General features: G+C 50.4%; 362 protein-coding genes, 4 tRNA genes, 7 pseudogenes and 2 riboswitches (2 of these 375 running past the window's edge). Of the genes and pseudogenes, 271 read left to right on the forward strand and 102 right to left on the reverse strand.

The window, feature by feature from the left end; genetic code table 11:
* The 17 genes and pseudogenes from R50912_RS09215 to R50912_RS09290 all read left to right on the forward strand — a co-directional run.
* On the forward strand, positions 1-16 hold the final stretch of the coding sequence (locus tag R50912_RS09215; protein WP_042234187.1) for an energy-coupling factor ABC transporter permease. 749 nt of this gene lie to the left of the window's left edge; the window shows 16 of its 765 coding nt (coding positions 750-765); its start codon lies off the left edge, out of view; its stop codon occupies positions 14-16.
* Positions 16-312, forward strand: coding sequence for an energy-coupling factor ABC transporter substrate-binding protein (locus tag R50912_RS09220; RefSeq protein ID WP_042234189.1), 297 nt, complete (start codon positions 16-18; stop codon positions 310-312). The genes R50912_RS09215 and R50912_RS09220 overlap by 1 nt, the downstream gene beginning before the upstream one ends.
* Positions 309-1,097: a cobalt ECF transporter T component CbiQ gene (gene cbiQ, locus R50912_RS09225; protein WP_052416154.1), complete on the forward strand. Its 789-nt coding sequence runs from the start codon at positions 309-311 to the stop codon at positions 1,095-1,097. Before R50912_RS09220 ends, cbiQ begins: the two co-directional genes overlap by 4 nt.
* Positions 1,098-1,357: 260 nt before the next feature.
* Positions 1,358-2,203: an energy-coupling factor ABC transporter ATP-binding protein gene (locus R50912_RS09230; protein ID WP_156123044.1), complete on the forward strand. Its 846-nt coding sequence runs from the start codon at positions 1,358-1,360 to the stop codon at positions 2,201-2,203.
* 29 nt (positions 2,204-2,232) lie between these two features.
* Positions 2,233-3,897: pseudogene (gene cobJ / locus R50912_RS36420) on the forward strand (precorrin-3B C(17)-methyltransferase); the annotation flags it as partial.
* 63 nt (positions 3,898-3,960) lie between these two features.
* Positions 3,961-4,995: a sirohydrochlorin chelatase gene (locus R50912_RS36425; RefSeq protein WP_442950512.1), complete on the forward strand. Its 1,035-nt coding sequence runs from the start codon at positions 3,961-3,963 to the stop codon at positions 4,993-4,995.
* On the forward strand, positions 4,992-5,783 hold the full coding sequence (gene cobK, locus R50912_RS09240; protein WP_042234193.1) for a precorrin-6A reductase: 792 nt from the start codon (positions 4,992-4,994) through the stop codon (positions 5,781-5,783). The genes R50912_RS36425 and cobK overlap by 4 nt, the downstream gene beginning before the upstream one ends.
* A gap of 2 nt (positions 5,784-5,785) precedes the next feature.
* A complete protein-coding gene (locus R50912_RS09245) occupies positions 5,786-6,451 on the forward strand; it encodes a precorrin-8X methylmutase (protein ID WP_042234196.1) in 666 nt (221 codons plus the stop codon).
* 501 nt (positions 6,452-6,952) lie between these two features.
* Positions 6,953-8,251 (forward strand): cobalt-precorrin-5B (C(1))-methyltransferase, encoded by a 1,299-nt coding sequence (locus tag R50912_RS09250; RefSeq protein ID WP_269322094.1) that lies wholly within the window; start codon positions 6,953-6,955, stop codon positions 8,249-8,251.
* Positions 8,244-9,467 (forward strand): bifunctional cobalt-precorrin-7 (C(5))-methyltransferase/cobalt-precorrin-6B (C(15))-methyltransferase, encoded by a 1,224-nt coding sequence (locus R50912_RS09255; protein ID WP_042234198.1) that lies wholly within the window; start codon positions 8,244-8,246, stop codon positions 9,465-9,467. The genes R50912_RS09250 and R50912_RS09255 overlap by 8 nt, the downstream gene beginning before the upstream one ends.
* 209 nt (positions 9,468-9,676) lie before the next feature.
* The gene (cobI, locus tag R50912_RS09260) at positions 9,677-10,426 is read left to right on the forward strand and encodes a precorrin-2 C(20)-methyltransferase (protein WP_042241967.1); all 750 of its coding nucleotides are present in this window, start codon (positions 9,677-9,679) and stop codon (positions 10,424-10,426) included.
* A 5-nt stretch (positions 10,427-10,431) separates the two neighbouring features.
* A complete protein-coding gene (gene cobM / locus R50912_RS09265; RefSeq protein ID WP_081956778.1) occupies positions 10,432-11,226 on the forward strand; it encodes a precorrin-4 C(11)-methyltransferase in 795 nt (264 codons plus the stop codon).
* Positions 11,192-12,328 carry a cobalt-precorrin 5A hydrolase gene (locus tag R50912_RS09270; RefSeq protein ID WP_042234202.1) on the forward strand — a complete coding sequence of 379 codons (1,137 nt, stop codon included), beginning with the start codon at positions 11,192-11,194 and terminating at the stop codon, positions 12,326-12,328. Before cobM ends, R50912_RS09270 begins: the two co-directional genes overlap by 35 nt.
* Before the next feature lie 36 nt (positions 12,329-12,364).
* Positions 12,365-13,987 (forward strand): cobyrinic acid a,c-diamide synthase CobB, encoded by a 1,623-nt coding sequence (locus tag R50912_RS09275; RefSeq protein WP_052416155.1) that lies wholly within the window; start codon positions 12,365-12,367, stop codon positions 13,985-13,987.
* 234 nt (positions 13,988-14,221) lie between these two features.
* Positions 14,222-15,103, forward strand: a complete 882-nt coding sequence (locus R50912_RS09280; protein WP_042234205.1) for an ROK family protein — start codon at positions 14,222-14,224, stop codon at positions 15,101-15,103.
* Positions 15,104-15,362: 259 nt separating this feature from the next.
* Complete coding sequence (locus tag R50912_RS09285; protein WP_042241970.1) at positions 15,363-16,379, forward strand: HRDC domain-containing protein; 1,017 nt, start codon at positions 15,363-15,365, stop codon at positions 16,377-16,379.
* 165 nt (positions 16,380-16,544) lie between these two features.
* Complete coding sequence (locus R50912_RS09290) at positions 16,545-17,456, forward strand: 1-phosphofructokinase family hexose kinase (RefSeq protein ID WP_042234208.1); 912 nt, start codon at positions 16,545-16,547, stop codon at positions 17,454-17,456.
* Between the two features lie 91 nt (positions 17,457-17,547).
* Here the strand turns inward: R50912_RS09290 and corA are convergent, their stop codons facing one another.
* Positions 17,548-18,483: a magnesium/cobalt transporter CorA gene (gene corA / locus R50912_RS09295; RefSeq protein ID WP_042234210.1), complete on the reverse strand. Its 936-nt coding sequence runs from the start codon at positions 18,481-18,483 to the stop codon at positions 17,548-17,550.
* A gap of 423 nt (positions 18,484-18,906) precedes the next feature.
* A riboswitch (SAM riboswitch) is annotated at positions 18,907-19,038 on the forward strand.
* Positions 19,039-19,157: 119 nt separating this feature from the next.
* On the opposite strand from corA, the gene metA reads away from it, so the two are divergent.
* The 3 genes from metA (at position 19,158) to mqnC (ending at position 22,854) form a co-directional block, all read left to right on the forward strand.
* Positions 19,158-20,075, forward strand: coding sequence for a homoserine O-acetyltransferase MetA (gene metA / locus R50912_RS09300; RefSeq protein WP_039303312.1), 918 nt, complete (start codon positions 19,158-19,160; stop codon positions 20,073-20,075).
* Between the two features lie 187 nt (positions 20,076-20,262).
* Complete coding sequence (locus tag R50912_RS09305; protein ID WP_042234213.1) at positions 20,263-21,429, forward strand: aminotransferase class I/II-fold pyridoxal phosphate-dependent enzyme; 1,167 nt, start codon at positions 20,263-20,265, stop codon at positions 21,427-21,429.
* A 288-nt stretch (positions 21,430-21,717) separates the two neighbouring features.
* Positions 21,718-22,854, forward strand: a complete 1,137-nt coding sequence (gene mqnC, locus R50912_RS09310; protein ID WP_042234215.1) for a cyclic dehypoxanthinyl futalosine synthase — start codon at positions 21,718-21,720, stop codon at positions 22,852-22,854.
* Positions 22,855-22,977: 123 nt separating this feature from the next.
* Here mqnC and R50912_RS09315 read toward each other — a convergent pair whose 3' ends face one another.
* Positions 22,978-23,304, reverse strand: a complete 327-nt coding sequence (locus R50912_RS09315) for a hypothetical protein (RefSeq protein WP_052416156.1) — start codon at positions 23,302-23,304, stop codon at positions 22,978-22,980.
* A gap of 145 nt (positions 23,305-23,449) precedes the next feature.
* Here R50912_RS09315 and R50912_RS09320 point away from each other — a divergent pair, with 145 nt between their 5' ends.
* Positions 23,450-27,772, forward strand: a complete 4,323-nt coding sequence (locus tag R50912_RS09320) for a bifunctional 2',3'-cyclic-nucleotide 2'-phosphodiesterase/3'-nucleotidase (RefSeq protein WP_042234217.1) — start codon at positions 23,450-23,452, stop codon at positions 27,770-27,772.
* Between the two features lie 110 nt (positions 27,773-27,882).
* Here the strand turns inward: R50912_RS09320 and R50912_RS09325 are convergent, their stop codons facing one another.
* Positions 27,883-28,065, reverse strand: coding sequence for a hypothetical protein (locus tag R50912_RS09325; RefSeq protein WP_039303325.1), 183 nt, complete (start codon positions 28,063-28,065; stop codon positions 27,883-27,885).
* Between the two features lie 185 nt (positions 28,066-28,250).
* On the opposite strand from R50912_RS09325, the gene R50912_RS09330 reads away from it, so the two are divergent.
* From R50912_RS09330 to R50912_RS09420, 19 genes are all read left to right on the forward strand, one after another.
* Complete coding sequence (locus R50912_RS09330; RefSeq protein WP_042234219.1) at positions 28,251-29,093, forward strand: SPFH domain-containing protein; 843 nt, start codon at positions 28,251-28,253, stop codon at positions 29,091-29,093.
* 12 nt (positions 29,094-29,105) lie between these two features.
* Entirely contained in the window at positions 29,106-29,279 is a 174-nt protein-coding gene (locus R50912_RS34125; protein ID WP_039303331.1) for a type II toxin-antitoxin system antitoxin, read from the forward strand.
* A gap of 579 nt (positions 29,280-29,858) precedes the next feature.
* Entirely contained in the window at positions 29,859-31,796 is a 1,938-nt protein-coding gene (gene thrS, locus R50912_RS09345; RefSeq protein WP_042234223.1) for a threonine--tRNA ligase, read from the forward strand.
* Positions 31,797-31,987: 191 nt separating this feature from the next.
* Positions 31,988-32,698: a 3D domain-containing protein gene (locus R50912_RS36180; protein WP_442950513.1), complete on the forward strand. Its 711-nt coding sequence runs from the start codon at positions 31,988-31,990 to the stop codon at positions 32,696-32,698.
* Between the two features lie 167 nt (positions 32,699-32,865).
* Positions 32,866-33,009, forward strand: coding sequence for a hypothetical protein (locus tag R50912_RS34880; protein WP_156123046.1), 144 nt, complete (start codon positions 32,866-32,868; stop codon positions 33,007-33,009).
* Positions 33,010-33,251: 242 nt separating this feature from the next.
* Entirely contained in the window at positions 33,252-34,337 is a 1,086-nt protein-coding gene (liaF, locus tag R50912_RS09355) for a cell wall-active antibiotics response protein LiaF (RefSeq protein ID WP_042234227.1), read from the forward strand.
* Entirely contained in the window at positions 34,338-35,408 is a 1,071-nt protein-coding gene (locus tag R50912_RS09360; protein ID WP_042234229.1) for a HAMP domain-containing sensor histidine kinase, read from the forward strand.
* Positions 35,405-36,058: a response regulator gene (locus tag R50912_RS09365; protein ID WP_042234231.1), complete on the forward strand. Its 654-nt coding sequence runs from the start codon at positions 35,405-35,407 to the stop codon at positions 36,056-36,058. Before R50912_RS09360 ends, R50912_RS09365 begins: the two co-directional genes overlap by 4 nt.
* 470 nt (positions 36,059-36,528) lie before the next feature.
* Entirely contained in the window at positions 36,529-38,181 is a 1,653-nt protein-coding gene (locus R50912_RS09370) for a S1C family serine protease (protein ID WP_042234232.1), read from the forward strand.
* A 122-nt stretch (positions 38,182-38,303) separates the two neighbouring features.
* On the forward strand, positions 38,304-38,990 hold the full coding sequence (locus R50912_RS09375) for a response regulator transcription factor (RefSeq protein ID WP_042135165.1): 687 nt from the start codon (positions 38,304-38,306) through the stop codon (positions 38,988-38,990).
* 1 nt (position 38,991) lies between these two features.
* Entirely contained in the window at positions 38,992-40,443 is a 1,452-nt protein-coding gene (locus tag R50912_RS09380) for a sensor histidine kinase (RefSeq protein WP_042234233.1), read from the forward strand.
* 56 nt (positions 40,444-40,499) lie between these two features.
* A complete protein-coding gene (locus tag R50912_RS09385; RefSeq protein WP_042234234.1) occupies positions 40,500-41,456 on the forward strand; it encodes a 4-hydroxy-3-methylbut-2-enyl diphosphate reductase in 957 nt (318 codons plus the stop codon).
* A gap of 311 nt (positions 41,457-41,767) precedes the next feature.
* Complete coding sequence (aroF, locus tag R50912_RS09390) at positions 41,768-42,814, forward strand: 3-deoxy-7-phosphoheptulonate synthase (protein WP_042234235.1); 1,047 nt, start codon at positions 41,768-41,770, stop codon at positions 42,812-42,814.
* Between the two features lie 281 nt (positions 42,815-43,095).
* Positions 43,096-44,520, forward strand: coding sequence for a type I glutamate--ammonia ligase (gene glnA, locus R50912_RS09395; protein WP_042135170.1), 1,425 nt, complete (start codon positions 43,096-43,098; stop codon positions 44,518-44,520).
* Between the two features lie 791 nt (positions 44,521-45,311).
* Positions 45,312-48,056 (forward strand): GH36-type glycosyl hydrolase domain-containing protein, encoded by a 2,745-nt coding sequence (locus tag R50912_RS09400; RefSeq protein WP_231637812.1) that lies wholly within the window; start codon positions 45,312-45,314, stop codon positions 48,054-48,056.
* 240 nt (positions 48,057-48,296) lie between these two features.
* Positions 48,297-49,181, forward strand: coding sequence for a hypothetical protein (locus R50912_RS09405; RefSeq protein WP_042234236.1), 885 nt, complete (start codon positions 48,297-48,299; stop codon positions 49,179-49,181).
* A 106-nt stretch (positions 49,182-49,287) separates the two neighbouring features.
* A complete protein-coding gene (serC, locus tag R50912_RS09410; protein ID WP_042241976.1) occupies positions 49,288-50,379 on the forward strand; it encodes a 3-phosphoserine/phosphohydroxythreonine transaminase in 1,092 nt (363 codons plus the stop codon).
* A 160-nt stretch (positions 50,380-50,539) separates the two neighbouring features.
* Positions 50,540-51,004 (forward strand): tRNA (uridine(34)/cytosine(34)/5-carboxymethylaminomethyluridine(34)-2'-O)-methyltransferase TrmL, encoded by a 465-nt coding sequence (gene trmL, locus R50912_RS09415; RefSeq protein ID WP_039303379.1) that lies wholly within the window; start codon positions 50,540-50,542, stop codon positions 51,002-51,004.
* Between the two features lie 174 nt (positions 51,005-51,178).
* The gene (locus R50912_RS09420; RefSeq protein ID WP_039303382.1) at positions 51,179-51,433 is read left to right on the forward strand and encodes an AbrB/MazE/SpoVT family DNA-binding domain-containing protein; all 255 of its coding nucleotides are present in this window, start codon (positions 51,179-51,181) and stop codon (positions 51,431-51,433) included.
* A 409-nt stretch (positions 51,434-51,842) separates the two neighbouring features.
* On the opposite strand, the gene R50912_RS09425 is transcribed toward R50912_RS09420, so the two are convergent.
* Complete coding sequence (locus R50912_RS09425) at positions 51,843-52,910, reverse strand: phosphodiester glycosidase family protein (protein ID WP_042234238.1); 1,068 nt, start codon at positions 52,908-52,910, stop codon at positions 51,843-51,845.
* Positions 52,907-53,314, reverse strand: coding sequence for a hypothetical protein (locus R50912_RS09430; RefSeq protein ID WP_042234240.1), 408 nt, complete (start codon positions 53,312-53,314; stop codon positions 52,907-52,909). Before R50912_RS09430 ends, R50912_RS09425 begins: the two co-directional genes overlap by 4 nt.
* A 277-nt stretch (positions 53,315-53,591) precedes the next feature.
* Between R50912_RS09430 and R50912_RS09435 the strand changes: the two genes are divergently transcribed.
* From R50912_RS09435 to R50912_RS09445, 3 genes are all read left to right on the forward strand, one after another.
* Positions 53,592-54,248, forward strand: a complete 657-nt coding sequence (locus R50912_RS09435) for a response regulator transcription factor (RefSeq protein ID WP_042234242.1) — start codon at positions 53,592-53,594, stop codon at positions 54,246-54,248.
* 67 nt (positions 54,249-54,315) lie between these two features.
* Positions 54,316-55,533 (forward strand): aminotransferase-like domain-containing protein, encoded by a 1,218-nt coding sequence (locus R50912_RS09440; RefSeq protein WP_042234243.1) that lies wholly within the window; start codon positions 54,316-54,318, stop codon positions 55,531-55,533.
* Positions 55,534-55,667: 134 nt separating this feature from the next.
* The gene (locus R50912_RS09445; RefSeq protein ID WP_197073058.1) at positions 55,668-56,246 is read left to right on the forward strand and encodes a hypothetical protein; all 579 of its coding nucleotides are present in this window, start codon (positions 55,668-55,670) and stop codon (positions 56,244-56,246) included.
* A gap of 442 nt (positions 56,247-56,688) precedes the next feature.
* Here the strand turns inward: R50912_RS09445 and R50912_RS09450 are convergent, their stop codons facing one another.
* Positions 56,689-57,483: a DUF2161 family putative PD-(D/E)XK-type phosphodiesterase gene (locus tag R50912_RS09450; RefSeq protein ID WP_042234248.1), complete on the reverse strand. Its 795-nt coding sequence runs from the start codon at positions 57,481-57,483 to the stop codon at positions 56,689-56,691.
* A 170-nt stretch (positions 57,484-57,653) separates the two neighbouring features.
* Here R50912_RS09450 and R50912_RS09455 point away from each other — a divergent pair, with 170 nt between their 5' ends.
* Positions 57,654-59,549 carry a PrkA family serine protein kinase gene (locus R50912_RS09455; protein ID WP_042234249.1) on the forward strand — a complete coding sequence of 632 codons (1,896 nt, stop codon included), beginning with the start codon at positions 57,654-57,656 and terminating at the stop codon, positions 59,547-59,549.
* 631 nt (positions 59,550-60,180) lie between these two features.
* Here R50912_RS09455 and R50912_RS09460 read toward each other — a convergent pair.
* A complete protein-coding gene (locus R50912_RS09460; protein WP_042234252.1) occupies positions 60,181-60,897 on the reverse strand; it encodes a hypothetical protein in 717 nt (238 codons plus the stop codon).
* A 159-nt stretch (positions 60,898-61,056) separates the two neighbouring features.
* On the opposite strand from R50912_RS09460, the gene R50912_RS09465 reads away from it, so the two are divergent.
* Together R50912_RS09465 and R50912_RS09470 are read left to right on the forward strand one after the other, a co-directional pair.
* Positions 61,057-61,644, forward strand: coding sequence for a TetR/AcrR family transcriptional regulator (locus R50912_RS09465; RefSeq protein WP_042241978.1), 588 nt, complete (start codon positions 61,057-61,059; stop codon positions 61,642-61,644).
* 144 nt (positions 61,645-61,788) lie between these two features.
* A complete protein-coding gene (locus tag R50912_RS09470; protein WP_042234254.1) occupies positions 61,789-62,250 on the forward strand; it encodes a flavodoxin domain-containing protein in 462 nt (153 codons plus the stop codon).
* On the opposite strand, the gene R50912_RS09475 is transcribed toward R50912_RS09470, so the two are convergent.
* From R50912_RS09475 to R50912_RS09500, 6 genes are all read right to left on the reverse strand, one after another.
* Complete coding sequence (locus R50912_RS09475) at positions 62,247-66,443, reverse strand: sugar-binding protein (RefSeq protein ID WP_042234256.1); 4,197 nt, start codon at positions 66,441-66,443, stop codon at positions 62,247-62,249. The genes R50912_RS09470 and R50912_RS09475 overlap by 4 nt on opposite strands.
* A 146-nt stretch (positions 66,444-66,589) precedes the next feature.
* Positions 66,590-68,176: an extracellular solute-binding protein gene (locus R50912_RS09480; RefSeq protein ID WP_442950507.1), complete on the reverse strand. Its 1,587-nt coding sequence runs from the start codon at positions 68,174-68,176 to the stop codon at positions 66,590-66,592.
* A gap of 72 nt (positions 68,177-68,248) precedes the next feature.
* Positions 68,249-69,148, reverse strand: a complete 900-nt coding sequence (locus tag R50912_RS09485; RefSeq protein WP_231637813.1) for a carbohydrate ABC transporter permease — start codon at positions 69,146-69,148, stop codon at positions 68,249-68,251.
* A 2-nt stretch (positions 69,149-69,150) separates the two neighbouring features.
* Positions 69,151-70,140, reverse strand: coding sequence for an ABC transporter permease (locus R50912_RS09490; RefSeq protein WP_331281909.1), 990 nt, complete (start codon positions 70,138-70,140; stop codon positions 69,151-69,153).
* A 257-nt stretch (positions 70,141-70,397) separates the two neighbouring features.
* Positions 70,398-72,695 carry a helix-turn-helix domain-containing protein gene (locus R50912_RS09495; RefSeq protein WP_042234260.1) on the reverse strand — a complete coding sequence of 766 codons (2,298 nt, stop codon included), beginning with the start codon at positions 72,693-72,695 and terminating at the stop codon, positions 70,398-70,400.
* Positions 72,696-72,913: 218 nt separating this feature from the next.
* Positions 72,914-74,080 (reverse strand): GntR family transcriptional regulator, encoded by a 1,167-nt coding sequence (locus R50912_RS09500; RefSeq protein ID WP_042234262.1) that lies wholly within the window; start codon positions 74,078-74,080, stop codon positions 72,914-72,916.
* A 459-nt stretch (positions 74,081-74,539) separates the two neighbouring features.
* Between R50912_RS09500 and R50912_RS09505 the strand changes: the two genes are divergently transcribed.
* The 6 genes from R50912_RS09505 to R50912_RS09535 all read left to right on the forward strand — a co-directional run bounded on the left by R50912_RS09505 (position 74,540) and on the right by R50912_RS09535 (position 81,251).
* On the forward strand, positions 74,540-75,460 hold the full coding sequence (locus R50912_RS09505; protein WP_231637814.1) for an AraC family transcriptional regulator: 921 nt from the start codon (positions 74,540-74,542) through the stop codon (positions 75,458-75,460).
* 55 nt (positions 75,461-75,515) lie between these two features.
* Positions 75,516-76,214, forward strand: a complete 699-nt coding sequence (locus R50912_RS09510; protein WP_042234264.1) for a response regulator transcription factor — start codon at positions 75,516-75,518, stop codon at positions 76,212-76,214.
* Positions 76,211-77,206, forward strand: coding sequence for a sensor histidine kinase (locus tag R50912_RS09515; RefSeq protein WP_042234266.1), 996 nt, complete (start codon positions 76,211-76,213; stop codon positions 77,204-77,206). Before R50912_RS09510 ends, R50912_RS09515 begins: the two co-directional genes overlap by 4 nt.
* 141 nt (positions 77,207-77,347) lie before the next feature.
* Positions 77,348-78,118, forward strand: a complete 771-nt coding sequence (locus R50912_RS09520; RefSeq protein ID WP_042234268.1) for an ABC transporter ATP-binding protein — start codon at positions 77,348-77,350, stop codon at positions 78,116-78,118.
* Positions 78,093-80,045, forward strand: a complete 1,953-nt coding sequence (locus R50912_RS09525; protein ID WP_042234270.1) for an ABC transporter permease — start codon at positions 78,093-78,095, stop codon at positions 80,043-80,045. Before R50912_RS09520 ends, R50912_RS09525 begins: the two co-directional genes overlap by 26 nt.
* Positions 80,046-80,318: 273 nt before the next feature.
* A complete protein-coding gene (locus tag R50912_RS09535; RefSeq protein WP_042234274.1) occupies positions 80,319-81,251 on the forward strand; it encodes a VanZ family protein in 933 nt (310 codons plus the stop codon).
* Positions 81,252-81,542: 291 nt separating this feature from the next.
* Here the strand turns inward: R50912_RS09535 and R50912_RS09540 are convergent.
* A pseudogene (locus tag R50912_RS09540) lies at positions 81,543-82,127 on the reverse strand (SpoVR family protein); the annotation flags it as partial.
* Between the two features lie 277 nt (positions 82,128-82,404).
* Here R50912_RS09540 and R50912_RS09545 point away from each other — a divergent pair.
* From R50912_RS09545 to R50912_RS09560, 4 genes are all read left to right on the forward strand, one after another.
* Complete coding sequence (locus tag R50912_RS09545) at positions 82,405-83,394, forward strand: hypothetical protein (protein WP_042234276.1); 990 nt, start codon at positions 82,405-82,407, stop codon at positions 83,392-83,394.
* 1,069 nt (positions 83,395-84,463) lie between these two features.
* Positions 84,464-86,107: a dsDNA nuclease domain-containing protein gene (locus R50912_RS09550; RefSeq protein ID WP_197073060.1), complete on the forward strand. Its 1,644-nt coding sequence runs from the start codon at positions 84,464-84,466 to the stop codon at positions 86,105-86,107.
* Positions 86,100-86,630 carry an ABC-three component system middle component 1 gene (locus R50912_RS09555; RefSeq protein WP_042234280.1) on the forward strand — a complete coding sequence of 177 codons (531 nt, stop codon included), beginning with the start codon at positions 86,100-86,102 and terminating at the stop codon, positions 86,628-86,630. Before R50912_RS09550 ends, R50912_RS09555 begins: the two co-directional genes overlap by 8 nt.
* Positions 86,627-89,272 carry an AAA family ATPase gene (locus R50912_RS09560; protein WP_042234282.1) on the forward strand — a complete coding sequence of 882 codons (2,646 nt, stop codon included), beginning with the start codon at positions 86,627-86,629 and terminating at the stop codon, positions 89,270-89,272. The genes R50912_RS09555 and R50912_RS09560 overlap by 4 nt, the downstream gene beginning before the upstream one ends.
* An 18-nt stretch (positions 89,273-89,290) precedes the next feature.
* Here R50912_RS09560 and R50912_RS09565 read toward each other — a convergent pair whose 3' ends face one another.
* Entirely contained in the window at positions 89,291-89,623 is a 333-nt protein-coding gene (locus tag R50912_RS09565; protein ID WP_042234284.1) for a BC1872 family protein, read from the reverse strand.
* Positions 89,624-89,677: 54 nt separating this feature from the next.
* Positions 89,678-91,138, reverse strand: a complete 1,461-nt coding sequence (locus tag R50912_RS09570; protein WP_042234287.1) for a recombinase family protein — start codon at positions 91,136-91,138, stop codon at positions 89,678-89,680.
* A gap of 116 nt (positions 91,139-91,254) precedes the next feature.
* On the opposite strand from R50912_RS09570, the gene R50912_RS09575 reads away from it, so the two are divergent.
* A complete protein-coding gene (locus tag R50912_RS09575) occupies positions 91,255-91,497 on the forward strand; it encodes a hypothetical protein (protein WP_042234289.1) in 243 nt (80 codons plus the stop codon).
* A 203-nt stretch (positions 91,498-91,700) separates the two neighbouring features.
* On the opposite strand, the gene R50912_RS09580 is transcribed toward R50912_RS09575, so the two are convergent.
* The 4 genes from R50912_RS09580 to R50912_RS09595 form a co-directional block, all read right to left on the reverse strand.
* Positions 91,701-92,045 carry a helix-turn-helix domain-containing protein gene (locus R50912_RS09580; protein WP_042234290.1) on the reverse strand — a complete coding sequence of 115 codons (345 nt, stop codon included), beginning with the start codon at positions 92,043-92,045 and terminating at the stop codon, positions 91,701-91,703.
* Between the two features lie 725 nt (positions 92,046-92,770).
* Positions 92,771-94,336 carry a recombinase family protein gene (locus R50912_RS09585; RefSeq protein ID WP_042234292.1) on the reverse strand — a complete coding sequence of 522 codons (1,566 nt, stop codon included), beginning with the start codon at positions 94,334-94,336 and terminating at the stop codon, positions 92,771-92,773.
* The gene (locus R50912_RS09590; RefSeq protein WP_042234294.1) at positions 94,323-95,816 is read right to left on the reverse strand and encodes a recombinase family protein; all 1,494 of its coding nucleotides are present in this window, start codon (positions 95,814-95,816) and stop codon (positions 94,323-94,325) included. The genes R50912_RS09585 and R50912_RS09590 overlap by 14 nt, the downstream gene beginning before the upstream one ends.
* Complete coding sequence (locus tag R50912_RS09595) at positions 95,813-96,013, reverse strand: hypothetical protein (protein ID WP_042234295.1); 201 nt, start codon at positions 96,011-96,013, stop codon at positions 95,813-95,815. The genes R50912_RS09590 and R50912_RS09595 overlap by 4 nt, the downstream gene beginning before the upstream one ends.
* A gap of 593 nt (positions 96,014-96,606) precedes the next feature.
* Between R50912_RS09595 and R50912_RS09600 the strand changes: the two genes are divergently transcribed.
* Positions 96,607-97,827 carry an IS256 family transposase gene (locus R50912_RS09600; protein WP_042234297.1) on the forward strand — a complete coding sequence of 407 codons (1,221 nt, stop codon included), beginning with the start codon at positions 96,607-96,609 and terminating at the stop codon, positions 97,825-97,827.
* Positions 97,828-97,897: 70 nt separating this feature from the next.
* Here the strand turns inward: R50912_RS09600 and R50912_RS09605 are convergent, their stop codons facing one another.
* Positions 97,898-98,473 carry a hypothetical protein gene (locus R50912_RS09605; RefSeq protein ID WP_042234299.1) on the reverse strand — a complete coding sequence of 192 codons (576 nt, stop codon included), beginning with the start codon at positions 98,471-98,473 and terminating at the stop codon, positions 97,898-97,900.
* A gap of 128 nt (positions 98,474-98,601) precedes the next feature.
* On the opposite strand from R50912_RS09605, the gene R50912_RS09610 reads away from it, so the two are divergent.
* On the forward strand, positions 98,602-99,306 hold the full coding sequence (locus R50912_RS09610; protein ID WP_081956442.1) for a restriction endonuclease: 705 nt from the start codon (positions 98,602-98,604) through the stop codon (positions 99,304-99,306).
* 260 nt (positions 99,307-99,566) lie between these two features.
* Complete coding sequence (locus R50912_RS09615; RefSeq protein ID WP_052416161.1) at positions 99,567-100,877, forward strand: competence protein CoiA family protein; 1,311 nt, start codon at positions 99,567-99,569, stop codon at positions 100,875-100,877.
* Positions 100,878-100,915: 38 nt separating this feature from the next.
* On the opposite strand, the gene R50912_RS09620 is transcribed toward R50912_RS09615, so the two are convergent.
* On the reverse strand, positions 100,916-101,239 hold the full coding sequence (locus R50912_RS09620; RefSeq protein ID WP_042234300.1) for a hypothetical protein: 324 nt from the start codon (positions 101,237-101,239) through the stop codon (positions 100,916-100,918).
* Positions 101,229-101,531, reverse strand: a complete 303-nt coding sequence (locus tag R50912_RS09625; protein WP_042234303.1) for a hypothetical protein — start codon at positions 101,529-101,531, stop codon at positions 101,229-101,231. The genes R50912_RS09620 and R50912_RS09625 overlap by 11 nt, the downstream gene beginning before the upstream one ends.
* A 118-nt stretch (positions 101,532-101,649) precedes the next feature.
* On the opposite strand from R50912_RS09625, the gene R50912_RS09630 reads away from it, so the two are divergent.
* The 6 genes from R50912_RS09630 to R50912_RS09660 all read left to right on the forward strand — a co-directional run bounded on the left by R50912_RS09630 (position 101,650) and on the right by R50912_RS09660 (position 109,734).
* Positions 101,650-102,291, forward strand: coding sequence for a GIY-YIG domain-containing protein (locus R50912_RS09630; protein ID WP_042234306.1), 642 nt, complete (start codon positions 101,650-101,652; stop codon positions 102,289-102,291).
* Complete coding sequence (locus tag R50912_RS35540; RefSeq protein ID WP_063840068.1) at positions 102,278-103,078, forward strand: DUF7662 domain-containing protein; 801 nt, start codon at positions 102,278-102,280, stop codon at positions 103,076-103,078. The genes R50912_RS09630 and R50912_RS35540 overlap by 14 nt, the downstream gene beginning before the upstream one ends.
* Before the next feature lie 5 nt (positions 103,079-103,083).
* Positions 103,084-104,139, forward strand: coding sequence for a hypothetical protein (locus R50912_RS35545; RefSeq protein ID WP_042234309.1), 1,056 nt, complete (start codon positions 103,084-103,086; stop codon positions 104,137-104,139).
* Positions 104,140-104,444: 305 nt separating this feature from the next.
* The gene (gene hsdR, locus R50912_RS09650) at positions 104,445-106,805 is read left to right on the forward strand and encodes an EcoAI/FtnUII family type I restriction enzme subunit R (protein WP_042234320.1); all 2,361 of its coding nucleotides are present in this window, start codon (positions 104,445-104,447) and stop codon (positions 106,803-106,805) included.
* Positions 106,806-106,841: 36 nt separating this feature from the next.
* Positions 106,842-108,311, forward strand: coding sequence for a class I SAM-dependent DNA methyltransferase (locus R50912_RS09655; protein WP_042234322.1), 1,470 nt, complete (start codon positions 106,842-106,844; stop codon positions 108,309-108,311).
* A gap of 1 nt (position 108,312) precedes the next feature.
* A complete protein-coding gene (locus R50912_RS09660; protein ID WP_052416165.1) occupies positions 108,313-109,734 on the forward strand; it encodes a restriction endonuclease subunit S in 1,422 nt (473 codons plus the stop codon).
* Between the two features lie 215 nt (positions 109,735-109,949).
* Here R50912_RS09660 and R50912_RS09665 read toward each other — a convergent pair.
* From R50912_RS09665 to R50912_RS09675, 3 genes and pseudogenes are all read right to left on the reverse strand, one after another.
* Positions 109,950-110,837: pseudogene (locus R50912_RS09665) on the reverse strand (SpoVR family protein); the annotation flags it as partial.
* 157 nt (positions 110,838-110,994) lie between these two features.
* Positions 110,995-111,414 (reverse strand): hypothetical protein, encoded by a 420-nt coding sequence (locus R50912_RS35550; protein ID WP_063840069.1) that lies wholly within the window; start codon positions 111,412-111,414, stop codon positions 110,995-110,997.
* Between the two features lie 141 nt (positions 111,415-111,555).
* Positions 111,556-112,473 (reverse strand): ArsR/SmtB family transcription factor, encoded by a 918-nt coding sequence (locus tag R50912_RS09675; protein WP_042234324.1) that lies wholly within the window; start codon positions 112,471-112,473, stop codon positions 111,556-111,558.
* Between the two features lie 537 nt (positions 112,474-113,010).
* Here R50912_RS09675 and R50912_RS09680 point away from each other — a divergent pair.
* Positions 113,011-114,795, forward strand: a complete 1,785-nt coding sequence (locus R50912_RS09680) for a glycoside hydrolase family 2 protein (protein WP_331281910.1) — start codon at positions 113,011-113,013, stop codon at positions 114,793-114,795.
* A 36-nt stretch (positions 114,796-114,831) separates the two neighbouring features.
* Entirely contained in the window at positions 114,832-115,947 is a 1,116-nt protein-coding gene (locus tag R50912_RS09685; protein WP_042234332.1) for a glycoside hydrolase family 88/105 protein, read from the forward strand.
* A 105-nt stretch (positions 115,948-116,052) separates the two neighbouring features.
* Here the strand turns inward: R50912_RS09685 and R50912_RS09690 are convergent, their stop codons facing one another.
* Positions 116,053-118,302 carry an FAD-dependent oxidoreductase gene (locus R50912_RS09690; RefSeq protein ID WP_042234334.1) on the reverse strand — a complete coding sequence of 750 codons (2,250 nt, stop codon included), beginning with the start codon at positions 118,300-118,302 and terminating at the stop codon, positions 116,053-116,055.
* A 138-nt stretch (positions 118,303-118,440) separates the two neighbouring features.
* Here R50912_RS09690 and R50912_RS09695 point away from each other — a divergent pair, with 138 nt between their 5' ends.
* The gene (locus R50912_RS09695; protein ID WP_042234338.1) at positions 118,441-119,241 is read left to right on the forward strand and encodes an AraC family transcriptional regulator; all 801 of its coding nucleotides are present in this window, start codon (positions 118,441-118,443) and stop codon (positions 119,239-119,241) included.
* A 104-nt stretch (positions 119,242-119,345) separates the two neighbouring features.
* Here R50912_RS09695 and R50912_RS09700 read toward each other — a convergent pair whose 3' ends face one another.
* The 3 genes from R50912_RS09700 to R50912_RS09710 all read right to left on the reverse strand — a co-directional run bounded on the left by R50912_RS09700 (position 119,346) and on the right by R50912_RS09710 (position 122,909).
* A complete protein-coding gene (locus R50912_RS09700) occupies positions 119,346-120,890 on the reverse strand; it encodes an ABC transporter substrate-binding protein (protein ID WP_042234341.1) in 1,545 nt (514 codons plus the stop codon).
* A 141-nt stretch (positions 120,891-121,031) separates the two neighbouring features.
* On the reverse strand, positions 121,032-121,916 hold the full coding sequence (locus R50912_RS09705; protein WP_039304534.1) for a carbohydrate ABC transporter permease: 885 nt from the start codon (positions 121,914-121,916) through the stop codon (positions 121,032-121,034).
* A 12-nt stretch (positions 121,917-121,928) separates the two neighbouring features.
* Positions 121,929-122,909, reverse strand: a complete 981-nt coding sequence (locus R50912_RS09710) for an ABC transporter permease (protein WP_052416168.1) — start codon at positions 122,907-122,909, stop codon at positions 121,929-121,931.
* A 1,055-nt stretch (positions 122,910-123,964) separates the two neighbouring features.
* On the opposite strand from R50912_RS09710, the gene R50912_RS09715 reads away from it, so the two are divergent.
* From R50912_RS09715 to R50912_RS35555, 3 genes are all read left to right on the forward strand, one after another.
* The gene (locus R50912_RS09715) at positions 123,965-124,225 is read left to right on the forward strand and encodes a hypothetical protein (protein ID WP_042234345.1); all 261 of its coding nucleotides are present in this window, start codon (positions 123,965-123,967) and stop codon (positions 124,223-124,225) included.
* Positions 124,226-124,364: 139 nt separating this feature from the next.
* Complete coding sequence (locus tag R50912_RS09720; protein WP_042234347.1) at positions 124,365-124,754, forward strand: hypothetical protein; 390 nt, start codon at positions 124,365-124,367, stop codon at positions 124,752-124,754.
* A 316-nt stretch (positions 124,755-125,070) separates the two neighbouring features.
* Complete coding sequence (locus R50912_RS35555; protein WP_197073061.1) at positions 125,071-125,310, forward strand: hypothetical protein; 240 nt, start codon at positions 125,071-125,073, stop codon at positions 125,308-125,310.
* Positions 125,311-125,446: 136 nt separating this feature from the next.
* On the opposite strand, the gene R50912_RS09730 is transcribed toward R50912_RS35555, so the two are convergent.
* On the reverse strand, positions 125,447-127,681 hold the full coding sequence (locus tag R50912_RS09730) for an AraC family transcriptional regulator (RefSeq protein ID WP_042234351.1): 2,235 nt from the start codon (positions 127,679-127,681) through the stop codon (positions 125,447-125,449).
* A 200-nt stretch (positions 127,682-127,881) separates the two neighbouring features.
* On the opposite strand from R50912_RS09730, the gene R50912_RS09735 reads away from it, so the two are divergent.
* Together R50912_RS09735 and R50912_RS09740 are read left to right on the forward strand one after the other, a co-directional pair.
* Positions 127,882-129,447, forward strand: a complete 1,566-nt coding sequence (locus R50912_RS09735) for a glycoside hydrolase family 43 protein (RefSeq protein ID WP_042234353.1) — start codon at positions 127,882-127,884, stop codon at positions 129,445-129,447.
* A gap of 18 nt (positions 129,448-129,465) precedes the next feature.
* Positions 129,466-130,923 carry a glycoside hydrolase family 28 protein gene (locus tag R50912_RS09740; protein WP_042234356.1) on the forward strand — a complete coding sequence of 486 codons (1,458 nt, stop codon included), beginning with the start codon at positions 129,466-129,468 and terminating at the stop codon, positions 130,921-130,923.
* A 32-nt stretch (positions 130,924-130,955) separates the two neighbouring features.
* On the opposite strand, the gene R50912_RS09745 is transcribed toward R50912_RS09740, so the two are convergent.
* Entirely contained in the window at positions 130,956-131,822 is an 867-nt protein-coding gene (locus R50912_RS09745) for a helix-turn-helix transcriptional regulator (RefSeq protein ID WP_042234359.1), read from the reverse strand.
* Between the two features lie 73 nt (positions 131,823-131,895).
* Here R50912_RS09745 and R50912_RS09750 point away from each other — a divergent pair, with 73 nt between their 5' ends.
* The 4 genes from R50912_RS09750 to R50912_RS09765 all read left to right on the forward strand — a co-directional run bounded on the left by R50912_RS09750 (position 131,896) and on the right by R50912_RS09765 (position 135,754).
* Complete coding sequence (locus tag R50912_RS09750; protein WP_042234362.1) at positions 131,896-132,786, forward strand: pectinesterase family protein; 891 nt, start codon at positions 131,896-131,898, stop codon at positions 132,784-132,786.
* An 18-nt stretch (positions 132,787-132,804) separates the two neighbouring features.
* Positions 132,805-133,833 (forward strand): dienelactone hydrolase family protein, encoded by a 1,029-nt coding sequence (locus R50912_RS09755; RefSeq protein WP_042234365.1) that lies wholly within the window; start codon positions 132,805-132,807, stop codon positions 133,831-133,833.
* Positions 133,834-133,876: 43 nt separating this feature from the next.
* A complete protein-coding gene (locus R50912_RS09760; RefSeq protein WP_042234368.1) occupies positions 133,877-135,004 on the forward strand; it encodes a glycoside hydrolase family 88/105 protein in 1,128 nt (375 codons plus the stop codon).
* A gap of 138 nt (positions 135,005-135,142) precedes the next feature.
* Positions 135,143-135,754 (forward strand): uridine kinase family protein, encoded by a 612-nt coding sequence (locus tag R50912_RS09765; RefSeq protein ID WP_042234370.1) that lies wholly within the window; start codon positions 135,143-135,145, stop codon positions 135,752-135,754.
* Between the two features lie 160 nt (positions 135,755-135,914).
* On the opposite strand, the gene R50912_RS09770 is transcribed toward R50912_RS09765, so the two are convergent.
* On the reverse strand, positions 135,915-136,124 hold the full coding sequence (locus R50912_RS09770) for a hypothetical protein (RefSeq protein ID WP_042234372.1): 210 nt from the start codon (positions 136,122-136,124) through the stop codon (positions 135,915-135,917).
* A gap of 370 nt (positions 136,125-136,494) precedes the next feature.
* Between R50912_RS09770 and R50912_RS09775 the strand changes: the two genes are divergently transcribed.
* From R50912_RS09775 to R50912_RS09800, 6 genes are all read left to right on the forward strand, one after another.
* Positions 136,495-137,394 carry a DUF4362 domain-containing protein gene (locus tag R50912_RS09775; RefSeq protein ID WP_042234376.1) on the forward strand — a complete coding sequence of 300 codons (900 nt, stop codon included), beginning with the start codon at positions 136,495-136,497 and terminating at the stop codon, positions 137,392-137,394.
* 18 nt (positions 137,395-137,412) lie between these two features.
* Complete coding sequence (locus R50912_RS09780; RefSeq protein WP_081956444.1) at positions 137,413-138,162, forward strand: response regulator transcription factor; 750 nt, start codon at positions 137,413-137,415, stop codon at positions 138,160-138,162.
* The gene (locus R50912_RS09785) at positions 138,159-139,094 is read left to right on the forward strand and encodes a sensor histidine kinase (protein WP_042234377.1); all 936 of its coding nucleotides are present in this window, start codon (positions 138,159-138,161) and stop codon (positions 139,092-139,094) included. The genes R50912_RS09780 and R50912_RS09785 overlap by 4 nt, the downstream gene beginning before the upstream one ends.
* 138 nt (positions 139,095-139,232) lie before the next feature.
* The gene (locus tag R50912_RS09790; RefSeq protein ID WP_042234379.1) at positions 139,233-140,150 is read left to right on the forward strand and encodes an ABC transporter ATP-binding protein; all 918 of its coding nucleotides are present in this window, start codon (positions 139,233-139,235) and stop codon (positions 140,148-140,150) included.
* On the forward strand, positions 140,143-140,835 hold the full coding sequence (locus tag R50912_RS09795; protein ID WP_042234382.1) for an ABC transporter permease: 693 nt from the start codon (positions 140,143-140,145) through the stop codon (positions 140,833-140,835). The genes R50912_RS09790 and R50912_RS09795 overlap by 8 nt, the downstream gene beginning before the upstream one ends.
* 226 nt (positions 140,836-141,061) lie before the next feature.
* On the forward strand, positions 141,062-142,732 hold the full coding sequence (locus R50912_RS09800; protein ID WP_052416173.1) for a hybrid sensor histidine kinase/response regulator: 1,671 nt from the start codon (positions 141,062-141,064) through the stop codon (positions 142,730-142,732).
* A 116-nt stretch (positions 142,733-142,848) separates the two neighbouring features.
* On the opposite strand, the gene R50912_RS09805 is transcribed toward R50912_RS09800, so the two are convergent.
* The 7 genes from R50912_RS09805 to R50912_RS09835 all read right to left on the reverse strand — a co-directional run bounded on the left by R50912_RS09805 (position 142,849) and on the right by R50912_RS09835 (position 152,491).
* Positions 142,849-143,649 carry a class I SAM-dependent methyltransferase gene (locus R50912_RS09805; RefSeq protein ID WP_042234385.1) on the reverse strand — a complete coding sequence of 267 codons (801 nt, stop codon included), beginning with the start codon at positions 143,647-143,649 and terminating at the stop codon, positions 142,849-142,851.
* A 135-nt stretch (positions 143,650-143,784) separates the two neighbouring features.
* Positions 143,785-144,630, reverse strand: a complete 846-nt coding sequence (locus tag R50912_RS09810) for a DegV family protein (RefSeq protein WP_042234387.1) — start codon at positions 144,628-144,630, stop codon at positions 143,785-143,787.
* A gap of 231 nt (positions 144,631-144,861) precedes the next feature.
* Positions 144,862-145,722, reverse strand: a complete 861-nt coding sequence (locus R50912_RS09815; RefSeq protein WP_042234389.1) for an AraC family transcriptional regulator — start codon at positions 145,720-145,722, stop codon at positions 144,862-144,864.
* A gap of 152 nt (positions 145,723-145,874) precedes the next feature.
* Complete coding sequence (locus R50912_RS09820; protein ID WP_042234390.1) at positions 145,875-147,560, reverse strand: glycoside hydrolase family 13 protein; 1,686 nt, start codon at positions 147,558-147,560, stop codon at positions 145,875-145,877.
* A 285-nt stretch (positions 147,561-147,845) separates the two neighbouring features.
* Positions 147,846-150,164 (reverse strand): glycoside hydrolase family 65 protein, encoded by a 2,319-nt coding sequence (locus tag R50912_RS09825; protein ID WP_042234394.1) that lies wholly within the window; start codon positions 150,162-150,164, stop codon positions 147,846-147,848.
* A 298-nt stretch (positions 150,165-150,462) separates the two neighbouring features.
* Positions 150,463-151,125 (reverse strand): beta-phosphoglucomutase, encoded by a 663-nt coding sequence (pgmB, locus tag R50912_RS09830; RefSeq protein ID WP_042234396.1) that lies wholly within the window; start codon positions 151,123-151,125, stop codon positions 150,463-150,465.
* 328 nt (positions 151,126-151,453) lie between these two features.
* Positions 151,454-152,491 (reverse strand): LacI family DNA-binding transcriptional regulator, encoded by a 1,038-nt coding sequence (locus R50912_RS09835; protein ID WP_039307469.1) that lies wholly within the window; start codon positions 152,489-152,491, stop codon positions 151,454-151,456.
* A 772-nt stretch (positions 152,492-153,263) separates the two neighbouring features.
* Here R50912_RS09835 and R50912_RS09840 point away from each other — a divergent pair.
* Positions 153,264-160,964 carry a pullulanase gene (locus tag R50912_RS09840; protein WP_042242019.1) on the forward strand — a complete coding sequence of 2,567 codons (7,701 nt, stop codon included), beginning with the start codon at positions 153,264-153,266 and terminating at the stop codon, positions 160,962-160,964.
* Between the two features lie 123 nt (positions 160,965-161,087).
* On the opposite strand, the gene R50912_RS09845 is transcribed toward R50912_RS09840, so the two are convergent.
* Positions 161,088-162,836, reverse strand: a complete 1,749-nt coding sequence (locus tag R50912_RS09845; RefSeq protein WP_042234398.1) for an alpha-glycosidase — start codon at positions 162,834-162,836, stop codon at positions 161,088-161,090.
* A gap of 736 nt (positions 162,837-163,572) precedes the next feature.
* On the opposite strand from R50912_RS09845, the gene R50912_RS09855 reads away from it, so the two are divergent.
* The 8 genes from R50912_RS09855 to R50912_RS36185 all read left to right on the forward strand — a co-directional run bounded on the left by R50912_RS09855 (position 163,573) and on the right by R50912_RS36185 (position 173,521).
* Positions 163,573-164,907: a sugar ABC transporter substrate-binding protein gene (locus R50912_RS09855; protein ID WP_042234403.1), complete on the forward strand. Its 1,335-nt coding sequence runs from the start codon at positions 163,573-163,575 to the stop codon at positions 164,905-164,907.
* A gap of 142 nt (positions 164,908-165,049) precedes the next feature.
* Positions 165,050-166,363: a sugar ABC transporter permease gene (locus R50912_RS09860; protein WP_042234405.1), complete on the forward strand. Its 1,314-nt coding sequence runs from the start codon at positions 165,050-165,052 to the stop codon at positions 166,361-166,363.
* A complete protein-coding gene (locus tag R50912_RS09865; protein ID WP_042234407.1) occupies positions 166,360-167,208 on the forward strand; it encodes a sugar ABC transporter permease in 849 nt (282 codons plus the stop codon). The genes R50912_RS09860 and R50912_RS09865 overlap by 4 nt, the downstream gene beginning before the upstream one ends.
* Before the next feature lie 133 nt (positions 167,209-167,341).
* On the forward strand, positions 167,342-169,396 hold the full coding sequence (locus tag R50912_RS09870; protein ID WP_042234409.1) for a methyl-accepting chemotaxis protein: 2,055 nt from the start codon (positions 167,342-167,344) through the stop codon (positions 169,394-169,396).
* 87 nt (positions 169,397-169,483) lie between these two features.
* Positions 169,484-170,146 (forward strand): Type 1 glutamine amidotransferase-like domain-containing protein, encoded by a 663-nt coding sequence (locus tag R50912_RS09875; protein ID WP_042234411.1) that lies wholly within the window; start codon positions 169,484-169,486, stop codon positions 170,144-170,146.
* A gap of 466 nt (positions 170,147-170,612) precedes the next feature.
* Complete coding sequence (locus tag R50912_RS09880) at positions 170,613-171,515, forward strand: AraC family transcriptional regulator (RefSeq protein WP_042242022.1); 903 nt, start codon at positions 170,613-170,615, stop codon at positions 171,513-171,515.
* A gap of 133 nt (positions 171,516-171,648) precedes the next feature.
* On the forward strand, positions 171,649-173,154 hold the full coding sequence (locus R50912_RS09885; RefSeq protein WP_042234413.1) for an alpha-glucosidase/alpha-galactosidase: 1,506 nt from the start codon (positions 171,649-171,651) through the stop codon (positions 173,152-173,154).
* Between the two features lie 238 nt (positions 173,155-173,392).
* Positions 173,393-173,521 carry a hypothetical protein gene (locus R50912_RS36185; RefSeq protein ID WP_269322096.1) on the forward strand — a complete coding sequence of 43 codons (129 nt, stop codon included), beginning with the start codon at positions 173,393-173,395 and terminating at the stop codon, positions 173,519-173,521.
* A gap of 386 nt (positions 173,522-173,907) precedes the next feature.
* Here the strand turns inward: R50912_RS36185 and R50912_RS09890 are convergent, their stop codons facing one another.
* The 3 genes from R50912_RS09890 to yhbH all read right to left on the reverse strand — a co-directional run bounded on the left by R50912_RS09890 (position 173,908) and on the right by yhbH (position 176,315).
* A complete protein-coding gene (locus R50912_RS09890; protein ID WP_042234415.1) occupies positions 173,908-174,489 on the reverse strand; it encodes a DUF2812 domain-containing protein in 582 nt (193 codons plus the stop codon).
* On the reverse strand, positions 174,486-174,815 hold the full coding sequence (locus R50912_RS09895; protein WP_042234417.1) for a PadR family transcriptional regulator: 330 nt from the start codon (positions 174,813-174,815) through the stop codon (positions 174,486-174,488). The genes R50912_RS09890 and R50912_RS09895 overlap by 4 nt, the downstream gene beginning before the upstream one ends.
* Positions 174,816-175,154: 339 nt before the next feature.
* Complete coding sequence (yhbH, locus tag R50912_RS09900; protein WP_042135257.1) at positions 175,155-176,315, reverse strand: sporulation protein YhbH; 1,161 nt, start codon at positions 176,313-176,315, stop codon at positions 175,155-175,157.
* Positions 176,316-176,583: 268 nt separating this feature from the next.
* Here yhbH and R50912_RS09905 point away from each other — a divergent pair, with 268 nt between their 5' ends.
* Together R50912_RS09905 and R50912_RS09910 are read left to right on the forward strand one after the other, a co-directional pair.
* Positions 176,584-177,495, forward strand: coding sequence for a DUF8580 domain-containing lipoprotein (locus R50912_RS09905; RefSeq protein WP_042234419.1), 912 nt, complete (start codon positions 176,584-176,586; stop codon positions 177,493-177,495).
* A gap of 260 nt (positions 177,496-177,755) precedes the next feature.
* Positions 177,756-180,413, forward strand: coding sequence for a copper amine oxidase N-terminal domain-containing protein (locus R50912_RS09910; RefSeq protein WP_052416175.1), 2,658 nt, complete (start codon positions 177,756-177,758; stop codon positions 180,411-180,413).
* A 95-nt stretch (positions 180,414-180,508) separates the two neighbouring features.
* On the opposite strand, the gene R50912_RS09915 is transcribed toward R50912_RS09910, so the two are convergent.
* Entirely contained in the window at positions 180,509-180,970 is a 462-nt protein-coding gene (locus tag R50912_RS09915; RefSeq protein ID WP_042234422.1) for a hypothetical protein, read from the reverse strand.
* 164 nt (positions 180,971-181,134) lie between these two features.
* Between R50912_RS09915 and R50912_RS09920 the strand changes: the two genes are divergently transcribed.
* Entirely contained in the window at positions 181,135-181,512 is a 378-nt protein-coding gene (locus R50912_RS09920; protein WP_042234425.1) for a DUF423 domain-containing protein, read from the forward strand.
* 51 nt (positions 181,513-181,563) lie between these two features.
* On the opposite strand, the gene R50912_RS09925 is transcribed toward R50912_RS09920, so the two are convergent.
* Positions 181,564-182,088 (reverse strand): hypothetical protein, encoded by a 525-nt coding sequence (locus R50912_RS09925; protein WP_042234428.1) that lies wholly within the window; start codon positions 182,086-182,088, stop codon positions 181,564-181,566.
* A 215-nt stretch (positions 182,089-182,303) separates the two neighbouring features.
* On the opposite strand from R50912_RS09925, the gene R50912_RS09930 reads away from it, so the two are divergent.
* Both R50912_RS09930 and R50912_RS09935 read left to right on the forward strand, forming a co-directional pair.
* Positions 182,304-182,606: a YunC family protein gene (locus R50912_RS09930; RefSeq protein WP_039307501.1), complete on the forward strand. Its 303-nt coding sequence runs from the start codon at positions 182,304-182,306 to the stop codon at positions 182,604-182,606.
* 288 nt (positions 182,607-182,894) lie between these two features.
* Positions 182,895-183,356 (forward strand): Dps family protein, encoded by a 462-nt coding sequence (locus R50912_RS09935; RefSeq protein ID WP_042234430.1) that lies wholly within the window; start codon positions 182,895-182,897, stop codon positions 183,354-183,356.
* 467 nt (positions 183,357-183,823) lie between these two features.
* Here R50912_RS09935 and R50912_RS09940 read toward each other — a convergent pair whose 3' ends face one another.
* Positions 183,824-184,327 carry a MarR family transcriptional regulator gene (locus R50912_RS09940; RefSeq protein WP_042234433.1) on the reverse strand — a complete coding sequence of 168 codons (504 nt, stop codon included), beginning with the start codon at positions 184,325-184,327 and terminating at the stop codon, positions 183,824-183,826.
* Between the two features lie 209 nt (positions 184,328-184,536).
* On the opposite strand from R50912_RS09940, the pseudogene R50912_RS09945 reads away from it, so the two are divergent.
* The 8 genes and pseudogenes from R50912_RS09945 (at position 184,537) to R50912_RS09980 (ending at position 195,483) form a co-directional block, all read left to right on the forward strand.
* A pseudogene (locus R50912_RS09945) lies at positions 184,537-185,577 on the forward strand (nitroreductase family protein).
* A 228-nt stretch (positions 185,578-185,805) separates the two neighbouring features.
* Positions 185,806-186,588, forward strand: a complete 783-nt coding sequence (gene sufC / locus R50912_RS09950; RefSeq protein WP_042135273.1) for a Fe-S cluster assembly ATPase SufC — start codon at positions 185,806-185,808, stop codon at positions 186,586-186,588.
* A 25-nt stretch (positions 186,589-186,613) separates the two neighbouring features.
* A complete protein-coding gene (gene sufD / locus R50912_RS09955; RefSeq protein WP_042234435.1) occupies positions 186,614-187,915 on the forward strand; it encodes a Fe-S cluster assembly protein SufD in 1,302 nt (433 codons plus the stop codon).
* Positions 187,912-189,138, forward strand: coding sequence for a cysteine desulfurase (locus R50912_RS09960; RefSeq protein WP_042234438.1), 1,227 nt, complete (start codon positions 187,912-187,914; stop codon positions 189,136-189,138). Before sufD ends, R50912_RS09960 begins: the two co-directional genes overlap by 4 nt.
* Positions 189,125-189,562: a Fe-S cluster assembly sulfur transfer protein SufU gene (gene sufU / locus R50912_RS09965; protein ID WP_042234441.1), complete on the forward strand. Its 438-nt coding sequence runs from the start codon at positions 189,125-189,127 to the stop codon at positions 189,560-189,562. Before R50912_RS09960 ends, sufU begins: the two co-directional genes overlap by 14 nt.
* A gap of 19 nt (positions 189,563-189,581) precedes the next feature.
* Complete coding sequence (gene sufB / locus R50912_RS09970; RefSeq protein ID WP_042234443.1) at positions 189,582-190,979, forward strand: Fe-S cluster assembly protein SufB; 1,398 nt, start codon at positions 189,582-189,584, stop codon at positions 190,977-190,979.
* Positions 190,980-191,848: 869 nt separating this feature from the next.
* A complete protein-coding gene (locus R50912_RS09975; protein ID WP_042234446.1) occupies positions 191,849-193,618 on the forward strand; it encodes an ABC transporter ATP-binding protein in 1,770 nt (589 codons plus the stop codon).
* On the forward strand, positions 193,615-195,483 hold the full coding sequence (locus tag R50912_RS09980) for an ABC transporter ATP-binding protein (protein WP_081956446.1): 1,869 nt from the start codon (positions 193,615-193,617) through the stop codon (positions 195,481-195,483). The genes R50912_RS09975 and R50912_RS09980 overlap by 4 nt, the downstream gene beginning before the upstream one ends.
* 73 nt (positions 195,484-195,556) lie before the next feature.
* Here R50912_RS09980 and R50912_RS09985 read toward each other — a convergent pair whose 3' ends face one another.
* The gene (locus R50912_RS09985) at positions 195,557-195,805 is read right to left on the reverse strand and encodes a DUF7667 family protein (RefSeq protein ID WP_042234449.1); all 249 of its coding nucleotides are present in this window, start codon (positions 195,803-195,805) and stop codon (positions 195,557-195,559) included.
* A gap of 268 nt (positions 195,806-196,073) precedes the next feature.
* Between R50912_RS09985 and licT the strand changes: the two genes are divergently transcribed.
* The 3 genes from licT to R50912_RS10000 all read left to right on the forward strand — a co-directional run bounded on the left by licT (position 196,074) and on the right by R50912_RS10000 (position 200,514).
* Complete coding sequence (gene licT, locus R50912_RS09990; protein WP_042234454.1) at positions 196,074-196,922, forward strand: BglG family transcription antiterminator LicT; 849 nt, start codon at positions 196,074-196,076, stop codon at positions 196,920-196,922.
* 221 nt (positions 196,923-197,143) lie between these two features.
* Positions 197,144-199,006, forward strand: coding sequence for a beta-glucoside-specific PTS transporter subunit IIABC (locus R50912_RS09995; RefSeq protein ID WP_042242031.1), 1,863 nt, complete (start codon positions 197,144-197,146; stop codon positions 199,004-199,006).
* A 50-nt stretch (positions 199,007-199,056) separates the two neighbouring features.
* The gene (locus R50912_RS10000; protein ID WP_042234456.1) at positions 199,057-200,514 is read left to right on the forward strand and encodes a glycoside hydrolase family 1 protein; all 1,458 of its coding nucleotides are present in this window, start codon (positions 199,057-199,059) and stop codon (positions 200,512-200,514) included.
* A gap of 84 nt (positions 200,515-200,598) precedes the next feature.
* Here R50912_RS10000 and R50912_RS10005 read toward each other — a convergent pair whose 3' ends face one another.
* Together R50912_RS10005 and R50912_RS10010 are read right to left on the reverse strand one after the other, a co-directional pair.
* Positions 200,599-201,639, reverse strand: coding sequence for an HD-GYP domain-containing protein (locus R50912_RS10005; RefSeq protein ID WP_042234459.1), 1,041 nt, complete (start codon positions 201,637-201,639; stop codon positions 200,599-200,601).
* A 66-nt stretch (positions 201,640-201,705) separates the two neighbouring features.
* The gene (locus tag R50912_RS10010) at positions 201,706-202,425 is read right to left on the reverse strand and encodes a molybdenum cofactor biosynthesis protein (protein ID WP_042234462.1); all 720 of its coding nucleotides are present in this window, start codon (positions 202,423-202,425) and stop codon (positions 201,706-201,708) included.
* A 152-nt stretch (positions 202,426-202,577) separates the two neighbouring features.
* Between R50912_RS10010 and R50912_RS10015 the strand changes: the two genes are divergently transcribed.
* The 9 genes from R50912_RS10015 (at position 202,578) to R50912_RS10055 (ending at position 211,400) form a co-directional block, all read left to right on the forward strand.
* A complete protein-coding gene (locus tag R50912_RS10015) occupies positions 202,578-204,017 on the forward strand; it encodes a bifunctional metallophosphatase/5'-nucleotidase (RefSeq protein ID WP_042234465.1) in 1,440 nt (479 codons plus the stop codon).
* Between the two features lie 74 nt (positions 204,018-204,091).
* Positions 204,092-204,919 carry an undecaprenyl-diphosphate phosphatase gene (locus tag R50912_RS10020; protein WP_042234467.1) on the forward strand — a complete coding sequence of 276 codons (828 nt, stop codon included), beginning with the start codon at positions 204,092-204,094 and terminating at the stop codon, positions 204,917-204,919.
* 151 nt (positions 204,920-205,070) lie between these two features.
* On the forward strand, positions 205,071-206,174 hold the full coding sequence (locus R50912_RS10025) for an HD-GYP domain-containing protein (RefSeq protein ID WP_042234469.1): 1,104 nt from the start codon (positions 205,071-205,073) through the stop codon (positions 206,172-206,174).
* Between the two features lie 209 nt (positions 206,175-206,383).
* Positions 206,384-207,523 (forward strand): radical SAM/CxCxxxxC motif protein YfkAB, encoded by a 1,140-nt coding sequence (gene yfkAB, locus R50912_RS10030; RefSeq protein ID WP_042234471.1) that lies wholly within the window; start codon positions 206,384-206,386, stop codon positions 207,521-207,523.
* A gap of 18 nt (positions 207,524-207,541) precedes the next feature.
* Positions 207,542-208,900, forward strand: a complete 1,359-nt coding sequence (locus tag R50912_RS10035) for a hemolysin family protein (protein ID WP_042234473.1) — start codon at positions 207,542-207,544, stop codon at positions 208,898-208,900.
* Positions 208,901-209,096: 196 nt separating this feature from the next.
* Positions 209,097-209,312 carry a spore coat associated protein CotJA gene (locus tag R50912_RS10040; RefSeq protein WP_042135306.1) on the forward strand — a complete coding sequence of 72 codons (216 nt, stop codon included), beginning with the start codon at positions 209,097-209,099 and terminating at the stop codon, positions 209,310-209,312.
* 3 nt (positions 209,313-209,315) lie between these two features.
* Complete coding sequence (locus tag R50912_RS10045; protein ID WP_042234476.1) at positions 209,316-209,582, forward strand: spore coat protein CotJB; 267 nt, start codon at positions 209,316-209,318, stop codon at positions 209,580-209,582.
* Positions 209,583-209,629: 47 nt separating this feature from the next.
* Complete coding sequence (locus tag R50912_RS10050) at positions 209,630-210,199, forward strand: manganese catalase family protein (RefSeq protein ID WP_039306375.1); 570 nt, start codon at positions 209,630-209,632, stop codon at positions 210,197-210,199.
* A 382-nt stretch (positions 210,200-210,581) separates the two neighbouring features.
* On the forward strand, positions 210,582-211,400 hold the full coding sequence (locus R50912_RS10055; protein ID WP_042242033.1) for a serine/threonine protein kinase: 819 nt from the start codon (positions 210,582-210,584) through the stop codon (positions 211,398-211,400).
* A gap of 78 nt (positions 211,401-211,478) precedes the next feature.
* Here the strand turns inward: R50912_RS10055 and R50912_RS10060 are convergent, their stop codons facing one another.
* The 3 genes from R50912_RS10060 to R50912_RS10070 all read right to left on the reverse strand — a co-directional run bounded on the left by R50912_RS10060 (position 211,479) and on the right by R50912_RS10070 (position 213,000).
* A complete protein-coding gene (locus R50912_RS10060; protein ID WP_042211670.1) occupies positions 211,479-211,691 on the reverse strand; it encodes a hypothetical protein in 213 nt (70 codons plus the stop codon).
* Between the two features lie 163 nt (positions 211,692-211,854).
* On the reverse strand, positions 211,855-212,616 hold the full coding sequence (locus R50912_RS10065; protein WP_042234479.1) for an SDR family oxidoreductase: 762 nt from the start codon (positions 212,614-212,616) through the stop codon (positions 211,855-211,857).
* Positions 212,617-212,634: 18 nt separating this feature from the next.
* Positions 212,635-213,000 carry a MerR family transcriptional regulator gene (locus tag R50912_RS10070; RefSeq protein ID WP_042234481.1) on the reverse strand — a complete coding sequence of 122 codons (366 nt, stop codon included), beginning with the start codon at positions 212,998-213,000 and terminating at the stop codon, positions 212,635-212,637.
* A 188-nt stretch (positions 213,001-213,188) separates the two neighbouring features.
* Here R50912_RS10070 and R50912_RS10075 point away from each other — a divergent pair, with 188 nt between their 5' ends.
* A complete protein-coding gene (locus R50912_RS10075) occupies positions 213,189-213,794 on the forward strand; it encodes a DUF1349 domain-containing protein (protein ID WP_042234483.1) in 606 nt (201 codons plus the stop codon).
* 136 nt (positions 213,795-213,930) lie between these two features.
* Here the strand turns inward: R50912_RS10075 and R50912_RS10080 are convergent, their stop codons facing one another.
* A complete protein-coding gene (locus R50912_RS10080; protein WP_042234485.1) occupies positions 213,931-214,479 on the reverse strand; it encodes a hypothetical protein in 549 nt (182 codons plus the stop codon).
* Positions 214,480-214,596: 117 nt separating this feature from the next.
* On the opposite strand from R50912_RS10080, the gene R50912_RS10085 reads away from it, so the two are divergent.
* Positions 214,597-215,196 (forward strand): TetR/AcrR family transcriptional regulator, encoded by a 600-nt coding sequence (locus tag R50912_RS10085; protein WP_042234487.1) that lies wholly within the window; start codon positions 214,597-214,599, stop codon positions 215,194-215,196.
* A gap of 189 nt (positions 215,197-215,385) precedes the next feature.
* Here the strand turns inward: R50912_RS10085 and R50912_RS10090 are convergent, their stop codons facing one another.
* The 3 genes from R50912_RS10090 to R50912_RS10100 form a co-directional block, all read right to left on the reverse strand.
* The gene (locus tag R50912_RS10090; protein WP_042234490.1) at positions 215,386-216,861 is read right to left on the reverse strand and encodes an MDR family MFS transporter; all 1,476 of its coding nucleotides are present in this window, start codon (positions 216,859-216,861) and stop codon (positions 215,386-215,388) included.
* A 42-nt stretch (positions 216,862-216,903) separates the two neighbouring features.
* Entirely contained in the window at positions 216,904-217,239 is a 336-nt protein-coding gene (locus R50912_RS10095) for an ArsR/SmtB family transcription factor (RefSeq protein ID WP_042234493.1), read from the reverse strand.
* 415 nt (positions 217,240-217,654) lie between these two features.
* Positions 217,655-217,999 carry a winged helix-turn-helix transcriptional regulator gene (locus R50912_RS10100; RefSeq protein ID WP_042234497.1) on the reverse strand — a complete coding sequence of 115 codons (345 nt, stop codon included), beginning with the start codon at positions 217,997-217,999 and terminating at the stop codon, positions 217,655-217,657.
* Positions 218,000-218,167: 168 nt separating this feature from the next.
* On the opposite strand from R50912_RS10100, the gene R50912_RS10105 reads away from it, so the two are divergent.
* From R50912_RS10105 to R50912_RS10165, 13 genes are all read left to right on the forward strand, one after another.
* Positions 218,168-219,106 (forward strand): aldo/keto reductase family protein, encoded by a 939-nt coding sequence (locus R50912_RS10105; RefSeq protein WP_042234500.1) that lies wholly within the window; start codon positions 218,168-218,170, stop codon positions 219,104-219,106.
* 17 nt (positions 219,107-219,123) lie between these two features.
* A complete protein-coding gene (locus R50912_RS10110) occupies positions 219,124-220,146 on the forward strand; it encodes an SDR family oxidoreductase (RefSeq protein ID WP_042234503.1) in 1,023 nt (340 codons plus the stop codon).
* Positions 220,147-220,488: 342 nt separating this feature from the next.
* Entirely contained in the window at positions 220,489-221,595 is a 1,107-nt protein-coding gene (locus R50912_RS36190; RefSeq protein ID WP_269322097.1) for a collagen-like protein, read from the forward strand.
* Positions 221,596-221,848: 253 nt separating this feature from the next.
* Positions 221,849-222,508: a class I SAM-dependent methyltransferase gene (locus tag R50912_RS10120; RefSeq protein WP_039307858.1), complete on the forward strand. Its 660-nt coding sequence runs from the start codon at positions 221,849-221,851 to the stop codon at positions 222,506-222,508.
* 100 nt (positions 222,509-222,608) lie between these two features.
* Positions 222,609-223,076: a YfbM family protein gene (locus tag R50912_RS10125; protein WP_042234509.1), complete on the forward strand. Its 468-nt coding sequence runs from the start codon at positions 222,609-222,611 to the stop codon at positions 223,074-223,076.
* A 59-nt stretch (positions 223,077-223,135) separates the two neighbouring features.
* Positions 223,136-224,140, forward strand: a complete 1,005-nt coding sequence (locus R50912_RS10130) for a CapA family protein (protein WP_042242038.1) — start codon at positions 223,136-223,138, stop codon at positions 224,138-224,140.
* A 191-nt stretch (positions 224,141-224,331) separates the two neighbouring features.
* Positions 224,332-226,704, forward strand: a complete 2,373-nt coding sequence (galA, locus tag R50912_RS10135; RefSeq protein WP_042234512.1) for a beta-galactosidase GalA — start codon at positions 224,332-224,334, stop codon at positions 226,702-226,704.
* A 307-nt stretch (positions 226,705-227,011) separates the two neighbouring features.
* Positions 227,012-228,733 carry a sensor histidine kinase gene (locus tag R50912_RS10140; RefSeq protein WP_042234516.1) on the forward strand — a complete coding sequence of 574 codons (1,722 nt, stop codon included), beginning with the start codon at positions 227,012-227,014 and terminating at the stop codon, positions 228,731-228,733.
* A 62-nt stretch (positions 228,734-228,795) separates the two neighbouring features.
* Positions 228,796-230,355 carry a response regulator gene (locus tag R50912_RS10145; RefSeq protein ID WP_042234519.1) on the forward strand — a complete coding sequence of 520 codons (1,560 nt, stop codon included), beginning with the start codon at positions 228,796-228,798 and terminating at the stop codon, positions 230,353-230,355.
* A gap of 187 nt (positions 230,356-230,542) precedes the next feature.
* Positions 230,543-231,469 carry an ABC transporter permease gene (locus R50912_RS10150; protein ID WP_042135342.1) on the forward strand — a complete coding sequence of 309 codons (927 nt, stop codon included), beginning with the start codon at positions 230,543-230,545 and terminating at the stop codon, positions 231,467-231,469.
* A gap of 85 nt (positions 231,470-231,554) precedes the next feature.
* A complete protein-coding gene (locus R50912_RS10155) occupies positions 231,555-232,418 on the forward strand; it encodes a carbohydrate ABC transporter permease (protein WP_442950514.1) in 864 nt (287 codons plus the stop codon).
* 67 nt (positions 232,419-232,485) lie between these two features.
* On the forward strand, positions 232,486-234,066 hold the full coding sequence (locus R50912_RS10160) for an ABC transporter substrate-binding protein (RefSeq protein WP_042242044.1): 1,581 nt from the start codon (positions 232,486-232,488) through the stop codon (positions 234,064-234,066).
* Positions 234,067-234,187: 121 nt separating this feature from the next.
* On the forward strand, positions 234,188-236,572 hold the full coding sequence (locus R50912_RS10165; RefSeq protein WP_042234521.1) for a beta-galactosidase: 2,385 nt from the start codon (positions 234,188-234,190) through the stop codon (positions 236,570-236,572).
* A 1,429-nt stretch (positions 236,573-238,001) separates the two neighbouring features.
* Here R50912_RS10165 and R50912_RS10170 read toward each other — a convergent pair.
* Together R50912_RS10170 and R50912_RS10175 are read right to left on the reverse strand one after the other, a co-directional pair.
* Positions 238,002-238,838 (reverse strand): carbohydrate ABC transporter permease, encoded by an 837-nt coding sequence (locus R50912_RS10170; protein ID WP_042234524.1) that lies wholly within the window; start codon positions 238,836-238,838, stop codon positions 238,002-238,004.
* Complete coding sequence (locus R50912_RS10175) at positions 238,838-239,728, reverse strand: carbohydrate ABC transporter permease (RefSeq protein WP_042234526.1); 891 nt, start codon at positions 239,726-239,728, stop codon at positions 238,838-238,840. Before R50912_RS10175 ends, R50912_RS10170 begins: the two co-directional genes overlap by 1 nt.
* 215 nt (positions 239,729-239,943) lie before the next feature.
* On the opposite strand from R50912_RS10175, the gene R50912_RS10180 reads away from it, so the two are divergent.
* The 5 genes from R50912_RS10180 (at position 239,944) to R50912_RS10200 (ending at position 248,540) form a co-directional block, all read left to right on the forward strand.
* The gene (locus R50912_RS10180) at positions 239,944-241,809 is read left to right on the forward strand and encodes a sensor histidine kinase (RefSeq protein WP_042234529.1); all 1,866 of its coding nucleotides are present in this window, start codon (positions 239,944-239,946) and stop codon (positions 241,807-241,809) included.
* Positions 241,802-243,448, forward strand: a complete 1,647-nt coding sequence (locus R50912_RS10185) for a response regulator transcription factor (protein ID WP_042234532.1) — start codon at positions 241,802-241,804, stop codon at positions 243,446-243,448. The genes R50912_RS10180 and R50912_RS10185 overlap by 8 nt, the downstream gene beginning before the upstream one ends.
* Before the next feature lie 131 nt (positions 243,449-243,579).
* Entirely contained in the window at positions 243,580-244,905 is a 1,326-nt protein-coding gene (locus R50912_RS10190; protein WP_042234536.1) for an ABC transporter substrate-binding protein, read from the forward strand.
* A gap of 456 nt (positions 244,906-245,361) precedes the next feature.
* Positions 245,362-247,458 (forward strand): glycoside hydrolase family 36 protein, encoded by a 2,097-nt coding sequence (locus tag R50912_RS10195; protein ID WP_042234539.1) that lies wholly within the window; start codon positions 245,362-245,364, stop codon positions 247,456-247,458.
* Between the two features lie 824 nt (positions 247,459-248,282).
* Positions 248,283-248,540, forward strand: coding sequence for an AbrB/MazE/SpoVT family DNA-binding domain-containing protein (locus tag R50912_RS10200; RefSeq protein WP_025708535.1), 258 nt, complete (start codon positions 248,283-248,285; stop codon positions 248,538-248,540).
* A gap of 183 nt (positions 248,541-248,723) precedes the next feature.
* Here R50912_RS10200 and R50912_RS10205 read toward each other — a convergent pair whose 3' ends face one another.
* Positions 248,724-249,236, reverse strand: a complete 513-nt coding sequence (locus R50912_RS10205) for a PadR family transcriptional regulator (RefSeq protein ID WP_042234542.1) — start codon at positions 249,234-249,236, stop codon at positions 248,724-248,726.
* A gap of 106 nt (positions 249,237-249,342) precedes the next feature.
* Positions 249,343-250,494, reverse strand: a complete 1,152-nt coding sequence (locus R50912_RS10210; RefSeq protein ID WP_042234545.1) for a YhgE/Pip domain-containing protein — start codon at positions 250,492-250,494, stop codon at positions 249,343-249,345.
* Between the two features lie 193 nt (positions 250,495-250,687).
* Here R50912_RS10210 and R50912_RS10215 point away from each other — a divergent pair, with 193 nt between their 5' ends.
* The 3 genes from R50912_RS10215 (at position 250,688) to R50912_RS10225 (ending at position 253,819) form a co-directional block, all read left to right on the forward strand.
* Positions 250,688-251,416: an HAD family hydrolase gene (locus tag R50912_RS10215; RefSeq protein ID WP_042234547.1), complete on the forward strand. Its 729-nt coding sequence runs from the start codon at positions 250,688-250,690 to the stop codon at positions 251,414-251,416.
* Positions 251,417-251,689: 273 nt separating this feature from the next.
* The gene (locus tag R50912_RS10220) at positions 251,690-252,430 is read left to right on the forward strand and encodes a response regulator transcription factor (RefSeq protein WP_039310483.1); all 741 of its coding nucleotides are present in this window, start codon (positions 251,690-251,692) and stop codon (positions 252,428-252,430) included.
* A 36-nt stretch (positions 252,431-252,466) separates the two neighbouring features.
* The gene (locus R50912_RS10225; RefSeq protein WP_231637815.1) at positions 252,467-253,819 is read left to right on the forward strand and encodes an FAD-dependent oxidoreductase; all 1,353 of its coding nucleotides are present in this window, start codon (positions 252,467-252,469) and stop codon (positions 253,817-253,819) included.
* A gap of 157 nt (positions 253,820-253,976) precedes the next feature.
* Here R50912_RS10225 and R50912_RS35560 read toward each other — a convergent pair whose 3' ends face one another.
* Positions 253,977-254,234, reverse strand: coding sequence for a hypothetical protein (locus R50912_RS35560; RefSeq protein WP_197073062.1), 258 nt, complete (start codon positions 254,232-254,234; stop codon positions 253,977-253,979).
* Positions 254,235-254,415: 181 nt separating this feature from the next.
* Here R50912_RS35560 and R50912_RS10230 point away from each other — a divergent pair, with 181 nt between their 5' ends.
* The 13 genes from R50912_RS10230 to R50912_RS10300 all read left to right on the forward strand — a co-directional run bounded on the left by R50912_RS10230 (position 254,416) and on the right by R50912_RS10300 (position 270,958).
* Positions 254,416-255,699: a citrate transporter gene (locus R50912_RS10230; RefSeq protein ID WP_231637885.1), complete on the forward strand. Its 1,284-nt coding sequence runs from the start codon at positions 254,416-254,418 to the stop codon at positions 255,697-255,699.
* Between the two features lie 70 nt (positions 255,700-255,769).
* Positions 255,770-257,914 (forward strand): hydantoinase/oxoprolinase family protein, encoded by a 2,145-nt coding sequence (locus R50912_RS10235; RefSeq protein WP_042234555.1) that lies wholly within the window; start codon positions 255,770-255,772, stop codon positions 257,912-257,914.
* A gap of 12 nt (positions 257,915-257,926) precedes the next feature.
* Positions 257,927-258,598, forward strand: a complete 672-nt coding sequence (locus R50912_RS10240) for a hypothetical protein (protein ID WP_156123056.1) — start codon at positions 257,927-257,929, stop codon at positions 258,596-258,598.
* Between the two features lie 197 nt (positions 258,599-258,795).
* Complete coding sequence (locus tag R50912_RS10245) at positions 258,796-260,598, forward strand: sensor histidine kinase (RefSeq protein ID WP_042234559.1); 1,803 nt, start codon at positions 258,796-258,798, stop codon at positions 260,596-260,598.
* On the forward strand, positions 260,598-261,920 hold the full coding sequence (locus R50912_RS10250; protein ID WP_042234562.1) for an ABC transporter substrate-binding protein: 1,323 nt from the start codon (positions 260,598-260,600) through the stop codon (positions 261,918-261,920). Before R50912_RS10245 ends, R50912_RS10250 begins: the two co-directional genes overlap by 1 nt.
* A 507-nt stretch (positions 261,921-262,427) precedes the next feature.
* Positions 262,428-264,416: a Na+/H+ antiporter gene (locus tag R50912_RS10255; RefSeq protein WP_042234564.1), complete on the forward strand. Its 1,989-nt coding sequence runs from the start codon at positions 262,428-262,430 to the stop codon at positions 264,414-264,416.
* Positions 264,417-264,453: 37 nt separating this feature from the next.
* Positions 264,454-264,882: a hypothetical protein gene (locus tag R50912_RS10260; RefSeq protein ID WP_042234566.1), complete on the forward strand. Its 429-nt coding sequence runs from the start codon at positions 264,454-264,456 to the stop codon at positions 264,880-264,882.
* Between the two features lie 35 nt (positions 264,883-264,917).
* The gene (locus R50912_RS10265; RefSeq protein ID WP_042234568.1) at positions 264,918-265,490 is read left to right on the forward strand and encodes a CueP family metal-binding protein; all 573 of its coding nucleotides are present in this window, start codon (positions 264,918-264,920) and stop codon (positions 265,488-265,490) included.
* A 513-nt stretch (positions 265,491-266,003) separates the two neighbouring features.
* A complete protein-coding gene (locus R50912_RS10275; protein WP_042234572.1) occupies positions 266,004-266,282 on the forward strand; it encodes a hypothetical protein in 279 nt (92 codons plus the stop codon).
* Between the two features lie 372 nt (positions 266,283-266,654).
* Positions 266,655-267,776, forward strand: a complete 1,122-nt coding sequence (tnpB, locus tag R50912_RS10285; RefSeq protein WP_042234576.1) for an IS200/IS605 family element RNA-guided endonuclease TnpB — start codon at positions 266,655-266,657, stop codon at positions 267,774-267,776.
* Positions 267,777-268,077: 301 nt separating this feature from the next.
* The gene (locus R50912_RS10290) at positions 268,078-268,515 is read left to right on the forward strand and encodes a hypothetical protein (RefSeq protein ID WP_042234578.1); all 438 of its coding nucleotides are present in this window, start codon (positions 268,078-268,080) and stop codon (positions 268,513-268,515) included.
* Positions 268,516-268,629: 114 nt separating this feature from the next.
* Positions 268,630-269,160, forward strand: a complete 531-nt coding sequence (locus R50912_RS10295) for a PDDEXK family nuclease (RefSeq protein ID WP_042234579.1) — start codon at positions 268,630-268,632, stop codon at positions 269,158-269,160.
* Positions 269,161-269,392: 232 nt separating this feature from the next.
* On the forward strand, positions 269,393-270,958 hold the full coding sequence (locus tag R50912_RS10300; protein WP_052416121.1) for a transposase: 1,566 nt from the start codon (positions 269,393-269,395) through the stop codon (positions 270,956-270,958).
* Between the two features lie 132 nt (positions 270,959-271,090).
* On the opposite strand, the gene R50912_RS10305 is transcribed toward R50912_RS10300, so the two are convergent.
* Positions 271,091-271,990 carry an IS3 family transposase gene (locus tag R50912_RS10305; protein ID WP_052416189.1) on the reverse strand — a complete coding sequence of 300 codons (900 nt, stop codon included), beginning with the start codon at positions 271,988-271,990 and terminating at the stop codon, positions 271,091-271,093.
* A gap of 35 nt (positions 271,991-272,025) precedes the next feature.
* Positions 272,026-272,349: a transposase gene (locus tag R50912_RS10310; RefSeq protein ID WP_042234582.1), complete on the reverse strand. Its 324-nt coding sequence runs from the start codon at positions 272,347-272,349 to the stop codon at positions 272,026-272,028.
* 443 nt (positions 272,350-272,792) lie between these two features.
* Between R50912_RS10310 and R50912_RS10315 the strand changes: the two genes are divergently transcribed.
* From R50912_RS10315 to R50912_RS10325, 3 genes are read left to right on the forward strand one after another with little or no spacing between them, the layout of a single operon-like run.
* On the forward strand, positions 272,793-274,757 hold the full coding sequence (locus tag R50912_RS10315) for a serine hydrolase domain-containing protein (RefSeq protein WP_231637816.1): 1,965 nt from the start codon (positions 272,793-272,795) through the stop codon (positions 274,755-274,757).
* 22 nt (positions 274,758-274,779) lie between these two features.
* Positions 274,780-275,457, forward strand: coding sequence for a response regulator transcription factor (locus R50912_RS10320; RefSeq protein ID WP_042242054.1), 678 nt, complete (start codon positions 274,780-274,782; stop codon positions 275,455-275,457).
* Entirely contained in the window at positions 275,454-276,812 is a 1,359-nt protein-coding gene (locus R50912_RS10325) for a HAMP domain-containing sensor histidine kinase (protein ID WP_042234584.1), read from the forward strand. Before R50912_RS10320 ends, R50912_RS10325 begins: the two co-directional genes overlap by 4 nt.
* Here R50912_RS10325 and R50912_RS33210 read toward each other — a convergent pair.
* Both R50912_RS33210 and R50912_RS10335 read right to left on the reverse strand, forming a co-directional pair.
* Complete coding sequence (locus tag R50912_RS33210; protein WP_052416190.1) at positions 276,787-277,404, reverse strand: TetR/AcrR family transcriptional regulator; 618 nt, start codon at positions 277,402-277,404, stop codon at positions 276,787-276,789. The two genes, R50912_RS10325 and R50912_RS33210, sit on opposite strands and share 26 nt — an antisense overlap.
* Positions 277,405-277,449: 45 nt before the next feature.
* Positions 277,450-277,629 (reverse strand): hypothetical protein, encoded by a 180-nt coding sequence (locus tag R50912_RS10335; RefSeq protein ID WP_197073063.1) that lies wholly within the window; start codon positions 277,627-277,629, stop codon positions 277,450-277,452.
* A 426-nt stretch (positions 277,630-278,055) separates the two neighbouring features.
* On the opposite strand from R50912_RS10335, the gene R50912_RS10340 reads away from it, so the two are divergent.
* From R50912_RS10340 to R50912_RS33215, 3 genes and pseudogenes are all read left to right on the forward strand, one after another.
* On the forward strand, positions 278,056-280,626 hold the full coding sequence (locus tag R50912_RS10340) for a winged helix-turn-helix domain-containing protein (RefSeq protein WP_156123058.1): 2,571 nt from the start codon (positions 278,056-278,058) through the stop codon (positions 280,624-280,626).
* Between the two features lie 576 nt (positions 280,627-281,202).
* Positions 281,203-281,529: pseudogene (locus R50912_RS36430) on the forward strand (GLUG motif-containing protein); the annotation flags it as partial.
* Between the two features lie 30 nt (positions 281,530-281,559).
* A complete protein-coding gene (locus R50912_RS33215) occupies positions 281,560-285,951 on the forward strand; it encodes an S-layer homology domain-containing protein (protein WP_231637817.1) in 4,392 nt (1,463 codons plus the stop codon).
* Positions 285,952-286,021: 70 nt separating this feature from the next.
* Here R50912_RS33215 and R50912_RS10350 read toward each other — a convergent pair whose 3' ends face one another.
* Entirely contained in the window at positions 286,022-286,444 is a 423-nt protein-coding gene (locus tag R50912_RS10350; protein WP_197073065.1) for a YheC/YheD family protein, read from the reverse strand.
* A gap of 279 nt (positions 286,445-286,723) precedes the next feature.
* Here R50912_RS10350 and R50912_RS10355 point away from each other — a divergent pair, with 279 nt between their 5' ends.
* On the forward strand, positions 286,724-287,299 hold the full coding sequence (locus R50912_RS10355) for a DUF421 domain-containing protein (protein ID WP_042234592.1): 576 nt from the start codon (positions 286,724-286,726) through the stop codon (positions 287,297-287,299).
* Positions 287,300-287,372: 73 nt separating this feature from the next.
* On the opposite strand, the pseudogene R50912_RS10360 reads toward R50912_RS10355, so the two are convergent.
* Both R50912_RS10360 and R50912_RS10365 read right to left on the reverse strand, forming a co-directional pair.
* A pseudogene (locus R50912_RS10360) lies at positions 287,373-288,136 on the reverse strand (KamA family radical SAM protein); the annotation flags it as partial.
* 90 nt (positions 288,137-288,226) lie between these two features.
* Entirely contained in the window at positions 288,227-289,300 is a 1,074-nt protein-coding gene (locus R50912_RS10365; RefSeq protein ID WP_042234594.1) for a YheC/YheD family endospore coat-associated protein, read from the reverse strand.
* A 262-nt stretch (positions 289,301-289,562) separates the two neighbouring features.
* Between R50912_RS10365 and R50912_RS10370 the strand changes: the two genes are divergently transcribed.
* The 3 genes from R50912_RS10370 to R50912_RS33220 are packed head-to-tail and all read left to right on the forward strand — an operon-like array spanning position 289,563 to position 295,046.
* Positions 289,563-290,018 (forward strand): hypothetical protein, encoded by a 456-nt coding sequence (locus R50912_RS10370; protein WP_042234596.1) that lies wholly within the window; start codon positions 289,563-289,565, stop codon positions 290,016-290,018.
* Between the two features lies 1 nt (position 290,019).
* Positions 290,020-290,922, forward strand: coding sequence for an esterase/lipase family protein (locus tag R50912_RS10375; RefSeq protein WP_042234599.1), 903 nt, complete (start codon positions 290,020-290,022; stop codon positions 290,920-290,922).
* A gap of 32 nt (positions 290,923-290,954) precedes the next feature.
* On the forward strand, positions 290,955-295,046 hold the full coding sequence (locus tag R50912_RS33220; protein ID WP_052416195.1) for an RCC1 domain-containing protein: 4,092 nt from the start codon (positions 290,955-290,957) through the stop codon (positions 295,044-295,046).
* Positions 295,047-295,136: 90 nt separating this feature from the next.
* On the opposite strand, the gene R50912_RS10385 is transcribed toward R50912_RS33220, so the two are convergent.
* From R50912_RS10385 to R50912_RS10410, 6 genes are read right to left on the reverse strand one after another with little or no spacing between them, the layout of a single operon-like run.
* Entirely contained in the window at positions 295,137-296,267 is a 1,131-nt protein-coding gene (locus tag R50912_RS10385) for a YheC/YheD family endospore coat-associated protein (RefSeq protein WP_042234600.1), read from the reverse strand.
* Positions 296,249-296,767, reverse strand: a complete 519-nt coding sequence (locus tag R50912_RS10390) for a GNAT family N-acetyltransferase (protein ID WP_042234602.1) — start codon at positions 296,765-296,767, stop codon at positions 296,249-296,251. Before R50912_RS10390 ends, R50912_RS10385 begins: the two co-directional genes overlap by 19 nt.
* 21 nt (positions 296,768-296,788) lie before the next feature.
* Positions 296,789-297,907 (reverse strand): YheC/YheD family endospore coat-associated protein, encoded by a 1,119-nt coding sequence (locus R50912_RS10395; RefSeq protein ID WP_042234604.1) that lies wholly within the window; start codon positions 297,905-297,907, stop codon positions 296,789-296,791.
* A complete protein-coding gene (locus tag R50912_RS10400) occupies positions 297,904-299,277 on the reverse strand; it encodes a YheC/YheD family endospore coat-associated protein (protein ID WP_042234605.1) in 1,374 nt (457 codons plus the stop codon). The genes R50912_RS10395 and R50912_RS10400 overlap by 4 nt, the downstream gene beginning before the upstream one ends.
* On the reverse strand, positions 299,278-300,456 hold the full coding sequence (locus R50912_RS10405) for a YheC/YheD family endospore coat-associated protein (RefSeq protein ID WP_052416197.1): 1,179 nt from the start codon (positions 300,454-300,456) through the stop codon (positions 299,278-299,280).
* A 10-nt stretch (positions 300,457-300,466) separates the two neighbouring features.
* Entirely contained in the window at positions 300,467-301,834 is a 1,368-nt protein-coding gene (locus tag R50912_RS10410; protein WP_042234608.1) for a YheC/YheD family endospore coat-associated protein, read from the reverse strand.
* Positions 301,835-302,166: 332 nt separating this feature from the next.
* Here R50912_RS10410 and R50912_RS10415 point away from each other — a divergent pair, with 332 nt between their 5' ends.
* Positions 302,167-302,511, forward strand: coding sequence for a YlbF family regulator (locus tag R50912_RS10415; protein ID WP_042234622.1), 345 nt, complete (start codon positions 302,167-302,169; stop codon positions 302,509-302,511).
* Positions 302,512-302,614: 103 nt separating this feature from the next.
* Here R50912_RS10415 and R50912_RS10420 read toward each other — a convergent pair whose 3' ends face one another.
* On the reverse strand, positions 302,615-303,190 hold the full coding sequence (locus R50912_RS10420) for an LURP-one-related family protein (RefSeq protein ID WP_042234624.1): 576 nt from the start codon (positions 303,188-303,190) through the stop codon (positions 302,615-302,617).
* A gap of 194 nt (positions 303,191-303,384) precedes the next feature.
* Here R50912_RS10420 and R50912_RS10425 point away from each other — a divergent pair, with 194 nt between their 5' ends.
* Together R50912_RS10425 and R50912_RS10430 are read left to right on the forward strand one after the other, a co-directional pair.
* Complete coding sequence (locus R50912_RS10425; protein ID WP_042234626.1) at positions 303,385-303,669, forward strand: hypothetical protein; 285 nt, start codon at positions 303,385-303,387, stop codon at positions 303,667-303,669.
* A 282-nt stretch (positions 303,670-303,951) separates the two neighbouring features.
* Positions 303,952-305,286 (forward strand): DRTGG domain-containing protein, encoded by a 1,335-nt coding sequence (locus R50912_RS10430; protein ID WP_042234628.1) that lies wholly within the window; start codon positions 303,952-303,954, stop codon positions 305,284-305,286.
* Positions 305,287-306,023: 737 nt separating this feature from the next.
* On the opposite strand, the gene R50912_RS10435 is transcribed toward R50912_RS10430, so the two are convergent.
* The 3 genes from R50912_RS10435 to R50912_RS10445 form a co-directional block, all read right to left on the reverse strand.
* Positions 306,024-306,332, reverse strand: a complete 309-nt coding sequence (locus R50912_RS10435; protein WP_042234630.1) for a YtpI family protein — start codon at positions 306,330-306,332, stop codon at positions 306,024-306,026.
* A 93-nt stretch (positions 306,333-306,425) separates the two neighbouring features.
* Positions 306,426-306,929, reverse strand: a complete 504-nt coding sequence (locus R50912_RS10440) for a sporulation membrane protein YtrI (RefSeq protein ID WP_042234632.1) — start codon at positions 306,927-306,929, stop codon at positions 306,426-306,428.
* Between the two features lie 64 nt (positions 306,930-306,993).
* Positions 306,994-307,314: a YtrH family sporulation protein gene (locus tag R50912_RS10445; protein ID WP_039309559.1), complete on the reverse strand. Its 321-nt coding sequence runs from the start codon at positions 307,312-307,314 to the stop codon at positions 306,994-306,996.
* Between the two features lie 146 nt (positions 307,315-307,460).
* Here R50912_RS10445 and R50912_RS10450 point away from each other — a divergent pair, with 146 nt between their 5' ends.
* The 6 genes from R50912_RS10450 to pyk all read left to right on the forward strand — a co-directional run bounded on the left by R50912_RS10450 (position 307,461) and on the right by pyk (position 315,886).
* The gene (locus R50912_RS10450; protein WP_042234633.1) at positions 307,461-311,219 is read left to right on the forward strand and encodes a DNA polymerase III subunit alpha; all 3,759 of its coding nucleotides are present in this window, start codon (positions 307,461-307,463) and stop codon (positions 311,217-311,219) included.
* 83 nt (positions 311,220-311,302) lie between these two features.
* Positions 311,303-311,803: a phosphatidylglycerophosphatase A family protein gene (locus tag R50912_RS10455; protein WP_039307658.1), complete on the forward strand. Its 501-nt coding sequence runs from the start codon at positions 311,303-311,305 to the stop codon at positions 311,801-311,803.
* 148 nt (positions 311,804-311,951) lie between these two features.
* Positions 311,952-312,140, forward strand: a complete 189-nt coding sequence (locus R50912_RS10460) for a hypothetical protein (RefSeq protein WP_036700684.1) — start codon at positions 311,952-311,954, stop codon at positions 312,138-312,140.
* Between the two features lie 84 nt (positions 312,141-312,224).
* A complete protein-coding gene (gene accD, locus R50912_RS10465) occupies positions 312,225-313,118 on the forward strand; it encodes an acetyl-CoA carboxylase, carboxyltransferase subunit beta (RefSeq protein ID WP_039307665.1) in 894 nt (297 codons plus the stop codon).
* Position 313,119: 1 nt separating this feature from the next.
* The gene (locus R50912_RS10470) at positions 313,120-314,121 is read left to right on the forward strand and encodes an acetyl-CoA carboxylase carboxyltransferase subunit alpha (protein WP_042234636.1); all 1,002 of its coding nucleotides are present in this window, start codon (positions 313,120-313,122) and stop codon (positions 314,119-314,121) included.
* Positions 314,122-314,461: 340 nt separating this feature from the next.
* On the forward strand, positions 314,462-315,886 hold the full coding sequence (gene pyk / locus R50912_RS10475) for a pyruvate kinase (protein WP_042234638.1): 1,425 nt from the start codon (positions 314,462-314,464) through the stop codon (positions 315,884-315,886).
* Between the two features lie 166 nt (positions 315,887-316,052).
* Here pyk and R50912_RS10480 read toward each other — a convergent pair whose 3' ends face one another.
* Positions 316,053-316,796: a G1 family glutamic endopeptidase gene (locus tag R50912_RS10480; protein ID WP_231637818.1), complete on the reverse strand. Its 744-nt coding sequence runs from the start codon at positions 316,794-316,796 to the stop codon at positions 316,053-316,055.
* 102 nt (positions 316,797-316,898) lie between these two features.
* Here R50912_RS10480 and R50912_RS10485 point away from each other — a divergent pair, with 102 nt between their 5' ends.
* The 3 genes from R50912_RS10485 to R50912_RS10495 are packed head-to-tail and all read left to right on the forward strand — an operon-like array spanning position 316,899 to position 319,049.
* Positions 316,899-318,080, forward strand: coding sequence for an MFS transporter (locus R50912_RS10485; RefSeq protein WP_042135415.1), 1,182 nt, complete (start codon positions 316,899-316,901; stop codon positions 318,078-318,080).
* Positions 318,081-318,114: 34 nt separating this feature from the next.
* The gene (locus R50912_RS10490) at positions 318,115-318,654 is read left to right on the forward strand and encodes an acyl-CoA thioesterase (protein WP_042234639.1); all 540 of its coding nucleotides are present in this window, start codon (positions 318,115-318,117) and stop codon (positions 318,652-318,654) included.
* Positions 318,651-319,049, forward strand: a complete 399-nt coding sequence (locus R50912_RS10495; RefSeq protein ID WP_042234641.1) for an FxsA family protein — start codon at positions 318,651-318,653, stop codon at positions 319,047-319,049. The genes R50912_RS10490 and R50912_RS10495 overlap by 4 nt, the downstream gene beginning before the upstream one ends.
* A 247-nt stretch (positions 319,050-319,296) precedes the next feature.
* Here R50912_RS10495 and R50912_RS34890 read toward each other — a convergent pair whose 3' ends face one another.
* Positions 319,297-319,536 (reverse strand): hypothetical protein, encoded by a 240-nt coding sequence (locus R50912_RS34890; RefSeq protein ID WP_156122961.1) that lies wholly within the window; start codon positions 319,534-319,536, stop codon positions 319,297-319,299.
* Positions 319,537-319,724: 188 nt separating this feature from the next.
* A complete protein-coding gene (gene ytvI / locus R50912_RS10500) occupies positions 319,725-320,840 on the reverse strand; it encodes a sporulation integral membrane protein YtvI (protein ID WP_042234643.1) in 1,116 nt (371 codons plus the stop codon).
* 389 nt (positions 320,841-321,229) lie between these two features.
* On the opposite strand from ytvI, the gene R50912_RS10505 reads away from it, so the two are divergent.
* The 5 genes from R50912_RS10505 (at position 321,230) to R50912_RS10525 (ending at position 325,731) form a co-directional block, all read left to right on the forward strand.
* Complete coding sequence (locus R50912_RS10505) at positions 321,230-322,342, forward strand: citrate/2-methylcitrate synthase (RefSeq protein ID WP_042234646.1); 1,113 nt, start codon at positions 321,230-321,232, stop codon at positions 322,340-322,342.
* A 115-nt stretch (positions 322,343-322,457) separates the two neighbouring features.
* On the forward strand, positions 322,458-323,753 hold the full coding sequence (gene icd, locus R50912_RS10510) for an NADP-dependent isocitrate dehydrogenase (protein ID WP_042234648.1): 1,296 nt from the start codon (positions 322,458-322,460) through the stop codon (positions 323,751-323,753).
* A gap of 165 nt (positions 323,754-323,918) precedes the next feature.
* Positions 323,919-324,860, forward strand: coding sequence for a malate dehydrogenase (gene mdh, locus R50912_RS10515; protein WP_042234650.1), 942 nt, complete (start codon positions 323,919-323,921; stop codon positions 324,858-324,860).
* Positions 324,861-324,955: 95 nt separating this feature from the next.
* Positions 324,956-325,381, forward strand: coding sequence for a hypothetical protein (locus R50912_RS10520; RefSeq protein ID WP_042234652.1), 426 nt, complete (start codon positions 324,956-324,958; stop codon positions 325,379-325,381).
* A gap of 176 nt (positions 325,382-325,557) precedes the next feature.
* Entirely contained in the window at positions 325,558-325,731 is a 174-nt protein-coding gene (locus tag R50912_RS10525; RefSeq protein ID WP_156123062.1) for a hypothetical protein, read from the forward strand.
* Positions 325,732-325,781: 50 nt separating this feature from the next.
* Here the strand turns inward: R50912_RS10525 and R50912_RS10530 are convergent, their stop codons facing one another.
* Both R50912_RS10530 and R50912_RS10535 read right to left on the reverse strand, forming a co-directional pair.
* Positions 325,782-326,936, reverse strand: coding sequence for an amidohydrolase family protein (locus tag R50912_RS10530; protein ID WP_042234657.1), 1,155 nt, complete (start codon positions 326,934-326,936; stop codon positions 325,782-325,784).
* A 103-nt stretch (positions 326,937-327,039) separates the two neighbouring features.
* Positions 327,040-327,468: an NUDIX hydrolase gene (locus tag R50912_RS10535; RefSeq protein WP_042234659.1), complete on the reverse strand. Its 429-nt coding sequence runs from the start codon at positions 327,466-327,468 to the stop codon at positions 327,040-327,042.
* 208 nt (positions 327,469-327,676) lie between these two features.
* Here R50912_RS10535 and R50912_RS10540 point away from each other — a divergent pair, with 208 nt between their 5' ends.
* From R50912_RS10540 to thiH, 5 genes are all read left to right on the forward strand, one after another.
* On the forward strand, positions 327,677-328,549 hold the full coding sequence (locus R50912_RS10540) for an SDR family oxidoreductase (RefSeq protein ID WP_042234663.1): 873 nt from the start codon (positions 327,677-327,679) through the stop codon (positions 328,547-328,549).
* 195 nt (positions 328,550-328,744) lie between these two features.
* A riboswitch (TPP riboswitch) is annotated at positions 328,745-328,847 on the forward strand.
* 113 nt (positions 328,848-328,960) lie between these two features.
* A complete protein-coding gene (locus R50912_RS10545; RefSeq protein WP_081956782.1) occupies positions 328,961-329,623 on the forward strand; it encodes a thiamine phosphate synthase in 663 nt (220 codons plus the stop codon).
* Positions 329,620-329,823 (forward strand): sulfur carrier protein ThiS, encoded by a 204-nt coding sequence (gene thiS, locus R50912_RS10550; RefSeq protein WP_042234665.1) that lies wholly within the window; start codon positions 329,620-329,622, stop codon positions 329,821-329,823. Before R50912_RS10545 ends, thiS begins: the two co-directional genes overlap by 4 nt.
* An 83-nt stretch (positions 329,824-329,906) precedes the next feature.
* Positions 329,907-330,671, forward strand: coding sequence for a thiazole synthase (locus R50912_RS10555; RefSeq protein ID WP_042234667.1), 765 nt, complete (start codon positions 329,907-329,909; stop codon positions 330,669-330,671).
* 31 nt (positions 330,672-330,702) lie between these two features.
* Positions 330,703-331,824 carry a 2-iminoacetate synthase ThiH gene (gene thiH / locus R50912_RS10560; protein WP_042234670.1) on the forward strand — a complete coding sequence of 374 codons (1,122 nt, stop codon included), beginning with the start codon at positions 330,703-330,705 and terminating at the stop codon, positions 331,822-331,824.
* A gap of 98 nt (positions 331,825-331,922) precedes the next feature.
* Here the strand turns inward: thiH and yfbR are convergent, their stop codons facing one another.
* A complete protein-coding gene (gene yfbR / locus R50912_RS10565; protein ID WP_081956451.1) occupies positions 331,923-332,549 on the reverse strand; it encodes a 5'-deoxynucleotidase in 627 nt (208 codons plus the stop codon).
* A gap of 104 nt (positions 332,550-332,653) precedes the next feature.
* On the opposite strand from yfbR, the gene R50912_RS10570 reads away from it, so the two are divergent.
* The 12 genes from R50912_RS10570 (at position 332,654) to R50912_RS10630 (ending at position 353,176) form a co-directional block, all read left to right on the forward strand.
* Complete coding sequence (locus tag R50912_RS10570; RefSeq protein ID WP_042242075.1) at positions 332,654-334,357, forward strand: fumarate hydratase; 1,704 nt, start codon at positions 332,654-332,656, stop codon at positions 334,355-334,357.
* Between the two features lie 399 nt (positions 334,358-334,756).
* Positions 334,757-337,738 (forward strand): alpha-amylase family glycosyl hydrolase, encoded by a 2,982-nt coding sequence (locus R50912_RS10580; protein WP_042234676.1) that lies wholly within the window; start codon positions 334,757-334,759, stop codon positions 337,736-337,738.
* Between the two features lie 88 nt (positions 337,739-337,826).
* On the forward strand, positions 337,827-341,642 hold the full coding sequence (locus tag R50912_RS10585; protein ID WP_052416199.1) for a carbohydrate binding domain-containing protein: 3,816 nt from the start codon (positions 337,827-337,829) through the stop codon (positions 341,640-341,642).
* Positions 341,643-342,895: 1,253 nt separating this feature from the next.
* Positions 342,896-344,689 carry a two-component system histidine kinase PnpS gene (gene pnpS, locus R50912_RS10590; RefSeq protein WP_042234678.1) on the forward strand — a complete coding sequence of 598 codons (1,794 nt, stop codon included), beginning with the start codon at positions 342,896-342,898 and terminating at the stop codon, positions 344,687-344,689.
* A 195-nt stretch (positions 344,690-344,884) separates the two neighbouring features.
* Positions 344,885-345,613, forward strand: a complete 729-nt coding sequence (locus R50912_RS10595; RefSeq protein ID WP_039304977.1) for a response regulator transcription factor — start codon at positions 344,885-344,887, stop codon at positions 345,611-345,613.
* Between the two features lie 139 nt (positions 345,614-345,752).
* Entirely contained in the window at positions 345,753-346,508 is a 756-nt protein-coding gene (gene pstB / locus R50912_RS10600) for a phosphate ABC transporter ATP-binding protein PstB (protein ID WP_039304980.1), read from the forward strand.
* Positions 346,509-346,631: 123 nt separating this feature from the next.
* Positions 346,632-347,291 carry a phosphate signaling complex protein PhoU gene (phoU, locus tag R50912_RS10605; RefSeq protein ID WP_039304983.1) on the forward strand — a complete coding sequence of 220 codons (660 nt, stop codon included), beginning with the start codon at positions 346,632-346,634 and terminating at the stop codon, positions 347,289-347,291.
* A gap of 228 nt (positions 347,292-347,519) precedes the next feature.
* Positions 347,520-350,192 (forward strand): DNA polymerase I, encoded by a 2,673-nt coding sequence (gene polA, locus R50912_RS10610; RefSeq protein ID WP_042234680.1) that lies wholly within the window; start codon positions 347,520-347,522, stop codon positions 350,190-350,192.
* Between the two features lie 51 nt (positions 350,193-350,243).
* Positions 350,244-351,086 carry a DNA-formamidopyrimidine glycosylase gene (mutM, locus tag R50912_RS10615; RefSeq protein WP_042234682.1) on the forward strand — a complete coding sequence of 281 codons (843 nt, stop codon included), beginning with the start codon at positions 350,244-350,246 and terminating at the stop codon, positions 351,084-351,086.
* A 195-nt stretch (positions 351,087-351,281) separates the two neighbouring features.
* Positions 351,282-352,007 (forward strand): manganese efflux pump, encoded by a 726-nt coding sequence (locus tag R50912_RS10620; protein ID WP_042234684.1) that lies wholly within the window; start codon positions 351,282-351,284, stop codon positions 352,005-352,007.
* A 9-nt stretch (positions 352,008-352,016) separates the two neighbouring features.
* Complete coding sequence (coaE, locus tag R50912_RS10625) at positions 352,017-352,613, forward strand: dephospho-CoA kinase (protein WP_042234685.1); 597 nt, start codon at positions 352,017-352,019, stop codon at positions 352,611-352,613.
* Positions 352,613-353,176: a lytic transglycosylase domain-containing protein gene (locus R50912_RS10630; RefSeq protein WP_042242078.1), complete on the forward strand. Its 564-nt coding sequence runs from the start codon at positions 352,613-352,615 to the stop codon at positions 353,174-353,176. Before coaE ends, R50912_RS10630 begins: the two co-directional genes overlap by 1 nt.
* Positions 353,177-353,275: 99 nt before the next feature.
* Here R50912_RS10630 and R50912_RS10635 read toward each other — a convergent pair whose 3' ends face one another.
* The gene (locus R50912_RS10635) at positions 353,276-353,494 is read right to left on the reverse strand and encodes an alpha/beta-type small acid-soluble spore protein (protein WP_039305013.1); all 219 of its coding nucleotides are present in this window, start codon (positions 353,492-353,494) and stop codon (positions 353,276-353,278) included.
* A gap of 164 nt (positions 353,495-353,658) precedes the next feature.
* Here R50912_RS10635 and nrdR point away from each other — a divergent pair, with 164 nt between their 5' ends.
* The 18 genes from nrdR (at position 353,659) to R50912_RS10730 (ending at position 371,868) form a co-directional block, all read left to right on the forward strand.
* Entirely contained in the window at positions 353,659-354,135 is a 477-nt protein-coding gene (gene nrdR / locus R50912_RS10640) for a transcriptional regulator NrdR (RefSeq protein WP_039305242.1), read from the forward strand.
* A gap of 412 nt (positions 354,136-354,547) precedes the next feature.
* Positions 354,548-354,623 (forward strand) — tRNA-Ala (locus R50912_RS10645).
* 25 nt (positions 354,624-354,648) lie between these two features.
* Positions 354,649-354,721: transfer RNA gene (locus tag R50912_RS10650), tRNA-Lys, on the forward strand.
* A 1,152-nt stretch (positions 354,722-355,873) separates the two neighbouring features.
* The gene (locus R50912_RS33225; RefSeq protein ID WP_052416201.1) at positions 355,874-357,052 is read left to right on the forward strand and encodes a copper amine oxidase N-terminal domain-containing protein; all 1,179 of its coding nucleotides are present in this window, start codon (positions 355,874-355,876) and stop codon (positions 357,050-357,052) included.
* 329 nt (positions 357,053-357,381) lie between these two features.
* On the forward strand, positions 357,382-358,212 hold the full coding sequence (locus R50912_RS10660) for a hypothetical protein (protein WP_042234687.1): 831 nt from the start codon (positions 357,382-357,384) through the stop codon (positions 358,210-358,212).
* Between the two features lie 169 nt (positions 358,213-358,381).
* Entirely contained in the window at positions 358,382-358,918 is a 537-nt protein-coding gene (locus R50912_RS10665) for a hypothetical protein (RefSeq protein ID WP_042234689.1), read from the forward strand.
* Positions 358,919-359,152: 234 nt separating this feature from the next.
* The gene (locus R50912_RS10670) at positions 359,153-359,851 is read left to right on the forward strand and encodes a hypothetical protein (protein ID WP_042234690.1); all 699 of its coding nucleotides are present in this window, start codon (positions 359,153-359,155) and stop codon (positions 359,849-359,851) included.
* Between the two features lie 8 nt (positions 359,852-359,859).
* Positions 359,860-360,804, forward strand: coding sequence for a DNA adenine methylase (locus R50912_RS10675; RefSeq protein WP_042234692.1), 945 nt, complete (start codon positions 359,860-359,862; stop codon positions 360,802-360,804).
* Between the two features lie 724 nt (positions 360,805-361,528).
* On the forward strand, positions 361,529-362,326 hold the full coding sequence (locus tag R50912_RS10680; protein ID WP_042234695.1) for a hypothetical protein: 798 nt from the start codon (positions 361,529-361,531) through the stop codon (positions 362,324-362,326).
* Between the two features lie 594 nt (positions 362,327-362,920).
* Positions 362,921-363,520, forward strand: coding sequence for a recombinase family protein (locus R50912_RS10685; RefSeq protein WP_042234697.1), 600 nt, complete (start codon positions 362,921-362,923; stop codon positions 363,518-363,520).
* 1,053 nt (positions 363,521-364,573) lie between these two features.
* Complete coding sequence (locus R50912_RS10695; protein ID WP_042234700.1) at positions 364,574-364,975, forward strand: recombinase family protein; 402 nt, start codon at positions 364,574-364,576, stop codon at positions 364,973-364,975.
* 236 nt (positions 364,976-365,211) lie between these two features.
* Positions 365,212-365,415 carry a hypothetical protein gene (locus R50912_RS10700; RefSeq protein WP_042234702.1) on the forward strand — a complete coding sequence of 68 codons (204 nt, stop codon included), beginning with the start codon at positions 365,212-365,214 and terminating at the stop codon, positions 365,413-365,415.
* A gap of 248 nt (positions 365,416-365,663) precedes the next feature.
* On the forward strand, positions 365,664-367,439 hold the full coding sequence (locus R50912_RS10705) for a recombinase family protein (RefSeq protein ID WP_042234703.1): 1,776 nt from the start codon (positions 365,664-365,666) through the stop codon (positions 367,437-367,439).
* A 229-nt stretch (positions 367,440-367,668) separates the two neighbouring features.
* Complete coding sequence (locus R50912_RS10710) at positions 367,669-368,547, forward strand: SMODS domain-containing nucleotidyltransferase (protein WP_042234704.1); 879 nt, start codon at positions 367,669-367,671, stop codon at positions 368,545-368,547.
* The gene (locus R50912_RS10715) at positions 368,525-369,106 is read left to right on the forward strand and encodes an SLATT domain-containing protein (RefSeq protein WP_042234705.1); all 582 of its coding nucleotides are present in this window, start codon (positions 368,525-368,527) and stop codon (positions 369,104-369,106) included. Before R50912_RS10710 ends, R50912_RS10715 begins: the two co-directional genes overlap by 23 nt.
* Positions 369,107-369,316: 210 nt before the next feature.
* The gene (locus tag R50912_RS10720) at positions 369,317-370,864 is read left to right on the forward strand and encodes a P-loop ATPase, Sll1717 family (protein WP_042234706.1); all 1,548 of its coding nucleotides are present in this window, start codon (positions 369,317-369,319) and stop codon (positions 370,862-370,864) included.
* 180 nt (positions 370,865-371,044) lie between these two features.
* A tRNA-Lys gene (locus R50912_RS10725) sits at positions 371,045-371,117 on the forward strand.
* A gap of 202 nt (positions 371,118-371,319) precedes the next feature.
* Positions 371,320-371,868, forward strand: a complete 549-nt coding sequence (locus R50912_RS10730) for a GNAT family N-acetyltransferase (RefSeq protein ID WP_042234707.1) — start codon at positions 371,320-371,322, stop codon at positions 371,866-371,868.
* Positions 371,869-371,981: 113 nt separating this feature from the next.
* Here the strand turns inward: R50912_RS10730 and R50912_RS10735 are convergent, their stop codons facing one another.
* Positions 371,982-373,319 (reverse strand): TerD family protein, encoded by a 1,338-nt coding sequence (locus tag R50912_RS10735; RefSeq protein ID WP_042234708.1) that lies wholly within the window; start codon positions 373,317-373,319, stop codon positions 371,982-371,984.
* Positions 373,320-373,371: 52 nt separating this feature from the next.
* Positions 373,372-373,935: a hypothetical protein gene (locus R50912_RS10740; protein ID WP_042234710.1), complete on the reverse strand. Its 564-nt coding sequence runs from the start codon at positions 373,933-373,935 to the stop codon at positions 373,372-373,374.
* Between the two features lie 127 nt (positions 373,936-374,062).
* On the opposite strand from R50912_RS10740, the gene R50912_RS33230 reads away from it, so the two are divergent.
* The 7 genes from R50912_RS33230 to R50912_RS33235 all read left to right on the forward strand — a co-directional run bounded on the left by R50912_RS33230 (position 374,063) and on the right by R50912_RS33235 (position 387,475).
* The gene (locus R50912_RS33230; RefSeq protein ID WP_052416203.1) at positions 374,063-374,539 is read left to right on the forward strand and encodes an IS1096 element passenger TnpR family protein; all 477 of its coding nucleotides are present in this window, start codon (positions 374,063-374,065) and stop codon (positions 374,537-374,539) included.
* Positions 374,540-375,014: 475 nt separating this feature from the next.
* Positions 375,015-376,052, forward strand: a complete 1,038-nt coding sequence (locus tag R50912_RS10750; protein ID WP_042234712.1) for an ABC transporter substrate-binding protein — start codon at positions 375,015-375,017, stop codon at positions 376,050-376,052.
* A gap of 44 nt (positions 376,053-376,096) precedes the next feature.
* Positions 376,097-377,203 carry an ABC transporter ATP-binding protein gene (locus R50912_RS10755; protein ID WP_042234715.1) on the forward strand — a complete coding sequence of 369 codons (1,107 nt, stop codon included), beginning with the start codon at positions 376,097-376,099 and terminating at the stop codon, positions 377,201-377,203.
* Positions 377,200-378,855, forward strand: a complete 1,656-nt coding sequence (locus R50912_RS10760) for an ABC transporter permease (RefSeq protein WP_042234717.1) — start codon at positions 377,200-377,202, stop codon at positions 378,853-378,855. The genes R50912_RS10755 and R50912_RS10760 overlap by 4 nt, the downstream gene beginning before the upstream one ends.
* Before the next feature lie 125 nt (positions 378,856-378,980).
* Positions 378,981-380,696 (forward strand): cache domain-containing sensor histidine kinase, encoded by a 1,716-nt coding sequence (locus R50912_RS10765; protein WP_042234720.1) that lies wholly within the window; start codon positions 378,981-378,983, stop codon positions 380,694-380,696.
* Positions 380,668-381,498, forward strand: a complete 831-nt coding sequence (locus R50912_RS10770) for a response regulator transcription factor (RefSeq protein WP_042234723.1) — start codon at positions 380,668-380,670, stop codon at positions 381,496-381,498. The genes R50912_RS10765 and R50912_RS10770 overlap by 29 nt, the downstream gene beginning before the upstream one ends.
* 376 nt (positions 381,499-381,874) lie before the next feature.
* A complete protein-coding gene (locus R50912_RS33235; RefSeq protein WP_052416205.1) occupies positions 381,875-387,475 on the forward strand; it encodes an Ig-like domain-containing protein in 5,601 nt (1,866 codons plus the stop codon).
* 131 nt (positions 387,476-387,606) lie between these two features.
* On the opposite strand, the gene R50912_RS10780 is transcribed toward R50912_RS33235, so the two are convergent.
* Genes R50912_RS10780 through R50912_RS10795 form a run of 4 tightly spaced genes read right to left on the reverse strand, consistent with a single transcriptional unit; the run spans position 387,607 to position 391,430 of the window.
* Positions 387,607-388,608 (reverse strand): ABC transporter ATP-binding protein, encoded by a 1,002-nt coding sequence (locus R50912_RS10780; protein WP_042234725.1) that lies wholly within the window; start codon positions 388,606-388,608, stop codon positions 387,607-387,609.
* Positions 388,608-389,390: an ABC transporter permease gene (locus R50912_RS10785; protein ID WP_042234727.1), complete on the reverse strand. Its 783-nt coding sequence runs from the start codon at positions 389,388-389,390 to the stop codon at positions 388,608-388,610. Before R50912_RS10785 ends, R50912_RS10780 begins: the two co-directional genes overlap by 1 nt.
* 28 nt (positions 389,391-389,418) lie before the next feature.
* Entirely contained in the window at positions 389,419-390,237 is an 819-nt protein-coding gene (locus tag R50912_RS10790) for an ABC transporter permease (RefSeq protein WP_042234729.1), read from the reverse strand.
* The gene (locus R50912_RS10795) at positions 390,237-391,430 is read right to left on the reverse strand and encodes a serine hydrolase domain-containing protein (protein WP_042234731.1); all 1,194 of its coding nucleotides are present in this window, start codon (positions 391,428-391,430) and stop codon (positions 390,237-390,239) included. Before R50912_RS10795 ends, R50912_RS10790 begins: the two co-directional genes overlap by 1 nt.
* 255 nt (positions 391,431-391,685) lie before the next feature.
* Between R50912_RS10795 and R50912_RS10800 the strand changes: the two genes are divergently transcribed.
* The 4 genes from R50912_RS10800 to R50912_RS10815 all read left to right on the forward strand — a co-directional run bounded on the left by R50912_RS10800 (position 391,686) and on the right by R50912_RS10815 (position 396,266).
* Complete coding sequence (locus R50912_RS10800; RefSeq protein ID WP_042234732.1) at positions 391,686-392,105, forward strand: DUF1801 domain-containing protein; 420 nt, start codon at positions 391,686-391,688, stop codon at positions 392,103-392,105.
* Positions 392,106-392,398: 293 nt separating this feature from the next.
* The gene (locus R50912_RS10805; protein ID WP_156123067.1) at positions 392,399-394,375 is read left to right on the forward strand and encodes a serine hydrolase domain-containing protein; all 1,977 of its coding nucleotides are present in this window, start codon (positions 392,399-392,401) and stop codon (positions 394,373-394,375) included.
* A gap of 274 nt (positions 394,376-394,649) precedes the next feature.
* A complete protein-coding gene (locus R50912_RS10810) occupies positions 394,650-395,969 on the forward strand; it encodes an APC family permease (protein WP_197073067.1) in 1,320 nt (439 codons plus the stop codon).
* 224 nt (positions 395,970-396,193) lie between these two features.
* Positions 396,194-396,266 (forward strand) — tRNA-Lys (locus tag R50912_RS10815).
* 455 nt (positions 396,267-396,721) lie between these two features.
* Here R50912_RS10815 and R50912_RS10820 read toward each other — a convergent pair.
* A complete protein-coding gene (locus tag R50912_RS10820; protein ID WP_052416208.1) occupies positions 396,722-397,087 on the reverse strand; it encodes a VOC family protein in 366 nt (121 codons plus the stop codon).
* A gap of 137 nt (positions 397,088-397,224) precedes the next feature.
* Between R50912_RS10820 and R50912_RS10825 the strand changes: the two genes are divergently transcribed.
* From R50912_RS10825 to R50912_RS10920, 20 genes are all read left to right on the forward strand, one after another.
* Positions 397,225-398,778 (forward strand): S41 family peptidase, encoded by a 1,554-nt coding sequence (locus tag R50912_RS10825; protein WP_042234734.1) that lies wholly within the window; start codon positions 397,225-397,227, stop codon positions 398,776-398,778.
* Positions 398,779-398,863: 85 nt separating this feature from the next.
* Positions 398,864-399,229, forward strand: a complete 366-nt coding sequence (locus tag R50912_RS10830) for a DUF4180 domain-containing protein (RefSeq protein WP_042234736.1) — start codon at positions 398,864-398,866, stop codon at positions 399,227-399,229.
* Between the two features lie 97 nt (positions 399,230-399,326).
* Positions 399,327-400,754, forward strand: coding sequence for an extracellular solute-binding protein (locus tag R50912_RS10835; protein ID WP_042234738.1), 1,428 nt, complete (start codon positions 399,327-399,329; stop codon positions 400,752-400,754).
* 531 nt (positions 400,755-401,285) lie between these two features.
* A complete protein-coding gene (locus R50912_RS10840) occupies positions 401,286-402,950 on the forward strand; it encodes an extracellular solute-binding protein (protein ID WP_042234740.1) in 1,665 nt (554 codons plus the stop codon).
* 107 nt (positions 402,951-403,057) lie between these two features.
* Complete coding sequence (locus tag R50912_RS10845; protein ID WP_442950508.1) at positions 403,058-404,023, forward strand: ABC transporter permease; 966 nt, start codon at positions 403,058-403,060, stop codon at positions 404,021-404,023.
* 83 nt (positions 404,024-404,106) lie between these two features.
* Complete coding sequence (locus R50912_RS10850) at positions 404,107-404,985, forward strand: carbohydrate ABC transporter permease (protein ID WP_042234742.1); 879 nt, start codon at positions 404,107-404,109, stop codon at positions 404,983-404,985.
* A gap of 89 nt (positions 404,986-405,074) precedes the next feature.
* Positions 405,075-406,130 carry a zinc-dependent alcohol dehydrogenase gene (locus R50912_RS10855; RefSeq protein ID WP_042234744.1) on the forward strand — a complete coding sequence of 352 codons (1,056 nt, stop codon included), beginning with the start codon at positions 405,075-405,077 and terminating at the stop codon, positions 406,128-406,130.
* 2 nt (positions 406,131-406,132) lie between these two features.
* On the forward strand, positions 406,133-408,025 hold the full coding sequence (locus R50912_RS10860; protein ID WP_042234745.1) for a ligand-binding sensor domain-containing protein: 1,893 nt from the start codon (positions 406,133-406,135) through the stop codon (positions 408,023-408,025).
* The gene (locus R50912_RS10865) at positions 408,022-409,086 is read left to right on the forward strand and encodes a glycosyltransferase family 4 protein (protein ID WP_042234747.1); all 1,065 of its coding nucleotides are present in this window, start codon (positions 408,022-408,024) and stop codon (positions 409,084-409,086) included. Before R50912_RS10860 ends, R50912_RS10865 begins: the two co-directional genes overlap by 4 nt.
* Positions 409,087-409,440: 354 nt before the next feature.
* Positions 409,441-410,346, forward strand: coding sequence for a Gfo/Idh/MocA family protein (locus R50912_RS10870; protein ID WP_042234749.1), 906 nt, complete (start codon positions 409,441-409,443; stop codon positions 410,344-410,346).
* Positions 410,347-410,425: 79 nt separating this feature from the next.
* Positions 410,426-411,427, forward strand: a complete 1,002-nt coding sequence (locus R50912_RS10875) for a Gfo/Idh/MocA family protein (protein WP_042234750.1) — start codon at positions 410,426-410,428, stop codon at positions 411,425-411,427.
* The gene (locus R50912_RS10880; protein ID WP_042234752.1) at positions 411,424-412,428 is read left to right on the forward strand and encodes a Gfo/Idh/MocA family protein; all 1,005 of its coding nucleotides are present in this window, start codon (positions 411,424-411,426) and stop codon (positions 412,426-412,428) included. The genes R50912_RS10875 and R50912_RS10880 overlap by 4 nt, the downstream gene beginning before the upstream one ends.
* Positions 412,429-412,476: 48 nt before the next feature.
* Positions 412,477-413,133: an RraA family protein gene (locus R50912_RS10885; RefSeq protein WP_042234756.1), complete on the forward strand. Its 657-nt coding sequence runs from the start codon at positions 412,477-412,479 to the stop codon at positions 413,131-413,133.
* 25 nt (positions 413,134-413,158) lie between these two features.
* Positions 413,159-413,920 carry an SDR family NAD(P)-dependent oxidoreductase gene (locus tag R50912_RS10890; protein WP_042234758.1) on the forward strand — a complete coding sequence of 254 codons (762 nt, stop codon included), beginning with the start codon at positions 413,159-413,161 and terminating at the stop codon, positions 413,918-413,920.
* 18 nt (positions 413,921-413,938) lie between these two features.
* The gene (locus tag R50912_RS10895) at positions 413,939-414,778 is read left to right on the forward strand and encodes an amidohydrolase family protein (RefSeq protein ID WP_052416209.1); all 840 of its coding nucleotides are present in this window, start codon (positions 413,939-413,941) and stop codon (positions 414,776-414,778) included.
* Positions 414,729-416,591 (forward strand): IlvD/Edd family dehydratase, encoded by a 1,863-nt coding sequence (locus R50912_RS10900; RefSeq protein WP_231637819.1) that lies wholly within the window; start codon positions 414,729-414,731, stop codon positions 416,589-416,591. Before R50912_RS10895 ends, R50912_RS10900 begins: the two co-directional genes overlap by 50 nt.
* A 57-nt stretch (positions 416,592-416,648) precedes the next feature.
* Positions 416,649-417,665 carry an NAD-dependent epimerase/dehydratase family protein gene (locus R50912_RS10905; RefSeq protein ID WP_042242100.1) on the forward strand — a complete coding sequence of 339 codons (1,017 nt, stop codon included), beginning with the start codon at positions 416,649-416,651 and terminating at the stop codon, positions 417,663-417,665.
* Positions 417,665-418,735 (forward strand): dihydrodipicolinate synthase family protein, encoded by a 1,071-nt coding sequence (locus R50912_RS10910; RefSeq protein ID WP_042234760.1) that lies wholly within the window; start codon positions 417,665-417,667, stop codon positions 418,733-418,735. The genes R50912_RS10905 and R50912_RS10910 overlap by 1 nt, the downstream gene beginning before the upstream one ends.
* 93 nt (positions 418,736-418,828) lie before the next feature.
* Positions 418,829-421,759, forward strand: a complete 2,931-nt coding sequence (locus tag R50912_RS10915; protein ID WP_042234761.1) for an insulinase family protein — start codon at positions 418,829-418,831, stop codon at positions 421,757-421,759.
* A gap of 133 nt (positions 421,760-421,892) precedes the next feature.
* Positions 421,893-422,942: an Atu2307/SP_0267 family LLM class monooxygenase gene (locus tag R50912_RS10920; RefSeq protein WP_042234764.1), complete on the forward strand. Its 1,050-nt coding sequence runs from the start codon at positions 421,893-421,895 to the stop codon at positions 422,940-422,942.
* A 395-nt stretch (positions 422,943-423,337) separates the two neighbouring features.
* On the opposite strand, the gene R50912_RS10925 is transcribed toward R50912_RS10920, so the two are convergent.
* The gene (locus R50912_RS10925) at positions 423,338-424,225 is read right to left on the reverse strand and encodes a fructose bisphosphate aldolase (RefSeq protein ID WP_042234765.1); all 888 of its coding nucleotides are present in this window, start codon (positions 424,223-424,225) and stop codon (positions 423,338-423,340) included.
* 173 nt (positions 424,226-424,398) lie between these two features.
* Here R50912_RS10925 and R50912_RS10930 point away from each other — a divergent pair, with 173 nt between their 5' ends.
* The 5 genes from R50912_RS10930 (at position 424,399) to R50912_RS10950 (ending at position 429,321) form a co-directional block, all read left to right on the forward strand.
* Positions 424,399-425,058, forward strand: a complete 660-nt coding sequence (locus R50912_RS10930) for a hypothetical protein (protein WP_042234767.1) — start codon at positions 424,399-424,401, stop codon at positions 425,056-425,058.
* 299 nt (positions 425,059-425,357) lie between these two features.
* On the forward strand, positions 425,358-426,599 hold the full coding sequence (locus R50912_RS10935; protein WP_042234769.1) for an RICIN domain-containing protein: 1,242 nt from the start codon (positions 425,358-425,360) through the stop codon (positions 426,597-426,599).
* Positions 426,600-426,969: 370 nt separating this feature from the next.
* Positions 426,970-427,881 carry an alpha/beta hydrolase gene (locus R50912_RS10940; protein WP_231637820.1) on the forward strand — a complete coding sequence of 304 codons (912 nt, stop codon included), beginning with the start codon at positions 426,970-426,972 and terminating at the stop codon, positions 427,879-427,881.
* Positions 427,882-427,937: 56 nt separating this feature from the next.
* Positions 427,938-428,915: a phosphotransferase enzyme family protein gene (locus R50912_RS10945; RefSeq protein ID WP_197073068.1), complete on the forward strand. Its 978-nt coding sequence runs from the start codon at positions 427,938-427,940 to the stop codon at positions 428,913-428,915.
* 16 nt (positions 428,916-428,931) lie between these two features.
* Positions 428,932-429,321 (forward strand): iron chaperone, encoded by a 390-nt coding sequence (locus R50912_RS10950; protein WP_042234773.1) that lies wholly within the window; start codon positions 428,932-428,934, stop codon positions 429,319-429,321.
* Between the two features lie 269 nt (positions 429,322-429,590).
* Here the strand turns inward: R50912_RS10950 and R50912_RS10955 are convergent, their stop codons facing one another.
* Complete coding sequence (locus R50912_RS10955; RefSeq protein WP_042234775.1) at positions 429,591-431,282, reverse strand: M3 family oligoendopeptidase; 1,692 nt, start codon at positions 431,280-431,282, stop codon at positions 429,591-429,593.
* Positions 431,283-431,690: 408 nt separating this feature from the next.
* On the opposite strand from R50912_RS10955, the gene R50912_RS10960 reads away from it, so the two are divergent.
* Both R50912_RS10960 and R50912_RS10965 read left to right on the forward strand, forming a co-directional pair.
* Positions 431,691-431,960, forward strand: a complete 270-nt coding sequence (locus tag R50912_RS10960) for a CD3324 family protein (RefSeq protein ID WP_042234777.1) — start codon at positions 431,691-431,693, stop codon at positions 431,958-431,960.
* A 113-nt stretch (positions 431,961-432,073) separates the two neighbouring features.
* Complete coding sequence (locus R50912_RS10965; protein ID WP_042234779.1) at positions 432,074-432,976, forward strand: GNAT family N-acetyltransferase; 903 nt, start codon at positions 432,074-432,076, stop codon at positions 432,974-432,976.
* Between the two features lie 496 nt (positions 432,977-433,472).
* On the opposite strand, the gene R50912_RS10970 is transcribed toward R50912_RS10965, so the two are convergent.
* A complete protein-coding gene (locus tag R50912_RS10970; protein ID WP_042234781.1) occupies positions 433,473-434,120 on the reverse strand; it encodes a hypothetical protein in 648 nt (215 codons plus the stop codon).
* Positions 434,121-434,440: 320 nt separating this feature from the next.
* Between R50912_RS10970 and R50912_RS10975 the strand changes: the two genes are divergently transcribed.
* The 4 genes from R50912_RS10975 to R50912_RS10990 all read left to right on the forward strand — a co-directional run bounded on the left by R50912_RS10975 (position 434,441) and on the right by R50912_RS10990 (position 438,178).
* Entirely contained in the window at positions 434,441-435,502 is a 1,062-nt protein-coding gene (locus R50912_RS10975) for an alpha/beta fold hydrolase (protein ID WP_042234783.1), read from the forward strand.
* Between the two features lie 230 nt (positions 435,503-435,732).
* Positions 435,733-436,170, forward strand: a complete 438-nt coding sequence (locus R50912_RS10980) for a LytTR family DNA-binding domain-containing protein (protein WP_042234785.1) — start codon at positions 435,733-435,735, stop codon at positions 436,168-436,170.
* 53 nt (positions 436,171-436,223) lie between these two features.
* Positions 436,224-436,667, forward strand: a complete 444-nt coding sequence (locus R50912_RS10985; protein ID WP_042135502.1) for a hypothetical protein — start codon at positions 436,224-436,226, stop codon at positions 436,665-436,667.
* 200 nt (positions 436,668-436,867) lie between these two features.
* On the forward strand, positions 436,868-438,178 hold the full coding sequence (locus R50912_RS10990; RefSeq protein ID WP_081956454.1) for an amidase: 1,311 nt from the start codon (positions 436,868-436,870) through the stop codon (positions 438,176-438,178).
* A gap of 247 nt (positions 438,179-438,425) precedes the next feature.
* Here R50912_RS10990 and R50912_RS10995 read toward each other — a convergent pair whose 3' ends face one another.
* Entirely contained in the window at positions 438,426-439,700 is a 1,275-nt protein-coding gene (locus tag R50912_RS10995) for a S8 family peptidase (RefSeq protein ID WP_042234787.1), read from the reverse strand.
* Between the two features lie 195 nt (positions 439,701-439,895).
* Between R50912_RS10995 and R50912_RS11000 the strand changes: the two genes are divergently transcribed.
* The 3 genes from R50912_RS11000 to R50912_RS11010 all read left to right on the forward strand — a co-directional run bounded on the left by R50912_RS11000 (position 439,896) and on the right by R50912_RS11010 (position 442,110).
* Complete coding sequence (locus R50912_RS11000) at positions 439,896-440,231, forward strand: hypothetical protein (protein ID WP_052416210.1); 336 nt, start codon at positions 439,896-439,898, stop codon at positions 440,229-440,231.
* Between the two features lie 140 nt (positions 440,232-440,371).
* The gene (locus tag R50912_RS11005; RefSeq protein WP_042234789.1) at positions 440,372-441,103 is read left to right on the forward strand and encodes an alpha/beta fold hydrolase; all 732 of its coding nucleotides are present in this window, start codon (positions 440,372-440,374) and stop codon (positions 441,101-441,103) included.
* Between the two features lie 14 nt (positions 441,104-441,117).
* Entirely contained in the window at positions 441,118-442,110 is a 993-nt protein-coding gene (locus R50912_RS11010; RefSeq protein ID WP_042234791.1) for a hypothetical protein, read from the forward strand.
* On the opposite strand, the gene R50912_RS11015 is transcribed toward R50912_RS11010, so the two are convergent.
* On the reverse strand, positions 442,085-443,152 hold the full coding sequence (locus tag R50912_RS11015; RefSeq protein ID WP_042242110.1) for a GerAB/ArcD/ProY family transporter: 1,068 nt from the start codon (positions 443,150-443,152) through the stop codon (positions 442,085-442,087). The two genes, R50912_RS11010 and R50912_RS11015, sit on opposite strands and share 26 nt — an antisense overlap.
* A 126-nt stretch (positions 443,153-443,278) precedes the next feature.
* Here R50912_RS11015 and R50912_RS11020 point away from each other — a divergent pair, with 126 nt between their 5' ends.
* From R50912_RS11020 to R50912_RS11030, 3 genes are all read left to right on the forward strand, one after another.
* Complete coding sequence (locus R50912_RS11020; protein WP_052416214.1) at positions 443,279-444,679, forward strand: spore germination protein; 1,401 nt, start codon at positions 443,279-443,281, stop codon at positions 444,677-444,679.
* Entirely contained in the window at positions 444,676-445,809 is a 1,134-nt protein-coding gene (locus tag R50912_RS11025) for a Ger(x)C family spore germination protein (protein WP_042234793.1), read from the forward strand. The genes R50912_RS11020 and R50912_RS11025 overlap by 4 nt, the downstream gene beginning before the upstream one ends.
* A 324-nt stretch (positions 445,810-446,133) precedes the next feature.
* Complete coding sequence (locus R50912_RS11030) at positions 446,134-447,537, forward strand: flavin-containing monooxygenase (RefSeq protein ID WP_042242114.1); 1,404 nt, start codon at positions 446,134-446,136, stop codon at positions 447,535-447,537.
* Positions 447,538-447,606: 69 nt separating this feature from the next.
* Here R50912_RS11030 and R50912_RS11035 read toward each other — a convergent pair whose 3' ends face one another.
* Positions 447,607-448,695 carry a low temperature requirement protein A gene (locus tag R50912_RS11035; RefSeq protein WP_042234795.1) on the reverse strand — a complete coding sequence of 363 codons (1,089 nt, stop codon included), beginning with the start codon at positions 448,693-448,695 and terminating at the stop codon, positions 447,607-447,609.
* Positions 448,696-448,882: 187 nt separating this feature from the next.
* Here R50912_RS11035 and R50912_RS11040 point away from each other — a divergent pair, with 187 nt between their 5' ends.
* Entirely contained in the window at positions 448,883-450,718 is a 1,836-nt protein-coding gene (locus R50912_RS11040; protein ID WP_042234797.1) for a UbiD family decarboxylase, read from the forward strand.
* An 8-nt stretch (positions 450,719-450,726) separates the two neighbouring features.
* Here R50912_RS11040 and R50912_RS11045 read toward each other — a convergent pair whose 3' ends face one another.
* The gene (locus tag R50912_RS11045; protein WP_042234798.1) at positions 450,727-451,110 is read right to left on the reverse strand and encodes a hypothetical protein; all 384 of its coding nucleotides are present in this window, start codon (positions 451,108-451,110) and stop codon (positions 450,727-450,729) included.
* Between the two features lie 152 nt (positions 451,111-451,262).
* Complete coding sequence (locus R50912_RS11050; RefSeq protein ID WP_231637821.1) at positions 451,263-452,426, reverse strand: copper amine oxidase N-terminal domain-containing protein; 1,164 nt, start codon at positions 452,424-452,426, stop codon at positions 451,263-451,265.
* 240 nt (positions 452,427-452,666) lie between these two features.
* On the opposite strand from R50912_RS11050, the pseudogene R50912_RS35870 reads away from it, so the two are divergent.
* The 6 genes and pseudogenes from R50912_RS35870 to R50912_RS11075 form a co-directional block, all read left to right on the forward strand.
* Positions 452,667-452,753, forward strand: a pseudogene (locus R50912_RS35870) (VOC family protein); the annotation flags it as partial.
* A 40-nt stretch (positions 452,754-452,793) separates the two neighbouring features.
* Positions 452,794-453,369 carry a GNAT family N-acetyltransferase gene (locus tag R50912_RS11055; RefSeq protein ID WP_042234800.1) on the forward strand — a complete coding sequence of 192 codons (576 nt, stop codon included), beginning with the start codon at positions 452,794-452,796 and terminating at the stop codon, positions 453,367-453,369.
* A 435-nt stretch (positions 453,370-453,804) separates the two neighbouring features.
* Positions 453,805-457,920, forward strand: a complete 4,116-nt coding sequence (locus tag R50912_RS11060) for a choice-of-anchor I family protein (protein WP_231637822.1) — start codon at positions 453,805-453,807, stop codon at positions 457,918-457,920.
* A 158-nt stretch (positions 457,921-458,078) separates the two neighbouring features.
* Positions 458,079-459,008: a helix-turn-helix transcriptional regulator gene (locus R50912_RS11065; protein WP_042234805.1), complete on the forward strand. Its 930-nt coding sequence runs from the start codon at positions 458,079-458,081 to the stop codon at positions 459,006-459,008.
* A gap of 70 nt (positions 459,009-459,078) precedes the next feature.
* Complete coding sequence (locus R50912_RS11070) at positions 459,079-459,645, forward strand: GNAT family N-acetyltransferase (protein WP_052416216.1); 567 nt, start codon at positions 459,079-459,081, stop codon at positions 459,643-459,645.
* Between the two features lie 234 nt (positions 459,646-459,879).
* Positions 459,880-460,224: a DUF2642 domain-containing protein gene (locus R50912_RS11075; protein WP_231637823.1), complete on the forward strand. Its 345-nt coding sequence runs from the start codon at positions 459,880-459,882 to the stop codon at positions 460,222-460,224.
* 467 nt (positions 460,225-460,691) lie between these two features.
* On the opposite strand, the gene R50912_RS11080 is transcribed toward R50912_RS11075, so the two are convergent.
* On the reverse strand, positions 460,692-461,373 hold the end of the coding sequence (locus R50912_RS11080; RefSeq protein ID WP_231637824.1) for a helix-turn-helix domain-containing protein. It continues 713 nt past the right edge of the window; only the last 682 of its 1,395 coding nucleotides appear in the window; its start codon lies off the right edge, out of view; it ends in the stop codon at positions 460,692-460,694.

A 461,373-nucleotide genomic window follows, 5' to 3' on the forward strand; every position in this document is an offset into this window, starting at 1 on the left:
AGGGGGAAATGCATAATGAGCAATAAATGGAAAAATGGGTTGATGCTGCTGGCCGTTGTTCTGTTGTGTGTGCTGCCGCTGTTGTTCGTAGAAGGGGAGTTCGGCGGGGCCGATGATGCTGCCGAGAGTGTGATCACAGAGATTAACCCGGAATATGAACCCTGGTTCAAGCCGCTGACCGAAATCCCGGGTGAGACGGAGAGTATGCTGTTCGCATTACAGGCGGCGATTGGCGCCGGAGTGATCGGATATTCACTGGGGCTGCTGAAAGGGAAACAAGGCCAGGCGAAGCAGAACAGCATCAGCAAGTGATCAGACGAATTGATGTCCTTTCTTATAATAATGCCTTAAGGCAGCTGTCTCCCATGTGGAAAAGCTCGTTCGCGGCACTGATGTTCCTGCTCTCCTATACCGTGGATCCGGTGCTGCAGATTGTGATTACGCTGTGGATGATGTCATGGTGCATCCTGCATGCCAAAATTCCCTATCGCGCCTATTTGCTGCTGTTTGGTACGGCGCTGCTGTTCTATGGCCTTAGTGTCCCGGCACTGCTCGTGGAATTCGGCCACCCCGCTGCCGGGGAAGCTGGCGTATTCCGGATTTCGGGGCAGCCTCTTCCGGTGTATATCACAGCTGCAGGACTGGAACGGGCCGCTGAACTGCTGGTTAGGGTCTCTGCCTGCACAAGCTGCTGCTTCTTCCTGATGTTCACCACGCCGTTCAGTGAGCTGCTGCAAGTGCTCCGCAGACTGCGTATGCCGCAGATTGTGCTGGAGCTGATGCTGATCATGTACCGCTTCCTGTTCCTGCTGAATGATGCAGCGCACGGACTGATGCTGGCCCGGAGGCTGCGCGGCGGCCGGAGAGGGTACAAGGCCAGGCTGCGGGAGACGGCGGCCATGGCTGGCGCCCTCTTCGGCAATACGATGCACCGTTATTACGGATTATCGCAGGGGCTGCTGACCCGCGGGTTCACGGGGGAGATCATTCTGCCGCCGTATACCGCGCGGCCTGTGCCGCGGCGTTATGCGGTCCGGGCGTATGCGGGGATCGCTGTGCTGGCGCTGGCGCAGCTTTGGCTGTGGCTGAGCGGTTGAAATTAAGATTTTAGTGCAGGAAAGCTGCTGGCTTTTTTGAAATCATGCCCAAAGTACAACAATTTCCCCGATATATCGGATGTATTCCAAGATTGTTGCACAAGAGGCAGCATTTCGTCTCCTCCAAGTGGCTTCACGGGACAATTCTTGTATTTCATACAACACTCCCCCCGAAGGCCGGTGTATCTAGGTATCAAAGCTGTAAAACATACAACATTTATCCAATTTCGATTTGCCAAATCACATTAGAGGAGTACGCCATGGACATGGAATATAGTCTGGCTTTTGACGGGGTGGTGTTTCATTACCCGGATACGAAGGAAGCCGCGCTGCGTGAACTAACCCTCTCCATTCCCAAAGGCCGCAAAACGGCGGTGCTCGGCCATAATGGTTCGGGCAAATCGACCCTGTTCCTGCATGCTGTCGGCATTCTGCGTCCACAGAAGGGTACGGTTCAGCAGGGAGGTAAGACATTGTCCTATGCCAAAAAAGAGCTGGCTGCGCTGCGGCGAAGCGTGGGCCTTGTTTTTCAGGACCCGGAGCAGCAGCTCATATTGAGCTCGCCTCTGGAGGACGTGTCCTTCGGGCTGCGGGGAACGGGGATGGACGAAGCCGCAATAGCTGAGCGCTGCCGCAGTGTCATGGAACTGCTGAACCTGACGGAGCTGAGTGACAAACCGGTTCACCAGCTTAGTCTGGGGCAGAAAAAACGCACCGCACTCGCCGGAGTAATGGCGATGGAGCCGGAGCTGATCCTGCTGGATGAGCCGACCTCGTATCTGGACCCGTTATCTGAGACACAGATGCTGCAGGGTCTTGACCTTATACATGAAAAAGGCACAACCATAGTTATGACTACGCATGATATGAACTTGGCGTACCGCTGGGCGGACTGGATTATCGTACTGGATCAGGGGAGGTGCCGGGCTGAGGGGACGCCTGAGGAGATTTTTGCCGGGGCGGAAGAATTGCAGGCCATCGGCCTTGATCTGCCGCTGCTGGCCGACTTGTGGTACAGCCTGCCTGCACGGCTCACCGCCGGCCGGCCGGCTCCCCGCACGGCGGGAGATTTCAAATCCGTACTAAACAGGCTGCTGAATAGTTAATACAGGCATTCACGAACGGGGGAAGAAGAATGAAGAAACAAGGAAAGCTGCTCATTATCGGCTTCGGTCCCGGAGCGCTGGAGCATATTACCGGCCGGGCGCTGGCTGCTCTCGAGGAGAGTGAGGCTGTAATCGGCTACAACACTTATGTGGAGCTGATCAAACCGCTGCTGCGGCATCAGGAGATTGTCGGCACTGGTATGACCGAAGAGGTCAGCCGGGCGCAGGAGGCCGTCCGCAGAGCCGAGGCTGGTCAGACCATTGCCGTAATATCCAGCGGCGATGCCGGTGTATACGGCATGGCGGGGCTGGTCTACGAGGTGCTGATTGAACGGGGCTGGAACCGGGCTGACGGAGTAGAGGTCGAGGTGATCCCCGGAATATCAGCGATTCAGTCCTGTTCTTCCCTGCTGGGAGCGCCGGTTATGCATGATTCCTGCACAATCAGCCTGAGCGATCATCTTACCCCGTGGGAGAGCATTGCCGCGCGTGTAGAAGCGGCGGGCGCCGCGGATTTCGTGATCGCCTTCTATAACCCGCGCAGCGGCAAGCGGACGCGGCAGATTGAAGAAGCGCGCAATATCCTGCTGCGTTACCGTGATCCTTCCACGCCGGTCGGCATTGTCAAAAGCGCCTACCGTGACCGTCAGCAGACGATCGTCACTACGCTGCAGGAGATGCTGGAGCATGAGATCGGCATGCTCTCTACGGTTATCGTCGGCAACTCGGCGACGGTGGTCTACGAGGGTCTGATGGTTACGCCGCGCGGATACGAGCGCAAGTACAATCTTGGCGCGCAGACGCAGGCGCTGAAGCCGCATGAGCGGCTGCGCCCTGCGGCCGAGCCTTGGTCGCTGGCTGCGGCTGAGGCGGGGCGGTCTGAAGGGGCAGGGGTGGAGAGTGTGGGCGCTGAGGCGGGGCGGATAGATGGAGCTATGACACCGAGTGCAACTGCCGGTGAAACCGGACGGGTAGAACGATTGGTGTTAGAGAGTATGGCTCCAACTGACGGGGGACGGACGGAGGAGGCTGCGGGGTTAAGTCTGGCAACATCTGCGCGCGTGGAGCGTCCACGTATTTCTGCCGTTCAGCTGGCGGAACACGCTGATGAAGCCTTCGAGCTGGAGGTCTCTCCTGTCCTCGGCAGCCGCAGATTCAGCGGTATCCAGATGAAGCTGATGGCAGAGCTGGCAGGCGATGACGGGCAGCTGATCTATACGAAGGACGGACATTTTCTGCTGCGCAGCCATCCGGGAGACCGGGCTGAGTTGGCGGCGAAGCTGACAGAGGCAGAACTGAGCGTAAGTATACCCGGTGATTATGTGAAAGTAAAAACCTGCGGGTTCTGTGAATTGCGGAGAAGCGGCGCTTTAAGCGCTGCGGTCCGCCTGCATACCCTGCTGCATGGACTTGCTGTACCCAAAGAGCTGCATATCAGCGTGGCGGGCTGCGGCATGGCCTGCAGCTCGGCTGTTCTGGACGATATCGGGCTGGTCCTTTCGCGGGGCAGCTATGAGCTCTATCTGGGCGGCAAGAAGTCGGGCCGGGGAGCACATGCCGGCACGCTCGTCCGTGAAGGTATGAATGAAGATGAAGCCGTGGCTGCTGTAGCAGCGGCAGTGGAGCATTATACTGCGCAAGGCCGGGAGAAGGAGCGGTTCCATGCTTTTTATGAACGGATGGGCAGTATTGAAGAACAGGTGAACAGCACTCCAAGGAGTATGGATAATAATGACAGCATAGAGGGAGCACGCATGATGAGAACCGTATTACTGGTTGGACATGGAAGCCGGATTCAAGCGGGAAATGAGGAGCTGCTGCAGTTCACCAGCCAGCTTGCCGCCCGGAAGCCTGAGCTTAGGTTTGAGACCTGCTTCATAGAGCTAGCCTCACCTTCAATCGCGGGCGGAATTGCCAAATGTGTGGAGGCCGGTGCGACGCAAATTTATATTGTGCCGATTATATTGTTCGCGGCGGGCCATTCCAAGCTGGATATTCCGATGGCGATCGATGAGGCCAAGCTGAAGCATCCGGGGGTGGAGTTTGTATACGGGCGTCCGCTGGGTGTTCAGGAGCGGACAGTAGATATTGTGCTGGACAGGATACGTGAAGCTGAATCGCTTTCTGCATCTGTGACACACAGTATCGAAGCTGATTCGCTGGCCATTTCTGTGGATTACAGCAATGAAGCCGGAGCTGCGGACTTAAGTTTGCAGGAAGCCCAGGCCCACACAACATCCGCAGCAGAGGATAAGGATACCATCGTGCTGCTTATGGGGCGCGGGGGCAGTGATCCGGATGCCAACAGTGATTTCTATAAGCTGGGCCGGCTGCTATGGGAAAGAACGTCTTACCAAAGCGTTGAAAGCTGCTTCATCGCCATCACGAAGCCGTCGCTTCCGGATGGGCTTGAACGCTGCCTGGCATTGGGTGCGCGTAAGATTATAGTTGTGCCGTATCTGCTGTTCACCGGAGTACTGATGAAGCAGTTCGCAGAAATGGTTTCTCATTTCGCCGTAGAGCATCCGGAAATTGAAGTGCAGCTCGGCCGCCAGCTCGGCATTCATCCACGGCTTGTGGATATGCTGACAGAGCGTATTGAGGAGACAATGGAGGGTCAGTCTTTCAGCAATTGCGATAACTGCAAGTACCGTGATGAAGCGGCATTGCACCACCACCATCACCATCACCACCATGGTGAGGAGGGACATGGACACGGGCAGCAAGAGCGGCATGATGTAACCGGAACAGCGGCTCCGGCAGACAACCGGGATCTGCGCCAGCCGCGATGATCTTCATGCTGTGCGGCACCAGCGATGCCCGGGAGCTGGCGCTGAACCTGTCGCGTCAAGGCCTGCAGCTGCAGGCCTCTGTCGTGACGCCCAGTGCGGCGGAACGTCTGGAAGCCGCAGCTATCCGCACCCGGGTCGGCAGGCTGGACAGGGCGGCCATGACCGCCCTGCTGCAGGAGGGCGGGTATCGCGCCGTTGTAGACGGCAGCCACCCGTTTGCGCTGGAGGCCCATGCCAATGCTGGGGGTGCAGCAGCAGCGCTCGGCTTGCCCTATTTTCGCTACGAGCGGCAAAGTCTGATTTACGACAGCCATCCCCGGCTGATCATTGTCCGTTCCTATGCAGAAGCTGCATGCAAGGCCAAAGAACTGAAGGGCTCCATTATGCTGACAACCGGCGGTAAGACACTTGGCGTGTTTGCGGAGGAGCTGCTGGGAGATCCGGACATCCGGCTGACGGTCAGACTGCTGCCCTGCCTGGAGAATATGGAGAAATGTCTGTCCCTTGGCATTGAGCAGCGGAATATTATTGCGCTTCAGGGACCTTTTAGCAGAGAGATGAACGAGGCACTTTACCGGCAGTATGGCACACAGGTGATGATTACCAAAGAGAGCGGGGCGGAAGGCTCGGTGGATGAGAAGCTGCATGCCGCGCTGGATATGGGGCTTTACGTCATTTTAATTATGCGGCCGGAGCTGAGCTTTGGAGAGAACGGGAAGGTGTTTGACTCTTTTGACGAGATTACGGAGGCCGTGAGAGCTGCGCTGCAAATGAACAAGGAGGGATAACTGTGGATTTTGGTACGGATTTCAAGCCGGTGACAGTACAGCCGCAGGAAATAGAAGGCCTGAGTTTTCAGATGATTACGGAAGAGATGGGTGAACACTCCTTCAGCAGGCTGGAGTACAAAATAGTGCAGCGGATCATTCATGCTTCAGCCGATTTTGAGCTGGGACGGAGTCTTGTTTTTCATCCTCGGGCGATTGAGGCCGGGATCACCGCCATTCTGCAGGGCAAGCCGATTATTGCCGATGTGCGGATGGTGGAGGCGGGCATTGCCAAGGAGCGGATTCAGCGGTACGGCGGGGGAATCAGGGTTCATATTTCCGATCCGGATGTGATGGAAGAAGCGAAGGCGCTCGGGACTACACGGGCCATTATGGCTACGCGCAAAGCTTGTGCACAGGCTCCCGGAGGCATCTATGTGATCGGCAACGCGCCGACTGCCCTGCTGGAACTGATTCGTCTGGTAAAAGAAGGCACAGCGCAGCCGGGTCTTGTCATCGGCATGCCGGTCGGATTCGTCTCAGCGGCGGAATCCAAGGATGAGCTGCGCAAGCTCGACATTCCTTACATCACCAATATCGGGCGCAAAGGCGGCAGTACGATTGTGGTAGCGGCGGTCAATGCACTGAGTCTGCTGGCGGACCGCCGGGCGGCAGGCGAATTGAATTAGCCCTGCCCCAGGTATAAGCGGGAACGGTGTTAGCGCTGGGCCAACACTCCAAACTCTTTAGTAGCGGGTTTTGAACAGGATATGAACAAGTTCTAATCCATACGGCTAGGCTTATGAGGTATGCTTAAGTGCACTTTGTACAACTAAAACGTCTGATTTACAACCAATTATCCGTTTAGCTGTATTTCGTACAATTAAACTACTATTTTTTGCTTGATCTCACCCATTGGGGCAGATTGAGTTGTACAGAGTACAGTTATAAGTTGCTAGCCTACCTTTCCGCTGATTTTAATTGCACAGTATACAACTATTCTGGAATTTTCACTTGGAACTGAATACATGAATTGCTGCATTGTTGATTGAACTCACTTATTTAATTGTTAGCGTGTCTAAATATATCTACGATGCTCCAAATAGGTTACATATATCATCACAAAGAGGGATTGCCATGAGCGAGCAAACACCAGACAACCTGGCAGATCAGAATAGGAGGAAACGGAGGTGAAGCATGATAATGAGTCCGCGGCAGAGTACACTGCAAAGCGGGGGTCTGAGAAGAATGCAGAGTACGCAGCGAATCTCGAGCCTGAGCCTGAGCATGATGCTGAGTATGCAAAGTATGCAGCAAAACGAGAATCTGAGCATGTTGTTGAGTCGACAGCCAACCCAAGCGGTTTAACATCGTCGCCTACCGGTGCTCCTGCCTCCTCAACTCCTGCTGCCCCTCTGCGCAGGGGCTACACCACAGGAGCATGTGCCGCCGCCGCTGCCAAAGGTGCGGCACTGCTGCTGATTACAGGTGATAGGCTTCCCGCTGTAGATATTGATCTCCCGGCGGGCTTCCGGCACTCCTTTGAACTTACAGGCTGGCAGCGCGAAGGAGCGGACTCGGCAAGCTGTGCCACGGTCAAGGATGCCGGAGATGATCCGGATGCCACGCATCAGGCCTGGATCGAAGCAGCGGTGAGCTGGCTGGATCACCCCGGTGTGGAGATCGACGGCGGCCGTGGCGTCGGCCGGGTGACGAAGCCTGGGCTCCCGGTGCCCGTCGGAGCAGCGGCAATTAATCCGGTGCCGTGGCGGATGATACTGGAGGCGGTGTCCGGTGTGCTGGAGGAGCATGGCGCGGCGCGGGGGCTGCGGGTGGTCATCAGCGTGCCGGAAGGCGAAGCGATTGCCCTAAGAACGCTGAACCCGCGGCTCGGCATCATCGGCGGCATTTCCATCCTCGGCACGCGGGGCGTGGTTACCCCGTTCTCCACCGAAGCCTACAAGGCGAGTGTGGTTCAGGCGATTTCGGTTGCGGCGGCGACGGGGAACGGGCAGATCATTCTGACCACCGGCGGCAGCAGTGAGAAATATGCGATGGCGATGTTCGCCGGGCTTCCGGAGGAAGCTTTTATCCAGATGGGGGAGTATGTAGGCTTCTCGCTGGAGCATGCCAAGGCCTATGGGATCAAGAAAGTTACCTTTGTTGGCATGGCCGGTAAGTTCTCCAAAGTTGCTCAAGGCGCTATGCTGATCCACTCGAAGAATGCCCCTGTTGACTTCGGATTTCTGGCAGCCGTGGCGGCGGAGGCCGGGGCAAATGACAAGCAGATGAAGGAGATTACTGCCGCCAATACAGCCTCGCAGGTCGTGGATATGATGACTGATGCAGGAAATTCCGCTTTTTTTGAGAGCCTGTGCCGGCATGCCTGTGAAGAGAGTCTGAAGCATATGAACGGAGGCATGATTGTAGAGATGGTATTGATCACGATGAAGGGCCGAGTGCTGGGAAGGGCGGAGATCCGTGGGTAACCTGATCTATGTGATCGGTATCGGGGAGGATGGCGCCGGCGGCCTGACACCGGATAGCCTGAGCAAAGTGAATAACAGTGAGGTACTGCTCGGCGGAGAACGGCAATTGAATTTTTTTGGCGGATATACCGGTGAGAAAATCGTTCTGCAAGGCGGGCTGACGCCTTTTACAGACAAGCTGGAGAAAGTGTGGAAGGAGCGGCGGACTGTGGTTCTGGCCTCGGGGGACCCGCTCTTTTTTGGCATCGCGGGGTATCTTGTCCGCAAGTTCGGGCCGGAGCATGTTGAGGTTATTCCGCACTATAGCAGTGTGCAGCTTGCGTTTGCCCGGCTGGGGGACAGCTGGCAGGATGCCGAGCTGATCAGTCTGCACGGGCGCCCCATCCAGGGACTGGCCCAGCGTATAGACGGCAAGCACAAGGTGGCTCTGCTAACGGACGAGAGTAATACGCCTGCGGTGATTGCCGCTTATTTGCGTGAGTTCGGGATGCTGGAATATGAAGCGTTTGTGTGCGAACGGCTGGGGGGAGCGGAGGAAGTCTGCCGCTTCTGGACGCTGGATGAGATGGAGAATAGTGAATTTGCGGCGCTGAATGTAGTTATCCTGCGCAGAAGGCCGGGAACCGGCTCATCATTGCGGCGCGGCTTCGCTTATCCGGATGAGCAGTTCCAGCAGCGGAAGCCGGAGAAAGGCCTCATTACGAAACGTGAGGTCCGGGCTCTGGTCCTGTCAGAGCTGAATTTGTCCGAGGATGCGGTGGTGTGGGATATCGGCTCCGGCTCCGGTGCGGTTGCGGCAGAATGTGCGCGGATCGCCCGGTTCGGCAAGGTCTATGCCCTGGAAAAAGGCGCGGAGAATCTGCCGAACATGGAAGCGAACCGCCGGAAGTTCCGCGCCGATTTCCAGATCATACATCAGAAAGCGCCGCTGGGGCTGGAGAATCTGCCGGATCCGGATGGAGTGTTTATCGGCGGCAGCGGCGGGGAGCTGGCGGATATTATCGCGCTCTGCGCCTTGAGACTCCGGCCGGAAGGGCGGATTGTCGTTGGAGCGATAACCATTGAGACGCTATATGGAAGCATGGAGGCGTTGAAGCAAGCAGGCCTGGATTGCGGGGTAACAATGCTTCAGGCATCACGGGGTAAGCCGATTCTCGGCATGACCCGGTTCGAAGGCATGAATCCGGTCTATGTGGTTAGTGGGTGGAAGAGCTGAGGCTGATCAGATCAGATATTGAGATATAAGGAAACAAGAAGCGATCAGAAACAAAGGAGGAACATGCGATGAAGACCCATGTAACGGAGGCGAGTCGGCAGGCAGTGCTGGCTGTGGACGGGCAGGAAGCATGCGAAGGAGTAGGAATTGCCGCTGAAACGCAGCTGGCAGAAGCGGCGATGCAGGCCGCAAGTGTGCTCTATGATGCTATGGATGAGGAAGAGCTGAAGCTGGAGGAAAGACTGACTCCCCGGGCGGTCGGGACGTTGTACGGTGTCGGTGTCGGCCCCGGTGATCCGGAGCTGATTACGCTCAAGGCCTGCCGGCTGCTGCGGGAATGTCCGGTGATTGCCTACCCGGCAACCCACAAAGGCGGCAAATCCTACGCCCACGAAATCATCGAGATGCATGTGAAGCCGGATGAGAAAATCATGCTCGGGCTGATCTTCCCGATGACGAAAGATCCTGTGCTGCTGGCCAGCGGCTGGAACCGCACTGTGGAGCTGTGCTGGAGTGAGCTGAAGCAGGGCAGGGATGTGGCTTTTGTGACGGAAGGTGACCCTAATCTCTTCAGCACCTTTATCCATCTGGCCCGGTTAATGCAGGAGCTGCATCCCGGTGTGCCGATCGTCTCCATTCCGGGGATTTCCTCGGTGCTGGGCGCGGCTGCTGCCCTGGGGCAGCCCTTGGCGGACGGAGATCAGCGGGTGGGTATCATCCCGGCGACAGGTGACCGCGAGGCACTGAAGGAAGCGCTGCTGCATCACGAGACGGTGGTGTTCCTCAAGGTGGCCAAGGTGCTGGATCTGGTGCTGGATGTGCTGGATGAACTGGGACTGTCCGGCAAGGCATCCGTCGTTACCAAGGTAACCTCTCCGTATGAAACGGTATGGCGCGATGCGCGGGATCTGCGGGGCAAGGAGCTGGAGTACTTAAGTCTGATGGTGGTGAGCAAATGACAGATATCGTGCTCGAGCCTAAAGTATATATTGTAGGTGCCGGACCCGGCGATCCGGAGCTGATTACGGTAAAAGGCAGCCGGATTCTGCGCTCAGCGGACCTGGTGCTCTATGCCGATTCTCTGGTCAGTGAGGAGCTGATCCACAGTGCGAAGCCCGGTGCAGAGGTGCTGCGAAGCTCGGGGCTGGATCTGGAGCAGCAGGTGGAGCTGATGGCGGCAGCCGTCCAGGCCGGTAAAAGCGTAGGCCGCATCCACACCGGCGACCCGTCCATGTACGGCGCGATTCTGGAGCAGATGTCGCTGCTGAAGCAGCGGGGCGTAAGCTATGAAATCGTGCCGGGTGTAAGCTCTGTTTTTGCATCCGCTGCGGCGCTTGGTGCAGAGCTGACCGTCCCGGAGCTGACGCAGACGGTGATTCTGACCCGTGCGGAAGGACGTACACCGGTGCCGGAACGCGAGCAGCTGCGTAAGCTGGCGGAGCATCACTGTACGGTGGCGCTGTTTCTTAGCGCCTCCCTGGCCGGGCATGTGACCGGGGAATTCCTGGCTGCTGGCTGGAGTCCGGATACACCGGTAGCTGTAGTGAAGCGGGCCACCTGGCCGGATCAGCAGATTCTGCGGACAACGGTGCAGAATTTGGAGCCGGATCTGCGTGCTGCGGGTATCACCATGCACGCCATGATCCTGGCCGGCTGGGCGCTGGACCCCGGGCTGACGGACCGCGACCAGCACCGTTCCAAGCTCTATGACAAGGCATTTACCCATGGCTGCCGGGAAGGAATGGGCTCAGGTGAGTAAGCGGCGGTATGCAGCGGTCGCGATCACGCGAAACGGCATCGGGCTGGCGCTGAAGCTGGGAGCCGGGCTTGGGGAGACGGAAGTCTTTTGTTATGCCAAGTATAGCGGCGGGCTGGAGATGCGGGCTGGGGAGAGTTCACTTTTTGAGGGGCCGGTCAAAGATTTACTCCCCCGGCTCTTCCGGGATTACGAGGGGGTCATTCTGTTCTTCTCACTGGGCGCTGCTGTCCGGCTGATGGCTCCGCTGCTGCAGGACAAAAGAATCGATCCTGCCGTCATCGTCATCGATGAGCGCGGGGAGCATGTGATCAGCATGCTGTCCGGCCATCTCGGGGGGGCCAACAGACTGACGCTGCAGATCGCTGGGCTGCTCGGCAGTCATCCGGTAATTACAACGGCTTCCGATGTGCAAGGCACCTTCGCTGTGGATCTGCTTGGCCGGGAATACGGCTGGCGCGTGGACAGCTTTACCAGTATGAAAAGTGTCAGTGCTGCGCTCGTCAACGGGGAACCGGTAGCCTTTGTCCAGGAGAGCGGAGAGCCGGGCTGGCTGCCGCCGGGGGCAGTGCTGCCGGAGCATATACGGTTATTCGCCAGCCGGGAGGAGCTGCGAAGCAGCGGCTTCCGCTTCAGCGCGGCGATTGTGGTTAGTGACCGGCTGCCGGATCAAGATGAGCCGGAGGATGCCATGCATGCTGAATGCGCTGTAGTCTATCGTCCGCGCAGTCTGGTGCTCGGTTTGGGCTGTAACCGCGGGACCTCTGCGGAAGAGCTTGAAGCTGTAATGCTGCATACGCTGGCAGAGCTCAGGCTATCGCTCTACAGTGTGCGGAATGTGGCGACTGCCGGGATAAAGGGCGATGAGGCCGGACTGCTGGCTCTGTGTGCCAAATACGGCTGGGAGCTGGCTTTGTATTCACCAGACCAGCTGAACGCTGTCACGCTGGACAATCCTTCGGAGGTAGTGTTCAGAGCGACCGGAGCGTACGGTGTCTGTGAGCCTGCCGCATTGTTGTCTTCAGGTGCGCAGGCGCTCCTGCAGCGCAAACATAAAAGCGGAAATGTGACAATCGCCGTAGCGCGGGTTGTCTATGCCGGTTAGAGCGGGGGAGAAGCGGTGAGAGAGAGATGGAATGAAATGAAGGACCGGGAGCCGTTATTGCAGACACGCCCGCGTTTTGTAGTAGCAGGCACGGGCAGCGGCTCCGGCAAAACAACGGTCACGCTGGGACTGATGCGGGCGTTTGCCCGGTGCGGCTTGAAGGTTCAGGGCTATAAATGCGGGCCTGACTATATCGATCCTGCTTATCATAGTGCAGTTACAGGCCGTTCCTCCCGCAACCTGGACTCTTGGATGACTTCAGGCAGCTATCTGCAGGAGTATTTCCTGACCACCTCGGAGGATGCGGACCTGTCGGTCATTGAAGGCGTAATGGGATTGTATGACGGCAAAGAGGACATTGCACTCACCGGATCAACGGCGGAGATCGCTATCCTGACGGACAGTCCGGTGCTGCTTGTAGTCGATGTCCGCAGCATGGGACGCAGTGCAGCGGCTATTGTGCTGGGCTTTCAGCAGCTGGAGCCGCAGGTGCGGATTGCTGCGGTTATTGTGAACCGCTGCGGCAGTGAGGGCCACTACCGGATGGTCCGGGCAGCGATTGAAGCGGCCTGCGGCATTCCGGTCATCGGCTGGCTGCCGCGCGACAGCGGCCTCGATATCCCGGAGCGGCATCTTGGCCTGCTTCCCGCTGTGGAGCGCGGAGAGCTGGAGCCTTTGTTCGAGCATGCCGCCGATCTGCTGGCGGAGGGCACCGATCTGGAGCGTCTGCTGGAGCTTGCCGCTGCTGCGCCTGCATTGCAGTATCCGCCGGAACCGGATGCGGTGCTGCAGGCGCAAGGGCCCTCGCTTAGCAGCCCGGGTATATTGGAGCCAGGGATGCCGGTGGTTACGGAGACTGAGACTCCGGATTCGGGCAGCCTGCCGGCATTGGAGCCTGCATCACAGGAGCAGCCTGTGTCAGCAGGGCCACCCTTGTCTTCACCGGCAGCCCGGATCATGCCGGCGGATACGAGCAGGCCGGCGCACCGTCCTGTCCAGCCGGTTATTGCCATAGCCCGGGATGCGGCATTCAATTTCTATTATGCCGACAATCTGGAGCTGCTCGAGCGCGCAGGTGCGCGGCTGGCTGCTTTCAGTCCGCTTAGCGGGGAAGGAATCCCGCCGGAGGCCGATGGAATCTATATCGGCGGCGGGTTTCCGGAAGAATTCGCTGCTGTGATTGCAGCGAATTCGCTCTTCCTGGACGGCGTAAGAGCTGCAGCTGCAGACGGAATGCCGCTGTATGCGGAATGCGGCGGCTACATGGTGCTGGCCCGCAGCCTGACCGACCGCTCCGGCGCTGTGCATAAGATGGCCGGGATCATTCCGGCGCACAGCATAATGCAGGAACGCCGCGCCGCGCTCGGGTACCGTGAGGTGACAGCACTTCACGATTGCCTGCTGCTGAAGCAGGGCGGGCGACTGCGCGGCCATGAATTCCATTATTCCGGCATGAGCTATATTCCCGGCGAAGACCGGATTTATGCCTATGAGAGTAAAGGCAGAGGAGGCAGTCAGCCGGAAGGGTATATCAGCGGCAACATTATGGCGGCGTATGCGCATATTCATTTGGCCTCCCATTTCCCGGCAGCCGGACGTATGGTGGAGGCCTGCCTCACTTATCGGGAACAGAAGAAGCAGGCGAAGCAGCGGCTCTAAGTTTTCCAGACCGGAGGCGAGCAATTCCAGAATATTTTTTAACCGTGTCACATATGTCAACCGCTTGTCATACATCTTTAAGCCTCGTATAATAGGATCAAGAGAGCGCTTTATTACCCTGCTGGCAGGTTATCGGCTTTATTTATCAGGGAATAGATTGGATTATATGCTGCTGAATTTCAAAGTCTGGAAGCAATCACTTAATGATGGTAATGGAGAAGGGAGAACGCTGCAGTGAAATTGTTGGGAGCGATTGAAGCAGGAGGAACAAAGTTTGTGTGCGGAATCGGAAATGAGGACGGGACGATTATCGACCGGGTGAGCTTTCCGACCACAACCCCTCAAGAAACGATGGGGCTGGTACTAGAATACTTCTCCGGTAAAGATGTGGAGTCCATTGGCATCGGTTCATTCGGACCGATTGACCCGGTGATCGGCAGCCCTACTTACGGATATATTACAACCACACCGAAACCCCACTGGGGTGGATATAATCTGGTAGGAGCCGTGGCGGAGCAACTTGATGTTCCGGTCGGTTTCGATACAGATGTGAACGGAGCCGCCCTGGGCGAGTACACTTGGGGTGCCGCCCAAGGGCTGGATAGCTGCCTCTATATCACAGTAGGCACCGGCATCGGCGCCGGTGCAGTGGTCGGCGGGAAGCTGATCCATGGGCTGTCTCACCCTGAGATGGGACATATTCTGGTCCGCCGCCATCCGGAAGATATCTATGAAGGCTTCTGCCCTTATCATGGCGATTGCCTGGAAGGCCTGGCGGCAGGTCCGGCGATCGGCAAGCGCTGGGGCAAGCCTGCGGGCGAGCTGCCATCGGATCATCCGGCCTGGGCGATGGAGGCCCACTATCTGGCCCATGCCCTGATGAACTATGTGCTGATCCTCTCGCCGCAGAGAATCGTGATGGGCGGCGGCGTGATGAAGCAGAGCCAGCTCTTCCCGCTGATCCATACCAAGCTGCAGGAATTGCTTGGCGGATATGTGCAGCATCCGGCGCTCAATGCAGCGATCGGCAGTTATATCGTCCCTCCTCAGCTCGGGGATAATGCCGGACTCTCGGGTGCGCTTGGTCTTGCGAAGCTGGCGCTTGACGGACAGTAGAATATGCTATAAAAAGACATTGACTGTTTCGCAATATGTGGTATCCTAGGTTTTAACAGTATAGCATTTAAGAGGAAGCACCTCTTTCACGTATTTTCGTGGGAGAGGTGCTTTTTTTGTGCAAAGATAAGAATTTATAGGCTCCGCGCAATAAATGTTCCTTATCTTTCCCGCTGAAACCGTATCGGGCGGGGGCAGAGAATCCGGTGGTCCGCACAAAGACCATGCATACTGTAAGACGATGAAGGTAGGGATTCATATGCAGATCGTATTTATGAACCGTTTGTCCAGAATGTCAGGCGTGGACCAGGAGGTATTTGCCCAGCTGTGGATTGGAGAGGAGGAGGGGGTATGGCGTCTGGGCTGGCGCGACTTCTCAGGGGAACAGGAAATGGGTGACAGCCTATGGTATGAAGGCGGTTCATGGAATGAAATGCTGTGTGTGTACCGGCATGAGCTTGCAATGAAGATGGGTGACGGTTACCGCCCCCTGATTGATGGTGTATTTCATGAAGATGAGCATCTTAACAGCCGCGGTCAGGAGCAGCTTAAGCTGCAGTATTACAGTGAGCAGTACGCAAATGAAACGGTCTATGAGGAGCTATGCTCGTGGCGCAGAGGCAAGGCCTCCAGTGAACGCAAGGCACCCTATATCCTGGCTAGCAACCGTCTGCTGCGGATGATCAGTGCATTTCTGCCCCATACGGCAGAAGAGCTGCTGCAGATTCCCGGGGTAGGTGAAGGTAAAGCCTCGCAATATGGCGCCGACTGGCTCAGTATTACCTCCGGTGTGCAGCGTGAGCATCAATATCCGCTGGGCTGGGTAAGTGATTCGGTGGACGAAGAGAGCTTTGTTTCCTGGCTGTACAAACAGAAGGAGCTGAAATACAAGAAGCAGCTGGAGCGGCTGAGATTGCGGCGTGTGCTGCTTCAGGGGATTGAAGAAGGGCAGGGAATGGAGCAGCTCAAGGGGCTCAGCGGGGTCTCCCGCCGTGAAGTTCTTGAAGCTGTAGAGGAACTGGAGAAGGACGGTTATTCTGTTGAGAAGCTCATTGCTCTTGAACTCAATGAAGTCACTTCCCAGGAACAGAACAATATATGGACAGCTTATGAGCTGATTGGTGATACCTTCCTGAAGCCCGTCCTCTATAAGGCCTATGGCGAGGATTTCTCGCCCGCAGAAGGCCTCGATATGTACTATGAGCGCCTGCGGCTGATCCGTATCCGCTTCCGCCGGGAGCAACCGGCCGGGTTGGGGCTGGCGACGAACCTGTAGGAAGCAGCCTACTTCCCGGAGCTTACCCTGTATCGCGCTTCCCCCTTTCCCGCGAGGAAGCGAGCTGCAGGGTTTTATCTGCGGCCGGCAGTGTCTGCAAATTATTAGGAGAAAGGGACGATTAGGGGTACTATACCTGTATGCAGTTAAAAAGGAGTGGGACATATGATAGTTACGTTGACGGTTAATCCTAGCGTGGATGCCAGTACGGGTATAAGTAAGGTTGTTCCCGATCATAAGCTGCGCTGCCGTGAAGCCTCGTACAAACCGGGGGGCGGCGGTGTGAATGTGTCACGGGCGATTCATAGGTTGGGCGGGGATTCCCTTGCACTGTATGCCTCAGGCGGACTTCATGGTCAGCTGCTGCACCATATGCTGGAACAGGAGGGCGTGAAGCATCAGGAGATTCCGATCAGCGGGCAGACCCGGGAGAATCTGATTGTCGTGGAGGAATCCACAGGACAGCAGTTCCGGTTCGACATGCCGGGCCCGAGGTTCATCGAAGGCGATTGGAAGCAATGCCTCGAACAATTAATGGCGCTGCCGGACAAACCAACTTATCTTGTAGCCAGCGGCAGTTTACCTCCAGGCTGTCCGGCTGATTTCTATAGCCGTGTCATTGAAATTGTGAAGCCATGGAATGCCAGGGTGATTGTCGACACTTCCGGTGAACCGCTGCAGCTGGCTGCTGATGCCGGAGTTTATCTGCTGAAGCCTAATGCACGGGAGCTTGAAGAGTTATCGGGCCGTACTATAACCGGTGATGAGGAAGTGAAGGCAGCCGCGCTGCAGCTGATCGAAGAAGGGCGGACCGAGGTGGTTGTGGTTTCGCTTGGCGGGGACGGGGCGCTGCTGATTACGGGAGACGGTTGCGAGCACCTGCGGGCACCTGAGGTTCCCGTACTCAGCGTAGTTGGTGCCGGTGACAGTCTGGTAGCCGGACTCGTATATAGTCTGGAACGGGGCTGGCCGCTGCGCAGAGCTGTTCAATTCGGCGTTGCCTCCGGTGCGGCGGCGGTCATGAACCCGGAGCGGTTGTTCAACAGCATGGATAAGGATACTTCTGGACAACAGTAAATTTAAAGCCCGCCATATACCAAAAAGACGAAGGCTTCCTTTACCCTCCGGGTAATCGGTGCCTTCGTCCTGCGTATTCGTCCGCTGTGCTTCATAGCCAATCCTTCTTGCGGAATATCACCAGCATTCCGCAGCCGAGCGTCACCATGACGGCGATAACTCCATAATAGCCGTACTGGGAGTGAGTCTCGGGAATATTGTCAAAGTTCATACCGTAGATACCGGTAATAACGGTCAGCGGCATGAATATCGTAGTAATTGCCGTAAATACTCTCATGATTTCATTGGCGCGGTTAGCGATACTGGACTGATATGCTTCGCGTAAGTTGCCCATGAGATCGCGGTACGTTTCGAATGTTTCAGAGATCTTAACCGCATTTTCATAAATATCACTGAAATACTTCTGCAGCTGATCGTCGATCAGGCGGAGGTCTTTTTTGTTCAGCGTGTTGATAACTTCCTTCTGCGGGCCTAGCATCTTCTTCAGCCAGAGAATTTCACTGCGCAGACCGATGATCTCGCTAAGATGCGATTTCTTGGTGTGCATGAGGATGTCTTCTTCCAGCTTCTCAATCCGCGCTTCAATCCGGTCACCGACGGAGAAGAAGTTGTCAACCACAAGGTCGATTAGCAGGTACAGGAAGCGGTCAGGCTCACTGACCTCCTGCTCCCAGAGTACAGGCTTCAGGACGCGCAGCTCATGGATCTTCTGCTTGGTAACGGTGATGATGAAATGTCTGCCCAGGAACACGTTGAGCGCGCGGAGGAAGATTTCCTCGTCATCAAACCGGATACTGTTTACTACGATAAAATAATGGCTCTCATAAATCTCCAGCTTCGGGCGCTGATCCTCTTCACTGAGGCAGTCCTCCACAGCCAGATCATGCAGATTGTACAATGGCTGAAGCTCTACAAGGTCCTCAGCATCCGCATCAATCCAATAGAAACCCTCAGCGGGTGCGGTAAGTGTATCCTCAATATTGTCAATAGTCGTAAAAACCCCTGCGTTTACCAGCCGGATTTTCATCTGATTCACTCCTTCTGTCCCTGGTCTTCTCCAGGGATATGCTAATTAAAGCACAGAGAAAAAATCAGCTTGGCCGGTGGTACAATCTACTGATGAAGGCCAAAAGACGGTCCGAGAGCATGAAGAAGAACTGCCCCCGCCGCCGGCAAGCTGATGTTAATCCTGTGTGGTTGTTCTTTCTGCACGCTTATTCGCGAGCCCGGGTCGCCTTCCATTCTTCTCTCACCTCTTCTTTTCGCCGTTTATGGTTGAAACACTTGTCTAGTATAACGCCCGGGTATGCCTCTTTCAAGATAAATTCTTTTCATTCTCTGGGCCCCTTAAGCATTGTATGGACTTGACGAAAAGGAGGTTCATGATTTAAAGTAAATTTTAAGAATAGTATCTCCGGATGCTTTAGCTTTTCCAACTGAATACAGCTTAATCTTATCAAGAGCAGGTGGAGGGACTAGCCCGATGAAACCCGGCAACCGGCGTGTGAACGCACGGTGCTAATTCTTGCGGAAGCTTTGCAGGACGTTATTTGTCCGGCGGAAGTTCTCTGGCAGATGAGAGAGGCGCATATGACTGCAGATATATGACCTTTCTCGCCCGAGAAAGGTCTTTTTTCGTTGTTTTGGATCAGATTTAACCGCCAAGCGGAACCTAATTTCAGTTAAGGAGTGGAAACAGCAATGCCTATTAAAATTCCCGACAGTCTTCCGGCCAAAGAAGTATTATCCGGTGAGAATATTTTTGTAATGGATGAAAGCCATGCCTTTCATCAGGATATCCGTCCTTTGCGGATCGCCATCCTGAATCTGATGCCGACCAAAGAAACCACGGAAACGCAGCTGCTGCGCCTTATCGGGAACTCACCGCTTCAGGTGGATGTTGTTCTGCTGCATCCCAGCTCCCATACCTCGAAGAATACTTCGGCAGAGCACTTAAAGAGCTTTTACAAAACCTTTGATGAAATCAGTGACCGCCGCTTTGACGGCTTGATCATCACCGGTGCTCCGGTGGAACAAATGGAGTTCGAGGATGTCAACTACTGGGAAGAGCTGAAAGTGATTTTTGAATGGAGCAAGCAGAACGTAACCTCGACGATGCATATCTGTTGGGCCGCGCAGGCAGGACTGTACCACCACTTCGGTGTGCGTAAGGTGAGTCTGCCGGATAAATGCTTTGGAGTGTTTCCGCATACGCTGAGCCATAATAATGTGAAACTGCTGCGGGGCTTCGACGAAGTATTCCATGTGCCGCATTCCCGTCACACCGACGTCTCCCGTGAAGATATAGAGAATAATCCGGATCTGCAGATTCTGGCGGAATCAGAGGAGGCCGGTGTGTACCTGGTTTCTACGCATGACGGCAAGCAGATTTTTGTGACCGGACATTCAGAATATGATCCGTTCTCCCTGAAATGGGAGTATGACCGCGATATCGCCAAAGGCATGGATATTGAGATTCCAAAGCACTATTATCCAAAAGATGATCCCACCCGTACACCGCCGGCCGTCTGGCGTGCCCATGCCAACTTATTATTCGCTAACTGGCTCAATTACTATGTATACCAGGAGACACCCTACGATATCGGAGCGTTTATTTAAAAGTTGTATTTGTATTATAGAAGGATGGGTTGGCGCACAACACATAGTCTATGCTTCCGAAGCAAGTTTTGTCGAAGAATGATCAGGTTGTGTACGCTATACAAAACTAAGCCCATGCTTCCGAAGCCAGTTTGTACGAAGAAATTCAGGGAAGCAAATGCTAACAAACTATTAGGAGGAAATGGAAATGGACGAGAAACTGAAAATTGAGAGCAAACTGGCACAGATTGGTTCGATGGAGGACCCCGCGACAGGGGCGATTAATTATCCTGTGTACAACGCGACGGCATTCCGTCACCCGAGACTCGGACAGAGCACGGGCTTTGATTACATCCGCACCAAAAATCCTACCCGCTCTGTGCTCGAAGATGCGGCAGCGGTACTGGAATCCGGCGATGCCGGCTTCGCCTGCGCCTCGGGTATGGCTGCATTGACTACTGTGTTTGCCTTGTTTGGGCAAGGGGATCATCTCGTTGTCTCGCTCGACCTGTACGGCGGAACCTATCGTCTGCTGGAACGGATTCTGTCCAAATACGGCATCAGCGCCTCCTATGTGGATACGAATGATCTGGATGCTCTGGAGGCTGCGCGACAGCCGGGCACCAAGGGTGTATTCATTGAGACACCAACCAATCCGCTGATGATGATTACGGATATCGAAGCGGTATGTACATGGGCCCGCCACCACGGGTTGCTCACGATTGTCGACAATACGCTGCTGACCCCGTTCTTCCAGCGCCCGATTGAGCTTGGAGCAGATATCATCGTTCACAGCGCGACCAAGTATCTGGGCGGACACAACGATGTACTGGCTGGACTTATAGTAACGAAAGGTGCTGAATTGTCTGCTGAAATGGCTGTTCTGCATAACTCAATGGGAGCCGTTCTTGCCCCGAACGACAGCTATCAGCTGATGAAGGGAATGAAGACACTCGCCCTACGCATGGAGCGGCATGAGAGCAATGCACTGGCTATCGCCCGTTATCTGCTGGAGCATCCGGCCATTGCTGAGGTCTTCCATCCGGGGCTTCCGGATCATCCGGGGTATGAAATCCAGAAGCGCCAGTCTTCGGGCAATACCGGAATTTTCTCCTTCAAGGTGAAGGATGCGAGATACGTGGAGCCGCTGCTCCGCCATATCCGCCTGATCGCCTTCGCTGAGAGTCTTGGCGGTGTGGAATCGCTTATGACTTATCCGGCTGTACAGACTCACGCCGATATTCCGGCGGAAATCCGCGATGCGGTGGGTGTAGATGACCGGCTGCTGCGTTTCTCGGTCGGCATCGAGCATGTGGATGATCTGATTGCGGATCTGACCCAGGCACTAGAGGCCGCGCGCGCCGAGCTTGAGTAGTTCACATTGGAACAGCTCCGTTCAGTTATCTGAAGTAGCAGTTGCCTTCAACAGCAGCACCAACGCGGTGCTGCTATTTATATAAATATAAGACTGTATGTGTTTTAAGTATCCTTCTATTTCTCGCTGAAACGTTCCGTCCTAATAAAAGGACGGCAAAATCGTTTCCACTTGGCGAAAGATTTTTCAAGCTCTCCCGATTGTGATACGATGAGGGAACGAGTTTGTTTACTTTTAATTTGAAATTCTTCTACTATACTTCATGGGATTAAGAGGAGGCTGCGAACGATGAGTGCAATTGATCTTATTCTGGATAAGACACTTAAAGGTGAACGTCTTCAATTAGAAGACACAATCACTTTGTTCGAAAGCAATGAAATTGAGAAAATGGGCGCTGCTGCAGATATTATTATGAAGCGCTGGCACCCGGACCCGCTGACCACATTCGTGATCGGCCGCAATATTAACTACACCAATGTATGTGATGTCTATTGCCGCTTCTGCGCCTTCTACCGGAGACCGGGTTCGGAGGAAGGGTATGTGCTTCCGGATGAAACCATCTATGAGAAGATCGCCGAGACGATCAGCGTGAACGGAACCGAGATTCTGATGCAGGGCGGTACGAACCCGAATTTGCCGTTCAGCTATTACACTGATATCCTGCGCGGCATTAAGCAGCGGTTCCCGGAGATTACGATGCATTCGTTCTCACCGGCAGAAATAATGAAGATGGTCGAAGTATCAGGTCTGCCGCTGGAGCAGGTCATGCGTGAGATCCGTGCCGCAGGCCTGGATTCGCTTCCCGGCGGGGGTGCTGAGATTCTCGACGACCGGACACGACGCAAGATCAGCCGGCTCAAAGGCTCCTGGCGCGAGTGGATGGATGTCATGCAGACCGCACACCGCATTGGAATGAACACCTCAGCCACTATGGTTATTGGCCTAGGCGAGAGCATGGAGGAGCGGGCGCTGCATCTGCTGCGTGTCCGTGAAGCTCAGGATGAGTGTATTGCCAATAAATATGACTCCGAAGGATTCCTGGCCTTCATCTCCTGGACCTTCCAGCCGGATAATACGAACCTGAAGCTGGACCGTCAGACTCCGGAAGAGTACCTCAAGAACGTGGCGATCAGCCGTCTGGTGCTGGATAATATTAAGAACTTCCAGTCCTCCTGGGTAACGATGGGGGCTGAGGTCGGCAAGCTCTCCCTGCAATACGGCTGCAATGACTTCGGCAGCACGATGATTGAGGAGAACGTAGTTTCCTCCGCAGGCGCGACCTACAAGGTCAACATCGAGTCGATTACCCGGATCATCCGCGAAGCAGGCAAGATTCCGGCACAGCGCAACACGCGCTACGATATCCTGCGGGTGTTCGATGATGCGAACGCGAAGATTGACAATGATTTTGTAATGCAGAATTAGAGGGGAGAGCGGCATCTCATATGGTGTCAGCCCGGCTATTTCACAGGAGCAGATACAACGCTTATCTATCATTTATCCGTTGGGACGGGTGATGGATAGGCGTTTTTTGTGCCTTTAGACCTATCAACTCACCCAAACCATAAATAGGGTTTGCCCATCCTTCTCCTTCTCATCAGCATAGATATTATTGAAAGAAGCGCGGCCAAGAGTCTTCAGGCGTGTCAGGTTATAGACCAGTACAAAAGCGAGCTTGGGATCACTAGTCAGATAGCCGTCGAACTGGCGTCCGCCAACCTTATTATAGGCGTCACTCATCACCCATTCTTCCGCTTCCCGCAAAGTATCAAAGGTGAGCATTTCTTCAAACCAGCGTATGTCTTGCAGGTTTACGTTTCGATTCTCGTCTTTGACCCAAAAAATTTCCCGATGTGTGTTCTTTTCCTCGTCCAATGTCTGCCCCCCTATATTCTTACTCTTGTTTACAATTTACAAAACTCGCAATTCTAGTTAACCCAGTCTGATAGATTGAAAGTTGGCGATATGTTACGCTTTGACGGTCAGTTTAAAGAGATCGACTGGGAGGGTATTCTATTATATGAGACAAAAGCGTTGGAACAAACCTATCGCTTCAATACTGGCTGCAACTGTGATCACTGCACAGGTACTAGGCGGAGTTGTTGCCGGTTCAGTACTGGGAGGCGGGAAGGCGGAAGCTGCCACTGTTGCACCTGGCACAGTCAGCCTGCGGCTGATGAGTACTACAGATGTGCATACCAATGTGATGGGCTGGGACTACTTCAAGAACAAAGAGTCACTGACTGTGGGACTGGACCGGACGGCAACGCTGGTGAAACAGGCTCGTGCAGAGATGAACAACACAAACAATCTTTTACTCGACAACGGTGATTTGATTCAGGGTACACCGCTGGGTACGTACGCTTCGAAGCAAGTAGATGCTGAAGGCAAGACTATACAAATCAATCCGATGATTGCGGCTTTGAATACAATGGAATATGATGCTGCAACACTCGGCAACCACGAATTTAACTATGGTCTACCGTATCTGAACAGCGTTACTTCGGCAACATATACAGATATACCTTTTATTAATGCGAATGTATATGTTAACGACGGTGACAATAATCCTAACAACGATGTAAATTACTTTGAACCATATGAAATTTTGGAAAAGCAAGTTAAAGACAGCAATGGCAATACACAAACCATTAACGTAGGCCTGATTGGTCTTGTTACTCCGCAGATTATGGATTGGGACAAAGCCAATCTGGAAGGCAAGGTTATTACTAAAGATATTGCTGAAACAGCCGCAAAATTCATTCCTGAGATGAAGGCGAAAGGTGCGGATATTATCGTTGCTATGGCGCACACTGGTTATGCTGATTCGGCAGTGCTAGGCGACGGCTCCGAGAATGACATCAAAGCACTAAGCCTGGTACCTAATATTGATGCAATCACATTCTCCCACACCCATAAAGTATTCCCGGCAGCAACTGTGGATGCTCTGGACGCATCGTTCAAGAATGCATCCAAAGCTTTGCTGCCTGGCATCGACAATGCCAAAGGTCAGATCAATGGTGTTCCAGCTGTTCAAGCCGGCTTCGGCGGAAACAATCTGGGCTTGATTGACCTCACCATTAAGCCAGAGGGAGACGGCTGGGTTGTAGACAAAACCAATTCCCAATCCTCTACCCGTTCAATTACGGGCGTGACTCCGGATGCTGCAGTGGACGCGGCCTTAAAAGCAGCCCATGAAGCTACAATTCAATATGTTAATACACCGCTGGGTAAAACGGATGTGCCGATGAACAGCTTCTTCGCGATGGTGCAGGATGATCCGACCGTTCAGATCGTAACCTATGCACAGCGAAGCTATGTAGAGAACCGGATTAATACAGATCCGACTCTGGCTGCTTACCAGGGGATGCCAATACTGAGCGTAGGCGCGCCTTTCAAAGCAGGACGCAACGGCCCTGATGAATATACTGATATTAAAGCAGGCGACCTGACGATCCGCAGTGCAAGTGACTTGTATCTTTACGATAATACATTGAAGGCAATTTTGGTTAAGGGGTCAACGGTAAAAGAATGGGTTGAAATGAGCGCAGGCGCCTTTAACCGTATCAAACCGGCGGTATCCACCACGCAGGAGCTGCTTAATTCTAAATTCTCCGTATACAATTTCGATGTGATTGACGGAATCGAGTATACGATCGATGTAACCCGCAATGCGAAATACAAAGAAGATGGCACAATTAATGATGCCAATTCCAGCCGGGTTACTTCAATCACGTATAATGACAAACCACTGAACATGGATGATAAGTTTATCGTTGTTACTAACAATTATCGTGCGAGCGGCGGCGGGAACTTCCCGGGTCTCAAAACAGATGCCAAGATGATTATTGACACTCTGGACGAGAACCGCCAAATTCTGATGGATTATATCAAGGAAGCAGGAACCGTTAACCAACCGGCCGACCATAACTGGTCGATTGCACCGATCAAAGGCAATGTCAATGTGACCTTTACATCGTCGCCGGATGCTGTTCCTTATGCTAGCGGCAAAATTAGCGATACAGGGACAAAGAACGCTAAAGGCTTTGAAATTTTTAATCTGAATCTGAAACAATCCGTTCCGGCACCGACCAAAGATGTTGAAGTGCATCTGATCGGAGTCAACGATTTGCACGGACAGCTCGATACAACCTCTATTGTCAGCAACCGGCCAGTAGGGACAGTGGCCTATCTGGCAGCTTACCTGAAACAAGCCCAGGCGAAGTATGAATACTCTCTATTGTTCCATAACGGCGATTCTGTCGGCGCTTCTGCTCCGGTATCCTCGCTTGAACGCGACGAACCGACGATCGAGTGGATGAACCTGATGAAATTCGATGTGGGTTCACTGGGTAACCATGAGTTCGACCAAGGTGTAGGGGCGATGAAATCACAAATCTTCGGCGGTGAAGATCCAAAGAATAAGTCAATCGTCCATAAAGGCGCGGACTTTGATTATATCAATGCCAATGCGGTGGATGAAAAAACCGGGACTCCGATCATTAATCCGTATGTAATCAAAGAAATCGGCGGCGTCAAAATCGGCTTTATCGGTGTCGTGACCAAGGCTACGCCAAGCAAAGTATCCCCTGAAGGTACGGCAGGCGTTAAATTCCTGAGCGCGACCGAGGAAGTCGAGGCAATCAATAAATACGCTAAGGAGCTTCAGGATAAAGGCGTACAAACGATTATTGTGCTTGCGCATGATCCTGCAACAACTAAAGACGGCAAGACGACAGGCGAAGCGGCCGATCTGGCGAATGCCCTCCCGGCTGATTCCCCGGTCGATGTCATCGTTGCCGGCGACAACCACGCACTGGCCAACGGTACAGTTAACGGCAAGTTGATCGTTCAGGCATATTCGTATGGTACGGCTTATGATGACATTAAGCTGGTGATCGACCACACCACAGGCGATGTTAAAGAGAAATCTGCTATCGTTCCTACGACCTTCCAGGATGATCCTGGTATCACTCCTGATGCAGAGTCAGCAGCGTTGGTGAAAAAATACCTGGACAAGCACCCGGAGCTGAGCAATCCTGTAGGCACAACAGATGGTACGGTTACCCGTACAGATGTATACCTGAAGGAAGCTCCTCTAGGCAACCTGATTGCGGATGCCATGCGTCAAGCTGATTTCAAAGACGGCGCTAAGGCTCCTGCTGATTTTGCCTTCATGAATCCGGGCGGCATCCGCGCCGATCTGCCAAAGGGGAATGTCTCCTTCGGTGACTTGGCTAAGATCCAGCCATTTGGCAATACACTGGTGAAGCTGACGCTTACCGGTGAACAGATTAAGACACTGCTGCAGCAGCAATGGGCAGTGAAAGCCGACGGAACACCAGACATCAAGACACTGCAGATCTCCGGTCTGAAATATACTGCCAACATGTATCTGCCGGTTGCCAGCCGTGTGGCTAATCTGACCAAAACAGACGGGACACCAATTGAAATGTCCAAGACCTATACGGCTGTAGTCAACAACTTCATGGCTGCAGGCGGGGACAATTACAAAGTATTGACGCAAGCAAGTAAATCGCTGGCCGGACCGATTGATCTGGACGTATTCTACGAGTATATTGTGAATACGTTCAAAGGCGGTGCCATTAGAGCTGCTATTGAAGGCCGGATTACCAATGTTGCAGACCCGGGTTCAAACCCTGGTACAGGACCTGTTGCGACTGCAACACCTAAACCAACTGCTTCACCGTCAGCTTCTCCTAGTCCGGCGGCAACAGCAACTCCTGCACCGGCAGCCACTCCGGCTCCAACACAGAGTCCTGCCGCACCTGTAGCAGTATTCAAAGATTTGGGTAAGGTAGCCTGGGCACAGGAGGCCATTAATGCACTCGCGGCAAAAGGTATTATTAAAGGCATCGACGGCACGAATTTTGCTCCGGTGAAGAGCGTGACCCGTGCAGAATTCGTAACCATGCTGGTTCGTTCGCTCGGCTTGACGAATACGGCAACAGCTGTTACGTTCAGCGATGTGAAGCAAGGAGTCTGGTACTCGGACACCATCGCTGCTGCTGTAAATGCAGGTCTGGTAAGAGGTTCGGGCAACGGGAAATTCGAGCCGGGCCGTGAGATTACCCGTGAGGAAATGGCGATCATGATCGCTAATGCCCTCAAGGATCAGCTGCAGCCGGTTGATCCTGCTGCTCTGAATAAGTTTGCTGACAAGGCCAAGATTGCGTCCTATGCGCAGCAGCCTGTAGCACAGCTTACTCAGCTGGGGATCGTCAACGGTGTGGACGCCCAGAAATTCGCACCGAAAAGTATTGCAAACCGCGCCCAGGCGGCCGTCATTATTTACCGGATGCTGGAAAACAAAGCTTCCTGATTTCTATATGAATACAATTGAATCAGGCAAAAGGCCCGTGCACATTGTGCGCGGGCCTTTCCGTTTACGAGGATGCTAAGGCTTGTCCAGCCCAGACCATAGGCGTCTTGTTATTTCACTGCAGCTTCCCATTTACAGCGGATAGGGGAGACAATCGCATTTTCTTTTTTGAGCTCGGTGAAGGCCTTGTCGACCGCTTTGCGTTCCAGCCCTGACAGCTTCTCAACTTCACCTGCAGTTACAGGAGCTGCTGAAGCTTTAATGATTTCCAGTACTTGATCTTTAACACTCATGAGTTACACATCCTTTGTTCATTGTGATTTGGTCCATACTGATGCTTCGTAACATTCGTAATGTCAGACAAATCATAAAAGAAAAACGGTAAAGGGGCAGTGATTTTTTTACAATAGTAGTTTACAGTTCTATCCAAAAGTGATATCATAATTATATCAAATACATATCTAATGGAGGCATCTTTATGAAAGAGAAAACATTGCATCCTGTCAGCGGATTCTGGGTGGTGGCTCTAATTGCCATTTGTATCGGGGGCGGCATTTACGGTGCCGTTCAGGAATACGTGGCATTGCCTGTCATCCTGTTTGTTGCAGCCGGTATTCTATGTACGAGTATTACCGTCGTTCAGCCGAACAAGTCAGTGGTCGTGACCTTCTTTGGCCAATATGTCGGTACGATTGCAACCAGCGGGTTATTCGCTGTAATTCCGTTCAGCATCCGCAAGACCGTATCGCTGCGGGTCCGCAACTTCAACAGCGTGAAGCTGAAGGTCAATGATGTGGAAGGAAATCCGATTGAGATTGCTGCGGTGATTGTATTCAAGGTCATTAATTCGGCCAAGGCGCTGTTTGATGTAGATAAGTATATGGCGTTTGTGGAAATCCAGAGTGAAACGGCGCTGCGTCATGTAGCGAGTAGATACCCTTACGATAACTTCAATGAGACCGGCATGTCCCTGCGGGCCAATGCCGATGAGATTGCCAAAGAACTGGCGGTGGAGCTGCAGGAGCGTCTGTCCTTATCCGGTGTAGAAGTGATCGAAGCCCGCCTGACCCATCTGGCCTACTCCACAGAGATCGCCAGCACAATGCTGCAGCGCCAGCAGGCTTCGGCCATTCTATCTGCACGCCAGATCATCGTAGAAGGTGCTGTCGGCATGGTGGATATGGCAATCCGCCAACTCAAAGAGAGCGGTGTAGTTGAACTGGACGAAGAACGCAAGGCGGCGATGATCAATAATCTGATGGTGGCGATTGTGTCGGAGCGCGGTGCGAGCCCAGTCATTAACGCTGGCTCGTTGTACTAAGGCGGTAATATTATGGCGGCCAAAAAAAGCTTTCCGCTGCGGATCGATCCCGAACTGCACGAAGCGCTGGAACGTTGGGCGGGAGAAGAGTTTCGCAGCGTAAACGGACATATCGAATACTTGCTGCGTGAGTCTTTGAAGCGCGCAGGCCGCTTGCCGGGTAAGAAACGCCGGGAAGAAGAATGAACAGCCTGGGGCGGCGGCGCTTCAGACTTGTATAACTTGCTAAACCGGCTGTGCCGTCCTTGTGAGGAGGCACAGCCGGTTCCACTTGACGGAAGATAAGCTGAGATTTATAATTACCGTAATTCACGTTATCAGCTTCGACAAAGATATGAATCGATGTTCAGGACCGCTTCAGAGAGAGGAAACCCCAGGCTGCAATTTCCTCCGGTACCGGCTTTTGATTTACCCCTTTGTAGCTGCGGTTATGAATTCCTGGGATGTCCGGCTGCGGACATCATTTCAGCAGGATAGTAAGAACCGCCGGTTCATGGCCGTTATCTCCATGCTGACGAAGGATTCTATTCTGCAATGCCGCTGCTCTGCAGCCGGCTCTGTATGAATGAATTGAATTTGGGTGGAACCACGGGTGCAATCACTCGTCCCTTTGCGGGACGGGTGTTTTTTGTGTGCAGAGACCTGCCGAAGAAGCAAGTATCACAGAAGCGGATGTTCCGCACAACTAAGCCAATGCTCCCGGAGTAAGTTTGTACGTAAAGGATCAGGGAAGTATTGGCTAACAAACTTTTAGGAGGAAGAAAAATGTCAGTAAATATCAAACTTCCGGACGGTTCGGTCCGGGAATACCCGAACGGCAGCAGCATTGATGATGTAGCAGCCTCGATCAGCAGCGGACTTCGCAAGAATGCCGCTGCAGGCAAAATCAACGGAATCGTCGTGGATCTGTCCACTCAGCTGCAGGAAGGCGATCTTGTAGAGATCGTTACCCTGGATTCCCCGGAAGGCCTGGAAGTGATGCGTCACAGTACAGCTCACCTTATGGCCCAGGCGGTAAGACGTTTGTTCGGAACTATGGAGGTTAAGCTCGGAGTAGGTCCGGTAATTGAAGACGGCTTCTATTATGATATGGATCTGGAGCATCCGCTGAATCCGGAGGATCTGCTGAAGATTGAGAAGGAAATGGAACGTATCGTTTCTGAGAACCTGCCGATTGTCCGCCATGAGGTAAGCCGTCAGGAAGCGCTGGACAGATTCGGCGAGCTGGCCGATCCTTACAAGCTGGAGCTGATTCAGGCGCTGCCGGAAGACAGCGTGATTACAATCTATGAACAGGGCGAATTCTTCGACCTCTGCCGTGGTCCGCATTTGCCGTCCACTGCGAAGATCAAAGTGTTCAAGCTGATGAACGTAGCCGGTGCTTACTGGCGCGGAGACAGCAAGAACAAGATGCTGCAGCGCGTATACGGCACAGCCTGGATCAAAAAGGCCCAGCTTGACGAGCATCTGCGTCTGCTGGAGGAAGCGAAAAAGCGCGATCACCGTAAGCTGGGCAAGGAACTGGAAATCTTCACCTTCAACCAGCTGGTTGGACAAGGCCTGCCGATCTGGCTGCCTAAGGGCGCCAAGCTGCGCAGCATTCTGGAGCGCTATATTGTAGATCTGGAAGCCAGCCTTGGTTACCAGCATGTCTACACTCCAGTACTGGGGAATGTAGAGCTGTACAAGACTTCCGGACATTGGGAACACTACCAGGAAGACATGTTCCCTAAGATGACTATTGATAACGAGGAGTTCGTGCTTCGTCCAATGAACTGCCCGCATCACATGATGATCTATAAGAGCTCGATGCACAGCTATCGCGATCTGCCGATCCGTATTGCCGAGCTGGGCATCCAGCACCGTTATGAAATGTCGGGAGCCCTGACAGGCCTGCACCGTGTCCGTTCGATGACGCTGAATGATTCCCATATCTTCTGTCGTCTGGACCAGATCAAAGGCGAGTTCATCCGCGTGCTCGAGCTGATCAAGCAGGTATACAGCGACTTTGGGATTGAAGATTACCGTTTCCGACTCTCTTACCGGGACCCTAAGGATACAGAGAAGTATTATGCCAATGATGAAATGTGGGAGACAGCACAGCGTATGCTGCGTGAGGTTGTCGAAGAAGCCGGCCTGCCATTCTACGAAGCCGAAGGCGAAGCAGCCTTCTATGGCCCTAAGCTGGATGTTCAGATCAAAACAGTATTGGGTAAGGAAGAAACACTGTCGACTGTACAGATCGACTTCCTGCTGCCGGAACGCTTTGAGCTGGAATATGTCGGGGATGATGGACAGAAACACCGTCCGGTTGTCTTGCACCGCGGAATTCTAGGAACTATGGAACGTTTCGTAGCATTCCTGCTGGAGAACTTTGCCGGTTCACTGCCGCTGTGGCTGTCTCCGCAGCAAGTGAAGATCATTCCGGTATCCTCTGCCTTTGATGAATATGCGAAGGAAGTGGCTGCGAAGCTGCTGCGCAGCGGCATCCGCGCCGAAGTTGACTTGCGCAATGAGAAAATGGGTTACAAAATCCGTGAAGCACAGCTGGAGAAGCTCCCATACATGTTCGTCGTAGGCGAGAATGAAATGAATGCCGGCAGCGTATCAATCCGCAAACGCGGTGAAGGCGACATCGGCGCCAAACCGCTGCAGGAAGTCATCGATTCGCTTACGCAGGAAATTGCGGGACGCGTAATCTAAAGCATTCACAAGCTGTTAATAGTACGTATAATTACGAATTAATAACCTCTGTTATAAGCCGCGTGGGACCGCTATTATCCGGTGTCAGGTATAAAATTTTGTGAAACGGGAAACCTTCGCTATATGGGGAGGTTTAACTAATGAACAAAATGGGCTTATACCAGAGGTTTTGGTGTCTTTTCGTCACCATCGTGCTTCTGCTGACAGCAGCCGGGATCTACCCGGATGATTCGCGCAAATCGGCACAGGCAAGAGGGACGGGAGACACTGCAGGACAACTTAGTGCGGCCACCACGAATTCTCAGGTTCAGCGTCAAGAGGCAGGTTCGGCATCCCGTCTGGGAGGCTCTTCGCGGTTACGGCAGCCGGTTACCGTCCAGGCTCCTAAGCCAGCACAGGTGCCGGAGAGTAAGCCGAAGGCGAAGGTAGCTCCCAAGCAGCCGGATTCGGTACCGGTAGCTGCACCTGCGCCGGAGCAGATCATCACTTCAATGAAAGTAACAGCGACCGGCTATACGGCCGGGTACGAATCCACAGGCAAGACCGCGAAGCATCCGCAGTATGGAATTACGTACTCGGGTGTCAAGGTACGCCGGGACAAGAATGCCGTATCCACCATTGCTGCAGACCCGAAAGTTCTGCCTTTGGGAAGTATTTTATATATTCCGGGTTATGGATATGCTATAGTGGCCGACACCGGTTCAGCGATTAAGGGGCGGAAGATTGACTTGTACTTCAGCACCACCAAGCAGGTGTACAAAGAATGGGGCAAGAAGACGGTTGTCGTCCATCTCATCAAACGCGGTAACGGAAAATGCACGGAGAGTATGCTGAAAAGTCTCGGACATGCAATCCAGACCTATAATGCAGTGCCGCAATATTTGCTGGAAGAGGTTATTTAAGGGCTGGACCGGCCTCACTGAGTTTGAATTATTTTTCACGTAAGCATGCATAATACGACGTCACATTTCCCATAATATCGACTGGGGCAAAGCGACTTGCCTCTTCCGATATAATCTTTTCGTCAGCTCTAAACAGGCTGTACTGAAGGAAAAGGGAGGTGATTTCCGTGGCCAATTCCAAGAAACCAAAGGTACAAGAGAACTTCAAAACACCGAATGAAAAATACAATGCTGAGTTTGCCGTTGAGAACGACGGTGCAACTACTAAGAGCAACACGTTCTCCAAACCGGTACAAAAACCACAGCAGTAATGCTGGGGTAACGGTATGAGCATTTGAAGCGTCAAGGCTGTCCTCTCACGTCCGGATTATGGGCTGAAAGGGCAGCTTTTTTATGGGCATCATACAATTAACGGAATATTCCAGCCGTCTCGGTCTGGAGACTGAGGCCTGTTTCCTTCTCACGCCGCTGTTCCCCGCAGCTTTCTTCCTGTAGACTAGGACTATAAGCGTGAAGAAGCGAGAGTTACACTAACTACTAGGGGGAATGACATATGAAACGACGGTTCACCAGCCAGGTGCTCGGCGGACTGATCCTTATCGGTCTCGGAGGCCTGTTCCTGCTAAGACAGATGGGCTACACTGATTTCAGCTTGGGTTCAATGATATCTACGTATTGGCCGGTTATTCTGATTATATTAGGGGTTAAACGCTTTCTGTCCCCGGACGATGAGCATTCGAGATTCTCTGCAACACTTGGCGGATTTTTCTTTCTGGCCATCGGCGTGTTTTTCCTGGGGCGGAATTTAGAATGGTTTGACTTCTCGGCAGGCGATTTCTTCAAAATGCTGATCCCGGTTATGCTGATCGGCGGCGGTTTAGCTGTTATTTTCAAGCCGCGGGGGACAACGCCGCCGGTTCCTCCAGCACCACCGGCACCACCGAATTTCTATCCGCCCGAACCGGGCAAAAGCCCGCTGGATGCGAAGCCTCCTGCACCGCTGGAATCGACGCTCGATGAGCAGTTTGAGCAGAAGTTCGGCAAATCTGCCGGTGCCGGCGGGCGGGACTGGAATGATTATCTGCACAAAGACACGGAGGATGAAGACGAAGAACAGGGAGACTCCTCTTCTTCGTCAGATGCCAAGTGGCAGGAGAAGCAGGAACGCCATGAACGCAGACGCCAGGAGCGTCAGGAACGCCATGCCCGCCGCCACGGCGAATGGCATGAGGAGTTTCAGGATTCCGGGCAGGACAAAGAAACAACGAACCGCTCGGCTTTTATCGGGGATGTCCATATGGGCCGCGAGCATTTCCAGCTGAAACAAACCAATATTTCGCAGTTTATCGGGGATACAGTGCTGGATCTGACCAATGCGCAAATTCCTTACGGTGAGACCAAGATCAACATTTCCGCTTTTGTCGGTGATATTAAGGTTTATATTCCCGATGATATGAATCTTGGTGTATCGGTTAACGGCAGCTCGTTCATTGGTGATATGCAGGTGCTTGAGCAGTCGCGCAGCGGGTTCATGAGTAATGTGCAGTGCAAGACGCCTTATTATAAGGAAGCAGGTAAAAAAGTCCGCATTAACGTCAGCTGCTTCATCGGTGACATTAAAGTCAAAACGGTGGGCTAAATGGGGACGATCTTCAGCAATACCAAGTGGATGCTGCTGGTGTATTTCCTGCTTAGCGGCGGAGTAACTGCCGGACTGATGTATGCCGGGACATGCCTGGGCTATATCCGGGTGGTGGATACCCGCATGTGGCTGTACCTGTGTCTGGGCATTGTGCTCTTCACAGTGACTATCGGCTATATTGCCGGACAGCGGATTCAGCGGCGGATCGACCATCTGGATCTGAATATGCTTCAGGTAGCCAAAGGCAATCTGTCCGTACGGATGCCGGAGAGCGAAGACCAGTCTTTTGCCCGGGTATATCACGAATTCAATATTATGATGGATACTGTGGAGAAGAAGATGAAGCTTTTGCAGCAGCTGGGTGAACAGGAAGTCATCGAGAAGGAAAAGGCGGCGGAGAGCGCGGTACTGGAAGAGCGGAGGCGTATGGCCCGGGATCTGCATGATACGGTGAGCCAGCAGCTTTTTGCGATTCACATGTCCGCTTCTTCGCTGCCTAAAGTGCTTGAACGGAGCGCGGAGCACGGGCAGACGGTGATGGACCAGCTGATCAGCATGTCCCAGATGGCGCAGAAGCAAATGAGGGCATTGATCGCGCAGCTGCGTCCGGTGGAGCTGGAGGGGCGCAATCTGTTCGAGGCGCTGGAGAAATGGTTCCCGGATTACTGCCGCCAGAACGGGCTCAAGGGGGTAAAGGAGCTTGAACTGCAGGGTGAGCTGTCCGAAGCGATTGAGCATCAGCTGTTCCTGATTATTCAGGAGTCGATGGCGAACATCGTGAAGCATGCCGGAGCACGGGTAGTCAGCCTGTCGCTGCGTGAAGTGCCGCGCCAGGTTGTGCTGAGCATCAGCGATGACGGGCAGGGCTTCGAGCAGGTGCAGCATAAACAGGGCTCCTACGGACTTACCACCATGCGCGAGCGTGCCGAGAAGCTCGGCGGCCAGGTAGAGATTATCAGCCGTAAGGGGGCGGGAACGACGATCCGCGTACATATACCAAAGTTTGTGCAGGGCATCCCGGAGCCGGTTGATGCCGAATCTGAGTCTGATAGGGGGAGTACAGAATGAGTCTCATTAAAGTGCTGCTGGTGGATGATCATGATATGGTGCGGATGGGGCTCAAAACCTATCTGATGCTTGATCCAATGTTTGAAGTTATAGGTGAGGCAGCCAACGGGCATAAGGCGCTAGGCATGCTGCGTGAACTGGGGCATGATGCCCTGCCGGATCTGGTGCTGATGGATTTGATGATGCCGGTCATGAACGGGGCGGAGACAACGCGCGCAGTGCTGGCCGAATTCCCGGGTCTCAAAATTGTCATCCTCACCAGCTTCCTGGAGGATGATCTTGTTGTAGACGCGATCGAGGCAGGGGCGGTCAGCTATGTGCTCAAAACCGTCTCGGCAGAAGAGCTGATCTACGCGCTGCAAGGCGCGTACCGCGGCATGCCGGTGATGACCGGCGATGTCTCGCAGGCACTTACCCGAGGCATCCGCCAGCGTACCGTACAGGGCGACTCTTCCGGCTTGACCGAGCGGGAGAAGGAAGTTCTGCTGCTGATCGCTGAGGGCAAAACCAATAAAGATATCGGCGAGGAGCTGCATATCAGCATCAAGACGGTGAAGACGCATGTCAGCAACCTGCTGATGAAATGTGAGCTGGATGACCGCACCCAGCTGGCCATCTACGCCCACCGTAAGGGCTGGGCGCAGAGTTAGCTCCTTCAGGCCAGTGAATCCTGCGCAAAATACAACATTTTCCTTTACATATCGTCTATAATCGAAAATTGTTGTACGAAAGGCAGCATTCCAACTCGTTCAAACGGCTAAACGGGACGATTCTTGTATTTCGTACAACAATTCTCCGTAACATCCTGTTATCTAGGAAGCAAAGTTGCAATATGTACAATTTTCATGCCTATTGTACGTATGCGTGAAGCGGTAACCTTCAATACCCCCGGCGCTATAATGCCGGGGGATTTGCATGTCCTCTACGTCCGGCAATTGCCTCAACAGCCTCAGTAACCGCGTTTCCGGCGGTTCTCCCTCATATTCTCTTTTAAGTGTTCATATCTTTTATCTCCGCTTAAATTGTTTTTAATGTGACCTTAAGGTTTAAAGTACAAAATAAGAACAAGAAAACAAATAACACTTTGCCGGATGCGGCAGAGCGCGGGAGGAAAGAAAACATGGACGATAACAAAAACAATTACAATCGTGAGAACAACTTCAATCGTGATAATGAACCGGGACCGCAGCGGGAATGGGACAGTAAAGATAGCACTAACAGTAATTCATCAAACGAAGCAGGCTCTTCCTACTACTATTCCTATGGGCCGTTCAAATCCCTGAACAACGACGAGATGAATGGTGAAGATCCGCAGCACTATAACCGCCGGGAGCCGGAGCGTGTAGAGATCTCACCTCCGCAGCCGGTCAAGCCTTTACCTTACAGCACTTCGCTCCGTACCACAGGATATGACGGCAATGGCGGACGCGGCGGCAATCCTCCTGAGGGGGGCAATGGCTGGCAGTATAACCGTAAGCCGAAGAAGCCGGTTAAGGCGGTACTTATTTCTTTTCTTGCAGGAATGATTGTATTATCGGGTTCGATGTTCATGGCGGACCGGGGCAACTGGTTCACAGGCGATCAGGCAGTTACTGCTGCCGTTACGAATACAGCAGCTAAGACAGCGAACGGAAGTGCTACCATTACGCCTTCCACTTCCACAGCAGCACTGGTTACCGGATCGGGTGATGTATCCAGCGTAGTAGATGGGGTGGGACCGGCAGTTGTCAAAATTGAGACGCTGGTTAAATCAAGCAGCAGAAGCAGCAGTAATCCGAATATGAGCGATCCGTTCTCCCAATTCTTCTTCGGTGATCAGTTCGGCGGCAGCGGATCTTCCGGCTCCAATTCAGAATCCCAGCCGGAATCAAACAATTCGGATTCATCCCAGCTTACTCCTTACGGAATCGGCACAGGCTTCATTTATAATTCAGACGGTTATATTCTGACCAACCAGCATGTGGTGGATAATGCAGATGTCATTCAGGTTACGGTTGACGGCAATACCAAACCTTATGAAGCGAAATTGCTCGGCTCCAGCAAAGATCTGGACTTGGCAGTGCTCAAAATTGAAGGAACGGACTTCCCTACAGTGGCGCTTGGTGATTCCGACAGCATTAAGGTAGGTTCAGAAGTCGTAGCGATTGGTAACCCGCAGGGCTTTGACCACACCGTTACAGCAGGTGTACTGAGTGCCAAGGGCCGCAGTATTGATATTAATGAAGAAGACGGAAGCGGCACACGCAATTACAAGAACTTGCTGCAGACGGATGCTTCGATTAATCCAGGGAACTCGGGCGGACCGCTGCTTAACATGAACGGTCAGGTCATCGGGATGAATGTGGCGGTTAGCACAGACTCCCAGGGTATCGGTTTTGCTATCGCGGTCAATACCATTAAAGAAGTTGTAGAGAAACTGGAAGCCAATCAGGAAATTCCGAAAGAACCGGTACCATTCATCGGCGCTTCGCTGATGACCATTACCGATGAAGTCGCTAAGCAAATGGGCACTGACCTTAAAGAAGGCTCCGTAGTCGCCGAGATTGTCTTCAAATCTCCAGCGTATACCGCCGACCTCCGCCCTTACGATATCATCACAGGTGTGAACGGTACGAACTATGCCACCAGCCAGGATCTGATTACTTACATCCAGACGCTCAAAGTTGGCGATCAGGTGACACTGAATGTGGTTCGTGACGGTAAGAAGCTGGATCTTCCGGTAAAGATCGGCAATAAAAATGATTTTGACACGACTCAAACTCAGAAGCAATAAACACACCGGACGGTGAGCAGTACAGCGGAAGGGGAGACCCTTCCGTTTTTGCTGCATAGGCTGCGGGTAAACGGATTCATGATACAATATAGATATATGAACTGAACAATGGGGGCTGCTTGATGCGACCGAATATTCTAATTATTGATGACGATGAGAAAATTATATCCATGCTGCGCCGCGGGCTTGCCTTTGAAGGGTATGATGTCAAAACAGCCGCTAACGGGGCAGATGGGCTGCGTGCCGTTCTGAACAGCGATCCGGATGTGGTTATCCTGGATGTAATGATGCCGCAAGTGGACGGGTTTGAGGTATGCCGCCGTCTGCGTGAGGGCGGAAGCAGTGTTCCGGTACTTATGCTGACGGCCAAGGATGAGATTGAACACAGGGTCAAAGGGCTCGATCTGGGTGCGGACGATTATCTGGTGAAGCCGTTTGCTCTGGAGGAGCTGCTTGCCCGGGTAAGGGCACTGCTCCGGCGCAAAAGTGAGCAGGGCGGAGGCTCGGACCAGGCGGTTTCCTATGAGGATATCACACTGGATGTAGATTCGCGTGAAGTGACGCGTGCAGGCAAACGTCTGGAGCTGACGGCAAAGGAATTCGAACTGCTGCATCTGTTCATGCAGAACCCGAAGCGGGTGCTGTCCCGTGATCTCATCATGGATAAGATCTGGGGTTACGATTACAGCGGTGAATCCAATGTGCTTGAGGTATATATCGCAATGCTGCGCCAGAAGACGGAAGAGCATGGCGGCAAAAGGCTGATTCAAACGATCCGGGGAGCCGGCTACATCCTAAGAGGTGACTAATATGTCTATACGTTTGCGGCTGACTGCCTGGTATTCAGGGATTCTGGCCATAATGCTGCTGGCCCTGTCCGCGTTAATCTACGGGTTTGTCTATATTAATACGTACGGTGACTTGAAGGACCGTCTTAAGAATCAGGCCAATCAGATCGAACTGCAGCCGGTTACTTATTATGACGGAACTTCCAATCTGTATGTGGGCGGAAGTCTGGAAGGCCAGAATTTATTTGCACAGTTGTATATATATGATATTTCGCGGATTGTTCCCAATAATAACATGAAGACGTTTGATCTTCGGTTCAATATTCCGGAACAAGCCGCTATAGTCAGCCAACAGGGCTTTGTTAGAGAGAGCTACCAAGGAAATTCTTTCTTAATCTATCAGCGGGCTGTTGATATTCCGGGGTATGAAGGCAATCCTGCTGCAGTCCTGCAAATGGCCGCGTATACAGGTGAGCAGGATCGGCTGATGCTGAGACTGAAGAATATCCTGCTCGTTGGCTCTTTTGCGACTCTGATCGCAGCCTTCACCTTCGGGCTGTTCCTGGCCCGCAAAGCAATGAGTCCGATCGGCAAGGTTATTGAGGCGGCAAACGGGATACAGACCGGGACGGATCTGAGCTCGCGCATTGAATACGACGGACCGCAGGATGAGATCGGGCGGCTGATTGAGACGGTGAACAGTATGCTCGGGCGGATGGAAGGCTTCTATACGGGGCTGGAGGAGGCCTATGCCACGCAGCGCCGCTTCGTCTCGGATGCTTCGCATGAGCTGCGGACACCGCTTACAACGATTCGCGGAAATATTGATCTGCTGGAGAAGATATGGGAGATGGAGCCGGATGACAGCCGGATGACCGAGGCGGAAATCCGCCAGCTCTCCATTGAATCGGTGAAGGATATTGCTGATGAATCCAAGCGTATGAGCCGGCTGGTGGCGGATATGCTCTCTCTGGCCAGAGCGGATACAGGCCGGACCTTTGATATAGAGCCGGTAGCGCTGGAGCCGATGATGACCGAAGTAGCACGCCGTGCTTCCTTCCTGCCGCGTCAGGCGGAGTGGTCTGTGGGCGAAATGGGCCAGTTGAACGGCAAATATATTCTTGGCAACAAGGACTATCTGCAGCAGATGTTGTTCATCTTCATTGATAATGCTTTTAAATACACGCCTGCGGGTGAGGTTACGCTGGATGCCGTCTTTTATCAGAACCAGGTGGGAATCCGTATCTCGGATACCGGAATCGGGATGGATAAGGACGAAGTGCCGCACATCTTTGACCGTTTCTACCGTGCGGATGAATCTAGAGGAATTACCGAAGGGATCGGTCTGGGGCTGTCCATCGCCAAATGGATAATTGATGAGCACGGCGGTTCTGTAGAGGTGGTCACACGGCAGGGGGAAGGGACGACTTTTGTGATCTGGATGCCGCTTCTCTTTGCCCCGCCGCTGGAATAGGGTATAATTAAACGGTTCCTATTACAGCAGTCATTGACAGCAGAAAGCGGTGAATCATGGAAGTCATCAAAATTTCTCCCCGGGGCTATTGCTACGGCGTCGTCGATGCTATGGTAATGGCACGGCAGGCCGCACAAAATCTTGATTTGCCACGGCCGATTTATATATTGGGCATGATTGTGCATAACAGCCATGTCACGAACTCCTTTGAGGATGACGGAATCATTACGCTGGACGGGCATAACCGTCTGGATATTTTGGATAAAATAGAAAGCGGGACGGTTATTTTCACTGCTCATGGTGTGTCGCCCGAGGTACGCAAGATAGCACGGGCCAAGGGGTTAACCACAGTCGATGCCACTTGTCCCGATGTAACAAAGACTCATGACCTCATCAAGGAAAAGGTTGAAGAGGGCTACGAGGTTATCTACATCGGCAAGAAAGGTCATCCTGAGCCGGAAGGTGCGGTGGGGATTGCCCCTCAGCATGTCCATCTGATTGAGAAGGAAGATGAAATTGCCGGTCTCTCGGTCCCTTCCTCGCGTATTGTAATTACGAATCAGACCACCATGAGCCAGTGGGATATTAAGCATATTATGAAAAAACTGCTGGAGACCTTCCCGGGAGCCGAGGTCCATAATGAGATCTGTATGGCAACCCAGGTCCGCCAGGAAGCGGTAGCGGAGCAGGCCGGCCAGTGTGAGCTGGTCATTGTTGTCGGTGATCCGCGCAGTAATAACTCTAACCGTCTGGCACAGGTGTCGGAAGAAATTGCCGGTGTACCGGCTCACCGGATCTCAGATGTATCTGAGCTGAATAGGGATTGGCTGAAGGGAATTACCAAGGTAGGGGTAACCTCAGGCGCTTCTACGCCAACGCCGATTACCAAGGAAGTTATCAATTATCTGGAGCAGTATGACGAATCGAACCCCGAGACCTGGGAGATCAAACGTACGGTGAATATGGCGAAGCTTCTGCCGCCTGTGAAGAACAAGAGTACGAGTGCTACCTGACATGATAGCAATTATGAACTTATAGAATAGGTATAGCGGCAGTGTGGCCTGTAACCGGGTATGCTGCCGTTTTTCTCGTTCCTGGGCGCTAGCCGCTCCTGCGAGCATGTGCCGTGATAAAGTTAGTGAGTTATTGATTTTACCTCCGGCGGTTTTGTTATATATAGCCTATTGGGGTTGACTGGAACGGAAACTTGCGGTAAAATCACTTTAGTGCTTAAAAGCGTACACGCGTCGTAGCGAGATAGTATCAAATTTAAATTGATTCTACCCGTTTATAAGAATAAGTGTCCAAAAAGGGGAGCTATAATATGATCGTTATTACATCCAACCAAACACCGCAGGATCAGGTAAATGATATTATTGCCATAATTGAAAAAGAAGGCTTGCAGGTACATCTCTCAAGGGGAGCAGATCATACTGTGATCGGTCTTGTCGGCGGCGTGACGCCGAAGCTGGCCGAGCATCTGCGCCAGATGAAGGGCGTCGAGAACGTCGTGAAGATTACCAAGTCCTATAAGCTGGCAAGCCGTGATTTCCATCCGGAGGATACGGTTATCGATATCCGCGGGGTGAAGATCGGCGGAGAGAATCTCGTCATTATGGGCGGCCCTTGTGCCGTGGAATCCCCGGAGCAGATTGATGAAATCGCACGGCTTGTTAAGGCTTCCGGCGGCCAGGTGCTGCGCGGCGGTGCTTTCAAGCCACGTACCGGACCTTACAGCTTCCAGGGTGTGGGTGTAGAAGGTCTTACGATGATGGCTGAAGCCGGTAAACGCCACGGCCTGTTGACCATCACGGAAGTGATGACACCGGAGTATGTAGATATCTGTGCGGAGCATGCGGATATTCTGCAGGTAGGCACACGTAACATGCAGAACTTTGACCTGCTGCGCAAGCTGGGAACCTGCGGGCGTCCCGTCCTGCTGAAACGCGGGTTCAGTGCGACTTACGATGAGCTGCTGAATGCAGCAGAGTACATTCTCGCCGGAGGCAACCGTGATGTCATGTTATGTGAGCGCGGAATCCGGACTTTTGAAACCTACACACGCAATACGCTGGATCTCTCAGCTATTCCTGTGCTGCAGAACCTCAGCCATCTGCCGGTGATTTCTGATCCAAGCCATGGCACTGGACGCCGTGAGCTGGTTGCGCCTATGGCCAAGGCTTCGGTTGCTGCGGGAGCCAATGGTCTGATCATCGAGATGCACACCGACCCTGATAATTCAATGACAGGTGACGGAGTGCAGTCTCTGTTCCCGGAACAGTTCGACAGCCTGCTTAGAGATCTTGAGAAGCTGGCCCCGCTTGTCGGACGCAAGTTCTCTCCTTCACTGGAAGCAGCCCCGGTAGTTTGAATTTCAAGTGCGGATTAGCTTCTTACAGGCCCTCTTCTCCCGCTTTGGGCGGAGGAAGGGGGCTATTTTTATTGAATATAGGACAAAGGTGACATGGGAATCGGATGAACAGAGTTTTTTCACCAAAGCGTCAGAATATCTTACATTGTCGTAAGAAATACCTGACATAAGCATTGACGATGTTAGGTTTGAGATTTATAATGACGACAGCAAAAAAATAAAAACAAGAACATTTGATACTGTGAGCGGCCTAATGTTCGGAACTTGGGGAGGAATAAAGCATGTCGGTTGAAAAAGTATTGCAGACGATCAAGGAGAACAATATCGAATGGGTGGATTTCCGGTTTGTAGATTTGGGTGGACGTGCTCACCATATCTCGTTGCCAGCATCCGCAGTTGAAGAAGAAACATTTGAGAATGGTGTAGCATTTGATGGTTCTTCCATTACAGGTTTCCGTGGGATTGAAGAGTCGGATATGGTAATGATGCCTGATCCAAGCACTACATACATCGATCCTTTTACAGCTCACCCAACGCTTAACATCATGTGTGATATTTTCACACCGGATGGCGAACGTTACGAGCGTGACCCGCGCGGTATCGCTGTGAAGGCTGAAGAGTTCCTGCAATCCAGTGGTGTAGGTACAGCTGCATTCTTCGCACCTGAATCCGAGTTCTTCATCTTCGATGACGTTCGTTATGAGAGCGGAATGAACAGCTCCTCCTACTTCGTAGATTCCGAAGAAGCAGCTTGGAACACTGGCCGTAAAGACGAAGGCGGCAACCTGGCATTCAAAGTTGGCGTTAAAGGCGGATACGTGCCTGTAGCTCCAGTAGATTCCCAACAGGATATCCGCAGTGAAATGTGCCGTTTGCTTGCTGAAGCAGGCCTTGAAATCGAACGCCATCACCATGAAGTGGCGACTGCAGGCCAGGCGGAAATCAACTTCCGTTTTGACACCCTGAAGAAAACAGCTGACAATCTCCTAACTTACAAATACATTGTACAGAACACTGCACGCCAATACGGCAAGGTAGCAACCTTCATGCCTAAGCCACTGTTCGGCGATAACGGTAGCGGTATGCACGTTCACCAGTCGATCTTCAACGGCAGCGAGCCATTGTTCTACGAAAAAGGCTCTTATGCTAACCTGAGTGAATTGGCTCTGCACTACATCGGCGGTATCCTGTATCATGCTCCTGCATTGATCGCGCTGACTAACCCAAGCACCAACTCGTTCAAACGTCTGGTTCCTGGTTATGAAGCACCGGTCAACCTGGTTTACTCCAAGGGTAACCGTTCCGCTGCTGTCCGTATACCGGTAGCTGCTGTAACTCCTAAGGGCTGTCGTATTGAATTCCGTACACCGGACTCCACGGCTAACCCATACCTGGCATTCTCCGCAATGCTGATGGCGGGTCTGGACGGAATCAAGAAGAAGATCAACCCTGAAGAAATGGGTTATGGTCCACTGGACAAGAACATCTACGAATTGTCTGATGCAGACAAAGAGAAGATCCGCAGCGTTCCAGGTACACTGGACGAAGCGCTTGATGCTCTGGAAGCTGACTACGAGTTCCTTACAGAAGGCGGCGTATTCACTAAGGACTTCATCGATAACTACATCGCTCTGAAACGTTCTGAAGCGCAAGCCGTTGCGATTCGTGTTCATCCGCATGAATACTCCCTGTACTTTGATGTATAAGATAAGTTAACTTGAATAGAGCTTGATGAAGAAGCCTCCAGGATCATTTGATTCCGGGGGCTTTTTCTGTTGTGTTCGTACGGGAGTAACTGGTATGGCCACAAATGATTGTAGTATAGCGGCATTGGCGGAAACGGGCGGTTGCAAAGGCCGGGCTGCTGATCGGTCTGGGGCGGAGGATCATCAGTAATTTAACGCGGACTGAGAGGACTCTATTTCGTCAAAAAGCCTCCTAACGAGGCCCAAACGGACTGAGATTCCGTTATGTATTTCATTCGAGCCCGAAAGGAGGGGGAGATGCTTATATAAGCGAATCTGAATCCGCTTGGCAAGTGAATCCCCTGGATTTGTTCAAATAACGGATTCTCATTCCAACTCACTAACTTAGGGGATGTGGAGAGTCCAGTCTGGCATGGCCTGATGATTGGTCGCGATTTCGTAATTTTTCGTGTTATTTAATAGATTATATTCTATAAAATCTCAACTTGATTATATATAACGTTTACATTTCGCATGTATTTCAGATATGTGAAATTTCAGGCGTGTTTGTACTATATTTAGGCCAGATTTATATATAATATAAGTCTGATAACGAAAGTGGTTTCGTAATTGATGAAATACACATAAAAGGCTGTGATATCAGCTTTTATGGTAACTATTTTGCACATCAAAGAACATGAAAAAAACCTTTACAAAGATTTATAACGATGCAATAATGAAAAACGAAACCGATTTCGGAAAGTGTGATTAAAAATGCAATCTATCTTTGTATTATAGAGAGGATGAATACAGTGAATCACGATCACAAGATAAAATCAGGCTGGAGCTTCACCGGCAATAATGGGGATTTCAGATTGGAGCAGCCGGACCGGAGCAGTTTTTTATATTTTCCGCTGGTGAATGAGGGGGGCATGATGTCCTCGGTCAGCCCGAAGCTGCATGGTCAGGTGACTTCAGGTCATAATACATTCCTTACTCCGCCGCTCTCCGTGGAGGATCTGCATAATTCCCGCGCTTCCCGCAATTTCTGGGTATATATCGAAGGACAAGGCGCATGGTCAGCTACGGGAGACTCCGCCCGGCAGAATGCTGCGGTATATGGCGAGGGTGCTGACGAATCTCTGCTGGAAGCCGGGCTGTTATGGCATAAAGTGTCCCGCAACAATAAGGAGCTGGGGTTAGGAGCACAGATCACGAGCTTCGTACCCTGCGGCAATGACAAAGTAGAGCTGATGAAGGTTGTGCTGACAAACAGCGGCACGAAGGAGCTCACGCTGACTCCGACGGCAGCCATTCCGCTGTATGCGCGTTCTGCAGATGATCTGCGGGATCACCGTCATGTTACTTCGCTGCTGAACCGGACTTATACTTCCGCTTACGGTGTGGAGGTACAGCCAGCACTTTCCTTCGACGAACGCGGGCACCGTGTAAATCATACCTCTTACGGTGTGTTTGGTGCTGCGGAAGGCGGAGCACAGCCGGTTGGCTTCTTCCCGGTGCAGGAGGAATTCATCGGTGAAGGCGGAAGTCTGGACTGGCCGGAAGCGGTGGTGCGCAATCTGGCTCCGGAGATAGGTGAAGGGGGCGGAATACACAAGGAAGGGTATGAAGCGCTTGGCGGACTGCGTTTTGCAGAGGTTACACTTGCTCCGGGACAGAGCCATTCCTATGTAGTTGTACTTGCGATAGAGAATGACAGAATCGGCGTGCCGGCTTTGATGGCCAAGTACGGCTCAACCGAGGCTTTTGATACATTATTGGAGGAGAGTAAGACCTTCTGGGCGGAAAAAGTGAATACCGTAGAATTCCATACGGGAGATCATGCTGCTGATGAATGGATGAAATGGGTTACTCTGCAGCCCGTGCTGCGCAGACTGTACGGTAACTCCTTCCTGCCTTATCATGACTATGGAAGAGGCGGCCGCGGCTGGCGTGATCTCTGGCAGGACTGTCTCGCTCTGCTGATCATGGAGCCTGCTGATGTGCGTAGCCTGCTGCTGAACAATTATGCCGGTGTCAGAATCGACGGCAGTAATGCAACGATCATCGGGCAGCAGCCTGGTGAATTCATAGCAGACCGTAATAATATTCCCCGCGTCTGGATGGATCACGGCGCATGGCCATTCCTCACTACGATGCTGTACCTCGATCAGAGCGGTGATCTCGACTTCCTGCTGCAGGAGCAGACCTATTTCCGGGATTCCTTCATGAGCCGCTGCAGGGAACGCGATACGTCATGGGAGCCTGGAGCCGGCAGCAGCCTGCAGACTTCAGCAGGTGAAGTGTATACAGGCACCATTCTGGAGCATATCCTGCTGCAGAATCTGGTTCCATTCTTCAATGTGGGTGAGCATAACAATATTCTGCTTGAAGGCGCTGACTGGAATGACGGGCTGGATATGGCTGCTCAGCGGGGGGAGAGTGTAACCTTCACAGCCTTCTATGCCAGCAATCTGCTGGATCTCTCCCGGCTGCTGATCACGCTTAAGGAACGTACCGGAGGAGATACCCTGGAGCTTGCGGAAGAAATGACGCTGCTGCTGGATTCGCTTGGCGAATCCGTTAATTATGAATCTATTCCTGCCAAACACGGGCTGCTGGACCGCTACTATGGCGCAGCACCGAATAAGGTTAGCGGAATCCGTGTCCAGCTGAAGCTGGAACAGGTTGCAGCGGATCTGGCCCGCAAAGCAGAATGGATCTTCGATCACCTGCGCCGCAATGAATGGGTAGAAAGCGGGCATGGCGACGGCTGGTTCAACGGCTATTACAATAACGACGGGGAACGTGTGGAGGGTGAGTTCGCTGAAGGTACCCGCATGACGCTGACGGGGCAGGTCTTCCCGCTGCTGGGTCATGCTGCTGCACCGGAGCAGATTTCAAGCATTGTCTCGGCAGTGGAACGCAATCTGTTCGATGACAAAATCGGCTACCGTCTGAACAGCAACTTCGGCGGTATTCAGCAAAATCTAGGCCGTGCCTTCGGCTTCGCTTTTGGCCACAAAGAGAATGGAGCCATGTTCAGCCATATGACTGTAATGTATGGGAATGCGCTGTATAAACGCGGATTTGTTAATGAAGGACGCAAGGTACTCGATTCGCTGTATAGCCTGAGCGCGAACTTTGAGGTCAGCCGGATGTACCCGGGTATCCCGGAATATATCAATGAGCAGGGTAGAGGGATGTATACGTATCTGACCGGTTCGGCAAGCTGGATGCTGCTGACGATGGTCACAGAGGTATTTGGTGTCAAAGGCAGGCTGGGCGATCTGCTGCTGCAGCCGAAGCTGGTTAAAGAACAGTTTGATGCCGAAGGCCGCGCTTCTATCAAAACTATTTTTGCCGGACGTGAGCTGAAAGTCGTCTATACGGCTTCAGGAAGCGTTGAATACGGAGAGTACCAAATACATGCCGTGAAGCTAAACGGGGCTGAGGTAACGCTTCAGCGCGTCTCAGAAGGGGCTATGATCTTACGTAGTCTGCTGAGTGCCCTCCCTGAAGGCCAAATCCATCTGCTTGAGGTTGAACTGGCGTAACGCCGGAAGATAGGAATTTAAGACGCCTGCTCTGCCGGTCCGCCGGGAGCGGGCGTTTTCATATGAGATGCCCTATATATGGTGCAGTAGCTGCTCATAAGAGTGTAACTTCAGGATAACCGCAGAAATAGCAGCCGGAAGCTTGTGTAATCACAGCCGTAACGGGTAAGCTTAGAATCCATAGGTCAAGCATAGATCGATCATAGGCCAAACATAGAAAGTGGAAAGGAAGGGCATTAAATGGCACATATTCTATCAAACGGAATACTTACAGTGGAGATCGCAGAGCCGGGAGCATATAGCGGCACCCGGTTTGATTGGAGCGGATTTATTACAGGAGTGACTCTGGAGCAGGGGGGACATACCTTTTGTGTGCCGGAGAGTCTGGTTCCGGGACAGGGCAGCGGAGGTATAGGCCTGTGCAATGAGTTCGCCATTTCCCGGGCAATCGGCTATGAGGAAGCAGCTGCCGGGGAGTGGTTCCCGAAGCCTGGGGTCGGGCTGCTGCAGAAGCAGAGCGATGAAGCATACGATTTTTTCGGGAAGTATCCCCTCGTTCCCTTCATCATTCATGAAGAGCTCAGCAGGCATTCGGTCACTTACACCGTCCAGCCGATGGAGTGCCGGGGTTATAGTATGCGGCTGATTAAGACGATAACGCTGAATGAGGACCGGCTGGATATTACCTACGAGATTGAGAATGTAGGAGACAAGCCGCTGCGCATAGAGGAATATATTCATAACTTTGTCGGGATCAACGGTGCGGCTGTCGGCGGAGAATATGAGCTGAGACTGCCGGGCATGCTCCGGATTGCAGCACCGGAGTCCTCATATACGGACAATTTGCTGAGCCTGTCCGGTAACAATCTTACGTGGAAGGAAGAGCCGGACCGTCCGTTCTATTGTCGGCTGGAGGGCTGGGAGAACGCGGCGGCTGATTATTATTGGGAGCTCGTCCATAAGCCAAGCGGTGCCGGAATCCGGGAGAGCGGGGATTTCACGGCGGAGCGGATCATTCTATGGGGTGAAAAACATGTAATTTCTCCCGAAGTTTTTATTGACATCACCATTTTACCGCGTCACAGCAAGGGTTGGAAGCGCAGCTATCAATTTTTTGCCTCTTGAAGCGTGTCTAGCTTACCTCCTATGTGAATAATTATACTTGCTGCTGTTTAATGTTATCTGCTATCATAGCGATATCCATATTCATAGGAGAGAAAGGGTGGGAGCAATTTTGAGCAAGAGAGCATACAATTTTAATGCCGGTCCGGCAGCATTGCCGCTTACAGTATTGGAACGTGCACAAGCGGAGTTTATTGAATTCCGGGAGAGCGGAATGTCCATTATGGAGATGTCGCACCGCGGAGCTATATACGAATCCGTGCATAATGAAGCTCAGGAACGCCTGCTTTCGCTCCTCGGCAATCCACAAGGCTACAAGGTAATGTTCATTCAAGGCGGAGCAAGCACACAGTTTGCTATGGTGCCGATGAACTTCATCTCTGCAGGCCAGGTCGGCAGCTATGTCATGACAGGAAGCTGGGCTGACAAGGCCCTGAAGGAAGCCAAGCTGACAGGCGGCGGGCATGTTGCCGCATCCTCAGAGGATAAGAAGTTCCTGGCGATTCCGGAGCTTGACAGCATCAAGGCTGCGGACAATGCCGCTTATCTGCATATTACATCGAATGAAACGATTGAAGGGACACAATATGCAGAGTATCCGGATGCCGGTTCTATTCCGCTGATCGCAGATATGTCCAGTGACATACTGAGCCGTTCCTTCGACATCAACAAATTCGGTCTGATCTATGCCGGTGCGCAAAAGAATCTCGGACCTTCAGGCGTCACTGTAGTGATCGCCAAGGAAGAGCTGATTTCCAGTTCTCCTGCGAATATTCCGACGATTCTGCGGTATGATACACATTATAAGAACAACTCTCTCTACAATACGCCGCCATCCTTCTCTGTATATATGGTTAATGAAGTGTTAAAATGGATTGAGGAACAGGGCGGGCTTGCCGGTACCGAAGCCAAGAACCGTGATAAAGCAGGTCTCCTCTATGACTATATCGACGGCAGTGACGGCTTCTACCGCGGAGTTGCGGAAGAAGGCAGCCGTTCCATTATGAATGTAACGTTCCGGATGCAATCGGAGGAGCTGGAGAAGCAGTTCATCAAAGCTTCTGAAGCGGAAGGCTTTGTCGGCCTCAAGGGCCACCGTAGCGTGGGCGGCTTGCGTGCCTCCATCTATAATGCCGTTCCTCATGAGAGCGTTAAGGCGCTTGTCGATTTCATGAAGCATTTCCAGCAAACCCAAGGTTAATGAAAGAACGCTCCTGACCTTCCGCCTGGTGGCGGAGGGTCTTCTTCTTGCCCGCAGCTCAGGATTTCCGGGCTCCGCCTTGTATCTGGAGCCATCATCAAGAATTCATTACAGGGCCAAGTAAGTCTTTAGGACCCTACAGAGAGGAAGCATCCGAATTATGGCATTACACATTGTGCTGGTAGAACCGGAAATTCCGGCGAACACAGGCAATATTGCCCGCACCTGTGCGGCTACAGGAACCCATCTCCATCTCGTACGTCCCCTCGGTTTCCGTACAGATGATGCAACACTGAAACGTGCCGGACTCGATTATTGGCATGCGGTAACCATTGAGTATCATGATTCCTTCAGTGAAGTACTTGAGAAGTATAAGGAGGGCCGCTTCTTCTACGCCACGACAAAGGCGGAGAAGCGTTATACGGATTTCACCTTTCAGGATGGTGATTTCTTTGTGTTCGGCAAGGAAACCAAGGGATTGCCCGCAGATATTCTGGAAGCGGGCAAGGAAACCAGAATGCGCATGCCGATGAGCGAAGCCGTAAGGTCGCTTAATTTATCTAATTCTGCAGCGATTATTGTTTATGAAGCACTCCGGCAGATGGATTTCCCGCAACTTTTCTAAAAGTTGACATTAATTTTTATTTTTTTCAGCAGGATTCGACATTTTAGTAACGAAATAGTTAATTAGTGCCGAAATAAGTAGTATAGAACGTGAACATAAGAATGAGAGTTCTCATTCTTATGTTCACCTTATGTAGCTACTATTATCAGTTGAACAGGAGAGTGTAAGTTAGATATGAAACCTGCTGGCGTTGTACGTAAAGTAGATCAGCTGGGTAGAATTGTTCTGCCTAAGTCCCTGCGTAAAAGGTATTCAATGAATGAAGGGGACCCTGTAGAAATTCTGGTTCAGGGCGATCACATCATTCTGGAGCGTTACCGTCCTAAGTGTGTCTTTTGCGGAGGTATGGAAGGCGTAAGCGAATATAAAGACCGTTATATTTGTGCAAGCTGCCTTTCGGAAATGACTCAATTGCCAAGACACGCGTAAGTCTAAACAGCATTACTGTCTACATAGGAGAAGCGCTGAACGGCGTCCTGTAACAGGGCTGCTGTTTGGAAAAGCTTTTCTTGAAAGCCAATGGAAACGGCTTTGCCGTCCTTTGACAAGGACGGTGCCGTTTCAGCAAGAAAAAAGAGCGCCGCACATCAGTGCGGTGCTCCTTTTTTTGTAAACGCTCAGCGGACTCATAAGCCCTTGGTCTTGTCGTCGTTGTAGGAAGAAGTAAGGATGCCGGCCAGAAACAGCAGAAAAACCAGGGTCACGATCCAAAAAGTCAGGGAGAACGACATGCTGTGCACCTCCGTTAGTGACTGTTATTCGTTAATCTGATTATACGCTTTCATTCCGCAAAAATAAATGGAAATGTGATTTATGGCATTGACGAACTTCGAGTTGCTTACTTAAAGAACAGGAAGTTCGTCGGTACACGCCGCAAATTGCCGTCAGAAGGCTTATTGATTACCTTCCCCCGGAAGATCAGCGAGGAAGAACCGCCTCCATCGAGATTGTAGGCATCAATAACGCCAAGGTCATACAGCTTGTCCTGAAGCTCTGCCAGAGTAGCCCCGGAATTGCCGTTCTCGTCATAACCGTCGGCCACCAGAATGAGCAGCTGATCATCCTTGAAGTTGCCGATCACGGTGCGCGGTGCGCGCTTCGGCGTGATCTGCCATTTCTGCGGGATCACAGTCTTGGTGTGATTCTTCAGCAGAACAGGCACGAAGGTGGCGCCAAAAACGGGCTCCAGCTGATCCAGCTGTGCCCGGCTGCTGAACTTGCCTCCGATCAGCTGCCCGGACTTATTCAGGCCGACGAAGCTGAGATCTTTGTAGCTGGGTTCGAAGCCATACAAATACTGGCCGCCGACAATGGTTGTAGACAGCGGATAACGTTTGCCGTTCTGATCGGCGAACCCGCCGGCGTTAATGCCGGCGGATGCACCATAGCGGTTCACGGCCTGCATGGTGGTCTCGGATGCGCCAGTGCCGTCACCGGCCAGACTCATCTTCATGGCGGCAGGATCTTTCAGCCTGATCTTTAGCGCGTATGCTTTATAGTTTCCGGGGTTCAGCCGGTACAATTCAATGGTAATCCTGTCACTGGTAATTACATCGGCAGGTATGCCCAGCCGGGAGGTAATCCGGTTATTGTAGATCCGCTCCGGGCGGGAAGTCTGGGCTGCCGCCGTATTGACCAGCGCATTCATGGCATTCGTGGTCTGCTTGTACAGCAGGGCACTGGCACTGATCGAATTGATGGTGTAAGACGCATAGCTCTTGGCTACGGCCAGATCCTGCTTAAGCTTAGCGGTCTCACTAACAGGGCCGGAGACAGCAATAAAGGGCCCGGTATCCAGCTTGAGGTTGAGCGGCGGCTGATACAGCCACAGGCAGAGCAGCAGTCCGAACAGCGGCGCGGTCAGGAGCATGAAGAAGCGGTTTACTCTTTTGACAGGAGTCATCATTTGAGCAGATCCATCTCTTTCTTAAGCGCATCCAGCTGTTTCTTGACCTCGCTTAATTGCGTATACAGTTTGTTGCTGTTGTCCGTCTTGTTGCTGGCGTTATCTTTGGTGAAGGTCAATAATTCATTAAAGGTCTGCACGGTACTCTGCAGTTCCTTCACCTGTTCGGTCAGGACGGAGATCTTGGATTCATAATCGGTCTTCAAAACGGTAAGCTGCTGCTGGCTTTGTGATCCAAGCTCGCTCAGCACCTGATCTTTCAGATGGTTCGTGTAGCTGTACACGGCATAAACGCCGAGTGCAATCATCAAAATCCAAAACAGTAGAAACCATTTTACGGAAGGTCCGCTTCTCTCTGCGCTCCGGCGCGAGTGTACCCGGGTCGATTCCGCTAGCGGTTGCATTTCATCACCTCAAGCCATTTTTTTTCAAGTCCCCATTCTATCAGACTTTTACTATTTTCGCAAAAGTGAAAGAGCTTGTGAAAACAAGAAAAAGTAATTGCATCCAGTTAAACTACTGCGATACAATTTCTATAGATTGGAATATCTGAGGGGCGTATTCAAGGTAAAAGTAGGAAGAACAGACAAGACATCATAGTTCCTTGCTTGCGTGTTAACCGGAAACGCTTATCGCGCTTTCCATTCTGGTAAATTATATAGATAGCAGGAGGTCTGGGCATTGATGAAAGTCTGGCGGGTGGTCATCGTGGGATGTCATCCCACAAGTATGTTGGGAACAAAATTGATTCTGGAAGAAGGGGGCGAGCTGGAGGTTGCAGGTATGTATTCCACCTGGAGCGAATGCGTTTCCATGGTGCGGGATACCGGGCCGGACCTGGTACTCAGTGATTATCAAATGCCGGAGGGAACGGTAGAGGATGTTCTGCCAGAGATGAAGCAGAGCTCCCAGAGCTCCCATTTCATAATTATGACTGAAGAGAACGATAAAGAAATATTTCAGCCACTGATTGAGCTTGGAGCCAGCGGAGTACTGTCCAAGGCGGCGACTCCGAATCAGCTGCTGCAGATGATTAGTGGAATCCGTGAAGGCTTCCTTTCCATTCCGCTTGAATGGATTGAGAAGGGGCTGCGTCCGGTGACCTCTTCCAGAGGGCTGGACGCTGTAATGCAGCTGACACAGACAGAGATGTTTATTATGGAACGCATTGTGCAAGGGATTACATACGATAAGATTGCCCTGGAAATTGAAGTCAGCCGCCGCTCGATCGATAACTATCTACGCAAGATTTATGTTAAGCTGGAAGTATCTACGAGGGCACAGGCGATCGAGAAATTCGCCCTATTCTCAAGACAGACGAAGCAAATCTACGCCTAATCCCCGTATAACGACATAATGCCGTCCGGGCTGGAATATTCTTTAACCAGGGTAAAGGGGGGAGCGTATGAAGTATGAATTTTCTGCGCGCGCACATACGTTGTTGTCATCACCACTGCTGAGTATCCGCAAACAGACGCGGCGCGGCACACTGATCTCACTGGCGGAAGAGCTGCCGGCGGAGGAATTATTCCCGTTGCCGCTATTGTCAGAAGCGGCGTCGATAGTGATTTCAGCAGATGCTGGAGCTCTGCAGTACGGCGATCCCGAGGGCTATGGCCCGCTGCGGGAGTGGCTTACCGGAGATTGGCTGGGAGGCAAAGGGGTAAATGTGGCCGAAGGCGGAGTTCTTCTGACAACGGGAAGCCAACAGGCCATCGATTTGCTGGCCAGAGTCTATATAGATCCCGGTGACCGGGTGCTGGTCGAGAATCCGACCTCTCCGGGCATTCTGCAGGCGCTACGGATGCAGGGAGCCGTGATCATTCCGGTGCAGGGGGATAAGGACGGCCTGCTGCCCGATCATCTGCGCAGCGGAATCCGCCAGCACCGGCCCAAAATGCTGTTTGCCACGCCGAGCTTTACCAATCCGAGCGGTGTGCTGTGGAGCCTTGCACGGCGCAAGGAAATCCTTGAGCTGTGCACCTCGCATAACGTGCTGATTATTGAGGATGATTCGTACGGTGATCTGCATTTCCAGCGTTATGATGAGCATCCATCTCTGAGATATCCTTCCCTCTACGCGCTGGAGAATGTCAGCGAGGGCGGGCATGTGCTGTATATCGGTTCATTCAGCAAAACGGTTGCGCCGGCGCTGCGGACGGGCTGGGCGGCGGGAAGCCGCGAACTGATCGGGATGATGACCGCTGCGAAGCAGATGGCGGACTGGCAGTCCAGCTCGCTGAACCAGCGGCTGCTGCATCATCTGCTTAGTGTAAGCGCCTTTGATCTGCGGGAGCATATCACCCTGCTGAACCGGGAATACAACACCCGCCTGAAGCTGATGGCCGAGCTTCTGAAGCGCCCGGCCTGGAAGAGCAGCGTTTATGATATGCCGGTTGGCGGGATGTTCCTCTGGGTGTCGCTGCCGGAGGGGCTGGATGCCATGGCACTGCTGCGTGTCTCATTGGCTAAAGGCGTAGCCTTTCTGCCCGGACCGCTCTGCAGTGTAAGCGGAGGCTCGGACCGGATCCGGCTTAACTTCAGCCACCCCGGCCGGGATGAGCTGCTGCTGGGCATGAATCTGATGAGTGAAGCGGTATCGGAGTTTACGGCGCGGAGCTGAGAGTGACGGGAATAACCGGAGCATGATATAGAAGAAGGATGACTGCTTGCCATGGAATGGCGGGCGGTTGTCCTTCTTTTTTTGGGCTGAGTGTCGAATGTATTTCAAACCCAAGGAACCGGAGCTGAAAGAAAATGAAAATAAACAAACCATATAGGTTGGCAGCTTGTATTGCAGTATTGCTACTGGGAGGATGCAGCAGTAATCCGCAACCACCGGATGCGGCTGTACCCACTGAAACCGCAGGACCAGCCTCTGGCACTGGTGAAACGGGCCGTTCGGCTTTAGATACTCCTGTATGTGAGGAACCGGTCAACAAGCTGCACTACAGCCGGAATCAGCTCCAGGAGATCCGGGAAGCGGCGCAAAAAGCCGGCCTGGTGAACGTATATATTCCTGAGATTGGCGGCGGTCCGGATGATTATTTTGAAGAGGCCAAGGTGGACGGAAAAAGGTTGACCCTTCATTTCATCCGGATGGCGATAACTGAGTCTATGGAGGAGCTGGAGCCCGCGGGCGGAAATAGAACGGTTAAGAAGGTGCAGCTGTCCCCGCAATTGGAAGGAAAGTGGATTAGCGAAGAGGATAGTACGGTGGAATATTTGTATGGTGAAATAGATAACACCCATTTTGAAATCTTCTCAGCCAGAATGTTTGACCGGAAGGATTTTGAGCAGACAGCCCAATCATTGATTCTGCTCCAGCAGAAATAACACACCTGTAAGTTTCCGATGAGCAGGAATGATGTAATAGAGAACATACTGGAGTGCAGCAATTTGACCAAAGGATACAGAAGGAAGGTTGCACTGGACAGTTGGAAGCGCAGATGAGCATACCCTCAGCAGAGTGAAGCGGACTCAAAAGACCTTATTTCCCGAAAAAACCCGATTCTGAGGCTTAATCGGACTGAGAATCCGCTAACTTGTTCATTTGGACTTGAAACGGGTTGTGGCAGACTCAATAACGGAATCTGAGTCCACTTAGCGAGAAAAACTGACAGATTTGGGAAAATAGCGGATTTCCAGTCCGTCTGACTAGCGAATGGTCCAGAGGGGCTATGACAAACCCCGCCAAGCACCCGCAGAGAACGTGCGAGAAGTGCTAACCGCAAACATGATTCAAAGAATCCATAGCCCCCTCCTGCAGGCAAGCCGCCTACAGCTTGCCTGCACTGATCTCCGCGATCGCCGCGTATTCGATCAGCGCTGCAGTGCCGGCGGCCGTGAGCGTGTAGCGGCCGCGTTCGACCCGTAAGAACCACGCATAGTAGTTCTTCTGCAGGTAGGCGGCGGCGCCCGGCACGCCGCTTCGCTTACGCAGCGCGGCGGGCGTCACGCCGCGCACGGCAGGGTCAGGCGCGCCGCCCAGCGGGGCGCGCCCATCTGTGAGGCCGGCCGCGCCAGCAGCGGCTTCGGCCTCCAGGGCCTGCAGCGCGGCGGCCACGCGCAGCGCCTTCTCGCGGTAGGCCGTCACGAGCTTGACGCGCGTGCTGCCGCCGGTGTTGTAGTCCCCGCTGCGCTCGCGGAACTCGTAGAGCAAGCGCTCGCGGCGGCGTACGGCGCTGCGGGCCTGCGGCGGCGCCTCGCCCGGCTCCGCGAGCACCTCGACGAGCGGGGCCTTCGTCTTGTAGAAGACGACGGTGATCAGCCCGAGTCCGAGCCGGCGGCACAGCCCGCTGAGCTCGCCCCAGCGCTGGTTCACCGCGCCTTTCTTATCTCGTACGCGTTCCACGGCGAGATAGACATTCGGGCTAAGGCGCAGCCGCTCCACCCCCTGCAGCAGCAGGGCGAGGTTGAACGATTTTTTCATCTCCACAATCAGCGGCTGATCCTCGTCTTCCCGGATGCCGACCAGGTCGCAGGTCCGCACCTCACCCTTGATGTCATAGCCCTGCCGCTCAAAAAAACTCTTCAAAGGAGCATACAGCTCCGTTTCCTGTTTGATTGCCATTGTAGTCACTCCTGCGCTCTTAATGCAGCGTAATTATTTAAGGGAAATCATGATTCTCTATTATAGCACAGCAAAAAAGAGGTCAACTATTCCGGGCTCGCCGCATAGGTATGTAATACACTTTCTAAGCTTGGTGGAGCAAGTAGGAGCGCAAGAGGAGGCAGCGAGCCATGGATATTTTTGAGCGTATAGCTTCGTATCGGGCTGAGAACGACCGTTTGGCGTGGAGCGGCACTTTCAAGGACTATATAGAACTGCTGAGAAAAGACCCCTCTCCCGCTAAAACGGCTCATTCCCGCGTATACGACATGATCAAGTCACACGGCGTCGAGGACATCAACGGACGTAAACGGTATAAGTTTTTTGAACAGGAAATCTTTGGGCTGGACCGTGCGGTGGAGAAGCTGGTGGAGGAATATTTCCATTCCGCCGCCCGGAGGCTGGATGTGCGCAAACGGATCCTGCTGCTGATGGGACCGGTCAGTGGAGGCAAATCGACTCTCGTCACTCTGCTCAAACGCGGACTGGAGCAATATTCGCGCACGGATGCAGGTGCGGTATATGCCATTGCGGGCTGCCCGATGCACGAGGATCCATTGCATCTGATTCCGCTGGAGCTAAGGCCGGAGATCGAGCGGGAGCTGGGTGTACGCATCGAAGGCAACCTCTGCCCGTCCTGCCAGATGAGGCTGAAGAATGAGTATCACGGTGATATTGAACAGGTTGCGGTAGTCCGGGTGCTGCTGTCAGAGGAAGAACGGGTGGGGATTGGTACGTTCAGCCCGTCCGATCCGAAGTCACAGGATATTGCCGACCTGACGGGCAGTATTGACTTCTCGACCATCACGGAATTCGGCTCGGAATCCGATCCGCGTGCCTACCGCTTCGACGGTGAGCTCAACAAGGCTAACCGCGGGGTAATGGAGTTCCAGGAAATGCTCAAATGCGATGAGAAATTCCTCTGGAATCTGCTGTCGCTGACCCAGGAGGGCAATTTCAAGGCCGGGCGCTTCGCGTTAATCTCGGCGGATGAGATGATTATTGCTCATACCAATGAGACCGAGTACAAATCTTTTATCTCCAATAAAAAGAACGAAGCTCTCCAGTCGCGCATGATCGTCATGCCGGTTCCTTATAATCTGCGGGTCTCAGAAGAGGAGAAAATCTACGCCAAGCTCATCGGACAGAGTGATATGAAGCATGTGCATATTGCTCCTCATGCGCTGCGTGCGGCGGCGATCTTCTCGATCCTGACCCGGCTCAAGGAGAGCAAGAAGCAGGGCATGGACCTGATCAAGAAGCTGCGTATGTACGACGGCGAAGAGGTGGAGGGCTACAAGGAAGCCGATCTCAAGGAAATGCAGACCGAGTATCTGGACGAAGGGATGTCCGGTATCGACCCGCGATATGTCATCAACCGTATCTCCAGCGCGTTGATCAAAGGCGACCTGCAGTGCATGAACGCACTGGATGTGCTGCGGGCGATCAAGGACGGCCTGGACCAGCATCCTTCGATCACGAAGGAGGAACGCGAACGTTACCTGAACTTCATTTCCATTGCCCGCAAGGAATACGATATTCTCGCCAAGAGTGAAGTGCAGAAGGCGTTTGTGTACTCTTTTGAAGAATCCGCCAAAACACTGTTCGAGAACTATCTCGACAATATCGAAGCCTTCTGCAACTGGTCCAAAATCCGCGACCCGCTCACGGATGAGGAGATGGAGCCGGATGAGCGGCTGATGCGCTCCATTGAAGAGCAGATCGGCATTTCCGAGAATGCCAAGAAGGCCTTCCGCGAGGAGATCCTGATCCGCATTTCCGCGTACTCCCGCAAAGGCAAGAAGTTCGAGTACAACAACCATGACCGGCTGCGGGAAGCGATCGAGAAGAAGCTGTTCACCGACCTGAAGGATATCGTCAAAATCACCACCTCCTCCAAAACGCCAGATGAGAGCCAGCTGAAACGCATCAACGAAGTCAGCCGCCGCCTGATTGATGAGCACAATTACTGCCCGATCTGCGCCAATGAGCTGCTGAAATATGTCGGAAGCCTGCTGAACCGCTAAAGCTATCAGAGAATAGGATATGGACTGCCTGCTGGCGGTCCTTTTTTTAAGATATAAGATTCGCCATAAGTTATTCTTCTATTTCTCGCTCAAACGGATACCCTCCTCTTAAGGACGGTATCCGTTTCCACTTGAATATGCGCCAGAATTAAAATATAGCAGTTGGATTTTCTCCACTTGCTGATGAACAACAGAGCCTTGCTAAAACTGCAGTTGGAAAAAGAGCACTTAAATAGTTTCAGATCACTCAAAGTCGCTGAAACCCCGAGCAATAGATGTCATTTTTCCAATTAATGTCCTATGAACCTCCGAAATCGAATAATTAAGACACCTTATTCCACTTGCTTGTGGGAACAGCTGGTTTCCAGCCCTACAGCCAGCTCAGTGATCCTTCTGAAAGTCGCTGGCGGTTCTGCTAAAGCTCAGCGGAACTTTCATATACAGATACTGTTACTGAACAGATGTTGAGCGGACGAGGTATAGTCTTGAAAAAAGGCGGTAAAGCCGTTTCCAATTGAAGTATAATTTATATGCTTCACGCTTGTCCGTATGTATACCGGCGCACGGAGAATAGGGGCTGACCGCCCCCTCCTGCACTAAAAGTCAGGGGCGGATCAAACCTCCGGCCCGGTTACTCCTTGGCCTCCTGATTCTTGCCGCCAATAGTAAAGCCTAATTGTCCGTTATATTTGCCTACCTGTCCGGTAACGCCTAAGCCTGCGCCCTGACCTCCGCCGAGCTGCGCCTTGGCCTGGGCACCGAGCCCATTCTCACCGCCGAGATGCAATTGGGTCTGGAGTCCGGCCCCTTGACTTAAGCCCAGATGACCGCCGGCCTCTGCACTCAGACCGTGTTCACCTCCGGCTTGCGCCCCTGTATGGAAATTGGCTCCCTGGCCGCCGCCCAGCTGGGTAGCTGCCTGGGCAGCAAGGCCGTATTTGCCGAAGGCCTGGGCTTCTGCATTAAGTCCAAGACCCTGGCCGCTGTCCAGATGGGTGTTACCTTGTGCCTGGATTCCATAAGAAGTGTTGCCGATATGGCCGCCTGCATGCATACCAGCGCCGGTGTATGCTACATTCCCGCCGGCATTTACACCGATGCCGTGTTTACCGCCTACTTCACCTCCGGCATCTACATGAATCCCTTGCCCGCTGCCGACATCTGCGTTCATATGCCCTTTTACGAATTCATTTTTTACACTTTGGTTTTCTGTTGCCGTAAGGGTGTGACCGGGTTCTGAGCGGACCAGATGGTAATAATGCGAGTAAGGAAAGGAAGTGTTACGCGGAGCATAAGGATAGGCGGATGGATAAGCTTGACTGTTCAGATATTCGTTCTCAAAGGTCATGAGGGTACCTCCATTATTCAATTAATTACAACAGCCTATTCATCTCACCCTTGAAGTGATACGATTCAGGGGAGTTAAAAGTGTGTTGTAATGACAGCAGCGCTGTGCTACATTATGAATGAATTAAATATTATTCACTCAGGCACGGAGGGCTTACGGATGGAAGATAAGAAGGCTGAGATTTTCAGATGCGGCAAAGAGCTGTTCAGCTCCAAAGGCTTCAAGGACACCAATATTTCCGACATCACCAAAATGTGCGGGTTCGCCGTAGGCACGTTCTACAATTATTACGCCTCGAAGGAGAAGCTGTTCATCGATATTTATCTGCAGGAGAACGAGAAGCTGAAGCGGAGCATCCTGCAGTCTTCGGTTAATCTGGACGATGAGCCTGCCAAGGTGCTCAAAGAAATCATGGCGCTTAATTACAGCGGAATCCATAGTAATCCAATCCTGAAGGAATGGTACAACAAAGCTCTATTCAGCAAGCTGGAGAAGGAATTCTATGAGCATGGCGGAATAGAGGGTATTCATGAAATGATGAACAGCGGTACGCTGGAATTAATCCGGTACTGGAAGACCAAAGGGAAGATCAGAGAGGATCTGGAGGACGGCATGATTCTTGCCTTGTTCAACTCCGTGCCGTATATTGACATCCACAAGGAAGAGATCGGGGTTAGCTATTTTCCACAGATTCTGGATTATTTGGTCGAGTTTATCATGAAAGGCTTGACGGATACACAGTCCTGACAAGAGCATCAGGCATCTTTTGGCCGGAGGCGGAATACATTATTAAATGTTCAGGGAATGTACTGGACATTTTATTTTAGCTAGTGATGAATGAATATAATTAAGTTCATTCATATTATGAATATATAGAATCGAGGCGCTATTATGAAGACAATTATTATTTACCGGTCAGGCCGCAGTATGAATACACACAGGATTGCAGCTGCTATGGCTGAAGTGCTGGGTGCAGATTTGGCCAAAGTGGAGGACGTTAAGCCGGAGATGCTGTCCGGATATGATCTGATCGGTCTAGGTTCAGGCATTTACGCCTCCAAAATCCACCGGAAGCTGACCAAGTTCATCAAGAAGATGCCGCTCCGGGATAAGAACGTCTTTATTTTCTGCACATCCGGGTCGGGGGAATTCAAGAACAAAGCACAGGTCCAGGCCAAGCTGGCAGCCAAAGGCTGCAACGTCGTCGGTGAGTTCCACTGTCCCGGGGAGTTCAGTCCGCTGGGCTTCAATCTGGATAAAAAAGGGCATCCCGATGAGCAGGATTTCGAGGATGCCCGTGCATTTGCGGCTGGTGCGTCTCTTCAAATTGTAAATAAGTCTAAAGTGGACTAGTTGGCTGCTGCAGTGCTTGCGGTTATGCTGCCTCCGGTCAGGCTGTCGATAACAATGCTATAGACAGTTGATGCCTGAAAGTCCGGCTCCACCCCGCTCAGTTGCCAGTTGGCGTATAGGCTGGGGTTCTTGCTGGTGGCAGTGCCCCCTGTAAATTCGACCAAGCGCTCCCGGTTCAATATATCTGCGTCATTGACTGCAGCGTTAAAGCCAAAGACGGTCCCTTCCTGCAATTGAAGAGGCGTCATATTAGCCAGGGGCAACCGGATCAAGTATGTGGACAGCTTGAGCGCTTCGTCCCGCAGCACCTGAACCCATTCCGATGGCTTTTGCCCGTAGCTCTGGCCGTATGCCGTTGCTGCCTGCCAGGAATACACCTCATTGCCTGCTCCGGTGTAAGCAAAACCATATTCGTAATCATCCGTGCTGTATTTGGTGGCCTTGTCGTTCAAGGGGTCGATGCTGATCTGCACATTATCTCCATCCCAGATATTCATACCCGATTTATTATTGAACTGGTAATCATCATACACCTGGGCTAGCACGTACAAGGCATCCTCATCCCATTGAGTATACATTCTGGCTGCCACATTGCTAGTCTGCCAGGCTTCGGCGGACAGGGGATCGGCAGGCGGATTGAGGTAGATGGGATAGGCTTTCTTCCAAGCCTCCAGATTGCCGTCAAAGCCTGCTGTTGTCAAGGGCTGCTCCGCCCTCACCATTACCGCAAAGCTCAAGGGCAGTATGGCGGACTTTAGCAGATTCCCCTCGGTGTCCTTCACCCGGACTGCAAACGAATATTCGTGTAGCGGTTGGTTGCGGACCGAGCTTACGGAAAAGGTCACCGCTTGAATCTCTCCGGCACTCAGGCTATAAGGTTTGCTGGCATCCATGATCCACCCTGGAGGAGGGTCAATTTCAACAGTACCGCTTAGCACATCAGTGAATAGATTGTTCAAGTTGACCGTGATACTGTCGAGCTGATCCATGGTTTGCCCACTAGGCTTCAGGCTATAACTCACCTTTTCGGCAATGTTCACGGGAATAGCTTTGGTTCGCAGTACTTCGCCGTTTGGATTCTCCAATATCAGATCAAGAGAAGAGGGGCTGCTTAATTGAAAATCAGAAGAATGAATAGTGAAGGGAATCTGCATATTTGTCCCCGGCTCAACGGATACTTCTGTTTCGGCAATGATTCGGTTTGCGCCTGATTCCACTAATTTAACCTTGGCGGACAGCGTCGCTCCTCTTGCATTGGTTACGGCAGCCTGGATCGAGGCCGATCCTCCCTCGAACAAGGACACCTTGGAGGGATAGCTGCTCAGCAGCAAGTTTGTTGGCTCTGCAGCCTCGAATTCGCTAATCTTGGCAGCCCAACGCGCCAAACGCCCGGCAGTCTGATCCCAGGCCAGCGCCATCTCCGGACGGTCAGCCTGCAAGTAGGTAGCTGCCTTCACGTTCCATTCACGGGCATGTCGCATGATCTCCTGGGCAAATGACTGACTGCCTCCAGAAATATTCTGCAGCTTGGCCTGGATCAGGCTGCTCGTATTCACAAGCTCAGCAGTGGAGGACAAGGCGGTCAGCGTCGGCTGGTTCTGTGAGTCCTGCATCAATGCCTCCAAAGGCTTCACTGCCAGATGATAGGCGTATAGCATACTCATCGCATTCTCCATGGTGAAGGTTCCCGCCTGTGCTTCCTCCACGATGCCTTGGCCCAGCAGCTCATATTGATCTGCCAAAGCCTTGATCTCGGCGTATGCACCGCTGCCGAAGCCGCTCGCGTACAGACTCTGCAATTGGCTCTGGAGAGCCGGGGCTGCGGATAAGGAGCTACCCCATTCCGCCAACCAATTCTGGTGGAGGCTTACCGCTAATACCTTCAACTGCTCCTTGGCCCAAGCCGGGTCAATTCCGGTAAAATAAACCGGAGAAGAGCCAACGGTATAGCTGTTGCCGGAGCTGTGGGATGGAAGCGGATTGCCCATGTAGTCGGTTTGCGTCAGATTGCCGGTCAAAGCAATAGATTGGCTCCCGCCTGTCAAGGACCAGGCAGTGATAACATATTCCTGTTCCTTTTTCCACAAATACGATTTCACTTGGCTTCCTGAATTCATTTCACCGACAAAGTAGGCATCTGCCAAGGCTCTGTTGAGCTGCTGAAAGGAAATCAAGGCTGGTTTGGGCATCCGGTCAATCCGCACGATGCCGAAGTTGTCTTCAGTATACGCAGGGTTGGTACCGTCATCACGCAAATCATAGATGGCGCTCTGCCTAATACCATTGGCGGAAGAGATCAGAAACTGCTTGGTCAGGTAGACGGATTGCTGCTCTTCATTGACGCCTCTGGCATCGGTAGAGGTTGGCCAGCCCACCTCAGTAATATTTTGGTCTTTCCAGGCTCCGTATTTCTTGGTTATGTCGGTATATGATTTCAGTTTGGCCTCATAGCTTGTATCCGGATCGTTAGGATAGATGTATGGATGGAACGAAACCGCATCAATATAGGGATATACCTCCTGCAGGAACATGTCATCCAAGTACTGGGGACCGTTCTGATTAGCTACGCTGCCCGCAATGATCACCGCATCGGGATTGATTCTGCGGATGGTCAGCGAAGCGGCTTTCACTAGACGTGCATAGTCGCTGACATTGGGCTCCGGCTGCCAGAAGCTGATGTTGGGCTCATTCCACAGCTCGAAGGTGTTGATCTTGCCCTTGTAGCGGCTTACCACCTGTTCCACATAGTTGACGTAGGCATCCAGTTGCTCTTGGGTGGCGGGTCCGACCTTTACATCCTGTCCGCCATTATATAGCGAATTGGAAAAGCACAGCAGTGAAACAATCTGCATACCCTTGGAGACGGCGTCATTCACCCATTTGTCGGTCTGGGTGAAATCAAAAACACCCTTTACCTTCTCCACCTTGTTCCAGGATATACCATCTCTGATATAGCGGATACCCGCCCTGTCCATCAAAAGTGTGTCTGCGGCATCCGTTTTGTTGCTCTGATCAAAGTGGGTGGCTACTCCAAACAAGGACTGATCATCGCCGAATTGCCGCTCGTAATCGGGAAACACCGCAAAGGTGGCGGAATCGAAGCTGACCACCTGGCGCTGAGCCTCCTTCACCTCTACGTGAAGGGAATGGATGCCATTTAATTGTGGAGGCAGCATGATGGTTTTCACCAAAGATTGAGAGGCCGTAACCATGATGCTTTGTTCCTCCAGCGGTCCGCCTGCAATCTGATGATAGACGCTGTAATTTACCGAATGCTCCGTATTATTGGTGAAATAGACCGAATAGGATACGGTATCCGGGCTATATACCCGGTCTGTCCGGGCCATCTTGACCTCGACAATCTCAGGCACATCGAAGCCGATAAGGCCCAGCTCCCGTTCGGTGTAGCCGATGTGGCGAAGCTGCTCGATGGAATAGTGGTCCTGCAGCACCTGCTTCACCTTGCTGCCCATGGTAGATACATCCAGCTTTACAGTGCCAAAGAAGCTATCCTTGAGGAAAAAGGCCGGTCTGATCATGTTAGTGGTTTTGGCTTCAGCACCGGAGGTTTCTCCTAGTCCACCTGATGGCACGCACAGTACAATGTTAGTGCCCACATTTTTGCCTCGTGCGGAACGAAGCCACCAGCCCCAGGCGGTCATATTATCCTTATATCCCAGTTTTGAGGCATACTGGGCATATTCGGTCTGGGACAGCAAGGCGACGCCGGCCGTCGTGGTGAAGTCTTGTGTATAGGTCGTATTAACATTGCCGCCTTCAGTCAGCCACTGATGCTGGAAGTCAATATGGTTGACGATAGCTGGCTCCAGCTTGACAGAGCTTGTGGAGCTGGGGTCAATAAAATCATGATTCAACCAGTAGGCGATATTATTGGTATCGCTTACATCAAACTTTGCAGTGTTGTCCGGATCAAAGGTGCTGGCGCCGTAATTATTTTTGGACAGCACGAAATACTGGTAAACTCCCGCCGTTACAGTACTGTCGAGCAAAACGAATTCCCGCGTGCCATCTGCCAAACGGAACAGATTGTCCGCAGGGGTCGTAGCGGTGGCTCCAGCCGGTGCAGTATATAACCGATCGATTGCCGCATAGGCGGGCAGCGCACTCATCAGAAGGAGAACTGCCGCAAGGAGCGCTGCCAGTTTTTTTGAATGATAATTTATATACTTCATGCAATGAATTCTCATGCTGTAACCCCATTTCCCTATAATAGACTGATAGTTAATAAGGCAAATTCAGAAACATGGGTGGATGTACTCCGATTTAAGCGGAGCAAGCCGCCATTCAAGCTGACCCGCTCCGCAGCTTCTGCATGAAATTATTTTAATTGGTTTTTGTTCTCCAGATACCACTCGTTGACCGTCTTCTCTACGGCATCGCCTCCCAGGCGCTTCCATTCCTTGCGGATTTCATCAATGCCGGTTTCTGCAGTCATGGAGGTCCCACCTGTCACGACCTTGGCCTCAATTTGCTGGGCAATCGGAGCGAAGGTGGCAATCAATTGGCTGACCTCCGGCTGGCTCGGACCGTAAGCGATATCCCGGCGGTACGTATTTTTCATGGCCAGTGTCAGGGAGTTGGCCTTTTCCTTGGCGTATTCCTGGGACAAGGCGTCGGAGGCCGCCATGACCGGGAACCATTCCGGCTTCTGCTCATATTGGTTGACAATAGGCAGCTCCCGGGCAAAAGTAACTTCCTTGCGGAATTTATCAGCATCAATAATCTGGGGTACACCGTCTACATCTTTGTAATGCACATTTTCCTCTCCGTACTTCAGAGGCTTCCAGCCAGTGTCGATCATCCAATCCAGAAATTTGAAGGCTGCTTCAATCTTGTCCTCTTTGAGATTGCTGTTAAATGATACGAAGATACCCGGTGATGCCTCCTGATACAAGCCGCTTTTGCCATATGGGGTGGAAAGGGATTCCAGTGCTGTCATCTTGGCCTCAGGCACATTCTTCTTCAAATCAAGGAACTCGGCTTCCATATTCCAGGACCCCAGCATAATGCCTGCCTTGCCCGTCGTCCAGAATTGCATGGATCTCTGGAAGTTTTTATCTGTGATATACTCCTTGTCAATCAGACCGCCGTCGAAAAGCTGCTTTTGGAAGGCCAGACTGTCCATATAGCGGTCGGTTACTCTGCCGTATTCCAGCTTGTCGCCGTTTACATACCACTGGCTCTCCGATGCCATAAATAATTCTCTAATAATCGGTACGCCATTGCCGTTGAACACGATCGGCACAGTATCCGCCTTGCCGTTGCCGTCCGGGTCACCATCCTTGAATTTCTTGGCTACCTCGATCAATTCGTCTACGGTTGTCGGGGTCTTGAGTCCCAGCTTTTCCAGCCAGTCCTGTCTGATCCACATGCCATGATTGGCAATGCTTTCGACGCCGCGCACACTGGCAACGGCGTACTTTTTTCCGTCAAAGGTAAGATAGGAGTCGAGCTCCGGATGCTCCTCCAAATATTTTTTGTAGGAGGTGCTGTATTTCTCTATATAAGAATCTATAGGCTGTATCGCACCCTGATTGACCAGTTGGGCAATGTAGTTGCGGTCGTACTCCCAGATGAGGTCTGGAGCGCTGCCGGAAGCAATCAGTGTATTCAGCTTGGTCTGGGCCTCGTTCCGGGGAACCGGCACCCACTTGACAGTCGCAGGAGCATTGTTATTGATCCACTTGGTCCAACGATTGCTTTCATAGTTTCCCTCCTCAGCAGGCACTTCGCCACGATCAAAGACCGAAATGCTGATCTCTTTCTTGGCTGAAGCTTGCGAGGAGGGGCTTGTCCCACCCGCTGTCGAGGCACTTGAATCCTTGTCGGAACCACAGGCTGCCAGAGCTGATACCGCCAGGCAGGCTATCACTACTGTTAAGGCGGCTTTCTTGAATGTTGCCAATTGCTTCATCCCCTTAAAAAAATTTTTTATATATCAAGAGAAGGCAGCTGTTGCAGCTCTTCTTCAATGATATCAGCCTTTAACGGAGCCAATTAATACACCTTTGACAAAATGCTTCTGGAGAAATGGATAAACGCATAGAATCGGCAGGATGGCTATAACCACGGAAGCTGCCTTGATTCCTTCCGGTGTCAGGATGACGGCGGTCGCCCCTTCACTGCCGCCTCCACTGTTCAGCAGACTCTCGTCCACCTGCTTGATCATTTGGTAAAGCTTGAGCATCAAGGTCTGGAGCTTGGAGCTGTTAATATAGAGCATGACGTTAAAATAGGAATTCCACCATCCCACAGCATAGAATAGGGACAACGCCGCGATAATTGGCTTGCATAAGGGCAACATGATCTGGATCAGGATACGCCAGTTTCCAGCTCCATCAATGGAGGCGGATTCCTCAATTTCCTCCGGCAGCCCTTCCATAAAGCTTTTCATGACGAACATGTTGTAGGTACTGATCAGCCCCGGCAACCATAAGGCCAAGTAGGAATCCATCATTCCCAAGTTCTTGATCAGAATAAAATTGGGAATAATTCCGGATATGAAGATCATGGTGAAGGTGATGAACAAGAGAATCGGTCCCCGGCCATACAGCCTTTTACGGGACAAGGGATAAGCTGCCAGAATGGTCATAAGTATGTTTAAGGCGGTGCCCACTAAGGTTACGATGACCGTATTACCCATGGCGTGGAGCAGTTGGCCATCCTCGAGCAGCCTACGGTATGCTTGTACATTGAACTCTACAGGCCAAAAGTATACCTCTCCGGCAGTAATGGCTCTGCTGCTGCTGAAGGATGCGGATATCTCATACCAGAAAGGATATAAGGTGAGGAGAGACAGCAGCCCCAGAAGCAAATAATTCAATAGGCTGCCGGCAAGAGCCAGCGGCGAGGCATCTTTCATCATTCTTTTCATCATGATTACCATAGCCCCCTTTCCCCGAACAGGCGGATCGACCGGTTCACACCAACAACAAGAATCAGACTGATCAGGGATTGGAATAAGCCCAAGGCTGTCGTATAGCTGTAGTTCATATTTTGCAGTCCTACCCGGAAAACGTAGGTACTGATGACATCAGCTACATCTAGTACAGAGTCATTTTGCAGCGAAAGGGTCTGCTCTAATCCCACATCCATCATGCTGCCCATCCGCAGAATAAGCAGGATGGCAATGGTGCTGCGGATGCCCGGTAAGGTAATATGCCAGGTTTGACGCAGCTTGTTGGCCCCATCAATCTTGGCTGCTTCATACAACTGTGTATCAATAGCGGACATGGCAGCCAGGTAAAGGATCGTTCCCCAGCCAGCTTCCCGCCAGATGGAGGAAGCAGTGTATGCCACCGGCCACCAGCTGGAACTGGCCATGAAGTAGATGGGCTCCATGCCGAATACATGCTGCAGAATCAGATTAATGACCCCTGTGCTGGGTGACAGCATAGTAATCAGGATTCCACCCAACACTGCCCAGGAAATGAAGTGCGGGATGTACAGCAGGTTTTGGATCAGGCGTTTGAAGCCTTCCAACCGAATTTCATTCAATAGGAGAGCCAGTACTATCGGGACCGGAAAGCCTACAACGAGGCTGTACACATTGAGCAGCAGAGTGTTGCGGAATACGCGCCAGAAGTCTGTGCTTTCGAACAGCATCCGAAAATGCTTGAATCCTACCCAGTCGCTTCCTACAATGCCATCGGCAAACCGGTAGTTTTTGAAGGCAATAATTTCACCGGCCATCGGTGAATATTTGAACAGCAGGTAGAAAACAATTACGGGCAGGAGCATGATGTACAGGGATTTATCATATTTAATACGCTTCCATTTGAATTTTTTTCTCGCCATGGAAGCACGCATTGTCAGGGCTTCCGGTGAAACGGAAGCCTCTATAGCAGTTAACGACTGTTGCTTTCTCATCTCTCGCATCCTCTCCAAACCACAGCATTTATATGTTTGAGGGGCCCCCTCGCAGAATTAATCTTACTGGCATGACAGGCGGCTGGATACAGATTCGTTATGACGAACGTCGCTTTTTTTGACAAATGGAAGGTTTCATTTTTCTACTATGGTATCCATTTTTGCAGTGTGCTCCTCACAAGCCTTATTCCGTAAGGCTTTTTGTGAATACAAAGAGCCCTGCCGTGATATCAGGCAGGACTCTGCGATGGCCTCTCTTACAAGAAGCGCTCCCGGTATTCCGTTGGTGTAAGACCTGTGTACTTCTTGAAGCTGCGCATGAAGCTCCGGCTGTTGGTATAGCCGACTGCCTCGGATACGTCATAAATCCGGACGGTTTTATCCTTCAAAAGCTCTTTGGCTGCGTTGATGCGGATTTCGATCAAGTAGTCGATGAAGTTGCCTTCGGCATGCTCTTTGAACTGCCGGCTAATATACGCAGGATTCAAATGGAATTCATCAGCTAGCTTGTCTAGGGACAGATCACTATCCTGATAATGTTGCCGGATATAAATCAGTATTTGGTCAATGGTATCATTTTTGCCCCTTTGCATCCGTTTCTCTTCTATAGCCCCCAACAGCCGGAGCAGCAAAGTACTTACCAATTCCTCGGTTTGCCTCCAGTTGTCAGATTTCTGAATCACCTCGTGTGCCGTGCCGATTTCCGCCTGGATCTCATTGACGTCAATGCCGATGGAGTCTATCATTTGCATGGCTCTCATGACCAGCTCAAACGATAATTGCTTGAAAAGCTCTGGCGGAGCATTGTTCTTGACCGCTGACATAAAGACATCCTGAACCAGCATTTGAAGCTTGTCCCGATCTGCCTGCTTAAGGGCTTCCAGAATGCGGTCAATTCGCTGGGGAAATTGATAATAATCCTGGCTTTGCAGGGGCTGCAAATCCTCAATGGAGATGACGGTCTGGGGTCCGGTTACCATTTTGTAGCGTAATGCAACCTTGGACTCCTCATAAGAGCGGGGAACGTTGCCCAGCTCCCGGTAGCATCTCCCTACACCTGCGGTGACCACCAGCCCGATTTGTTTGCTCATTACATCCAGAATATGCTCCAGCAGTGTGGCGGCACGCAGATGATTCTGTGCCTCGTCTCCCTCCGAGAAACTCAATAGGATAACAACCCGGCAACCTCCAAGATCAATGGCCACACCTGCGTTCTCTCTATAGATAATTTCCTCGGCCACATTGCATAGCGCATAGGCATAGAGAATTTCATCCCGTGGGGAAATTCCGCCTTCCTTGCCGAATTCCGCGGTGCACACGACAAACCATTCGGGATACAAGCGTACTCCTGTAAATTCCAGATGAGGGATCACCGTCGAATATACAGTCCGGTAACCGGTCAATATATCCATCACGGTTCGCCATTTCAGCATAGGCTTGGCATCTCTCACCTGCTGTTCCAGACCTTCCCGATCCAAAAACATTTGCTCGATGACATCGTCCAGATAGGACAATCCCTTATGGGGAGTGCCGTCAAACCGTCCAGCCTGCACAGGCCGATACTTGCCGGACAGCTTGCCAATCAATGCGTCCATAGGACGGAAAGTTCTGCGGCTGACGTAGAAAAGAATGATTAGCGCAATTGCAAACATCAGTACGCTAAAAGCAAGGAGCAAATTGCGGGTCACTGTAAGGGGGCGGTACATCTGGTCCTCCGGTACAATGCTGACAATCTTCCAGCCTGTGTAAGTCGAGGTTGTATAAAACACCATCTGCTTTTCCTGCTCCGGCTTGATGCTGAAGGAACCGGCATCCGGGCCAATCAGTACGTTTTCAAGATATGGCATATCCTTTAAGGAGCTGTGCAGCTTGGATTTATCATTATGGGTAACGACTTGACCCTGCTGGTCAATAACGAAGGTTTGCCCCTTGTTTCCATCCTGGTAAATATCCTGAATCATCTGGTAGAGCACACTTTCCTTCATATTTACTGCCAGCAGCCCGGTGCGGAAGCCCGGCTTGCTTAATGCCGGATAAGAGCGGATCAAGGTGACCACATCCTCCAAGGCCATGCCGTCGGAAATCTGGTGTGTAGGCAGCCATTTGAAGTAACCATCCATATTCAGATATTGGGTAAGCCATTGGTCCTCTGTTCCATCGTTACTGATGTAATTTTGCTGGGTGAGAATGTCACCGCTTACATGAGAGTAAACGTAAATGGATGAAAATTGCAGATTGCGGTTCATGAACGTCCCAAGCTTACTGTCCAACCCATAAAAATTGGCATATCTCTGCGCATCATCCTTATAGACGTTGTTCATGAAATAGACAAATTCAAGCTCATTGGTCAACTGCAGCAAATCCTTTTCCGTCTGCTTGAAGGAAAGTTCTAATTTTTGATTTATCTGGTTTAAAAGTGCAAAATTAGTTTCCTTCAACTGGCTGCGGAGCCCTCTGACGGTTCCCATGTAAGAGAAGAGGAAGGTCATGGATATGACCACCAGCAGAAGACCGCCGTAAATAAGGATTACCCTGCCTGTGAAACTGGATTTCATTTCAGCGCCCCCTCAAAAGTTGTAAATTCCATGATCATAAAGCGTGATGAGATGAAACGCCGATAACATTTCAAATAGATGTACCAGCGGAGCAGACTCGTATTAAATATTAACAATAGCAAAGTCGCAGGCCGGAGGGTTAAAATGAACGAAAAAAAGACTCTCTGCTGCAGCTGGTAGCCAGAGAGTCTTTCCATCCGCTGGACTGGCTCAGGCTATTACCGGGGGCTGGAAGGCGGATTCTCCACTGATTTCCGCTCAATCAGCTGAACCGGAAGGGTGATGCGTCTGCGTTCTGCTTGGGGGCTGTGAATCAACTCCATCAGGAGCAGAGCGGCTTCCTGCCCCATCTTCCGAAAGGGCTGTACGATAACAGTGGGTGGAACCCTGAACAGTTCCGGGTAGGAATAATCGTCGAATATGACCAGGGAAAGATCTTCGGGAATTCGGATGCCCAAATGTTCAGCAGCTTTCATAATCAGGGAGCCGTGTACGTTGTCGAAGGCCACCAGCCCGGTAAGGGTAGTCTGAGTCCTGAGGAAATTGATAATGCCTTCAGGTGTAGGTTCGAACAGCCGGGCAGCGTGATCCACCGGAATAAGGTTGTCGGCCAAAGCCTGCTCATAGCCGTGAAGCCGGTCCTCCAGCGAGGTTGTGCCAAGAACAGGGGACGAGATGCAGCCAATTCTCCGGTGTCCCTTGCTGATCAGGTAGGAGACTGCCTGATATGCTCCGTTCTCATTGTCTGAACAGACACAATTGGTCTCCACGCCGCGCAAATAACGGTCCAGTACAACGACAGGATATTGCTCCATGGTCAGACGAAGCACTTCCTCGTTATATGTTTCACCATGAACCGGGAACAAAATAATACCTTTGGCGCCGCTTTGGACAGCTTCCTTCAGCATAGCGAGCTCCCGTTCCCGGGATTCCCGGGCGTTCATGAACAGGACCCGGAAGCCTCCATCGGCTGCTGCTGCTTCAATGCCAAGAAGCAGCTCGGAGCATATAGAGTCCAACGTGTTTTGAATAATAAAGGCTATGAACGGGGGGGCTGATAATCTTTCTCCCGCATACTGTGGCGCTCCGGCCACTGGATGGAGCGAGAATGAGTTTATGGAGACTGGGCTGTCCATCGCCTGCATAATGCTATCCGCGCCTTCTGCCACAAAGCTTCCTTTTCCTTGAACCCGGTATACAACTCCTTCTTCGACAAGTGTCTTCAAGGCTTGCTTCACCGTAATCCGGCTCCCCTGGAACAACCGGGCCAGCTCATTCTCCGAGGGGAGCGTATCTCCCGACTTCCAGCTTCCGAGGCGGATTTGTTCAGTGATGTATTCGCGTATTTGCAGGTAGATTGGAATTCGTTTGTTTGGCTCCTTCATCTGTTTCCCTTTCACACTTTTGTATATTGGTATATACAAATATATAAGTTAAAAAAGCAGAAGTAAAGCTGAAAAATCATTACTAATTGCTTACTTACGTATGGTGCATGCATATGTATAATGTCTCGTATATATATTACTTTTTATATACAAATATACAACTTAATCTGGAGGAATCCAATATACCGTTTGCCAAAAGAATCGAACATTTTATTCAGCTAGGAGAGTAGGCTGACTGAGACAGATTTGATGGAGGAGGCCACAGGGCGCAGCATCACGATACGTGACGGCGTTTCAGCATTCAGCATAAACCCGTATAAGGTGTTCACCTTCAAGCTTGCCTCTGACCCGATCGGATAATGGGGAAATCATTAAAAAACGGAGAAGTAACATGAAAAGCAGCAAATTAGGAACAGACCCGCTGGCTGCCGGTTGTTATAATGGAATCAGCTATGTGTCATGGAAAGGCTGGTGGAGCACCTGAATTACAGCAGGGAGATCGAGCGGAGTATTGATTATATTGAGGAGCATCTGCGGGAGAACCTGACGGCGGAAGACATCGCGTCCCAGGTGGGGTATTCGCTGTATCATTTTTGCCGGATGTTCAGCCAGTGCCGGGAGATGCCGGTTATGGAATATGTGCGCAGCCGGAAGCTGTCCCTGGCAGCAGTAGAGCTGTTTAACGGGCGGCGGATTATGGATATCGCGCTGGATTATGGTTTTGAGACTCCCGGCGGTTTCGCCAAAGCCTTCCGCAAGGCCTTCGGCTATAGTCCCTCGCAGTATGCGGCACGGATGGACGGCTATCTCCGGGACAGATCGGTGTACCAAATCGGGGATTATATTAGGGAGCCCGTGATGGTGAGCAAACCGGCGTTTAAGGTGGCTGGTTATGGCATAGAGACGAACGTGGAGTCCGGGAGTTATACGCAGGATGTCGCTTCCTTCTGGTACTGCTATGACGGAGATAATCTGGAGAACAAAATGTATGCCCTGTTGAACCCGCCGAAGCACGGTGAGGTCGGTTTGTGTGTCCCGGCGCAAGGCGGCGGCAATGCCGTCTACCTGCTGGGTGTCATTGTCGATGATTTCAGCCTTGTGGCTGAGGATATGCTTACGGCTGTTGTGCCTGCTGCGCAGTATGCCGTGTTTACTACGCCTCCGGTGGATGCCACCGATGAGGCGAATCCGGACGCTTTTGCCCAGGTGGTGAAGAGTACGTGGAGACATATCTTTGAGGATTGGTTCCCGGAAAGCGGATATGAGCACGCCAAGGGCAAGCTGAACTTCGAGTTCTATGACGAGCGGTGTCATGCGCGGGTGGATACGGTGATGGAGATCTATGTTCCTGTAGTGGAGCGGCCGGGAAGCAGGGGCTGATTTTGCATGATTTTCCCCGCCTGTGTTACTGTATAACGGACAAAGGAGGGGACCTATGGAAACAATCCTGATCATTGAAGATGATGCCAAGCTTGCAGGGCTGCTGAGTGCATACCTCTCTAAATATGATTATCATACCATCATTATTGAAGACTTCACTAACGTGCTGGAAGCCTTTAAGGAAAGCGCTGCCGGTCTTGTGCTGCTGGATGTCAATCTGCCCAAGTATGACGGTTATTACTGGTGCCGCCAGATCCGCCAAATTTCGCTTTGTCCAATTCTGTTCATTTCGGCTAGAGACAGCGGGATGGACCAGGTGATGGCGCTGGAGAACGGCGGCGATGATTATATTACCAAACCGTTCCACTACGAAGTCGTTTTAGCCAAAATCCGCAGCCATTTGCGCAGAGCCTATGGTTCTTATGCACAAATTCAGGGGGAGCGTACACTACATTCAGGCGCTCTAACCCTGTTTCCTGAACGTTATACTATCCAGTATGCCGGGGAATCCATGGAATTGACCCAGAAGGAGGCCATCCTGATAGAAGCGCTGCTGCTGAAGGAGGGGCGTGTGGTCACCCGGGAGAAGCTGCTGGATCTTATGTGGGAGGACCAGCATTTCATTGATGATAATACCTTGAATGTCTATATTACACGTGTCCGCAGGAAGCTCAAGGATCTTGGCGTGGGAGATGTTGTAGAAACGGTAAGGGGCGCCGGCTATCTTCTGAATCTAACGGGGAAAGCACCATGAGATTATTCTGGAAGGACCAGCTTCCTCTGCTGCTCTTCTACCTGCTGCAAGTGCTCCTGGTTCCGGTGTTGTATTGGATCTCAGGCGAGAACAGGCCTCCCGTGATCATAGGATACGGTGTACTCCTGAGCGGCAGTATTCTTCTCCTGTACCTCGGTTACCGTTATGTTCAACACCGCAGGTTATATAAGCTGTTAAGCACTCCACGTAACTTCTCTGCGGATGATTTGACCCCCCTTGGAGATGTTGCGCTTCCCGAGGCCATTCATGAGTTACTACAGAACATGGACCGCCAGTATCAGGAGAAGATGAATGGGCATATCCGGCAGATGGACCAGCATATTGTGTTCATTAACCGCTGGGTGCATCAGATGAAGACCCCTATCTCTGTCATACAGCTCATACTGCAGGATCTGGAGGACGAAACCGCCGGCAGTATTCAGGAGGAGGTGGAGAAGTTGCGCAAAGGACTGGAAATGGTCATCCATACCTCCCGTCTGGAACGTTTTGAGAATGATTTTCAAGTAGAACTATTGTCCCTCCGCAAGACCGTCGCCAATGCGGTATCCGGGAACCGGAGATTATTTATCCGCAGGGGGGTCTCCGTGAATATTCTGGTTGATGCCGGGACCCATGTATACAGCGATGCCAAATGGCTGATGTTCATGCTGGGCCAAATTTTGACCAATGCTGTCAATTACACGGTCGGTTCCGGCAAAGCGGTGACGATCTCTGCACACCCCCGCGGCAAGGATACAGTTCTGGAGATTTCAGATCAGGGTATCGGCATTTCTCCCGAGGATTTAAAAAGGGTATTCAACCCATATTTTACCGGTGAACGCGGGCGTCAATACCATGAGTCCACCGGAATGGGACTTTATCTGGTTAAGGAAATCTGCACCAGACTGGGACATGCCGTCGAATTGGAATCCCAGCCCGGAGTAGGAACTGCGGTGCGGATTATTTTTAACGGCCAAGCCCCTGCACAGTAAACCGAACATAACCTTAAGCGATGTGTAAGATAGCCTTAAGGTAAAACCATAGCAGCGGAATAGCTCATCCTGTACATTGGAACAAGGATAAAGACCAACACACAGGTAAACACTTGTTTCCTTAAGGAAAGGATGATTTCAGTGATCGTATTGGAAGTCAAAGGACTGAATAAAGTATATCCCGGCAAAGTGAAGACCCAGGCACTTACAGATATTCATCTCAGTGTTGAGAGCGGGGAATTTGTAGGTATCATGGGACCCTCAGGCAGCGGTAAAACCACATTTCTAAATATGGTATCCACTATCGACCAGCCCACCTCCGGAGAGGTGAATATCAACGGCAATAATCCTTATAAGCTGAATAAGAAAGATCTGGCCCATTTCCGCCGCAGACAACTCGGCTTTGTCTTTCAGGATTTCAATCTGCTAGAGACATTAACCGTAGCTGAGAATATCGTGCTTCCTCTTACCCTAGACAACCGTAAGCTAAGCGAGATGGATTCTCTGCTGCAGAAGGTTGCTGAACAACTTAACATTAAGGATATCCTGAATAAACGCACCTATGAGATATCGGGCGGACAGCGGCAGCGGACTGCTCTTGCGCGCGCAATTATTACTTCTCCTGCGATGATCCTGGCTGATGAGCCAACCGGTTCCCTGGACTCTAATTCCTCACGGATCGTTATGGAATCGCTGGCGAACATTAACCGTACGCAAGGCACCACGCTATTGCTTGTTACCCATGATCCGCAGGCAGCGAGCTACTGTAACCGGATCATCTTCATTAAGGACGGCAAGCTGGCTGCCGAAATTCACCGTGGCGATAACCGTCAGGCCTTTTTCCAGAAAATTATCGACACACTATCGTTTTGGGGAGGGAATAGTCATGAGCTTTCCTCAATTCGCGTTTAATAATGTACGGCGTAACGCCCGGGCTTATATTGCTTATTTCCTGAGCAGTTCTTTTATGGTCATGGTGTTTTTTGCTTATTCCGTATTCATTTATCATCCCGGGATTGCGAGTCAGGATATGGGTCCCATGGCGGTAACGAGTATGCAGGTCGCAGCCTACATTGTGTATGTATTCGCTTTTTTCTTCGTACTGTATTCCATCGGAACGTTTTTGAAATCACGTAATCTGGAGTTTGGGATTCTAACCATCCTGGGTGCCCGGCCAAACCAGATTAACCGGCTAATCTTCCTTGAGAATATGCTGATCGGCATTGTTGCCATTGTAACCGGAATCGCAGGGGGGATGCTTCTCTCCAAATTATTTCTGCTGCTCAGCACGAGGACAATTGGAATTGAGGATTTACCTTTCTACTGGCCTGTCCAAGCAATGCGGGTCACCTCCCTGTCCTTCGTCTCCTTGTTTCTGTTTATTTCCATCTTTACGTTGCTGCTTATCCGCAATAACAAAGTACTGGATCTGCTTCAGGGAAATGTTAAACCGAAAAAACAGCCAAAAGCCTCCGTCCTTCTGTCCTTAATTGGCGTAGTGCTGCTGATTATCGGATTTTATGCCCTGCGGATTGAACTCAGTCCCTCTGCTATTATTTCGGCCGCTATTGCGGGAATTACCGGCACCTATTTGTTCTACTCCCAGCTGTCTGTTGTTTTCATTCGTCTGCTTAAGCGCAGCCGCAGGTCTACCTGGCGTGGTACGCGGCTGTTGTGGACTTCAGAAATGAGCTATAAACTGCGGGACAACTCGCGGATGTTATTTATGATTACAGTAGTCACAGCCTTGGCTAGTATGGGGGCAGGGTATGTTCTGTCCATCATTCAGGCCGGAAGAGAAGAGTACAACGGGAAACCTTTTGCCATCACCCAAACGTATTACCGGACCACATCGGCAGATCCGGACCGGAGCAAAATTCACCAGGAGCTTAAGGCAGCGGGTGTGGAGTACACGGAGAAGAGAACCGACTTGCTCTCTGCCTCGGTCCAGGATGAGGGGGGGCGTGAGAACGGCTTGTATCTGATCGGGCTTGCCCAATATAATGAGCTTGCGCCTTTGGCTGGTCTCCCGGTCGTAACCAGACTGGGCTCAAATGAAGTAGTTCTTCTGGCGTCGCCAGAGGTTGAGAAGAATGATTATATCCGTGACCAAATGGTGACCTTGGCTGAACAGCCCGCCGTATCCCTCTATGTCAAGGAGAGCGTTACTACAGAATCGATTGGGTTCATCAGTTCATTTGCTCCTGTGCTGATTGTGCCGGAGAAGTGGATGGAGGTGGTAAGAGTAGCCCGATCGGCTGAAGAGGGAAAGGAGGTCAGACCTTATATCAGTTATCACTATAAGGTTCCGGCATGGGATACAGGTTCACTGCCTTCCATCGACAGTCAGGAGAACATCGTAGGCACCGAGCTGAGACAATGGAATACCGGGATGGAAGGGGAAAGTGATGAGGTGTTCGATTTAACTTCACGCGCCGCTAATTATTGGCTCCTTAAACAAAGTACAGCCATGCTCAGTTTCGTCAGTGTTTTTGTTGCTTTGATTTTTTCGGTTGCATCGGCCAGTTTTTTATACTTCAAGCTGCATAGTGATCTGGCTGCAGATATTCGTATGTACCGTGCGTTATCCAAGATCGGGCTAAGCACAAGTGAAATGTCAGCATCGGCAACCAAACAGATTGCGATACTCTTCTATATACCCATTGTGGTGGCTGCCGTTCAGAGTCTGGTTGTCATCAGCCCTATCCTGGAGACGGGAATAATGAATGTGCTCAAGCCGGTACTGATCACATTTGCCGGGTATCTGATTCTGCAAAGCGTCTTTTTCATCATTGTGAAATCACGATATATACGCAGTCTGAAGAAAATGATGGTTTGAACAGGAAGATTTGGTGGCGCATCTGAATTACAGCAGGGAGATCGAACGAAGTATTGATTATTTTGAGCAGCTTCTAAGAGAGAACCTGACGGCAGAGGAGATTGCTGAGATTGCGCTGGAGTATATTTCGAGACCCCCGGCGGCGCAGTGTCAGAGGAGGATGAAGGTTAGACTAGAGGGTTACATGAAACCACTTAGCAGGTGATTGTAAGATGTGGTACAATGTGCCCGTCAGTTCAGTTTAACAATATACATCCCGCAAAGGAGTTAACCATGGCTAAACAACGCAAGATTCTTCTAACCATAACCGTATTGTATACCTTGCTTGTTCTTTATTTTATGTTCTTCGCCTTCGGCAGAGGAGAATCGTATGACCACTCGCTTGGCTACACCTTTATTTTTATGCCTGACAACTTCATTAAGCTGCCGTCTCCAGCTGATCTTCTGCATCCCAGCCTAATGAGTATGGTGGGTTTCGGGAACACTATTGCTTTTATTCCTTTCGGTATATTGATTCCATGGCTGTACCGGGTCAGCTTCGTCCGGTTCATCACCTTATTCTTCATAGGGATTCTTGTGCTGGAAACAATCCAGGCCCTTACGTTCCTGGGCAGCTTCGATATCAACGACGCGCTTCAGAATACGATTGGAGCAGCCCTCGGTTTTGGGGCCTACAAGCTTGGTTTTCGTTCCCGCAGCCTCGGGCGCAATCTGGTGGCAACGGCTATATCGGGGTTGGTTCTCTTTATAGCTTTATGGGGATTAGGGGCGGTGGTAGACAAAATAATAACTAAAGTAGAGGGTCCGTTTACGGCGATCACTGAATGGACGGACAGTTCGGGCAATTCATCCGCTAAACCGGACAGTATTCAAATCAACGGACAGAAGATACCGCTCCGCTATAACCTATATGGCGCTGAAGACGGAGATTCCAGAACGTTCACGTACAAGTCTGAGGGACAGACGATTTTCTCCTTCAATTACGGAAACCCTGAACCCACAGATTATTCCGGAAGCATCAGTATGACCCTGGATGGCAGGGAGATCCTGACCGGTTCTGGAGAATATCAGCGGAGTAATCCGGAAGTGTACCCGTCTCCATTCTGGATACCCCTCGAGCCGGGGAACGAGTTGAAGCTCACGATTAAGGGCGAATTGAAAATATGGGATGTCGGGTATAAGAAGATGCAATATTTCTGGAACTAAGTTCATAGCCCAGGCTTACAGCTGAACTCTTATATTCGGAGCAGGATAGCGTGCAGTCGAATGTGTTTAAGGATTTTCAGATACCGCTTGGTAGACGGTTTGACTTCGAAGTCTAATACGACAAGTAGAAACGGCTTCGCCGTCCTCATAAAGGACGGTACCCATTCAGCGAGAAATAGAAGGATAAGTTATCATTTGCAACGTATAAATTCTTATATTTTCAAACAAGCCGCAGAGTAATTGCATTTCGCAATCAGCCTGCGGCTTGTTAGTCGAGCATATACACGTTACCTACATAAACTTCCGCTGCACCTTTTTGCCGTCATAGGTAAAAAGGGCTTTTTTGTCTTCCACGACGGTCTGGAGATGTACGGTGCGGCCCCAGAGGGCGTAGATATGCGGGAGCGTGCGCTCCAGATATTTCAGATCCAGCTCGATGCTCTCATAGTGGTGGGCGATCAGCAGTTCCCCGTTGCGCTCATAGTCGGCATCCTGGACGACGAGGTACGGGGAGCCGCCGTTAACCCGGGCCAGCACAAGCTGATCACGCACATTTTCCCAGGCTTTGTCGGTGATTTTCCATTCCGGACCTTTCTTCTCGAAGACATAGAGGTCGAGATCACTCACCAGCTCCTTCGACAGATAGCTGCGGATAAAAGAGGTGTCCGAATCCAGTTCACGGACCTCGAATATTTTGTCGCGGTCCCAGCGGCGTTCGATGTCCTCGAAGATCTTCAGTCCCAGGTAATACGGGTTCAGACTCTGGCGTGAGGGCTGTACTACAGATGAGTTGAGCTTGGCGTACTCGATGGTCTCTTCGGCTGTCAGATCCAGCTCACGCATAATTCGCTGATGCCAGTACGAAGCCCAGCCTTCGTATTGCTAAGGTGCTTATAAGATAACAAATGATTTAATTAAGCTGATCAGAATCTTCGCAAAAAAAATGGAGAATTAAACATACTTATGTGGTATTATCTACCATATAAGGCGTGTAAGGGTATTACCTTAATTTGATGTTTGTGGTGAAGAATGCGTTTATTATATAGGGTGTTATTGATTCTCCAGGTGTAGTAATTGATCATGTTACTGTTACCAGTATTATAAGTAAAGAAATCAAATATATTCAAGCACAAAACAGATAGGAGAACTTATAATGATCAATCAAATAAAGAGATTTTTTAATTTTAATGGACTGCAACAAAAGGATTTTTTTGAAGAAGAGATTCGGAGTGGGAAAATAGACAGCGAGTCAGATAAATATGAGATATTGAAAAAAATGTTGTACATTAATTATGAAGGAAAAAAAGAGAAGTTTTCAGATCATTTTAAAGATGAGGACGGAGATGATGTTCTTTATGAAGATAACAAATACTTAGATGTAGCACAGTCTGTCTATGATACTTTCGGTATTGATGAATACATAGAAAATTTACAAATAATTGCAGATAAACATTTTGATAATGCGGGTACTACTATGTTTAACATAGTAAATGATACTTTAAAAATTACTATATCAATTTCTTCAATAAAATTAGGGATCGTTAATCACAGTGAATATAGGCATCAATATACTGATGAGAATTTAAAAATATTTATAGATGTTTTTGCTCATGAGTTGTTTCATGCAAAAAATAGTGTTGAAATTGTAAAGCATTACGGAATTAATGAGTATAAAAAAATAAAAGAGTGTTCAATCGCAAAAATTGCATGGTTTATCTTGGATGAGTATTCTGCATGTAAGGCTACAGCTGAGCAATACAATTCCTTTATCTCATTTGAGGATGTAGTTAGGAATCTAAATAGTCCGTTTTTTAATCTGACTAATGAATTAAAAAAGACAGATGTTTCAAAAATAAAGCTAGAGGAAATTTGTGTTAACTTAAACTATGCCATAGCGACAAGATGTGCATTTGCGGATGTTTCTGGGGATGAGAAAAGACATTTGCAATTAGATAAATTAAGTGAGCGTCAATTATCTTATGTTGCAAGTGTAAGAAAATTATTAATGGATTATAACTCACAAAGACCGTTGAGTTATGAAAAATATGAAGAATTAGGAGTAAGTATAATACGTAATATCTTGACAAATTTACATGGAGTCGAAAATGATAATTTAGATTACCAAATTTCTAAATTCACTTAAATAATGAAGAAAAATAGAGGAAATCCTTATTTCTATGATGTTAGTTTCCTAATTCGAAACTTAAAGAGATATTAGGGTCTCAAATGATATTATAAGGTCATCAGGAGATCAATAATGAAAAGCTATCAGCAAGAAAGGGCGCTTATTAGTAAAGGTATTCAGGAGTTAATGGAAAATGAAAAGTTAAATGTTATAAGTTTACACATGGCAACAAGAGTAGACAAGTGCACGTGCAAATCAAAAGAATATGGTCGCTCGTCGGTGAATACTCGACAGTAAATTGCTACAAAACGATTTGTGGTGTTCTCAATATTCATGGTTGGTTCTCAGATGGGCGAAGCTTTTATTCTACACGTCAATCCGACTTATTCCTACAGAGACAGTTGGCTCGGAAAAAGCAAGTGCATAACGAATAAGCTTTGTTCATAATGAAGAGAGTCTACCCGATGTGGGATAGACTCTCCTTTTCTGAACGAGCATTTATCTTTAACGCAGCGAAAGGAGCCAACCTGATGAAGGTTAGATAGGTGTTCAGGTTCGCCGCTTTATTTTAGTAACAGTGCCTTATTCTCTGGTATCATAACCCACATAACTTCCGCTGCACCTTCTTGCCATCGTACGAAAATCGCGTCTTATTGTCTTCCACAACCGTCTGCAAATGAACATTTTCTAATTCGCGCACCTCAAATATTTTGTTCCGATCCCAATATGGGTTCAAGCGCTTGCCGCGAAGGCTGTACGAAGGAGGAATTTAGTTTGGTGTATTCTACAGTTTCCTCTGGGATCAGGCCTAGCTCGAGGACGATGCACTGATCCAAGGATGAAGCCCAGACTTCATATTGTAAGGTGCTTATTAAGAATATATAAGCGGAAAAATATATACACGAGAGTAGTTTATGATTTTTTATAACGAAAGATACAATGCTTTATACACATCTATGAAGAAAAAAGGAAATATATCAATAAATGGAGACTAATGTCGGAATTAAAGTTAGAATGTAATTTGGCAGACTGAAATTTCAATGAATATTTTTTTCTGAATAGAAAATAAACAAATTCTCTAGAGAAGGTGAGCATTACGAAGGATAAAATACTTGATTTATTGACGTCTGAAGAACAGGCGCCATCCACGGAATACGATTCGTGTATCAGTGACGTTGCAAATCGTCAAGTAGGTTCTTTAATATCTCGACTTGTAGCAATTGATGAGGAAGAAGAAGGCGGAAGAACAGCTATTACTGGTTTCTTTTATCAAATGTTAATTGGGATTGAATACATGATTCAGATGATACAAGGAAATTGGGACTTTGTTGCCTTAGAGTTACATGACGATATAGTTGTTGGTAAAGATAAACATATAAGGTTCATTCAGGTGAAGTCAAGCAAGTATCCACATCAGAAAGTTTCTGAGACAGGACTGTACGGAAGAAGTTCCTTTAAGAAGGATGAAGAAATTTTTTATTATAATGATAGCTGGGCAGATAAATTATTAATGAAATCACGTCATTTTCCTGTTACATCTGGATATAATTGTGAGTTCGAGTTAGCGACAAGTTATCATTTAGTGGATGGTTCTTCTAAAACAGACGTTTCGCTTTACAACGAGGAATTTCCAGTAAATATACCTGATGATGATGTACTTCTTAATAAAATGAAATCTCTTTCATTTGATAAGAATCTTAGCCAGTATAGTTATGAAGATGTTTGTGGTGAAAGTTTACAATCACTTTTGACCAAATTCCGTATAAAAAAATATTCCGACAGCGGGAATAAAATTTTCGATTACATGGAAAACATTCAATCGAAGTTTGGAGCCTTAATAAGTGAAAATACCAGATTGAGTCGAGCGGATTTGCATCAGTTAATTGCTCATTTACTTGATCGTTGTTTGATTAGAAACGGAAAAAGTATGCTATATCTTACACGTCAAGAAGCTATTGAGATAAAAGATGAGTACAAAGCTAGGATACGTGCTTCATTTGGGCAAGAGTATCGATGCCACGATAGTCTAGAAGTTATTAAGAATGTGTTTTCTGAGGTTCACGCTGAATGCTCTGTTAAGCATGAGTTATATGCTGAAATGAAAAGTGAATTGTACAGGTGTCATGATGCATTAACTACCTGGATAGATGAAGAACCAGGCGACATTGAAATGTTGCTGAGTTTATATGGACATGGAACCAGAAGGACTTTAAATCTTCAGCCAGTAGAACGAGATAAACGTTTACTTACCCTTATACGAGGTAATGTGTTTTTGAATATTGTTAACAGTTCCACTACAAAAATTATATTGGGTAACAAGTCCCTCTTATTAAAAGCCATAGGTAATAAACATATCTCATTTTTGCATGTAGAAAGAAGGCAAACATTTGATAACGGTTGCGAAAAACTTCAAACCATTATTAAAAGTGTTTCGAGTGAAGAACAAGTATCTTTAATGTCAAAGAAGCCAATTACAATAATTGATGGTCACCGAGATGATATAGAGGTATCTAAATTCGTGTATATAGCTTCTCCGAGCATACAACTTGACAAACTAGGACAAGATTCTGATTTAGTGAAGCCATCAATTGAATTCCAAGCAATACCAGGGAAATATGTACAAAAATTATACGACGATTCTCTTTATGATTTAGATTCACTTGATGAAATTCGTGATGCTTGGAAAAATGCCTTTGTTTCAATTATAGGGGGATCAGTAACTAATGTATAAATTGACTTTCAATCGACTTAATCAGTTGGGATTCAGAGAGTTGAAGGAACATACTATGGATGGATTAGCCTGGTTTAAAGATGAAATAGTAGACGTTTTTTTACAACAGTGGGATGAAACGATATCTTTAGAAACGATTTTAGATGAATGTCAAAGAAGTCGAGAAATGATCACTAAAATGGGAGGGAATCCTTGGAATTCTTATTATTTATTATGCGCTGACAACGATGATCTTGTGGAACAAAACGTTTACTTAATCGAGCACAATTCATTGGCTATGCGTAAATATGTTATTCGTTCCGAATATGACCTTAAGCGAATTCCATTTTTAGATATGATAAATGTTGTGGAAAATATTGAAGCTAATAGGATGAATATTGTGAATGAATCAGTTTCGGGAACTGCAATGAAATTTATTGAGTATCTTATCGAGAATGATGGGGCAAATGTTCGATTCAAAAAAGATGAAGTTATCAGTGCAATAAATAATGTTTTGGATTTAACAGGAGGTGATACAGAATGAACATACAATCTGTTCGTATTAAAAACTTTCGAAGTTATCAAGGGGATAACTTTTTTGATCTAAGCAAACGGGTCACTATATTGTATGGTCCAAATGGTTATGGGAAAAGTTCTTTTTTTGATGCTGTCGAGTGGTGCTTAACTGGGTTAATTAGCCGATTTAATAATAAAAAATTTGATCCAAAGACTTCGATTAATTTATATGCTGACGCCAATACGGAATCGCTTGTTGAAATTAAATTTGAAGGAAACACTCTTATCAGGAGATTTGATGTTATTGACGGAGAACCACAAACAAGTCGAGTTAAAATTAATATCGCTAATGGTAGCGCTATTATTGGACAGAAAAAAGTAGATAGTTTTCTAAAAAATCAACACTTTACTCAGAGTGGAACAAAAAATCCTTTTGTTGGATTAGTGAAACAATCCCATATATTATCCCAAGATCAGGTTACTGAATTTGTTTTGCAGGATGATAAGGAAGCACGATTCAGTGCCATGGCCGATATTATGGGGCTAAAACAAGTTTGGGTGGCATATCAGAACTTATCGGAAATTAATTCGAAAATGAAATTGGAAATAATTAAAAAGGAAAAGAAAATTGAGGATATAACCTCTAGAATATCTACAGAGAAAAATAGACTTTTGAAAATCGAGACCTTTGAATCTTCCTTGCTACAAGAAATTTTTAAACTTGAAGAACCAAGCGCTATTCGTAATGAAATTCAAGGACAGAAAACAAGTATGAATCGTAAAATTCGTCTCTCTAAAGAAATTTATGAAAGTTATGAAACCCTTCAAAAGAATTTTGGATACGGAACTTTAAGGATAGCCAAAGAAGATGTAATGAAAATAGATAAATCACTTAAGAATTTGACATTTTTTATATCAGGCTATCAAGAACTTAAAAAAAGTGTTGAAAAACTCTTCACAGCTTTATCAAAACAAGAAAGACGATTTCAAAGAATTTCTGAGTTAGAAAGTAATTTAAAGGCTGGGCAAATTCAATTGATTGAATACAAGACATCTCTAGAGATGGGAAATAAAACGACAATTGAATTTATAAATGAATTTCGAGAATCGTCGGTTAAAATTGATTATGCATTAGTATATAGAGATATGTACTTTCAATTGATTGAAGAAGAAAAAAGGCTTCCATTAACAAAGTTGAACTTAGATCGAAAATTATTGAGATTTGCTCGACACCAAAATCGGCTAACTAATTTCAAATCAAATATCCTTACAGAACTTAATCGCAATAACGAAGAATCTATATCTAAATACATAGCAGCTTTTGACAGTATAATGGATTATGTTCGTACGAATGACTTGCAAGGTAAATGTCCAGTTTGTGGATTTAAGCATGGTGAACAGCTTGTTGATCATTTAAACAGCGGTGTTCAGAGTTCAATTAACTCATTGTCAACAGATGCAAATCGAATACAAAAATTACACTCTCTAATAAATCGTATTGAAAAATCAAGTCAGATTTTGAAAGAAAGTATAAAAGAAGTTGAGCAACAATCTAGGGAACTTAGGTTACGGCAAAGTGAAGTTAGACGTCAGATAGATGAATTAACTGAAGTTGCATCTTTTGATCTTGAACTATTTAATCAAAGTCAAGAGGTATTGACCAAAAATAATTTAACTACAAAAGAGAAAATTCAGCGATTAAATGATTCTTTAAAACTTGAGGAGACAATAAATAAGTTAGAAAGCCAAATAAAAAATGAAACTAATATATTGGGGCCTTATCGGGTAACATCTAATATCAACAAACGAATTTCAAATTTACAAAAAGCTAAATTAAGAATTAATCAACGACTGTTAAAATTACAGTCCGAACAAAAGCAGCTAAATGACAAATACAGTTCACTTACAAGGCTTTTAAAGTTAGCTGATGAATCTGATTTCCCTGAAGTAATGGAAATAGAAAAACTGTTATTAATCTTAAATTTGGAAATTAAAGCGGCAGAAGATGAATTTGGAATTCTTGAAAAAGGAGAATCACTTAACAATAGCTTAGAGTTTAATCAAAAAATTGAAAAAGAAATTTTGCGAATCGAAGCGAATTTAAATAAATTTGTAACCCAAAACAAGCAATACGAAAACGCGGTAGCTTCGATTGATAAGCATTTGAAAGAAACGGCATTATCAATAGGAACTGAAATCGTAGACATGTTAAATTCTGAAAGAGTACCAGTGCAGCGATATTTCAGATATTTGAATCCATTACCTAGCCAGACCCCATTAGTTTTTGCTGATGAAGGGGAAAAATTGAATATTATGGTTAAACTCGATGAGAAAAAAGAAGCTAGTACGGCTAGATATACGCTAAGTTCTGGGCAGTTAAACGTCCTTGCAATTTCATTGTTTTTAGCAATGAACGAGTCACAAAATGTTAGCATATTAGATTTTTTAGCAATTGACGATCCTATTCAAAACATGGATGATGTAAATCGGTTTTCAGTATGTGATGTTTTGGGAAGGTTAAGTAAACAACTAATATTTTCAACACATGATTTAGATTTCGTAAAATTATTTGTTAAGAAAAATCAGTATCAAAAATCAGATATACAAGTTTATATGCTAAAAAGTCCATATGAATCATCAGAACTAGCTGCACCTGTTCAATTTGATTGAGACCCAGCAGGGGGATGATTAATCTCCCCCTAATTTCACTCCATTAAATTTTAGTGCTGCTTTACAAATTGCCTCTGGAAGTGACTTTGATAAACAACTGTACTTATTTGCAGAAATAATAACTCTGTATGTAAGGGGGAACATCTTGGTGACCTGCCAATTGTCAAATGATCTTAAGAGTTTCCATGCAAGTTCTTCATCAGTAGTAAAGGGGAATAAGATGACGGGAACTTCAAATCTGCCTTTTTCATTTTGTTCAAACCATTGTTCGTTGATCTTTTCCCATTTTAGAACATGTAAAGCAACAAGTTCATCACGTTGTTGATCTGTTAAATCCCACCATTTTATCATTTGATTTCACTTCTTTCAAATAGTTTTGTTGATGTTTTCAAAATGCTTCCGCGGCTATTCAATTTCTATTTCTATATCCAACTCCCTCTCCCCCAAAACCGTCACCTTCGAAATCAACGTCCTAAGCAACCCTTTAGCCTCCTCAACAGGCAACACATTTATCGCATCCAGCACCGTCTTAATTTTGCTCTCAAGCATTTCCTTCAGTTCTTCCACCTGAATCTTTTCTCCCTGTTCATTCGAACTGTGATTCTCCTGTATAATCCTCTCCATTCGCTGCTTCTCATCATTAAGATCCTGCAACTCAATCAGTCCAGCAGTATAGGCTTCAACCTTCCGTTTATAACGGTTTTTAGCTGCCGTGATTTGTTGATCTCCACGACTGCTCTGGCTGCTACGGGCCTTCTCCACAAGCTGGGGAACCAATTCAAGGCTAAGTGAATTTGATAAACCAGCTAACCCCTGCAAAAACCAGGACTCCACTTCGTCGGCTTTATACTGCTTACTGGTGCATGTGCCTTTATTTTTATTCGCAGAACAGCGGTAAACGCGGTAACGTCTGTCTCTTGATCCTGACCAACCAATACTCATTCCTGAACCGCAGTTTCCGCATTTCAGGATGCCTCCGAGAAGATGGGGACTGGTCTGAGCACGGGGAGCTATGCCTGGTCTGTTCATTTTGGTCTGCACTCTTTCCCAGATGTTCTTGTCAATAATGGCGGGTAGGCAATCGTCAATGACTATCCAATCCTTATCGTCCTTTATGGTTCGTTTCTTCTTGCTTGAATCTACGCGGTTCCATACGAAGGTACCTTTATAGACGGGATTGGTCAGCAGCAGTTTTACGGAACGAATGGACCATTCTTTATTGTGCCTGGAAGGAATGCCTTCTTCGTTCAGTTGTCTGGCAATCGCGAAGAATCCCAAACCTTGATTGAGGTATAGATCATAGATCTGTCGTACAGTCTTAGCCTCAGGCTCATGGATGATCAGGACTTTATCCTCTAAGCGATATCCGTAAGGACTCTGGGTCAGCCATTTACCTTGGTTAGCTGCATGGAACATATTATCCATGACCCGTTCACGAATACGCTCACGTTCAAATTCCGCGACAGCGCCAAGCACTTGAAGAGTCAGGCGACCAGATGGAGTATTTGTATCAAAGGATTCACTGATTGAGATGAACGCGACTTGATGCTGCTGGAACATGTCGATCAGCGTAAGCAAATCGAGTAGTCGGCGGCTCATCCGATCCAGTTTGGTGACCATGACTTTTGAGACTTCGCCATTCTTTATGTATGTCATCAACCGCTTGAGCTGAGGGCGGTCTGTGCTTTTAGCGGAGTAGCCGTCGTCAATGAACAACAGGACTTCGTCTGACCATCCCATGGCCTTACAATAAGCCTTAAGGCGCTCCTGTTGCTCATCCAGGGAAACACCCTCACGGGCCTGCTCATCGGTCGATACGCGGCAATAAATCGCTACAAAACGGCTTGAGATGCTCTCGACATTCATAGGCTCTTCCTCCTGAGGGGCTGGTCCTTTATTCTATGCACCAAAAATTTGATTTACGATTATAGGGTTGTCCTCGCCGATCGGCCACATAGGTTGTATTAAAGGGGGGAGGCACGATGGACCTGAAGATTCGTTTTACTGTCAACACTCCTTCGCAGCAGATTTGTTTTGGCAATCTTAATGGAATTGATCATTCCGAAACATTAGAGAAGATAGCGGAACACTTCGCTTCCTGGGAGAAGACGCTAAAAGAGCGGGCAGCCGAACATCTGCTCACAGAGACCCTTGGCCCTGAACAAGCAAGTGGGTATCAAATTAGCTTTGTTCATAAAAAAGAGAGTCTGCCCGAGGTGGGATAGACTCTCCTTTTTTTGCATGGTAATGGGTCTGATAACGCAAGCAAAAAGGGAGCCAACCTATTGCAGGTTAGACTCCCCTTATGCTTGAACATTATTCACGGTTGTGAACGCATATTTATGAGTATGAAGCTGTTGTCATTCATGATTGTAAATAATTGTTCATGTTTATGAATACTTTTTCTTAACAAAGCACATATTACCAATTACCGAGGCGAGGAGGTGTAATGAGCCAGAAAGACCTCGGACCCTTCTTCGACACATCGAAGCAAAAATTCAACGGCATCAGGTTTATAGTTTTGCAAATTTACAAGAAGTTCGTATACGCGATCAAGTCGCACTCGCAGCTCATCGTTATCGTCTGTTGGAAATGGAATTAGGTTAAGGTCATTTTGCAATTGCTCTAGAACACTAAGGGTTATGTTTTGGGTTTTCCCCGTTTCTAAATTTGAAAGATAGCCCGAAGATACGCCAAGCTCATTAGCATAGGCATTCAGACTAATGCCTTTCCGATTGCGAATTTGACGAATTTGTTGACCGATTTCCTGCATTACGTAGCCTCCTTAATTCAAAATACTAGAAAGGAATTGAGCCCATGAAAAAAAGGTACCAAGAGATTAAGGATGCCCAAATTCATTCCGTAAAATACGTGAATGATCCTGAAGCGGCTAAACAATATCATGATTTGTTTCTTAATGTAATTCAGCGGATTACTGAAGATGAAATGAATCAGTATAATAAGGAGTTATAACGTAAAGGCGATTAATATAAATTGTTTATCGATGAGAGTGATTTGATTCTGAAATATTAGCACACTTAAAGTGATGAAAAGCGAAAGAGCTCGCTACTGTTAGCGGGCTCTGTTTTTGTTTTAAGTAGCGGGATTTTTTGTAGCTAGTTTGAACTAAGTCAGAATACCATTAAGTTTTGAATTTTATCGATTGGAAATTGGGTGAATTAAGAAGTTGATTGAAGTACAAGCGACCTCCAAATTAGGAACTCATAAACTGGTGAACATGTAAGGATTCCAAATGTCCCCTAATTACCGAGAAATTTGATTTACTTTTGGAATTAACACCCCAATAACCGAGAAGACTTTTCATGATGTTTTTACTTAGTTGGACAACCCTCAGTTCCCCAATAGACAAGCCTATTTAGGACTTATTCTCGGTTTCAAGGTACGGAAAGCGATCGCTTTCCGTACCTTGAAACCGAGATTGATATTAAACTTGTCCCAAAAACCGAGAATCCAGTAAACACGCGCAAAAAAGCGGCTTTAGGTTATAAAGCCGCTTAGTACTATAGGCGAATCATTCTCTAAATCAATTCGAGCTGTAACATCATAGACAAGGTCAGGACCAATTTCAATTCGTTCAAACAAATACAATAAAAGTCTTCGAAGGCGCGGATCAATTTCTCCAGTGTACTCCGCCAAAATAGTAGTTGCCAGTAAATTTTTCATGAGTAGAAAATCAGATTCAACGTTCTCAATATAAGAAATCTTTAGTTTCTTCTCATTGATCAATATCTGTGAATTATTAATTTTCTCCTTAAGTAAGATGCGATATCTTAAAAAGCTGTTTTTTAATTCTTGTGGTTTATTGGAGTCTAAGGAATGTAATTCGACTTCCGTTCGTCGTATTTGTAAAGTGAATTCTTCTATTGTTATTTCAAGCTCTTTTATTTGTTGACTTAATTTATCAACTTTTTGCTTTAGGTTGACAAGTATCTCCTCATGTATGTCCTTATGTTGAGTAGAGAGATATTTTATTAATACTGCGGACATTTCTTCCTCAATAAATTTTTCATGAACCTTATTCTTTTCGAGTCTAAGGCTGCATGCTTTATTCTCGCAATAGTAAATTGAGTTTCCATTTGGATTACCGTGGTACTTGTTCTTCTGATTTTTACTTTTTAAAGGCATTTTGCAATTTTTGCAAAACAGAATGTCACGCAGGAAGAAGGGGGTTTTGAAATTTTTCGGAGATACATTACCTTTTCTTTTTGAACGATATGTTTCATAACAATATTCCCACACTTCATATCGAATAAATGGTGTTATTCTTTCACAGTATCCCATAATCCACTCTTCTTTGTCTGTAAGTTGTCTGTGGCTGTTAGGACGAAAACGCTTTGCCGTTAGATACCCCGCATAAAATGGGTTTGTAATAATTAGTTTTACATCATCTTTAGTCCAATCTCGACCATGAAAACTTTTTTTCTCTAAAGACAAGGCTATTGAGTGGAAGCCTTCTCCTTCTTGATACTTCTGAAATATATCATCGACAATATTTTTTTCATTTGGTAGGACCTTAAAGGTATACTCATCAGGTGAAAATTCATATCCGAAAGGAAGCTTACCACCACGATAAATACCTTCTTTAATCTTTTTATAGTGGTTATCTTCGGTACGCTGCCTAATGGCGTCGGCTTCATATTTACTGTAACCGTCTTTCAATAATTCTCCAAGAAGATCACCTGAGTTATACAAATCTCTAGTGGAACACATCACTACTGGGATTTTCTTGCTGTTGAAAAATCCTCTGATTTTTTGATGTTCCATTGCGTTTCTTGCTAGCCGAGTGTGATCGTAAATTAAAACAAAGTCAATTTCAGCAGTTTCAAGGTAGGTCAACAGCGCTGTAAGGCCTTTGCGTTTTGCCATATTTTTCTTAACAGCGGAAACACCTATATCCACAAATTCTTTAATAATTTCACAGCCGAATTCTTTCGCTAATTCATTGGCCCAGTGAAGTTGAGTATCAATCGTTTGTTCTTCGGTTGAATGGCGACCATAAAATGCCCCTTTTTTTCCTGGCAGTAGGACATTATGAATATTCAATAAAAATCTCCTCCGATCCTTTAATGGGATGTTTCAAATATAGTTTTAATCCTTCATGGGTAACAAAGGCAGACATAATGATATTGTTAAGTAATTTCAGACGTTCATTATGTGATAAATTCTTTAGTGCATCGGTGAATTTAGATTTATCTTTGAATAAGTTGATTTGTTCAGGCAACTTCTTAAGTTGTTCTATTGTAAGATATAACTGTTCCTTTTTACCCTTAACATGTTTAAGTTTAAGTTCTATGGTCACTAGTTTATTTTCTAATCGTGATTTTTCATGAACATTATTTGTTCCCATTAATCTTGTTACATTATGAATAATCTGAGTATTGAATAGAACAATGATCTGGTCGAGTCTATTAGATAATATTTTTATTTTATTTACGTTTTCATTGAAAAATTTATTATAAAAATCCTCACCGTATTCGGATAAAAGAGAGAAAAAATGACAGCAACAATTATCGAGAATTTCCGATTCAACATCATCACTTAGCAATTTGATTTTATGTGCTTTACATTCGTAAACTCCAACCCAAGCCTTTTTTCGCATACGCATAATAGGTGAGAGTGGTTGTTTGCATTCATCGCAAATAATATAGTTTTCAAGTAAAAATGAACCCATAGGTCTCTTATTACGTGATTTCTTAGATTTTATTTTTTTTAAAATTTCTTGTGCTCTGTACCACTCTTCTACGGATAGCAGTGCATAATCTTTACTAGCATAAGTGTGAAGCTTTCCTTTGAAATTCATTTGACGGATGCCCATATACATGGTATTTGATATCATATCTTCTATTGCCTTCACTTCCCACACTGGGTTGAATTTTTTACTTTCTTTTAAGCGTAGTCGCTGAATATTATGTTTTTTTAAGTAAATTTTTATGTCGTTTAGAGTAGCGTGCTTTTCACTTAACAATTCAGAATAAATAAACAAAATATCCTTCTTGGCTTCAGGTGGTACATAGATTTTGCCCGAATCTTTATCCACTAGATATCCATAAGGTAGGACGCCTTTATGTTTCCCTTGCTCAAAGGAAGCAGATCTACCTTCACTTATTCGAAGTTTTATTTGCTCCCCTTCATGCTGACAAAGACCAGCCATAATCAATTCATAAAATTCTCCCGTTTCATCGTACCGCATGGGAGCTTCATTAGAGGTTGTGAAGTGAACCTGGACGTTATACTTTTTTAATACCGAATAAATTTCCATATACTCTATAACATCACGAGCAAGTCGATCGCGTTTATAGATAATCAAAGTATTAAATTCACCTTTTTTTATGCCTTCGAGAATCTGGTTGAATTTACGTTTTGTAAGAGGCGTAAGTTTAGCTGAGACAAATTCGTCACTGATTTCTTTGTCAATTAACAGCATTTTTTCAGAACAATATTGCATTGCATAGAACTCTTGTGTAGAAACAGAGTCTTCTTGCAAATCAGTTGAACTGCGATAATAAGCAACGGTTTGAGTCATATGAATTCATCCTTATATAAGAGATTGTCTTCATAATCATTTATATGATCTTCTGAACACATATTTGCTGATTTTTGAATAAGCCCATCAGTCAGAATTTCTACGTACAGTTCGAACCATTTCTGAGCTGCTTCAGGATCATGAACATAACTTATCGAACGGATTTTTAGTTTTTTGTCATTAATAGTTCTCTTCATAAACTATCTCCTTTTAAGTGTGGAAAGTGATTACAGAATTTCATAAGGGATAATATGGTCTTTTCTTACAATCTTTATTCACATATGTGAATAACAATTTATATACGTGAACATGGCCTCTAAATTCTAAGGAACTGAGAGGAGTTACTACTAAAATGAGAAACCCGAAAACAACGATGCCAGCATTGTTGTGAATAGTGATTTTGAGAATGATCAACATAGAAGGACAACAAAATAAATGAACCTGAGATTAATGAAGTACGTCTATAGAACCTTAATAAAAGCAGAAGGTTTAAGCGAAAGAAACAAATGAATAGTTCGGGGGAAAGAGGTGAATGTAGAAGTCACAGCGTTATGTATTATCGTAAATATAAAAGAAGCCAACCACATACGGTTGGCTTCTAGGGTATTCATTGATCATATACATTTGCCTTAAAGTACAAATTCATCATTTTCACTACAGCGTTTTTAACAAAAAGGAAGGGGTACAGCATCTATCTCTACATGGAAACTGATTTATGAGTCTGTAAAATAGTTTGTGTAAACTCTCAAACCCATTAAAATGGAAGTAAGAGAAAGGTTGGGGAGAACACATGGGACTTTGGACAAAACAACAGTTACGGGAATTTATCAAGGAGAATAATTTGGTCTCTGCACAAGATGCACAGAACGCCTTAAAGGATCTGTTTGCGGAGACGATTCAAGAGATGCTGGAAGCGGAAATGGATACTCACTTAGGCTACGGCAAGCATGAAGTTAAGGCGAAGCTCACACCAAACAGTCGCAACGGAAAGAGCCGTAAAACGGTAGTCAGTGAGTACGGCGAACAGGAGATTGCCATCCCTCGGGATCGACTCGGTGAGTTTGAGCCTTTGGTGGTCAAGAAGCACCAATCGAATGTAACGGGCATCGAAGAGCAAATCATTGCGCTGTATGCCAAAGGGATCAGCACCAGGGAAATCCAGGATCATTTAGGGCAGATGTATGGCATTGAGGTCTCCCCTACGCTCATTTCCAACGTCACGAACAAGATTGTGCCTCTCATTAAAGAATGGCAAAATCGGCCGCTGCAAGGCGTCTATGCCGTCGTCTATCTGGATGCGATCCACTTCAAGGGTAAGCAGGACGGAGCCATTATTAACAAGGCTGCTTACATGGTTATTGGCATCGATCTGGACGGAAACAAAGATGTACTGGGCATGTGGATTGGTGAGAATGAGTCCTCTAAATTCTGGCTCAGCGTGTTAAATGAACTCAAGAATCGTGGAGTGGGGGATATCCTCATTATCTGCGTAGATAACCTGTCTGGGTTCTCTCAAGCCATTGCAGCCTGCTATCCCCAAACTGAAATCCAGAAGTGCATTATTCACCAAATCCGCAGCTCCACGAGGTACGTGTCGTACAAGGATATTAAGAAGGTCACCGCCGATTTAAAGCCCATTTACAAGGCAGCTACGGAAGAAGGTGCCTTGCTTGAACTCGACCGTTTCGAGGAGGTTTGGGGGGCGAAATATCCACTAATTATCCGTTCTTGGCGGAATAATTGGGACGAGCTCGCTACCTTTTTCAAGTACCCGCCAGAGATTCGTAAACTCATCTACACCACCAATATGATTGAGAGTTACCACCGACAGCTTCGCAAGGTAACGAAGGGGAAGAGCATCTTTCCTACAGATGAAGCCTTGCTGAAAATGCTCTATCTGGCCACCGTGGACGTCACTCGAAAATGGACAGGACGTGTCCAAAACTGGGGCCAAATGCTACTCCAGCTGTCGGTCTTTTTCCCCGATCGGGTCGGTCAACACTTGCGGTAAATTCGCAACTTCCCCCTCGGGGGAACCTATGCTTAAAAGAGTTTACACAAAATTATTGACAGACCCTGATTTATTGGGAATTACTAGACTCTGTATTCTCTTCATTTATTTTATTTTCTTTAGCGACCTCCTCTTCGTTGCGATCCATAGATTTATGGTCCTGAGGATCAAACTCATTTTCATGTGCACCTTCTTCTACTGTAAAGGTTTTAGTTGTCTTCATATTCTTCGGCGTTCTCGTTTTTCTCGTTTTGGGCTCTGTTTCATCGGGGCTGCTCAAATTATCTGTCTCATTCTTATTCTTCATTTTTCTTGTGTTTGTTTTCGTTGCTTTACGTATAAGTTGTGCATTATCATCTTTAAGTTTTTGGATTTGAAATTTCTGATTTTCGTTGATGCGTTTGAGTTTCTCAACTTCCTGCTGCAATAATTCGTAGTTATGAAGCGATTGTTCGTACGATCCAGCCTCATCAATTATCCTTCCTTCATTTTGTGGGGAGAGCTGTTGAAGGTATTGTTGCATTTCCTTAATGGTTTCCTCGAAATAACTATGTACTCGTTTTCCAAAGTCGTAATACAGTTTGGCCTGACCTTCTTCGATTTTACTCAGAAATTGTTTTGACGAAATAGGCTCATTGCTTCCCATTGTTAATCCCCCTCTGTCCAATGATTGGTTTGTTAATATCTATGGCGAAGTCCGCTCAGTTATGTTGTCCGTTGCATCAAATCGGCTATATGTGGGGAATAATACTATCCCGTTAGGGAGGTATTATAATGGCAAGAAGAAGACGACGCGGCAGATCTTTCAGAAGCAAAAGAGGAAGATCAGAAGTGATTTTGGTATTGATAGCATTTCTGATCTTAGTAGCATTCAGCATAATAAAAGCTATTGTATCGGCCACTCAAAATATTGAATCGTATTTCTCAGAGCAAACTCCCTTGGTACAAACAGCATTTATTAGTGTTTTGGTTGGTCTGTGCTTGTTATTCGTTTGGATTATTTTTGAAGTGAAAAATAAAAGAAAGGCGGAACTCATTCGCCTTCAAATAGAACGCGATCAGGAAGAGAGAAGGCAGATATTACGCAAAAGGAATTTGGAGCATCTGAAGAAAATGTGTCCTTTTGAATTTGAAGAGTATATTGCACGTGTATTTCGTTGTGCTGGTTTTGACAGCGAGGTAACTAAGCGCACTGGAGATGGAGGCAAAGACATTATACTTCGAAGCAATGGGGAAGTACGATTAGTGGAGTGCAAAAGATATACAACGACAAAAGTGGGTAGACCAGATATTCAAAAGTTCCACAGTGCGATGATTGATTTCAATGCACTTGAAGGATTCTATATAACAACAGGGGAGTTCACTAAGCAGGCATTAGAATGTACAGAGAATAAATCAATTCTGACCTTTAACGGCGAACAACTACTGAATCTAATCGAGCAATATGTTGGATTTGAAAAAGAGGTTCTTGAATATTGAGTTCAAGAGCTTCTTTTTGTTGTGTGTGGTGATTCCGAGGCATGTATAAAATCTAGCTAAATTAGCTTCTATGAGATTGAAACCCCATGGAGTATGATCTCGTTCTCTATTCACCATTATGGACAGCTTTCGTAAATAGCGTCTTAGGTTTCTGGGTTTACCATACAAGTGTACATTTAGTGAATTGAACTAAATAATGGAGGAATCGCCTCGAATACTGTAGAATATGCTCTCATTCTGATTACACAGGAGTGCTGACAATGGATATTGCCATGTATGAGGGGAAGCTTCTAAATATCACATCAGAGCTAAGCAGATATGCAGAAAGTGAAAAAGAGAGGGGAATTGACAAATTCAAAAAAGCTGCCGAGAAAAAGGCCATGACATGCCCATACTGTCATGAGCAACTGCTGCTTCGGGCTGGAGAAATCCGTGATATTCATTTTGCACATCTTAGCGGTCAGACATGTCAGGAATCAAAGGCTTACGATACATACAACAGACAGACGGCTCGTGAAAGCCAGAAGCATACCGTGATTAGAGATATCATTTATAACGAACTGAAGGGGCAGGAATTGATCCGTTCCGACTTGAAGGTAGAGTACGGTTATAAAGAAAAGGCCATGGAAAAATGGAGTCAATATCCTGACATTTACGTTAACAAGAATGGCCGTGAATTTGCAGTCTCAATCCTTACAAATGTGAACCAAATCGGTGATCAAAAAGTGGTTAAGGCGATAAATTCTCGTAATAAATATTTTGCTGACAAAGGGCTTGAGACGATCTGGTTTGTGGAGGACAGGGAACTGGCGGACGATTATGAGCGTAGAGTGCTACATCTATGGGAAGCTGAGTATGGACTTGTAATCAAGACAGAAGAGGACCACAAATGGGACAAGCTGCTTCAGGAGTTATACGAGGAGTTTCCAGAATACAATCTCTATACTTTATTTGGTTATAATGCTCACGGTACAATAAAAAGCGACGTCAGAAGCCTTTATTACGTTCATTCTGTTGGTGATGAAATCACCTTCTCTGTATACCGATTAATCCTGGATCTAATGCGCTCGCCGTATCGTGCCTTCGCGTTAACCAAAGGATATCGAATGAATATTTCGCAGGCCCTAGTCATTAGGGATGAAATTCTGCTCAGCGATAAGGAGCAAGAGGATAGAGACCGAACAGAGTTTGCAAATCAGGTGCTTCTCCAAATTGATGCTATTCAAAGGGAAGCCTCACTTAGGGACCAGCATACTGGTGCCGAAAATAATCAAATGGAGACAGGGTACAATTATTCAGAATTGACTCGGCAGACGATTAAAGAGGCTGCTGCAACTACAGCCTACTCGTCAGATTTTGATGTAGTAGCATCTATATCAAACTTGAAAATTCTGACGATTGCTCCGTATGAAGCAGAATCGCTTTATTGGTTCCTGAAACGGCATAAGGACGAGCTGGGCGATTATGGTTTGACTTGGCTTGAGGTCAAAAAGTGGGTTCTTTATGCCTTAGGGAGAGTAAATGATCCAAAGATTCGTAAATGGCTTGTTGAAATTGAAGGAATAAGATAATAAAAATAGCCCAACTACCAAGAACTCTTGTGGTTGGGCTATTCGTTGTCAGGATCGATACCCCAAAAAATATAATGCGACAACCCCGTATTGGCAAAGTAACAAGCATCCACATACACTTCACGAAGATCCTCGTCAATCCTGTATATAATGATCACATTACCGATCAACACCCAGTAGTAACCGTTAAATTCAAAACCAGGGAAGTCAGAAACTCCATCAGCTTTATATTTCGGCTCATCGGCTAATACAGATTTAGAACGTCTGAAGACGTTCATGGGGTCTACGTTATATTCCTTCATTCGGGCAAGAGCTACCCGAGCGTAAGTGGTCCAGAGAACCTGGAATCGGTCAGATTTCATTCTGAGCCTCTTTCAGTAATTGTGCAAATTCTTCTTCGCTGTCACTGTATGTGGAAATTCCATCCTTACGATCTTTTTGAGCTTGCTGTAGTTGAGACAGAACACCTTCATCTTTGAAAATTACTGTAGTCATTCGCTTCTTCTGTTCATCAGTAAATGTAGGCTGCCCATCTTTTCTTTGCAGCGTAACGTTGAATCCAAAGTTTTCTTCGATTAGCTGGACCAAATCTTTAAGATCTACGTAAGATTTTCCCTGAAAACTTTGTTCCAATTGTTCCTTTGAAATGGACATTATGCTCACCTTCCTTTCGCTCATTATATCATAAACCAATAGCAATCTTATTGTGTTAAGATTACATTTATTAACACTTGAATGTCTAATTTTCTAGATCTAAAGGGGGCCAATTTGTATGAGCCAACACTGTTGTAACTTACATGAGATAGTCAATAAAATGACTCGGCATCATTTTCCCTTCGAGGACAACGTGATTCCCAGAAATGGGGTCTATTTGCTTTTTGAAACGGGGGAATACGGGCATGGCGCAGATCGGATCGTTCGAGTTGGTACCCACACAGGCCCTAATCAACTTAGGTCGCGTTTGAAGCAGCATTTTGTTCAGGAGAATAAGGATAGAAGTATATTTCGCAAGAACATAGGTAGGTGCCTGCTGAACCGAGACAAAGATCCATACACAAGTGTATGGGAACTCGATTTTACAACTCGGGAAGCTAAACTTAATAATGGTCATCTGGTAGATCCAGCATATCAGTCAAATATCGAGAGCAGAGTCAGTGATTACATTCAGAAACATTTCTCATTTTGTGTGCTGGCTATAGAAGATAAACCAGAGCGTTTGTCTTTGGAATCCAGGCTCATATCTACGCTATCATTATGTGATGAGTGCGCTCCTTCTGTTCAATGGCTTGGGATGTCATCACCCCATGAAAAAATAAGAAGAAGTGGACTTTGGCAAGTGAACGAGTTGTATAAAGAACCATTGAATAACCAAGATTTTGACAGAATCGAGGTGCTCGCCAGTGAATCGAGATAAATCGCTTTGTATTATTCCCTGCGGTGCCGCGAAGATTTGGGATAAGCAGCCTTCAATTGGACCTGTAAAAGCGGAGAACGTTTATACAGGTGTTTTTGCGATAGCCTGTCAAAGGTATGCTAAAACATTCTTCGATCATTGGGTGATTCTGTCTGCAAAATATGGTTTTCTATATCCTGAGGATATCATTCCAGAGGACTATAACGTTTCCTTTATTAAGCCTTCCAGTGAGACCATTCTTATTGCTGAATTGAAAGAGCAGGCTGAAAGCAGTGGATTATTCAAATACAAGGAGATTACAGTGCTGGGCGGCAAGCATTATGCGGATCGAGCTAAGGCGGTATTTAATCAAGGACAGGAATTGTTCTTTCCTCTAAGCGATTGTGCGGGGATCGGCTATATGCTGCAAAGGTTGACCCGCGCGCTGGAAGGACATGAGGAGATATCTGGAGATTCACTGGAGTCACCATCTGAAGTCAATATACGGCCTACTTTGAAAAAGCATAGAGATCAGCCGAAGAATCTTACGGAGAATAACGTTGGGAAATACGTTTCACTCTATCGATATTTACTGAGTACCGAAGGTAATCAAGTGATTATGACTATAGACCAAATCGAAACGGTACTAGGTTTCGCACTGCCTGCATCTGCGAGTAAATATCGTCCGTGGTGGGCTAATGCTTTGACGAATACACAGGCTAAATCCTGGCTGCTCGCTGGTTGGGAAGTGGATTCAGTCACGCTGGGAGAGAAGACTGCACTCAGAAAAATAGGCGATGAGGTGTAGCTCTGTTGAAAATAGAAATCGGAGAATCCTTGATGCTCTCATGGCTGAGACATGCAAAGAATTGTCAGCTTGTTCAGTTGAACTGGAAGCCATCGGTGAAGTCGTGGGAAATTCATAACGAAGCTGTCGTCGAAAGTATGATGAAAGATTCAGGCCAGTATTTTAAACAGAAATACAGCCTTGATTTGTTTAAACAGAACAGTTCATTCTCCCAACTCCTTCAACAAGCTGAGATTGATACTTTGGGAATGGAAGTAGGAGGGGAGAACGGTGTTAAGAACATATATGGTATTGATGTAGCTTTTCATGAGAATGGCTTAAATTACGGCTCCAAGGAAGAAACAATATCCAGAGTACTGAAGAAAATGATTCGCACTGCTATGGCGATTCATGGGTACTTCAATTTGAATGCTGGAAATATTATATTTGCTGCTCCTAAAATATATAGTGCAATAAGTGAACCGCTGCAACTCTACATAGCCGAACTCCAGGAGCTGTTCCATGCAAAAGGTTTAGATTTTCGTTTTGAGCTTCTGTGCAATGAAGACTTCAAGGACAAAATCTTCAATGTGGTTACAGCCTTATCCAATTCTGTGTCTGATACTTCGGAGCTGTTTATGCGAAGTATACAAATGTATAATCTTTTCGCGGAGGATAAGCAGAGTATAGGGCAGTCGATAAGTAAGTTTAAGATTAAGAAAATGCCAGCCGATTTTAAAGGATCTGAGGAAATAAAGATTGGTGCTTTTGTTAAATCCAGTTTTGAACGCTTGATTGCGAATGATATATTGACTGTGCAAGAAATTGAACGGTTGCAGCGACTGGATTATTCTAAGAAAACATTCAATATCACTTATCCTGTGTTGAAGAAGGTCGACCCGACTATTTCCTTGACCGAACAACGGAATATTAACGGACGGCCGAGATTCTACAGTGATGCGTATTCGATCTATGGTTATGATTATCTATTATGTAATCATTGGGTGGAGAACCTCAGCAGAAGTTATTTCGATGCCTGGCTAAGACGTATAGATGAAACAAATGTAGGGGACTCAACTTGAGTCCTCATTTTTATATCCCCATGTATTTATACATGTTAATATAGGGTTAGGAATATTTACCCATGCATTATCTTGCATTTTAAGATTAATTCTCCAAAGGTGAGAGATGACGAACAGCAAAGAATCATTGTCGAATAAAAGTTTTTTAGTCGGGATGTGGATCAAGTCCATAGAACTAAATTCAAACTGGATTGTAGTAGTGATCAGCGTGAACCAATTCTGATAGTTAGCTTGTATACATAACCACGCTTGATAAGAACTCATAATATTCATCCAGATAAAATCAGATGGAAAGGACTAAGCAAATGACAAAGAAAAATTTATCTGAGGAAGATATCAAAGCCAGATATATCACACCAGCAATCACTAATGCAGGATGGGATATAAAAAAACAAATTCGTCTGGAATATGCTTTTACGGCTGGCAGAATCATACTTCGTGGTAATGTCACAACCAGAGGCAAGAGGAAAAGAGCGGATTATGTTCTGTTCTATAAAAACAATTTTCCTCTAGCTGTCATTGAAGCAAAGGATAACAATCATTCAGTTGGTGCAGGTTTGCAGCAAGCCATTGCCTATGCAAAAGCACTCGACATCTATTATGTATATGCTTCCAATGGGGATGGATTTATTGAGCAAAATTTAATCACGGGTGAAGTAAGTGAACTAAGTCTTGAAGAGTTTCCCTCGCCAGAGGACTTATATAGAAGATACTTAAAGGATAAGAATGTAACCGATGCAGAAGAAAAGGTGCTTCTCGAACCTTATTATTATGTGCCTAATTACAAGATCCCTAGATATTATCAGCGTATAGCTATTAATCGAACTGTGGATGCAGTAGCAAAGGGACAAGATCGAGTATTATTGGTATGTGCCACTGGAACGGGTAAAACCTTTATGGCATTTCAAATCATATACAGACTTTGGAAGGCTGGCTTAAAGAAGAAAATATTATTTTTAGCGGACAGAAATGTATTGGTAGACCAAACGATATCAGGTGATTTCAAGCCATTTGGCGGTAAAATGACAAAGGTTGAGAACAGAACCCTAGACAGTTCCTATGAGATTTATCTTGCTCTGTATCAGCAGCTTTCAGGTGATGACGGAGAAGAAGCCTATCTGCAATTCCAACCGAACTTCTTCGATCTGATTGTTATAGACGAGTGTCATAGAGGCAGCGCAAAAGAGGATTCTGCATGGAGAAAAATCTTGGATTACTTTTCATCAGCCACCCATGTAGGATGTACTGCTACACCTATTGAAACGAAGGAAACCTCAAGCCAAGCTTACTTTGGTGAGCCTATTTATGAGTATTCTTTAAAGCAAGGGATTGATGATGGCTATTTAGCCCCATATAAAGTGATAAGAATTGGCCTTGATAAGGACCTTGAAGGGTATCGGCCTGAGATTGGGAAAGTCGATAAAAATGGCTATGAAATTGAGGATAGAGAATATAATGTCAAGGATTTCGACAGAACCTTGGTTATTGATGACAGGACGAGGGTGATTGCAGCCAAGATTACTGAGTTTTTAAAGAAGACAGACAGATTTAGCAAAACGATTGTTTTCTGTGTGGATATTGAACACGCGGAGCGAATGCGACAAGCTCTGATTAATGCAAACAAGGATCTGTATGCTGCAAATAATAAATATATCATGCGTATAACAGGGGATAATGATGAAGGAAAAGCACAACTCGAATATTTCATCGACGAAGAAAGTACATACCCTGTTATTGCAGTTACCAGTAAATTAATGACTACTGGTGTGGATGCGAAAATGTGTAAATTGATTGTGCTGGACAACAATTTTGGTGATAATGGAATGACCGAGTTCAAACAAATTATCGGAAGAGGAACAAGGCTTCTCGAAGAATATGGAAAGACATATTTCACGATCATGGATTTTCGTAATGCCAGCAGATTATTTGCTGACCCAGCATTTGATGGAAAGCCAGAAGTCGTATTGGAGATTAATGGCGATGAGCCAGTAATCGAACCAATTGAAGAATTTTTTTATGAAACAGATAGTTACAATAATGCAGGTGGCGTCATTGAAACAGAAGGGGATTACAACACAGACGGTTTTGATGATAAAGACAAACCTAAAAAGTATTATATTGGTGATGTTGTCGTAAAGGTCCTTTCAGAAAGGGTTCAGTATCTGGATAAGGATGGTAAGCTTATTACCGAGAGTCTTATAGATTATACTAAGAAAAATATCCTGCAACAGTACGCAAGGCTAGATGATTTTCTTAGAAGATGGACAGAAGCTCAAAAAAAACAAGCCATCATAGACGAATTAAAGGATGAAGGCGTATTACTGGATGCGGTAAGAGAAGAATTAGGTAAAACTGAACTGGATGATTTCGATTTGATCTGTCATTTAGCCTATGATAAACCACCTCTAACCAAAGCTGAAAGAGCAAACAACGTAAAAAAACGTCATTATCTTTATAAGTATTCTGAATTGGCACAGCAAGTATTAGAGACATTGCTTGATAAGTATGCTGATGAAGGCATCAAAGAAATTGAGGAAACCAAAGTACTCCAACTCAAGGAGTTTTCCAAATTCGGAAGTCCTATGAAGATAGTCAAGGCCTTCGGTGGAAAAGATGCGTACCAGAAGGCGGTTCAGGAATTAGAGAACGAGATTTACTACGCATAACACCAAAAACTAACACGACGAGGCAGGTAAACAAGAATGGCAGTAACTAATTTTGTTAAAAGAATTCAAGACGTAATGAGAAATGATGCAGGGATTAATGGCGATGCTCAACGGATTGAACAAATCGTCTGGATTCTATTTCTAAAAATTTATGATGCAAAAGAAGAAGCATGGGAACTGTACTATGATAATTACAAATCAATCATTCCCGAGGGCTTAAAGTGGAGAGATTGGGCTGTAGATGAGAAAGATGGTCAAGCACTTACTGGCGATTCTTTATTAACCTTTGTTAACAACACGCTCTTCCCGACCCTTAAAAATCTTGAAATCGATGATGAAACACCTATGAACCAGGTCATTGTGAAATATGCATTTGAAGATGCCAACAACTATCAAAAGGATGGCGTGTTACTGCGGCAAGTTATAAATATCATTGGTGAGATTGATTTTACAGAATACGAAGAACGCCATACCTTTGGTACGATTTACGAATCTTTCCTGAAAGACTTACAAAGCGCAGGTAACGCAGGGGAGTTTTATACACCAAGAGCGGTAACCGATTTTATGGTAGAAGTGATTAAGCCGATTCTGGGCGAAAAAATTGGGGATTTTGCTTGTGGTACGGGTGGATTTTTGGTTTCTGCTCTAAATGCTCTAGAGACGCAGGTTGGAAACTCCCTTGAGAACAGAGACATTTATAATAACTCTGTATATGGAGTGGAGAAGAAAGCACTCCCACACATTCTATGTATTACCAACATGCTGTTGCATGATATTGACAACCCAAACATTATTCATGGCAATACGTTAGAAACAGATTACAAAGAATACAGGAAAATGGAGCAGTTTGATGTGGTACTTATGAATCCGCCATATGGTGGCAATGAAAAGGATAGCGTTAAAGTCAATTTCCCATCAGACCTTAGAAGCTCTGAGACTGCCGACTTATTCATCAATATCATCATGTACAGACTTAAGAAAAATGGGAGATGTGCCGTCATCATTCCAGATGGATTCCTGTTTGGGACGGATAATGCCAAAGTTAATATCAAAAAGAAATTATTCGGCGAGTATAATCTCCATACGATTGTGAGGTTACCTCATAGCGTATTTGCTCCCTATACGTCGATAACAACGAATATTTTATTCTTCGATAACACGCACCCAACAGAGGAAACTTGGTTTTATCGCCTGGATATGCCAGAAGGCTATAAGAACTTCTCGAAGACAAAACCGATGAAGATGGAGCATTTTGAGCCAGCCTTAACTTGGTGGAACGAACGAGAAGAAATCCAAGTTGACGGATTCCCAAAAGCTAAGAAATATTCAGTTAGTGAGATAGCAGCCTTAAACTATAACATTGATTTATGTGGATTTTCCCGTGAGGAAGAAGTAATTTTAGAGCCAATGGATTTGATACATCAATATCAAGAAAAAAGAGCCTCACTCAATGCTGAAATCGATCATGTACTAGAGCAGATTACTTCTATGCTTGGAGGTAATTAGGATGAATGCACAGGATTTGAAAACTAGCATCCTCCAGCTAGCGATTCAAGGAAAGCTGGTTGAACAGAGAGCAGAAGAGGGAACTGCAACAGAGCTTCTAGGGCAGATAAAGGCTGAAAAAGAGCGGTTTATAAAAGCGAAGAAGATTAAGAAGGAACAACCACTTCAAACAATAGCAGAGGATGAGATCCCGTTTGACATTCCAGTAAGTTGGGAATGGGTGAGGATTGGAGAAATACTTAATTTGCAAGCTGGTAAAAACATGTCTGCTTCCGATATTAACGAAAATCAGTCAGAAGAATATAAATATCCTTGTTACGGTGGAAACGGTTTGAGAGGTTACGTAAAGATTTTTAATCGAGATGGTAAATACGCATTAATTGGACGGCAAGGTGCGTTGTGTGGAAATATTAATTATGCTAAGGAGAAATTTTACGCAACAGAACATGCGGTAGTCGTTGATCATTTTGATAAAACAGATGTTATGTGGTGTGGTTATTTTTTAAGAGCACTTAATTTAAATCAATATGCAACAGCAACAGCGCAACCAGGATTAGCAGTAGGTAATATTGTGAAAGTTTTAATTCCTCTCCCCCCACTCGAAGAACAAAAGCGAATCGTTGCTAAGATAGAAGAATTAATGCCTTATGTTGAGAAATACGGTGATGCCCATTCTAAATTAGAGGTGTTTAATAAGAAGTTTCCAGAGGATGTGCAGAAATCCATTCTGCAATATGCTATCCAAGGAAAATTGGTTGAACAACGAGATGAAGAGGGTACTGCCGAAGCACTATATCAGCAGATTCAAGAAGAAAAAGTTAAGCTGATTAAGGAAGGCAAGATTAAGAAGGAAAAACCACTGCCAGCAATAACAGAGGATGAGATACCGTTTGACATTCCTGATAGTTGGAAGTGGGTAAGAATACCTGAGATGTCATATTTTCAAGAAGGACCTGGCATACTAGCTATTGATTTCAGAGATTCAGGTGTCCCTTTAATTAGAATTTCTGGTATGCAAAATGATGACTTGAGTTTAGAAGGTTGCAATTATTTAGATCCTGATATGGTTGAAAAAAGATGGAGCCATTATAAATTAGACCCAGGTGATATTGTAATTAGTACAAGCGCATCAATGGATAAGATATGTGAAGTGACTGATAAAACAGTTGGTTCAATACCATACACTGGTCAGATTAGATTTAAAATGTATGTGAATGTAAATAAGGATTATTTTAGGTTCTTTATAAAATCGAGTTGTTATATTAAGCAAATTAATGAACAGAAATCAGGAGGTACAATAAAACATTATGGACCTACTCATTTGAAAAAGATGATCATCCCCCTTCCCCCACTTGAAGAACAAAAACGAATTGTAGCTAAGATAGAAGAATTAATGCCCTTTTGTAAGCAGTTGGTGGAGTAAAAGAAGGACCGCCATGATGACTGCCCCTCTATGCAGTAACTTCTACAAATTGTGAGGGGCACTCTTTACTGTGCCAAATTATTAGTCATACGATCTGCTGAATACGATGATTGGTATCTGATGATGATTCTTTATTAAATCGAATGCTAAGAAAACCCAAACAAGGCGGGAACACTTCGTCAGATGCTCTCACTGAATACTCAACACACACAAAGCTCTCCAAAACGATCTATTTCGTTCATGGAGAGCCTTTTTTCGTAAGCACCTTGGAGATACGAAGCCCAGCCTTCGTTCATGATCTTGGTCTCCATCTGCGGCCAGAAATAGAGCATTTCGTCATGCAGCATGGTCATGATGTCGCGCTGCCAATCCTCCAGAGCGGTGGAATACTGCTGGATGAACCAGACGATATCCTTTTCCGGCTCGGGCGGGAAGGTGCGTTTGCCGGCGGTTTCCGGCGCGGGGGTATCGGCATCCGGGCCTTTTTCCAGATCCCACAGCTCGCTGTAGGCATGTGCCGGTCCGGGACCGCCGGGCGGGAAGTCCTTGCGCTCCTTCATTTTGGCTTCGAGCAGATGGGTCTTGCCGAGCTTGCGCGGCTGGATCAGGCTGGGATCGATATGCTCCTGGACCGCCAGCACCGAATCAATGAAGCTCTCTACCGCATCCGTTCCATAGGTGACGGAATAATCGTTGATCCGGTCGGCGGTGGCCGCCATGCTCTCGACCATATCCCGGTTGGACATCGAGAAGCGCATATTGTTCTTGAAGAAATCGCAGTGCGCCAACACGTGGGCTACGATTAGCTTGTTCTGCACCAGGGAGTTGCCGTCGAGCAGGAAGGCGTAGCACGGGTTCGAGTTAATGACGAGCTCGTAAATTTTGCTCAGGCCGAAATCGTATTGCGACTTCATTTTATGAAAAGTCTTACCGAAGCTCCAATGTCCGAACCGGGTGGGCATCCCGTAGGCACCGAAGGTATAAATGATATCCGCAGGACATATCTCATAACGCATCGGATAAAAATCGAGGCCGAAGCCGGTAGCAATCTCCGTAATCTCGGCAATCGCCCGTTCCAGCGCTTTAATCTCATCACCGGGCATGCATCCATCTCTCCTTCCAGCTTGTGAACCGTTCTTCTTATGTATATGGGCGGAGGGGAGGGAGTATGATGGGGAAGAGTGAGGCATGAGAGGGCAGATGAGTTATTGTACAAAAAATAGCCTATCCCACAGCGAATACGCAAAGAGGTTAGGCTATTTATTCGTTCTGGGTCTTGTTCAGTAACTGGGCAAACTCCTCTTCGCTGTCACTGTATGTGGAAATTCCATCTCTGCGATCCTTTTGAGCTTGTTGAAGTTGGGAGAGAACACCTTCATCATTGAAGATAATCGAAGTCATTTGCTTCTTTTGTTCATCTGTATGTATTCTGGCCATTCGAGCCACTCTCGGTCTACAAAAAACACGAATCTCAACCTTCAATTTTTCATTTCCGGTATGTGACACAATCACGCCGTCCTTAGATTGTAGAAGCTCCATAGTCGCTTCTTGGGGATCTTGAATAGCACGGATCAGTGCGACTTCATCCACAAACTTAGTGTTGCCTTCGGTATGTGATGCAAGGATTTGCAGCTTGACGTATTGATTGGGATAAATCTTCCGAACCTCTTCCCATTGCATGGCTGGCACCTCGAATTTGGTTTGTCCTTATATTGTATCAGAATATGATCCATATAAAAGCTCTCCAAAACGATGTACATCGTTCATGGAGAGCCTCTTTGCGTAAACCCCTTGGAGATTCGAAGCCAGCCTAAATATTTATTATTCTACCTCGGTGTAGAATATTTTAAGTAGCATATTTTGTGAATAATTTCCAAAGTGCTCCCCGAAAATAGTAAGTCCACCTTTGTTCTTAGAATGATCATCAATACTAATCCTCAGCTTGATGAAGGGGGAATCTTCGATCTTTAAATGGGCAAGGGTAACCGATGATATTTTTTGACCGTCTATTCCAGTATCTTTCTTGGTGACTCTTAAATGTTTCAAAAGGCCGTACTGGCTTAGTTCATTATCCCACCAGGCTGGTGTTAATTTCCCGCGCACATCTGAAAAATTACCTGGAGCCGTCCAGGTGCCTATAAAAACATCGTTGATATAAAAAGCGATATCACTTGGCCAATTATTGTTGGAACCAGGAAACTCTGAAGAGAGCTCTAAGGATAACTCTAATAATTCTGCAGTGAAATTGTGGTTGAACTCATTCGGAATCATATATTCAACGAAGCCCTCGGCAAACCAAAGTAAGGAAGCATCGATCCGGTCATTGGATACGAAGGTCCGTTGATCATCTAACTTTCCGATTACTTTGGCGGGGCTGGCTAATCCGCATGTAGGGGTGACCGAAAAATTAGAATAGTATCCGAGCTTAATTTCATTAGTAATTACATTAAAAGGAAGATGGAGCTTCTTCGGTAAGTTGAGGGCAATATGATCAACAGCAAGAATGAAATTCTTCTTTCGGCTATCAGTAACCTCTAAGTTGTCCTGGAGCTTGATGATCTTGGCGTCCTCCAGTAACCGGATATGGCGTGAAACGATAGCTTTGCTTAAGTTTAGCTTTTTCGCGAGCTCACTGACCGTAAGCGGTGTATGTAACAATAGTTTGAGAATGGAAGCTCTTGTGTCAGAGGCCAGTGCTTTCAAAACAGAAATACCATTCTCATCGAGTTCTAAGAACATAAGTACCTCCTCATCGGGATCAATATAGCTTCTATATAAGACGCACTTAAGTATTGAACTTGAAGCTTCGTCGTCACTGCGGTGAACCTTTGGACTTCCGGCCGCTGTTGTCCCCAGATTTCTTCATCCAATCCGCTGTTCGTGGTGGAAATCCGGTGACTGGGTATGCTTCCGTAGCGAGCTTTCCTGCGGAAAGCTTTCAGGCGGTCGCTACCGCTCCTACAGTTCCAAATTTCCCCTCCGCTTCTTTTGCTTTTTGTTAATTTCTTTAGTGAGTCTTATTTAGCGGATATTGAACATTATAACTTATTGTTAACTTTTTTGTTAACAATATTAGGTTCAGTTGAGCGGTAATTTTATTTTGTATACCACAAAGTTGAAAATCACGAATAACGTTGATACAAGCTTGAAAGAACGCTTTCATCATGATAGTATTTGCTTGCTTGTGAGGAAGGGTTACTGTTGAACTCGCACAAAAGTTAACTATTATTGTTTCGGGACTAATAGGATAGGAGATGAAGCTAGATGTCACATCGGATGGAATACCCGCGTCCACAGTTAGTTAGAGACGCATGGCTAAACTTAAATGGAGCATGGCAATTTGAATTTGATGACAAGAATGTTGGAGCTGCACAGCGATGGTATGATCCAAGCCAGAATTTTAGTCAGACCATTCAAGTTCCCTTTGCTTTTCAAACCCCTGCAAGTGGAATACACGATACCTCTTTTCATGACTATGTCTGGTATAAGCGTAATTTCACACTTGATCCAGGTTGGGTTAAGAAGCGTGTTGTCTTACATTTTGGAGCGGTAGATTATAGAGCCTGGGTGTATGTGAATGGTCATTATATCGGCATGCATGAGGGAGGGCACACTCCATTTTCCTTTGATATTACGCATGCTTTAACCGGACAGGAGGAACAGGTGACTGTTCATGTGGAGGACCCTTCACAGGATGAGACTATACCCCGGGGCAAACAGTTCTGGCTTGAGAAGCCCGATAGCATCTGGTATACCCGCACGACAGGGATTTGGCAGACCGTGTGGCTGGAGGCGGTGAACCCTGTTTATATTCATCAGGTGAAGTTCCACCCCGATGTAGATCAAGGGAGCATTGGCATCGAGGCTGAATGTGGGGGATACGGATCAGAAGAATTAGATTTGGATATCCGTATTTCTTTTCGGGGAGTGCCTGTGGTTCAGGATCGGGTACGATTGTTGCAGCCCATAACGCGCAGAACGGTAGATCTCTTTGGTTTGAAGATATTCCGGACTAACTTTCATCATGCCGGCTGGACCTGGACTCCGGAAACTCCTAATTTGTTTGATGTTGAAATGAAGCTTTACGATCATGGGGTTGAGGTGGATGGTATACAGTCGTATTTCGGCATGCGGAAAGTTCATACAGAGAACGGTATGGTCTATCTGAATAACAAACCTTATTATCAAAAGCTTGTACTCGATCAGGGTTACTGGCAGGAAGGATTACTTACTGCGCCAACGGATGAACACCTGAAGACAGATATTGAATTAGCCAAAGAATTAGGGTTCAACGGCTGCCGTAAGCATCAAAAGGTAGAGGACCCGCGGTTTCTGTACTGGGCGGACCGGCTAGGGTTCCTGGTATGGGGAGAATGTGCTGCCAGCCCTTCTTACAATAGTGATGCTGTGGCCCGTTTAACCAAAGAATGGATTGAAATTATTGATCGTGACTTCAATCATCCCTCGATTGTTGCCTGGGTTCCGCTTAACGAAAGCTGGGGAATTCCGAGGGTGAAATCGGATAAGCAGCAGCAGTATCACAGCTTAGCCATGTATAGTCTTATTCATTCCCTGGATGATACCCGGTTAGTGATATCGAATGATGGATGGGAAATGACACGGACTGACATATGTGCGGTACACAATTATCAGCATGGCCGGGCAGATGAGCCTAATAAGTATGAAGAGTATAAGCGGATGCTGTCTACGAAGGAGACGATGCTTGCTTCAACTCCATCGGCCCGCAGTATATATGCAGACGGTTATGAGCATCGGGGAGAGCCGATCTTGTTAACTGAATTTGGCGGGATAAGCTATAAGGCAGGCGCTGACGATGGTTGGGGATATACCAGTGCACAATCTTCCGAGGATCTTGTTCTGGAATATGAGAGAATCATGAAGGCTGTATACGCTTCTAAGATTATTTATGGTTACTGTTATACGCAGTTGACCGATGTGGAGCAAGAAATTAACGGTCTATTGGCCTATGATCGAACACCCAAATGCGATATGACGTTAATTAAAGAAATTAATAGTCAATGGCATCTGCGGACCATTTAGCCTGAACATATTGAATGACAAGGAGCTTAGGAATCCATGACAAATGAAAACCTGCTTCAAAAAATTGGGCTGGTAGTAGATAAGCTTATGAATCTGGGCGGCAGCGACTATGAAAAGGATAAAACCGTGGTTCAGGCCGATACAAAGTTAGGGATTGTGCAACGGGATTTCGGAATTGAAGAATGGGACTGGCCGCAGGGCGTCGGTCTGTATGGTCTTTACAAGCTGCAGAAGGTTTACGGCGATCAACGCTATATTGAATTTTTACAGAATTGGTATTCCCGTAATCTGGAGGTTGGACTGCCTTCCAAAAACATTAATACGACAGCTCCTTATTTGGCTCTGGTTCTGCTCCTGGATCAGCTTGAGCCTTCCAGCCAACTGGAAGAGCTATGCCGGGAACATGCGGATTGGCTCCTTCATGAGTTGCCCAAAACCAAAGAAGGAGGCTTTCAGCATACGGTCACTGCCATTGGCAACCGGGATGAAATTCACTTGCACAATGGACAGTTATGGATTGATACGCTCTTTATGGCGGTTCTGTTTCTGAACCAGGCCGGGAGCAAGTTCAACCGGCCGGAGTGGCAGCATGAAGCTGAACACCAGATTCTGCTCCATATCAAGTATCTGTTCGACAAGCATACCGGCCTGTTCTTCCACGGCTGGAGCTTCGAACGCAATGATAATTTCGGCAGTATCTTCTGGTGCCGCGGTAATTCCTGGTTCACTTATGGCATCGTCGATTACCTGGAAGCTTGCCAGGATACGATTAGCCCGGGTATCCGGAAATTTCTGGTGGATACGTATAAAGCTCAGGTCAATGCCTTGGTATCCCTTCAGGCAGCTTCCGGCCTGTGGCATACAGTTCTGCAGGACCCCACCAGCTATGAAGAGGTATCTGGTTCGGCTGCAATTGCCGCAGGTATCCTAAAAGGCATTAAAGCCGGTATTCTCGATTCCTCCTATCAGGCTGCGGCAGATAAGGCTATTCAGTCGGTATGTCACAATATTAGCGGAGATGGAACTGTGTTGAATGTGTCGGCCGGAACCGGGATGGGAATGGATAAGGATCATTACAAGAACATTACCCTCATGCCGATGGCATACGGACAGTCCCTGACTCTTATTGCCTTGTATGAAGCTCTAAAATAAACTCAGCGTAAGCTCATAGATTTATTCATCTCTTCTTGGATACAAACAGCCTAATCCTTGAGCAGTTACGCCAAAGGATTAGGCTGTTGTATCTTCTGTATCCGGTTACTCGTACACCCGCACCTCAATAATCTCCGCGTACTCGCTGCCGTTCGTCTCCAGAACGATAACGCGCAGGCGGTCTGCTACGACAGCTTCGCTCAGCAGGTGCACATGCTTGCGCTTGTGATTGTCACTTCCTGCGGCGACTGCCGTCCAGTTGCCGTTCACGTAAGCTTCAATACGATAATCCTTGACGAGCGTCGGCAGGACTTCATATGGCGTAATATGATGATGCAGGTTAATCAGATCCTCGTTGACATCGTCATTGAAGGTAACGTGCACCTCACGGAGGGTTACGGGTGCGCTCCAGGCCAGCTCAAGCCATTCCGGGCGGCCGGAGTTCATTCGGTCAGAGGACCACAGATGCGGGCCGCCGTAAGGACGCAGGTATCCGTCCACTGCCTTGTCTGCGGCGAAGGCTTGGGTTGGCCCAGACATGCGGATGCATGGGGCCGTGTGATCGAATTTCTTTTTGTCCCACAGGACTACAGGCTGTGCGGGCTGATTCTGGAAATCCAAGGATACTACAGGTGTGTTGCTGTGCCCATAGGCGAGCATCCCCGAAGTCGGCTGATCTGCCATATGCAGGGTGATTGCCGCATTAGCCTTGATGATCAGAAAAGCATTGCACGGCGTCTCCGGCTGCCAGCGCAGGTCGAGCTTCACCCATTGCTGCGTACCGGAGATGACAGAAACCGATGCGGATTGCAGAAGCGCATAGGGAACATAATTCTCGGGACGTCCGGTCTCCCATAGCTGAACGGTCAGCTCCGCTGCTTCACTTGCGTCGATCAGCAGCTCCATTCCTTCCAGCAGAGGATCGACCGGAAGGGTGACGCCGATGTCAGCTGTAAGAGGGACGCTGAATGCCGGATGCTCCACTGCGAAGCGGTTCCGTTCGCTGGAGGCGCTGACGGCAGCCTGGAGTGCCAGGTCGGCTGCGTCTTCATTGTTCAGACCCAGGATAGAGGCATCCTGGCGGAGCATCGTCTGCTGCAGCTCCTTCAGGTGGTTCGCATGCAGTTCGCGCGGCGTTACTCCCTTGGCAGCGCAGAGCGCAGCGCCGGTGCCGGCCGCTTCGCCGATGACCGCGCAGGTAGCCATAACGCGGGTCGTCCCGAACGCCACATGCGAGGCGCTGATGTCACGGCCGGCCATCAGCAGGTTGTTCACATTCACGGAATACAGTGAACGGAACGGAATGTGGTAGCTGCCGTCAGAATACATATGCTTCGAGCCGGATTCGGTGGCATAGACTCCCTGCGGCGGATGCAGATCAATCGACCAGCCGCCGAAGCCGATGCGGTCCGTGAATTCCCGCTGCGCAAGGATATCGTTCTGGTTCAAGATATAGTCGCCTACGAAGCGGCGGTATTCGCGTTTGCCCGGAAGCGAACCGACCCATTCCAGCGTCATGTTCCCGGCATCGAAATTCCCGGAGTTCTTAATATAGTCCCAAATCCCGTAAATAATCGACCACAGCTCGTTGCGAATGGCCTCATTGTCATGAACCGTATCCTGTTCGCCGCCGAACTCAATCCACCAGTAGGCGCAGCCATTATCGCCGCTGCGGATGATGCGGTTCTCAGTGATGGACGTCTTTGTAATATCTATGGCCATTGAAGGAGCTATATATTTGACCGGATGGCCGGCATCCTTGGTATAGAAGAGCAGGGTGCTGCCGAGGGTAATATCATCTGCAACCAGCGGTGCCCATTCTTCACCCAGTTCATCATGCGCTTCGCGGCCCATCCGGTATTCTGCACCCGCCAGGAACCCGACCAGCCCGTCTCCGGTGCAGTCCAGATAGACCGGGCTCTCAAAGCGGATGCTCCGCTCTGACCCCATCATCCACCCGGTAACCGAGCGGATACGCCGCCCGCCGCCTTCTTCCTCATCGGCCTCGGCTTCATGCACATCCGTGTTCAGGAACAGCTGAATATTCGGTTCTGCCTGCACGGCTTCCAGCACAACCATATCCCACAGGTACGGATTCCCGTCCTTGTTGCGGTACTGGTTCTCTACAAATAGTTCCCCCATAATCCCCGTCTCCCGGGCATACCGGTGAATGCCATGCGAGGTGGCGCCGCACACCCATACCCGCACTTCACTGCTGGAGTTGCCGCCAAGTACTGGACGGTTATTGACCAGTGAGACACTCTGCCCTAGACGGGCCGCTGCAATCGCCGCACATACTCCCGCCAGACCTCCGCCTATAACGGTGACATCCGTTTGGACCGTTTCTTTGCGCATTATTGAACCTCTCCTCTGACTTATGGTAATATATCCGTAGTTTCATGATAAAATAATATATCATCAAATAACATGCATATAATTTCTGAGAGTATATACTTTATTTCATTTCGTTATTGCTTGGAGGGAGAGCTGTGCATGCGAAATAATTGGTCAGTTCATCCAGTAGCCTATCTCTATTGGGAGCAGAAAAAGCAGTTCCTGCTGGAGCATGATACCTATCCCGTGTGGACGATTTTTGCGGTTGAACAAGGACAATTCGCCTACCGGTTCGGAGATCATGAGGGAGAGGCCGGATGGGGGGATATCATCGTATGTCCTCCGGGTACGGCCTTTTACCGGAGAACGGTGACAACTTTAACCTTTCATTTCATCCAGTTCGAATGGGAGGAGAAGCCGGGGCTTGAAGAAGCAGCCGCAACGCTAGGCGGAAGGTGGACGGTCAGGGATGTGGAGCGTCTGCTGTCGACTTACCGTTATATGAGGAACATCGGAAGAAGCATTCAGGAGGAGCCGGGCTTTGGACGAATGAAGCATATGCTGGAGGATTTGTGGAGACTCCTTGATATCGAGCGCAGCTTTGCGGCGGAGGAAGTGCAATCCGAAGGGGAGAGTTCCGATCAGGATATGCAGAAGGCCAGGCAATGGTTGCTTGAGCATGCCTGCACCCCTATGACGATGCAGGAGCTGGCGGCCACGCTTAGTATCACACCGGTGCAGTTAACACGGCGGTTCCGGGCAGCTTATCAGGCGACACCTTCAGAATTTGTGACCGGAATCAGGCTCCAAAAAGCCTGCCTGCTGCTTGAAGATTCCACACAGTCCATTGAAATCATCGCCCAGCAGTGCGGTTATGAGAATGGCTTCTACCTGAGCCGCGTGTTCAGCGCGAAGCTTGGTTTAACCCCATCCAGATACCGCAAGCTGCACCGGCTATAATAATTCGCCAAACAAACGCGCCTCTCCTAATAAGGAGGGCGCGCTGCCGGTAAGTTCATATGAAGGCTGTCATCGTCACACCGCTGTGCAGCTGCGGCTGAATTCTATTGCTGCTTCGCATACCATTCAGAGAACTGCTTCTGGTATTCGGCGATGTATTTGTCGATACCGGCCGCTTTTAACCGCTCAAGGGCCTTAGGGAAAGCAGAATCATAATCACTGAAACCGCTGCCGATTGGGGCCAGGTATTCGGTGAATACGCCGTTCAGCTTGGTTTCTTCATTCTTGACCGGAGTATTGTCGAAGTTGAAGCCTGCGCCTTTGGAGATAATTGCTCCGTCATCCCATGCTTTGTAATCGGCAATGAAATCATCCGGTACGGTGTTGTCAAAGCGCATGAAGTTTTTGTTCATCAGCAGCCAATCGGGAATCAGTGAATCGGTATTGATTTTGGTCAGACGGCCGTTAGCATCCAGCGTATAATCGGTGCCTTCAATACCATAGGCGAACAGGTCGTACAGCTCCTGTTTTTTTTGCAGCAGGTTGAAGAACATGACATAACGCTCAGGGTCCTTGGCTGCGGCAGAGACGAAGAAGGCGGTACTGTAGGTGCCTCTGCTGATTTTTGGACGGCCGGTGCCCAGGAAATAATTAACCAGCTTGGCTTCAGGCACTGCCTGCGAGATGGTAGCTGCGCCTTCGAACGGACGTGCTGCGGTTCCTGCCCAGAACATTGCTTTGCCGGAGTTCCAGTCAGACTGCAACTGAGGCACATTCGTTGCGGCGTATTTCGGAATGATCCCTTTCTCGTACCACCCGTGCATCAGACCGGCATAGGTCTTGAATTCTGGGGATTCGAACCAGCTGATAATCTGATCATCCTTGGCAGACTCATCGAGGGCGATGAAATCATTTTGCCAGTACAGATTCTTGTCGGTGAAGTCATATTGCAGCATTCTGCGGGCGTCCGTGTTGGCATATCCGATCAGCTCGGGGTGAAGCGCATGGACTTTATCATAGAATTGCTCAAGCTCCGCAAGAGAGGAGACCTGTGTCATTCCTGCTTCCTCCAGCAGATCCTGCCGGACCAGCACACTGTAAAATTCAGCGGAATTCGGTTTGTTGCCTACAGGTACCGCATATTGTTTCTCCTCTAGCTGGAAGGCCCGGAAGGATGCCTCGTCCACTGCCGCACTCAAATCCGCTGCTGCTGCAGAGATATAGGGAGTGAGGTCGGTGTAGAGTCCTTTGGCGACAGATTTCACCATATAGTTGGCATCCGTATAGGTCGCGAAATCTTCACCGGTCGACAGCATCAGGTCCGTTTTGCCGCCGCCGTATTCCGTCCAGGGCAGGAACTGAAATTCAACCTCGGCATTGATTTCTTTTTTGATCACATCATAGAACTCCGTCTTGGCCAGCTCCTTCATCCGGTTCGACTCGTCCCCGTACAGTACGATCTTCAGCTTGGCCGGCGCCAGAGCCGTGCCTTCAGTCCCGCTGCCCGCCGCCGTTGCCGGTGCTGAGCCTCCATTGCTGTTGCTGTCCGTATTACCAGGGTTAGCGCTTTCATTATTGCCCTGCGAACAGCCGCTTACCAGGAATACAGTTGCCAGGAGCAAACTTAACCAGCCTTTTTTCTTTGTCATGATGAACACCCTCCTGAATTAGAATTAATCTGTGAGGCTTATATTGCCAAGGCGGTGCTCCCGTAAGCTTATTGTACAACATGTCGGAGCACGGGAGCACACACCTGATGCAACCAATATTAGGTCAATGTGTCCGGAGGATCAGCCTTTCACCGAACCCACGATAATACCTTTAACGAAGAATCCCTGGAGAAAAGGATACAAAATAGCGATCGGCAGAACGGTCAGACAGGTCATCGCCATCTTCGCAGTCTCCAGCGGCGGGGCAATAATTGCACCTCCCACCTGTGCGGCATTGCCGGAGGCCAGGAACTGAATGTTCGCCATCATGTTGTACATCAGGTATTGGATCGTATAGAGATCCTGATTGTTAACCAGCATCAGCGGCAGATAGAAGTCATTCCAGAACTGGAGCGCATAAAAGAGTGAAATCGTCACCAGTCCGACCCGGCCGAGCGGAATCATAATACTGAAGAAAATCCGCAGATGGCCTGCCCCGTCGATCTGTGCCGACTCGACAATCTCATGCGGGATGCTGCGGAAGTAGTTGGCCATAAGGAACATCAGGAACACACTTAGCACATAGGGAATGAACAGGCCGAGCAGCGTATCGCCAAGGTGATAGTATTTGGTGCTCAGCAGATACCACGGCAGTGTGCCGCCGCTGAACAGCATCGTGAAGTAGGCAAAGAAGGCGAAAAAGTTCTTCAGCCGGAAATTCCGGACGGAGATGACGTAGGCATAAGCAGTTGTCACCAGTACAGCGGTCAGCGTGCCCAGTACTGTTACGACCAGCGACATGGAGTAGGCCCGCAGAATCTGCTCTGCTTTGGAGCCAAACAAGAATTGATAGGTTTCGAACGTGAACCCCCGGGGCCAGAAGGAATAGCCCTCCGCAGCAATTCTCGACTCTGTAGATAGAGAACCGGATACCGCCAGCACGAACGGCACCAGGCAAATGACCGAGAATACCGCAATACAGACATAGAAGAAAATAACCAGCCCTTTGTTTTCAGTAGTTTGCATCGTATCGGTCTCCTAGAATAGTTTGCTGTCTTTGTCATACCAGCCGGCCAGCTTGTTGGCTACCAGCACCAGAATGAATCCAAAGACGGATTGATAGAGCGTAATGGCGGAAGCGAAGCCGAATTCACCGGAACGGATGGCCGTGCGGTATACATAGACGTCGATAATATCGGTAGTGGGCAGCAGCAGCGGATTAAGGAACGTTACGCCCATGATCATACTCAGATCGCCCTTCAGCATGCCTCCGATTCCGAGCAGTGTCATCAGGATGATTGAAGGAATCAGCATGGGTATCGTGATTTTGGTGATAATCTGCCAGCGGGAGGCACCGTCGATCCGGGCCGCTTCATAATAGGAGGTGTCCACTCCCTGTAACACCGCATAGTAGATGATCGCACCGTAGCCGGCACTTTTCCAGATATTCGCCAGCACCAGGATCACTACGAACAGCCACGGGCTAGAATACCAGTCCATTTGCGACAGGCCAAGCGATTGCAGCAGCTGGTTGAGAATCCCTTTGTCATAGTCGAGCAGGGAGAACAGGATGGCTCCGATAATGATCCAGGAGATGAAATACGGGAAGAACATGACACTCTGGGTGATTTTGATAAACCACTTGCTGCGCAGCTCATTCAATATAATGGCGATAGCCACCGAGAAAAAAGTGCCGGTCAGCATGTACAGCGCATTCAGCATAACTGTGTTGCGGGTCGCCCTCAGGGCATCCTCCATACTGGAGAAGAAAAACTCGAAGTTGGAAAAGCCCGCCCACGGGCTGCCGAAAATCCCGTCGTTAAAGTTGTAGTTTTTGAAGACGAGAATCAGTCCGCTCATCGGCAGGTACGCAAATAAAATCAGAATGATGATGCCCGGCAGGGCCAGCAGATACAGCGAGCTGTCCTTCTTTAGGGATTTGCGGAAGCGCCGGGCGCTGACAGTCCGCGTTGCCGGGACAAGCTGTCCCGGGGTGCCGGGTGTTGCCTCTTGCGTCATATACAGTCCACTCCTTTATGCTAGCGTTATCATTTCATCCCGTGATTCAGGAGAACGCTTTACAAGGCAAATCATAATCCGGCGCAGAATGTAAACGCTATCATAATAAACGGGAAAAAGTTAAAAAATGCGGAATGAGCGGGCTTAAAAAAACAGAAAAAGCAGAAGTTTTCTGTATTGGGATGGTTAAATGCCTGATACAAGCGGGGAAATGGCGTTGTGAATGGGAAGGGAGTTTTGGATTTGGGGGACAAGTACAACTTTAGAGCAAAAGAAGTGAGTTCGTTCAATGCAGCAATTTATGTATTCAGCGTTCCAACTGAAAATTCAGAGATAGTTGTATTCTGTACAATTAAAACCAGCGAAAAGGTAGGCTTGCATCGTATAACTGTATTCTGTACAACTAAATTTGCTGGAACGAGTGAAAACTATTAACAAGTGCCCGTTTAATTGTACGAAATACAACTAAACGGAGAATTGGTGGGAAATCAGACGATTTAGTTGTACAAAGTGCAGTTAAGTCTAATGCATACAGGTAGCTGGTTACTTTAAACCACAAACCGCAAACCTTACTAGGCAATTTGCCAATGTGGTTTTCATTAATTTATTTCTGACGTTATAGTAGAGGCGAAGCTGTGGAGAATGAAATGGTGGATTGAAAAGTTAAATGATAGACTTGAGGAAGAAAGCATGGGGCTGGCGCGAAAATCCTGCATAAAAGAGACAATTTCATAAACATTTTTCACCAGGAGAATTCCGTATTAACCGCTTTTCTTGATGATCGCTAGCACTGGAAATAGAGTGATCTCCGAATATTTATTCTTAATAATAACGATTTTGTACGTGTAACTATGCTCGGATTTGAATTATGAAATTGTCTCATATGTACAACATTTAAGTCTTTACAGAGCTGTACCGTGTAAAAGGTAAGAGAGTTAGTTAGGATAAGCCAACAGATTTGGGCAAAATCCACAACCGTTCATAGGGAAATAATCCTTTTCCGCATAGAAAAAGATAAATAATTTCAATTGTTTTAATTTGAAGGGAGCAAAATAATGAGAGGTCGTGTGCATACAGAGTATCGGCGTTTAGGGTTTTTTGCTGTAGAGACTGAAGACCATGATTTCTCCATAATAGAGGTTCGGAGCGGGCTCCCATCCTTAGGTGACGAACTGGTTGGCGAGCTTAATTCACTTGGTGAAAAGCAGCTATACAATGATACAACTCTAGAAAAATTGGATTTGTCTATTAAATTTATACATTTAATCCGTGATGATGTGAAGAGAGCTATTATAGATGCTGTAAGAGGAAAGTAGGAAGAAGACTCACATAACTGAAGTGTTTGTAATAGAAAATTTGATCAAGAACACAGCTTTGGATCTGGCTAAGAATGATTTGGAGTTTGGATAAGAAGAATATGTTGCAAACGGAGAATTTCCAATAGGTGATGAATATATGAAGAAAAAAACTAGGGAAATCAAGGTTCAAGATAAAAATTACGTTTATGTGATTAACCAAAAGTACCACCAAGGCGTAAGCGAAATCAATCTTTCTGTATCATTAAAAGGACAGAAGAATGTGGCATGCTCTTTCCGATTTTGTACATGGGATGACCCAATCTCAGGAAGTCCTCTGCTAGTTGGTGTTCGCTTAAAGAAGACGGACTCGGATGATATTGAAGATTTTAACTTAAATTACCCGGGAGTAGTGAAGCAGTTTATAGTGTATGGTCTGGAAAATGGGTGGAGTGGATCAAACAGAATTGAGTTCAGTGATGGGTTAGAAATACTCGAGAATATGGGATATGACGTGTTATGGCTTAAAGCTGGACCTAGACCGCAATAATTAATGGGTACTCTTATACAGGAGGGCACTAGGATCGTCGGATATGCAGAGGTAACACAAATTTTGAATGAACTATTGATAAAATCAGATTGATTCGGTGAGCACTTATCATTAAGAGGTGAGGATAATTAAAAAATCGAAAATTGAATTTAAAATGCGTCTAAGGGATGGTTATCCGGGACCCATACGTTTTGCGGATTTTATAGTTGACGGACAATCCTTATATGATAGTTATGCTAAGCATTATGATTTTGTATCATGCTTAGGGTGGGGCAGTGAGGATTTTCAGCTAAAACACATTTCAAGGTTGATATTATTGAGTCAGCCAGATTTCCCCAATGGAAAGAATTCAATATATATATGCCCTGCATGTGCTGATCTGGGGTGTGGGGCGGTATATTCATTTATTGAAATGAATAAAGACATTGTAACTTGGACTTTCATTGACGGCAGAGAACAGTTAATTAATAACTCAAAAACGTTTCACTTTGATAAAGAAGATTATATTAAACAAATTAATAGTACATATGGATTAGGCGGGTTTAAATTCCCTTAGGGGGAGTAAACCTTATTCATAAGGAGTAAAAAACTTAGCTCAACAAACCAGCGGCATTCCAGGACCTCATCCGTCCTTGGCTGCCGCTGTTTCCATTTCCCCCTATCCGTCCCTGTCCGTTCCCCTCCAGCCCCCACTACTCCTGCGACTGCAGAATGTGATTCATTCTCCATTTGGACGGTGTGACGCCATAACGCTTTTTGAACTGGGTTGTAAAATAAGTGCTGCTGTTATATCCGACCCGGCGGGCAATCTCGCGGATATCGAGCGTAAGATCCGTGACCAGCAGCAGTTCTGCCTGCTCCAGCCGCAGCTGGTTGACGAAGTCCGGGAAGCTGCTGTCCACCTCTTCGGCAATCAGCCTGCTGAGGTAGGCAGGGCTGACCGACAGCTTCTCGGCCAGCGCATTAAGCGACAGGGCGGGGTCGTTATAATGCTCCCTAATATAAGCGGCAGCCTCGGCGGCAATGCTGCGGGTCTGCACCGCACTCATGCTGGCAATCCGTCCCACGGCTGCGCTGCAGCTGTGTTCAATCCACTCGCGCAGCTTGTCATAGCTCTGAATCCGCCACACCTGCTGATAATCATCCAGAAAGCCGGAATGGCGGTTGCCCCCGCTGCTCAGATCTGCCGTACGGTTCAGCTCAAAGGCAAGCCTTGATACAGCAACGGTAGCAGACTCTGCACGGTAGCTGCAGGCTACCGCCAGCAGTCTTTCCACAGCCTGCGGGATGTGGCTGGCCAGCTCCGGCTGTTTTACCGCCTGCAGTACCGGCTCAAGCGCACTGTCTGGAACCGGGCTGCTGTTCAGATGGACGGTATCGTCGGCGAATATGATATTCTGCTGTGCATGGAATTTAAGATATTGCATGCAGTCTGCTGCTTCAGCGTATTTGGACTTCAGCAGGCCCAGATCACTTTCCAGCCCGCTGATGCCGAACGCGCAGCGGCCGCCGGACTTAAGGTATATTGCAGCGAGCTCCTCCCATGTACTGCGGTAATGGGCATAATCCCCGAAGCTTCCGCTATAGAGCTCACTCAGAATAAGGACGGCCGACCCTTGATGGGGGCGGAAGATTTGAACCTCGGCCAGCTCCGAGAATGCAGTTTGAATCCGGTGAATGACTTCCTGGACAGGTTCCGGGGCATTCCCGGTCTGTCCCGGTTCCAGCACGGCCAGTACACAGACACAATAAGCACCTTCCGTTGCGCCGATGCCCATCATCGGGAGGCCGCCGGAAGGGTCTGCCGCACCGCGCGGGGAGAGCAGCCAGCGCATCAGGGCACTGCCGTCGCTCTCCTTCTTGAGCTGAGCCAGCTTCACACCTATAGATTCCAGCTCCAGATTCACGGTATCCAGGTCACTGCCGGCCTTCAAGGCTTCTTCATTGCCGGAGATATTAGCGATGCTGCCAAACAGCCTGCCGATCGGTTTATAGATCTGCCGGGAAATCAGGTTGGCAGTTACAGCAGCAGCCAGTATTAGAGCCAGGCAGAGACCAATCATCAGATTGCGGGCATTTGCAAGCTCACGGATGCTGTCTTTATAGTACATCTCTGATACAAACCACAGCTTATCCTGCGCGGAATACACATAAGTAATCAGCTGCTTGTCTCCGTTGCCCTTATAGACGAAGGAGCCACTTCCAGAGGTGGAGGCAGCGACCTGCTTCAGCATCTCCGGATGTAAGGTGCTGCCGGAGAGTGTGCTGTGCATGAGAATTTCGCCATTCTGGTCAATGACGGCATAACGTGTAGTTCCGCCTTCTTTTTGAGTGAACAAATTGTTCTGGAGCTTGGCGAGATTGACGGTCAGCGCAACTGCGCCGTAATATTCGCTGTCTGCAAAGGCCCGGTCGTTATAGAAGACGGTCAGCAGGGTGACAGGCGTGCCGTTGTTCTGGGTGGTTTGCCACACAAAGGGAGATTCAATAATACGGCTGCTCCGCATCCTCCGGGCCAGCTCCAGCTTGGCTTCCGGGCTTAGCGGCATGTTCTCATAGATGACAGAAGGTTCCTTCTCCCCGAAGATATAGGCGTTCTCCAGATACTGGTTAACGACCAGCGCACCGCGAATCTGGCTTAAGACACTGTAGAGCTGGTCACTCCAGTCCGTCTCTCCGCTCCGCATCAGGGCACTGATGTTCGGGTTGGCATAGAAGTCCATCGTATAGTTCTGAACAATTTCCTTATAGTTCGTGAATACGGTTTCAGTATTTAGCAGCACATTCTGGTTAGCCTTGTCGACATTATCAATCGATATGTTCCGGTACCAGTAGAAGATCACCATAGCCAGTACCAGAATGCAGCAGACAGAGATCAGGGTCAGGCTCATAAAAAAGCGGGTATACAGTTTCTTTCTCTTTCCCAAGATGATCGCCCCTTTATGTAAATCCTACTACACCTATTCTAGGGGGACAAGCTATTCATTGACAAGATGGGAGATGGAGCCAAATAGCATGAAAGTATAAAAAACGGGAAAAAGAGCATAGAAAGAGCAAGAAAGTTGAACTTATACGAACTATAATTGGTTATGCTTACATTTCGCTCGTTTGAAGGAGGATTTCTGTATTGAGAACATTCCGCAATCCGGTGCTGCCGGGCTTTTACCCTGACCCTTCCGCTATCCGCGTAGGTGAGGACTATTATCTTGTCACGTCGAGTTTTGAATTTTTCCCCGGTGTTCCTATCTTCCACAGCAAGGACCTGGTGAACTGGCGCCAGCTTGGCCATGTGCTCGACCGTCCGTCCCAGCTTAATCTGGACCACACGATTCCGTCGATGGGCATTTGGGCCCCTACTATCCGTTATCATCAAGGTCTCTTCTATATGATTACAACCTACGTGGACAATAATAAGGATCAGCATAATTTCTATGTGACTGCCACCGATCCGGCCGGAGACTGGTCAGATCCGGTCTGGCTGGAGGATGCACCGGGTATCGATTCCTCCCTGTTCTTCGATGAAGACGGCAAGGTATATTACACCGGCAACCGTGTTCCTCCCGAAGGCCAGGATTATCCGAAGCATATGGACATTTGGCTGCAGGAGATTGACCTGGAACAAGGCAGACTCATAGGTCCGAAGCTCAGCATCTGGCAAGGTGCCCTTAAGGTGGGGCATGCGCAAGAGGGACCCCATGTCTACAAAATCGGCGGCTGGTATTATGTGCTGATTGCCGAAGGCGGCACCGGCCATACCCATGCCATCACGATTGCCAGAAGCCGGAAGGTGACCGGCCCTTATGAAGGCCATAAAGCGAATCCTATTCTGACCCACCGTCATCTCGGCAGAGAATATCCAATCGTGAATGTCGGCCATGGCGAACTGGTGGAGACGCAGCATGGAGACTGGTGGATGTTCTGTCTTGCTTCCCGGACCTGCGGCGGATATTACCGCAACCTGGGGCGTGAAACGTTCCTGACCCCGGTGAAATGGGAGAATGAATGGCCTGTAGTGAATCCGGGCAAAGGCGTGCTGGAGCTGGAAGCGGCAGCGCCTGATCTGCCGGAAACGAAGTGGCCGCAGCTGCCTGTACGTGATGATTTTGAGTCCGCAGAGCTCAGCCTGATCTGGAACTTCCTGCGGACACCGCGCGGGGAATTCTGGAGCCTCACCGAACGCCCGGGACACCTGCGGCTGCAGCTCAAGCCAGAGCAGCTGACAGAGATCAGCAATCCGTCTTTTATTGGAAGACGCCAGCAGCACTTAAGCTTCAGAGCGGCAGCTGAAATGGTCTTCAAACCGGGGGCACCAGGTGAAACCGCCGGACTTATCCTGATTCAGAATGCGGACAACCACTTCCGCTATGAATTGAAGCTGGAGGACGGGAAGCAGGTGCTGCAGCTGATTGTGCGCAGCAGAGGGGACGAGCGGCTGCTGGCATCGGCGCCTTATCCGCAGGACAAGGTGCAGCTTAAGGCAGAGGCCAGAGGACAGGACTACAGATTCTATTATAGAGCCGACGAATTCGGCTCATGGACGGCATTACATGAACGTGCTGACGGAAGAGTACTCAGCACGGACTTGGCCGGAGGATTCACAGGGGCGTACATTGGCATGTATGCCAGTTCTCAGGGGGCGCCAAGCACCAATTATGCCGATTTCGACTGGTTCAGCTATGAAGAAATTGAATAGACGGGAAGGAGGTAGCCTATGAACAGCCTACAGGATTCCAATCATTATCCTGTACCTGAACTGCCGCGAATTCCGGAGCGGACGTTCAGGATTACAGATTATGGCGCAGCAGAAGGAGAGCTGCTGTGCACTTCTGCCATACAGAATACGCTTGATGCCTGCGCAGCTGCAGGAGGCGGAACGGTCATCATCCCGCCGGGAATATGGCGTACGGGACCGCTGACGCTGCACAGCCGGATTAATCTGCATGCCGAGCGCGGGGCACTCGTATGTTTCGAGCCGGACTTCGCGCTGAATCCGCTGCTCTTCTCCCATTATGAGGGGAATGCTGGCTGGCGCTGTCAGGCTCCGCTGGATGGGGAAGCTCTCAGTGATGTAGCCATTACCGGCGAAGGGATATTCGATGGAAGCGGCGAGGCCTGGCGCCCGGTGAAACGCTTCAAGATGACGGAACTCCAGTGGCAGAGCCTGATTGCCTCCGGGGGAGTGCTGGATGAGCCGAATGAGATGTGGTGGCCTTCCCGGGAAGCATTGGAGGGAGAAGCCTACTACCGGCGGCTTCTGGAGGAAGGGCAGACTGAAATGGAAGCTTATCTGCCTGCCCGGGCCTATCTGCGTCCTGCACTGCTAAGCCTGCGGAACTGCCGGCGGGTGCTGCTGGAAGGAGCCACCTTCCAGAATTCACCTGCCTGGTGCCTTCATCCTATGGGCTGTGAGCAGGTTACCGTCAGGCACATCCAGGTGCGTAATCCATGGTACTCACAGAATGGGGACGGGCTGGATCTGGAGTCCTGCACACATGCCCTTGTGGAGCATTGCCGGTTCGATGTAGGAGATGATGCCATCTGCCTGAAGTCGGGCAAAGATGAGGAAGGCCGCAGAGCCGGGATGCCCTGCCAGTATATTACCATCCGGCATTGTACGGTATATCACGGACATGGCGGAGTGGTGATCGGCAGTGAAATGTCGGGCGGAGTGCATGCGGTCAGAGTCAGCGATTGCCTGTTCATCGGCACGGACATCGGGCTGCGCTTTAAAAGCGCCCGGGGAAGAGGCGGCGTAGTACAGGATATCCGGATGGAGAATATCCGGATGACAGGCATTATCCATGAGGCGGTTTCTTTCCATATGTTCTATGCGGGAGTTGAGGGCTCTGAAGGCTACGATGAGCAGTCCTTCCCCGTTACGGAGGAGACTCCGCAGTTCCGGAATATCACACTCCGGAATATCACCTGCCATGGTGCGGCAACTGCGCTGCTGGTGAACGGATTGCCGGAGATGCCGCTTGCTGAGCTGACGGTGGAGAATTTCAGCGCCATAAGCAAGCGGGGAATGGTTCTGCGGTACGCCAGCAATCTGAAGCTGGACCGGATCCGGCTAGGGACAGAGGAAGCACAGCCCGTGAAGATGCATAAATGCAGCCATGTAGAGCTCATCCGGTCCGGAGAACTCGTGATCACGGAGAGCTCAGGCTAATGTCCGGGAGAGGCGCGCTATTCTTCTATCCTTCAATCAGACTTGGACGACGCCCGCGACCTGGATGCCTTGCGGTATTGGAGCGGAGTCAGCCCAGTTGATCTTTTGAAAGTTTTATTGAAGTGGGACAGATGCTCGAAGCCGACTGTGGAAGCGATCTCCTGAATCTTCACGGAGGTTCCGGCCAGCAGGCGCTGGGCCTCACGGACTCTGACATGAACAATGTATTCACGGAAATGAAACCCGGTCAGGCGGTGAAAGACGCGGCTCAGGTAAGACGGGCTGATGAAGAAGTGTCCGGCAGTCTCTTCCAGCGTAAGCGCTTCGCGGTGATGGCCCCGGATGTAAGTGGCGACATCGGTTACCAGATGATGCAGCGGGTGCTTCGTCCCGCCGGCCTGTGTCGTACTCTCCGAGCGCTGGAGCAGAATCATCAGCTCGGTGAATATCGCCACGATGGAGGCTTCATACAAAGGCCGCTGGATACGTGCTTCCTCCAAAATACGGTTCAGCAGTGTCTCCGCCTCATTCTGTTCGCGCAGGGTCAGCCTGAACAGACGGTAGCGGTGGTTCTGAAACCACAAGGCTTCACCTTGCAGCACAAGGGGCAGCAGATCAGGATCGTAATTGATCAGAATCCGTTCAAATTCGGCCATTTCGGAGCTTGCAGTAGCATGCAGCTCCCGGCCGGGAATCAGAATCAGCTCGCCCTTGTGAACCGTAACGACCCGGTCATCCACAAAGTATACGCGCTCACCTTCTGTCAGATAGTACAGCTCGGTGAGTTCATGGCTGTGGGGGCGCGGCATCGCAGTGATGCCTTTGCGCTTCATATGCTGAATGCTGAACCGTCCTTCTTCTATATGATATTTCGGATTAGGGCTAGTCACGCTGGTCATAAATCTCCTCTTCTCATATGAACCGTTACGGTTATTATAGAATAAATAGAGGTCGCCATGAAAGGAGCCGCACATGTTAATTACAGTATCGAAGAGTCCCGGAGAAGGATATAGCAGTCTGCAGGAGGCGCTGGATTCCATTCCGCCGCAGCAGAAGCAGGCCGTAACCATCCGGATCAAGCCCGGCATTTATGAGGAAAAGATTACAATCGTCCGCGAAGCCCCGCCCATTCTGCTGCTGGGGGAGGACCCGCATTCCACCGTGATTACCTGGAATGATAATGCCCACACTCTGGGAGCGGACGGTGAACCGCTCGGTACCTTCCGCAGCGGCACCCTGAATGTGTTCGCGGAAGGCTTCACAGCCGAGAATCTGACCATCCGGAACGCTTCCGGTCCGGGAACCGGACAGGCGGTGGCAGCTTTCGTTGATGCCGGACAGGCGGTGTTCCGGCGCGTTCGTCTACTGGGTGACCAGGATACACTCTATACAGGGCAGGGCAAGCAATACTACAACGACTGCTATATTGAAGGCGATGTCGATTATATTTTTGGAGCCGCCACGGCGTTGTTTGAGGGCTGCCATCTGCATAATAAGCGGTCCAGAGGTTATATTACAGCCGCTTCAACACCGGAGGAAGCAGCATTCGGCTATGTGTTCCTGAATTGCTGGATTACCGGCGGCGAAGATGTCAGTGAGGTGTATCTCGGGCGTCCTTGGCGTCCTTATGCGCATGTAGCTTTCATCCGCACGGTCATGGACGGTTCAGTGACCGGCGAAGGCTGGCATAACTGGGGGCAGCCGGACAGGGAGCAGACCAGCCGTTATGAAGAATACGGCAGCAGCGGGCCAGGGGCCTGTCCTGAGAGCCGCGCTGCATGGTCGCGCCAGTTAACTACAGAGGAAGCTGCGGAGTACCGGGTTCTGACCGTTCTGGACGGCTGGCATCCTGAAGGCTATTAAGAACCAGGAGGAACCCTGATGGAATCATTGGAACAATATATGAAGCAATTGACCGCTTCCGCAGCGCAGGACGCTGCCTTCCGTGAGGACATTCCACACGGGGAGTGGCGGGCAAAGCTTACTGCAAGCTTTACCGGACGGCTTGGCGGCTTTCCGGAGGAACGGGCAGCGCTTGCACCTGTGCTGCTTGAGCGGGTAGCCTGTAACGGATATATACGTGAGCGTGTGGAGATTACCACTTATGAAGGACTTAGAATGGCTATGTATCTTCTGATTCCGGGGCAGCCGTTATCTTCTCCCTGCCCGGCTGTTCTGGCTATTCATGGGCACGGCTACGGCAGCCGTGAGATTACCGGCCTCAATCCGGACGGCTCGCAGCGGCAGGGTGACCCGGGGCTGCATAAGGATTTTGCCGTCTCACTGGTGAAGCAGGGCTTCGTGGTCGCAGCGCCCGAGGTGCTCGGCTTCGGAGACAGACGGCTGGCAGAGGATCTGGAGAGCGGTGAGCCCGGGCGCAATTCCTGCTTCCGCCTATCCTCTGCACTATTGATGGCGGGGCAGACGATGGCAGGCTACCGGATCTATGAAAGTATGCGGGCGCTCGACTATCTGCTGACGCGGGAAGAGGTTAACGGTGAACGATTAGGCATTATGGGTATTTCCGGCGGCGGGCTGGTGGCTGGCTTCACGGCTGCACTGGATCAGCGGATCAGCTGTGCGGTCGTCAGCGGGTATGCCAATACGTTTGCGGACAGCATCCTTACCCGGAATCATTGTCTGGACAATTATATTCCGGGCATTCTGCTGGAAGCAGAAATGCCGGATTTGCTTGGTTTGATTGCCCCGCGCGGCCTGTTCCTGGAGTCGGGAGATACCGATCCTTTGTTTGGTCCGGCTGGCGCGAAGCAAGCCCTGGACCGGCTGGAGGCGATCTATAACGCAGCAGGGCATGGCGGACAGGTGGAGGCGGATTTTTTTGTTGGAGGGCATGAAATACACGGGGAGCCGGCATATGCCTGGCTGCGGAAGCAGCTTGCCGGTGAATGAGCTCAGACTTAGGCTTGGAACATAAGCGACAGGAGGAATAATGATGTCTATCACAGAAACAACAACGTCAGGTTTGTCCCGCAGAATCGCGGATACCTTCATCAGTCAATGCAATGAACACGGGGAACATGAGTATGTCATGGAGCGCTGGGCCTATGTGCCCGGTATGCTGCTGATGGCAGTAGCCCGCGCCGGTGTGCAGCATGGGGAGTCCGAATATCTCTCCTTCATGCAGCGGCATATGGATAGCTTCATCGGGGAGGACGGCTCGATCCGCACCTATTCGCTGGAGGAATATAACCTGGATCAGATCAACCAGGGCAAGAATCTCTTCTACCTGTACCGGCAGACCGGGGAAGCGCGTTACGCTGAAGCGGCTCATCTGCTGGCGGCACAGCTTATTGGGCAACCCCGAACTTCAGAAGGGGGATTCTGGCATAAGAAGGTGTATCCTTTCCAGATGTGGCTGGACGGATTATATATGGCTTCGCCGTTTCTTGCCGAATACGGTGCCGTATTTCAACGTCCCGAGCTGATAGATGAAGCTGCCCGTCAGCTGCTATTGATTGAGCGCCGGACCCGTGACCCGCGGACCGGCCTGCTCTATCACGGCTGGGATGAATCCAAAGAGCAGGAATGGGCGGACTCGTCCACCGGCCTCTCTTCCCACTTCTGGAGCCGGGCGATGGGCTGGTACGCCATGGCCGCCGTGGACTGCCTGGAGCATTTCCCGGTCACCCATCCGCAGCGGGGAACGATCATCGGTATTTTCCAGCGGATGTGCGGTGCACTGCTTGAGGTGCAGGACCAGGAGACCGGCCTGTGGTATCAGGTGCTTGATCAGGCAGGGCGTAAAGGCAATTACCTCGAAGCCACCGGCTCCTGCATGTTCGTCTATGCGATGGCCAAAGCCCTGCGGCTGCGTTATCTGGAGCCTTCGTTCAAGGAAGCGATGCTGAAAGGCTACGGGGGAATCCTCACGCATCTGGTTACCGAAGATGAACAGGGCGTTCATCTGCATCAGATCTGCCACGGGGCAGGACTCAGCAAGGACCGGAACGGTTCCTATGATTACTACATTTCTGAGGCGATAGTCTCTGATGCGCCAATGGGTGTTGCGCCATTATTGCTGGCTTCCCTTGAGGTGGAGAAGTACCTTGACGGGCAATAGGCTGCTGCTGTCGGAGCAGACGAATACTTGAATACCGATGAATTGAGCGTCAACATCGTTATACAGCCGATCCCGGTCCGCCTTTTGTGATAGTATAGGATATTGGATACTTCTAATAGAGGACATGCGGAGGAAGCTATGAATCAGGAATTGCATAGAATAGCCGGGTGGATTAACGGTCAGGCAGAGAGAGTGATCGTGGGGATTTCGGGTCACGGGGCATCGGGAAAGACGACGTTTGCCCATCATCTGATCAGTCTTGTGGGGCAAGAGAATGTGAATGTTCTGAATACTGACCCTTACATTATCGGTTCTGATCTTAGGCGGTACGCAAGGATTGACTACGAATATAACAATGAACCATATCGTGATAAAATGACTGCCTGTCACCCTGCTGCCCATAACGTAGCTGCTTTGGAGAGAGACATCCGTATGCTGCGGGACGGCTTGGATCTGTATACCATCGGTACGCATTATAGCAAGAGTACGCTGTTATCTTCTGACAACAAGATTAATATTGTAGAAGGCATGAGCGTTGCTTTTACGGACCCAAGTCTGTATGATCTCAAAGTCTACTTATATACGGATGGGGAGACCGAGCTGAGGCGGAGGGGATTCCGTGATGTGGCTGAGCGGGGGGCGGATCTTCAGTATTTAATGAAATCCCACGAACAGCGCAGAATTCAGTATGAATTATTCATGCATCCGTATCATGAGAAGTTCGATATTGTGATCAGGAATCAAGATTAAGCTTAGTTTCGGCGAAAAGAGAGTCATACACAGCTGCGGCCCCAGCCTTCCGGTGACATGGAGGATTGGGGCTGCAGCTGTTTAAATTGAATGGCTGTAACTGATAAAACATACTTCTCGATTTGCTGCTTATGATGCTTGTCGTGTGGAATGAAATCTCTCAGGTGTTCGCGAATGCTGAATTTATTGCCGTCTCCAATACGAATTGCCCGATCGCTTCCTGCTTGGTCACTGTCCTGGCGTATAGAACCGCATTGGCATTGAATTCATTAAAGTCCTGATGAACTGCCGTCAGCGGCTGGCCTTCCTTCACTTTGACAAAGGCCTCATCATAAAAGTATTTGTCCCACAGCATAATGTGGCAGAGCACGTAAGGGCCATTCCTTAAAAGAATCTTAACAGGCAGTAGCTGCGGGAATGTGCAAGTAACTATAGGAAGAGAAATGCTGCATCCATACAACAATTTCGGATTATGGCCGCCTTTAGGAGCAAAATGTTGTATTATGGGCATGATTATAGGAAATTTGCCGGACCCTCTACCACATACAGCGGGCCAATCGAGAATTAGTTTCGGCAACAGTAGCTGGAAGTCCCGACAGTCACCGTGGTGAAGCTGGGAGTATGTTAACAACTTAAAGTGAGCGGGTATGTATGGCTCTTTGTAGTAGAATCGCGTGCGCAGCATTGGTATACTTTAACAAAAGCTCCATCCGATCGTGATTTCAGGGAGGTCATCAGCCGTGAACGTAACGCCTGACTCAAAACTGCTGTGCAAGCTGAGAATAATGGTTGTGCTGTTCAGAAGCCTGGCCAGGGCAGCTCTTCCGGCTCTACTTCTGCTGGTTCTGGCTACAGGCTGCTCGTTATTTGATCGTGGAGGCTCATCTGCCATCAGTCACAAGATTGACGAGGAGAAGGATGTCATATCCTCTAACGGCAACGGGGTCAGCAATCTGGACAAGCTGGACAGCTTCATGGAGCGGGGAAGCGGCAGCCAGCGGATCGTGCAGTATACTATCGAAGGCGACCCGATCTTTATCGAATTAAGGTATAAAGGCGGACGGCTGGAGCTCGATTATGATACCACTGAGGATGCCTTCGGTTCCCGTGAAGTGAAGACTTACAGCTGTAGTGAGCTTGTACGGACGGAGGAGAAGCATCAGTTGAGGTACTCCCTGAAGGGCTGCGAGGGGGATATGGGGGATGGAGATTTACTTATCGTCAGCTTCGATCTGAGCTCGCAGGATAAATTTGAGTTTGTGCTCAAATACGGGTTTAATCACAGGAATGAGATCAATACGGTGAATCAGTCCCTGGTAAAAGATATGCTGAACGGTACTGCCAGCGAAATCAGCGATTTCTCCCTGCCGCAGGCAGACCGGCAGAGCATCTACCGGAAGCTGGTGTTGGCCAATTACCTTGTGGAGAAGCAGCTTAGTACAAGCTGCAACCTCAAGCCTTATGAGAGCTATGATCTGACGGTGATGATCAATAGTGCCGAGCGGCATTATGCCTGGAGCGAATGTGATACCGGCAGGGATGGCAAGACCATGACGGAGGCCGCAGATTACATTATCGGGCTTGTAGAGGCCGGGGATAGTTACTTACAGCTGCCTGCTGCTACAGGCGGCGTCAAATAGAATTACAGGAGGTTCATTATGCTGCAGCGGGTGCTGCTGATTGAGGACGATGAGGCAATCAGCGAAATGGTAGGTTCATATTTGACTAAAGAGGGCTACGAGGTGGAGACAGCATTTGACGGGGAGGTGGCGGTGAAGAAATTTCTGGGCGGTCCGCCATATGATCTGGTACTGCTGGATCTGATGCTGCCGAAGCGCAGCGGCACGGATGTGCTGCAGATGATCCGCAGCGGGAGCCTTGTGCCGGTGCTGATTATGTCAGCGAAGGACAGTGATGTAGATAAGGCGCTGGGGCTTGGCTTCGGCGCGGATGATTATATCACCAAGCCGTTCTCGATGATTGAGCTGGCCGCGCGGGTGAAGGCGGCGATCCGGCGGGCCGGGTACGCAGCGCAAGGGAGCCAGGCTGCCGCCGGCAACCTGACGCAGACCGGAGAGGAGCCGAAGCCGCCGAAGTCCAAAGTGATCGAACTGCAGGGGCTAACGGTCGATCTGGACAACTTCTCGGCGCGGAAGAACGGGGAAGAAGTGAAGCTGACCGCCAAGGAATTCCATATCCTGAAGCTGTTCGTGAGCAGCCCGGGACGGGTGTTCACGAAGGCGCAGATTTACAGTCTGGTCTGGGAGGATGATTACTTCGGGGATGAGAATGTAATCAATGTACATATGCGCAGACTGCGCGAGAAGATTGAGGATGATCCTTCCCATCCGGAATATATCCGAACGCTGTGGGGCATCGGCTATAAGCTCGGAGATATGCAGCAATGACAGCCTTGTTCATTATCATCATTGCTCTGCTTCTGCTGGTCCTTGTCCTGCAAGTAATGAATTCGCGGCAGCACGCACGCCAGTTGAAATATATTCATACCAAGCTGGAGAGCATTGTGGAGCGCGGCTCGCATGAACGGCTGCTTCTGATGAGCAGCAGTCTGGAGCTGCAAATCCTGCTGACCGATCTGAACCGGCTGCTGGATGTCAATCATAAGGGAGCCGTAGAACGGGCCAGGCTGGAGAAGTCTATGCGCAGTATGCTGGCTAACATCTCCCATGACCTGAAGACCCCGCTGACAGTGGTGCTAGGGTATATTGAGACCCTGCTGCATGATAAAGACATGCCAGCGGAAGAGCAGGAACGTATTCTGCGCACCATACATTCCAAAGCGGGGGAAGTCATCACGCTGATGAACCGTTTCTTTGATCTGGCCAAGCTGGAGTCGGGGGACCGGGATATCCCGCTGTCACGTGTGGAGCTGGGTGAGGTCTGCCGCAGGAATATTCTTGTGTTCTACGATATTCTGAGTGCCAAAGGTGCCGACGTGCAGATCGAGATACCGGATGAGCCGCTCTATATGATGGGCAACGATGATGCACTGGACCGGGTGTTGTCCAATCTGTTGTCGAATGCGATTGCCTACGGCGAGGCCGGCGGGGTACTGGGGCTGAAGCTGTACAGCACTGCCGGTCAGGTGTTCATAGAAGTATGGGACCGGGGCAAAGGCATTGCCGAAGGCCATGAGGACAAGGTGTTCGAGCGGCTCTACACCCTGGAGGATTCGCGCAACCGTGACTACCAGGGCAGCGGCCTGGGGCTGACCATCACCAAGCGGCTCACCGAGCAGATGAACGGCCGTATTTCCTTAAGCAGCAAGCCGTATGTCCGGACGGCATTTACGCTTTCTTTTCAGCGGCTGACCTTCTGAATTCCGGTTCTGGCGGGGCGGTCCGCGTATTCTGACGCAGCTTAAGATTTACGTAAGATTCAAGTAATAAAAAAGCAAACTCCGCCCTGTAGAATAAATACCAGGAAGACAAAGAAGAAGTCAAAGGGGATAACGGACATGACAACCATACTCCGGACATGGGATTTAACCAAAGTCTATGAGGAGAAGGAAATCGTACGCAGCGTGAATATGGAGATCAGGCAGGGTGAAATTTACGGGTTCCTGGGACCCAACGGTGCCGGCAAAACTACGGTGATGAAAATGATCACGAATCTGGTGAAGCCGACGGCGGGCGAGATTGAATTTTTCGGCGAGAAGATGACTCACCGCTCTTACGAAATGCTGAAGCGGATGGGCAGCATCATTGAATATCCGGTGTTCTACGACAAGCTGAGTGCCCGCGAGAATCTGGCGCTGCATGGCGAGTATATGGGATATTATGATCCCCAAGCGATGAAGGAAGCACTGGAGCTGGTGAAGCTGAGTGCCGTGGACAAGAAACCTGTGAAGCAATTCTCCCTGGGGATGAAGCAGCGGCTGGGCATTGCCAGAGCGGTGATGACCAAGCCGGAGCTGCTCATTCTGGATGAACCGATCAATGGGCTGGACCCGCTCGGCATCAAGGAACTGCGCGAGGTGTTCCGCATGCTGAGCCAGGAGTACGGCATGACACTGCTGATCTCCAGTCATATTCTGGGAGAGATCGAACAGATTGCCGACACCATCGGCGTGATCCGTGAAGGAGTACTGGTGGAACAATTGGCGATGGATACGATCCGTAACCAGAATACACAATACATTGAACTGATTACTGGCGAGTGCACGAAGGCTGTCTATATCCTGGAGCATAAGCTGGGCTTGACGAACTACAAAGTGCTCGACCCGCGCACGATACGCATTTACGACGAGATTCCGCAGCTGGAGCTGAGTAAGGCACTGGCTGAAGCCAATGTGGAGCTGGAGAGTATGAGCAAGAAGCATCATTCGCTGGAAGATCACTTCGTAGAACTGATAGGAGGTGCCCGCAATGCTTAAGCTGATTCGTTTGGAGCTGCGTAAGAACAAATTCAATTTTCTCAAAAGTGTGCTGATTGCCGATCTCGCCATTCTGGGCTTCATGGTTCTTATCGCCTTTACATCGCTTAACGAAGGGGAATTCAGCACGTATACGGATTTATTCGACGGAGTGTTCGTTTTTGTAAAAGCGACCTTTATCATCTTTGCCTCTGTCCTGATCAGCAAGCTGGTGATCGACGAGTACAAGAACAATACCATCACTGTGCTGTTCATGTACCCGGTTCCGCGCAAAATGCTGCTGGCTGCAAAGTTAATCATTGTGTTTCTGTTTACCTTCCTCAGTATTTTCCTGTCTGATGCTGTAATCAGCGGCATTCTTACCGGGATTGATTATTTCGTGCCTGACGTGATTCAGGGAACACTGACACAGGAGCTGATCACTACCCAGCTGATGAAGGCCGGGACGGATGCACTCTACGCTGCAGGCATTGCACTGATTCCGTTATACTTCGGGATGCGCCGCAAATCCGTACCGGCTACCATTGTCTCCGCCGTTCTGATTGTCATGCTGATCTCGTCCGGCTTCGGGAACGGGGGCTTCCGGATGGGCAATCTGATCTGGATTTCGCTCTCTCTGGCGCTGGTGGGAGTGGGGATAGCGTACCTGTCGATCCGGAATATTGAGCATCAGGATGTGGCTTAGCAAGAAAGGCAGACCTGCTGTTACCGGCAGAACGGGTGCTGTCCCTCACGGGATGGCACTGTTTTTTTGTTTACTCAGCCGTCTCAGATTGCGATGTTTTGTGGCGACCAATAGCGGTTTTTTTGTTATAATAGTAAGTAATTCAGAGATTTCTACATAAATAGAGTTTCTTCGCAATCTATGGTCCTATAATATAGCAGGAATGAAGCAGCAGAGGAGGCGGGCCATGCGTACAGATTGGGCTTCTATCCTGGGCCGGGCACTTTCTGAAGAAAGTGCTTTTAGAGCGTTGTTCGATCATCATCCGGATCTCATTATCGTGCTGGACAGACAGGGGCGTTATGCCGACAGCAACCGTACCTTAAGTGCAGAGGACGCAGCCAGGCTGATCGAATGCCGGATGCATCCTCCCGGGGAGGCCTATTTCGCATCTGCTCTGGCCGGTATTACATCCAGCTTCGAATTAATTATGGAAGCGGCAGAAGTAAGCGGAGCAAAAGCAGGGGATTCCGGGGGTAATGCTGTTTCTGTAAGGTATGTGCCGCTTCATACAGAGGAAGGTATTGCCGGTGTATTTGCCATCGTTCATGATACCGGGGACCGGCCGCTCTCTCTGCTGCTGCAAAGCTGGGAACGCATGAGCAGGCGGGATTCGTCCGGTGCGGAACGTATAGGGCTTGAGGGAGCGGACTTTCCTCCCCTGACGGACGATGAGCTGGCCGGGGAAGCACTGCCGCTTTCGGAGTTTGTTTTTGAGATGGCGGAAGATAGACGGCTTAGTCTGATTCTGAATTCCGTCTCTGCCGGAATCTTCGGACTGGATACGCTGGGGCGGACGATCTTTATCAACCGTGAAGGGGCCGAAATGCTGGGCTATGAGCCGTCAGAGCTGGCCGGACTGCCGATGATGGAAATGATTCACTATATCGGCGGGAGTGCAGCCCGGCATTCACCGCTGGAATGTCCGATCCGGCTCACCATTCAAGATGGCGTTACCCGCAGCAAAGCGGATGAAATCTTCTGGCGTAAGGACGGGACCAGCTTCTTCGTGAACTACCGGATTGCTCCGCTGCTGGATAAAGGCATGATCTGCGGTGTGGTCGTCTCCTTCAGTGATATAACGAACGAACGGGAGATTCTCCGGGCCAAGGAATCGGCTGAGCAGGCTGCGCAGGCCAAGTCTGATTTCCTGGCGATGATGAGCCATGAGATCCGCACCCCGATGAACGGTATGATCGGGATGGCAGATCTGCTGCTGGAAACAAATCTGGAGGAAGAGCAGCGCAGTTATACCGAGATTCTGCGCAGCAGCAGCTACAGTCTGCTGCAGATCCTCAATGATATTCTCGATTTCAGCAAGATGGAAGCCGGCAAAATGCCGCTGCAATCGGAGAGCTTCGACCTGCGCGAGATGCTGGAGGGTATCATTGATCTGTTCACTCCCAAGGCAGAGGAGAAGAAGCTCGCCCTGCGCTGGTGGGCGGATACCAGCGTGCCGGATATTGTCACGACCGATCCGAGCCGCTTGCGGCAGATTATCGTCAATCTGGTCGGCAACGCACTTAAATTCACCGATCAGGGCAGTGTGACCCTCTCGGTGAAGAATATTCCGCTGCCGGCCTCGCCGGAATACCTGCTGGAGTTCTCTGTCCGTGATACAGGGGTAGGTATTGCTGACAGCAAGCTGAATCTGCTGTTCCAGTCCTTCTCCCAGCTGCATCCGTCCATTAACCGTAAATATGGCGGCACCGGACTAGGCCTTGCGATCTGCAAGCAGCTGGTGGAGCTGATGGGCGGAACGATCTTCGTGGAGAGCGAAGAGAACCGGGGATCGATCTTCCGGTTCATGCTTCCTTTTGTGAAGGAAGAGGTTGAAGCGGAAGTATACCAGCCCTAATATAACAAACAGCAAGTCTCCGTCAGGAGACTTGCTGTTTCTGTTTGCGGCTGCTATTAGCAGCTGTATAGGTAATTGCTTCACCAGCTGATCCTGCCTTTGGGTGAGACTGCCTGCTATCCTGATGTTTCAGGATACAGCGGGTTCGGCTGCCCCGCAATATGATCCGCAATCAGCGTGTAGAACTCAGGGAATCTCGGGTCCCCTGGACTCCTGATTTCTTCAAAGGTGCGGATATATAGCCCCTGGGAGGCTACTGAAGTGATAATATCGCCTACAGTCCAGCCCCGTGTCACCACTTGGGCTAACCCGGACCGTTCCTCTTCGGGAAGCAGCTTGGCAAAGGCAACCTCACCTTCCCTGAGTGTATCGTCAAAATAATTACCCGTAGGATGCTGAAGATTCCGGGTTGTCATCCATGCCCTGGCGAACGGATGGAAATCCGTCAGTATGAGCCTGCCGTTTGCCGTTAACCTTCTGCTGACCAAAGAAAATATAGCATTTAAATCCGTAAAGTAATGCAAAATCCCAAACTCCATCAGGACAACATCGAAGGTTCCCAGGGCTTCCTCGCCGGGGATATTTAAGACGTCTGCACAGATGTAGTTCAGTGTAACCCCCGCCGCTGCCGCTACTTCACTGGCATACAGCCGGTTCTCTTCGGATAGATCCACGACAGTAACCTCAGCACCCAGCAAAGCGAAACAATTCGCCTTCATCCCGTGAGAGCCTAGCAGGTTCAGCACCTTCAATCCTGACGGGTTGCCTAGGTACTTCAGCCAATGCCGCAACGGTTGCCTTGGGTCCTGCTTCAATCGCCCGGCCAGCTCATCAGGTGATCCATGATGCTGTGTCCAGGCCTGGTATGCCTTCGTTTCCCAAGCTGTCTTATTCGCACGTGCCATCTGCTCCTGCATCGTATACCCCCTTGATAAATATTGGGAATCGCCCTTTCTGATCTTACTATACTGTATTTACTATGCAACAAAAAACGAATCCTTATCTGCATAAGCTGCAGACATTGGATTCGTCAATGGTAGCGCCTGATCATTCTAGTGCATATACATAAGACCAACTGTAGCCGGCCCGCAGTGGCTGCCGATGACACAGCCGGCGTGAATGACAGCAATTTCATTCACACCTGTCTGCTCACGCAGTGCCGTTTCCAAATACTTGGCATCCTCTTCGGCCAGGGTATGGGCAACAATGAGCAGTTCCTTGTCCATATCGGCAGCATTCGCAAGCGCATGCTGCAGCATTTGCTCTACGGCCTTCTCCTTCTTGCCGCGGATTCTGGCTACGGGTACAATCGCCCCATCCACCAGCCGCAGTACAGGCCGGATCTTCAGCAGGCTGCCGATAAAGTTCTGCATGCCTGAGCAGCGTCCGCCCATATATAAGTAATCCAGCGTATCGACGACAAACTCGGATTCCACCCGTTCACGGGAGGTTTCGATCATAGCTGCGATGTCGGCCGCACTGTGGCCTTTGGCTGCGGCGCGGGCGGCCTTCATGACCAGCAAGGCGATCCCGCCGCATAACGTCTGGGAATCCACAACATGTACCCGGCCATCAGGGAACTCGCCTGCGGCCAGCAGGGCATTCTGATATGTAGAGGATAAAGAAGAAGAAAGACTGATATAGACGATATCTCCACCGCTACTCACGACTGGCTGAAAAGCGGCAATGAAATCAGCCGGGGAAGGGGCTGCCGTCTTGGGCAGTGCACCACCCGCGGCGACACGGCGGTACACTTCTTCGGGTGTAATCTCTACACCATCCTTGAAGGTACCGTCTTCAAAAACTACATATAACGGGACAATGCCGATATCATACGTTTCCTTCCAGCCTTGCGGCAAATCGGAAGTGCTGTCTGAAAAGATTTTTACGATAGACATGAATATCTCCTTCACCGATCTTGGATGACAATACTCAATATTAAGACCCTATAATCTGTTTATTATACCAAGCCTGCTTCGAATCTCAAAATAAAAAATGCTAGCTTGTGAGGCTGGCCGGTTATGCCGCTTCTTCATCCGCCTGAGAGCTGACTGTGCACATGCAAAAAAGCTTCACCGTCCTTGCAGGGACAGTGAAGCCATTTCCGGTATAGCGAAGAAGTTCATTCTTTATTTCTTCATTACTGGAATCCATATTTCGCAGACATAATCCCCGGCCGAGGTATCGCCTGGAGGATACAGCTCGAATTCGGGTCCGCCTGTATGCTCGTAGCCCGTTCCCGGGAACCATTCCTGGAAAATGCGCTGCCAGACCCCTTGAATCGCATCAGGCATAGCTCCTACGGATTTGAATACCGCCCAGGTCGCAGCCGGAACCACTGCAGTCTCATACCCCTGGGGATCCGCCCCTGGCGGGCTTTCCACAGCAATCCAGTAAGTCAGCATTTCCTTCTGCATGTCCATGCACATACAGATGCCGAGCCATTCTTCGCGTAAGCCGAACTCAATCAGCTTATCTGATGTGCCGTCATCATTACATTCATCCCAAAACTGCGGAATTCTGCGGAAATTCTCCCCATCCTTGGTGGTAACCTCCATTGATTTGCCGATAACGGTAAAAGCTTCTTTATTCACGATTTTGTAATCCATTTCCTGATCTCCCTTCAATGACAGATGGAAAGAGAGGCGCGGGAAGGCTTTGAGCTGTACCCCAGGCTCGCGTGCGGCAGAGGGGGTAAGCCCATGCGCTTTGCGGAACGCTTTGGCGAATGACTCCGGAGAGTCATATCCGTATTTGAGTGCGACATCCAGCACCCGGATGTTTGAAATGGCCAGCTCTTGAGCGGCCAGAGTCAATCTGCGTTTGCGGATATAGTCTGCTACGGTGACGCCGGTCAGCATGCTGAACATGCGCTGGAAGTGGAAAGGGGAGACATAGGCCACTGCGGCAATCTCTTCGATCCGCAGCGGTCCGGTCATTCTGCTCTCCATATAATCCAGCGCGTTCTTCATTCGGATCAGCCATTCCATGTTTGCCATCTCCCTTTAAGTTCATATTATCACGCGGCCTACGGTCCGGTCCTGTTATTCTCTGCTCATCTGAGACAGGGTACAGTCAACGGCCTACAGTCTATGATCCTATGATGTCATGTTTCAAGGGGGTTGTCAGCTTCCGGCATAAGCTAGCCTAACCGGCAGACTCTTGCTTCATATGGCCGCAGCGTACTGCGGTCCATGGGCACCGGCTCCTCCGGATAGTTACCGATAATCGTTTCGGTTACGGCATTCAGCTCGTCAGGCAGCTCTACAGTCTGCGGCGTGTCACAGAAGTTCAGCAGCACCAGCCATTTCTCACCATCCAGTGTCCGGGTGTACGCGTAGATATATTCATGCTCCGGCAAAAGCAGCTCATATTCACCATACACCATGATCAAATGCTGCTTGCGCAGGCTAATCAGCTGCTGATAATAGTAAAATACCGAGTCAGGATCGGCCAGCGCCTGTTCCACATTGATCTCTGTGTAGCGCGGATTGAGCTTGAGCCAGGGTGTGCCAGCGGTGAAACCGGCATTCGTTGAGGCGTCCCACTGCATTGGGGTCCGGGCGTTATCGCGGCCTTTCGTGTGAATCGCCTGGAGAACCGTCTCATGATCTCCGCCGCCTTCCGTAACCTTTTCCCGGTACATATTAAGTATCTCAATATCCTTGTAGTCTTCCAGCACAGGGAATTTCACGTTGGTCATGCCGATTTCCTCACCCTGGTAGATATAAGGTGTACCTTTGAGCGTGTGCAGCAGGGTAGCGAGCATTTTGGCCGAAATCACACGGTATTTGCCGTCATCCCCGAACCGGGAGACCATCCGCGGCTGATCGTGGTTGTTGAGATAGAGGCTGTTCCAGCCTTTTTCAGACAAGCCTACCTGCCATTTGTGCAAAATATCGCGCAGACCCTTCAGCGTCCACGGAATCACATTCCACTTGCCGCCCGGGCCGGAATCGACATCCATATGCTCGAACTGGAACACCATTTGCAGCTCATGCCGGTCTTCGTCAGTATAGAGAATGGCGTCTTCGACAGTTGCCCCCGGCGTTTCGCCGACGGTCATTACATCGTATTTGGAGAGGACTTCACGATTCATTTCCTGGAGATACTCATGAACTCGCGGTCCATTCATGTAATATTCTCCGCCACCGGCCAGCTCACCGGGAGCCAGGCCCTCATGGTGTGCGGAAGGGAGTCCTTCTACTTTGGAGATCATGTTGATAACATCCATCCGCAGCCCGTCTACACCTTTGTCCAGCCAAAAAGCAATCATTTTATAGAGAGCTTCCCGCAGCTCCGGATTCTCCCAGTTGAGATCCGGCTGCTTGCGCGAGAACAGATGCAGATAATATTCGCCTGTGGCTTCATCCTTCTCCCAGGCTGGTCCGCTGAAGATGGAGCTCCAGTTGTTCGGCAGCGCGCCATCCGGTCCGCCGGGACGCCAGATATAGTAATCGCGGTAGGGGTTATCCTTGGAGGCGCGGGATTCCGCGAACCAGGCATGCTCATCCGAGGAGTGGTTAATTACGAGATCCATCATCAGCTTGATGCCGCGTGCATGCAGTCCGGCCAGCAGCTCCTCCCAGTCCCGCAGCGTGCCGAATTCATCCATAATGTCCTCGTAGTTGCTGATATCATAACCATTGTCATCGTTCGGCGATTTGTATACGGGTGACAGCCAGACGACATCGACGCCCAGCTTCTGGAGATAATCCAGCCGGGAGATGATCCCCTGCAGGTCCCCGATTCCGTCTCCATTGCTGTCCTGGAAGCTGCGGGGATAGATCTGATAGACTACGGCTTCTTTCCAAAAGGCTCTATTCATTTGGGTGGGCTCCTTTGAGTGGTATTTGAAATTTGAGCTAGAGAAGTTTCCAATGTAGATGCTGGTCGTAACTGCGGTGATTTTCGGACTTCCGGTCGCTGTTGTCCCCAGATTTCCTGATTAAACCGCTGTTAGCGGTAGAAATCCGGTGACAAAGGCGATCGCTATCGCTCCTACAGTTCCGAAATTCCCCTCCGTTACTGTCATCTTATATTGTCTTCACAAGTTCAAATTATAAATAAGCCCCGAAGAAGCTTAATGCCTCCGGGGCGGGGGAGACAGAGACTACACAGTTACCGAAGAGCCGTCAGCAGTCACACTGCTCAGTCCGTTCACCGTATACTCCTTGCCATGAATCGTGAGGGATGCCGGAACATCGGTTTCATTACTAACCGTAACCTGTACATCGGTAACTGTAACTTTTAGGCGCGAGCCGCGGAACATGATTTTGAACGAATAAGAGGTCCAGTGTCCCGGGTTGGAAGGGTTCAGGGTCAGCCGGTCGCCCAGCACACGCAGTCCGCCGAAGCCATGTACAATCGACATCCACGTTCCGGCCATGCTGGTCGTATGGCAGCCGTCTTCCGTATCATTATTGTAATTATCGAGATCCAGCCGTGAAGTGCGCAGATACATCTCATAAGCCTTCTCTTTGTAGCCCAGCTCGCAGGCCAGAATCGCATGGATACACGGGGAGAGGGAGGACTCATGCACGGTAATCGGCTCGTAGAAGTCGAAGTTGCGCTTCTTGGTCTCCAGATCATAACGGTCACCCAGGAAGTAGAGCCCTTGCAGCACATCCGCCTGTTTGATGAAGCAGGAGCGCAGGATGCGGTCCCAGGACCATTTCTGGTTCAGCGGCAGGTTCTCCGGCAGCACATCCTTCACCTGGATAATCTCCTTATCGAGGAAGCCGTCCTGCTGCAGGAAGATGCCGCGTTCTTCATCGGCCGGATAGTACATTTTGGCGATAATCTCGTTCCACTGTGCCGTTTCACTGTCCAGCAGTCCCAGCTTGTCGGCCAGCTCTGCATAACGTGTGCCTTCATACTCTTGCAGATACGCCAGCGCCTCCAGTGTGTATTCCATCGTCCAGGCGGCAATCCGGTTCGTATACCAGTTATTGTTGACGTTGTTCTCGTATTCATTCGGGCCGGTTACGCCGAGCATCACGTATTTGTCCTTATGTGGCACATAGTGTACGCGTTCTTCCCAGAAGCGGGAGATCTCTACCAGCACCTCAAGCCCGTATTGGCCGAGATAGGCCTTGTCGCCGGTATAGTTCACATAGTTGTAAATTGCGTAGGCAATCGCGCCGTTGCGGTGGATTTCTTCAAACGTAATCTCCCACTCGTTATGGCACTCCTCCCCGTTCATCGTCACCATCGGGTAGAGCGCGCCTTTTTTGTAACCGAGCTTCAGGGCATTCTCTTTGGCTTTCTCCAGATGCTTGTAACGGTAGATCAGCAGATTGCGGGCAATCGAGGAGTCAGCGGTACTCAGATAGAAGGGCACACAATAAGCTTCCGTATCCCAGTAGGTGCTGCCGCCGTATTTTTCCCCGGTGAAGCCCTTCGGTCCGATATTGAGACGGTCGTCTTCGCCCGTGTATGTCTGATTCAGCTGGAAAATATTAAACCGGATCGCCTGCTGCGCCGACACGTCACCCTCAATAATAATGTCGCTTTCCTTCCACTTATCGCCCCAAGCCGCAGCCTGTTCGGTCAAAAGCGCCACAAATCCAGCTTCACGCGCACTCTGCAAGGCGGTCCGTGCGGCGTCTACCAGCTGTCCCAGCCCGTAATTGCGGGAGGTGACATTCGCGGCATACTTATAAATGACTACCTGATCGCCGGACTGTACCGGAATCGTAACTTTGCTGCCTACATATTTCTCCTGCTCCAGGGCTTCCGCTTCAGCGGCAACCGGCTCTCCATTCAGCAGAATATCGTATACATAAGCCGAGGTTACGTGGAAATCAAGCTTTTTGGTCTTCAGGGTGAGATGTCCGCCCGCCGGTTCCGCTTTCTTCTCGACCTCGTTCCAGAACTTCTCGTCGTAGTTGGAATCCTTGTTCTTGATATCGCCATCCAGATAAGGAGTCACGGTAATCTCGCCGGAGAAATTGAGCGGCTGGATAGAGTAGCGAATCGCACCAATCTCATGGCGGACCATGCTGACGATGCGGATGCTCTCCACTTTCACTTCTTTGCCGTCTGCGGTCGTGGCTGTGAAGCTGCGGGAAAGTGTGCCTTCCTTCATATTAAGTACACGGCGGAATTCGCTGATGGTGCAGGCTGCCAAATTAAGCGGAGTGCCGTCAACTTCAACGTTGATGCCGATCCAGTTGGTGCTGTTGAGGACTTTGGCAAAATACTCCGGATAGCCGTTTTTCCACCAGCCGACCCGTGTCTTGTCAGGGTAGTATACACCGGCCATGTAGCTGCCTTGCAGGCTGTGCCCGCTGTATTGCTCTTCGAAGTTGGCTCTGCCGCCCATGTACCCGTTACCGATGCTAAATACGCTTTCGGAAATTTCCTGGGTCTGCGGATCAAAGGATTCTTCGATGATGGACCATTCATCAATTTTGAGGTATTGTTTCATTGTTATTGGCTCCTTTTAGATGGGGGAATGAGGTATATAAAATGAACTATCAGTTCGATGATACAGTTGCGTGTTGGCCGCTCCGCCGACAAAAGGTTGTTACGATCGCTGTTGTCCCCGGATGCTCAGATTGAAGCTTATTGGGTAAGCATCCGGGGACAAAGGCGAACGCTGACGCTTCTCCACAATCCTTTTGCCCGCTCCGCTATCACGTAACTTTAGATCTCACATATAGTTCTTTTATAAAGAGTAGGGCAGAAGACAAGGACTCATCTTACACAGCAGCTGTTAATATTCGTCAAACCGAGGCAAAAGATTCCTGTAATGTCCGGACGCTGATCTGCTGCAGCGAAGGGACCACCAGATTCGCTGCGCCCAGCGTCTCGGGCGAACCGATGCCGACGCTGCGCATGCCGGCACGGGTGGCGGCCAGGATGCCGGCTTCGGCATCCTCGAAGACTACGCAGTGTTGAGGGGCGGTGTTGACTGCTTCTGCTCCCAGCAGGAAGACCTCCGGATCAGGTTTGGCTGCGCTGGTGTGCGTGCCGTCTATGATAGCATCGAAGTAGGGGGTAAGGCCGGTGTTGTTCAGGATGGTCATCGCATTCTTGCTGGCGGAGCCCAGGGCTACCTTGATGCCATGTTTCCGGCATTCCTTCAGGAAGTCCAGCGCGCCGGGCAGAATCTCTGAGCTATCCATCTTGGCGATGTATTCCACATAGCGGTTGTTCTTCTGCTCGGCCAGTCTTGTTTTCTCCTCTTCTCCAAGCTCGATGCCGCCGATCTCCAGCAGGATATTCAGGGAAGCGGCCCGGCTGACACCCTTAAGCCGCTCATTATCGTGCTCGGTGAAGACAAATCCGAGCTCCTCCGCCAGCTCTCTCCAGGCAATATAGTGGTATCTGGCGGTGTCGACGAGTACACCGTCCAGATCGAACAGGCAAGCTTTGATTTCTGACATATTGAACCTCCTAAAATGTAAGTGGATATAATCTATTTTGAGAATCGCGCCGAATGGGCGCGTCACAATAAATGGACGGGGAATGCTGCACCAGGTACAACAATCCGTCTGCGAAACCCCCAGTGCTCCCAGGGTAGGCTAAAGCCTGACCAGGGCGGAAAATCCTATCCAAATGTGGTTCGATCTTATTTAGCGCAAACGTTTGTACAAAGCTCCAAAAAATAAATGAAGCGCGATTAGCTTCATTTATCAGCTTGTGAATCATTACTGCTTGTGAATCATTACTGCTTGTGCATCATTGCAGCTTGTGCATTGCAGCCTGTGCAAGTCATTGCTTACCCGGAGTATACATCGATGACTCCCGTACGATTAAACGGTGGGGAATGACAAAACGGTTCGTATATCCGTCATGATTATCCGGCTTCTGAATACTCTGAATCAGCACCTGTGAGGCTGTATAGCCCAGATGATAGATTCCGATATCAATGCTGCTGATTGGCGGGCTGGACAATTCCGAGAGCGGAATATTGTTAAAGCTGACAATCGCCAGATCCTCAGGGACCTTGTATTTCAGCTCATTCAGTCCGCGCAATACCCCGAAAGAGACCATATCATCCACCGCAACGAGTGCCGTTGGACGGTTCGGGAGATTCATGAAGAATGACATCGCCCGGTAGCCGCTGTCCTGCAGAAACTCGCCTTCGACAATCCATTCCGCCTTCATTTCAAGGCCTTTATTCTGCATTGCCTTACGGTAGCCTTCCAGACGGTCGCGCGAAACGATAAGATTCGGCGGGCCGCTGACGAAGCCAATGCGTTCATGACCCATGGAAATAAGGTGGTTCGTTGCATCATAAGCAGCCATGATATTATCATTGTCGACTGACAATATATCTTCATAGCGGTCGCTTCGTCCAACCAGCACGAAGGGATAGCCGCCTGATTCCAGAAAATCGATCACCGCATCATCTTTACGGGAATACAGCAGAATAACGCCGTCCACGCGGCGTCCTTTGAGCAAGCGTGAGACGGCTTCAAGCTCTTCCTTCTCATTTGCCCCGGAGCTGATCAGCACATCATAGCCCGAACGGCTGGACTGGGTGACGATCCCGCGGATTAATTCCATAAAAAACAAATTGGAGAACAGCTCTTCAGCCGGTTTCGGAAGAATGATGCAAATACTGTTGGTTGTCTTGGAAACGAGACTTTTGGCCATCATGTTCGGGGTGTAGCCCATTTCCTCCATAATCACTTTAACCTTACGGGAAGTTTCTAGGCTGATTCTGGGATGGCCTGACAACACCCGGGAGACCGTGGAGGGAGATACTCCCGCTTTCTTGGCCACGTCCTTAATGGTAACTGTCATAGAAACCTCCTTATGGAACCGTTTGCTTTACACAGTAATATTAATCGAAGTCCTGATGATTGTAAATAGAGAAACCCGGTGTGTTGCACAATACTGGCATAGAAAGTGATGAAATGAACATTTTTACTGTGCTGGTCACAAGCTTTCCACAGGGATTCACTGGATGTTTATCAATGGAGTGGTATTCGTGGGAGTAGGCAGTATTGAGGTACTCCGGACATTGCACCGAAACTGTGCAAACGTTCTTAGATTGATGTGAATGATTATATATCTGATTAATTTTCGAAATTTCTTTATAAAATAAGGATTTATTTAGAATTTCTCAGCTTTTTAATTATTGACGGAAGTAAGTGGATGAATATGAAATGTGCAAATTAATGCAATTAATGACTTAAATATTGTGCAACTATTGGCACGTTTTGCAGAATATTTTGGAAAATTACTAGTTGACAATAACTTTACTAGCAGATTAGTATGAAATCGAAATGAATTAAGCGTTTACAAAGTCTGATTTTATGCAGGATATTTATGTCGCTGCCCGTAGTCAATGAATAAGAGTAAGTGCAGAATGTTTTGCAAACGTTTGCGCAGAAAAGGAATGGATTTTGCGTAGGGAAGGGCAAATTCAGAGCATGATTTTTGTATTTTTCAAGGAGGATCGGAGTCAGTTGGGCCTGATAAGCCAACATTGCAGCAGACACCTGCAACCGGAGTTGGGGATTCTGCCGTTCATGCAGTTGAAGTTCATAACATTCATGGGGGGATTGACGGAATGGAATTTGCTTTACGGATAAAAAAGGCTTTTGCAATCTTGATGGTTATCGCTCTTGTATGCTCTGGCCTGGGCATAAACCTGCCCAGAGTCAGCGCAGAAACGACAAAGGTTGTGCTGGTTGGTGACCTGCAGAGTAAGTTCACGGGGCTGGATTCCGCTGAACCGAAAGATTGGAACGAGAAGTCTACAGTAACCCAAATGACTTACAGGGGGGAGGGGCTGTACACCTTCACCGGCATGCTGCCGCAGGGAACCTATCACTACAAAGTTGCCCTCAACGATGCCTGGACGGAGAACTACGGGTATGGCAGCTACACTAATCCAGCCGGGACGGAGGCGGGCGGCAACATTCAGATTACTTTAAGCGAGGATACAAGTGTAACCTTTTATTATAATGACATTACCAAAGCGATTGCAGATTCCACGTATTATTCACCGGTGCCTGCGGACCGTTTACCCCGGGTGACCGGCAGTCTGCAGACTGTGCTTGGAGACGAGCAGAATGATTCCCCGGCAGATGCCCGAACGCTGCTAACCGATCCGGACTTCAACGGGATCTATGAGCATACGGCCATGCTGCCCGCTGGTGATTATACCTACCAGATTTATCTCCCGGGAGCTGCACCTTCGGATGGAGTCGCCTATCCGGACACCGCGCAGGAGCTTAAGCTTCCCTCCGGGCTGCCGGTAACTTTCAAATACAATGCGCAGGACAACAGTGTCTCTGCCCATTACACGGTTCCTTCTGAACCGGGTACGGCCGTGCCTGTTCCAGCGGGACATATAAGAGTGCATTACCACCGTGCTGCCGGTGATTATTCCGGCCAGGCATTATGGACATGGGGCGATGTTGTATCGCCGTCCGTGAATTGGCCAAAAGATGCCGTTCCTTTCCCTGATGGACAAACCGATGCCTACGGCGCTTATGTCGATCTGCCTGTGAAGGATGTGGCGAAGACGATCTCGTTCCTCGTGGTAAACCGGACTACCGGGGTTAAGGAAATGGAGGACGGGGACAAAACTTTTAACATCAGTACTCCGCAGACCAATGAGATCTGGATCACGGAAGGCTCGAATAAAGTAACCCCTTATGAACCGGTGGAGCTTCCGGCGAATACAGTGCGGATTCACTACATGCGGGCCGACAACAATCAGAGCCAGTACGGCCTCTGGCTGTGGGATGATGTGGTGACGCCGTCTGATGTGTGGCCACGGGGCGCAACTCCTTTTGTACCGGAGAACCGGGATTCCTTCGGAGCCTATGCGGATATTCCGCTGAAGGAGAATGCCAAGACTATCAGTTTCATTGTTATGAAGCCTACAAACGGAGACAAAGACGGACCGGCGGGCAATGAGAACAAAAGCTTCGCTTTTCTGGACCGTTACAATCAGCTGTGGGTGAAGGAAAATGACCCGAATGTTTATACTTCACCTTTTGGCGAGACACCGGTCGGGCTGTTATCCGCGGATATATTGTCCGCAAGCAAACTATGGCTAGGGTTCACATTAACGGACGGACTTACGGCGGATGCACTAAAAACAGCCATTTCCATAAAGGATTCGGAAGGAGCCTCTGTTTCTGTTACAGGTGTGGCGGTTACCGGCACAACTTCGGTTGAAGTGACTACCGGTGCATTTGATCTGAAGAAAATCCCGCTGAGTGTAACGTATGCAGGTAAAACTGTATCCGCTTCCAGCGGATGGAGAATGATGGATGAGCTGTACAATTACACAGGTGACGATCTCGGAGCCACATACCATAAGGCCAGCAAGTCGGCAACTCTGAAGCTATGGGCGCCGAAAGCGAGCTCAGTGACTGCGGTTGTCTATGATAAAGCTGACGCTCATCTCACTGTAGGCCGCGCCGGGCTGACTCTGGGGGATAAAGGAGTCTGGACGGCGGAGCTGACTCCGGCTGATCTGACCGGTGCACCCGGCGCAGAGGATGTCAGGGACTTCTACTACCAGTATGAAGTGACCAATGAGGGAGTAACTAAGCAGGTGCTTGATCCTTATGCCAAATCCATGGCTGTATTCACCGTGAATACGGCAGGAGAAGCGGGCCCAGGCGGTGATACGGTGGGCAAGGCAGCCATTGTGGATTTAAGCGCTACGAATCCCGAGGGCTTCCAGGCTGCAGACATTGCCGGCTATGAGGACCGTGAAGACGCCATTATCTATGAGGCGCATATCAGGGATTTCACCTCCGATCCGGCAATCCAGTCGAGTCTCGGCGGGGAACGCTGGGGGTCTTATGCGGCTTTTGAGTCGAAGCTGGATTATATCAAATCCCTGGGTGTCACCCACATTCAGCTGCTTCCGGTGATGGCCTGGTATTACGGGGACGAAACCGGGATGGAAGACAGGGAGCTGGACTATTCAGCTCAAGGCAATGAGTATAACTGGGGTTATGATCCGCACAGCTATTTCTCTCCGGACGGGGCGTATTCCCGCAATCCGGCAGATCCGGAAGAGCGGATTAAAGAGCTGAAAGGCTTGATCGATGCGGTGCATGAAGCCGGGATGGGCGTCATTCTTGATGTTGTGTACACCCATATGGCCAAAAAAGAATTTCTGAATGACATCGTGCCTAATTATTATGCCTTCCAGGACCCGGCCGGGAACTTCATCGGCGGCTTCGGCAACAATCTGGCAACCAGCCATAAGATGGCCGAGAAGCTGATGGTCGATTCCGTGAAATACTGGTTCCAGGAGTACAAAATCGACGGGATGCGCTGGGATATGATGGGCGATGCCACGGCAGATGCGGTACAGGCTGCTTATGACGCAGCGGCTGCCATTAATCCCAAGGCCCTGTTCATCGGGGAGGGCTGGATTACCTTCGGGGGTGAGGCTTCGGATCCATCCCTCAAAGGCAAGGCTGCTGATCAGAAATGGATGGATAAGACGGACAGTGTCGGCGTGTTCTCTGATGAGTTCCGCAATGAGCTGAAATCCGGGTACGGCTCCGAAGGAGATCCGAGGTTCATTACGGGCGGAGCGCGCCCCTTGACGACGATCCTGAACAATATCAAAGCGCAGCCTTCCAATATTCCGGCAGATGATCCGGGAGATATCGTTCAATACATTGAAGCCCATGATAATCTGACGCTCCATGATGTCATTGCCCTGGCCCTTCACAAGAATCCGCAGAATCCGGCGAACGAGCTGGAGATTCAGAAACGGATCAGACTCGGAAACATGCTGCTGCTGACTTCGCAGGGAACCGCATTCCTGCAGGCAGGTCAGGAGTACGGGCGTACCAAGCAATGGATGGCTGCGGGGGCACCCGAGCAGAAATATACGGAAGTCCGCGATGCGGCTGATCAGTCTGTCAGTTATTTCATCAACGATTCATACGATTCTTCGGATGCGGTCAATGCCTTCGACTGGTCCGCAGCAACGGATGAAGTGAACTTTTCGGTGCAGAATGCGACCAGAGAATATACGGCCGGGCTGATTAAGCTCAGAAAGTCTACCAACGCTTTCCGGCTGGGCGACATCAGTCTTGTGAATTCCAATGTCAAGCTTATTGAGTCACCTGAAATGCAGAAGGATGATCTGGTGATCGGTTATTCAAGCAAGGCAACGGATGGAACCGGGATCTATTATGTCTTCATGAACGGTGACAGCAAGACAAGAGTTCTTACTTTGCCGGAGAACTTGAGTAACGGTACTGTGCTTGCCGATAATGACGAAGCCGGGACCGAAGCTATTTCTGCTGCGGACCAGAGCGGATTCAGCCTGACTGCGGATTCGATCACTCTCGACCCGCTCACATCTGTAATTATCCGCAAGGATGCAGCCGCAGCAGTAGTGTCTCTGCTGGAGACGGACCAGTCCAGCTATACGCTGAAGGAGGGGGCCACGCATCAGACTGTGGTCACGGCGAAATATGCGGACGGCACTTCAAGCAAAGTGACCGCCAGGGCGCTGTATGTATCCGATAAACCGGAAGTAGCCACAGTGACAAGCAAAGGGCTGGTGAAGGGGATTATGGCTGGAACAGCGATCCTTACCATTACCTATGGCGGCGTGTCCGCGAATGTGACCGTAGAAGTAACCAGCCCGCCGGTGGAAACCAAACGGTATGTGCAGTTCACTTACACCCGGGAAGACAGGATTTATAAGGATTGGAGTGTATGGCTGTGGTATACCGGGGCAACAGACGGTGAGGTGAAGCTCCCCGAGCCCGCAGGAGATTCAGCAAGCTCGACGGTTCTGATTGAAGTAGGCAAAGACGCAACCCAGGTGGGCTTTGTGCTCATAAAAGGTCTGGACTGGTCTGGCAACAAACAGGATATAGCGGATGACCGCTATATTGTTCTGACTCCCGGCGAGGCCTTTACCAAAGTCCGTGTAACCAGCATGGTCAAAGAGCTTGAAATCACCCCGGGCATCAGCGGTCCGCTGATGCAGGATGAAGCCATAACCTTCCTGTACCGTGATGACGAGCTGTTCCGCGGCGGCGATGTGTCTGCGATAACAGACATTAAAGTGAAGGTGAACGGCAAAGAATATCCGATGGAGTATGATCCGGCCAAGGAATGGTTCAGCTACCGGCTGAGCGGTCTGGAGGAAGGCATTTATAAGTATACCTTCATCGTAACCAAGGACGGAGTGACCCGCGAGTTCACCGACCCGCACAACACGGTGGGCGGGGAATCTTCCCTGTACTATCACAAGCCGGAAGTTAATATTACAGCAGAGGTCAATCCGCGGGCTGTAACCTCCAATGAGAATGCTGTGCTAACGGTCAAGGCTGTTGCGGCAGAGGAAGTGTCTTATAAGGAGGCTTATCTGGACCTTACTGCACTAGGTGGACCAGCCAAGGTCAAATTTGATACAGAGCTTATGCAGCAGACTATAGCGGTGAAGGATGAGGTACCGGCAGGTATCAAGAGCATTCCAATTGTCCTTGTGGACCAGTATGGCAATCTGCACAGACAGTCTGCTGAAATCGAGGTGAAAGCCAGAACCTACAGCGGTTCCAAGCTTGATTTCGACTGGGACGAAGCACGGATCTATTTCGCACTGACCGACCGCTTCAAGGACGGTGACCCTGACAACAATGAGAATGTGGACAAGGCACATCTTGAAGCCTATCATGGCGGCGATTTCAGGGGAATGATCGACAATCTCGATTATCTGCAGGAGCTGGGCATCAACACGCTCTGGATTACGCCGGTTGTAGATAATATTGATTTCAACCAGGGTGTCAGCTTCGGCGGCAAGCAATATGCTTATCACGGGTATTGGGCCAAAGACTTCACCAAGCTTGATGAGCACCTTGGAGACATGCAAACCTTCAAGGAACTAATTGAGAAGGCGCATGACAAGGGCATCAAGATTATGGTTGATGTAGTGCTTAACCATGCGGGCTACGGGCTGAAGGCAGATGACGACAATCCGGAGGTAACCGCTGAGGATAAGGCGCGTTTTGCAGGAATGCTGCGTACAGACGGCGTTCAAGCCGATACGGATGTCATCAAAGGCGAGCTCAGCGCCCTGCCGGACTTCAAGACGGAGGATCCTGCGGTACGTGAACAGATCATTGCCTGGCAGACAGGCTGGCTGGATAATGCCCGGACCGAGCGGGGAGATACAATCGACTATTTCCGCGTTGATACGGTCAAGCATGTGGAGGGCACAACCTGGAAAGCATTTAAAAATGCGCTGACGGCAATAGATCCGGGCTTCAAAATGGTTGGCGAATACTTCGGCGGAACCGCCGATAATGATGGCGGCATGCTGCAAAGCGGGCAAATGGACGGTTTGCTTGATTTTAGCTTTAATGATCAGGCCAAGCTGTTCGCAGAGGGTACCATTAATGCTGTGGATGCTTATCTGCAGGAGCGCGAAGCGAAGATCAGCAATACCGGGGTAATGGCACAATTCCTCAGTAGCCATGATGAGGATGGCTTCTTGTCAAATTACGTTGACGGTGACAAAGGTAAGCTCAAGATCGCAGCTGCGCTGCAGATCACGGCCAAGGGCCAGCCGGTAATCTACTACGGCGAAGAGTTGGGCCGGTCTGGGAAAAATGCCGGAGATATGGCAAGCGGCGAGTTCAGCGAGAACCGGGGCGATATGCCTTGGGAACAGCTCACTGCAGAGCAGGGACTTCATGATCATTATCAGAAGCTGCTGAACATTAGGGCCGAATATTCGCAGCTATATGCCAAAGGTATCCGCACCAAGCTTGCGGGCTCCGATGATCTGGGATATCTGGCCTTCAACAAGCAATACGGGAACGACAACGTGGTTACGGTAATCAACACGAAGAAGGAAGGTGTAAGTGCAGAAATTCCCGTTCCGTTTGCGGCATTGTCTACTGTAAGAGATGAGTATAGCGGCAAGCTGTACACGGTATCGGCTGCCCGGAAAGTAACGGTTGATCTACCGGGAAGAGATGAGGGCGGAACGGTGATTCTGGCGGCGGAGCCGGTTGTGGTACCCCCAACACCAACACCAACACCAACACCAACACCAACACCAACAGCGGAACCAACGCCAGCGGTAGAATCCGAAGCTATATCGGTTGTAAAGCCAACACCAACGGTAACGCCAGCTCCAACGGCGGTTCCGGCAGGTACACAGATTATAAGTGAGTCGGATCTTCGGAATGGCAAGGAGGGCAGAGTAGAGCTCAGTCTGGGACAGAGAAATACTTCGTTGCTGCTGCCGGTCCAGGCGGCTAAGCTGCTGGGGAATAACGGGCTGGTTATTCACTCGGAGGGGCTGTCCGTTACAATCCCGAATGCTGTGCTGGCTGATATTGGGGCCATGGTTACAGGTGCGGATGCAGAAAGTTCACATATCCTGATGGAGCTGAGTCCGCTTAGCGAAGCTGCAGCGCAGGATGCAGTCAAGAGATTCAGTAAGGAGAACACGGCTGCAACTGCTGTATCCGGGGTATACGACCTTAAACTGCAGATTATCAAAAAAGACGGGACCAGCCTAACTGTTACAACGTTCAGGCAGCCGGTTACTTTGACACTTAAGCTTCAGGGCAACCCGGTTAAGGATTGGACAGGTGTGTTCTATCTGGGAGATAACGGTGAGCTGAAGTATATTGGGGGCGAAGCGCAAGCGGATGGTTCACTTACTGCTGCAGTTACACATTTCAGCAAATATGCAGCACTTCAGATAAATACAGTGTTCAAGGATGTGCCGGATACCCACTGGGCTTCTGCTGCCATTAAATCACTTGCAGCCAAACAGGTGGCAACAGGGGTATCGGCTGCTGAATTTGAACCTGCAAGAAAGGTGACGCGTGCGGAGTTTACAGCATTGCTGATGCGTACACTCGGACAGTCAGGGGAAGGGGGAGCGATATTCGCTGATGTCCGGGCAGATGCCTGGTACTCCTCTTATGTAGCCGCTGCCGTCAAATCAGGCATTGTTAACGGGCGCAGCAGGACTGTCTTTGCCCCGGATGCTACTATCAGCCGTGAGGAAATGGCGGTGATGATTATCCGCGCTCTGGAATTCAAACAAGGCAAGCTCCTGGCTTCCTCAACAGGCCCGGCCTTATTCGCGGATGCCTCCAGTATCAGTGCATGGGCAAGTGCTTATGTGAAAGCTGCCGTAGAGCTGGAACTGGTAGAGGGCAGAGACCATCATCTCTTTGCGCCGCAAGGACCGTTGACCCGTGCAGAGAGTGCGCAGGTGATTTACAAGCTGCTCGGCAAATAGCGCGCGACGAATCAAATCAGAACGTAAACAGGGTATTCCGCAGGCCATAACGGCTGCGGAATACCCTGTTTGCTATGCCTGGAATATAACTCAATCCAATGAATGGAGCTTCTGAGAGGGTGGCTAGACCATATTAGCTTGCAGTACTGCATAACCGTAAGCCGGGAGCTTGAGCGACAGCTTGCCGCGTTCCGCGCGGAGCGGTTCGCCGGTGAACAGGTTCTCCCAGGAGCGTTCCTGTACGTCTACCCGGAAGGTCTGTGCGGTCTCTTCCGTATTGATCAGCACGAGAATAAGATCATCGCCCAGGCTACGTTCATAAGCCAGCTTGGTACCCCCGGGACCGGCTTCCAGGAACGTGAAGCTTCCTGTGCGCAGTGCCGGATGGCTGCTGCGGATCTCGATCAGCTTGCGGTAATAATTGAACAGGCCGCGGTCCTGCATCGCCGGATTCCACTCCATGCACTTGCGGCAGTCCGGGTCGCCATCACCATCCATGCCGATCTCATCTCCGTAATAAATGCAGGGGGTGCCCATGAATGTGAACTGGAACAGCGCAGCCAGCTTCAGCTTATTCTTGTCCCCGTCCGCGAGCGTCAGCAAACGCGGGGTGTCGTGGCTGTCCAGCAGGTTGAAGGCAACCTCGCTGGCCTGCAGCGGGTAACGCGACAGCTGTTTGCCGATGGAGTTGGCGAAGCCTTCCGCATCGAGTTTGCCATACACGAAGAAGTCGAGCACCGCATCCGTGAACGGGTAGTTCATCACTGCATCGAACTTGTCTCCTTCCAGCCAAGGTGCGGATTCATGCCAGATCTCACCGAGAATATAAGCCTCGGGATTCGCACGCTTCACCACCTTGCGGAAGTCGCGCCAGAATTCATGATCGACCTCGTTGGCCACATCCAGGCGCCAGCCGTCGATGCCGACCTCACGGATCCAATATTCAGCGACTTTCAGCAAATATTCCTTAACCTCAGGATTCTCAGTATTCAGCTTCGGCATCAGCGGCTCAAAGGCAAAAGCGTCATAATTCGGAATGTTATCCACGACCTGAAGCGGGAACTCACGGACATGGAACCAGTCTTTATAAGCAGAGGCTTCGCCCTTCTCCAGCACATCCACGAACGGGGCGAAGGTACGTCCAGCATGATTGAATACAGCGTCAAGCAGGACACGGATACCGCGTTCATGGCAGGCGTCGACGAGCCTTTTCAGCGTCTCCACATCACCGAAATGGGGATCGACCTGCATATAGTCTTCCGTATCATATTTATGGTTGGTGGTGGCTGTGAAGACCGGAGTGAAATAGATGCCCGTGATACCCAGCTCAGTAAGATGATCCAGATGGTCAATGACCCCCTGCAGATCACCGCCGAAGAAGTTATCAGGCTTAGGTGTGCCGCCCCATGGCTGTACATTGTCCGGATTCAGACTGGAATCGCCGTTCGCGAAACGTTCCGGGAAGATCTGATAGAAGACAGCATCCTTCACCCACGCCGGTGGAATGAACACGTCACCGCGGTTGATATAAGGGAATTCAAACAGCCGGTTTGGATTGGCGGGACGTTCGGTTTGGAAATCGCTTTCGGTCATCCAGATGCGCTCATGGCCCTTTTGCAGCAGAAAGCCGTACTTCAAACGGCGGTAAAGGGGGACGGACTCGCACTCCCAGTAATCGAACATCGCATCCGAAGTGAAAAGAGTCATAGGAATCAACTCCTTGGTGTTGTCCCAGGCGTACTTGTCTCCGGCCCAGGCGAACACCTCGGTCAAATCCCCCTTCTTGGCACGCAGACGCAGGTGGATCGTTTCATGATCGTAGGCATAAGACCAATTGAGGCGCGGACGATGATACACAGCTTCTAACAACATACTAATTCCTCCTAAGGTTTAGTGAACCAAACACCCCTGAATGACACCGGGCAAACCAGCGCTGGCTCCGGAAGCAAGCGTTTTTCAAACACAGCTCTATATCTGGCAAGTGCATGATTGCACAGCAACTGTGCCACAATCGCACGAATCATGCAGATTCTGCGCAGACCAAACAGGCACAACCGGCGCCGGGTAGCTTGTCCGAGGTTGTACCCAATTGAAGTAACATTGCCTTTGAATTATGTGAAGAACAGGGGCGTTCTTAATGTTTTGGATTATAGCATGGAATAAATTGAGGTTCAATACGTTTGTACAAACATTTGCACAAATGCCGTTAGGGAGGAAACCGATTTCCAAAGCTTGGAAAATGAGATTATCTGGTAATAAAATTGCACAATTCGCTAAAATACAACAAAAAATGCGGATTTTAAATTTTTATCAAATGATAAACAGAGATATTTAAAGAAATTCTGTGAAATTGAAAGAAAATAATTGATTATGTGTATAAAATGATTGAATTTGCTTAAATACACTCTGTGCAAACGTTTTAACAATCTTGCCCGCTGATGTATTATGAATTCAGGAATGAAGCGCTTTCTAAAACTTGGCGGAGCACATAAGGAAGGGTCAATTTGCAAAACATGAATTTTTTTTGAGTCTTCTGAAATCGTTTGCGCAAAGTCGGAGGCATCATGTTCAAATTAAGTGATATACAAATCGGGAGGGGTTAAAAGCAATGAATTTGAAAAAAATCATGGTTCTCACCGCATCGTTTTCTATGGCAATGTCGATTACGGCGTGCGGCTCAAACAACAATAACGGGGGAAATGCAGCAGCAACCAATGCTCCTGCGAATAACGCAGCAGCAACAGACAACGCTGGCACGAACGGCGGGAATGCTCCGGCAACAGATGAGATTGTGCCTGAAGACGGCGCATCACTGGTGGTCTGGGAGAGTAAAGAAGAAAGAGCATTTGCTGAAGAAATCGCCAAGCAGTTCACCGCGCAGTACAACGTTCCCATCAAAATTGAAGAGGTAGCACCGCCCGATCAGGTCGGCAAGCTGACACAAGATGGCCCGTCAGGTCTGGCTGCAGACGTTGTCCTCATTCCTCATGATAATCTGGGTAAGGCGGTAAGCGCGAGCCTGCTGCTTCCAAACGATATTTTCGGTGAGCAGACCAAAGCTGAGAACACAGAAGCATCCATCGTAGGTTCGTCCTATGAGGGTGAACTGTACGGTTATCCGAGAGCGGCAGAAACCTATGCGCTGTTCTACAACAAATCCCTGGTCAAAGAAGCACCTAAATCCTTCGATGATGTAATTGCCTTCAGCAAAACGTTCACTGATAAAGCCAAGAACAGATACGGAATTATGTGGGAAGTCGGCAATATGTACTTCAACTATCCGTTCATCGCTACAACAGGCGGTTACCTGTTCGGCAAAGACGGCACGGACAAAGACGATATCGGTCTGAACAATGAAGGCGCGATCAAAGGTCTGAGTGAATATGTAAAGCTGAAAGAAATATTGCCGATTAAGAGCGGCGACATCAACGCAGATATCAAGCGCAGCTTGTTCAACACTGGTGATGTGGCCATGGACATCACTGGACCTTGGGAGCTTGCCGGTTATAAAGAAGCGCTGGGAGACAACCTTGGTGTCGCATCGATTCCTACCATCGACGGCAAAACGGCAATTACTTTCTCCGGGATTAAAATTTTCGGAGTCAACGCTTATAGTCAGTATCCGAATGCGGCTAAATTGTATGCCCGCTTTGCTTCCGGCAAAGACGCTCAGCTGACATTGAACAAATTGGTCGGTTCCGTGCCTACGAACAACGAAGCGCTGCAGGATGCGCAAATCACCGGCGACCCGTTCATATCCGCTTTTGCTGAACAGGCCAAGAACTCCCAGCCAATGCCTTCGATTCCTGAAATGGGTAACGTATGGAGCCCGGTAAATGCGGCACTTCCTGAAATTTGGGATAACAACGCAGATCCTAAGGCAGCTATGGACAAAGCAGTAGAACAAATTAAGGATTTGAATAACGGGGCATCTGCCCAGTAAAATCAGCTCTCCGGCAGTGTAATCATCAGCTGCCCTTGAGGCAACAAACAACCATCAACACACAGTGGAATCAAATCGCCCGCCGCATAGCTCGCGGCGGGCAGTTTCCTGAATTCCGCGCGGAGAGGAGAACGGAAGGGAAATGCAGCGATACAAAGCTAGAGCCGCAGTACTGTCGGCCATTTTTATGGGATTGGGACAAATATATAACCGCCAATTCATCAAAGGGCTTATTTTCATAGCTGTAGAAGCAGGCGCACTATTCTATTTCATTACCAATTTGGGCAGGGCCTTCTGGGGCATCACCACACTCGGGGAATCTCCAAGCCGCCTTGAAAAGGTAAAGGGCATTGCCAAAATGGTTCCCGGTGATCATTCCATCGTCATTCTGATTGAAAGTCTGATTACCCTGCTGTTCTTGGTTTTATTCCTGATTGTCTGGTACATGAATATTAGGGATGCCCTTAAAATCGGAGCAGAACGCGAAACCGGTCGTCCCTCGAATACTTTCAAGCAATCCGTACGCTATATTCTGGATTACAAATTTGCCCAGAGCTTTTTGCTGCTTCCGGGTATCGGTATTTTGTTCTTCACCATCATGCCGATTATTTTTATGATCATGCTGGCCTTCACTAACTACGCCGCACCCGATCACATCCCGCCGGCCAGGCTGGTGGACTGGGTAGGCTTTGAAACCTTCCGTAACCTGCTGGTGCTGAAATCCTGGAGCCAGACCTTTTATGGAGTACTTACCTGGACAATTATCTGGGCGGTTCTATCGACTGTAACTACTTACTTCGGCGGGATGCTCGTTGCCCTGCTGATCAACCAAAAGGGGATCCGCTTCAAGGGACTATGGAGAATGATTCTGATCATCCCCTATGCCGTGCCGCAGATGATCTCCCTCCTGCTGATGCGCAACCTGTTCAACGGACAGTTTGGCCCGATCAACCAGTATCTCGGCTACTTCGGACTTGGCGGACTGCCATGGCTGACTGATCCGTTCTGGGCGAAGGTCACGGTTATCATCGTCAACATGTGGGTCGGTATTCCGGTATCTATGCTGCTCATCATGGGCGTGCTGACCACAATCCCGCGGGATATGTATGAAGCAGCCGAAGTGGACGGGGCTACGAATTATCAGAAGTTCCGGATTGTCACCCTGCCGATGATTCTGTTCTCTACCGCGCCAACGCTGATTATGCAATTTGCCGGAAATATCAACAATTTCAACGCGATCTACCTGCTGACCGGAGGCAGTCCGGTGAAAGGTGACTATCAGTATGCCGGGTCAACGGACCTGCTGGTAACGTGGCTGTATAAGCTGACGCTGGATCAGAATAAGAATAATATGGCTTCTGCAATAGGCATTATACTCTTCATCATTGTTGCCGGGTTCTCCCTGTATAATTACCGCCGGACCAAATCATTCCAAGAGGAGGATATGATTCAATGATCATCGGACGCAAGCTTACGGGCTTTATTCGTTTGGGCCTCAGCTACATCATTCTGGTTATCCTGGCGATTGCAGCGATCTATCCGGCACTCTGGATTCTTCTGGCATCCTTCCGTCCGGGCAAATCCCTGTACAGCAAAACGCTGATTCCCGAACATTTTACACTGGCTCATTACAAAGAGTTGTTCACTTCACCGGTCTATATGTTCGGAACCTGGTACGCGAATACGCTCAAGATTGCCGTGTTCTCCATGCTGATCGGCGTGGTGCTGACGCTTTTGACCAGTTACGCCTTATCCCGGTTCCGGTTCAAAAGCCGCAAGACGACCATGTCAACCCTGCTGATCCTCGGGATGTTCCCGGGCTTCATGAGTATGATTGCGATCTATCTGCTGCTGAAGGAGTTCAATCTGCTGGATACCCATCTGGCATTGATTATCGTGTACGCTGCCGGAGCACCGCTCGGAGGGACATTGATTGCCAAAGGCTTCCTGGATACGATTCCGCGTTCGCTGGATGAAGCCGCGCGGATTGACGGGGCGAGCAACTTCGGGATATTCACACGGATTATCCTGCCGCTGTCCCGGCCGATGATCACTTATATGGCACTGACCCAGTTTGTCGGCCCATGGGTGGACTTCATCTTCGCCAAGCTGATTCTGCGGACCAAGGAGAACTGGACCGTCGCGGTCGGAATGTGGGATATGGTCAATACGATGCAGAATTCCAACTTCACGCTGTTCGCAGCGGGTGCAGTATTGATCTCTGTACCGATTATGATTCTGTTCGGCTTCCTGCAGCGCCTGCTTGTTGATGGACTGACCGCAGGGGCTAGTAAGGGGTAAAGATTTAGAGATTAAGGAAATAAGAAATACTGATGTCATTATGAATAACAGGTGCGTCCTTTATGCAGTCAACGAAGGGCTGCACCTGTATTTCGTTTGTACTTGTTACCTATACATAAAAGGGGAGAGTGTAATGAAACGGCAGCGGAAATTAAACTTCAGATCGGTTGGCGTCAAATTATTCGTGATTCTGTTCTGTACAATTGTGCTATTGTCCTCTGTGCTGGGCTTAACCTCCTATTATGCTGCTAAAAGTATCATTACCAACGAGGTAGCAGCGGCATCCTCGCAGTCTATTGTGCAGGCGGCGGACAAGCTGGACTTCCTGTTTGCTGAATATGAAGCGCTTTCAAGACAATTCGCCGTAGACTCTGCACTAAAATCAGATATGGAAACTATCCATAATCCCGGTGCCGGAACAGTAGCCAAGGTGGCAGCTGAAGACCGGATCCGCCGTAAGCTGGATTCCGTCCGGGGCTCCGATGAGCGGCTGCTGGGCGTCCGGCTGGTCGCAAGAAGCATGGTGGATGCTGAGTCCTACAAATCAACAGGCATCAGCGGCGTGCGCAGTGATGAAGGCGTTCTTGCCCGCATGAAGGAGATCGATAACGGCAAAGGCAATCCGGTCTGGTTCCCCGTACGGGCCAAAGGCTTCTTCGATGCGTACAGTGAGTCCTCGATGACAATGGGCCGTCTGCTGAGGAATATCCAGAACCCGGCAGCGGAGTATTATATGCTGATTGAGGTGAAGGGTAAAGCTCTGAGCGATGTGTTATCCAATCTGCATATCGGACTTGACGGGGAGATCCGCATTCTTGACAGGGCCGGAAATATTGTGTACGGGGCGGATAACGGGCTGCTCGGACAGCCCTCTTACATACAACCTGCGGAGGTAAAAGCTGAAGGAATGGAGCAATCCTTCACTGCGGCTGATGAGCAGGGCAGCTCACAGCTTGTGGTCTATCAGCCGCTGGTGACAGCTGACTGGACACTGCTGGGTTATGCACCGGTAAGTGATTTCACTAATTCGGCAGACCGGCTGCTCTATATTACCTTGCTGGTTGTGCTGGCTGCGGCTGTGATCGCGCTGGTGATTGGTTATATTCTGGTGCGGCTAATTGGCCGGCCGCTGGGCAAGCTGGCCCGGCTGATGGAGGAAGGCGAACAGGGGAATCTGCAGGTGCGGACGAACTTCAAGGGCCAGGATGAGATCGGGCGGCTGGGACACAGCTTCAACCGGATGATGGAGCAGATCTCAAGGCTGGCCGGCCAGAGCAGCAGTTCGGCGGCAGCGGTACTGGCCACGTCCGAGCAATTGGTGCTTGCTTCGGGTGCGACCCGCACTCATGCCAGGGAAGTGGCTGCCGCAACCGGGGAGATCGCCGGTGGGGCAGCCAGCCTGGCAGCAGAAGCGGAGAGCAGCAACCGCAAGGTGGAGCTGATGGGAGACAAGACGGACGAAGTGGCGGGGACGAATGCAGTCATGGCCGATTCCGCAGGAAAGGTCATGGCGGTAAGCGGCCAGGGAGCGGAGCTGATGAAGAAGCTGGTGGATCAAAGCGAATCTGCCCTGAAGATGATGAATCTGATTCAGGAGAACTCGGCTATGCTGCGTGACAGCACGGTGCTGATCCGCAGCATTCTCTCCCCGATGATCGCCATGAACAAGCAGACGAATATTCTGGCGCTTAATGCTTCGATTGAAGCTGTACGTGCGGGGGCTGCGGGGAGGGGCTTTATTGTCATTGCCGATGAGATCAGGGGACTCGCTAACCAATCCAGCCAGTCGATTGCGTCTGTCTCCAGAATTACGGAGGAGATCAGCGGCCATATCGAGAACACGGTTAAGGTAGTGAGTGAAGCAGCACCGCTGTTCAGCGGGCAGATAACCTCAGTCCGGGAATCCTCGCTTATCTTTGAAAGTGTGCGGGCGGAGATGGAAGTGTTCAGCGGTTATCTAAGCCAGTCTTCGGCGGCGGTTAAGGAGCTGACCGGTTATCGGCAGCAGTTGGGGCAATCCATGGCGAGTGTAATCTCGGTCGTTCAGCAGACCAGTGCCTCAACAGAAGAGGTGGCTTCGATGTCTTCACAGCAATTCATAGTGAGCGAGGAACTGGTGGCTCTGTCAGGTAAGCTGGAGGTGCTAGCGGAGAAACTGAAGCAGTCGATGGTTTCTTTTCAGGGATGAGCCGGTGTGTAGTTGATAAAGTGAAGTACTATTGCCAGAGTTTGCACATGTCGTTATAGTTGTCTGTAAAAAGCTGAAGGTGATGTTATGGATAAGCACTTATTTCTGAATGGCGGGGGCCCGCCGTTTACGCCGGATCTGGCAAGGAAGTTTAAAGATAAAGCGGGTGAAGGGGCAGGTCCTGTTGTTGTATTATTCGTGGAGCGTGGGGAGAGCTGGGAAGATTACGTGCCGGTCTATACGCGTCCGCTGGCTGATGCAGGGTTAACAGAGTTCCGTTATCTCCCGCTGCCTGCTACACCTACCGATGTTGTTGTTCAGAGCATAGAGACCTGCTCGGGTATTATCATCGGAGGCGGGGATACGGACCTGTATGCCGATTATATTGTAGATACCGCGATAGGCGGCGCTATTAAACGGAGGTATGAGTCTGGCGTTCCGGTTGCGGGGTTCTCGGCGGGAGCTTTAATCAGCCCGGAGCTGTGTATTATTTCGGCCAAGGACAACGAAAGCAGGTTGTTTGATCACCGCAAGGGCTTGAAGCTGATCCCTGAGCTGCTGCTGTCCGTACATTTTACCCAGTGGGATGATGAAGAGCATTTAAGAACCGCCCTCCGTACGTTCGGCGATCTTCCGAATTACGGGATCGATGAAGAGACAGGGATCTACCTGTTGAACGGGACGCTGGAAATGGTGGAGGGCGGCGGAGTGTATAGCGTGGTGAATGATGTTTTGACTAAAATTTATTAATCATGGCGAACAAGAGCAGAGATAGACACTTAGATAGGATCATTGAAAACAAGAGTAGAGCGCTTCGTGCCTTTGCTCTTGTTTTTCTGCGTTATTCTCTGTGCTGCACATCATAAATAAGCGAAAATCCTGCACGAAATACAACATTTCTTCTAGTCCAATCGGATGAATGAACCAATTCTTGTATTTCATACAACAATACTCTGGAAAACCCTCGGCTACATGAACTAAAGTTGTACATATACTCTAATAGAGAGAGCATTCGATAATTTTGATTCTCTGCGAGGAGGAAGCTCTGAATCTATGTGATCCTCACCGATATTCTAGTTTACATTCAAGAAATAATTCACTTATTAAGCTATGTTATTCCGGTAGTGGGCTTCAGCCTGCTTCTTGTCCTGGGTGACCTCACGGGATACACTTGTGCTATGAATACTAGCGGAGAGGGGGCATGCGGATGCCGGAGTTGAACGGAAGTCTTTTTCAGCAGGCCTTGCTTGACGGGGATTACAGCCCGCGATTCCTGGCCTACTACTACAAGCAGTGGAGCAACTACACGATGGCCTACCATCACCATAACTCCACAGAAATCATGTATCTCATCTCAGGCAGCTGTGTGGTCGAGGTGCGGGATGAATCGGGCGGACATACTCCCTTCCGGCTGAAGCGGGGAGAAATGATTCTGCTGGATGCAGGCGTTCCGCACAGGCTGATCGTCGAAGACGGGGCCTCCTGCCGGATGCTGAATGTGGAATTCTCGTTCACAGAGTACGGCGGTGTAGCTCCCTCGGTAGGCAGGCTGGCCCGGGAGGAGGAGGCGCTGGCGGAATTGCTGCAGAGTCCCTTCGATAGTCTGGTGCTGTCAGACCAGGAAGAGGTGTTTCATGTACTAAAGGCATTGGTGCTGGAGCTGGATCAGGATCAGCAGGGGAAACGCGGTAACAGCATGGCGCATCTGCTCTTCTCGGAATTGCTGCTGCGTCTGTCCAGACTGCGGCGGGAATCGCTGCCGGTCAGCCAGCAGCCTTCACAGCTCTATGTACGGCGCGCGGTAGAGTTCCTGCACCAGAACTATGACCGGAGTATTCAAGTCAAGGAAGTCGCGCTCACTGTGAATGTCCACCCGGGCTATCTGCAGCGGATCTTCAGGACACATACCGGCCAGACCCTAACCGATTATCTGAACAGGCTACGTATGGAGAAGGCACGGATGCTGCTTGGTCAGAGTGAGATTCCGGTCGCGGAGATCGCCGATTATGTGGGCATCAGCAGCAGGCAGTATTTTCATCTCCTGTTCAAAAAGTATACCGGATGTACTCCAATCGAATACCGCAACTCGCTGGACCGCCATTCCTGGAGTGAGGAATAGAATGGTTTCCACTCTAAAGGTGAGAATTGTTGACACTATGACGGCAAAGTGGTCATGATATTGGTTACGCTTCCCCTATCCTCCTTGCTACAATGGACAGGAACCCACTATTCTTAGCCGGAGGATGATAACGATGTCTTTTAAAGTAACCTTTATCGGGGCGGGCAGTATCGGATTTACTCGCGGGCTGTTGCGCGACCTGCTGACAGTACCGGAATTCCGTAATATAGAAGTCTCATTCATGGATATAAACAGCCATAATCTGCAGATGGTCACCGAGCTGTGCCAGCGGGATATTAAGGAGAACGGCCTGGATATTGTGATCGCTCCCACCACGGACCGGAGAGAAGCGTTGAAGGATGCCAAGTACGTATTTTGCACTATCCGCATGGGTGGCCTTGAGGCGTTCGCCACCGATGTGGACATTCCGCTGAAATACGGCGTGGACCAATGCGTAGGTGATACGCTGTGTGCGGGAGGGATCATGTACGGACAGCGCGGCATTGCCGAGATGCTGGAGATCTGCCGGGATATCCGGGAGACGGCTGCGCCGGATGTGCTGCTCCTGAATTACTCGAATCCGATGGCCATGCTTACCTGGGCCTGCAATAAATATGGCGGTGTACGGACCATCGGACTCTGCCATGGTGTACAGCACGGACATCATCAGATCGCTGAAGTCTACGGGCTGGAGAAGTCGCAGGTCGATATTATCTGCGCCGGAATCAATCACCAGACGTGGTACATCTCCGCGAAGCATGAGGGAGAGGATCTGACGGCTGGTCTGCTGGAGGCCTTCGAGCAGCATCCGGAGTATAGCCGTACAGAGAAGGTGCGGATTGATATGCTCCGCCGCTTCGGCTATTACAGCACAGAGTCGAATGGCCACCTGAGCGAATATGTTCCCTGGTACCGCAAGCGTGCCAGCGAGATCATGGACTGGATTGATCTAGGCGTGTGGATCAACGGGGAGACAGGAGGATACCTGCGAGTCTGTACGGAGGGACGCAATTGGTTCGAGACGGACTTCCCGAACTGGATGAAGGACCCGGCTCTGGAGTATACCCGAGACAACCGTGGCGAGGAGCATGGCTCTTATATTATCGAAGGTCTTGAGACAGGAAGAGTGTACAGAGGCCACTTCAATACTGTGAATAACGGGGTAATCTCCAATTTACCGGATGATGCCATTATTGAAGCTCCAGGGTATGTAGACCGCAACGGTATCTCGATGCCGCTGGTTGGCGACCTGCCGCTGGGCTTGGCGGCTGTCTGCAACGTCAGCATCTCCGTGCAGCGTCTGGCTGTGGAAGCGGCTGTGCATGGCGATGATAAGTTGCTGCGCCAGGCCTTCATGATGGACCCGCTGGTTGGTGCAGTGTGCAATCCGAAGGAAATCTGGCAGATGGTCGATGAGATGCTGGTTGCCGGAGAACAATGGCTGCCGCAATACAGTGCAGCCATCGCTGAAGCGAAGGAACGCCTCGCTTCCGGTAATCTGATCCCGGTGAATGCCGGTAACGAAGGCGCTGCCCGGCTGAAGGTGAAGACGGTGGATGAGATGATGCAGGACCGTGAGGCTGCGAACAAAAACGCCGGGGAGTCCGATAAGGGCAAGGATAGAGAGAAAGTGCACTAAATAAGTTATTTCGGCCGGAAGCAGCCCGTTTGCTTCCGGCTTTTTATTGATGGTTCGGGGATGTGAAGGTCACACAAAATAGATTGAAACCGGAAATGGAAAAATTGGGGGAGTGGCGGGAGAGGGGGTAGAGACGGGAGAGGCGTGAGAAGTGGATGTGGCGGGAGGGAGGAAAAAAGTGAGAGTGGCGGAAGAAGCGGTAGTGGCGTGAGAGGCGGAAGAAGCGGAAGATACGGTAGTGGCGGATGTGACGGATGTGACGGATGTGACGGATGTGACGGATGTGACGGATGTGACGGATGTGACGGATGTGACGGATGTGACGGTTGTGGCGCAAGTGGGGGAGTTACTGGTGCAGACGGCATAGTCGGAATGAAGCGGACTGAGAAGACGCTATTTTGACCAAAAGCCTCATATTGACGCTGATTCGGACTGAGATTCCGTTATCTTGTTCATTTGAGCCACAAATGAAGCCTCATCGGACAATTAACGGAATCTCAGTCCGCTTGGCCCGCGAATCTGCCCAATCTGACGGAATAGCGGAATCTCAGTCCTTTTCACAGACTGAATAGAGCCGGAGCGGGGAGACGCGCCGTTAGAACGCTCCGCCAAAACCCGAATCATCACCGCAGAACGCTCCGCCAAAACCCGAATCATCACCGCAGAACGCTCCGCCAAAACCCGAATCATCACCGCAGAACGCCCGCCAACGCCCATATCGTCACCGCAGAACGCCTTGCGGAGTACTAAGGCTCACTCCCGCACCAGCTTGTCATTTTGCAGCTTGGTAATCTTGCGGCGGATAGGCATACTTATTGAAATGAAGAACAGGGCCAGAACGATGAGCAGCAGGCCCATAATAAGGTTGATTCTGTTGAGGGCGGTGGGATTATTCACAAACACCAGGAATATATTAAAGGCGCCAATGATCAGCTCCATCACCGCGAGCGAAATCCATAACCGGTATATTCTCTGATAATGCTTGATTTTGGAATCGGTATCCGAATAGATGGTAAAAGCACCCTCCGCTGCTTTTCTTCGAAAGATTACCCAGCGCGGGTTGACATATACAGTTTTGCCCGACGGCTTTTTGCCGGCTGGTACACGCTCGGCTCCGGTCTCCTCCATAAACTGCAGGTATTCGGCAGACTTGGCTTTCTTCGGATCCTCCTCCAGCAGCTCCAGCCGGTAGATGTATTCCCCCGGGGCGCTCTCTTCAAATACATAACGGGCCCAGGAGTATTCAACAAGCGCAAGACCTTTGGCGGACATGTCATTCAGCCACTGCTCTTCCTTCTCAAAATCCGAGAAATACTTGCGTACCACATGACTCATTCCGGTTCGCCTCCTATTAGCTTTCTTCCATTAGACAGCAGTTCGTCAAGCCTGGTCATTTCGCTCAGCAGTGCAGATCTGCCTGACTCCGTAATCCGGTATTCCTTCTTGCGGGTATCCTGGCCGCCCGCCAGCGGTTCAATCCAGCCCCGCTCCACCAGCGTGCCAAGTGCGCCATACAGCGTGCCGGCGCCAAGCTCCACGCGCCCGTTACTCAGCAGCTTCACATTCTGCATAATTCCGTAGCCGTGCATCGGGGTGAACAGTGACAGAAGAATATAATATACGCCTTCTGTCAGCGCCCCGTATTCATTGCTTCCTGACAAATGCCTCACCTGCCTTAGTCTTGTATTAACGGACCCTTACATCAATTGACGTTATAGCAATCGCCGTTACATCGTCTAACGCTATATCGGCTACCGATATACATATTATATCGGTGGCCGATATAGAAGTCAATAGGACTTTGCGGAAAATACAGGCAAAAAGCAAAAAGCAAAAAGCAAAAAGCAAAAAGCAAAAAGCAAAAAGCATCCCCTTGCGATGGATGAATAGCTCGCAAGGGGATGCTTTTTAGCCTGGAGACGGAGGGGGAACAATGCCGAAATAAGCATCCTGTATAATGTTGTCATCTTGTTGCTGTAAGCCACGGGATACACCACAGCTTAAGCCCCGGTTGTTTTTTTACCGAAAAACGTCTTCAGCGCCTGATAGACTTCCTTCTTATCCTTAATGACATAATGCATGAACTGTTCCTGCTTCAGATGGCGGTAGGCGGACATCAGTGTGCTGCTGCGGTTGTACTGGTTCACCTCGCCATAGCCGAACATGTTGCTGCGCTTCAGGAGTTCTCCGATCAGCTTGACGCAGCGTTCATTGTCGGAGGTCAGGTTGTCGCCATCCGAGAAATGGAAGGGGTAAATGTTGTATTTGGCCGGAGGATAGCGGCTGTCGATAATCTCCAGCGCCTTCTGGTAAGCCGAGGAGCAGATGGTGCCGCCGCTCTCGCCGCGTGTGAAGAAGTCATGCTCGCTTACCTCTTTGGCCTCGGTATGATGAGCCAGGAATACAATGTCAACCTTCTCATACTGGCGGCGCAGAAAGCGGGTCATCCAGAAGAAGAAGCTGCGTGCGCAGTATTTTTCAAAAGTACCCATGGAGCCTGAGGTGTCCATCATCGCAATAATTACGGCATTGGAATGGGGAACGGTAATGTCATCCCATGTTTTGTAGCGCAGATCGTCCGGGCTGATACTGTGAATTCCCGGATTTCCGCTGCTGGCGTTGCGCCGGAGATTCTCCATCAGTGTGCGTTTTTTGTCTATGTTCGACATCATACCTTTTTTGCGGATATCGTTGAAGACGATGGACTTAACCTCGATTTCTTCCTTGTCCTTCGGCTTCAGGTGGGGAAGCTCCATATCCTGGAACAGTATATCCTCCAGATCCTCAATATCCACTTCAGCTTCGACGGTATCCTGCCCGGGCTGATCCCCCGCCTTGTCACCTTTGCCCGGTTGGGCGGACTGCGAATCGCGTCCGAGTACATCGCCTACCTGACTCTCCCCGTCCCCCTGGCCGACATGCTTCTGCTTGCGGAAATTATAGATAATCCGGTATTCATCCAGACTGCGGATCGGCACCTTCACAATCTGCTTGCCGCCCGACAAAATAATGTTCTCCTCAGTAACGAGATCCGGCAGATTGTCCTTAATGGCTTCTCTGACCTTTTGCTGGTGACGCTCCTGATCCTGATGGCCTTTGCGGTGAAGGGACCAGTCTTCTTTAGACACAACAAAGGCATATGGACCGGTTGGCTGGGGCAAGGATGACCACCTCCCATGATTCTCTTGAAATTGGTACAGGCTACACTTGTGATGGGTGCGGCTGGTTGTAACTAAAGTATATTCATGGGGATGGGGGATATGTGAGCAGTTTATAGCTGTTCGGGCGGACTCTACAGAGTAATGTAAACATCTATCGGGGATGCCCAGCCCCGTCCGGCAAGTTTATGCCACCCGGTCTTTGGGGTAATCATTCATAAGGTAAGCAGCAGGATCTGACCTTACCGTATGCTATTGAGGAGGAACCACCATGAGATCACAACGATTGCTGCCTGCGATCACAGCAGCCGCTCTATTAATGCTGGTCTTAACCGCCTGCGGCGGGAATCATCCGGCTGAAGCACCCGGAGAACCGTCTGCGGGCCCGACATCTGCACCTGTAGAGACCGCAGCAGCGCCAACCCCCAGCCCTGCTCTCTCACCAAGTCCTTCCAGTGCCGCAGAGGTACAGATGATTCAGGGATCAGGTATTTATGTCGGACAGATTGATAATCATTCCGTAGAGATTGAGACTGAAGAAGGACCCACAGCCTTTGAGCTCGGTGCGGGCACAGAGAATGCGCCGGACCTGCTTGAGATGAATGATGCCGTTGTTTTTGCATATGTCGAGAAAGTAGTGGGAAGTGACGGTACCGCGATTCAGCGAGTATTATCCAGCCTGAGTAAGGCGGAAGGCGGAGAGGCTGCTCCGCAGGCTGGTGCTCTCCCTGAGACTCAGACCTTCAAGCTGACGCTGGAAGGAATGGAGGAAGAGAAGACGGCAGCACTTGCCGAGGGAGAAGGGTACTCCCTGTATGTATTCGATATCTTCAGCTTTGACGCGGCTAGCGGCAAGCTGGCGATGAAGGTAGACCCGGGGTATTACGCCGAAATTATCAAGCTTCCAGCCGATTTCAATCTGGATGCCATAGAGCAAGAGGGGAAGGCTGAGCTTGCGGCTACAGGCAAGGTTACGGCGCTTACCCGGGAAGAGCGGGACCGGAGGATGTCCGGCATCCGCTTGTATCTTACCGCAATGGGCTCTGGTCTGACACGCCAGGTTGCAGTGAAGGAAGTTGACGGCCAAGGCTATCTCATCAGGCTGAACATTCCGCAGCGGGAAGCCTCGGAAGGCTTCGGGCCTCATGTGTATGCTTCACTGGATTCACTGGTTAATCAGTAAGCGCAGAGCAGCGAAGCGGCACCGCCAGCTTACAAGATAAGAATGCATAGGCTTCGTCGCCATCCATTATCCTAATCTTTACCATGGAAACGGTAGTGTCCTTAATAAAGGGGGACTACCGTTTTCACTTGTCTGCGGCATGATTCAACCTCCAAAAAATTATTTTATTGTAACCGGTTTGCGAGAAACTTTTACCCGTGATCTTACGTCAAAGAGATAGAAATAGTTGAGATTTTTTTCCTATCTGGGAGGATGAGTTTGTGAAGAAGTTATGGATTTCTATTGTAGTGGGGTTACTGATAATTCCATTACTATTTCAATCGCCGGCTAAGGCAGCAGTCACACCGATCCGCATCATTGTTGATGGCGTCCAGTTGTCTACGGATCAGCCTCCGGTAATGGTGAACGGACGGACGATGGTGCCGCTGCGTGCAATCTTCGAAGCCTTCAATGCCGCTATCAAGTGGGATCAGAAGACGCAGACCGTAACGGCGGTGCAGGAGGGTACAACGGTTATATTGAAGATCGGCTCCAAGACAGCTACGATTAATAATCAGTCTGTAAGCCTGGATGTGCCCGGTCAGAATTTGAAGGGCAGAACCATGGTTCCGACGCGGTTCGTAAGTGAAGCGCTGGGCCGGGAAGTGGGCTGGAATCAGACCACCAAGGTTGTGACGGTAACCACTCCGGTTCCGGCCGCTGTTAATACCGCTCCGGTATCCGGCGTAACCACGCAGGATATCAGTGATTTTGGTGATGGACGCGACCTGCAGATCAGCTTCAACCGGGTGGCTAATGAGTCTCTGGTGGACCATTACCGCGTTCTGATCGTCAAGGCGGGGAATTCGCTTGATCTGTCGTCAGCACTTGCTGTGCCCGCATCTAATTACTCCTCAGTTATGGTAACAGGCACCAATCCTGTGGTTAAACTGACTTCTGCTTCGAGAACGGCAGATGGAGAAGTAATTAAAAGCAGTCAAGGGTATGTGGCTTATGTCCTTACAATAGGCAAAGGAAGTAACATCAGCGCGCTTTCCGGCGGTTCTTCGACCCTTACTCTGACCAATAACATTGCACCGGTAATAAACAATGTACAAGTGACCGATAATGGCGATTACGGTGACGGGCGCGATCTGTCCGTCAGCTTTAACAAGCTGGCAGATGAGACCAAGATCAGCTCTTACCGGATATTTGTGGTTAAAGCGGCTAACTATTCAGCCTTTAATCTGGCCAAAGCCAATTCTGTCGTCAGTGCCTATTACACACAAGTCACCAAGACAGGTGCTAATCTTACCCAGATTCTGTCCTCAGGAGCCAGGGATACAGATGGAGCACTGATTCAGACAGGGGTAAGCTACAGGGTATTCGCCATGGCAGTTGACAGCAGCAATACCGCCAATAATCTGTTATCCGCTGCTTCGTCTCCGGTTACCTTATCCAGCATTGGGATCTCGAGCCTGTATGTCACTGACGTTAACGACTATAATGACGGCCGTGACCTGAAGGTATCCTTTACCCATGCCGCTGACGAAACGTATATCAGCCAGTACCGGATTCTGGTGGTGCCTACATCCTATTACAGCAGCTTCAGCCTGTCTGAGGCGAATAATGTATCGGGAGCCAACTATACTGCTGTGAGTACTTCCGGTTCTTCTACCAGTCTGGTATTGACCTCGTCCACCAGAGATGTGCGCGGAACGCTGCTGAAGAGCGGAATCAATTATAGAGTGTATATTTTATCTGTCAAAAGCGGGGGGAATGCAGGGTCCAATATTCTTTCTCCTGCCTCTGCCGAAATTACGCTATGGAATGATTTCAGCATGAGTGCTGTGACTAACCTGAGTGTGACTGACGTTAACGATAATGGGGATGGCCGCGACCTGAGGGTGTCATTCACCCATGCCTCAGATGAGACTTATGTCAGCCAGTACCGGATTCTGGTGGTGCCTACATCCTATTACAGCAGCTTCAGCTTGTCTGACGCGAATAATGTATCAAGTGCAAATTATTCATCAGTAGGTACATCGGGCTCCACGACCAGCCAGGTATTAACTTCCTCCGCCAGAGATGTGCGCGGGAATCTGCTTAAGAATGAGATCAGTTACCGGGTGTATGTATTATCTATTGGAAGCGGAAGTTACTCGGGGTCAGGTGTACTTTCCTCAGCTTCATCGGTAATTACGTTATTGAATTCCTCAAGTGTGAGCGCAGTGTCCGGCCTCGCTGTCAGCGATGTTACCGATTTCGGTGACGGCCGTGATCTGAAGGTGTCATTTACTCATGCTGCGGATGAAACCTACATCAGAGAGTACCGGATTCTGGTAGTGCCTACGTCCTATTACAGCAGCTTCAGCTTGTCTGATGCGAATAATGTCTCCACGTACACTTCAGCAGGTACATCCGGCAATAGCACCAGCACAGTTTTAGACTCCTCAGCCAGAGATGTGCGCGGTACTACAATCAAAGATGGAATCAGCTATAAAGTGTATGTATTGTCCGTCGGAATTGCGAATTATGCAGGCCCGAACGTGTTGTCCGGAGAATCTTCAGTGATTACCCTAGCCAGCAAAACCCCAGTCACCTCTGTTACGAATGTAACTTATAGTGTGGACAAAGGTAACCTTCTGATCGGCTTCACCAAATCATCGAACGAGGCTAATATCCTGGAATACCGGGTATACGTAGTCCCTTCCAAGCAAGGGTTTGGTGCAGCGGATGCGCTCGGAGTGCCGGCTTCACAGTATAAGGCGGTGGCTCCAAACGGATCCAATCCGACAGTTGCAGCTGCAGCCAGAGATGCGAACGGAAATGCAATTGCCAGCGGGATTAAATACAAGGTGTATGTTCTTGCCGTAGCGAATAATTATGGTGTGCAGAATGGCGGACTTTCAGATTCAAGCGAGGAGTTTGAGCTATAACTGCCGATCCTAAGCTGTGATAAAAGCAGAAAACACAGTACGTCTCCAGTGAATATGGGGATGTGCTGTGTTTTTGTGTAATTCATTACGCCTGCCTAGGCAGCGCCTGCATTCATCAGAACCATGGAAATCAACAGCATGAACACCAGAAGGATAATGGCGTTGATGAGGGTGCCGAGGACTGCGAATACCTTACGGCGTCTTCGGAGCGTAAGCCCGACGATGCCGGTGACAGCTCCGATCACATTAACAGCAGCCAGAATCAGCACGGATAAGCCCAAATACATAATCACTTCCGCTGAATCGGCAATCAGCTTATTATTCTCATTCATGATGGAAGATGCCTGTGTACCAACATACACAAACGCAATTGCATAACCGACCAGAGTAAACAGAGCAATGACAAAAGAAACGATACCGGGGCCTGAGTGCTTGAAGTCGCGTTTGTTCTCCTGATACGCGTATGCTGGATCAGCAGGTATTGGCTGTTCTGATGAGCCCCATTCTGCGGGCCGGGATGGGGCGGTTTCCGGTTTGGGTGGGGGATTATGGTCCATAGGCTGCACTCCTTGGGATAAAAGATTGATAGTATCACTTTTCCATAAGATGGCTCTAAAAGCAAGTATTACGGCAGAAATATCCGCAAATTCTGCTGCTGGAAATCAGCCATGCGGATACGTTAAGATAGGAGGAGTTCAAGAGACAAAGGAGCTGTATATCCATGCAACGAAGATTGGTAGCCTGGGGAGCTGTGCTGGCTATGCTGTCTGTGGGAATCGGAGCGTTCGGCGCACATATGCTGAAGGCTGTGATCAGTGAAGAGTACCTGAAAGTGTACGAGACCGGTGTCCAGTATCATATGGTTCACGCTCTGGCTCTGATTCTTATCGGCCTGGCAGCAGGCCAATGGGGAGAGAGTGCCCGGCTTGCCTGGGCGGGCCGGCTGATAGGTGCGGGAATTATTCTGTTCTCCGGCAGCCTGTATATCCTCAGCACTTCCGGGATCAAAATTCTTGGGGCTATTACACCCATCGGCGGCGTATGCTTCCTTGCCGGCTGGATATGCTTAGCTGTGGAGGCTTTCTCGCGCAAGGACTAATAAACAAGCACCCGTCCCCGGAATCCAGGGCGGGTGCTTGTTTGAGCTTGCTTACAAAAATTCGTCGATTTCATTGAGCTTGAAGGTGTAGACCTGCTTCTCGTCAACATGGTACACGCTTAGCGAGTTAGCGCCTTCATCAAAGTTCAGAATCCGGCAGGGCATAGACACCTGCTTGCCGTGCCGGTTCGCTCTCAGCCGGACCAGCTGGTTGCTCTGAATATATTCCCTGATCTTACCGAACACATCGGCCGGAGTTTCCGACGGTGTTACTACAGGCTGCTTCTTGGCGGCAGGTTTATCAGCAGGTTTGTCCGCTGGCTTTTCTGGCAATTTCACTGAAACTGGAACTGGAGTAAAGGAATCATTTTTTAGAGCCATTTTAGCGGATCTCAGAAGTGTTTCAATAGTTCTTCCAAGCTCTAGACCGGAGTTAATGTTGAAATCTGTGATTTTATCGCTGTTGTTCAACATTTCAAGTAAGTATTGCAATGCAAGCGGGTTAGTACGGGCATTAATCAGGATGTCGACATTGAAGAGATAGTTGCCATCTGTGTGTTGTAGTTTCTTGTCCATTAATCCCCCAGCTTTATCGTTTAACACGATTCATCAAATATTTATATAGTATTTAAACTATACCATTAAACATGCAGAATTTATATACCCTCCGGCAGAGAATTAAGGACTTATGACCCCTCTAATTTATTAAGGAACTAGGACAATCGTCCACACGCAGCTGAAGTAGGACGCATAACTTAGATCGTGGAACGTGATTATAGGAGGTGCTGCAAATGGTAACATTGGAGCCTGTACAGGTAGGCGATTATGTCCTGGTTGGGGTTGAAGTGAAGCTGCCCAAAACTACGCTGCTGAGCATCAGCACAAGCCGTGGATATATCATGTGCGGGGCGCTGGATATAGGACTGCTCAATAATACGTTGAGTGACCGGCAGATTATTGCCGCACGGGCAGTGGGGGTACGCACATTACCGCAGCTGCTGGCTGCCCCGCTGGAATCCGTTACAATAGAGGCAGAGAAGCTTGGCATCGTTCCAGGCATGACTGGGGCGGAGGCCCTGCTGCTGATGGTGTAGGACAGCAGACTGGATGAGTACTCAGCAGGGGGCCGGTGGCCCTCTTTTTGCCTTGAAAATAAGAATAATTATGTTGTATCACATGTTCCGGAGCATAAGGTAAGGAACCTTGGCTCATCCTAAGGGTTAGGACCGGAAGCGGCAGGACGCGGCGGGGAAAAAGGTGCTTGTCCAGTGTCCTCCTTTGTTTCGCCCTGCGGGCAGAAGGGTAAATGGAGAATAGACTAATGCATAGCCGGATGATGGACAAGCAGCCGGCAAATATATGGATAAGGAAGGGATCAACTCATGGCTAAAGCATCAAACAAAGTAAATACCGCTTCATTGGAACAGGTACTTAACCGTCAGGTAGCTAACCTCAACGTTCTATATGTGAAAGTGCATAATTATCACTGGTATGTGAAAGGTGAGCAGTTCTTTGCCCTGCATGTAAAGTTTGAAGAACTGTACGATGATATCACGCTCAAAATGGACGAGGTTGCCGAGCGCCTGCTGAGTATCAAAGGCAGTCCTGCAGCGACGATGAAAGAATATTTGGAAATTGCCACTATTCAGGAAGCAACCGGCAAGGAAGATGCACGGGGCATGGTGCAGGCACTCATCGAAGATTTCGCTACAGTAGCGGAAGAATTGACTGAAGGCATCGAACTGGCGGAAGAAGTCAGCGATCAGCCGACTGCCGACCTGTTCATCAAGATTCGCGCTGATCTTGAGAAGAACCAATGGATGCTGCGCTCTTTCCTGGGCTGAGTGATAGCTGGATAATCCTTGCTGTGTAAGTTTGAGACAAAAGCATAAACAAAGCCTCCCCTGGGTAATACCGTGCGGGAGGCTTTATTTATGCTACGAACTAAAGAAGAGAGTTCATTTAAAATTGCAGCAATGAATGTATTCAGTTCCAAGTGGAAATTCAGTAATAGTTGTATATTGTGCAGTTAAAAACAGCGAAAAGGGCTGCCTGCATCATACAACTGCAGTCTGTACAACTAAATCTGTCCGAATGGGTGAGAACCTAGGTCCAAAGGCAGTTTAATTGTACGAAATACAACTAAGCATACGCATATACCGGAATAGGATCATTGCAAGCAAACCATCAGCAAGCGATATACAAAATTAGTTATCACTAGTTTAAATCAGATGCTGTTATAGGAGCTCCAAATGTTCACCGCAGTGACGGCTAAGCTTCAAGTTCAAATCTTAAGTAAGCTTTATACTGACTAGGAATTCTCGTCATTTTTAATCATAGTGTCACTATGACTTATCACGGTTTGAATAAATTTCAATGAAGCCTGCAGTTCCGCCTCCGAGAATGTGTTCAAACCCTGAATAAAGCTCTGTTCAAAGTTTTCATGCATCTCGGCGTGAACGACAAAGAGCTGCCTGCCTTTGGGGGTAAGGCTGAAATAGACTTCTTTCCTGTTGTCATTCATCCGGCTGCGCTTAATGCAGCCTTCCTGGAGGAGCTTGCCGCTGATTTTCGTAATGCTCGCCTTGGACAAATTCATTTTTTCCGCAATCGAGGTGCTGTTAATAGGCTCGTGGTTGCCGATGCAGTCAATGACATGAATGCTTGTCAAAGAGTTTGAAGTGAAAGTCAGCCCATACTGACGGGTAAGATCAGCGAATGCATCGAGCTCGGATGCAAAAAGCTGTTCGTTTAAATGCGTTAAGTGGAGTAAGCGGCCATACAGCAACCGCTTAAGTCCTTCGGATGAGTTCATAAGGATTGGCATCTCCCTGTTATGCAAAATTATCTTTATCCTACCTCTAAATTATTCACTTGTAAACTAACGCGGGATTTCGATGTTTAACTATTAAAGCTCAGTATTTATTCCAATAAATAGATTGACAGCTATGTTTTCACGAAATATAGTTTACTAGTAAACAATTTAAATTGTTGAATGTTAACAATATTTCGGGGAGGATAACGATGAAGAATGTGTCTCAAGCGATAAGAGAACGGCGGACCATTCGGAAATTCAGCGCAAGGCCGGTCGAATTAGAAGGGATCGTTTCTTTGCTGAATGAGGCAGCAAGCCTGTACGAAGCTGAGGGGACGCCGTATTGGCGCTGTCTTTATTTCGCCACACCGGAGGCACGTGAAGAGCTGGCTGACAGCATGATTGCCAAGATGAAGGAAAGTCATCTGGGAAAACTCCTTCCTGCCAAAATTACAGAGTTATTTTAAAAAAAAGTAACGGATATTCCCGCTCACGTAGTCTTCATTGCTGAATCCGCCGACACGCAGCGGCAGCGCGACGAAAATTACGCTGCGGTTTGCAGCATTATGCAGAATATTCAGCTGCTGGGCTGGGAACAAGGGCTAGGGATGCTGTGGTATACGGATCCCATGTTTTGCAGCGAATCATTGTTTACTGCAATAGGCCTGAGAGAAGGGGAGAGGTTTGCCGGGATGATGGAAATCGGCTACTTCGAGAAGACGCCGAAAGCCCGGAAAAGAACCCCGGCAGAGGAGCGTTGGAGTATAATAGGTGAAGACGACAGATTACATCCGAATCTCAACCCTGTTTCTTCGCAAAGCATCCTGAAACTGCTTAACGAGGCTGTATGGGCGCCAAATGACGGAATGAGAGAACCCTGGCGTTTTATCTATGTAACGGGGGGGCAAGCTGCCCGGAAACTGCGAGCCTCTGGAGAGGAAGCTTCAATACCGTTCCTTATGGTCGTAGCTACGGAGGAATCGGATCTTCACCGACAGGAAGAGGATTATGCGGCAGTGTGCTGTCTGATCCAGAACTTTCAGCTGCTGGCCAAGTCCGAACCATGGAACCTGCGCCGCCTGATTCCCGAATGGATTTATGACGCGGAGCAGTGCAGGTCATTCGGAATTCGCCCCCGGGAACGGATCGTTGCTGTGCTTGAACTGGGGGGAGAGAAGAGAGTCTCTAATTCCCTGTCTGCTCCAGTGGTTTTCGAACAGTTCAGCAGGGGGAGCGGTCTCAGGCAATAATTTCTATTAATAGCTGCAGATTCAGGCTGCAGAGTAATAAATTTGATAGTGGGTATTTGTAAAAATCGGATCTTTGTAATAAAATTAGTGAGAATCATTGATAATCAATGTGATTCAATTTATAATAATTATAATGTGATATAAAATCTAATTGCTTGTAATCAGGGAAATCCTGTGACAATACAACTTTCTGATTTCGCAAATCGATCAATGGAGGGAATAATAATTATGGCAGCAGATTTTGTCATTGAGGGACTGAAAGCGACGATTGAAGGAAAAGAAATTCTGAAGGGGATCAACCTTCAAATGAAGGGCGGAGAAATTCACGCCATCATGGGACCGAACGGTACTGGTAAAAGTACTTTGGCCTCAGCCTTGATGGGTCATCCAAAGTATGTGGTTACAGAAGGCACAGCCGTGCTTGAAGGTGAAGATCTGCTCGAGATGGCAGTGGATGAACGCGCCCGTGCCGGCCTGTTCCTGGCTATGCAGTATCCGAGCGAGATCAGCGGGGTAACCAATTCCGACTTCCTGCGCAGTGCAATTAATTCCCGGCGTGAAGAGGGCAGTGAGATTTCCCTGATTCGTTTCATCCGGCTGATGGAAGCTAAGATGAAGGAACTGGATATGAATCCTGAATTCCTGCACCGCTACCTGAACGAAGGCTTCTCCGGCGGTGAGAAGAAACGTAATGAAATTCTCCAAATGATGATGCTGGACCCTAAGATCGTCATTCTTGACGAAATCGACTCCGGTCTTGATATTGATGCACTCAAAATTGTTGCCGATGGTGTGAACTCCATGCGCAGTCCGGAACGCGGATTCCTGGTTATCACTCACTATCAGCGTTTACTTAACTACATCAAACCTGATTATGTACATGTCATGATGCAGGGACGGATTGTGAAATCCGGCGGCCCTGAGCTTGCGGAACGTCTGGAAGCAGAAGGTTATGAATGGGTTAAGGAAGAACTCGGCATTGAAGACGAAACTGTAGGACAAGAAGCTTAGAAACGCTGGAAGGAGGAAATCACTTATGACGACGCAAACCATTCTTCCCGTGGATGCCCAGAAGCTCGGCGAATTATCGCAGAGCAGCGGCGAACCGGGCTGGCTGAAGGACAGCCGCTTGAAGGCACTGGAGCTTGCCGCTGAGCTTGCCCTGCCGAAGCTGGAGAAGACACGGATTGACCGCTGGAACATTAACAACTACGGAGAGTACAAGGCAAGCCAGGCATTCACATCCCTTAGCGAAGCACCTGCTTCAATTGCCGCTCTGATCAAGGATCAGGAGGAAGGCAGCCTGATCATTCAGCGCAATTCGGGAGCCGTATATGCCCGTCTGGCTCCTGAGCTGGCTGCGCAAGGCGTGATATTCACTGATCTGCAGACAGCAGTCAGAGAGCATGGTGATCTGGTGCAGCGTTATCTGCATAAGGCAGTATTGCCTGAAGAGCATTCCATCGCAGCACTGCATGCAGCGCTGTGGAACGGCGGGGTATTCCTCTATGTTCCGAAGAATGTCATCATCGAAACCCCGCTGCAGGCGGTGCTGTTAACGGATGATGCAGAGGCTGCTTTTGTCCCGCATATTCTGATTGTTGCTGATACGAATAGTTCATTAACTTACGTAGATAACTATGTATCGGATAAGTCCGAAGCGGGTCTGCATAACGGGGCCGTTGAGGTATTTGTAGGGGCGGGAGCCACAGTACGCTATGCCACGGTGCATCAGCTTGGGCAAGATACCACGGATGTTACCTACCGCCGTGCGGTAGTGGAGAATGACGGAACGATCGAATGGATCATCGGTGAGATGAACTATGGCGATACGGCGAGCGACACCAAGTCTGTGCTGAAGGGTAACGGCTCAAGCTCGGATGCCAAGGTAATTGCTGTAGGTACCGGTTCGCAGAAGCTGAACTACACTACACAGGCCCAGCATTTTGGCAGAAACACTCCGAGTGATATGATTACCCGCGCAGTGATGCGGGATTCGGCCACTTCCATTATTAACGGAATTACGAAGATCGAGAAAGGTGCGACAAGAGCGGACGGACAGCAGACCGAGAAGGTTCTGATGCTGAGTCCCAAAGCACGCGGCGACGCCAACCCGATCCTCCTTATAGATGAAGATGATGTAACTGCAGGCCATGCCGCTTCCGTAGGACAGGTCAATTACGAGCAAGTCTATTACCTGATGTCCCGGGGAATTACGCGGCATGACGCAGAAACACTGATCATATATGGCTTCCTAGCTCCTGTTGTGTCGCAAATTCCACTGGAGGGACTGCGCAATCAGCTCCAATCTCTTGTGGAAAGGAAGTTAGGCCAATGATTAGCAGCGGAGTTCGGGAGCAATTTCCCATCTTGAATCAGAATATTAACGGCCACCCACTGGTGTATCTGGACAGCGCGGCCACTTCCCAGAAGCCGCGCCAGGTCATTGAGGCGGTCAAGTCTTATTATGAATGGGATAACGCCAATGTCCACCGCGGAGTGCATACGCTGGGTAGCCGGGCAACGGATGCTTATGAAGGCGCCCGCGAGAAGCTGGCTAAGTTCATTAACGCCCGCAGCACGAAGGAGATTATTTTCACACGCGGTACTACAAGCGCACTTAACATTGTAGCTTCCTCTTACGGACCTTCTGTCCTGCAGGAGGGGGATGAGATCGTGATTACCCAGATGGAGCATCACAGTAACTTCATTCCCTGGCAGCAGCTGGCCAAGAAGACAGGGGCAACCCTGAAATTCATTCCTCTGCAGAAGGATGGTACGGTGACGCTGGAGGATGCAGAGAAGACGATCACGGCTCAGACCAAGATCGTAGCTATCGCTTATGTATCCAATGTTATGGGTGTCACCCATCCTATCAAAGAGCTTGCAGCAATCGCTCACCGCAACGGCGCCGTAATCGTGGTAGACGGAGCACAGAGCACACCGCATATGAAGGTGGATGTGCAGGATCTGGACTGTGACTTCTATGCACTGTCCGGTCACAAGATGCTCGCCCCTACCGGAATCGGCGCTTTGTATGGTAAGAAGGCACTACTGGAGACCATGGAGCCTGTCGAGTTCGGCGGCGAGATGATTGATGATGTAGGTCTGTACGAATCGACCTGGAAAGAGCTGCCCTGGAAGTTCGAAGGCGGGACACCGATTATTGCAGGTGCCGTTGGACTGGGAGCAGCGATTGATTTCCTGCAGGAAGTGGGCCTTGATAATATTCACCGTCATGAGATGCAGCTTGCCGCTTATGCGGAGGAGCGCCTGTCAGGGATCAGTGATCTGACGATCTACGGCCCCCGAAACCGTCAGGTTGGAGTAGTAACCTTCAACCTTGGTGATGTCCATCCGCATGACGTAGCTACCGTGCTGGATGCGGAAGGGGTTGCTGTCCGCGCCGGACATCACTGCTGCCAGCCGCTGATGCGCTGGCTGGAGGTCAGCTCTACAGCTCGGGCCAGCTTCTACCTGTACAATACGGAACAGGATGTAGATTCGCTGGTTCAAGCCTTAATCAAGGCAAAGGAGTATTTCGCCTATGAACTTGGATGACTTATATAGACGCGTAATTATGGATCATTACAAAAATCCCCGGAACCGTGGTTCATTCGAAGATGATGCACTCAAGATTGAGCTGAATAACCCTACCTGCGGCGACCGCATTACGCTTCAGCTTAAGGTAGAGGACGGCGTCGTCAAGGACGCCCGTTATAGCGGCGAAGGCTGTTCAATCAGCATGTCGTCGGCTTCGATGATGACGGAAGCGGTCAAAGGCCAGACTGTAGCGCATGCGCTTGAACTGGCGGACAGCTTCTCCTCTCTGATGAAGGGTGAAGCAGCAGATTTCGGAGACTACGAAGATATTGAAGCCCTGTCCGGTGTTAATAAATTTCCGGCGCGGATCAAATGTGCCACACTGGCCTGGAACGCGCTTCGCAAAGGCATAGATACGGAAGAGAATCACCCACAACATTAGAAACAAGGAGGCTGACACCATGGCTAAGAAAGCGCCTGATATGGAGGAATACCAGTTTGGATTCCGTGACGAGCACAAGTCGATATTTCAGTCTGGTAAAGGACTCACGGAAGAAATTGTCCGGGAAATCTCCGCAATCAAAAACGAGCCGGAATGGATGCTTAATTTCCGTCTGAAGTCCCTGGAGCAGTTCCGCAAGATGCCAATGCCAACATGGGGCGGCAATATGGACGATCTGGATTTCGAAGACATTCAATATTATGTAAGACCTTCTGAGAAACAGGGTAAGACTTGGGAAGAAGTGCCTTCGGAGATCAAGGAAACCTTCGATAAGCTGGGCATTCCGGAAGCGGAGCAGAAATTCCTGGCCGGTGTCTCGGCGCAGTACGAATCCGAGGTTGTTTACCACAGCATGCAGAAGAACCTTGAAGATCAGGGTGTAATCTTCACCGATACGGATTCTGCACTGCGTGATCACCCGGAGTTGTTCAAGAAGTTCTTCGGGACGATCATTCCTCCGGCAGACAACAAGTTCGCCGCACTCAACAGTGCAGTCTGGTCCGGCGGTAGCTTCATCTATGTTCCGAAGGGTGTGAAATGTGAAGTGCCTTTGCAGGCCTACTTCCGGATCAACTCCGAGAACATGGGACAATTTGAGCGTACGCTGATTCTTGCAGATGAGGATAGCTTCGTGCATTACGTCGAAGGCTGTACCGCACCGATCTACAGTACCAACTCCCTGCATAGTGCAGTGGTTGAAATTCTGTGCATGAAGAATGCCCGTGTTCGTTACACGACCATTCAGAACTGGGCGCCGAATATCTACAACCTTGTAACGAAACGTGCGGTAGCCGAAGAAAATGCCACCATGGAATGGGTAGACGGCAACATCGGTTCCAAGCTGACAATGAAATACCCGGCTGTCGTGCTTAAAGGCCGCGGAGCCAAGGGTTCGGTATTGTCCATCGCGGTAGCAGGCAAAGGCCAGCACCAGGATGCAGGCGCCAAAATGATTCATCTGGCACCGGACACCACATCCACCATCGTCTCCAAGTCGATCAGCAAGCACGGCGGCAAGGTCACTTACCGCGGACTCGCTTCCTTCGGCCGTCAGGCAGAAGGCGCGAAATCCAATATCAAATGCGATACACTTATTCTGGATAACGAGTCCACCTCGGACACGATTCCTTACAATGAGATCATGAACGATAACATCGTGCTTGAGCATGAAGCTACAGTATCCAAGGTCTCTGAAGAGCAGCTGTTCTATCTCCAGAGCCGTGGCCTGACGGAAGCCGAAGCTACGCAAATGATCGTTATGGGCTTCATCGAACCGTTCACCAAAGAGCTGCCGATGGAATACGCGGTAGAGATGAACAGATTGATCAAGTTCGAGATGGAAGGCTCTATCGGTTAAACAGGAGCCTCGAGTATAATTAAGTAATATCCAGTACGTGCCCACAGATTCTTGACGTAATATTGTCTAAGATCTGTGGGCATTTTTTTGTTGAGTATGTCTTACAGGAATCAGCTGCTCCGGTATCGCTATCCAGTCTGATTCAGTAACGATGACCTTCTGGCCGGAACTCTTCACTTTGGAGCAAACTTTGAACTGGATAGCCCGGAGCAGGGGGATGCCGGAGGGGTTGTTGATTGGAGATGCCCGAATTATGTTCTCTGAGCTGAATGGTGTAATGATTAGGCTAATGAATAAGTGCAAGCACCGAAGCATTGCTGTTATGCTCTGCTGCTTGTGCTTTTTTGTGTGGAGTCACGCTGAAACGGACTGAGATTCCGATATCTTGTATTTTCGCGCCTGAACGGAGGGGCGCGCGATCAAATAAAGGAATGTGAGTCCAGGTGATAGGCAAATTCTCTGATTTGCCCGATTAGCGGAATGTCAGTCCGCCTCAGGCAGGAAGGGGGCCGTTAAAGGCTTGCAGTTACACTTTTATAATATTAATACATAATATTCCTTTTAACGGACAGCCAAAAAGCTGTTTCGCAGGGTTGAATCTTGCTATATCTTAATTGAGCAGTATTTACGAGGAAATAGGAGGAATTAAAGCTATGGGAGGTCTTTTTCACCTGCTTAAGCCCTGTTTTTTCCGAAAAAACAAGGAAAATGCTCATTTCTCCCCTTTGCCGCATTAAATCATGGGTGATAAACTGCTTAAAGTCCCTAAATTGAAAGCGCATAAAAAGGTGGCTTGAGATGTGAGGTTTTGGGGCTAAGACCATGCTTACGAAGTAGCTTTACTTCGTAAAGCTTTAAGGAGGAGAGATATGGATGTTCTCAGGCAACTGCGGGGCTTTTATCGGGAGAAGCTGCACTATTTGATTCTGTCGATTATATGTTTGGCGGCCGCAACTGCAGTGGGGCTTATTACCCCCAATTTGTTAAGGAGATTGATTGATGATGTTATTGTTCCCCTAAAGTTTACTGAGGTGCCCGTACTCGCTCTTAGTGTGCTTGGTGTAATTATTGTTAAGGCCTGCCTCCAATTTGCCCATGGCTTCTTCGGTGGACGGCTGGGGAATTTTCTGGCCTACCGGCTGCGCAATGCCTGCTATGAGAAGCTGCAATTCCTGTCCTTCCGTTACTATGATACGGCGAAGACAGGTGACCTGATGTCCCGGCTGACCGGGGATTTGGAAGCGATCCGGATGTTCATCGGCTTCGGATTTGCCCAATTGCTGAATGTGTTTTTTATGGTTTTGTTCGGTTCCATCATGATGTTCACAATCAACTGGCAGCTTACGCTGGTTACTCTGATCACTATGCCGTTCCTGGCTGTAGTTGCACTCAGATTCGAATCCAAGATTCACCCGGCCTTTCAGGAGATGCGTCTGGCGTTAAGCTCCCTGACAACGGCTGTACAGGAGAATGTCACCGGGGTGAGAACAGTCAAATCGTTTGCCAGAGAGGCCTACGAAGTTGAGAAGTTCTCACACCGTAATGAACGTTATAAGGATAATCAGATTTTTGCCGCCGAGCTATGGAGTAAATTCTTCCCTGTGATGGAGCTGCTCGCTTCGGTCAGTGTAGCGATATTGCTGGGAGTTGGCGGTACACTGGTCATTAACAAGCATATGTCGCTCGGAGAACTTGTCGCTTTCTTCAGCCTGATCTGGTATATTATCGGTCCGGTATGGGGCCTTGGCTTCCAAATCAACAACTATACCCAGTCCAAGGCATCCGGAGAACGCGTGCTTCAAGTCCTTAATCAGCAGATAGATGTGAAGGATACAGAGAATGCAAGTGTGCTTGTACCGTCCGATGTGAAAGGCGAAGTGGACTTCGATCATGTTACTTTTGCTTACGGGAACAAGATGCCGGCAGTCAAGGATATTCATTTCCATGCTGAGCCCGGTGCGGTCATCGGATTCCTGGGGGGAACCGGCTCCGGGAAATCAACCATTACCCAATTGATGATGCGCGCTTATGATGTGAATCAAGGAAGTATCAAGCTCGACGGGGTGGATATCCGTGATCTCCAGGTCCGCAGTCTGCGTGCACAGATCTCGACGGTGTTCCAGGAGACGTTCCTGTTCTCCTCCTCCATCCGCAATAATATCTCCTATGGACTCAAAAATGTCAGCATGGATGAAATCATCCGTGCCGCCGAGCTGGCGAAGGCGCATGAGTTCATTATGGAGATGCCGGAGGGCTATGATACCGTGGTAGGTGAACGCGGGATGGGCCTCTCCGGTGGACAAAAGCAGCGGATTGCCATTGCCCGCGCGCTGCTGAAGAACCCGCGGATTCTCATTCTGGATGATGCGACCAGCGCGGTCGATATGGAGACGGAGCATGAGATTCAGGCAGGATTCCAGGAGGTTATGCGCGGACGTACAACCTTGATCATTGCCCACCGGATTTCCTCTCTGCGCCATGCCGACCAGATTATAGTTATGAATGAAGGGAAGATGGTGCAGCGAGGTACGCATAAGGAACTGATTGAGGTTCCGGGACCTTACCAGGATGTATACCGGATTCAATACGCCGATTATTTGGCCAGGGATAATGAACTAGGGGCAGGTGATCCGGCATGAATCTTGAGACATCCAAGCAGGCCGCAAGTGCGGCGTTAGAGAAGGATAACAGCAAGGCAGAGGAACAGACTTTGGAGGAGCGTTTCGTCTATAAGGATGATGACGTGATTGACAAGGCTTTTGACTGGAAGCAGTTCACCCGCCTGTTCGGCTATATGAAGCCATATGCCAGGCAGATGCTGCCGCTCGTTGCGGTAATGATGATTCTTGGTACAGTGACGAAGCTGACGGTTCCATTCCTGACAAGTATGGCGATCGATAAGGCAATTGCTCCCGAGGACGGCAACTCAAGTCTTACGCTGCTATACACGCTGACGGCCAGTGTTATTGTGCTATATCTGATCCAATGGATCGCCGGTGTGTACCGGATTAAATATACGAATGTGATCGGGCAACGGGTCATTTATGATCTGCGTTCGGATCTGTTCCGCCATATTCAGAAGCTCTCCTTCAACTTCTTCGACAAAAGACCGGCCGGATCAGTACTGGTGCGGGTGACGAATGATATCAACTCACTGCAGGATTTGTTCACGAATGGGGTCGTCAACCTGATGATCGACTGCGTCCAGCTGGTCGGCATTATGGTCATACTGCTGCTGATCAACTGGAAGCTGGGACTTGCGGTAATGATCACTGTACCGGTTATGTTCCTGATCTCCACAAAGCTGCGGCAGCGGATCCGGATCGCCTGGCAGGATGTGCGGATGAAGAATTCCCGGATCAACTCCCATCTGAATGAGTCGATTCAGGGGATTCGCGTGACCCAGGCTTACACCCAGGAAGAAGAAAATATGCATTATTTCGATGCCATGAATATGGACAGCCGGAAATCCTGGAACAAGGCTTCGGCAATGAACCAGGCGTTCGGTCCGATTATTGAAGTCACCGGCGGCTTCGGAACGATGATTCTCTTCTGGTTCGGGGCTTATCTGATCCAGTCCGGTGAGCTTACCGTTGGTTTCCTGGTGGCCTTCAGTACGTATGTCAGTAACTTCTGGGACCCGATTAACCGCCTCGGCCAGATGTACAATCAGCTGCTGGTGGCCATGGCTTCCTCGGAACGGATCTTCGAGTATCTCGATGAGCAGCCTGCGGTTCAGGATAAGCCGGGCGCAACGCCGCTGTCCAAGATTCAGGGAGACATTCACTTTAACAAGGTCGTATTTGAATATGAAAAAGGCCGCGCCGCGCTCAAAGGCATTGATCTCGATGTGAAAGCCGGCCAATCGATTGCCCTCGTCGGCCATACCGGCTCCGGTAAAAGCACGATCATCAACCTCATCGGCCGGTTCTATGATATCAAGAGCGGCGACATCACGATTGACGGCAGGGATATCCGTAATGTTACTCTGCAGAGCCTGCGGGAACAGATCGGGATCGTGCTCCAGGATACCTTCATCTTCTCGGGAACGATCCGCGACAACATCCGGTTCGGACGGCTGACTGCGACCGATCAGGAGATCGAGGAGGTTGCCAAGGCGGTGGATGCCCATGACTTTATTATGAAGCTGCCGGGCGGCTATGAAACTGAAGTCGAAGAGCGCGGCAGCGCACTGTCCATGGGCCAGCGCCAGCTGCTGTCCTTCGCCCGGGCGCTGCTCGCCGATCCGCGGATTCTGATCCTGGATGAAGCGACAGCCAGTATCGATACGGAGACGGAGATCAAGATCCAGGAAGCGCTGAAGCTGCTGCTTCAGGGCCGGACCTCCTTCATCGTAGCCCATCGGCTCTCCACCATCCGCCATGCGGATAAGATTGTGGTGCTGGATCATGGCGAGATCAAGGAAGAAGGCAATCACGCCGAGCTTACCGAGCGTGACGGCATTTATAACGGTTTAATTGAAGCGCAGTTCCGCTTCTTATAGGTGAATGACAAACAGCAGCCCTCCCCGGCACACTTTTATTAGCAGGGAGGGCTGCTGTTATTTTTATAGAAATTCACCCCTGCCGCTTGGCGGCTCTGCCGGTTACCCGGACCTCCAGCATCTGTGCACTAATCTCCTGCTGCCACTGAGAGTCTTCCGTATGTGCCGCCAGCATGGCTTCATTGTTAAGCCGGGCCATTTCCCAGCAGTACACCGTGTTGACATGAAGGCAGTGCTGCTGCTCGTCACGTTCCGCTGCGGCCAGCGGCCGTCTCAGACTAAGGGTATACAGCTCCGCAAGGCGCTGATGAACTGCAAGCATAGGTTATCTCCTCCAAATGATCGTTTGCTATCAGCCTAGCCCCGGAAACGCGGATTCAAACTGGAGCATTTGACAGAAAATAAATTTTCAGATCATACGAAATAAAGTTCTTGAAATCGCTTTTTTTTATGCTACAATAACAGTAATACAGGATTGTGACCGGTAACGCGGGCAATGCCTAAGCTGATGCGAGTATCATTTTCTTAATGATATTGGGATCAACTTAGGCTTTTTTTGTACAAACTATATGGCGGGAGGTGAGATAGAGATGATTATCGAGAAGGTGCTGAACAACAATGTACTTCTGACCAAGAACCAGAAAGGCAAGGAAGTCATTGTCATGGGCAGAGGGATTTCCTTCAACAAGGTGGCAGGGGATTATGTAGATCCGGCTAAGGTGGACAAGATTTTCCTGCTTAATGAGAACGAATTCACGGCAAGGCTGACGGAGCTGCTGAATGATATTCCAGTGGTGCATCTGGAGCTGGCTAATGAGATTGTGATGTATGCGAACGGGGTGCTGGGCACTGAGCTGAGTGATAACCTGTACCTGACGCTGACAGACCATATTCATTTTGCGCTGCAGCGTTTCGAAAAGGGAATCCTGCTGAAGAACGCGATGCTGTTCGAAATCAAACGCTTTTACAAGAAGGAATATGAGATCGGGCTGGATGCCCTCAAGATTATCGAGCAGGCAACGGGCCTAGCGCTAGGTGATAATGAAGCCGGTTTTATTGCATTGCATCTGGTGAATGCCAGGATGGATGGCGGCAATGAGATGAGATCAACCGTCAAGATGACGGAAATCGTGCAGAATATTCTGAATATTGTTACCTATCACTACAAGCTGGTGCTTGATGAGACTTCACTGAATTACTCGCGGTTCCTGACACATCTGCAGTATTTCTCCATGCGGATCCTGAAGAAGGAGACCAATAACAGCGGCGAGGAATTTCTGTATAACCAGGTGAGGCAGACTTATGTCAAGGCCTTCGAATGTGCAAGCAAGATCAATGAGTATCTGGAGAAATCCCATGGCCAGAGCTTAAGCAAGGATGAATATGTCTATCTGACCATTCACATCCAGCGGGTGACGGACCGTAATAGTCTGGAATAACAAGTAACCTGTGCCAACCTCACAACTTCATATTTTCCATCCTACAGGGTGTAACTGGTAATGCAGGCAAAACCTGAACTGATGGCAAAATTAGCGTTTTTGACGCCCTTTTGCCCTGAGTTCAGGTTTTTCTTGTTTGCAGGGGGGAGTAGAACTTGCTGGCACAACCCGCCTCTGCAGCGATGTTTGATCAATCAGGACATATAAAGGAGCATACCCAAGTGAGCAATAAAGACTTATCCAAACAGATTATTACACTCGTTGGCGGAGAAGGTAATGTGAATTCTGTATTCCATTGTGCAACACGCCTGAGATTCAAATTGAAGGATAACAGCAAGGCCAACAAAGCAGCGCTTGAAAAAACACCGGGTGTCATTACCGTGGTGGAGAACAGCGGCCAGTTCCAGGTCGTCATCGGCAACAATGTCAGCCAGGTGTTCGAGCAGATTATGAAGGAAACCTCTTTGCAGGATGCCGAGAAAAGCGGTAATGACGAAAGCTCCGAAAGTACCGGTGTACTCGGTAAAGCGGTCGATATTATTTCAAGCATTTTCTCTCCGATTCTTGGTGCACTCGCCGGTGCCGGGATTCTTAAAGGCTTGCTGGCTTTGATTCTCTCGCTGGAATGGATCAGCGGCACCAGCGGTACGTATCTGATTCTCAATGCGGCGTCAGACAGCGTGTTCTACTTCCTGCCTGTGTTCCTGGCAGTTACAGCGGCACGTAAATTTAAAGCCAATCCATTTGTCTCCATAGCAGTAGCCGGGGCGCTGATATACCCTTCGGTAATTGCTGCTGTGGGTTCGCCGGACCCGCTGAACTTCCTGGGGATCAAGATTGTGCTGATTAACTATTCCTCCAGCGTCATTCCGATCATTCTTGCGGTATGGGTACAATCCTATGTGGAGAAATGGTTCCGTTCGTTCATTCATGAATCAGTCCGAAATATTCTGGTGCCCATGTTCGCGCTCTTAATCGTAATTCCGCTCACGTTCCTGGCCTTCGGGCCTGTAGGATCACTGATCAGTGACGGTTTGGCTTCCGGCTATACGTGGCTGTACAACCTTAGTCCTTTGGTTGCCGGGGCCATTGCCGGGGCATTCTGGCAGGTATTCGTGATCTTCGGTGTACATTGGGGCTTTGTACCGATCATGCTCAGTAATATTGCTACTCTGGGACATGATACTATGCTGCCAATCCTCTGTGCGGCGGTTCTGTCTCAGGCCGGTGCAGTATTCGGCGTATTCCTGAAATCCAGGAACCCGCAGCTCAAAGCTCTGGCCGGTTCTTCCACACTGGCAGCCATCTTCGGGATTACTGAACCGACAATCTACGGGGTTACCCTGAAGCTCAAGAAACCGTTCATCTATGCCTGTATCTCTGGTGCGATCGGTGGGGCGATTATTGCACAAGGCGGCGCAAGAGCACTGTCCTTCTCCTTGCCGGGACTGCTGGCCTTGCCTACTTATTTCGGAACTGGATTCATCTGGGTAATCATCGGTATTGCCGTTGCCTTCTTATTGGCTGCTGTCCTGGTATTTGTACTTGGATTTGATGACCCGGCAGCCGATACAGCAGCATCTGTTAACTCAAGCGGACCGGTTAACCCAACTACGCCAACTATGATTGACAAGGAAATGGTGGTAAGTCCTCTGGCAGGAGCACTGCAGCCGCTCGATAGTCTGCCCGATGAAGCTTTTGCTTCCGGCGCAATGGGTAAAGGCATTGTCATCGAGCCGTCCTCCGGGAAGCTGACTTCTCCGGTGAACGGAACGGTAACCACGGTATTCCCGACAGGGCATGCGATTGGCATTACTTCGGATGGCGGCGCAGAGCTGTTGATCCATGTAGGAGTCAACACGGTGAAGCTGAAGGGGAAACATTTTGACAAAAAGGTACAAGAGGGAGATAAGGTCGTGCAGGGACAGCTATTACTGGAATTTGACCTGGAAGCTATCCGTGCGGCAGGCTTTGTAACAGCGACCCCGGTCATTGTCACCAACTCGGCAGAATACCTCGATGTTCTGAAGAATACCGGAAGTGAAGTAATAAACGGCGAAGCTTTGCTAACCCTAATACACTAGAAGCCGCTCTCCATTGAGTAATTACCTGCGGCATACAAAAGGAGATACACATGACTAAGTTCAAACAGAAATTTCCGGATCACTTCCTGTGGGGCGGGGCTACTGCCGCGAACCAGCTGGAAGGCGCTTATGATCAGGGCGGTAAAGGCCTGTCCAGTGCGGATATGGTAGCCTACGTGCCCAAAGCAGAGCGAAGCAATGATCATGCTATCGAAATCAGCTCCGAGCGGATCGCTCAAATTCTGTCCGGCGAATTCAACGCACGTTTTCCCAAAGGTGAAGGGGTTGACTTCTACCACCGCTACAAAGAGGACATCGCTTTATTTGCTGAAATGGGCTTCAAGGTGTTCCGTCTGTCGATCAACTGGGCACGGATTTATCCGAATGGCGATGATGCCCAGCCGAATGAGGCCGGTCTTAAATTCTACGACGATGTATTCGATGAGCTGCATAAATACGGGATAGAGCCGTTGGTTACCCTGGCGCATTACGAAACTCCGCTCGGTCTGACGCAGAAATACAACGGCTGGGCCTCCCGCGAACTCGTTGACTGCTTCACCCGCTATGCCGAAACGGTGTTCCGGCGCTATAAGGATAAAGTGAAATACTGGATCACCTTCAATGAGATCAACATGATGACCCTTAGCCCGTTTACCGGCGGCGGTGTTGTCATTGACCGTGCCGGGAATAAGCTGCAGACGATATACCAGGCACTGCATCACCAGTTCGTAGCAAGCTCGCTGGCCACCAGGCTGGTGCATGAGATTATCCCCGGTTCCCGGATGGGCTGCATGCTGGCGCGGATGGAGAGCTATGCGGCTACTTGTAATCCGGAGGATGTGCGGCTGAACCAGCATGAGAATCAGCTGAACCTGTACTTTACCGATGTCCATGCACGCGGAGAATATCCGAAATATATGGACCGTTATTTTGCAGAGCACAATATTGTTCTCCACAAGGAGCCGGGCGATGATGAACTTCTGAAGCAGTACACGGTGGATTATGTGGCATTCAGCTACTATATGACCCTCACGCTGTCTGTTAGTCCTGAAGGGGAACGGGCACAGGGTAATCTGTTCGGAGGGATAAGAAATCCTTATCTCAAGGCCTCGGAATGGGGCTGGCAGATCGACCCGACCGGGCTGCGGATTATGCTGAACACGATGTATGACCGTTACCAGAAACCGCTGTTCATCGTTGAAAATGGGCTTGGGGCATATGATAAGGTTGAGCCGGACGGCTCCATCCATGACAGCTACCGTATCGATTATCTAAGGCAGCATATTGCTCAGATGAAGGAAGCCATTATGGACGGTGTGGAACTGATGGGCTATACAAGCTGGGGACCGATTGACCTGGTGAGTATGTCTACTTCGGAAATGTCGAAGCGCTACGGCTTCATCTACGTGGATCTGGATGATGACGGTAACGGGACGTTGAACCGTTCGAAGAAAGACTCTTTCCATTGGTACAAGAAGGTCATCGCCAGCAATGGTGAAGAACTATAGCCTGCGTTAAAAGAAAAGGAGATTCGCTGAAGCCGTATCCGGGTTCAGGAGTCTCCTTTTTGCATGAATTTATATGTAACCGGCCTATTCCATATAGATCTCCACGACCGCAATTTTGCGTTCGCGCGACAAATCAAGGAATTTGCCTTCGCTCTGTACGAGCGGACGGAAGACATCCAGCGGGTTGTTCATGATGATTACACCCATATCTCCGGTGCTGAGCAGTACGCGTTTGCCGATGAAATTAGGCATGAGATGCTGAATGAAAGCTTGTACCGGTTTGCCGTTCAGCTTGCCGAAGCTGAGTGAGTTGATCTCGCGCAGTACGGAAATCAGTTCCTGCTTGGACTGGTAGACACGGTGGGAGGTCATGGCGCTGTATATATCGGCGACCGCTGCAATCTGGGCATAAGGATGAATATCGTTCTTGGTAAGCTGATGCGGGTAGCCGGAGCCGTCTTCACGTTCATGATGCTGCAAGGCGACTAAAGCTGTGAAAGGATCGTTCATGGAATTCTGAATGATTTCGTACCCGTAAACCGTATGTAGTTTGATTTTGTCGAATTCGGCAGCGGTCAGCTTGCCGGGTTTGTTCAGAATATCAGGGGAGATCCGGCATTTGCCGATATCGATCAGGTATCCTGCACGGCCGATCTCATAACACTCCGCCTTGGAATATCCCAGCCAGGAGGCAATATAATAGGATAGCATCCCTACCTGCAGGGAATGGTTGTAGGTATAATTGTCTTCCCGGTCAAGCAGCAGAAGGAGTGAGACGACATCTTTGTGTTTGTCGAGCGTGGATAACGTCGGCTGGAGGATATCGTCTACAACGGACTGATTGAAGCTTCCCTTAGTGAGTGCTTCCATATATAGAGATTCAAAACCATCGATCATGATGTCGAAGCTGCTGGAGGCAGCCTGGATGATTGAGGACCTGCTTGAGGGTGCGGGTTCTTCCTGCACCGTTTCAATATCAACATAATCTACGCCATGCTGTATCAGCTTGGCGATCTCCTCTAACTGGAGTCGCGATCCTTTGGGGAGTACATGCAGCCCTCGTGAGCTGAAGGTATCCATCCGCAGATGATCACCCGGTTTTAGATCCATGACGTGTACTCTCAATGAATATGCCACCTTACTATAGCGATTTTTTCCAGCATAGCAACAAAGTCGGGAATATTCAATGGTTTAGGAGTACTGTTTATAGCTGGAGGATTCTTCAGCCTGGAGATCTTTCCCGAGCCACTGTGAGCCTGAATCCCGGATATCCTTTTTCCATACGGGGACTGAGACTTTTAGCGCCTCAATGGCGTAACGGCTAGCCTCATAACAGGTATCACGGTGCGGTGCGGATACGGCAATGACAACACTGGCTTCTTTGAGCCCTACGAGCCCGATCCGGTGTGCAATTGCGCAGTGAGCCTGCCAGCGTTCCTGAATCTGGAGGCCTATTTCCTGCAGCTTCTTCAGTGCCATGGGTACATAAGCTTCATAATGAAGGGCGGTTGTCTGTTGATCTCCAGTCATCTCCCTGGTGGTGCCTACAAAGAGGAGTGAGGCTCCGTGGTTAACATCCTGTACCTTCTCCAGGAGCAGCTCAGCCTTCAAGGGCTGATCCGTAATGCTGAACAGGCCGTCTGCTGTCTCGTCAGCTTCAGGTTCTCCGCCGGACACGGGCGGGATCAATGCCACCTCGGAGCTTTCGGCAATCTCTGTATCATCCGGCGCATATTCCCGGTCAACGGCAACCAGGGATACATTGATCTGCGGAGCGGCATCGGGATATGAAGCGGAGAGCAGTTCTTTCAGTTTGCCGGCTGTCAAAGGCGACTCATGGGCATGGAATGTCAGAGTAGAGGAGCCGATGACTTCGGCCAGACCCGCAAACAGTCGAATGGACACATGCATGATTTAATCACCTCTTAGTTACATAAGTTAGGACAGCTTATAATGATTACAATATACCATATTGAGCCTGAAAATGTTATGCTAACTCTAGAAGAGCACAAGCCTGCCGCTTACACTATAAACGGCTGTACAAGTGGGAGGGAAGCAAGCTTATGAAGCCTGAGCCGCAAAGATTAACCATTCTTCATACCAATGACATACATAGCCATTATGAAATGATGAGTCCTGTAGCGGCAGAGATTTCTGCAATGAAGGCTGCTGCAGGCGAAGGTCCGGTGCTGCTGCTGGATATCGGGGACCATATGGACAGGGCTGCTGTAGAGACGGAAGGCACGATGGGGCAGGCTAACATCGATATTATGAATCTGACCGGATATGATGCTGTAACTATCGGCAACAACGAAGGCCTTACCTTCTCACAGGAGATGCTCTCGGCTATATTCACCGGCATCCAGTGTCCTGTGGTGTGCTGCAACTTCCTGGAGTCTGCAACCGGGGAGCCTCCGCACTGGATGCAGCGTCATGCCATCCTGGAGAAAGACGGGATTAAGATCGGGCTGACCGGTGCCACGGCAGCCTTCACTTCCTTCTACTCCCTGCTGGGCTGGGATGTGCTGGACCCTGAAGAAGCGCTGCGCGAGCAGTGTCTGCTGCTGGCCCCTCAAGTAGATATTCTGATCATTCTATCCCATCTGGGGCTGCCTGCGGATCAGAAGCTGGCAGAGAATCTGGAAGGGGTACATGCCATTCTTGGCGGGCACACCCACCATATGCTGGAGAAGCCGCAGATGATAGACGGCACGGCCGTATGCGGAGCCGGTAAGTTCGGCCGGTATCTCGGACGGCTGGTATTTGAGCGTGAACAGCCGGGCGGAGCCTTCCGGCTGGCTGAAGGGGGATGTACCGCAGTCAATGGCGCGCTGACTGAAGAGATCATCGCTCCGGCGGCAGCAATTCACCTGCAGCGTGGCCGTGAGGTGCTGCAGGAGACCGTTGCCATCAGCGACCGCGGGCTGCCGCTCGACCTGCAGGGCGAATCACCGTTTGGCAACCTGCTGGCACAGGCTGTCCGCCGCTTTACGGGCAGCTCCTTCTCGCTTGTCAATTCCGGGCAGCTGCTCGGCCCCCTGCCGGAGGGTAATATTACGGCAGGCATGCTGCATGCCCTATGCCCTTCCCCGATTAATCCGTGCATTGTGCAGCTTACCGGCAAGGATATCCGCATTGCGCTGGAACAGAGTCTAATGGAGGAATACCGCAATAAGGTAATCTACGGCTATGGATTCCGGGGGAATATGCTGGGCAGTCTGGCTGTCGACGGATTAAAAATCTTGTACGATCCAAGGGTCATGCCGTATGATAACGGTATTGCAATTTTTGTCGGCGGAGAAAAGCTGGAAGACGGACGGGAGTATAGTGTCGGTACGCTGGATATGTTCACATTCCGCACCGGGTATGAGAGTATAGCGAATGGCCGGGAGCCTGTCTATTTGCTGCCTCATTTCCTGCGCGATCTGCTGCGGATGGAGCTCCAGCGCCCGGGGAGTCTCGATGAGAGCGAAGTTGCCCGCTGGGTGAGTCTGACCACCTGATACATCCCGCAATCCATACAAACATTAGTAGTCATAGCTGCATCAGATTTCATTGACTAGATCAGGAGGATTATATGGATACAATTACAGCAATAATTCTGGCAATTGTAGAAGGAATAACCGAGTTTATCCCGGTATCATCAACGGGACACATGATTCTTACCACGAAGCTGCTGGGGTTTGACGAGCAGGATTCCATTATGAAGACGTATGAGATTGTCATTCAACTTGGGGCCATTCTGGCCATTGCCATTGTCTACCGCCAGCGGATTCTGAATCTGCTGGGGATCGGCCGCAGCGGCAGAAGCAGAGGCGGAGTTATGCCGGCATCACGCCTGAACCTGATTCATGTGATGCTGGGTATTGTGCCTGCGCTCGCAGTAGCCTTTTTCGCCCGTGATTTCATCAAAGGCCTGTTCGGTGCATCTACGGTTCTCTGGGCACTGGTGGCCGGCGGGATTCTGATGATTATCGCGGAATGGGTGAACAAACGCAAGATTCGTGTGACCGCGCATGAGCTGGATGATCTGTCCTACGGGCAGGCGCTGGCGATCGGACTCTATCAGATTATTTCCGTGCTCTGGCCAGGGTTCTCCCGTTCCGGTTCGACGATCTCCGGGGGGATGCTCAGCGGGGTCAGCTACAAGGCTTCGGCGGATTTCTCCTTCCTCATCGCGATTCCGATTATGTGTGCAGCCTCGGGCTATGAACTGCTGGATTCCTACCGCAATTTCACGAATGATACCATCTGGTATTTCGCCATTGGCTTCGTGATTTCTTTCGTGGTGGCCTATGTGGTAGTTGTTCTGTTTATGAGATTGATCCAGAAGATCAGACCGACCCATTTCGCGATCTACCGGTTCATACTTGCGGCCGTCTTCTGGCTGTTTGTTATGCGTTAAGCTCACCCGGCTTAGCATTACCGGGCAAGAGAGGCAGTCTTACATACATGCGCTTGTCCGGTCGCTCAAGGTAACGGTATAGGCACAGCGTTTAACTCAAGGATTCCGAAACAGAATAGCAATTTACCGTTAAAGGCAGGAGTGAGCCAAGGTGCGTTTAGTATCCGTGAATCGGCTTCAGGCGGGAATGAAGCTGGGTAAAAAAATTTATAGTGATGAAGGACTGGTTCTGCTCGCTGATGGAGTAGAGCTTACTGATGCCCTGATCAAGCGGCTCGCTAGGATCGATATCGGCTATATCTATATAGAGGATTCCGTCACGGAAGATGTCGTGATTCCCGGAATGCTGCAGGATGAGACGCGAAATCAGGCGCTCAAGGTAATCAGAAATCAATTTCAGCAAATGTCCGGCGCTTCGGGAATTACCAAAGGCTTCTATCATCTGGATAAGAAGTTCTCCAAAGTGATGGATTCCATACTGGACGATATGTCGGCTCAGGAAGATCCGATGATTATGCTGCTGGATATGCACACCGCAGACAACTATCTGTATGTGCATTCCCTGAACGTATGCCTCTACACACTGGTGCTTGGCATTGCCCATGGCTACAGCAAGGAAGAACTGCGGGTCATCGGACTCGGTTCGCTGCTGCATGATATCGGCAAGACACAGATTCCGGTCAAAATTGTTCAGAAGCCCGGGATGCTCAGTGAAGATGAATTCAAGCACATGCAGGCGCATACCGAAATCGGTTACCGGATTCTTAAGGAAGAGCCGAATATCCCGCTGCTCGCGGCCCATTGTGCACTGCAGCATCATGAGCGGATCGACGGTTCCGGCTACCCGCGCGGTTTGACCGGTCCGCAGATTCATGAATATGCGAAGTGGCTGGGTGTGGCGGATTCCTATGATGCGATGACCTCCAACCGGATCTACAAAAAAGCCATGCTGCCGCATCAGGCGGTCGAGGCGCTGTATGTCGGCTCCGGCACGTTGTATGAGCAGAAGCAGCTGGAGATTTTCAGAGACCGTGTGGCGATCTACCCTCTGGGGCTTACCGTCAAGCTTAGCACCGGCGAGAGCGGTGTTGTGGTCAAGATTGATCCCAGCATACCGCACAGACCTGTTGTACGCGTGCTTAACGGCCCGGAAGGGGAACCGGTCACCCCATATGAGCATGATCTGGGCAAGGCCCTCTCTGTAGTCATTGTAGATGTGACTGATGGCGGAGAAATTATAGTGAAGAGCACTTGATAGGCGTTGTTAGCAGCGAGGAAAGAATACAGGCGTCCGCTTGGCTGCGGAGCTGTGTTCTCTGCCTTGCTGTTTTTTTGAAATTACAGCAAATCAGCGGCAGATGCGCAGTTTTTCACTTGTCGTGGTATGATATAGCGTAAGTTATCGTTCTTTTTCATTTGTTTTGGGTTAATAATAAGGAATAAGCATTAAAGGAGCATCAAGAAATGAGTATATTAGAGCCATCATCGTCAATACCTGTACAAGAGCTGTCGCCGGAGTACGATCCCTGGGATCCGATTACCTCTCTTCGCCAGCACGGGCGGCATGTGCTGACCAGCGTAGAGATGACGGTGACCAATCTGTGCAACATGCGCTGTGAGCACTGCGCTGTTGGAGACAGCCTGACTATGAAAGAAGGGGAGCTGCTGCCACTCCCCAATATGCTGCGCCGTCTGGAAGAGGTAGAGCATCTGCAGACTATCAGCATCACCGGCGGGGAGCCGATGTTCCGTGCCGGAACGGTGGAGAACACCATCGTCCCGCTGCTGAAGTATGCACGTGAGCGGGGCATCCGTTCTCAGATCAACTCCAATCTTACCATGCCGTATTCCCGTTATGAGCAGCTGCTTCCATACCTCGATGTCATGCACATCTCTTTCAACTATGTTAACGGGGATGACTTTCATGAGGTGGGCTTCGCGAACAGCGGACATCCGGTCTCGAAGGAAGCTGCCTACCGGCTGTATGACACCATGCTGGAGAATTCCCGCCGGCTTAGCGATGACGGTATGCTGATCTCCGCGGAGTCGATGATTAATTACCGTACGCATACCAAGCTTCCAGAGATCCACAAGCTGATCGGGGAGATGGGGGCAAGACGCCATGAGGTGCATCCGATGTATGCTTCCAGCTTTGCTTCGAAGCTGCCCGTATTGTCACTTCGAGAGATGAATGCAGCCATACATTCCTTGCTGGATGCCCGTGACCCTGAGATGTGGATGCTGTTCGGCACACTGCCGTTCTTCGCCTGCAGCTTCCTCGAGGAAGACCAGCAGCTGCTGCGCAGACTGCGCAGTGAGAAGAATGTTACCCTGCGCAACGACCCGGACGGAAGAAACCGGGTGAACGTGAATTTATTTACGGGCGATGTATTCGTAACAGATTTCGCCGATATTTCTGCATTTGGCAATATCAGCAGCACCAGGCTGGATGACATTTTTACCGAGTGGCAGACTAAGCATCCGCTGAATCAGAAAGTGAATTGCCACTGCGATGCCGCCGGCTGCTGCGGGCCCAACCTTCTGGTAGCCGATATGTATTATCCTGAGGTTGATTTCAAGACAAGAAAAGCGATCACTCTGTAGAAATGGGGCGTTATTATAGTGCATACGGAATTTGACATAGGAAGCTTATTGCTTAATCTTTTGCTCGTTCTGGTGCTCGTATTATTGAATGGAATCTTCGTTGCGGCGGAGTTTTCGCTGGTAAAGGTCAGACAATCACGTCTGACTCAGCTCGTCAGCGAAGGGAACAAAATGGCCGGGTATGCGCTGAAGGTCAATAAAAGACTGGATTCATATCTGTCTGCCACCCAGTTTGGGATTACGCTCGCCTCGCTGGGACTCGGCTGGGTCGGAGAACCGGCGATCTCTGAGCTGCTGGTTGAACCGCTGATGTATCAGCTAGGCGTTTCGGATCAGACCCTGATCTCTACGGTATCTGTGATTATCGGTTTCTCGATTATTACCTTCTTACATATTGTGCTGGGTGAGCTTGCACCGAAGTCCCTGGCGATTCAAAAAACTGAAGGCTCAGCGCTGCTGCTGTCCGCTCCGCTGATGTTCTTCTATAATGTGTTCCTCCCCTTCATCTGGGTGCTGAATGCGTCGGCTAATGCACTGCTGAGGCTGGTGGGGGTTGAACCGGCCAGTGAAGCCGAAGCTGCCCACTCGGAAGAGGAGATCCGTATCCTGATGAATCAGAGTGCGAAGAGCGGGGTTATCGACAAGGACGAGATGAAGCTGATGGACAATATCTTCGAATTCTCCGATCTGTTGGCCCGTGAAGTCATGCTCCCGCGTACGGATATGGATGTACTGTACAGCAATCTCCCGCTGGAGGACAATATGCGGATCATTACAGAAACGAAGCATTCCCGGTATCCGGTAGCCTTCGAGGATAAGGACCGGATTATCGGCTTCATCCATATTACAGATCTCCTCTTCGCACCGCTGGAGCAGCAGAATGACCTGGCTTCACTGGTCCGGCCGATTCTGAATGTGCCGGAATCGATGGAGATCAGCCATGCGCTCCGTCTGATGCAGAAGAACAAAGCCCAACTAACCCTGGTCGTAGATGAATATGGCGGGACTGCGGGACTGCTGACGGCTGAAGAGATCCTAGAGGAGATTGTCGGCGATCTGCATGATGAGTTTGAGGATGAACGCCCCAGTGTGGAGCGCAACGGCGAATACATTTCCGTTGAAGGCCGCATGCTGATCGAAGACGTGAATGATCTTACAGGTGTCATCATCGAAGATGAAGAAGTGGATTCGATTGGCGGCTGGCTATTCAAGGAGCTGGAGGGCAATCCGTCCAAAGGCAAACAGGTAGTGGTCGGCGACGTCACCTTCGAGGTGGAGGAGTCCACCCGGCTGCGGATTACCCGGATTAATATCCACCGGGCGAATCCGCCGGAGTCCGCAGAGGATGCAGAAGATACGGAAGAAGAGAAAGAGTAAGCAGGGCAATTGCTGAAATAAAGAGTTAAATTGTAACAGGGTACACTGGCAGCCGCTAATGGCTGCTGGTGTGCCCTGTTTTTTTGCAATTGCGTTCTGATATCCCTTAGAGCTGTCATAAATTAGTTATGAAGGTAACTATCAGATATGACATCCATGAAACGAAGCTCATCAAACTTTGAGGAGGAATGAAACATTGAACTCCCAGGAACGTGTATGGACACCGTATAGGGGACCGTTTGATCCCTGTCCGCCGGTGCCGTTCAAGACGTATGTAGTACCGCCGAACCAATTCATTAATTTCCAGCCCCCGAATCTGCCGCAGTTCTCCCTGCCTGAAGCGCTGAAGTACGGAACGCTATGGCCCGCGCTGTTCAGCCCGTATGAGTCCAAGTCCAAAGGAGGGAAGTAGGCGATGGAAGCAAATCCTTGCGAACCCCGCTATTACGAAATGCTGGAGCAGCTGCAGGTGCTCGATTTCGCACTGGTGGAGCTGAATCTGTATCTGGATACCCATCCTGAGGATCTGAAGGCCATTGAGCAATTTAATCAGCTGACCTTCGAACGAACGAAGCTGGCGAGCCAGTTCCAGGAGCTATACGGCCCGTTGCAGAACTTCGGCCGCGCGTATTCCAAATGTCCGTGGCAATGGAGTCAGAGTCCCTGGCCTTGGCAAGTCTAGCGGCCCGGGTGAGGAATGAATAAGTCTAAGGAGGGGGAAGTGCACGAATGTGGATTTATGAGAAAAAGCTGCAATACCCGGTGCGTGTCGGCAAATGCGATGTGCGGATGGCGCGTTATCTGATGGAGCAATACGGCGGGGCAGATGGAGAACTGGCGGCGGCACTGCGGTATATGAATCAGCGGTATGCGATTCCCGATAAGGTCATCGGCGTATTAACGGATATATCGACTGAAGAATTTGCCCATTTGGAAATGATTGCCACCATGATCTATAAACTGACCAAGGACGCTTCGATCAGTGAGCTTGAGGCGGCGGGACTCGGTCCGAACTACGCGCAGCGGGATCATGCGCTGTTCTACCAGAACTCGGCAGGGGTGCCGTGGACAGCCGCCTACATCCAAGCCAAGGGTGATCCGCTCGCTGACCTGTATGAGGACATTGCCGCCGAAGAAAAGGCCCGGGCTACATACCAGTGGCTGATCGACATGACGGATGATGTGGATCTGCAGGACAGCCTCAAGTTCCTGCGGGAGCGGGAAATCGTGCATGCGCTAAGATTTAAGGAGTCTGTGCAGATATTGATTGAGGAACGGGATAAGAAGAAGGTGTTCTGAGGAGCTTAATCCTGCCCAAAATACAACATTTCGCTCATGGATTCGAGCCTAACCGGAAATTGTTGTACAAAAGGCAGGATTTCTGCTTGTTTATGCGGCTATGCGGGATAATTGTTGTATTTCATACAGGAATCCTCGCGAACCCCAGGGCAACTTGGAAGCAAAGCTGTAAAACGTACAACATTTATGATACATAACTAGGGGCTGTTCCAAAAGCTATGAAATGGCTGGTTGGATAGTCTCTTTTTTCTGTAGTTAACGCCCTGCCTTTGTGCTGACCTGCCGTGCCTCGGTGCCAGATACAGCCATCTGTGAGATAATACTGCTACTGATGATCAATCTGGTGCAGGATGCGGATAGTGGAAAGGGGAGCATAATGGTTATGGCATTTGAACGGTGGCGCGGATTCATCCGGGCCTGGCGGGATTATCCCTTCCCGGAAGGGGCTGTGATTGGCGGGCATTATACAATTGAGGCTTTGCTGGGAGAAGGCAGCTACGGGCTGACGTACCTCTGCTATGATTCAAGGAATGGCGCTCTCTTTGCGATTAAACAGTCCAGACCCAGCAAGAAAGCGGTTGGCCGGGCGTTGCTTGCCAGGGAGGGTGCTATTTTACAGGCAATGGATCATCCTAATATTCTTAAATACCGCGATTATTTCAAATATAAAGGCTCGAATTGGCTGGTTACCGATTATATTGCGGGGAAGACGCTGGAGGATCTGATCTTTGATGAACAGATCGTCTATGGTGAGCGGGAATGTCTGGCCACAACGCTGAAACTGATGGATCGGGTTGCCCATGTCCATTCGCGCGGATACGTTCACCTCGATCTGCGGATTCCCAATGTGATTCTCCAGAATGAAGATCTGTACTTAATTGATTTCGGATTGGCCGCACAAATAGGAGAGGCGGATACCGTACCCTGGCTGCTGAAGCCGAGGGAGAAAGAGCTGCCGGAACGTAGGCCGCCGGTGATCGCCTCGGATTTGTACGATGTAGGACAACTGATGCTGTTCATGCTGTATTCCGGTTATGTGCCAGTACGGGGAGGGGCGGAGCGGAGCTGGCGGGAAGAGCTGGAGCTATCGCCGGGAATGCTGCAGATACTGTCCCGGCTGCTTGGGGAGCAGGAGACCTATCCGGACACAGCTGGATTTATGCGTGAGGCCGGAGAATTGTATAAGAGTCTGCTGCGATGATATCTGTTCAAAAAAAGGTGCCCTCAGCCAAATGCTAAGAGGCGCCTTTTGACTGTGTATGAAGAAATCAAGCCAGCTTCAGCTTGAACTGCCGTAACGGTTCTTATAGTATTTATGTCCGGTTCCTCCGCGGCGGGCATCTGAAGAGGAATGCCGCTTGTATCCGTGGCTGCTGCTTGAATGCCTTCTGGATACTGGCCTCCCTTTGTTGCTGCTCGAATGCCTGCGGTGTCCGCCATGTTTGGACTGCTCCACGGAGTGCAGGACTTTACCAAGAATTTTCTTAAACATCTTGTTTCCTCCTCTAAGGTTGTAGTAGCCATTGCAGTGCGGCTTTAATCGTTAGTTACCCGTACTACGGCTTCCGTACGCGGCTGGTTTCAATAAAAATTAAACCCCGTCCATTTGCGGCGGGGTTGTTTGTATACCAAGCGTAATGCTCGCAATGATTATGTTATTCAATATAACTCTTCATTGCCTGATACATATTGTCAGCATATTCGTCGATCTTATCCCGTGACATGCGCAGCCGGTCCACCGAAGTGCCGTAGCCGATCTCCTGCAGTCCTTCGGCTAATCCCTGGAAGATTCCATCCGTGAACGCATCTAACGGTTCGCCGTGGACATGCAGCCCGCTTCCGCCGAGATCTGTATTCACCGCCGGAGGAGCAATCTCAATCACTTCTACAGAGGTATCAGAGAGCTGGAGTCTGAGACTCATGCTGAACGAATGAAGCGCCGCCTTCGTCGCTGAATAGATCGGGCCAATGGCAAACGGTGTGAAGGCTAGGCCGGAGGTGACGCTCAGGATAGCCGCCGCTTCCCGTGCTGCGAATAATGGAGCGAACAGCATCGCCAGATGAAGAGGGGCTTCAAGGTTAGTTGTGATTTCTTGATTGAAATAAGCCCAGTTGTTTCTCGCATCTGCCTTGAGTACATTGAAGCGCTGCTGGGTCCCGGCATTGTTCACTAATACATTTATTTCCGGATAGTTCGCAGTTACCCAGTCGAACAAGGCGGTACGCTCGGATTCTATATTCAAATCACTTACACGGGTAATCAGGCCGGGGAGCTTGTCTTTGGCATCCTGCAGGACCTGTTCACGCCGCCCGGTACTGATGACTGTATTCCCGCCATTGATGAAGCGTTCGGCAAAAGCGAGCCCGATTCCCGAGCCTCCGCCTGTAATAAGGATTGTATTTCCTGAAAGTTTCATTGTGGTACCTCTTCTCCATTATTTTGATAAATAATTGGTATACCGTACGATTTTCTTGTCGATGCCCTGCAAGGATTCTGTCATGAGCGCAATTTCCGCCAGCACAGCCTGCTTATGCTCCTGAAACATTCTAAGCCGGAGTTCAGTCGTGCTGTCCCCTTCTAACATCCAGTCCACATATTGCCGGATACTGCAGATGGGCATATGCGTATTTTTCAAATAAATAATGATCTTAAGGAAAGCAATACGATTCTCCGAGAATATCCGCCTCCCGGCTTCATCACGCTCCATCTGTGGCAATAAACCCTTTTTCTCATAATAACGAATCGTTGATTCCGGAATCCCTAACTGGGCTGCAGCTTCGCTAATGGAAACATATTTCATCTGGAGACCTCCATGGCAGTTGGTTAGTTGTCGACAGGAATAGGATACGACTTGAACCATGGTTTAAGTCAACACATATATTTTTACACTAATGAAATATACTTTTTGAGATAAATTTATATCTTTGCTATATTAAGAGAATGCGTTTCCGATAAATAAGATTTATCCAAAAATGGGAGGAATATTGAATGAATGCAGCGGATTTTCCGGCGTACAAGTGGATGAATGAGGGGAACATCAGGTTTGAGGATGATGCTATTATATTAGAAGCCACTGCTAACAGCGACTTTTTCTGCAACAACGGTGCCATAGCTGAAGAAGGGCTTACCCCTGAAAGTCTGACGAATGCACCCTTCTTCTATACAGAAGTGTCCGGTGATTTCGTGCTGCGGGTGAAGGTTAGCCATGACTTCCGGGATACCTACGATTCCTCTTCCATTATGGTGATGCAGGACCTGACGGTCTGGGCCAAGGCCTGCTTTGAGCTGACAGATTTCAATACCCACGCCGTGGTCAGTGTAGTAACAAATCAGACCTCGGATGATGCCAATGGCTGTAATATTGATGGCAATGAGGTATGGCTGCAGGCCGCAAGGTCCGGGAATGCCTTCGCCTTTCATTATTCGACAGATGGTGTAAGGTTTGATATGATGCGCTTCTTTAACCTTCCGGCGGAAGAAACGATCAAGGTTGGACTATTGGCACAAGCCCCAACAGGCGAAGGCGGAGAGAGAATCTACCGGAATTTCACACTGGAGAACCGGACGGTCAAAAATATAAGAGCGGGTGAATAAGCCGTGAATAAGCCGTGAATAAGCCGTGAATAAGCCGTGAATAAACCGTGAATAAACCGTGAATAAGCCGTGAATAAACCGTGAATAAACCGTGAATTAACCGTGAATTAACCGTGATGACGGTATGGGAAATGTTTCAGCGTGCGTTGCCCTTTACCTGTCTGGGCCAGATGAAATAGGTAACGGTGATGATCAGATCAATCCCGACTACAACAGACCATACCGTCAGAATGCTTAGCAGCGCTTCCGTGCGGGCGGGGTCGTCAATCCACACAATGAGTCCGTAGAGAATACCTGCGGCGAGCACAAAAGAGAGCAGATGCTTCACCCAGCCCTTGAAATAATGCCGGGCATGCTCCATGCCGTACCGTTTGACCGGCCGCGCCCCTTGCTTGGTGACATAGTAGCGGAAGCGTTCATCCGCCCAGGCGATCATGCTTTTACCGAACACAATGGACACTGAAATGTACACAGCCGCAAGCGCATGCGCCGTCGTAGCGGAAGCTCCTCCGGCCAGATCCACACCGGAGATGATCAGCAGAATGATGTCCAGCACCGGAGTCAGCGCAAGGAAAATCAGTCCCAACGTGTTGCGCTTGAAGATATAACGTGCCGTAAAGCCGGCAAGGATGACAACCCAGAACAACACTTCGCAGGCGACAATCGCCCATGCTACCAGATTCATAATACACCTCTTGTTGGATTATTTTTGGTAATAACGGAAGTATAGCAGTGAACTTTAAACAATACAACTGTATTATTTAAATTGTGTTTCGTATTCTGCTTATGCTACAATGTGCACATGCCAAAAATTGTGGATCATTCAGAGCGGAAATCGAATATAGCGGAAGCGACCTGGCGTGTCATTATCCATCAGGGAATCAAAGGGGCAACTGTGCGAAATATTGCTGCTGAGGCGGGGGTATCTCTGGGGGCGCTGCGCCATTATTTCTCCACACAGCACGAATTGCTGGTGTTTGCAATGAATCTGGTGAAGGAAAGGGTAACTGCACGGATCGTGGATATTATGAATCTTGATCTTCCCCCCAAGGAGCAGGTTAAGAGGGTACTGCTGGAGCTTCTTCCCATAGATGACAGCAGCATGGCTGAGATGGAGGTATGGTTCGCATTTATCTTCCATCTCAAGTCTGCCGGGGAGCCTAATGATGAGCTTAGCGATGCTATCTATCCGCTTGTCATCCAGTTGATTGATTATCTGGACCAGCATGAGCTGCTTCGGCAGGAGCTGGATAAGGACAGTGAAGCTGAGCGGCTGTATGCCGTGGTCGACGGACTGGCCCTGCATGCGATGCTGGAGCCTGAACGCCTGGACAAACAGCGGATAATCCGGGTGCTGAACGTTCATCTGGATTCCATCTGCTGTAGTGAACAGCCTCAGTAATTTACTATATTGCTAGAAGTTATATTTTTCGAGACGTTATTGTTAAATCAGGCAAAACCACATCTTAAACTAAGGTGTGGTTTTGCTTTTTCTTTATCGGCGAAGTGGCTGGTGATGCCATGGCAGTACCGCTGCTGCCGGGTCTTGGCCTTGAAGTAGAATGCTTGCTTAATTAATTGGGACAGTCACTTACATGAAGCTTTTGCCGGTTTCGAGGTGTGCTGCACTGTCGCCTTCCTCAAGAGCCGCAGGTTTCTTCAGGAGGAATCCCAGAATAAGACCAATAGAGGCGATATATACGAGCACCATAAACGTACCGGAGAAGGCTTTGGTCCAAGTATCCAGTGTTGGAATGCCGTCACCTGGCATGAAACCTTTCATTGTGCGGGTAAGGACGGTCATTAAGCCGGCTATGGCAAAGGAGCTCATCACCTGTTGGGCAGCGTTGGTAAGCGAGGTGACCCGGCCCACCAGCTTAGGCGGAGAAGCTTGAATCAGATGGGTGTTCAGCGGCATCAGGGACAGTCCCATTCCTGCTCCAAGCAGGGCCAGGGGAAGAATCAGCGCGGAGACGCCATCGGCAGCTGTGACCCTGGTTAAGATGAATGCGGAGACAGCGACAAACGTCATACCCGCAATGACCAGCGGACGGGCGCCGACTTTGTCAAATAAGGTTCCGCTGATGGAAATAATTACAGCAGCTGCTATCGCTTGCGGCAGCATGATGATTCCTGTGTCAAAAGCGCTGTAATTCTGGGCCTGCTGCAAAAAGACCGGAACCAGGAACATGGAGCCGAACAGTGCGATCTGGAAGATCCATTGGATTACGATGCCTTTGGTGAAGTCCATAGATTTGAACACACGCAGTTCCAGAATAGGCTGTTTGTGGCGAAGCTCGACCAAGATAAATAGCACCAAAGCGATAATGCCAATAGATAAACCAGTCACAGTGTTAAATGAAGTCCATCCGTTTGCTCCTTCGCTTACACCATAGGATAAGCCGGCAAAAGCAATCGGGGCCAGTACGATTCCCCATAGATCAAAGTCAGTGACCGGCTCGCGCGGAATGTCCGGAAGGAAACGCAGGCCTATGCCAATGGCCAGAAGGCCAACCGGGATGTTAATGATGAAGATCCATTGCCACGAGGCATAATCGACCAGCCATCCGGCGATGATTGGACCAAGAGCCGGAGCAAGCAGGACGGGGATTCCCAGGATGCCCATAATGGCCCCCACTTTGTCCGGAGGGGAGAGCTTATAGACGAAGGCGAAGGCAATCGGCATCACCATTCCGCCGCCGGCCCCTTGAATGATGCGGAAGAGAATTAGCATGGCAGAGTCCGCTGCCATGGCACAGAGGATGGACCCGAGGGTGAAGAAGGCGATGGAGTACAGAAAAATTCGCTTGGCGCCGAATTTGTCGGACAGCCATCCGGCCAGGGGGATTACCGCTGCAGTGGCAAGCACATAAGCGGTAATCACCCATTGCAGACTAGACAGGGATGCACCAAAGGCTCCCGACAGCTTGGGCAGGGCGACATTAACTGCCGAACCATCCAGCAGCACCATGAAGCAGCCGAGTATAAGAGTAATGAGCGGTATAATAATCCTTTTGAACGACTGCGGATCTTCGCCGGGCAGATCTGTTGCGGATTTTGTTGACATATTGAACCTCCTAATGGATGTGATCATGGGTTGTGGCATACTTTATTCACACTGCAGCAGCAAGCTTTCCAGTTGTTCAAACAATGGTTTAAGCTGTTTGAGCGTGCTTCCGGAGTCCAGATGGTAATAATTCATCGTCCCCTTTTTACGGACATTGATGATCTCTGCTTCCTTCAAAATCCGCAAATGGTGGGAAACGGCCGGCCGGGACAGATTGGTCCGTTCTGTAATTTCTCCTACCCGCATCCCGGGCATTTGTGTGCCCTGCATCAGCGTAACAATAATGGCTTGCCGGGTCTCATCGCCGATAGCAGTAAGAACCTTCTGATTCTTTTTGAATTCGCCCACCAGCTGTGTGCCGTAGTCCTGGTTAATCATAGCATCCCCTCATTCGTTTGATGGTTTAATCATTTGAACCTTTGAAGCAAAACCGGTATGAGTACCAGTGGAGTATTTCCTTGCCGGGTGGTTGAATGGATTAATGCTTTTGACGAATACAGAGTATCACGCTCTCCGTGCAAACACCACATTGGGAAAGAAAGTCGAGACCCACAATTTGTAAATTGAAAGGCCGGAGGCGGATTACCGCAACAATGAAGGCTGCGGACATGAGTACAATAAAGCCGCATTCAGTTAGCTGAGTGCGGCTTTATCAGGCTATTCCTGTTGTCTTACATACCCGGGCCACCCCGTATTCAGCAGCAGAGCTGGCAGAACAAGTGTGGGCGCTCATGGAGCGCAACCAGATGGTTCCCCGGGCACAAACTACGATTTGACCGCAAGCTGTGCGTTCTCAGGTCCATTTGGCAGACCACAGCTTCATTTCCTTGAGGATCTGATGCAGATCCGCACCTTTGGGAGTCAGTGTATATTCTACTGTCACCGGAACGGTCGGGTACACGCATCGTTCCAGTACTCCATGCTCTTCGAGGTGTCTCAAGGTGCTGGTCAGCGCGCGCGGGCTGATCCCACCGATATTGCGCTGCAGCTCACCAAAGCGTTTCGTGCCGCCCTGCAGCTCTCTCAGTACCAGGAAAGCCCATTTTCCGGCTAGTACCTCCAGCGTTTTTTCTATGTTGCATTCAATTAATATGGGGTTCTTCGGGATATAATTACTGGCAGAATTGGCTGCTTTCAAGGGATTTCCTCCTGTTCCATGGCACTATACCAGAGTATAGCAACTATACTGGATGACATATAATAAACTATTTTTCACTTCTTTCTATTATATACAATCTGTTCTAGAATGAACATGTGTATGGAGCAACCGGCTAACAGGCCGGATTCAGAGAGGAGCAAGGGATTCATGAAATACCGCAGATTAGGTGGAACCGGACTTAAAGTCAGTGAGATCAGCCTGGGAAGCTGGTTGACCTACGGAGGATATGTTGAACAGGACAATGCCGTCAAGGCCATTGAAACCGCTTACTCCCAGGGCATTAATTTTTTTGATACGGCTAATGTTTATGAAAAAGGAGCAGCGGAAAAAGTGCTGGGTGCTACCTTGAGCAGCTATCCGCGCGAATCCTATGTGCTGGCGACCAAAGTATACGGCGTAATGGGTGACGGTCCCAATGACCGCGGCCTGTCCCGCAAGCATATTACCGAGCAATGTCATGCCAGTCTGAAACGGCTGGGTGCTGAATATGTGGATCTGCTGTATTGCCACCGGTATGATCCGGAAACGCCCATTGAAGAAACGCTGCGGGCGCTGGATGATCTGGTCCGGCAGGGCAAGGTGCTCTATGTAGGCGTAAGTGAATGGACGGCGGCGCAGATGGCCGAGGCCCTTGCGGTTGCCGACCGGTATCTGCTGGATCATATTGTGGTCAACCAGCCGATCTACAATATGTTCGAACGTTATATCGAGAAAGAGATTATTCCGCTTGGCCTACGCAAAGGGATCGGACAAGTCGTATTCTCGCCGCTGGCCCAGGGGCTGCTGACCGGCAAATACAGCTCGGTCTCCGATATTCCAGAGGATAGCCGGGCCGCTAAGCTCGAATGGATGCGTAAAGGAATTACGGCGGAAAGAATCGCCAAGGTTCAGGAGCTGGGCACGATTGCCGCTGAGCTGGATATTTCTGTAGGTAATCTGGCGCTGGCCTGGATTCTGCGTCAGCCTAATGTAGCCAGTGCCCTGGTCGGCGCCAGCCGTCCGGAACAGGTGGAAGAGAATGTGAAGGCTTCGGGCATTGAGCTCCCTGAGGATGTATTGACCCGGATTGAAGAAATAATCGGCTAAGAGAGGAAGGATGCAGAATGAAGGTTCTATTTATCGGAGGTACGGGACTCATCAGCCAGGCCGTATCCCGGCTGGCAGTGGAACGGGGAATAGAACTTTATCTGTTCAACCGTGGTGAGCGGAGCAGCTTGGTACCGCAAGGCGCGCAGGTGATTCAGGGGGATATCCGCGATAAGGAGAAGTCGGCCGAGGCGCTCAAGGATTACGAATTCGATGTGGTGGTGGACTGGATTGCCTTCACACCGGAGCATGTACAGACGGATATTGCCTTATTTACCGGGAAAACAAAGCAGTACATCTATATCAGCTCCGCTTCCGCTTATCAGAAGCCGCAGCGGAATTATCTCATTACTGAGGAAACGCCGCTGGTGAATCCGTACTGGCAGTACTCCAGGGACAAGATTGCCTCTGAACAGCTGCTGCTGGAGGCGTATCAGAACAGCGGCTTCCCGGTTACGATTGTCCGTCCATCCCATACCTATGGAGACACGGCCATTCCGGCGGCACTGACCAGTTGGAGTAATCCATGGTCGCTGGTGGAACGCATCCGCAAAGGCCAGCCGCTCGTCATTCACGGTGACGGCACTTCCCTATGGACGCTGACGCATAATTCCGATTTTGCCAAAGGGTTCGTCGGGCTGCTGGGTCATCCGGAGGCGATCGGGGAAGCGATTCATATTACCTCTGACGAAGTGCTGAACTGGAATCAGATTTATGCTGCTATCGGCGAGGCCGCAGGCAGAGAACCGAAGGTTGTGCATATCTCAACCGACTTCATCGCCGCGAACACACCGCCGGGGACGGCGGACGGGCTGATTGGTGATCAGGCTGTGAGCAGTGTGTTCGACAACAGCAAGATTAAACGCTTTGTTCCTGATTACGAAGCTACCACTCCCTTCGCCGAAGGGGTGAAGCGCTCGGTCGCCTGGTTCGAAGCTCATCCTGAATTATGCACGGTGGATCAGGATTGGTCCAAGATGCTGGACGGGTTAATTGCCAAGCACGGGGTGGACCCGAAGTTGCTCACCTACTATGCTTAAAATATGAATGGCTTGCAGAGACAGGTGCCGCCTTAATGGGAGGGCGCCTGTTTGTGTTGCAATTGCGGGAGCAGCGGGAGAAAGGTCAACGAATAATTGATATCTCAATCCGTTAGGAATAATGCGGAAGGTAGAAAACTGTAAAAAAAGTTATGGTTCCAGTATAGTAGCCCATACTGTATTTCTGAAAATACATATTATGGGAGGGCGGAGGTGGAAACATTGAAGTCAAAAGGAGCTTGTAATGAGGGAAATGGAAATGAAAAAAAAACAGGCAATTCAAAAAAACGTAAAGTTCGGGTAAATGACCAGCAACAGGAACACTGCAAGAGAAGAGTAGTGGTGCGTAAAAAAATTGTAAAGCTGACTTGTCCCCAGCCGAAGATTATTGTGAACTCTCTGCTGGGACCGCCAGGCCAACCTGGTCCAGCGGGTATAACAGGAGCACCGGGAGCTGCCGGGAGAACAGGAGTAACGGGGGCTACCGGTCCAGCGGGTAGGGTTGGTGCAACAGGAGCTACCGGTCCCTCCGGTGGTGAACGCGGAGCAACGGGAGTAACGGGGCCAACCGGTCCGGCGGGAGCGGCCGGAGCAGCGGGAGCGACAGGGGCAACGGGAGCGACAGGCACGGCGGGAGCGGCCGGAGCAGCAGGAGCGACAGGGGCAACGGGAGCGACAGGCACAGCAGGAGCGGCCGGGGCAGCGGGAGCAACAGGGGCAACGGGAGCGACAGGCACAGCAGGAGCGGCCGGAGCAGCAGGAGCGACAGGGGCAACGGGAGCGACAGGCACGGCGGGAGCGGCCGGAGCAGCGGGAGCGACAGGGGCAACGGGAGCGACAGGCACGGCGGGAGCGGCCGGAGCAGCGGGAGCGACAGGGGCAACGGGAGCGACAGGCACAGCAGGAGCGGCCGGAGCAGCGGGAGCGACAGGGGCAACGGGAGCGACAGGCCCTGTGTCAACGACATCAACAAAGTTGATTCTGTTTCAAGGGACAAATCCAGGGTTTCAATTATTTCTGGGATCGCCGGGGCCGGAATCTGAGACATTGCCATATGTTGTAACAGGTTCCACAGGCAATGTTGTGGCATTTGCATCAAGCATTGATGTAAACAACCTTCCAGCAGGAAATTATGTTTATCAAATAAGTAAAAATGTGATTAATACTGCTGTTGTACCGGCTCCAGGGGATGTATTGGCAACTATAACACTTACGCTAACCGCCACAATTACCGGAACTCTAATTTTTAAAAGCCTCTCTTCAGACGTAGGATCACATCAGGTTTTTGTTTCAAATAATTCGGTGTACACACCAGCAGCTGCTACTGTTACTTGGGTCAGCAATATTCCTGGCAGTCCGGTGGTCAGAGATGATGCCATTTCTTTATTTTTAAATAGGAATGTAGCAAATAACGCTGCGTATCAGGTATATCTCTCCAGTGACATCTAGCTGATTTGAATACTAAAGGGAGAAGGAGGACTTAAGCAAGCATTGCAGGACTATCCATTACTGATGAAGCAGGTGCTGCCCGTATAAGGACAGCACCTGCTTTGTATGAAGAGATATCTACATCTGCTCCTTATCCCGTAGATTCAGAGTTCGATCCATGCCGGTGTCAGCTTATCATTCAGGTATAGCATGAAATACGGATTCGTGAATATACTCTCACTACCGAAATCCCCTCATAAAAGGAGTCCTGGTTATGCCGACACATCCATATGTCTCCCGTTTTTTTGTGAATACTGATGCCCGCCGTGAGAAGCTGATTTATGATTTGCCGGAATCCTGGTGGAGCCGTCCCTATGAATACGAATGGTGCACCAACTTTATTTCACCGCATGATGTGGTGCTGGATGCCGCCTGCGGAATATCCCACCCGCTTAAATTCTACCTTGCCGGCTATAGTGCAGAGGTCTTCGCCTGTGATATTGATGCCCGGATTCTGTCACGGGAAGCGATTATGCAGGATATTGCCGATGATATCGGAGAATTGGCAGCCCAGCAGGTGCAGGCCAGAAGAACAAACCGGCTGCATCTGACCCAGGCGGATCTTACCGCACTGCCGTATGAGGATGAGAGCTTTGATACGATTTTTTGCATCTCGGTACTGGAGCATCTGTCGGTGCAGGATTCGGTGCTTGCGGTGCGGGAATTTCACAGAACTCTTAATGGAGAAGGTCTGCTCGTGCTGACCTTTGATTATCCGACCGTGAACCTGCCGCGGATGAATGAGATTCTGCTCCAGGCCGGGTTTCAGTATTGGGGCGAGACAGATTTCAATCTTCCGGCAGATGCGGTGCATACCGATCAGTGGGGCGGCCTGAACTGTTTCCGTGCGGTGCTCAAGAAGGCGCAGGGTTAGTACTAGCATAGAACGGTAGAGGTATAATCCCCATCATTTGGTTGTTTCCTTCCGGTATAGTAGAATAGGCTCAAGACGGAAGAGAGAAGGAGACAACTTCATGGGGATGATTGGTAACTACATCACTGTAACTGCGGAACTGCTTCAGGCCATCCGGGATGAAGAGATCAGTCTGCACGGAATCGAACCGAAGCTGGATATCGATAAGGCCTGGCAGGCGCTGCATTATACACTAAGCGGCGGGGGCACGGAGGAAGGTTCAGCACTTGGGGCGGTTGTGCCAATGAATGGCCAATATTATGCCGGACACTATTCCGATGCCGAGGTATTTGTGCTGGAGCCGGAACAGGTGACAGAAACCGCTGCTGCCCTGGAGGGAATAGAAGAGGCGTTTATGCGGGAACAGTATCAATTCCGGCAGATGCTGGACGAAGGGGTATATCCGCTGGTGGATGATGATGAACCGGAAGAGTTTTTTGACTATATGTATACGTATTTCACGGCTATGAAAGAGTTCTACCGGACCGCAAGCGCTGATCAAGCGTATGTAGTATTTTATATCTCATAACTTCATTTGAATTTGTAGAAAAGGAGCCAGAGAACTTGCGCAGATATGCCATTATAATAATGATTCTGCTCCTATTAGTACCGGCTGCGGGTCTTAGTGCCAAAGGGGCTGCTCCGCAGGACAAGATTCAGCTTGCTTTTGCCGGAGACATTCTGCTGGACGGTTTTGTCGGCGAGCAGATTGCCAAATACGGGGTCAATTTCCCGTTCGTCAAAGTAGCGCCAGTGCTGCAGAAGGCCGATCTGGCTTTTGCCAATCTGGAGACACCGGTCTCCGTGCGGGGAGATGCCGCCGAGAAAATGTTCGCCTTCCGCTCTAAGCCGGCAGCATTGGCAGGACTGAGCTACGCAGGAATTGACGGAGTATCCCTGGCGAATAATCATATTCTGGATTATGGACAAACCGCCATGCTCGACACGCTGATTCATCTGGACAGAAATAAGATCGGACACACAGGGGCAGGCGCGAACATACAACAGGCTTTTAAACCTTACACCAAGACGGTCAAAGGCAAGCGGATCGCCATGCTGGGTGTAAGCCGGGTATTGTCTGATCCTTCCTGGTATGCAGGCAAGAACAATCCGGGTGCGGCTTCCGCCTATACAGCGGAGCCTCTGCTGAGTGCGATTAAGCAATCAGCCAAGGACAACGATTATACCATTGTCTATATTCACTGGAATGAGGAGTTCAAGGACTACCCTGAACAGTACGCCCGGACTCTGGCGAAACAGATGATCGACAGCGGGGCCGATATTATCCTCGGGGCGCATAGCCATTGTCTGATGGGGATCGAATATTACAAGCATAAGCCGATCTACTATTCGCTGGGCAATTTTGTGTTCAACCGCTCTACACGGGGCGGGGACAAGACGCTGCATTCGATGCTGGTCAACTTCACGATCAGCAATTCCGGGGTGACGAGCAGTATTACTCCAGTCAAAATCATTGGCGGGCAGCCCAATTTCATGGGTGAAGCCTATAACAAAGAGACCTACAAGCTGCTGAATGAGCTCTCCTTCAATGCGAAGATCACAGCGGGCGGAGCGGTCAGCGAGAAGCTCTGAAGCAGCAGGGAGTGCTGAGGATATACTGAATAGCCCGGAGAAGCAGACTTTTCTTCTCCGGGCTATTTGCATTGGAGCCAGGTCATATTCATTTTGTGCTATTCATTATTAGCATTGTACTAACGGCGTAAAGCTAATCTACTCTACAATATGAATATTAGTTCATCAAGGAGGTTTTTGCAGAAGTGAGTATGGGAACCGTAAGAACCAAAGTCAAGTTTGATGAGAACTGGGGCTTTTATAAAGGGGAGCTCCAGATTCCTTATGCAGTCAAGGGTGGAATGACAGGCGGTATTACAGATACGGGTGCTCTCCGGGAGGGGGAGTGGCTGGATATTGCTTTTAATGATAAAGGAATGGGTGAGCAGCAGCTGGAATGGACCGCACTCAGCCTGCCGCATGACTGGTGTGTGGAGCAGCAGTATGTTCCGGATGAAATGCTTGGCGCAAGGGACGGCAGCCATGGTTATCTTCCGGGCGGTACAGGCTTCTACCGCAAAACCTTCGAGCTTCCTGCAGACGCTGCAGGCAGTAAATGGACGGTACGCTTTGACGGAGTATCGGGCACCAGCACGGTATGGGTTAACGGGCATCTGATCGGCTCGCATCACGGAGGATATATAGGGTTCAGTTACGATCTGTCGGATGTTCTCCGCTATGGCGGGGAGGGCAGTAATGTCATTCTGGTCAAAGTAGATGCTAGCGAATGTGAAGGCTGGTGGTATGAGGGCTGCGGCATTTACCGTCATGTCTGGCTGGAGAATACGGACCGCCTGCATGTAGCTGAGTATGGAACCTATATAACGACACCGGAAGTGGCCAAAGAGCAGGCCGTAGTCAACATCCGCACACGTCTCCGCAATGATTATCCTGAGGGCCTGCCGGTATCGCTGCGCACGGTGATTTATGATGCGGATGGAATACAGATCTGTGCGGATTCAGCGGATGCTTATGCGGACTGGCATGCTGAGACGGAGATTGAGCAGAGCTTTGAGGTGAATCAGCCTATGCTCTGGGGTACGGAATCGCCGTATTTATATAAGGCGGAATCGGCTGTTATATATGAAGGGAAAGAGATTGACCGGTATGAGACGCTGTTCGGCATCCGCAGCATACGCTTCGATGCGGAGGAAGGCTTCTTCCTGAACGGAGAACCGCTGCTCATCAAAGGGACATGCAACCATCAGGACTTCGCCGGGGTCGGCGTAGCGCTGCCGGACAGCCTGATCGAATACAAGCTTAGACTGCTGCAGGAGATGGGCTCCAACGCCTACCGCAGTGCCCACCATCCTCCAGCCCCCGAGCTGCTGGATATCTGTGACCGGATCGGCATGCTGGTAATGGATGAGAACCGCAAGCTCGACAGCAGCACGAATGGACTGAGCCAGTTGGAGCGGATGCTCCTCAGGGACCGGAATCATCCCTCAGTAATCATCTGGAACCTGGAGAATGAGGAGGTTCTTGAAGGTACCGTGACAGGTGCGCGGATACTGAAGACACTCGCGGACCGGACCCGCCGGATCGATCCGACCCGCCCGACCTCTGCGGCGATGAACCATGGCTGGAACGAGAATGGCTATAACGATGTGGTAGAGATTACTGGCTATAATTATGGACACCGGGAGACCCATAATATCGACATCCGTGACCACGGGTTATATCCTGAGCGGCTGATGATCGGCAGTGAATGTGCCAGTTATACGGCAACCCGGGGAATCTACGAAGATGATCCGGTCAAGGGCTACTGTTCCGAATACGGCACGAACATTCCTTCCTGGGGCTGCACTCCGCAGCAGGCGTGGAGTGATCTGGTGAATTACCGTTTTCTGACCGGCGTCTTCATGTGGACCGGATTCGATTACCGGGGGGAGCCGACCCCTTATCTGTGGCCGTGCATTAACTCGCATTTCGGGCTGATGGACACCTGCGGGTTCCCCAAAGACAGCTATTACTATATGCAGGCGGTGTGGAAGGACGAGCCGATGGTTCATGTGCTGCCGCACTGGAATTGGCCGGGCTCGGAGGGGAAGCCGGTTGAAGTGCGCGTATTCTCCAACACCGAGACGGTGGAGCTGAGTCTGAACGGCAGAAGTCTGGGCGAACAGCAGGCAGATAGAACCGGGTATTTATTGTGGGAGGTCATCTATGAGCCGGGTGAGTTAAAAGCTATCGGCAAACGCGGCGGCCTGGCCATTGCCGAGAAGGCTGTAGTCACAGCAGGCCAGCCGTACCAGATCGCGTTGTTCCCTGACCGGCTGGAGGGCCGGGCGGATGGCTGTGATACGATCCCGGTCCGCGTGGCTATTCTGGACAAGCAGGGTTATGTCGTTCCTGCGGCCGACAACGAGATCCGGTTTGAAGTGTCGGGAGCGGGAGGTCTGCTCGGCGTCGGCAACGGCAATCCAAGCAGCCATGAGCCGGACAAGTCTCCGCTGCGGCGTGCTTTTAACGGCTGGTGCCTGGCCTTGATTCAGGCGTCACCGGAAGCGGGCTCCATCCAGGTTCGGGCGGTGTCCACGGGACTGGCCTCTGCGGAAGTGGTGCTGCAGGTGACTGCGGAATAATCATAAGGCGAGAAGTGAACTTGTGGAGCGGCTATTTATTTCCGGCGGGTGGAACGATAATATATAAGATGAACCAATGAAGATAACAAAGCGAGAAGGAACGAAGGGGGATTCTGGAACTGTAGGAGCGGTAGCGACCGCCTTTGTCACCGGATTTCCACCGCGAACAGCGGTATAATTTGAGGAATCTGGAGACAACAGCGGCCGGAAGTCCAAATATTCACCGCAGTGACGACTGAGCCTTACGTAATTTCTTAGGTGCATTTTATATATAAATAACGAATTCCATGCAGAGGATGTCCCGCGAATGATGCCTAAACTGAAGAAATACATGCCCTTCACTTATAAAATGATGATTCCCTACCTGCTGCTGGTCCTGCTGACCGATGTGTTCATCGGCTACATTTCGTATTCCATGCTGACTGATTCCAGAACAGAAATGGCCGAGTCCAACATCAAGACGGGAATGGAGCAGGCAAGGAACAATATCCGCTATCAGATGGATGAAATTCAGCGGATGTCGGACAACCTGTTCGGCAGCCAGCCGTTTCAGCGGGCGCTTGAGCAGAAAGGGACACCGTTTGAGATCTATCTGACTATGATCGATGAGATTGTTCCCCAGATCACCGCACCGCTGCAGCTGTTCGGGAACAAGATCCGCTTCATGCTCTATACCCCGAACAGTGATCTTAATATTGTATCGGGCGATAATCTGGGTGAGCCGATCTATGACAGCGATTATTATATTCTGCCCTTTGAGGACATCACGGGCAGTGAATGGTACCTGTCGCTTAAGGATTCGAAGCGCGATAATTTGTGGCTGCAGATTGATACCGACCAGAAGCTGGGTAATCTCTCCCATGTCCGCAGGCTGGTCAACTTCAGTGATTACAAAACGGTGATCGGCTATATACGCATTACGGTCTCCCTGGAGGATCTGTTCGGCGGCTTCGATACCTTCCCTGTGGAAGAAGGGATTACCCTGCGGCTGGTTGAAGAGACTACGAATTCGATTCTGTTCCAGCGCGGAACCGCCAATTATGACGATGGCCGGCAGAACTTCCTCAGTCTGCATGAGCAGATCCCGGGCAGTAATTTCGTTATTGAGGCGCTCGTCCCGCAAAAGTATCTGACCCAGGATGCCGGCCGTCTGCGCAAAGTCATTATTGCAGTCTGCTCGCTCAGCTTCCTGGTTATGACCCTGATTGGGTACGTGGTGGCGCGTATTTCCGGGCGTAAGATGAGCCGGATTGTAGGCTTGGTCCGTTCCTTCCAGGAGGGGAACTTCCAGAAGCGGATCCGCTTCTCCGGCAATGATGAGTTTGTGCAGATCGCGGACTCCTTCAATGATATGGCCACCAATATTCAGGGGCTGATCAACAGCGTATATGTGCAGGGGATTCAGAAGAAGCAGGCGGAGCTGGAGGCGTTGCAGGCGCAGATTAATCCGCATTTTCTCTACAATACACTCTCGACGATAAGCAGCCTGGCCAATCTGGGCGAAATCGGCAAGGTCACGGAGATGGTCCAGGGCCTGTCGCGTTTCTACCGGCTGACGCTGAACCAGGGCAATGTGTACATTGCCCTGGAGAAGGAGCTGGAACAGGTGGCGACTTATCTGGAAATCCAGCGGGTCAAATATGCGGATGCCTTCACTCTGTATGTTGATGTGGACGAGGAGATTATGCAGATGCAGGTCATTAAGCTGCTGCTGCAGCCTTTTGTGGAGAATATATTCAAGCATGCCTGGTTTGGCGAGTCCATTGCCATCCGTCTGACAGGCCGGAGGGTCGGCAGCAGTATTGAGCTGAAGATTATCGACAATGGAATCGGCATGCGTCCGGATGTCGTTAAGAAAATGATGCAGGGCAAGGGACAGTCCGGCGGTTACGGGGTGAAGAACGTCAATGAGCGGATCAAGCTTAGATACGGTGACGCATACGGTGTGACGATTGCCAGCTTCTACGGAGGAGGGACAACCGTCCAGCTGCTTCTACCTGCCGGGGTTCAGGATCATGAGGACCTGTGAGGAATTTCGCTGACTGGTTAAGGGCAGAGCATCTTGTATAAACACAGGAGGAAATGATTGCGATGAGTATCAATGTATTGCTGGTTGACGATGAAGCTATCGATCTGGAGTGGCTGCGGCGAAGGGTGCTGGCAAGCCCGCTCGATATTGCAGTAATAGGAACGGCGAACAGCGGCTTTAACGCACTTAAGATCATGGAGCAGGAACGGGTCGATATTATCCTGTCAGACATACGGATGCCCATTATGACCGGAACGGAGTTTGCGCGCAGGGCTAAGGTCATCCATCCCAAGGTCAAAATCGTCTTCATCAGCGGCCATGAGGATTTCAGCTATGCGAAGGAAGCTATTGAGATCAATGCTTCCGGCTACTTGCTGAAGCCTGTTGAAGATAAGGATTTGTACGACATGCTGGACGCATTGTGCGGAGCTATGGAGAAGGAAAGGGAGCAGAACCGTTCCTTCAGCGAAGCGTTGTCCCTTGTGAACAAAGAGCTCATCCTGCGCTGGTTCGAAGAACCCTCGCCTGAACCCGCTGAGCCGCATCTGCGCAGTGCCCTTACCCCGCTTCTGGTGAAAGGGGCGGCGGCTGCACTTGTCGAGATCGATGATCTGGAATGGAAAATGCGTGATCTGTCCGAGGAGGATGCGCGCGTGAAGACGCGGCAAATGGCCGGGGTGATCAAATCCTTTGTGGAGGACGGGAAGCTTGGTACGCTGATTCCGGTTCATCATCACCGGTTTGTCATTCTTTGCAGCCTTCCGCAGGACAGCTTCATGAACATGCTGGACGAACTAATCCGCAAGATGGCAGAGTCCTCACCCTGTACGTTAACCGTTGGTGTCGGACGTTATGCCCAAGACGAAGCGGGACTCCACGAATCCTACCAGCAGGCACAAGCCGCGCTCAGCGCGAAGTGGCTGCTCGGGAAGAACCGGCTGATCCGGGATAATATGGAGTCTTCGCCGCGCGGGACACCGGGGGCCCGGATGGAACAGACTGTGGTGAAGCTGCTGGAGGCAATCATTCAATATGATCTGGTGGCCATCGACGACCAGCTGCTGGAGCTGTTCACGAGTGCAAGCAAGAAGGATGTCTATGAGCTGATTATCCGCATCACCTCCAAGCTGCATGCGGATCTGCAGCAGCAGAATGAGAATCTGTATGAGCTGCTGCAGTGGGAGTCGCATCAGCCGGATATTCTCTTCCAGTTCGAGACGATTCACGATATCCTGTCCTGGATGCGGCGCAGATTCTTCGAGCTGTCGGAGCTGCTGTATGTGAAGCGGCAGCGGCAGAAGCGTAAGCTGATCGATGATATTATGAATTATGTGGAGGAGAATCTGGAGAAGAAGATTACCCTGAAGGAGGTAGCCGCCCATTTTGACTTCACACCGAACTATTTAGGTTATCTGTTCAAGGAAGAGTACGGGCTTCCTTTCAGTGAATTCGTGAATGAGCGTAAGACGGGCCGGGTCTTCGAGCTGCTGGGCGATCCCACACTCAAAATCTATGAGATTGCCGAGCGCATGGGCTATAAGAACATTATCTATTTCAATCGGCAGTTTAAGCAGATCACAGGCATGACGCCGGGAGAGTACCGCAAGAAACAGAAAATATAGCCTGCCAAACGTTTCCAGTCCGGTTTTTATAACCGGGGGGAACGTTTTTTTGTTTTTGGGGAATGGTATATATTAACCGATCGTTGAAAAAGTATTACTTTTAGTTGCTGGGCTTAATCCACACGGGGAAAGCGCTTCTTTATAATAAAGCTATAGAGAAAAGGGATTGTTGGAAAGGGGATTCAAGATGAAACAGAAACAACATGGATTCTGGGATGATGTGAAGAAGTACAGATCCTTGCTCCTCATGCTTGTACCGGCGGTATTGTTCTTCCTGCTTTTTGCTTATATACCCATGTCAGGCATTATACTGGCCTTTAAGCAATACGACTACACGGGCGGGGTCTTCGGCAGCCCATGGAACGGATGGGACAACTTTAAATTCTTCTTCAATTCTGGTGACGCCTGGCGCGTAACACGAAACACGGCGCTGTACAATATTGCTTTTATCGTTGTGAATAATGTGGTTCAGATCTTTGCGGCGATCCTGCTGTTCGAGGTTGCCGGCAAATGGTTCCGGAAAATTACCCAAACGGTATTGTTCCTGCCTTACTTCATTTCCTGGGTTGTGGTTGGTGCCATTGCCTACAACCTGTTCAACTTCGACGTTGGTACCATCAACGTATTGCTTAAGGGACTCGGCATGCAGCCGGTGGACATCTATAATACCGCTGCCTACTGGCCGGTAATCCTGGTGGTCGTATCCGCGTGGAAGACGCTGGGCTATGGTACAATCATGTATCTGGCCGCGATCACCAGCATTGATACTGAGATGTACGAAGCGGCTGAGATTGACGGGGCGAATATTTTCCAGCGGATTATGAAGATTACGGTTCCGAACCTGATGCCTACTGTCATCATTCTGGTGCTGCTGGCTATCGGTAACGTCTTCCGCGGGGATTTCGGGATGTTCTACAATATGGTCGGCAACAACGGCCTGCTGTTCTCATCAACCGACGTCATCGACACCTTCGTGTTCCGCTCACTGACTACTTCCAATGAGATCGGAATGTCTGCTGCGGCCGGCTTCTATCAGTCCCTGCTTGGTTTCGTAACCATCATGCTGGCTAACTATGCCGTTCGTAAATACGATAAGGATCGTGCTCTATTCTAGGAAAAGGAGGTCAACTGAAATGAGTTCAACTACTGCAAACATGAAAACTCCGGAGGTTATCCGGAAGCGCGGCAATAAAGACAAGATGATACTGTCCATTATCGGCTACGTGACGCTTACTGTGCTCGCTATATTCTGTATCTTCCCTTTCATTCTGGTCGTGTCCTCCTCTTTGAGTGAGGAGAGCACGATTATCGAAAAAGGGTTCCAGATCTTCCCGTCCTCGTTCTCGACAGAGGCCTACAGCCTGCTGTTCAAGTATCCGGAGGAAATGCTTAGAGCTTACGGCATAACCATATCTGTAACCGCCATAGGTACATTATTCGGATTGTTCCTGACTTCGATGACGGCCTACGTGCTGTCCCGGAGAGATTTCAAATGGCGCGGCCGTTTCTCCTTCTTCTTCTTCTTCACGACACTGTTCAGCGGCGGTCTGGTCCCCTGGTACCTGATGATTGTCAACTATCTGCATCTTAAAGATACATTGCTGGTGCTGATCCTGCCTTTGCTGATGAACGTGTTCTATATTATCGTCATGAAATCGTTCATGAGCAGCATCCCGGATGCCATTACAGAATCCGCCAAGATTGACGGCGCAGGAGATTTCCGGATTTTCATGCAGCTGATTGTGCCTTTGTCCAAGCCTGCCCTGGCTACCATTGGCCTGTTCATTGCTCTGGCCTACTGGAATGACTGGTACAACGCACTCTTGTTCATCTCCAAATCAGAGCTGATGCCGCTGCAGTATTATCTCTACAAAATGCTCGGAAATATGGATGGCATGCGCAAGGCGATGATGGCCTCCGGCGCAGTTGTGAATACGGATCTGCCTACGGAGAGTCTGAAGATGGCCATGACCATTGTGGCGACAGGACCGATCCTGCTTGCTTATCCGTTCATCCAGAAATATTTTGTAACCGGACTTACAATTGGAGCAGTCAAAGGATGAACACAGGGCAACCTGGTTATCAATATAAACCCAATACTATTTTGATTTAGGGGGAACATCGGTCATGATGAAAAATAAGACAAAAAAGCTTACAGTTACGCTGGCAACAATGATGGCGCTGGGTACCATTCTCAGTGCATGCGGCGGCAATAACAACGCCAATACAGGTGCAGAGGCTACGAAAGCTCCGGCAACGGCTACAGAAGGGGCAGCTACGAATACCGGCGCTCCGGACACATCCAAAGAAGTGAAGCTGAAGATGCTGCTGATCGGCGGCCAGCCGGGGGACTACGACAAGGTGTTCGGAGAGCTGAACACGAAATTGAAAGAAAAAATCAATGCTACCGTGGAGACTGAATTCCTCGACTGGTCGGATTGGACACAGAAGTACCCGCTGAAATTTGCGGCTAATGAAGATTTTGACCTTGTGTATACTGCCAACTGGGCACTCTATAACGATCAGGCGCTCAAAGGCGGTTTCCTGGAGCTGACGGATGATCTGCTGTCGACTTACATGCCGCAGACTTGGGAAGCGATGCCTAAAGTCAACTGGGAGCAAGCCAAAGTGGACGGCAAGCTCTACATGGTTCCTAACAACAACGTTGAGGTTACCGACAAAGTAGTTCTGTACCGTGAGGATCTGCGCAAGAAATACAATCTTCCTGAAATCAACAGCCTTGAATCCTATGCCAATTACCTGAAAACAGTTGCAAAAGAAGAAACTGGAATTGCCGCATACGGTGCCAAACCTGCCGACGGCTGGAAATGGCATGAGCTTGACCAGGCTACGCTGGAGCAGAACAATGACTGGAACCTGGTAGACGCTAACCTGCTGCCGCTGGCTTATAAGCTGGATGATGCAACCGGCAAAGTTTTCAACATCTACGACACACCTGAATTCAGAGAACTGCTTACCTACTACAAGGATCTTGCAGACAATGGCGTATGGTCCAAAAACGTAGTCAGCAACAAAAATGACGTATGGCAGGATATCAAAGCTGAAAAAGTTTCCTCCTACGCTCAGAACCTGGGTACTGTAGCAGCGAATGTATCTGAAATGCGCCGTGACAAACCGGATGTGGAGCTGGCGATTGCTGACCTTACTCCTGGCAAGAAGAAAATTGCAGCCATTTCGACCCAGAATGGGATGGCGATCCATGCTACTTCCAAGAACGTAGAACGCTCTCTGATGCTGATCGATCTTCTGCAGAATGACAAGGAAATTCATGATTTGACGATGTACGGTATTGCCGGAACTAACTATATTCCTGATGGCGACAAGAAATACACTGCAGGACCAGCAGCTGCCAACTACACGGGCTTCTCGAACTGGGGCTGGAACTCCCCGCTGAACCGTCAAGATTCGGCGTATCCGGTAGAAGCGGACAACATGTTCAACAGCTGGCAGTCCAGCATCTATCACTTCCCGCTTGAAACCTTTGTCTTCGACTCCACACCAGTGAAGAACGAAGTAGCCAACATCGGCAACGTGATGCTGCGTTATGCCATTCCGCTGGAATATGGCTTGATTGATGATCTGGATAAAGGTCAGGCAGATCTGATCAAACAGCTGAAATCTGCTGGTATTGACAAGGTGCAGACAGAGCTGCAGAGCCAGATTGACGCTTTCCTGGCAGCACAGAAATAATAACAAAATAAAGGTGAAGCTAATGTAACGGCTTCCGGGCCACTCCAGAGCATAGCTTTGGGGTGGTTTTTTTTATAGACATTAACGAAGAAAACAAGCAAATTGCAGAGGAGCCGATCACATGAAGCATACGATACAAGCCCATATTGCCCCGAAGGAAATCTATCCGTCGACCCTGCGACTCGGGGGAAGCAACCCGGAGGGTGACCAGATCAGCTTCACCAATTACTACATGGAGCTGAACGGCAAGCCTTATTTCGCTATCTGTGGCGAGTTCCACTATTCGCGGTATCCGGAAGCGGACTGGGAGACAGAACTCCGGCAGATGAAGATGTCAGGAATCAATGTGATCGCCACCTATATCTTCTGGAATCATCATGAAGAAATAGAAGGGGAATTCGATTGGAGCGGCAACCGCAATCTCCGGAAGTTTGTGGAGCTGTGCCGCGATAACGGGCTCTATGTTATCCTGCGTGTCGGTCCGTTCTGTCATGGCGAGGTCCGTAACGGGGGACTCCCGGACTGGCTGTTCGGGCGGGAATTCGATGTCCGCTCCAATGATGAAGGGTACCTGAGTTATGTAAGACGATTGTTTGCAGAGATTGGCCGGGAGGCTGATGCGCTGATGTACAAGGATGGCGGGCCGGTGATCGGGATTCAGCTGGAGAATGAATTCAATGCTGCCGCTGCGCTCTGGGAACAGACGGCGAAGCAGGGGGACGAATATCTTAGCGGCGGAATAGGCGGCGAGGAAGGTGCAGCACATATGCGCCTGCTCAAGGAGTATGCGGTGGATTCCGGCCTGATTGCCCCGATTTATACCAGCACCGGCTGGGGCGAGGCGCCGTTCCTGGAAGATGAAGTCCTGCCGCTGTATGGCGGATATGCCTATACCCCGTGGAGCATCAGTGACCCGGGTCAAACCCAGACACCGACACCTGAATATGTATTCGTGAATTTCCATGATGATCAGGCCCAGGGAGGAGAGTTCAATCCGCCGTATCCCCGGACGAAGTATCCGTTTGCCTGCTGTGAGATGGGCGGCGGCATGCAGACCTGGTATCTGTCCCGGTTCCAGGTAGAACCGGAAAGTGTACTGGCCATGACCCTGATGAAGCTTGCCGGCGGCTGCAACTTTATCGGTTATTATATGTTCCATGGCGGCACGAATCCGGTGGGCAGAACAGGTTACCTGAACGAGAGCACAACGCCTAAGCTGACGTACGATTTTCAGGCACCGATTGGCGAGTTCGGACAGATCCGTGAGTCTAACGGCTTGCTGCGCCCGCTGCATTATTTCCTCCGCCAATTCGCAGACCGGCTTGCCCCTATGGCAACCGTGCTTCCGGAAGGTGCAGAGGCGGTTACTCCTGATGATGCGCATACGCTTCGTTATGCCGTCCGCACGGATGGCAGTTCCGGGTTCTTATTCGTAAATAATTATCAGGATCATGTAGAGATGGATGAGCATAAGGGTGTTGTATTTGAAGTTAAGCTTGGGGAGGAGGTCCTCTGCTTCCCGCAGCGGAGTTCGCTGACCGTCAAGCCCAAGGCTTCATTCCTGCTGCCGTTTAACTTTGCACTGGACGGACTGAACCTGAAATATGCAACGGCCCAGCCGGTCACCGCTGTGGAATCTGCTGAAGCCATCACCTATTTCTTCGCGATGCCGGAGGGTATGGATGGTGAGTTCCTGCTGGATGCGCAGGACGGTATTCTCAGTGTATCAACCGATGCCGGAACGATTGAGGGGAACGGCAGCAGCTACAACGTGCTCATTCCCCATCAAGTGTCCTCAATGATCGTAATTAAACGCGACGGAGCCCGGGAAGTCCGGATTTACGCGATGAGTGCCAAGGATGCTGCAAAGCTGTGGGAGCTGGAGGACGGCGGTCAGAGCCGGATTGTGTTCTCGGAGGTTCCGCTTGTTCAGACCCGGGAGGGTATTGAATTCCTTAGTAGCGGGCAGAATGCCTTCAAGTTCCGTGAATATGCCGGTGGAGCAGTGGCACCAGCCACGCAGTGGAGTACGGTGCAGGCTGAAGCAGCTGTCAGCAGACGGACGGAAGGCTGGTTCCAGATCTGTGATGTAGAGGTTCCGCAGAAAGAGATCGCACTCACCACGCGGCGTCTTCACGACCATAAGCTCGCGCTTCAGCTGCCTGAGGATGTTCTTCAAGGAGCTGAAGAAGTGCTGCTGAGCATTGATTACACAGGCAATGTGGGCTATGCCTTCGCCGGCGGGCAGCTATTCCATGATCATTTCTATAATGGCCTTCCCTGGGAGATCGGCCTGTCACGTTTCCGCGATGTCCTTCGCAGAGGTGAGATCATCCTCGAAACTACGCCGCTCCGCACGGGTGCTGTAACTGTGGCCGCCGATGCAGCCATGGCGGTGGAAAAGATATTCGAGGGTGAAGCGACCGCTATGTTCCACAGCGTAACGGCTACGCCGGTGTACCGGGTTGCGCTTAAGCTGCAGGAGTTGGCGGATGGGGAGAACTAAGGGGTAAGGCCAAGATTGATATACGATATAGAGAAAATGTGGATAAGAGCAGGACAGAGAAGTGAACGGTGAAGTATTGTGCAACAGAGAGTAATGCTGGACGGAGTAAGGAAGGTTGAGGAGCAGAAAGAGCGGTTGGTTGTAGACTGTATATGAGGTGGATTAGCAAAGGCATGTAAAGTAGCAGGAATATCCGGCTGATTGTCTGGAGTGGACGAAGCATGTGGACGGCGGTAAAAGATTTATGAGTAACTTACGAACTATGGCTTCTATTGGGAAGCAACGATAGGCCTCACCATTCTTTTATATGTCCTTACTTGGAAGGCAAACGATGGGAGTTGTTGAAAGGGGAGGGAGTGGCGGAGGTCATGCGGACTGTAGGGACGTTATTATACTCAAAAAGCTGCATTCTCCGTCCATGCGGACAGAGAAGCCGATAAGCTCCTGATTTCCCGCCGTTTCGGAGCCGAAACAGCAGGATAAGTGCATCTGAGCCACAACAAAAAAAGAGGCCATTATTGGCGAAATAAAGTAAAGTAATCTGAGAGACTATAATAAAGTCCGCTACGCCTTGCTGGCGGGCGGGCTTTTATTCTGTATAGGGAATTATGATAATCGTCTGTTGTGGATAAGATTCTCTGGAATTTGGAGCAGCACCGTTTGAAGGACGAGTGTGTGCCTGATCAGGCACACAAGTTGGCAGCATGGGCAAATCAAAGGGATAAATCCCTCTGATTTCTTTGAGTGCGGGCCAAAGGAGCAAATGAGGGGCACTAGTGCCCTTGAATTCCCAGAATGAGAGCCAAAGGAGCAAATGAGGGGCACTAGTGCCCTTGAATTCCACGAATGAGAGCCAAAGGAGCAAATGAGGGGCACTAGTGCCCTTGAATTCCCAGAATGAGAGCCAAAGGAGCAAATGAGGGGCACTAGTGCCCTTGAATTCCCAGAATGAGAGCCAAAGGAGCAAATGAGGGGCATTAGTGCCCTTGAATTCCCAGAATGAGAGCCAAAGGAGCAAATGAGGGGCATTAGTGCCCTTAAATTTACATAAGCTGCACAGGCCAGATAAGCCGCATAAGCTCAGCTCGATTCACCCATTAGAGTGACTTTTGTGTTTAAGATTTGCAGAACCTTTTCCAGCTTAACCAGCGGAGAGGACGGAACGATTGTGTACAAGCGGGAGCGGCCGCCTGAAAGCTTTCCGCAGGAAAGCCCACTTCGGAAGCAGTAGCGGTCTCCGGATTTTCACCACTAAGAAGAATAAATAAAATTTGGACACAAGAGCAATGGGAACAACGGACCGTTCACGCAGCGTCCTCATAAAACGCATATGTAGATCCTGCACAACACCAAAAGGCACGGCCCAAGCGATAGTCCGCTTAGCCGTGCCTTATTTGTCTCCGGCGAGGGGGAGGAGCATGACTAGAGATCAGCCCTTAACAGCCCCGGCAACTACGCCTTTGACGATGTATTTTTGCAGGAAGATGAAGACAACGATGGATGGCAATACGGCCATTACCATGGCGGTCATGGCATACTGCCAGTCCGAGGTATATTGACCGACGAAGGTGTAAGCGGCCAGCGTTAATGTCTTCGTATCCGGCGAGCCGTTAACCATCAGCAGCGGGAGCAGGAAGTCATTCCAGATCCACATGACGTCGATGATGACGATGGTGGTGGTTACCGATTTCAGCAGCGGGAAGATCACACTGAAGAACAGGCGGAAGCCGGATGCGCCGTCGATGGTCGCACTCTCATCGATCTCAGTCGGGATTCCCTTCACGAAGCCGTGGTAGATGAATACCGCAAGCGGTGCGCCGAAGCCCCAGTACAGCAGGCCTAATCCCCAGGTACTCTCTGACAAGTTCAGGTTCTTGGCGGTCTGCAGTACAGTCAGCATGATCGACTGGAACGGTATCAGCATCGGCATAATGCATAGGAAGTACAGGACGCCGCTCCATCTGGACTTGGTCCGTGCCAGCTTATAGGCGGCGATGGAGGAGATGAACACGATGCCGAGCAGGCCGACGCCGGTAATCACGAAGTTGTTCAGGAACAGCCGCGGATAGTTGATGAATTTCCAGACATAAGAGTAGTTGCTGAAGGTCAGATGCTTCGGCAGCGCGATAACGTCGGTCATGACCTCGCTGAAGCTTTTTAACGAGTTAATAATCGTCAGGAACAGCGGATACAGGAACAGCAGAGACAATATGACCAAAACAACTTCCAGTATGATCTTGCCTGCCTTGTTGTTGTTTGTTTTCATTATGCCTCAACCTCTCTCCGTTTGAAGACTGTCAGCTGGATGATCGTCACGACAAGTACTGCCAGGAACAGGATAAGCGCTTTGGCCGTACCGTAGCCGTACAGGTTGTTCTGGAACGTATCCCGGTAAATATCATAAGCGATACTGTAGGTAGTTCCGCCAGGGCCGCCGCCGGTCAGCGACAGAATGACGTCGAATACCTTGATCGAGTTGGTCAGCGCCATGAAGACTGATATCGTAATCGATGGGGCAAGCAGCGGCAGCGTAATGCTAAAGAATCTTCTCATCGGACCTGCGCCGTCTACAGTAGCAGCCTCCTTAAGATCTTCCGGCACAGACTGCAGTCCGGCAATGTAGATGACGAGATAGAAACCGATCGACTGCCAGATAGATACACCTAAGATGGAGATGAACGCTAGTCCCGGTGTCCCGAGCCAGCTTAAGTCGAAGATGGCCCAGCCGGTGCTCTCACCCAGTGAGTTGAAGCCCTGCATGAAGATGAATTTCCAGATGAAGCCGACAATCACAAGACTGAGGATATAAGGGATAAAGAATGCCGCTCTCAGCCAGGAGGTGCTCTTCAGCTTCATGTCCAGCAGCACGGCCAGCAGGATTGCCAGCACGTTGACGATCACAATGTAAAGGATTGCATATTTAATCGTGAACCAGGCCGCGTCGGAAAAGTTGGTATCGCCCGAGAAGATCTGTTTGAAGTTGTCCAGACCGACGAATTTGGGATGCTTGGAAATCCCGTTCCACTTGGTCATCGAATAGCGGATGGTCATGGCAAAGGGAATGTAGAATGCGACAGCGATACAGATCAGAACCGGGAGCGTAAAGATTCCGAATTCGAATTTCTCGCGCCATCTTCTGCCGAGTGTTTTTAACATGGATGCACCTCTTCTTGAGTTATAGGGTGGGAGTATTGTGCCTGGCTTGCCACACATAACCATTCCGGTTAGTCTATATTGTGTATTATAGATCAGACCCCTATACTCAAAAATGGATTTAAGAGTACAGTTAGGGGTAAAAAGGTGAACTGAGTCCGGATGACAAAAAGAGTCTGAGACCGGGCCCTGATACTGGCAGCGGGGAGACGGAGAACATGATTAGAAGAGCGCTGTACAAGCTGCTCGAGCCTTTGCTGGAGCGCATTTCCCGCAGGCTGGCCAACAAGCTGATTCTATTGTTCACCATTATCATCATTCTGGTGGTAAGCTCATTGACGTACATTTCCTATGGAATGCTGCGCAAGGAATCGGTCAACAACAGCATTGCGAGCACCAGCAACAATCTGCTGCTGGTCGGACGTAATCTGGAGAGTTACTTAAGCGGAATTGAACAATTGTCCCTGCCGCAGATCTCATATGATGAGTTCGCTTATGCCATCGTGCATGAATCAGAGGACTATGGCTCCAAGATGTATGTGGAGGATTATCTGAAGAATCTGTATTTCTCCCGCAATGACCTGGAAGCGGTCTACCTGTATGTGATCAAGGAGCACAAGTATTATTATGTCACCAAGGAGAACTATAATATTACCGTCCGGGTGACCGAACATCCGCCGATTGAGAATCTGTCCTGGTATAAGCGGGCACTGGCGAGTCCGTTCAACCGTTCTTATCAGTCTTTTGTGGAAGGAGCCCCGGCTGCGGAGAGCAGTGTGGATTATCCTGTTAGCAAGGACAAGGTCTTCATGGGCTATCATCGGCTGCTGCGTTCCATAGTATCTAGGGAGCCGCAGGCCGTACTGTCCCTGTATCTTAACTCGTCGGTGACCGATGAGATTATGAAGGATATTCCGTTCAGCACCGGAGAGCATCTAATGTATATCAGCCCGGATAATGAACCTTTTATGGTGGACGATAAGGAATTCTATCAGGGGAGCAGGAAGGCGGGGCTGCTGGACCAATTGACACCGGAGAAGAACGGGCGTGTGACGTGGTCGGATGAAGAACAGAAGTACCTGGTGATCTACGACATCAGTCAAAAAGAAGGCTGGAAGCTCGTTAAGCCGATTCCGTATACAGAAATCTATGCCGCTGCGACAACGACCCGCAAGCTGAGTGTATTCATCGGCCTGCTGTTCCTGGTATTGTCCGTGGTGCTGGTCAGTGTCACTTCGAACAGAATTACGCACCCGCTGAAGAATCTGTCGCTGCAGATGAAGCGGTTCAGTACGGGGAGCTTCGATGCTGAGGCAACGGTGGAGGGTAAGGATGAGATCGCCTATCTGTCACGCCATTTCAATAAGATGGTCGAGAAGACCAATGAACTGATTAATGAACGCTATAAAATGAAAATCGTTGAAAAAAACGCCGTCCTCAAAGCCCTGGAGGCCGAGATTAATCCGCATTTTCTGTACAATGCGCTGCAGGCCATCTCCACCAAGGCGCTGAAGAACAACAATGATGATATCGTCGAGATGGTCGACAATCTGGCCATGACGCTGAGATACTGCATCAGCGGACGGGATGTTGTGCAGGCCCGGGAAGAGCTGCGGCATATTGAGCGTTATCTGGCCCTGCAGAAAGCGCGGTTCGGCAGCCGGATGCAGGTCGTGTACGACTGGGATGAAAGCCTGATGGAGCTGAGGATTCCCAAGCTGTCGATTCAGACGCTGGTAGAGAACTGCATCAAGCATGCGCTGGAAAAGGTATCCACTACGGTTACCATCCGAATCGAGGCGCATGTTACCGCTGAGCGCAGTATCATTTCCGTGCTGGATGACGGGCCGGGCATTCGTGAGGAGCGGCTGGAGCAGGTGATGAGCTCTCTGCAGATCCAGTGGGAGGACCGCGATTCGGATGGGGAGGAAGAGGAAGGCAATGAGAGCATTGGCCTGAAGAACCTTAATACCCGGCTGAAGCTTCTATATGGAGAAGAGGCGGGACTAGTGATTCTAAGTAATGATCAGGGAACTCAAATGGATATGCGGCTGCCGCGGGGAGGAGTAGGACAACATGTATAAAGTGCTGATTATAGACGATGAGGAGCCTTTGCGCGAAGCGATCAATATTCTGGGAGACTGGAAGGGACTGGGTGTCGGACAGGTTCTGGAGGCGACAAATGGCCAGGCGGGGCTTGCGATGCTGCGCCGGGAGAAATTCGATCTGGTGCTGGTGGATATGAAAATGCCGGAGCTGAGCGGCTCCCAGCTGCTGCAGATCGCCGAGGAGGAGTTCCCGGACCTGCTGCTGATTGTGATCAGCGGCTACAATGATTTCGAATATACGCGCCAGGCGATCCGCTCCAAGGTGGTGGATTATCTCCTTAAGCCGGTTAACCGGACTGATCTTAACCATGCGCTGCGCAAGGCGGTGGACATACTCGAAGCGAAGCGGAAGCGGGAGAGTGAGTTCATCAACCGCAATATTACATTGAATATGTCTTTGCCGAAGCTGAAGGAGAAGATGTATTTGTCCATTATAGACCGCAGCTTCAAAACGCAGTCCAATGAAGCCTTCCTGCCGCTGATCGGTGCGGACGGGGCGGCCAGCCATTTCGCTGTAGGTATCCTGAGGATGCTTAATCTGGAGCAGGTGCGCAAAGAAAGATTCCATGAGGACCGGGATTTGCTGCATTTTGCCGTAACTAATGTAATGAATGAGAACAGTGACGGACAGTTTGAGTCGTTCAGCTTTGCCAGCCCCAAGGGGGAGCGGGAGTTTATCGCTATCTTTACGATGAAGGGCGGATACGGGGCGGACGCCGCCTTTCTGTCTCTGCATCATATGAAGAAGGCCGCAGCTACGCTGAAGGAGCTGTTCGGCATCGTCTGTGCCGGCGGAACAGGTGATCCCTACAGCGATCTCCTGAGTATTGCCGGTTCTTATGAGCAGGCCAAAGAGGCACTCGACCGGATTGACCTGCTGGGCATGAAGGGCAGCATGATCCTGCAGAGCGGCGGCAGCAGGATGGAGAAGCCGGCGTCCAGGGACAATCCTTCACTGACCGGACGGATGCCGCAGATCCGCAGCAGCCTGGAGAGCGGGAACGTGAACCATGCGCGTAATATTTTTAGCGAGTTCGTCTCCAAATGGAAGGATGCGGAGCATTTCACACTCGGTGAAGCGGACAGAACCCTGCAGGAATTCATTATTCTGCTTAATGAGATTGCTGCACAGCTGGATGCAGTGCCGCCGCAAATCCGCAGCAGCAAGGATAAGGGGCTGCACGCTCTGGGCATCCGCAGCGATTTTGCCTCCTTTGAACAATTTGAAGGTGTGCTGAACCGGATATTCGAGATGTATGCCGGGGAGATCAGCCGGACGTTATCCGGAGACCGCAGCAGCGTGCTGGAAAATATTAAAGCATACATTGATAACCATTATTTTGAGGATATTAAGATATCGATGTTCACGGATAAATATTTCCTGAGCAGAGAATACTTGATGAAGCTGTTCAAGGGGCAGTACGGATACGGCATTCATGAGTATGTGCAAAAGGTAAGAATGGACAAAGCCAAAGCACTGCTGTCTGATCCCGGCCTCAAAATTCAGGATATTTCCGAAATGCTGGGGTACAAGGATAAGAACTATTTCAGCAAGGCGTTCCGTAATTACTATGATTGTTCACCTTCTGAATTCCGGCTGCAGCTGCTGGGGTAGAAAAGTGAAACGGTTACATGAACACACTTTTTTACCCTCATAAGTTCACTTATGTACATTCTTATCCTTTTTCTTTTTATTTAGAATGATGAGCAAGACCACAAGATGCATAAGGAAAAGGGGGCAACATCATGTTAAAAAGATTTATGGCACTATCTGCGAGTCTGCTGCTCGTCGGCGGACTGCTGGCCGGTTGCGGCGGGAACAACAATAATAATGCCGCTAACAACACGGGTGGAACAAATGGAGCAGAGAATACAGCTACAGATTCTTCCAAGCCCGTCACGATTAATATGTTTACCGCATCTCCCGAGTACACAGACGCTTTCAACGCCTACATCGCTGAATACAAGAAGGTTAAGCCAAATGTAACAATCAATCTGGAAATTATGCAGGCTGACTACAATACGGTGTTGAAATCCAAAATTGCCGCAGGCAGCACGCCTGACGTGTTCCAGACTACCGCTGGCGGCGATATCGATACTTTCGCTGAATACAGTGCTGACCTGACCAATGAACCGCTGGCAGCAGCGATGACAGATGCTGTCCGCTCCAACATGAGCTCCACGGACGGTAAAGTACTGGGACTTCCGGTCAAAGGCAACCTGTTCGTCCTGATGTACAACAAGAAGCTGCTGGCAGATGCAGGCATCACTGAAGTTCCTAAGACTACCGCTGAAATGGATGACGCAATCACTAAGCTCGAAGCGAAAGGCATCACGCCATTCGCCAACGCCTACAAAGAGTGGTGGGTATGGAAGCATATCTTCCAACACTTCGTTGACGCTGCAGCAACTGATGCAGGTACTGACGCTAAAACACTCGTAGCTGATTTCATCGCCGGCAAAACGACCTTCGCGGATCATCCGGTGCTGAAGGATAACTTCTTCACCTTCATTGATACTACGGTAAAACACGGAACGGACAAGCCGCTGGAACGCGACAGCAATGCTGAAGTCAGTGACTTTGCCCTTGGCAAAACAGCATTCATGACCGGTAAAGGCGCATGGGATGAAGAAGCGATCAAGAAAATCACCCCTGACTTTGATCTGGGCATCGCCGGCTACCCTGTCAGCGACAAAGCTGAGCAGTCCCAGATCATCACCGGTGCCGACCAGGCGCTGCGCATCAACAAGGATTCTGCTGTAGCTGCTGAAACGATTGAATTCTTCAACTGGCTGTACACTTCCGAATACGGTAAGAGCTGGTTCTCCACAGTAGCTAAGGTTATTCCTCCAATCAAGGATGCACCGATGCCTGACCTGCAAATGCCTAAGGAAATGGAAGAGATCCTCAAAACCGAGAAATCCGGCGACCTGTCGGTGAACTATTCGCTGGATACGTTCCACCAGAAATTCGGTGAATTAATGCAGGCTTATATCGGCGGCAGCAAGACTAAGGATCAAGCGATTGACGAAATTCAAAAGGCCTGGATTCAATTCGGGTCCGCTCAATAAAAGCTTTAGTACCGGGAGGGCCTCCGAAGTAGATTTATTACTGAGGGGGCCTTCTTTCTATGTAACACGGATTTGTGGCGGTGGCGGGCAGAAGTGGCTATATGTAACTGCGGGATGTTTGGATTTCCGGCCGCTGTTAGGTTTGGATTTCCCGATTTAAACTGCTGGCCGCAGTAGAAATCCAAACAGCGTATGCTTCCGAAGCGAGCTTTCCTGCGGAAAGCTTTCAGGCGGACGCTGGCGCTCCTCCAATTCCAAACCTCCCTCCGTTACTTCGCCACTTATGCGAGCAACGCAAGAAATCAGGAGTTACGAATATAAGAGAAGGCCTCATAATCAGGAGAGGCATAGAAACAAAGAGAACAAAGAGAACAAAGAAAACAAAGAAAACAAAGAGACCAAAACGACCAAAGAGACTAATATTTACACTAACATTTGTCAGGAGGCAAAATATACATGGCCAGCACACTCATAGAGATTGGCGAGAACGGACTTTATCTTACGATTGAAATTACGGAAGAGCAGGATGTGCGGCTGCTGCATTTCGGCGCGGCGCCACTTGAAGCTGGTGATATTGAAGAGAAGAACAAGCCCGGCTTCCGGCTGCTGGAGCTGCAACTGTCTGGCGAAGACCGGGCAGAATATCACGGTCGGACACACCGCGCGTCATATCCGGGGCTTCGTATGGTATATAGCGGACACAGCGATTATGTAAATGAGCTGGGACGCAAGCTGGAAATTACACTGCTGGATCTGGTTACGGAAGTGCGGGCGGTGCAGCATTATCAGTTCTATACAAGCGTGCAGATTGTGCGCTCCTGGACGGTCTTGCGCAATGAAGGGGATGCGGCTGCTGCGGTCGAGTATATTTCCTCCTTTGCGCTTACGGGAGTGGATAAAGAGGGCAGTGGAGACCGTAACGGTAAAATTGAAGTTAGCCTTGCTCACAGCGGCTGGCAGAGTGAATTGCAGTGGAAGAGCTATAGCCTGCCGGAGCTGGGCATGTCCCATCTGGCCGACCGCGGCTCGAAACGGATTGCCGCCAGCAATACCGGCTCCTGGTCGGCGGCTGAGCTGCTGCCCATGGCGGTACTGCAGAACAAGGAGAGCGGGACAAGCCTGTTCTGGCAGATTGAGCACAACGGCTCCTGGCACTGGGAGCTGACGGATCAGTACGACCAGCTCACGCTGCTGGTCAGCGGGCCTACGGAGCATGACAATCACTGGTGGCTGAAGCTGGCCCCGGGTGAAGAATTCACCTCTGTGCCGGTGGCCGCAGGCGCTGTGCAGGGCGGCTTCCAGGACGCGGCAGAACAGTTGACCGCGTACCGGCGGATCATCCGCAGACCGAATGAGGACAATGAGCTGCTGCGGATTATTTTTAATGACTACATGAACTGTCTGTGGGGGAGTCCGACAACAGAGAAGCTGCTGCCGCTGATTGATGCCGCCGCCGATGTCGGCTGTGAATACTTCTGTATTGATGCGGGCTGGTATGCTCCGGGCGAGTGGTGGGATGGCGTGGGCCAGTGGGAGCCGTCGATGGAGCGGTTCCCGGAAGGCATCAAATATGTGCTGGACGATATCCGTAGCAAAGGGATGATTCCCGGACTGTGGCTGGAGCTGGAGGTTATGGGGGTCAACAGTCCGAAGCTGGCCGAGACCGACGACAGCTGGTTCTTCATGCGCCACGGCAAACGGGTGAAGGACCGCAGCCGGTATCAGCTGGATTACCGCAGTCCGAAGGTCATAGAGCATGCCAATGGCGTCATTGCCCGGCTGGTGGAAGAATACGGTGTCGGATATATCAAGATGGATTACAACATCAACGCAGGAATTGGTACCGAGACGGATGCGGACAGCTTCGGGGATGGACTGCTGCAGCATAACCGGGCGTATCTGGCCTGGCTGGACAGTATCTTCGTCCGTTACCCGCAACTGGTAATCGAGAACTGCTCCAGCGGCGGCATGCGGATGGACTATGCCATGCTCAGCCGCCATAGCATCCAGTCCACCAGCGACCAGGAGGATTATGTGCAGTACGCGGCCATTGCCGCAGGTTCCCCGGCGGCGCTGACGCCGGAGCAATCTGCCGTGTGGTCGTATCCGCTGCGCGAAGGCGATGATGAAGAGGTCATCTTCAACATGGTCAATGCGCTGCTGCTCCGCGTTCACCAGAGCGGCCATCTGGCCGAGCTTGCGCCACAGCGCAGAGCCTTGGTGAAGGAGGCGCTGGATTATTACAAATCCATCCGCGCCCATATCCCGCAGGCGTTCGCCTTCTGGCCGCTCGGTCTGCCGGACAGCGGCGGGGAATGGGTCAGCTTCGGCCTGCGCCACGGAGATATCCGTTATATTGCCGTATGGCGGATTGCCGGAGATGCAGCCGGGATTACGCTGCCCGTCCCTGAGCTGAAGGGACAGGCCGCAGATGCCCGCTGCGCCTATCCGCAGGCGCACGGAGCGGAATGGAGCTGGAACCCGGCGGAAGGCAGACTGAGCGTCTCGCTCCCGCCGGGCAAGACCGCGAGGCTCTTCGAGCTTCGGTCTTAGGATTAACCCTAAATAAGTACCGCCCCCTCAAGGGCTGGAGGATCGAACTCCAGGTATTTGAGGGGGTATTTTTATTAATAGGGAAATCAACCGTCTGAATCAACTGTCTGAATCAACCGTCTGAATCATCCGTCTAATTCCGCCGAACCCGTTGTTCGATTCACTTCCTGCGATTTGGTGTATAGACGAAGCAGAGGTTGAAACAGTCCAGTAAATATAGGAAGTGGAAAAAGGTATCTTAATTTGCCCATTTACAGAGTTTTGGACCTATTAAGTGGAAAAAGATCATTTAATTTTTGCCCATATAACTAACCGAGCAGATTATGCTTGATTTAAGTGTCATTTTTCCAACTCTTGTTCCCGGCAGAGAAACTTGAGCCAGTATTAAGTGCCTTTTATCCAACTGTTCTCGGAGCAGAGACTAGAAAACAATAAAAGGTGGGGCAGAAGAGCAGGATGGGGAACGGGAATGAACATCTTCATGAACATGAACAGAAACAGAAATAGGAACAGAGTCGCAGCGATTAGGATAACCGGAAGTTAAAACTACTAAAATCAAGGTTTTTTCTAAAATTTAAATAAAAAACTGTCAATCCGAGAGGATATTGGATAAAATATGATTCATGTTATTATTTTGTCGAATATACTCTAAACTTTGTCGAATAATTTGTCGATATATATCAAAAGATGTAGAAATAAAATTGACAGGAAAGAAATAGCACTTTACAATGCAGATATAGCATAATCATTTCTACTATTTAGAAGCTTTGATAGCTTTTAACACTGAATGATGAATCAAGCGTTATTTCAAGGGAGGATGCATAATGATGAAAGCAACAGGTATTGTAAGAAAAGTAGATGAACTGGGACGTATCGTGATTCCGATTGAACTACGCAGAACGATGGGAATTGACATAAAAGACCCGCTCGAAATTTTTGTGGACGGCGAAAAGATCATTCTCAGAAAATATGAACCTACTTGTATCTTCTCCGGAAGTGCCGAGAACCTGATCAACTTCAAAGGCAAAATGGTCAGCAAAGATGTTCTCGACGAACTGATTGCAAGCTTCGACCACGTATAAGTTTTGTTCTAAACCGCACCATAAATAATGACAGCAGGGACCGCAGCGCAGGCACTTTAACAGTGTTTGCACTCCGGTCCCTTTTAAATAGTATAAACAAAGACGGCAGTTCCCCGGGCTTAGGCTTAAGGAGGACTGCCGTTTTGTGTTGCGTGCAGATCTATGCCCGGCAATGCTGATAGTTCAGCTCTCCAGCGCACTCTGTACTCTTCGGATAAAAGCATCGTATTGCACCAGCCCCAGCTCCATACAGAGCTTCTGGGAGGGTGTCAGCTTGCCGGTTTTGTCCAGCTCCTGCAGCTTATGCTCCAGATCCTCGTACATCTCCTGTTTGGCCCGGAGGGCTTCACGGAGCAGGGTATGCATGGTCTCTTCATCCGCCATGTCCCCGAAATACAGATGCATCAGGAAGTCGGAACGGAGCACCTCCTTCTCCGCAGGCTGACGTAAATACTCCTGGAAGTGCTGCTTACCGTCGGGGGTAATCGTAAACATGTTCTTATCCGGTTTGCCCTCCTGGCGTACCGCTTCCCTGGAGATCAGACCCAGCTTCTCCATCTTGCTTAAGGTGGGGTAAATCGTGCCGAAGCTGGCATCGAAGAAGAAGGAGAAATACTCCTCGAAATGCCGCTTAATATCATAGCCCGAATGGGGCTTCTCACTCAGAATCCCGAGTATTACATCTTGAATGTTCATGAACGTCTGCCGCTCCTCTCTCTTCTTCCTACCATATCACATCTGTGCTGCCGGACTCAATTTGAACTGGCGGAAGGTGTCTGGACCAGAGCTGCTTCGCAGGTACTCAGGCATTGGCTGCCGCTTCGGCCCGGATTGCACGCTTCTCCCGGCGGAGCAGGGTAAGCAGCACACTTGCTGCTGTAGCAACAGCGGCAATATAGAGCAGCGCCGTCACATCGTGCAGGATACCCTCACCGCCTATGACGAGATCCAGCATGCCGTCCACCGCATAGTAAGCAGGGAAGAATTGGCCGGCCGACTGGTAAAAGGGTGACAGTACGTCCCGTGGAATCGTTGCCCCGGAGCTCAGCATCTGCATGGACAGCAGCGCAATGTTGAGCCACGCACCGGCGTCGCCGAGCAGCACAAGACTGAGATTGGCGACCGTCATGCAGGAGAGGATGACGACAAATTCAAACATCCACATGCCGAGGAAGCCTTGCGAAGAGTGGATGCCGAGAGCGTGCAGCAGTGAAGTGCTGATGAGTGAGCCGGCAAGTGCGGTGCCGGCCATCAGCACATACCGGGCGCTAAGGCGCTGCCATTTGCCGGAAGCAGAGGCCAGACTGGCGGAGGCCTTGCTCAGGTTCATCGCCAGCAGCATGCCGCCGGTGAAGGAAGCCGTAACGACCATTAGCAGAACCATGGTTTCAGCGAAGTTGGTAGCCGGATTCACAATCTGCACATCGGAGCTGATCCGGCTTGCTGCGCTGCTTCGAATCATTGCGGCTTCTGCTTCCGGCAGCTTCATAGCAGTGAGCACGCCGCTAAGTCCCGCAGCACTGCTCTTTGCATCCAGGCCAGCAGTGACTTTTGCTGCTACGCCCTGCATGACATTAGAGACCATTTGCGGATTGGATTCGTTCAGATAATAGCGGATCTTGGCCCCGGCCGACAGATCGTTTAGTGAAGCGGTAAAGCCTGGGGGAAGCTCAATAATCATCCGAAGGGTACGGTGTCCGAGCTGTTCCTGCGCCTCTGCCAGAGAGAGGCCCTTCACCTGCTCGAAGTCCAGAGACGCCGATATATTGTCAGCGATGGACTGGGCAGCACTGCCGTCTCCGTTAACAATGGCGATCGGCAGCTGATCTACCCGGTCGGTGACATGATCGTAGCCGGTGATCCAGATGAGGCTGAAAAAGACCTGGAACAGCAGCGCAGTAATAATCCCGACGATGGTTACGGGTTGTTTGAGAAATTGAATGATTAATTTCATTGTGTAAACGCTCCTTATATCAATATGTTATATGACAATATGTAATATATCATTATGTAATAATAATATCAACACATATTCTTAGGCTCGTAGACAATACGTGCTGCTTTCCTATATCATTAAAGCGTGTTATGGAAGCTCCAGATGAACTAGAGAGCAGAGGCAGAACAATTTGGAAGGGATGGGTCACCTTATGAGTTATGAAGAACAGACACAGGGAGAGCACAGACAGCTGCCGAAATTGAACAAACCGGAAGCCATCGTATTTGATATGGATGGTACGCTGTTCCAGACGGAAAGCCTGTTATTGCCGGCCTATCATAAAATGTTTGATATCCTGCGCGAGGAAGGGCTGTATTCCGGGCCTACTCCGCCGGAGGAGCGCATTCTGGGCAGCCTTGGCATGCTGCTGGCGCAAATCTGGAAGAATGTAATGCCGGAAGCGGACGCGGCGGTGCACCGCCGGGCGGATGAGCTGCTGCTGCAGCTGGAGATTGAAGGACTGGAAGCCGGAGGGACCCTTCTGTATCCTAAGGTAGTGGAAACGCTGCGTGCGCTTCATGCGCGCGGAGTGAAATTGTTCGTCGCCAGCAACGGGCTGGAGGATTATATTCACAGCATCGTAGTGGTGCATGAGCTGAAGGAGCTGTTCGAAGGCTTATACAGTGCAGGCGGACAAGGAACGGCAACCAAGACGGAGCTGCTTGGACTCCTGCTGGACAACCACAATATCAGCAGTGCCTGGATGGTGGGCGACCGTTCGTCTGACGTGGAGGCGGGCAAGGGCAACGGCGTGGCGGTAATTGGCTGTGCATACGCCGGATTCGGGCGGCAGGATGAGCTGAAGGGCTCCGACGTTATAATTTCTTCCTTCGATGAATTAATCGGGCTGTACGACAACAGCACAGCGCAAGACCTGTAAGAAGCAGATCAATGGAATAGTTTTGTACAAAAGCAAGTACACACGGATGTCTTTACTGCCGGATCACCGGCGTTAAGGACATCCGTTTTGGCATCAGCGGAGACGGGTACGGATAAATCTCGAAATTTCATACCTTTTCTCGAATGTGGACCGTTTCTTTGGAGGGGTGCAAAATTTATACTGATAGTGTAAGCGTTTCACCAGAAGTGAATCTCTTGAGCCCGGCGAAGGCGGGCGCAGCGGCCCGGACATTGTGGATGAGGAGGGATAGGCTTGCACAAGCTGTTTCTGGTTGAAGACGAAGCCCTGATCCGTTCGGGCCTCAAACATTTGATTGAGGAGGTTATCGGCGGCTTTCAGGTGGTGGGTGAAGCAGAGAACGGAAGACTTGCGCTGGAGGCGCTCAAGAGTGTGAAGCCCGATGTTCTGATTACAGATATACGGATGAATGAAATGAACGGTCTGGAGATGATCAGGCGGGTCCGTGACCAGTACCCTGACCTGTACATTCTAATTCTAAGCGGGTATGCCGACTTTGAATATGCGAAGCAGGCGATCAAATACGGCATCAGCGATTATCTGCTGAAGCCGGTTGACCGCACGGAGCTGGCCCAGGCACTGGGGGATTTCAGGCGCAAGCACGGAACCCGGAGCGGCCTTGCGGACCAGCCGGAAGAGGGCGGAGCAGACCTGAAGGGCAGGCAATTGATCCGTAAAGTGAAAGAGCTGGTTGCGCAGCGGCTGGATCAGGAAATTTCACTGCAATATATGGCGGAGCAGGTGCATCTGAATCACCAGTACCTGTCGGTACTGTTCAAATCAGAAACAGGGCAGAACTTTACGGATTATGTATCGCAGTGCCGGATGAACCGGGCCAAGCAGCTGCTGAAGGAAACGAATCTCAAAATCTATGAGGTAGCCAAATTATCAGGCTATCTAAGCTCCAAGCATTTCATGGCGGTATTCAAGGACTATACCGGCAGCACTCCCACGCAGTACAGGGAACAGCTGTAATGTAACCGTTAACTTAAAAGGGGAAAAGGAGGAGCAATGATGCGGAAATATGAAGTTGTTGTAGCAGGCGGCGGGGTTTCCGGCTCGATCGCGGCCATCGCGGCAGCAAGAGCAGGCGCCGCAACACTGATCATAGAGGCAGGAGGTTTCCTCGGAGGAACTCTGACCGCTGCGGGTGTCGGGCCGATGATGACTTTTCATGCCGGGCATAAGCAGGCTATCCAGGGGATCACTGATGAGCTGATTCAGCGGCTTCAGGCGCTCGGCAAATCACCGGGGCATATCCCGGACGCGACGAATTACACCTATTCGGTGACGCCATTCGATGCCGAAGCGATGAAATACGAGCTGGATCTGATGCTGCAGGAGAGCGGAGGCGAGGTGCTGTATCATACGATGCTGGCCGGGGCTGAAGTATCGGGCAGACGCATTGAGTCGCTTACCTTATGCAACAAGGCAGGGCTCAGCCGGATTACGGCAGATGTGTTCATTGATGCTACCGGAGACGGGGACTTGGCTGCCTGGTCCGGAGTGCCGTTCACCAAAGGCCGTGAATCCGATGAGCAGTCGCAGCCGATGACCCTGAAGATGAAGATGAGGGGGGTGGACACGGAGAAGATCAAGGCGTACATCCGGGAGCACCGCGAGGACTTCCCGCGCATGAACCTTGATATCACCGTGATGGACTCTGCGGCCAGATTATCTGTCGCCGGCTTCGACAAGCAGTTCCGGGAAGCCAAATCGCGCGGCGAGATCAGTATTCCGAGAGAAGATGTGCTGTTCTTCGAGACGAGCAATCCCGGCGAGATTATTATGAACACGACACGTATTCTGGGCAAGGACAGCACAGATCCGTGGAGCCTCAGTGAGGCGGAGATTGAAGGGCGCAGGCAGTGTAGGGAGCTGGAGCTCTTTTTGAAAAAGTATATTCCCGGCTTTGAAGAGTCTGTGGTAGTCTCCACAGGTCCGTCCATCGGTGTCCGCGGCTCCCGCCAGATCAAGGGCGTGTATACGCTAACCGCGCAGGATATTCTGTCGGTGAAGCCCTTTGCCGATGTGATCGCCCACTCCGGCTATCCGATTGATATTCACAGCCCGGACGGCGAGGGAACCGCAACGGATCACCTGGAATGGGGGGCGATGTACGGCATCCCTTACCGCTGCCTGATTACGAACGAAATCGACAACCTGATTGTGGTCGGCAGATGTCTTTCAGCTACTTTTGAAGCGCAGGCGGCTGTACGAACTACACCTACGGTGGGGGCAATTGGTCAGGCGGGCGGTACTGCGGCGGCATTGGCCGTGAAAGAAGGAGTCCCCGTGCAGCAGGTGGACTATAAGGAACTGCAGCAGACACTCGTGGCGCATGGTGCTTATCTGGAGGTGTAATGGACGGAGCATTGTGCGCAAAAATAATATCGTGTACAGCTTGAACTGTTAATCTTTCGGATTAGCACACCGTGCTCCATGTTAGAGCCGCAGTCTGGTGGCTGTGACGGGACCGCGCCTAAGCTCTAACTGTATTTTGTGCAACTAAAGCGAGCGTTTATGGCGCTGCGAAGGTTTTAATTGCATTTGATACAGTTATAATTCCCCCATATTCCTCAAAAGGGGACTTACCGTTATTTTTAGTTGTACAGAATACAATTATTCCGATAAAACCGGCCCGACTTTTAGTTGTATGAAATACAATTAAATGCTGTGCTGTTGCTGTTGCTGTTGCTGTTGCTGTTGCTGTTGTTGCTGTTGCTGCTGCTATAACTATTGCTGTTGCAGCTATAGCTCTGTTACTAGCTTCTTGCACCCCGCGTTGGTTGCCCTCATGACCGGGAAGCGCGGAGTTGATACGGAGGTGATCATTTCAAGATTAATGTACACCGTTCTTTTGATTCCAAGATGGCTTGGTTTCCGTTGGTAATGAAGCACAATAATTCATATAACAACGTATATTCAACAAATTATTAGGAGGAATTGGTTTGGAAACTGTGCAAATTATCGGCATTTTACTTGTATTCATTGTGTTTGTGGGCCTGATGATGACCCGCAAGCTGACCACGCTGCTCGCCCTGCCGATGATGGCGATTCTGCTGGCGGCCATCGCGGGTATCCCGCTTCTGTCCGATAACCCGGATACCTTCACCATCACCAAGGGTGTGCTCGCAGGCGGGGCCATGAAGCTGTCTACCGCCATCGCCGGATTAATCTTCGGCGCCTGGTTCGGCCAGATTCTCAGCAAGGTCGGCATCACGAAGACCATTATCCGTAAGGCTGCGGAGCTGGCCGGTGACAAGCCGCTGGCGATTGCCATTATCTTTTTCCTCGCCGCGTCTGTAATCTTCTCGGCTGCCAACGGGCTGGGCATGGTCATTCTCGTCGGAACGATTGCTATTCCCATTATGCTCACCGCCGGTCTTAAGCCGTTCGTCAGCGGCCTTGTTGTCCTGCTGGCCAATGCGGTCGGCGTCGTCTTCAACGTCTCTACCTGGGCGATTTATACCGATGTGCTTAAGGTGCCGACCAACACGATTGCTTCGTATTCACTGATCTGCGCTATTCCGCTGATTGTCATTGCCTTGATTATGATCGTCTACTATACCCGCAAAGACGGCAAGGTCCGCCGCGCCTGGGCCATGCCGCTCAAGCCGGAATTCCAGGCTCAGGATACCAAGAACGTAAGAGCCATTGCGCTGATCAGCCCGCTTGTTCCGGTGCTGCTGGTATTTTTCCTGAAGGTTGATATTGTCTCTGCAGTCTTCATGGGGGCGGTTGTCACATTGCTGCTCGCAACACCCAAGCGTCCGATCCATGTGCTGTCGAGTGCGCTGGTGGAAGGGATTCAGGATGTGGCTGGTGCCCTCGGGCTGATGATCGGGATCGGGATGCTGCTCAGCGCGGTAACCGCACCTCCGGTGGCGCTATTGATTCAGCCGCTGATCGAAGGCATTATTCCAACCAGTCCGCTGATGTACATTCTCGTCTTCACTTTGCTGTCTCCGCTTGCGATTTACCGTGGACCGCTCAACGTATGGGGACTCGGCAGCGGAATAGCGGCACTGATTGTCGCCGGAGGGATGGCCCCCGTTGCAGCCATGCTGGCACTGCGTATCGTGAGCAATCTGCAGGCTGTCAGCGATCCGACCAACTCGCACAATGTCTGGATTGCCGACTACACCAAGACGGATATTATTGAAACCCTGCGCAAGACACTGCCATGGATGTTCGCGGCTGTGATGATTTCGATGATTATCGCGGGTCTGACCGTTTTCTAGATTAAGTTCTGGTTAGGCGAATACGGATTGCAGATTAGAGACATAAGCTTCATGGAGAGGAGAACCTGCTATGAACAATAAACAAATCAGGATCGGCATCGATGTCGGAGGAACCTTCACGGATGCCGTTGCGATAGACAATGAGACCTTTGAGGTGCTGTCCAAGGTCAAAATGCCCACAACGCATCACGATGAACGCGGAGTCGCCAGCGGGATTGTGCAGATCATTCAGCGGATCATGAGCGAGAACGGCATTCTTCCCGGTGATATCAAGTTCATCGCCCACGGGACGACGCAGGCCACCAACGCCTTGCTCGAAGGAGACGTAGCCCGTGTAGGTATCGTGGGGATGGGCACGGGCCTCGATGCCCGCAGTGCCCGCTCCGAGACTAATGTGGCGAATATCGAGCTGGCTGCCGGTAAATATCTTACCACCTATCACAAGTTCATTGATTCGAAGGAACTGACACCGGAAACCATCGATGCGGCGATTGATCAGCTGCTTGCCCAGGGGGCAGAGGTTATTGTGGCCTCGGAAGCCTACAGTGTCGATGATCCGGCCAACGAGCTGAGAGTGATGGAAGCGGCGCGCAGCCGGGGAGTGTACGCTACCGGCGGACATGAAATCTCCCAGCTCTATGGACTGAAGACGCGGACCCGCACAGCGGTCGTCAATGCGAGCCTGATTCCGAAGATGATGGAGACCGCCAATATGACTGAGCAGGCCGTCAAAGAAGCGGGGATTACCTCCCAGCTGATGATCATGCGCTGCGACGGCGGTGTCATGAGCATCGATGAGGTGCGCAAGCGTCCGATCCTCACTATGCTGTCAGGGCTGGCGGCCGGTGTCGCCGGCGCCCTGATGTATGAGAAGATATCGGACGGCATTTTCTTCGAAGTCGGCGGAACCAGCGTAGATATCTCCGTGATCAAAAACGGTAAGGTGATGATTGAGAATGCCCAGGTAGGCGGACATAAGACGTATCTGCGTTCACTGGATGTACGGACACTCGCCGTTGCCGGGGGCAGTATGATTCAGATCGGCGGAGGCAAGATCACGGATGTCGGACCGCGCAGCGCGCATATCGCCGGTCTGGAATACGAATGCTTCACCGGTAAGGAGAATCTGGAGCAGGCTACCATCGGACTCGTCAGTCCGCGCCCGGGTGATCCAGATTACGTCACCGTCCGGGGTGCGGGAGGACATGAATATGCACTGACCCTGGCGGGAGCGGCGAATCTGCTGAACCATGTGCCGGAGGAGGATTATGCCCGCGGGAATATGGAAAGCACACGGATTGCCTGGCAGGCGCTGGGTTCCCGGCTCGGCATGTCTGCGGAAGACGCAGCAAGGGCGGCAATGGATATTGCCATCCGCAAGGTGATGGCGGTAGTGAATCAGATGATCAGCGATTATGAGCTGGACACCGGGTTTGTTACGCTGGTGGGCGGCGGCGGGAGCGGAGCTGTGCTCGTTCCGGCGATGGCGGCGAGTGAAGGCTTCAAGCACCAGATCGCCAATAATGCGCCGTATATCTCCACGATCGGCGTTGGGATGGCAATGGTCCGCGAGCAGATCGAGAAGACTGTGGTCGGTGCGACAGAGCGGGATATCAAGCTGATCCGGGCGGAGATTATGGAGAAAATCGTCCAGTCCGGAGCGAATGAAGCTACGGTTGACGTGACGATCGAAATCGATTCGCAGCGCAATATTCTGCGGGCCATCGCCACCGGCTCGACCGAGCTGCGCTCGAAGGATCTGGCCAGCCGCGAGGTGCCCGTGAATGAGCTGATGCGGACGGCGGCGGAAGCGCTGGGCCAGCCGGCTGACCAGACGGAGCTGAAGGCGGCCTCCGGCAGATGGTTCCTGTTCGAGTCCAGTGAGATCAAGAAGTCCATGTTCGGGCTGGTGAAGAAGAAGCTCAGCCATGTCGGTGTATTGGACCGCGAGGGCGTGGTGCGCTTCAAGAAGACGAATGCGTATCATCTGGCTTTTTTGAAGAAGAATATGACCGACCGGTTTGCCTCGTTCCTGGAGGAGAATACAATCTATTCAGACGCTAATGCGACGATCCCGAAGACCTTTGTCTTCTATAAGGAGAAAATGCTCGATCTGACCGGGATGCAGACCAAGGAGCAGCTGTTCTCCATTCTCGAAGTGGAAACCCAGCTGCTTGAGGACAACAGCGAAATGCTCGCTGTCGTCTATCAGTAGGAGGTGCATAGGGTGATGAAGACAGCTGCGCGTACACTGCCAAGCGATGATGTGCTGGGATATGCCGAGCTCAAAAGTGATCTGCTGTTCCACAGAATACCGCACAGCAAACGGCGTTATTATGTAGAGCGCCCGCTGGCGATCGGCAGGGAGCAGGCCACTTCTTTCAAAGCCCGTTATGGCACGGATGTCGGGGCCATCTGCCGGGACCGCGGAATCAGCGTCAATCTCAATGAACGGCAGGGCACCATCGGGCAGATCCGCTTCCGTGCCCAGATTGAGCTGTCGGCCAAGGAGCGTGCCATTACACTGTATAAATCGTCCATGGAAGAACTGCGGCAGTGTGCCGGTGTGCTGCTTCCCGGCCGTTCCTTCACGCTGAAGGAAATCACAGACATCCATCTCGCGCATGAGCTGTTCCACGATCTGGAGTTCACGGAGCTGGGATACACCAACAAGCGGCTTGACGACATCAGCAGCCTCTCCCTGGGTCCGCTGCGCATCCGGGCCAGCGTGACCAAGACCTCGGAGATCGCCGCGCATGCATTCAGCCGTTATCTGCTGGATCTGCCCTGCCTGCCGAATCTACTGGACTACGCTTATATGATTCACAGCGGCACGCTGACTGCTGCTGAATTCTGGAGGCAGACGGACGTTTGGTCCGGGGAGCTTGAGAACAGCTGACCCGGATTTACTGTGCGGCACTCTCCCGCATGCCGTTTCACCTTACTTCACAGGAGCAGACAGCAACCCTAAGAGGTGTGCTGTTTGCTGTATTTTTGTAGAGGAAGTATTGCGCCAGCCAGGGAGAACGTCTCTGACTTCGGACTCGAATTATGCTATGTTGGAGTGGGTATCCAGAGTTTGGGGAGGCTGTCCGCATGCCATTCAGAAAAGGTTCAAACCAATCTATATATGTGCCGCTGCGCACCAAGTTTATCGTATTGTTCTGCCTGCTGATTACGATTCCGTTTCTCGTGATCGGCACCATAAGCTATAAGAAATATACTGCGGGTGTGGAGCGCAGCACTGTGGAGCTCTCCAATCAGGTTGTGAGCCAGATTAATATCAATCTGGAGCATTACATTAAGGAACTGGACCGGCTTACACTTACGCCGCTGTACGATGAGGATATGATGCAGATTCTCCGCAAGCACAGCAGCAGCAGCGGCTCGGCGAACACCTATTTAACTACGGATGAGACGCTGAAGATGAATCTGTTTATTTCTTCGCTGGCTTTTGACCGGGGGGAGATTGAGAGCATTCTGGTGTTCACCAATGACGGGGGAATCTTCAGTAATCTGGACCAGAGCGTCAGGAAGCGGTGGGACCGCAGCATGGCAGACTGGATGGAGGCGGTTGAACAGGAAGACGGTGGTCTTGCCATCCTTCCGCCGCATGCTGCGGCCTATTATACAGAGGCGAAGCAGGGGATTATCTCCGTGGCCCGGGTTATCCGTGAGCCCTATACGAATGACAAGCTGGGGATCGTCAAGGTGGATCTGACGGCGCGGGGGTTCGGTTCAATTGTATCCACGGTGCGTTCGAGCGGGAGCGGTCTGCTGCAGATTACCGGCAAGGAACAGGTCATGCTGTACTCAGGGCCAGACGGGCTTCCCGATTCAAGTGAATCCTATATTACAGCCTCTGCCCGCTCTTCTTATACGGGACTTAAGGTGACCTCGCTGATTCCGCGGACGCAGCTCCGAGAAGACGCACGCGAGCTAACGAATTCTACCTTGATTGTCTCCATCATAGCCCTGATGGCTGCTTATGCGGCGGCGATTCTACTGTCGAACCGCCTGATTAAGCCGATCGCCCATCTGCAGTCGAAGATGCGGCAGGTGAAGCGGGGGCTGTTCCTGGAGCGGGCTACGGTCACTACAAGCGATGAAATCGGGCAGCTGACCGAAGGCTTCAATACGATGATCGGCGAGATCGACCGTCTGGTCAAAGAGGTCTATGAGACCCGGCTGAAGGAACGGGAGGCCGAGCTGCTGGCGCTGCAGAGCCAGATTCATCCGCATTTTTTGTACAATACCCTGGAAATGGTGAACATGCTGGCCCTTCAAGGCAATACCCGGGAACTCTCGGGTGTGGTGACCAGTCTCGGGAAGCTGCTGCGCTATACGGTCGGCCGCCAGGAGCAGATGGTGTACGTTCTGGATGAGGTTAGATTCGTAGAAGCGTATCTGCGAATCCAGGGTATGCGTCTTGGAGACAAGCTGCAGGCTGTAATCCATATTGATTCTTCCTTCGATTACTGCGTGGTGCCGAAGCTGATTCTGCAGCCGCTGATTGAGAATGTTATCGAGCATGCCATGGGCCAGGACAAGCTGCAGCTTGCCCTGACGGCTTCGGTGGAAGAGGAAGACTTGGTGCTGTCCGTCAAGGATGATGGTCTTGGCATAACCGGTGAACGGATGCAGGAGCTTAAAGAACAGCTGTATCAGAATAAATCCCGGCCCGGTATGGAGACGGAGCAGGGCGGCTTCGGCCGGATTCAAAAGGGTTTTGCGCTGCGCAATGTCCATCAGCGGCTCCGGCTGCTCTATGGAGAGCCTTACGGATTAACTCTTGAGAATACGGCAGAGCGCGGGGTAACGGTCTCACTGCGGCTGCCGATGAACTGGGAAGCCATGAACAATGCCGGACCCGCGGGGGACAGGCAGGAGGAGGATTAATGATGCGGACAAGGCTGCTAAGCCTTATGATAGCGGTGTTAATGACTGCGGGCTGCTCTTCAGGGGCAGGAAGAGGGGCGTCTGACGGGAAATCCGTGGACGGTGAAGAAGCAGGAGCAAGTAAGGCGGCTGCTGTGCAGGAGCCTGTGAAGCTGAAGTTCAGCATCTGGGGCAACGATGCGCAGAAGGCAATGGTTGAGGGCCTGGTGGATGAATATGAACTGCTCCATCCCGGGATGGAGGTAGAGATCATGACGATCCCTTTTGCTGATTATCAGCAGAAGCTGTCGATCATGCTGGCCTCCCGTACCGCACCCGATGCCGGCTGGCTGGCGGAGCGGATGATTCCCCAGCTGCTGGAATCGGGCCAGCTGGTGGACATTGCAGCAGAGGTCAAAGAAGACAACGGATATAACTTCGCGGATATTTATCCGTCTACACTTGACATCTTCAAGCGGGAGGATCGAGTGTACGGAATCCCATTCTCTACACCTCCGGTGCTGATCTATTACAATAAGGACCTGTTTCTTGAGAAGGGTCTGAAGACGCCAACCGAGCTCTATAAGGAAGGGAAATGGAACTACGAGGAGTTTCTCAAGGCCGCACGCAGCCTCACTGATCCGCAGCGCGGCATCTACGGTGTGAAGCTGGTCCGCGACTGGAACAACTGGTCGGATGCGCTGCTCCCGCTGTTCTGGTCGCATGGCGCCGAGCTTTTTGACGGCAGTGCGACGGCTTTTGCGCTGAATTCTCCCGCAGGGAGCGAGGCGCTGCAGCTCTACAGTGATATGATGTTCAAGGATAAGGTACATCCGCTTCCGGGCGATGAGCTGACCTTCGACAGTGGCCGGGTCGGGATGTACACGGACCGTTACAGCTATACCTCGAAGGCCCGTGCGGTTACTGACTTTGATTGGGATATCGCTCCAATGCCGGCAGGTGTTAAGGGGACTGGAACTTCGCTGGGTTATGCTGGAGTCTCTGTATTCGAGACGAGACATCCGGCCGAAGCCGCGGAATTCCTGAAGTTCATCACCAGCGCAGAAGCCATGAGTGTTACCGCGCAATATTTCGTACCCTCCCGGCGATCCGTGCTTGAATCAGATGTCTTCCTGAGAGCGGCTTCCAAGCCTTCGCCGGAGAGCATCCAGCTGGCCGTGCTCGACCAGATCGCGGATGCCCGGATCGCGCCAGGCCATAAGAATTGGCAGCAGATTGATACGAAGATCCAGAGGCTGCTGGACGGGCTCTACACGCAAAGCTCTACCGTGGACGGGCTGCTCGGACAAATGGAGCTTGAGGTGGGCCCGCTAATGAAATAGGATAAGGAATTCGTACACGATAAGGACCGCCTTCTGCCCCGCAAAGTACCTGAGTAATCATCGAAGCTACAGCCCCACTTTGTGGGGTTATTTTGCATGGCGTGGATAGGGACCGGTTTGAGTAACGCGACTGCTGCAGGCAACGGGTTGAATGCGAATTCGCTTAGACTTGATGCAAAATCCTGCACGAAATGCAACAATTCTCCTGTTAAATCGGCTATAACTCAAATTTGTTGTATAAAAGACAGGAATTTCTTCTCCACTAAGCCGATATATGAAATAATCCTGTATTTCATACAACAATCCTCCCGGGCACCCGATTATCACTGAACAATGCTGCATGCATACAACAATTCGTAACTGTCCGCACGCGTGAGCTGAGCTGCTGACTTGCATGCCCGGAACGTACGGGGCGGATATTTGCCTAAAGATCGTTTATACTGAGTTTACATACGAATTTTATTTTTATAGCAGCGCTAGAGAGTGCAGACATGGAGGTTTGATCGCTTGGAATTATTTGAATATATTTTGCTGATGCTCGCAGCGGTCTCGTTGTCCAATCTGGTGAACCGGTTTATCCCCTCGGTTTCCGTGCCCATCATTCAAATTGTGCTGGGGATGGCTTTGACCTGGCTGCCTTTGCATTTTGAACTGACATTGAATCCAGAGCTGTTTCTGCTGCTCTTCATTGCCCCCTTATTGTTTAATGACGGCAGGCTTGCGGATAAAGTGGCGTTATGGAAGCTGAAGAAGCCCATTTTGCTGCTCGCGCTGGGACTGGTCCTCCTGACGGTAGCTGTCCTGGGTTACTTCCTCCATTGGCTGCTGCCTATACTGCCGTTAGCTGCGGCGTTTGCCCTGGCAGCGGCACTTGCCCCTACGGATGCCATCGCTGTAGGCGCGTTGGAGCAGAAGGTCAAAATCCCGCATCAGACGATGCAAATTCTCGAAGGGGAATCTTTGATCAACGATGCTTCAGGTCTGGTATCCTTTCAGTTTGCCGTGGCCGCTATGGTCACCGGGGCATTCTCCCTCAGAACAGCCAGCCTGAGCTTCATTACCATTTCACTCGGCGGTGTCGTGCTGGGGCTGCTGCTCACGCTGATTAAATACGGGATAGTCAGATGGCTGCGCAGACTCGGGATGGAGAACGTTACGTTACATATGCTGATTGAGATTCTGACCCCATTTGCGATTTTTATGGCGGCAGAGGAGCTGGGGGTTAATGGAATCCTGGCCGTTGTCAGCGCAGGTATTGCCCATTCCTTCGGATATAAGCAGATGAATCCCGAGGTGGCTAAGCTGAGCATCGTGTCCAAAAGCACCTGGTCCGTCATTATCTTCGTCTTGAACGGCCTGGTCTTCCTGCTGCTGGGTACACAGCTGCCGGAGATCATACAGACTGTCTGGAACAATCCGGATATCGGGAACTTCCAGGTAATCCTGTACACGTTATTATTAACAGCGGCTGTTCTTGGCCTGCGCCTGATCTGGATGCTGATTATGGATATTCCCGAAGGGGAGGAGCCGCGGGGACACTGGAAGCTGGAGTTCAAGAAAGCCCTCATTCTCACGCTGTCAGGAGTCCGGGGAACGATCACACTCGCGAGTACGATGTCACTGCCGTTTTTCCTGGATGACGGTACCCGGTTTCCGGCCAGGGATCTGATTATTTTCCTTGCGGCGGGTGTGATACTCTGGACCCTGCTGGCCTCCAACTATCTGCTGCCGCTGCTGCTCGGCAAAGAAAATGAAGCAGAGCATAATGCCGAAGAGGTGGAGGCCAAGATCGAAATTCTGCGCAATGTAGTTTCCGGTCTAAACGATCAGGCTACGGATCATTCAAGAATGGCTCTGAGCCACTTGATCAGCACCTACACTTCAAGAATCCGCATGCTGAAGAAAAATGAAGCTGCAGAGGAAATGGAGCGGATGCTGGGTGTTACATCGCTCAAGTGGCAAAGAGAGTACACCCTGACTGCGATGAAGCAGCGGGAGGTGAACCCGTACACGGCCTACCGTTATCTGAACCGGCTGAACAAGCAGCTATTCATGCACACCCGTGATCCGGAATACAGGAATGACCTGGTTCCAATCAAAAGCTGGGAAGAGATTGTAGGGGTGATTCAGCAGGTTCGTCTAAGCGGACAGGAACGGCGTGAGGAATGGAACCGGCTGCAGTCGGCCAATTTTGCATACGTCTTGAAGAAGCTGATAGAGCTGCAAAGTAGGGGGGAGACCGAACCCGAAGCGGTCAGCGCCCTGATCATGCGTTATGAACGGGCGCAGATGAGATTGACACGTACGGAGTCACTTTCCTCCACCAAACGGGAGTTTGAAGAGGCTCTGCAGGAGCTGTCCAGAGCAGGGATTCAGCTGGAGCGTGACAACATTCAGCTCATGTACGAGAGCGGACGCATTACCAGAGCTAGCATGAAGGAAATGAAACGTGATATTCTGTTTATGGAATATGAATTGAGGGAAGAAATGGGCTAGGCAGCGGGAATGAAAAAATTTCCGGAAGGATGCGGGGATGAAGAATCTGGCGGTTCTAATTACAAAGGCATTGATAAGTACAGCAATCCTTATTTCACTGCATTTGTTACTGATTTATGTACTGGGTATTCGGATCGAGGGCTGGAATCATGCCGTTTTATCAGACTTGGAACAAGTTTACGCCATTCCAGTCATTCTTGTATGTATCAATTATATTATTTTTTTTCGGGTTAATATTCTGAAATACAAACTCATTTGGTGGCTTGCCAACCTGGTGCCGGGATTTATTTTTTTAAGTGTATCTAGAGTAACTTATGATGCAAGTAAAGCTGAGGAAGATTTTTTGGGTCTGTTTGGTTATGATTTTCAATTGATTGCACTTCTTCCCTTCATTTACTTTGTTCTTCAGCTCTTCCTGCTGTATGTTTGGAAAGTGGAGCGGAGAAATGATCAAGACAAGTATTAAGGCTGATATTCCACAAGGAGATGAACATATAGAGTATGCGAAAACAAATCGTGGCGGGTACATGTGCAGTTGTTGCGGCCATCGGAATCTTTATTTATGCCGGAAGCGGTGAACGAAACACGGCTGACGTTGAAGGGGGACAGGGCAGCAGCCAGCCGGTTAGTCAGGCCGCTGTTCAGGACATTAAGCAGATGGTGTCTGATTACAGCTCGCGCACGTTGACGTCCCAGTCCGCCTCCATTACCTCCACCCAGCTCATCGTGGACAGCGGCGGTCCAAATGAAGTCACCTATGATTTGCCGGAGAACGAATTCTTTCTGTCGGTTGCCCCGTATGTGCAGAAGACGCATCCGTGTGCAACACACAGCCTGACCGGCTGCCAGGGGGAAATGGCGGGTCAGGAATTTTATGTATACATTGAAGACGCCGAAGGCAAGGAAGTGATGAAGCAGACCTTGAAGTCCCAGCCTAACGGGTTCATCGACCTATGGCTCCCGCGCGACCAGAAGCTTCAGATCACCGTCACGCATGACGGGAAACAAGCCATGACCGAAGTATCCACCTTCGAGAGCGATGACACCTGCCTAACCACTATGCAATTAAGTTAATCTATTTCTATTAGTTTACGGTCTAAGCCGTCTTCCGGGTTCTGCTATTCAGCGGCAGGGAGGCGGCTTTTTGCTGTGATCATTTACTGAACAAAATACAACATTTTTCTCGTGAGATCGATCGAAATACAACAATTCGCCCAAACACAGGGGTAACTGGTAATCAGAATTGTATTCCGTACAACAATTATGCCTATTCTTTGAAGGCTAGTCTTATGACATGGTTGACGGCCTGCCGAAATTCAAGCAGGAAATTATGGGCTTGAAGCTTAAGGACAACAACACCCTACAACGATTTCATCAGCCAGATGGACAAAGTCGGTGCGGAGAATGCCGAGAAATTGATGTATCAGCACCACCTGAGGATATGTCAGAAGAAGGGTGTTTAATCTTGTTGATCTACACAAATCACAGGGAGAATCCGATAACTTGGGGTAAAGGGAAAATATTCAATAGATTCCTGATATTATATCTTGCTGATGAGGAACAGTGACCAAGTCTAAGGAGCGGAATATGATTATCAGTTTGATATTTGTTGCTTTAAGCGGATTAATGGGAGTGGGAATGTACTTTCTAGTCATCGGCATAGTCTTTTCTGCTGGCGGAGGCGGTTTATTTTGGGCAGCAACCGACTATAATCAACTGTCGTTTTATATTGTCCTTTTGTTAGTGTGCCTGGTAATCTGTTTTTTCTTTGCAAAACACTTATTAGAGAAGAACCTTCATCTTTTGCTTCTGATCTGTTTTAGCACGATAATGCTCTTATTCTTACTTGCGCCTTGGCTTACATAACTAGAGATTTATTCAAATAATAATCATTTTGCCTAATACATGTTAAAGCAAGGGAGAAAAACAATGAAGAAATCTATAAAGGCGGTACTCCAAGCCATTCTATATATACTGGCAGCAATTGCAATACATTTGATATTAATTTACTTTCTTGGGATCAGGATAGAGGGAGGAGGGGGAACAGAGTTAATATTTTTACTGTGTAAAACGTACATCCTTCCCCTCGCCATGTGCTTTCTCAACGGTGTATTGTTTATCTAAAAAAGCTGAGAATACTCCACCCTCGATAGGGTGGGGATGAATCAGTAGTTTTCGATTTCAAGACGAACGTATGTGCTATAATATGGATGAGATCACTAAAAGGAGGTGTTGCACATGCTCGTGTCTGCGCAGGAGGTTTCTTCGAAACCCCTGGTTCATCAAGCCTATAAATATCGGATCTACCCCAATACAGAGCAACAGCAACTCATTCGTCGAATGTTTGGCTGCTGCCGTTTTGTGTTCAATTACTTCTTGGGAGCTTGGAATCAAAGCTATGCGGAAACGGGAAAAGGCTTGTCTTATCACGCTTGTGCGACACAACTCCCCGGTTTAAAAGCACAATACGACTGGCTGAAAGAAGTCGATAGCATCGCTTTGCAGTCGGCTGCCCGTCATGTGGCGGATAGCTTTGATCGTTTTTTCAAGAAGCAAAATCAAGCGCCACGCTTCAAGAGCCGAAAGCATCCGATTCAAAGTTACACGACCAAATTCACCAACGGGAATATCGCCATGGAGGGCAGTCGCTTGAAGCTCCCCAAACTCGGCTGGATACGTTTTGCAAACTCCCGGAAGCTGGAAGGCCGGATATTGTCCGCTACCGTTCGTAAAAACGCCAGCGGGAAATTTTTCGTCTCGCTCGTTTGCGAAGTTCAAAAGAACCCTCTGCCCCAAGTGGATACACCTATTGGCATCGACTTAGGCTTGAAAGAATATGCAGTATGCTCAAACGGCGAACATATCGCCAATCCTCGCTTTTACCGTCAATACGAGAACAAGCTGGCGCTTTGGCAGCGGCGGATGGCTCGGCGTACTCCGGGCGGCTCCAACTGGAAGAAAGCAAGGCAGCATATCGCTCGTATTCACGAACGCATTGCCAATAAACGAAATGACTTCCTCCACAAGCTGACCACGAGACTGATTCGTGAAAACCAAACGATTAGTATCGAACATCTGCGTGTGGCGAATATGATTCAGAACCCCAAGTTTTCAAAATCCATTGCTGATGCGTCTTGGGGCGAGTGGGTGCGACAGCTGACGTATAAAGCGAAATGGTATGGACGAAATCTTCGGATCGCCGACACGTTTGAGCCGACCAGTCAGCGTTGCCATGTGTGTGGCACGATCCACCCCGAGGTGAAGAACCTGTCCATTCGGGAATGGACGTGTACGCCCTGCGGGACGATCCATGACCGTGACGAAAACGCCGCTCACAATATTGAACAAGTAGCGGTTTAACCCCCACCTAACCAAACGATAGAATTCAAGATTTCCCTAGCGTCAAAAATGTAAAACTGCGGGAACGCAGGGATCGCTTGCTCCATAAGAAGAGGGTACTCTTCTGTTCGCAAGAATCCGCCACTTCAAGCGTTAGCTAAGTGGGGGAGAATTCAATACAATGCCGAAGTATTCGGCTGAAATAATCTATCTGCTTCCAATAGGTATTATAATCATCCAATTAATCATGACTATATATTATCTTATTAATGTAAGAGTAATGGAAAAGAATATAAGGGGCCTATCGTGAGGTGATATGTATTTGAAGAATAAATTTGTTACTGGAATAAGGGCAGTTTCACAAGTGTTTTTTATCGCAGTGGTGCATTTATTTGTTATTCATTTTCTGAATATCAAAGCAGAGGCGTGGGACGAGGCAGCGGTACGACAAGCAATCATAATATATTCTGTTCTATTCATTATTCTGTATGTAACCTGCATGATGTCATTAGTAACAAGAAGAGTTAGATATAACTTACTTTGGTTTTGTGTAAGTACTATTCCTAGTGTTGGTTTTCTGTTTCTTCTTCATAAAGATAAAGTAAGTGAGCCTGCTGAATATGGTTTTATAGATTTGAAATTTGATAGCGGATTATTTGAATTGGTCATGATTTTCCCTTTTTACTATTTGGTAATACAAATAATTTTAGTTGTAGCACTATGGGTGTTGAAATTCCCTAAAAGGTACGAAGAAACATGATTGCCGCACCTGTTGTGCTAGGGGTATAATTAACTCAGACGAAGAACGTCCCAAGCTGCTGCTGGCAGAGGGGCGTTCTTTTTTTGCGTAAATGAGAGAGGGAGGTAACTGAATATGGAATTTGAAAACGCACATCAGCTGCTAATGGACCAGCATTTATCGGTCAGAACAGGGGAGCGCAGAGGCCGGCTGGCACGGGGGCATCAATATGCCGAGAAGCTATTCCTGCAAAATGTCTGGTGGCCGCTGTTCGGCAATCTGGATCATCTGCATCCTGAATATGAGGACCGGGATACCTTTTTGAATGGACTGGGCTGGAGAATTATACATTTCTCCTTCGATGATGTGCAGAACCGTCCTGAGATCTGCCGCATGCTGCTGCAAATGATCATTGCCCCTTCATTGATCCGGGTTCCGTCCGGGCAATCCCTCTCCCCGCAGGACAAGGAAATTGTTAAACTGGCTTGGAGCCTGGACAAGGGACTACGTCCCAAGGACGTGATGCTGCAACACCATCTGAACTTTCGGACGGCGCGTAAGCAGCTGCAGGAGCTGGTACGTAAAGGTCTGCTCCGTCCGGTGATGCAAAATTCATATATTTGTTATTACGAGCCGGTGCAGGGAGTACCCGATATGTTCCTGTAGTTGTTCCTGTAGTGGTTCGTGTAGTTGTTTCTGTAGCTGTTTATGTAAGTGCTGATGCATTGGCCCGGAAAAGAGCTTTGAGTATTCAAGTTGGTTTTGTGAGTTAGGGAGTCTGTTTGGAATGAGGTGTTGTCTCAGAGCTCCAGCCTATAGCGGCTAATGGGATTCTTAAGCTCGCGGATGTACAGGATAAAATGTTGTATGAAAGAGTCAATTTCATAATTCCAAACCCTTGCTGGGACTGTTTTTTTTAGGCATAGAAAAAGGAGTACCTCCCCAAGTTCTCGAAGATATAGGCGACCAAACCAACACCCGAGAACGAAAAGAGGTAATCCCTATCTATTCCATTCGACAAGAAGAACTGTTTTCCTTCAAGGAATTGTTCCTGATGCGCCCGGAAGATAAATACAGCCAAATCTTTGAACACTTAGATCTCGCCAAGGTTCTGCACGTTCTTCGGAAAAAGAACAACCGGGGCCGGCCCGAACAACTGAATGTACCTGCCATGATCTATTCCTTGCTCATCGCTAAAATGGAGAACATCGAGTTTGTTTCTTCCCTGGTCTGGCGTCTTACCCATAGCGAAGAGTTTCGGGCGCAGTGCCGATTTACCGGCTCCGATAATATCCCGAGCGAATCTTCGTATTCCCGTTTGATTCATGCGCTGGAGCACACGGGGATGCTTGAAAAACTGCAGGATACCTTGGTGACCTCTGCCCTAGAAGAAGGCTTTGTAACCGGCACACATATTGCCGTGGATTCCTCCATGGTCGAGGCTTGGGATTGCCAATTTAGCGAATCGGCCGCCAAGCGCCGTGCGGCTCGCCGAGGGCAAAAGCCAAATGAGGCTCCAGGAGCCCAGCAACTTCAGTTCAAACTTCCCGAGCCTGAGCCTGAGGCGGCTGTGAACGAACCACCGAAGAAACCCGTCTACGACAAGCGTGGACGTCCAACGAATGCGGCAAGGGAACGCCGGCGTCAGGAACAGGAAGCATATGACCAAAGTCTCGGACCGTTTCAGAAAACCATTGAAGCGATGTTACCTTACACGTATGACGAACTGCTGGCCGCGCTGCCCCGGCATGCCGCGCGTTGTGACAAGAAAAATACGAAGGGTCGAATGACGAGCTACTACGGTTTCAAGGCGAATCTGCTCGTCGATACGGACTGCCAGTATATCTTGAGCGGCCTCTTTAGTTCGGCGAATCCGAATGACCAGCGCATGGCCGTTATTCTTCTCAAAGGCCTGCCCCTGAAGTTTCCCACACTGAAGGTAAAGCATATCTTGGGCGACAAAGGGTACGACTGCGCGTCTATCTACCAGTTGATTCATTCGTTAGGTGCCTATCCGGCGATTCCCATGATTCACCGCAAAGATCCGCCCGAGGGAATGAACGTGGACTACACGCCGGTATGCTCCCAAGGACATGCCTACCGCTACGACAGTTTTGATGCCAAGTACGAAACGCTGAAGTATACCCAGCCGAGCGAGTGCACAGGCTGCCCACTACTGGGTTCCGGATGCCAAAAGGTGTTTAAAATCCGCATCCAAACGGATTTGCGTAAGCATACCTATCCCGCAAGAGGGAGCGAAAGCTTTACAGAGCTGTACAAAAAGCGTACGGCAGTGGAACGTGTTTTTGCCTATCTCAAAGAGTATTTTGGCATGAAACGCACACGTCACCGCGGCGTACGGGCAAGTGTCGATTTCCAGCTCAGTACACTAGCTTACAATCTTAGTAAGTTTGCATTGGACAAGTTGAACAAACAGTTGAGCAAATCCCAGCAAGTAGCCTAATTTTCTAAAAAATGACCTCCGAAATACAACAATTATTACAATAATCGGCTTGGTGGAGGAGAATTGCTGCATTTCGGTTCGGCCCCTTAATTATGGAGTCATTCTCTTGAAATCTCTGGTTCTTGCAGTTTCTTAAAGTGAGATGTTTACCTCTGCCACTTGGCCTGCTCTCCATGCCGCATGGTATTGGTTAGGACTCAATCGGTTTAAACTGCCGTGAAAGCGGCGTTCGTTGTAAAATTCAATGTACTCCGTGACAGTCTCGTAGGCTTCTTCAAAGGTTTCAAAGTACATTTTGCTGTAGAGATCTCGTTCTAAAATGCTGTGGAAGGACTCAATATATGCATTCATATTCGGCGTTTTAGGCGGAATCCGTTCATGAATCAAAGGTTCATCCGGGTCCATACACATCTCTGCAAAAGCATGACTGAGAAATTGAGGACCATTGTCTGAGCGAAGAATAGGCCTAGCCCCTCCAGGCTGTATACGGGCCTTCAACGCCTGCTTAATGGTCGTGCAGATCTCCTTGGCACTGCAACTTGCACCCAAGTGGTAGCCGACAATACAGCGGTCAAACACATCAATCATGTCAAAGATAAAAAAGAAGCGGTCGTAGCCATGAACGTATCCGTACTTAATATCTATTTGCCAAAGTTGGTTGGCTCCGGTAACCACGCGGTTTTGGGCAAGCCGTCTTGGATATCTCACTTTCTTGTCAGGTTTCTTTTGGAGCAGCCCTAGCTTTTTACAAAGCCGGTAGGCCTTCTTGTGGTTCAGAATTAAGTCATGCTGGATGTAGAGGGCATGCGCTAAGTTACGGTAACCGTAGCCGTGTTCCTCGCCTGCAACGAGTTCGCTAAGCCATTCTTCGATCTGCTCGTCGCTGACCTTCTGGCCGTCTTTCGTCAACGAATACGCTGGGATCGGTCTTCCGGCTGTCCCTAAGCTTACCGTAGATTTGGTGTTCTCCTTTTGACGCTGTTTGCGGGCATAGTAGGTCGATTCCAGCACACCCACCAGCCGAAGTACCACCGATACCGCATAGCCCCGCTTAATGCTTTCATCGGCTATTTCAAGTCTGTCTTGTAAGCGGGGTTGGTCTTTTTTAGCAGTTCACGCAGGAGTTCGATCTCCAAATCCTTTTCGCCCAGCAGTTTAATCGCAGTGTCCATTTTGGTCTCTAACTCTTGGACACGTTTGGCATCTTCAATACGTTCGTTAACTGAAGGTGTCGCTTGCTCACCAAATCGTTCTTTGTAGAACTTCACCCAGTTCGTAATCGTGCTGGGAGAAACTGGATATTTACGGGCGAGGAAAGAGAGCTTCGTCCCATTAATCGCTTCCTGGGCAACTTTAATCCGTTGTTCATCGTACAACTTGTTACTTTTCATGTCCTCATCCCCTTCTCTATTAGTGTACCTTATGCATCTTTAGGACTCCAATTCGATTAGGGGGCTTAAGAGATTTTGTGCAACAATTTCCAATTTCGGCCCTTTTAAGGAGGGAAATGTTGTATTGAGTGCAGGATTTAGAGTAATAGTGGCCTTACTTCGCTCCATTCGCTCCATCTGCTCCAAACGCACTATGAGGATGCGCGCGGACCAGGCAGGATTACTATATAGACATTAAGAAGTTTATCGACCTGAAGAATTTCACCGACCTGTTCGCCCACGGATTTGCGCAGATGAACCAGCTCATAGATTCGTGTAATGAACCTGCTCGTGGACAGCTTATAGTCTTGTTAACGTTCTATTCACAATACTCTGTTAGTCTCTATAAGTGTCAGGCGGATGATCATCCGGACTACAATATATAAGATGATGCGGAGGATAATATGGAAAAAACTATGAATAAAAGGCTGGCCGCTGGTCTGACAATATTAGCTGTAATCGGGTTAAGCATGAGCCTCATATTTCCCGGGAAACATGTCAAGGCCGGGACGGCTCAAACCAAGCCAGTGGTACCTCAGACTGAAGCACCTGCCGCCAATCTGGAGGATATCGCGGGTCTGACTGCTTTCGTTGACGGAATCATGGAAGAGGATATGAACCGGCTGCAAATTCCGGGAGCGGTGATCTCCATCGTTAAGGACGGCAAGATCATTTTGGACAAAGGGTATGGCAGTTCCAATCTGAAACAAGCGGCTCCGGTTGACCCTGTAACCAGCATGTTCCGTATCGCTTCTACGACCAAGCTGTTCACCTGGACTGCTGTAATGCAGCTGGTGGAACAAGGTAAGATTGAGCTGGACACGGACATTAACACCTACCTGAAATCCGTGAAGATTCCCGCCACTTATCCTGAACCCGTCACCATGCGTCATTTGATGACCCATACAGCAGGGTTTGAAGAGGGGGGAGTCGGTTATCAGATCGTCACTGATCCAGCCGGATTGCCTGGGTCCATCTCGGAAACACTCCATAAACATATGCTTGCCCGGATCAGACCGCCCGGTGAGATGAGTGCCTATTCTAACTATGGTGCCACGCTTGCGGGTATGATTGTGGAGGATGTAAGCGGCATTCCATACAATGAATATATTCAAAAGTATATTTTCGATCCGCTGGACATGAAATATTCGACGGTCGTGGAGCCATTGCCGGACTCATTCATCCCGTACCAGGTGGTAGGGTATAATAGCGAGAATGGAAGCTTTATTCCAGGCACGCCTACATTCGAGGGCGGATTTCGTCCTGCCGGCTCGGGTACCGTATCTGCGGTAGACATGGCACACTTCATGATCGCCCATCTGCAGGACGGGAGATATGGAGACCGGCAGATTCTGAAGCCTGAGACTGCTGCATTCATGCATTCAACGGCATTCCAGCTCGATAAGCGCCTGCCGGGAGTAGCACTCGGATTCGCTGAGAAGCGGGTGAACGGGTTAACATTAATCTCTCATGGCGGCTCCGATCCGATGTTTAATACGGAATTGTTTCTCGCACCTGCCAAGCAACTGGGGATTTTCTTATCCTACAATGGCGGTCAAGGCAGTGAATCGGCAGCAAAACTGGTCCAGGCCTTGTTCAACCGGTATTATCCCGCTCCCGAAGTGAAGCAGCCGGAGTTCTCGGCTTCTGGGGAATCCGTGCAGAAATATGCCGGCTCCTATCAATTTACACGCCGCAACATAAGTGATATTGACAAGTTCTTTAACTTTTTTGCCCAGCTGAATGTTACGATTGCGGATAATAAGCTATCCTTGGGAAGCGGCAGTGAACAACAGCTGTACAGAGCCATCGGTCCTAACCTGTTCCAGCTTGAAGGAGGGACCGATCAAATCGGCTTCCTTACGGATGAGTCCGGCAAAGTTACACATATGCTCCTGGACATGGCTCCGGAGATGCCGCTGGAGCGTACGCCCCTTTTGGACCAGAGTAAGTTTTGGCTTATCCTCCTTGGTGTCGTGGGATTCATTTTCATCACGGCATTGCCCGGCCCCCTCTTCTTCAGACGCAGGTTCAAGGCGATGACGCCCCCAGAAAAGCGGGCCATCCGATTATCTGCGGGAACTGCCGGCTGGGCGCTGTTATCTTTTATTACTCTGTTTATGGTTATTATGTCCATGGACATTATGCAGAAGCTCAGCGGTATCAGTCCTTTGCTGTCTGTCAGCCTGGTTATGCCAATCATTATGGCGGGCTTGACCTTAGCAATGTTAATCTCGGCTATATTGGTTTGGATAAATAAGTATTGGACCGCCTTTAAACGGGTGCATTACACGTTAGTGACGCTTTCGGCTGTCGTACTGATGATCTTCTTCTACTATTGGAATCTGCTCGGCTGGCAGTTTGGATAACGCTTAAGAGAGAAGGATGATCGTGGCTACTATACTTATCGCGGATGATGATGATAATATCCGGAAGCTGATGTCTCTATATCTGCGCAAAGAAGGGTTCGACCTCGAAGAAGCCGGGGACGGCACCAAGGCCTTGTCCATCATAGAGGATTCACAGATCGATCTTGTCATTCTGGATATTATGATGCCGGGACTGAATGGCTGGGAGCTGTGCAGGGAAATCAGGCGTTCGGATGCCAACCTCCCCCTCCTCATGGTGACGGCCAAAGCGGAATCTGCCCACAAAATCAAAGGGTTTCAGCTCGGAACGGATGATTACCTGACCAAGCCGTTTGATCCGGTGGAACTGGTGATGCGGGTAAAAGCGCTGCTCAAACGCTCACTGGTAGTTACTTCACAGTCCGTGCAGCTCGGCAATGTGGTGCTTAACCGCCGGACCTTTCAGGTTACACGCAGTGGGGCACCGGTCACGCTTCCCTTGAAGGAATTTGATCTTCTGTTTCTGCTGATCAGTCACCCCGGGCAGATCTTCACCAGAGAACAACTGATTCAGCAAATCTGGGGACTCCATTATGAAGGGGACGGGCGGACTGTAGATGTGCATATCAGCCGGCTGAGGGAGAAGTTCAGCGGCAATGGCGAGGGTTTTCAAATCGAAACCGCCCGCGGCCTGGGATACCGGCTGATCCCTGAGCCATGATCAAGACACTGTATGTTCGGGTCATTCTTACGTTTCTCAGTATCATCATCTTCAGCCTGATCTGTTCCTTTTTCATTGGCTTGTATGTTTTTCAGCAGCAAATAAGCTATAAGGGACAGAGCGAAATGCTCGCAGTGGGCCAGGAGATCATTCACCGCTATGATGACGCCAAGCCTAAAGATACCAATGAGTTCCTGAATAGTATGGTTAAGATATCGGCACATCCCATTAACCTGTACGATCCATCCGGAGAACATACTTTTTACGGGCTCTCGGATAGTCCGGCTGTGACCATCACCCCCGGGGTTGTCCGGCAAGTGCTGCAGGGAAAGATTTATCGTTCCTCGACGGAAGATAAGGATACGTTCATCGGGATGCCCTTTATGCTCAAGGGGGAGTGGTATGCAATGTTCTTGCAGTACTCTGCCGAGAATGAGGATATCGTCAACCGGATGGTACTCTTTGTGCTGCTGCTAGTGCTTGTGCTGGGAAGTGTATGTATTGTTGTGGCTGCCAGATATCTGGTGGAGCCGATCAAGGCATTGACGGATGCAACCAAAAGACTGGCCAAAGGTGACTTCGAGGTGGATCTTAAAAGGAACCGTGTGGACGAGATCGGGGAGTTGACGCAAAGCTATGTAGAGATGGCCGGAGAATTGAAGCAGCTGGAGTTGATGAGGCAGGATTTCGTATCGAATGTCTCTCATGAAATCCAGACACCGCTCACATCTATTTCCGGCTTTGCCAAGGCGCTGCAGAATAATGATTTGATTGCGGAGGAGGAGCGCAAGGACTATCTGGATATCATCATTGCGGAGAGTGGACGTCTGTCGAGACTAAGTGATAATTTGCTGAAGCTCGCTTCCCTGGATTCCGGACATCATCCCTTCCAAGCAGGCTTCTTCCGGCTTGACGAGCAGATTAGAACTATTGTTGTGACCTGTGAGCCGCAATGGTCTGCCCGAAGCATCGTTATCGATCTGGAACTGCCCGAAGCCGTCAATATCATTGGTGATGAAGACCAACTGAAGCAAGTATGGATGAATCTGCTCAGCAACAGCATCAAGTTCACGCCTGAAGGCGGGAAGATCCGTATCCGTGTAGACAGCAGTGCAGCAGAAGTATCCGTCACCATCAGCGATAACGGCATCGGGATTTCTCCGGAAGAGGTTGGCGCCATATTCCAAAGATTCTATAAAGCAGACAAGTCGCGCAGGGGAAATAACAACGGGAACGGTCTGGGGCTTGCGATTGTCCAAAAAATCGTTTCCCTGCATCAGGGGAGCATTGAGGTGGACGTTACGGCTGAAGAGGGAACCACGATGATCGTCAGGTTGCCCGTACACCATTCATGATGAAATCCTTGAATTGCCGGTCCGCTGCCCGGTCTTCCTCGGTAACCAAACCGCCCCGCTGATGGGTAATAATTACGGCTTTTTGTAAATACATGAAATACAGGCGGGTGGACTTCTGCAGAATGTCCAGCCACTTCTTTTTGTCCTCCAGAGTCACAGATTCGGTCTCAAGGCGTATTAACCCCGAATAACAGACTTCCATAGCCTTCTTGAAATCAGGCAGGTCCGCAGGATTCTTGGACAGGGTGCTGTAGTATACTCCGAAAATGGCATCATAGTAGATCAGTGACTCCTGATGATCTCTCAGCGCCAGGTATTGATTCAGAATCTTCTCCAGTGACTGTACAGGCTGTGCAAAATCAAAGTCAAACAGCAGCTGTCCAAACATCTGCTCCAGGTTCAGGACATAGATTTGAGCGGCTAATTCTTCCTTGTCCTTATAATGATGATACAAAGTGCGCCGGGAGACGCCGGCTTGCTCCGCTATTTGAGCCATACCCGTGCGCTCAATACCTTGAGCACAGAACAAGCCCAGCGCTGTATCCTTAATAATCTCCCTCGTCCATTGCATCTGCTTTTCACGCAAATTCAATGATTTTCTCCCCTGTCTTATGCTAATGTTCCGAAGCTTCCAGAATTATCTCTGCGCCGGCTCCGGCATCGTGAGGAACTTGCTGCCCACTGAATAGGGTTTCCGATCGTTGACCGCATCACCTAGCCACTTCAGAAGCTTCACGCCATCCTGCTCAGCGAGATAGACGTTGATGTTGTTCTGAAAGTGGATCAGAATCTCTTCATATACCGAGTAGGATTGCAATAGTACCGTACCTGCATGCATTAGATGACCGTTCGCTTTAAAAGCTGCCCCGATGATATCCGCTTCGGGGGCATACCCGAAGTTCTTAACGAAATCTGCGTGCCATTCGTGATCGTGATTTTCCTCATTCTTCTCATGTCATCTCTCCCTTACTTGGAGTATGCGACAAGAATACTCATTGCACAAGGTGTATACTTATATGCGAAAGAAAGATCAATTGTATTCGTTAAAGATACCTATACCCCTTGGTTTCGCAGAAATGAAGTGAACTACGTTCCAAGGGTGAAAATATCAACCGCTACTTTTTAGGGTGGAGTCGATATTATTAAGTATCTTATCTGATATAATATGAGACTGAAGAGACGGTGCTAACTTATAGCGAATATCAGCATAACATGCTGCAAATATACGGAGGGATATTTATTGTTGGTCCATACTAAACTTCATATCCCCCATGTCCGTAAATCTCTGGTAGCCCGGCCGAGGCTGCTTCATAAGCTGAATGAAGGAAGGGAGGCTAAGTTAACACTGATTTCCGCTCAGGCTGGATATGGCAAAACTACGGCATTAAGTGAATGGGTGAAACAATGCCTCAGCGTTGTGGCCTGGGTTTCGCTGGACGCACAGGATAATGATTGGATCCAGTTCTGGAGTTACTTCACCGCTTCTATTCAGGAGAGAGAGCCCGGATTCGGCTTAGCGGTGCAATCCCTGCTGGATAGCGGTCCTTCACAATCTTCAGAGCCTGCGATTATGGAATTGTTGAATGCATTGAATGCTTTTCCGAACGAATTGGTAGTTATACTCGATGATTATCATGTCATAGAACTTCCCGCTATTCATCAATCCATCACCTATCTGCTAGAGCATTTACCTCCACATATTCACCTCTATATTGCAAGTCGTACGGATCTGTCCATACCTACTGCCAGGCTGCTGGCCAAAGGTGAATTCCATCAGATTAAAATGCAGGATTTGCGTTTTCATTTGGACGAAGGACTTGTTTTTTTTCGCGAAACAACGGATTTAGGCTTAACTCCAGACCAAGTGGAGATGCTGTTCCGGCAGACGGAAGGCTGGATCAGCGGCTTGCAGCTGGCAGCCCTTTCTTTGAAGCAAAGTGACAATATTTCGGCTACCCTTCAGCAGTTCAGCGGCCATCAGCATGATATTTCCGATTATTTGCTGCAAGAGGTATTTCACCATCAGCCGGAGCAGATACGTGCTTTTTTATTGGAAACCTCCATCCTGAACCGCATGAACGCTTCCTTATGCCAGGCAGTAACCGGTCAGGCGAATGCTCAAGCACAATTGGAGAGACTGGAGCAAATGAATTTATTCATTGTCCCCTTGGATGATCATCGGACATGGTACAGGTATCATCACCTGCTCTCGGATTTCTTACAGCAGCTATTGTTCAGAACAGACACAGATCAATGGATGCAGGTGCATGTTCGCGCGGCAGAGTGGCTGGAGTCACAAGGCTTTGACGAAGAAGCGGTGGAACATTATTTAGAAGGGAAATATTATCCGGATGCTGTCCGGTTAATTGAGAAAAATCTACATACGTTAGTCCAGACGAAAAGTGTTGTATTGATCCGATGGGTCTCTGTTTTACCGGAAAACTCCTTTGCTGAGAAGCCAATGGTTGAATTATTTTATATTTCTGTCTTATTGGGCGTTGGGGAATGGACCGAAGCTTTTCACAGAGTGAAACAGGCAACCATCCGGTTTCAAGCACTGGAGGGCAAAGTATCGGATGCGGAATGGAAGCAGGCCATGGGCAATATCTACTTTTTCCATGCGATCACCTCCTATCTGCACAAAGATTTGGAACGAACGTCAGACTACTTCGGGCTGGTTGAGCAGTATATGCCGGAAGGCAGTTTCTTTCAGACGGTGGGACGCAACAGATACCAGGGCTTTGATTCATTTGACGATCTATTGACCCATATCAATGATCTTCATGCAGCGGATGCATTCCTGCCCAAATGGATCAGCGTGTGGCAGAACAAGCAGGAATACCCTTTTCTCGGATTCTTATGCGCTTCCTACAGCAAGCTGTTATACGAGTGGAACCGGCTCGAAGAGGCGGAGAGGTATGCTGCGATGGTGCTCGGACGCCAGGATATGCAGCCCTTTGCGCGGATAATGATCCAAATATCCATGAATGCTTCACGGATCCAGCAAGCAAAAGGCAATCCGATCCGGGCCAGAGCGCTGCTGAACGAGTTGAAAATGCAAATTGCCTCTCCGGATTACGAATTGTTTATGTACAGAATTGAAGCAGAACAGGCTTGTCTGTCCCTGGAGCAAGGCTTACTTCAAGAGGCTTTAGACTGGCTGCAAAGCTGCGGTCTTGCGCATACGGATGAGGTTTCGTTGAATCGGGTGACAGAATATCTTGCTTTTGCCAGAGTACTTATTGCTTGTGAGCGGATGGATGAAGCACTGTACTTGCTGGAACAGTTAAATCGCATGTTGGGGAGGGAAGACCGTCTGCGTGATCGTATTCAGGTCATCATTCTGCAAAGTCTGACGCTTCAGCGCTCTGGTCAAATGGAGGCGGCGCTGATTCAGGTAGAGGCAGCCCTGCAAAAGGCAGAGCCGGGGGGGTATATTCGCAGCTTTATAGATGAAGGCCCTGTGATGGCAGAGCTTCTGGCGGCTTATGGGAAGAGACTTCAAGATAATCACTTGGGGGATAAGCTGCTTGTTACTTCTGGTTATGTGCAGCAACTGCTTCAGGCTATGCAGGTCAAGAGCCAAGACAGCTTACCAGCCGAACAGCCCCGTAAAGAACTACTGACCGATCAGGAAACGAAGGTCCTAGTATTGATTGCGGCTGGTTTGGCGAACAAGGAAATTGCATCAGATCTAAACATCACTGGCGAAACTGTAAAGTTTCATATCCGGAATGTGTATAGAAAGCTTGAAGCGAACAATCGGATACATGCCTTGCAGCGTGCCAAAGAGTTAAAGATATTCGTTGAATAATTATTAGGCCTACCTCCCCAAATGGGGAGTTATTTTTTTGCACGGAAAGGCTTATAGTGGGATGAATACAATGAGAAATGACACAAAGAAGCTAGGAGATCGGAAATATTTGTGAGAGATATATGAAGTGGAGAAGTTTTGGAGGAGGGAATGCGTATGAATAAGGCGTATAAAAAAGGATTGTCGGTTTTTCTGGTGCTACTAATGGTAATAGGAGGAATATCGGGGGTTATTGCACCTGGAGGTGGGACGGCTCATGCTGCGGGAGGCTTCGCTGGAGGAACGGGTACAGCAAGTGATCCTTATCAGATTGCAACGGCCGATCAACTGAGTGAGGTTAGGAACTATTTGGATCCAGGTCTTTATTTTAATTTAATAGCTGATATTGATTTGAGTAGTTATGATAATTGGATGCCGATAGGAGTGAGGATCTATAGTGCCAATAGCTCCAGCAGTTCTCCGTTTAGTGGGAACATGGACGGCAATGGATTTAAAATCACAAATCTGAAAATTGATCAACCTTTTATTGTTTTTGAGGTCGGATTGTTTGGAAGGTCTACAGGGAATATTACCAATATGATTCTGGAAGATATTGAGGTGCAAGGAAGGTACTCATCGGGTGGTTTGTTATCCACTAACTACGGAACTATTAGCAACACTTACGTGACCGGAAGAATCGTGAATGGTTCAGCAGGTTTAGTTAATGAAAACTACGGAACTATTAGCAACAGCTACGCATTGGTAAGTATTACTGGAAATGGAATAAGTGGTGGCTTGGTTGGTAGTAATTACAGCAACGGAATCATCAAAAACAGTTACGCCACAGGAAGTATTGCTGGAAGATCTTTAGTGGGCGGATTGGTTGCTAGAAACGATGGAACCATTATCAATAGTTATGCCACAGGAAATGTGAGTGGGAGTAATTATTATGATATGGGGGGCTTGGTTGCTTACCTCTCCAGTGGAACCATTAGCAACAGCTTCTACGATAGTAGCACAACAGGACAGACGGATACCAGGAAAGGTACGGGTAAAACAACCGCAGAAATGCAAGATCCAACCACATTTAGTGACTGGGATTTCAGCGAAGATTGGTATATGCTTCCAGGACATTATCCTGAGTTATGGGCGTTTATAGCTTTGACACCAGGAACGAATGCAGGAACGACGAAGTTAACCGGCGTGGCAAGTGGGATGGAGTATAAAGTCAACACAGGCTCGTACACGCCGATAGTCGATACAAGCGTGGACAACATTGTAGTCAGACTAGGCGATAAGATTTATTTACGGGTAAAAGGGGCTGCACAACCAGCGATTGCTGAACATATCCGGAGTGTAGATGCCCAGGATATCAAGATTGTACCTATCCAATCAGCAGCAATTGATGGAGTGACCGTGCCGGAAACCGGTGCCGTACCCGTTGCGGCTCTGGCGGACACGGCAGAGTATACAGCAGCGATAGCCTGGAATCCGGCAGATGCTACCTTTGCCGGAGAAGAAAGCTACACGGCGAAGATAAGCCTCACGCCCAAGCCGGGGTACACTTTAGCCGGAGTAGCAAAAGACTTCTTCACTGTAGCGGGAGCTACAACGACGAATGCAGCGGATTCAGGTGTAGTGACCGCCGCATTCCCGGCGACGGCAGCGATACCTATCACGGCGGCAGCGATTGCTGGAGTAACCGCGCCGGTCGCAGGTGAAGCGCCGACAACATCGATAGTGGACACGGCAGAGTATACAGCGGCGATAGCCTGGAATCCGGCAGATGCTACCTTTGCCGGAGAAGAAAGCTACACGGCGAAGATAAGCCTCACGCCCAAGCCAGGTTACACTTTAGCAGGAGTGGCTAAAGATTTCTTCACTGTAGTCGGAGCAACCACTACGAATGCAGCGGATTCAGGAGTAGTGACCGCTGTATTCCCGGCGACGGCAGCGATACCTATCACGACGGCGGCGATAGCTGGAGTGACCGCGCCGGTCGCAGGTGAAGCGCCAACAGCATCGATAGCGGACACGGCAGAGTATACGGCGGCGATAGACTGGACTCCGGCAGACGCGAAGTTTACGGGAGCAGCGATTTATACAGCGAAGATCAGCCTCACGCCCAAGCCGGGGTACACTTTAGCCGGCGTAGCTAAAGATTTCTTCACTGTAGTCGGAGCAACCACTACGAATGCAGCGGATTCAGGAGTAGTGACCGCTGTATTCCCGGCGACGGCAGCGATACCTATCACGACGGCAGCGATTGCTGGAGTGACCGTGCCGGTCGCAGGTGCAGCGCCGACAGCATCGATAGCGGACACGGCAGAGTATACAGCGGCGATAGATTGGACTCCGGCAGACACGAAGTTTGCGGGAGCAGCAGTTTACACGGCGAAGATAAGCCTCATGCCCAAGCCGGGGTACACTTTAGCCGGAGTAGCTAAAGATTTCTTCACTGTAGTCGGAGCAACCACTACGAATGCAGCGGATTCAGGAGTTGTGACCGCCGTATTTCCGGCGACGGCACCGATAGCTATCACGACGGCGGCGATAGCTGGAGTGACCGCGCCGGTCGCAGGTGAAGCGCCAACAGCATCGATAGCGGACACGGCAGAGTATACGGCGGCGATAGACTGGACTCCGGCAGACGCGAAGTTTGCGGGAGCAGCGATTTATACGGCGAAGATCAGCCTCACGCCCAAGCCAGGTTACACTTTAGCAGGAGTGGCTAAAGACTTCTTCACTGTAGCGGGAGCTACAACGACGAATGCAGCGGATTCAGGTGTAGTGACCGCCGCATTCCCGGCGACGGCAGCGGTGCCTATCCAGACGGCAGCGATAGCTGGAGTGACTGCGCCGGTCGCAGGTGAAGCGCCGACAGCATCGATAGCGGACACGGCAGAGTATACAGCGGCGATAGATTGGACTCCGGCAGACACGAAGTTTGCGGGAGCAGCAGTTTACACGGCGAAGATCAGCCTCACGCCCAAGCCGGGGTACACTTTAGCCGGAGTAGCTAAAGATTTCTTCACTGTAGTCGGAGCAACCACTACGAATGCAGCGGATTCAGGAGTTGTGACCGCCGTATTCCCGGCGACGGCAGCGTTACCTATCACGACGGCGGCGATAGCGGGAGTAACCGTGCCGGTCGCAGGTGAAGCGCCGACAGCATCGATAGCGGACACGGCAGAGTATACGACGGCGATAGCCTGGACCCCGTCGGACGCGACCTTTGCGGGAGCAGCAGTTTACACGGCGAAGATAAGCCTTACGCCAAAACCCGGTTATACCTTAGCGGGAGTGGCTAAAGACTTCTTCACTGTAGCGGGAGCTACAACGACGAATGCAGCGGATTCAGGTGTAGTGACCGCTGTATTCCCGGCGACGGCAGCGATACCTATCACGACGGCAGCGATTGCTGGAGTAACCGTGCCGGTCGCAGGTGAAGCGCCGACAGCATCGATAGCGGACACGGCAGAGTATACAGCGGCGATAGATTGGACTCCGGCAGACGCAAGCTTTGGTGAAGGAACGGCGTATACCGCAACGATCACAATCACGCCCAAGCAGGGTTACACCTTAACCGGAGTACCCGCTTACTTCTTTACCGTACCGGGAGCAAACACCACGAATACAGCAGATTCAGGAGTGGTAACCGCCGCATTCCCGGCGACGGCGATCGTGCCTGTGACAGCTATTCCCATCAAGGCAGCAGAGATAGCGGGTGTAACTGCACCGCTAACCGGTGCCACACCGGTAACGATGGTAACGTACTCGTCAGAATATTCTGCCGCGGTTAGCTGGTCACCAGCGACGACCTTATTTGCTCCAGAAACGGCTTATACGGCGACGATCACAATCACGCCCAAGCCGGGGTATACCTTAACTGGAGTACCCGCCTACTTCTTTACCGTACCGGGAGCTAGCACCACCAATACAGCAGATTCAGGAGTGGTAACCGCCGAGTTCCCGGCGACGGCAGCGTTGCCTGTCACGGAAGTGCCTGTATCAAACGTTCCAATTACTACACCCGGGATAATGGGTGTGACCGCACCGATCATCGGGACTACGCCGGTAACGACGGCGACTTATTCGCCAGAATATATAGCCACGGTTAGCTGGTCACCAGCGATGACCGTATTTGCCCCAGGCACGGCGTATACGGCGATGATTACAATCACGCCCAAGCCAGGGTATACCTTAACGGGAGTGCCTGCGAACTTCTTCACTGTTGCTGGAGCATCAACGACGAATGCAGCGGACTCAGGCATTATAACTGCCGAATTCCCGGCTACACAGCTTGTTAGTATTGACCCTGGAAGTACTTTCATCCTCCCAACGAATATCATTGTTAGCAGTACCAACGGTACATTAACGCTTCCCGTAAACCAGGCGGGTGAAGTTAGCTTCGAGGATGCCATCAAGATTTCCATTCCCGCCGGAGCTATAAACAAAGAGTTGATATTATCCATTGAAAAGGTGCTGGATCCACAAAAGCTTTTCCCAAATAACGAGCTCCTGCTCAGTCCCGTGTACGAGGTTACCAAAAACTTCCTGGAGAACTTCATTAAACCGGTTAGGTTGAACATTGCCTTTGATCCATCCCTTGTGACAAGCAACCAACTAGCAGCGGTATTCTATTATGATGAGGTGAAGAAAGCCTGGATTGAAGTCGCAGGCGGCAAGAGCGAAGGGAATCACATCATTGTGGAAGTGGATCACTTCGGGAAATATGCAGTGCTCAGTGTAGACGAAGTGACGGGATTGCCAGTAAGAGCGCCGGTCACGGAGAGTCCTACGGAAGTTATCCTGAGTGATGTCGCTGGACATTGGGCAGAAGCCAACATCCAGCAAGCGTTGAGCATGGGCGTGGTTAAGGGTTACCTGGACGGAACGTTCCAGCCGAATCATTCAGTGACGCGTGCGGAATTCGCTGTGATGCTGATGAATGCGCTGAAGCATCAAGGAGCAGGGGCGGATCTGAAATTCGCAGATTCAGCTACAATTGGAGTGTGGGCGCAGACAGCCATCGCACAGGCGGTGCAAGCAGGCATAATTACAGGTTATGAGGACGGCGGTTTCCGTCCGAATGCAGAAATCACACGCGCCGAGATGGCGGTCATCCTCGCCAAAGCGCTGGGTGAGTCTACCGGAGTCAAGCTGACCACCAGCTTCGCTGACGATAAGAATATTCCAGGCTGGGCAAAGGCCAGCATTGATTTCGTGAAGCAAGCGGGTATCGTGCAAGGGAAGGGTAACAACGAATTTGCTCCGCAAGACTCTGCTACAAGAGCTGAGGCTGTGACGGTTCTGCTGAAGCTGCTGGCACAACGGGGAAAATGAATTAAGGATCACGTAATCTAGTAAACAACCGCCCTTTCGCAAACCTGCGAAAGGGCGGTTGTTTGTCGATCTATTCCATTTCCTCCTCAACCGTCTTCGCCGAGCTCGGTGTATTCTTGTTCTTATACACCCACATCGCGTACTCCAGCGGGCGGACCAGCGTTTTGCGGTAGGTACCGCTGACGCCGGAGCGGGCGAAGACCTCGCGGGCCGGCTTCGGGTTGACCTCCAGCTCGTAGATCTTACCCTCGCGGTCGATCGCGAGGTCCAGTGCCAGCTCGCAGCTTGCGCCGAAGCTGTCTTCTTGGTATGCGCAGCGGCTACCTGGCCGGTCAATGCCGATGAATTCCCAGAAGCCCTGGCCGTTCTTCTGCACGAGCATCCGGTAGTCATGGAACCTGCTGCTGGGCAGCTGCTGCGGAATATCCGGCTGGACGAGGAACTTGCCGCTTGCGCGACCATGTTCCGCTTTTAACATCATAAACAATCTCAATCAAAGAGTTTGAGTGGCCCGTAATACAATGCGCCTTATGTTAACGAATCATTAAGTCAAACCGCAAGGCATAAGTACGCTGGCGTGAATTTTGTGAATAGGAGAGAGAAGAGCTTCTCCCACAATAGATCGAGGAAGAAGCTCTTAATTGTTTTTTTTATAGTTCTGGAGTGTCTTTGTAATGGAAAGGTTCAATATATGCATTATGGATAAATTTTGAATAGGATACAATTTAGAATTACATACTAATTGAAATCGGTATTTCTGGAGGATGATCTGATGGATCTAGCTTGGATATGGAAATCTGCTTTTCTAGTCTTAGTCGGAATGATTCTTCTGAGAATTGCCGGCAGAAAATCAATTTCGCAGATGAGTGTAGCGACGACGGTAATAATGATCTCAATCGGTACTACCATAGTTCAACCTATTGCGAATCATGAATTGTGGCAAGCGATAGGCTCTGCTTCGGTATTTATTGTGTCATTATTAATTATTGAATATTTACAATTGAAATTTAATTGGCTTGAAAAGGTGCTTAGTGGCCAATCCAAGATCGTTATTGAAAACGGACAAATCAACATTACTACTCTTCGCTCCATTCGTATGTCAGTAGACCAACTTGAAATAAGGCTCAGAGAGCAAGGGATTACGAACTTCACAGATGTCCAAACCGCTACACTTGAACCAAACGGCCAATTAGGATATGAACTAATGCGGCATGCCAAACCAGTGACCATTGGGGAATTAGAACGTTTGCTCGGCCTGAAGTCAGAAGATGCTTTGGAGCAAGGTTCGCTTTTCAAAGAGGTTAGCCAAAACAACCATGAAAAGGATATCGACCCCACACTGCAGTAAGCTGAAAATAGGATCTTTAGCTTCTTATTCGTACTTCTGCATGATTTGAACCAATTCCCTGATTTCCCCCAGCAAACTCCCGGTTACCGGCGATAGGACGGTTAACGAAGAAATAGTAAGGCGTGACTCCAGCCCACGAAAGTCGGTCCAGAAGTTCTCCGAGAATAACGGGATCATCGTTTATACCTTTGAGAACCGGTGTCTGATTAACGACAATAGCTCCAGCGTTATGAAGAGCTTTAAAAGCTTTTTTGGCTTCAGGCGTTATTTCACGAGGATGATTAATGTGTGCCATCACATATATCCGTTTGTCTTCAGTAGAATGAGTCTGAATCAAATTCAGCAGCTCTTGATCTTCCTATATGCGCTCTAAGACTTTCAATGATTGAACGAAGCTTCGAAGTCGAGAGAATCAGACTGTCTCCCCCCCGTTAGAAGTACATTGTTAATCTCGGGGTGACTTGAAATATATTCCAATCCTAGTGTGACATCAGACTGAGCCTCTTTCACATCATTACGGAACAACCGTTTACGGAAGCAATAGCGGCAGTAAGCCCCGCAAACCTCGGATACGATTAGAAGTGCTGTCGTTCTGTATTTATGCTGACAGCCTGGTACAACATAATTTGTATCCTCATCTGAAGCATCCCAGCGGCCATATTCCATTAGCTCTCCTTCACCTGGAATGACTAGTTTTCGAATAGGATCCTTCGGATCGTCCCAGTTAATCAAAGAAAGATAATAGCTATTGACACGGAAAACAAATCTGTCTGTGACTTCTTTAAGTTTTTCTTTCTCCGACTCAGACAATAACTCAATTTTGTTAATATCTGTTATATACCTTACCTATTTTTATTGATTCAGTAATAAGAACCGCCCCTTCTGTATTTGTGAAGGAGCGGTTCATTGCTGTTCATTACCAATCTTTCATTCCTCAACCGTCTTCGCCGAGCTCGGCGTATTCTTGTTCTTATACACCCACATCGCATATTCCAGCGGGCGTACCAGCGCTTTGCGGTAAGTGCTATTGTCGCCGGAGCGGGCGAAGACCTCGCGGGCCGGCTTGGGGTTGACCTCCAGCACGTAGATCTTGCCCTCGCGGTCGATCGCGAGGTCCAGGGCCAGCTCGCAGAGCGCGCCGAAGCTATCTTCGAGGTACGCGGCAGCTTCGATTCCCAGCTTCTCTGCGGTGCGCATGGCCTTGTCGGCCCGCTCTTCGCTGCCGAGCCACTGCTTCAGCAGGGCCTCGGCCCGCATCGCATGCCCGCCGCCATGGAGGTTCGAGGTGACGCTGCGGGCCGCGCCTACCCGGCCGGCCATGCCGGTGAATTCCCAGACGCCTTGGCCGTTCTTCTGCACGAGCATCCGGTAGTCATGGAACCGGCCGCTTGGCAAGCGGAGCGGAATGCCCTGCTGGATGAGGAACCGTCCGCCGAGACACCACTGGCGGACAATCGAATCCAGGCGGCTCAGCGACACCTTGCGGGGCGCGATGATCTGCCGGCTCTGGCGGCGTCCCTGGATATCGTAGAGGGACTTGCCTTCCCGCTGCCGCTCAATCCGCAGGATGCCGCGTCCGCCCGTGCCGTTAATCGGCTTGACGTAGACGACCGGACTGAACTTCAGCATGCGGTGGAGATCGGCGGAAGACTGATATAGAAGAGTCTCCGGCATATGCTGCCGGAAACGGCTTTTCTGTGAAAAGGTCTGGTGGACCGTCCATTTATTACGCAGCGGACGGTTCAGGAAGGTCAGATGATCATACCGCGCGCGGAAGCGCAGCAACTGCTGGAACCGCTGGCTGCGCTGAATCCGGCAGCGGTCATAGATCATATTCGGGAAGGAGCGCCATTTGCGCGACCATGTTCCGCTTTTGACATCATAGACAAGGGCATGGATCTGTTCTTTGCTTACATGCACATCTGCGGGGGTAAACACAAAGACACGTGCATTATAGACGTATATATGACAAGCGAGAAATTGCTTTGAGTTTATCTGCATATTCAGAACTCAAAGTCTTCTTGTGTCATATACCTTCAGTCAGTTTAAATAAAGTTTTATCTAACTCAGTGGTTAGGTTTTACTATTCATTTTATCCTTCAATTTTCCGATGATTACATTAAAAGGGTATTTAGTATTTAAGTTCAAATAAGTCATGGGAATTCAATTATGGTATCAGAGCTAGTGAAGTAGGGGGAATACTCAACGAAGGGCGATGATATCATACGAGCTTTAGTAAATGAGTAGAAAAGGGGGACGAAAGATGAAATCAATAAAGACAGTACTTCAAGCTATTTTGTATGTATTACTGGTTGTTGGGCTCCATCTAATCTTAATCTATTTTTTAAAGATAAAAATTGAGGGATGGGGAACAGAATTATTAAAAATCTCATTTAAGGTGTATTTTATACCGCTTTTGTTATGTTTTACTAATTCTTTTTTGCTTATAAGAACTCAGCGGATAAAGTACAATGTCAACTGGTTTTTAGTAACTATGCTCTCAAGCCTTTTACTTCTTTTATTTTTCAAAGCAATACAAGATAACGGCGATAGTGAGTATGGAGTTTTTGTTTCTACTAAATTTTTTCCGGAATATCAAGTGGAGATGCTCTTTCTGCTTCCTTGGAGTATTTCTATTATTCAATTTATTTTGGCTCTATATTATCTATTCAAAATAAGAAAAAATCTACTCTTTCTAAATAATAAAGGGGGAATGTAATATGAAAAGAATATTTTCATTAAGTATAATTATTACAATTTTTGTTTCTTTATTTAATCTAACTGGAAATCTTCAAAACTATACATATGCTAATTCAGTTCATGAATCTGTATACAGCAATAATCCAACCGAACAGTCTTCGATCGGAATATTGAGTACATCAGTATACCCAGATAATGCAGTCGTGAAATATGGAGAAAAGATATACATTAATTATAGTTTTAATGCTGAGGCTCACCCAGTACTCATTAATATTTATAAAGATGGTGTCTTACAAGCGGATTATTATTATAAACCATCAAGCTGGGGCGACCATTTTTCTTATGAACCCAAAGATGAAGGAAGTTATAGATTTGTTGTAAAGCCGACCGATCAACCTTACTATACTAATGAGTGTACGGTTACTGTTTATAAAGATAGAATAATATTTTTACCTGGAATCATGGGAAGTGAGTTGTTTCTGGGAGATGAGCAGGTATGGGAGCCTGAGGATAGCAAGAATGTCCCTCGCATTCGCGAACAAATTAATAGCCTGCAGATGAGCGCTTTAGGAGAAAGTAAAAATAGCATAAGTGTTCGCAATAGTATCAGTGATTATGATGGTATCCTTGCTTTCTTTAAAAATGAAGGATATCACGTCGTTGATTTTCCTTACGATTGGAGATTAGGCTCCAGTATAAATGCACAGAAGTTGAAAGAAAGAATAAATATTGAGCGGGCTGCGTCTCCATATAGTAACTACTATATTGTTGCTCATAGTATGGGAGGACTTGTCGCCACTGAATTTATCAGACAAGGGAATAGTAATCTAATAAAAAAATTGATCACAATTGGCACACCATTTCTTGGCGCTCCACAAGCGTTCAATATGCTTGAAACAGGAAATCTTACAATGAATACTTAGCTTATTTAACAGTTGGCTCTGCAGTAAGAAATTTGGAGAAAAATACGCCATCTATTTATGAGTTACTACCCAATAAATCCTATTTTTCATACCAAACCAACGGATATATTGAAACTAAATCATATCCAAAGCCTGACTCTCCTAAAGTGAAAGTTACTAAATATAATACCTTCAGTGAAACGGAGAATTTTATTAAGGATACTAATGATTGGTCAAATGATGTCTTGCTTGAAAATGCCAAGAATTTTCATTCTTCTTTGGATGTACTTAATACACTAAAAAAGGTAGATTCATACTTTATAGTTGGCGATCAGAGAGAAACTCCTGGTAAATTGGTTTACTACGTGCCTTCGTTAAACGATAAATATCTGAGTGACGTGAAAGTTATACAGGGAGATGGCGTTGTTCCTACATCAAGTGCTACAGTAGGTTTTAAGCTTGATGAAACACGAACTTTTTATATTGGCAGGTCTCATGTAGGTCTTGTGAAGAGTCCTGAAGTGCAGCAAAAAATCTTGAAAATTTTAAAGGATAAACCTAATGAATTTGTCTCCGATAAAATTCGTGATGAGACTAAAGAAATAAAAACTTTAAAATTCAAGGCGGAATGTCCGGTAGAACTACATATATATGATTCCTCAGGCAATCATACAGGCCCAACAGGCGCTGAAACTTTTGAGTCTAAAATCCCAGACATCAACTACTTTACAGACGGTGAAACAAAGATTGCTCTAGTTAATGATACTGAAGACTATAAAGTTCGTATCATTGGTACAGGATATGGTGAATTAACTTTCTCGATAGTATGGGCAAATGAAAAAGATATTGAAGATAGAACATTGCGTTTTGATAATGTTGCCGTTACTCCCACTTCAGTATTTATAGCCGATGTTAATCAGAATGGGCAAGTCGTACTTCAGATAGATCAGAATGGCGATGATAACTTCGAAGGTAGCATTAGCCCTACTGTTGATCTAGATCTTGGAGGAACCCAAGACGAAACAATTCCAACACTAAGCTCACACATTGATGGGGTAAAAGGCGTCAATGAATGGTATGGGAAAAACGTTTATTATAACTTATCTGGAGAAGATAATGCATCTGGTGTTTATAAGTACTTTTATGATCTTAATGATTCTGAATACAAAGAGTACACAGAACCATTAGCATTGCCTAACACAGGAATATATAATTTCAAGTCGTATGTTCGAGACAAGAATAGAAATGATTCGGAAGTCTTAACGGAAACGGTGAAGGTAGACACTACCAATCCGACTGTACCCGTAATGACGATCGATCCAACAGCTTGGACGAATAAGTATGTAACGATTACATTAGGCGGCGGGACAGACGCTGATAGCGGTTTTCAAAAATATCAGTACAAAATCAACCAAGACGGGGAGTGGAAGGACTATACTGTTCCTTTTGTGATCGATTCAGAAGGTTTATACAATGTGTATGCCAGATCAGTAGACAATGTATTTAACCTTAGTGCAGAAGTAACTGGGGTGGCTAAAGTTGATAAGACCAATCCTCCTAAACCGATAATGACAATTGAACCATCCAAATGGACTAATCAGTCGGTCTCCATAACATTGTCGGGTGGAACTGATACAGATAAAGGCTTTCCTAATAGTGGGTTTCAAAAGTATCAATATAAGATTGATGGGGGTGAATGGAAGGATTACACCACACCTATTATTATTGATACGGAGGGTTTATTTAAGGTTATAGGTCGCTCAGTAGACACTGCTACTAACCTCAGTGAAGAAGTCTCTGGGGAAGCAAAAATTGATAGGACAAAGCCTATCGTACCAATAATGACAATTGAGCCTTTAAAATGGACAAATCAGTTCGTCACAGTGACCTTATCTGGAGGTTTCGATACGGATAAAGGTTTCCCAAATAGTGGATTTCAAAAATATCATTATAAGATTGACAGGGGAGAATGGAAGGATTATACAACACCTATAATTATTGATACTGAAGGATTATATACCATTTATGCGAGAGCGGCAGATATTGCAACTAATCTTAGTGAGGAAGTTACGGGGGAAGCTAAAGTTGATAGAATAAATCCTTCATCACCAAGGAATTTCATTACGAAACTGTTGAGAGGAAACAAAGTGACGCTCTCATGGTCGCCATCTACTGATAACGTAGCGGTTACTAGTTACGATTTATATCAAGATTCTAAGTTAGTTGGAAATGTAGTGAATCCTGAATTCACATTTGAAAATCTTGTAGCAAATAGAGATTATATATTCAAAGCTGTTGCACGGGATGAAGCAGGTAACTCCTCTATTGCAGCCAGTTTCACAGTACGAACTCCAGTAAATCTCGCAGTGGGATCAGATCATACTTTGCAGATAAAGGAAGACGGAACGGTAAGAGGCTGGGGAATGAATAGTTCTGGAGAACTGGGAGATGGGACGAACTCGACTAAAACTACAGCAGTCTCCGTTCAGGGACTAACCAGTGTAAAATCCGTGGCAGTAGGAAAACAGCATAGTATTGCGTTAAAAGAGGACGGAACTGTATGGACCTGGGGAGGAAATGCATATGGTCAGTTGGGAAATGGACCAGGAAATAACAGTAATACACCGACCCAAGTCCGGGGCTTGGAAGGTATTGTAGCCGTTGCAGCAAGTCAGTATAGCAGTTATGCCTTGAAAAACGACGGGACCGTGTGGTCCTGGGGCGAAAATTATAATGGACAATTGGGGAATAATTCCACAATAGACCAGAGTACCCCTGTGCGGGTATTAGGCATCAGTGGGATAAGTCAAATCACGGCAGGCAAGGGTTACGCTTACGCCATGACGAGTGCAGGGACGGCATGGGGATGGGGAGATGGAAGAAGTTATCAAATCCCGGGATCGTTAGGATCAAACATGTTAATGGCTGTTCCAATGACGGGATTAGAAGATTTAGCAAGTATTGTGGCAGGAGAAATAGGTAATCGTGGACTTGCACTGAAAAAAGATGGAAGTGTAGTACTGTGGGGAGGCAACTATCAGAGGGTCTTCACATTGAACCCGTTAAGTGGAATTCAAACTATCGTAGGCGGTGGTGGTAACTTTGCGATCCGGGAAGATGGGAGTTTGTGGAGATGGGATGGATATACACCTGTAAAAGTTGAAGGAATAAGCGAAGTGAGCGCTGTAGGAGTGGCGTACAACGACGACCAACGGAAGATTTATACGGCGGCCGTTAAAACCGATGGAAGCGCGTGGGCTTGGGGAGACGTTAACCAACATGGGCAGCTCGGAGACGGGACGACGGATGTGCACACAACACCTGCATTAGTGAAAGAGAATACGGCTCCAGAGGCAGTACTGACCTATCCTTTGGGAAGTAAAGAAGCACCGGAGAAAAGTAATGTAAATCAGCCGACCATCCGGTGGATTCAAAAAGATGCAGCATTAACACGTTTTGCGGCGTACCAGGTGCAGATATTGGATGCAAGTGGAAATGAAATAGTGGATTCGGGCATCGTGAGTCAGCCGATGACTGCTACTGAGAACACTTGGATGGTGAGTGAAGCGTTACCGTCAGGTCAAGCCTTCCAAGTGAAAGTGAAAGTGTTTGACGAACACTTGTGGTCGGAATGGTCTGAGTTAGGTTGGATAGAGATAAATAACATGATCTTAAAAACAAAAAAACAACTTGATAGCTCTGTTGAAATGGCTCAATCAACAATCTATGTTGGTGAACCAACAATTGTTAAGTTAAGTGTTGTTGATAGTGTCTATAGTGATGACGGTATTAATACAGGTATATTAAATGGAATTGCTAAAGTAAAGGTGTCAGGTTATACAATTTCAAACACTGAATTCTTTGGGAAATTCGGAGATGTAGAGCTATCAGCTACTGGTACTACGACAATTGATGTTCAATTTCATGATGGTATCGCAGAAATTCCATTAATTCTAACGATGTCTGGTAAACAGTCCATAGCATTCGAAATTGTTGATCTTGAGAACAGTTTAAGATTAGTTGAAATTGAAGTGCTTCCTAACGATTTGAGTAATGTCTTATTATTTCCATCGCCTACATTCAATGAGGCGCCAATAAAAGATATTGCATATTCTCATAAAAGTTTATTAAGAAGATTAATTTGAACGGTGATAGTTCTAAATGTTTAATATCTTAAATAAGCAAATAACCGCCCCTTTACGGAGAGGCGGTTATTTGCTGTTATCTAACATTCTTCATTCCTCAACCGTCTTCGCCGAGCTCGGCGTATTCTTGTTCTTATACACCCACATCGCATATTCCAGCGGGCGTACCAGCGCTTTGCGGTAAGTGCTATTGTCGCCGGAGCGGGCGAAGACCTCGCGGGCCGGCTTGGGGTTGACCTCCAGCACGTAGATCTTGCCCTCGCGGTCGATCGCGAGGTCCAGGGCCAGCTCGCAGAGCGCGCCGAAGCTATCTTCGAGGTACGCGGCAGCTTCGATTCCCAGCTTCTCTGCGGTGCGCATGGCTTTGTCGGCCCGCTCTTCGCTGCCGAGCCACTGCTTCAGCAGGGCCTCGGCCCGCATCGCATGCCCGCCGCCATGGAGGTTCGAGGTGACGCTGCGGGCCGCGCCTACCCGGCCGGCCATGCCGGTGAATTCCCAGACGCCTTGGCCGTTCTTCTGCACGAGCATCCGGTAGTCATGGAACCGGCCGCTTGGCAAGCGGAGTGGAATGCCCTGCTGGATGAGGAACCGTCCGCCGAGACACCACTGGCGGACAATCGAATCCAGGCGGCTCAGCGACACCTTGCGGGGCGCGATGATCTGCCGGCTCTGGCGGCGTCCCTGGATATCGTAGAGGGACTTGCCTTCCCGCTGCCGCTCAATCCGCAGGATGCCGCGTCCGCCCGTGCCGTTAATCGGCTTGACGTAGACGACCGGACTGAACTTCAGCATGCGGTGGAGATCGGCGGAAGACTGATATAGAAGAGTCTCCGGCATATGCTGCCGGAAACGGCTTTTCTGTGAAAAGGTCTGGTGAACCGTCCATTTATTCCGCAGCGGACGGTTCAGGAAGGTCAGATGATCATACCGCGCGCGAAAGCGCAGCAACTGCTGGAACCGCTGGCTGCGCTGAATCCGGCAGCGGTCATAGATCATATTCGGGAAGGAGCGCCATTTGCGCGACCATGTTCCGCTTTTGACATCATAGACAAGGGCATGGATCTGTTCTTTGCTTACATGCACATCTGCGGGGGTAAACACAAAGACATCCAGGCCAATCCGGCTGCCTTCAATAATCATCCTCCGGTACACGCTCTTCTCCTCAAGCTGTTTGGCGTCATTCAGATATAGCGTGAGGATGCCTAAGACGGGCTCTGGCACAGGAGTTCACCTTCTTGTGGGAGAATAGTAGGTCCGGCTGCAGTCCGGGAGGACCGCAGCAGCAGCGTGGGTTTACCCGTAGGGCCGTTAACCAGGTCTACGGCGGCTAGCCCGCTGTTGAAGCACATTTTCAGGCTGGCCGGGTTATCGCAGGCTACATGGCATTCCAGCTGCCCAAGACGTTCCAGCTGCGCGGTAAGCAGGGCTGTGCCGGTATGCCTCTTGCGGTACAGGGGATGAACGGCTACTACACAGGCCTCCTTGCCGTAGCCGGAGACGAAGCTGACACCTGCGAGCTGACGGCCGTTCTGACCCCGTACAGTGGCAACGAGTAGCGAAACTCCCGGCAAGGCGAGCTGCTCCGGTGTCAGCCGGGCCAGCTGCCTGCATCCGCGAAGCGTAATCCGCTGCTCCCCATACTCCCTCAGGAATTCAAGCAATCCGGCTAGTCTGGAATTCCACTGCACCGGATTGCTGTCGTAGAGTGAGGATATCTGCATGGTGTCACTTCCTTTACGGGTTTAATTAGGCTTAGTCTGGCGGGATAGATGCTGGCCATAATGAAAAATGCGTTCCAGCGACAGCTTGCGGATCGCCGGCTCATCGAATTTCATCGGCCTGGAATTGGCCTCGAAGAACCACAGCCCGCCTTCTTCATCGACGCCGAGGTCCATTGACATCTCGCCCAGCATGGTGGCCGAAGCGCGTTCAATCTGCCGGGCAATCAGCAGCGCCGTGGTGGGGACATTCTTCAGGATGGCCGCAGCCTGCTCTGCTCCGAAGGTTCCCTCCAGCATGCTGGAGGGCTCTTCAATGCTGCCGCCGCGCGGCACATGGGTAGTGATGCTGCGGGCTCCGGCCAGCCGTGCGCCAATGCCGGTGACCGCCCAGGCGCCACGGCCGTTCTTCTGCAGCAGCACGCGAAGATCGAAGGGGCGCCCGTGGTGCGCAGCAAGCACAATGGCCTGCTGCACGATGTAGCGGGATACCCCTTTTTCCCTGACGATTCTGGCCCACAGACGTTCGATGGACGCGGCTTTGTAGGTCGTGTTCTTCTTGCCGCTCTGGATCTGCAGCCGGTAAGGCAGCATAGCATCCATCCGGTATCTCAGCCGCATAATCCCTTTGCCGGCTTTGCCGTTCTCCGGTTTGAGGTAGAGACTGTCGTGATTCTTCAGCATGGCCGTCAGGGTTGCTGCACTGCGCAGACGGCGGGTCTTGGGCACATGCTTTGAGGTTGCTTTGGATTCCTTGAGCCACTCGAAGAGATTCCATTTATTGAAAAATCTCGGGTTGTACAGCTGGATCTCAGGATGCTCCAGACATTCCGCTATTTTGCGGGCGACCGGTGCCTTCTCCTCTTCATCGCGGTTCGGAATCCGGTTATAAATCACCTGCGGCAGCGGGACAGGAATGGAGTACCAGAGCTTGCCGCTGGCAGAGGGGACGAAGCCGTTCACCATCCGCTCCTCCAGCTTCAGGTCGCGGACGGTGACGACATATACCAGATAACCCATTTCTTTGCCGGTGCGGATAATATCGCGGAAGTTATTGCGGTTGCCGCGAAACTGCTTCAGCCGGTCACTGGTCGTCAGGATGGCGATAACGGGCTTGCCGGGGTCAGGGATACGGCTGTTCACAAGTCATCCCTCCTGCGGAATTTGCTGAGATACAGACAATGCTCCAGGATGTGCTCAATGGAAGCTTTGCCCTCAGCGCGCAGGGAGGGGTGGCGGAAGATAGAGCGTCCCGGTTTGGCATTGGCCTCGAACATCCAGATATCCTCATCCTGGTCAATCCCGAGATCAAATCCAATCTCACCGAGCAGATGCCGGTGCTGGATTTCCAGGGATTCTGCCAGCTTGACGGCTGTTGTTTTGGCGCGCTGCAGCACTTCATCCGATCTTGCGCCGAAGACACGGCCCAGTGCCTGCTGCGGTGTAAGCAGGGCGCCGCCGTTCTTCAGGTGGGTGGTGACACTGCCCCGGCCGGCTTTCTTGGCCCCGATGCCGACAACTACCCATTGGTTGCTGCCGTTCTTGTGCATATGGAAGCGGAAATCAATCGGGCAGCCGTCAATCTCAATCAGCCGGATCCCCTGCTGAACCACATAATTCTGCAGGCTCTGTCCGTGACGGCCGCGCAGCATGCGCATCAGGCTGTCGAAGCTGGTGAAGCGCAGCAGCACATTCTTCCCGCTCTTACGGTAACGGGCGAAGTACCCCTTCTTCGGCAGGTAGGTCAGGCGGTAGATGCCGTGTCCAAGACTGCCTGCGGAAGGTTTGTAATAGACAAAGTGGTGGCGGTCCAGCATATCGCGCATCTGTTCTGTGCTGGGATTGCTGTGTGTTTCAGGCACGAAGCGGTTGGCGGCACCGTCATTCTCCAGCAGGCGGTAAACATCCGATTTATTGAAGAAGCTCCAGTTGAAGTAGGGAATCTTCTTGCGTCCGAACCGCTCCCGCAGCTGGTTGATGTATGGGGAAGTCTCCGCTCTGCGGCTGGGCAGACGGTTGTAGACGACATCCGGCAGCGGCACCATCTTACGCTCGAATTTGCCGCCGGCCGTGAGGAAATAGCCGTTGACCTGCTCCTGCTGCCAGTCGATGTCACGCGGCATGAAGGCGAAGATATAGCATTTGTTGCTGCCTTCGCGCAGCAGCTGCTTGATGAAGCCGGTACGGGAGCCAAAAGGCTGTGCCGCGGAGGCGGGCCCGTCGGAAAGTACGCCGACCAGCGGTCCGAGCTGGACCTCATCATTCTGCAGGTTGCGCAAATAAATGCCGCCTGATTTCGGAACCTTGATTGCGCTCTTCACTCCCGAGGCCAGGAAGAGATGCTTGCCGGCGCGTTTGATCGGCTTGATCATCGCCGGGATGGCATCCTTCCCAAGCCGCAGGCGGATGTTTTTCTTGCCGGATAATTTCAGGCTTTTCATCAGTTCACCCGAGACATAGACAACTCTTTGGGGCTGCTTGGTGAAATGCACATTGCAAAAAGTGAGACCCATTTATGAATCCTCCTTAGGAACGATTGATATCATTCTCCCGTTGAACGGAGCTGCCGGTGAGACAGCTTGTGGTTTGCCGCTTGATGTAAGCAGCAGATGACGCGCATAGCGCAGCGGATTCTCGGCGGCGAGCCTAGCAGCCCGGCGGTCGCCCGTCAGCCGGAACACTGTGCGCCCTGGCTTGGAATTAGCTTCAAGCAGATAGATTCTTCCTCCGGCATCAATGCCGAAATCGAGACCGAGCTCTCCGAGTCTCCCGCAGGAATCTTCCAGCAGTGGAGGCAGGAGAGCGGCTGCTGAGATCAGCTCCTCATACAGGCTTCGGCCTGTGTTGCCGTATTCGGCAAGCAGGAAGGGCAGAGCGGGAACCGCGGTTCCCCCGCCGTGGAGATTCGAGGTAAGCGATCCCCGGCCTCCCAGACGTACGGCCATACCGGTCATAGACCAGGCGCCGGTACCGTTCTTCTGCATCAGCACCCGCACATCGAACGGCTGTCCTCCGCTGCCGGTGAGATGCAGATATGGCTGTATGATATAGCGGTGCTGGCCGATGAAGCCGTGGATCCAGTCCAGGCCTTCGTCCAGCGTACCGAAAACATATTGAAAAGGTTCGTTCAACCGGTCTCTTCCCCGCAGACTCACTCCGCCGCCTTCGCCTTTGCCCAGAAGTACAGCGTGCATGGTGCGTTTGCCGTGGGAGCCTGTTTTGGGTTTCAGAAAAACACCGTACTCCCTTTCGGCAAGCATGTTGCCGAGTGCTTCACGGCCGCTATAAACCAGAGTTTCGGGCAGTAGGGCAGCGGCTGTACGGCTGCGCCGCAGGATCTCGTACACGCCCCATTTATCCGGGAGTCCGCGTGACCAGGGGAGACAGCGGGAGAGTACAGCCAGGGCAGCGGCTGCAGTTCTTTTCTCCTCCGGAGTCCGGTAGAAACAGCGGTTGTAGAGAATATCGGGCGGAGGTGACTGCGCAGGCACCCACTGACCTTCCTGCCAGAGATACCCGCTGACAGAGGCGCCGTCCTTGGCGACACCTTCCGGATGGAAAACAAGGACCTTCAGATCATACAACGGGGCCGCCCGGCATAGATGACTGCAGAATTCCGGTTCTGCGATGGGAGGATTCCCGTGGCGACGGCCTGTCATAATGCCAAGGAACCCCATTGCTGTTTCGGTCATGATGTCCTCCTTATAACCCGGCCAGATAGCGGCAGTATAGAATCATTTGTTTGACGGAGGGGCGGATCTTCTGGTCGTTCAGCGGTGTATTGTCGTTCTTGGACGGTTTGGAGTTGACTTCTAGCAGCCAGATTCTGCCCGACTGGTCCAGCGCAAGGTCGATGCCCAGCTCCCCGAAATGCGCCGGGATATAAGTCTCTACGCCTCTGGCGATCGCCAGTGCTGCCCGGGGAAGCTGAACCTGGGAGCTTTCCTTCGCTCCGGGCGGTAGATTGCTTTTGCCGATGGCTTCCCGGACCGTACTGAGCGTCCCGCCCCGGGCGAGATTAGAGACAAAATGATTACTTCCGGCGGTCCGGGCCACAATGGAGGTGACGCCCCATTTGCCGGTGCCGTTCTTCTGTACGAGTGCCCGGAAGTCCACCGGCCGCCGTCCAAGCTCCAGCAGGGGCAAGCCCTGCTGAATCTGGTAGCGGGTCGTTTTCATCTTCGGGGCAATGGACCCAAAAAGCTTCGCCAGACTGGGATAGCTTTGCTTGCGTGTCCCCAGCGGTGTTGTCGACTGCAGCCGATAGCCGCCGCCGTCTTCTTTGGAGATGCGCAGAATGCCTTTGCCCAGGCTGCCGCGTACAGGTTTCAGGAACACACTGGGATAATTGCTGCACATTCTTTTCAATACGGCGAAGCCATTCAGGGCATGCGACTCCGGCAAATACCGCTGCAGGGCGGGATCTTGTGCCAGCGCTTCGAATACCTCTGTCTTGTCAAGGAACTTTTCATTGAAAAAATGAGTTCCGTAGCGGGATTTTACATCCGCCAAAAAATGCTGTACGCTAGGTTTGTTCTCTACCTTTCGCGTCGTCAGCCGATTGTTGATCACATCGGCCACAGGAAGACTCAGCTTGCGCCAGCCCTCATCGTATACCCAGCCCTGGATGGTAGTGCTGCGCGTTTCCAGCGCTTCCGGGGTAAAGAAATATACATAGGCGCCCTGTGCATGGCAGGCATTGGTCAGTTCCCGGCAGAACATCGTGATCTGGCCGAACACTCTGTCGGGATGCTCGGGATGGTCCCGGCTCACCAGAACTCCAATCATCGGCCCCAGCCGCAGATTGCGGCTGCCTGAACTATAGGAAGCGTTAAGCGTGAGGCGCTGCCTTAAGCCCAGCCTGCGCGCCAGCCCTTCGCTTACGCGCAGGCTGTCGGATTTGGGAACCGGAATAACGGTAACCTCCTGCCGGAAAGAGCCGAAGGTTAGCTGGATTGTTCCGTGCGCCGGTATTTTGAGCCTCTTCATGGATTTGTCGCCTAGCATTACAGCGTTTTCCTGCAGGATGCCCGAGTGGACCGTTTGGACCGGGATCTTGAGTTGGGACATCGTGGATCTCCTTCCGGTAGGCAGCATGATGCCGGCAATATGAATCTTTAGGGTTACATATCATTCATCATATGGAGACATCTGACCCTTGGTGATTGACCTATTCTTTAAAAAGCCGTGCCGGGCGGATTAAATGTCCGGCGGCGGTGACCCGTTCAGCAGATGGAGTACAGGTGCAGGCCGCACAGACAGAAGTCTGGCCGCTGGAGGGGGAATAACGTGACCGCGAAATTTGGGCGGATACACAAAACTTAAGCGTATGCTTACGAAGCGAGTTTTGCGAAGAAGACTCAGGGAAGCAGATGCTAACAAAACTTTTAGGAGGATTTATAATGAACGTAATTGACAAGGCACATGAACTGGCGAGAGCCATTAAAGACAGCACCGAGGTATCAGATATCACCAGCGCGATGAAAGTGATCGAAGCAGATCCGGAGAGCAAGCTGATGCTCGACAATTTCCGTCAGAGCCAAATCGAGCTGCAGCAGCAGATGATGAGCGGAGAGATGCCTCCGCAGGAGGAAATGGAGAAGATGGAGAAGCTGTTCGAGGTGCTTAACCTGAATCTCGGCATCCGCCGCCTGTTCGACGCAGAGCGCCGCCTTAGTGTAGTCATCGAAGATGTGAACAAAATCATCACCGACAGCCTGTCCCAAATGTACGGCGGACAACAATAAGCGCTATAGAAGGGGATTCTCCTGATAATAGCAAGAGGGTGATTTCAGTGCCATTTGGCTCCGGAATCACCCTCTTTTTGATGCTAAGGCCGACATTTCTAATCTAATCCTGTTTGCCTTCAATGGCACAGAGCAGAATCGCGGCAGCTACGCCAATACGTCTATCGAGTACACCTTTGCGGTCCTCGGAGAAGTCGGCGATAATTTTGGTGACAAAAGGGTTGAAGTTCTGCCGGAAGGCCGGGATGACCATGCCGCCGATCTCCACATTATATTTTTGCGGAATCAGAGTAATGACACGCCGCAGAAGCGCCATGAACATACTGTCCTCTTTAATGAATCCGATCTCGGTATCGCCGGTGTCCAGAATCACCCATTCATCTTTGATGATAGACTTCAGGCCTTTGCGGCGGAGTGCGCCCAGAGATTTCCCGGTCTCCGAATCATAGACATCATAGGTGGCGCTGAGATCTATCACTTTGCGGGCTTTAATGCGCAGTAGCTCTCTCTCCATGCTCTCGTCCGTGTACAGGGCGATATCCTCTTTCAGTTTGAACGCCTTCATTTGCGAAAAGAGCAAAAGTTCCTCCGAACTGTTGTAAATATGCAGCTTTGCCCCCATGACGGAGAATACTTTTTTGCGGATTATGTACTCGGACTGGCCCCAAATGTTATTCAATGTAAATTCCTCCTCTTCATGGCTCCATCATCTCACACTCCCGGCATTCAGGCTAGACTTAACCAGGAGGCAGCGGAATCAGCAAGATGAAAAATTAGCAACTTGTCTCATAATCCGAACCTGAAGTTCATAGAGTAGAGATATAGATTCAAGTTCAGCCTGACAACCCTTTAGAACGAAGGAGCGGTTCGACAATGAAAAAAAGAAACAAATTCAAGCATTCCGTGTATCTGCTGGCGGCTCTGGCGATGCTGCTGTACGCGCTGCCGAAGCTGTCTTTTCAGAATGGTCCCGGCTGGGTGCTGGGCTTTGGTATTGTCTGGTGTGCATTTGCCTTCATGGTGATTGCCTCGCACCTGCACTTTATCATCGGAGTGGATGAAGAGAAGCAGAAACGCCTGGAGGCGGTCCGCAAGGCTAAGCTGGAGCAGTGGCAGGGCCAGTGGAACGAAGAAACCCGGGTGTCCCAGAGATTATAGGATTTGGCCGGCGCCTATAGGCAAGCTGAAGTGGCTCACCCCCTGTCTCGCGAAAGCTGCGGACCGGGGGTGAACTGTGTTATAGCTATATTCAAGGCTGTACTTATGCATGCATTATGTGTGTGTTGTTCTAAGTGCGGCTGCCCTTAATCGCCTCTGGTATCGCTTGTCATACAGTTGACATATCTCTTGAAAGAAGCATACCCGTTCTGTTGTACTCCGCTGTAACCAGCGTTATAATGGGTACAGAATAGTACAGATCGGGGTATGGGGGTGTAACAGTTGGAAGGTCAAGGCGATAATATTACAAAGCATGAACAACTGCTGCAGCATATTGAAAGTCTGAAGGTGGGAACGAAGATCTCCGTCCGCAAGCTGGCCAAGGAAATGGGCGTCAGTGAAGGTACAGCATACCGTGCCGTGAAGGAAGCGGAGAACCTGGGAATCGTTATTACCAAGGAGCGGATCGGTACGGTCCGGGTAGAAAAAAAGCCGCGCAATATTTCTGATCAGCTTACGTTTGGAGATGTAGTGGACATTGTCGAGGGACATGTCCTCGGCGGAGCGGAAGGTCTGAACAAACATCTTCATAAATATGTGATTGGCGCGATGAAAGTGGATGCCATGATCCGTTATATCGATGCCGACAGCCTGCTGATCGTGGGTAACCGTGATGATGTGCATTCGCTTGCACTGGAGCAGGGGGCAGGGGTGCTAGTAACTGGTGGCTTCGGTACCAGCCGAGAGGTGAAGGCGCTGGCGGATGAACTGGACCTGCCGGTGATTTCTTCCCGGCATGATACGTTTACAGTAGCTTCAATGATTAACCGGGCGATTTTTGACCGGCTGATCAAGAAGAAGATTATGCTCGTGGAAGATATTGTGGAGGGCAAGCCGCGCCTGAATACGCTCAAAATCTCCAGTACAGTCGGCGAATTACGCGAATTGTCCCTCTCGAGCGGTGAGCAGCGCTTCCCGGTGACCGACGAGTGGAATCGGGTCATCGGTATCGTGGGCCGCCGCGATGTGGAGGAGCTCGCAGAAGGGCAGAGCATCGAGAAGGCCATGGTCCGCAGCCCGGTGACCGCTGCACTGCAGACCTCCCTGGCTTCGGCAGCGCAGATTATGATGTGGGAAGGGATCGACTTCCTGCCGATCGTGGACCGTAACCGCAAGCTGGTCGGCTCGCTGACCCGCAGGGAAGTGCTGCAGAGTCTGCGTGATGCCAGCAACCAGCCGCAGCTCGGGGAGACCTTCGATCATCTGATCTGGAACGGTTTTGCCGATGAGCGCGATGAGGAAGGCAAGCTGTTCTTCCACGGCTTCATCACACCGCAGATGGCAACAGATCTTGGGACGATTTCGGAAGGGATATTGTCCACACTGATGACCCTTTCCGCATTTAAGGCGGCCAAGGACATCACCGGCAATGACTATGTGCTGGATAACATGTCCACCTATTTCATCCGCCCGGTGCAAATCGAGCATTCCATTATCGTCATGCCGAAGCTGCTGGAGATCAGCCGCCGTACCTGCAAGCTGGAGATTGAAATCAGTCACATGGAGACCATTGTGGCCAAGGCCGTCCTGATGCTGCAGTCGATTGACCACGGTTAAAACGCTCAAATATATACATTTAGCAATAGTGTAGGCATACATGCAGTCTTCGCACAGAAAATGAATACAGAACGAATAATATCGACAAGTGCAGACGAATCAGAATCGAATACAGACGAATACAGACGAATACAGACTAAATAGACCAGGCTATCCTGTAGTAACCGGGAGAGTAACCTGGTCTATTTGCATTAGGGACTAACTAGGGGAATTGCGGCAAGCCATAGAATAGCTGGTTGGATTAATGGCTGCGAAGCTAAGAAGCTGAACGGCTGAAAAAGCTGAATACTATATGGGCGACGGGCTGGGAATCTGGTTACATGGACACTGAGTGGATAGGTCTCTATTATGAGCAGCGGGCAGCAAGTGGAAAAAGGGTATCTAATTGTCCCGAACTCCCCAATTTTGGAACAATAAGTGGAAAAAGGACATCGAATCCGCCGGAATCTACACCAGGGGAGGAAAGCGGACGAAATAAGTGCCTTTTTTCCAACTGCTCCCCTGAAAGGTAGGGCTTGGCCAGTAATAAGTGTACAATTTCCACTTCGCATAGTTCTACCGGAGAGCCGAGTGAGGGAGATGCTGCGATTTAGCTAGCGATTCAAAGATAACTAGCGATTCAAATACCGATGCAAAGATTCACATAGAGATGCAAAGACTCAAATAGCGATTGAAATACCGATTAATAGCCGGATTCAAATACCCATTCTGATACCGGTTTCGGATACCGTAAACACTCAGCTCCCGCTCCCGCTGCGGAGCCGGCTGTAGTACCCGTGGCTGCGCAGCCCCGAGAAGATGTTGAAGATACCCAGCAGCAGAAAAGCTGCTTCAATGACAACATTAAGCGTCGAGCCGCGGAAGATGAACATCGACATCAGTGAGAGCGTTACCAGCATTGCGCCGAGCAGCATGTTCATAATTGATCGCTTAAGCCCTTTGATTAGCGGGTCTACGGCCCTCCGGGAGGAGAAACTGTACATGGCGGCGCTGATCATAAAGACGACCAGCAGAACAAACAGCAGATACTTGATGAGCATAATCATGGACAGACAACTCCTTAGTGGAAGGTGGGAAACGGTACTTCGGCTATACTCTACCATTCTATGATTTGCCCACTATTGTACCATGATTATGACTCAGGTGCGCTTATAAGGAGCGATCTCCACCCAGATTTGCAGCACACCCTCCATAACGAGCATAGTGCGGATTCTGACAGTATATTCTTTCTCGCGTACAATATAGATTTTGCCGTCCAGCAGCAGGCGGGCCAGCTTCCCGTCAGAATCGATTTCAAACATGCTGCGCCCGCGCATCGGCTCCAGATCGCTGACCAGCTTCCTGAGGATTTCCTTGACAGTCACCGTGTCCAGCACAGCGGTGCCTTCCTTAACTTTGCTGTCCTCGGTGCGGACCTTAATTTCCCGGATTACGGTGGAGGTATTGTTGTATTTTTTGAGCGTGTCAATGTCATTGCGGTACTCCTCGATCTGTATCCGGAGCTCCTGATTGCTTAGCCAGAGCACGTTGTATCCCATATGATAAATGGCGTTATATACCACGGCGCCCACAATCATTCCCAGCACAAAAACGGCAGCAATCTGCGAGAAACGCCGGTAGCGGTGAAACGGCGGCAGGCGCATGGATTCATCACCCCTTTAAATATAAGAATGTATCTGCTCAGCGCTATCCATTATCCTTCTGTTTCTACTTGCCGCACACCCATTTGACTAACTCACTGCCCATATGAGCGCCCAGAAAAGCGAAGACCAGATAGAGAATCTGCTTGATGGCGGGGGAGAGGTTACCTCCCAGCATATTGCTCTCAATGACCCGCATCGGGTCGATCGTTCCGCCGACGGCGGCAGCCAGTGCCCAGATTTTGATCCGGTCGGCGATATCCAGCATGGTGTGCGTAGGCGGCTGCAGAGAGACCACGGCTCCGATCCCGCCCAGCAGGGAACCGCCCAATACAATGCCGAAGGCGATGAAGAAGTCGAGGACGGCTTTGCTCAGGAAAATATTCATCATAAGGCTCCTTCCCGGTCCAGGCAATTGCTTATCCGCTGCCTGTCCTTATGCTCTTAATCCATTCTATGGGCGGTTCCCCCTCTAATATGATAAAATAGTTTCATCTTATGTTTTGATTTTGGAACTGAAGGGAAGTGGGGATAATGAGCCCTTTCGTGCATTTGCATGTGCACAGCGAATACAGTTTACTGGACGGGGCGGCGCGTATTACGGACCTGGTGCGCCGGGCCGGCGAATACGGCATGAAATCGCTGGCGCTGACGGATCATGGAGTGATGTACGGGGCTATCCCTTTCTATAAAGCTTGCCAGGAGAACGGCATCAAGCCGATTATCGGCTGTGAGGCTTATTTAACCGCAGGTTCGCGCCGTGAGCGGGGCAGCCGCAAGGATCAGCCGATCTATCACCTGATTCTGCTGGTGAAGAACGAGATCGGCTACCGGAACCTGATGAAGCTGATCTCCATCGGCCATCTGGAGGGCCAGCATTACAAGCCGCGGATTGATATGGAAGCACTGGCGGCGCATGCCGAGGGAATCATCTGCCTCAGCGCCTGTCTTGGCGGAGAGGTACCGCAGCATCTGCTGCACGGGCGTGAGGAGGATGCGCGCAAGGCGGCGCTGCGTTACAAGGAGATTTTTGGCGCGGACTTCTACCTGGAGCTGCAGGATCATGGGATGCCTGAACAGAAGCGGGTGAATCCGAAGCTGATTCAGCTTGCTGCCGAGCTGGATATTCCCCTGGTGGCTACGAATGACGTGCATTATATGGACAAGGAAGATGCCGAGGTTCAGGATGTGCTGATCTGTATTGGCACAGGCAAATCTGTGGATGATGAGGACCGCCTGAAGATCGGCACGGATCAGCTGTTCTTCAAGAGCGGCGAGCAGATGGCCTCGCTGTTCCCGCATGTGCCGCAGGCGCTGGAGAACACGCTGCGGATTGCAGAAGCCTGCAATCTGGAGCTGACGTTCGGCAATCATATTCTGCCGGAGTATTCCCCTCTGCCGGAAGGGCTGGATGCCGCCGCTTATTTGCGTGAGCTGTGCCGCAGCGGGCTGGAGGAGCGCTACGCGGATACGCCGCTGTGGGCATCTCCGGAGCAGAAGGAAACGGCCGAGAAAAGGCTGGCCTATGAGCTGGGCGTCATTGAGAGCATGGGGTTCAGCGATTATTTCCTGATTGTCTGGGATTTCATCGCTTTTTGCCACCGGAGCGGCATTGTTACCGGCCCGGGCCGTGGTTCCTCGGCAGGCAGTCTTACAGCATATACGCTGAAGATTACGGATGTAGATCCGCTGAAATACAATCTGCTCTTCGAGCGTTTCCTGAATCCGGAGCGGATTACGATGCCCGATATTGATATTGACTTCAGTGACGAACGCCGCGATGAGGTTATTGCCTATGTCGTGGACAAATATGGCAAGGAGAATGTGGCGCAGATCATTACCTTCGGAACGATGGCAGCAAGAGCAGCTGTACGGGATGTAGGCCGTGCACTGAATCTGCCGTATAACGAGGTGGACAAGGCGGCGAAGCTGATTCCGGGCCAGCTCGGCATCAGCATCACCCGGGCGCTGGAGAGCACGCCAGAGCTGAAGGCGCTGTATGATACCAGTCCGAAGACCAGAGCGCTGCTTGATATGGCGATGAAGGTTGAAGGCATGCCGCGTCATGCCTCAACGCATGCTGCCGGAGTGATCATCTCCAAGGGGCCGCTGACCGATGCCGTTCCGCTCCAGGCCGGCAGTGAGAGTACAGCGCTGACCCAGTATTCCATGGAGCATCTGGAGAGTGTAGGCCTGCTGAAGATGGACTTCCTGGGGCTGCGGACCCTGTCGATTATTGAACGCTGCATGAACTGGGTGAAGGAAATGACCGGCAGCGTCCCTGATTTCCGCTTCATCCCGGATCATGATCCGCTGACTTATGAGATGCTGGGGGCAGGCGAGACCACAGGCGTATTCCAGCTGGAGTCTGCAGGCGTACGGCGGGTACTGAAGGATCTGAAGCCCAGCGGTTTTGAGGATATTGTCTCCGTGGTGGCTCTGTACCGTCCGGGTCCGATGGAATTTATTCCGAAATTCATCGGGGGCAAGCACGGGGAGTTCGAGGTCGTGTATCCTCATGCTGATCTGAAGCCGATTCTGGCCGATACCTATGGGATCATCGTCTATCAGGAGCAGATCATGCAGATCGCCTCCTTGATGGCGGGGTTCTCGCTTGGCGAAGCGGATCTGCTGCGCCGTGCGGTGTCCAAGAAGAAGCGGGAGACGCTGGACAAGGAACGCAGCCACTTTGTGGAGGGCAGTCTGAAGCAGGGCTATCAGGAGGCGGATGCCAATGAGGTGTATGACATGATCGTGCGGTTTGCCAACTACGGCTTCCCGCGTGCCCATGCTGCCGCCTATGGCGTGCTGGCGTTCCAGACTGCTTATCTCAAGGCGCATTATCCTGTGCAGTTCATGGCAGCAATGCTGACCGCGGTCATGGGAACCCACCGCAAGGTGGCAGAGTATGTGCTGGAATGCCGCCGCAGCGGGGTCGGCGTGCTGCCGCCCGATGTTAACGAGAGCGGCGTGCTGTTCACCCCTGTACCCGGCGAAGGCAGCGGGCATATCCGCTTCGGACTGGCTGCGGTTAAGAATGTCGGGACGCTGGCGGTGGAGAATATTATGGCGGTCCGCAAGGAGCGTCCGTTCGACAGCCTGCTTGATTTCTGCCGCCGTGTCGATCTGCGTGTCTGCAACAAGCGCGTGATTGAATCACTGCTGCAGACAGGCGCCTTCGACCGGCTTCCCGGCCACCGGGCCCAGCTGCTGGCAATGCTGGATGAGACAGTCGATGCAGCGGCGAAGTGGCGCAAGGAGCGCGATGAGCTGCAGATCCAGCTGTTCGATGATCTGATTGAGACGCCGAACTGGGAAATCCGTTATCCGGATATCCCGAAATTCTCCGTGACCCAGCAGTTGGAGCTGGAGCGTGAGCTGCTGGGTCTGTACCTGTCCGGCCATCCGCTGGATGACAGCTCGGCCCTGCTGGAGGAGCCGGGGATGCAGAAGCTGATGGATCTTGGCGAAATGGCAGACGAGAGCATGACGGTGACGGCCGGCATGGTCGTGTCGCTTAAGGAAATTACGACAAAGGCCGGCAAGGCGATGGCCTTTGTCGAATGGGAAGACCAGATCGAGCGCTGCGAGGTCGTACTCTTCCCTGAGGTGTGGAAACGCAGCCGCGGCCTGATCGAGAAGGGCGCGTTGCTGGCCCTGCGCGCCAAGGTGCAGCAGGAGGACGAGGGCTTCAAGCTGCTGGCCGAGGAGGTGGCCCCGCTCACCTCGGACAGCGTGCGCGGCCTGCTGCAGCGCCGCAGCGCCGCAGGCGCCCGGCCCGCCTACGCGGGCCGGAACGCCCCCGCAGGAGCGCCTGCGGCAGCTCCTGCAGCCCGTACGGGCGCCGCTGGCCCCGGCGCCCGCAGCGGCAGTGCAGCTGGCGCAGCCGCTGCACCGGGCACGCGCACACCGGCGGCACAGCCGCCCGGTGCGCGCGCTAACGCGGCCGCTGCGCAGGCCGCGCCTAAGGCCCCGGCCGCGTCAGATACGCGGCCGGGAAGCCCTGCCCCGCTGCGCACGGGGCAGCCCGCTTCTGCTGAGCGCTCCGCAAGCTCAGCGCAGAGCACCCAGCGTGTCTTCATCAAGATCACGCCGGGTGCTGAGCTCAAAGGTCTGCTGCCGCGCCTCCAGGCGCTGCTGCAGACCCATCCGGGACCAGCCGCGACGCTGCTGTTCTATGAGCGCAACCAGAAGGTGCTGGCACTCAGCGACAGCTACCGGATCGAGCCCTCGGAGGAGCTGTTTGCGGCAATAGAGAGCATGCTGGGAGCCGGAACCGTCAGAATCAGGTAGAAAAATAAGCACATTTCCGCCCTTTTCCGCATACATTAGGGAACGAGCGGGGCATTGTCCCGTGCGGAAAGGGGAATCACATCATGTCCTATCAATTGGCAGCAGACCTGCTGGAGCGCCGGGGAGTTTCGCTTGATTCTATCGCTGAGATCGTATATATTCTGCAATCCGCCTATTATCCCGATTTGACTGAGGAAGAGTGCCTCGTAAGCGTCAAGGCGGTGCTGGGCAAAAGAGAAGTACAGTACACGCTGATGACAGGTGTCGCGCTGGATGAGCTGGCGGAGAAGAAGCTGCTGCCGCAGCCGCTTCAGGCGGTACTGGAGGCGGATGAATCGCTCTACGGGGCGGACGAGACTCTGGCGCTCGGCATCACGGGGGTATACGGGATGATCGGGCTGACAGGTTTCGGTTATCTGGACAAAATAAAGCTTGGAATTATCGGCAAATTGAATGATGATAAGGGAAGCATTCATGTATTTCTTGATGATCTGGTAGCCGGGATTGCAGCCGCGGCATCGGCCAGAATTGCCCACCGCCATGAAGGGGCGAAGGTCTATTCTCCTGCCTCCGGAGAGGCATAATTGCAGCTCTTGCATTTGTTAGAAGCGGCCTCCCGGTCCAGCAGCCATCCTGCCGAGCCTGTTGCGGGAAAAAAGAAAACTGTGTTATCATGATTCCATTATATACAGGATACGGCTGGGATTTGAGATTAGGGAGGCCTTGCAGGGCATGTGGACGGTAATCTATATAGCGCCGACCGCCAAAGTGGCGGAGATGATTCAGAGGAAGCTTACGGAAGAAGGATTTCTGATAAAATGCCGTCCGATTAATATGTCCAAGCAGCAGTTTGAGATTCTGGTTCCTTCGGGAGAGCTTGAAGAAGTGCAGGAGGTCCTGAATCTGATTCTGCATCCTTGAGATTTACAACTTAGAGATACATGAGCGGTCATGACAGCGGCAAGCTGCTATCTACGCAAATAAACGGCTGAAGAGGTGCGACCCTTGTTCAAAGATTTATTTCAGAAAAAACGGAAGTACGCGATCATTCCTTCAGAGCGTCTGGAGCGAAGCGGCGGACCGGCGGAAGGCGAGCGCCCCAAACGTGAGATTCCAGAAGGACTCATGAACAAATGCAACAAATGTGGAACCATCCAGTACAGCAAGGAACTGGAGAAGAATTTGAAAATATGCCCATCCTGCGGCTATCATATGCGCCTGAACGCTTCGGAGCGGATTGCGATGACGCTGGACCCCGAAGGGTTCATTGAGTTTGACAGCGAAATGGCATCCGTTGATCCGCTGCAGTTCCCCGGCTATGCCTCTAAGCTGGAACAACAGCAGTCCAAAACTGGACAGGTTGAAGCTGTAATCACCGGCCAGGGCACTATTGGCGGCCATCCGGTTATTGTTGCGGTGATGAACTTTGAGTTCTTCTCCGGGAGCATGGGGTCCGTAGTCGGCGAGAAGATTACCAGAGCGGTTGAAGAAGCAACAGAGCGGAGACTTCCGATGCTGATCTTCTCCACTTCGGGCGGAGCGAGAATGCAGGAGAGCATCCTCAGTCTCATGCAGATGGCGAAGACAAGTAGCGCACTGGCCCGGTTCAGTGAAGCCGGAGGCCTGTATATTTCCGTAATTACTGATCCGACCACAGGCGGGGTGTCGGCGAGTTTCGCCAGCCTGGGTGATATTATTATTGCCGAGCCCGGTGCGGTATTCGGTTTTGCCGGACGGATTGTGATTGAACAGACGATCCGCCAGAAGCTGCCGGAAGATTTCCAGACAGCGGAATTCAATTTGCAGCACGGCCAGCTGGATATGGTTGTGCACCGCAAGGAAATGCGCTCCACGTTAACTAAGCTGCTGGAGCTGCATGATGTGAAAGGGGGATTTTAGGTTGGCAGGAGAGTTGCCTTTTGAAATGCCTCTGGTAGAAATGCGCAAGAAAATTGCTGAACTGAAGCAGTTTGGCGAAGAGAAGGGTATTGATTTCAAAGATGAGGTAGCCCGTCTTGAGGAGCGTTACCACATCCTTGAGAATGAAGTATATTCGGATATCTCCCCGGCCCAGAAGATGCATTTGGCCCGGCATCACGGCCGTCCGACCTCACTGGATCTGATCGGACTGATCTTCACCGATTTCATGGAGCTGCATGGCGACCGCCTGTATGGTGATGATCTTGCCGTAGTCGGCGGAATCGCCAAGCTGAACGGCCGTCCGGTCACCGTAATCGGACAGCAGCGCGGCAAGGATACGAAGGAGAACATTCTGCGTTTCTTCGGCAGCGCGCATCCGGAAGGCTTCCGCAAGTCGCTGCGTCTGATGAAGCAGGCAGAGAAATTCGGCCGTCCTATCGTAACGTTTGTGGATACCAAAGGGGCTTATCCCGGCAATACGGCAGAGGAACGCGGACAGTCCGAAGCGATCGCCCGCAATTTGTACGAGATGTCCCAGCTGGCCGTACCGGTCATCTGCGTCGTTATCGGCGAAGGCGGCAGCGGCGGTGCCTTGGCTTTGGCCGTGGGCAACCGGGTCCTGATGCTGGAGCATGCCATCTATTCAGCGATCTCCCCCAACGGGGCGGCGTCCATTCTGTGGAAGGATGCCACCAAAGCGGAGCAGGCAGCTGAAGCGATGAAGATTACGGCGTCTGACCTGCTGGAGATGGAAGTGATCGAGGAGATCATTCCAGAACCCAAAGGCGGGGCACACCGTGACTACGAGGCAACGGCAGCAGCAATCAAGGATGCGGTATGGCGTCATTTACAGGAGATATCCGTGATGGATTCGGCAGAACTCAAGGAAGACCGTTACCTTAAATTCCGCAAAATCGGCGAGTTCTCGGAGTCCCTCCAGGAACAGGATACGCTTGAAGAAGAAGTGCAGATTGTAGAGTAATTCACACTTATCATTTGCACTTTCTGACATATTCCAGTCTGTTCCTGTTCGTAAGCCGCTCGGAATACTTTAACCATTTATTCCCACCCTATTCATCCCGCAGACTTTGCGGGGTGATTTTTATTTTGACGGCATTCTTATAAAATTCGACTTTAATTTACAGCAAAAACAGGCACTAACATTGATTTTGTCTTCAACTTGCAGTAATATTCATAAGGGCGCAATAAAAGGTACATGTGACTACATGTGATAAAGTTCCTATACAGAGAGCAAGCCTTATAGTAGATTTTGTAGTTGGAAAAAGTGAGACAGAGAGAACGAAAAAACGGAGGAAAACCTAATGCGGAAAAGTAAAATTGTATGTACGATCGGACCTGCAAGTGAATCGTTGGAGAATATCAAAAAATTGATTTTGGCTGGTATGAATGTGGCCCGTCTGAACTTCTCCCACGGCGATTTTGAAGAGCACGGTGCCCGGATCAACACGATCCGTCAAGCTTCCAAAGAACTTGGCAAGACTGTTGCCATTCTGCTCGACACCAAAGGACCTGAGATTCGTACTGGCAAGCTGGAAGTAGAACCGATTGAACTGGTTCAGGACGAATACCTGACATTGACTACGGAAGAAATCCTGGGCGACCAGAACCGTATCTCCATCACGTATAACAACCTTCCTAACGATGTTCAAGTAGGATCGACTATCCTGATCGACGACGGCCTTATCGGTCTTACTGTTGTCGACATTCAAGGCACCGAAATCAAGACCCGTATTGTTAACGGCGGTACAATCAAGAGCAAGAAGGGCGTTAACGTACCAGGAGTATCTATCTCCCTGCCGGGTATTACGGAAAAAGACACCAATGATATCGTTTTTGGGATCGGACAGGACATCGATTTTATCGCCGCTTCCTTCGTTCGCAAAGCCAGCGACGTTCAGGAAATCCGTGCATTGCTTGAGAAGCACGACGCTTCCCACATCCAAATCATCTCCAAAATCGAGAACCAAGAAGGTGTCGATAACCTTGATGAAATTTTGGCAGCTTCCGACGGCCTCATGGTTGCCCGCGGCGACCTTGGCGTAGAAATTCCTGCTGAAGATGTGCCTCTGGCTCAGAAGCTGATGATTCAGAAATGTAACATCGCTGGCAAACCAGTTATCACTGCTACCCAGATGCTGGATTCCATGCAGCGCAACCCGCGTCCTACCCGCGCTGAAGCGAGTGACGTAGCGAACGCTATCTTCGACGGAACCGATGCAATCATGCTGTCTGGTGAAACTGCTGCCGGAAAATATCCGGTAGAATCCGTACTCACAATGTCCCGCATTGCTGAGAAGGCGGAATCTGCCCTGAACCACCGTGAAATCTTCATGAAGCAGCAAATTGCTCAGGAAACTACGGTAACTGAAGCGATCAGCCAATCTGTAGCGATTTCCGCTCTGGATCTGAATGCTAAAGCTATCATTTCTTCGACTGTAACTGGCCACACTGCACGCGTGGTTTCCAAATACCGTCCTAAATCACCAATCATTGCTGTAACTACCCAGGAAAGAACTATGCGTCAGCTGGCGCTGGTTTGGGGTATAACTCCTGTATTCGGTCCTGAAGCTACTTCAACTGATGAATTGCTGGAAACTGCAATTAACGGTGGTAAAGCTTCCGGTCTGGTTAAAGCCGGCGATCTGGTTGTAATCACTGCAGGTATCCCGCTGGGACGTTCCGGTTCCACTAACCTGGTGAAGGTAGATACGATTCCAGCCGACTAGGATTTGGAAGAGGTTCTGCAGCATTAACAGAATACACCTATTAGAGCAGTGGCCTTCTTAGCCGCTGCTCTTTTTATTTCAGGAAGGCAAAGCCGTTTTCACTTGCGGGTTGATATAAACGATACAAATGTATATATTGAATTGAGAGTTTTGAGAAACCGGGCAATCAGGTTCTTGTAAATATAGGGTTTCTGGAGTAGACAGCAGGATGGCTTTTGCGGTAGATCCGCCGGACCGAGAAGGAATCGCCGCGGGGACCCGGCAGAGACGGCACGGCCAGTAGCGTTTTGTTCTGGACCATAATGCCGCCGTCTTGAGCCTTGAGCCTGGGACTGGATCCGTTAACCCGGCAGCAGGTGAATCTTACCAGCGATACCTTGGACAACGGTGCGATATTCTGTCCCAGCTGGGGAGCTTCCATGATCCATTCGGCAGAGGTTTGTGGCCCTTGATAGCGCTGGATCGTACGGAAAACCCAGTTTTTGCTGAGGTTGCGCAGAGTGATGCACCATTTTCCCGGACTGAGCTTGACGATGGAAGCGCGCATATGGTCTCCGGGAGATACAGGCAAGGGGATAACGGTCTCGGCAGCAGGAAGAATTTCCCACCAGGCATAGTACCGGACGGTTCCGTTTACCGATTCATGGCCGGTTCCGGTCTGGATCAGGCTGCTGTTTCGGAAGCCGTCGATGCCGATCCAGGCCGAAGAATACGTGGCTTTGACGGTAGGTTTTACATAAGGGACGATCCAGTCGGCCGATATCCGCCGGTAAGTGCCTTTTTTGCCCGAGATGGCATAACCGCTCCAGTTGCTGGATGTCCAGCCGAAGCCTGAGCTGACGGCTCTGCCTGTGTTGAGTTTATCTTTCAGACAGGGTTTACTGCTTATCAATCTATTGACTTGGCCCACTTGTCCACCGCCTCACAATATGTTCTGCTCTATTTAATGCAGTAAGAGGCTCTTAAGGTTGGGTATTCTGTTAAAAAGGAAGAGAGAGGACTTATAACTCCAATGGAAAAAATATCGAAGCTGCGCGGGTTTTATCTGTTTCTGGGACTCGCCGGGGGCTCCTTCGGCTCTTATCTGTCACTGCTGCTCAAATCGAACGGACTTAACGTCAGCCAGATCGGCATGCTGATGGCTACGGGCACACTGATCGCGATCTGTGTCCAGCCCCTATGGGGAGTGATCTCTGACAGATATAACCAGGCGCGGTTAGTGCTCCTTCTGAGTGTGGCGGTTCCGGCGCTGCTTGCGGTGCTGTACCGGTCGGAGTATTTCATTGTGCTGATGCTGGTGTACACGGTATCCACGATCTTCTCCTCCACACAGGCTCCTATTGCCGACTCTTACGCTATAGCAGCGGCGAACAGAGCCGGATCGACTTACGGCAGCATCCGGATGATGATGAGCATAGGAGCCGCTGTAGGAGCCATAGCCGGGGGGCAATATGTTTCTAAATTCTCGGTATCCACGATCTGGCTGCCGTTTCTGCTGCTGAACGCCGTTGCAGTGGCGATTGCCTTCACCCTGCCGAAGCAGGCGGAAGAGAATCACATGATGAGCCAGTCCTTTTCCCAGGGTGTCAAAAAGCTGCTGGGCAACCGAATATTCCTGGCCTTTCTCGGGGGAAGCTTCCTGGTGAACCAGACGATGACGGCGTTCGGTACTTATTTCGTCCTTGCCTTCCAATCGGTTGGCGGATCGACCAGCTATGCCGGGATCGCCCTGTTTCTGGCGTCGATCACTAACGTACCTTCCATGTTCTTTGCCTCCAAGGTTATACGCAGGCTGGGTATGGAGCGGACGCTGCTGCTGGGTGCGCTGATCTATGTGCTGCGCTGGGGGATTCAGGTGGCCTTCCCGTATCCATCGGTCATGATTGGGGTACAGGTGCTGCACGGCCTATCCTTCGGCTTCTTTTATATTGCTGCAGTTGAATATGTATCGAAGATTACCTCTGCGGAGATGCAGGCGACGGGACAAAGCGTATTTAACATCGTATTCTCCGGCTTTGCCGGTATTCTGGGCAATCTGCTGAACGGAATGCTGCTGAATCAGGGCGGGGTCGGCCTTATGAATCTGTCCTGTATGCTGAGTGCGGCGGCCGGCGCGGCTCTGCTGTTCTATGTCGCCCGGAGCTCACGCAGCAAGCTGCCGCTGAAGGCCTCTTCCGGCGGAGTCAGCGCTTAGCTGCCCGCGTGCCATTACAGAAAGGAGCATGAATATGAATTCACACAAACCGGGGTGGTCCAGTCGCTGGCATGAGACTTCATTTCGTGTGCGTTATCAGGAAACCGATCAGATGGGTGTGGTTTATCATGCCAATTATTTGACCTGGTTTGAGAGCGGGCGTACGGAGATGTTCCGCGGACTGGGCTTTGCCTACCGGACACTTGAGAGCCTGGGGTTGTTATTGCCTGTGACCTCTGCAGATTTGCAATTTAAAAGCCCGGCGCGATATGATGATCTTATTGCCGTATATGCACGGTTAACAACCTTCTCGGCCTTAAGGGTTGTCTATGAATATGAAATTCGCCGTGTGGCGGAAGCGCACGGAGAAGGCGGAGTGATCGGAGCGTCCGGAATCAATAAGGCGCGTCCGGGGGCCAGTGAACCTCTTCCCGGCGAACTGCTGGTCAGCGGCACGACGAGCCATGTCTGGCTGAACAAGGAATGGAAGCCTGTACGTATCGACAGGGCGCAGCCTGAGCTGTTCCGCGCTATCACTACGGCGCTTAAGGAAGAAGAAGGAGGAGCAGTATGATCAGGAACAAATGGCTGTGGGCTGCATTATTCGCCGTCCCGGCCGTGGAATTATTCGGTTTCATCTATGTCTCAAGTTTTCTTGGAGCGCCCAAGACCCTGCTGATCATGCTGGCCACTTCGGTCATCGGTCTGCTCATGATGCGGTTTGAAGGCAAAAAAGTGCTGCAGGACAGCAGAACCCATATGCAGGAAGGACGGGTGCCCGGACGGACCATGCTGGACGGCTTGTGTATCTTTTTTGGCGGTCTGCTGCTCATCCTGCCGGGATTCGTTATGGATCTGATCGGCTTTACACTGGTATTCCCGCTAACCCGGCCGCTATATCGGGTTTTTCTGCTGAAATGGATCGAGAAGAAGATGAAAAACGGCAACTTCACCTTCTACCGCAGGTAGAGCCGGCGGTGCCGCAAGGACATTGAGGTTTGTAAAAAGCGTTCGGCTGCGGGTTGATGCGGCTGAGCGCTTTTCTACTTGTAGCCGAAACAGATTTAGCGAAATGTTGCAGATTATGCAGGAGTATGCGGTGGGAAATGCGATGGACGAGGAACGGGCCCAATGTATGCGAAAACAATCATGTCTTCCAAGGCACAACTCCAGCATGAAAATGAGCAGCGTGGCTAAAAAACAGAACATCGTCTTTTCATTTATTAACATATTTTAACGGAAAACCGAACACAATTGGACTGGGTGCACTGCGTAGGCCAAATGTAATCGAAAAACCGAACACAATTGGACTGGGTGCACCGCGTAGGCCAAATGTAATCGAAAAACCGAACACAATTGGACTGGGTGCACCGCGTAGGCCAAATGTAATCGAAAAACCGAACACAATTGGACTGGGTGCGCCGCGTAGGCCAAATGTAATCGAAAAACCGAACACAATTGGACTGGGTGCGCCGCGTAGGCCGTGCGTTTATCGCAGTGCCAGACGTATTTTCACAGAAAACCGAATAAAATGTGCGGCGGATAGCGCAAACGGGCTCGGTGTATGGGGACGGAGGTCCAGACCGTAGCCGGATATTTGCTCTACTGGCATTTAAGGAGCTTGTGAGGTGTTGGCGTATAAAGTTAATGCAGCCGGCCGCTGAGGATGTAGCTGCGCAGCGCGCGGAACACGCCGGCCCGGCTGAACGCGTCCAGAATGACGAGCAGCACCGGGCCGAGGATCAGGCCCAGCATACCGAACAGCTGAAGTCCGGCGAACATGCCGATCAGCATGGCGAGCGGGTCCAGTCCTATGCTGCTGGCCAGCACCTTCGGCTCAAGCACCTGCCGGGTGATCAGAATGATGCCATACAGCACCAGAAGGCCGACCGCCAGAGCCAGGTTCCCGGTCATGTAAGAATACAGCGCCCAGGGGAGGATCACGATGCCAACCCCGAGATAAGGCACCAGATCAACGATGCCGATGGTCAGGCCAATGGCGAAGGCAGAGTCTACGCCCAGCAGCAGCAGGCCGATGATTACGATCACCGCAGTTACGGAGATCAGCACGAGCTGGGCACGGAGGTAGCCGAACAACGCCTTGCGCAGGTCCTTCCAGATCTCCGAGACCGGCCGCAGCAGCGGAGCAGGGAGGAGAGAGAGCAGCTTGGCGTTATGCCGTTCCCAGCCGGTGCTGAGGAAGAAGGCGGCCAGTACGATCACGATCAGAATCGTGCCGAGGCTCGGGAGGGAGGAAATCAGCCCAAGAATCATGTTGAAGAATCCGGTGATCAGCTGTGTCATGGCGTGGCCTACAGTTTCCGTAGTTCTGCTGATGTTGCTGTCAATCGTGGCATGGTAACCCGGATTGTCGTGGTAAAACTGGTTGATCTGGTTAATAATATTCTGAATGCTGGCATTGCGGCTAACCTTCAGCAGCAGCTCGCGCCATTGGTCTGTATGGAGGTCAAACGTCTGGAGCAGCACAATGAGTTCCTTCACCAGCCGGGTGATCAGCGCGGTCAGTACAAGAGCCGTACCTCCAATATAAAAAAGCAGTGAGAGGGCCACTGCCAGCCAGCCCGGGAGCTTCAGGCCCCGCAGGATCAGCACCAGCGGATGTATAAGGTAAGCCAGCAGCCAAGCCAGCAGCAGGGGATAGAGGAGCGGAAGCAGTACATAAACAGCCAGCAGGATCACGGCGGCAGCAAGCACGACCCACAGGCCGCGCAGCACTCTTTTGAGCACAAGTGTATCGATATCCGGTCCCTCCTACTCTAACGGGTGTACAAGGAATAACTGCTCGTCTTATGTATATTCATAGAGCATGCGAAAAGACTAGCAGGGCCGGAAAAGAGTTGAATGGAGTAGCCTATTAACCTGAAAGCGCAATCATGAAACAGTTTTTTCGTTAGTTTTTTTCTATCTCTCCGATAAAATCATTTGATCCACTACAAAGCTCCCACGTTGTTCACATAACCGTCAAAATCCGGTATGATTATTACAGGTTAAACAGCAGAAATATAGTTGCAATCTTCAGCTCTTGTCCTGACGCCTTTTGCGGAGTATTAAAATACTTAGAAATGTAAATGTTTTCATGAGGTTTGAACCAGCATTATATACCCTTGTTGGAAAAGGAGAGAGATACTATGACAGCTACTAAAGGACTTGAAGGCATCGTTGCAACGACCTCATCGATTAGCTCCATTGTGGATGGAGTGCTCACTTACCGCGGTTATGATATTGATGATCTGGCGGATAATGCGACCTTTGAGGAGACTGCTTATTTGCTGTGGTTCGGCAATCTGCCGACAGTACCGGAGCTTGAATCGCTGCGCCGCGACCTGAGTGCTTCAGCCCAGATTCCGGATCAGGTGCTTGCCCAGATGAAGCTGTATCCGAAGGAAGCGAACACAATGGCGGCATTGCGCTCTGCCGTATCCGCCCTGGCACTGTACGACGAGGCTGCGGATGATATGAGCCGTGAAGCGAATCAGATCAAAGCTGTGAAGCTTCAGGCACAGATTCCGACTGTGGTTGCCGCATTGGCGCGCATCCGTAAGGGACTTGAGCCGGTAGCGCCCAAAGAAGGCCTGACCATCGCCGAGAACTTCCTCTACATGCTGTGGGGAGAACAGCCGGATATCATATCCGTCAAAGCGCTGGATACTGCCCTCGTGCTGCATGCAGACCATGAGCTGAATGCTTCTACTTTTGCCGGGCGGGTAACTGTCGCTACACTTTCAGATATCTATTCCGGAGTTACTTCGGCTATAGGTGCGCTTAAGGGACCGCTGCATGGCGGTGCGAATGAAGCCGTGATGAAGATGCTGGAGGAAATCGGCACGCTTGATGCCGTTGAGCCGTATATCCAAGGCAAGCTGGAACGCCGAGAGAAGATTATGGGCTTCGGACACCGGGTATACAAGAACGGCGATCCGCGGGCCAAACATCTGATGAAGATGTCCTATGAGCTGGGCACGATGAAGAATGACACTACACTCTATGACATGTCGGTCAAGGTTGAAGAGCTGATTACCGGACAAAAAGGGCTCAAACCGAATGTCGACTTCTATTCGGCATCCGTCTATACACAGCTGGGGATTGAGCGGGAGCTATTCACTCCGATCTTCGCGATCAGCCGGACCTCGGGCTGGACTGCGCATATTCTGGAGCAGTATGAAGACAACCGGATTATCCGGCCGCGCGCCGAATATACCGGCATGTCCGACATGAAATACGTCCCTGTAGACGAACGATAACAAAGCGGCCCCTTGCGGGCCGCTCCACCCCTTTAGTACAATGAACTATAATATATGCAGCAAATGCTTATTGATTATTGCTTGTACATCATACTTTTAGGAGGAATTCCCACTAATGTTGAAACTGGAAAAGTACGATCTGCCCACAGAAGGCGAACAAATTACAATCGAAGACGGCAAGCTGCTGGTTCCGGATCAGCCGATCATCCCTTTTATCGAGGGTGACGGTACAGGCCGTGACATTTGGAAAGCCTCCAAGCGTGTGCTGGATGCGGCCGTAGAGAAAGCTTACGGCGGCGCGAAGCAGATTGCCTGGTACGAAGTTTTTGCCGGCGAGAAAGCCTTCAATACATATGGTGAATGGCTGCCGAATGACACTCTGGAAGCAATCCGCGAGTATATTGTAGCCATCAAAGGCCCGCTGACAACTCCGATCGGAGGCGGTATCCGCTCTCTGAATGTGGCGCTGCGCCAGGAGCTGGACCTGTATGTATGTCTGCGTCCAGTACGTTATTTTGACGGTGTTCCTTCACCGGTGAAGCATCCGGAGCTGGTGGATATGGTTATTTTCCGTGAGAATACTGAAGATATCTATGCCGGAATTGAATACCAGGAAGGTTCCGCTGAAGTGAAGAAGGTTATCGAGTTCCTGCAGAAGGAAATGGGCGTGAACAAGATCCGCTTCCCGGAAACCTCCGGTATCGGCATTAAACCTGTCTCCGAGGAAGGCTCGAAACGCCTGGTACGTTCTGCGGTTGAGTATGCCATCAAGCACGGACGCAAGAGTGTGACGCTGGTTCACAAAGGCAATATCATGAAATTCACCGAAGGCGCATTTAAGAACTGGGGCTACGAAGTGGCTGAACAGGAGTTCGGCGACAAGGTCTTCACCTGGAACCAATATGATGTCATCAAGGAACGTGAGGGTGAAGCTGCGGCGAATGCTGCCCAGAAGGAAGCTGAAGCAGCCGGCAAAGTTATTGTCAAGGACGCTATCGCCGACATTGCTCTGCAGCAGGTATTGACCCGCCCGACCGATTTCGATGTCATTGCGACGCTGAACCTGAACGGGGATTACCTCTCCGACGCACTGGCTGCGCAAATCGGCGGCATCGGTATCGCTCCGGGAGCGAACATTAACTATCTTACGGGACATGCTATTTTTGAAGCTACTCATGGTACCGCACCTAAGTATGCGGATAAGGATGTTGTGAATCCGGGTTCGGTTATTCTCTCCGGCGTTATGCTGCTTGAGCATCTGGGCTGGCAGGAAGCAGCTGACCTGATCTACAAGGGAATGAGCACCGCCATTAACAACAAGACGGTTACTTATGACTTTGCCCGCCAAATGGAAGGCGCTACAGAGCTGAAATGTTCCGCCTTTGCTGACGAGATTATCAGCAATCTGTAAGCAGACTAACCGGTATTTAACAAGTATAAGCTGCACACACGTGCAGCTTATACTTATGCTTGTGCATCCGCCTGCCCATTCAACATCATTGGTTCATGCTCCGGGGCAGTCTTGCGAAGTGAAATGAACGAAGTGTATGCTATCCAACCTTTAGGAGGTCTTCCTGTGGCCATCAAACGTTATAAAATCACTGTCGTAGGTGCCGGCTTCACCGGCGCGACTACGGCGCTTATGCTTGCCCAGAAGGAGCTTGGCAATGTAGTGCTGCTCGATATTCCTCAGCTCGAGAATCCGACCAGGGGTAAAGCGCTCGATATGCTGGAAGCCGGGCCTGTGCAGAAATTCGATGCCCAGATCACCGGAACTTCAAGCTATGAAGATGCAGCCGATTCCGATATCGTCATTATTACGGCAGGGATTGCACGTAAGCCCGGCATGAGCCGTGATGACCTGGTCAACACCAATGCGGGTATCGTGAAGTCGGTCTGCGAGAACGTGAAACGGGTGGCCCCCGAGTCTATCGTGATCATTCTGAGCAATCCGGTCGATGCGATGACTTATGTAGCTTACAATGCGCTCGGCTTTCCGAAGAATCGCGTAATCGGACAATCCGGCGTACTCGATACCGCGCGTTACTGTACATTCATCGCCCAGGAGCTTAATGTTTCGGTTGAAGATGTACGCGGTTTCGTGCTGGGCGGCCATGGGGATGATATGGTTCCGCTTGTGCGTTATTCCAGTGTTGGCGGTATTCCGATCGACACGCTGATCCCAGCGGAACGCATCGCTGAGATTGTGCAGCGTACCCGTGTCGGCGGCGGTGAAATTGTCAGCCTGCTGGGTAACGGCAGCGCTTATTATGCGCCTGCAGCGTCACTGGTTCAGATGACGGAAGCAATCCTCAAGGACAAGAAACGGATTATTCCGGTAATCGCCCTGCTGGAAGGTGAATACGGATACGATAATTTGTTCATGGGTATCCCGGCACTCCTGGGTGCAGATGGCATCGAGAAGATCTTCGAGCTGGAGCTTACGGCAGAAGAGAAGGCGGCTCTGGATAAATCAGCCGATTCTGTACGTGCGGTCACATCAGCAGTAACTGTGTAACTAACGTTAGCCGGCAGCTGCTGAAGCCCCCTTTTGCAAGCTGAATCGGGACTTTGCTTCTGCTTAATCCTATAATGTAAACGGAGGAGATTGGTATGGACCGTATTTTCTATTTCCTGCATATGATCGGCACACTGGCGCTTGGCTTCTATCTGGTATTGCCGTTTATTCTGAGCGGGACGGCGAAGCTGTCTTCCCCTGCAAAGGAAGGCACCTTGAGTGCCATCGGCGGATTCAACCGCTTTGCCCAGTATGGACTAGTTATCCAGCTGTTGACCGGAGGCTATATGATGTCCAAGGGTGACTATTCTGTCGCCTGGATGATCGTTGTAGTTGTGCTGCTCCTAGCGATGTTTGCGCTTGGCGGCATCATGAGTAGACCTCTGCGCCTGGCTGCGGCCGGAATGCGGGAGAACCGTGATGTCTCTGCCGAAACCGCCAAGATCCGGACCATGAGCCTGCTGCTGATGGTCGTTCTGGTTATCATGATCTTTTTCATGGTGTACCGGCGCCTTATTTAAACCTGGCTCTGATTTATTAGGAAGGACCGGGAGTATCAGAGGCTCTGGCAGCTTAGGCTGTCAGGGCTTTTTGTTGTGTATGACACTGAATCAGATCCGTCTGAAGGACGATATGTTCTTGTCTCAGGACCCCCGCTGAATTCCCCGGAAGATGGGCCAAAGGAGGGACAATGTATGTGAAAAATCGAACACAAGGTGCCTCCGTGGAGGTAACCGGGCCAAGTGTAGCTGACGGATGCGTAGAAGGCCCTGCTGGAGGTAACGGCGGCGAACAAGATTATTGCATTGAAGGCAGCGGCGGATCAGCTATAGACAGGACTGCAGAGAACCATACTGGGCATATAAAATAAAAAAGGCCATTTTCCTCGTGGAAAGCGGCCTGTAATCAAACGAGATACCTCTATTTCGATACGATCCTGCCGTCCATCATCACAAATCTGACTTTCCGGAGACTGGCTATATCCTTAAGCGGGTCGCCCTCAATCACAAACAGATCCGCCTTCTTGCCAGGTTCAATTGTTCCAATCTCATGTGCCAGATTGCAGATCTTCGCACCGGTTGAAGTGGCGGCTGTGATAATCTGCATCGGGGTGAGACCGGCTTCGCCTAACAAACGGATTTCCTCCCAGGGCATTCCAAGCCTGTACCACGGGCTTATTTCTTCAATAAAATCATCCCCGAGGCCAATCTCTCCGCCAGCCTGGATGAATCTACGGACATTATCTTGTCCTTGTTCTAACAGCGGAGCGCCGAATTTGTCCTGAAACATCTTCGCTACAGTGAGCGTGGGAACGATCCGGATATTGGAGGCTACCATTTGCCGGATCAGGTCATCGTCCAGCCGGTCGTAAATCATATGCGCAGCATCGTTAATTCCCGCATTTACCAGTATCTGAAGGTTATGCGAGCTGGTTACATGAGCAGACACATAAGCACCCATGCTCCGGGCTTCCCGGCAGATACTCTCCAGAAGCTCCTGATTCAGCTGCGGCAGTCCGATTGTCCCGGGATCATAACCGTCTTCCAGCGCTGTTTTGATACAATGTATCCCTTGTTCTAATACCTCGCGGACCTTCAATCTGGCTTCATCCGCACTTCCAACTCCGATAGGGGCCTGCCCGCCATACCCGCCGGGAGCCGTGAAGACTTTGCCGGTTGTGATTATTCGGGGAAAAGATCTGCGGTCCAGCGCTTTTGTATGTACCATCACGTCATCAAGCGTTGCTGCAGTTGTCATCCCCTCGTCACGGATCGTGGTTATTCCTTCTGAGAGGCAGGCAGCTAAATATTCCTTGTGGTACCCGTGAAGCGGCTCGTTATTAATGAATTTGAAGCCGGTGTGTGCATGGGTATGAATAAATCCCGGCAGGACGACAAGCCCCTCAAGATCTATCACCGTGACTGGGTTATGCTCCAGCCTGCTGCTCCCTTGCCCGGCAACCGTACCGAACCGGCCATTAACAATTTCAATGCTCGCGTTGTACAGCGGCGGACGCCCGGTTCCGTCGATTAACGTCGCGTTAGTCAATCGTATAATTTCATTTTCATTTCCCATGGCAGAACTGACCCTCCCGTGAAGACTGAAGACTTCCAAGAGAAAGTATAGGATATAAAAATGTCCGGATATATATAATATTCTCATAGAAACCGTTCATTACTTACCGTATCAACCCTTCCAGCTCAAAAATGCCGTGTTCCTGAAAGTCAGTGATAATCTGGGGCGTCAGCAGGGTGAGTAATTCACTTAAAGTGCACCAGCGGTAATCGGTATGCTCTTCCGAGAGCTGGATTTCGTCACGGGCTGCACGGCATAAATAGGTGATAATCACTACCTGTCTTGCAGGGTCCGTGAGCAGGGTTACCGCGTAAAGGATACGTTCTGTCGTAAACGAAAGTCCGGTTTCCTCAAGAATTTCTCTTTCCAGTGCAGCCTCCAGGCTTTCACCGAATTCGATTTTGCCTCCGGCACATTCCCAGCTTCCGGCACCTGCAGAATCGGCGGCAGCCCGCTTGACGAGGAGGATTCTGCCCTGGTACAGGATGACACCTTTGTCGGCAACGATGATGGTTTTTGATTTTTTGGACATGAGGATAACTCTCCTTCTGCAGGCTCTATAATGCACCGGGGAACGCGTTGGACTGAAGATTTTCTGTTTGGCCGGCTGCCCTATGTGGTAAGTAAAATAACGTAAAGCGTTTTTTGCTAGGTAAGTATGATGCATAAACACCAGACTTTTAGCCATCCTAACATGATTAGTAAAACAGTATAACGGTACAGCGAAAGGAGAATGGATTATGCCAGACACCAGCAAACAACCCGTCAAAACCCTGCCTCCACAGGTACAGGACCAGCAGCCCGGAATTGAAAGCGAGATGAACCCGCTTCCGGAGTTTGAAACCTCGGCTTACAAGGCAGCAGGCAAGCTGCTGGGCAAGGCCGCGCTCATTACCGGAGGGGACAGCGGAATCGGTCGTGCCGTCGCCGTTCATTTTGCCAAAGAAGGGGCGGATGTAGTGATATCCTATCTGAATGAGCATGAAGATGCGGAAGAAACCAAACGCCAGGTGGAGCAGGAGGGGCGGAAGTGTATTCTGATCTCCGGTGATATCGGAGTTGAGGCCTTCTGTCAGGATCTGATTAATAAAACCATTGAGGGACTCGGCAAGCTGGACATCCTGATTAACAATGCGGCAGAGCAGCATCCGCAGGATAAGATTGAGGACATTACCGCCGAGCAGCTGGAGCGGACGTTCCGGACGAATATATTCTCCATGTTCTATCTGACCAAGGCAGCGATGCCCCATCTGAAAAAAGGCTCCACGATCATCAACACCACATCGATTACGGCGTACCGTGGCAGCCCGCAGCTGCTGGACTATTCGTCCACCAAAGGAGCGATTCTCAGCTTCACCCGCTCCCTGTCGATGAATCTGGCGGACAAAGGTATCCGCGTGAACGCGGTAGCACCGGGACCGATCTGGACGCCGCTGATTCCGTCTACGTTTGACGCGAAGAAGGTTAGTGAATTCGGCGGCACCCAGCCGATGAAGCGTCCGGGACAGCCGGAAGAGCTGGCGCCGGCCTATGTATATCTGGCTTCTGACGATTCCTCTTATGTGAGCGGTCAGGTCATGCATGTGAACGGTGGCGAGATCGTTAACGGCTGACCATGGGCACTGCTTTGTAAGCCGGATAAGTTTATACAGGTTTAAGGCATCAAAGGTTCAAACAGATGAAAAGTCAGCCGGAAGGCTGGCTTTTTTGCCGCTTAAACCTGCTGGATTTAATAACTGAATCTATTAAAGAATAGCTCTTACAGGAATAATATGCTAATATACAAACTGCAAGAACAATAGAATATGAACGATCACTAGGGGTGCCGCAAGGCTGAGACGAACATATCTGTTCGGACCCTTTGAACCTGATCTGGTTTATACCAGCGTAGGGAAGTGGAGAATGAATAATGCAGCGGGGGTAACGGCTTACCCGGTATTCCTGCTTATATTCCGGACTGCTTCCTGATACAGGGGGCGGTCTTTTTGTATTTTCCGGAATGCCGTATAGAGGGGGAGGTGAAGGTGTTGAAAGAAATCCATTTGATCTCGGACGGGAGGCTGAATCCGGAGCAGTATGCCAAACTGGCTGCTGCTGTACATCCCATGGTGGATTATATCCATCTCCGGGAAAAAGCTCTGTCCGCACAGGAGCTTCTGGCTGCCGCAGAGCGGTTGCTGCAAGCGGGGGTTCCGCCCTCTAAGCTGGTCATTAATGACCGGATAGATGTGGCTTTGGCAGCAGGGGCAGCCGGCGTCCAATTGGCCTGGCACAGTCTGCCGCCTGTCGGGGCGCGCGGCATTGCCCCGGGCCTGCGGCTGGGCAGGTCGGTGCATTCCCAGGAGGAAGCGGCACGCGCTGGACGGCAGGGAGCGGACTTCTGTCTGTATGGACATGTATTCCCCACGGCCTGCAAGCCCGGACAGCGGGAACGGGGCCTGGCGCAGTTGGAAGTGGCCGTCCGCTGCAGCAGTATACCGTTGATTGCCATCGGAGGCATCACACCGGGCAATACCAGGTCAGTTCTGTCAAAGGGTGCTGCCGGAATAGCCGTAATGTCCGGGATATGCGGAGCGACGGACCCTGCTGGCGCCGCTGAGGCCTACAGATCATCCGTTCAGGCCGCAGCGTGTGCTGAAGTCCTGAATGAAGCCCCCGCACCGGGCAAAGGAGGTGAACAGGAATGAATTTGACTGTTAACGGACGCAGCGGAAGGTATGAAGAGAGCTGCCGGACTCTGGCTGATCTTCTGGCCCGCCCGGAGTGGACCGGGAAGCTGGTTATTGTGGAGCTGAATGGTGAGATTGTCGGCAGGGATGCTTATGGAGATACCTTTCTGGATGAGGGGGACCATGTTGAACTGGTTCATTTTGTCGGCGGAGGCTAGGCGGGCCTTGCACGCGCAGCAGACGGAACAATGCAGATACGTAATTTAGCTTAAGGCAGTGACTTATCACAGGAGGCGATATGATGCAAGATCCATTGGTAATTGGAGGAGTTACTATAACGAGCAGACTGTTCATCGGGACCGGAAAATACAGCCGCAACACCCTTATTCCCGAAGTGATTGCCCGCTCGGGATCACAGGTTATTACGGTTGCCCTGCGCCGGGTAGATCCGGAGAGCAAGGAGAATATCATCAGCCATATTCCTTCCCACATGACCCTGCTGCCCAATACCTCTGGTGCACGCACCGCAGAGGAAGCGGTACGCATTGCCAGGCTGGCAAGGTCAGCGGGGCTGGGAGACTGGGTGAAGATTGAGGTTATCAATGATCAGAAATATCTGCTGCCTGATAATACCGAGACGATCAGAGCCACGGAAATCTTAGCTGCTGAGGGTTTCGTTGTTCTGCCCTACATGAGTCCTGATCTGTCAGCCGCACTCCGGCTGAAGGCGGCCGGAGCTGCAGCCGTCATGCCGCTGGGAGCGCCAATCGGCTCTAACCGCGGGCTGCAGACCAAGGAGCTGATCCGGATTCTGATATCAGAAACGGGTCTGCCCATCATCGTGGATGCTGGTATTGGCAGACCCTCCGAAGCTGCTGAGGCGATGGAAATGGGCGCAGCCGCTGTGCTGCTGAACACGGCAATTGCCACCGCCCGGGACCCGCAGCTGATGGCGGAGGCATTCCGCGAAGCGGTGTCGGCGGGGCGGAAGGCCTATCTGGCCGGGCTGGGTCCGGTGGAAGAGACAGCCGCAGCTTCTTCGCCGCTGACCGGATTTCTGGCCTGACTGATGCTGTTTAAGAAGAGGGAGGAAGGACATGAGCTTTTATGATAGGCTGAACCGGATGGACAAGCATTCCTATGAGGGGGTATGGAAGCAGTATACTGCGCTCGATGTGAAGCGGGCACTTCGTCTGGAGCAGTTGGACGAGGACGGGCTGATGGCATTGCTGTCACCGGCAGCAGAGCCTTACCTGGAAGAGATGGCGCAGAAGGCGCATAGACTGACACGTGCTCAATTCGGTCATGTGATGCAGCTGTTTACACCGATGTATGTGGCTGATTTCTGCGTCAACCATTGTACCTACTGCAGCTTTAGCTCTATCTATGATTTTCCGCGCAAAAAACTGACACTGGAGGAGGTCCGGCGGGAAGCGGAAACGATCGCAGCCACAGGGCTGCGCCACATTCTGATTCTGACCGGAGAATCCCGGAATCAAAGTCCGGCCAATTACGTGAAAGACTGCGTGGAGGTGCTCCGCGGCTATTTCTCTTCAGTCAGCATTGAAGTGAATCCGCTCACTACCAAAGAATACGCTGACCTCAGACAGGCAGGAGTAGACGGTCTGACGCTGTATCAGGAGGTCTATCATCAGGAAACCTACCGCAAGCTGCATGTGAAGGGCCCCAAGCGGGTGTACCGCAACCGTCTGGATGCGCCCGAGCGCGGCTGCCTGGCCGGATTCCGCTCGGTAAATATCGGAGCCCTGCTGGGAATGTACGAATGGCGTCAGGAGGCTCTCGCGACTGCACTGCACGCCAGGTATTTGCAGGACAAGTATCCGGAGTGCGAAATCGGTTTGTCCATTCCCCGTTTTCGGCCGTACCTGGGGGAATTTAATCCAGAGAGTGATGTAACCGACCGTGCACTGGTGCAGATTATACTGGCCTACCGCCTGTTTCTGCCGCGTTCCGGTATTTCACTGTCCACGCGGGAGCCGGCAGCCCTGCGCGATCATCTGGTCCATCTCGGCATCACCAAGATGTCTGCAGGGGTATCCACCGAAGTAGGCGGACATTCCCTGGAAGGCGGGACTCCGCAGTTTGAAATCTCGGACAACCGCAGCGTGCATGAGATTAAGGAGATGCTAGAGACAAAAGGGCTGCAGCCGGTGTTCAAGGACTGGGACATCCTGGATGAGCCTTTAGCCATGCCTTAACTGGATGCAAATAACCCGCCTCACGGCGGGTTATTTGCATTGTTGGGCGAAGCGGTCCGTACGATGCTGCATTCTTCAAGCGGCCGCACGGTCTCCGGCTAGTCGGCTGGCTTCTCCGGGCGCATTCTTGAAGACAGCTCGTCCAGCGACAGCTCAAACCCCGGAGCCATATGAGTTAGGAAATACTCCAACTCCGGCAGGGCAAGCCCGTGCAGCTTCGCGCCTGTCTGCTCCCGGGCGGCCGCGAATTCGCGGTTGCCTGCGGCGGTTTCCCAGACGCATTTCAGATATGCGTCGAGCACATCCGCCGCCTTGACGTAGCGCAGCAGTCCGGCATCCTCAGAGCCGGGCGGGCTGTCCTGCGGCTGCAGGAGCGGCGCATAGACTGCGCTCAGCTCCGGCGGGATCATCGCCGCGAGGCGTTCAGCGGCGACCCGCTCCATCTCGCGGAAGCTGGACAGCAGCCGCGGGTTGTTATGCTTCACCGGCGTGGCGATGTCGCCGGTGAATACCTCGGTGGCGTCGTGGAACAACGCCATTGTGGATGCGCGGTCGGCGTTCAGCGACCGGCCGAAGTGGACATTGCCGATGGTGCACAGCATGTGCGCCAGCAGGGCCACCTGGAACGAATGCTGCGCCACGTTCTCCGGGGCGGTGCTGCGCATGAGGCTCCAGCGCTGGATATATTGCAGCCGGTAGAGATAGGCAGAGAAATGGTAGTTCAATTTTTAAGTAACCCCTTTCATGAGCGGCTTAATATGATATGATAATAACTAATTGTAACAGAGTTAGGGCAGCTTGAAACAGATGGAGAGGAGACTGAATGAAGATGCAGCATTTTGAAGACAGCATTTATAATCTGATCGTAGAGACCTCCACGAATTTGCCGGGTGATGTACGCCGGGCGGTTGCTAAAGGGCGTGCGCTGGAAGACCGGGCGACCCGCTCCGGACTGGCACTGACCACGATTGCCCAGAATATCGGCATGGCCGAGCTCCAGGTATCGCCGATTTGCCAGGATACAGGGATGCCGACTTTTATAATTCATACGCCGGTTGGCGTGAATCAGATAGAGATGAAGAAGGATATTCATAGCGCGATAATCCGGGCGACGAAGAACGGCAAGCTGCGGCCCAATTCCGTAGATTCCCTTACAGGCGAGAACAGCGGGGACAATCTGGGTCCAGGCACGCCGGTGATTCATTTCGAGCAGTGGGAAGAGGAAGGCATTGATGTAAGGCTCATTCTGAAGGGCGGCGGCTGCGAGAATAAGAATATTCAGTACAGTCTCCCGGCAGAGCTGGAAGGTCTGGGCAAAGCCGGACGAGATCTAGACGGCATTCGCAAATGTATTCTTCATTCGGTCTATCAGGCGCAGGGCCAGGGCTGCAGTGCAGGCTTCATTGGCGTAGGCATCGGCGGTGACCGTACAACGGGTTATGAGCTGGCGAAGAAGCAGCTGTTCCGCAAGGTCGAGGATGTGAATCCCACCCAAGATCTGGGCAAGCTGGAAGATTACATCATGGAGAATGCCAACAAGCTCGGGATCGGCACGATGGGCTTCGGCGGTGAAGTTACGCTGTTAGGCTGCAAAATCGGAGTTATGAACCGTCTGCCGGCGAGCTTCTTTGTCTCGGTAGCTTATAATTGCTGGGCCTTCCGCCGTCAGGGGATACTGGTGAATCCGGCAACCGGGGACATTAAGGAATGGCTCTATGAGAGCGGCACAGGTATTTCTGTTGATGGGGAAGAGGCTTTAGTGCAAGTAGCTGAACCGGTAGCGGTCTCTGCTGCTGATGGTGTTTCGCAGGGCATGATTCCAGAGGATGCAACGATTCCTGCGGCTCCGGCTATCTTGTCAGGAACTGGGGAAGCTGCTTCTGATGCTGTTGTCCCCGGTAACGGCAAGGAAATCGAACCTGCTGCCGCAGGCTCTGCCGCATCGGGTGGTTCGCGCGAAATCCGCCTGACCACACCGATCAGCGAGGAGGATATCCGCAGCCTGCGCGTTGGTGATGTAGTTATTCTCTCCGGCGAGATGCACACCGGCCGCGATGCCCTGCACAAATATCTGATGGATCACGACGCCCCCGTGGACTTGAACGGTGCGGTCATCTATCACTGTGGCCCGGTCATGCTGAAGGATGAGGAGGGCTGGCATGTGAAGGCTGCAGGTCCGACCACCAGCATCCGCGAGGAGCCTTATCAAGGCGATATCATTAAGAAATTCGGCATCCGTGCCGTAATCGGCAAAGGCGGGATGGGCCCGAAAACGTTGAAGGCATTAGGCGAACACGGCGGCGTCTATCTCAACGCCATTGGCGGTGCAGCCCAGTACTATGCAGAATGCATTAAGAAGGTTAACGCGGTTGATTTCATGGAGTTCGGAATTCCGGAGGCCATGTGGCATCTGCAGGTGGACGGATTCGCTGCAATCGTCACCATGGATGCGCATGGCAACAGCCTGCATGCCGATGTGGAGAAGGATTCCGCGGCCAAGCTGGCCCAGTTCCGGGAGCCGGTATTTAAATAAACAGCTTAGCAACCTCCCTGTGACAGTGATTTGTTGGATGATATGAATCAAATAGTATATTTATTCAGTGATAGTGAGACCTCTTTCGTTTGGTTGAAAGAGGTCTTTTTGCGGTGCTGTCTATGAAAAAAAATCGAAACCGGTATCTGTTCCGGAGGATCATGCTGCTCCCTGATGCTAAACGGGGAATTTTTTGCGTATTGCAGAGTCGTTATCCTATATGGGATACGGGTTCTGAGAAAGAACAATTTATATGTCTTGACAGCGCATACAAGTCCATGTTAATTTTTAGTGGGGAAACCGGTTTCCCTGAAGTGAGTAAGATGAGGCTCTAGACGGTAGCTTGTTCTTTTTGTTAGAAAGTGTTGTGCATACGCATTTATGAGAGGGAGATGAAGAATGAAACGTAAACATTGGCTTATCCCCGTCCTTATCACATCTATGGTTCTTTCGATCACGATGAATTTATTTGTTCTGCCTCCAGTTAAGGTTGAAGCGGCCAGTATCGGCACGGTTACAGAGAATGACACGATTTATCAGATTATGGTTGACCGTTTCAATGACGGAGACTCCTCCAATAATGCCACAGGAGCCGCCATCCGCTATGGGGAGACCTCTGAAGAGGATTTCCGCTATATGAAGGGTGGAGACTGGCAGGGAGTTATCAATAAGCTCCCCTATATCCATAATATGGGCTATACGGCGATCTGGATCTCTCCGGTTGCCGAACCGCAGATGACTAACCGGGAGAATAACGGAACAGGGAAGAACACAGCTTACCACGGATACAATGTCAAAGACCCTAATGCGGCCAACCCTTATTTCGGTACAAAAGAGAAGCTTAAAGAGCTGGTTGATTCAGCGCATGCGCTCGGAATCAAGGTCATCATCGACGTGGTTCCGAACCATATCGGCGATTATATGCTGGGAACCCAGGCTTATTATGATATCCCGGCATTGCAGCCGGTAGCCCCTTTCAATAATCCGGCCTGGTATCACCATAACGGGGATATCAACTGGTCGCTGGCAGACGGACGATATGATCAGTGGGCCCAGGATTATTTGGAGAATCACGATCTGGGCGGACTGGATGATATCGACTTCGATGTTCCTGCCGCCAAGCAGGCCATCTTCAGCTCGATTAAAGGCTGGTTTGATTATACAGGTGCGGATGGTGCCCGCGTTGATGCCGCCAAGCTGATGAAGCCGACGGATATCGGGGAGCTGCAGACGCTGCTGGGCGTGAACACCTTCGGAGAGAATTTTGACGGCAATGCCGAATTTGTCTCCCGCTGGGTAGGCAGCAGCAAGGAGTGGGGCATGCTCGATTTCCCGCTATTCTTCTCTGTCTTGAACAGCTTTGCTTATGGACAATCCTTCGATTCTAATGTTAAGAGTACACTGGCTCTTGATTCCTATTACAACGGCAATGCGAATCATATGGTTACCTTCATTGATAATCATGACCGCAACCGTTTCCTGACAGAAGCCGGAGGCAGTGTAGAGAAGCTGCAGAATGCCTTGTCCTTCATCTTCACTGTGCGCGGAACCCCGGTGGTGTTCCAGGGGACAGAACAGAACAAAGGCAACGGGAACGGCCAGATCATGACTGGCGGCATTGCCGATACATGGAACCGCTGGTCCATGGTGAAGCGTGATGCAAGCGGCAACGTGGTGGAGAATTATTTCAATGAGAACGCCAGCACCTACAAGCATGTAGCCAAGCTTAACGAAATCCGCAAAAATAATCCTGCGCTGCGCACCGGCACCCAGCGTGAAATGTGGTCTGCCCAGAATCTGTACGCGTTCTCCCGCCGGATTGACAGCGGGACCCATGTGGGACAGGAAGTCATCTCCGCATTCAGTAATGCTTCGGGCGGGTCGCAGACGGTTACGATTCCGCTGCGCGCTGAGAGCACTCTTACTGTAGGGACGGTACTGATTAACCAGTTGAACACCTCTGACACGGTAACCGTGCAATCAGGCGGCGCGACCGGCAAACAGATTACGGTTACTCTTGGTGCGAATTCCGCCAAAATCTATTCGAAGACACAGCCTATTGTGGATACTCAGGCTCCGACTGTACCAACGAATGTAACAGCCACTGTGCAGAATGCATCCAGTGCGATTGTAAGCTGGTCAGCTTCCACGGATAATGCCGGAGTTACAGGGTACGAGATTTACCGTAATGGAGTCAAGATTGGAACCTCGGCAACTACCTCTTACACAGACAACGGCTTGTCTGGCAGTACAAACTACTCGTATACAATAAAAGCGTATGACGCCGCCGCCAATCTGTCGGCTTTCAGTGCAGCTGCCCTGATCGTCACGCCTGCCGGAAATAGTGTGACGATCTATTACAAGCAGGGCTACACCACACCTTATATCCATTACCGCCCGGCTGCGGGCACCTGGACGACTGCGCCGGGTGTAGCGATTCCTGCGGCTGAAGTGGCAGGTTACAACAAAATCACCATCAATATCGGTGCAGCCACCCAGCTGGAAGCCTGCTTCAACAACGGCAGCGGCACCTGGGACAGCAACGGCGGCAGCAATTATCTGTTCGGAACGGGCACGTGGATGTATATTCCGACAGGAACGATCCAGGCAGGGGGGCCGGCCGGGCCGACTGCGACACCAACGGTGACGCCAACGCCGACCGCAACACCAACAGCTACATCGACCGCGACACCAACGCCAACCGCAACACCAACAGCCACACCGACCGCGACACCAACGGTTACACCGACAGCAACCCCTGTGCCAACCGCCACTCCGGTAGGGAATACAGCGACGATCTACTACAAGAATACGGCCTATACCAACTCTTATATCCATTACAAGCTGGATGGGGCAAGCACCTGGACGACCTCGCCGGGCGTGCAGATGCAGGCATCCACATTCAGCGGCTACAAAGCGATTACCATCGAGCTCGGAACCGCGACCGGACTTACTGCAGCGTTCAATAACGGCAGCGGAACCTGGGACAGCAATGGCGGCAGCAATTATCACTTTGGCGCGGGCAGCTCAAGCCTTGTGGGGGGAAGTCTTACCACCGGAGAACCTCAGGCGGACAGCGTGACCTTCCGGGTCACTGTTCCGGCCACCACTCCAGCGAGCGGGCCTGTCTATCTGACCGGGTCGTTCAACAGCTGGAATGCGGCTGACCCCGCATATCTGCTGACCAAGGGCAGTGACGGAGTCTATTCCATCACCCTGAGCCTTCCGGCAGGGACAGCAGTGACGTATAAGCTGACGCGCGGCAGCTGGGCTACGGTAGAGACCTCATCCGGTGGAGCAGATATTGCGAACCGAGCGCTCACGCCGGCGGGCGGCGCACAGACCGTCAACCTGACCGTGCAGCGCTGGAAGGATCAATAGGGAATGACAGGGGGGCGAAGGATGAATTCCGGCGCCCCCGTTCTTTTGAATAAGCTGATGTGGTTGAAGAGAGAGGAGTTGTAAGCTGATGAGAGCATCCCGGTATTGGCGCAAAATCACAGCCCTGCTGCTTGGTGTGCTTCTGATGATCCCGGCAGCAGCCACTAATGTCTCGGCAGATATTGCCGCTACGCATGTGTACCATAACCATATGCCGAATTTCTGGGCGTACTATGATTTGAACTCCTATAACGCTGCCCCGGCAGGAAGTCCGATCCGCTATACGTATGATGGTGAAGTCATCCAGTTGAAGCAGAACCCGCCTGCGGGATATACCTATTATTTGCCGAACGGCTCCCCGATGCCGCATGATGATCTGGTCTCCTATTATTCACATCACGCGAAGACAGGAGCGTACTTAACCTGGCCCTGGAGCGTGGCGAATACGCTGCACAGCAATTATCCCCAGGCACAGATGCATGTTACAATGTCCGGCTCGGTTGTAAATAACGTGAATAGTATTATTCAGCAGGGTAATGTAAGCGGATACAGTAATCCAGCTTGGGGTGCCCCCTGGAAGAGCGCCGTTGATCAGCTCAAAACAACAAATGGCAGCAACATGCTTGATCTGATCCATTTCTCCGGACATCACTCCATGGGTCCGCTGGTCGGCAACGACTATTTGCTCAAGGATATGATCTATCATGGAGCCACATTGGCTCAGCCTTATTTTCTCGGAAGCAGCTATAAGTCCTCTAAAGGGTTTTTCCCGACAGAGCTGGGTTTCTCTGAACGGATAATCCCCGTCCTTCAAAAGCTGGGCATCCAGTGGTCCGTTATCGGCAACAACCATTTTTCCCGCACGCTTAAGGACTATCCGCTGCTGAACAGTCCCGGCACGGATACGATGGTCTCACCGCCCAACCGCAGTGATCTGCAGAATGTCAGCACTGTAGGCTCCTGGGTAAATGAACCGATGTTCAACGAGCAGCAGGTTGTCTATAACAAGTATCCTTTTGCCTCCACAGCCCATTGGGTCCGCTATGTGGACCCGGCAACCGGGGCAGAATCCAAAGTGGTCGGCGTTCCGGTTGCACAGGCGCAGTCATGGGAAGAAGGATATTTGGGACAGGTAAAAGCGGATGTGCTTAAGCCGTATGAGAATCTGGTCGCGCAGAAGCAGATTTTTGTGGTGGCTCATGACGGGGATAATTCTTCGGGTAGGGCCGGCTCCGAGGAGACCTGGCGCAATGCCGGGAATGTCACCTATGCCAGCAGCGGTGTAACCGGAATGGGGATTGACGAGTATCTGCGCAATAATACACCAGCAGCCTCCGATGTTGTCCATGTTCAGGACGGCTCATGGATTGATACCCGGGATTCCTCCTCTGATCCGACCTGGTACCACTGGCATCTGCCGTTCGGCATCTGGAAAAGCCAGTTTGCCAGCTTCAATCAGGTGAACGGCACCTCTTATGCGCCGAAGAAGAATCTGTCCGGTGTCGAAGAAGGCATGACCGTATCCTTCGAGAAGGGTTACCATTATCTGGAGCGTAACTTCGCCTTGCTGCAGGCTTCCCTGAATTATGCCAAGACAGCCGAGCAGATCTGGCTGGATGAGCATCCGAATTACTGGAAGCCGGTTAATCCGATTGACCGTGAGGTGACTTACGAGGGCAATCAGCTCAACCCTTGGATGATCTCCTATCCGGTAAAAGGGAACACCGCAAGCGATTATGCCGGCGGCGCCAATCCGGCTGAATTGGCCTGGTATTTCCTGCTCCCGGCGATGGACTCCGGCTTCGGGTATTACGATGAGAATGTGGATGACAGCGTGAAGCCGGCACTGTCCTTCAATCAATCGCTGTATTTCTCCAAGCCTTATGTTACACAAAAGCTGGCCAAAGACAAAACCGGCCCCTCCGTATGGTGGCCGCAGCGTTACCCGTACAATCCGGGCAGCGCCAATGTCAGCAAGGCTGAAGGCTGGACGCTGCAGCATTTCAATAATGTGTTCTCCATCTATACCTACGCTTTCGACACCAGCGGAATCAGCGATATCAAGGTGAAGGTCCGGGCACACCGCGACAAGACGGCAGATGCTGCGGACAATACTTTCAAGGTCTATGACCCGGCGGGCCTGGCTGCAGCAGGAATATCCAATATTGACCCTGCCAAGGTCGGTGCCTGGACGGAATACCCGATGACAGTCCGCGATCTCAGCACGGATATCAACGGGGTCGACTGGCAGCCAAGCAGCAAGGCGATCATGCAGAAGGTTCCGGCTAAGGACATCGGCAATCTGTATTTCAGTTATATCTCGGATTATCGTGACCAGCTGGTGGACTACTATATTGAAGCCAAAGACGCTAAGGGTAATGTAACGAAAAGCGATATCCAGCAGGTCTACGTCGGAGCAGGAAAATATACATTGGCAAACGGAAAATATACTGAGAGCATGCAGGGAACCGTTGAGGGCACGCATCCGTTTATTACCGATGTGCCTGCAGTTCCGGACACGGAAGCCCCGTCTGTGCCGGCTAATCTTCAGGCAGCTGTGGTCAATGCCTCCTCGGCCTTGCTGACATGGAATGCAGCTACCGATAATATCCGTGTGACAGGTTATGAGATCTATCGCGATGGCATCAAGATCGGTACATCACCGTCTGCTTCGTATACAGACAGCGGCTTGTCCTCCTCTACGACGTATGAATACAAGGTCAAAGCTTATGATGCTTCGGGCAATCTGTCCGGACTGAGTGCGCTTGCATCCGCCACAACACCGGCGGGGAATAATGTGACGATCTATTACAAGAAGGGCTACACCACACCGTACATTCACTACCGTCCGGTTGCGGGTACCTGGACGACTGCGCCGGGCGTAGCGATTCCTGCGGCTGAAATGGCGGGCTATAACAAAATCACGATCAATATCGGCTCCGCCACCCAGCTGGAAGCCTGCTTCAATAACGGCAGCGGTACTTGGGACAGTAACGGCGGCAGCAATTATCTGTTCGGCACCGGCACCTGGACCTATACCCCTACCGGGCAAATCCAGGCGGGCGCCCCGGATGTTCCGACGGCCACGCCGACCGCCACGCCAACGGTTACGCCGACAGCGGTGCCAACGGCTACGCCGACAGCGGTACCAACGCCAACCGCAACACCAACAGCCACACCGACCGCGGTGCCAACGGCTACGCCGACAGCGGCACCAACGCCAACCGCAACACCAACAGCCACACCGACCGCGACACCAACGGTTACACCGACCGCAACCCCGGTGCCAACCGCCACTCCGGTAGGGAATACAGCGACAATCTACTACAAGAATACGGCCTATACCAACTCTTATATCCATTACAAGCTGGATGGGGCAAGCACCTGGACGACCTCGCCGGGCGTGCAGATGCAGGCATCCACATTCAGCGGCTACAAAGCGATTACCATCGAGCTCGGAACCGCGACCGGACTTACTGCAGCGTTCAATAACGGCAGCGGAACCTGGGACAGCAATGGCGGCAGCAATTATCACTTTGGCGCGGGCAGCTCAAGCCTTGTGGGGGGAAGTCTTACCACCGGAGAACCTCGAGCGGACAGCGTGACCTTCCGGGTCACTGTTCCGGCCACCACTCCAGCGAGCGGGCCTATCTATCTGACCGGGTCGTTCAACAGCTGGAATGCGGCTGACCCCGCATACCTGCTGACCAAGGGCAGTGACGGAGTCTATTCCATCACCCTGAGCCTTCCGGCAGGGACAGCAGTGACGTATAAGCTGACGCGCGGCAGCTGGGCTACGGTAGAGACCTCATCCGGTGGAGCAGATATTGCGAACCGTGCGCTCACGCCGGCGGGCGGCGCACAGACCGCCAACCTGACCGTGCAGCGCTGGAAGGATCAGTAACTGGCTGCATTCCGTGCTTACACCAAAAGTTGGTTAACTATTAGAAGCGAAAATGCTCTCTCCTAACTACACTTTAGTTAACAACCCCACAAGTTGCCAGTAATCGCTGGTGGGATTAGCGCGCAATATTTCATTTCTTTCTTCACACCTGATTCGTTACCGGCAGAATTAGACTCTGAAGAAGCTCTGCAGGCATAATTGTTGTACGTTTTACAACTTTGATCCCTAGATATCTGGATGTGTGGAAGGATTGTTGTATGAAATACAACAATCCTTCCACAAAACTTCTTTGAGAAGGAGAAATGCTGTATTTGGTACAACAATTTGGTATTTGGACCAATATAATAGAGAAAATGTTGTATTTTATGCAGGATTTTATAAAAACCTATCTAGTCTGAGCTACAATAAGCGGTTGCATTGGTATTTGTGCTGGTTAATACCATTTAAAGGAAGAATATTGATCTATAGACTATAATGTGTGTTAAAAGAATAGCTCCTTTTAAATGGTGTGTGGTCCAGCCATTTAAAAGGGGCGATTTCTTTTTTCTATTATTTTATGGAGGGGAGGATTAAGGGTTGGAGTGTTGAGGTGTTGGAGTGTTGAGGTGTTGGAGTGTTGAGAGTGTTGGGATTGCTGGAGGGTTGAGGATTGAAGGGTTGAGGATTGAAGGATTGAGGATTGAGGATTGAGGATTGAGGATTGAGGATTGAAGAATGGAGGGCTGAAGCTTTCAATGATTTAAAGGGTCTACAGGTTTGCCGTAACTTCCCCCTCTTAAACAGCGGAGCGGACGGACTGATTGTGGAGAAGCGATAGCGTTCGCCTTTGTTCCCGGATTTTCACCGCTAAGGAGAATAAATAAAATCCGGGAACAACAGCGATCGGAACAACGGTCCGTTTGCGGAGCGTCCACAGCAAGTTTAAACGTCCCTCGTACAGCGATCGGAACAACGGTCCGTTTGCGGAGCGTTCACAGCAAGTTCAAACGTCCCTCGTACAGCGATCGGAACAACGGTCCGTTTGCGGAGCGTTCACAGCAAGTTCAAACGTCCCTCGTACAGCGATCGGAACAACGGTCCGTTTGCGGAGCGTCCATCCAAGTGCTAAAGCAGCTTTTACTCCAAGCGCCAAATAACATTCATCCACTCCCATTTTACACTCCGTTGATAATCGCCGCCGGAACTGGTATTTTGACGAAAATGGAGGTAGGATGTTCACAAGGACACAATGATAAGGAAGAGGACTACTACTGATGAAACCGTTCCGCGTTAGGCTTACATTCATACTCATGGCCCTGATCGGGATCTCCATGACCGGGGCTGGCCTTACAATGGCCCAACTGTTTAAGGACTCACATATTTCCGTACTGGAAGAAAACATGTCCCGGGAAATAAATCTGCTCTCCGGCACATTTACGTTCAAGGATATGCACGGTCCGGACGCCATGGATTATTATACAGACCAGGCCCGGACGATATCCACACTGACAGGTTCGCGCATCACCTTCATTACGAAGGAAGGCCGGGTAATTGGTGATTCGGAACGCAATCCGCTGGAAATGGACAACCACTCCACCCGGGAAGAGGAACTGCTCGCCGCGAAAGAGGGGATTGGCCGGGCAATCCGCTACAGTGATACGCTGGACCAGGAAATGCTCTATGTAGCAGGTGCGGTAGTTTCTGACCAGGGCTTTGACGGATATATCCGGCTCTCCATGGGGCTGGATGCGGTGACGGAAGGACTGAACCGGGCGTGGATGATTATGGCCGGAGGACTCGTGCTGCTGTTTATGGCAGCCACTTTTGTGAGCTATAAAGTAGCCTCCAGCATGACCTCACCCCTAGAGCAGATTACCAGAGTAGCGCGGCGTATCACCGATCTGGATTACGATGCCCGTGTGCCGATGAAGCGCAAGGACGAGGTCGGTCAGCTGGCGACAGCGATCAACGCGATGGCGGACAGTCTCCAGGCCCAGCTGAAGACCATCCGCGACAACGAGGATCTGCTGCAAAGCGTACTCGATAACATGACCGGCGGGATCGTGATGATTAACGCTGAGGGGGAGATAGCCCTGCTCAACCGTGCGGCAGAACGGCTCCTTGATGTGAAGAACAGCGAGATGACCGGGCATTCCTACAAAGAGATCAAACATCATTATGAGCTGACCCGGCTGATTGAAGAAGGCGTATCCCGTAATGAACCGGTCCATGAAGAGCGTATTATCTATAATCCGGTGGAGCGGATTGTACGCCTGGACGGAGTGCCGATGATTCAGGACGGTTCCACCCGGGGAATGCTGTTCCTGCTGCAGGAGGTTACGGAAATCCGCCGTCTGGAGAAAATGCGCAGCGAATTCGTCGCGAATGTCTCCCATGAGCTGAAGACCCCGGTAGCTGCGGTAAAAGGCTTCGCCGAAACCCTGCTCGGCGGGGGTGTTACGGATGAGAAGACGGCACGTTCGTTCCTGCAGATTATTTATGATGAGAATGAACGGCTGAACCGCCTGATTGGAGATATTCTGGAATTGTCCAAAATTGAATCCAAACGCGTCCAGCTAGACTGCTCGCCGGTTCATTTGATCGAGTTCTTCGATTCTGTGCTGGAAACACTCAGCAAGGTGGCGGAGAAAAAGAAGATCACCCTGAGCTCGGATGTACCTGCTGAGCTGTTTATCGAGGGAGATGAAGACAAGCTGCGTCAGATCTTCATGAATCTGCTCTCGAATGCGATCAACTACACGCAGGACGGGGGAAATGTAAGGGTCACCGTAGCCAATGTTCAAAAGGCAGACGGAACGGAGAGTGTGCGCTTTACCGTGAGCGATACGGGCATGGGGATTCCGCGCAAGGATCTGCCGCGGATCTTCGAGCGTTTCTACCGGGTGGACAAAGCCCGCTCCAGAAGCTCCGGCGGAACCGGCCTGGGCTTGTCCATCGTGAAGCATCTGGTAGAGCTGCACAGGGGATCAATTACGGTAGAGAGCGATCTGGGCATCGGCAGCTCTTTTATCCTGGAATTACCGCTGCTGCAGGAAGAGAACGAGTAACCTGCCAGCAAGGATTCAATTCTGTAAGGACATCCGTCTTAAGCCTGTGGAGAGGCGTATGTCCTGATTTGATTGTATGCCGGCAAAGGGGTAATATTAAATTCGTAATTTTACACCAAGTTAACATTGTGGTGCTATGATGTGCATGTGTGCAGTTTTGTAAATTTAATAACCTATGAAAAGACGGGGGAACCTATGGCACAACGATTGCTTGTCATTGAAGACGAACCGACACTAGCCCGGCTGCTGTCTTATAATTTGACACAGGAAGGCTATGAAGTGACGGTGGAGGATCATGGAACGGCAGGATATGACCGTGCGACTAGAGAACCTTTTGATTTAATCGTACTGGATCTTATGCTGCCCGGCATGAACGGCATTGACATTCTGGATAAATTGCGTGGACAGGGCATACGTACACCGGTCATTGTGCTGACGGCCAAGAATGCCGAAGAGGATGTAGTCCGGGGCCTGAAATCCGGGGCCGATGATTACATAACCAAGCCGTTTGGAGTCTCCGAATTACTGGCCCGTGTCAGCGCGGTTCTGCGCCGGATATCGGGGCTTGCCGAGGAAGCCCCCCCGGAAACGGCGGTATCCGCTTCGACCATTATCCTGGGACAGCTGGAAATCTACCCGGAACGTTATGAAGTTTCGCTGGGTGGACAGAGTATTAATCTGCGTCCCAAGGAGTTTGAAGTCCTGCTGTATCTGGCCCGGAAGCCGGGTGTGGTTCTGACGCGTGATGATCTGATGAATGCGGTCTGGGGTTTCGATTATATCGGCGGCCAGCGTACTGTAGATGTTCATGTCAGCTCGCTGCGCAAGAAGCTTGAGCTTGATCCAGAATCCGTGCATATTGATTCCATCCGCGGCGTAGGCTATAAGCTGGTCGTGAACAAGAAGAGAACACCAGTCATTTGATATGGCGGTGTTCTTTTTCTGATACACCTGTTCTGCTGAATTTTGATTTTACACAGCGTTAACAATTCTCTAGAGCTCTATTTACACTGAAAGCTTATCATGGGGAACGAAGATGATGAGAAGGAGACTATAGAAACTAATGAAATCCATCATTGACATAGAGAAACTTGATCTCTACTATGAGTCATTTCACGCGCTGAAGAATGTGGATCTGCAAATTCCGGAGAAACAGGTTACCGCTTTTATCGGTCCTTCCGGCTGCGGAAAGTCCACGCTGCTGCGTACCCTAAACCGAATGAACGACATGATTCCCGGAACGCGTATTGAAGGAACAGTAAACATCGGCGGTAAAAATATTTACAGCGACGAGATTGAAGTGGAAAGCCTGCGCAAGCAGGTAGGGATGGTGTTCCAGCAGCCCAATCCTTTTCCCAAGTCGATTTATGACAATGTAGCTTATGGTCCGCGCCTCCATGGGGTGAAGGGCAAAGCCGAGCTTGATGTCATTGTGGAGCAAAGCCTGCGCCAATCCGCACTCTGGGAGGAAGTGAAGGATTTCCTCAAGAAGTCTGCCCTCAGCTTGTCCGGTGGCCAGCAGCAGCGTCTCTGCATCGCCAGAGCCCTTGCCGTACAGCCGGATATTCTGCTGATGGACGAGGCCACCTCTGCACTTGATCCGGTGTCCACGCTGAAGATTGAGGAGCTGGTACAGGAGCTGCGGGATAAGTATACGATTGTAATGGTCACGCATAATATGCATCAGGCCGCCCGGGTGTCGGGGCGCACTGTATTTTTCCTGAACGGAGTTATCGTGGAGGCTCAGGATACGGAATTACTGTTCTCGAATCCCAAAGACTCCCGCACAGAAGATTATATATCCGGACGCTTCGGTTAAGCGGCAGAGGAATTCGTTTTCCGGAAGGAAATCAGCTGTATAAGCTGAACTTAAGAAGAGGGACGGCGGTTTCTTAAGTTCACTCTATATGACCATATGTTTTTGAGGAGGATCGTTTTCAATATGATTCGCAGAAAAGAATTCGATAAAGATCTGGAAGAGCTGCGCAATCTGCTGGAGCAGATGGGCGAGCATGTTACGGATGCGCTGGAAGGTGCAGTACTCGCTTTGCAGAATCTGGACACCGTGCGGGCACAGGAAATTGTTAAGAACGATTTACGGCTGAATGCGATGGAAGACCGGATTATGGAGATCGGCTCACGGCTGATCATCACCCAGCAGCCGGTAGCCAAGGACCTGCGCCGCATTATTGTAGCCTTCAAAATCTCCAGTGACCTCGAACGTATGGGGGATCTGGCACTGGATGTGGCTAAGGTAACGATGCGGATCCAGGGGCAGCAGCTGATTAAACCGCTTGTGGATATTCCGCGGATGGCCGAGATTGTTACGGTAATGATCTCAGAGGCAATTCAGTCCTATTTGGATGAGAATACGGATCTGGCCTACAAAATGGCCCAGGACGACGATCAGGTCGACGGGCTGTATAGTGCAATGATTAATGAACTGTACACTTACATGGTTCAGAAGCCTGAGTCGGTTAATCAGGCTATGCTGCTTACGCTGGTTGGCCGCTATATTGAGCGTATCGCGGATCATGCGACCAACATTGGCGAGAGCGTAGTTTATCTTGTAACGGGCAAACGTCCGGACCTGAATCAATAAAAGCATAAGGCACGACAGCAAGCCTTCATCCCCGGAGGCTTGCCTTTTTTGTTTTAAAGCGCCTTCTGATTGGAAATCCTGCTTAGAATGCCTGAAGCTGCAGACCTGGTGTGAATCCGTCCGGCTTCATTATAGGCTTCACTAGAATCAATCATCCTTATGTTTCAACTTGGTGCGGGGCATATGGTACTATATAAGAAGTAAGCAAGATAAAGGCGAGGTGCTATAGTGGACAAGCTGATACTGATTGATGGAAATAATATCATTTACCGGGCGTTTTTCGCGATGCCGCCGCTGACGAATACAGCAGGACAGCAAACGAATGCGGTGTACGGTTTCACGACAATGCTTCTGCGTTTGATTGAAGAGCATAAGCCGAGTCATATGATTGTGGCCTTTGACGCCGGTAAGATTACCTTCCGGCATGAAGGGTATGAAGACTATAAAGGCGGACGCCAAAAGACTCCGCCGGAATTGTCTGAACAGTTCCCGCTTCTGAAGGAACTGCTGCAGGGATTAGGGGTGCCGCAGTTTGAGATCGGCGGCTATGAAGCCGACGATATTATCGGCACCATCTCCCGCGAGGCGGATGCCGCAGGGCGGCAGGTGATGATTGTGTCCGGGGATAAGGACATGCTACAGCTGGCGTCCGAGCATACAACCGTCGCGCTGGTCCGTAAGGGCGTTACGGAAGTAGAGTTGTACGGGCCGCAGCAGATCCGGGACAAATATGATCTTACCCCGGAGCAGATCATCGATCTGAAAGGGCTGATGGGCGATGCCAGTGACAATATTCCCGGTGTGCCGGGAGTAGGGGAGAAGACAGCGCTTAAGCTGCTTCAGCAGTTCGGATCGGTGGAAGGTGTACTGGCCGGAACCGGTGAGCTGAAGGGCAAGATGAAGGAAAAGCTGGAGGAGCATGCTGACAGCGCCATCATGAGCAAGAAACTGGCGACGATCTACCGCGAAGTTCCGCTGGCGCATGCCTGGGAGGATATGGTCTTCAGCGGTATTAATACGGATACGGCTGGCCCTGCACTCGCTAAGCTCGAATTCAAATCCCTGCTCGAACGCCTGTCGCTGAGCGCCTATTCCCATACGGCCGATGGCAGCAGTTCCGATCCAGCAGCGGTGGAAGCGGCAACGCTTAATATCACTATTGTGGATGAAGCCGGACTGGCGGACCTGATTACTGCGCTGCCGGGCATTTCGGCGCTGCATGTGGAGTCGAATGGTGAGAATCCGCACCGTGCGGAGGTCATTGGTCTCGGGCTGTCTTCGCCGGAGCAGCACTACTTCGTGCCGTTTGCACTGCTGAAGAGTGCCGCAGCGGCGCCGCTGCGGCACTGGCTCGGCGATGACAAAGCGCCGAAGAGCGGGTATGACCTGCACCGTGCCGATCTGGCGCTGCATTGGCAGGGGATTGCTTTTGCCGGAGCTGCTAATGATGTCCAGCTTGCCGCATATCTGCTCGATCCGACGGAAGCGAACCAGAATCTGAATGATCTCACGAGCAAATACGGTCTGCCCCGCTTATCACCGGATGAAGATGTATTCGGCAAAGGGGCCAAATATAGAATACCTGAGCTTGAGATTCTCGGAAACCACGTAGCCCGCAAGAGCGCAACTGTGCTTGGCATCGTGCAGAAGCAGCAGGAGGAGCTGGAAGAGACCGCGATGACCGGACTGTTTCAGGATCTGGAAATGCCGCTCTCGCGGATTCTTGCCGATATGGAGAAGCAGGGCATTGCGGTTAACAAAGATGACCTCATAGAGCTCGGCAAAGAATTCGAAGCACAGATCTCCAGGCTGGTTGGAGAAATCTATTCGATCTGCGGAACCGAATTCAATCTCAATTCACCGAAGCAGCTGGGGGAAATCCTGTTTGTGAAGCTCGGCCTGCCTGTCGTGAAGAAGACGAAGACCGGGTATTCCACCGATGCCGAAGTGCTGGAGAAGCTGGCTCCTTACCATGACGCTGTGCGCCTGATCCTGCAATACCGTTCCATTGCCAAGCTGCAATCCACCTATGTGGAAGGCCTGCTGAAGGAAATCTCGCCGGAGACCAGGAAGGTACACACCTTCTACCGGCAGACGATTGCCGCTACGGGACGGCTCAGCAGCCAGTTCCCGAACCTGCAGAATATTCCGATCCGGCTGGAAGAAGGCCGCAAGATCCGTAAGGTGTTCGTGCCTTCCGAACCCGGCTGGTCGATTCTGGCGGCGGATTACTCGCAGATTGAGCTGCGGGTGTTGGCACATATCTCCGGCGATGAGCGGATGAAGGAAGCTTTTGTAGAAGACATGGATATTCACACGAAGACCGCGATGGACGTATTTGGCGTTACTGCCGATATGGTGGACAGCAATATGCGCCGTTCAGCCAAAGCGGTTAACTTCGGAATTGTGTATGGCATCAGCGATTATGGCCTGTCACAGAACCTGAACATTCCGCGCAAGGAAGCGGCCCAGTTCATTGAGCAATATTTCGAAGTGTTCAAGGGTGTCCGCCGCTATATGGATGATATCGTCGTAGAGGCCCGTAAGCAGGGGTATGTGACCACCTTGCTGGAGCGCCGCCGCTACCTGCCGGAGATTAACGCGAAGAACTTCAACTTGCGTTCCTTCGCCGAACGTACCGCCATGAATACACCGATCCAGGGGACGGCTGCCGATATTATCAAGCTGGCGATGGTTCACATGGACAAGGCGCTATACGAGCGCGGGCTGAAGAGCCGTATGCTGCTGCAGGTACACGATGAGCTTGTATTCGAGGTGCCGGAAGATGAACTGGAGCAGATGAAGCTGTTGCTGCCGGAGGTTATGGCCGGAGCGCTGAAGCTGTCCGTTCCATTGAAGGCAGAGGTAAGTTTTGGAAGTAACTGGTATGAAGCGAAATAGGCTCCCCGCATCTGCTGGATATCCGGTATAATGGAGTGGAGGTGAGCCATTATGCCGGAACTGCCGGAAGTCGAAACAGTCAGAAGAACACTTAATGATTTAATTACAGGCAAGCAGATAGAGCATGTCACCGTCCGGCTGCCGCGGATTATTCAGCGCCCGGATGATATTCAGGCTTTTGCCCATATGCTGGCAGGCCATAGCGTAGTAACGGTTGAGCGCAGAGGCAAGTTCCTGCGGTTCGTCTTCGATGGACTTGTGATGGTCTCCCATCTGCGGATGGAAGGCCGTTACGGGGTGTACCGGGAGGGCGAGCCGCTGGACAAGCATACTCATGTGATTTTCCATTTCTCCGACGGTACGGAGCTGCGTTATACCGATGTGCGCCAGTTCGGAACGATGCATCTGTTCCAGCCGGGTGAGGATCTGCTGCTGAAGCCGCTGAATAAGCTGGGACAGGAACCGCTGGATGCGGATTTCACCCTGGAGCGTTTCAAGCAGATTGTCTCGAAGAGAAGTACCAAAATTAAGCCGCTCTTGCTGAATCAGGAATATATCGTCGGTATCGGTAATATTTATGTGGATGAATCCCTGCACCGTGCCGGCATTCATCCGGAAGAAACCGCAAACTCCCTCTCGGAGGACCATCTGGCCAGGCTGCATCATGCGATCGTTGCAACCTTGACAGAGGCGGTGAATGCGGGAGGCTCCTCAGTGAAGTCGTATGTCAACGGCCAGGGGGAGAGCGGGAATTACCAGGATCAGCACCGCATATACGGACGCAAGGATCAGCCTTGCGCTACCTGCGGAACGTTGATTGAGAAAAGTGTTGTCGGCGGCCGGGGCACGCATTATTGTCCGAGCTGCCAGCCAGTACCGGTGCAGACAAGGTAAGCATTCAGCCGGGCGTATGAAGTGGATTTATAGGAAATTCTAAGGGAATTCTAAACGGTGTTGTCCATGCTTCATCAAAAGGCAGGCACTCACTGCCCGTCCCGCCCATATAATGTGTGAAGATTGCTGATTAAGGCGAACGGAGCCCGGCTGACAAGGCCGCCAGGTTCCGGTTCTTCACGGGAGGGATTGCGGGTGCTTAGCCCATTGTTGTCACTGCTGCTGCTTGCGTTTGCTCTTAGTTTGGACGGATTTGGTGTAGGCATTACATATGGACTGCGTAAAATGAAAATTCCTTTGCTCTCAATTATGATTATCTCGCTCTGTTCGGGGGTAGTCATTTGTGTGTCTATGCAGGTCGGCGTCCTGCTGGCCAAGGTGGTCTCACCGCATGCCGCTTCCAGTATCGGAGCGGTTATTCTCGTCTTGATGGGTTGCTGGTCACTATTTCAGATGCTGACACAGAAAGAGAAGGAGCAGGGGGAAGCAGAGCTGGGAGCCGGAGACGGGCTGCCAGACCGGCAGGCCTTGCTGGAGACGGCTGCCGCTGCGATTAGGGAAGATGCGGGACCGCTGAAGCCGGCTGTATTCTCGCTGGAGCTCCGGCATCTGGGGGTAGTCATTCAGATCCTCCGCACCCCGTCTTCCGCCGATATGGATGCTTCCGGGAGTATCTCCTCCATGGAAGCCATGGTCCTGGGCATTGCATTGTCGCTGGATGCCTTCGGTGCCGGTCTCGGCGCTGCGCTGCTCGGGTTCAGCCCGGTGTCGACCTCGCTGATGATCGCTGTGTTCAGCGGAACATTTCTGCTGCTGGGGATGAAGACAGGACTAAGATTGTCAGGCAGCTACTGGATGAAGCATGCGGCTGTTCTGCCGGCGTTATTATTGATTGCAATGGGTATAATGAAGCTATTATGAGGTGAGTACATGATTATGGGCTTAACCGGAGGGATTGCTTCCGGAAAAAGCACCGTGTCCGCACTGTTTGTCGCCAAGGGAGCTGCTCTGGTGGATGCCGATGTCATCGCCAGAGAGGTTATGCTCCCCGGACATCCGGTGCTGGCCGCTGCTGTACAGGCTTTTGGAGAGACGATTCTGCAGCCGGACGGAACATTGGACCGGCCGAGGCTGGGGGAGATCGTTTTCCGGGATCCGGAAGCACTTCAGACCTTGAACCATCTGACGCATCCGGCGATCCGTACAGAAATTAAGGACCGTATGTATGCGTTAGATCAGGAAGATCCGCAGCGGCTGGTTATTGTGGATATTCCGCTGCTCTATGAATCACAGCTGGACAATTTATTCGATCATATTATTGTGGTATATGTGCCCCGCAGAGTCCAGTTGGCCAGGCTCATGGCGCGGAATGGAATGACGCTGGAACAAGCCGAGAACCGGCTGAAATCGCAGATGGACATCGAACTAAAGCGCAGGAAAGCCTACTACGTGATCGACAATAGCGGTGATCCCGGAGCTACGGAGCGGCAGGTTGCCAGCCTGTGGGACAGGCTGGGCCTCTTATGATGAAGTGGTTGCGCAAAAAAAGAGTACTGCTGTTGCTGTTTATTGGCTTTACAGCGATCCTGTTCCTGGGCACCAATTGGATGTCTTGGTTTTATCCGATACATTATAAAGATGAGATCCGCAAACACAGCCTTACTTATGAGATGGACCCGTTCCTGGTGGCATCAATTATCCGGGTTGAGACCAATTTCAAGACCGGACGCGAATCCAAAAAAGGTGCAATCGGACTGATGCAGCTGATGCCGGATACCGCCAAGTGGGCGCTGGAAAAGGCCAAGCTTCCTGAAGTGTCGCTTGAGCGGCTAAAAGAAGAGCCATCCTCCAATATCGAACTGGGTACCTGGTATTTGTCTACGCTTTCCCGGCAGTTTGACGGCAACCGGACAGCGGTTATAGCCGCCTATAATGCCGGACCCGGCAAAGTACAGAGCTGGCTGGATGAAGGCCGGTGGGACGGAACAGAAGCGTCTGTGAAGGATATCCCGTTCGGAGAGACCCGTCACTATGTACAGCGTGTCATCTATTATTATGACCAATACACAGAGCTCTACAGTGAATTCTGAGGCTCTGCTTTAAATATTGCGTTTGTGCCGACATAAAAAGAAGCATCAAACGGCCCGGAGGCCGTTCAATACTTCTTTAGGCAAGCTTATGGAGACAGGTTATTTGTATTGACCTGCCAATTGCTGTTCAGCCAGGGTTACAAGACGTTTAGTGATGTAACCACCGATCGAACCGTTTTCGTAAGAAGTTTTATTGCCTTGGTATCCATCTGGGGAGAGGGTGATACCTAGTTCTTGGGCAACTTCGAATTTCAGTTGTTCCAAGGCACCGCGTGAATTTGGAGCTACCAGGTTATTGGAGCTGTTGTTTTGGCTCATTGCTGTTCACCTCCTATCGGTTGGTAACTGTATTATGTGCTGGACTTGCCATATTCATAACAACAAATAAACGGTGATTTCTGGAAATTAACATAAGCCCCGTTTAGCCTGGTTATTCAGGAGCGGGGCATACCCATTCTTACTATGAGGAAGTGATGAAGCTTATGAAATGCCCTTACTGTGATCACACCAATACCAAAGTGCTTGACTCCCGTCCAGCCAATGAGAATAAGTCCATCCGCCGCAGGCGCGAATGCGAACTGTGCAGCCGCCGTTTCACCACCTTCGAAATGATTGAAGAAACCCCGCTGATCGTCATCAAAAAAGACGGCAGCCGCGAAGAGTTCAGCCGTGACAAAATCCTCCGTGGCCTCATCCGCGCCTGTGAGAAGCGTCCCGTTTCTGTAGAGCGCCTGGAAGTCATCGTATCCGAGGTTGAGAAAAGCCTGCGCGGCATCGCCCTGGCCGAGATCGAGAGCCGCCAGATCGGCGAGCTGGTCATGGAGCAGCTCTACCCTGTAGACGAGGTAGCTTACGTCCGCTTCGCGTCCGTGTACCGCCAGTTCAAGGACATCAACATGTTTATGAAGGAACTGAAGGGACTGCTCTCTAAGGGGACTGAGGAGCTGGACGGGCTGTAGGAGGCTTACTGAAGAGGGAATGTGTCATTCCTGGCATAAAGGGGCTAGCCTTGATATTGTGAGGCTGGCCTCTGTGAGAAGCGCTTCTGTATAGAAATTAATTAATTTTATAAAAGTGTTGACACTGATCCCGAATTTCTGTATTATATAGAAGTCGCCTACGAAACATAACAACTTGAAAGCGACTTGAGTAAACCGCTCAAAATGGATTTCAGAATACATAATGTGATTCGAAATCAAGCGTATGGGGAATTAGCTCAGCTGGGAGTACACCATGTATCATTCACCAACCCAGCGAATGAAGGTTGAAGGTAAGGCTTAATTAATGTGGGGAATTAGCTCAGCTGGGAGTACACCATGTATCATTCACCAACCCAGCGAATGAAGGTTGAAGGTAAGGCTTAATTAATGTGGGGAATTAGCTCAGCTGGGAGAGCGCATCGCTGGCAGCGATGAGGTCATCGGTTCGAACCCGTTATTCTCCACCATATTATGGTTATAATGGAATATTATGGGCTTTTAGCTCAGTTGGTAGAGCAGTAGACTCTTAATCTATTTGTCCAGGGTTCGAATCCCTGAAAGCCCACTAACTAAAAAGACGGCAGAGATGCCGTCTTTTTGCTATGCAATTATAGTATCAGGAAGACATGCATGATGCTGCAAACCGTTGGTGAGTAAATAATGCAAACTAACACTCAATTATTTAGGTATCGCAAGACGCCACTGCAAGTTGAATCTCGAGTATTGCAAAGTAACAATGACTCTGAGGAGTTGCGTGAAAAAATCTTGTATTGTTCATATGGGGAATTTTAGAACGGCACAAGCAACAATCACCTTGCGAATTATAGGAACGTACGTTCCCATTTAAAATTATAAGTTTAGGTCTGCTTTTACTCGAGATAGGAATCATTAATTAAATGACTTACTCGCTGTTGCTTACTACTTCTTCGGTAGGAATAACTGATTTTCTATTTTACGGGCAGTTTGAAAGAGAGATGTATTCCGGTTATTCATTAAGTAACGGGGTAGAGGAACCGAGTAACGAGGCAAGCTGACTATTTTTGAGTAAAGTTAAGATGGAAGCAAAGAAAAATACAGTATAAAAGAGGGTAGATTCGAGAAAATGTTAATTCTGAAAGAACAATGATTACACAAGCACTGATACACTTAGTGACTCCCTTAAAGGGGAGGACTCCGTTTTTTCATCCCCTCCCATGTTCGCCTTCACTGGTTCTCCCGAATTCACTGTGGCAATGGGTGATCCGATATCTCCACTGACTATTGTTACATGTTGGAGGATTTATGTAACAAAAGTTATAAGGCGGCAAAAGAAACGGGAACATATCACTTAGAAGATGATTCCAAAATCGTATTAATCCTGAAAGATCAAAGATAATAAAACCACCGATACACATACTGACTCCCATACAGGGACGACTCCGTTATTTCCTTCATCCCCCGCATCTCGCCCTCACTGCTCCCTCAGTCCTCAGTGTGGTGCTGGCTCACAGCAAGTCGGTCACTGGGCTTACCCTCCTCAAAAGCCTATGCACTGGCATTCTAGACGCTTAAAGGCCAATAGGCTCCTTTAAAGCCAGTAAAAGCCACTGACATCTCTGTACTCGCACCAGAGGCTTAAATCCTAATTACATTTAGCTTTAAAATACGGTTTCTTCTATGTTAAAGTTAAAATGATAAATGTGGGAATAATTACATATGGAGAATTGAGGTATTCAAGATGAGGACTACTAAATTGTCGAAGCTCATAGTCTGTTCAACGCTTGCCTTCGGTATCGGTGCTGCTGTTCCAGCTCTAACAAACTATAGCACTAAAACTGCATCGGCAAGCCCAGCGGAGTCACCAACCGCAAAAGTCATAATAGACGGAAAGCAAATGGCGTTCCAAGGTCAGGGCGCTGTGGTAATGCAGGGTGCAACGCTCGTTCCGATGCGGGAGGTATTCAGTAAGCTAGGGGCAACCTTAAGCTGGAACCAAGGCACCAAGACAGTAACGGCGATCAAGGGTTCAACTAAAATCGTTCTCACAATAGGCAGCCAGTCAGCCAAAGTAAACAACAACAAGGTAACCCTCACAAAGGAAGCAGTAGTCCTCAACGGAGCTACACTCGTCCCTTTGCGCTTCATCAGCGAGGCCCTCGGAGCCAAGGTTTCTTGGGATCAGAAGGCAAGTGTGGCAACGATAACAAGCGCTGCACAGTCAGCCCCTTCTGCACCAACGACTCCAGCTGCACCAACGACTCCCTCAGCACCAGCCGTCAGTAATAGCGGGGGTACTGGAACTCAGGTTGGCAATCTCTTCGTCAAATACGGCACCCACACTTACGAGTCCAAGACCCAAGCTGAGTACGACAAAGTAATGGAGATCGTAGCCAATAATATTAAAGATTATAAAACAAATCCCTTCTACTCTAATTTCACACAGATGAGTGACCCTGAGTTCAGTAGAGGAGTTTCAGCGGGTTTGGCTCAAACTGATGTTTACACAGGCGGCTTGTTAACCTCGTATTACGAGGGGGTACATGAGGTAACTCAAGCTCTCAAGTCCATGCGCGAGCACGGCGTACCCACAGACCTAGCAGTCGAGGCCTACACCATCTTCTCAATAGGGTCAAAAGCGACACAGGCGAACAGCGCTCCCTCAAATAACGTAAATATACGCTCAGCGTACCAGAGTTTGGTTGAAGGACTAAACGATTGCGATAGCTGGGCAAATGCCCTAATAGCGCACTATGACGCGGCTGGATTCAACACTCAGATACGGGCGAACAGTACGCATGCAACGGGCTACGTCCAGATAAACAATGCATGGTACTCCATAGACGGAGGGCTGAACTACGTAGGCACAAGTGTACCTTCCCCTGCAGGAACCTACCAGTACACCGCCCCAACCTTCTAAAGGACTTTTCGATTTAGTAAATCAGTAACGCTTATCTCTTTCCTGTATCGCGTCACTTGAGTTTTTGTATTAAGTCATAACATAATATCTAACCTTTTATCACTGCACAGAGATGATAAAATGGCACTTATTCCTGTATTGACGAGCACAATTAATAGTTCTCTTGATTGAGGACAAGTAACCTTAACACTGTAACTTCTTTGTATCTCATGCAGTCCTATGAGATTCCGGGGTTAGACTTAAGTCTAACCCCGGAATCTCAGCAAGTATAGCTTGGGGTAACTCCTGAGTGCTGACTCAGTAAAGGGCAATAGCAAGGGGACGTGTATATGTTAAGCTTTGCGCTCATTATAATCAGTTTGTTTCTGTACGGCTTGGAGTCTAATATTTTTAAAGACGCTTCGGGCGATGTTTTGTCTATTTATGACAGTATTGTTTATTACCCTCTGCATTCCATATTATACATAGTACTTGGTCTGCCGTTTCTCACTACCTCTATTCCGTTGATAGTCACCGACTGGAGATTTGGTTTATTGATTGTGACTGAAACATTAAACTCTCTTGGGATTCTCTGGCTTCTCAGAGATACTAACGCAACAGTATCGGTGGCTATACTGGGAACGGCGAATATTAGTGCTGCTTTGTTCATTGATCATTCTGTGTGGGTTTTTGTATTGATAAACGTGGTATGTTTGGGTGTATACTTGTATCAAAGTAAGAATAGTTTATCCCGAATCGGTTGGTTCAGTAGCCTAGTATTAATATTTATTCCCGCAGCGATCTCAGCGAAGTTACTGACTGTTTTCACTGAGTCTGTCGGCAATGCAATGGCGGTATTCGGTATGGCGACTCTGGTTCCGTCATTATTGGCTTTTTTGATATTCATGAGGCGGATAAGGTTCAAGAATGCTAAGCCTTTTGTGCGCTCCGCTGCAATTTCAGCGGTAGCTGGATTTATTTGTTTCTATGCTTTTTCTATAGCGACTTCCCCGGCTGCGGCGTTAATAGCCTTATCTTTCGAATGTGTAATGACAGAGATAAGCGCGTACATATTTAAAGACCAGTCAAACTTGTATCTTGGGAGAAAGTCTAAACTGCAAATGACAAGCTTGCTAGTTATAAGTTTGTCCGCAACACTCTCAGTGCTGCTCCACACTTGATTACTGTAGTCCCTCAACGTACTAAGACGATTCACACAACCCCGCTGTGCTACAGCAGGGTTGTTATATTTTATGGGCTTGGAGGAGGATGCCCGAAGTAGACTTTGTATTTCACTTGATAACATAAACGTATATTAACTAAATGTGTAATAAGGAGGAAGCAAAACTCATGAGAAAGCTCCCAGCCACACTGTTAGCATTAATGCTAACTTTATCACTTTCCATCCCTTCAGCTTTCGCATCGCCTGTAACAATTCAGGGTACAGTAGAGACCACAGATGTTCTCTCTGGAGCAGCATCGGTACAGCCGACAGCAACATCCACCGCTGAAGCGACTGTAGGGACGGTAACCAGAACGGTGGTATCTGCCGAGTCCACAGCAGTAGCATCACCATCACCCAGCGCTTCTGTATCAGGCTCTGTGGAGTCAGGGGTACCTGCAACACCATCCACAGCGCCAACCCCAGCGCCCACAACCACTCCAGAGGCAGCAAAGGACGCAGCAAAGGACGTAGCCAAAGACCTTGAGGCCACCTCAGGCGAGGCCTATATCAAGGGATTCCATGTGCAGGTTGCGTTAACTGATTCTGCAAAGGATGCGCCTTATGTCCCAACATTCAAAGTCCAGTTAGCAGACGGCAGCGGTAAGATCATCTCCACAATAACCGCCAGCTACACGAACTTTGATCAGGAGAATGGGGTATAGCTGCTGTAGCTCTTAGAGTTGATCGAAATTGTAAGACATTTCTCATGATGTAGTGACTCCTTCTTTAATTGAAAATTGTAGCATCTATATTTTCCAAGCATTGCCTAAAGGCTGATAGTCTAGTAGGATAAGATTAAATCCTATCGGACTATTTTTTTTGTGTGAAATTAGCGAATATTAGTATAAAGGGGTATTTAGACTGTGACTACTACTAACGCAAGAGGTAAGCTCCATATGCTCGAACCTAAGCAGGAATCTAAGAGTTCTGAATTAATCAATCCGGTTGATGAGCTTTGGCACATAGAACTTCTTTACGGTAAGCACTATCAATTTTCCGAGCTGACGTATGGGCTTTTCATGCAAACTAAACTTGTGGGCGGTGCAAGTCGTTGTTATTTAGTAATCGATTTGGTGGAAGACTTCGATAGGATATTAAGGGAGCTTTCAGTATTTGGTGCCATAGAACGTACGGAGCTATTGAGAGTGATCGCTTATGCGAAGCAGTTGAAGATAAGAGGGGTATACCGTCCTGTTCCTGACCTCATGCCTTTTATCGATGGGCGGTCTGATGGTGGCGAGGGTCAGGAGCTGTGTCGTCTTGTGGTTGATTACATCGTGGAGAACCCCTCTTTGTTCCCAACCGTAAGTAGCGGTCTTTACAGTGCCACACAAAGCCTTGGAGTGGTGCTGGATACGGAGAGCTACATACGAAAATTTGGCGAGTCAGTCGTGGGGGTAACCTCAGAAGCTCTCTATGAGATCCTTGAGCTTGAAAGTGGAAACAGCAAGAGGTTAGTTGAAATCACCCGTTCATGGCAGCAGGCTGGCTGGCTAGTAAAGAGAAGCAACCAGTCAAGATTGCAAGAAGCAATAAGACCTATTGCCGATGTAGCTGAGGTACGCCGCTTCTATCTGCTTCGGACAGATATGTAGGGGGTACTATGGAAAGGCGAAAGCAGTCACGCATCAAATCGTTGAGTGGGCATCCCCGCAGTATTATCAATTATCTAGGGGGAAAGGCGAATCTAATTGAAAATATCGTTCCTCTAATCGAGTACATAGCCCAAGCAGAAGGGCTCACTGAATACATTGAGGCTACTGGCGGAGGCGCACGCATGCTACTTAACCTGCCACAATCGCTTTTTGTACGCAGAGTATATAACGAGATTGATCCTGGACTATCGTCTTTGTTTTACTGCCTTGGTCATAGAGAGATGACCTATAGTCTTATTGACATGCTAGAGGGCTGGGGTATTGAAGAGGAGCGCTATCTGTTTGCACGTTCCGAGCATGAATCTTGGCAGACGGATTCTTCACTGTTCTATAACTCTGATTTCGACCGTGTTTATGCCGCTGGGGTAACATTTGTGGTGAACACGCAATCAACTGCCTCGACACGAGGCAGTTTCGACAAAACAATATTATCTGCCAATCGCCAAGCGTCATATATGAAAAGAGTCCGTTCTCTGCACCTGTATTCTTCAACGCTAGAAGGGGTAAACGTCAGCAATCAGTCAATCTTTGCCCTGCTTTCTCAACCTCGGGACTGGTCTAAATCTTTCGTGTATATTGATCCTCCGTACACAGTTGATGAGATGCTTAGTACAGAGCATTACGGTGTGCATTCCTTCTCCAATCAAGACCACGAGAAGCTGGTTGACTTGCTCTTAAACCACGATGCAAAAATAGGACTAAGCGGGTATGCAAACAGTATTTACTCTAGGCTAGAGACGAATGGTTGGAAAAAGCTCTTCTTACGGAGAGTTCCTATCTCGAGTTCGGGCACCAAAGGTCGGTTTCAGGATGAGTACATTTGGCTAAACGTGGACATTCCTCAGGTTCTTATCGACATGGTTGCCGATGAAAACTATCGTTTAATGGATTAAGAAGAGGTGGCATTTACTGCTGGAGCTTAGGCTTTTAGTGGCTTGTAACACTCTGAAAAACCTAAGGACATGTAAAAAAAGCCTATGAAGGCCATTGAATCCTACGGACACCACTATAATTTCAAGACAACTACTCAGTTTGATGAGTCACATGCTAGGTGTGGCTTTTTTTTGTTGCTATTTATGCATGAAATCGAACAGACTGCGATTCTGATCATTTTTGCCTTAATCCTTTGACTGAGTGTGCTCTTGCTGGGGGTATTGACTAGCGTTTGTAAATCTCTTCATATTATTTGCAAAACGGCTAACATGATTTGCAAATGTCATCATATTTCCATTCAAAAACGGTAACACCATTTGCAAAATCGATCATTCAACAAACTAACCGCACAGTATCCTCTGTTATAAGCGCACTTAATTTGCCGTTTTCTTCATTCCATCTCCAATTTGTCACATCTCTTTGTAAATGAGCAAACCTATTTGTAAATCGCTTAACACCGTTTGTAAAACTCGCTACAGCCGCTGTTTGTGCATCATATGGCATGTTTCCCCGTCATGCTCCGTTGCTCCTTATTAGGGGGTACTCTGCCGTTCAGCGGTGGCTGAGCAATCTATAAATATGTAAATATTTTTGTAAAATCATGGACTTTAATTATGACGAAAAGATATTTTTATACATTTCTACACGGGGAAAAAATCAGAAAGAGAGAGGATGAATTATCAGATGTTCGACATGAGATATTTCAACGGTTATTTATATTCTTTTAAATCCCCTTTAACTGCCCATCTTCAGCAGTGTTTACAGGGGGAGCTTGCATTCGGTGAACAGGACACGTTCACTTGTTTTAGTATGACGCACCGCGATGCCATGGCGGTTGAATACGGAGCTTGGCTAAACCGTTTTGGAATCCCGATCAAGGATTCTGACATACGAGTTTATGGAAGAACACTCGCGAGCGGGCTGTATCTCCAAAACAGTATCTGCATGGCACTGATTAATAAAACCTACTGTCTGGTAACGCAAAGTGGTGCCTATGCAGCTGCAATATCAAATGCTCACTCACCGCATGCCAAAGAGGCAATTCAGCGGGAGCTAACGCCGAGTATATCAGACATTCGGAACGCTGTGCTGCCTGTAGCATTGCTTGGCAGGGGTCAGCATGGGCTTTTCGTTAAGGATAAAGTTATGTTGTCGGAGAAAAACCTGCATGGAGTTGTTCCATTCATATATTATCTCCGGTATGGGATGAAACTGGCTGAGTCTTTATTTAATCAATCACTTATCGTGTCGTATCGGGGACAGGATCGAGAGCCTTTAAGGACTGAGGTTAGCTTATTTCCAAATCAAATGAGGGAATATTATCGAGTATCGACACATGCTGAGGCCAGGAAGGTTATTTCAAACCAACTAGAGCATTCTGACACCTTGGGGAGGCTTTTGGTCTTTAAGATGAAGAAGGGTCATAAGCTGTATCCCCTCCATATGAATGTTCTTTCTATAACGAGTATCGTACCGAGTTAACTTTGTGGTTTGCGCTACACGAATAGGCTATCCAGCCTTCGCTGGATAGCCTATTCTTTGGCCCTCTGCTGGCTTCTGCTGGGATGGGGTAGGTCTTTTATCCACGCTGGCTTACTCGCCCTCACGGCTCATCTGCTTGCGTCTCTCTTCGTGGGGGATCTGCTCTGTTTCCTGTCTGTGAGGTATTCGAAAATTAGAATGAAACTTAGAACTGGCTTCGACGTTAGTTCTAATCTTGCTCGTGTTCTAATAAATCAGGCGATTTCGGCATGAAAAGGGGCTTTTACTCTAATATTTTTTCTTTAAAACTTGGATAATTAGAGTTAGCAATATTATTGTGAAATAGGCATTGAACAGCTACTTTCTTTTGCCTGTGCTGACCTCGTTTCGGGGCACTTCCGCTCTGATATGTCTCATATACTATAGGATTCGGTACTGGCTGAATATTGAAGGATTCCTGTTCCAAAAGAGTTTTAGAACCTGTCCCTAAAGTTACCTTGGGTTACAGATATTTCGGCACGTTTTTGGACTATTTTTTTGTTTCAAGTACACAAAACTGTATTGGTTATCTTAAAAGAAGGAGTGGGCTAACCAATGGCTTCAAAAAAATTCGGCTACACAAGGACTAGTAAAATGATTCAGAGGGAGGACAGGCAGATTGATATGCTGATAGAATTTGGCGTTGACGCGGCAGATATCTATGTAGACAAAATGACAGGTGCGCATATGGAGCGTGAGCAACTAAAAAAACTACAGCAGGTGCTTCGTCCTGCTGACACTGTGGTTGTAGAGAGTCTTAGCCGACTGTCAAGGTCTACGAAGGATTTGCTTTCGATTTTAGAAGATTGGGATAAGCGTGATATTGTGTTTGTCTCTTTAAAAGAGAAGCTCGATTTTTCCTCGACCACAGGAAAACTAATTCTGACCATTCTCAGTGCAATAGCTCAATTCGAGAAAGACATGATTCGGGATAGGGTCATGGAAGGTCTTGCGGCAGCGAAGCAAAGAGGTCGCGTTGGCGGACGCCCCAAAACTCCAAAATTTAGAATTGAGGATGCCTTGAAACTGTATGCGGCAAACATTTATTCGGTGTCAGAGATCTCGAAACGAACGGGGGTATCACGATCTGTGCTGTATCGCACTCTAAGGGAAGAAGCCAATCAAAGTTTAACGGCTAAAAATGAAGGCAAGTAGCTGTGCAGCAAAAATGGCCCAGAAACTACTAGACGAAATGCCATCATAAATGAAGTGTTCTTTCATGAATACTGATTTACTGACTACAACATATGCATGGTTACGTAAAGAGGCGATGGCTTCACGGCTTATATGGCTGTTACCGCCTAGTGACATTGTTCAAAAAATAGGACATTCGATTGCTGGAAGGGTTCCTTACTCGTCTCGTTAAAATGAAAACCGCACTTTTATTGACTCTTGGGAAGGTAATTTAATCTCAGGGGTCTTTTTTTATATGGAGAAACGGAATTTCAAAGGACAGTAGCTCACACCTGCACTCAGGGGGTTCTCATGTTTTATGCCTTGATTGCGATTGCGCGGAAGGACTGCACAGGCGTGTCATGAGTTGGACGAGCAGTTCGAGTTAAGGGGTAGTGACTTATCTCTGCCGTTCAATGCGCTGGCATTTCATATGGGAACATACACGGTTCCCATATGAATGGACACTTCCCGTTGATGATGAGGTTGCAACGGAGACTGTGTTACATCAGGGCGAAACAAAATGGATTTAACTAATACGTATTCATTTGGGGGTGAAAATCTATGTTGTTAAAGCGAGCTGTTCTTTATTTGCCAAATGCAGATCACTTGAACCTTTTCCAGCATGAGTCATTAAACGCACTCTATGATCTTGCAAGGAGTACTGGTTGTGAGGTGACGCACCTTTACTGTGGGTTGGGTGAGGATTATGAGCATCTGGTTAGCGATGCGCTGGCTGGGAGGTTTCAAGTCATTGTAGCTATGGAGCTTTCTCCGTTACTGGCATGTACCGATCTTTGTGAGGCTCTTCGCCCAAACTTGGTTAGTGGTGATCTCCATCTAATCACTCGAGATGGTTTGGTTAACACCGTTCGTGATGGAGCAAGCATGCTGGGGTATTATCTTTGGTCTTAGTTTTCTTTATTTTCGGAGGAAGCAGTTGAATTTGCGGTAATGAGATATTCTTAAAATGGATATGTCTCGCAGGCTTTGGTTTTGTATCCGAGCTCGCTTAGACAGAGGAGGTAAAAAATAATGGTTAAGTCTGGTAGTGTCAATAAGGTTGCGCTATATTGTCGTTACGCTCATAAGAAGTCTGAGTCGGATGCATCTGTTGAACAGGAGCGGAGAAGTTTGCAAGCGTTCTGTGAATCCAGGGGGTATGAAGTGGCTGGGGTTTATTTGGACAATGGGTATTCAGGTATGACCCTCGATAATCCTTCTTTACAACAGTTATTAAGTGATCTGAGAGATGATAGATTCGATACGGTTGCGATTAGAACTGGTACTGTTTTATCACGTGATATTGTAAAGTTTATAGGTTTGTACGTTGATGAGTTTTTACCGAGAAAGAAGGAGCTGTTAATCATGGATCTTAATTCGAGCATGTCAGATTTGCTCATGCAGCCACTTTATAGTAGGTTCGACGAAGTATAAGCACTGCTACACTTTCTTAATACTGTGAAGGGAATCCACTGGCGACTAGGTGCCTTATACTAGTCGCTTTCTTGTTTCTTATGAAGCATGTGTAGTTTATGTTTAAAATCCCTGTTGTTGTATTCTAAAAGTTTTAGTTAGACAGTTACGTCTTCTTTTATGAGGTAGCGTTGGAGTCCTTTCTATTGTGGGGCAGGAGTTATCTTCTCCTAGCATCATTCTAGGGAGTGTGTCCTATGTTCACAACAAAGACGGTAACAGTAGGCGGTTCGGAGTATTCGGTCATTGTAGAAGAAGGGGTAGTCGTTGGTCTTAAGCGGTTCAACTCTAAGTACGGTCTTGAGGTAGAAGTGCACTTTTCAAAAGAGAATTCAAGCGCGGAACAGACGTTAGTGTCTTTGCTGGAAGAAGCTTATTTGAAGCAGCATTTGGACTCCTGATTGATTTATTGGCGCTGTCTACAATAAAAACATAGTAAATACATGTTAATAGTTTGAATTATTGCTGCGAACAGTCTGTAACCTCCTTCTTAATCTCCGTTACAGGCTCTCCTTTGTTCATATCTCCGTTACAGGCTCTCCTTTGTTCATATGGAAAGAAAGACTTGAACAAAAGTCAGTAGCATGGTAATGAATTTACATTATAAGTAAAAATAACTAAATAATATATCTCGGAGGTGGCAACCATCATGGTTGTAAAAACGAACAGTTCATTTATTAACGAACACAATATGAGCGATCTATCACAAGCTAATGTTTTGAGTGGTACGAGATTAAATCAAATTGCTGAGGGTAAGGCAACGGCAAGCAAGGATATTCGTGTTGTGACATTGTATCGGGTATCTACAAAAAAACAAGTAACTAAGTCGGAGAATGGTGAAGATATTCCTACTCAAAAGAAGGCATGTGGGAATTATATTAAGAAGCAATCCAATTGGTTACTTTCAAAAGAGTACATGGAAGCTGGAGTATCAGGTTTTAAGAAAAAATCATCAGAACGTGATGTGTTGCAACAAATCTTAATTGCTGCTCAAAATAATGAGTTTGATGTACTACTCGTTTATATGTTTGATAGGATTGGAAGACAGACGTATGATACGCCACTGTATATACAAGCATTAGCAGAAGCAGGGGTGCGGATTGTTTCCGTAGTGGAAGGCGAATATGAAATCGATGACCACATGGGAGATATGATGATTTTCTTGCGAAATTGGCAGTCGAATGGTGAAAGTCGCAAAACGTCCAAGCGAGTAGATGAATCGCATAAACAGATGGTCGAGCAGGGGATTTATCGAGGAGGTACAGTGCCGTATGGTTATAAGACTGTGCCCTCCGGAAAGTTCAACAAGAAAGGCAAGGAATTACTCAGAGTAGTCATTGACGAAGAGGCTGCTGCTGTAGTCAGACAAATCTTTGATTGGGTTGCCTTGGAGGGGTACGGGCAGTATTTGATCCCGAAGATGTTGAATGAAAAAGGTATAACGACTAAAAAAGGTAAGCCGTGGGCATCCAATACGATTAGTTCGATTCTACGGAATCCGACCTTTATGGGGTACATGAGTTATGCAAGAGGAAAGGAAAAGGAAGTTCGTTCAAGTGAGGCTAATCCCGATCTCATTATTATCTCCGAAGAAAAATGGAATCGAGTGCAAGCGATTCGAGCAGGACGCAATCCAGAGCAAAGGAAGAAGCAAGGAGTTGAGGTCATGGCTAAAAATACGAAGGGTGATATGATTCTAATTGGATTGGCACGTTGTGGGCATTGCGGGTATACGTTCTCTTCTACGCCAAACATAAAAAAATACACACTGAAAGATGGAACGGAAGTAAAGCATAAACAGATGAAATATCGTTGCTCAGGTAAAGGGCAGAAAAAAGCGATTCACTGTAAAGGACAGACGACCTATTCTCAGAATCGTGTGGAAAGCGTAGTGCTTGACGAGGTACTGCGGTATCTAGATCAATTGGAGCGAGTTGATTTGAGCGAGAAACTGAATGAGCTAAAAAAACGGAATGCGGGTCAAGATGTAATACAGCTTCAACGATTGAGTAAAGAGCTTGATGATGCCCAAGAAGAAATGAAGACGTATAAAGCCGAGGTAAAGCTTTCCCTCAAAGGAATAGGCAAGTTTACAAGTGAACTGTTGAGTGAGTTAATTGAGGAGACAGGACAAAGAATCGCTGAACTGGATGGGCAAGTCGAGCAAGCCAGACGGGAGGTTGAAACCAAACGGATTGAGCGGAAGGAACTAGAGACATTGCAGCAGCACATTCCGAACTGGCGCAAGGTTTTTAATCAGGCTTCAGCCCAGCAAAAGAAAATGATGCTACGCACGATCATTGGAGGTATCGAGATCCATAGAGATAGCATCAAGGTTCAATTTAAACTGCGAATCAGTCAGTTCATTGGCACGTTGGGTGTCGAGGTTGGTGGTTTATTAGATTCGGATAAAGTGCTTGAGTAAGGAAAATAGAACTAGATTGAGTTGAGGCTCCTGCGGTTTGCAGGAGCCTTTCTAATTTGGGAATAATTTCTGGATTTTGTAGCGGAAGTAGGCTATCATAATTATAGGTATAATGTACTGTTTTTTAAATTTCTTCTTCCTTACATAGAAAGTACAAGGTTTTACGAGTGTCTTATCTCAGTTTTAGTGGAAGACATAGAATGAATAAACCTAAAATGGAGGAGTTAATGTGTCCGTAAGTGAAAACTTTAGTCAGTTTTGTTCAAATCTTAGAATGAGTGATTCTACTGTAAGTACGATACAGCAAAGATATAAACAAATAACAAAACGTATAAATCTTGATTATAGAGACAGCAGTTCAGAAACATCCTACAGTTTATACGTAGGTTCCTATGGTCGAGGAACGGAAATATGGACTAGTGATATTGATGTGATCGTACAGCTACCGTATGCGACATATCAAAAGTTTAATAACTATAGTGGAAACGGGCAATCTGCATTATTACAAGAAGTCAAAGGAGTTCTTCAGAAAACATATAGTAGCTCTTACATTAAAAGCGATGGGCAGGTTGTTGGAATTAATTTCGCAGATAACATTGATTTTGAAATTGTTCCTGCATTTATTAATGATGGTGGCAGTTATACATATCCTGACACAAATGATGCTGGAAGTTGGAAGACAACTGACCCGCGAAAAGAAATAGATGCTATGAACACAAGAAATAGCAGCACAAATAAAAATTTAAAAAGGCTCTGCCGCATGGCTCGCGCTTGGAAAAAACACTGTGATGTAGGGATGAGTGGCATTCTGATTGATACCTTAGCTTATAAATTTATTGATGACTGGGAGTATAAAGATAAGTCATACGTATATTATGACTGGATGAGCAGGGATTTTTTCGAATATCTCAAAGATATAGATACTGACAAAACCTATTGGTTAGCACCAGGGAGTAACCGCTACGTTTATAAGGATAAGAACTTCCAAAGCAAAGCAGCAACAGCCTATACTAATTCATTAGAAGCTATTGAGTATGAAAGTAAGGACCAATTCTCATCTGCGAAAATAGCGTGGAGGAAAGTTTATGGAACGAAGTTCCCGAGTTAGTCAAGGTTATAAATTGGAGTCTCAAATTAGAGAGGCATACGGTCGGATTGTATATACTTTTACATGTCACAATAAAATCGTTCAGAGAATGCTGTCTAAGAACGAATATATTAAAGTGTTTCAAATAGTTCTCTCGGCCCTAACTACAGGCGGGTTTATTGTTGCAATAATCATTGACGAGAAAATTGCTAGTATTGTAGGAGCATTGATTTCTGTCATTCTTCTAATTTTGAATGCTTATACTAAGAATTTCGATTTAGTTGAAACTGCTCAAAGTCATCAAAAAGCTGCAGATGCACTTTGGGTAATACGTGAAGAATACGTATCTCTATTAACGGATTTTGAATTGCTGGATGATGCAGTAATAATGGCGAAAAGAGACGAATTACAGAATAGAACAGCTGAGATATATGCTCAATCACCAAGGACTGATTCAAAAAGTTATGCTGCTGCACAGAAGGCATTACAGACAGAGGAAGAGCAAACATTCAATGATAATGAAATTGACGTTATGCTGCCAAATGCGATACGTAGGGGAAATAGAAACTTGAATGATTAATATAGAAAGCCAGACGCGAGGTTGACGCCAAGCGTATTGAACAAAAGGAATTGTTGACGTTGCCGCAGCGTGCTTGAGTAAGGTCGAGGCTCTTGCCATTGGTAGGGGGCTCTTGTATTTAGTAGTTGGAAGGATTCTGGAATTTTCTGCGGGTATAGGGTAAGATAAATCTTTAGCATAGGGTACTTTATTAATGAGAGGAGCGTCATTGTGACAAATAGACTTCCATTAGATGAGATTCAATTTGGTAAAATCGACGCATACAATGAATATCAAGAGTATGGAATAGATTTATTTAAAAACTCATTTTATAAATACGATATGTATAAAATTGACGATTTCTTAAATGGAAGTAAATATTATATTTGCGGCAATAAAGGTACAGGCAAAACCGCTCTGCTAAAATATTTAGAGTGTGAATTGGCTATTGATCCTGAAAAATTAATTATACCTATCAGATTTAAAAGTGATCTTGATAATGAAGAGAAGAAAGCACTGCATAGTGCTAGTGCTTCTGCCAATGTGATTGAAGAAACCGTAGAAGATATAAACACATACTCATCAAATGATAATGTAATTGTGTGGCAAGTTTTTCTTATTACTAAAATTTTTGATGCAATGAATTCAGGTGAGTACTCAGTATTTAAACACAGCAGAGAACTTGTTGTACTTCAACAACTATTAAAAGCAATACAAGTTGAAAAAAGTAGAATTGTGCCTAAAATCAATAAGAGTCTTATTAAATTTAATGCTTCCCTAGTAAAAGGAATAGATGCTGAATTAGAGTTAGAGATTGGATTCGACAAAGTCACAAACAAAGTCAATTATTATAAATTTGCAAAAACTATTATTAGAATATTTGAAAGCCTAGAGTTTGATTACAACAAAGTATTTGTTTTAGTAGACGAATTGGAGCTATCTGTTAAAAGTAGTAAAGAAAACAAAAGAGATGTTGAGTTGGTACGTGATTTAATTATTGCTATAGAGAAGTTAAATGGCATTTCTAAGAAAAAGGGCTACAGTATATGTTTTATTGCATCAATACGAGGTGAAGTGATAAATAGTGTCTTATCTGCTGGTTATGAAATTAATAAAGCAATCGAGGATTTCGGGGTCACTATAAACTGGTTTCAAAAAGGTGGTAACTACCAAGAAAGTCCTTTGATAAAAATAATTGAGAGTAAGATAATTGCTTCTGAGAAACTTAAGGGAATTACAAATCATGGAGATATTTGGGGAAAGTATTTTTCTGATACTATAAATGGCATTGAGGTGAGGAAATACTTACTTAGTTATTCTTGGTATAGACCAAGGGATATCGTAAGAATGATGAGAGAGGTTCAAACTTACGTAGGGAATTCAGTCATATTCTCACAAGAAATGTTTGACAAAGCTTTACAGGATTATTCGGAGAAAAGTTGGACTGAATTTGCAGAAGAATTGAGACTTGCTTATTCTTCGGATGATCTAAAAGCAATAAAGAAAATACTAACCAACATAGAAGTTCCATTTTCATTTAATTATTTATCAGATAGAGTGAAGAAATTAAGCGAAATGTATGACTTTATTGGATCATTTTATAATAGGCACAAGTTAATTGATGTTCTCGAAAAATTATTTGAATGGGGTATTATAGGAAATAGTGGACAGCGTATGGTATTCAAATTTATGAGAGACGGAGATTTGGCTCCTACTGAGAGTATGATTATTCATAAACCATTGAGAAATTTTTTTGCAGTGAAATCTCACGAGAGATAGTATAATTTGTCTCCTATATGCTTTCTCAAAAATCATGTGTATACAACTTATGAGTGGAAAATTTCTTAGAGGTCCAGATTCTGAAGTTTTTATGGGTGTGTAAATGACCATCGGTGGGAGAGCGCATCGCTGGCAGCGATGAGGTCAGGGGTTCGAGCCCCCTATTCTCCACCATACTACGGACTCTTAGCTCAGTTGGTAGAGCAGTAGACTCTTAATCTATTTGTCCAGGGTTCGAGCCCCTGAGAGTCCATCACAGAAGAAACGGCAGAGATGCCGTTTTTTTGCTGTTTTCATTAGTAGACGGAAATCAAATAGTATGTATTCGTCTATATATTAAACTCATGTTTGATGAAGAAGGGCTGGGTTGCACTAGCCCTTTACTCTAGGAGAGTTTCCACGCAGTATATTCTTCACGGCTAGTCATTGATTCTTTTAAGAAAGGAATATAAGCCATGATCATTACCAAGCAGGAATACAAGGTGAAAGGTCTGAATTACACGATCCGCTCAGCAGTTAAGACAGACGCGAAGGGTCTGTCCGGGTTAAGGCTTCAGGTTGACGGGGAGACCGAGCATATGGACCGGGTGCCGGGAGAAGCTTTTATTGATGAATCCGGATTTGAAACTATCATCGAGAGGGATACGAACCATCCGCGGAATATATGCCTGGTTACGGAAGCGAACGGCAGAATCATTGGTTATTCCCGGTGTGAAGGACATGATCTGCAGCGGTTTAAGCACAAAGTGGAATTTGGAGTAGGAGTTTTGAAACAATATTGGGGCTTCGGAGTGGGCGCAAACCTTTTGCAAGCATCCATTTCCTGGGCTGACGCAAACGGAATAACCAAAATCATTCTAAGCGGCGTTCTGGAAACCAATGAGAAGGCGATCCGCTTGTACAAGAGCCTTGGTTTTGAAGTCGAAGGTATATTGAAGAAGGACCGTATCCTGTCAGACGGGAAATATTACAGTACATATATGATGGCGAGATATACAGATTAGGCCCGGGATTAAAAAGGCTTGATGGTCCCCAAGAACGGCAGAGCTGCCGTTCTTTTGATGTTCTTAGACAGTTGGAGTGTTGGAGTGGAAAAACGGGGCATCCGATTAACGCTCTATTTACTCCCGGCTTCCCATCTCAGATTCCAGTTATAGTGCTGATCCAATTCCTCATGTCCGGCGAAATATTCTACGAGCCGCTCCACGCTGAAGGTCTCATCCTGCTGATTACGAATCATGGCGATGGCACACATTCCCTTATTATTGTTATGCTCATCCAGCCGGACTTCGATCTCAGGTCCGTTCTGCTGCCTGATAGTCACACGGGCGTCAGCCTGCGACCAGTTTGTGATTCCCTCATAGATAAAGGCAAAGACAACAATCCGGCTGATCTCGGAAAGATAATGGCCGTTAATCCGCAGATTCTCACCTGTGGCGATCGATCCGGTGCGGTCATCCCCGTCCAGGGAGATGTAGGGCGGCCTGTTCAAGCTGCCGAAGGACTCACCGAGTGCCTGGACAGAGCCCTTCAGCCCATTTTTTAGTTCAAACAGACAACCGAGATCAAGATCGATGCCTTTGCTGCCGAACCAGCCGGATGATTGGGTCTGCACCCAGTTCAGGTTAATCAGGATCTCGCCTAGTGATCCAGTCCCTTTCTGTAAATTGATCCGCTCCCCGCGTTGCTTAAGCAGGAGGATACCCGGATTTAATGGAGGGGCTGGAGGTGACGCAGGCGATGCTGGCGATGCTGGTGGTGAAGCTGGTAAAGAAGGAGGTAAATGACCCGCCGGTTTCGGCCGTGACCTCAGCTCCGGGAGAATAAGGGGAGACTGCTGCGGCTGAACGACCCGGCTGGCGGGCTGAACAGACGGCAGAATGTCATTGATCCGAATCCCATAACTTTGGCATAGGGCGGCTAAGCCGCCTGCATATCCGGAACCCACTGCGCTGAATTTCCATTCATTCTGGTATCTGTAGATTTCTCCGGCGACAATCGCGGTCTCTACAGTGAACGCTTTACCCAGCCTGTAGCGGAGAAGCTCAGTTCCATCAGCAGCGTTGATGATCCGTAAATAGGCATCATCCAGCAGCGAGAAGCTATGCTGCCGCTTCTCAGCCTCATAAATCGTTAGTGCAAATGCAATCCGCTCGTATTCTGCGGGAATCTTACTGAGACTGACAGCGATTTGTGTGTTGTCGGTTAACCCTGCGTAAGTTTTTTTATCAGACTGCAATACACTTACAGACTGGTCCGGAGTAGAAGCGTTGCCATAAAAAATAAGGTCCTCATCTTTTGAGACGCTCTGGGATGGCGTAAGCAAAAAGGCGGAAAAATCAACCTCAACCGCAGAGCCCGTATTGTGCCAGCCCATTCCGACGATGATACGGGTAAGGAGAGGCGTATCTTTTGTTAAGTTGCATTTTTGTCCCTTTATCAGTTCAACGGTCATTGGAACCTGCCTTTCAGAAGATTAGTAGAATTGAATGAATACGTGAAGGAGCTTAGAATCTGTCGCGTCTTCCGGCATCAAGATTCGGACCGTTCAGACTGGATAACCTGTCTAAAGAATGTTCGTAGATACGTACAATATCCTGCACCTTTTGGAACTCCGGATCCGAGGGGCCCAGATTGTCCATGAACATCCGCTGCAGGATTTCTCTATAAAAGGAGATGCGGTTCTCGACAAGACTACATTCGTAATCAATGACCTCTTCCACCGAGTGCTGCTGAACAAATTCCATCAGGTCATCAGCCGGGTTATCGTAGGACTCCCGCTCATTGCGCGCGGCAACCGGAGTGTTCACGTTATCGAGGTTAACAGTGGAACGTATATCGGTGAAAAGAATTCCCTCTTTTGCCAGCATGACCTGAAAAGGCTTGTGCTTGAACAGCTCTTGGGCGACAAGAGAGCACATTGCCGGATTCCTCAGCAGAATGCCGTCAAAGGGGTGAAGCACCCAGCCTCTGTCATCCCGGTACAAGCTGAACGTGAAGTACTCGCCTCCATACTCATATTTCAGATTAATCGTAGTCTCTGAAGTAAGCTCATATTGAAATGCATCCATTCAAGTTCGCGCCTCCTGCATCTTCTTCTTTGGGTTTATATTAGCATAGCAGAATATGGGGAATGTTGGGAGAGCACGGTTGATTATTTACAATGAATTTAGTAGTTTAGTATAGGAGTGAACAACGATGAAGAATAATCAAGCACAATCTTTTAAAGTGACTTTAAGCGATAGGAACGTTGCGGTTCGTGGACGGCCTTTCCGTAATATAGTTATTGCTGCCGAAGACTCATTGTATGCTCTGGCGGAAATTTCGATTGAAGCCTTTGATTTTGATCTGGATCACGCCTTTGGCTTCTATGATAATATCAAAAACTGGACACGCTCTGAAAAAGGCTACGAGCTGTTTGCCGATATCGGTGAGAAGACGAAGTTCCCCGGCGTGAACAGGGCAAAAATCAATAAAGTATTCCATACTCCTAAACAAAAGATGTTACTCTTATTCGACTACGGTGATGAATGGCATTTTATTGTTCAGTATCTGGGAACTATAGAGGTGAGTCCGGGTCAGAAATTACCGATGATTATGGAGAGTAACGGAGAGGTGCCTAATCAATATGGAGGTTTCGGAGACGAAGAAGAATATGAGGACGAAGATGAATAACTTGGCGGCATGTAGTGCGCGAAATCCTCAATGCAGGTTTTGTACTGAATACGATACATGAGCGCTTGACTTTATATTTAGTATGCAAAGAGAGCCGTGCGTCAACACGACTCTCTGAGCAATAGCCGCTTTTAAGGGCGGAGGCTTTTAGGTGCTACGGGCAGAAATAGACCGCATCCTTTGGACAAGAGTCGGACTACACAAATGAATTTGCAATCAGCCCTGGGATTACTTCCAGGGTTTTTTGATTGGAATGAAATGAAGTACGAGTCCGCCTCCCGTGTCTAAGGATATTAACTGCGGGAAAAATGTTAAAGACAACCAAAGATCCAAATTATGTATTTTTATGTTACGTTATATGACATGACCGTTTGTTTTAGTTGTGGATTTTAGATGATTTTGTCGAATAATAGGATTTTAATGAAATTTCAAGCTGATAAAATAGACCTATAACCAGACAAGGGGTGAAGAGGAAATGAAAAAGTGGTTAAAGGTGTCACTTATTATGACAATGATGGTGGTTGTGCTCTCTGCATGCGGAGGAAACAAAGCGGATGAAGATGCTTCAGGCGGCAGCTCGAACAAACTGGTAGTCTATACCCCGAACAGTGAAGCAATGATTAATGCACTTATCCCGGCATTCGAGAAGCAGACTGGCGTTACAGTGGAGCTGGTATCGGCAGGCAGCGGCGAGCTGATCAAACGGATTCAGTCAGAGAAAACCAACCCGTATGCTGACGTCATGTTCGGCGGAGCTTATGCACTGTTTAACGATAATGCGGATTTGTTCGGGGAATATGTCTCACCGAATGATAAGGACCTATTAGAAGGTCACACCAATACGACTGGCATCATGACCTCTTACGTATCGGACGGAAGTGTGCTGCTAGTAAACACGAATCTCGCAGGTGATATTGAAATTAACGGTTATGAGGATCTGCTCAATCCGGAGCTGAAGGGCAAGATCGCGATGGCGGACCCGGCCAACTCCAGCTCGGCGTTCGCTCAGTTGACCAATATGCTTAGAGCTATGGGCGGAGATTATACCTCTGATGCAGGCTGGGATTATGTAGCCAAGCTACTGGAGAATCTGGATGGGAAAATTGCAGGAGGGTCCAGCAAAGCGCACAAAAGTGTTGCTGATGGTGAATACGTAGTGGCGTTAACCTACGAAGATCCGGCAGTCAGCTACGTAAAAGACGGTGCGCCGGTAAAGGTGGTATATCCGGAAGAGGGAACGGTGTTCCTCGATGCGGTAGCCGGCGTTGTTAAGGGTTCTCAGAATCAGGAGAACGCCCGCAAGTTCATCGACTTCCTGATCTCCAAAGAAGGTCAGGATGCGCTAGGACAAGAAACGACCAACCGTCCGCTGCGCACCGATGCTGCGATCGGAGACTTCATGACACCGATAGACCAAATCAAGGTGATTGATGAGGACGTAGCCTACGTTGCAGAGAATAAGGCAGCTATTGTGGAGCGTTATACTGAGCTGTTTACCAATATTGCTGAATAATTCATGACCAGAACCGTAAATCAGAGAGAAGGCGGGTGAATAACATGAGCGTTGCGATATCCTTCAAGGACATTGTCAAAAAATATGGCGATACTACCGTTATCCCCGAGCTGTCTTTGGATATTCAAAAGGGTGAGTTCTTCACCCTTTTGGGTCCTTCAGGCTGCGGGAAGACGACACTGCTGCGGATGGTGGCCGGCTTTAACAGTATTGAAGGCGGGGATCTCGGCTTCAATGATAAAGTGATGAATAACGTTCCACCGGGCAAACGGAATATCGGAATGGTATTTCAGAATTATGCGATCTTTCCGCATTTAAGCGTATCCGAGAATGTTGCGTTCGGGCTGCAGAACCGTAAAGTGGGCAAAGGAGAGTTGCAGCGAAGAGTGGAGGAGATTCTGGATACGGTGCAGATTGAGGTATACAAAAACAGAATGCCTAAGAATTTGTCAGGCGGTCAGCAGCAGCGTGTAGCGCTGGCGCGGGCCATCGTTATTAATCCTGATGTGCTGCTGATGGATGAGCCGCTCTCTAATCTGGATGCCCAGCTTCGAGTGGATATGCGCAATGCCATTAAGCGGATTCAGCGCGAGGTAGGAATTACTACGGTATACGTAACGCATGATCAGGAAGAGGCGATGGCAGTATCCGACCGGATCGCGGTTATGAAGTCCGGCATCATCCAGCAGGTGGGAACACCACGGGATATTTATCAGCGCCCCGCCAATCTGTTCGTCGCTACATTCATCGGACGGACCAATGTAATTGAGGCGAAGCTGGAGAATGGAGCTGAAGGCGATGCGGTTCTTCGTATTGGCAGCAGCTACTTACTGGCGGTGCCGGGGCTGCCGGCAGAATTAAAGTCTGCTGGAGCATCGGAGGTTAAAATTTCAGTCCGGCCGGAGGAATTTGTGCTGTCAGAGGACGGTACAGGCCTTGCCGGGACAGTTGTGAACAATGTTTTTCTGGGACTCAATACGCATCTGGTCGTAGCGCTTGAGAATGGACAGGAAGTGGAAATCATCCAGCAGTCGGCTTCCACTGAAGTGGTGGATATTGGCCGGAAGGTTGCTCTCGCTATACTTCCGGGAACGGTCAATGTCTATGATGCGTCCGGGGAACGTAATCTGAACCGGGGGCTAGGCTCATGAGCGGCCGCATGAAGCGCTGGGACATCTGGTCGCTGATTACCTTCATTATTTTTGCCGGATATCTGGTGTTTCTGGCCTTGCCTCTATTCATGCTGCTGATTAAAAGCTTCTTTGACGGGACAACCGGCGAGTTCTCACTTGCCTACTTCCATAAATTTTTCAGCAAGGCCTACTATATGAACGCTGTATGGAACAGCATTAAGGTGACTGTAAGTGTTACGCTGCTGTCTATCCTGGTCGCCGGACCGCTGGCCTACATTATGACCATTGCCAGAATCAAAGGCAGCGCTACAGTGCGCATTCTGATCTTAATCTCGTCCATGTCCGCTCCGTTTATCGGCGCGTATGCCTGGATTCTGCTGCTGGGACGCAGCGGGGTGATCACTAAATTCATGTCCACTGTATTCGGCTTCAGTATGCCTGACATTTACGGCTTCTCCGGCATTCTGCTGGTGCTGACGCTCCAGTTGTCTCCGCTCATCTTCATGTACGTATCAGGGGCGCTGAAGAATGTGGACAACTCCCTGATGGAAGCAGCGGAGAGCATGAATTGTACGGGTCTGCGTAAAATGTGGAAAATACTCGTGCCGCTGATTACGCCTACGCTGCTGGCCGGAGGATTGCTGGTCTTCATGCGGGCGTTCGCGGATTTCGGCACACCGATGCTGATTGGCGAAGGGTACCGAACTGTACCTGTGCTAATCTTCAATGAATTTATCAGTGAGGTTGGGGGAGATGACGGCTTTGCTGCAGCGATCAGTGTAATTGTAGTATTGTTCGCAATCACCGTGTTTCTGCTGCAGAAGTACGTTGCGAACCGGAAATCCTACAGTATGAGTGCCTTGAACCCGATTGAACCGAAAAAGCTGAAGGGAATCGCCAATCTGGCGGCACATGCCTACGTATATCTGTTCACGTTATTGGCTCTGATGCCTCAAGTCTATGTTGCTTATACATCCTTCCTGAAGACCTCGGGCAAAATATTCGTCGACGGTTACTCCCTGGACAGCTACCGCGCGGCCTTTTCCAAAGTAGGAGATTCCATTTATAACACCTTCATGATGGCCAGTATCACGATTGTCATTATTACGCTGGCTGCGGTACTGATCGCTTATGTCACGGTGAAGCGCAAAGGAGCGGTTGCCCATGTCCTGGATACCTTCACGATGCTGCCTTACATTGTACCTGGCTCCATTCTGGGGATCGCGCTGCTGGTTACCTTCAATAAGGAACCACTGGTACTGAGTGGTACTTCTGTCATTCTGATTGCTGCTTTTGTGATCCGGCGGCTGCCATACACGATCCGCTCCAGTGCCGCCGTGCTCCATCAGGTGAACGACAGTATTGAAGAGGCGGCGATCAGTCTGGGGGCATCCACCATGCGGACCTTCTTCAAGATTACCGTGCCGATGATGATTTCCGGTGTATTCGCCGGGGCGATCATCAGCTGGATCAGCATTATTACGGAGCTTAGCACCTCTATTATTCTGTATACAGGGAATACCCGGACGATGACAGTTGCTGTGTACACCGAGGTTATCCGCGGCAATTATGGGGTTGCTGCTGCCTTATCGACGCTGCTGACGGCGATCACTGTGGTTTCACTGCTGCTGTTCTTCAAGCTCTCCGGTAAAAAAGAAGTAACCATGTGATTGAAGACCGGTTCCGCGTAAGCGGTACCGGCTTTTGTCTATCAGGCTTTTGCCGATATTTTGCAAGGTATCCCGATTCCGGCTGCCCGTGTATGATAGTAGGACTAATGAGAGGGGGAGGCACAATGGCTAAAAGGAGCTTCAAGGATTCGCTGCGCAGGCTGTTTCTGCTGCACACCCTTGTGCCGATTTCCATTCTATTTGTGCTGTTCCTGATATTTATGATGATCAATTCGCGGTTTCTGCTAATCAACCAGACAACGGATGCGGGTAAAAAAATCAAATCGGCGATGGAGGAAGTCTACAGCTCTTACGTTAAGGAAATGAATGAAGCAGCAACGCTGGATTCTGTTGTTGCATTTACAGGATCACGGACTCAAGGCCCGGAGGTATTTGAGCGGTTCTATGACTTCAATAACAGCCAGCAGGTGAAGAGCATCATGTATATCATAAGTGCGGACGGAAATATCATGGCATCGTCTGCCAACTATAACTCGGAACCCTCTGATCTTGCACTGCAGGCGATTGCCCGGCGGATGCATAATCAAGGCCTGGCGGAGTTAGCCGAGACTAACCATATCCGCTTCTCGCATGACCGCTACACAGCATATTCGTTTGCCAGAGAAATACGTGACGGCGGAGTTGTGCTAGGTTATCTGATCTACCAGCTGTACGAGCTGGATCTGCAGAAGCTGATCTTCGTGCAGAACAACGAAATCGCCGTGGTAACCGATCCTTACCGGACCATCATTGCTACTACAAATAATCTGACCCAGGGGCTGATGAACAAATACAGCCTGGCCAGTGATTCTAAGGGATACGTATGGATTGATAAAGGAAAGTACTACAGTAAAGAAACATACATACCGCTGTCGCAATGGCGTGTTTATACTTTAAGTGCCGCTGAAGGGAATCGCAGCGCCTATTGGTCTCTGGCGGTATTTTTTGCAATGGCCAGTGTGCTGCTCTGGATTGTCATTCAATATTCTGCCCGCATTATCTCTACACGCCAGTCGAGGGCTATAGACAAGCTGATCTATGCCGTCAGAGAGCTCCAGTCCGGCAATATGGATTCCTATGTTTACATAGGGACGGGTGATGAGTTCGAGACACTGGCGAGCCAATACAATCAAATGCTACAGCGTCTGAATGAGCTGATCACCCAGAACATCGAACTGTCCGATCTGCGCAGAGTGATTGAAGTGAAGCATTTGCAGTCGCAGTTTCATCCGCATTTTATATTCAATGTACTGGAGACGCTCCGTTACGCCATTGTCGTGGACAATAAGCTTGCCCAGGATATGGTGCTTACACTATCCCGGCATCTGCGCTACAGTATAGGCAATGAGCGCGACCATGTCGTGCTTGGGGATGATCTGGAGTATATTGCAGGCTACATGAAGCTGCAGCAGATACGCTTCAAAGACAGGCTCCACTATAGGGAAGAGGTGGATCAAACGGCCCGGACGGCACTTGTCCCCAGACTGATGCTGCAGCCGGTAATTGAGAATACAATTAAATACGGCTACCGCCAGCGCCAATCTGTAGCGGTTACAGTAGTTGGCTGGGTAGACGGAACGGATTTGATCATCGAGGTAAGGGACGATGCCGGAGGAATGAGCAGGGACCGGCTGGAGGAAGTGCGTGCTATTATGAGGTCGCAGGATAACCGGGCCCCGCATATCGGCCTGCATAATCTGCATCGGCGGCTTGTGCTGATGTATGGGGAACGTTACGGTATTCAGATTGACAGCACTCAGGGGGAAGGCACAGCCGTTACATTTAGATTGCCATTCCGGAAGGAGGAGACGGATGTTCAAGGTGCTGCTGGTCGAGGATGAAGAGATGATCCGCAAAGGGCTGCGCTTTACATTTGATTGGATGGGAGCCGGCTGCGTGGTTGTGGGTGAAGCGGAGAACGGTGAGGAAGGGCTCCGCCAGATTGCGGATCTGCGCCCCGATATCGTGATCGTTGATGTCAATATGCCGCTTATAGATGGGATTTCCATGATTGAACAGAGTGTGGAGGAAGCAGATTGCAGCTATATCATCCTGTCTGGGTATGATGAATTCAGGCTGGCTAAGGACGCCATCCGGCTGGGGGTTACCGAGTATCTGCTGAAGCCGCTGGAGCAGGAACAGTTATTAGCTGCACTGGAGCGGGCCAAAAGCCAGCTGGAAATGAAGCGGCAATACACAGCAATGCTGACCTCGGGTGGCGGAAACGGGGAAGCTCTCCAGGCATCCATCGTTAAGCTTCCCGGCAAGTCCTCCCGTTACGTGTCCAGGATGATCCGGTATGTCCAGGAGCATTATGCAGAGAAAGTCGGGATCAAGGATCTGGTGGAGAGCCTAGGCGTTAGTGCTACCTATTTGAATCAGAAGTTCAAAAGCGAAACGACCTATACCTTCAATGATTTCCTGAACCGTTACCGCATCCAGAAAGCGATGGATCTGCTGCGCAGCGGTGAGGATAAGGTGTATGCCATTGCAGCAGATGTAGGCTATAAGGATTACAAATATTTTATTGCAATCTTCAAGAAATACGCAGGATGTACACCCAGCTATTATCAGGAACGGTACGGACGCGGAGAAGAGAATATGGATGCAGCCAGTGGTTCAGACATGAAAAACAGGAGCTAATTCAGCCTTACGTTTAACAGGGATATTTGATGTACGATAAAAATTGCGCATGTGAGCGAAAGCTCCTTGCGTTTTTTTGTTTTAGACATTTTTTTGAGGGGGGACAGAGTTTTTTCGTTTTTTTGAGAAATTACCCGTATGTAGGACCTGATGAAGCGGTTTTTGTCGAGAATTGTTAAGAGTTTGTTTAGAGCTGTCTGATAGAATGGACCGCAGATATGAAAATTTCTATTTAGCTTTTAATTGTTTTTTGTCCGCGGGTACGCAAGATGAAGGGAGAATGCGGGAGCTAAGGGAGCGTATACAAACTGCAGCAAAGCTTGCTATACAGCGGACGGAAAATGATGAATGAATAAGGGGGAGCGATACATTGTTAATGAGCAGGGGATTGAAGAAGTATTTCGCGTTGTTACTCGTAATCTGTTTATTTGTGACAGGAGCATTGCCCGCATCTGCAGGTACGGAGAATACAGCTCCGGTAAGCTGGGAGAACCTCAGCCCGCTGCCAAGCGGCAACAAAGTAAATGGAGTAACTATAGGCGCAAATACAGTCGTTGTGGTAGGTGAAGGAGGAAGCGTGGGTACGTTCAGCAACTACACGACCTGGGCGATCCGTAATTCAGGTGTAGTTAATGACTTGAACGATATTATTAATATAGGCTCAGGGGCTAACGCCAAATTTGTTGCTGTAGGCGACAAGGGAACCGTCATAACGTCTACAGATGGTACATCCTGGACCACTCAGACTACAGGCATAGCTGAAAGCATATCTGAAAACTTGAACGCAGTTGTTTACAGCGGCAGCAGTTTAGTCGCAGTCGGCGATTCAGGCAAAATAATTACGTCCAGCGATGGCGGCATCACTTGGGCTGCATCAACCTCAGGGGTTAGTGTGGATCTTAACGCTATTGCTTATGGTGACAGCAAGTTTGTAGCTGTTGGCGATGGCGGGGAAATTATTAACTCTTCGGATGGGCTGGTCTGGACGCCGCAGACCTCCGGTTCTACTAATGATTTGAACGGCATCGGCTATGGCGGCAATGTGTTTGTTGCGGCCGGAGCAGATGGGGAAATATTAAGCGCCTCGAACACTTTGGGTACATGGACAAAGGGGACAAGCGTTCTTACAGAAGATTTCAATACTGTATCTTATAGAAACAACAGATTTTTCATTGCCGGCGATGCAGGCAAACTGATATATTCAGCCACCGGAACGAGCGGTTGGAGCAGTTCAGTTTCAGTAGCCGGAACTACGGATAATCTGATGAAGATTAAGGCTACCGATTTTGGTTATTTTATCGTTGGCTCAGAGGGTTCTGTATTTTTCGCGACAGCGAGTACTGGCGGAACGAGCAGCTGGGAAAAATTCAGCTCCCCCACCTCCAGTGCACTGAAGACGGTAACTTACGCCAATAATACCTATATTACCGTTGGTACGGATGGATTGATCGGCACTTCCACCGACGGTAAGGTCTGGTCGAAGGTTGCTAGCGGCACTACTAATGCTATTAACGGCATTGCTTACGGCAACAGCAAGTTCGTAACGGTCGGCTCGAACGGCCAAATCCTGACCTCCAGCAACAACGGTACTAGTTGGGCAGCCGGAACCTCGGTGGACACGATTACGCTTAATGGTATTGTTTACGGCAGCGGCCTTTTTGTTGCAGTAGGCAATAGCGGGAAAATTGTAGTGTCTTCAGACGGAGTCAACTGGGCGAGGATCTCCGATAGTAAGACCTTGAATCACTTAAATGCTGTTACCTATGGCAACGGCAAATACGTGGCTGTAGGTGCTGGCGGTACCATCGTAACTTCTTCGAATGGAGCGGAGTGGAAATCGGAAGATTCCAAAACGAGTGGTAAATTGTTGAACGGCATCAGCTACGGCAGCGGTCTATTCGTGGCGGTCGGCGCGTCCGGAACGGTCGTAATCTCTGCGGATAGCTCGAGATGGTCGGTCAGAACCATTGACGGACAAGTGAATCTGAATGGAGTTGCATCCGGCAGCGGCGTATTTATGGCAACGGGAGACAGCGGGAATGTCTACTATACCGCTGATCCAAGCCAGACTTGGCACCCTGAGACTACAGGCACGACTAAAAAACTTAATGGCATCGGGTTTATTGCCGGGCAAGATCGTTTTATCGCAGTCGGTGACCTCGGCGTGATGATTGTTTCCTATCCGGTTCTCAACATTCCGCGGGTTATAAGTCAGTCTCCGGAGATATCTGAGAAAGATATAGCCATCGATGCTGAGCTGGTTCTGACATTCAATCAGAAGGTGATGGCAGCCAGTGGTAACATTAACATTTACAAAGCTTCGGACATGTCAGCTCCGGTTGAAACCATCCCGGTGGACGACAGCATCAGGGTAACCGTACAGAATAATACTGTAACGGTTAATCCGGAAAAGGATTTGGATAAAGGGACTAAATATGCAGTCACAATTGACAGCGATACGTTCTACAACGAGAGTGAAAGTGGGAATGTAGCGATTGAAGGTGATGACTGGAGCTTTACGACAGTAGCCGAGCTGGATGAAACTGCTCCAACTGTAACTACTTATTCTCCTGATAAGGGAGAAACGGGAGTAGCCATTGACACGGATCTGACGCTTACATTCAGCGAGGATGTAACGAAGGAGAGCGGTAATATTGAGATTTACAAAAGCGCGGATGACATTGTTCCGGTAGCGGTGATTCCAGTTAATTCTGACTATGTAACGATTCTTGATAAGGTGGTAACAATTAATCCTGCTGATGATTTAGTATACAGTACAAGCTACTTTGTGAATATTGGAGATGGTTCATTCATTGATCCGGCAGGCAACTATTATGCCGGAATCATGGACAGCGAGACCTGGCAGTTTACAACAGCCGAGGCGCCGGATACTACACCACCGGTGATGAGCTCTTATTCGCCTGAGGATAGAGCAACGGAGGTTGCCGCTGGTGCGAACCTGACCCTTACCTTCAGTGAGAATGTAACCAAAGCAGAAGGCAGTATTGAAATCTATAACAGTGCGAATAGCAATACCCCGGCTGTGACCATTCCTGTGACTTCCGAAATTGTAACGGTCCAAGGCAATGTGGTAACGATCAATCCGGAGGATGAGCTGGGCTACAGCACAAGCTACTTTGTGAAGATCGGGCCCGGGGCATTCAAAGATACGGCCGGCAACAATTATGCTGGCATCGAGAACAGCACAACCTGGCGTTTCACAACAACAGGTGAACCGGATACGGCTGCACCAACCGTAAGCGCGTATTTACCTGCTAGCGGTGCAACAGGTGTAGGCGTTGAGGCCGATCTTGTGCTTACCTTCAGCGAGAATGTAGCGGCGGGTGAAGGCAGCATTGTGATCTACAACAGTGCGTCAGACAAGTCGGTAGCTACGATTTCTGCCAGTGACCTGACCATCCTGAATGAAGTAGTGACGGTTAATCCGGCAGACAATCTGGAGTATGGAACAAGTTACTTTGTTCAGATCACGGACGATGCATTCACAGATACATCGGGCAACTACTTTGCAGGTATCTCTGACAGCACAACATGGCAGTTCACAACAGTTGCTGCGCCAGATACGACAGCACCAACAGTAACCGCGTTTTCGCCTGAGCCTGGGGCAACGGAAGTGGGGATTGACGCCAATCTTACCCTTACCTTCAGCGAGAATGTAACGGCAGGGGAAGGTAACATTGTGATCTACAATAGTGCGAATAATGCCCAGGTAGCTACAATTCCCGCTGCTTCCGGAAATGTAACCACCCATAATCATGTAGTGACGATTAATCCGGCTGACGATCTGAAGTATAGTACAAGTTACTATGTACGGATTGGAACCGGGGCGTTCCAAGATACTGCAGGCAACAGCTATGCTGGCATCACCGGCAGCGGAGTATGGAACTTTACAACAACCGGTGTACCAGATAGAACCTCACCAACGGTGAGCACGTATTCTCCGGAGCCTTGGGCAACGGAAGTAGCTCTTGGCGCTAATCTGGTTCTTACCTTCAGCGAGAATGTAAAGAAAGCGGAAGGCAGCATTGAGATTTTCAAAAGCACAGATGAGATTCATCCGATAGTGACGATTCCCGTCACATCAGACATCGTAACGATTCAGAATAATGTTGTAACTATTAATCCGGCTGACAATCTGGAGCATGGTACAAGCTACTTTGTCCGGATTACAGAAGGCGCATTTAAAGATAACGCAGGCAACAGCTTTGCCGGTATTGCAGGCATCACAGCCTGGCGGTTTGTGACAGCAAGCGGGCCTGATACAGCAGCGCCGCTGGTGACAGCCTATAGTCCGGTAGACAATGCGACCCAAGTATCCACATCCGCTGCGCTCTCATTGACCTTTAACGAGAATGTATTAGCCGGGGATGCCAATATTGAACTTGTGAATGCGGCGGATGATATGATCGTAACGACGATTAAAGCGGGTAATCGGGCGCTTGTCACCATTATGAATGCTACCATCAGCATTAATACAGGCGGTCTATTGAAGCAGGGCGGCAGCTATTATGTATTGATTCACCCGGGTGCATTTACTGATGAGTCAGGGAACAGCTTTGCGGGGATTGCGGATAAAACCGTCTGGAACTTCTCAACCGTTCCTGTACCCGTCACGCCAACTGATCCTCCCGCATCGGGTTCTGGAGGTTCCGGAGGAGCGGCTCCTGCAGCAACACCGACGCCGGGCACACAGACCGAAACCATTAATCTAAATGTTGAGAACGGCTCAACCCAAGGCTCCAACGTATCCTCCGTTGTCGTTAGCCGCACGAAGGATGCAAATGGTGTGAAAAGTGATGTTATTACGTTCGCATTAGATCAAGCGCTCAGAGCGATTAATGAGCTTAAGGCGGCTGGTTCCAATATTGCCAGAATCATCGTTCCTGATGCCAATGATGAGGTTGCGGAAACTAGACTGACGATTCCAGCCGCTTCCAGCAAGGAATTTGCCGATAATCAAATCAGTCTGGACATCTTCACGGTTAATGCTGAAGTGAAGGTGCCGGGAAGCTCTCTGGTTGGGTTTGGTACAGATATTTACTTCAACCTGGTACCCTTAAAAACGCAGCAGCAGAGTGCAGATGCTGGAGCGCGTGCAAAAGCACAGGTTCAAAGTCTATCCGGCGGTGGGGCGGTGACGCTGGTAGGCCGTCCGGTAACGATTGATACCAATCTGCAGAGCCGTCCGGTGACGCTGGTGTTGCCGATTAACAACACTTCGTTAACTGCAGAACAGCTGAAGGCACTGGCGGTCTTCATTGAGCACAGCGATGGTACCAAAGAACTGGTTAGGGGTGAAATTGTACCCTTCGGCCAAACCGGCAAGTCCGGGATTCAATTTAATGTCAATAAATTCAGTACATTTACAGTGGTTCTTGCACAAGATCCTGCGGTACAAGTGAAGGCTTATATGACGGGTTACACTGACGGCACCTTCCAGCCGGGCAAGAGCATTACCCGTGCAGAAATGGCCAGCATCATTGCCCGTACCTTCAACCCGTCAGCCAGTACTTCCGGCGCTGTATACACAGATCTTGCTGCCGGCCACTGGGCAACAAATGCAATTAATCTGGTGAGCAGAAGCGGTATTATGAAAGGTTACGCTGACGGCAGCTTCAAACCAAACCAAACGATCACCAGAGCCGAAATGGCGACCATTCTGTCCCGTCTGGTTACTAACGGTCAGGGGAATGCAGTCAGCTTCAGCGATATTGCCGGCCACTGGGCACAGGCAGCCGTTGAAATGACGGCCAAAGCGGGCGTGATCACCGGTTACGAGGATGGAACCTTCCGTCCGAACCAAACGTTAACCCGTGCGGAGGCTGTAACCATCGTCAACCGTGCCCTGGGCATCACGCCGCTGACAAGCGCGGCACCGCGATGGTCCGACGTCCCTGCGCAGTACTGGGCATTCGGCAATATCCAAGCGGCATCGGTGGATCACACATCAGAATAATCAATACAAAAACAGCCCTTCCTGTCCGTCTGCTGACGGGGAAGGGCTGTTTTATATTCGCAATACATAAGCCATGTGTTCACCAACAAAATTCGAAATTCTAAGAAGCTGCGCTTTTGTAAATGTAACACTCAGGCGTTAATCCCACCTTCATTCTCATAGATATTCATGACAACCTGCTGAATGGGCAGCTCCTTGACCGAGATGTCGGAGAAGCGGTGCTTCCGGGAGATATTTTCGATGAAGTCACTGATAGAAATCCGAGCTGTATCCACCTGAAGCGTAATCTGAAAGTCAGATGGCCGTTCGATGACTTGGGTATATGCGTTGTCGAACAAGGTGTTCTGCACAGACTCTACAAAAGTAAAGCTCACCCGCTTCTTCTCCCCCAGGAAAAGCTTCAGCTGTTGAAGCGAATCATCAAATACCTTCTCCCCATGGTTAATGACAATCACCCGGTGGGCAAGCTCCTCCACATCCTCAAGATCATGGGTGGTCAGAATACAGGTCATATTCTGCTTCTTATTCATCTGCTGGATGAATTCACGGATTTTGACCTTGGCGATCACATCGAGTCCGATGGTCGGCTCATCGAGGAACAGAATATCCGGACCGTGCAGCATCGCCATGACGAATTCACATTTCATGCGCTCGCCGAGAGAGAGCACGCGGGTAGGCTTTTCGATCACATGGGCAATATCCAGCAGCTCCGTCAGCTCGTCCAGACGATTCTTGAAATCCGGAGTGCTGATTCCGTAGATCGCCTTGTTCATGTTGAAGCTGTCAATCGGCGGGATATCCCAGATCAGCTGGGATTTCTGGCCGAAGACGGCCCCGATTTTGCCGACATAATGTTTCCTGTCCCGGGCAGGGGAATATCCAAGCACCTGAATTTCTCCGCGGGTCGGATACAGCGCGCCGCAGAGCATTTTGATCGCTGTGGATTTACCTGCCCCGTTTGGACCCAGAATACCGCAGATTTCCCCCTGCCCAATGGCAAAGCTGATATCGTTAACAGCGTTGACCACGACTTCCTCGCGCTGGAAGAAGCTCCGGAAGGTCTGTCCCATGCCTGCGCCCCGCTTATAGGTTGTATATGTCTTGGTCAAATGCTTCACATCAATAACCGGCATTACCCGCCAACCCCCTCGTACAATCTGATCATATGCCGGTACACCCATATGCCTGCCGCCAGAAATAAGAAGCAGGGCACAATAGCCGCGAAATCACTGGCCTGCACCCGGCCCAGCAGAGCGGAAGCAGGCAGGAAGCCCACCATCCCCACAGGAATGATCAGCGTGGCCACAGCCTGCACGGCCTTCGGGAATACGGGCAGCGGATATTTGCCGACATGCAGCACACTGTCCGCAAGCTCGGAAATCCGCGAATTGCCCACCCATTTGAAGGACATTGCAGCCATCATCAGGGATAATCCGGCCAGGACTGCCGTCCCGGCGATGAACATCCCGGCAAACTGCAGCCAGGATAAGAACGGAATGGTGCCTACATGTGCAGCTGAGAAGATGAATAGTGCAACACCGCCCAGAAACAGGCCGACACTTTCGGTAGAAAATGTAGTGGCCACAATAAAAAACAGCGGATTCAGCGGTTTGAGCAGAATCACCTCGAAGCTGCCTTCACGGACATGCGACATGGTAGTCCAGAGAACACCGCCGAATATAAGGCTGGAGAGGCCGCTGGACATGGTGAATACAGACTGAATCAACAATACTTCATACAAGCTCCAACCGGGAAAGCTGGTGCCAGCCCTGTAAATAAGCAGGGTTACCAGCGGAAAGAGAATGTTGCCAACCAGTGTAATCAGACTGCTGACGATGAAATTCATCCGGTAGGCCGCGGCGGACTGAACGGCGGAGTACATGCACTGCTTATAAACATCCAGATACCGTTTCATGTTGAGAACTGTCCTTTCATCGGGGCATTCACGCACCGACAGCAGTGAATTGCTTCATAGCCTGGCGGCGGATGACCTCGTTAAGTCCGAAGGTAATTAGCACAGCCACAGCCTGCATGCCTACAGCCTGCGGAATGGACAGCTCAAGGCCGCCAAGCGAATAATGGCCGGTGAATACCATTGCCGGCATGTAGGCGATGTATTGGAACGGCAGGAAGAACTGGATCACCTGAAGCCAGTGCGGGAAGAAGTCGAGCGGAATGAGCGCCCCTGAAAAAATAGCCGACACCAGCATAAACGCGCTTCGTATTCCGCCCGACTGCACAAGCCAAAACGAAGTCAGGCCAATTGCATAATTCACATAGAAATTCATCAGAAAGGCAAGCAGCACAGACAGTAATGTCCATGGGAAGCTTGCCGGTCGCATATCAATTCCAAAAATAAAAATGAAGATCAGCAGGCAGGGCACAAATTCAAACAGGAAGCCGAGAAAGCGGTGCCCGATCTTCTGGAACAAGGCGAAGGAACGGTGATGAATCGGACGCAGATGAAAGGTGAGAAACTTACCGGTGCGCACAAGCATGGACAGGTTCCAGTCGGCAAAATCCATAATCAGGTAGCCGATAAGTGCAGTAGCGCCGAAGTAGCGGATCATCTGGGGGAGACCGATACCACCGAGGGTAGCGTGATCTCCATATACCGCCGTCCAGATGAAATATTGCACCATGAAATACACGGGGCCGACGATAACGGACACCATGGAATGGGTGCGGTAGGCACTCCATTCTTTGTAGGTTACTTCTGCTACTGAGCGGCAAATCAGCCAATTATGCGTAAGGCGGTTCATTAAATAAGTCCAGACCAGATAATATTGGTCACATTGAACAACGCCTCTGCGTACCAGTTATCATCGGTGAAAGGCACGAACCATACCGCGGCAAGCTGCTCAGTGGGGTCAATAGCCATACAGCAGGCTCCGGCACCTTCATGAAAATAACTGGAATCTGAGTAGAGGAAGGCGGGACCTCTTCTCATATCGAGACCAATGCCATAGCTCCGGTCTTTGACATCGTTTCCCCAGCAGTAATCGGGCACTCCGTATAAAGTACGGGTTGTGATTTTCTCGACTGCCTTACGGCCGACGATCCGGGTATCACCTAGCGTTCCCATGCCCAGGAGCATATTGGCGAACCGGTTGAGGTCAGCCGGTGTAGAGACCAGGCCCCCACCAGTACTGGAAACCATTTCCCACAGACTTTCTGCTGGAGAGACTTCAGGCTGAATACCATGAATCAGGTCATGTAGCCGCTTTTCATACTGTTCGTTTCTGATAATGAAGCGTTTAGCCAGCTCCGGAGTCGGTTCCCACATCGTATCCTTCATCCCCAGCGGCTGCAGAATCTGCTCTTCTATGTATTGTTCAGCGGGTATGCCTGTGACTTTCTTAATGATCTCACCGAGGATACAGAAGCCGAATGAGCAGTATTGCCACTCCTCTCCAACCTTTTTATTAACTCCGCAGCTCAGTGCGGCTGTGATCCAGTCCGGCTCACCATCCGCAGGTTTGTATTGATCGAAATACTCTCCGATGAGTTGCCAATAAGATTTGTGATACGGAATCAGGTTGTCCGCACAGTCGGGAAATAATCCTGAGGTATGAGTCAGAAGACTATAGATATCGATTTTGCTGAAGGGTCCCACATTAAATGGCTCCAAGATCGTGCCGACAAGGGTGTCGAACCGGAGAAATCCGTCCTCGACCAGTTTGGATATGCCTACTGAGGTAACGGCTTTGGTGATAGATGCGATGTTGTGGGCGGTTGTCGGTAAAAGCGGTTCCGTCTGGTCTTCCCGGTAAGAGAGCGGACCAATGGCACCATGCATAAACGTCTTGCCATATCTCGAAACGCAGTAAGACGCAGCCTGGATCTTGTTGTCATCGATCAGATTCTGGAAATGGGTGTGCAAAACGCCGATTCGTGAAGCGTCATAACCTACCTCTGCCGGTGAGCAGTCGGCAATGCCTGGAGTGTACAGCATAAATTAAGCCTCCTTAAATTTAGTAGCATCCTACAAGGTTGAGTGTTGTATAAGCGCTTACATATGGACTCACCTGTTCGTGTCGTTCTACATGGTAACGCTTCCGGCACGATACCTTCTAAGTATATTTCCAGAGAATGGATGCTGCAATGTGGAGTTTGTTTATAACCAAAGTTGACCTAATGATATGTTCTGGGTACCAAGTATATGCTATAGTGGTGGGGAAATAAGGACTAATGAGGGAGCGACCCACTTATGTACGAGCAGAAAACAAAAGTAACCGATAACAGCGTTATTGAGTTCATCGAACAAATTGCTAGCCTCAAGAAACGTGAGGACGCATACAAGCTGCTGGATATTTTCAGCGAAACGACCGGATTTCCGGCGAAAATGTGGGGCCCGAGCATTATTGGTTTCGGAACATACCACTACAAGTATGCAACAGGGCATGAAGGGGATGCACCGCTGGTAGGCTTCTCGCCGAGAAAAGCGAAGATCAGCCTATACTTTGCAGCGGGTGATGCCCAGCGGGAAGAGCTGCTGCAGAGGCTGGGGAAGCACACGCCGGGCAAAGCCTGTGTATACGTAAACAAGCTGGACGATATTGATGCCGTTGTCCTGAAGGAATTCATTGAGCAATCTGTGAAGTTCTTAAGAGAGACTTACGGTGCTTGAAGCCTGCAAGTGACAACAATGTCACATCAGACCTCTTAATTAGCAGCTGAATCGCACGACAGTGCTTACCCGAACCCCTACAATGAAGGAGTTGGCTGGAACAGACACTTCACTCCGCCCTTTGGAACTCCAAATTTAAGGACATTAGGGAGAGGCTGCAGTTGAAACAAGGTAATATCAAAAGGAATAACAAAAGGAATAACACCCGTATCAAGTCCGGCATTCTAAGCGCTCTGCTTATACTGGGTTGTGTTAATGCAGGAAGTGCCTATGCTCAGCAGCAGGAATCTTCAGTGAGTCCAGCCTCCATCAAACTGCATGCTGAACTCAGCAGCGCTGCCGCTGCAGATGCAGATGTACAGAATGGCCCTCATGATGCGAAGGAAGTCGAGGCGTTTCTGGATGGTTTTTTTGCCAGAGCGGATGTTAAGGCGAAAGCCGGAGCTGCTGCGGTCTCAGTCGTGCAGGACGGGGAGACCCTCATCTCTAAGGGGTATGGGGTAACCGGCAAATCAGCGAAGTCAGGGGTAGATGCAAGCAGGGATACGTTCCGGATCGGCTCCGTGTCCAAGGTATTCACTGCAGCTGCCATTATGCAGCTGGTCGATGAAGGGAAGATCTCACTTCAGGACAATATTGAAAAATACCTGGACGGCTACACGCTAACGAATCCTTATGATACTCCGGTAACGGTAGAACATCTGTTGACGCATACGACAGGTTTTGAAGTACGTGAACCTTCCGACGCCAGCTATCTGTATGACACTTCCCGTAAGCCGGTTTCTTTAAAGGAAAGCATCTATGATGTCTTTCCTCCTGTGGTCCGCGAGCCGGGAGCCTCTTACATGTACGATAATTTCGCTTCCAGACTACAGGGATATATCGTGCAGCAGGTAAGCGGAGAATCCTTCGGGAGCTATGTGGAGAACCATCTATTTAAGCCGCTTGGCATGAATTCAAGCAGCTTCAGTGTAACTCCTGAATTGGCAGACCGGCTCGTGCCTTCCTATGACGGGGAGGGTAGCGCTATACCGCTATACGGCTTCTCTCCAGCGGAGTGGCCTGAAGGCAGCATGTTATCAACCGCATCTGATATGGCGCTATTCATGGAAGCTTTTCTGAATGGCGGCAAGGCTGCTGACGGTACGGTAATCCTGTCCGGGGAATCGGTTAAGGCGATGTCTTCCTACCGGATGGTTATTCATCCCGATTTGCCGGATACGACCTATGGCTTTGAATCGCCTGTAATCCCGGCCCAGACGAAAGGGGAGAAGGTGATCTCCAAAGGCGGAGACATTCTAGGTTATAGCTCTCTGCTGTGGATTCTGCCTGACCGGCGTACTGGAGTCTTCGTTTCATACAATACCAATCAGGATTTGCGTAATGATCTGTTCACCGCATTTATGAATCACTATTATGCAGGGGGACAATCGCCGTATGAACCGAAGGGGTATCAAGTGCAGGCTGCGGAGGAACTGGCCAGGTTCGAGGGCTTGTACTCCGATCTAAGAATTAAGCTGCTGACGAAAGTTCAAGCAAACGCAGACGGCACCCTAACGGTGAGTGATGTGCTCAGCCGTCATCAGTTGAAGCAGATTGGCGAGCTGCTGTTCGTGGATGAGGAGGGGAATCCGCTGGCCTTCAAAGCGGATAATGAGGGTCATATCCTCTATATGAAATACTCCAATCTATATAGCTATGCGTCCAAACTCCCGGAGAATCCAGCCGGATTTCCGGATGTGCCGGCCAATCATCCGTATGCCGGCTATATTCTGAGCCTGCGGTCACTGGGCTTCTTGACAGAGGAGCTTTCGGAGCCGTTTGAGCCTGAGCAAAAAGTTACCCGCGGAGCGTTCATCCATACGTTTAATACGATATGGAGCATCCCGGAGTCATCGAATCCGTCCTTATTCAAGGACACCGGTAATTCACTGTACGGGCAGGATATTCAAGCTGCTGTCGAGGCTGGCATGCTGAATGGACCCGGCAACGGGGTGTTCGAGCCGGACCGTCCGATTCTGCGCGAAGAAGCGGCGGCAATCGTCTATCGCCTGCTTACAGCAACAGGGATAAGGGCACCGGGTTCTACAGCCGTGCTTGCACCGGGTACCTCGAAGTGGGCTGCTGATGCTGTTCGTTCAATCGTTAGCTGGAAGCTGTACGGACCGGAGGTTACGGAGCCTTACGGCATGTCCGACTACGGTTCACAACGTGCGCTGAGCAAACAGGAGATGGCGGCTCTGCTGTTCCGCATGCTGCTTCCGCAATAAGAACATACAGGGAGAAGGGGCGATTCATTCGCTCCTTTTTTTGTGCTGCAGACAATTTTCACATGGCCTGTTAACTTTGTAATGGTATTTCTTATTATTCCATGCGACAATGCCATTCTGGCTATTATTTTAGAAAAATCGGGTTTACCGAAGCGGAGCTGGTGGAAGAATTCAATTACCCTCATCAGAAATTTGTTCTGGAGAATAGAGGTGTGCAGAGTTGAACTTAGCCTGGAGGACGTTTGATAAATAAAAACCTGAGAATGAAAGGACAATGAATCACATTATGAATTCGAAGCCGTTAACCAAAAGTATCACTTTCATGCAAGCCCTGGCCCTTGTGGTCGGGATGATTATCGGATCGGGGATCTTTCTGAAGCCCGGGATTGTGCTGAATAATGCGGGAACTCCATGGATGAGTATCCTGGCCTGGGGTGTCGGGGGGATTATTACACTGGCTTCGGCGCTGAGCGTTGCAGAAATTGCTGCCGCAATTCCGAAGTCAGGAGGTTTGTATACATATTTAAATGAATTGTATGGCGGGGTATTCGGCTACCTGCTCGGCTGGGTGCAGGCGGTGATATCCTATCCGGCTTCTGTTGCCGCGCTGGCGATTGCTTTTGCCACATACTCCGGCTACTTCCTGCCGCTGAATCACTGGCAGCAGAAGCTGCTGGCCGTGGGCATTCTGGCTTTCATTCTGCTGATGAACGTCATCGCCACAAGGTTCGGCGGAATCATCCAGACTGTGGCAACAGTGGGGAAGCTGATTCCGGTAGCGGGGATCGTGGGCGTAGGTTTGTTCTCGGATCTGGCTCCCGGCTTTGGAGGAATCGGCGCATCAGCCGCAGGCGCGGGCTTCGGGGCGGCGGTTCTGGGCACGCTCTGGGCGTATGACGGCTGGATCAGCGTGACCAATATGGCGGGTGAAATCAACAATCCGGCCAAAACGCTGCCAAGGGTCATTTCCATCGGCGTTATTTTTGTAATTGCCGTATATGTACTGTTCAACATTGCAGTGTTCAAAGCGCTGCCCTATGATCAGATTATTTCCTCCCAGACTCCGGGTGCAGATGCGGCAGAAGCGCTGTTCGGCAGCGGCGGGGGAGCTTTTATTACAGCAGGAATCATTGTCTCCGTATTAGGTGCACTGAATGGGTATCTGATGACCGCTGCGCGGGTGCCGCAGGCAATGGGGGAGAAGCGGCAGATTCCATTTTCCCGGGTGCTCAGCAGTATTCATCCGAAGTTCCAGACCCCGGCGAATGCGCTTATTTTTCAAAGTGTGCTGGCGGTGATCTACATCTTCTCGGGAACTTTCAATACGCTGACCGATCTGCTGGTATTTGTATTGTGGATTTTCTTTACAATGGGTGTGTTCGGCGTGTTCATCCTGCGCAAGAAAGTGCCGCATGAACAAGGCCGCTACCGCGTGCCGCTCTATCCGTTCACACCGATACTTGGCGTGGCAGGCGGAATCTATATCTTGGCCAGCACGATCATCAGTGATCCGCTGCGTTCGCTGGTGGGGATCGGCATTACGCTGGCCGGACTCCCGGTCTATTATGTGATGATCCGGAAGAACCGTGTGTAGAGTAAGTCCACAGATTGTCCGAGGGTAAGCTGAATATGAAATAAACTGCGCAGTGCAAGGTGCTTCAGGGCTTTGTACTGCAGCAGTTAACGGCTGAGCAAGAGGAAATATAATTATTTGTTGACAAGGGGAGTTATATTAAGTATACTATGAAAGTATCTTTTGAGCGGGCGTTCACAGCTTAGAGATTATCGTCTTGTAGATCAGAATACATAGACACATACGGACTCTTAGCTCAGTTGGTAGAGCAGTAGACTCTTAATCTATTTGTCCAGGGTTCGAGCCCCTGAGAGTCCATCACACAAGAAACGGCAGAGATGCCGTTTTTTTATCGTTTAAGGCGTGAATAATAAAGTTGGAATATCGCTGAAGAGGCGGCTAAGGCATCCGGGAGCAGCGTTGGCGAGGGTTGGGCTGAATCAGCGCCGGAAATAGTTATGATTTTCTCCACTTGCTGATGAATAGAGAAGCCCTCGCCGGACAACAGTTGGATAAACAGCACTTAATTTGCGGTAAAGGCCATAAAGTAGAGTGAATGTGAGAAATTAAGTGACGTTTCTCCAACTAAAATCCTGAAATTAGTCAAAAGAGCGAAATTAAGATACGTTTTTCCATTTAATACTCTATGTACTGGGTAAACTACGGCGGCGATCTCTAAGCACGACTCATTAATTAGCATTAGCCTATACTCAATTACCGTAGTTTGCTGATTCGCTTGAAATTAAACTTGATCATGCTTGTCAGAACAGGAGCTAGCAATGCTCCGCAATCTGTACTTCGAAGCCGTCCGGGTCTAGAATGTAAAAGAACCGCAGATGCGGATTCGGCGAGACGGGTCCGCGTGCTACCGGAATTCCCTCGTTACTAAGCTCCTTCATAGCCTCGTCCAGTGAACCTGCCTCGAAACCTACTGAAATACCGCACTCCGGCATTAGCGCCGGATCACTTCCCTGAATAAGCTCGATCTTCGGTTGTCCTTCTGCACCCAGCATGACAATTTGCCTGCCTCTGCTCTCAAATCTGCGCTCAATGGGAAGGCCCAGAATCCTGTGATAGAAATCAAGGGAAGCCTCCAGATCGCGCACTCTGAGCGTAATCCAGTTCATACTCAAGTTCATGTTTCTCATATCCTTTGCTGTGAATTTTGGTAGTGTCTATTATACGCTATGTGTACGGCTTTTTTAACATACACAGTCTGCCGGGTAACGTTATAATCTATCTGGAATGATTCTGTTATATTGCCGGAGGCCGGAAGATGAGGAAGTATGTGCTGCTATTGATATTTCTAGTACTTATGGGACTGCTGGCCTTCATAGGAACGATATGGCGCGAGGGTCCGCAACAAGAGGTGCCTGAATTAACAGCGGCCCGGAAGCGGGAGGATTTTGAATATCTGGCCAAGCTCGTGAAGGAGGTTTATCCGCTGGATAAGGCGCTTGAGCAGGATAAAGATCTTGAGAATATGGACGTAATCGGTCAGGCATTCATAACCCGGGCCGGGGAATCTGCCGATAATGCTGAATTTCTCCGGCTGTTCTATGAATACATGACATTCTTGGGGCAAGCCGGCCATGCACAGGTGGTCTTTGATGAGCCGTACAATCCTATGCTTGCTTTCTTCTATAACATTGATAAACAAGCCTACCGCTCCAGAGACTACTGGCTTAACATGGCGGCCGGTGTGGAGATGTATGTGCACAGCAAAGCAGACATCCACTATGAGCAGGGTAAATATGTGCTGGCGCAGGATTATCAGGCGAGAGAGACTCTTTTTCCGCAAGGTTCAATAATTGAGCGAATTAACGGTCTGGATGTTGAGGATTATGTTAAGTCTTTGCAGACACGGCTTCATCTAGTTTGGGATGCTGCGCTTCATCGGGTATACCTGCAGACGCTACTTAGTGCTGATCCGGGGAACGGTGCTTGGATGATTGAAGCGGTCCGCCCGGATGGCATGATGGCCAAGGGGGATTTCTTGGTGTACAAGGGATATGCGGCGCCATACCGGAATGAACAGCCTGACAGCAATGTTATCCCCGTTGAGCTGGATGACCAGACCGGATATATAAGGATTTTTAGCTTTGCAGATATGTATAAGGAGCAGGACCGACTGGTTATTCAGGATTTCATGAAGAAGTCGGGAGGGAAATACAGTAAGCTGATTATTGATCTAAGGAGGAACGGCGGCGGTGATGATGATTATTGGGCGGATAATCTGCTGAAGCCTTTGTTAAAAGCGCCCGTGGATTACGAGCAATCCGCAAGCGTGAAGAAATCATTCGGTGAACGTTTCGGGCTGCGGTTTCGCCTGTACAAACAATTCGTCAGCTCTACTCTGACCAATAAGGACAGATATGACGTAACAGAGGTTAAGAAAGAGCAACTCCCGGGAGTAGACTCTGCGGACTGGGACACTTATACGGTGACCAAGTACTGGCAGCCGGAAGATTCTTTTCTCTTTGACGGAAAGGTATATGTGCTTGCAGACGGTGACAGCTTCTCGGCAGCAGACAACTTCACGGCCGCTGTCCGCAAGCTGGGCCTGGGAACGGTGGCCGGAACGAATACGGCGGGTGGAGCCTGTGTCTATATGGAGCCTTACAGGTACGCTCTGCCGAACAGCGGGATTATATTTAAACTCGAAACCGACCTGAACAGTAACGCTGAAGGCCGGATTAATGAAATCTACGGGACTGCGCCGGATGTGCTGATGGACGAATCCCGCTATCCAACGGCCTATCCGGAGAGTTATGAACCTGAGGTTTTGAAGAATGAGGAGTGGATCCGCAAGGTTATGCTGGGTCTATAATGGAGGGCTCATCATTGAAAAAAGGGAGTTGAATAAGTTAGGATGAAGTATGAGTTTCTAAGGTATATATTAGGAGGATTTGATTATGAATATAGCAAAAGTAATTCATGGCGGAAAAACGATAGCCGTAGTGAGCGGCAGCGAGACCTTAGTCAGTGATGTCCAGGATGCGCTGGATCTAATGGCAACGGTACGGTATGAAGTGGATTGTGACCGGATTGTCCTTCATAAAGCTCTGCTCAGCGAAAGCTTTTTTGATTTGAAGACCCGGCTGGCCGGCGAGATTCTGCAGAAGTTTATTAATTATCATGTAAAGGCAGCAGTGGTAGGAGATTTCAGCGGCTATACCAGCCGGAGTCTGCGCGATTTCATCTATGAATGCAATAACGGGAAAGATATTTTTTTCCTGGCGGATGAGCAGCAGGCGGTTGAGCAGTTAAGTAAGGTGTAGGATCAGAGCAGCCCGATTTGCGTTTGACAACCCTTCAATGTTGAAGCACAATAAAAAGGTGATGATGTAAATTTAAGTGGTGCAGGGAGAATAATACATGAATAATAAATCAGGACGACAGTCCTTCCGGGAAAGACTGGATTATATGGTAAGCAAGCTCCGCACAGATATTCTTAGCGGTATTCTTCAGCCGGGAGTGTATCTTCCTGCCGAGAGCCTGCTGGCCAAACAGTTTGAGCTCAGTAACAAATCCGTCCGCAGAGGACTGGATGTCCTTGTACAAGAAGGTCTGATTCTGAAGATTGACCGTGTAGGCAGCGTGGTAATGGAGTCGGTCAGGGAGCGGATCCGCATCCATTTCGGCTGTAGCTCTTCCTTGACCAAGGACTTCAAGCTGGACGATCTCATAGCAGAATTCCACCGGCTGCATCCCGGGATTCATGTTCTGCCGCTCGCCTTGAATGACTTCGATCATGTGAATTCTGCCTTGGAGCTGATGAATAACGGAATGCTGGATGTGTTGTCCCTCAACAGCACCCAGTTTCAGGAGATGGCCGAGAACGGGTCCGCCGAGCTGCTTGAGGCGCTGGAGCCTGATCCGGGGCTGTATCCGATTACCAGCGAAGCTTTTTTGCATGAGGGACAGCTCTTTGCTTACCCGATTTCCTTCTCGCCGGTGGTGCTCTGCTATAACAAAGCCCATTTCCGTGAGGCTGACCTGCCTGAACCGGACAGTTACTGGACCTGGGATGATCTGATGGAGTCGGCCCGGCAGCTGTCGGAGAAACGGGGGCGCCATGCCGTGTATTTTGTACCCGCCTCCGAGAACCGCTATTCAGTGTTTCTGCTGCAGAGTGGAATCCGGATCACGGAGGACGGAGGACACCATCCCACATTGAGTCCCGAGACCGCCAATAGTCTGGATATATACAGCAGGCTGGTGAACAATCATCAGATCTTCCCCAAATACCTGGCCGGCAATCATGAGGATGAAACGATATCGCTGTTTGTCCAGGAGCAGGTATCGATGATCCTGGCGACCTACTACAATCTGAACGAATTCAAGGACCTATCCCTGGACTATGACTTGGCCCCGCTGCCTACACTCAAAGCCAGGGACCCGCAAAAAACACTGCTCGTCACCATTGGTGCGGCGGTAGTGGGGAATTCCCGGCAGAAAGAGGCTGCGCGGCAATTCGTCAGCTTTCTGGCCTCGGCCGAGGCGCAGCGGATGATCCGTGAACGTTCGGTCAGTATTCCGGCACGCAAACGGATTGCTGAAATGGCCGTAGATGATCATCTGAACCGTCCTTCGAGATATCTGATGTACAGAGAGCTATTCCCTACATTTTCATACCTCAGAGATCTGGGGCTTCCTATTGCTGTACTGCAAAGCTTCCGCAAGCTTTTGAATGCGTATTGGTCCAGAATGATTGATGAGACCTCTATGTATGAGGAAATGGGCCGGCTGATTGCAGAAGAAAACAGGGCGAAGGCGGATAAGGCAACGGACACGCCCGCCTGAGTGCGGCTGTAGCAGTTCTGGATCGGAGATTAAGCGTGGTGATAGCAGGATTCTGCTATTATCACGCTTTTTTTGCTGTGTTTACTACTAGAAAAGGTTTAAAAAGAAAACGTGAAATGAAAACCATGAGTCATTTCATATCAAATCATGTTAGATTTTTCACAATATCAAGAGGATGAATTCGATTGATGAAATATTAATGTGATGTATAATTACATAAACGCTGATAAATATTCAAAATTTAATTGACTTCAACGAAAGGTGAAAATATAATAAATACATCAGATGTATATCAGTAATGCAAAAGTATAGATCTGAACAGCTTAGATATGAATCAAAAAGAAGTCAGGAATGAGGAAAACGTCACAATTATTAAAAAACGGACAGGCTGAAGGAGAAAATCAAGAGGAAAGGCGCTGATAGCTATTCTGTAAAAACGAAATGTTGATGTACTGTTGATTCCCTTATCGTGTGTTAGTAAATATCTCATAGGAATTATCTTACTTTTACTTATTAATAGGGGGCTGAATTATGAATGTTGCTAAAAGGAAGCTAGCTCTGCTGTTGCCGGTCCTGACACTGCTCGTTACACTGGTGTCCGCCTGTGGAGGGTCAAACAATAATGGAGGCAACGCCGCTGAACCATCGGCCTCTTCGGGTGCTCAGAGTGAGACGGCTGCTCCTGTAGAAGGAAGCCGGTCCGTTGGCGGCCTCCAGGTGCCGATTGTGGCGGACAAGCTGGAGCTGTCCCTTTGGTCCCCAAGCGGGGGGAATTTCCGGGGAACCGATTTTAATGAGAAGTACTCCTTTCAGCAAATGGAAGAGAACACCAACATTCATATCAACTTTCAGCACAGTACAGAAGCCAGCGCAGAAGCATTCAGTCTGCTGATGTCCTCCGGCAAGCTTCCGGATATTATCTATAACGATCTGTGGGGGACGGACTCCGGCAAATACGGCGCTCAGGGAGCGCTCCTTCCACTGGAAGATCTGATTGAGCAATACGCACCAAACTTCAAAAAGCTCCTTGATGACCACCCGGATATCCGGGGACAAATCACTTCGCCTGAAGGGCATATCTATTATCTGCCGAACCTCGTACTCGATTCCCAGGATTTGACCCAAATGTTCCCTCAGGTCCGCAGTGACTGGGTGGAGAAGCTGGGACTCCAGATGCCGCAAACTACAGAAGACTGGTATAACATGCTTAAAGCCTTTAGGGAGCAGGATCCCAATGGTAATGGCAAAAAAGATGAAATTCCGCTCGTCACCGTCAATCTGGAGAACATTATGATGCTGTTCGCACCGGCTTTTGGTGTTGAATACGGGTTCTTCGTGGATAACGGTGAAGTGAAATTCGGGCCTAATGATCCGCGGTTCAAGGATGTGGTTGCCTATCTGAACCGTCTATATGAAGAACAGCTTCTGGACCCGAACTATCTGGTGGACACAACGTTCCAGACGCTGACCGAGAAGGTGACTACGGATGTGGCCGGTGCCTGGTTCGGCTGGTCGGGGTCCTACATGGGGAACTTCACAACGCTGATGGAAGGCAAGCATGACACCTTCAAAATTGCAGCAGCCATTCCTCCAAAGGGGCCGGGCGGTGATCAGCGCCATGTCTCCTTCCGCTGGCAGGCTGCGGCCCATGGACTTGCTGTATCTTCGAAGACTGCACATCCCCAAGAAGTGATGAAGTGGCTGGACTACCAGTATTCTGAAGAAGGCATTCTGCTGAACAATTTCGGGGTGGAAGGCAAGTCTTATGATCTGGTGAACGGCGAGCCGGTATATAAGGAAGAGGTTACTCATCCTACCAACGGGTTGACCAATACGCAGGAGCTGCTGAACCATACCATCGGCGGCGGAAGCTGGGCTACAGTGGCTGATACCCGTTATGCCGAACAGATCCGTGAAGCGAACGGACAAACGGAGAATCCGCTGGAGATTTACAAGGATTATATTGACTTTGACGCGAAGCTGCCGCCCGTACAATTCACGGCTGAAGAAAATGAAATTGTGGTTCCGCTTATGGCTGACATTCAGACTTATGTGGCTGAAACGATCAATGCTCAGATTATGGGACGCCAGAGCTTCGATGATTATGACAAAGTCATGAAGCAGCTGGAACAAATGGGGATTGGTGAGGTGCTGAAGCAGTACCAAGCTGCATATGAGCGTTTTAAAGGAAAATAAGCGGAGCAGGGCTGTCTGTCTTAGCCGGGCGGGCTGCGGAAATTCCGGCAGCCTCCTGGCACTAAGATAACCGGTACCCTCGCCTCTGTCCGGGAAAGGAGCCCCCTATGGCAGTACCCGTAAATGCAATCAAGGCCAAAGGCAGGAAACAGCAGACGAAACGGAGTTCCCTTTCGCTGAAGCGTATGATGGCTAACCGTTATCTCTATCTCATGCTGCTGCCCACTGTGCTGTATTTCCTCATCTTTGAATACAAACCGATGTACGGGGCGATAATCGCCTTCAAAGATTTCAATCCTTTCGCAGGTGTGGCCGGCAGCCCCTGGGTGGGCTTCAAAAATTTCGAGAAGTTTTTTGAGAGCTATTATTTCTTCCGTTTGCTGAAGAACACCTTCCTAATGAGCTTTTATTCGCTGTTGTTCATTTTTCCGGCTTCGCTGGTCTTTGCGCTTTTGCTTAATGAGCTGCGGATCAAAAAGCTGAAGTCCTTCCTGCAGACGGTGTCATATCTGCCGCATTTCATTTCACTAATTGTCATCTGCGGTATGATAATTGACTTCACGAAGCCCGGAGGCATTATCAACAGCCTGCTGCTCGGCATGGGAATCATCTCTGAGCCGATTCAGTTTCTGATCCTGCCGGAGTGGTTCCGCACCATTTATGTCGGTTCAGGCATGTGGCAGAGCCTGGGCTGGAACTCTATCATCTATCTTGCAGCCTTGTCCGGCATTAACCCAAGCCTCTATGAGGCTGCAGTTGTGGACGGGGCCGGGCGCTGGAAGCAGCTTACCCACATTACACTGCCGGGAATTCTGCCCACAGTGCTGATCCTGTTGATTCTGAATGTCGGGACCCTGCTGAATGTGGGCTGGGACAAAATTATATTGCTGTATAATCCGGGAACCTACGTCACGGCAGACGTCATCTCCACCTTTGTCTACAGACGCGGTGTCATGGAAGCCGATTACAGCTTCTCGGCGGCGGTGGGACTGTTCAACTCCGTGATCAACTTTACGCTGCTGGTGCTGGCGAACCGGATCAGCCGGAAGACCACCGAGAGCAGCTTATGGTGAGGGGAGCTATGCTTCCGAAGCAAGTTTAATTGCGCTGTTCACACAGGAAATATAGCTCCATTAAACTCTTAGGAGGGAAGACAGTGGTCATCAAACGCAGCATTCCGGAACTGATATTTGACAGCTGCAATGTTCTGTTCCTAATCTTCTGTTCCTTCCTGTTCCTGTATCCCATGTGGTATGTACTGGTATCCTCATTCAGTGATGCGCATGCCATCGCCGCCGGCGAGATCAGCTTCTGGCCGAAGGGCTTCAATGTGGATGCTTATAAGCTGGTTTTTGAGGACCAGCGGATCTGGACTGCTTACGGGAATACGTTCATTTATGTTATCGCGGGCACTTTTATCAATTTGGTTCTAACTACACTTGGAGCTTATCCGCTGTCCAGAAGGAATCTGGAGGGGCGCAGCCTGATTATGGCGTTCATCGTATTTACGATGTTCTTCAGCGGGGGGCTGATTCCTGCCTATCTGAATGTGCGTGAGCTCGGAATGTACGATACAAGATGGGCGCTGCTGCTGCCGGGTGCGGTCAGTGCCTTTAACCTGATCGTGATGCGGACCTTCTTCCAGTCCATACCGGAGAGTCTGGTGGAATCGGCCAAAATCGACGGTGCCCATGACTTCCGCATTCTGCTGCGGATTGTACTGCCGTTATCAATGCCTGTACTGGCGGTAATGACACTGTTCTATGCGGTGGGACACTGGAACAGCTGGTTCTCGGCGATGATTTATTTGCAGGACCGTGATCTGTTTCCGCTGCAGCTGATTTTGCGGGAAATTCTGATTCAGTCCTCCGCGCAGAATATGCTGGCCGGTGTTACACAGGATGAGGTGTTCCGCATCAGTGAATCTATCAAGTTCGCGACGATTATTATCGCAACGGTGCCTATTCTGATGATCTATCCGTTTTTGCAGAAGTATTTCGTCAAAGGCGTCATGATCGGGGCACTGAAAGAGTAAACGGGTAAGGGAGCAGAAACAGAGCATAAATAGAGAAAACAACATTCGCACCGTAATCTGCGCGAAGCAGTCGGGAGGAGAGAGGCTATATGAAGGCGGTACTATCCCAGAATGGTGAAATTAACGTGGCTGATATTCCCGCTCCGGTGCTGGAGGACGGATTCGTGCTCGTTGAGACTGAATATTCGGCCATCAGTCCCGGAACAGAAATGATGATGAATGGTGCTCACCGCCCGAAACCCATAGTTCTCGGATATAGTGCAGTAGGGATCATCCGGTCCCGGGGACGGGGAATGGAGCATTGGCCAGTTGGACAGCGGGTGGCCTGTTATGGGGGGCCTTATGCGAAACACGCGGAATGGCTGCTGATGCCACAGCATCTAATGGTGCCGGTTCCGGAGCATGTCAGTCCGGTGGAAGCGTCAACGGTGGGTCTTGGAGCCATCGCAGTGCATGCTGTAAGGCAGGCTGACCTGCAGTTCGGCGAGACGCTGGTGCTGATTGGAGCAGGGATTCTCGGCCAGCTGATTGCGCAAATTGCCAGGGCTGCCGGCTGCCGGGTCATCGTCTATGATCTGCTTGAAGCGCGCTGCAGCATCGCTGAGAGCCTGGGCATCCGCCACATTGCAGTGAGTCCGGAGCAGGTCAGCTCGCATCTGGAACATTTGACGGCGGGAATGGGAGCGGATGCCGTAATGATCTGTGCCGGGGGCAAGTCCGGCGGGCTTGTCGATCAGGCGCTGGAATGGGTGAGGAACCAGGGGAAGGTGCTGCTGGTCGGAGATGTGAGGGCGGACTTCTCGCGGGAGCTGATGTTCGGGAAGGAAGCGCAGGTACTGATCTCCAGAGCAGGCGGTCCGGGCCGTTACGATCCTGTCTATGAAAAGCAAGGGATTGATTATCCTTATGGCTACGTCCGCTGGACCGAAGGACGCAACATGGCGGAATACATCCGGCTGATCGCTGAAGGCGATATTCAGGTTGGACCGCTGATCAGCAAGGTGTTCCCCCTGGAGCGTTCAGCCGATGCGTTCTTACAGTATGCTCAATCTCCGGCAGAGCTGCTGGGGGCGGTGCTTGCTTATCCTGTAACCGGTGTTCAGGAGGCGGAGCCCGCTGCAGCCCAAGCCCGGGAGGGGCAATAATAATGGAGGCGCTGCGGATCGGCGAGCCGCTGAACGGGCTTGCGGTATGGGCATCGGCCTATGGCAAGCGGCAGGGGCAGGACCGGATCTATGCCGTATCCTCCGGCAGTCCCTGCATGCTGTTTGTACTTGATCCTACTGGTACCCAGCCGGTGCAGCAATTCGCGCTGGAAGGCTCGGATCATTGCTGGGGAGTGGTTGCGGCGGCCAGCGGAATCTACATCGGCGGCAGCGGGATTCTATACAGATTTACGCATGAACAGGGCATCGAGAACCTGGGGGAGATGATTCCAGGCGAGTTCTACACCTGGCGGCTTGCCGCCGACAACGCAGGCAACATCTATGGAGGCTGCTATCCGGGCGGCAAAGTCTTTCAATATAACCCGTCCACGGGACAGTTCAGAGATTACGGCGCCATGGTGGACGGAGAGCAATATGCCCGGTGCATGCAAGCCTTGGAGGGCAAGCTGTACGTGGGGGCCGGAACCCGGTGTCCGCATATTGTGGAACTGGACACAGAGACAGGTGGACGGATTGAGATCAGCCTGCCGGAAGAGAGCCGCACAGAGCAGCTGGTGTATGATCTGAATATTGTACACAGTAAGCTGATAATTCGGATAACACCGAGTTCGAGATTATATATCTATGATCTGAAGCTGCGCCGGTGGGAGAATTCTATCGATCATGTAAGTGGACTCAGTGTGTCACCGCCTGACCGTCACGGGAACATCTATTTCATCAAGGATGATGTTCTGCAGCGTTATGCATTGGCAACGGGCGTTCTTACCCCTACTTCATTTGCCATGCCGGAACCGGCAGGAGACTACGGCTGGCTGGAGGGCCATCCGCTGAATCCGCAGGGAAGCTGCCTGGCAGGTATGCACAGGGACGGGACCTGCTGGATCTATGATCCGGAGCATGACCGGCACACGGTCATGGATTTCATGCTGCAGGGGCAGCCGGTTCACCTGCAGTCCCTGGCCTGGGGGCCGGAAGGGAAATTGTATACCGGCGGTTATTTCGCCGGCGGACTGGCCAGTTACGATCGGGCCACCTCGGAAATCATTTCCCGCCGGGGGATCGGGCAGATTGAGGGCATGATGGAAGCCGGTGGCATTATGTATCTGGGAGTGTACCCCAAAGCGAATATTTTCGCCTATGACCCGTCACGGGCATGGAATCCCGGCCTTAATCCCAGGCTGGCTTTCTCCCTGCAAGGCGAAGAACAGGACCGTGCTTTTGCCTGGACCCGGGCGGGAGAAGAACTGGCTATCGGAACCGTACCATCCTACGGCCGGCATGGAGGTGCATTAACCCTGCTGCATCCCGGAACCGGGGCGCGTGAAGTGTTCAGAGGGCTGCTGCCGCAGCAGAGCATCGTGTCATTGGCCGCTGGAAAAGACCTGTTGTTCGCCGGAGGCTCTGTCTGGGGAGGGCTCGGCATAGCGCCGGAGCGGACGGAAGCGTCCCTGATGATCTGGGATGTGTACACCCGCCGCAAGGTGTGGGAGGGCGTTCCGGTACCGGGAGAAAAGGCCATCCCGGCGCTGGCGCTGGATGATGAAGGCAAGGTATGGGGACTCACTGCAGGGCTGCTCTTCCTGTTTAATCCGTTCACGCTGGAGACTGAAAGGACGATTCGGGTATGCCCGGCGGATTGGGAAGGAATGACCCACTTCTGGCGGGGAGGCAACGAGCTGCTGTACAGGGAAGGCATATTGTATGGGACCGCAATGAAAACCCTGTTCCAATATGATGTGCGCCAGGACAGGCTTGAGCTGCTGGACGACGATGCCCGGCTGCTTGCGGTGGACGGCGAAGGGGAACTGTTTTTTGCCAGGTCAACCGCGCTGTACCGGATGCAGGCCTTGACGGCAAGTCAGGAGGAATCATGAAAATCCTATATTTCTACAAATTTTGCCTGCTGGGCGGAGTCACCACGCAGCTGGCGAACAGGCTTAAGTTTCTGCGCGGCCGTGCGGAGGTGCATTTTGCTTTTCTTGAGGACTACGGCGGGGCCGGCGCTTTTGAAGGCTATGCGCATGTCCGTATCCTCGGAACAACTGATGAAATCAGGAGCTACATTAAGGTGCATGACTTTGACGTAATCATCACCATTGATACCTATGAGCTGTATGAAGCGCTGGGACCGGCGGAAGAACGGAAGCTGATCATTCACGAGGTGCACACCACCTATGAAGAGCCCTTGCGGATGCTGGCTGAATCCAGGGACAGTCTGCCCTTTCACTATGTCATCACACCCTCTACCTATATGAAGGAAATGCTGGAGGGAATCGGGATTACAGATGCTTTTCATATTAACAACTGCCTGGATACCGGTCTATTCAGATATGAGCCTCTCTCCGGCAAGCGTCCGCCTACGCTATTGTGGGTAGGCAAGCTGGACCGGCATAAAAACTGGGAGTCCTTCATGAACATAGCAGGCAGGCTGAATACGCAATTCCCGGACCTGCAGTTCCTGCTTGTCGGCGGTTACACCGCTCCCGAAGAAATTACCGGCAAACTCCGGGCGAGAGTGCAGGAGCTGGGAATCCGGCATTTTGAGTGGCTGCCCAAAGTGGATTATGAAGAGATGCACCATTATTATTCTGCGGTTGCCGGGAGTGGCGGGGTGTATGTCAGTACTACCAGCAATGAATCCTTCGGGATGACTGTGCTTGAGGCGATGGCCTGCCGGTGTCCGGTTGTCGTGCCGGAGGTCGGAGCGTTGCCTGAGCTGCTGGACGATGAGCTGAGTGTATCGCTGTATGCTTCCGGAAATGAAGAGGAATGTGTCCGGCGTGTGGCCCTGCTGCTCGAACAGAACGCCCTGCGGGAACGCTTGGTGACCTTGGGCGAGCAGAAGGCAAGAACGGTGTATAGCATTGAAGAGGTTGGAAAAGCATACATGGCGCTGCTGGAACGTTGCGTAAGGGAACGTGCATACCACAGTTAATCTACATTGTCCGCAGGCACAAGGGGGCGTTCATTAACTGCTATATAGATTGAACTTAAAAATATACGGAGAGGCGTCATGGGAGTTTGTACTACTAAATCGTCTGATTTTTACCCCATGATCCGTTTAGTTGTATTTGGTACAACTAATCTGCCTCGCTACCTTGGTTCTGGCCCATTCGGGCAAATTTAGTTGTACAGACTGCAGTTATATGATGCAAGCCTCCCTTTTGAGCTTTTTTGATTGTACATTATACAACTATATATAACTATCCCTGAATATCCATTTGGAACGGAATACATTAGTTGCTGCAAGTACTAGTTAACCCCAGTCTACGCGGGCGGAGGTGCAGAGATGAAAGAGCTGAACATTGGTATGGTGGGCATGGATACCTCACACAGCAGAATCTATGCTTCGCTGCTGAACCATGCGTCCCATCCGCTGCATGTACCCGGCGGGAGGCTGACTTGCGGGTATGCCGGAGGCTCAGCGGATTTCCCGTTAAGCGCCTCACGGGTGGAAGCGATCAGCAGGGAGCTGCAGGAGCGCTACGGTGTCGAGCTGGTGTCTTCCATTGCTGAAGTAGCCGAGAGAGCAGATGCGGTCCTGCTGACTTCTGTAGACGGAAGAGTACACCGTGAACAGTTCGCGGTGCTCGCACCCTACGGCAAGCCGGTGTTCATCGACAAGCCGCTTGCGGTCACCAGCGCGGATGCCCGGGCCATCATGGAGCTTGCAGCAAGCTATGGGACACCCGTTTTCTCCAGCTCGATGGTCCGGTTCGGCGGCCCGCTGAATGCGGCGCTGAAGGATGAGAATGCAGGCTCCATTGTAGGAGCGGACTGCTGCGGTCCGTTCGAGCTGCAGCCGACCCAGCCGGGATTCTTCTGGTACGGCATTCATACCGCAGAGATGCTGTACGCGGCACTTGGCGGAGGTTGCATTTCGGTGAGAGCCCAGAGTAATGAAGTCCAGGAATGGGCTGTCGGGCAGTGGAGTGACGGCCGGATCGGAACCCTGCGCGGCAACGTGACCGGCGGCTCCGATTTCACTGCGGTGCTGCACAGGGAACGGGGCAGCACCGCAGTGAATGCGCTGGGCGGGCACTATGAGGCAGGCCATCAGAATCTGATGAGGCAGTTTCTGTTGATGGCGGGTGGAGCGCCTCCGCCCGTAAGCCCGGCGGTGACCCTGGAGCTGATCCGTTTTATTGAAGCGGCTAATGAGAGCAGGGAGACCGGACAGACCGTGCTTCTGTAAGGAGCTTAATCGTACCCGAAGATACGGACAGGCCGTTCTTTTGTAATAAAGAGTTACATTCGGAAAGGGGAGAAACGGAATGCTCAAGACAGCAGTGATCGGCTGCGGCGGGATGGGAAACATTCATGCGGACAGATATATGTCCATGCCTGAGGCTCAGCTTATCGCGGTATGCGATATCAACGGGGAAGCAGCCGAGAGGCTTGGATTGCAGGCAGGTGTGAAGTATTACCTGACGGCACAGGAAATGCTCGAACGGGAGAAACCGGAGGTGGTCAGTATAGCTGTACCTACCTATCTGCATGTGTCGATGGTACGGCTGGCAGCGGACTACGGTGCACATGTGATCTGCGAGAAGCCGCTGGCGCTGACTTCCAGGGAAGCGGAGGAGGCGGTCCGTTACTGCAGCAGTAAAGGTGTCCGGTTATTTGTCGGACATGTGGTCCGCTTCTTCCCCGCCTACAGCCAGCTTGCGGAAGGGATCAGGCAGCATGGCGGGGGAGGGGGCGGGATCTATCATGCCAAGAGAGCAGGCTCGCATCCCGGCCAGGTTCAGGAATGGTTCCGCGACCCGGCGCTGAGCGGAGGCGTGATTGTGGATCTGATGATTCACGATATCGATTATATCCGCGGGACCTTTGGCGAAGCGGAGGAGGTGTATGCCTTCGAGCATCGGACGGAGTCGATGAATTATGCTTCCGCGACCTTCCGCTTCGGGAACGGAACCCTTGCTCAGCTGGAGGCTTTCTGGGGGTATCCGGGCGCGTTTCATACAGCGTTCGAATATGCCGGTGCGGAAGTCATTATCTCGGGCGGAACACCGGACGGGGAGAGCGTGCATGTCCGGCGGGCAGCTGCCTCTGGGTCTGCTCCGGGGTTCGTGGAGACCCCGGCAAGTGTGCTGCTGAAAGATCCCTATTATGAAGAGCTGGAGCATTTCCTGCGGTGCATTGCCAGCGGTGCGGAGCCTAAGGTGACGGCAGAAGATGCCGTTCAGGCTGTACGCTGGGCGGAAGCTGCCGTGAGCTCAGGGGCAACCGGACTTCCCGTTAAGCTCGATGCCAAAGGAGGGATTCTATGAGACGTCTCAATGTGGGAATGATCAGCTTCGCCCATGCCCATGCCTATGATTATCTGGCCTGTCTTCAGCAGATGCCGGTGGTGACCGTAGGCGGAATCGCTGATCCCGTGCCGGAGCGGACAGAGGAATTGACCAGGCGCCATGCCATCCCTTACTACAGCGATTACCGCGAACTGCTGGCCGATGCGTCGATAGATGCGGTGATCATATGCTCAGAGAATGTTCATCATGCGGAGCATACCCTTGCCGCTGCTGAAGCAGGCAAGCATGTTCTCTGCGAGAAGCCGCTTGGCCTCTCTGCCGGGGAGATGGAGCGGATGATTGCAGACTGTGAAGCCAAGGGGGTCCAGCTGATGACCGCTTTTCCCTGCCGCTTTCTAACCCCGGTGGTCCGGGCCAAGGAGGCATTTGACAGGGGGGAGATCGGAGAGATTATAGCTTTTAAAGGAACCAACAGAGGTTCATTCCCGGGTCCGGCGTGGTTCGCCGAGCCCTCGCTTTCGGGCGGTGGCGCTGTGCTGGATCATACAGTTCATGTGATGGATCTGATGAACTGGTTCACCGGCTCTACGGTCGAGCAGGTCTATGCCTATGCGGGAACCTTATTCGATCCTGAGCACAAGCGGACAATTGATGATTCCGGCATGGTGCATGTCACTTTTGCAAATGGCGTGTTCGGCGTTCTGGACCCTAGCTGGTCGCGTAATCCCGGATTTCCCACCTGGGGGGATGTGACCCTTCAGATCATCGGGACAGAGGGAGTCATCTCCATCGATGCCTTCAATCAGAAGAACAATGTGTATGGCAGAGCATCCGGCAAAGGCAGCTGGTCCTTCTGGGGAGACGATATGAACGGACTAATGCTGCAGGCATTCGTGCAGGCGCTGCTGGAAGGCTCGCCGGTACCGGTGACCGGACTGGATGGTCTCAGATCGGCAGAGGTCGCATTGAATGCCTATCGTTCCGTACAGGAAGGACAACCGGTTAAGCTGCACAGGTAACGCCAGGATTTGAAGGTATGTAACCACATTAAAGAGGCGGGATGAACAATGGACGATCAGAAGCTATTCGATACGATGTGTGAAACGCTCTATTCGGCAGTTATCTCCGATACGCTGGATCAGCTCGGCTACCGCAATCAGGTGATGCGCGAGAATATCAATCCGGTCGATCCCTCCTGGGTGGTGGCTGGACGTGCCAAAACCGTTCTGTCCGTGGATATTCATCATCTGCCGGAAGACCCTTACGCCAAGGAGATAGAAGCGGTAGACAGCGTCAAGCCGGGAGAGATTGTGATCGGCTGCACGAATGAATCCAGGCAGAATGGCCTGTGGGGGGAGCTACTGTCAACGGCCTCCAAGATGCGCGGCGGGCGGGGTGCCATTGTGGACGGCTTAATCCGGGATACGGCCAAAATTCTGGAGCTGGGCTTTCCCGTCTTCGCCACCGGCACCAAGCCGGTAGATTCGCAGGGACGCGGGATCGTTATCGACTACGATATTCCGGTGCTGTGCGGAGGTGTGCTGGTGAATCCCGGCGACATTATCTTCGGCGATCGTGACGGTGTCGTGGTGATACCGGGCGCCATCATTGATGAAGTGTTCGCACTGGCGACGGATAAGGCGACACGCGAGAATCATACACGCGATGAGCTGCTGGCGGGCTCCACACTGCGGCAGGTCTACGATAAATACGGAGTACTCTAAACCATGAAGGCGGGGTGTCTACATCATGAGGCTGGCTGGAAAAAGAGTGCTGGTAACCGGCGCCGGGCGGGGCATCGGGCTGGCGATTGCCCGCCGTTTCCTGGAGGAGGGGGCCCGCGTGGTCCTGCTGGACCGCAGCGAAGCAGAGCTGCTTACTGCCGCTGATGAACTGGCAGACTACAGCGGAAGCTGGACCACGGAGGTCTGCGATCTGCGCGACCCGGCACAGCTTGAGGCGTCTGCCGCTAGGGCCTTCGCGCACTTTGGCGGAGTTGACATCATTGTGAATAATGCAGGAATTGCTTATAGGGAATCCTTTCTCGATATTTCCTTGGAGCACTGGAACGCAGTCTTCGAGATCAATGTCCGTGCGGTCTACTTGCTTGGACAGCTGGCCGCCAGGCAGATGATTGGCCAGGGCGGGGGCGGTGCAATTATCAATATGAGCTCCAAAAACGGAATATCGGCCAGCGCGGAGCTTGCGCATTACAATGCTTCCAAGGCTGCCGTTATCCTGCTCACAGAGTCTATGGCGGTAGAGCTGGCTCCGTATGGTATCCGGGTCAATGCAGTGGCACCGGGCTTCGTGGATACCCCGCTGGACCGCAGACTGCGTGAGGAAGGCGGACTGCCGTCCCATTCGGAGCATACCCCGATGAAACGGGCAGCGGCTCCAGAGGAGGTTGCGAATGTGTTTCTCTTCCTGGCCTCAGACGAAGCAGCGTATGTGACGGGGGAAACGGTCCGTGTAGATGGCGGACATCTGGCTAACGGAAGTGAATTGTAGCTTGAAGGAGGTGCAGAGATGATTTTTGATTCACACACTCATTTGTTTGGACCGGGAATGGTGGCCGGACCTACGGATGCCGCGATCAAGCGTGCCTGGGGCCCGGATATGAATATTGAGGCTACACCGGAGCAGCACCGGGGCAACCTGGAAGGATTCTCGGGAGCCATAGTACTGGCGATGGCGGCGTCTGCGACCGGGCTGGTGGTGCCGAATGAATATGTGGCGGAATACTGCCGGACGGACCCGGGAAGGCTGTTTGGTTTTGCCAGCGTAGATCCGAATGATCTGGACTGTGTAGGCAAGTTCGAAACGGCTGTCCGCGAGCTGGGGCTGAAGGGACTGAAGCTGGCCCCGATCTATCAGAACTTTTATCCGGAGGATCCGAAGCATATGTCGCTCTATGCTAAGGCGGAGCAACTGAACGTTCCGGTTCTATGGCATCAGGGAACATCCTTTGTCCCAGAGGGGTACCTGGATGCTTCCCGCCCGGCGATGCTTGATCCAATTGCCAGGGCTTTTCCGAAGCTGAAAATGATCGTAGCCCATATGGGCCACCCCTGGGTGGATGAATGCATCTCGCTGGTGCGCAAGCATCCTAACCTGTACATGGACGTGTCTGCACTCGGCAGCCGGCCGTGGCAATTCTATAATGCACTGGTCTCCGCTGCGGAATACGGGGTGCAGGACAAGCTGCTGTTCGGCTCGGACTATCCGTTCTTCGGGACGCAGCAGATGCTGGATGCCTTGTACCGGATCAATGATCTGGTGGAGGGAACGAAGCTGCCGCGTGTAGCGGAGGATTTCATTGAAGACATTATTCACCGGCCGACACCGGAAATCCTCGGGCTGGTCTAAGTGGTACAACAGCAGGCTGGAAGCCAAAGGGAGATGGAGCATGGAGGAGCATACGGAAACCAGCCGGGCGGACAGTGACGGGAGCGGTGCCGCCGGACGCAGACTGAAGAGTGAAGCCTATTTCCAGGAAAAAGATCTGTGGGGCTTCATACACCGTTCGTTTACAAAGTCGATGGGATATACAGAAGAGGATCTGCGCAAGCCGGTCATCGGCATCTGCAATACCTTCAGTGAGCTGAACAAGTGCCATTCGCACTTTAATGAGCTGGTGGATTATGTGAAGCGCGGGGTCTGGCAGGCTGGCGGGGTGCCGATGGAATTCCCGACGATATCGATCGGCGAGCCTTATGTCAAGCCGACGACGATGCTGCTGCGCAACCTGATGGCGATGGACACGGAGGAAATGATGAAGGGCCACCCCATAGACGGGGTGGTGCTGCTCGGCGGCTGTGACAAAACAGTGCCTGCCCAGCTGATGGCAGCGGCAAGTGTGAACATTCCGGCCATTGTGCTCACGGGCGGGCCGATGCTGAACGGCCGCCTGGGCGGACGGAGCCTGGGCGCCTGCACCGACTGCTACGGCTTCACGCTGGAGCATAAAGCGGGAAATCTCACCGATGCGGAGCTGGCGGTGGCGGAGGACGCCATCTGCCGCAGCGACGGGCACTGCATGGTGATGGGCACAGCCAGCACCATGGCCTCGATTGCCGAAGCCATTGGCATGGCGCTGCCGGGGTGCGCGGCCATCCCCGCGCCGGACAGCCGCCGCAGGCATCTCTCTGAGCGGACCGGCAAGCAGATTGTAGAGCTGGTGCGGCGGGATATCCGCCCGCGCGACATCATGACGGCAGAGGCAATGGAGAATGCCATCACGGTCACGATGGCCAGCGGCGGCTCCACGAATGCCATCATCCATCTGGTGGCGATTTCCCAGCGGCTGGGCCGGAAGCTGCCGCTGGATACATTCGATGACATCAGCCGCCGGACGCCGTTCATTCTGAATCTGCGGCCTTCGGGCAAATATCAGATGGAGGAGTATTTCGAAGCAGGCGGCGTGCCTGCGCTGATGAAGGAGCTGGAGCCGCTGCTGCATGGCGGCTGCCTGACCGTAACCGGCCGGACGGTTACGGAGAATCTGGTCCAGGCGGTCACGCTGGACCGGGAGGTGATCCGCAGCGTGGCGGAGCCGCTGGACAGAGAGGGCGGAATTGCCGTGCTGCGCGGCAATCTGGCCCCGGATGGCGCGCTGATTAAGCAGACGGCGGTATCAGCGCATCTGAAGCGGCACACCGGGCGCGCCGTGGTGTTCGAGAGCCCGGCGGATCTCCAGCTGCGGATCGACGACCCGGAGCTTGCGGTAGATGAGCACAGTGTACTGGTGCTCAAGAACGCCGGCCCCAAAGGTGCGCCCGCGATGCCGGAGATCGGGCAGATCCCGATCCCGCAGAAGCTGCTGGTGCGCGGCATAAGAGACATGGTCCGCATCTCTGATGCACGGATCAGCGGCACCTCCTACGGCGCCCTGATCGTGCATGCGGCGCCGGAAGCGGCTGTAGGAGGAACGCTGGCGCTGGTACAGGACGGCGATGAAATCGAGCTGGATATTGCCGCGAGAAGGCTGGTCCTGAAGGTGCCGGATGAGGAGCTGGTCCGGCGGCGGGCTGCCTGGAAGGCGCCGGAGCCCCATTATGACAGAGGCTACGGCCTGCTGTTCCATGAGCGCGTGCTGCAGGCGAATCTGGGCTGTGATTTCGATTTCCTGCTGCCGGCAGAGCTTCGCCGGGAGCTGCTGGACGGAGCCAAGCAGGACTAACCATAAATTTTATCCACCTAAAGGAGAATTCTTATGCAAATGCCAACGCAAGCTGTGATCCGGTCTGTTCAGGAGCTGGAAGACCAGCTGGCCCGTCCGTCTGCCGCACTGCTGGAGGAGCTCGCCCGGCTCGACGGGGATATCATGCTGCTCGGAGTAGGCGGAAAAATGGGCCCGAGCCTGGCCAGGCTGGCCGTGAATGCCATCCGGGAGGCCGGGCTGGACAAGAAGGTAATTGGCGTCTCCCGCTTCTCGAATGAGGCATTGAAGCAAGAATTAATTGAAGCCGGAGTGGAGGTGATCGCGGCGGATTTGTCTGACGACAGCGCGCTGCGGGCACTGCCTGACACGAAGAATATCCTGTACATGGCCGGCAATAAATTCGGCACAACAGGCAATGAGCATTTCACCTGGATGATGAACGCTTATCTGCCTGGGCGTGTGGCGGAGCGCTTCCGCGATTCGCGGATTGTCGTCTTCTCGACAGGCAATGTCTACCCGTTCACGCCGGTGGGCCAAGGCGGAGCAACGGAACGCACCTCACCGAATGCGAACGGCGAGTATGGACAGTCCTGTCTGGGGCGAGAGCGGATCTTCGAGCATTTCTCGCATAAGAACAATACGCCGATGTTCATCTACCGGCTCAATTATGCCATAGACTTGCGCTATGGCGTTCTGCTGGAGCTTGCCCGATCCGTCAAGGAGCAGCGGCCCATCGATCTGACGATGGGGCACGCCAATGTCATCTGGCAGGGAGATGCCAATGAGCTTGCCCTGCGCGCCTTGCTCCGCTGCAGCTCGCCGCCGAATGTCATGAACATCACCGGACCGGAGACGGTGTCGCTACGCTGGGCGGCCGCGGAAATCGGCCGCAGGCTGGGGACTGAGCCTGTCTTCACGGGTGCAGAAGCCCCGGAAGCCCTGCTGAGCAATGCTGCGAAGGCAGCGGCTTCCTTCGGATATCCCCGGGTATCGCTGGCACAGATGATCGATTGGGTCGCGGACTGGGTGGCTGCGGGCAGCGAGACCTGGAACAAGCCGACACATTTTCAGGAACGGGAGGGCAACTATTAATGGGAGCGAGCAGACAACCGTTAACTCCGGAGCTCTATGAAGCGCTGCATGAAGGTCTGGCGATTCCGGCGCATCCTCTGGCCCTTACGGCAGAACGCAAGCTGGATGAGCGCCGCCAGCGGGCATTGACCCGTTATTATATCGCCTCCGGGGCAGGCGGAGTTGCTGTGGCCGTGCATTCCACGCAGTTCGAAATCAGGGACCCCGGGATCGGGCTGCTGGAGCCGGTGCTTAGGCTGGCTGCGGAAGAAGTGGAGCGTGCCGGCCTTACCCGTCCTTTCCTGAAGGTGGCAGGCATATGCGGAGACACGGAGCAGGCTGTCCGGGAAGCGCAGCTCGCGGCAGGTCTGGGCTATGAGGCGGGACTTCTCAGCATGGGCGGACTGCAGGACTGGAGCGAGGCGCAGCTGCTGGAACGCACAAGGAGAGTGGCGGATGTGATTCCTGTCTTCGGCTTCTATCTGCAGCCTTCTGTAGGCGGCCGGATCTTAAGCGTTAACTTTTGGCGGAGCTTTGCAGAGATTGAAGGCGTTATCGCGATCAAAATGGCACCGTTCAACCGTTATCAGAGCCTCGATGTGGTCCGGGCGGTGATGGAGTCCAGCCGCAGCAGCGAAATCGCTCTCTATACCGGCAATGACGATAATATCGTCACGGATCTGCTCACCACTTACCGCTTCATGGTTAACGGGGAGCCCATGGAGAAGAAAATTGTCGGCGGGCTTCTCGGCCACTGGGCGGTCTGGACAAGCAAAGCGGTTCAGCTTCTGGATACGATACGAAAAGTCCGCAATGATGCTGCCCTGTCATCCAGCTGGCTGACCCTTGGCATTGAGGTGACCGACAGCAACGCGGCTTTGTTTGATCCGGCCCATCAATTTCACGGCTGTATTCCGGGCATTCATGAGGCGCTGCGCCGCCAGGGGCTGCTTGAAGGCTTATGGTGCCTGAATCCGGAGGAGCAGCTCTCACCCGGGCAGCTGGAGGAGATCAGCAGAGTCACGAGGGATTATCCCCATCTCACGGATGATGAATTCGTGGCAGCGCATTTGGAGGAATGGCTCCGGTAAAAGAGGCGTCCGCACATTCCCCAGTGGAACCCGAAAGCCCGGATATGATAAGCTCATGGCATCAGGCCAGTCCTGAACCAAGGAGGGAAATCTATGAGCAGCTTAATCACAGGCCAAGTCTATTCCGGGTTTCAAGTCATGCGTCAGGAGTATATCCGGGAAATCGAATCCTCGGTATATACGATGGAGCATCAGCAGAGCGGCGCGCGGCTGCTATACGTACAGAATCAGGATGATAACAAGGTGTTCAGTGTCACTTTTCGGACTCCGCCTGCGGACAGCACGGGAGTGTTTCATATTCTGGAGCATTCGGTCCTGTGCGGCTCGGATAAGTATCCGGTAAAGGAACCGTTTGTAGAGCTGCTGAAGGGCTCGATGAAAACATTTCTGAACGCCTTTACCTTTGGCGACAAGACGATGTATCCGGTGGCCAGCCGGAATGAACAGGACTTTGCCAACTTAATGGAGGTTTATCTGGACAGCGTGTTCCAGCCGAACATTTACAGCCAGCGGGAGATTTTTGAGCAGGAGGGCTGGCATTACGAGCTGCCGCGTTCCGGGGATGAGCTGATCTATAAGGGTGTCGTCTACAACGAGATGAAAGGCTCTTATTCCTCACCTGTCACGGTATTAATCGACCGGATCAAAAAGTCGCTCTACCCGGATACGGTATACCGTCATTCCTCCGGCGGAGATCCGGAACATATCCCTGCGTTGACCTATGAGCAGTTCCTGGAGGCGCACAGCCGTTATTACCACCCGTCCAACAGTTATTTCTATCTCTATGGAGACTTGAATATCGAAGCGAGGCTGCAATTCATCCACGAGGAATATCTCAGCCGCTATAACCGCAAGGATATCGATACGGGGATTGCCCTGCAGCAGCCGACAGGAATAACCGAGCTTACGGCGGAGTATCCCATTCTGGAGTCCGAAACCGCCGCTGATAAGACATACGTGAGTTTGAACTATGTAATCGGAACCTCCCAGGACCGGGAGCTTAATCTGGCCTTTGCCATTCTGAAAAGCATGCTGATGGACAGTAACGCCGCTCCGCTGAAACAAGCTTTGCTGAAGAGCGGACTCGGCAAGGATGTGGTCTCTTTCTATTCCGACAGTATGGTCCAGCCTATGCTGGGCATTGCTTTGACCCATTCTAATCCTACCGCCAAAGAGGCCTTCGTGAATCTAGTCAGAACGACTTTAAGCCGCCTTGCGGCGGACGGACTAGATGAGAAGCTGGTGCTGGCTGCGGTGAACAGCAAGGAATTTGAACTGCGGGAAGCGGACTTCAACCAGTACCCGAAGGGCCTGACCTATAATATGGAAGTGATGAAGGCCTGGCTGTACGATGGCTTGCCGTCCACGTATCTGGAGTATGAAGCTGCAATTTCGGCTATCCGCGAACAAAGTACAAACCGGTATTTCGAGCGGCTGATCGAGACCTATCTGCTGAATAGCGACCACTGCAGCGTCGTTGTCCTGAAGCCTTTGCAGACCCTTGCGGCAGACAAAGAGGCGGCTGCCCGCAGCCGTTTGGCTGCATATAAAGCCTCGTTGACGCCGGTACAGCTCGAAGAGCTGGTGCTGAATACGCAGAAGCTGCTGGCCCGGCAGAACCGTCCGGATGCCGCGGAGGATCTGCAGAAGCTTCCGAAGCTGTCCCTTCAGGACATTGACCGCAGCGCTCCGCCTGGGGCACCCACCCAGGAGCATAGGCTGGATGGAATCACAGTGCTGCATCATGAAGCGGCTGCGGGAACCATCGCCTATATTAAACTGTATTGGGACACCCGGGTTCTGGCGGCAGAACAGCTTCCTTATCTGGAACTGCTGGCGAGGGTACTGGGGCAACTGGAGACTGCGGCCTACAGCATTGAAGAGCTGACCAGTGAAATCGGGATCACAACCGGCGGCATCCGCTTTCAGAATGAGATATTTGGGTCCGGCAAAGCTGGCGAAGGAAGCTACCAGCCCAAATTCAGCGCCCGCATCAAGGTCATGCAAGGCAACATCGGCGGTTCCCTGAAGCTGCTGCACGAGCTGCTCTACAATAGCAGCTTGAATAATTTATCCAAGCTGCAGGAGATTGTCCGCCGGGAAGCCTCCGGCATGGAAGCAATGCTGAACCAGAAAGGCAATGAAATCGCAGCCGGCCGGGTGCTCTCTTATTTCACGGATAGAGGGATGTATGAGGAGCAGCTCGGCGGTATGGCCTATTACCGCTTCATCAAAGAGCTGGCCGGCCGGATTGACCAGGAGGCTGATCAGCTGGCGGATATTCTGAAGGGAATCTGCGGGGTTCTGTTTAATACACAGAATGTAACACTGTCCGTAACCGGAACGCTGGATACGTATGCGGAATTCACTGCACACCTGGCGCAGCTGGATCTGCGGGACCAGCAGGTTAAGTTCTTGCCGCTGCTGCCTGCGCTGGACCAGGCGGGCAACGAAGGGTTCATGTCTGCCAGCCAGGTGCAGTATGTGGTCAAAGGATATGACTTCACGAAGCTGGGGTTTGCTTATTCCGGCAAGCTGCAGGTGCTCAAAAGAATCCTCAGCCTGACCTATCTGTGGAATGCTGTCCGGGTCAAGGGCGGAGCTTATGGCGGCAATCTCGTTCTGCGCAGAGACGGTGTGCTCCTGTTTACTTCTTACCGTGATCCGAATTTGCAGGAGACGCTGGAGATTTATGACCGGGCATATTTGTTTGCCGGAGAATTTGCAGCAGATGAAGAGGAGATGACGAAGGCGATCATCGGCACGCTGGCGATGGTTGACCAGCCGCTGAGTCCCGGCGCACAGGGCCGGCAGGCGGACCGGTATTATTTCGAGCAGATTACCGGTGCAGACCTGCAGCAGGAACGGAATGAAATTCTATCAACAACCTCCGAAGATATCAGGCAATATGCCGGCCTACTACAGGCAGTGACGCAGCAGAATTACTTCTGTGTGGTCGGTAACGAGTCGAAGCTGAAATCAGTCCGGGATCTTTTCGGCAGCCTGGAGGAACTGGTGAAGTAATTTAGTTTTTGAATATTTAACTATTTAGATTTAAAATATAAGGATTACGACTAGGCGTATGCTTTCGAAGCAAGTTTTGCGAAGGGGACTCCCATGGAGCAGATGCTAACATAACTTTTAGGAGGAACAACAAGTGGAACTTGGAATAAGCACCTTTGTCGAGACAACGCCTGATGTGAATACCGGTGAGACCCTGAGCCACGCGCAGCGGCTGCGTGAAGTGGTGGAGGAAATCGTGCTCGCGGATCAGGTGGGACTGGATGTATACGGCGTAGGTGAGCATCACCGGCCTGATTTTGCAGCTTCATCGCCTGCGGTTCTAATGGTTGCTGCTGCACCGCTGACGAACAGAATCCGCCTGACCAGTGCAGTCATGATTCTCTCGTCAGCTGATCCGGTGCGTGTATTTCAGGATTTCGCCACACTGGACGGGATTTCGAACGGCCGTGCCGAGATTATGGTGGGCCGTGGCTCGTTTGTGGAGTCGTTTCCGTTATTCGGCTATGATCTGAAGGATTATGAAGCACTGTTCGACGAGAAGCTGGATTTATTGCTGAAGCTCCGCGAGTCGGAGAAGGTGAGCTGGAGCGGGAAGCACCGTCCAGCGATACATAATCTGGGGATTTATCCGCGTCCGGAGCAGAATCCCCTGCCTGTCTGGATTGCGAGTGCGGGAAGTCCGGAGTCTGCGGTCCGTGCCGGCACACTGGGCTTGCCGTTTGCCCTGGCGATTATCGGCAATGTGAATCCTTCGGATTATGCTACGCATGTACGGCTGTACAAGGAAGCAGCGGCCAAGGCCGGGCATGATGTGTCACAGCTGCCGATTGCCTCGCACTCGCATGGCTTCATTGCGAAGAGCAATGAGCTGGCGCTAGAGAAGTTCTTCCCGTCCACTCACGCGCGGACGAATGTCCGGGCGGTGGAGAAGGGGCTGCCGCCTTATCACCGTGCGGATTATGATGCGGCGAGCAGCTTTGACGGAGCGTTATATGTCGGCGGTCCGGAGACGGTTGCCCGCAAAATCATCCACCTATACCAGCACGTGGGGATTACGCGGTTCCTGCTGCATGTGCCACACGGCTCCATGCCGCATGCGGAGGTTATGGAGGCGATCCGCCTCTTCGGAACTGAAGTGGCGCCAATTGTGCGGGCGGAAGCCGCCCGTTTGAAGAACGTATAGCTGCTGTTGCGCGAGAGATTTCTCGTTGATCGCAAAATCCTGCACAAAGTACAACATTTTCTTCACTAACCGGCGCTAATATGGAATATGTTGTATGAAATACAGCATTACTCCTTCTCCAAGCGGTTTAGCGGGAGAATTCCTGTATTTCATACAACAATTCACCCGTAGCCCCAGGCATCGCAGGCTCAAAGTTGCAATCCTTACAACATTTTAGTTTATTCCGTTCTGATGGATCTTTAGGAATGGGCGGTTACTGCTTTGGAGTTGGTCTTATGTTTGGCTTATATAACAATGAGACCCCGGGACATTAGTCCCGGGGTCTTCGTCTGCTAATCAAGCAACTCTATAGATTGGGTGGGAAACTTAAGAGAAAAGGCGGAGCGGTGGAGGCTTCAAGTTATGGAAGCCTCGTAGATCGCAAGGGTGGATGCAGCAAGTATGCTATTAAATTCATCGTCACTCTGCTGATCGCTGAGTCCCTGGGACAGGGCGCGCGAGAAGCTGGCAATGAGTCCGTGCTGGCGGGCCAGCTTCTCATTCGCTTCTGCCTGGGTATAGCCCCCGGATAATGCCACGATGCGGACTACATGCGGATCTGCAGCGAGTTCGCTGTACAGATTATCTTCGGTCGGAAGTGACAGCTTCAGCATGACCTTGACGCCCTCTTCCAGAGTGGATAATTGGGCGGCCAGTTCCCGCTTCAGCAGCTGCTCGGACGCTGCTTTGTCCGGGCTGAGAATGTCTACTTCCGGTTCTATGATCGGAACCAACCCGTAACCGGCGATTTGCTCCGCGACAGCAAACTGCTGTTCTACGACTTGCCGGATACCCTCCGCGTTAGCTTCATGGATCACTGAGCGCATCTTGGTGCCGAAGATGTTCCTCTTGACCGCCCGTTCCAGCAGGTCATCCAGACCGGGAATGGGCTTCATGAGCTGAACCCCATTTTCCTGCGCGGCCAGTCCCTGATCGATTTTCAAAAAAGGCACGATGCCTTTCTGTTCCCATAAATAATCGGCGGTTAATTGTCCGTCTATGAAACGGTCCATCGTGTTCTCAAAAAGAATAGCGCCGAGGATATGCTCCGAATTAAATGCGGGACTCTGAATAATGCGTGTTCTCATCCCGTGGACCATCGCGTACATCTCTTCGTCACCGGAGTAGCGGTCCTCCTTAATGCCGTATTGCAGCAGCGCTTTGGGTGTGCTTCCCCCGCTCTGATCCAGAGCAGCTATAAAGCCTTGGCCTGTGTGAATTCTGTCCAATTGTTTCGTATTCATGGATATTTGTCCTTCCCTTCTACGAAATGAAATGGTGACTCCATCTGTTTAGTATAGCACTTTTGATTAGGGACATACATTTGAGCCGGCAGAGCTTTCCATTTGAGTTGAGAGATATGGTATGTTACCTTGTTCAATAGGATGGTATGATAGGAAGAGGGGTGAAAATAATTATGACAAATGAAACAACCAATGAGACAGCCAATGAGACCGCCAATGAGGCAACAAACGGGGAAGCAGAAGCTGCCGAGAAGGTCATGACCGAAGAGAAATGGAACGAGCTGCTGAAGGCTGTTTTTCATAACGGCATTGTAGCTCTAAAAATGAGTTTCAGTGAAGTGGAAGGCCAGGTTCTGAATTTGGATACTTACGGCCCGGTGTTTGTGTATCGTGTCAAGGACAGTGCCAACGATGATTATTACTGCGGGTTCTTCCTTCGTGAGTTGGCCGGCAGATTCCAGTCCGGAAGCAGTCCGGAAATCTGGATGGCCTCCTTCTTCCACGAATTGATGAAGACCAAGGGAGGCAACTCCTTGCCTAAGCCTCTTCCGAGTGAAGAGGAAGCCAAGGCCGTTGTTGATAATGTACTGGTTCCCATGTGCATCGCCGCTGTCCGTGAAGAATTCGCACCGGAGCAGGTTCATGCAGGCCTGGCCTTTAACCCGGAGCACGGACCGGTCTTTGAAGCAGGATTCCCTGCAATCACTGACGGGAACAACGTATGCGCGATTCCGCTTCATCTGTTGCTGACGCATTTACAGCTGAACCGCGATCCTTCGGAGCTGCTGCTGCAGGGCTTGTACAAAATCCGTGAAGAACACGGAATGGAGTAAAATGCAGGTAAAAGAGTAAGATAAGCACAGGCCGCTCCTCTATGGAAGCGGTCTTTTGCTGCAAAGATAAAAGTACATAGGTCCATACGGTCACTTCTCCTTCCGTTTCTGCCGGGTTCGCTGAATTGTCAAAATTACAGTTCTTACCGGGAGTAAAAACGATATATATGGGGTGTAGCGGATGAAGACGTTCTCAAATGCCATTTTCCGAAACCGGTTGGGTTAGGTTTCAACTGCACGAACGTACACGTGCATTGAAATAGGATGGGCAACCTTGAATAGCAAAGAGGAGGACAACGATGTTGAGAAGAGGAAAAGTCTTAAGTTTGTTTCTGCTGTTCACGCTTTTGATCGCACTGGTGCCTGCGGGGAATTCCAGCGCAGCATCAACCTGGAATCTGGCCTGGAGCGATGAGTTCGACGGCTCTTCCCTGAATACCGCCAACTGGACTGCCGAGACCGGCACCGGTAGCGGCGGCTGGGGAAACAATGAATTGCAATATTATACGAACCGGACACAGAATCTGCAGGTTACCGGCGGCAATCTTGTAATCACAGCGCAGAAGGAATCCTATGGCGGCATGAATTATACCTCAGCACGGATCAAGACGCAGGGCCTCAAGAATTTCACCTATGGCAAAATAGAAGCCAGAATCAAGCTGCCTTCCGGTCAGGGGTTATGGCCTGCATTCTGGATGCTGGGCTCCAATATCACCACGGCCGGCTGGCCGGCCTCCGGGGAAACGGATATTATGGAACGGGTGAATAATAACGCCTTCGTCAACGGTACAGTGCATTGGGATGCAGGCGGGCATGCCGAATACGGGCAGGTGTCCGGAAGTCTGGATTTCTCCCAGTATCATGTGTACAGCGTGGAGTGGGATTCGAAATATATCAAGTGGTTCGTTGACGGCAACCAGTTCAATCAATTCTATATTGAGAACGGAACAGGCAATACAGAGGAATTCCAGAAACCGTTCTTCCTGCTGCTGAACCTTGCGGTAGGCGGCAATTGGCCGGGCGCACCGAACAGTGCTACCAGCTTCCCGGCACAAATGCTGGTTGACTATGTGCGTGTGTATCAGGCAGGCGCTCCATCGACCGGTATTGTCAGCGGCGGAGTATACACATTAATGTCCAAAGTAAGCGGCAAAGTGCTGGATGTGAAGGATGTCTCCACGGCAGACGGGGCCAAAATGCACCAGTGGACTAATTATACTGCCAGCAACCAGCAGTTCAGAGTGGAGAGCACAGGGGATGGCTTCTACAAGCTTACTGCGATGCATAGCGGTAAGGTGCTGGATGTTCCGAATGCCTCCACTGCAAGCGGCGTCCAGCTGCAGCAGGCCAATGACAATGGCAGCAATGCCCAGCGCTGGAGCATCATCGATGTAGGTGGCGGTTACTATAAGCTTATATCCAAAGCGAGCGGGCTGGCTATGGATGTCTCCTCGTCCTCTACAGCGGATGGTGCGGTAGTGCAGCAATGGACCGACAACGGAACAGATGCCCAGAAGTGGCTGCTCACCAAGATTAACTAGGGAAGCCTCACTCTAACTCTAATAGCATCTTCCCGCTCATCAGACCGGGATGCGAATGGGACTGTTTATAGATAGGGACGAAAGACCGCGGAAGCTGCGGTCTTTCGTGCTTGTACGTGGTTATATTAGAATAATATTATTCAAAGCGGATGTTCTTGCTGAAGCGGACTGGGTTCCAGCTTGATCCAGCTTCAGCCGGCAGAATAGTCATACCCTAAATATTCATTGATGTGATAATGCTTATTGTAAGCGTTATTATATGGTGGGATAAATGGAATATTGGAGGCGATTTATGCAAAGCCGCGGAAATGCCAGGTCTAACTTAATGATGCTGATAATACTAATCATGCTAATATGCTGTATGTCCCTTGTGAGTTGTTCTTCCGGTACAGATTCAGCGGCTGTCCAGACAGCTTCCCCGGAAGCGTCCGCAGCCGCAACTGAAGGGACTGCGTCAGCAGCACCGCAGCAGAGCCCCGGAATTCAAAATTTAACGTTCCACAGTGAGGCGCTGGATCGGGAGATGCGGCTCAGTATTTACCTGCCCGAAGGCTACAGTGCGAAGCAGCATTACCCGGTCCTCTATTTCATCCACGGCTACGGCGGCCAAGAAACGGATATGATCGCCGGGCTGGGGCTGCATCTCAATGCAGACAGGCTGATTGAAGCAGGTCAGATCAATCCGCTCATTATCGTCTCCCCGCAGATGGATAACAGCTATGGGCTGAATTCTTCTCCTGCATATGCACCGAATGATCCTGGTGACCCCCTGACGACCTCTAACGGGATGTATGAAGATTATCTAGTGAAGGATGTTGTGAATTATGTGGATTCGCATTTCAGCACGTTAGCCGAGCGGGATTCGCGTTATATTGGCGGCATCTCAATGGGCGGCTTTGTAAGCCTGCATGCCGCGCTGCTGCACAGCGATGTCTTCAGCAGGGCAGGCGGGCATAGTCCGGCGCTGTTTCTGGATGACTGGTCTTCGGTCGGCGGTGAATACGGCCTGATCAGATTCCTGTATCCGACAGAAGCAGAGCGGCAGGAGCGTGATCCGCTTATTTTGGCGAAGGATAGGGATTTAAGTGATCTGGCAGTATACCTGGATTGCGGGGAAGAGGACAACTACCGGTTCTATGAAGGTGCAGAGCAATTATATACACTGCTTAAGGATAAGGGGGTGCCGGTTGAATATCACCTGAGAGCAGGGGAACATGATGGGGAGTACTGGAGAGCCCACTTGGATGAGTATTTGATTTTTTATGCCGGAAGGACTAACTGACGATGATGCTTACGAATTATAAATTGAATTTTGAAAAGCTATGTGCTACATATAACTTGGGGTCACTGCGCACTGAGCCGGAGCGGATCTTCGGCGGGTTCCTGCACCGGATGTACCGGATGACCACGGATCAGGCAGAGTACGCAGTGAAAGCGCTGAATCCGCAGATTATGCTCCGGGAATCAGTGATGAACAACCTGACAGCCGCCGAGAAGGCCGCGGAGCTCGCAAGCAGACATGGAATAAATGCTCTCCCGGCTCTGCTGCATGAGGGGAGCTGTATGCATGAAGTGGACGGGCAGTATTATCTGCTGTTTCCATGGATTGAAGGCCGCTCTATATCTGCAGGCAACGCGGGGCTGGAGCACTGCGTTACTATGGGGGAAGCTCTCGCGGCTATACATGCCACGGACTTCTCTCCGCTCCATAATGAGCTCCATAGGGATAGCACAGCGGAACAATTGCAGACCGATTGGAAAGGGTATGCCGTACAAGGTCAGGCGATGGATCTTCCATGGTCCGCTTCCCTTATGGCTGCTCTGGACAAGCTCTACCGCTATGAGGAGCTGGTGAATGCTGCTATGCCGATCCTTAATGGCAACAGGATTATCAGCCACCGGGATCTGGACCTGAAGAATGTGCTGTGGGATCATGACGGCCGGCCCGTTATTATTGACTGGGAGGCTGCGGGCTGGATCAACCCGGCGCAGGAGCTGGTTGAAGTGGCACTCTATTGGTCAGACTTTGAGAGTGGTCACATCCGCAAGGAGGCCTTCTGTGCGCTGATTCAGGCTTACCGTAATCATGGGGGAGGGACACGTGACCCCTGGCCGGAGGTGCTAATCAGCGGTTACCACGGGAAGCTGGGCTGGCTGGATTACAGCATCCGGCGGTCGCTGGGGCTGGAAGGCCCGGATGAAGCGGAGCGGGAGCTTGGGACAAGCCAGGTGCTGCCTACGCTGCAAGCGCTGAAGGATTACGAAGCGTTCATTCCGCTTTGCCTGCAATGGCTTACGAACTTAAGTATGAAATAGAAGGAGTTGGGCCCCGATGGAAGAGAATAAAGTCACCTATGAATCTGTCGATCAATATATTTTGGCCTATGCACCAGAGGTCCAGGAGATTCTGCAGACCTTGCGCAAGGTCATCCGGGAGGCAGCGCCAGAGGCAGAAGAGAAGATCAGCTATCAGATGCCAACCTTCTTCCTGCATAAGAATCTGGTGCATTTCGCCGCATTCAAGAATCACATTGGATTCTATCCGGCACCGCAGGGAATTGAAGCGTTCAAAGAGGAACTTGCGAAATATAAAGGGGCCAAAGGCTCTGTGCAATTTCCGATTCATGAGCCGCTTCCCTATGAACTCATTACGAGGATCGTTAAATTCAGAGTGGAAGAGAATCAGCAGCAGGCAGCGGGTAAGGCGAAGAAGAAGAAATAAGTGCTTATGGCAGACCGGGAGGCAGAGAGGGTAGCAAGCTATGTCTATTACCACAATCAGCTGCAGGAGGAACAGGCTGTTCATGGACCGAACAGAATAATTATCCTATACGAACTGGTAAAGTAAAGTCCGGGCCCGCTGAAACATCGGGGATTTGTATTTTCCGGGAATGCACAACGAGCCTTGGAAGTGATTCCAGAGGCTCGTTTTTAGCATCTTTTATTTAAGTTAATTGTTCAGTAGCCTTGCTGTCATAGGGGATTCTCTGCTTACAGCGACTTATCATCAATGCTGTTCAGCCAGCTCTCAATATCCCCGATGACGGAGCTGACGCAGCCGTCCTCGAACGGTGAGATCAGTCCGGCAAGCTCTACCAGCTTCGTGAAGGACTGGCTTCCTCCAGCCTGGCAGAGGCGCAGATAATCCGACCATGCGGATGTGAAATCCTCATTCGAGCGTTTCCAGAACTGGAAGGCGCAGAGCTGGGCCAGCGTATAGTCAATATAGTAGAACGGAGACCGGTAGATATGCGCCTGCTTTTGCCAGAAGCCGCCCTGCTCCAGATAGACGTTGCCGTCATAATCGCGGTGGGGCAGATATTTCTGCTCAATTTCCCGCCAGGCCTGCTTACGTTCAGCCGGAGTCGCCTCCGGGTGCTCATAGACAAAATGCTGGAATTCATCGACAGAGACACCATAAGGAATAAACAACAGACTCTCTGCCAGGTGGTTGAAGCGGTATTTGTCCGCATCCTGTTCGAAGAACTGGTCCATCCACGGCCAAGCGAAGAATTCCATACTCATCGAGTGGATTTCTGCAGCTTCAAAGGTTGGGAAGGCATATTCCGGAACGCCGGAGTTGCGGCTGGAATATACCTGGAAGGCGTGTCCCACTTCATGGGTCAGCACATCAATATCCGCTGAGGTTCCATTGAAATTGGAGAAAATAAACGGTGCCTGATAGTCGCTGAAGTAGGTACAGTAACCGCCGAATTGCTTGCCCTTCTTGCTTACCAGATCCATCAGCCCATTGTCCAGCATGAAGGTGAAGAACTCATCGGTTTCCGGTGACAGCTCCTTGTACATCTTCGCTCCGTTAACCACAATCCAGTCAGCATCGCCCTTGGGTGTAGCATTCCCGGAATTGAAGCTAATGCCCTCATCGTAAAATTTCAATTCATCCAGACCCAGACGCTCCTTCTGGCGCTGCTTCAGCTTCGTTGCAAGAGGAACGATATTCTCAAGCACCTGCTTGCGGAAATTAGCAACCATCCCGGCATTGTAATCCGTACGCATCATCCGTTCATACCCCAGCTCCACAAAGCTGCTGTATCCAAGCTTGGCAGCTATGCTGGCCCGTACCTTGACGAGCTCATCATAAATCCGGTCGAGCTCCGGTTCATGCTCTGACATGAAGGCATATCTGGCTTCAAAAGCTCCCTGGCGCACAGAACGGTCAGTCGATGAATCATAGGGGATCAGCTGGGCCAGGGTACGCTCTTCACCGTCAAATCTAATTTTGGCTGAGGCGATCAATTGGGCGTATTCGGAAGACAGCTTGTTCTCAAGCTGTAAGTCTCCGATAACTTCAGGGCTGAAGGTACGCAAGGAAATTTCGGCCAAGCTTAGCAGCTGCGTTCCCCATTCCTGTTCAAACTCGGCTCTGTACTTGGAATTTACAAGGGCTCTGTAATAATCCGTTATGTACTCCTGGACCACCGGACCGATCTCGTCCATGTAATCCTGTTCAGCCTTGTAGAACTCATCCTCGGTATTAATCGAGTGGCGGACGCTGACCAGTGTCTCCATCGTACCGAATTTGCTGCGGAGCTCATTCATGGCGGCAACCGCGGCCTTCTGCTCCTCCAGACTGCCATTCTCCAGGCCTTTCAGCAAGGTTGTGAAATCGGTCTTAAATTGCTCCACATCCGGACGTTCATAACGGTATTCTGAGAATTTCATTGGATTATCAGCACCCTTTCTTTACCATATAAACCCCATTATATAATCGACTCCCGCAAAAAACCAACTTTTAGACAGTAAAGTTTAATTATACTTAATTTCTCAAGGCGAAAGGTCAGTGAAACTTCCACGTTGTGTTGCGGATGGTATTATTTTAGAATAGTAATGATCTGCATCCATAAAATGTAACTGTATACGGCGGCGGTCAGCGCTGCCCTGGGAGGTGAAGGACCATGTTTAGAATGAACCAGTATGTGAACGGCACGCTCCATGCAAAGCCTGTGGAATAACTAAGGCGAAAGCTTGGCATGGAGCGGACTTTATTCGCCTGAAGTAACAGACTGGTACAGTTATTCATACAGGCTTTGCCCTTAAAAGATCAATTTTATTTTAAGGAGCGGGCCAAAGATGAAATGTGTAAATGCAGCAGCGTTATTGCCAGACCACCTGCTGAAGGAGATTCAGCAATATATTCACGGGGAAGCCTTGTATATCCCCACCCGTACGAGCAGCCGCAGAAAATGGGGCGAAAGCTCCGGGGCAAGAGGGTTCTACAGACTCCGGAACAATGAGATACGCAAATGTTTCCATGATGGTGCGGACATGAACCAGTTGTGTGAGCAATATGGATTATCCATAGACAGCATCCGTAAAATTGTATATTCCAAGAACCCGTAGAGCTGATCTGCGGGTTCTTGCTGTGAGATAAAACAATTCTAGAAAAGCTTGGTATATAATGTCCTCTGCCTGTTCCGTAGAATGAAGGTATGACAGAGCCTCTGGAGGATGAAATGACTAAGAGAGCAGGTAGAGCAGAATATAGACCCTATACTCCGCAAGATATGATGAAGGTGCGGGAGTATATTTCGCGGGTCTACTCCAGGCTGAAACGGCCGAACAGCTGGTCCATTGCCCGCTGGGAATTTGAAATATTCTTTATTCAGAAGAGAGCGGGCATGTTGCCCGGCTGGGAGCAGCATATAGGACTGTGGGAAGATGAGGGGGGTGAGCTGGCCGCCGTTGTCTGCCGTGACGGGGACTACTATTTTCAGCTGGATACGCTGGAGCCGCAGGAGGAGTTACTGGGCGAAATGTTCGAATTCATAGAAAAGAGTTCCAGTCCGCACAGCCCTAAGCTGGCCATTCCGAAATTCATGCCCGCGCTGGAAGCGATGGCGCGCAGCCGGGGATATAAGCTGCTGCGCAATGAAAGTGATACTATCATTTCGGTCGCGCTGGATCAGGAATTCCGGGCAGACCTTCCCCATGGATTCACCCTTTGCTGCGGGGATGAAGTCAGTGACCGTGCGAAGGCGCAGGGGCATATTATGGCTTTTGACTATGCAGGCACGAAGAAAGCGGAGCAGACGCTGCAGCATTATGGCGGACTTCGTGAAGCACCGGGGTACCGCCCCGGGCTGGATCTGTCGCTGGTGAACGCTGCGGGAGAGGTCGTGGCCTTCTGCAATATTTTTGTGGATGAAGCCAATAGGATCGGCATGCTCGAACCGGTTGGAACACATGTGAATTACAGAAGACAGGGGCTGGGCAGGGCCGTGATATATGAAGGCCTGAACCGCCTGCGGACGCTGGGCATGGTCAAAGCTTATACGGGGCCTATGCAGCCCTTTTACCGGAGGATTGGCTTTGGGCTGGAGGCAGAGATGACCATCTGGGAGAAAGAACGCGGGTGAAAATGCGGGAATGAAATAGCGGGGATGAAAATACAGGATTGAAATTAGGGAGAATAGTGTGGACTCTCCTCATATGTAGAGAGTACGGTAGTTGAATTTGTACAATGGCGGAGAGTCGCGGAGAGTCGCGGACTGAGATTCCGTTATTTTGGATTTATGGACGGTTTTGGGTAGTTCGCGGACTGAAAATCCGTTATTTCTGCTCGGAGGGGTGTTTTGGAGTGATTTAGGAGCAAATAGAGGAATCTCAGTCCGCGAGCTATTGGAAAAGCCCCACTTTCAGCAAAATAAGCGCATCTCAGTCCGCTTCATTGGAGTGGTGTACCTACTGCTCAACAGTTATTCGATTGCGGCTCGGGAATTTCTTGCCTATTACTCGAGTGTTACCTCATTACTAGATACTCTAGTTACTACTAGTTACTACTAGTTGTACCCATTGCATAGTCGTATCCATTGCGGCTCGGTGCTCTCCTGCGCTTGCAGGTGATTCACTCCGTTACAGCCGAAGCTTGTAAGTCCGCGCCCGATGGGAACCACTCGCGACATCCAGGATCTGCAGATCAACGAGATCATGAAGAATGCGTCTGGACTGACGGTCGCATATCTTGAGGTGCCGGGCAAGCTCCAGCGGAGTCAGCGGCCGCAGCATACGCCGGGCCAGGCGGACGGTCTCTGCCTCCAGCCAGGATAAGGATGCAGATACGTCCGTGGCTATGAATCTGCCAATAAAAGCGAGCACCAGCTGCTGGCATAGCTGAGGTTCTTCCGTGATGGACGGGTAAGCGATCGGCAGAAAGGTCCAGCCATCCAGTGCGAGTAAACAATGCCGTCTGCACAAGTCTTTGAATCTTCTGACATCCAGATCTCTGGCATGAGGGCCGAAGCCCTGGATCTCGATTCCGCCTTTTGCTCCACCGGGCATATACGCCAGATCCAAATAGCGGTAGCCGTTATTGAAATCCCGGACCTCCCATTCCGGAAAGAGATGATTGAAATTTCCGATAGCGGGAAACCAGACAGAGCGAAGAAATTCTCTGGTTCCGTGCCCTAGACCTTTTTGGAGCAGCTCCAAGCGAATTGCACCTGTCTCCGCATGAATCTGTTCCTGCAGCCATTCATCATAGTACTGTTCAAATCTCGACATTGCCTCATCTCCCTTGCGAGTAGTTTGACCCTTGAGCTGACCTGATACGATCCGATCCAATCCAATCCCGATACAAGAAAAGCCGCCGCAATACAACGTATCTGGAAGGTTAGCTCCAGACAAACGTTCTATTGCGGCGGCGTGTGCTTCACGACCTATACCGGTTATTATACCGTATTACCGCACAGCAAGGGTATCTTATTTCACATCGAAACACTCCCCATATTCAGGCCAGAAAGCGACTTGGATCATAATTGATCTGCCATTGATGTGATAAGGTGGGAAATCAGGGCTTGGTAAATACTGAGGAGGATTCAAGATTGAAGAAACACAGAGGTAAGCGAAGAATAGCTTTGCGGATATTATGGTTTGGCCTGCTGCTAATCGTCCTGCTCATAGGAGGCGGATTAGTCTTCCCGACATGGACTCCAGGCATCAAAGGCGGCAACAGCGTAAGCATCCTTAAGCAGATAACTATTAACGGCACGAAGCAGGAAGTGATGATCCGGGGGAAGGACCGGAGCAATCCGCTGGTGATTTTTGTGCATGGCGGGCCAGGGGTCCCTGAGACTCCGTATGTACGGAAATATCAGGATCTGCTGGAGCAGAATTTCACCGTAGTTCAGTATGACCAGAGGGGCAGCGGGAAGTCCTATCATTTCTCAGAAGACTATTCGAATCTGTCGTCAGAAATGCTGGTAGATGATTTATTGGCGCTGACGGATTATCTTGAGCAGGAGTTCAACCAGAAGAAAGTGCTGCTGATCGGCCACTCCTATGGTACATACATAGCCACACAGGCGGCAAGCAAGGCACCGGACAAGTTCAGTGCCTATATCGGAATCGGCCAGACGGCCAATTGGGTTAACAGCGAGCTGGAGAGTCTGCAATTCATGATTGCTCAGGCGGGGCTTGCCGGTAATGACGCAGAGGCGGAAGAACTGGAGCTGCTAAGGGAACCGATTACTGAAGGAGGACAGATTACCCCCCGGGATAAAATCCGCGAATACGGCGGTTCAGCAAGGCTGATTAACGATAATGCGGATATCTTCCAGGGATTGCTGTTCGGTACAGAGTATAATTTGCTTGATGCCATTCGATTCTTCAAGGGGAATTCGATGTCGGAGCTTAACCTGCAGGCAGAGTTAACAGAGCATGATATCACGGAGCTGGTGGATCAGATTGGTATTCCCGTATATTTCGTGATGGGGCAATTCGATCTGATGACCTCGGTGAATGAAGCTCGTAAATACCTGGACGAGCTGGAGGCGCCGCATAAGGAGTTCGTGGTGTTCGACCAGTCGGCGCATTATCCGCAGTTCGAAGAGAAAGAGAAGTTTGCACAGTGGCTGAACGAGACATGGGCTAAATTACCGCAATAGCGCACGTTCTCTGGGCGGCACACTAGCGATTGCAGCGGAAGCTGAGAAGAAAACGGCGTACTATCCTAATCCAAAGGACGGTGCTGCCGTTTCTTTTTGTATACAGTATCCTGACCTGCTGAAATTGCAGCTTGAAGCCGCTGTAGCGCAGCTTGCGCAAAGGCCATTGTATAAGTCTTTTGGCAAAAATATACTGTAACTGTAAGGAGAAGCGCAGGAGGCGATGGGCGATGAAAATTACAATTGAGAACGTTCCGGAGGGCGGTGAGCCTGAAATTATTCTAAGGTGCAACGACCCGGATGAATCTTTGCTCAGGTTAATCTACTCCGTGAACTCCAGCTCCAGAAAGCTGATCGGGATGACCGAGTTGCAGCTGCATATCATTAGTCCAAGGGATGTGTATTACTTCGAGGCGGTGGATCATAAGGTGTTCATTTATTGCCACGAGAAGGTGTATGAATCCCGTCTTAAGCTGTATGAGCTGGAAATGGATTTCGAGCATGGCGACTTTTTCAGAGCATCCAAATCGACCATCCTGAATATTGCCAAAATCAAATCACTGAGTCCGGTACTCTATGGCAGATACGAAGCGCTGCTGCAAAACGGTGAAAAGGTCTATATCTCCAGACAGTATGTTCCTGTGCTTAAACAAAAATTAGGGCTGTAGCAGATGATTCGTGCTGGAAGAAATGAGATGCTTAATATTCGGGAGGGAATATCATGATTACAACCGGTAAATATATATCTTTTTTCGTGAAAGATCTGTTAACGGCCTGCGGCTTTTTGACGGTACTTGCGGCGGTTGTGCTGGCTCTGAGTTCTACGGAGACGATCAACGGCTCGCTGTTTATGCAGCTGTTCCTGGGGGCCTTGGCATTTACTTGCTTCCGCTATGCACTGGTGAATACCTATGAGGTTGATAAAAAAGTACAGACAATCAGCTTCTACATTTGTTTTATCCTCGCCGATGTTTTTGTGATTCTATGGCTGTGGCTGTTCGCTACAGGTCCCCGGCTGCTCGATAACGGAGTACTGGTGCCGTTCGTCATCGTAATTCTCGTAGTTAAAACCATGGTTTACACAATGATGCACATTGACGGTAAAAGGGAAGCCAAGCAGCTGAACCAGAAGCTGGAGGAGTATAAGAAGGACGGGGATAAATAAGCAGTAAGCAGTTAGCAGTTAGCCTCCGCAAGTGCAGCCTTATAAGCGAATGTTCGAAAGCCGCCTTGGTGCCGGATCTGCCTGGGAGGCTTTTTATTTGGTTTATTTTATTTAGAAAACATACAAAAATCCTGTTACCATTCTGCTAGTTAAGCGTAACTAAGACGGTGTTATACATAATCTTCCATGGAGCTGATATCATGCTGCTTAACAACTCATCACTGATAGAGATGATGAATGGTACGGATGAACCAGAAATCCGGCTTGAGAAATCGCTTAATTTGTACCTGGAGCGGTTCGGACAGCTCGAGCCGCAGATCCGCGCTTTTGTTCCTGAAGCGGATGTTGAACAACGTCTTCGGCGGGAAAAAGCGCTGCTGCTGCATACTTATAGCGAAGCGGACAGCAAACCGGCCTTATTCGGCGTTCCTGTGGCGGTTAAGGACTTGCTGCATGTGGAGGGACTGCCTACCCGGGCCGGTTCGCAGCTACCCGCGGATCTGTTGACCGGACCAGAGGGCTCTTTGGTCCTAAGACTCCGCTTCCTAGGCGCGCTGATTGCCGGGAAGACAGTTACCGAGGAATTTGCCTATAACGGGCCTATTGCAACGCGTAATCCGCATAACACCGCGCATACTCCCGGCGGGTCAAGTGCAGGCTCAGCCGCTGCAGTTGCTGCGGGAATCTGCCCGCTGGCGGTTGGTACCCAGACACTGCGCTCAGTCATCGCTCCTGCATCCTTCTGCGGCGTGGTCGGATTCAAGCCGAGCTATGGCCGGGTTCAGCTGGACGGGGTGCTGCTGCTCTCGCCTTCTTTTGATACCATCGGGTTCTTCACGCAAGATTTGCCTGGTATGGAGGCCGCCGCAGCTCTGCTTGTACCGGGTTGGGAAGCCATTCCCGCTATATCTGACCGCAAGCCGGTCCTCGGCGTTCCCGCCGGGGTGTACATGGAGTTAATGAGTCCGGAAGTAAAAGCTGTCTTCATCGCTCAGATAGGGGTACTCGAACAGCTGGGCTACCAAGTCCGCCACGTGGATATGCCCTGGAAGGATGAATTCATCTATGGAGATGCCATGATTCGGTTTATCGAGGGAGAGCTGGCGCGGGAGCATGAACATTGGTTCGCGGAGCATAGGGAAGAATACGGCCTCCCGGTTCAGGAGGCCATTCTTAGAGGCCGGCAGATTCCGGATGAGGAGCTGGTGCAGTACCGGGGACAGCAGATGATTCTGCGGCGTGATCTGAAGGAACTTATGGTTCAGGAGGGCATCGACCTGTGGGTGTCGCCGGCCCAAGGAGGCACGGCGCCCAAGGTAGAGGAGAACAATACAGGCTGGGCAGGAATGCCTGCCATCTGGGGATTCGCCGGGGTGCCGTCAATCAGCTTGCCGGCTGCAACGATCGGGAATATGCCGCTCGGCTTCCAGTGCATCGGCACCTACGGGGAGGACGAGACACTGCTGGCTTGGGCGCGGGAGCTCTGGCCTCACTTATGCACAAGCGCATAAGCCTCCAGCAATTTCTCCACAGGGATATTCATTAATCCGCAGGCCGGGGATTTCAGATTGAGGTAACTCTGCATTCGAGTTGTAATCCGTACAATATTTAGCACCTCCCGTTTAACCGCGGGCCATTCGCTGTTGCTTTGGGATAAAAAATGCCCTTAAGCAAAAAGGAAGCGGGCTGATCCCCTTATGCTTAAGGGCTGCTTCCGTTATGCTTAAGGGCTGCTTACATCACACTTAAGGGCTGCTTCTACTTGCCGGTAGGCTTAGAGGCGCAGCGCTTCAGGAAGCGCACATCGATCTCGCCGCTGCCTGCAGTATTGGGCTTCAGGCCAAGGGAGAAGGCGTTCCGCTTCAGCAGGCACTTCACCTGGCCGGGCGTCAGGCAAGGGCGGAGCTGCAGCAGCTGTGCAGCTGCACCGGACACGATCGGCGTGGAGATACTGGTACCGGACAGCTTGAAATACTTCCTGCCAACCTTATTTCCCGGCAGTTCGCGGACCAGCTGGGAGCCGGGTGCGCGCAGTGAGATCACCGAATCGCCGGGGGCAACAAGATCGGGCTTCACTTTACCGCCGGGAGCAGGTCCGCGGCTGGAGTAGACGGCGATACGGTCGTCCTTTTGCGTCACCGTCCGGCGGTCATTCACGGCTCCGACGGTGATGGCGGAGGGACTGATACCGGGCGACTCAACCGTTCTGCGCCCGGGTCCGCTGTTGCCGGCGGCGATAACTACAGTGAGTCCGGCTTTGACGGCTTTCTCAACCGCCTGGACAAGGATATCGTCCTTGGCAGAAGGGCTCACCGGTCCGCCGAAGGACATGGACAGGATGCGCAGCTTCAGCTTTTTGCGCCGGGCAATGCACCATTCAATGGCTTTAATGATGGTGGAGTCATAACCGTCGCCGTTTTTGTCCAGTACCTTAATTCCGACGATCCCTGCTTCAGGTGCCGGCCCTCTGTATTTACCTTTGCTGGACCAGCCGTTCCCTGCGGCATCGCCGGTAATATGTGTGCCGTGCCCGTTATCGTCATACGGACACTTCCGGTGATTGATATAATCCTTGAAGGCTATAATCCGGTTCACAGGCCGGGTCAGATCGGGATGCGGATACACACCGGTATCGAGCACGGCGATATTGACGCCTTTGCCGGTAAGCCCTCTTGTACGCTGAACGGCGGTGGCACCAATGGACGGAGTAGCGACATTTAAGGTGGTTTTTTTGATGCCATCGAGATAGACCTTATGCACCCCGTTCCAGCAGCATACCTGCTCCAGACATTTCAGCGTAATACGTGAGGCAACCGCGCGGTGCAGGGGCAACAGATGTTTAACCGGAAAAGCGTGTGTCCCCAGATGCTTCTGAAGAGCCTTCATTCTCTCTGGAGTCAGCGGATGCTTGAACTGTATAATGACCGGAAGGGCAGCCGGTTTCACGGTGGATGTATAGGACTTGCGGATCTTTTGCTTCAGCGGACGGTTAAGCTTGGCGGTATGATGCTGAACCCATAACTTATCAGTCATTAATGTGATCACCTCTATGGAAGCATAGTATGCGGCCGGGTGATCAGTGGGTACGAATCTATGAATATAGGACACTGCTACATTTCTATGAATATCAGGCAATAACACGTGTCGGCCGGTTCTTCAGTTGCATTTACTACTGTATTCCAACAGAAAGTGGTGAAGCAATTGAAAGAATCAGAGAAGAAAGCATTAATGGCAAAACGTCTCCTTATAGCCAAAAAAGCAAAAGCATCGGCGGTAGTAAGACCTAAGAGACGGCGGATCAAACAGGTTCTCAGCAATTTCATCGTGCTCGCAGTAAACAACAACAATGTCCCTTATGAAACGCAAGGCTGGACGGCTACGTTGACCAGAAGCTCTGGTACCGTTACCACGGCACAGTTTGATGAATTCGGTGTAGCGCAATTTAACACAATCAGCACTCTGACAACTATCAGCTACACCCTTAGAATTATTGACGCGGATAATGTTCAGCGTACTCAGAAATTCGTCCCTGCCAACCGTGAGTTCTTTGTAGCCCGTTTCTAAGACAACAGCGCGCCTCCGGTCAATTCGGAGGCGCGCTGTTATTTCGTGCGTACTCATGGACATGTTTCCTTGAACCCTTCGGCGAAATGTGAAATTATAGAAATATTGAACTCATCATACATAGCAGAGGGGAGTCACAAATGAACAGCTATTTTATTCATAATGAATCATTGGCGCTGCATGTGCTGGAGAGTGGAGAGAAGAATGCTGAACTGCCGTCGCTATTAGTGGTCTGTGGATTGTGGGAACCTGCGGAGCGGGCGATTCCGCTTCTGTCCCATTTGCAGGGTCATATAGTTGCATTTAGCTTCCGCGGCCGCGGCTTAAGCTCTACACCGGATTCTGGTTATGATCTGGAAGATCATCTGTCCGATATTGAGACTGTAGTTAATTATTGCGGGCTCGCACAATATATTGTGCTGGGCTTCTCACGCGGAGCAGCCTATTCCCTTGCCTGGAGTCTGAGGCATCAGGATCAGGTGAGGGGCCTTATCCTGGTTGATCAACCGCCGGTTCACAGGGCCATGTCTCTTGAAACAGTGGAGTTCTGGAGCAGCCTTGTCTATCAGCAGGTGCCTCTTCTGAACTATATTCGCCGGGAAGCCTTGCAGGGAATGGGGCGGGAAGCCCGTGAGGTGGACTTCTCGGAACAACTGCCGCAGCTTGCAATTCCCGTCACGCTGTTTGCCGGCAGGAATCCGGATTCTATGATCTCATCGGATATATCAGATGAAGTACTGGAGAAGTATCGTACATTGGTGCCCTGCTTCACTGTAGTTGAGTTTGCACTGTCGGGACATATGATACCGGATGAAGAACAGGCGAAGTATATAGCTGAGGTTAAGAGATGGATGTCTGAGACTTTTCGCTAAGAGGAGGTAAGTCTATGTATCACTGGATTCAGAATCATACGAGACTTGAGTATATCACGGAGCTGGAGCCTTTCGACTTCAGCTCCCTGCGGGCGCCGGAGAGTATTCACAGAATGGAGCCGCAGGAGCAGCCTGTTGAAATGACTGCACTGGCGCAATATTTCATTGCTGCAAGTGTCTGGCTGTCAGAGGATATGTATACATCTATTCCTCTGCGGAACGAAGAAGCCGTGAAACGGGTGCTGGAAGAAGTAAGCCCGCATTATGCCGAAGCCCGGCAGTATGCTATTCCTGGAAGGGGAGATGAAATGGTTCTCCGGAAGCTGAAGCCAGCTTCGCGAGACCTATTCTTGGCTACAACGACATGCGTTATGCCTCCGATGAAAGACTTATACCGCCACCATGATACCAGTGGATGGCGAAACGGCGTTAAACGGGCAGTCGTGAATTATCCGGTTAACAGTAAGGCCTTAGTACCCTACGAAGCAGAGGGGATAAGGGAACTGCAGGAGTTGCTGCGGAAACTTTATCTTGAACCGCCGGGTGACGACCTTGGGTGGGTACCACTGGGCTGGAAGTTTGAGGATTCCCTTAAGGATTCCCTGATGCTGCGTTTCCTGGCCGGATTCGCGCCGCATCTGACGCTCGCCGTGGACGCCGGCACCCTGGAAGTCATTAGCATTCATCTATCCCAGGAGGAATTCAGCCGTCCGGTTCTGCTGCGCTCAGGGTGGCCTAAGCCGCCGCGCAGGAACGGGGATTATCTGTATTTGGATCTCGGCAGGAAGCTCGTATATGTAGTCGATCTGAGCAAGCAGGACAAGCTTGAGACCTGGGCTGATCTGCATGAAGAGGCCCGCGTTTACCTAATGCGGCCGTACGGGGATTTCGCACAATTCGATCATCTTTCCGCAGAGCCGAAACCGGCCGGTGTAGGCTTATTCTTTGATACCCATACGATTGGCAGAATGCTGGAGACTATCAACCTTGAGCTGGAGTCTTTTTGAAATAATAAATACTGTAGAGGATCAGCGGAATGACCAGGAAGTTGGCCAGCTGGATATAGAGCAGATAGTCGAGCAGCTTGAACATATCGAACAAATCCCGCGAGAACAGGTACGAGAAAAGGATCGTCAGCGCGCAGATATAATGCTCCTTGAACCTGATTTTGAGGCCCGACAGCCGGATCAGCTCCATCAAAGCAAAGAAGCAGACGATATAACGGATGAACCAGCCGGCGACCACCTGCAGCATAACGAATAATTCACCAGCCTCCAGGAAGCCAAAAGCACTGATAATCTGGGTCTGTGTCAGCTTGGGGAACAGTAGATTGACTGCCCGGTCCGGCCCGAAGGTAGTAATGACACCAAGCATCGAGAAGATCTGCATCTGGATAATGAACAGCAGGGCAATCGAAGTATGCAGGAGCAGCTTGGATTTGTCCCGCACACTGTCCAGGTAAGGGATCATAATGGTGACACAGCTCAGTGCGCCGAGAATCTTCAGGGTGCTCAGCAGCAGTGCAGGGGTAACTCCATGCTCCAGAATCGGATAGATATACTTCATGTCCTTGTATTTATGAGTCAGGAAGGCGAGCAGCATACCGGACAGGCTGATGAAGAAGATCACCACAATGGTCGTAATCGTTACGGAAGCAATCCCTTTTTTGACTACATAGACCGTGGCTACCGCAGTGACCAATATAAAGACCCATACGGGCGTGAACAGCTGGAAACCGGTGTGAATGACACTGGCCTCAGCGCCCGCACTTTCAAATATAGTTAATAGAAGAGTCAGCAAAAAAAGCACAGAAAAAAAGCCGCCGCCCCATTTGCCGAGTGATTTCGCATAGATGTCGAGCAGGTTATAATTTTGGGTTCTCTTCTTAATCGTCAGAATAACCCACATGTACACAAGAATACAGGCTGAAGCGGCAATCATGGCAATCCAGGTATCTCTTCCGCCTAGCCGGATGAACGATGAGGGGAAGGTCTTAAGAGTGACAATCGCCAGGCTGCAGATGATGAAAAACAGATGTTTGGAGTTCATACTTGCCACTATTCCACCTTCTCTCAGAAAAGTCTAGACTTAACGTCTAGTATGGTCTGCTGTTAGGAATATTATTCCGGTAATCCGGCATACTATCCCTACCACTTAAGAAGGGCGGGAAACCGGATGACCGTACAAGCGAGTGAGCTTTCCTCTATACTAAGCGGCTGCTTTGATTTCATTAAGCGGGATATCGTGATGAATGATACTGTCATAACTCTCTTTTATATAGAAACCATTTGTGATTCTAACTATATGAGCCAATATATTATTGAGCCGCTGTCGCAGGCGGCAGGGGGGATAACAAGCAGAGAAGCGGTCGGTAAGGCCATCTATGCCGCTAAATTCGGGGAGGTCAAGGATGCGGACGAGGCGCTTGAGCATCTGCTGGCAGGTGATCCGGTGCTGATTTTTGAGCAGCTCCAGTATGCTGTTTATTTTGACGCCCGCAAGCTGGAATCCCGTCCGGTCGAGAAATCGCAGTTCGAAGCGTCGCTCGTCGGCTCGAACGAGAGCTTCAATGAGCTGCTGGTCAACAATGTCAGCCTGATCCGCAAACGGATGGCTACGCAGACGCTGAAGATTGAAAGCCATATTCTGGGCAAGCAGTCGAAGACGCAGGCGGTTCTGCTCTATGTGGAGGGGACGGCTCCGGAGGATCTTGTCGCGACTGTCCGCCAGAAGCTGGAGGCTATGGACAATGAATTCGTGCTGGGCGCACAGTATGTTGCGGAAGCCTTAAGTCCGGGCAAGACGCTGTTCGATACCATAGGATACACCGAGAAGCCCGATGCGGTAGTCGCCAAGCTGTTTGAGGGCAGAATCTCCGTAATTGTGAATGGAACGCCGTTTGCACTGACCGCGCCCTGTTTCTTTTTTGAGAACCTGCAGTCCCCGGATGATTATGCCACCAACAGGCTGTTTGTTACGCTGCTGCGCTTTGTGAGATTCGGCTCGGTGCTGGTATCGCTGCTCCTGCCGGGATTCTATGTGGCGCTGACCACGCATCACTTCTCGCTGATTCCTTCGGCGTTTGTGTTCAAGCTTGCCGTGTCCCGTTCGGGGGTGCCTTTTCCGACAGTGGTGGAAGTGGTCCTGATGTTCCTGTTCTTCGAGCTCTCCCGGGAAGCCGGACGGCGGCTGCCACATCAGATCGGACAAGCGCTCAGTATTGTAGGCGCCCTGATTCTGGGTGATGCTGCCGTCGGCGCCGGACTGGCTTCCCAGGCTACGGTGGTCGTGACAGGGATTTATGCCATTACCTCGTTCATTAATCCGCGCCTGACCTCGGCCATTTCTGTATGGGCAGTGTTCTCTATCATCATGTCTGCCGGTTTCGGGCTGCACGGCTTCTATCTGGGATTCATCCTGCTGGTGGCCCATCTGGGATCGCTGAGATCCTGTGATTATCCGTATCTGTTCCCGCTGGGCACCGAGAAATCGTTCCGCGCCGCCAATCTGGATGTGCTGGTCCGGGGACCGCTGAGCAAAGTATCGAAACCCTTCCTGTACCGGGGCAGAAAATGATCAAGTCGCTCCGCAGAAAAGTACTCGTCACACTGATGCTGGCGGTGCTGCCCTTCCTGCTGGCCTCCTGCTTGGGCTACAGGGATCTTGACCACATCGCATTCGTGACCTCCATTCTGATTGATCAGGATGAGGAGGAGAATCTCATTTTTTATTTTGAGACGCTGAACTCGATCCGCAGCTCCTCCAAAGAGGCGAACCAGGAGGAGAGGATTGTATATAAAATAGCAACCCAGAATCCGGGCGATGCCCTCAACCGTCTGGAAACTCATACCAGTTCCCCGGTTACCCTTGCCCACAACAAAGTCATCCTCTTCACGAAACGTTTTGCGGCGGGCGGGCTGGACCAGGCATTTGATATTTTTGACCGGTGGCAGGAATCCAGCACACGTACACTTCTGGGCGTGTATGTAGGAGAGACTGAGGATTTCATCAAGCCCAACCATGAGGAAGAGGTTATGACCGGCCTGTACCTCTATGACATGCTGGGCAACAAAGCATCCGTAACCTCCTATGGCGTCAAGCTGAACATCAGGGAGTTCATGAATCAGAAGATTATCGGTGATCATGTGAATTCCATGTCAATCATGAATGTGTCCAAGGATAAGGATACGAAGGGGCAGTATTTCCTGGACGGACTGGCACTGATTAAAGAATATAGAATGGTAGGCAGGCTGAGCAGCGAGAAGTCCATCTACTTCAACTTCCTGCTCAATAACGAGGTATCGGGCAATATCAATACGCAGAATCCCGAGGACCGGACGAAGACGGTGAGCCTGCTGCTGCAGAATAACCGCTACAAGTCCAGGCTCGATTATAAAGACGGCATACTAAAGATGGAGATCATCCTTAAGCTGAACACCGATGTATCCTTAATCCAGGGGAAGCTGAAGCTGAACGAGGAAAACATTGCGAAGCTGGAGGCGTCCATGGCAGCGAAGATCAGAGCCAATTGTCTGGCGCTGTTTCAGGAGTGGAAGGATAAAGGGACCGATATTTTTGATATCCAGGAGAAGTTTGAACGGAAATATCCCAAGCTCGCCGGGCGGAATATCATCGGGAGTACAGAGCTCGACCTTAAGGTTACGGTAGATATCAACGGCACGACAACGCTTAGGGATGCGGAATAGCAATATGATAATTATAGAAGCTGTTATCACGGCCATAAGGGCTGCGGTTACAGCTTTTTTTATATGACAGATTTCGTGCCGCGAATGAGCGGTGTAGACGGTGTGATGTATCTTTTGTCAAGATTCGATGGGTGATATCTATAAAATATTGTTCGATTATACAAACCAATCCGCAAATTTTAGCTATAATGACAATAAACCTGCCATGAACATTTCAAAGCCGGAGCATTAAAGCTATAATGTGGCCATAGGTATAGGGATGATACAGTGCGGAACTGCCCGTAATTATGCAGCCTAAAGATGCCAGCGAAAGGTCTGAGGATGATGAGCCTGGAAGCCTTGAATGAACGTGTGAAGACGGATCTTTCCTACCTTGCCTATGGGGGCGCGGACTGGATACGCCCTCTGGAGCATCCCGAAGGCCATGTCTATGATGTAGTGATTGTAGGCGGGGGGCAAAGCGGACTCGGAGCGGCTTTCGGCCTGCTGCGTGAACGGATATCCAACATTCTGATTATTGATGAGAACAGTGACGGGCTGGAAGGTCCATGGGAAACATATGCACGGATGGTGACTCTGCGCACGCCCAAGCATTTGACCTCCATTGATCTGGGCATTCCATCGCTCACCTTCCGCTCCTGGTGGGAAGCGCAGAAGGGAACAGCAGCCTGGGAGGAATTAGGCAAAATCCCCCGCGGCGACTGGATGAATTATCTGCGCTGGTACCGGCGGATTCTGCAGCTGCCGGTGATCAATGAGGTGCAGCTTAAGCTGATCGAACCGGGTGAGGACGGGATCTACCGGCTGCGGATTGCTGGAGCGGGTGCCCCGTCCGGTCTGCTGCTGGCGCGCAAGATCGTACTGGCCACAGGGATCCAGGGCGGAGGCGAGTGGCATGTCCCGCCGATGATTGCGGAGCATCTGCCGGAGCATCTGTATGCACATACCTCGCAGAAGATTGATTTCGCCGCTCTCCGCGGCAAGCGGGTAGCGATTCTCGGCGGCGGGGCCTCGGCCTTCGACAATGCCAACTTCGTTCTTACTGAAGGAGCGGCGGAAGCGCATGTGTTCGTCCGCCGCGAACAGCTGCCGAATGTGAATCCGATCCGCCAGATGGAGGTTTCGGGAATGATTGAACGGTTCCATGCCTTAGCGGATGAAGATAAATATGCAGTGATCTCGCATTTCTTCAATTATAATCAGCCGCCAACGAACGACACCTTTGCACGGGCGGCGGCCTGGCCCGGCTTTCGGCTGCATCTCGGTTCTCCCTGGCTTAGTGTGGCAGCTTCCGGAGAAGAAGCGGCAGTGACTACACCTAAGGGTGAATTCAGCTTCGACTTCCTGATTGTCAGCACCGGGCTGCTCAGTGATCCCGCCCTGCGGCCGGAGCTGCAGCAGGTTGAAGCTCATATTGCCCGCTGGCGCGACCGCTATGAGGCGCCGTCCGGAGCTGCGAATGCGCTGCTGGATGCGCATCCGTACCTCAGCCCGGGGTTTGCGCTGCAGAGCCGGGATGAGGCAGGCCGCAAGCTGCTGCATGGAATATTCCTCTTCAATTATTCAGCCCTGGCCAGCTGCGGCTTATCGGCATCGGCGATCTCCGGCCTGAAGAATGCGATACCGAAGCTTGTCTGTGGTGTAGCCGACCAGTTGTTCATGGATGACCGCCAGCAGACCCTTCAGGCTTATTATGATTACGACGAGATTGAATTTACAGGCAAGTAATACAAGAAGAGGCTGTACCAGGGTCAGGGAGACCTTTGGTACAGCCTTTGTACTTGTTGGGCGTGTTGTCTAGGTTGTGATCCTGGCATACACCGCGAAGAACAGCGCCAGCTCGCCCATGATCAGCACATTCGGAACATGGATTACGAGATCCAGCACGTAGAAGCAGATCAGAAGAGCGGTGAGCAGCGCCAGATGCTTAACCCCCAGCCGGTGCTGCTTATGTCTGTAGACATGGAAGACCAGTGTGGTTGAAGCGAAGTAGAGCAGGACTGAGCCGAAGAGCAGATTCAGCATCAGGTCATAATGAAGCTTGTTCAGGAAGAGCAGCTGGATTGATGCGGCAAGCATACATAACGACAGATAGATAAACAGATGTCCGTAGATAATAGTCTGTCCGGCCGTTTGAATATGCATATCGAGCTTCTTCTCCAGGTTGTCATAATACTGCCACCACACCGCGATAATCAATACGAAGGTGAGGGCGGCGAAGCCGACAGATTGTCCGGTCCAGGTACTGGACTGCAGTACGGCAAGAATGCTGACGACAGATTCACCCAGGAGAATTAAAGCGAACAGTGAGAACCGTTCCAGCAGATGATGCGTATTGGCGGGAGTCTTCACAAGAATCCGCCGGCCGGTAAGCGGGAGGATAATGTCCAGCGTAATCCCGGCGTACAGCACGGCATACCGGAGCCAGGAATCGAAGAACAGCGAACAGGCCGAAATCACCAGTCCGATCCAAAAGCGTGTTCCCAAATAACGGGCAGTGTTCCGCAGATGGCCGCTTTCTTTGGAATGTGCGTAGTGATACTGGACGGCGGTCATGATCCGGAGTCCGAGATAGCCAATCAGAAACGGCAGATAGTTGGCATCGAAATCCACAGACAGGCTGGCTGTCATAATCAGCACGAAGAACAATTGGATGATCAGGAAAATCCGGTGCGTCACCGTATCCTGTCCATAGCGGTTGACGAAAAGCGTCTGGCCTACCCAGGCCCACCAAATCGGAATGAAGATCAGTACGAATTTGCCCAGTGTCTCTAGAGAGAGAACCTCGTCTTCTACATGCAGGAGCACATGGCTGGCCTTGGAGACCGCAGCGACAAACAGCAAATCATAGAAGAGCTCCAGCCAGGTTACTTTTTTGATGATCATTCTGTAAGTCTCCTTTGCCGTTTGTTTACCGGAGCAGTCCGGTTAACAAGTATAATAAAGGCTCTGGATAGAAGAAGGCAAGACAGCAGGTGGATTAACCATGGTTCATTCCGGCAGCAATTGACCTGGGCTGCACTCTCACGGATAATATAGAGGTTCATATTCTTTACAGGATCGGGGTAGAAGCATGTCATATCGTAATATGGAAGAATGCATTATTGACTTGGAGAAGCACGGACATTTAATTCGCATACATGAGGAAGTTGACCCGCATCTGGAAATGGCGGCGATCCATATGAAGGTCTATGAAGCGGGCGGTCCAGCATTGCTGTTCGAGAATGTCAGAGGCTCGAAGTACCGCGCGGTATCGAATCTGTTCGGAACGATCGAGCGCAGCAAATTCATCTTCCGGGATACCTGGCAATCCTCCCAGGATGTTATCGCTTTGCGCAGCAATCCCATGAAGGCGCTCAAGCAGCCTTTCAGATATATTGGAACCGCCCTTGCAGCCAGAAAAGCACTTCCGCTGAAAAAGCGCGGCAGTGCTCCTGCCGGTTTCGAGGAAATTCAAATCTCCGATCTTCCCCAGATCAAGCACTGGCAGGGAGACGGAGGGGCGTTCGTCACGCTGCCGCAGGTGTATTCGGAAGATCCGGACAAGCCGGGGATCATGAACTCCAATCTCGGGATGTACCGGATTCAGCTTAGCGGCAATGAGTACGAGATGAATAAGGAAGTAGGCGTGCATTACCAGATTCACCGCGGCATCGGCATACATCAGTCCCAGGCCAATAAACGCGGCGAGCCGCTCAAGGTGAGCTGCTTCATCGGCGGACCTCCGGCACATACGCTGTCGGCGGTGATGCCGCTGCCGGAGGGCCTCAGCGAGATGACCTTTGCCGGGCTGCTGGCCGGACGCCATTTCCGCTACACCTATGTGGACGGATTCTGCATTAGCAGCGATGCCGATTTCGTGATTACCGGAGAGATCCATCCCGGTGAGACGAAGCCGGAAGGTCCGTTCGGGGATCATCTGGGCTACTACAGCCTGACCCATCCGTTTCCGGTGATGAGAGTGCATAAGGTCTATGCCAAGCGAGGGGCCATCTTCCCCTTCACGGTCGTCGGCCGTCCGCCGCAGGAAGACACCGCCTTCGGAGAATTGATCCACGAGCTGACCGGCGGGGCGATCCAGTCGGAGGTTCCCGGCGTCAAAGAAGTGCATGCCGTAGATGCCTCAGGAGTGCATCCGCTGCTATTCGCCATCGGCAGTGAACGCTATACACCTTATCAGCAGCTTAAGCAGCCGGCGGAGCTGCTGACCATCGCCAACCGCATTCTCGGAACCGGACAGCTCAGTCTGGCGAAATATCTGTTCATCACCGCAGAAGAGGACCAGCCGGTCAGCACGCATGATATTGAAGGTTTCTTGACGTATATCCTGGAGCGGATTAATCTGCACCGCGATATTCACTTCCAGACGAATACCACCATAGATACACTGGATTATTCCGGCACCGGAATCAACAGCGGCAGTAAGGTGGTATTCGCTGCGGTAGGCGAGCAGAAGCGGAGCCTATGCACGGAAGTGCCTGGGATTCTGCAGGCACAGCAGAGCTGGGGACCGGCGGCGATGATTATGCCGGGTGTTGTGGCGCTGCAAGGCGAGCCGTTCGCGGATTACCAGTCAGCAGCAGAGGAAATCGCCGGCCTGTGTGCCGCCATTGCGGAGCAGGGGCCGCTCGATTCCTGCCCGATGATCATTCTGTGCGACGACAGCGGATTCATGTCGGAGCATCTGAACAATTTCCTGTGGGCGACCTTTACACGGAGCAATCCTTCCCATGATATCCACGGGGTGAACAGCAGGGTAGAGCATAAACATTGGGCCTGCGATACTATCATTATCGATGCCCGGGTGAAGCCGCATCAGGCGCCGCCGTTAATCCCCGACCCTGAGGTGCAGAAGAATATACAGCGGGTATTTGCTCCCGGAGCCAGCTTGGGCGGTATGCGGGGATAGAAGGGAGCTTACTCCCTGACGGGCACCTCAACTTTAAGGTATTCATCTTCACTGTTTAAGACGGCGATTGCTTCTGCTGTAGGGATATCATTAATGGCGTATAGCTTGCTGCCTTCAGAGAAAGTAGTGGAGAAGTTGTTGGGAGTATCTGCGATAGGCTCCAGGGACTGCAATGTAATTTCGCCGATTTGTTCCCCCACATCAGTAACCTGCGTTCTCGTAATTTGATATATTCGGTCATTCCATTTGACACATGGAAAGGCAATGGACCCCGCAGTGCGGATCTTTATGTGTTGACTAGAGGGACCCGGCTGCGGGGTTTGTACTTCTTGGTTGGCAGATGAGCAGGCAGCGAGGAAGATTACGCTTGCGGCAACGATGAACTTCTTCATTCGTCTGGTTTACTCCTTTCAGTAAGCTTTTAGTTGGAAAAACGTCACTTAAGTTCAGCCCATATCCCGATATCCCGTAAGATGGGTTAAATTAAGTGTTGTTTATCCAACTACAGCTCCATTTAGGGAGTTTCCCCGGAATTAGTTGACGTTTATTCAGGCAGTGTATAGGTATGCACAGTTTCTTCGCTGCCGTCCAGATAGTTAACAGTGAAGGTGAACACATTGCCCACACGCTTGGTGAACTTAATATGGTCCCCGGGGAACATGTAATCGATTTGCTCCACATCAAGCTGCCCTTCAGCACTGAGTAGCTCCTTGTACAGCGGGACTTGCTCGCCGGTAGTACGATTGACGAGTGTCAGGAGGGCTGTATCCAGAGGGCGGACCAGCAGGACATCCTTGAAGACAGCTTCGACATTATAGTAGACATCTTTCGTGACGGTTGCACCCATCAGGTGTGGTAAATCAATTGTTTCACTGACCGCTCCCGTTCCATCCTCAATCAGCCGCAAAGTCTGCCCGTCATTCAATACCAGCTTCCCCTCAGACCATTCGGCGGCTGTGCCGAAGGAGGTGTAGGTATCTATATGCCCCTGACGAATGACACTGCCATTTTTCAAAAGATAGGTGTAGTACCCGGCATGCAGATGCGGTTCGCCGTAAACATTGCTTACACGCAGCAAAGTCAGGCCTGCAGGTGTATGCTCGAAGGTGAAGTCAATAACATCCAGACCTCTGCCCAGCGTAGCAAGCTTGTGCTTCGTGTTCTGCTTGGTGGTGAGGTACAACTCACCGCTGTCAAGGGATAGGGAATACACTCCGCCCTCGAAGGTTTCCGAATAGCTGCGGTACATATGCAGATGATTGATCAGCAGAGTCTTCTTTGCAGAGTCCCACCGGACAGGTCCCCCTTCAAGTGCCGCTGCAATAAATTTAACAGGTACATACAGCTCTTGGTTTGACATATACGGAGTGCCGCCTAGCTGAACCTTCTGCCCGTCGAGTACACCGGTGGAGCTGCCCAGCTGTACACTGAAGCTTTTATTCCAGCCGCTGAATGTAGCAGTTTTAGCCGCATTGTTCCACAGGATCTCCATTCCGGTAGCTTTCACCAGATTGGCAGGCATGTAGGAGATTCCATTCTTAATCTGTGCGTTCCCCACTGAACTCCCCGATATACCGCTCTCACTGCTATAGGTAAAGTAGATCTTTACCTCAGAAACAGACTTGGCGGAAGCCGGGACTGCCGGTGTGCCCGTTGCCATTGCAAGTGCAAGTGCGGGGAGGAGTAATATTTTCCGGGTAATCTTCATCGTTCCCATCCTTTCAATAAAAGCGTGATTGCCATGCTCTGGCATTATTCTTCTGTTCCATATTGACGAATATATAGACGGATATAATGATGGAAGGTTTCGGGTGTTTGTAAAAATATGGACGAAGTGATGATGAGTATGCCCAGTCTCCTGTGGATATGCTACTATGTTGTTTAGAGTGGCAGAATAGCGCTTTCATCCGGGGCATGAAGGCAGTGATGAGATGGCCGGCCTGGTCGCTGGATGTACGGCGCAGGCTTCGCTGATCCCGACGGACACCGCTGGAATGTGCTCTATATGGATATGGATCAGATACCCGAAAGTTGAAATTAGGGAAAGCATACACTGCATGCAGGGGGAAACAAAGATGGATGTATTAGAAACGCAGCGGTTAATCTTACGGAGCTTCAGAGCAGAAGACGGGGACGATCTGCATGCCTATCTCTCGCAGGAAGAGGTTGTGAGATTCGAGCCTTACGGCGTATATGACCAGGCTGCAAGTAAGGCTGAGGCAGAGCGCCGGGCAACCGATCACGCCTTCTGGGCCGTATGTCTGAAGGACAGCGGCAGACTGATCGGGAACTTGTATTTCCAGCAGCAGAACCCGCCGCAGTTTCAGACCTGGGAGCTGGGCTATGTGTTCAACAGTAACTATCAAGGAAAAGGCTATGCGGCAGAGGCTTGCCGTGAGCTGCTGGCGTACGGCTTCGGTACGCTTGGAATCAGACGCGTGACCGCGCATTGTGATCCGGATAATCATCCGTCATGGCAGCTGCTCGAGCGGCTGAAGCTGCGCCGGGAGGGGCATTTTCTGCAGACAGGTTATTTCAAGCCTGATGAACAGGGCAACCCGGGATGGCATGATACCTATGCCTATGGTTTGCTTGGGAGTGAGTGGATGAGTATGAACCAAAGGGATGATGTTACCGGCAGATCGCTGTGAGGCTGGCGGAATTCGACCATTCCTCATGCTAGATTCGTTTCCGGCAGGATAGAGACTCTTAAGTTAGCACTAAGGGCATAAATGTTGTACATTGTGCAGCTTTGATTCCTGAATATCTGGGTGTTCGGGAGGATTGTTGTAGGAAATGCAACAATAGTTCTGCTAAACCGCCAAGTGGAGGAGAAATGCTGCATTTTCTACAACAATATTGGTTTTTGGACTGGTATAGTGAGGAGAATGTTGTATTACGTGCAGGATTTTACAAAATCTTCGAAGTATAGCCCCCACAGCCCCGCTGTGTGGGGCTATTTCACGTATGCGCCACCGGCTTTACATTCAGTTTATGTAAATCTTCAAGTGAGCAAATAATCATCTCCTATAGTAGTTTAAAAAGTAGTTAAAAAATAAACTATAGAATATAGGAGTGACAATCTCTTGAATTCATCCAGTAAAGCCATCCTTTCTCTTCTCCTCGCCGCAGAGCTTGCAGCCGGAACCGCATGGGGCGCAGGCCCGGTAGCCGCCGCCCCTTTGATACAGCCAGGCACTCCGTATAATGCTTCCGGCAGCTATGATGTAGCCGTTCCGCACATTGTCGTCAACCAGATTTACGGCGGCGGTGATGCCGAAACTACAGAGGGCTACTTCTCCAAAGGCTTCATTGAGTTATATAATCCCACAGATTCGGATGTGAATCTGAGCGGCTGGTCGGTGCAGTATTCCGATCCCGGCATGACCGGTGCCTGGAGCAAGCTTGCTCTGACCGGTACTATTAAAGCGCATACCTCCTACCTTATTACGTACGGTAAAGTGAATCCCGTCTACCAAAGTGACCTCAGCGGCAAGGGGGATCAGAGCTGGGATGAACTTCTTTTTAATAATAAAGGCATGAAGGTAGTCCTTCTTAGCAGTTCCGCTCTGCTGGAGAACGCAAATCCGTTCCTGGACAAGTCACCGGATTATGTAGATATGATCGGCACAGCTGGCAATGATAACGGTGCTACGATCGATGGCTATGAGGCGGATTATCCGACGGGCAAGACCGGCGGGACCTCCAAGCAAAAGTCAGTGCGCCGCACGGATTACGTGGACACGGACAACAATAAAGCGGATTTTGCGCAGATTTCATTCGATAAGCTGGATGGGGCAGCAATGAATCAGATGAAGCCGCATAACAGTGCCGATGGCGCCTGGGGGATAAAGGCTCCTGCCCTGGGCATAGCGACTGCATCATTGCCTCAGGCGACAGCAGGGTCGCCATATTCAGTATCCCTCTCGGTGTATGGCGGAACACAGCCGTATTCCTACTCCGCAGCGGGCCTGCCTGACGGGCTGAGCATTGACTCCGTATCCGGTGCAGTTAGCGGCACTCCGCTGAAATCCGGAAAGGAAACGGTAACTTTCTCTGTATACGACAGTGCTGCTCCTTCCAACAAGGCTGAAACGATGCTCCCGCTGACGGTCCAACCTGAGGCTGCTCCGCTTACGGAGGATGTCATCAGCATCACCAAAATTGGCGGGTATGCAGTTGGTACGACCAGTGAGGATGGCGGTGTAGCCGAGATCATTAAGTACAACCGTGATAACGGGAAATTCTACCTTGTCAACGGCTCAACCCATCCGGCATCGGTGGACATCGTGAATCTGAAGGATGGCATTCACCCGGAGAAGGAAACCAGCATCAATGTGGAGCAGCTGTCAGAAACCGGGGGCTTCAGCTACGGCGACTTGACGAGTGTCGATATCAATACGGCCACCAAGCGGATTGCTGTTGCTGTACAGGAAGAAGATGCATTGAAGAATGGTAAAGTGCTTGTGCTGGATTATGACGGCAGGCTACTGGAACAATATGAGACCGGCATCCAGCCGGATATGCTCAAATATACGGAAGACGGCCGTTATATTCTTACGGCAGACGAGGCCGAGCCCCGTACACTAGCAGGTGATCCTGAAGGCAGTGTAACGATCATCAATACGGCTACCAAAGCAGTGAACCTTGTGAAATTCGACGATCCGGGGGTTATTGATGACCTTGTGCATATCCGTGGTGCTGTGGATCCTAAGACCAAGCTGATTACCGGGAAAGGGAGCAAGGCGGATGCTAAACGCGATCTGGAGCCGGAGTTCATCGAGCTCTCCGGGGATCAGACAACAGCGTATGTCTCGCTTCAGGAGAATAATGCGATTGCCGCGGTTGATGTTGTCTCCGGAAAGCTGTTATGGGTCAAGGGTCTTGGATTCAAGGATTTCAGCAAGCCGGAGAATAAGCTTGATTTGATAAATGACAGTACGATCCATCTGGAGAATGTGCCGTTTAAAGGGGTCTACATGCCGGACGGTATCAGCCAATATACAGTAAACGGCAAAACCTATTTGTTTACAGCCAACGAAGGGGATGCCACCGAATGGGACAGCAAGGAGAATGCAACCAAGATCAGCAAAGTGAAAGGTCTGCTGAATCCGAATTCTGCTGCGGCCAAGTTCCTGAACGACACCGCGAAATATGACGGGGTAGAAGTGATGTCGGATATGGGCAATGACGGCATCTACCTGTACGGAGGCCGTTCTTTCTCAGTATGGGATGCGGCGGACATGACGCAGGTCTATGACAGCGGCAGCGATTTTGAACAGATTACTGCGGAACGTCTGCCAGACTATTTCAATGCAAGCAACAGCAATACGACACTTGACAGCCGCAGCTCCAAAAAAGGGCCGGAACCTGAATATGTCAAGGTAGGCATGGTGGGGAAAAAGGCGCTGGCCTTCACCGGATTAGAGCGTATCGGCGGTCTGATGACCTACGATGTAACCAATCCCGGGCAGCCGCAGTTTGTGAATTATATCAATTCCCGTGAATTCACGCCTAAGAATAATCTGGAGACCGACACCGGGCCGGAAGGGATTGATTTCATCCCGGCTACGGCCAGTCCGACCGGACTGCCGCTCGTGCTGGTCGCCAACGAGGTCGGGGGAACGGTTGCCGTCTACCAGCTGAACGTAACGAAAATTTCACTGGACCAGTCCTCGCTGTCTCTGACAGCCGGAGGAACGGCAGTAGTGCTCAAGGCAACAGCTCAGGCCAGCGGAGTAGCGGAGGGCCCGCTCAGCTGGAGCTCTTCCAACGCTTCTGTAGCTTCTGTCGATCAGACTGGTAAAGTAACACCGCATGCCGCAGGAACGGTTGTTGTCTCGGTATACAGTGCGGACGGCTACGGTGTAGCTGAATCGCAGGTAACGATTGCGGCTGCTGGTCCGGTTGCCAGCTTACCGGGGGCGGGTTCTTCCGGTGGAAGCGGGGTTTCACCAGGTGCAGCAGGGGCTGCAAACGCAACTGCTGCAGTTACTATAGAAGGCGGCAAAGCTGTCATGGGACTGAAGGGACAAGCTGATGCAGAAGGCAAACTCAGCTTGTCGGTAACCGCTGCTGAAGTGGCAGCAGCACTTGAGACCCTGAAGACTTCAAGTGCCAGGGAGCTTGTATTGCATATCATTTCGGGGCATGCGGCCGCAGCGGTGTCGCTGAAGATTCCAGCCGCAGCATGGGCTCAGATTGCCGGCAGTTCGCTGGAGGCAGTGAGTGTGACCGGAGGACCCGGTACAGTTACCTTCGACCGGGCTGCCTTCTCCGCCATTCACACGGCGGCAGGCAACGAAGATATCAGTCTGACCCTTGCCAAAGCCGAGCTCGGCAGTACCTTGACCGGTCAGGCAGCGGCGGGTTCAGCCAGCATCATTGGCAACCGCCCGGTGCTAAGCCTAATGGTTCAGGCCGGAGTGCAGGCGCTTTCGAGCTTCGGTGAAGGTAAGGTGGATGTAAGCATCCCTTATACACTGGCGTCCGGTGAAGACGCCAATGCGGTTGCTGCCTATCAGGTGAGCGCAGGCGGCGAGCTGGTTGTCCTTCCGGGCAGCAGCTATGATCCAGGGAACGGCCTGCTCTCCTTCCGCACGAATCATTTCTCGGTGTACGCGGTTGGCTACAATAAGCTTGTGTTTGCGGATACGGGAAGCAGTTATGCCAAGGATTCCATTACGTACCTTGCGGCACGCGGCATTGTTACCGGGGTCTCCTCAGAGACATTTGGCCTGAAAGGCAAGCTGAGCCGCGGCGATGCCGCGCTGCTCCTGGCCCGTCTGGCCGGGGCAGAGCTGAAATCCTCAGCTGGGGGCAGCTTTACGGATGTGAAGCCGGGGGACTATTATGCTGCCGCTGTGGACTGGGCGAATCAGAGCGGAATTGTCCGGGGAACGGGAGACGGAAGATTTGAACCCAAGGCACCGGTCACACGCGAGCAGTTCGCCGTGATGATGATCCGTCTGTCAGATTCAATGAAGTGGAATCTGCAGGAGAACGGCGGCTCTGCGGCCTTTGCAGATCAGCAGTTGATTAGCTCTTATGCAGTGGAAGCCGCCACAGCTGCAGCGCAGGCCGGCATTCTCACCGGCCATGCCAGCTCTGACGGCAGTGTTAACTTCGCACCTAAGGCAACCGCTACACGTGAGGAAACGGCACATATGTTAGCCAAACTGCTCAAAGCAGTGCAGAAATAAACCATTTTAAATGATTCCTGAAGGGTGTTTAGAGGCCATAAAGCGGCCTCTAAACACCCCTTTTGCCGTTAAAGGGAGCAGTTAGATGCATCATGGAAAAATCCGGAGCTTCGGGATAAGCTACAAGGGACGCATAAGGATGAGGATGAGAATGGAGCGTGGGGCTGACCATGAAGATTAATCGATTGCTGGGCATCGTAGTCTATCTGCTCAACCGGGAGACCGTCAGCGGGCGGGTGCTGGCCGGGAAGTTCGAAGTGTCCGCGCGGACCATTCAGCGGGACATTGAAGCGATCAGTCTGGCCGGGATTCCCATAGGCTCGCTGCAGGGCCTGAACGGCGGCTATTACATTCTGGACAGCTTCAAGATGAACAGGCAGCTGCTTCAGCCGCAGGACTATGCGTATATTCTGGCAGCGCTGAGAGGTTTCGTGTCCGGATATGACAGCAGGCAGGCTCAGGATACGGTGGAGAAAATGGTTGCGCTCTCGCCGGATAAAGAGGCGGCTCCGCAAGCTTTTCAGCTGAATCTCGGGGTGCTTCAGGAAGGTGTGGGGACCGGCGAAACCATCGCTGTACTTGAACGAGCGATCCGTGAGAAACATGCTGTCCAATTCCAATATACGAATGCCCATCTTAAGGCTTCCTCCAAGCGGGTTGAACCGCTGCTGTTGACCTACAAGTGGTACGCCTGGTATTTATTTGCCTATTGCTGTGTGCAAGCGGATTACCGCCTGTTCCGCTTGTCGCGGATGCGTGATATCTTGGCTCTGCCCGAACGCTTCACCACAGTTCATGGAGATGCGGAGCTCCTGCTGGCAGGGCATGGAGACAACCGGGTCTATCTAAATATTAAGCTGCTCTGTCCAGTGGAGTACCGGGTACTGCTGGAAGAAGCTTTGCCGAATGCCAGGATGCTGGAGATGCGCGGGCAAAACCTGGTAATGGGCTTTACGGTGCCTGAAGAGGAGCAGGGCTGGTTCGGCATTATCCTGCAGCACAGCCATCAGGTCACTGTTCTTGAACCGGAGTCACTCCGGGAGAAGCTGCTGGCCAGAGCCAGAATGATTCTGGATACTTACAGCTGAATAGCGACATAATGCTGTCTGATATAGCCCTCTATAATGGATTTATTCCATAGCATAAGGAGAGCTTAGCATGAAAATAGAAATATCAGATCCTTACGTAACCTGTCCTGTTTTTGAAACCAAGCAGTTCCGGCTTAGACAGGTACAACTGGAGGATGCAGAGGATTTATTGGGCTGTTACAGTGACCCTGAAGCCAGCCTGCTGTTTAACAGTGACAATTGCCGCTCAGATTTCCGGTTGAACACCCTGAAGGATATGCAGAATATTATCGGGGCATGGCTCGGGGAATATGAGAAAAGAGCCTATATACGCTTCAGTGTTGTGGATAAATTAGCGGGCACAACTGCAGGGACCATTGAATTTTTCTGCAGAAGAGGAGTGGACGGGGACGAGCAGAGTACAGGCGTATTGCGGCTGGATTTGGCCTCACGCTATGAGACAGAAGAGAACTTGTGCGAGCTTATCTCTCTAGCAGGAGAACGTTTCCGTGAATGGTTTGAATTCAGCGGGATGGTGACCAAAGCAGTGCCGCAGGCAGAACGGCGGATTCGTGTGCTGCGTCAGGAGGGGTATCACCGCTTAGAGCTGAACGGAAACTTTGGCTATACCGATTATTATCTGAAAAGATCCAATTAAAAGTTAATGATTAGTATTATTTGTCTCAGCCCTTCCGGTCTCCGTTTTGGAGAACAGGAAGGGCTGAATTTTCTGCTGAACAATATCGGAATTGTTCCTGGCATATCGGTATTCGTGAAGAACAAGCATAAAATTCAAGGAAATCGGTCATGGAATGGCAAATAGTGAACATGAATAGATCCGGCTCACCCCGCATAGATATTACTGATACTTTAAGGTGAGGGGTGAGGTTATTTGAGCACAGACGGAGCAGCCCGCCATCCGCAAATGCTGCAGCATCCGATCATACAGCCTTGTAATGTGGACCGGATGCCGGCGGTACATACCCAGATCTATCCGATTCCCGGTGTGCCGCAGCCGACGGAATATGTAACACTCCTGGATCCGGTGTTTCTCCAGCATATCAGCCGTCATGTGGGGCAACAATGCTTTGCCGTTATGACCACTACAGGCAGGATCGAAGGTACGCTTGCCGGAGTGGGCGTCGATCATATACAGATCAATCTGGAGGACCGTTCGCTGCATATACGGATTGCGCAGATTGTTTATTTTGAGGGGGCTCTGGCTTCGTATGTGTAGGTTGGCGGTATGAAATAAGCAATAAGCTTTATAGATTTTTTTTCATCCCTTATGGGATGGAGGAAGGTCTTTTTTTGTTACTTTGGAGATTAAACTATTTAAGAAAGCGGGAATGAAGGACATAAATGATGCTTTCTTTAACATTCAGGTAGTCAGAATTCCCTGTCTTCTCTTCATCTAAATGGTGAAAACCGTTGCCGATAGATTGTACCTTCCCTGCTCCCGTCGAATAGTTGCTGGTAATTCCACTATACTTCAAATTTAAATCTATTTCTGCAAAAAAGACACTCCCGGGTCCGGGAGTGTCTTAGGACTATCGTTATACTATTTTCTTAACAATATTATTCAAATATATACAGACTTAACCCTCACCCGCACCATGGCCCATAGTAGAAATTAATTGGGAGCTATTCAGATCTGTTGTGAATCCGATACCTCCAACCGGTAACATAATTACAAGTAGCAGACTAAACGAAGTTAGAAACATGATAAACTTTTTGGTCATTTGGATCCTGCACCTCTCTGATTAGAAATTGATACTTCACTTGCTCTTCTTCGCTGGCCTCATGCCGGTGCTGCTCAAACAAATTTACACATTTAATAATTAGGCTTTCATTATTGATTCTAACGGATGATTCCAAACTTTTGAGTATTACGCTAATTCCATCATGCCGTTTGTTGTGTAAATTATACATGGCTAGTTCAGTGAGGAATCTGGCATGCTGGTCTGCAATAATCTGATGATTATATTTGCCGAAGCCGGAGTTGTATGGTTCATAAGGAACATGCTTAGAAAACCTGGCAAGAATATAATCTATATTCCATCCGTAGCGGTTTGCTGATTTAATGATATTATAGACAGCTGTAAAAACCTGCCCCTCATGGTTAGAGATATAGTCTATATAATCCTGCAGCCCCTCATATTGCCCGGCCATTACACGGTAGAGGTAGGTGTTTGCTGTTCCCCAAAGCTTAAATTGAGCTAACGTCTCCCGGACCTCATCACTGTCTTCCTGTATCCAGTCGGCCTCCATATATTGTGGAATAAGATCTAGAGCCGCTGTATAATTCCTATACTCTTCCTGCACACTGGAGCGCATAAGATAGGAATATAGAATGTAGAAGTATAACGGTTTCTCGGGAGCTTTC

Source organism: Paenibacillus sp. FSL R5-0912 (assembly GCF_000758605.1).
GTDB lineage: Bacteria > Bacillota > Bacilli > Paenibacillales > Paenibacillaceae > Paenibacillus_AQ.

Bases quoted from the DNA above. Each gene is read 5' to 3' on its own strand.
- R50912_RS09220 (WP_042234189.1), top strand. From the start codon at position 16: ATGAGCAATAAATGGAAAAATGGGTTGATGCTGCTGGCCGTTGTTCTG.
- R50912_RS09230 (WP_156123044.1), top strand. From the start codon at position 1,358: ATGGACATGGAATATAGTCTGGCTTTTGACGGGGTGGTGTTTCATTAC.
- R50912_RS36425 (WP_442950512.1), top strand. From the start codon at position 3,961: ATGAGAACCGTATTACTGGTTGGACATGGAAGCCGGATTCAAGCGGGA.
- cobK (WP_042234193.1), top strand. From the start codon at position 4,992: ATGATCTTCATGCTGTGCGGCACCAGCGATGCCCGGGAGCTGGCGCTG.
- cobI (WP_042241967.1), top strand. From the start codon at position 9,677: ATGGATGAGGAAGAGCTGAAGCTGGAGGAAAGACTGACTCCCCGGGCG.
- R50912_RS09270 (WP_042234202.1), top strand. From the start codon at position 11,192: ATGGCTGCCGGGAAGGAATGGGCTCAGGTGAGTAAGCGGCGGTATGCA.
- R50912_RS09275 (WP_052416155.1), top strand. From the start codon at position 12,365: ATGAAGGACCGGGAGCCGTTATTGCAGACACGCCCGCGTTTTGTAGTA.
- R50912_RS09285 (WP_042241970.1), top strand. From the start codon at position 15,363: ATGCAGATCGTATTTATGAACCGTTTGTCCAGAATGTCAGGCGTGGAC.
- R50912_RS09290 (WP_042234208.1), top strand. From the start codon at position 16,545: ATGATAGTTACGTTGACGGTTAATCCTAGCGTGGATGCCAGTACGGGT.
- corA (WP_042234210.1), bottom strand. From the start codon at position 18,483: ATGAAAATCCGGCTGGTAAACGCAGGGGTTTTTACGACTATTGACAAT.
- metA (WP_039303312.1), top strand. From the start codon at position 19,158: ATGCCTATTAAAATTCCCGACAGTCTTCCGGCCAAAGAAGTATTATCC.
- R50912_RS09305 (WP_042234213.1), top strand. From the start codon at position 20,263: ATGGACGAGAAACTGAAAATTGAGAGCAAACTGGCACAGATTGGTTCG.
- mqnC (WP_042234215.1), top strand. From the start codon at position 21,718: ATGAGTGCAATTGATCTTATTCTGGATAAGACACTTAAAGGTGAACGT.
- R50912_RS09320 (WP_042234217.1), top strand. From the start codon at position 23,450: ATGAGACAAAAGCGTTGGAACAAACCTATCGCTTCAATACTGGCTGCA.
- R50912_RS09325 (WP_039303325.1), bottom strand. From the start codon at position 28,065: ATGAGTGTTAAAGATCAAGTACTGGAAATCATTAAAGCTTCAGCAGCT.
- R50912_RS09330 (WP_042234219.1), top strand. From the start codon at position 28,251: ATGAAAGAGAAAACATTGCATCCTGTCAGCGGATTCTGGGTGGTGGCT.
- R50912_RS34125 (WP_039303331.1), top strand. From the start codon at position 29,106: ATGGCGGCCAAAAAAAGCTTTCCGCTGCGGATCGATCCCGAACTGCAC.
- thrS (WP_042234223.1), top strand. From the start codon at position 29,859: ATGTCAGTAAATATCAAACTTCCGGACGGTTCGGTCCGGGAATACCCG.
- liaF (WP_042234227.1), top strand. From the start codon at position 33,252: ATGAAACGACGGTTCACCAGCCAGGTGCTCGGCGGACTGATCCTTATC.
- R50912_RS09360 (WP_042234229.1), top strand. From the start codon at position 34,338: ATGGGGACGATCTTCAGCAATACCAAGTGGATGCTGCTGGTGTATTTC.
- R50912_RS09365 (WP_042234231.1), top strand. From the start codon at position 35,405: ATGAGTCTCATTAAAGTGCTGCTGGTGGATGATCATGATATGGTGCGG.
- R50912_RS09370 (WP_042234232.1), top strand. From the start codon at position 36,529: ATGGACGATAACAAAAACAATTACAATCGTGAGAACAACTTCAATCGT.
- R50912_RS09375 (WP_042135165.1), top strand. From the start codon at position 38,304: ATGCGACCGAATATTCTAATTATTGATGACGATGAGAAAATTATATCC.
- R50912_RS09380 (WP_042234233.1), top strand. From the start codon at position 38,992: ATGTCTATACGTTTGCGGCTGACTGCCTGGTATTCAGGGATTCTGGCC.
- R50912_RS09385 (WP_042234234.1), top strand. From the start codon at position 40,500: ATGGAAGTCATCAAAATTTCTCCCCGGGGCTATTGCTACGGCGTCGTC.
- aroF (WP_042234235.1), top strand. From the start codon at position 41,768: ATGATCGTTATTACATCCAACCAAACACCGCAGGATCAGGTAAATGAT.
- glnA (WP_042135170.1), top strand. From the start codon at position 43,096: ATGTCGGTTGAAAAAGTATTGCAGACGATCAAGGAGAACAATATCGAA.
- R50912_RS09405 (WP_042234236.1), top strand. From the start codon at position 48,297: ATGGCACATATTCTATCAAACGGAATACTTACAGTGGAGATCGCAGAG.
- trmL (WP_039303379.1), top strand. From the start codon at position 50,540: ATGGCATTACACATTGTGCTGGTAGAACCGGAAATTCCGGCGAACACA.
- R50912_RS09420 (WP_039303382.1), top strand. From the start codon at position 51,179: ATGAAACCTGCTGGCGTTGTACGTAAAGTAGATCAGCTGGGTAGAATT.
- R50912_RS09425 (WP_042234238.1), bottom strand. From the start codon at position 52,910: ATGATGACTCCTGTCAAAAGAGTAAACCGCTTCTTCATGCTCCTGACC.
- R50912_RS09430 (WP_042234240.1), bottom strand. From the start codon at position 53,314: ATGCAACCGCTAGCGGAATCGACCCGGGTACACTCGCGCCGGAGCGCA.
- R50912_RS09440 (WP_042234243.1), top strand. From the start codon at position 54,316: ATGAAGTATGAATTTTCTGCGCGCGCACATACGTTGTTGTCATCACCA.
- R50912_RS09445 (WP_197073058.1), top strand. From the start codon at position 55,668: ATGAAAATAAACAAACCATATAGGTTGGCAGCTTGTATTGCAGTATTG.
- R50912_RS09450 (WP_042234248.1), bottom strand. From the start codon at position 57,483: ATGGCAATCAAACAGGAAACGGAGCTGTATGCTCCTTTGAAGAGTTTT.
- R50912_RS09455 (WP_042234249.1), top strand. From the start codon at position 57,654: ATGGATATTTTTGAGCGTATAGCTTCGTATCGGGCTGAGAACGACCGT.
- R50912_RS09460 (WP_042234252.1), bottom strand. From the start codon at position 60,897: ATGACCTTTGAGAACGAATATCTGAACAGTCAAGCTTATCCATCCGCC.
- R50912_RS09465 (WP_042241978.1), top strand. From the start codon at position 61,057: ATGGAAGATAAGAAGGCTGAGATTTTCAGATGCGGCAAAGAGCTGTTC.
- R50912_RS09470 (WP_042234254.1), top strand. From the start codon at position 61,789: ATGAAGACAATTATTATTTACCGGTCAGGCCGCAGTATGAATACACAC.
- R50912_RS09475 (WP_042234256.1), bottom strand. From the start codon at position 66,443: ATGAAGTATATAAATTATCATTCAAAAAAACTGGCAGCGCTCCTTGCG.
- R50912_RS09485 (WP_231637813.1), bottom strand. From the start codon at position 69,148: ATGATGAAAAGAATGATGAAAGATGCCTCGCCGCTGGCTCTTGCCGGC.
- R50912_RS09490 (WP_331281909.1), bottom strand. From the start codon at position 70,140: ATGAGAAAGCAACAGTCGTTAACTGCTATAGAGGCTTCCGTTTCACCG.
- R50912_RS09495 (WP_042234260.1), bottom strand. From the start codon at position 72,695: ATGAAATCCAGTTTCACAGGCAGGGTAATCCTTATTTACGGCGGTCTT.
- R50912_RS09500 (WP_042234262.1), bottom strand. From the start codon at position 74,080: ATGAAGGAGCCAAACAAACGAATTCCAATCTACCTGCAAATACGCGAA.
- R50912_RS09505 (WP_231637814.1), top strand. From the start codon at position 74,540: ATGGAAAGGCTGGTGGAGCACCTGAATTACAGCAGGGAGATCGAGCGG.
- R50912_RS09510 (WP_042234264.1), top strand. From the start codon at position 75,516: ATGGAAACAATCCTGATCATTGAAGATGATGCCAAGCTTGCAGGGCTG.
- R50912_RS09515 (WP_042234266.1), top strand. From the start codon at position 76,211: ATGAGATTATTCTGGAAGGACCAGCTTCCTCTGCTGCTCTTCTACCTG.
- R50912_RS09525 (WP_042234270.1), top strand. From the start codon at position 78,093: ATGAGCTTTCCTCAATTCGCGTTTAATAATGTACGGCGTAACGCCCGG.
- R50912_RS09535 (WP_042234274.1), top strand. From the start codon at position 80,319: ATGGCTAAACAACGCAAGATTCTTCTAACCATAACCGTATTGTATACC.
- R50912_RS09545 (WP_042234276.1), top strand. From the start codon at position 82,405: ATGATCAATCAAATAAAGAGATTTTTTAATTTTAATGGACTGCAACAA.
- R50912_RS09555 (WP_042234280.1), top strand. From the start codon at position 86,100: ATGTATAAATTGACTTTCAATCGACTTAATCAGTTGGGATTCAGAGAG.
- R50912_RS09560 (WP_042234282.1), top strand. From the start codon at position 86,627: ATGAACATACAATCTGTTCGTATTAAAAACTTTCGAAGTTATCAAGGG.
- R50912_RS09565 (WP_042234284.1), bottom strand. From the start codon at position 89,623: ATGATAAAATGGTGGGATTTAACAGATCAACAACGTGATGAACTTGTT.
- R50912_RS09570 (WP_042234287.1), bottom strand. From the start codon at position 91,138: ATGAATGTCGAGAGCATCTCAAGCCGTTTTGTAGCGATTTATTGCCGC.
- R50912_RS09575 (WP_042234289.1), top strand. From the start codon at position 91,255: ATGGACCTGAAGATTCGTTTTACTGTCAACACTCCTTCGCAGCAGATT.
- R50912_RS09580 (WP_042234290.1), bottom strand. From the start codon at position 92,045: ATGCAGGAAATCGGTCAACAAATTCGTCAAATTCGCAATCGGAAAGGC.
- R50912_RS09590 (WP_042234294.1), bottom strand. From the start codon at position 95,816: ATGACTCAAACCGTTGCTTATTATCGCAGTTCAACTGATTTGCAAGAA.
- R50912_RS09595 (WP_042234295.1), bottom strand. From the start codon at position 96,013: ATGAAGAGAACTATTAATGACAAAAAACTAAAAATCCGTTCGATAAGT.
- R50912_RS09600 (WP_042234297.1), top strand. From the start codon at position 96,607: ATGGGACTTTGGACAAAACAACAGTTACGGGAATTTATCAAGGAGAAT.
- R50912_RS09605 (WP_042234299.1), bottom strand. From the start codon at position 98,473: ATGGGAAGCAATGAGCCTATTTCGTCAAAACAATTTCTGAGTAAAATC.
- R50912_RS09610 (WP_081956442.1), top strand. From the start codon at position 98,602: ATGGCAAGAAGAAGACGACGCGGCAGATCTTTCAGAAGCAAAAGAGGA.
- R50912_RS09615 (WP_052416161.1), top strand. From the start codon at position 99,567: ATGGATATTGCCATGTATGAGGGGAAGCTTCTAAATATCACATCAGAG.
- R50912_RS09620 (WP_042234300.1), bottom strand. From the start codon at position 101,239: ATGAAATCTGACCGATTCCAGGTTCTCTGGACCACTTACGCTCGGGTA.
- R50912_RS09625 (WP_042234303.1), bottom strand. From the start codon at position 101,531: ATGTCCATTTCAAAGGAACAATTGGAACAAAGTTTTCAGGGAAAATCT.
- R50912_RS09630 (WP_042234306.1), top strand. From the start codon at position 101,650: ATGAGCCAACACTGTTGTAACTTACATGAGATAGTCAATAAAATGACT.
- hsdR (WP_042234320.1), top strand. From the start codon at position 104,445: ATGACAAAGAAAAATTTATCTGAGGAAGATATCAAAGCCAGATATATC.
- R50912_RS09655 (WP_042234322.1), top strand. From the start codon at position 106,842: ATGGCAGTAACTAATTTTGTTAAAAGAATTCAAGACGTAATGAGAAAT.
- R50912_RS09660 (WP_052416165.1), top strand. From the start codon at position 108,313: ATGAATGCACAGGATTTGAAAACTAGCATCCTCCAGCTAGCGATTCAA.
- R50912_RS35550 (WP_063840069.1), bottom strand. From the start codon at position 111,414: ATGCAATGGGAAGAGGTTCGGAAGATTTATCCCAATCAATACGTCAAG.
- R50912_RS09675 (WP_042234324.1), bottom strand. From the start codon at position 112,473: ATGTTCTTAGAACTCGATGAGAATGGTATTTCTGTTTTGAAAGCACTG.
- R50912_RS09680 (WP_331281910.1), top strand. From the start codon at position 113,011: ATGGAATACCCGCGTCCACAGTTAGTTAGAGACGCATGGCTAAACTTA.
- R50912_RS09685 (WP_042234332.1), top strand. From the start codon at position 114,832: ATGACAAATGAAAACCTGCTTCAAAAAATTGGGCTGGTAGTAGATAAG.
- R50912_RS09690 (WP_042234334.1), bottom strand. From the start codon at position 118,302: ATGCGCAAAGAAACGGTCCAAACGGATGTCACCGTTATAGGCGGAGGT.
- R50912_RS09695 (WP_042234338.1), top strand. From the start codon at position 118,441: ATGCGAAATAATTGGTCAGTTCATCCAGTAGCCTATCTCTATTGGGAG.
- R50912_RS09700 (WP_042234341.1), bottom strand. From the start codon at position 120,890: ATGACAAAGAAAAAAGGCTGGTTAAGTTTGCTCCTGGCAACTGTATTC.
- R50912_RS09705 (WP_039304534.1), bottom strand. From the start codon at position 121,916: ATGCAAACTACTGAAAACAAAGGGCTGGTTATTTTCTTCTATGTCTGT.
- R50912_RS09710 (WP_052416168.1), bottom strand. From the start codon at position 122,909: ATGACGCAAGAGGCAACACCCGGCACCCCGGGACAGCTTGTCCCGGCA.
- R50912_RS09715 (WP_042234345.1), top strand. From the start codon at position 123,965: ATGAGAGGTCGTGTGCATACAGAGTATCGGCGTTTAGGGTTTTTTGCT.
- R50912_RS09720 (WP_042234347.1), top strand. From the start codon at position 124,365: ATGAAGAAAAAAACTAGGGAAATCAAGGTTCAAGATAAAAATTACGTT.
- R50912_RS09740 (WP_042234356.1), top strand. From the start codon at position 129,466: ATGAACAGCCTACAGGATTCCAATCATTATCCTGTACCTGAACTGCCG.
- R50912_RS09745 (WP_042234359.1), bottom strand. From the start codon at position 131,822: ATGACCAGCGTGACTAGCCCTAATCCGAAATATCATATAGAAGAAGGA.
- R50912_RS09750 (WP_042234362.1), top strand. From the start codon at position 131,896: ATGTTAATTACAGTATCGAAGAGTCCCGGAGAAGGATATAGCAGTCTG.
- R50912_RS09755 (WP_042234365.1), top strand. From the start codon at position 132,805: ATGGAATCATTGGAACAATATATGAAGCAATTGACCGCTTCCGCAGCG.
- R50912_RS09760 (WP_042234368.1), top strand. From the start codon at position 133,877: ATGTCTATCACAGAAACAACAACGTCAGGTTTGTCCCGCAGAATCGCG.
- R50912_RS09765 (WP_042234370.1), top strand. From the start codon at position 135,143: ATGAATCAGGAATTGCATAGAATAGCCGGGTGGATTAACGGTCAGGCA.
- R50912_RS09780 (WP_081956444.1), top strand. From the start codon at position 137,413: ATGCTGCAGCGGGTGCTGCTGATTGAGGACGATGAGGCAATCAGCGAA.
- R50912_RS09785 (WP_042234377.1), top strand. From the start codon at position 138,159: ATGACAGCCTTGTTCATTATCATCATTGCTCTGCTTCTGCTGGTCCTT.
- R50912_RS09790 (WP_042234379.1), top strand. From the start codon at position 139,233: ATGACAACCATACTCCGGACATGGGATTTAACCAAAGTCTATGAGGAG.
- R50912_RS09795 (WP_042234382.1), top strand. From the start codon at position 140,143: ATGCTTAAGCTGATTCGTTTGGAGCTGCGTAAGAACAAATTCAATTTT.
- R50912_RS09800 (WP_052416173.1), top strand. From the start codon at position 141,062: ATGCGTACAGATTGGGCTTCTATCCTGGGCCGGGCACTTTCTGAAGAA.
- R50912_RS09805 (WP_042234385.1), bottom strand. From the start codon at position 143,649: ATGCAGGAGCAGATGGCACGTGCGAATAAGACAGCTTGGGAAACGAAG.
- R50912_RS09810 (WP_042234387.1), bottom strand. From the start codon at position 144,630: ATGTCTATCGTAAAAATCTTTTCAGACAGCACTTCCGATTTGCCGCAA.
- R50912_RS09815 (WP_042234389.1), bottom strand. From the start codon at position 145,722: ATGGAATGGCTGATCCGAATGAAGAACGCGCTGGATTATATGGAGAGC.
- R50912_RS09820 (WP_042234390.1), bottom strand. From the start codon at position 147,560: ATGAATAGAGCCTTTTGGAAAGAAGCCGTAGTCTATCAGATCTATCCC.
- R50912_RS09825 (WP_042234394.1), bottom strand. From the start codon at position 150,164: ATGAAACAATACCTCAAAATTGATGAATGGTCCATCATCGAAGAATCC.
- pgmB (WP_042234396.1), bottom strand. From the start codon at position 151,125: ATGTCAGAAATCAAAGCTTGCCTGTTCGATCTGGACGGTGTACTCGTC.
- R50912_RS09835 (WP_039307469.1), bottom strand. From the start codon at position 152,491: ATGACAGTTACCATTAAGGACGTGGCCAAGAAAGCGGGAGTATCTCCC.
- R50912_RS09840 (WP_042242019.1), top strand. From the start codon at position 153,264: ATGGAATTTGCTTTACGGATAAAAAAGGCTTTTGCAATCTTGATGGTT.
- R50912_RS09845 (WP_042234398.1), bottom strand. From the start codon at position 162,836: ATGTTGTTAGAAGCTGTGTATCATCGTCCGCGCCTCAATTGGTCTTAT.
- R50912_RS09855 (WP_042234403.1), top strand. From the start codon at position 163,573: ATGAATTTGAAAAAAATCATGGTTCTCACCGCATCGTTTTCTATGGCA.
- R50912_RS09860 (WP_042234405.1), top strand. From the start codon at position 165,050: ATGCAGCGATACAAAGCTAGAGCCGCAGTACTGTCGGCCATTTTTATG.
- R50912_RS09865 (WP_042234407.1), top strand. From the start codon at position 166,360: ATGATCATCGGACGCAAGCTTACGGGCTTTATTCGTTTGGGCCTCAGC.
- R50912_RS09870 (WP_042234409.1), top strand. From the start codon at position 167,342: ATGAAACGGCAGCGGAAATTAAACTTCAGATCGGTTGGCGTCAAATTA.
- R50912_RS09875 (WP_042234411.1), top strand. From the start codon at position 169,484: ATGGATAAGCACTTATTTCTGAATGGCGGGGGCCCGCCGTTTACGCCG.
- R50912_RS09885 (WP_042234413.1), top strand. From the start codon at position 171,649: ATGTCTTTTAAAGTAACCTTTATCGGGGCGGGCAGTATCGGATTTACT.
- R50912_RS09890 (WP_042234415.1), bottom strand. From the start codon at position 174,489: ATGAGTCATGTGGTACGCAAGTATTTCTCGGATTTTGAGAAGGAAGAG.
- R50912_RS09905 (WP_042234419.1), top strand. From the start codon at position 176,584: ATGAGATCACAACGATTGCTGCCTGCGATCACAGCAGCCGCTCTATTA.
- R50912_RS09915 (WP_042234422.1), bottom strand. From the start codon at position 180,970: ATGGACCATAATCCCCCACCCAAACCGGAAACCGCCCCATCCCGGCCC.
- R50912_RS09920 (WP_042234425.1), top strand. From the start codon at position 181,135: ATGCAACGAAGATTGGTAGCCTGGGGAGCTGTGCTGGCTATGCTGTCT.
- R50912_RS09925 (WP_042234428.1), bottom strand. From the start codon at position 182,088: ATGGACAAGAAACTACAACACACAGATGGCAACTATCTCTTCAATGTC.
- R50912_RS09930 (WP_039307501.1), top strand. From the start codon at position 182,304: ATGGTAACATTGGAGCCTGTACAGGTAGGCGATTATGTCCTGGTTGGG.
- R50912_RS09935 (WP_042234430.1), top strand. From the start codon at position 182,895: ATGGCTAAAGCATCAAACAAAGTAAATACCGCTTCATTGGAACAGGTA.
- R50912_RS09940 (WP_042234433.1), bottom strand. From the start codon at position 184,327: ATGAACTCATCCGAAGGACTTAAGCGGTTGCTGTATGGCCGCTTACTC.
- sufC (WP_042135273.1), top strand. From the start codon at position 185,806: ATGGCAGCAGATTTTGTCATTGAGGGACTGAAAGCGACGATTGAAGGA.
- sufD (WP_042234435.1), top strand. From the start codon at position 186,614: ATGACGACGCAAACCATTCTTCCCGTGGATGCCCAGAAGCTCGGCGAA.
- R50912_RS09960 (WP_042234438.1), top strand. From the start codon at position 187,912: ATGATTAGCAGCGGAGTTCGGGAGCAATTTCCCATCTTGAATCAGAAT.
- sufU (WP_042234441.1), top strand. From the start codon at position 189,125: ATGAACTTGGATGACTTATATAGACGCGTAATTATGGATCATTACAAA.
- sufB (WP_042234443.1), top strand. From the start codon at position 189,582: ATGGCTAAGAAAGCGCCTGATATGGAGGAATACCAGTTTGGATTCCGT.
- R50912_RS09975 (WP_042234446.1), top strand. From the start codon at position 191,849: ATGGATGTTCTCAGGCAACTGCGGGGCTTTTATCGGGAGAAGCTGCAC.
- R50912_RS09980 (WP_081956446.1), top strand. From the start codon at position 193,615: ATGAATCTTGAGACATCCAAGCAGGCCGCAAGTGCGGCGTTAGAGAAG.
- R50912_RS09985 (WP_042234449.1), bottom strand. From the start codon at position 195,805: ATGCTTGCAGTTCATCAGCGCCTTGCGGAGCTGTATACCCTTAGTCTG.
- licT (WP_042234454.1), top strand. From the start codon at position 196,074: ATGATTATCGAGAAGGTGCTGAACAACAATGTACTTCTGACCAAGAAC.
- R50912_RS10000 (WP_042234456.1), top strand. From the start codon at position 199,057: ATGACTAAGTTCAAACAGAAATTTCCGGATCACTTCCTGTGGGGCGGG.
- R50912_RS10010 (WP_042234462.1), bottom strand. From the start codon at position 202,425: ATGCATGTGTCCATTCGACTGTTTGCGGGTCTGGCCGAAGTCATCGGC.
- R50912_RS10015 (WP_042234465.1), top strand. From the start codon at position 202,578: ATGAAGCCTGAGCCGCAAAGATTAACCATTCTTCATACCAATGACATA.
- R50912_RS10020 (WP_042234467.1), top strand. From the start codon at position 204,092: ATGGATACAATTACAGCAATAATTCTGGCAATTGTAGAAGGAATAACC.
- yfkAB (WP_042234471.1), top strand. From the start codon at position 206,384: ATGAGTATATTAGAGCCATCATCGTCAATACCTGTACAAGAGCTGTCG.
- R50912_RS10045 (WP_042234476.1), top strand. From the start codon at position 209,316: ATGGAAGCAAATCCTTGCGAACCCCGCTATTACGAAATGCTGGAGCAG.
- R50912_RS10050 (WP_039306375.1), top strand. From the start codon at position 209,630: ATGTGGATTTATGAGAAAAAGCTGCAATACCCGGTGCGTGTCGGCAAA.
- R50912_RS10055 (WP_042242033.1), top strand. From the start codon at position 210,582: ATGGCATTTGAACGGTGGCGCGGATTCATCCGGGCCTGGCGGGATTAT.
- R50912_RS10060 (WP_042211670.1), bottom strand. From the start codon at position 211,691: ATGTTTAAGAAAATTCTTGGTAAAGTCCTGCACTCCGTGGAGCAGTCC.
- R50912_RS10065 (WP_042234479.1), bottom strand. From the start codon at position 212,616: ATGAAACTTTCAGGAAATACAATCCTTATTACAGGCGGAGGCTCGGGA.
- R50912_RS10070 (WP_042234481.1), bottom strand. From the start codon at position 213,000: ATGAAATATGTTTCCATTAGCGAAGCTGCAGCCCAGTTAGGGATTCCG.
- R50912_RS10075 (WP_042234483.1), top strand. From the start codon at position 213,189: ATGAATGCAGCGGATTTTCCGGCGTACAAGTGGATGAATGAGGGGAAC.
- R50912_RS10080 (WP_042234485.1), bottom strand. From the start codon at position 214,479: ATGAATCTGGTAGCATGGGCGATTGTCGCCTGCGAAGTGTTGTTCTGG.
- R50912_RS10085 (WP_042234487.1), top strand. From the start codon at position 214,597: ATGCCAAAAATTGTGGATCATTCAGAGCGGAAATCGAATATAGCGGAA.
- R50912_RS10090 (WP_042234490.1), bottom strand. From the start codon at position 216,861: ATGTCAACAAAATCCGCAACAGATCTGCCCGGCGAAGATCCGCAGTCG.
- R50912_RS10095 (WP_042234493.1), bottom strand. From the start codon at position 217,239: ATGATTAACCAGGACTACGGCACACAGCTGGTGGGCGAATTCAAAAAG.
- R50912_RS10105 (WP_042234500.1), top strand. From the start codon at position 218,168: ATGAAATACCGCAGATTAGGTGGAACCGGACTTAAAGTCAGTGAGATC.
- R50912_RS10110 (WP_042234503.1), top strand. From the start codon at position 219,124: ATGAAGGTTCTATTTATCGGAGGTACGGGACTCATCAGCCAGGCCGTA.
- R50912_RS10120 (WP_039307858.1), top strand. From the start codon at position 221,849: ATGCCGACACATCCATATGTCTCCCGTTTTTTTGTGAATACTGATGCC.
- R50912_RS10125 (WP_042234509.1), top strand. From the start codon at position 222,609: ATGGGGATGATTGGTAACTACATCACTGTAACTGCGGAACTGCTTCAG.
- R50912_RS10130 (WP_042242038.1), top strand. From the start codon at position 223,136: ATGATTCTGCTCCTATTAGTACCGGCTGCGGGTCTTAGTGCCAAAGGG.
- galA (WP_042234512.1), top strand. From the start codon at position 224,332: ATGGGAACCGTAAGAACCAAAGTCAAGTTTGATGAGAACTGGGGCTTT.
- R50912_RS10140 (WP_042234516.1), top strand. From the start codon at position 227,012: ATGATGCCTAAACTGAAGAAATACATGCCCTTCACTTATAAAATGATG.
- R50912_RS10145 (WP_042234519.1), top strand. From the start codon at position 228,796: ATGAGTATCAATGTATTGCTGGTTGACGATGAAGCTATCGATCTGGAG.
- R50912_RS10150 (WP_042135342.1), top strand. From the start codon at position 230,543: ATGAAACAGAAACAACATGGATTCTGGGATGATGTGAAGAAGTACAGA.
- R50912_RS10155 (WP_442950514.1), top strand. From the start codon at position 231,555: ATGATACTGTCCATTATCGGCTACGTGACGCTTACTGTGCTCGCTATA.
- R50912_RS10160 (WP_042242044.1), top strand. From the start codon at position 232,486: ATGAAAAATAAGACAAAAAAGCTTACAGTTACGCTGGCAACAATGATG.
- R50912_RS10165 (WP_042234521.1), top strand. From the start codon at position 234,188: ATGAAGCATACGATACAAGCCCATATTGCCCCGAAGGAAATCTATCCG.
- R50912_RS10170 (WP_042234524.1), bottom strand. From the start codon at position 238,838: ATGAAAACAAACAACAACAAGGCAGGCAAGATCATACTGGAAGTTGTT.
- R50912_RS10175 (WP_042234526.1), bottom strand. From the start codon at position 239,728: ATGTTAAAAACACTCGGCAGAAGATGGCGCGAGAAATTCGAATTCGGA.
- R50912_RS10180 (WP_042234529.1), top strand. From the start codon at position 239,944: ATGATTAGAAGAGCGCTGTACAAGCTGCTCGAGCCTTTGCTGGAGCGC.
- R50912_RS10185 (WP_042234532.1), top strand. From the start codon at position 241,802: ATGTATAAAGTGCTGATTATAGACGATGAGGAGCCTTTGCGCGAAGCG.
- R50912_RS10190 (WP_042234536.1), top strand. From the start codon at position 243,580: ATGTTAAAAAGATTTATGGCACTATCTGCGAGTCTGCTGCTCGTCGGC.
- R50912_RS10195 (WP_042234539.1), top strand. From the start codon at position 245,362: ATGGCCAGCACACTCATAGAGATTGGCGAGAACGGACTTTATCTTACG.
- R50912_RS10200 (WP_025708535.1), top strand. From the start codon at position 248,283: ATGATGAAAGCAACAGGTATTGTAAGAAAAGTAGATGAACTGGGACGT.
- R50912_RS10205 (WP_042234542.1), bottom strand. From the start codon at position 249,236: ATGAACATTCAAGATGTAATACTCGGGATTCTGAGTGAGAAGCCCCAT.
- R50912_RS10210 (WP_042234545.1), bottom strand. From the start codon at position 250,494: ATGAAATTAATCATTCAATTTCTCAAACAACCCGTAACCATCGTCGGG.
- R50912_RS10215 (WP_042234547.1), top strand. From the start codon at position 250,688: ATGAGTTATGAAGAACAGACACAGGGAGAGCACAGACAGCTGCCGAAA.
- R50912_RS10225 (WP_231637815.1), top strand. From the start codon at position 252,467: ATGATGCGGAAATATGAAGTTGTTGTAGCAGGCGGCGGGGTTTCCGGC.
- R50912_RS10235 (WP_042234555.1), top strand. From the start codon at position 255,770: ATGAACAATAAACAAATCAGGATCGGCATCGATGTCGGAGGAACCTTC.
- R50912_RS10245 (WP_042234559.1), top strand. From the start codon at position 258,796: ATGCCATTCAGAAAAGGTTCAAACCAATCTATATATGTGCCGCTGCGC.
- R50912_RS10250 (WP_042234562.1), top strand. From the start codon at position 260,598: ATGATGCGGACAAGGCTGCTAAGCCTTATGATAGCGGTGTTAATGACT.
- R50912_RS10260 (WP_042234566.1), top strand. From the start codon at position 264,454: ATGAAGAATCTGGCGGTTCTAATTACAAAGGCATTGATAAGTACAGCA.
- R50912_RS10265 (WP_042234568.1), top strand. From the start codon at position 264,918: ATGCGAAAACAAATCGTGGCGGGTACATGTGCAGTTGTTGCGGCCATC.
- R50912_RS10275 (WP_042234572.1), top strand. From the start codon at position 266,004: ATGATTATCAGTTTGATATTTGTTGCTTTAAGCGGATTAATGGGAGTG.
- tnpB (WP_042234576.1), top strand. From the start codon at position 266,655: ATGCTCGTGTCTGCGCAGGAGGTTTCTTCGAAACCCCTGGTTCATCAA.
- R50912_RS10295 (WP_042234579.1), top strand. From the start codon at position 268,630: ATGGAATTTGAAAACGCACATCAGCTGCTAATGGACCAGCATTTATCG.
- R50912_RS10310 (WP_042234582.1), bottom strand. From the start codon at position 272,349: ATGAAAAGTAACAAGTTGTACGATGAACAACGGATTAAAGTTGCCCAG.
- R50912_RS10315 (WP_231637816.1), top strand. From the start codon at position 272,793: ATGGAAAAAACTATGAATAAAAGGCTGGCCGCTGGTCTGACAATATTA.
- R50912_RS10325 (WP_042234584.1), top strand. From the start codon at position 275,454: ATGATCAAGACACTGTATGTTCGGGTCATTCTTACGTTTCTCAGTATC.
- R50912_RS33215 (WP_231637817.1), top strand. From the start codon at position 281,560: ATGGGGGGCTTGGTTGCTTACCTCTCCAGTGGAACCATTAGCAACAGC.
- R50912_RS10355 (WP_042234592.1), top strand. From the start codon at position 286,724: ATGGATCTAGCTTGGATATGGAAATCTGCTTTTCTAGTCTTAGTCGGA.
- R50912_RS10365 (WP_042234594.1), bottom strand. From the start codon at position 289,300: ATGCAGATAAACTCAAAGCAATTTCTCGCTTGTCATATATACGTCTAT.
- R50912_RS10370 (WP_042234596.1), top strand. From the start codon at position 289,563: ATGAAATCAATAAAGACAGTACTTCAAGCTATTTTGTATGTATTACTG.
- R50912_RS10375 (WP_042234599.1), top strand. From the start codon at position 290,020: ATGAAAAGAATATTTTCATTAAGTATAATTATTACAATTTTTGTTTCT.
- R50912_RS10390 (WP_042234602.1), bottom strand. From the start codon at position 296,767: ATGCAGATATCCTCACTCTACGACAGCAATCCGGTGCAGTGGAATTCC.
- R50912_RS10400 (WP_042234605.1), bottom strand. From the start codon at position 299,277: ATGGGTCTCACTTTTTGCAATGTGCATTTCACCAAGCAGCCCCAAAGA.
- R50912_RS10405 (WP_052416197.1), bottom strand. From the start codon at position 300,456: ATGACCGAAACAGCAATGGGGTTCCTTGGCATTATGACAGGCCGTCGC.
- R50912_RS10410 (WP_042234608.1), bottom strand. From the start codon at position 301,834: ATGTCCCAACTCAAGATCCCGGTCCAAACGGTCCACTCGGGCATCCTG.
- R50912_RS10415 (WP_042234622.1), top strand. From the start codon at position 302,167: ATGAACGTAATTGACAAGGCACATGAACTGGCGAGAGCCATTAAAGAC.
- R50912_RS10425 (WP_042234626.1), top strand. From the start codon at position 303,385: ATGAAAAAAAGAAACAAATTCAAGCATTCCGTGTATCTGCTGGCGGCT.
- R50912_RS10435 (WP_042234630.1), bottom strand. From the start codon at position 306,332: ATGATTATGCTCATCAAGTATCTGCTGTTTGTTCTGCTGGTCGTCTTT.
- R50912_RS10440 (WP_042234632.1), bottom strand. From the start codon at position 306,929: ATGCGCCTGCCGCCGTTTCACCGCTACCGGCGTTTCTCGCAGATTGCT.
- R50912_RS10445 (WP_039309559.1), bottom strand. From the start codon at position 307,314: ATGAATATTTTCCTGAGCAAAGCCGTCCTCGACTTCTTCATCGCCTTC.
- R50912_RS10450 (WP_042234633.1), top strand. From the start codon at position 307,461: ATGAGCCCTTTCGTGCATTTGCATGTGCACAGCGAATACAGTTTACTG.
- R50912_RS10455 (WP_039307658.1), top strand. From the start codon at position 311,303: ATGTCCTATCAATTGGCAGCAGACCTGCTGGAGCGCCGGGGAGTTTCG.
- R50912_RS10460 (WP_036700684.1), top strand. From the start codon at position 311,952: ATGTGGACGGTAATCTATATAGCGCCGACCGCCAAAGTGGCGGAGATG.
- pyk (WP_042234638.1), top strand. From the start codon at position 314,462: ATGCGGAAAAGTAAAATTGTATGTACGATCGGACCTGCAAGTGAATCG.
- R50912_RS10485 (WP_042135415.1), top strand. From the start codon at position 316,899: ATGGAAAAAATATCGAAGCTGCGCGGGTTTTATCTGTTTCTGGGACTC.
- R50912_RS10490 (WP_042234639.1), top strand. From the start codon at position 318,115: ATGAATTCACACAAACCGGGGTGGTCCAGTCGCTGGCATGAGACTTCA.
- R50912_RS10495 (WP_042234641.1), top strand. From the start codon at position 318,651: ATGATCAGGAACAAATGGCTGTGGGCTGCATTATTCGCCGTCCCGGCC.
- R50912_RS10505 (WP_042234646.1), top strand. From the start codon at position 321,230: ATGACAGCTACTAAAGGACTTGAAGGCATCGTTGCAACGACCTCATCG.
- icd (WP_042234648.1), top strand. From the start codon at position 322,458: ATGTTGAAACTGGAAAAGTACGATCTGCCCACAGAAGGCGAACAAATT.
- R50912_RS10520 (WP_042234652.1), top strand. From the start codon at position 324,956: ATGGACCGTATTTTCTATTTCCTGCATATGATCGGCACACTGGCGCTT.
- R50912_RS10530 (WP_042234657.1), bottom strand. From the start codon at position 326,936: ATGGGAAATGAAAATGAAATTATACGATTGACTAACGCGACGTTAATC.
- R50912_RS10535 (WP_042234659.1), bottom strand. From the start codon at position 327,468: ATGTCCAAAAAATCAAAAACCATCATCGTTGCCGACAAAGGTGTCATC.
- R50912_RS10540 (WP_042234663.1), top strand. From the start codon at position 327,677: ATGCCAGACACCAGCAAACAACCCGTCAAAACCCTGCCTCCACAGGTA.
- thiS (WP_042234665.1), top strand. From the start codon at position 329,620: ATGAATTTGACTGTTAACGGACGCAGCGGAAGGTATGAAGAGAGCTGC.
- R50912_RS10555 (WP_042234667.1), top strand. From the start codon at position 329,907: ATGCAAGATCCATTGGTAATTGGAGGAGTTACTATAACGAGCAGACTG.
- thiH (WP_042234670.1), top strand. From the start codon at position 330,703: ATGAGCTTTTATGATAGGCTGAACCGGATGGACAAGCATTCCTATGAG.
- R50912_RS10570 (WP_042242075.1), top strand. From the start codon at position 332,654: ATGCAGCATTTTGAAGACAGCATTTATAATCTGATCGTAGAGACCTCC.
- R50912_RS10580 (WP_042234676.1), top strand. From the start codon at position 334,757: ATGAAACGTAAACATTGGCTTATCCCCGTCCTTATCACATCTATGGTT.
- R50912_RS10585 (WP_052416199.1), top strand. From the start codon at position 337,827: ATGAGAGCATCCCGGTATTGGCGCAAAATCACAGCCCTGCTGCTTGGT.
- pnpS (WP_042234678.1), top strand. From the start codon at position 342,896: ATGAAACCGTTCCGCGTTAGGCTTACATTCATACTCATGGCCCTGATC.
- R50912_RS10595 (WP_039304977.1), top strand. From the start codon at position 344,885: ATGGCACAACGATTGCTTGTCATTGAAGACGAACCGACACTAGCCCGG.
- pstB (WP_039304980.1), top strand. From the start codon at position 345,753: ATGAAATCCATCATTGACATAGAGAAACTTGATCTCTACTATGAGTCA.
- phoU (WP_039304983.1), top strand. From the start codon at position 346,632: ATGATTCGCAGAAAAGAATTCGATAAAGATCTGGAAGAGCTGCGCAAT.
- mutM (WP_042234682.1), top strand. From the start codon at position 350,244: ATGCCGGAACTGCCGGAAGTCGAAACAGTCAGAAGAACACTTAATGAT.
- coaE (WP_042234685.1), top strand. From the start codon at position 352,017: ATGATTATGGGCTTAACCGGAGGGATTGCTTCCGGAAAAAGCACCGTG.
- R50912_RS10630 (WP_042242078.1), top strand. From the start codon at position 352,613: ATGAAGTGGTTGCGCAAAAAAAGAGTACTGCTGTTGCTGTTTATTGGC.
- R50912_RS10635 (WP_039305013.1), bottom strand. From the start codon at position 353,494: ATGAGCCAAAACAACAGCTCCAATAACCTGGTAGCTCCAAATTCACGC.
- nrdR (WP_039305242.1), top strand. From the start codon at position 353,659: ATGAAATGCCCTTACTGTGATCACACCAATACCAAAGTGCTTGACTCC.
- R50912_RS33225 (WP_052416201.1), top strand. From the start codon at position 355,874: ATGAGGACTACTAAATTGTCGAAGCTCATAGTCTGTTCAACGCTTGCC.
- R50912_RS10660 (WP_042234687.1), top strand. From the start codon at position 357,382: ATGTTAAGCTTTGCGCTCATTATAATCAGTTTGTTTCTGTACGGCTTG.
- R50912_RS10665 (WP_042234689.1), top strand. From the start codon at position 358,382: ATGAGAAAGCTCCCAGCCACACTGTTAGCATTAATGCTAACTTTATCA.
- R50912_RS10670 (WP_042234690.1), top strand. From the start codon at position 359,153: ATGCTCGAACCTAAGCAGGAATCTAAGAGTTCTGAATTAATCAATCCG.
- R50912_RS10675 (WP_042234692.1), top strand. From the start codon at position 359,860: ATGGAAAGGCGAAAGCAGTCACGCATCAAATCGTTGAGTGGGCATCCC.
- R50912_RS10680 (WP_042234695.1), top strand. From the start codon at position 361,529: ATGTTCGACATGAGATATTTCAACGGTTATTTATATTCTTTTAAATCC.
- R50912_RS10685 (WP_042234697.1), top strand. From the start codon at position 362,921: ATGGCTTCAAAAAAATTCGGCTACACAAGGACTAGTAAAATGATTCAG.
- R50912_RS10695 (WP_042234700.1), top strand. From the start codon at position 364,574: ATGGTTAAGTCTGGTAGTGTCAATAAGGTTGCGCTATATTGTCGTTAC.
- R50912_RS10700 (WP_042234702.1), top strand. From the start codon at position 365,212: ATGTTCACAACAAAGACGGTAACAGTAGGCGGTTCGGAGTATTCGGTC.
- R50912_RS10705 (WP_042234703.1), top strand. From the start codon at position 365,664: ATGGTTGTAAAAACGAACAGTTCATTTATTAACGAACACAATATGAGC.
- R50912_RS10715 (WP_042234705.1), top strand. From the start codon at position 368,525: ATGGAACGAAGTTCCCGAGTTAGTCAAGGTTATAAATTGGAGTCTCAA.
- R50912_RS10730 (WP_042234707.1), top strand. From the start codon at position 371,320: ATGATCATTACCAAGCAGGAATACAAGGTGAAAGGTCTGAATTACACG.
- R50912_RS10735 (WP_042234708.1), bottom strand. From the start codon at position 373,319: ATGACCGTTGAACTGATAAAGGGACAAAAATGCAACTTAACAAAAGAT.
- R50912_RS10740 (WP_042234710.1), bottom strand. From the start codon at position 373,935: ATGGATGCATTTCAATATGAGCTTACTTCAGAGACTACGATTAATCTG.
- R50912_RS33230 (WP_052416203.1), top strand. From the start codon at position 374,063: ATGAAGAATAATCAAGCACAATCTTTTAAAGTGACTTTAAGCGATAGG.
- R50912_RS10750 (WP_042234712.1), top strand. From the start codon at position 375,015: ATGAAAAAGTGGTTAAAGGTGTCACTTATTATGACAATGATGGTGGTT.
- R50912_RS10755 (WP_042234715.1), top strand. From the start codon at position 376,097: ATGAGCGTTGCGATATCCTTCAAGGACATTGTCAAAAAATATGGCGAT.
- R50912_RS10760 (WP_042234717.1), top strand. From the start codon at position 377,200: ATGAGCGGCCGCATGAAGCGCTGGGACATCTGGTCGCTGATTACCTTC.
- R50912_RS10765 (WP_042234720.1), top strand. From the start codon at position 378,981: ATGGCTAAAAGGAGCTTCAAGGATTCGCTGCGCAGGCTGTTTCTGCTG.
- R50912_RS10770 (WP_042234723.1), top strand. From the start codon at position 380,668: ATGTTCAAGGTGCTGCTGGTCGAGGATGAAGAGATGATCCGCAAAGGG.
- R50912_RS33235 (WP_052416205.1), top strand. From the start codon at position 381,875: ATGAGCAGGGGATTGAAGAAGTATTTCGCGTTGTTACTCGTAATCTGT.
- R50912_RS10780 (WP_042234725.1), bottom strand. From the start codon at position 388,608: ATGCCGGTTATTGATGTGAAGCATTTGACCAAGACATATACAACCTAT.
- R50912_RS10785 (WP_042234727.1), bottom strand. From the start codon at position 389,390: ATGAAACGGTATCTGGATGTTTATAAGCAGTGCATGTACTCCGCCGTT.
- R50912_RS10790 (WP_042234729.1), bottom strand. From the start codon at position 390,237: ATGAACCGCCTTACGCATAATTGGCTGATTTGCCGCTCAGTAGCAGAA.
- R50912_RS10795 (WP_042234731.1), bottom strand. From the start codon at position 391,430: ATGCTGTACACTCCAGGCATTGCCGACTGCTCACCGGCAGAGGTAGGT.
- R50912_RS10800 (WP_042234732.1), top strand. From the start codon at position 391,686: ATGTACGAGCAGAAAACAAAAGTAACCGATAACAGCGTTATTGAGTTC.
- R50912_RS10810 (WP_197073067.1), top strand. From the start codon at position 394,650: ATGAATCACATTATGAATTCGAAGCCGTTAACCAAAAGTATCACTTTC.
- R50912_RS10820 (WP_052416208.1), bottom strand. From the start codon at position 397,087: ATGAACTTGAGTATGAACTGGATTACGCTCAGAGTGCGCGATCTGGAG.
- R50912_RS10825 (WP_042234734.1), top strand. From the start codon at position 397,225: ATGAGGAAGTATGTGCTGCTATTGATATTTCTAGTACTTATGGGACTG.
- R50912_RS10830 (WP_042234736.1), top strand. From the start codon at position 398,864: ATGAATATAGCAAAAGTAATTCATGGCGGAAAAACGATAGCCGTAGTG.
- R50912_RS10835 (WP_042234738.1), top strand. From the start codon at position 399,327: ATGAATAATAAATCAGGACGACAGTCCTTCCGGGAAAGACTGGATTAT.
- R50912_RS10840 (WP_042234740.1), top strand. From the start codon at position 401,286: ATGAATGTTGCTAAAAGGAAGCTAGCTCTGCTGTTGCCGGTCCTGACA.
- R50912_RS10845 (WP_442950508.1), top strand. From the start codon at position 403,058: ATGGCAGTACCCGTAAATGCAATCAAGGCCAAAGGCAGGAAACAGCAG.
- R50912_RS10855 (WP_042234744.1), top strand. From the start codon at position 405,075: ATGAAGGCGGTACTATCCCAGAATGGTGAAATTAACGTGGCTGATATT.
- R50912_RS10860 (WP_042234745.1), top strand. From the start codon at position 406,133: ATGGAGGCGCTGCGGATCGGCGAGCCGCTGAACGGGCTTGCGGTATGG.
- R50912_RS10865 (WP_042234747.1), top strand. From the start codon at position 408,022: ATGAAAATCCTATATTTCTACAAATTTTGCCTGCTGGGCGGAGTCACC.
- R50912_RS10870 (WP_042234749.1), top strand. From the start codon at position 409,441: ATGAAAGAGCTGAACATTGGTATGGTGGGCATGGATACCTCACACAGC.
- R50912_RS10875 (WP_042234750.1), top strand. From the start codon at position 410,426: ATGCTCAAGACAGCAGTGATCGGCTGCGGCGGGATGGGAAACATTCAT.
- R50912_RS10880 (WP_042234752.1), top strand. From the start codon at position 411,424: ATGAGACGTCTCAATGTGGGAATGATCAGCTTCGCCCATGCCCATGCC.
- R50912_RS10885 (WP_042234756.1), top strand. From the start codon at position 412,477: ATGGACGATCAGAAGCTATTCGATACGATGTGTGAAACGCTCTATTCG.
- R50912_RS10890 (WP_042234758.1), top strand. From the start codon at position 413,159: ATGAGGCTGGCTGGAAAAAGAGTGCTGGTAACCGGCGCCGGGCGGGGC.
- R50912_RS10895 (WP_052416209.1), top strand. From the start codon at position 413,939: ATGATTTTTGATTCACACACTCATTTGTTTGGACCGGGAATGGTGGCC.
- R50912_RS10910 (WP_042234760.1), top strand. From the start codon at position 417,665: ATGGGAGCGAGCAGACAACCGTTAACTCCGGAGCTCTATGAAGCGCTG.
- R50912_RS10915 (WP_042234761.1), top strand. From the start codon at position 418,829: ATGAGCAGCTTAATCACAGGCCAAGTCTATTCCGGGTTTCAAGTCATG.
- R50912_RS10925 (WP_042234765.1), bottom strand. From the start codon at position 424,225: ATGAATACGAAACAATTGGACAGAATTCACACAGGCCAAGGCTTTATA.
- R50912_RS10930 (WP_042234767.1), top strand. From the start codon at position 424,399: ATGACAAATGAAACAACCAATGAGACAGCCAATGAGACCGCCAATGAG.
- R50912_RS10935 (WP_042234769.1), top strand. From the start codon at position 425,358: ATGTTGAGAAGAGGAAAAGTCTTAAGTTTGTTTCTGCTGTTCACGCTT.
- R50912_RS10950 (WP_042234773.1), top strand. From the start codon at position 428,932: ATGGAAGAGAATAAAGTCACCTATGAATCTGTCGATCAATATATTTTG.
- R50912_RS10955 (WP_042234775.1), bottom strand. From the start codon at position 431,282: ATGAAATTCTCAGAATACCGTTATGAACGTCCGGATGTGGAGCAATTT.
- R50912_RS10960 (WP_042234777.1), top strand. From the start codon at position 431,691: ATGAAATGTGTAAATGCAGCAGCGTTATTGCCAGACCACCTGCTGAAG.
- R50912_RS10965 (WP_042234779.1), top strand. From the start codon at position 432,074: ATGACTAAGAGAGCAGGTAGAGCAGAATATAGACCCTATACTCCGCAA.
- R50912_RS10970 (WP_042234781.1), bottom strand. From the start codon at position 434,120: ATGTCGAGATTTGAACAGTACTATGATGAATGGCTGCAGGAACAGATT.
- R50912_RS10980 (WP_042234785.1), top strand. From the start codon at position 435,733: ATGAAAATTACAATTGAGAACGTTCCGGAGGGCGGTGAGCCTGAAATT.
- R50912_RS10985 (WP_042135502.1), top strand. From the start codon at position 436,224: ATGATTACAACCGGTAAATATATATCTTTTTTCGTGAAAGATCTGTTA.
- R50912_RS10990 (WP_081956454.1), top strand. From the start codon at position 436,868: ATGCTGCTTAACAACTCATCACTGATAGAGATGATGAATGGTACGGAT.
- R50912_RS10995 (WP_042234787.1), bottom strand. From the start codon at position 439,700: ATGACTGATAAGTTATGGGTTCAGCATCATACCGCCAAGCTTAACCGT.
- R50912_RS11000 (WP_052416210.1), top strand. From the start codon at position 439,896: ATGGCAAAACGTCTCCTTATAGCCAAAAAAGCAAAAGCATCGGCGGTA.
- R50912_RS11005 (WP_042234789.1), top strand. From the start codon at position 440,372: ATGAACAGCTATTTTATTCATAATGAATCATTGGCGCTGCATGTGCTG.
- R50912_RS11010 (WP_042234791.1), top strand. From the start codon at position 441,118: ATGTATCACTGGATTCAGAATCATACGAGACTTGAGTATATCACGGAG.
- R50912_RS11015 (WP_042242110.1), bottom strand. From the start codon at position 443,152: ATGAACTCCAAACATCTGTTTTTCATCATCTGCAGCCTGGCGATTGTC.
- R50912_RS11020 (WP_052416214.1), top strand. From the start codon at position 443,279: ATGACCGTACAAGCGAGTGAGCTTTCCTCTATACTAAGCGGCTGCTTT.
- R50912_RS11025 (WP_042234793.1), top strand. From the start codon at position 444,676: ATGATCAAGTCGCTCCGCAGAAAAGTACTCGTCACACTGATGCTGGCG.
- R50912_RS11030 (WP_042242114.1), top strand. From the start codon at position 446,134: ATGAGCCTGGAAGCCTTGAATGAACGTGTGAAGACGGATCTTTCCTAC.
- R50912_RS11035 (WP_042234795.1), bottom strand. From the start codon at position 448,695: ATGATCATCAAAAAAGTAACCTGGCTGGAGCTCTTCTATGATTTGCTG.
- R50912_RS11040 (WP_042234797.1), top strand. From the start codon at position 448,883: ATGTCATATCGTAATATGGAAGAATGCATTATTGACTTGGAGAAGCAC.
- R50912_RS11045 (WP_042234798.1), bottom strand. From the start codon at position 451,110: ATGAAGAAGTTCATCGTTGCCGCAAGCGTAATCTTCCTCGCTGCCTGC.
- R50912_RS11050 (WP_231637821.1), bottom strand. From the start codon at position 452,426: ATGAAGATTACCCGGAAAATATTACTCCTCCCCGCACTTGCACTTGCA.
- R50912_RS11055 (WP_042234800.1), top strand. From the start codon at position 452,794: ATGGATGTATTAGAAACGCAGCGGTTAATCTTACGGAGCTTCAGAGCA.
- R50912_RS11070 (WP_052416216.1), top strand. From the start codon at position 459,079: ATGAAAATAGAAATATCAGATCCTTACGTAACCTGTCCTGTTTTTGAA.